At 56.1% G+C, this 461,373-nt stretch carries 398 protein-coding genes, 5 tRNA genes, 8 pseudogenes and 3 riboswitches (2 of these 414 cut by a window edge); of the genes and pseudogenes, 226 read left to right on the forward strand and 185 right to left on the reverse strand.

Annotation, left to right across the window (positions count from 1 at the left end):
- From ACI0FJ_RS06970 to ACI0FJ_RS06985, 4 genes are all read right to left on the reverse strand, one after another.
- Window positions 1–395, reverse strand: partial view of an amino acid ABC transporter permease gene (locus tag ACI0FJ_RS06970; RefSeq protein WP_424300921.1) — the 5' portion only. It extends 292 nt beyond the left edge of the window; the window shows 395 of its 687 coding nt (coding positions 1–395); the start codon lies at window positions 393–395; its stop codon lies beyond the left edge, outside the window.
- Window positions 396–1,163, reverse strand: a complete 768-nt coding sequence (locus ACI0FJ_RS06975) for an amino acid ABC transporter ATP-binding protein (protein WP_424300924.1) — start codon at window positions 1,161–1,163, stop codon at window positions 396–398.
- A gap of 15 nt (window positions 1,164–1,178) precedes the next feature.
- Window positions 1,179–1,847, reverse strand: coding sequence for an amino acid ABC transporter permease (locus ACI0FJ_RS06980; protein WP_424300927.1), 669 nt, complete (start codon window positions 1,845–1,847; stop codon window positions 1,179–1,181).
- A 113-nt stretch (window positions 1,848–1,960) separates the two neighbouring features.
- Window positions 1,961–2,707 carry an ABC transporter substrate-binding protein gene (locus ACI0FJ_RS06985; RefSeq protein WP_424300930.1) on the reverse strand — a complete coding sequence of 249 codons (747 nt, stop codon included), beginning with the start codon at window positions 2,705–2,707 and terminating at the stop codon, window positions 1,961–1,963.
- A gap of 175 nt (window positions 2,708–2,882) precedes the next feature.
- On the opposite strand from ACI0FJ_RS06985, the gene ACI0FJ_RS06990 reads away from it, so the two are divergent.
- Together ACI0FJ_RS06990 and ACI0FJ_RS06995 are read left to right on the forward strand one after the other, a co-directional pair.
- A complete protein-coding gene (locus tag ACI0FJ_RS06990; RefSeq protein WP_424300933.1) occupies window positions 2,883–3,656 on the forward strand; it encodes a YkgJ family cysteine cluster protein in 774 nt (257 codons plus the stop codon).
- Between the two features lie 23 nt (window positions 3,657–3,679).
- Complete coding sequence (locus tag ACI0FJ_RS06995) at window positions 3,680–4,705, forward strand: hypothetical protein (RefSeq protein WP_424300936.1); 1,026 nt, start codon at window positions 3,680–3,682, stop codon at window positions 4,703–4,705.
- A 168-nt stretch (window positions 4,706–4,873) separates the two neighbouring features.
- Here ACI0FJ_RS06995 and ACI0FJ_RS07000 read toward each other — a convergent pair whose 3' ends face one another.
- The 3 genes from ACI0FJ_RS07000 to ACI0FJ_RS07010 form a co-directional block, all read right to left on the reverse strand.
- Entirely contained in the window at window positions 4,874–5,647 is a 774-nt protein-coding gene (locus ACI0FJ_RS07000) for an alpha/beta fold hydrolase (RefSeq protein WP_424300939.1), read from the reverse strand.
- 11 nt (window positions 5,648–5,658) lie between these two features.
- Complete coding sequence (locus tag ACI0FJ_RS07005; protein WP_424300942.1) at window positions 5,659–6,087, reverse strand: metal-dependent hydrolase; 429 nt, start codon at window positions 6,085–6,087, stop codon at window positions 5,659–5,661.
- 136 nt (window positions 6,088–6,223) lie between these two features.
- Window positions 6,224–7,015, reverse strand: a complete 792-nt coding sequence (locus tag ACI0FJ_RS07010; RefSeq protein ID WP_424300945.1) for a sulfide-dependent adenosine diphosphate thiazole synthase — start codon at window positions 7,013–7,015, stop codon at window positions 6,224–6,226.
- Between the two features lie 187 nt (window positions 7,016–7,202).
- Window positions 7,203–7,301: riboswitch (TPP riboswitch) on the reverse strand.
- 177 nt (window positions 7,302–7,478) lie between these two features.
- Between ACI0FJ_RS07010 and ACI0FJ_RS07015 the strand changes: the two genes are divergently transcribed.
- Together ACI0FJ_RS07015 and ACI0FJ_RS07020 are read left to right on the forward strand one after the other, a co-directional pair.
- On the forward strand, window positions 7,479–7,718 hold the full coding sequence (locus ACI0FJ_RS07015; RefSeq protein ID WP_424300948.1) for a hypothetical protein: 240 nt from the start codon (window positions 7,479–7,481) through the stop codon (window positions 7,716–7,718).
- Window positions 7,719–7,997: 279 nt separating this feature from the next.
- The gene (locus ACI0FJ_RS07020) at window positions 7,998–8,279 is read left to right on the forward strand and encodes a c-type cytochrome (RefSeq protein WP_424300951.1); all 282 of its coding nucleotides are present in this window, start codon (window positions 7,998–8,000) and stop codon (window positions 8,277–8,279) included.
- Window positions 8,280–8,448: 169 nt separating this feature from the next.
- On the opposite strand, the gene ACI0FJ_RS07025 is transcribed toward ACI0FJ_RS07020, so the two are convergent.
- Both ACI0FJ_RS07025 and ACI0FJ_RS07030 read right to left on the reverse strand, forming a co-directional pair.
- A complete protein-coding gene (locus ACI0FJ_RS07025) occupies window positions 8,449–8,700 on the reverse strand; it encodes a hypothetical protein (RefSeq protein ID WP_424300953.1) in 252 nt (83 codons plus the stop codon).
- A gap of 286 nt (window positions 8,701–8,986) precedes the next feature.
- A complete protein-coding gene (locus tag ACI0FJ_RS07030) occupies window positions 8,987–9,148 on the reverse strand; it encodes a transport-associated protein (protein WP_424300956.1) in 162 nt (53 codons plus the stop codon).
- A gap of 253 nt (window positions 9,149–9,401) precedes the next feature.
- Window positions 9,402–9,553, forward strand: a riboswitch (FMN riboswitch).
- 120 nt (window positions 9,554–9,673) lie between these two features.
- Here ACI0FJ_RS07030 and ribB point away from each other — a divergent pair.
- A complete protein-coding gene (gene ribB / locus ACI0FJ_RS07035; protein WP_424300958.1) occupies window positions 9,674–10,333 on the forward strand; it encodes a 3,4-dihydroxy-2-butanone-4-phosphate synthase in 660 nt (219 codons plus the stop codon).
- 126 nt (window positions 10,334–10,459) lie between these two features.
- Here ribB and ACI0FJ_RS07040 read toward each other — a convergent pair whose 3' ends face one another.
- Window positions 10,460–12,436: a methyl-accepting chemotaxis protein gene (locus tag ACI0FJ_RS07040; RefSeq protein WP_424300961.1), complete on the reverse strand. Its 1,977-nt coding sequence runs from the start codon at window positions 12,434–12,436 to the stop codon at window positions 10,460–10,462.
- A 237-nt stretch (window positions 12,437–12,673) separates the two neighbouring features.
- Between ACI0FJ_RS07040 and glmS the strand changes: the two genes are divergently transcribed.
- Window positions 12,674–14,500 carry a glutamine--fructose-6-phosphate transaminase (isomerizing) gene (gene glmS, locus ACI0FJ_RS07045; RefSeq protein ID WP_424300964.1) on the forward strand — a complete coding sequence of 609 codons (1,827 nt, stop codon included), beginning with the start codon at window positions 12,674–12,676 and terminating at the stop codon, window positions 14,498–14,500.
- A gap of 220 nt (window positions 14,501–14,720) precedes the next feature.
- Here the strand turns inward: glmS and ACI0FJ_RS07050 are convergent, their stop codons facing one another.
- On the reverse strand, window positions 14,721–16,673 hold the full coding sequence (locus ACI0FJ_RS07050; RefSeq protein ID WP_424300967.1) for a sigma 54-interacting transcriptional regulator: 1,953 nt from the start codon (window positions 16,671–16,673) through the stop codon (window positions 14,721–14,723).
- Window positions 16,674–16,945: 272 nt separating this feature from the next.
- Between ACI0FJ_RS07050 and ACI0FJ_RS07055 the strand changes: the two genes are divergently transcribed.
- From ACI0FJ_RS07055 to ACI0FJ_RS07090, 8 genes are all read left to right on the forward strand, one after another.
- Complete coding sequence (locus ACI0FJ_RS07055; protein ID WP_424300969.1) at window positions 16,946–17,392, forward strand: tripartite tricarboxylate transporter TctB family protein; 447 nt, start codon at window positions 16,946–16,948, stop codon at window positions 17,390–17,392.
- An 84-nt stretch (window positions 17,393–17,476) separates the two neighbouring features.
- Window positions 17,477–18,454: a Bug family tripartite tricarboxylate transporter substrate binding protein gene (locus ACI0FJ_RS07060; RefSeq protein ID WP_424300972.1), complete on the forward strand. Its 978-nt coding sequence runs from the start codon at window positions 17,477–17,479 to the stop codon at window positions 18,452–18,454.
- Window positions 18,455–18,543: 89 nt separating this feature from the next.
- Window positions 18,544–20,046: a tripartite tricarboxylate transporter permease gene (locus ACI0FJ_RS07065; RefSeq protein WP_424300974.1), complete on the forward strand. Its 1,503-nt coding sequence runs from the start codon at window positions 18,544–18,546 to the stop codon at window positions 20,044–20,046.
- A gap of 13 nt (window positions 20,047–20,059) precedes the next feature.
- Window positions 20,060–21,343: a four-carbon acid sugar kinase family protein gene (locus ACI0FJ_RS07070; protein ID WP_424300977.1), complete on the forward strand. Its 1,284-nt coding sequence runs from the start codon at window positions 20,060–20,062 to the stop codon at window positions 21,341–21,343.
- 4 nt (window positions 21,344–21,347) lie between these two features.
- The gene (pdxA, locus tag ACI0FJ_RS07075; protein WP_424300980.1) at window positions 21,348–22,412 is read left to right on the forward strand and encodes a 4-hydroxythreonine-4-phosphate dehydrogenase PdxA; all 1,065 of its coding nucleotides are present in this window, start codon (window positions 21,348–21,350) and stop codon (window positions 22,410–22,412) included.
- 42 nt (window positions 22,413–22,454) lie between these two features.
- The gene (locus tag ACI0FJ_RS07080) at window positions 22,455–23,600 is read left to right on the forward strand and encodes an iron-containing alcohol dehydrogenase (protein ID WP_424300983.1); all 1,146 of its coding nucleotides are present in this window, start codon (window positions 22,455–22,457) and stop codon (window positions 23,598–23,600) included.
- A gap of 17 nt (window positions 23,601–23,617) precedes the next feature.
- Entirely contained in the window at window positions 23,618–24,505 is an 888-nt protein-coding gene (gene dapA, locus ACI0FJ_RS07085) for a 4-hydroxy-tetrahydrodipicolinate synthase (protein WP_424300986.1), read from the forward strand.
- A 152-nt stretch (window positions 24,506–24,657) separates the two neighbouring features.
- Window positions 24,658–25,620 carry a phosphoglycerate dehydrogenase gene (locus tag ACI0FJ_RS07090; protein ID WP_424300989.1) on the forward strand — a complete coding sequence of 321 codons (963 nt, stop codon included), beginning with the start codon at window positions 24,658–24,660 and terminating at the stop codon, window positions 25,618–25,620.
- A 247-nt stretch (window positions 25,621–25,867) separates the two neighbouring features.
- Here ACI0FJ_RS07090 and ACI0FJ_RS07095 read toward each other — a convergent pair whose 3' ends face one another.
- Window positions 25,868–26,572, reverse strand: a complete 705-nt coding sequence (locus tag ACI0FJ_RS07095; RefSeq protein WP_424300992.1) for an SDR family NAD(P)-dependent oxidoreductase — start codon at window positions 26,570–26,572, stop codon at window positions 25,868–25,870.
- Between the two features lie 152 nt (window positions 26,573–26,724).
- Between ACI0FJ_RS07095 and ACI0FJ_RS07100 the strand changes: the two genes are divergently transcribed.
- From ACI0FJ_RS07100 to ACI0FJ_RS07115, 4 genes are all read left to right on the forward strand, one after another.
- The gene (locus tag ACI0FJ_RS07100) at window positions 26,725–27,648 is read left to right on the forward strand and encodes a LysR family transcriptional regulator (RefSeq protein ID WP_424300995.1); all 924 of its coding nucleotides are present in this window, start codon (window positions 26,725–26,727) and stop codon (window positions 27,646–27,648) included.
- Window positions 27,649–28,511: 863 nt separating this feature from the next.
- A complete protein-coding gene (locus ACI0FJ_RS07105) occupies window positions 28,512–29,606 on the forward strand; it encodes a DctP family TRAP transporter solute-binding subunit (RefSeq protein WP_424300998.1) in 1,095 nt (364 codons plus the stop codon).
- Window positions 29,607–29,710: 104 nt separating this feature from the next.
- Window positions 29,711–30,199, forward strand: coding sequence for a TRAP transporter small permease (locus ACI0FJ_RS07110; RefSeq protein WP_424301001.1), 489 nt, complete (start codon window positions 29,711–29,713; stop codon window positions 30,197–30,199).
- A gap of 1 nt (window position 30,200) precedes the next feature.
- Window positions 30,201–31,490 carry a TRAP transporter large permease gene (locus tag ACI0FJ_RS07115; RefSeq protein WP_424301004.1) on the forward strand — a complete coding sequence of 430 codons (1,290 nt, stop codon included), beginning with the start codon at window positions 30,201–30,203 and terminating at the stop codon, window positions 31,488–31,490.
- Window positions 31,491–31,691: 201 nt separating this feature from the next.
- On the opposite strand, the gene ACI0FJ_RS07120 is transcribed toward ACI0FJ_RS07115, so the two are convergent.
- The 3 genes from ACI0FJ_RS07120 to ACI0FJ_RS07130 all read right to left on the reverse strand — a co-directional run bounded on the left by ACI0FJ_RS07120 (window position 31,692) and on the right by ACI0FJ_RS07130 (window position 36,261).
- The gene (locus ACI0FJ_RS07120; RefSeq protein WP_424301007.1) at window positions 31,692–33,629 is read right to left on the reverse strand and encodes an ExeA family protein; all 1,938 of its coding nucleotides are present in this window, start codon (window positions 33,627–33,629) and stop codon (window positions 31,692–31,694) included.
- A 322-nt stretch (window positions 33,630–33,951) separates the two neighbouring features.
- Window positions 33,952–35,682 (reverse strand): secretin N-terminal domain-containing protein, encoded by a 1,731-nt coding sequence (locus ACI0FJ_RS07125; protein ID WP_424301010.1) that lies wholly within the window; start codon window positions 35,680–35,682, stop codon window positions 33,952–33,954.
- 54 nt (window positions 35,683–35,736) lie between these two features.
- Window positions 35,737–36,261 (reverse strand): hypothetical protein, encoded by a 525-nt coding sequence (locus tag ACI0FJ_RS07130; protein WP_424301012.1) that lies wholly within the window; start codon window positions 36,259–36,261, stop codon window positions 35,737–35,739.
- A 724-nt stretch (window positions 36,262–36,985) separates the two neighbouring features.
- On the opposite strand from ACI0FJ_RS07130, the gene ACI0FJ_RS07135 reads away from it, so the two are divergent.
- From ACI0FJ_RS07135 to ACI0FJ_RS07180, 10 genes are all read left to right on the forward strand, one after another.
- A complete protein-coding gene (locus tag ACI0FJ_RS07135) occupies window positions 36,986–38,965 on the forward strand; it encodes a hypothetical protein (protein ID WP_424301015.1) in 1,980 nt (659 codons plus the stop codon).
- On the forward strand, window positions 38,965–39,543 hold the full coding sequence (locus tag ACI0FJ_RS07140) for a hypothetical protein (protein WP_424301018.1): 579 nt from the start codon (window positions 38,965–38,967) through the stop codon (window positions 39,541–39,543). The genes ACI0FJ_RS07135 and ACI0FJ_RS07140 overlap by 1 nt, the downstream gene beginning before the upstream one ends.
- A gap of 13 nt (window positions 39,544–39,556) precedes the next feature.
- Window positions 39,557–41,257: a GspE/PulE family protein gene (locus ACI0FJ_RS07145; protein ID WP_424301021.1), complete on the forward strand. Its 1,701-nt coding sequence runs from the start codon at window positions 39,557–39,559 to the stop codon at window positions 41,255–41,257.
- Between the two features lie 13 nt (window positions 41,258–41,270).
- Window positions 41,271–42,488 (forward strand): type II secretion system F family protein, encoded by a 1,218-nt coding sequence (locus ACI0FJ_RS07150; protein ID WP_424301024.1) that lies wholly within the window; start codon window positions 41,271–41,273, stop codon window positions 42,486–42,488.
- Window positions 42,489–42,603: 115 nt separating this feature from the next.
- Window positions 42,604–43,971, forward strand: coding sequence for a sigma-54 interaction domain-containing protein (locus ACI0FJ_RS07155; protein ID WP_424301027.1), 1,368 nt, complete (start codon window positions 42,604–42,606; stop codon window positions 43,969–43,971).
- 249 nt (window positions 43,972–44,220) lie between these two features.
- A complete protein-coding gene (locus ACI0FJ_RS07160) occupies window positions 44,221–44,643 on the forward strand; it encodes a type II secretion system protein (protein WP_424301030.1) in 423 nt (140 codons plus the stop codon).
- Window positions 44,644–44,871: 228 nt separating this feature from the next.
- The gene (locus ACI0FJ_RS07165) at window positions 44,872–45,360 is read left to right on the forward strand and encodes a pilus assembly FimT family protein (RefSeq protein WP_424301033.1); all 489 of its coding nucleotides are present in this window, start codon (window positions 44,872–44,874) and stop codon (window positions 45,358–45,360) included.
- A complete protein-coding gene (locus tag ACI0FJ_RS07170) occupies window positions 45,357–45,827 on the forward strand; it encodes a prepilin-type N-terminal cleavage/methylation domain-containing protein (protein ID WP_424301036.1) in 471 nt (156 codons plus the stop codon). Before ACI0FJ_RS07165 ends, ACI0FJ_RS07170 begins: the two co-directional genes overlap by 4 nt.
- Complete coding sequence (locus ACI0FJ_RS07175) at window positions 45,828–46,337, forward strand: PulJ/GspJ family protein (RefSeq protein ID WP_424301038.1); 510 nt, start codon at window positions 45,828–45,830, stop codon at window positions 46,335–46,337.
- 15 nt (window positions 46,338–46,352) lie between these two features.
- Entirely contained in the window at window positions 46,353–48,485 is a 2,133-nt protein-coding gene (locus tag ACI0FJ_RS07180) for a LamG-like jellyroll fold domain-containing protein (protein WP_424301041.1), read from the forward strand.
- A gap of 213 nt (window positions 48,486–48,698) precedes the next feature.
- Here the strand turns inward: ACI0FJ_RS07180 and ACI0FJ_RS07185 are convergent, their stop codons facing one another.
- Window positions 48,699–49,502 carry a prepilin peptidase gene (locus ACI0FJ_RS07185; RefSeq protein ID WP_424301044.1) on the reverse strand — a complete coding sequence of 268 codons (804 nt, stop codon included), beginning with the start codon at window positions 49,500–49,502 and terminating at the stop codon, window positions 48,699–48,701.
- A 303-nt stretch (window positions 49,503–49,805) separates the two neighbouring features.
- Here ACI0FJ_RS07185 and ACI0FJ_RS07190 point away from each other — a divergent pair, with 303 nt between their 5' ends.
- Entirely contained in the window at window positions 49,806–50,864 is a 1,059-nt protein-coding gene (locus ACI0FJ_RS07190) for a type IV pilus twitching motility protein PilT (protein WP_424301047.1), read from the forward strand.
- A gap of 203 nt (window positions 50,865–51,067) precedes the next feature.
- Here ACI0FJ_RS07190 and ACI0FJ_RS07195 read toward each other — a convergent pair whose 3' ends face one another.
- The 11 genes from ACI0FJ_RS07195 to ACI0FJ_RS07245 all read right to left on the reverse strand — a co-directional run bounded on the left by ACI0FJ_RS07195 (window position 51,068) and on the right by ACI0FJ_RS07245 (window position 63,698).
- A complete protein-coding gene (locus ACI0FJ_RS07195) occupies window positions 51,068–52,273 on the reverse strand; it encodes a nitrogenase component 1 (protein WP_424301050.1) in 1,206 nt (401 codons plus the stop codon).
- An 18-nt stretch (window positions 52,274–52,291) separates the two neighbouring features.
- Window positions 52,292–53,590 (reverse strand): nitrogenase component 1, encoded by a 1,299-nt coding sequence (locus tag ACI0FJ_RS07200; protein WP_424301053.1) that lies wholly within the window; start codon window positions 53,588–53,590, stop codon window positions 52,292–52,294.
- Window positions 53,583–54,386, reverse strand: a complete 804-nt coding sequence (locus ACI0FJ_RS07205) for an AAA family ATPase (RefSeq protein ID WP_424301056.1) — start codon at window positions 54,384–54,386, stop codon at window positions 53,583–53,585. Before ACI0FJ_RS07205 ends, ACI0FJ_RS07200 begins: the two co-directional genes overlap by 8 nt.
- The gene (hydE, locus tag ACI0FJ_RS07210; protein WP_424301059.1) at window positions 54,379–55,392 is read right to left on the reverse strand and encodes a [FeFe] hydrogenase H-cluster radical SAM maturase HydE; all 1,014 of its coding nucleotides are present in this window, start codon (window positions 55,390–55,392) and stop codon (window positions 54,379–54,381) included. The genes ACI0FJ_RS07205 and hydE overlap by 8 nt, the downstream gene beginning before the upstream one ends.
- A gap of 47 nt (window positions 55,393–55,439) precedes the next feature.
- Entirely contained in the window at window positions 55,440–57,095 is a 1,656-nt protein-coding gene (locus ACI0FJ_RS07215) for a nickel-dependent hydrogenase large subunit (protein WP_424301062.1), read from the reverse strand.
- A gap of 43 nt (window positions 57,096–57,138) precedes the next feature.
- Window positions 57,139–58,440, reverse strand: coding sequence for a [FeFe] hydrogenase H-cluster maturation GTPase HydF (hydF, locus tag ACI0FJ_RS07220; RefSeq protein ID WP_424301065.1), 1,302 nt, complete (start codon window positions 58,438–58,440; stop codon window positions 57,139–57,141).
- 56 nt (window positions 58,441–58,496) lie between these two features.
- Window positions 58,497–59,945 (reverse strand): aspartate ammonia-lyase, encoded by a 1,449-nt coding sequence (locus ACI0FJ_RS07225; RefSeq protein WP_424301068.1) that lies wholly within the window; start codon window positions 59,943–59,945, stop codon window positions 58,497–58,499.
- Between the two features lie 936 nt (window positions 59,946–60,881).
- On the reverse strand, window positions 60,882–61,670 hold the full coding sequence (locus ACI0FJ_RS07230; protein WP_424301071.1) for an MBL fold metallo-hydrolase: 789 nt from the start codon (window positions 61,668–61,670) through the stop codon (window positions 60,882–60,884).
- Window positions 61,671–61,698: 28 nt separating this feature from the next.
- Complete coding sequence (locus ACI0FJ_RS07235; RefSeq protein WP_424301074.1) at window positions 61,699–62,409, reverse strand: DUF554 domain-containing protein; 711 nt, start codon at window positions 62,407–62,409, stop codon at window positions 61,699–61,701.
- Window positions 62,410–62,542: 133 nt separating this feature from the next.
- Complete coding sequence (locus ACI0FJ_RS07240; RefSeq protein ID WP_424301077.1) at window positions 62,543–62,863, reverse strand: DUF190 domain-containing protein; 321 nt, start codon at window positions 62,861–62,863, stop codon at window positions 62,543–62,545.
- A gap of 133 nt (window positions 62,864–62,996) precedes the next feature.
- On the reverse strand, window positions 62,997–63,698 hold the full coding sequence (locus tag ACI0FJ_RS07245) for a Crp/Fnr family transcriptional regulator (RefSeq protein ID WP_424301080.1): 702 nt from the start codon (window positions 63,696–63,698) through the stop codon (window positions 62,997–62,999).
- A gap of 442 nt (window positions 63,699–64,140) precedes the next feature.
- On the opposite strand from ACI0FJ_RS07245, the gene ACI0FJ_RS07250 reads away from it, so the two are divergent.
- Genes ACI0FJ_RS07250 through ACI0FJ_RS07265 form a run of 4 tightly spaced genes read left to right on the forward strand, consistent with a single transcriptional unit; the run spans window position 64,141 to window position 69,527 of the window.
- Window positions 64,141–65,781: a TolC family protein gene (locus tag ACI0FJ_RS07250; RefSeq protein WP_424301083.1), complete on the forward strand. Its 1,641-nt coding sequence runs from the start codon at window positions 64,141–64,143 to the stop codon at window positions 65,779–65,781.
- 19 nt (window positions 65,782–65,800) lie between these two features.
- Window positions 65,801–67,675, forward strand: coding sequence for a PAS domain-containing protein (locus ACI0FJ_RS07255; protein WP_424301086.1), 1,875 nt, complete (start codon window positions 65,801–65,803; stop codon window positions 67,673–67,675).
- Window positions 67,672–68,340, forward strand: a complete 669-nt coding sequence (locus ACI0FJ_RS07260; protein ID WP_424301089.1) for an ABC transporter ATP-binding protein — start codon at window positions 67,672–67,674, stop codon at window positions 68,338–68,340. The genes ACI0FJ_RS07255 and ACI0FJ_RS07260 overlap by 4 nt, the downstream gene beginning before the upstream one ends.
- The gene (locus tag ACI0FJ_RS07265; RefSeq protein ID WP_424301092.1) at window positions 68,337–69,527 is read left to right on the forward strand and encodes an ABC transporter permease; all 1,191 of its coding nucleotides are present in this window, start codon (window positions 68,337–68,339) and stop codon (window positions 69,525–69,527) included. Before ACI0FJ_RS07260 ends, ACI0FJ_RS07265 begins: the two co-directional genes overlap by 4 nt.
- A 114-nt stretch (window positions 69,528–69,641) precedes the next feature.
- Here ACI0FJ_RS07265 and ACI0FJ_RS07270 read toward each other — a convergent pair whose 3' ends face one another.
- The 3 genes from ACI0FJ_RS07270 to argJ form a co-directional block, all read right to left on the reverse strand.
- Entirely contained in the window at window positions 69,642–72,074 is a 2,433-nt protein-coding gene (locus tag ACI0FJ_RS07270) for an acetate--CoA ligase family protein (RefSeq protein WP_424301095.1), read from the reverse strand.
- A 197-nt stretch (window positions 72,075–72,271) separates the two neighbouring features.
- On the reverse strand, window positions 72,272–72,901 hold the full coding sequence (locus ACI0FJ_RS07275) for an HD domain-containing protein (protein WP_424301098.1): 630 nt from the start codon (window positions 72,899–72,901) through the stop codon (window positions 72,272–72,274).
- A gap of 2 nt (window positions 72,902–72,903) precedes the next feature.
- Entirely contained in the window at window positions 72,904–74,091 is a 1,188-nt protein-coding gene (argJ, locus tag ACI0FJ_RS07280; RefSeq protein ID WP_424301101.1) for a bifunctional glutamate N-acetyltransferase/amino-acid acetyltransferase ArgJ, read from the reverse strand.
- Between the two features lie 271 nt (window positions 74,092–74,362).
- Here argJ and ACI0FJ_RS07285 point away from each other — a divergent pair, with 271 nt between their 5' ends.
- On the forward strand, window positions 74,363–76,135 hold the full coding sequence (locus tag ACI0FJ_RS07285) for a methyl-accepting chemotaxis protein (protein ID WP_424301104.1): 1,773 nt from the start codon (window positions 74,363–74,365) through the stop codon (window positions 76,133–76,135).
- 364 nt (window positions 76,136–76,499) lie between these two features.
- Window positions 76,500–77,207, forward strand: coding sequence for a DUF1614 domain-containing protein (locus tag ACI0FJ_RS07290; protein WP_424301106.1), 708 nt, complete (start codon window positions 76,500–76,502; stop codon window positions 77,205–77,207).
- A gap of 104 nt (window positions 77,208–77,311) precedes the next feature.
- Here ACI0FJ_RS07290 and ACI0FJ_RS07295 read toward each other — a convergent pair whose 3' ends face one another.
- The 3 genes from ACI0FJ_RS07295 to ACI0FJ_RS07305 form a co-directional block, all read right to left on the reverse strand.
- Window positions 77,312–77,695, reverse strand: coding sequence for an LUD domain-containing protein (locus ACI0FJ_RS07295; protein WP_424301109.1), 384 nt, complete (start codon window positions 77,693–77,695; stop codon window positions 77,312–77,314).
- A 1-nt stretch (window position 77,696) separates the two neighbouring features.
- Window positions 77,697–77,954: an LUD domain-containing protein gene (locus ACI0FJ_RS07300; RefSeq protein WP_424301112.1), complete on the reverse strand. Its 258-nt coding sequence runs from the start codon at window positions 77,952–77,954 to the stop codon at window positions 77,697–77,699.
- A gap of 102 nt (window positions 77,955–78,056) precedes the next feature.
- Window positions 78,057–79,073, reverse strand: coding sequence for an HD-GYP domain-containing protein (locus tag ACI0FJ_RS07305; RefSeq protein ID WP_424301115.1), 1,017 nt, complete (start codon window positions 79,071–79,073; stop codon window positions 78,057–78,059).
- A 664-nt stretch (window positions 79,074–79,737) separates the two neighbouring features.
- Between ACI0FJ_RS07305 and mraZ the strand changes: the two genes are divergently transcribed.
- From mraZ to ACI0FJ_RS07390, 17 genes are all read left to right on the forward strand, one after another.
- Entirely contained in the window at window positions 79,738–80,187 is a 450-nt protein-coding gene (mraZ, locus tag ACI0FJ_RS07310; RefSeq protein ID WP_424306512.1) for a division/cell wall cluster transcriptional repressor MraZ, read from the forward strand.
- Entirely contained in the window at window positions 80,187–81,152 is a 966-nt protein-coding gene (gene rsmH, locus ACI0FJ_RS07315) for a 16S rRNA (cytosine(1402)-N(4))-methyltransferase RsmH (protein WP_424301118.1), read from the forward strand. Before mraZ ends, rsmH begins: the two co-directional genes overlap by 1 nt.
- Window positions 81,149–81,448: a hypothetical protein gene (locus ACI0FJ_RS07320; protein ID WP_424301121.1), complete on the forward strand. Its 300-nt coding sequence runs from the start codon at window positions 81,149–81,151 to the stop codon at window positions 81,446–81,448. Before rsmH ends, ACI0FJ_RS07320 begins: the two co-directional genes overlap by 4 nt.
- Before the next feature lie 28 nt (window positions 81,449–81,476).
- Entirely contained in the window at window positions 81,477–83,450 is a 1,974-nt protein-coding gene (locus ACI0FJ_RS07325; protein ID WP_424301124.1) for a penicillin-binding transpeptidase domain-containing protein, read from the forward strand.
- On the forward strand, window positions 83,447–84,904 hold the full coding sequence (locus ACI0FJ_RS07330; protein WP_424301127.1) for a UDP-N-acetylmuramoyl-L-alanyl-D-glutamate--2,6-diaminopimelate ligase: 1,458 nt from the start codon (window positions 83,447–83,449) through the stop codon (window positions 84,902–84,904). Before ACI0FJ_RS07325 ends, ACI0FJ_RS07330 begins: the two co-directional genes overlap by 4 nt.
- Window positions 84,895–86,310 (forward strand): UDP-N-acetylmuramoyl-tripeptide--D-alanyl-D-alanine ligase, encoded by a 1,416-nt coding sequence (locus ACI0FJ_RS07335; RefSeq protein ID WP_424301130.1) that lies wholly within the window; start codon window positions 84,895–84,897, stop codon window positions 86,308–86,310. Before ACI0FJ_RS07330 ends, ACI0FJ_RS07335 begins: the two co-directional genes overlap by 10 nt.
- Entirely contained in the window at window positions 86,310–87,386 is a 1,077-nt protein-coding gene (gene mraY / locus ACI0FJ_RS07340) for a phospho-N-acetylmuramoyl-pentapeptide-transferase (protein ID WP_424301133.1), read from the forward strand. The genes ACI0FJ_RS07335 and mraY overlap by 1 nt, the downstream gene beginning before the upstream one ends.
- A gap of 10 nt (window positions 87,387–87,396) precedes the next feature.
- Complete coding sequence (gene murD / locus ACI0FJ_RS07345) at window positions 87,397–88,683, forward strand: UDP-N-acetylmuramoyl-L-alanine--D-glutamate ligase (RefSeq protein WP_424301136.1); 1,287 nt, start codon at window positions 87,397–87,399, stop codon at window positions 88,681–88,683.
- Window positions 88,683–89,822 (forward strand): putative lipid II flippase FtsW, encoded by a 1,140-nt coding sequence (gene ftsW, locus ACI0FJ_RS07350; RefSeq protein WP_424301139.1) that lies wholly within the window; start codon window positions 88,683–88,685, stop codon window positions 89,820–89,822. The genes murD and ftsW overlap by 1 nt, the downstream gene beginning before the upstream one ends.
- The gene (murG, locus tag ACI0FJ_RS07355; RefSeq protein WP_424301142.1) at window positions 89,819–90,922 is read left to right on the forward strand and encodes an undecaprenyldiphospho-muramoylpentapeptide beta-N-acetylglucosaminyltransferase; all 1,104 of its coding nucleotides are present in this window, start codon (window positions 89,819–89,821) and stop codon (window positions 90,920–90,922) included. Before ftsW ends, murG begins: the two co-directional genes overlap by 4 nt.
- A complete protein-coding gene (gene murC, locus ACI0FJ_RS07360; RefSeq protein WP_424301144.1) occupies window positions 90,919–92,283 on the forward strand; it encodes a UDP-N-acetylmuramate--L-alanine ligase in 1,365 nt (454 codons plus the stop codon). The genes murG and murC overlap by 4 nt, the downstream gene beginning before the upstream one ends.
- A 4-nt stretch (window positions 92,284–92,287) precedes the next feature.
- Entirely contained in the window at window positions 92,288–93,172 is an 885-nt protein-coding gene (murB, locus tag ACI0FJ_RS07365) for a UDP-N-acetylmuramate dehydrogenase (protein WP_424301147.1), read from the forward strand.
- A complete protein-coding gene (locus tag ACI0FJ_RS07370; protein WP_424301150.1) occupies window positions 93,169–94,011 on the forward strand; it encodes a cell division protein FtsQ/DivIB in 843 nt (280 codons plus the stop codon). Before murB ends, ACI0FJ_RS07370 begins: the two co-directional genes overlap by 4 nt.
- 87 nt (window positions 94,012–94,098) lie before the next feature.
- Entirely contained in the window at window positions 94,099–95,325 is a 1,227-nt protein-coding gene (gene ftsA / locus ACI0FJ_RS07375; RefSeq protein ID WP_424301153.1) for a cell division protein FtsA, read from the forward strand.
- 54 nt (window positions 95,326–95,379) lie between these two features.
- A complete protein-coding gene (gene ftsZ / locus ACI0FJ_RS07380; protein ID WP_424301156.1) occupies window positions 95,380–96,639 on the forward strand; it encodes a cell division protein FtsZ in 1,260 nt (419 codons plus the stop codon).
- A gap of 510 nt (window positions 96,640–97,149) precedes the next feature.
- Window positions 97,150–97,518 carry a VOC family protein gene (locus tag ACI0FJ_RS07385; RefSeq protein WP_424301159.1) on the forward strand — a complete coding sequence of 123 codons (369 nt, stop codon included), beginning with the start codon at window positions 97,150–97,152 and terminating at the stop codon, window positions 97,516–97,518.
- A 198-nt stretch (window positions 97,519–97,716) separates the two neighbouring features.
- Window positions 97,717–98,691: a sensor histidine kinase gene (locus ACI0FJ_RS07390; protein ID WP_424301162.1), complete on the forward strand. Its 975-nt coding sequence runs from the start codon at window positions 97,717–97,719 to the stop codon at window positions 98,689–98,691.
- A 172-nt stretch (window positions 98,692–98,863) separates the two neighbouring features.
- Here ACI0FJ_RS07390 and ybeY read toward each other — a convergent pair whose 3' ends face one another.
- Genes ybeY through ACI0FJ_RS07405 form a run of 3 tightly spaced genes read right to left on the reverse strand, consistent with a single transcriptional unit; the run spans window position 98,864 to window position 102,673 of the window.
- Window positions 98,864–99,331 (reverse strand): rRNA maturation RNase YbeY, encoded by a 468-nt coding sequence (gene ybeY, locus ACI0FJ_RS07395; RefSeq protein WP_424301165.1) that lies wholly within the window; start codon window positions 99,329–99,331, stop codon window positions 98,864–98,866.
- Entirely contained in the window at window positions 99,328–101,748 is a 2,421-nt protein-coding gene (locus ACI0FJ_RS07400) for an HD family phosphohydrolase (protein ID WP_424301168.1), read from the reverse strand. The genes ybeY and ACI0FJ_RS07400 overlap by 4 nt, the downstream gene beginning before the upstream one ends.
- Window positions 101,702–102,673 (reverse strand): PhoH family protein, encoded by a 972-nt coding sequence (locus ACI0FJ_RS07405; protein ID WP_424301170.1) that lies wholly within the window; start codon window positions 102,671–102,673, stop codon window positions 101,702–101,704. The genes ACI0FJ_RS07400 and ACI0FJ_RS07405 overlap by 47 nt, the downstream gene beginning before the upstream one ends.
- Before the next feature lie 260 nt (window positions 102,674–102,933).
- Here ACI0FJ_RS07405 and ACI0FJ_RS07410 point away from each other — a divergent pair, with 260 nt between their 5' ends.
- The 4 genes from ACI0FJ_RS07410 (at window position 102,934) to ACI0FJ_RS07425 (ending at window position 108,957) form a co-directional block, all read left to right on the forward strand.
- Window positions 102,934–103,716, forward strand: coding sequence for a DeoR/GlpR family DNA-binding transcription regulator (locus tag ACI0FJ_RS07410; RefSeq protein ID WP_424301173.1), 783 nt, complete (start codon window positions 102,934–102,936; stop codon window positions 103,714–103,716).
- A gap of 9 nt (window positions 103,717–103,725) precedes the next feature.
- Window positions 103,726–104,913 carry an MFS transporter gene (locus ACI0FJ_RS07415; RefSeq protein WP_424301176.1) on the forward strand — a complete coding sequence of 396 codons (1,188 nt, stop codon included), beginning with the start codon at window positions 103,726–103,728 and terminating at the stop codon, window positions 104,911–104,913.
- A gap of 391 nt (window positions 104,914–105,304) precedes the next feature.
- A complete protein-coding gene (locus ACI0FJ_RS07420; protein WP_424301179.1) occupies window positions 105,305–108,001 on the forward strand; it encodes an EAL domain-containing protein in 2,697 nt (898 codons plus the stop codon).
- 41 nt (window positions 108,002–108,042) lie between these two features.
- A complete protein-coding gene (locus ACI0FJ_RS07425) occupies window positions 108,043–108,957 on the forward strand; it encodes a phosphate/phosphite/phosphonate ABC transporter substrate-binding protein (RefSeq protein WP_424301182.1) in 915 nt (304 codons plus the stop codon).
- A 288-nt stretch (window positions 108,958–109,245) separates the two neighbouring features.
- Here ACI0FJ_RS07425 and ACI0FJ_RS07430 read toward each other — a convergent pair whose 3' ends face one another.
- Entirely contained in the window at window positions 109,246–109,368 is a 123-nt protein-coding gene (locus ACI0FJ_RS07430; RefSeq protein WP_424301185.1) for a hypothetical protein, read from the reverse strand.
- A gap of 645 nt (window positions 109,369–110,013) precedes the next feature.
- Between ACI0FJ_RS07430 and ACI0FJ_RS07435 the strand changes: the two genes are divergently transcribed.
- From ACI0FJ_RS07435 to ACI0FJ_RS07480, 10 genes are all read left to right on the forward strand, one after another.
- The gene (locus ACI0FJ_RS07435; RefSeq protein ID WP_424301188.1) at window positions 110,014–110,553 is read left to right on the forward strand and encodes a 2-oxoacid:acceptor oxidoreductase family protein; all 540 of its coding nucleotides are present in this window, start codon (window positions 110,014–110,016) and stop codon (window positions 110,551–110,553) included.
- Between the two features lie 40 nt (window positions 110,554–110,593).
- Window positions 110,594–110,833: a 4Fe-4S binding protein gene (locus tag ACI0FJ_RS07440; RefSeq protein WP_424301191.1), complete on the forward strand. Its 240-nt coding sequence runs from the start codon at window positions 110,594–110,596 to the stop codon at window positions 110,831–110,833.
- Window positions 110,830–112,026: a pyruvate ferredoxin oxidoreductase gene (gene porA / locus ACI0FJ_RS07445; protein WP_424301193.1), complete on the forward strand. Its 1,197-nt coding sequence runs from the start codon at window positions 110,830–110,832 to the stop codon at window positions 112,024–112,026. Before ACI0FJ_RS07440 ends, porA begins: the two co-directional genes overlap by 4 nt.
- On the forward strand, window positions 112,026–112,901 hold the full coding sequence (locus ACI0FJ_RS07450) for a thiamine pyrophosphate-dependent enzyme (protein WP_424301196.1): 876 nt from the start codon (window positions 112,026–112,028) through the stop codon (window positions 112,899–112,901). Before porA ends, ACI0FJ_RS07450 begins: the two co-directional genes overlap by 1 nt.
- A 1-nt stretch (window position 112,902) precedes the next feature.
- A complete protein-coding gene (locus ACI0FJ_RS07455) occupies window positions 112,903–115,005 on the forward strand; it encodes an acetate--CoA ligase family protein (protein WP_424301199.1) in 2,103 nt (700 codons plus the stop codon).
- Between the two features lie 132 nt (window positions 115,006–115,137).
- Entirely contained in the window at window positions 115,138–116,061 is a 924-nt protein-coding gene (locus tag ACI0FJ_RS07460) for a ketopantoate reductase family protein (protein ID WP_424301202.1), read from the forward strand.
- A 93-nt stretch (window positions 116,062–116,154) separates the two neighbouring features.
- On the forward strand, window positions 116,155–117,117 hold the full coding sequence (locus tag ACI0FJ_RS07465; RefSeq protein ID WP_424301205.1) for a TRAP transporter substrate-binding protein: 963 nt from the start codon (window positions 116,155–116,157) through the stop codon (window positions 117,115–117,117).
- A 152-nt stretch (window positions 117,118–117,269) separates the two neighbouring features.
- Window positions 117,270–117,674: a TRAP transporter small permease gene (locus ACI0FJ_RS07470; RefSeq protein WP_424306514.1), complete on the forward strand. Its 405-nt coding sequence runs from the start codon at window positions 117,270–117,272 to the stop codon at window positions 117,672–117,674.
- Window positions 117,667–118,938: a TRAP transporter large permease gene (locus ACI0FJ_RS07475; RefSeq protein ID WP_424301208.1), complete on the forward strand. Its 1,272-nt coding sequence runs from the start codon at window positions 117,667–117,669 to the stop codon at window positions 118,936–118,938. Before ACI0FJ_RS07470 ends, ACI0FJ_RS07475 begins: the two co-directional genes overlap by 8 nt.
- A gap of 271 nt (window positions 118,939–119,209) precedes the next feature.
- Complete coding sequence (locus ACI0FJ_RS07480; RefSeq protein ID WP_424301211.1) at window positions 119,210–119,902, forward strand: GntR family transcriptional regulator; 693 nt, start codon at window positions 119,210–119,212, stop codon at window positions 119,900–119,902.
- 430 nt (window positions 119,903–120,332) lie between these two features.
- Here ACI0FJ_RS07480 and ACI0FJ_RS07485 read toward each other — a convergent pair whose 3' ends face one another.
- The 3 genes from ACI0FJ_RS07485 to ACI0FJ_RS07495 form a co-directional block, all read right to left on the reverse strand.
- Complete coding sequence (locus ACI0FJ_RS07485) at window positions 120,333–121,034, reverse strand: hypothetical protein (protein WP_424301213.1); 702 nt, start codon at window positions 121,032–121,034, stop codon at window positions 120,333–120,335.
- Between the two features lie 183 nt (window positions 121,035–121,217).
- A complete protein-coding gene (locus ACI0FJ_RS07490) occupies window positions 121,218–122,240 on the reverse strand; it encodes a carbon-nitrogen hydrolase family protein (RefSeq protein WP_424301216.1) in 1,023 nt (340 codons plus the stop codon).
- A gap of 1,087 nt (window positions 122,241–123,327) precedes the next feature.
- Window positions 123,328–124,185 carry a hypothetical protein gene (locus ACI0FJ_RS07495; protein WP_424301219.1) on the reverse strand — a complete coding sequence of 286 codons (858 nt, stop codon included), beginning with the start codon at window positions 124,183–124,185 and terminating at the stop codon, window positions 123,328–123,330.
- A 220-nt stretch (window positions 124,186–124,405) separates the two neighbouring features.
- On the opposite strand from ACI0FJ_RS07495, the gene ACI0FJ_RS07500 reads away from it, so the two are divergent.
- Entirely contained in the window at window positions 124,406–125,362 is a 957-nt protein-coding gene (locus ACI0FJ_RS07500; RefSeq protein ID WP_424301222.1) for a LysR substrate-binding domain-containing protein, read from the forward strand.
- A gap of 198 nt (window positions 125,363–125,560) precedes the next feature.
- On the opposite strand, the gene ACI0FJ_RS07505 is transcribed toward ACI0FJ_RS07500, so the two are convergent.
- Both ACI0FJ_RS07505 and dksA read right to left on the reverse strand, forming a co-directional pair.
- Window positions 125,561–127,102 carry an NFACT RNA binding domain-containing protein gene (locus ACI0FJ_RS07505; RefSeq protein WP_424301225.1) on the reverse strand — a complete coding sequence of 514 codons (1,542 nt, stop codon included), beginning with the start codon at window positions 127,100–127,102 and terminating at the stop codon, window positions 125,561–125,563.
- 160 nt (window positions 127,103–127,262) lie between these two features.
- Window positions 127,263–127,625 carry an RNA polymerase-binding protein DksA gene (dksA, locus tag ACI0FJ_RS07510; protein ID WP_424301228.1) on the reverse strand — a complete coding sequence of 121 codons (363 nt, stop codon included), beginning with the start codon at window positions 127,623–127,625 and terminating at the stop codon, window positions 127,263–127,265.
- Between the two features lie 1,153 nt (window positions 127,626–128,778).
- On the opposite strand from dksA, the gene ACI0FJ_RS07515 reads away from it, so the two are divergent.
- The 16 genes from ACI0FJ_RS07515 (at window position 128,779) to ACI0FJ_RS07590 (ending at window position 145,774) form a co-directional block, all read left to right on the forward strand.
- A tRNA-Gly gene (locus tag ACI0FJ_RS07515) sits at window positions 128,779–128,853 on the forward strand.
- A 9-nt stretch (window positions 128,854–128,862) separates the two neighbouring features.
- A tRNA-Cys gene (locus ACI0FJ_RS07520) sits at window positions 128,863–128,937 on the forward strand.
- A gap of 7 nt (window positions 128,938–128,944) precedes the next feature.
- Window positions 128,945–129,019: transfer RNA gene (locus ACI0FJ_RS07525), tRNA-Gly, on the forward strand.
- 322 nt (window positions 129,020–129,341) lie between these two features.
- Entirely contained in the window at window positions 129,342–130,097 is a 756-nt protein-coding gene (locus ACI0FJ_RS07530; protein ID WP_424301231.1) for a methyltransferase, read from the forward strand.
- Entirely contained in the window at window positions 130,090–131,814 is a 1,725-nt protein-coding gene (locus ACI0FJ_RS07535; RefSeq protein ID WP_424301234.1) for a YcaO-like family protein, read from the forward strand. The genes ACI0FJ_RS07530 and ACI0FJ_RS07535 overlap by 8 nt, the downstream gene beginning before the upstream one ends.
- A gap of 307 nt (window positions 131,815–132,121) precedes the next feature.
- The gene (locus tag ACI0FJ_RS07540) at window positions 132,122–132,439 is read left to right on the forward strand and encodes a TusE/DsrC/DsvC family sulfur relay protein (protein ID WP_424301237.1); all 318 of its coding nucleotides are present in this window, start codon (window positions 132,122–132,124) and stop codon (window positions 132,437–132,439) included.
- A 388-nt stretch (window positions 132,440–132,827) separates the two neighbouring features.
- Window positions 132,828–134,114: a hypothetical protein gene (locus ACI0FJ_RS07545; protein WP_424301240.1), complete on the forward strand. Its 1,287-nt coding sequence runs from the start codon at window positions 132,828–132,830 to the stop codon at window positions 134,112–134,114.
- Window positions 134,115–134,387: 273 nt separating this feature from the next.
- The gene (locus ACI0FJ_RS07550) at window positions 134,388–136,289 is read left to right on the forward strand and encodes a diguanylate cyclase (RefSeq protein WP_424301243.1); all 1,902 of its coding nucleotides are present in this window, start codon (window positions 134,388–134,390) and stop codon (window positions 136,287–136,289) included.
- Window positions 136,290–136,543: 254 nt separating this feature from the next.
- A complete protein-coding gene (locus tag ACI0FJ_RS07555) occupies window positions 136,544–137,590 on the forward strand; it encodes an ABC transporter substrate-binding protein (RefSeq protein ID WP_424301246.1) in 1,047 nt (348 codons plus the stop codon).
- Window positions 137,587–138,651: a FecCD family ABC transporter permease gene (locus tag ACI0FJ_RS07560; RefSeq protein WP_424301248.1), complete on the forward strand. Its 1,065-nt coding sequence runs from the start codon at window positions 137,587–137,589 to the stop codon at window positions 138,649–138,651. Before ACI0FJ_RS07555 ends, ACI0FJ_RS07560 begins: the two co-directional genes overlap by 4 nt.
- Window positions 138,651–139,502, forward strand: a complete 852-nt coding sequence (locus ACI0FJ_RS07565; protein WP_424301251.1) for an ABC transporter ATP-binding protein — start codon at window positions 138,651–138,653, stop codon at window positions 139,500–139,502. The genes ACI0FJ_RS07560 and ACI0FJ_RS07565 overlap by 1 nt, the downstream gene beginning before the upstream one ends.
- Window positions 139,503–139,530: 28 nt before the next feature.
- Window positions 139,531–140,163: a methyltransferase domain-containing protein gene (locus tag ACI0FJ_RS07570; protein WP_424301254.1), complete on the forward strand. Its 633-nt coding sequence runs from the start codon at window positions 139,531–139,533 to the stop codon at window positions 140,161–140,163.
- Window positions 140,160–142,013 (forward strand): radical SAM protein, encoded by a 1,854-nt coding sequence (locus tag ACI0FJ_RS07575; RefSeq protein WP_424301257.1) that lies wholly within the window; start codon window positions 140,160–140,162, stop codon window positions 142,011–142,013. Before ACI0FJ_RS07570 ends, ACI0FJ_RS07575 begins: the two co-directional genes overlap by 4 nt.
- Window positions 142,014–143,197: 1,184 nt before the next feature.
- The gene (locus ACI0FJ_RS07580; protein ID WP_424301260.1) at window positions 143,198–144,295 is read left to right on the forward strand and encodes a hypothetical protein; all 1,098 of its coding nucleotides are present in this window, start codon (window positions 143,198–143,200) and stop codon (window positions 144,293–144,295) included.
- Complete coding sequence (locus ACI0FJ_RS07585) at window positions 144,282–144,548, forward strand: hypothetical protein (protein ID WP_424301263.1); 267 nt, start codon at window positions 144,282–144,284, stop codon at window positions 144,546–144,548. The genes ACI0FJ_RS07580 and ACI0FJ_RS07585 overlap by 14 nt, the downstream gene beginning before the upstream one ends.
- 329 nt (window positions 144,549–144,877) lie before the next feature.
- A complete protein-coding gene (locus tag ACI0FJ_RS07590) occupies window positions 144,878–145,774 on the forward strand; it encodes a MerR family transcriptional regulator (protein WP_424301266.1) in 897 nt (298 codons plus the stop codon).
- A gap of 50 nt (window positions 145,775–145,824) precedes the next feature.
- Here the strand turns inward: ACI0FJ_RS07590 and ACI0FJ_RS07595 are convergent, their stop codons facing one another.
- The 37 genes and pseudogenes from ACI0FJ_RS07595 to ACI0FJ_RS07775 all read right to left on the reverse strand — a co-directional run bounded on the left by ACI0FJ_RS07595 (window position 145,825) and on the right by ACI0FJ_RS07775 (window position 185,581).
- On the reverse strand, window positions 145,825–146,235 hold the full coding sequence (locus ACI0FJ_RS07595) for a EutP/PduV family microcompartment system protein (protein WP_424301269.1): 411 nt from the start codon (window positions 146,233–146,235) through the stop codon (window positions 145,825–145,827).
- Between the two features lie 36 nt (window positions 146,236–146,271).
- Window positions 146,272–146,622 carry a BMC domain-containing protein gene (locus ACI0FJ_RS07600; protein ID WP_424306516.1) on the reverse strand — a complete coding sequence of 117 codons (351 nt, stop codon included), beginning with the start codon at window positions 146,620–146,622 and terminating at the stop codon, window positions 146,272–146,274.
- A 521-nt stretch (window positions 146,623–147,143) separates the two neighbouring features.
- Window positions 147,144–147,695 carry a BMC domain-containing protein gene (locus ACI0FJ_RS07605; protein WP_424301272.1) on the reverse strand — a complete coding sequence of 184 codons (552 nt, stop codon included), beginning with the start codon at window positions 147,693–147,695 and terminating at the stop codon, window positions 147,144–147,146.
- 15 nt (window positions 147,696–147,710) lie between these two features.
- The gene (locus ACI0FJ_RS07610) at window positions 147,711–149,048 is read right to left on the reverse strand and encodes a 4Fe-4S dicluster domain-containing protein (protein ID WP_424301275.1); all 1,338 of its coding nucleotides are present in this window, start codon (window positions 149,046–149,048) and stop codon (window positions 147,711–147,713) included.
- A 114-nt stretch (window positions 149,049–149,162) separates the two neighbouring features.
- Window positions 149,163–150,272, reverse strand: a complete 1,110-nt coding sequence (locus ACI0FJ_RS07615; protein WP_424301278.1) for a 1-propanol dehydrogenase PduQ — start codon at window positions 150,270–150,272, stop codon at window positions 149,163–149,165.
- Between the two features lie 109 nt (window positions 150,273–150,381).
- Window positions 150,382–150,660 carry an ethanolamine utilization microcompartment protein EutM gene (gene eutM / locus ACI0FJ_RS07620; protein ID WP_424301281.1) on the reverse strand — a complete coding sequence of 93 codons (279 nt, stop codon included), beginning with the start codon at window positions 150,658–150,660 and terminating at the stop codon, window positions 150,382–150,384.
- 59 nt (window positions 150,661–150,719) lie between these two features.
- Window positions 150,720–151,037, reverse strand: coding sequence for a hypothetical protein (locus ACI0FJ_RS07625; protein ID WP_424301284.1), 318 nt, complete (start codon window positions 151,035–151,037; stop codon window positions 150,720–150,722).
- Between the two features lie 3 nt (window positions 151,038–151,040).
- Window positions 151,041–151,589, reverse strand: a complete 549-nt coding sequence (locus ACI0FJ_RS07630; RefSeq protein WP_424301287.1) for a BMC domain-containing protein — start codon at window positions 151,587–151,589, stop codon at window positions 151,041–151,043.
- Window positions 151,590–151,592: 3 nt separating this feature from the next.
- Window positions 151,593–151,868, reverse strand: a complete 276-nt coding sequence (locus ACI0FJ_RS07635; RefSeq protein WP_424301290.1) for a EutN/CcmL family microcompartment protein — start codon at window positions 151,866–151,868, stop codon at window positions 151,593–151,595.
- Between the two features lie 11 nt (window positions 151,869–151,879).
- Window positions 151,880–152,473, reverse strand: a complete 594-nt coding sequence (locus ACI0FJ_RS07640) for a hypothetical protein (RefSeq protein ID WP_424301293.1) — start codon at window positions 152,471–152,473, stop codon at window positions 151,880–151,882.
- 9 nt (window positions 152,474–152,482) lie between these two features.
- The gene (gene eutJ, locus ACI0FJ_RS07645) at window positions 152,483–153,304 is read right to left on the reverse strand and encodes an ethanolamine utilization protein EutJ (RefSeq protein ID WP_424301296.1); all 822 of its coding nucleotides are present in this window, start codon (window positions 153,302–153,304) and stop codon (window positions 152,483–152,485) included.
- A complete protein-coding gene (locus tag ACI0FJ_RS07650; RefSeq protein WP_424301298.1) occupies window positions 153,285–153,986 on the reverse strand; it encodes a phosphate propanoyltransferase in 702 nt (233 codons plus the stop codon). Before ACI0FJ_RS07650 ends, eutJ begins: the two co-directional genes overlap by 20 nt.
- A 204-nt stretch (window positions 153,987–154,190) precedes the next feature.
- On the reverse strand, window positions 154,191–154,475 hold the full coding sequence (locus ACI0FJ_RS07655) for a BMC domain-containing protein (RefSeq protein ID WP_424301300.1): 285 nt from the start codon (window positions 154,473–154,475) through the stop codon (window positions 154,191–154,193).
- 65 nt (window positions 154,476–154,540) lie between these two features.
- Complete coding sequence (locus ACI0FJ_RS07660; protein ID WP_424301303.1) at window positions 154,541–155,980, reverse strand: acetaldehyde dehydrogenase (acetylating); 1,440 nt, start codon at window positions 155,978–155,980, stop codon at window positions 154,541–154,543.
- A gap of 4 nt (window positions 155,981–155,984) precedes the next feature.
- A complete protein-coding gene (locus ACI0FJ_RS07665; protein WP_424301306.1) occupies window positions 155,985–156,755 on the reverse strand; it encodes a BMC domain-containing protein in 771 nt (256 codons plus the stop codon).
- A 240-nt stretch (window positions 156,756–156,995) separates the two neighbouring features.
- Complete coding sequence (cutD, locus tag ACI0FJ_RS07670) at window positions 156,996–157,928, reverse strand: choline TMA-lyase-activating enzyme (RefSeq protein WP_424301309.1); 933 nt, start codon at window positions 157,926–157,928, stop codon at window positions 156,996–156,998.
- 86 nt (window positions 157,929–158,014) lie between these two features.
- Entirely contained in the window at window positions 158,015–160,564 is a 2,550-nt protein-coding gene (gene cutC / locus ACI0FJ_RS07675) for a choline trimethylamine-lyase (protein WP_424301312.1), read from the reverse strand.
- A gap of 29 nt (window positions 160,565–160,593) precedes the next feature.
- Complete coding sequence (locus ACI0FJ_RS07680; RefSeq protein ID WP_424301315.1) at window positions 160,594–162,099, reverse strand: aldehyde dehydrogenase family protein; 1,506 nt, start codon at window positions 162,097–162,099, stop codon at window positions 160,594–160,596.
- 66 nt (window positions 162,100–162,165) lie between these two features.
- Window positions 162,166–162,507, reverse strand: coding sequence for a BMC domain-containing protein (locus ACI0FJ_RS07685; protein ID WP_424306518.1), 342 nt, complete (start codon window positions 162,505–162,507; stop codon window positions 162,166–162,168).
- Window positions 162,502–162,783, reverse strand: a pseudogene (locus tag ACI0FJ_RS07690) (BMC domain-containing protein); the annotation flags it as partial. The gene ACI0FJ_RS07685 and the pseudogene ACI0FJ_RS07690, both read right to left, overlap by 6 nt.
- Before the next feature lie 847 nt (window positions 162,784–163,630).
- Window positions 163,631–164,995: an NAD-dependent succinate-semialdehyde dehydrogenase gene (locus tag ACI0FJ_RS07695; RefSeq protein ID WP_424301318.1), complete on the reverse strand. Its 1,365-nt coding sequence runs from the start codon at window positions 164,993–164,995 to the stop codon at window positions 163,631–163,633.
- Between the two features lie 87 nt (window positions 164,996–165,082).
- Window positions 165,083–165,958, reverse strand: a complete 876-nt coding sequence (gene aguB / locus ACI0FJ_RS07700) for an N-carbamoylputrescine amidase (protein ID WP_424301321.1) — start codon at window positions 165,956–165,958, stop codon at window positions 165,083–165,085.
- Between the two features lie 15 nt (window positions 165,959–165,973).
- On the reverse strand, window positions 165,974–167,062 hold the full coding sequence (locus tag ACI0FJ_RS07705; RefSeq protein ID WP_424301324.1) for an agmatine deiminase family protein: 1,089 nt from the start codon (window positions 167,060–167,062) through the stop codon (window positions 165,974–165,976).
- A gap of 7 nt (window positions 167,063–167,069) precedes the next feature.
- Window positions 167,070–168,503 (reverse strand): aminobutyraldehyde dehydrogenase, encoded by a 1,434-nt coding sequence (locus ACI0FJ_RS07710; protein ID WP_424301326.1) that lies wholly within the window; start codon window positions 168,501–168,503, stop codon window positions 167,070–167,072.
- Window positions 168,504–168,646: 143 nt separating this feature from the next.
- On the reverse strand, window positions 168,647–169,993 hold the full coding sequence (locus ACI0FJ_RS07715) for a putrescine aminotransferase (RefSeq protein ID WP_424301329.1): 1,347 nt from the start codon (window positions 169,991–169,993) through the stop codon (window positions 168,647–168,649).
- A 48-nt stretch (window positions 169,994–170,041) separates the two neighbouring features.
- Window positions 170,042–171,598 (reverse strand): amidohydrolase, encoded by a 1,557-nt coding sequence (locus ACI0FJ_RS07720; RefSeq protein ID WP_424301332.1) that lies wholly within the window; start codon window positions 171,596–171,598, stop codon window positions 170,042–170,044.
- Between the two features lie 62 nt (window positions 171,599–171,660).
- Complete coding sequence (locus ACI0FJ_RS07725; RefSeq protein ID WP_424301335.1) at window positions 171,661–172,695, reverse strand: polyamine ABC transporter substrate-binding protein; 1,035 nt, start codon at window positions 172,693–172,695, stop codon at window positions 171,661–171,663.
- Between the two features lie 56 nt (window positions 172,696–172,751).
- A complete protein-coding gene (locus ACI0FJ_RS07730; RefSeq protein ID WP_424301338.1) occupies window positions 172,752–173,549 on the reverse strand; it encodes an ABC transporter permease in 798 nt (265 codons plus the stop codon).
- Window positions 173,546–174,454, reverse strand: a complete 909-nt coding sequence (locus tag ACI0FJ_RS07735; RefSeq protein ID WP_424301341.1) for an ABC transporter permease — start codon at window positions 174,452–174,454, stop codon at window positions 173,546–173,548. Before ACI0FJ_RS07735 ends, ACI0FJ_RS07730 begins: the two co-directional genes overlap by 4 nt.
- Window positions 174,447–175,469 carry an ABC transporter ATP-binding protein gene (locus ACI0FJ_RS07740; protein WP_424301344.1) on the reverse strand — a complete coding sequence of 341 codons (1,023 nt, stop codon included), beginning with the start codon at window positions 175,467–175,469 and terminating at the stop codon, window positions 174,447–174,449. The genes ACI0FJ_RS07735 and ACI0FJ_RS07740 overlap by 8 nt, the downstream gene beginning before the upstream one ends.
- A 17-nt stretch (window positions 175,470–175,486) precedes the next feature.
- Window positions 175,487–176,797 carry a 4-aminobutyrate--2-oxoglutarate transaminase gene (gabT, locus tag ACI0FJ_RS07745; protein WP_424301347.1) on the reverse strand — a complete coding sequence of 437 codons (1,311 nt, stop codon included), beginning with the start codon at window positions 176,795–176,797 and terminating at the stop codon, window positions 175,487–175,489.
- 332 nt (window positions 176,798–177,129) lie between these two features.
- On the reverse strand, window positions 177,130–178,821 hold the full coding sequence (locus tag ACI0FJ_RS07750) for a sigma 54-interacting transcriptional regulator (protein WP_424301350.1): 1,692 nt from the start codon (window positions 178,819–178,821) through the stop codon (window positions 177,130–177,132).
- Window positions 178,822–179,108: 287 nt separating this feature from the next.
- Window positions 179,109–180,377, reverse strand: coding sequence for a hypothetical protein (locus ACI0FJ_RS07755; protein ID WP_424301353.1), 1,269 nt, complete (start codon window positions 180,375–180,377; stop codon window positions 179,109–179,111).
- A gap of 64 nt (window positions 180,378–180,441) precedes the next feature.
- Window positions 180,442–181,779, reverse strand: a complete 1,338-nt coding sequence (locus tag ACI0FJ_RS07760; RefSeq protein ID WP_424301356.1) for a hypothetical protein — start codon at window positions 181,777–181,779, stop codon at window positions 180,442–180,444.
- Between the two features lie 180 nt (window positions 181,780–181,959).
- The gene (locus ACI0FJ_RS07765; RefSeq protein ID WP_424301359.1) at window positions 181,960–183,756 is read right to left on the reverse strand and encodes an amino acid ABC transporter permease; all 1,797 of its coding nucleotides are present in this window, start codon (window positions 183,754–183,756) and stop codon (window positions 181,960–181,962) included.
- A gap of 72 nt (window positions 183,757–183,828) precedes the next feature.
- Window positions 183,829–184,656 (reverse strand): ABC transporter substrate-binding protein, encoded by an 828-nt coding sequence (locus ACI0FJ_RS07770; RefSeq protein WP_424301362.1) that lies wholly within the window; start codon window positions 184,654–184,656, stop codon window positions 183,829–183,831.
- A gap of 196 nt (window positions 184,657–184,852) precedes the next feature.
- The gene (locus ACI0FJ_RS07775) at window positions 184,853–185,581 is read right to left on the reverse strand and encodes an amino acid ABC transporter ATP-binding protein (RefSeq protein ID WP_424301365.1); all 729 of its coding nucleotides are present in this window, start codon (window positions 185,579–185,581) and stop codon (window positions 184,853–184,855) included.
- Window positions 185,582–185,905: 324 nt separating this feature from the next.
- On the opposite strand from ACI0FJ_RS07775, the gene ACI0FJ_RS07780 reads away from it, so the two are divergent.
- The 7 genes from ACI0FJ_RS07780 (at window position 185,906) to yjgA (ending at window position 193,275) form a co-directional block, all read left to right on the forward strand.
- On the forward strand, window positions 185,906–186,127 hold the full coding sequence (locus ACI0FJ_RS07780; protein ID WP_424301368.1) for a hypothetical protein: 222 nt from the start codon (window positions 185,906–185,908) through the stop codon (window positions 186,125–186,127).
- A gap of 8 nt (window positions 186,128–186,135) precedes the next feature.
- Entirely contained in the window at window positions 186,136–186,618 is a 483-nt protein-coding gene (locus ACI0FJ_RS07785; protein ID WP_424301371.1) for a hypothetical protein, read from the forward strand.
- 139 nt (window positions 186,619–186,757) lie between these two features.
- On the forward strand, window positions 186,758–187,648 hold the full coding sequence (locus ACI0FJ_RS07790; protein WP_424301374.1) for a DMT family transporter: 891 nt from the start codon (window positions 186,758–186,760) through the stop codon (window positions 187,646–187,648).
- Window positions 187,649–187,743: 95 nt separating this feature from the next.
- Window positions 187,744–188,400 carry a LexA family transcriptional regulator gene (locus ACI0FJ_RS07795; protein ID WP_424301377.1) on the forward strand — a complete coding sequence of 219 codons (657 nt, stop codon included), beginning with the start codon at window positions 187,744–187,746 and terminating at the stop codon, window positions 188,398–188,400.
- Window positions 188,401–188,660: 260 nt separating this feature from the next.
- Window positions 188,661–188,816 (forward strand): hypothetical protein, encoded by a 156-nt coding sequence (locus tag ACI0FJ_RS07800; RefSeq protein WP_424301380.1) that lies wholly within the window; start codon window positions 188,661–188,663, stop codon window positions 188,814–188,816.
- A gap of 1,163 nt (window positions 188,817–189,979) precedes the next feature.
- Window positions 189,980–190,109, forward strand: a riboswitch (cobalamin riboswitch).
- 328 nt (window positions 190,110–190,437) lie between these two features.
- A complete protein-coding gene (gene metE / locus ACI0FJ_RS07805) occupies window positions 190,438–192,696 on the forward strand; it encodes a 5-methyltetrahydropteroyltriglutamate--homocysteine S-methyltransferase (RefSeq protein ID WP_424301383.1) in 2,259 nt (752 codons plus the stop codon).
- A 96-nt stretch (window positions 192,697–192,792) separates the two neighbouring features.
- Window positions 192,793–193,275 (forward strand): ribosome biogenesis factor YjgA, encoded by a 483-nt coding sequence (yjgA, locus tag ACI0FJ_RS07810; protein WP_424301386.1) that lies wholly within the window; start codon window positions 192,793–192,795, stop codon window positions 193,273–193,275.
- A gap of 369 nt (window positions 193,276–193,644) precedes the next feature.
- On the opposite strand, the gene ACI0FJ_RS07815 is transcribed toward yjgA, so the two are convergent.
- The 4 genes from ACI0FJ_RS07815 to ACI0FJ_RS07830 form a co-directional block, all read right to left on the reverse strand.
- Window positions 193,645–195,540 carry a SurA N-terminal domain-containing protein gene (locus ACI0FJ_RS07815; RefSeq protein WP_424301389.1) on the reverse strand — a complete coding sequence of 632 codons (1,896 nt, stop codon included), beginning with the start codon at window positions 195,538–195,540 and terminating at the stop codon, window positions 193,645–193,647.
- 21 nt (window positions 195,541–195,561) lie between these two features.
- Window positions 195,562–197,481, reverse strand: coding sequence for an aconitate hydratase (locus tag ACI0FJ_RS07820; RefSeq protein ID WP_424301392.1), 1,920 nt, complete (start codon window positions 197,479–197,481; stop codon window positions 195,562–195,564).
- Window positions 197,482–197,663: 182 nt separating this feature from the next.
- Entirely contained in the window at window positions 197,664–197,975 is a 312-nt protein-coding gene (locus tag ACI0FJ_RS07825; protein WP_424301395.1) for a hypothetical protein, read from the reverse strand.
- Complete coding sequence (locus tag ACI0FJ_RS07830; protein ID WP_424301398.1) at window positions 197,938–199,572, reverse strand: hypothetical protein; 1,635 nt, start codon at window positions 199,570–199,572, stop codon at window positions 197,938–197,940. Before ACI0FJ_RS07830 ends, ACI0FJ_RS07825 begins: the two co-directional genes overlap by 38 nt.
- Window positions 199,573–199,952: 380 nt before the next feature.
- Between ACI0FJ_RS07830 and sat the strand changes: the two genes are divergently transcribed.
- The 18 genes from sat to cfa all read left to right on the forward strand — a co-directional run bounded on the left by sat (window position 199,953) and on the right by cfa (window position 221,601).
- Entirely contained in the window at window positions 199,953–201,230 is a 1,278-nt protein-coding gene (sat, locus tag ACI0FJ_RS07835) for a sulfate adenylyltransferase (RefSeq protein ID WP_424301401.1), read from the forward strand.
- A 711-nt stretch (window positions 201,231–201,941) separates the two neighbouring features.
- Complete coding sequence (gene aprB, locus ACI0FJ_RS07840; RefSeq protein ID WP_424301404.1) at window positions 201,942–202,448, forward strand: adenylyl-sulfate reductase subunit beta; 507 nt, start codon at window positions 201,942–201,944, stop codon at window positions 202,446–202,448.
- A 24-nt stretch (window positions 202,449–202,472) separates the two neighbouring features.
- Window positions 202,473–204,473, forward strand: a complete 2,001-nt coding sequence (aprA, locus tag ACI0FJ_RS07845) for an adenylyl-sulfate reductase subunit alpha (RefSeq protein ID WP_424301407.1) — start codon at window positions 202,473–202,475, stop codon at window positions 204,471–204,473.
- A gap of 146 nt (window positions 204,474–204,619) precedes the next feature.
- Entirely contained in the window at window positions 204,620–205,858 is a 1,239-nt protein-coding gene (locus ACI0FJ_RS07850) for a CoB--CoM heterodisulfide reductase iron-sulfur subunit A family protein (protein WP_424301410.1), read from the forward strand.
- 6 nt (window positions 205,859–205,864) lie between these two features.
- A complete protein-coding gene (locus ACI0FJ_RS07855) occupies window positions 205,865–208,153 on the forward strand; it encodes a hydrogenase iron-sulfur subunit (protein ID WP_424301413.1) in 2,289 nt (762 codons plus the stop codon).
- A gap of 14 nt (window positions 208,154–208,167) precedes the next feature.
- Window positions 208,168–209,424 carry a quinone-interacting membrane-bound oxidoreductase complex subunit QmoC gene (gene qmoC, locus ACI0FJ_RS07860; protein WP_424301416.1) on the forward strand — a complete coding sequence of 419 codons (1,257 nt, stop codon included), beginning with the start codon at window positions 208,168–208,170 and terminating at the stop codon, window positions 209,422–209,424.
- Window positions 209,425–209,447: 23 nt separating this feature from the next.
- Window positions 209,448–210,137: a hypothetical protein gene (locus ACI0FJ_RS07865; protein WP_424301419.1), complete on the forward strand. Its 690-nt coding sequence runs from the start codon at window positions 209,448–209,450 to the stop codon at window positions 210,135–210,137.
- 657 nt (window positions 210,138–210,794) lie between these two features.
- Window positions 210,795–211,187 carry a hypothetical protein gene (locus tag ACI0FJ_RS07870; protein ID WP_424301422.1) on the forward strand — a complete coding sequence of 131 codons (393 nt, stop codon included), beginning with the start codon at window positions 210,795–210,797 and terminating at the stop codon, window positions 211,185–211,187.
- 606 nt (window positions 211,188–211,793) lie between these two features.
- Complete coding sequence (locus ACI0FJ_RS07875) at window positions 211,794–212,141, forward strand: hypothetical protein (RefSeq protein ID WP_424301425.1); 348 nt, start codon at window positions 211,794–211,796, stop codon at window positions 212,139–212,141.
- A 467-nt stretch (window positions 212,142–212,608) separates the two neighbouring features.
- Window positions 212,609–213,364: an ABC transporter ATP-binding protein gene (locus tag ACI0FJ_RS07880; RefSeq protein WP_424301428.1), complete on the forward strand. Its 756-nt coding sequence runs from the start codon at window positions 212,609–212,611 to the stop codon at window positions 213,362–213,364.
- Between the two features lie 29 nt (window positions 213,365–213,393).
- Window positions 213,394–214,524: a branched-chain amino acid ABC transporter substrate-binding protein gene (locus ACI0FJ_RS07885; RefSeq protein WP_424306520.1), complete on the forward strand. Its 1,131-nt coding sequence runs from the start codon at window positions 213,394–213,396 to the stop codon at window positions 214,522–214,524.
- Between the two features lie 289 nt (window positions 214,525–214,813).
- Window positions 214,814–215,731: a branched-chain amino acid ABC transporter permease gene (locus ACI0FJ_RS07890; protein WP_424301431.1), complete on the forward strand. Its 918-nt coding sequence runs from the start codon at window positions 214,814–214,816 to the stop codon at window positions 215,729–215,731.
- Window positions 215,715–216,938, forward strand: a complete 1,224-nt coding sequence (gene livM, locus ACI0FJ_RS07895; protein WP_424301434.1) for a high-affinity branched-chain amino acid ABC transporter permease LivM — start codon at window positions 215,715–215,717, stop codon at window positions 216,936–216,938. The genes ACI0FJ_RS07890 and livM overlap by 17 nt, the downstream gene beginning before the upstream one ends.
- Window positions 216,939–217,661 carry an ABC transporter ATP-binding protein gene (locus tag ACI0FJ_RS07900; protein ID WP_424301437.1) on the forward strand — a complete coding sequence of 241 codons (723 nt, stop codon included), beginning with the start codon at window positions 216,939–216,941 and terminating at the stop codon, window positions 217,659–217,661.
- Between the two features lie 83 nt (window positions 217,662–217,744).
- Window positions 217,745–218,068: a hypothetical protein gene (locus ACI0FJ_RS07905; RefSeq protein ID WP_424301440.1), complete on the forward strand. Its 324-nt coding sequence runs from the start codon at window positions 217,745–217,747 to the stop codon at window positions 218,066–218,068.
- Window positions 218,069–218,270: 202 nt separating this feature from the next.
- A complete protein-coding gene (locus tag ACI0FJ_RS07910; RefSeq protein ID WP_424301443.1) occupies window positions 218,271–218,960 on the forward strand; it encodes a TetR/AcrR family transcriptional regulator in 690 nt (229 codons plus the stop codon).
- Between the two features lie 15 nt (window positions 218,961–218,975).
- Window positions 218,976–220,184, forward strand: coding sequence for an acyltransferase family protein (locus ACI0FJ_RS07915; protein WP_424301446.1), 1,209 nt, complete (start codon window positions 218,976–218,978; stop codon window positions 220,182–220,184).
- 301 nt (window positions 220,185–220,485) lie between these two features.
- Window positions 220,486–221,601, forward strand: a complete 1,116-nt coding sequence (gene cfa / locus ACI0FJ_RS07920; RefSeq protein WP_424301449.1) for a cyclopropane fatty acyl phospholipid synthase — start codon at window positions 220,486–220,488, stop codon at window positions 221,599–221,601.
- Between the two features lie 27 nt (window positions 221,602–221,628).
- Here the strand turns inward: cfa and ACI0FJ_RS07925 are convergent, their stop codons facing one another.
- The 5 genes from ACI0FJ_RS07925 to ACI0FJ_RS07945 form a co-directional block, all read right to left on the reverse strand.
- Entirely contained in the window at window positions 221,629–222,930 is a 1,302-nt protein-coding gene (locus ACI0FJ_RS07925) for an ABC transporter permease (protein WP_424301452.1), read from the reverse strand.
- Complete coding sequence (locus ACI0FJ_RS07930) at window positions 222,908–223,585, reverse strand: ABC transporter ATP-binding protein (protein ID WP_424301455.1); 678 nt, start codon at window positions 223,583–223,585, stop codon at window positions 222,908–222,910. Before ACI0FJ_RS07930 ends, ACI0FJ_RS07925 begins: the two co-directional genes overlap by 23 nt.
- Before the next feature lie 3 nt (window positions 223,586–223,588).
- A complete protein-coding gene (locus tag ACI0FJ_RS07935; RefSeq protein ID WP_424301458.1) occupies window positions 223,589–224,833 on the reverse strand; it encodes an efflux RND transporter periplasmic adaptor subunit in 1,245 nt (414 codons plus the stop codon).
- 216 nt (window positions 224,834–225,049) lie between these two features.
- Window positions 225,050–226,699: a phosphoglucomutase (alpha-D-glucose-1,6-bisphosphate-dependent) gene (pgm, locus tag ACI0FJ_RS07940; RefSeq protein WP_424301461.1), complete on the reverse strand. Its 1,650-nt coding sequence runs from the start codon at window positions 226,697–226,699 to the stop codon at window positions 225,050–225,052.
- A gap of 132 nt (window positions 226,700–226,831) precedes the next feature.
- Window positions 226,832–228,211 (reverse strand): PLP-dependent aminotransferase family protein, encoded by a 1,380-nt coding sequence (locus tag ACI0FJ_RS07945; RefSeq protein WP_424301464.1) that lies wholly within the window; start codon window positions 228,209–228,211, stop codon window positions 226,832–226,834.
- A 97-nt stretch (window positions 228,212–228,308) separates the two neighbouring features.
- Here ACI0FJ_RS07945 and ACI0FJ_RS07950 point away from each other — a divergent pair, with 97 nt between their 5' ends.
- The 3 genes from ACI0FJ_RS07950 (at window position 228,309) to ACI0FJ_RS07960 (ending at window position 231,596) form a co-directional block, all read left to right on the forward strand.
- Window positions 228,309–228,899, forward strand: a complete 591-nt coding sequence (locus tag ACI0FJ_RS07950) for a LysE family translocator (protein ID WP_424301467.1) — start codon at window positions 228,309–228,311, stop codon at window positions 228,897–228,899.
- 708 nt (window positions 228,900–229,607) lie between these two features.
- A complete protein-coding gene (locus ACI0FJ_RS07955) occupies window positions 229,608–230,087 on the forward strand; it encodes a hypothetical protein (protein WP_424301470.1) in 480 nt (159 codons plus the stop codon).
- Between the two features lie 570 nt (window positions 230,088–230,657).
- Window positions 230,658–231,596 carry a DUF4238 domain-containing protein gene (locus ACI0FJ_RS07960; protein WP_424301473.1) on the forward strand — a complete coding sequence of 313 codons (939 nt, stop codon included), beginning with the start codon at window positions 230,658–230,660 and terminating at the stop codon, window positions 231,594–231,596.
- A gap of 196 nt (window positions 231,597–231,792) precedes the next feature.
- On the opposite strand, the gene lon is transcribed toward ACI0FJ_RS07960, so the two are convergent.
- The 7 genes from lon to ACI0FJ_RS07995 all read right to left on the reverse strand — a co-directional run bounded on the left by lon (window position 231,793) and on the right by ACI0FJ_RS07995 (window position 241,554).
- Window positions 231,793–234,237, reverse strand: a complete 2,445-nt coding sequence (gene lon, locus ACI0FJ_RS07965; RefSeq protein WP_424301476.1) for an endopeptidase La — start codon at window positions 234,235–234,237, stop codon at window positions 231,793–231,795.
- 231 nt (window positions 234,238–234,468) lie between these two features.
- On the reverse strand, window positions 234,469–235,716 hold the full coding sequence (gene clpX / locus ACI0FJ_RS07970) for an ATP-dependent Clp protease ATP-binding subunit ClpX (RefSeq protein WP_424301479.1): 1,248 nt from the start codon (window positions 235,714–235,716) through the stop codon (window positions 234,469–234,471).
- 143 nt (window positions 235,717–235,859) lie between these two features.
- Window positions 235,860–236,474 carry an ATP-dependent Clp endopeptidase proteolytic subunit ClpP gene (gene clpP, locus ACI0FJ_RS07975; RefSeq protein WP_424306522.1) on the reverse strand — a complete coding sequence of 205 codons (615 nt, stop codon included), beginning with the start codon at window positions 236,472–236,474 and terminating at the stop codon, window positions 235,860–235,862.
- A gap of 274 nt (window positions 236,475–236,748) precedes the next feature.
- The gene (tig, locus tag ACI0FJ_RS07980; RefSeq protein WP_424301482.1) at window positions 236,749–238,083 is read right to left on the reverse strand and encodes a trigger factor; all 1,335 of its coding nucleotides are present in this window, start codon (window positions 238,081–238,083) and stop codon (window positions 236,749–236,751) included.
- 716 nt (window positions 238,084–238,799) lie between these two features.
- A complete protein-coding gene (locus ACI0FJ_RS07985) occupies window positions 238,800–239,909 on the reverse strand; it encodes a lipase family protein (protein WP_424301485.1) in 1,110 nt (369 codons plus the stop codon).
- A gap of 14 nt (window positions 239,910–239,923) precedes the next feature.
- On the reverse strand, window positions 239,924–240,175 hold the full coding sequence (locus ACI0FJ_RS07990) for a hypothetical protein (RefSeq protein WP_424301488.1): 252 nt from the start codon (window positions 240,173–240,175) through the stop codon (window positions 239,924–239,926).
- Entirely contained in the window at window positions 240,172–241,554 is a 1,383-nt protein-coding gene (locus ACI0FJ_RS07995; RefSeq protein ID WP_424301491.1) for a hypothetical protein, read from the reverse strand. The genes ACI0FJ_RS07990 and ACI0FJ_RS07995 overlap by 4 nt, the downstream gene beginning before the upstream one ends.
- A 389-nt stretch (window positions 241,555–241,943) precedes the next feature.
- Between ACI0FJ_RS07995 and ACI0FJ_RS08000 the strand changes: the two genes are divergently transcribed.
- Both ACI0FJ_RS08000 and ACI0FJ_RS08005 read left to right on the forward strand, forming a co-directional pair.
- The gene (locus ACI0FJ_RS08000) at window positions 241,944–242,708 is read left to right on the forward strand and encodes an enoyl-ACP reductase FabI (RefSeq protein WP_424301493.1); all 765 of its coding nucleotides are present in this window, start codon (window positions 241,944–241,946) and stop codon (window positions 242,706–242,708) included.
- Between the two features lie 222 nt (window positions 242,709–242,930).
- On the forward strand, window positions 242,931–245,501 hold the full coding sequence (locus ACI0FJ_RS08005; RefSeq protein ID WP_424301496.1) for an ATP-binding protein: 2,571 nt from the start codon (window positions 242,931–242,933) through the stop codon (window positions 245,499–245,501).
- Between the two features lie 101 nt (window positions 245,502–245,602).
- On the opposite strand, the gene ACI0FJ_RS08010 is transcribed toward ACI0FJ_RS08005, so the two are convergent.
- Window positions 245,603–245,869, reverse strand: coding sequence for a helix-hairpin-helix domain-containing protein (locus ACI0FJ_RS08010; protein WP_424301499.1), 267 nt, complete (start codon window positions 245,867–245,869; stop codon window positions 245,603–245,605).
- A 20-nt stretch (window positions 245,870–245,889) separates the two neighbouring features.
- Window positions 245,890–246,681: a response regulator gene (locus tag ACI0FJ_RS08015; RefSeq protein ID WP_424301502.1), complete on the reverse strand. Its 792-nt coding sequence runs from the start codon at window positions 246,679–246,681 to the stop codon at window positions 245,890–245,892.
- A 364-nt stretch (window positions 246,682–247,045) separates the two neighbouring features.
- Between ACI0FJ_RS08015 and ACI0FJ_RS08020 the strand changes: the two genes are divergently transcribed.
- Genes ACI0FJ_RS08020 through ACI0FJ_RS08035 form a run of 4 tightly spaced genes read left to right on the forward strand, consistent with a single transcriptional unit; the run spans window position 247,046 to window position 251,263 of the window.
- Window positions 247,046–248,437: a cobyrinate a,c-diamide synthase gene (locus ACI0FJ_RS08020; RefSeq protein WP_424301505.1), complete on the forward strand. Its 1,392-nt coding sequence runs from the start codon at window positions 247,046–247,048 to the stop codon at window positions 248,435–248,437.
- A complete protein-coding gene (cbiD, locus tag ACI0FJ_RS08025; RefSeq protein ID WP_424301508.1) occupies window positions 248,434–249,630 on the forward strand; it encodes a cobalt-precorrin-5B (C(1))-methyltransferase CbiD in 1,197 nt (398 codons plus the stop codon). The genes ACI0FJ_RS08020 and cbiD overlap by 4 nt, the downstream gene beginning before the upstream one ends.
- A complete protein-coding gene (gene cbiE, locus ACI0FJ_RS08030; RefSeq protein ID WP_424301511.1) occupies window positions 249,627–250,841 on the forward strand; it encodes a precorrin-6y C5,15-methyltransferase (decarboxylating) subunit CbiE in 1,215 nt (404 codons plus the stop codon). Before cbiD ends, cbiE begins: the two co-directional genes overlap by 4 nt.
- Window positions 250,842–250,855: 14 nt before the next feature.
- Window positions 250,856–251,263 carry a bacteriohemerythrin gene (locus ACI0FJ_RS08035; protein WP_424301514.1) on the forward strand — a complete coding sequence of 136 codons (408 nt, stop codon included), beginning with the start codon at window positions 250,856–250,858 and terminating at the stop codon, window positions 251,261–251,263.
- A gap of 143 nt (window positions 251,264–251,406) precedes the next feature.
- On the opposite strand, the gene ACI0FJ_RS08040 is transcribed toward ACI0FJ_RS08035, so the two are convergent.
- A complete protein-coding gene (locus tag ACI0FJ_RS08040; RefSeq protein WP_424306524.1) occupies window positions 251,407–252,585 on the reverse strand; it encodes a DUF401 family protein in 1,179 nt (392 codons plus the stop codon).
- Between ACI0FJ_RS08040 and ACI0FJ_RS08045 the strand changes: the two genes are divergently transcribed.
- The 4 genes from ACI0FJ_RS08045 (at window position 252,479) to nagA (ending at window position 256,529) form a co-directional block, all read left to right on the forward strand.
- Window positions 252,479–252,790, forward strand: a complete 312-nt coding sequence (locus ACI0FJ_RS08045; protein WP_424306611.1) for a hypothetical protein — start codon at window positions 252,479–252,481, stop codon at window positions 252,788–252,790. The genes ACI0FJ_RS08040 and ACI0FJ_RS08045 overlap by 107 nt on opposite strands.
- A gap of 111 nt (window positions 252,791–252,901) precedes the next feature.
- Window positions 252,902–254,116, forward strand: a complete 1,215-nt coding sequence (locus ACI0FJ_RS08050) for an ROK family protein (protein WP_424301517.1) — start codon at window positions 252,902–252,904, stop codon at window positions 254,114–254,116.
- Between the two features lie 447 nt (window positions 254,117–254,563).
- A complete protein-coding gene (gene nagB / locus ACI0FJ_RS08055) occupies window positions 254,564–255,361 on the forward strand; it encodes a glucosamine-6-phosphate deaminase (RefSeq protein WP_424301520.1) in 798 nt (265 codons plus the stop codon).
- A gap of 22 nt (window positions 255,362–255,383) precedes the next feature.
- The gene (gene nagA / locus ACI0FJ_RS08060; protein ID WP_424301523.1) at window positions 255,384–256,529 is read left to right on the forward strand and encodes an N-acetylglucosamine-6-phosphate deacetylase; all 1,146 of its coding nucleotides are present in this window, start codon (window positions 255,384–255,386) and stop codon (window positions 256,527–256,529) included.
- Between the two features lie 105 nt (window positions 256,530–256,634).
- Here nagA and ACI0FJ_RS08065 read toward each other — a convergent pair whose 3' ends face one another.
- Genes ACI0FJ_RS08065 through ACI0FJ_RS08080 form a run of 4 tightly spaced genes read right to left on the reverse strand, consistent with a single transcriptional unit; the run spans window position 256,635 to window position 260,227 of the window.
- Window positions 256,635–257,252 (reverse strand): FmdE family protein, encoded by a 618-nt coding sequence (locus ACI0FJ_RS08065; RefSeq protein ID WP_424301526.1) that lies wholly within the window; start codon window positions 257,250–257,252, stop codon window positions 256,635–256,637.
- A 19-nt stretch (window positions 257,253–257,271) separates the two neighbouring features.
- Window positions 257,272–258,027 carry an ABC transporter ATP-binding protein gene (locus tag ACI0FJ_RS08070; protein WP_424301529.1) on the reverse strand — a complete coding sequence of 252 codons (756 nt, stop codon included), beginning with the start codon at window positions 258,025–258,027 and terminating at the stop codon, window positions 257,272–257,274.
- Window positions 258,024–259,094: a FecCD family ABC transporter permease gene (locus tag ACI0FJ_RS08075; protein ID WP_424301532.1), complete on the reverse strand. Its 1,071-nt coding sequence runs from the start codon at window positions 259,092–259,094 to the stop codon at window positions 258,024–258,026. Before ACI0FJ_RS08075 ends, ACI0FJ_RS08070 begins: the two co-directional genes overlap by 4 nt.
- Before the next feature lie 8 nt (window positions 259,095–259,102).
- Window positions 259,103–260,227, reverse strand: a complete 1,125-nt coding sequence (locus tag ACI0FJ_RS08080; RefSeq protein WP_424301534.1) for an iron ABC transporter substrate-binding protein — start codon at window positions 260,225–260,227, stop codon at window positions 259,103–259,105.
- Window positions 260,228–260,776: 549 nt separating this feature from the next.
- Between ACI0FJ_RS08080 and ACI0FJ_RS08085 the strand changes: the two are divergent.
- Window positions 260,777–261,991 (forward strand): annotated as a pseudogene (locus tag ACI0FJ_RS08085) (IS5 family transposase); the annotation flags it as partial.
- A gap of 111 nt (window positions 261,992–262,102) precedes the next feature.
- On the opposite strand, the gene ACI0FJ_RS08090 reads toward ACI0FJ_RS08085, so the two are convergent.
- Together ACI0FJ_RS08090 and ACI0FJ_RS08095 are read right to left on the reverse strand one after the other, a co-directional pair.
- Window positions 262,103–262,720 carry a LysE family translocator gene (locus ACI0FJ_RS08090; RefSeq protein ID WP_424301537.1) on the reverse strand — a complete coding sequence of 206 codons (618 nt, stop codon included), beginning with the start codon at window positions 262,718–262,720 and terminating at the stop codon, window positions 262,103–262,105.
- A gap of 60 nt (window positions 262,721–262,780) precedes the next feature.
- The gene (locus tag ACI0FJ_RS08095) at window positions 262,781–263,086 is read right to left on the reverse strand and encodes a DUF5658 family protein (protein ID WP_424301540.1); all 306 of its coding nucleotides are present in this window, start codon (window positions 263,084–263,086) and stop codon (window positions 262,781–262,783) included.
- Window positions 263,087–263,169: 83 nt separating this feature from the next.
- Here ACI0FJ_RS08095 and ACI0FJ_RS08100 point away from each other — a divergent pair, with 83 nt between their 5' ends.
- A complete protein-coding gene (locus ACI0FJ_RS08100; RefSeq protein ID WP_424301543.1) occupies window positions 263,170–264,003 on the forward strand; it encodes a hypothetical protein in 834 nt (277 codons plus the stop codon).
- A 94-nt stretch (window positions 264,004–264,097) separates the two neighbouring features.
- On the opposite strand, the gene ACI0FJ_RS08105 is transcribed toward ACI0FJ_RS08100, so the two are convergent.
- Window positions 264,098–264,628, reverse strand: a complete 531-nt coding sequence (locus ACI0FJ_RS08105) for a ferritin-like domain-containing protein (protein WP_424301546.1) — start codon at window positions 264,626–264,628, stop codon at window positions 264,098–264,100.
- 685 nt (window positions 264,629–265,313) lie between these two features.
- On the opposite strand from ACI0FJ_RS08105, the gene ACI0FJ_RS08110 reads away from it, so the two are divergent.
- The gene (locus ACI0FJ_RS08110) at window positions 265,314–267,251 is read left to right on the forward strand and encodes a methyltransferase domain-containing protein (RefSeq protein WP_424301549.1); all 1,938 of its coding nucleotides are present in this window, start codon (window positions 265,314–265,316) and stop codon (window positions 267,249–267,251) included.
- A 270-nt stretch (window positions 267,252–267,521) separates the two neighbouring features.
- Here ACI0FJ_RS08110 and ACI0FJ_RS08115 read toward each other — a convergent pair whose 3' ends face one another.
- From ACI0FJ_RS08115 to ACI0FJ_RS08130, 4 genes are all read right to left on the reverse strand, one after another.
- Window positions 267,522–269,324, reverse strand: a complete 1,803-nt coding sequence (locus ACI0FJ_RS08115) for a PocR ligand-binding domain-containing protein (RefSeq protein ID WP_424301552.1) — start codon at window positions 269,322–269,324, stop codon at window positions 267,522–267,524.
- Between the two features lie 236 nt (window positions 269,325–269,560).
- Complete coding sequence (locus ACI0FJ_RS08120) at window positions 269,561–270,235, reverse strand: IS1595 family transposase (protein WP_424301555.1); 675 nt, start codon at window positions 270,233–270,235, stop codon at window positions 269,561–269,563.
- Window positions 270,236–270,331: 96 nt separating this feature from the next.
- A complete protein-coding gene (locus ACI0FJ_RS08125) occupies window positions 270,332–271,792 on the reverse strand; it encodes a hypothetical protein (RefSeq protein WP_424301558.1) in 1,461 nt (486 codons plus the stop codon).
- Between the two features lie 286 nt (window positions 271,793–272,078).
- A complete protein-coding gene (locus ACI0FJ_RS08130; RefSeq protein ID WP_424301561.1) occupies window positions 272,079–272,969 on the reverse strand; it encodes a calcium-binding protein in 891 nt (296 codons plus the stop codon).
- Here ACI0FJ_RS08130 and ACI0FJ_RS08135 point away from each other — a divergent pair.
- Window positions 272,880–274,094 (forward strand): annotated as a pseudogene (locus ACI0FJ_RS08135) (IS5 family transposase); the annotation flags it as partial. The gene ACI0FJ_RS08130 and the pseudogene ACI0FJ_RS08135 overlap by 90 nt on opposite strands.
- A gap of 111 nt (window positions 274,095–274,205) precedes the next feature.
- On the opposite strand, the gene ACI0FJ_RS08140 reads toward ACI0FJ_RS08135, so the two are convergent.
- The 7 genes and pseudogenes from ACI0FJ_RS08140 to rpmH form a co-directional block, all read right to left on the reverse strand.
- Window positions 274,206–275,624, reverse strand: coding sequence for a calcium-binding protein (locus ACI0FJ_RS08140; RefSeq protein WP_424301564.1), 1,419 nt, complete (start codon window positions 275,622–275,624; stop codon window positions 274,206–274,208).
- 304 nt (window positions 275,625–275,928) lie between these two features.
- Complete coding sequence (locus ACI0FJ_RS08145; protein WP_424301567.1) at window positions 275,929–276,246, reverse strand: hypothetical protein; 318 nt, start codon at window positions 276,244–276,246, stop codon at window positions 275,929–275,931.
- Between the two features lie 195 nt (window positions 276,247–276,441).
- On the reverse strand, window positions 276,442–277,488 hold the full coding sequence (gene jag, locus ACI0FJ_RS08150) for an RNA-binding cell elongation regulator Jag/EloR (RefSeq protein WP_424301570.1): 1,047 nt from the start codon (window positions 277,486–277,488) through the stop codon (window positions 276,442–276,444).
- Between the two features lie 34 nt (window positions 277,489–277,522).
- Window positions 277,523–279,136 carry a membrane protein insertase YidC gene (gene yidC / locus ACI0FJ_RS08155; RefSeq protein WP_424301573.1) on the reverse strand — a complete coding sequence of 538 codons (1,614 nt, stop codon included), beginning with the start codon at window positions 279,134–279,136 and terminating at the stop codon, window positions 277,523–277,525.
- A 63-nt stretch (window positions 279,137–279,199) separates the two neighbouring features.
- A complete protein-coding gene (gene yidD, locus ACI0FJ_RS08160) occupies window positions 279,200–279,409 on the reverse strand; it encodes a membrane protein insertion efficiency factor YidD (RefSeq protein ID WP_424301576.1) in 210 nt (69 codons plus the stop codon).
- A gap of 5 nt (window positions 279,410–279,414) precedes the next feature.
- A pseudogene (gene rnpA / locus ACI0FJ_RS08165) lies at window positions 279,415–279,807 on the reverse strand (ribonuclease P protein component); the annotation flags it as partial.
- A gap of 14 nt (window positions 279,808–279,821) precedes the next feature.
- Entirely contained in the window at window positions 279,822–279,956 is a 135-nt protein-coding gene (gene rpmH / locus ACI0FJ_RS08170; RefSeq protein WP_424301579.1) for a 50S ribosomal protein L34, read from the reverse strand.
- Window positions 279,957–280,201: 245 nt separating this feature from the next.
- Here rpmH and ACI0FJ_RS08175 point away from each other — a divergent pair, with 245 nt between their 5' ends.
- From ACI0FJ_RS08175 to ACI0FJ_RS08185, 3 genes are read left to right on the forward strand one after another with little or no spacing between them, the layout of a single operon-like run.
- Entirely contained in the window at window positions 280,202–280,855 is a 654-nt protein-coding gene (locus tag ACI0FJ_RS08175; RefSeq protein ID WP_424301582.1) for a lactate utilization protein, read from the forward strand.
- Between the two features lies 1 nt (window position 280,856).
- On the forward strand, window positions 280,857–281,468 hold the full coding sequence (locus ACI0FJ_RS08180) for a phosphatase PAP2 family protein (protein WP_424301584.1): 612 nt from the start codon (window positions 280,857–280,859) through the stop codon (window positions 281,466–281,468).
- Window positions 281,461–281,778: a PilZ domain-containing protein gene (locus tag ACI0FJ_RS08185; protein WP_424301587.1), complete on the forward strand. Its 318-nt coding sequence runs from the start codon at window positions 281,461–281,463 to the stop codon at window positions 281,776–281,778. Before ACI0FJ_RS08180 ends, ACI0FJ_RS08185 begins: the two co-directional genes overlap by 8 nt.
- 342 nt (window positions 281,779–282,120) lie before the next feature.
- On the opposite strand, the gene ACI0FJ_RS08190 is transcribed toward ACI0FJ_RS08185, so the two are convergent.
- Together ACI0FJ_RS08190 and ACI0FJ_RS08195 are read right to left on the reverse strand one after the other, a co-directional pair.
- Window positions 282,121–282,996 (reverse strand): DMT family transporter, encoded by an 876-nt coding sequence (locus ACI0FJ_RS08190; protein ID WP_424301590.1) that lies wholly within the window; start codon window positions 282,994–282,996, stop codon window positions 282,121–282,123.
- Between the two features lie 125 nt (window positions 282,997–283,121).
- Window positions 283,122–283,778, reverse strand: coding sequence for a TIGR00730 family Rossman fold protein (locus tag ACI0FJ_RS08195; RefSeq protein WP_424301593.1), 657 nt, complete (start codon window positions 283,776–283,778; stop codon window positions 283,122–283,124).
- A 144-nt stretch (window positions 283,779–283,922) separates the two neighbouring features.
- Between ACI0FJ_RS08195 and ACI0FJ_RS08200 the strand changes: the two genes are divergently transcribed.
- The 4 genes from ACI0FJ_RS08200 to miaA all read left to right on the forward strand — a co-directional run bounded on the left by ACI0FJ_RS08200 (window position 283,923) and on the right by miaA (window position 287,757).
- On the forward strand, window positions 283,923–285,530 hold the full coding sequence (locus ACI0FJ_RS08200) for an MBL fold metallo-hydrolase RNA specificity domain-containing protein (protein ID WP_424301596.1): 1,608 nt from the start codon (window positions 283,923–283,925) through the stop codon (window positions 285,528–285,530).
- A 249-nt stretch (window positions 285,531–285,779) separates the two neighbouring features.
- A complete protein-coding gene (gene rsmD, locus ACI0FJ_RS08205; RefSeq protein ID WP_424301599.1) occupies window positions 285,780–286,352 on the forward strand; it encodes a 16S rRNA (guanine(966)-N(2))-methyltransferase RsmD in 573 nt (190 codons plus the stop codon).
- Window positions 286,328–286,840, forward strand: coding sequence for a pantetheine-phosphate adenylyltransferase (gene coaD, locus ACI0FJ_RS08210; RefSeq protein WP_424301602.1), 513 nt, complete (start codon window positions 286,328–286,330; stop codon window positions 286,838–286,840). Before rsmD ends, coaD begins: the two co-directional genes overlap by 25 nt.
- Window positions 286,840–287,757, forward strand: coding sequence for a tRNA (adenosine(37)-N6)-dimethylallyltransferase MiaA (miaA, locus tag ACI0FJ_RS08215; RefSeq protein ID WP_424301605.1), 918 nt, complete (start codon window positions 286,840–286,842; stop codon window positions 287,755–287,757). The genes coaD and miaA overlap by 1 nt, the downstream gene beginning before the upstream one ends.
- A gap of 114 nt (window positions 287,758–287,871) precedes the next feature.
- Here the strand turns inward: miaA and ACI0FJ_RS08220 are convergent, their stop codons facing one another.
- The 7 genes from ACI0FJ_RS08220 to ACI0FJ_RS08250 form a co-directional block, all read right to left on the reverse strand.
- Entirely contained in the window at window positions 287,872–288,753 is an 882-nt protein-coding gene (locus tag ACI0FJ_RS08220; RefSeq protein WP_424301607.1) for a 4Fe-4S ferredoxin, read from the reverse strand.
- A gap of 233 nt (window positions 288,754–288,986) precedes the next feature.
- A complete protein-coding gene (locus ACI0FJ_RS08225) occupies window positions 288,987–290,159 on the reverse strand; it encodes an HD-GYP domain-containing protein (protein WP_424301610.1) in 1,173 nt (390 codons plus the stop codon).
- Between the two features lie 127 nt (window positions 290,160–290,286).
- Window positions 290,287–290,775, reverse strand: a complete 489-nt coding sequence (locus ACI0FJ_RS08230) for a hypothetical protein (protein WP_424301613.1) — start codon at window positions 290,773–290,775, stop codon at window positions 290,287–290,289.
- Between the two features lie 252 nt (window positions 290,776–291,027).
- Window positions 291,028–291,339 carry a TIGR03905 family TSCPD domain-containing protein gene (locus ACI0FJ_RS08235; protein ID WP_424301616.1) on the reverse strand — a complete coding sequence of 104 codons (312 nt, stop codon included), beginning with the start codon at window positions 291,337–291,339 and terminating at the stop codon, window positions 291,028–291,030.
- A 180-nt stretch (window positions 291,340–291,519) separates the two neighbouring features.
- On the reverse strand, window positions 291,520–291,999 hold the full coding sequence (locus ACI0FJ_RS08240; protein WP_424301619.1) for a metallophosphoesterase family protein: 480 nt from the start codon (window positions 291,997–291,999) through the stop codon (window positions 291,520–291,522).
- A 12-nt stretch (window positions 292,000–292,011) separates the two neighbouring features.
- Complete coding sequence (locus ACI0FJ_RS08245; RefSeq protein WP_424301622.1) at window positions 292,012–294,240, reverse strand: CHASE2 domain-containing protein; 2,229 nt, start codon at window positions 294,238–294,240, stop codon at window positions 292,012–292,014.
- A gap of 177 nt (window positions 294,241–294,417) precedes the next feature.
- Window positions 294,418–295,698 (reverse strand): GNAT family N-acetyltransferase, encoded by a 1,281-nt coding sequence (locus ACI0FJ_RS08250; RefSeq protein WP_424301625.1) that lies wholly within the window; start codon window positions 295,696–295,698, stop codon window positions 294,418–294,420.
- A gap of 260 nt (window positions 295,699–295,958) precedes the next feature.
- On the opposite strand from ACI0FJ_RS08250, the gene rocF reads away from it, so the two are divergent.
- From rocF to ACI0FJ_RS08270, 4 genes are all read left to right on the forward strand, one after another.
- A complete protein-coding gene (rocF, locus tag ACI0FJ_RS08255) occupies window positions 295,959–296,930 on the forward strand; it encodes an arginase (RefSeq protein ID WP_424301628.1) in 972 nt (323 codons plus the stop codon).
- Between the two features lie 347 nt (window positions 296,931–297,277).
- On the forward strand, window positions 297,278–299,452 hold the full coding sequence (locus ACI0FJ_RS08260) for an EAL domain-containing protein (protein ID WP_424301631.1): 2,175 nt from the start codon (window positions 297,278–297,280) through the stop codon (window positions 299,450–299,452).
- A gap of 280 nt (window positions 299,453–299,732) precedes the next feature.
- Window positions 299,733–299,999: an RNA recognition motif domain-containing protein gene (locus ACI0FJ_RS08265; protein ID WP_424301634.1), complete on the forward strand. Its 267-nt coding sequence runs from the start codon at window positions 299,733–299,735 to the stop codon at window positions 299,997–299,999.
- 319 nt (window positions 300,000–300,318) lie between these two features.
- The gene (locus tag ACI0FJ_RS08270; RefSeq protein ID WP_424301637.1) at window positions 300,319–302,040 is read left to right on the forward strand and encodes a radical SAM protein; all 1,722 of its coding nucleotides are present in this window, start codon (window positions 300,319–300,321) and stop codon (window positions 302,038–302,040) included.
- Between the two features lie 26 nt (window positions 302,041–302,066).
- On the opposite strand, the gene ACI0FJ_RS08275 is transcribed toward ACI0FJ_RS08270, so the two are convergent.
- On the reverse strand, window positions 302,067–303,521 hold the full coding sequence (locus ACI0FJ_RS08275) for a hybrid sensor histidine kinase/response regulator (protein WP_424301640.1): 1,455 nt from the start codon (window positions 303,519–303,521) through the stop codon (window positions 302,067–302,069).
- A gap of 195 nt (window positions 303,522–303,716) precedes the next feature.
- Here ACI0FJ_RS08275 and ACI0FJ_RS08280 point away from each other — a divergent pair, with 195 nt between their 5' ends.
- Both ACI0FJ_RS08280 and ACI0FJ_RS08285 read left to right on the forward strand, forming a co-directional pair.
- Window positions 303,717–305,825 carry a thioredoxin domain-containing protein gene (locus tag ACI0FJ_RS08280; RefSeq protein ID WP_424301643.1) on the forward strand — a complete coding sequence of 703 codons (2,109 nt, stop codon included), beginning with the start codon at window positions 303,717–303,719 and terminating at the stop codon, window positions 305,823–305,825.
- A gap of 115 nt (window positions 305,826–305,940) precedes the next feature.
- Window positions 305,941–306,016, forward strand: a tRNA-His gene (locus ACI0FJ_RS08285).
- A gap of 108 nt (window positions 306,017–306,124) precedes the next feature.
- Here the strand turns inward: ACI0FJ_RS08285 and selB are convergent.
- The 3 genes from selB to cysC all read right to left on the reverse strand — a co-directional run bounded on the left by selB (window position 306,125) and on the right by cysC (window position 309,762).
- Window positions 306,125–308,029: a selenocysteine-specific translation elongation factor gene (gene selB / locus ACI0FJ_RS08290; RefSeq protein ID WP_424301646.1), complete on the reverse strand. Its 1,905-nt coding sequence runs from the start codon at window positions 308,027–308,029 to the stop codon at window positions 306,125–306,127.
- A gap of 276 nt (window positions 308,030–308,305) precedes the next feature.
- A complete protein-coding gene (locus ACI0FJ_RS08295; protein WP_424301649.1) occupies window positions 308,306–308,932 on the reverse strand; it encodes a hypothetical protein in 627 nt (208 codons plus the stop codon).
- 230 nt (window positions 308,933–309,162) lie between these two features.
- Window positions 309,163–309,762, reverse strand: a complete 600-nt coding sequence (cysC, locus tag ACI0FJ_RS08300; protein ID WP_424301652.1) for an adenylyl-sulfate kinase — start codon at window positions 309,760–309,762, stop codon at window positions 309,163–309,165.
- A 250-nt stretch (window positions 309,763–310,012) separates the two neighbouring features.
- Between cysC and ACI0FJ_RS08305 the strand changes: the two are divergent.
- Window positions 310,013–311,013 (forward strand): annotated as a pseudogene (locus tag ACI0FJ_RS08305) (IS481 family transposase).
- Window positions 311,014–311,102: 89 nt separating this feature from the next.
- Here the strand turns inward: ACI0FJ_RS08305 and ACI0FJ_RS08310 are convergent.
- A pseudogene (locus ACI0FJ_RS08310) lies at window positions 311,103–311,396 on the reverse strand (IS1595 family transposase); the annotation flags it as partial.
- A 206-nt stretch (window positions 311,397–311,602) separates the two neighbouring features.
- Here ACI0FJ_RS08310 and ACI0FJ_RS08315 point away from each other — a divergent pair.
- A pseudogene (locus ACI0FJ_RS08315) lies at window positions 311,603–312,786 on the forward strand (ISL3 family transposase).
- A gap of 95 nt (window positions 312,787–312,881) precedes the next feature.
- Here the strand turns inward: ACI0FJ_RS08315 and ACI0FJ_RS08320 are convergent.
- The 6 genes from ACI0FJ_RS08320 to ACI0FJ_RS08345 all read right to left on the reverse strand — a co-directional run bounded on the left by ACI0FJ_RS08320 (window position 312,882) and on the right by ACI0FJ_RS08345 (window position 323,332).
- A complete protein-coding gene (locus ACI0FJ_RS08320) occupies window positions 312,882–315,359 on the reverse strand; it encodes a beta strand repeat-containing protein (RefSeq protein WP_424301655.1) in 2,478 nt (825 codons plus the stop codon).
- 449 nt (window positions 315,360–315,808) lie between these two features.
- A complete protein-coding gene (locus tag ACI0FJ_RS08325) occupies window positions 315,809–317,092 on the reverse strand; it encodes a glycosyltransferase (RefSeq protein ID WP_424301658.1) in 1,284 nt (427 codons plus the stop codon).
- A gap of 1 nt (window position 317,093) precedes the next feature.
- Complete coding sequence (locus ACI0FJ_RS08330; RefSeq protein WP_424301661.1) at window positions 317,094–318,359, reverse strand: hypothetical protein; 1,266 nt, start codon at window positions 318,357–318,359, stop codon at window positions 317,094–317,096.
- Between the two features lie 74 nt (window positions 318,360–318,433).
- Entirely contained in the window at window positions 318,434–319,591 is a 1,158-nt protein-coding gene (locus ACI0FJ_RS08335; RefSeq protein ID WP_424301664.1) for a hypothetical protein, read from the reverse strand.
- Window positions 319,588–322,524, reverse strand: a complete 2,937-nt coding sequence (locus tag ACI0FJ_RS08340) for a sulfotransferase (protein WP_424301667.1) — start codon at window positions 322,522–322,524, stop codon at window positions 319,588–319,590. The genes ACI0FJ_RS08335 and ACI0FJ_RS08340 overlap by 4 nt, the downstream gene beginning before the upstream one ends.
- Window positions 322,514–323,332: an ABC transporter permease gene (locus tag ACI0FJ_RS08345; protein WP_424301670.1), complete on the reverse strand. Its 819-nt coding sequence runs from the start codon at window positions 323,330–323,332 to the stop codon at window positions 322,514–322,516. Before ACI0FJ_RS08345 ends, ACI0FJ_RS08340 begins: the two co-directional genes overlap by 11 nt.
- Before the next feature lie 316 nt (window positions 323,333–323,648).
- Between ACI0FJ_RS08345 and ACI0FJ_RS08350 the strand changes: the two genes are divergently transcribed.
- From ACI0FJ_RS08350 to ACI0FJ_RS08380, 7 genes are all read left to right on the forward strand, one after another.
- Window positions 323,649–323,912 (forward strand): toxin-antitoxin system HicB family antitoxin, encoded by a 264-nt coding sequence (locus ACI0FJ_RS08350; protein WP_424301673.1) that lies wholly within the window; start codon window positions 323,649–323,651, stop codon window positions 323,910–323,912.
- A gap of 12 nt (window positions 323,913–323,924) precedes the next feature.
- Window positions 323,925–324,320, forward strand: a complete 396-nt coding sequence (locus tag ACI0FJ_RS08355) for a DUF6941 family protein (protein ID WP_424301676.1) — start codon at window positions 323,925–323,927, stop codon at window positions 324,318–324,320.
- A gap of 24 nt (window positions 324,321–324,344) precedes the next feature.
- Complete coding sequence (locus ACI0FJ_RS08360; protein WP_424301679.1) at window positions 324,345–325,064, forward strand: SapC family protein; 720 nt, start codon at window positions 324,345–324,347, stop codon at window positions 325,062–325,064.
- Complete coding sequence (locus ACI0FJ_RS08365) at window positions 325,064–326,794, forward strand: type I secretion system permease/ATPase (RefSeq protein WP_424301682.1); 1,731 nt, start codon at window positions 325,064–325,066, stop codon at window positions 326,792–326,794. The genes ACI0FJ_RS08360 and ACI0FJ_RS08365 overlap by 1 nt, the downstream gene beginning before the upstream one ends.
- A gap of 1 nt (window position 326,795) precedes the next feature.
- On the forward strand, window positions 326,796–328,115 hold the full coding sequence (locus ACI0FJ_RS08370) for an HlyD family type I secretion periplasmic adaptor subunit (protein WP_424301685.1): 1,320 nt from the start codon (window positions 326,796–326,798) through the stop codon (window positions 328,113–328,115).
- A gap of 6 nt (window positions 328,116–328,121) precedes the next feature.
- A complete protein-coding gene (locus ACI0FJ_RS08375; RefSeq protein WP_424301688.1) occupies window positions 328,122–329,558 on the forward strand; it encodes a TolC family protein in 1,437 nt (478 codons plus the stop codon).
- A 446-nt stretch (window positions 329,559–330,004) separates the two neighbouring features.
- Window positions 330,005–330,547, forward strand: a complete 543-nt coding sequence (locus ACI0FJ_RS08380; protein ID WP_424301691.1) for a DUF2087 domain-containing protein — start codon at window positions 330,005–330,007, stop codon at window positions 330,545–330,547.
- 88 nt (window positions 330,548–330,635) lie between these two features.
- Here ACI0FJ_RS08380 and ACI0FJ_RS08385 read toward each other — a convergent pair whose 3' ends face one another.
- Window positions 330,636–331,280: a cyclase family protein gene (locus ACI0FJ_RS08385; protein WP_424301694.1), complete on the reverse strand. Its 645-nt coding sequence runs from the start codon at window positions 331,278–331,280 to the stop codon at window positions 330,636–330,638.
- Between the two features lie 139 nt (window positions 331,281–331,419).
- On the opposite strand from ACI0FJ_RS08385, the gene ACI0FJ_RS08390 reads away from it, so the two are divergent.
- Both ACI0FJ_RS08390 and ACI0FJ_RS08395 read left to right on the forward strand, forming a co-directional pair.
- Window positions 331,420–332,301, forward strand: coding sequence for an SPL family radical SAM protein (locus ACI0FJ_RS08390; RefSeq protein ID WP_424301697.1), 882 nt, complete (start codon window positions 331,420–331,422; stop codon window positions 332,299–332,301).
- Between the two features lie 91 nt (window positions 332,302–332,392).
- Window positions 332,393–333,601 carry an acyltransferase family protein gene (locus tag ACI0FJ_RS08395; RefSeq protein ID WP_424301700.1) on the forward strand — a complete coding sequence of 403 codons (1,209 nt, stop codon included), beginning with the start codon at window positions 332,393–332,395 and terminating at the stop codon, window positions 333,599–333,601.
- A 355-nt stretch (window positions 333,602–333,956) separates the two neighbouring features.
- Here the strand turns inward: ACI0FJ_RS08395 and fosX are convergent, their stop codons facing one another.
- The 3 genes from fosX to ACI0FJ_RS08410 form a co-directional block, all read right to left on the reverse strand.
- Window positions 333,957–334,370 (reverse strand): FosX/FosE/FosI family fosfomycin resistance hydrolase, encoded by a 414-nt coding sequence (fosX, locus tag ACI0FJ_RS08400; RefSeq protein WP_424301703.1) that lies wholly within the window; start codon window positions 334,368–334,370, stop codon window positions 333,957–333,959.
- Between the two features lie 105 nt (window positions 334,371–334,475).
- Window positions 334,476–335,072 carry a Maf family protein gene (locus tag ACI0FJ_RS08405; RefSeq protein ID WP_424301706.1) on the reverse strand — a complete coding sequence of 199 codons (597 nt, stop codon included), beginning with the start codon at window positions 335,070–335,072 and terminating at the stop codon, window positions 334,476–334,478.
- Window positions 335,073–335,402: 330 nt separating this feature from the next.
- Window positions 335,403–336,236: a nitroreductase family protein gene (locus tag ACI0FJ_RS08410; RefSeq protein WP_424301709.1), complete on the reverse strand. Its 834-nt coding sequence runs from the start codon at window positions 336,234–336,236 to the stop codon at window positions 335,403–335,405.
- 221 nt (window positions 336,237–336,457) lie between these two features.
- Here ACI0FJ_RS08410 and ACI0FJ_RS08415 point away from each other — a divergent pair, with 221 nt between their 5' ends.
- The 4 genes from ACI0FJ_RS08415 (at window position 336,458) to ACI0FJ_RS08430 (ending at window position 340,701) form a co-directional block, all read left to right on the forward strand.
- Entirely contained in the window at window positions 336,458–337,060 is a 603-nt protein-coding gene (locus tag ACI0FJ_RS08415) for a TetR/AcrR family transcriptional regulator (RefSeq protein WP_424301712.1), read from the forward strand.
- Window positions 337,057–338,064, forward strand: coding sequence for a TRAP transporter substrate-binding protein (locus ACI0FJ_RS08420; protein ID WP_424301715.1), 1,008 nt, complete (start codon window positions 337,057–337,059; stop codon window positions 338,062–338,064). Before ACI0FJ_RS08415 ends, ACI0FJ_RS08420 begins: the two co-directional genes overlap by 4 nt.
- Window positions 338,065–338,070: 6 nt before the next feature.
- Window positions 338,071–338,544, forward strand: coding sequence for a TRAP transporter small permease (locus ACI0FJ_RS08425; RefSeq protein ID WP_424301718.1), 474 nt, complete (start codon window positions 338,071–338,073; stop codon window positions 338,542–338,544).
- A gap of 843 nt (window positions 338,545–339,387) precedes the next feature.
- Window positions 339,388–340,701 (forward strand): TRAP transporter large permease, encoded by a 1,314-nt coding sequence (locus ACI0FJ_RS08430; RefSeq protein WP_424301721.1) that lies wholly within the window; start codon window positions 339,388–339,390, stop codon window positions 340,699–340,701.
- 338 nt (window positions 340,702–341,039) lie between these two features.
- Here ACI0FJ_RS08430 and rpmB read toward each other — a convergent pair whose 3' ends face one another.
- Complete coding sequence (gene rpmB / locus ACI0FJ_RS08435; protein ID WP_424301724.1) at window positions 341,040–341,252, reverse strand: 50S ribosomal protein L28; 213 nt, start codon at window positions 341,250–341,252, stop codon at window positions 341,040–341,042.
- 174 nt (window positions 341,253–341,426) lie between these two features.
- Between rpmB and ACI0FJ_RS08440 the strand changes: the two genes are divergently transcribed.
- The 20 genes from ACI0FJ_RS08440 (at window position 341,427) to ACI0FJ_RS08535 (ending at window position 359,462) form a co-directional block, all read left to right on the forward strand.
- The gene (locus ACI0FJ_RS08440) at window positions 341,427–341,951 is read left to right on the forward strand and encodes a YceD family protein (protein ID WP_424301727.1); all 525 of its coding nucleotides are present in this window, start codon (window positions 341,427–341,429) and stop codon (window positions 341,949–341,951) included.
- Window positions 341,952–342,002: 51 nt separating this feature from the next.
- Complete coding sequence (gene rpmF / locus ACI0FJ_RS08445; protein WP_424301730.1) at window positions 342,003–342,182, forward strand: 50S ribosomal protein L32; 180 nt, start codon at window positions 342,003–342,005, stop codon at window positions 342,180–342,182.
- Window positions 342,175–343,215 carry a phosphate acyltransferase PlsX gene (gene plsX / locus ACI0FJ_RS08450; RefSeq protein ID WP_424301733.1) on the forward strand — a complete coding sequence of 347 codons (1,041 nt, stop codon included), beginning with the start codon at window positions 342,175–342,177 and terminating at the stop codon, window positions 343,213–343,215. Before rpmF ends, plsX begins: the two co-directional genes overlap by 8 nt.
- 52 nt (window positions 343,216–343,267) lie before the next feature.
- Complete coding sequence (locus ACI0FJ_RS08455; protein WP_424301736.1) at window positions 343,268–344,278, forward strand: beta-ketoacyl-ACP synthase III; 1,011 nt, start codon at window positions 343,268–343,270, stop codon at window positions 344,276–344,278.
- A gap of 72 nt (window positions 344,279–344,350) precedes the next feature.
- Window positions 344,351–345,088, forward strand: coding sequence for a 3-oxoacyl-[acyl-carrier-protein] reductase (fabG, locus tag ACI0FJ_RS08460; protein WP_424301739.1), 738 nt, complete (start codon window positions 344,351–344,353; stop codon window positions 345,086–345,088).
- Between the two features lie 57 nt (window positions 345,089–345,145).
- On the forward strand, window positions 345,146–345,376 hold the full coding sequence (gene acpP, locus ACI0FJ_RS08465) for an acyl carrier protein (protein WP_424301742.1): 231 nt from the start codon (window positions 345,146–345,148) through the stop codon (window positions 345,374–345,376).
- A 233-nt stretch (window positions 345,377–345,609) separates the two neighbouring features.
- The gene (fabF, locus tag ACI0FJ_RS08470) at window positions 345,610–346,854 is read left to right on the forward strand and encodes a beta-ketoacyl-ACP synthase II (RefSeq protein WP_424301745.1); all 1,245 of its coding nucleotides are present in this window, start codon (window positions 345,610–345,612) and stop codon (window positions 346,852–346,854) included.
- 282 nt (window positions 346,855–347,136) lie between these two features.
- Window positions 347,137–348,375 carry a serine hydroxymethyltransferase gene (gene glyA, locus ACI0FJ_RS08475; protein ID WP_424301748.1) on the forward strand — a complete coding sequence of 413 codons (1,239 nt, stop codon included), beginning with the start codon at window positions 347,137–347,139 and terminating at the stop codon, window positions 348,373–348,375.
- 277 nt (window positions 348,376–348,652) lie between these two features.
- The gene (locus ACI0FJ_RS08480) at window positions 348,653–349,117 is read left to right on the forward strand and encodes a deoxycytidylate deaminase (RefSeq protein ID WP_424301751.1); all 465 of its coding nucleotides are present in this window, start codon (window positions 348,653–348,655) and stop codon (window positions 349,115–349,117) included.
- On the forward strand, window positions 349,117–350,262 hold the full coding sequence (ribD, locus tag ACI0FJ_RS08485) for a bifunctional diaminohydroxyphosphoribosylaminopyrimidine deaminase/5-amino-6-(5-phosphoribosylamino)uracil reductase RibD (protein WP_424301754.1): 1,146 nt from the start codon (window positions 349,117–349,119) through the stop codon (window positions 350,260–350,262). The genes ACI0FJ_RS08480 and ribD overlap by 1 nt, the downstream gene beginning before the upstream one ends.
- A 238-nt stretch (window positions 350,263–350,500) precedes the next feature.
- A complete protein-coding gene (locus ACI0FJ_RS08490; protein WP_424301757.1) occupies window positions 350,501–351,169 on the forward strand; it encodes a riboflavin synthase in 669 nt (222 codons plus the stop codon).
- Window positions 351,170–351,298: 129 nt separating this feature from the next.
- Window positions 351,299–352,540, forward strand: a complete 1,242-nt coding sequence (locus ACI0FJ_RS08495) for a bifunctional 3,4-dihydroxy-2-butanone-4-phosphate synthase/GTP cyclohydrolase II (protein ID WP_424301760.1) — start codon at window positions 351,299–351,301, stop codon at window positions 352,538–352,540.
- A gap of 3 nt (window positions 352,541–352,543) precedes the next feature.
- Window positions 352,544–353,014 carry a 6,7-dimethyl-8-ribityllumazine synthase gene (ribE, locus tag ACI0FJ_RS08500; protein ID WP_424301763.1) on the forward strand — a complete coding sequence of 157 codons (471 nt, stop codon included), beginning with the start codon at window positions 352,544–352,546 and terminating at the stop codon, window positions 353,012–353,014.
- A gap of 3 nt (window positions 353,015–353,017) precedes the next feature.
- Window positions 353,018–353,488 (forward strand): transcription antitermination factor NusB, encoded by a 471-nt coding sequence (gene nusB / locus ACI0FJ_RS08505; protein ID WP_424301766.1) that lies wholly within the window; start codon window positions 353,018–353,020, stop codon window positions 353,486–353,488.
- Between the two features lie 40 nt (window positions 353,489–353,528).
- The gene (gene leuS / locus ACI0FJ_RS08510; RefSeq protein WP_424301769.1) at window positions 353,529–356,021 is read left to right on the forward strand and encodes a leucine--tRNA ligase; all 2,493 of its coding nucleotides are present in this window, start codon (window positions 353,529–353,531) and stop codon (window positions 356,019–356,021) included.
- Between the two features lie 30 nt (window positions 356,022–356,051).
- The gene (gene lptE, locus ACI0FJ_RS08515) at window positions 356,052–356,573 is read left to right on the forward strand and encodes an LPS assembly lipoprotein LptE (RefSeq protein WP_424301772.1); all 522 of its coding nucleotides are present in this window, start codon (window positions 356,052–356,054) and stop codon (window positions 356,571–356,573) included.
- Window positions 356,574–356,591: 18 nt separating this feature from the next.
- A complete protein-coding gene (gene holA / locus ACI0FJ_RS08520; protein ID WP_424301775.1) occupies window positions 356,592–357,569 on the forward strand; it encodes a DNA polymerase III subunit delta in 978 nt (325 codons plus the stop codon).
- Window positions 357,566–358,240, forward strand: coding sequence for a RadC family protein (gene radC / locus ACI0FJ_RS08525; RefSeq protein WP_424301778.1), 675 nt, complete (start codon window positions 357,566–357,568; stop codon window positions 358,238–358,240). The genes holA and radC overlap by 4 nt, the downstream gene beginning before the upstream one ends.
- Window positions 358,241–358,506: 266 nt before the next feature.
- Entirely contained in the window at window positions 358,507–359,004 is a 498-nt protein-coding gene (locus ACI0FJ_RS08530) for a methyltransferase family protein (protein ID WP_424301781.1), read from the forward strand.
- Entirely contained in the window at window positions 358,995–359,462 is a 468-nt protein-coding gene (locus ACI0FJ_RS08535) for a MarR family winged helix-turn-helix transcriptional regulator (protein ID WP_424301784.1), read from the forward strand. Before ACI0FJ_RS08530 ends, ACI0FJ_RS08535 begins: the two co-directional genes overlap by 10 nt.
- 81 nt (window positions 359,463–359,543) lie before the next feature.
- Here ACI0FJ_RS08535 and ACI0FJ_RS08540 read toward each other — a convergent pair whose 3' ends face one another.
- The gene (locus ACI0FJ_RS08540) at window positions 359,544–360,119 is read right to left on the reverse strand and encodes a pentapeptide repeat-containing protein (protein WP_424301787.1); all 576 of its coding nucleotides are present in this window, start codon (window positions 360,117–360,119) and stop codon (window positions 359,544–359,546) included.
- 96 nt (window positions 360,120–360,215) lie between these two features.
- Window positions 360,216–360,602, reverse strand: coding sequence for a winged helix-turn-helix transcriptional regulator (locus ACI0FJ_RS08545; RefSeq protein WP_424301790.1), 387 nt, complete (start codon window positions 360,600–360,602; stop codon window positions 360,216–360,218).
- Window positions 360,603–360,719: 117 nt separating this feature from the next.
- Between ACI0FJ_RS08545 and ACI0FJ_RS08550 the strand changes: the two genes are divergently transcribed.
- Window positions 360,720–361,325: a flavodoxin family protein gene (locus tag ACI0FJ_RS08550; RefSeq protein ID WP_424301793.1), complete on the forward strand. Its 606-nt coding sequence runs from the start codon at window positions 360,720–360,722 to the stop codon at window positions 361,323–361,325.
- 162 nt (window positions 361,326–361,487) lie between these two features.
- Entirely contained in the window at window positions 361,488–362,303 is an 816-nt protein-coding gene (locus ACI0FJ_RS08555) for a nitroreductase family protein (RefSeq protein WP_424301796.1), read from the forward strand.
- Window positions 362,304–362,705: 402 nt separating this feature from the next.
- On the opposite strand, the gene ACI0FJ_RS08560 is transcribed toward ACI0FJ_RS08555, so the two are convergent.
- The 4 genes from ACI0FJ_RS08560 to ACI0FJ_RS08575 form a co-directional block, all read right to left on the reverse strand.
- Complete coding sequence (locus ACI0FJ_RS08560) at window positions 362,706–363,278, reverse strand: GDSL-type esterase/lipase family protein (RefSeq protein ID WP_424301799.1); 573 nt, start codon at window positions 363,276–363,278, stop codon at window positions 362,706–362,708.
- 112 nt (window positions 363,279–363,390) lie between these two features.
- The gene (locus ACI0FJ_RS08565) at window positions 363,391–364,041 is read right to left on the reverse strand and encodes a LysE family translocator (RefSeq protein ID WP_424301802.1); all 651 of its coding nucleotides are present in this window, start codon (window positions 364,039–364,041) and stop codon (window positions 363,391–363,393) included.
- 67 nt (window positions 364,042–364,108) lie between these two features.
- The gene (locus tag ACI0FJ_RS08570) at window positions 364,109–364,567 is read right to left on the reverse strand and encodes a pyridoxamine 5'-phosphate oxidase family protein (RefSeq protein WP_424301805.1); all 459 of its coding nucleotides are present in this window, start codon (window positions 364,565–364,567) and stop codon (window positions 364,109–364,111) included.
- A gap of 20 nt (window positions 364,568–364,587) precedes the next feature.
- Entirely contained in the window at window positions 364,588–365,280 is a 693-nt protein-coding gene (locus ACI0FJ_RS08575; RefSeq protein ID WP_424301808.1) for a type 1 glutamine amidotransferase, read from the reverse strand.
- Window positions 365,281–365,369: 89 nt separating this feature from the next.
- Between ACI0FJ_RS08575 and ACI0FJ_RS08580 the strand changes: the two genes are divergently transcribed.
- From ACI0FJ_RS08580 to ACI0FJ_RS08600, 5 genes are read left to right on the forward strand one after another with little or no spacing between them, the layout of a single operon-like run.
- The gene (locus ACI0FJ_RS08580) at window positions 365,370–366,053 is read left to right on the forward strand and encodes a TIGR04283 family arsenosugar biosynthesis glycosyltransferase (protein WP_424301811.1); all 684 of its coding nucleotides are present in this window, start codon (window positions 365,370–365,372) and stop codon (window positions 366,051–366,053) included.
- Window positions 366,050–366,724 (forward strand): TIGR04282 family arsenosugar biosynthesis glycosyltransferase, encoded by a 675-nt coding sequence (locus ACI0FJ_RS08585; RefSeq protein WP_424301814.1) that lies wholly within the window; start codon window positions 366,050–366,052, stop codon window positions 366,722–366,724. The genes ACI0FJ_RS08580 and ACI0FJ_RS08585 overlap by 4 nt, the downstream gene beginning before the upstream one ends.
- A 26-nt stretch (window positions 366,725–366,750) precedes the next feature.
- The gene (locus ACI0FJ_RS08590; RefSeq protein ID WP_424301817.1) at window positions 366,751–367,995 is read left to right on the forward strand and encodes a glycosyltransferase family 4 protein; all 1,245 of its coding nucleotides are present in this window, start codon (window positions 366,751–366,753) and stop codon (window positions 367,993–367,995) included.
- On the forward strand, window positions 367,992–368,966 hold the full coding sequence (locus ACI0FJ_RS08595; protein ID WP_424301820.1) for an NAD-dependent epimerase/dehydratase family protein: 975 nt from the start codon (window positions 367,992–367,994) through the stop codon (window positions 368,964–368,966). Before ACI0FJ_RS08590 ends, ACI0FJ_RS08595 begins: the two co-directional genes overlap by 4 nt.
- Window positions 368,966–369,997, forward strand: a complete 1,032-nt coding sequence (locus tag ACI0FJ_RS08600; protein ID WP_424301823.1) for an MraY family glycosyltransferase — start codon at window positions 368,966–368,968, stop codon at window positions 369,995–369,997. Before ACI0FJ_RS08595 ends, ACI0FJ_RS08600 begins: the two co-directional genes overlap by 1 nt.
- A gap of 286 nt (window positions 369,998–370,283) precedes the next feature.
- On the opposite strand, the gene ACI0FJ_RS08605 is transcribed toward ACI0FJ_RS08600, so the two are convergent.
- Window positions 370,284–371,363: a linear amide C-N hydrolase gene (locus tag ACI0FJ_RS08605; protein WP_424301826.1), complete on the reverse strand. Its 1,080-nt coding sequence runs from the start codon at window positions 371,361–371,363 to the stop codon at window positions 370,284–370,286.
- 173 nt (window positions 371,364–371,536) lie between these two features.
- Between ACI0FJ_RS08605 and lpxK the strand changes: the two genes are divergently transcribed.
- The gene (gene lpxK / locus ACI0FJ_RS08610; RefSeq protein WP_424301829.1) at window positions 371,537–372,628 is read left to right on the forward strand and encodes a tetraacyldisaccharide 4'-kinase; all 1,092 of its coding nucleotides are present in this window, start codon (window positions 371,537–371,539) and stop codon (window positions 372,626–372,628) included.
- Entirely contained in the window at window positions 372,625–374,835 is a 2,211-nt protein-coding gene (gene rnr / locus ACI0FJ_RS08615) for a ribonuclease R (protein WP_424301832.1), read from the forward strand. The genes lpxK and rnr overlap by 4 nt, the downstream gene beginning before the upstream one ends.
- A gap of 71 nt (window positions 374,836–374,906) precedes the next feature.
- Here the strand turns inward: rnr and ACI0FJ_RS08620 are convergent, their stop codons facing one another.
- Window positions 374,907–376,010 (reverse strand): phospholipase D-like domain-containing protein, encoded by a 1,104-nt coding sequence (locus ACI0FJ_RS08620; protein WP_424301835.1) that lies wholly within the window; start codon window positions 376,008–376,010, stop codon window positions 374,907–374,909.
- Window positions 376,011–376,101: 91 nt separating this feature from the next.
- On the opposite strand from ACI0FJ_RS08620, the pseudogene ACI0FJ_RS08625 reads away from it, so the two are divergent.
- Window positions 376,102–377,316, forward strand: a pseudogene (locus ACI0FJ_RS08625) (IS5 family transposase); the annotation flags it as partial.
- A gap of 476 nt (window positions 377,317–377,792) precedes the next feature.
- Here ACI0FJ_RS08625 and ACI0FJ_RS08630 read toward each other — a convergent pair.
- The 5 genes from ACI0FJ_RS08630 to ACI0FJ_RS08650 all read right to left on the reverse strand — a co-directional run bounded on the left by ACI0FJ_RS08630 (window position 377,793) and on the right by ACI0FJ_RS08650 (window position 381,945).
- Window positions 377,793–378,995: an MFS transporter gene (locus ACI0FJ_RS08630; RefSeq protein WP_424301837.1), complete on the reverse strand. Its 1,203-nt coding sequence runs from the start codon at window positions 378,993–378,995 to the stop codon at window positions 377,793–377,795.
- Window positions 378,996–379,075: 80 nt separating this feature from the next.
- Window positions 379,076–379,450 carry a MerR family transcriptional regulator gene (locus ACI0FJ_RS08635; RefSeq protein WP_424301840.1) on the reverse strand — a complete coding sequence of 125 codons (375 nt, stop codon included), beginning with the start codon at window positions 379,448–379,450 and terminating at the stop codon, window positions 379,076–379,078.
- Window positions 379,447–380,181 (reverse strand): 6-phosphogluconolactonase, encoded by a 735-nt coding sequence (pgl, locus tag ACI0FJ_RS08640; RefSeq protein ID WP_424301843.1) that lies wholly within the window; start codon window positions 380,179–380,181, stop codon window positions 379,447–379,449. The genes ACI0FJ_RS08635 and pgl overlap by 4 nt, the downstream gene beginning before the upstream one ends.
- A 218-nt stretch (window positions 380,182–380,399) precedes the next feature.
- Window positions 380,400–381,029: a LysE family translocator gene (locus ACI0FJ_RS08645; RefSeq protein WP_424301846.1), complete on the reverse strand. Its 630-nt coding sequence runs from the start codon at window positions 381,027–381,029 to the stop codon at window positions 380,400–380,402.
- Between the two features lie 361 nt (window positions 381,030–381,390).
- On the reverse strand, window positions 381,391–381,945 hold the full coding sequence (locus ACI0FJ_RS08650) for a cysteine hydrolase family protein (protein WP_424301849.1): 555 nt from the start codon (window positions 381,943–381,945) through the stop codon (window positions 381,391–381,393).
- 108 nt (window positions 381,946–382,053) lie between these two features.
- Between ACI0FJ_RS08650 and ACI0FJ_RS08655 the strand changes: the two genes are divergently transcribed.
- Window positions 382,054–383,028 carry a GlxA family transcriptional regulator gene (locus tag ACI0FJ_RS08655; RefSeq protein ID WP_424301852.1) on the forward strand — a complete coding sequence of 325 codons (975 nt, stop codon included), beginning with the start codon at window positions 382,054–382,056 and terminating at the stop codon, window positions 383,026–383,028.
- Window positions 383,029–383,141: 113 nt separating this feature from the next.
- Here ACI0FJ_RS08655 and ACI0FJ_RS08660 read toward each other — a convergent pair whose 3' ends face one another.
- The 3 genes from ACI0FJ_RS08660 to ACI0FJ_RS08670 all read right to left on the reverse strand — a co-directional run bounded on the left by ACI0FJ_RS08660 (window position 383,142) and on the right by ACI0FJ_RS08670 (window position 387,426).
- A complete protein-coding gene (locus ACI0FJ_RS08660; RefSeq protein WP_424301855.1) occupies window positions 383,142–383,831 on the reverse strand; it encodes a TVP38/TMEM64 family protein in 690 nt (229 codons plus the stop codon).
- A 279-nt stretch (window positions 383,832–384,110) separates the two neighbouring features.
- On the reverse strand, window positions 384,111–384,353 hold the full coding sequence (locus ACI0FJ_RS08665; RefSeq protein ID WP_424301858.1) for a hypothetical protein: 243 nt from the start codon (window positions 384,351–384,353) through the stop codon (window positions 384,111–384,113).
- Between the two features lie 187 nt (window positions 384,354–384,540).
- Window positions 384,541–387,426, reverse strand: a complete 2,886-nt coding sequence (locus ACI0FJ_RS08670; protein ID WP_424301860.1) for an insulinase family protein — start codon at window positions 387,424–387,426, stop codon at window positions 384,541–384,543.
- A gap of 71 nt (window positions 387,427–387,497) precedes the next feature.
- On the opposite strand from ACI0FJ_RS08670, the gene ACI0FJ_RS08675 reads away from it, so the two are divergent.
- Genes ACI0FJ_RS08675 through ACI0FJ_RS08685 form a run of 3 tightly spaced genes read left to right on the forward strand, consistent with a single transcriptional unit; the run spans window position 387,498 to window position 388,854 of the window.
- Window positions 387,498–388,193, forward strand: a complete 696-nt coding sequence (locus tag ACI0FJ_RS08675; protein ID WP_424301863.1) for an HAD family hydrolase — start codon at window positions 387,498–387,500, stop codon at window positions 388,191–388,193.
- Window positions 388,190–388,402: a YwbE family protein gene (locus tag ACI0FJ_RS08680; RefSeq protein WP_424301866.1), complete on the forward strand. Its 213-nt coding sequence runs from the start codon at window positions 388,190–388,192 to the stop codon at window positions 388,400–388,402. The genes ACI0FJ_RS08675 and ACI0FJ_RS08680 overlap by 4 nt, the downstream gene beginning before the upstream one ends.
- Window positions 388,399–388,854 (forward strand): YaiI/YqxD family protein, encoded by a 456-nt coding sequence (locus ACI0FJ_RS08685; protein WP_424301869.1) that lies wholly within the window; start codon window positions 388,399–388,401, stop codon window positions 388,852–388,854. The genes ACI0FJ_RS08680 and ACI0FJ_RS08685 overlap by 4 nt, the downstream gene beginning before the upstream one ends.
- A gap of 75 nt (window positions 388,855–388,929) precedes the next feature.
- Here ACI0FJ_RS08685 and ACI0FJ_RS08690 read toward each other — a convergent pair whose 3' ends face one another.
- Complete coding sequence (locus ACI0FJ_RS08690; RefSeq protein ID WP_424301872.1) at window positions 388,930–389,361, reverse strand: Fur family transcriptional regulator; 432 nt, start codon at window positions 389,359–389,361, stop codon at window positions 388,930–388,932.
- Between the two features lie 220 nt (window positions 389,362–389,581).
- On the opposite strand from ACI0FJ_RS08690, the gene ACI0FJ_RS08695 reads away from it, so the two are divergent.
- The 26 genes from ACI0FJ_RS08695 to ACI0FJ_RS08820 all read left to right on the forward strand — a co-directional run bounded on the left by ACI0FJ_RS08695 (window position 389,582) and on the right by ACI0FJ_RS08820 (window position 414,753).
- Window positions 389,582–389,827 carry a FeoA family protein gene (locus ACI0FJ_RS08695; protein ID WP_424301875.1) on the forward strand — a complete coding sequence of 82 codons (246 nt, stop codon included), beginning with the start codon at window positions 389,582–389,584 and terminating at the stop codon, window positions 389,825–389,827.
- Window positions 389,828–389,897: 70 nt separating this feature from the next.
- Entirely contained in the window at window positions 389,898–390,098 is a 201-nt protein-coding gene (locus ACI0FJ_RS08700) for a FeoB-associated Cys-rich membrane protein (RefSeq protein ID WP_424301878.1), read from the forward strand.
- Between the two features lie 267 nt (window positions 390,099–390,365).
- Window positions 390,366–390,602 carry a FeoA family protein gene (locus ACI0FJ_RS08705; RefSeq protein WP_424301881.1) on the forward strand — a complete coding sequence of 79 codons (237 nt, stop codon included), beginning with the start codon at window positions 390,366–390,368 and terminating at the stop codon, window positions 390,600–390,602.
- Window positions 390,603–390,753: 151 nt separating this feature from the next.
- The gene (feoB, locus tag ACI0FJ_RS08710) at window positions 390,754–392,934 is read left to right on the forward strand and encodes a ferrous iron transport protein B (RefSeq protein ID WP_424301884.1); all 2,181 of its coding nucleotides are present in this window, start codon (window positions 390,754–390,756) and stop codon (window positions 392,932–392,934) included.
- A gap of 368 nt (window positions 392,935–393,302) precedes the next feature.
- On the forward strand, window positions 393,303–394,307 hold the full coding sequence (locus ACI0FJ_RS08715) for a sugar kinase (RefSeq protein ID WP_424301887.1): 1,005 nt from the start codon (window positions 393,303–393,305) through the stop codon (window positions 394,305–394,307).
- Complete coding sequence (eda, locus tag ACI0FJ_RS08720; protein ID WP_424301890.1) at window positions 394,292–394,963, forward strand: bifunctional 4-hydroxy-2-oxoglutarate aldolase/2-dehydro-3-deoxy-phosphogluconate aldolase; 672 nt, start codon at window positions 394,292–394,294, stop codon at window positions 394,961–394,963. The genes ACI0FJ_RS08715 and eda overlap by 16 nt, the downstream gene beginning before the upstream one ends.
- Window positions 394,963–395,718 carry an SDR family oxidoreductase gene (locus tag ACI0FJ_RS08725; RefSeq protein WP_424301893.1) on the forward strand — a complete coding sequence of 252 codons (756 nt, stop codon included), beginning with the start codon at window positions 394,963–394,965 and terminating at the stop codon, window positions 395,716–395,718. Before eda ends, ACI0FJ_RS08725 begins: the two co-directional genes overlap by 1 nt.
- A gap of 187 nt (window positions 395,719–395,905) precedes the next feature.
- Window positions 395,906–396,973: a DctP family TRAP transporter solute-binding subunit gene (locus ACI0FJ_RS08730; RefSeq protein ID WP_424301896.1), complete on the forward strand. Its 1,068-nt coding sequence runs from the start codon at window positions 395,906–395,908 to the stop codon at window positions 396,971–396,973.
- 104 nt (window positions 396,974–397,077) lie between these two features.
- Window positions 397,078–397,578, forward strand: coding sequence for a TRAP transporter small permease (locus ACI0FJ_RS08735; protein ID WP_424301899.1), 501 nt, complete (start codon window positions 397,078–397,080; stop codon window positions 397,576–397,578).
- Between the two features lie 4 nt (window positions 397,579–397,582).
- Complete coding sequence (locus ACI0FJ_RS08740) at window positions 397,583–398,878, forward strand: TRAP transporter large permease (RefSeq protein ID WP_424301902.1); 1,296 nt, start codon at window positions 397,583–397,585, stop codon at window positions 398,876–398,878.
- A gap of 22 nt (window positions 398,879–398,900) precedes the next feature.
- Entirely contained in the window at window positions 398,901–399,851 is a 951-nt protein-coding gene (locus tag ACI0FJ_RS08745) for a C-terminal binding protein (RefSeq protein ID WP_424301905.1), read from the forward strand.
- A gap of 14 nt (window positions 399,852–399,865) precedes the next feature.
- Window positions 399,866–400,984, forward strand: coding sequence for a glycerol dehydrogenase (locus tag ACI0FJ_RS08750; RefSeq protein ID WP_424301908.1), 1,119 nt, complete (start codon window positions 399,866–399,868; stop codon window positions 400,982–400,984).
- 38 nt (window positions 400,985–401,022) lie between these two features.
- Window positions 401,023–401,829 carry a DNA-binding transcriptional regulator KdgR gene (gene kdgR / locus ACI0FJ_RS08755; protein ID WP_424301911.1) on the forward strand — a complete coding sequence of 269 codons (807 nt, stop codon included), beginning with the start codon at window positions 401,023–401,025 and terminating at the stop codon, window positions 401,827–401,829.
- A gap of 363 nt (window positions 401,830–402,192) precedes the next feature.
- Complete coding sequence (locus tag ACI0FJ_RS08760) at window positions 402,193–403,143, forward strand: L-lactate dehydrogenase (RefSeq protein ID WP_424301914.1); 951 nt, start codon at window positions 402,193–402,195, stop codon at window positions 403,141–403,143.
- A gap of 465 nt (window positions 403,144–403,608) precedes the next feature.
- Window positions 403,609–405,036, forward strand: a complete 1,428-nt coding sequence (nhaC, locus tag ACI0FJ_RS08765; RefSeq protein ID WP_424301917.1) for a Na+/H+ antiporter NhaC — start codon at window positions 403,609–403,611, stop codon at window positions 405,034–405,036.
- Window positions 405,037–405,067: 31 nt separating this feature from the next.
- Window positions 405,068–406,630, forward strand: a complete 1,563-nt coding sequence (locus ACI0FJ_RS08770) for a sulfatase (protein WP_424301920.1) — start codon at window positions 405,068–405,070, stop codon at window positions 406,628–406,630.
- 52 nt (window positions 406,631–406,682) lie between these two features.
- A complete protein-coding gene (locus ACI0FJ_RS08775) occupies window positions 406,683–407,438 on the forward strand; it encodes a Crp/Fnr family transcriptional regulator (RefSeq protein WP_424301923.1) in 756 nt (251 codons plus the stop codon).
- 54 nt (window positions 407,439–407,492) lie between these two features.
- A complete protein-coding gene (locus ACI0FJ_RS08780) occupies window positions 407,493–407,807 on the forward strand; it encodes a thioredoxin family protein (protein WP_424301926.1) in 315 nt (104 codons plus the stop codon).
- Window positions 407,808–407,816: 9 nt separating this feature from the next.
- Window positions 407,817–408,752 (forward strand): NAD(P)/FAD-dependent oxidoreductase, encoded by a 936-nt coding sequence (locus ACI0FJ_RS08785; RefSeq protein ID WP_424301929.1) that lies wholly within the window; start codon window positions 407,817–407,819, stop codon window positions 408,750–408,752.
- Between the two features lie 15 nt (window positions 408,753–408,767).
- Complete coding sequence (locus ACI0FJ_RS08790; RefSeq protein WP_424301932.1) at window positions 408,768–409,076, forward strand: hypothetical protein; 309 nt, start codon at window positions 408,768–408,770, stop codon at window positions 409,074–409,076.
- A 171-nt stretch (window positions 409,077–409,247) separates the two neighbouring features.
- On the forward strand, window positions 409,248–409,715 hold the full coding sequence (gene ybaK / locus ACI0FJ_RS08795) for a Cys-tRNA(Pro) deacylase (protein ID WP_424301935.1): 468 nt from the start codon (window positions 409,248–409,250) through the stop codon (window positions 409,713–409,715).
- A 138-nt stretch (window positions 409,716–409,853) separates the two neighbouring features.
- The gene (locus ACI0FJ_RS08800) at window positions 409,854–410,912 is read left to right on the forward strand and encodes an extracellular solute-binding protein (protein WP_424301938.1); all 1,059 of its coding nucleotides are present in this window, start codon (window positions 409,854–409,856) and stop codon (window positions 410,910–410,912) included.
- 175 nt (window positions 410,913–411,087) lie between these two features.
- Window positions 411,088–412,206 (forward strand): ABC transporter ATP-binding protein, encoded by a 1,119-nt coding sequence (locus ACI0FJ_RS08805; protein ID WP_424301941.1) that lies wholly within the window; start codon window positions 411,088–411,090, stop codon window positions 412,204–412,206.
- 1 nt (window position 412,207) lies between these two features.
- Complete coding sequence (locus ACI0FJ_RS08810) at window positions 412,208–413,062, forward strand: ABC transporter permease (protein ID WP_424301944.1); 855 nt, start codon at window positions 412,208–412,210, stop codon at window positions 413,060–413,062.
- Window positions 413,059–413,913 carry an ABC transporter permease gene (locus tag ACI0FJ_RS08815; protein WP_424301946.1) on the forward strand — a complete coding sequence of 285 codons (855 nt, stop codon included), beginning with the start codon at window positions 413,059–413,061 and terminating at the stop codon, window positions 413,911–413,913. The genes ACI0FJ_RS08810 and ACI0FJ_RS08815 overlap by 4 nt, the downstream gene beginning before the upstream one ends.
- On the forward strand, window positions 413,914–414,753 hold the full coding sequence (locus ACI0FJ_RS08820) for a glycerophosphodiester phosphodiesterase (RefSeq protein WP_424301949.1): 840 nt from the start codon (window positions 413,914–413,916) through the stop codon (window positions 414,751–414,753). It begins immediately after the preceding gene.
- Between the two features lie 82 nt (window positions 414,754–414,835).
- Here ACI0FJ_RS08820 and ACI0FJ_RS08825 read toward each other — a convergent pair whose 3' ends face one another.
- From ACI0FJ_RS08825 to ACI0FJ_RS08875, 11 genes are all read right to left on the reverse strand, one after another.
- Window positions 414,836–416,977 (reverse strand): mechanosensitive ion channel family protein, encoded by a 2,142-nt coding sequence (locus ACI0FJ_RS08825; RefSeq protein ID WP_424301952.1) that lies wholly within the window; start codon window positions 416,975–416,977, stop codon window positions 414,836–414,838.
- A gap of 248 nt (window positions 416,978–417,225) precedes the next feature.
- On the reverse strand, window positions 417,226–418,734 hold the full coding sequence (gene rmuC / locus ACI0FJ_RS08830) for a DNA recombination protein RmuC (RefSeq protein ID WP_424301955.1): 1,509 nt from the start codon (window positions 418,732–418,734) through the stop codon (window positions 417,226–417,228).
- A gap of 257 nt (window positions 418,735–418,991) precedes the next feature.
- On the reverse strand, window positions 418,992–420,125 hold the full coding sequence (locus ACI0FJ_RS08835) for a hypothetical protein (protein WP_424301958.1): 1,134 nt from the start codon (window positions 420,123–420,125) through the stop codon (window positions 418,992–418,994).
- Between the two features lie 140 nt (window positions 420,126–420,265).
- Window positions 420,266–421,531 (reverse strand): alpha/beta hydrolase, encoded by a 1,266-nt coding sequence (locus ACI0FJ_RS08840; RefSeq protein ID WP_424301961.1) that lies wholly within the window; start codon window positions 421,529–421,531, stop codon window positions 420,266–420,268.
- A gap of 20 nt (window positions 421,532–421,551) precedes the next feature.
- On the reverse strand, window positions 421,552–423,231 hold the full coding sequence (locus ACI0FJ_RS08845) for an alpha/beta hydrolase family protein (protein ID WP_424301964.1): 1,680 nt from the start codon (window positions 423,229–423,231) through the stop codon (window positions 421,552–421,554).
- A gap of 275 nt (window positions 423,232–423,506) precedes the next feature.
- Window positions 423,507–426,944, reverse strand: a complete 3,438-nt coding sequence (locus tag ACI0FJ_RS08850; protein ID WP_424301967.1) for an ATP-binding protein — start codon at window positions 426,942–426,944, stop codon at window positions 423,507–423,509.
- Window positions 426,945–427,147: 203 nt separating this feature from the next.
- Window positions 427,148–428,176 (reverse strand): TIGR00341 family protein, encoded by a 1,029-nt coding sequence (locus tag ACI0FJ_RS08855; RefSeq protein ID WP_424301970.1) that lies wholly within the window; start codon window positions 428,174–428,176, stop codon window positions 427,148–427,150.
- Between the two features lie 350 nt (window positions 428,177–428,526).
- A tRNA-Ala gene (locus ACI0FJ_RS08860) sits at window positions 428,527–428,602 on the reverse strand.
- A 192-nt stretch (window positions 428,603–428,794) separates the two neighbouring features.
- Window positions 428,795–429,337: an epoxyqueuosine reductase QueH gene (locus ACI0FJ_RS08865; protein WP_424301973.1), complete on the reverse strand. Its 543-nt coding sequence runs from the start codon at window positions 429,335–429,337 to the stop codon at window positions 428,795–428,797.
- 2 nt (window positions 429,338–429,339) lie between these two features.
- The gene (locus ACI0FJ_RS08870) at window positions 429,340–430,791 is read right to left on the reverse strand and encodes an Rne/Rng family ribonuclease (protein ID WP_424301976.1); all 1,452 of its coding nucleotides are present in this window, start codon (window positions 430,789–430,791) and stop codon (window positions 429,340–429,342) included.
- Between the two features lie 83 nt (window positions 430,792–430,874).
- Window positions 430,875–431,810: a radical SAM protein gene (locus ACI0FJ_RS08875; RefSeq protein WP_424301979.1), complete on the reverse strand. Its 936-nt coding sequence runs from the start codon at window positions 431,808–431,810 to the stop codon at window positions 430,875–430,877.
- Window positions 431,811–432,211: 401 nt separating this feature from the next.
- Here ACI0FJ_RS08875 and ACI0FJ_RS08880 point away from each other — a divergent pair, with 401 nt between their 5' ends.
- The 3 genes from ACI0FJ_RS08880 (at window position 432,212) to ACI0FJ_RS08890 (ending at window position 434,408) form a co-directional block, all read left to right on the forward strand.
- The gene (locus ACI0FJ_RS08880) at window positions 432,212–433,165 is read left to right on the forward strand and encodes a tRNA (adenine-N1)-methyltransferase (protein ID WP_424301981.1); all 954 of its coding nucleotides are present in this window, start codon (window positions 432,212–432,214) and stop codon (window positions 433,163–433,165) included.
- A 204-nt stretch (window positions 433,166–433,369) separates the two neighbouring features.
- The gene (locus ACI0FJ_RS08885; RefSeq protein ID WP_424301984.1) at window positions 433,370–433,873 is read left to right on the forward strand and encodes a hypothetical protein; all 504 of its coding nucleotides are present in this window, start codon (window positions 433,370–433,372) and stop codon (window positions 433,871–433,873) included.
- Between the two features lie 13 nt (window positions 433,874–433,886).
- Window positions 433,887–434,408: a MerR family transcriptional regulator gene (locus ACI0FJ_RS08890; protein ID WP_424301987.1), complete on the forward strand. Its 522-nt coding sequence runs from the start codon at window positions 433,887–433,889 to the stop codon at window positions 434,406–434,408.
- Window positions 434,409–434,418: 10 nt separating this feature from the next.
- Here the strand turns inward: ACI0FJ_RS08890 and ACI0FJ_RS08895 are convergent, their stop codons facing one another.
- A complete protein-coding gene (locus ACI0FJ_RS08895; protein ID WP_424301990.1) occupies window positions 434,419–435,561 on the reverse strand; it encodes a Bcr/CflA family efflux MFS transporter in 1,143 nt (380 codons plus the stop codon).
- Between the two features lie 934 nt (window positions 435,562–436,495).
- On the opposite strand from ACI0FJ_RS08895, the gene ACI0FJ_RS08900 reads away from it, so the two are divergent.
- The 6 genes from ACI0FJ_RS08900 to ACI0FJ_RS08925 all read left to right on the forward strand — a co-directional run bounded on the left by ACI0FJ_RS08900 (window position 436,496) and on the right by ACI0FJ_RS08925 (window position 442,179).
- Window positions 436,496–437,671: an ABC transporter substrate-binding protein gene (locus ACI0FJ_RS08900; protein ID WP_424301993.1), complete on the forward strand. Its 1,176-nt coding sequence runs from the start codon at window positions 436,496–436,498 to the stop codon at window positions 437,669–437,671.
- A 118-nt stretch (window positions 437,672–437,789) separates the two neighbouring features.
- On the forward strand, window positions 437,790–438,701 hold the full coding sequence (locus tag ACI0FJ_RS08905) for a branched-chain amino acid ABC transporter permease (RefSeq protein WP_424301995.1): 912 nt from the start codon (window positions 437,790–437,792) through the stop codon (window positions 438,699–438,701).
- 13 nt (window positions 438,702–438,714) lie between these two features.
- Window positions 438,715–439,785 carry a branched-chain amino acid ABC transporter permease gene (locus tag ACI0FJ_RS08910; RefSeq protein ID WP_424301998.1) on the forward strand — a complete coding sequence of 357 codons (1,071 nt, stop codon included), beginning with the start codon at window positions 438,715–438,717 and terminating at the stop codon, window positions 439,783–439,785.
- Window positions 439,786–439,795: 10 nt separating this feature from the next.
- Window positions 439,796–440,563, forward strand: coding sequence for an ABC transporter ATP-binding protein (locus ACI0FJ_RS08915; RefSeq protein ID WP_424302001.1), 768 nt, complete (start codon window positions 439,796–439,798; stop codon window positions 440,561–440,563).
- Window positions 440,560–441,294, forward strand: a complete 735-nt coding sequence (locus ACI0FJ_RS08920) for an ABC transporter ATP-binding protein (RefSeq protein WP_424302004.1) — start codon at window positions 440,560–440,562, stop codon at window positions 441,292–441,294. The genes ACI0FJ_RS08915 and ACI0FJ_RS08920 overlap by 4 nt, the downstream gene beginning before the upstream one ends.
- A 192-nt stretch (window positions 441,295–441,486) precedes the next feature.
- Window positions 441,487–442,179: an HAD family hydrolase gene (locus ACI0FJ_RS08925; protein ID WP_424302007.1), complete on the forward strand. Its 693-nt coding sequence runs from the start codon at window positions 441,487–441,489 to the stop codon at window positions 442,177–442,179.
- Between the two features lie 18 nt (window positions 442,180–442,197).
- Here ACI0FJ_RS08925 and ACI0FJ_RS08930 read toward each other — a convergent pair whose 3' ends face one another.
- The 4 genes from ACI0FJ_RS08930 to ACI0FJ_RS08945 all read right to left on the reverse strand — a co-directional run bounded on the left by ACI0FJ_RS08930 (window position 442,198) and on the right by ACI0FJ_RS08945 (window position 445,752).
- On the reverse strand, window positions 442,198–443,067 hold the full coding sequence (locus tag ACI0FJ_RS08930) for a rhodanese-like domain-containing protein (RefSeq protein WP_424302010.1): 870 nt from the start codon (window positions 443,065–443,067) through the stop codon (window positions 442,198–442,200).
- A 135-nt stretch (window positions 443,068–443,202) separates the two neighbouring features.
- Window positions 443,203–444,417 carry an MFS transporter gene (locus ACI0FJ_RS08935; protein ID WP_424302012.1) on the reverse strand — a complete coding sequence of 405 codons (1,215 nt, stop codon included), beginning with the start codon at window positions 444,415–444,417 and terminating at the stop codon, window positions 443,203–443,205.
- A gap of 7 nt (window positions 444,418–444,424) precedes the next feature.
- Window positions 444,425–444,844 (reverse strand): MerR family transcriptional regulator, encoded by a 420-nt coding sequence (locus ACI0FJ_RS08940; RefSeq protein ID WP_424302015.1) that lies wholly within the window; start codon window positions 444,842–444,844, stop codon window positions 444,425–444,427.
- A gap of 383 nt (window positions 444,845–445,227) precedes the next feature.
- Window positions 445,228–445,752 carry an HD-GYP domain-containing protein gene (locus ACI0FJ_RS08945; protein WP_424302018.1) on the reverse strand — a complete coding sequence of 175 codons (525 nt, stop codon included), beginning with the start codon at window positions 445,750–445,752 and terminating at the stop codon, window positions 445,228–445,230.
- A gap of 174 nt (window positions 445,753–445,926) precedes the next feature.
- On the opposite strand from ACI0FJ_RS08945, the gene ACI0FJ_RS08950 reads away from it, so the two are divergent.
- From ACI0FJ_RS08950 to ACI0FJ_RS08960, 3 genes are all read left to right on the forward strand, one after another.
- Window positions 445,927–446,934 (forward strand): DUF481 domain-containing protein, encoded by a 1,008-nt coding sequence (locus tag ACI0FJ_RS08950; RefSeq protein ID WP_424302021.1) that lies wholly within the window; start codon window positions 445,927–445,929, stop codon window positions 446,932–446,934.
- A 420-nt stretch (window positions 446,935–447,354) separates the two neighbouring features.
- Window positions 447,355–448,464, forward strand: coding sequence for a hypothetical protein (locus ACI0FJ_RS08955; RefSeq protein ID WP_424302024.1), 1,110 nt, complete (start codon window positions 447,355–447,357; stop codon window positions 448,462–448,464).
- 402 nt (window positions 448,465–448,866) lie between these two features.
- Window positions 448,867–450,855 (forward strand): FapA family protein, encoded by a 1,989-nt coding sequence (locus ACI0FJ_RS08960; protein ID WP_424302027.1) that lies wholly within the window; start codon window positions 448,867–448,869, stop codon window positions 450,853–450,855.
- 21 nt (window positions 450,856–450,876) lie between these two features.
- Here the strand turns inward: ACI0FJ_RS08960 and ACI0FJ_RS08965 are convergent, their stop codons facing one another.
- From ACI0FJ_RS08965 to ACI0FJ_RS08980, 4 genes are all read right to left on the reverse strand, one after another.
- Window positions 450,877–451,695 carry a metal ABC transporter permease gene (locus ACI0FJ_RS08965; protein WP_424302030.1) on the reverse strand — a complete coding sequence of 273 codons (819 nt, stop codon included), beginning with the start codon at window positions 451,693–451,695 and terminating at the stop codon, window positions 450,877–450,879.
- Window positions 451,692–452,516, reverse strand: coding sequence for a metal ABC transporter ATP-binding protein (locus tag ACI0FJ_RS08970; protein ID WP_424302033.1), 825 nt, complete (start codon window positions 452,514–452,516; stop codon window positions 451,692–451,694). Before ACI0FJ_RS08970 ends, ACI0FJ_RS08965 begins: the two co-directional genes overlap by 4 nt.
- Window positions 452,516–453,436 (reverse strand): metal ABC transporter solute-binding protein, Zn/Mn family, encoded by a 921-nt coding sequence (locus ACI0FJ_RS08975; protein WP_424302036.1) that lies wholly within the window; start codon window positions 453,434–453,436, stop codon window positions 452,516–452,518. Before ACI0FJ_RS08975 ends, ACI0FJ_RS08970 begins: the two co-directional genes overlap by 1 nt.
- A gap of 109 nt (window positions 453,437–453,545) precedes the next feature.
- Window positions 453,546–454,253 carry a potassium channel family protein gene (locus ACI0FJ_RS08980; protein WP_424302039.1) on the reverse strand — a complete coding sequence of 236 codons (708 nt, stop codon included), beginning with the start codon at window positions 454,251–454,253 and terminating at the stop codon, window positions 453,546–453,548.
- A gap of 225 nt (window positions 454,254–454,478) precedes the next feature.
- Here ACI0FJ_RS08980 and ACI0FJ_RS08985 point away from each other — a divergent pair, with 225 nt between their 5' ends.
- Entirely contained in the window at window positions 454,479–455,081 is a 603-nt protein-coding gene (locus tag ACI0FJ_RS08985; protein WP_424302042.1) for a hypothetical protein, read from the forward strand.
- 266 nt (window positions 455,082–455,347) lie between these two features.
- On the opposite strand, the gene rimM is transcribed toward ACI0FJ_RS08985, so the two are convergent.
- The 7 genes from rimM to ACI0FJ_RS09020 all read right to left on the reverse strand — a co-directional run.
- Window positions 455,348–455,995, reverse strand: a complete 648-nt coding sequence (gene rimM, locus ACI0FJ_RS08990) for a ribosome maturation factor RimM (RefSeq protein ID WP_424302045.1) — start codon at window positions 455,993–455,995, stop codon at window positions 455,348–455,350.
- A 12-nt stretch (window positions 455,996–456,007) separates the two neighbouring features.
- Window positions 456,008–456,241, reverse strand: a complete 234-nt coding sequence (locus tag ACI0FJ_RS08995; RefSeq protein WP_424302048.1) for a KH domain-containing protein — start codon at window positions 456,239–456,241, stop codon at window positions 456,008–456,010.
- 68 nt (window positions 456,242–456,309) lie between these two features.
- A complete protein-coding gene (rpsP, locus tag ACI0FJ_RS09000; RefSeq protein WP_424302051.1) occupies window positions 456,310–456,549 on the reverse strand; it encodes a 30S ribosomal protein S16 in 240 nt (79 codons plus the stop codon).
- 78 nt (window positions 456,550–456,627) lie between these two features.
- Window positions 456,628–458,127, reverse strand: coding sequence for a signal recognition particle protein (gene ffh, locus ACI0FJ_RS09005; protein ID WP_424302054.1), 1,500 nt, complete (start codon window positions 458,125–458,127; stop codon window positions 456,628–456,630).
- A gap of 379 nt (window positions 458,128–458,506) precedes the next feature.
- Window positions 458,507–459,448 (reverse strand): hypothetical protein, encoded by a 942-nt coding sequence (locus ACI0FJ_RS09010; protein WP_424302057.1) that lies wholly within the window; start codon window positions 459,446–459,448, stop codon window positions 458,507–458,509.
- A 208-nt stretch (window positions 459,449–459,656) separates the two neighbouring features.
- Complete coding sequence (locus tag ACI0FJ_RS09015) at window positions 459,657–459,902, reverse strand: hypothetical protein (RefSeq protein ID WP_424302060.1); 246 nt, start codon at window positions 459,900–459,902, stop codon at window positions 459,657–459,659.
- Window positions 459,903–460,067: 165 nt separating this feature from the next.
- Window positions 460,068–461,373, reverse strand: the 3' portion of a protein-coding gene (locus ACI0FJ_RS09020) for an ABC1 kinase family protein (RefSeq protein ID WP_424302063.1). It continues 245 nt past the right edge of the window; only the last 1,306 of its 1,551 coding nucleotides appear in the window; the start codon falls outside the window, past its right edge; its stop codon occupies window positions 460,068–460,070.

A 461,373-nucleotide genomic window follows, 5' to 3' on the forward strand; every position in this document is an offset into this window, starting at 1 on the left:
GGGGTGAATCCCAAAGCCTGGGCCGCTTTGAGCTGCCCCTGACGGATGGAAAGCAAACCGCCCCGGATGTACTCGGAATGATAGGCTCCGCTGCACATGGCAAAACCGAAAATGGACGCGCCGACGGGCGAGAAGAAGATGCCCAGATGCGGGAGGCCGTAGTACCAGACAAAAAGCTGCACAACCAGCGGAGTGCCCCGGAACACGGCCACGTAGAAATTCATGACCTTGGTAATATACTTGTTGCCGTACACGCGCAGTACGCCGCAGACCACGCCGATGGCAAGGCCGATAAGCGCCGAGGGCACAATGAGTTCTATGCTGACCCACAGCCCCTGGTTGAGCTGCGGCATAAGCTGGGCCAGATATTGCCAGACGGAAGCTATCCAGTCCATTTACGCGCCCTCGCCGGAAAGCTCGGTAATCTTGGCACAGAACTCGGCAGTCCGCGAACCGGAACCCGGAGTGAGCAGGTCCTTGGGAGTCCCCTGCTCCACGATGCTCCCCTGCTCCATGAAAACAAACTCGTCGGCCAGGGAGGAGGAAAAGGAAATCTGGTGCGTGGCCATGAGCATGGTCATGCCCGCTGCCGCCAGGTCGCGAATAACGGCCAGAACTTCACCGATGAGCTCAGGGTCGAGCGCACTGGTGGGTTCGTCCAGAAGCATGACCTTGGGGTCCATAGCCAGGGCCCTGGCAATGGAAACACGCTGCTTCTGACCGCCGGACAGCTGGGCCGGATACAGGCTCGCCTTGTCTCCCAGGCCCACCCGTTCCAATTCCGCCATGGCCCGCTCGGTCGCATCCGCACGGCTCATGCGCCGCACCTTGATAAGGGCGATGCGCACGTTTTCCATGGCCGTAAGATGGTCGAACAGGTTGAAGTCCTGAAAGATCATCCCCACCTGCTGGCGGTATTCGTACAGTTCCCGTTTGCCGCTGAAAAGAATCTCGCGGCCGTCGAGCCAGATGCGGCCCTGGTCGGGTTCGTGCAGGTAGTTGATGCATTGCAGAAAGGTACTTTTGCCGCTGCCTGAAGGTCCGATGAGCACCTTGAGGCTGCCGCGGGGGAGGTCGAGGGAAACGCCTTTGAGCACCTCGTTGCCGCCGAGGATCTTATGAATATTCTCCACGCGGAGAATCGGTTGTTCTGCCGTTGGCATGCTATGCGTCCTTGTCTATTGCGTAAATCCGGCGACACGCAATTTGCGTTCGAGAAGACGCAGAGCCTTCACGCCGAAAAGAGTGAGTACAAAATAAATGGCCCCGGCCAGAATATACAGTCCCAGATGCTCGAAGGTGCGCGTGGCCACAAAGTGGGTCCGCGCCATTATCTCCGTAACTCCGATAACAAAAGCCAAAGCCGAGTCCTTGAGCAGGATGGAATATTCGTTGGACCATCCGGGAATGGCCAGCCGCAGGGCTTGTGGAAGAATAATGGTGGTGATGGCGGTAAAATCGCTCATCCCCAACGCACGCGCCGCCTTGAGCTGGCCCGCGGAAAGGGACTGGATAGCCCCCCGGAAAATTTGTGACTGATACGCCGTACTGGTGAGTCCCAACACGATGATTGCGGCCATGAATGCGCTGAGGTTGATACCGGTAAGCGAAAACAACCCGTAGTAAAAAAGAAATAGCTGCACCAGGATGGGCACACCCCGGAAGAACCATACGTACAGCCGCACCAGCCGTCGCACGGGCCGCGATCCGTACACCTGCCCAACGGCCATGGGGACGCCGAGCATGAGGCCGAGCCCCATGGCTCCGACCACAAGAAGAGCGGTGTTCAGCGTACCGCCCAGAATATAGGGCAGGGCCCCCCAGATTATTGAGAATACATTTTCCATAGGTCATTAAGCCTGGGTAACAACATGAAGGGCCGTACGACCCGTTTTACGGAAAGAAAGGTCCCGGGGCATTCCCCAGGACCTTTCCGAAAAAAGGCTGAGCAGAGTCCGTCCTACTGGAGGTCGTACTTTTTCTTGAGTTCTTTCCAGTGGGGGTCTTTCATAAGCATTTCAAGCCCCTTGTTGATCATTCCCAGCAGTTCCTTGTCTTCCTTGCGCACGGCATAGCCGTAGTTTTCGCTGGGCTGACCGAACTCGCCGATAACCTTGACCGGCTTGGCCTTGGCTACTTCTTCGGCAATGGTGTCGTCCATGGGGCAGGCATCTACACGGCCCATGACCATATCCTGAACGGCCAGGGGGGAGGAGTCATAGATGACCAGGGTGTAGTTGTACTTGTCCTTGTTTTCTTCGAGCCAACCCATGGCCGTAGTGCCACGCTGGACGCCGAGGCGCTTGTTGGTGGTCAGAAAATCGACGGCGGGAGTATCCACGCCGTTCTTTACAACCATGACCTGCTTCACGACCTTGTAGGGAATGGAAAAGTTGACGACTTTTTTACGTTCGTCGGTGATGCTCATGCCGGAGGCGATGAGGTCAATTTTTCCCGAAACAAGAGCGGGAACAATGCCCGACCAATCCATGGGCTGATGCTTGACGTCGAAGCCGAATTTTTCGGCAATCCAGTTCATGGATTCCACATCGAAACCGGCGGGCTGGCCGGTTTTGTCCACGTAGCCGTAAGGCGGAAAGTTGAGATCGATACCGTTTACATAGGTTTTCTTTGCCATGGCCGTTCCAGCCATTGCAAAAGTCGCCATCAGCATGGCACTGCAGATGATAGTGGCGATGCGTTTCACAGTTTTCCTCCAGGAAATGATGATAGAAAGTCCAATCAGGACGTCCTCGACTCCAGGCCGTATGTCCAAGCCTAGCGCATTATCAGACTTGTGCCCCGCCCGCAAGAACCAGACGCCCTTGCCTTTGCGCATCAGGGGACGTATGAAGCGGCATTCACGCCTATCTGGAGAAGTAATGATGCACCAAGATGCAACAGAACAATTTCTGAACAGTCTTCCGGAAATCAAGGAAGGCGAGTCGTTCCGCTTTGCCTGCCACCCGGCGGTCCAGTGTTTCAACGCCTGCTGTGGCGACCTGACCTTGCAGCTCACCCCCTACGACGTGCTCCGTCTGCGCCGGGGGCTGAACCTTTCCAGCAAGGACTTCATAGAGGGGCTGGCCGAAGTGCTGGTGGCGCCGGACACGGGATTTCCCGCGCTGAAACTGCGCATGAGCGAAAAAATGCACCACCCCTGCCACTTTGTGCGCGAATCGGGCTGTTCGGTTTACGAAAACCGGCCCGGTGCCTGCCGTACCTACCCTGTGGGCAGAGCCGCCAAGATGGGCGAGAACGGCCAGATAGTGGAACAGTTTTTTTTGGTACGCGAATCGCACTGTAAAGGCTTCAAGGAAAACAAGGAATGGACCATCGACGAATGGTTTTCCGACCAGGGTCTGGAGCCCTACAATGAATCCAACGACCGCTGGATTCAGATAATGGCCCGGCAGAAGCAGGCCGGGGGCAGCATCGACGCGAAAAAGGCCACCATGGTCCTCATGGCCGTGTATCAGGTGGACAATTTTCAGCGCTTTGTGCACGACATGCAGCTTTTCAAACGGCTGGACGTGGACGAAGCCCGGCAGAAAACGATTTTGGAAGATGAGGAAGCCGCCCTCAAGTTCGCCATGGATTGGGTGGAACTGGTGATCTTCGGTCAGTGCGACAACCTCGCCAGAACCGAAGGATAACACAAAATATCCAAGGGGATGCAATGGGCAGGGACTTCAAACTCCCCGAATGGGACATTGCCCTGGCCGCGCGGCGGCTGCTGTACCGTCCCGCCCTCACGTCTTCCCCGCTGCCTGGGGAGTACGGCCCGTCCCGCTCCCTGGCGGATTGGATAGACCGGCTGTCCGATCCTGCCCAAACGTCTGGCAGTACCCTGGCTGGCCCTGTTCTCTGCCGCTTTGCCGCAGACTTCCTGGCCGCCTACCTCCATCCGGAATTCATCCGCCGCGCTCCCGAAGACGCCGAAACCCGGCTGATTTTCGAACAATTCGTCCATCGCCGCCACGGAACAGCCAGCCTGGAAAACCAGAATGCATTGCGCAACCGTCTGCTGCGGCTCGGCTTTGCCCTGTGCATGGTGGCGGACCTGCCACGCACAGCCCACATTTTGGGCGACATCATCACCCGCCGCCTCGATCCCTCGCATTTTTCCGGCCGGTTCACTGCCCTGGACATTGGCGCGGGGACGGGCGTGCTGTCCGTTGCCATGGTCATCTGCGCCCGCAGAAACGGCTTCCAGAGCGTACACATCACCGCCCTGGAGCGGGATACCGAAGTAGCCGAATCCACGGATGCCCTGCTGCAAACCTTGGGTATCGGAAAGGTCGTCATGGCCGATGCCAAAGACCCGGCCGTGTATGAACGCATTCTGGACAAACGTTTTCCTATAGCTTTTGTCAGCAACGAAACCCTGCCCAGCCAGGGCCATCGGCTGTGGAAGGAAGACTTTGTGCCCATCAGCCAAACGCTGCTGAATGTGGGTGGGGAAACAGTGCGCAAGGCGGACTTTTTCCCGCTGAGCCTTGCCGCCACGGTCCGGGACAGGGCCGAACCTGTGGAGCTGTGCGCGGAAAACCGATTTGAAATTTCAGACAAGTACCCCATGCGTCTGATGAAGGCCTGGGGAATCCGCTTGCAGGACGGGCTGTGGTCTTTGGAACGCATTGGCGAACCGTTCCGACAATATGTATCGCCGGACTGGCTCCCGTTGTTGGGACGACGCTGGTAACAGGGGCTCAGACGGCTGATAAGGGCACGGTAGCGTCGTTGCTTCGGAAAACTCAAATCCTCGCGTACGTAAGAGTACGCGTCGGCCTTGAGTTTCCCTCGCGCCTAGCCCTCATCTCCTTCCTAGCCGCCTGTCATACGACGCTTTAAAGGCAAGAGTTGGCCTTTTTCAGCCGTCTGAATCGCCTCTCGTCCATAGTTCAACAAGCTTTCCGTTCACCAGCTCCGGTGCTTGCTGGTGCGCACCATGGCCGCATCCTTCCACCACCAGAAAACGTCCATCCTGGACCGTACCGGCAAGATGCTCCAGATGTTCCCGATGAACCAGCTCATCGTCACTGCCTGCCATGAACAGACAGGGCGCTGCAATGGCGGCCAAGTCGCGGTCCTCAAACTGCGGCTCGTTGCGCCAGCTGCGCGTTGTTTGCCGCACCAGGGCCTTCCAGTCCCCGCCGTGCGCCTGCATGTGGTTGACGCGCACGGCCTCTATAAATTCGGTGCGCCCCTCACGCTCCAGGCAGTCGGGATCAAAACTCGCGGCATTCTCCACAACAGCCGGGCTCACGCAACCTGATGTTCCTATCGTCGCCAGGCTGGCGAACCGTTCGGGCGCACGGCAGGCCATGTACAGGGCAACCGCCCCGCCCATGCTGTAGCCCACCATATGCACGCGCTCCAGATGCAGGGCGTCGCACAACAGCAGCATGTCGTCGGCAATGGAGGAAAGGGTCCAGTTTGGATAGCCCTTGCCTGCTGCCAGCCGGGTACGTCCGTGACCGCGCAGATCGGGAAACAGCCCCCGGCATTTTCTGTGAAAGGCGGTCAGCTGCGGACCGAAACCGATGATGCCGCGGGAAAAGGCCCCATGCAGAAAAAGCACGGTCCGGCCTGCACCCGTCTCCTCGTAAAACAAATCCAAATCGGCAAGACGAATGCGCGGCATGGCAACTCCGTTCAGAATTCACGATCCAAAAGCAGGTGGGAAAAATACCCGGCCACGGCAGCCAGATAAAAAGGAAACATGTGGTCCGCGGGAATTTTCAGTAAAAAAAGCGGCAAAAGAATAATGGGCAGAGGGACGAGCAGCATTGCCCACCAGGTATGGGTCCAGCCCCGATGGTGCCCAATGGCCGGCATCATACCGGCCAACCCCAGTACGGCAGCCCATTTATATTGCCCACGGGCCATGAGCACCAGATCCACCAAGACCAGCAGGCCGTAGTACAGACTCTGTCCCTTGGAATCGGTGTCCACGTCCGGGAAAAGCGCGGCAAGCACGCTGATGCAGATAAGAATGGCCCCCAAGGCGGGATTGGGTGCGTACCACCCGCCCCAGATCAGCAGGCCGAGAATAATGGCGGCGAACACTGCCCCGCCCGTCATATGTGCTTTGTATCCTGGCATGGGGGCGGACTATATCCACGTCGTCATTGGAAGGCAACGGAGCCCCGCTCGGGAGAATCCCCATACGGAGCGGGAGGCCGGACATTCCACCCGAAGGCCCGGCCTCCTGTCCGCGCTACTTCTTCAGCTGTTCAGCGATTTTTTCGGCAACCTTGCAACCGGACAGCAGCATGCCTCCGAAAATGGGCCCCATGCGGTGTGCCCCAAAGGTGGCGTTGGCCGCCATGCCCGAGACGTACACGCCAGGGAAGACCTCGCGGGTGTTGTCCACGGTGGTGGATTCGGCCTTGTCCGCCCACATGGAACGTTCGCCCTCGATGCCACCGGAGGGCGTGTTCAGGCGAATGCCGTTCTTGCGGACCAGTGTCTTGAGCACTTCGGTGTCGTGGCCGGTGGCCTCGATGAGGTACTTGCAGTTGAGCACCAGCGGATCAACGTGCAGCCCTGCTATTTCCACGGGAGAAGAGTTGATGACGATACCGGTCACGCGCTGATCATCGCCCGTTCCGCGAATGGCCACGTCTTCCACGCTCATGCAGTTGAAGAAACGGGTTCCGGCCAAAGCCGCCTTGGAAGCCAGGGTCGTGGTGGCGGTTACGGCGTCGGCAGTAAAGTAGCCCGGCGCGTATTCGTTGAGGGGCACGCCGATTTCCTCCAGCACGCCTTTGCCCTCTTCCTGCACCACGATGAAGTTGTAGGTCATTCCGCCGCCCCACATGCCGCCGCCGATACTCAGCTTGCGTTCGAAAAGCGCAACCTTGTATCCGGCGCTGGACAGTTTGTAGGCTGCGGTCAGTCCGGAAGGTCCGGCACCCACGATGGCTACGTCCAGATCCAGGCTGTCGCAGAATTTTTTGTGGAACTCAGTGATGATGGCTTCGGTGATGAGACGTTCGTCGAGTTGCATGGGAACTCCTTGCTGTGTTGCAGACAGCGGCCACGATCCGGACGGACCGCAGACGCGCACGCGAGACCACACCACAAGAACCCCGTCCGCAACCAGGCGCGGGCAGATGCAATTTACCGGAGAATATAGTGCCAGAGAATATTTGGGAGAAAGCTATGGGAGGCAGGCTGTTTTGAGTCAGACCCTTCATTCAGGCTCTCCGAATTCCCTACGGCAGTCCGAACTGCTTCAGGTTCTATGGGTATGATCTCAGCCCCACGAAGGCGGGGCACCCCAATCGGTCAGGCAAGGCATTACACCCATGTTCCCGGACAGGCAAGCTTTTCCCGTAAACGAAACGCCCTGGAAAGCCCGCCCTGTTTGCCACACGTCAACCAAAGCCGATTTGTTCGGGCAAATATAATTGCTCTCACCCCAGATTTTCTTATGTTGATACCAAACAGGTCAAGCAAAGGATCAAATTATGACTCAAAACTACACTGCTGATGAACTCGGGAAGCTGATGTCCGATTTCTACGGCTATCTGAAGGACAACGACAGCGTTAACCTTCAATACAAAAAAAAGTTCCTTGAGATTCTCAAGGGATACAGTGCCTTTGAGCGGCGATACCTGCTGACCCTGTACTATACCATTTATCTGGAAGGACAGCTGCAGGACGACCGGATTAACGCCCCCCGTTCCGAAGCGGATGTCGTCAACTGAGCACCTCCATCCATTACCATATGTTCCCCTAACCCCAGGACCGTGTCTGCCCGGCACGGTCCTTTACTTTTTGGGGCGCACCCAATGAACATCTTGACTTTGGGACCATGCTGAGCCACGCTTTTAAAATAGGATATCTCCCTGTGCCGAAACCGATGAAACAAACGGATATCCGGCGCAGGAGGTTGCCTGCATGATTTTTTTTGCCTGAAACGCCTGCAAGGCGGAAAGGCTCCAACGCACGCAGGCTCTCCCCAACATGCAACCATGGAGCAAGCCATGCTGAAAAAAACGTTCATCCTTGTTTGCGGCATTTGTATTCTTCTGCTGGCAAGCGCCCTGCATGCCCAGTCCAAAGGCGACGCCGACAGAGGACGCATTCTGGCCAAGGGCTGTGTCTGTCACAAAAACGGATTCGGCAGCATGAAGCAATCGGAATTTCTTAAGGCTATTGCGGATTTCAAGGCCCAGAAACGGGGCCCTCAAAAGATGGTGAACGTGGCAAAGGGCTTGCCGGATGCTGACGTGGCCGACCTGGCTGCTTTTTTTACATCAAAATAAGCAATCCTTATCCAACCATCCCCCGAAAACAAGCCAAGCCCCCGAAACGCCAGGTATGTGGCACTCCGGGGGCTTTTTCATGGTGATTCACAAGTCCCGCTCCTGGTAATGTCCTTACAATTTTTTACGCGACACCCTCAAATACACAGGGACCGTGTACGTAAGGCAGCTACACGCTGCCCAAATTCGTGCTGACCGCCTGCAGCAGCTCACCCCGAGTATTATAGACAGGTGAACTCTCCACCGCCACCAACTTGGCAGCCAGGCTTGGATCGCCAAGCACCTTCCGCGACAAGCGGCGCTTACGGAGTGCCTTCATTTCATCGGCCATCGATTCATTGCCGTCCTTGCGTACCGGAACCGACGCCTCGACCTTATTGCCTACCCTGGTAAACATGTCATTCAAAGCAAGAGCTTCCATGGTATCCTCCTGGGGTTTCCCCCGGGCCCTTCCTTGGGCTGTTTGTGACCTCCTACAATAATCTTATCGGACCATGTGGCTGAGGCTTTAGGTTTAAAAAATAAAAATGGATGTTTTGTTCCTCTTTCCTACTGCGGCTATGGGGGAATTGCCGTACAACAATACTGCCAGAAAGCTTTTACAAGAGAAAAAGCTTCCGCATGCCACATACATGCAAAAGACGCTCACCTCTTCGACAAAGAGGCAAGCGTCCATGCAACATTCCACAGAATACTTTTCTGCAGAGCTATTCAAAAACCTTTTTGGCATCGTCCTTGATTTTATCCACGGCCTGATCGACTTTCTTCCCCACCTTCTCGGCCGGTCCCTCGTCCGAACATCCAACCAGGCTCAAAGAAAACATTCCCAATAAAACAGCAACGATCAAAAAACGAAACGTGCGCACCATATTGTTCCTCCGTAACTTGTCAGAAAGAGCGGACAAATACATGCAAAGGGCAACCATGGCGAACAACAGACACGCCATGCCGCCTCCATCATCCGCCGGATGTGTGGGCAAGACTGAAAAAATGGTCATCAGCCTTTTACTCCCTTGCAAGGTTACATGTATTCGAGCGGGATAGCGCTATTATATTTTTCCAGGCGGCCAATATACGGGTTTCCGTTCTTGACAGGCCACGGTTTTCCATGCGAGAGGCAGTTCGTTACCTCAGGGCGGGGTGAAATTCCCCACCGGCGGTATTCCGGACAAATGTCCGGCAAGCCCGCGAGCGCCTTTGCCGCATGCAAAGGGTCAGCAGATCCGGTGAGATTCCGGAGCCGACGGTTACAGTCCGGATGGAAGAGGAAAACAGTCTGCTTACCTGCCGAAAGCGCAACCCCGCGCTGCTGGCTGTCCTTGTTTGGCAACGGCCAAGGACGGCGCTGTTCCCCACGCCCTGATTCTGGACACTCTCAACACATGGAGTTTGCCATGAATCAGAATCTTTTGGACGATTTCGGTACCCCTATGGAGCGCGTACAAAACGCCTTTGAAGCTGTCCGCCGTGGAGGCGGAGTGCTGGTTACCGATGATGCCGACCGGGAAAACGAGGGCGACCTGATTTTTCCTGCTCAGTCCCTCACCACCCAACAAATGGCCATGCTCATACGCGAGTGCAGCGGCATCGTCTGTCTGTGCCTGCCGGATGAAAAAATCCGGGAACTGGGTCTGTGCATGATGGTGGACGAAAATTGCAGCCGCTATCAGACGGCTTTCACGGTTTCCATAGAAGCCGCAGAAGGCGTTACCACGGGCGTTTCCGCAGCCGACCGGCTGACCACCGTACAGGCGGCCATTGCCGACAACGCCGGCCCTGAAAGCCTGAACAGCCCGGGACACATGTTCCCGCTGCGGGCCCGTCCGGGCGGCGTACTGGAACGCCGGGGCCACACCGAGGCAACGGTGGACCTGATGCGTCTGGCAGGGCTGAAGCCCTACGGCGTGTTGTGCGAAGTCACCAATGCGGACGGCACCATGGCGCGCCTGCCGGAAATCATCGAATTCGGCCACAGGGAATGTCTGCCGGTCCTTACCGTGGACGACCTCGCCCAATACCGTATGCAGATGGAAATGAAAAAAAAGGCGGTATAGCGGTCCCAAGCCGCCGCCCGAAGCACCGGCTGCTTTGACCTCCCTACCGCTTCGCCACAGCGGATCGCCCCCGGAAAGCGAACTTTCCGGGGGCGATCTTTTTTTTATGCGGCGGGCATAAAAAATCTAATAGCGTTCAAAACGGCCCTCTTCCCCCAGAACAACTTCAGCCCTTGTAGGGACGGGCAGGCTTGCACGATGCACTTCGTGCTTGTCCGCATCACCGGTGTTAAAGAACTCCATGGTCATTTGCAGTTGCTGTGCCTGGGAGGAAAGCTCTTCCGAAGTGGAGGCCATTTCCTCGGATGCCGAGGCATTGGACTGGATGACCTGGTCGAGCTGGCTTATCGCCTGATTGACCTGCCTCGCCCCGGTATTCTGCTCGTCACTGGCCGCGGCGATTTCCTGGATGAGTTCAGCGGTTTTGCGAATATCCGGCACCAGATCGGCCAACCGTTCCCCTGCCTCGTTCGCCACCTTGAGTGATGACGAGGAGACTTCGCTTATCTCTCCGGCTGCCTGTCCGCTCCTCTCCGCAAGTTTGCGGACCTCGGCGGCCACAACCGCAAACCCCTTGCCGTGCTCCCCGGCACGGGCCGCTTCGATGGCTGCGTTAAGCGCCAACAGATTTGTCTGCCGGGCTATTTCCTCGATAATCACAATCTTTTCCGCAATATCGCGCATGGCCTCCACGGTCTGCCCAACGGCCTTCCCGCTTTTGTCCGCATCTTCTGCGGCCTTGATGGCGATATGTTCGGTTTGGCGGGCGTTTTCCGTATTTTGCTGGATATTGGCGGCCATCTCTTCCATGGACGAAGAAATCTCCTCTATGGAAGCGGCCTGCTCTGTCGCCCCCTGAGACAAGGTCTCCGAGGAGGAGGCAAGCTCCTCACTGCCTGCCGCCACGTTGGACGCAGCCGAATCCACATCGCCCACAACCTCGCGCAGCTTGCCAACCATGGCAACCATTGCAGCGGAGAGTTGGCCGATTTCATCTTTCTGGTGAATCGCCGCGGTAACACTCAAGTCGCCACTGCCAACCCTTTTGGCAAAGGCCACGCCTTTTGCAAGCAACCCTGCAATCTGCGTCGCTATAATCCAGGCCAGGACAATGCCTATAACCAGGGCTACGCTGGCCATGATAAACACGCCCTTGCGTGTTACCTGCGCCTTGTTCAGCATTTCTTCATCCGTCAGTATGTTCTCGGCCACGACCTGCCGGGTCTTATCGAGAATCTCCTGTACTTTTTCCAGAGCGGGCTGGGTTTTTGTAGAATAGACCTTCATGGCAGCGGCCAGATTTGCCATCCGGGTGTCGTGCCATTTGATGAGCTGGTCGATGTACTGCAAGGTTTCTTCAGCCAGAGGCTCTGTGACCTTACGGTAGTAGGTTACAGCCTCTCCGCGTCTTCCCTCGGCCAGCAATTCGTTTATGGTCACAACCGAATCGTGGAGGGCCTTGTGAGGGGCGTATACTTTACGGACCAATTCGGCGAATTCGGGTTCAGCTTCCATCCGTTTTTGAATACGTTCGGAATAAAGCCACTTTCCCAGTCCGCACTTGTGCGGATCGGCCTGCACATCGCATCGCGTCATCTGAGGATTGAGCAGAACGCTTTTGACCTCACCGGTCCACTTGAGATGGTCCAACTCCTTTTCCCGGAGAAAGCTTCCCAGAGACGGATCAACATCTTTATAGAGTGCTCTGATTTCCTTGGCAGACTCGTGCAGTGCGGTATGAGGCCCTTCGATTTCCTGCATAAGGGGCTTGATGGCTGGCACCAGACGTTCCGCTTCTTTGCGCCCTTCGCCGTAATACCAAGCTCCAAAACCGCATTTATGCGGATCGGACTGCACATCCAGGGTATGCACGTTCACATCCGTAAGCAGGGCATTTACCTTTCCGGCCCAGCGAAGATGGTCCACTATCTTCTGAACGAACTCACCTCGTAATTTGTTTCCGGCAATAACCTCTCCGGCATTGCCGACAACATGTCCCAGCCCAGAAATAGCCCACCCCCCCAGCAGGCACAACAGCACAAGAACAACCCCAAAACCGAGGCCGAGTTTGAATTTAAGGCGCAAGTCATTCCACCATTGCATACACGACTCCCATATCTGGCCCTATTCCAGGCCAAGCTTCGAAATAAATTAGTCACACTTTTTCACGTTATTGAAATTATTAATATTATAATTTGCTCAATCCGGACGAGAGATATCAGACTTTTCAGCATCAGCCTTTTGCGTTATCACCGGTGCAGTCTGAAGAAACCATCCCGTCCTAAAGAATCATGGTCGGAGACGCAATACATTCGAGAAATCAAGCCGGAGGCAAAACATATGTGCGGAATCATCGGCTATGCGGGCCACAGACCTGCCGTGCCTGTTTGCATAGAAGGACTGCGCAGGCTGGAATACAGAGGATATGACTCGGCAGGTGTCGCTTTTGTCGAAGCGGGAGGCCTGCGGATCATCAAGCAAAAAGGAAAAATCGCCGAGCTGGAAAAAGATATCGCCGCCTCCGGCAACGTGATGCAGGCCATGACAGGCATAGCCCACACCCGTTGGGCAACCCACGGCGAACCGAATCAGGTCAACGCGCATCCGCACGTGGATGATTCCGGCAAACTGGCCATGGTCCACAACGGCATCATCGAAAACTTCGGCAGCCTGCGTCAGATGCTCCAGTCCGAAGGGCACAACTTTGTTTCCGAAACCGACACTGAAGTCCTGCTCAAGCTTATCAGCCGCGAGAAGAACGGCGAAAAATCCGTATCCAAAGCCATTTCCAAGGCCCTGCAGCAGGCCGAAGGCGCATACGCCATTGTTCTGGTAGACGCGGACCGCCCTGGAGAAATCTGGGCCGCGCGCAAGCACAGCCCCCTGGTGATGGGTCTGGGAACGGGAGAAAATTTTCTGGCCTCGGACATTCCGGCCTTTTTGCCCTACACGCGGGAAGTCGTCTTTATTGAAGACGGCGAGCTGGTGCACATCAGCGCCAACTCCTGGAAGGTAATGGACGCCGTGACTCTTGAGCCCGTTGCAAAGGAAGTGCACACCATTACCTGGGACGTGCAGGCGGCACAGAAAGGCGGCTACAAGCACTTCATGCTCAAGGAAATCTTCGAGCAGCCCCGGGTTATCCGCGATTGCCTGACCGGACGGCTGGACACCAAGGAAAAATGCGTCCGCCTGCCCGAGCTGGATACCTTGGAAGTTCCCAAACGACTGGTCATCGTAGCCTGCGGCACGTCGTATCATGCCGGTCTGTGGGGGAAATATCTTTTCGAAACCTGGGCGCGCATCCCCTGCGAAGTGGATATCGCCTCGGAATTCCGCTACCGCGACCCAATTTTATGCGAAGGCGATTTGGTGCTGTCCATCAGCCAGTCCGGGGAAACCGCAGATACACTTGCAGGCATGCGCCTTGCCAGAGAACAGGGCATTCCCGTTCTGGGCCTGTGCAACGTGGTCGGCTCCACGGTATCGCGTGAATCCGATGCCGTGCTCTACACCCAGGCCGGACCTGAAATCAGCGTGGCCTCCACCAAGGCCATGTGCAGCCAGCTGACCATGCTCATGACCATGGCCCTGTACTGGGGGCAGAAAAGCGGTTCCATCAATGCGCAGATCATGCAGCAGGCCGTGGACGGGTTGCACAACCTGCCCGAAGCCCTGGACGACGCCCTGCCCGCCATGCGCGAAACGGCCCGCACCATCAGCCGCAAATACGCGGACAGCCGCAGCTTCCTCTACCTGGGCCGCGGCCCCAACTATCCGCTGTCCATGGAAGGCGCGCTCAAGCTCAAGGAAATCTCGTACATCCACGCCGAAGGCTATGCGGCCGGGGAAATGAAACACGGCCCCATCGCCCTGATCGACCCGCACTTTCCATCCTTTGCCATTGCCCTGGACGACGACCTTTTCCCCAAGGTCAAATCCAACCTCATCGAGGTGCAGGCCCGCGGCGGAAAGATAGTGGCCCTGACCAACTCCGGCCTAGACCTGGACGTGGACGACGCCTGGATTCTCCCCCGCGCCTGGGGTCCGCTGTCCGCCTTCATGATTCTGCCCGCACTGCAGCTGTTTGCCTACGAAACAGCCGACTATCTGGGCAAGGACGTGGACCAGCCGCGCAACCTGGCGAAGTCGGTTACCGTGGAATAAATACATCTCCCGCAGCACTTGCTGTGAGAGATGAATGAAGTTCTTGATACGTCGCTTCCGATCGCCCCATGCATAGGGTGATCGGAAGCGATTTTTCATGTCCGGGGAAATACGAAACGTCAGAGACGAAGATATCCAGATGGCCCCAAAAAGAACATGAAAACAACAACACGGGTTACGCCATGATCTTCGCGGACTTTCCGAGACCTTTCCGCATCCGTTAATCGGCCTTTGCCAGCCAGCGTTTAACCGTATTTCTATCCACTTCCAGCCGGGCGGCGGTACGGGCGATGTTGCCATTTTCCATATCCAGCACCTTGGACACATAGTCGGCGACGAACTCCTTGAGCGGCTGGGGGCGTCCATGCTCGCCCGAAATGCGAAAAAAGTCGTCTGTGATCGCCCCCTCATTCCCGTTCTCCGGCATCTCCTGCAAAGGCAGCAGATGGCGCATGAGGGCCTGGTCCGGCATCCCCTGCAAGGCAATATATTTTTCCGCCATATTTTGCAGTTCCCGGACGTTTCCCGGCCAGCCATAGCCATCGAGCCTTTCCACGAGCCTGCGGTGCAGCTTGGTCGAAGAGCGATTTTCCTTGTTTCCCGATTCCAAATCAAATTCCGGCGGCAGAACCGAACGGTTCGGCCGTGCGGCATCCAGAAAATGCCTGAACAGAAAGGAAGCATCCCCTTCCCTGTCCCGTAACGGCGGAATGGTCAGATTCAGCACGTCCAGCCGGAAAAACAGATCGTCCCGCAGCTTCCCCTTGCGCACCTCCTCGCGGGGGGAGCGGTTGGTGGCGGAAATGACCCGCACATTGACGGGAATAACTCTGTGGTCGCCGATGCGCATGATTTCCCGGGCCTGCAGGGCGCGCAACAGCTTGGACTGCAAAAAGACGTCCATTTCCGTGATTTCGTCGAGAAAAAGCGTGCCTCCGTTGGCCAGCTCGAAAAGCCCGGTCTTGCCGGTGCGCAGTGCCCCGGTAAAGGCTCCCGGCGCATAACCGAACAGTTCGCTTTCCAGAAGCGAACCGGAGAGCGCAGCGCAGTTCACAGGCACGAACGGCCCGTCGGCCAGTGGACTTTCGTTGTGGATGCTCTGGGCGAACAACTCCTTGCCGGTGCCGGTCTCCCCCTGAATCATGATGTTGCAGTCTGTCCGGCTGTACTGCCGGGCAACTTCCACCACGTCACGCATGACCTCGCTGCGATAGATAATGTCCTCGAAAACGTACTTGGCATAAAAACCCTTTTCCAAAAGCTTCTGCCGAATGGCGTTTCCAGCCTCTTCAATGTGCTCCACTTTTTGAAAAAGAATAACCGAAGAGGAGACCCCGTCCTTGGGCTTTATGGTCACGTGTTCCACGGCAAAACGGGTGTTGCGCCGGTTGACCAGGATGTTCCCCACGCTTTTTCTGGCAGAGCGGGCCTCGTCCAACTCTTCGGCTTGAAAAATCTCGCGATAGGACCTGCCGATAATGGATTTGCGCGAATCACGCAGCAGGCGGCAGCCGTGCTGGTTGATCTCCTCGATCCGGCCCCGGCTGTTGATGAGCATGGCTCCTTCCTTGGTGCAGTTGAGCACGGCGGAAAGCTTCTCTGCGTTGACGATATGCTTGTGCAGATTGTTGAGCACCAGCATGGCCTGTTCAAACGCGTCCACAATGGTTTCCATGCTGGATTCAATGAGGTGAAAATTGAGCTCGTGACGCTTTGCCATGCGCACGGACACGGCATCGCCAATGACCACGTCCGGCTCCCAGGCCACCACTTCGGCCGTTACTGTATCCAGACCCTGGCTGCCGCTGACGATGAAGGTCCGGTGGACGCGTCCCAGAATGTCACAGACCGGCTGCACCAGACTGATGAACTGACGAAACCCCACAATGGCGATTTTCGTCTCCGCAGTGGTATTGGCGTGAACATACTCCAGCACCTTGTAGATGGACCCGCCCACTTCGATGACCTCAATGCCGAGCGATTCCCTGATAAGCCGGGCGGTTCCTCCCCGGCTGATAATGATCTTGGCGCCCTCGCTTATGGCTTTGCGCGCCGCGGCAACCCCGGATTGCAGGTCGCCCACGTAAGTCCGGGCCGGATAGCCGTTGGTTTCTATGATGCTCTGGGCCTTGGTGCGTATATTCTGGTACGGGGCGATAAAGGCGATATCCATACAGTCCTCACGAAATTGAAACCTCATTGTCGTGGCACAGGCGGCTTTGTGACCAGCCTGCCCACAATACGATGCAAAATGCACAGGTGACATATGCATTTTGCATAGCAATCCGTCAATCTCTGGCCTCCAAAAAATCCTGCAATCCTGATTGTATGCGTCCTTTCTCTCCTGGCATGGCCTTTGCTAAATGCGGGCACCATGGCTGGCCGACATGACTTTTCAATGCGGCCTCCCGCAGAAAGAAACAGCGCAAAGGAAGTGAAGAAATAATGCGAATTTCCACAGAATTATGGCTGACACTGTTTGTCTTCGCCCTGAGTTCCCTGGCCGCCTTTCTCACATACAGCCTCCCCACCACCGGATTGAGTACCGAACTGGGCCCGGCCTTTTTCCCATGGATAACGGTCATCGGCATGTTCCTCTTTTCCGTGCTACTGCTTGTGCGCTCCATCTGGAACAAACAGATAGTCAACGGTGAAACACCCAGCATCAACTGGAAACTGCTCGCCAAGCTGGCCCTGTTTCTCGTCTACATGGGGCTGTATGCCACCTTTTATGTTCAGGTCGGCTACCTGATCAGCACCGGAATTTTCTTCGTTTTGGCAATGCTCACACTGGGGGAACGACGTCCGCTTCACTTCCTGGTCATCCCCTTGATCGTAACCGGAGGCGTTTATCTGGTGTTCACACAAATTCTCAACGTCTACATTCCATAAAAAATTTCCATAATTCGTTTTGGCAAGGACCGGCGGCTCATTCCCCGGTCCGGGGTACTTCCTTAACACTCGAAGGAGAACAGAATGAAACGATTCATCTTATCGGTCCTTTGCTTCTGCCTGGTACTTTCGTTCGGCGCTACAGCCAACGCGGGCGACTTCCCCGATCATCCCATCCAGATCGTAGTACCGTACTCCGCAGGCGGCGGAACCGACCTCTCCGCCCGGGTCATGGCCAAAGTCATTCGCAAGTATATCGGCGTCCCCATGATTGTGGTGGACCAGCCGGGCGGAAGCGGCGCCATCGGCACCAGCGGCGTAAGCCACTCCACGCCTGATGGCTACACCCTGGGCATGGGCGCGCAAGGCCCGCTGACCATGCTGCCCTGCTACGGTGGAATCGACTACAACAAGGACTCCTTCGACTACCTCGCACTGATGGGCCGCAACCTCATTCTGATAGCCGTCAACAAGGACGCCCCCTTCCAGGACGGCAAGGCTTTGATCGAATGGGCCAAGGCCCACCCCGGTAAGTTGACCGTAGGCGTATCCGGCGCAGGCGGCGCTCCCCGCATCGCCATGGAGGGCTTTGCCGCAGCCGCCGGAATCAAAGTGAAGTGCATGCCCTTCAACGGCAGCGCTCCCGCCATCACCGCCTGTGTTGGCGGACATATCAACGCAGTGGCCGCCCACCCCGCCGAGCTGGTCAACCAGGCAAAGGCCGGTAACATCAAACTGCTCATGATCATGGAACCTGAACGTATCGCGCTCTTTCCCGACGTTCCCACCACCAAGGAACTGGGCGTGGACTTCACCTGGGCTGCCTGGAAAGGCGTGATCGCCCCCAAGGGGCTGCCTGCCGAAGTCAAGGCCAAGCTGGAAGACGCGCTGAACAAGACCTTTCACGATCCAGAATTCCTCAAAAAGATGGAAAACCTTGGTGAATTTATCGATTACCGGAACGGCGAAGGCTTCAAGCAGTTGGTGGAAAGAGACTCGAAAGTGGCCGAGAAGGTCATTCGCTCTCTCGATATGTACGGCATGAACGAACAGAAAAAATAAACTGATTCCCCCCGATAGTCCCCTTCCGGAGTCTCACCCCTCCGGGGGGGACAACTTAAAACGACGCACGCGGCAACTAAGGAACACACATGGACTACATGCAAGCAATCCTCCAGGTCCTCCAGCCCGAAGCTTTATGGGCCACAGGTGTGGGTACGCTGGGGGGCATTCTCATCGGCGCCATGCCCGGGCTTACCGCTACAATGGGCGTAGCCCTTCTCATCCCACTCACTTTTGGAATGCCTCCGGTGGAAGGCCTGAACATGCTCATCGGCATCTTCATCGGTGGCATCTACGGCGGCTGCGTCTCTTCCATCCTGGTCAAGACGCCCGGCACTCCTGCCGCAGCAGCCACGGTTCTGGACGGCTACCCCCTGGCCCAAAAGGGCGAAGCGGGCAAGGCGCTGGGCATGGCCACCATCGCTTCCTTCATCGGTGGCATCATAAGTACCGTCATCCTGGCCTGCCTGGCTCCACAACTGGCCGGAGTGGCCCTCAAGTTCGGCCCGTCGGAATACTTTTCCATGGCCTTGTTCGGCCTGACCATCATCTCCAGCCTGTCCGGCGACATCATAAAGGGCATCCTTTCCGGCCTGCTGGGCATATTTCTGGCCTGCTTCGGAGCCGACCCCATCAGCGGCTCCCTGCGCTTCACCTTCGGGCTCACCGGCTTTTCCTCGGGCTTTGCCTTTGTTCCCGCGCTGATAGGCCTGTTCGCCGTATCCGAGGTCTTTGTTCAGCTGGAAAACATTCTGGACGACAAGGTCAAGAAGATTAAAATTTCCGGCGTCTGGCCCAGCAAAAAAGAATTCAAAAGCTGCATCCCCACGCTCATTCGCGGGTCGCTCATCGGCACCTTCGTGGGCATCATTCCCGGCACCGGTTCCGGCACTGCCTCGTGGATCAGCTACAATGAAGCCCGGCGCGCATCCAAAACACCGGAAAAATTCGGCACCGGCCTCGTGGAAGGCGTCGCAGCCACGGAAAGCGCCAACAACGCAGTCTGCGGCGGCGCACTGGTTCCCCTGCTGGCGTTGGGCATCCCCGGCGACGTGGTCACCGCCGTACTCATGGGCGGACTGATGATTCAGGGTCTGGCCCCCGGCCCCATGCTCTTCCAGGAACATCCGGAAGTCATCGTGGGCATCTTCACGGGCTCGTTTGTAGCCAACATTTTCATGTTCATCATCGGCATGATCGGGATCAAGTACTTCTCCATGATCCTGAACATCCCCAAGAAACTGCTCACAGTAGCCATTGTGGTGTTCTGTTTCATCGGCTCCTACTCCATCAACATGAACACCTTCGACCTCTACACCATGCTGGGCTTCGGTGTGCTGGGCTATTTCATGCAGAAGTTCAACTTCTCCCAGGCTGCCTTGTGCATTGCTCTTATCCTGGGCCCTCTGGCCGAGTCCAACCTGCGCCTGGGCCTGCTGGGCACGGACAACGACGTCCTGGCTTTTTGCGCAAGCCCCATCACAATCGGTTTCCTGCTTTTGTCCGTCTTTTCCCTGGTTTGGCCGCTGATCCGGGCCATGCGTGAAAAGGCAAAGGCCGGGGCGCAACCCACAGGCACTTCCGCCAACTAAAAGCAGCAACACCATGAACAACACCATAGCCATAATTGCCGACGACCACACCGGAGCTGCGGATTCGGCCATCCCTTTCGCCAAGACGGGAGGCCGGACCTCGCTGCTGCTGGACCATACGGAACTCGACACCAGGCTCGCCGACCTGGACGCGGTGGCCCTGTCCACTGAATCCAGGTTTCTGCAGCCGGACAAAGCCGCCACGCAGGTTGCGGACATTATTGCCCGGTGCAGGAAGTCCGGCGTGAACCGTTTTTTCAAAAAAGTCGACTCCACCATGCGCGGCAATCCAGGAAGCGAAGTTATGGCGGCGTTGCAGGCCACGGGCTGCCAGGCAGCCCTGGTCTGTACGGCCATGCCCGAGGCTGGGCGGACCTGCCGGGACGGAGTCATCCTGCTGGATGGAGCCCCCCTGCACACCACGCATTTCGGACATGATCCGTTTCATCCCCTGTCCACTTCAACCATCTCCCAATTGCTGGGCAGGCAATGCGACCTGTCCGCCGGTTCCCTTTCCCTGGACGATCTGCGCGGTCCGGCCGAAGGGCTGGCCGCGCGCGTCCACCGGTTACTGGACCAGGGATGCGCCCTGCTCATCGCCGACGCCGAAGACTCCGCCGACCTGCAGCGCCTGGGCGAGATTCTGCACAGTATGCCGCAGTTATTGCCCGTGGGCGCTGCCGGACTTGCCAGAGCCTTGGCCAAGTCATTTGCCAGCTCTGCCCAAAACACGCAGCCCGAGGCCATGCAGAACAGACAGGCCCCGCATGGCCGCATGCTGGCTATTGTGGGCAGCCTCACCGGTGTTTCGCGCAATCAGGCCGACGTGGCCTGTGCCGAGGGACGGTTCGTTCCCCTGGAACTTGAACCGGACGCCGCCTGCGCAGACCCGCAAAAAGAGTACGCACGGCTGCTGCGCGAGGCCTGCGCCGCGAACAACGCCAACCTACTGCTGCAAACCAAGGCGCTTACGGAACCGCTGCAAAAATCGGGAGCCGACGGCCAGCGGGTGGCGGGACTTCTGGGACAGGCTGCCAGGACAATCTTTCGCAACTGTCCGTGCGAGATCATTTTTTCCACAGGCGGCAACACCTCCATGGCCATTGCCAAGGCCATGGGCATTACGTCCGTGACACTGTGGGAAGAACTGCTGCCCGGCGTGGTGCTCGGCTCGTGCCAAGTGCCCGACCACGGACAGTGTTGGTTCATAACCAAGGCAGGAGGCTTCGGCAGCAGCTCCCTGCTGTTGGATCTGGCCGCCCGTTTTGCTTACTCCCACGCAACAATAGAAGGGTAGAAGAATGCATACACGCCCCGTTCTCGGCATCACCATGGGCGATCCCGCGGGCATCGGTCCGGAGATCATCGTCAAAGCCCTGTCCGAGCCGCATATCTACGAAATCTGCCGGCCTGTCGTTCTGGCCGACGTCGGGGTCATGCGCCGTGCCATCAACGACATCGTCAAAGCCGACATGGACGTCCAGATCGTCCGCAAAACAACCGACGGCCTCCTTGGAGTAAAGGGCGAACTCGGCACCATGGACGTGCTTCCCCTGGAAGGGCTGGAAGGAGATCTCGCCCTGGACGACATTGCCCTGGGCAAGTTGGACTCCCGTTGCGGCAACGCCGCCTTCCGTTCCGTGGAGACGGCCATCAAGCTGGCCATGGACGGCGTCATCGACGGCACGGTTACGGCTCCCCTGAACAAGGAAGCCATGAACATGGCCGGTCATCACTACGACGGGCACACGGAAATTTACGCAACCCAGACCGGTTCCAAACGCTACTGCATGATGCTGGCCGACGGCGACCTGCGCGTGGCCCACGTGACCACGCACATGCCTCTGGCAAAAGTCGGTCCTTCTCTGACCGTGGAACGCATCCTCGACGTCATCCGCCTCGGCCACGAGGCGCTCGTAAGCCTGGGCATCAAATCTCCACGCATCGGCGTGGCCGGATACAACCCCCACGCCGGGGAAAACGGCCTGTTCGGTACCGAGGAGCAGGAAGTCATTGCCCCGGCCGTTGAAAAGGCCCGGAGCGAAGGCATCGACGCCAGCGGCCCGTTCCCTCCGGACACGATTTTCTGCAAAGCCCTGGGACGCGGCTACGACCTGGTTGTGGCCATGTATCACGACCAGGGGCACATCCCCATGAAGCTCCTGAGCTTCAAGTACGACGACGCCACTGGCAAATGGTCCGGGCTGACCGGCGTCAACGTGACGTTGGGGCTGCCCATCATCCGAGCTTCCGTGGACCACGGCACCGCCTTTGAAAACGCGGGCAAAAACGTGGCCGGGCACACGAGCATGAAAAACGCAATCGAATACGCGGCAATGCTGGCCTCGGGCCGCAGCGCCGAATAAAACCGCGCCTTCCCCGAGGGGGAGGCACAAGGATACATAATTATGACACACTTCAAATGCCTGCTGCCCACCGGAATCGAATTCGGCCCCGGAAAGATAAGCAGCCTGTCCGACATTCTCCCCGGCGGCGACACGCTGCTGCTCACTGATAAAGGCGTGGCCGCAAGCGGCATTGTCGACAAGGTCGCGGCCCAATGCCAGGCCGTGTCCGGCAAGGTTCATCAATTCATGGACATTCCGCCGGAACCGTCCGAAGACCAGGTCACCGAGGTGGTGGCCAAGCTCTCCGAGCTCAACGTCTCGGCCATCGTGGCCTTGGGCGGCGGCAGTGTCATGGACATGGCCAAGCTGGTGGGTGTGATGCTCAACGGCGGACCGACCATGCAGGACCTGTTCGACGGCAAGCTGCCCCGCAAACGCGACCTGCCGCTGGTCATGATTCCGACCACGGCCGGAACCGGCTCGGAAGCCACTCCCAACGCCATCATCTACCGTCCTTCCCAACAGCTCAAAGTGGGCATCGTCTGCGACGCCTTCATGCCCGACCGGGTCATTCTCGACCCCGAGCTGACCACCGGACTGCCCGCAGCCATTACCGCCTCCACAGGCATGGACGCCCTGTGTCACGCCCTGGAATGCTACATTTCCAACAAGGCCAACCTGCTCAGCGACGTACTGGCTGTGGAAGCCACCCGCCTGATCTTCAAAAGCCTGAAGAAAAGCTACACCAACGGCGGAGACCTGGAAGCCAGGGCTGACATGCTGCTGGCCTCCTTTTACGCAGGCATCTGCATCGCATCTTCCGGGACAAACGGCGTGCACGCCCTGTCCTACCCCCTGGGCGGACGCTACCGCATTCCCCACGGTGTTTCCAATGCCGTGCTTCTGGCACCGGTCTTTGCCGCCAACAAGGACGCCTGCATCTCCAAACTGGCTTCCATCGCCCCCCTTTGCGGCAAGAGCATGGACGGCACAAACGACGCACAAAAGGCCGATATCTTTGTCCAGGCCCTGGAAGAACTCAGCCGCGATCTGGGCATCCCGGCCCACCTGAGCGAACTCGGCGTGCCCGCCGAAGACCTTGACGACATTGTTGAGGCCGCCCTGCAGGTCAAACGCCTGCTGGACAACAACCCCAAGACACTGACCCGCGAAGATATCCGCGCCATCTACACCAGCATCCTCTAACAAGAACGGATCATACAATGAAAGAACTGCTTCCCTTTGTAGCGCTCGTTACCTGCTTCGACGAAAACGAAGCAATTGATTACGCGGCTGTCCGCAAACAGGTTCGCCGTCAGGTGGCCGCCGGAAACAACATTCTGGCCTGCGGAACCAACGGCGACTTCACCAGCCTGACTTTTGCGGAAAAGGTCCGCATCTGCGCCGAGGTAGTGGAAGAGGTTGCGGGCAAGGTCAAGGTTTTCGTCAACGCGGGCACACCCTCGTCCTACGAAACCGTCATGCTGTGCAAGGAAGTCGCCACCCTTGGCGTGGACGGCATAGCGGTCATCACCCCGTACTTCATCGGCTGCACCCAGGAAGGCCTCTACGCCCACTACAGCCGTGTTGCGGACAGCGTGGACAAGCCCATCTATCTGTATGACATCCCGGCCCGCACCCAGAACCACATCGAACCGGAAACATGCGCCCGCCTGGCCGATCATCCCAACATCCTGGGCATCAAGGACAGCGGCGGAGGCAAGGAATCCCTGGACGCCTACCTGGAAATCGCCCGCGGCCGCGACGACTTTGACGTTTTTTCCGGTCCGGACTCCCTGATCCACTACGCCCTAAGCCAGGGCGCCGGCGGCTGCATCTCGGGCCTGGGTAACGTCATGCCCGACACCTTGAACGCTATCTGCAAAAGCTATGAAAAAGGCGATGTGGAAGGCTCTCTCCGCCACCAGGAACTGTTCACCCAGCTGCGTGTGGACCTGTACGGACTGGGCTTTGCCCCGGCCATGGTCAAACGCGCCCTCTATCTGCTGGACAGCAGTGTAGGCGCCAGCCGCCAGCCGGCCCTGATCCCCACACCGGAACTGGACGAGAAGATCAAGGCTGTTCTGAACAAATTCGAAATCGAAGTGTAGTTTTTGCCTGATCGACTGGCCCGGAGTCAGCCAGCTCCCCTGACCTCTTTACGCACCCCATCCACACGACCCACCGGGGTCAGGGGAGCTTCTTCCGCCCAGGCAGGCACGAACCACGTAAACCGGCGTATCACACGCCACGAGGACCGCTTATGACGACCATCGTCACTACCTCGCCCGCATTCGGAACCATCGGCCGCGTTCCCGAAGCCATTGCAGAACGCGATTGGACCCTGATCCGCTGCACCGACACCGACAAGCCGCAGGGCGGCGTCGGCGAGCACCTCGACACCATGGAAATCATGGTTGTCGGCCTCATCGGTGCGGACAAAAACCTCATAAACAACGCTCCGCGTCTGAAGGCCATTCTCAAGCACGGTGTGGGCGTGGACAATATCGACATCCCGGCAGCCACAGCCAAGGGCATTCCGGTCATCAACGCACCCGGAACCAACGCCAACGCCGTGGCCGAACTGGTGCTTGGCAGCATGCTCTCCCTGGCCCGGCGCATCCCCATGGTGCACAAGGTCGTGGTGGAAGGCGGCTGGCAGCGCCATGTGGGCTCGGAAATCGAAGGCAAAACCCTGGGCATCGTGGGCCTGGGCTGCATCGGCCGTAGCTTGGCTGCCAAGGCCGTGGCCCTGGGCATGCGGGTTGTGGCCTCGGACCTGAAGCCGGATATGGAATTCGTGGAAAAACACGGCATAGAACTGCGCTCGCTCGACGAACTGCTGTCGGAAGCGGACTACGTGTCCCTGCACGTCTTTGGCGGCAAGGACAACAGCAAGCTTATCGGCGCGGAGCAGATCGCCCTGATGAAGCCCACGGCCTACCTGCTCAATTTCGCACGCGGAGAAATCGTGGACTTGGACGCCCTGGCGGCGGCCCTGGACAAGGAAGAACTGCTGGGCGCGGCCATCGACGCCTACGAACAAGAACCTCCGGACATTTCGCATCCCATTTTCAAACATCCCCGCGTGGTCTTCACCCCGCACTCCGGGGCAGACACCAAGGAATCCGTGGAACGCATGGGCCTGATGAACGTGCAGGACATAGACGCGGTCTTGGCGGGCGAGCCCTCTCCCAGAGTGCTCAATCCCGAGATCTACAAATAAACGACCCTACTCCTGCTGATGGAGACCTCTCCTGATGCAGTCTCCGGGCCGGGCGTATCGGCAATGCGTCCGGCCTGGAAATTCTCTCTCCCCTTGCCATCCGTTACTCGCCTCCGCCCAGCCGCATGCCACATGCCACATGCCACATGCCACTTGGTAAGATCGATGAATCTCCAAGAGATACACATAAAAGTCGCGTCACAGTGGATTATTTATGACATTAAACGAGAAAATAGCCCGAAAAATATCACCATGGAATTATTTTACCAAAACGATCAAGATACTCAAGACCAGGCCGGGCCGATTTATCAAGCAGCACCTGCACTATCATTGGCACTGTTTCTTCCATAGTATATGGGGCATCATTTCCACCTAATGAGGTCTTAATCCAACCCGGTGCAATTAAAGCTAATGCCCGTGATTTACCTGCTTGTTCCTGCCGGGCGGCAAAACATTTCATATACATGTTCAATGCGGCTTTACTGCCGCGGTATACTTCACGCATTCCTTTCGTGTTATCGGTGATACTGCCTTGTCCGGAAGACATAATGCCAATCAGCCCCTGTTTTTTTACATTGTCCTCCAAGCTTTCAACAACGCGCATGGGGCTCAGTGCATTGGTTACCATGACATTGACGAAATCGTCAGTATCCACTTCTCCGATGGTTTGATCCGGATCCCGATTAGTAGTTCCAGCGTTGACAAACAACATATCCAGTTGTGTCCCAGCCAGACGGTCATGGAGTGAAATAATCTGGGATTGTTCGCAAATGTCCAGCTGTTCAATCTGAACGCGCCCGGCGTACTGCTCAGATAGGTCATGTAACTGGGTATGTTCCTGGCCGCGGACAGTGCCAATTACATTCCAGCCGCGGGTTAAAAATTCAACGGCCATGGCATGTCCCAGGCCGCGAGAGGCACCAACGATGAGAATTATTTTTGCATTATTCATGTAAACTCCTTAAATTTTATATATTGGGGTTGTTTGGGATCTATTTATCCTGTTGGATAAACTATAAACTCATGGGGAAAACTGCGGAAGACGCACCATTTGCACTAATAAGTTGCATGGTACGCCATCTCATAAAAGGTGAAAGGTCAAATATGAGTCCTTATTCTGATTTTAATCTTCTGATTGTTTTGGATGCTTTGCTATCCGAGCAAAGTGTTGCGGGGGCGGCGCGGAAATTGGGGCTAAGCAGTTCTGCCATGAGTCGCGCTTTAGGAAGGTTACGGAATACGACAAAGGACCCGCTGCTGGTTCGAGCGGGAAGAAAAATGGTGCTGACCCCCTATGCAAAGTCCATTTGCGAACGTGCCCACTCCGCAGTGCTAGAGGTTAATACGTTATTACAGCCAGTGCAGCAGGACTTTGATGCAAAAAAGCTCACAAAGACCTTTTTAATTCGGAGCAATGCCGGGTTCATCGAACTCTTTGCCGCAGAGCTGATTGCTAAGGTTGCTCACAGTGCGCCAGGCGTACGGTTAATATTTTTGCCCAAGCCCGAAAAAAATACACGACCACTGCGCGAGGGAGAAGTTGACTTAGAAATCGGGGTGGCTGGAGAGATGGGACCGGAAATCCGCCTGCAAACATTGTTTAGCGATCACTTTATCGGAGTGGTTCATTGTAATCATTCCCTGGCCCAGAAGCAAACGGTTACCCCTAAACAGTATTGCGCCTACGGCCATGTAGTGACCTCCCGTCACGGCAAAGCACGAGGTCCTGTTGATGAGGCGCTGTCAAAAATAGGGCTGCAGCGAGAAATCACCGCCGTTGTGCCATCCTTTGCTGCCGCATTAAAGGTTGCGTTACATTCCAAGATGATCGCCTTAATCCCATATTCATTTTTTACCGGAATCGTGCGACACCAAGAGATAGCCAATAGGTATCATGCTTTTGATCTCCCCGTGCAAACCAGTGGCATAACCATCTCCCAGATGTGGCATCCGCGGTTGCAAGCTGACCCTGCGCATCGCTGGTTTCGCAAAATAATGTTGAACGTATGCAAAACACAAATTGGCTGACGGGTGAATTTAATACAATTTTGACTTGTACCGATGAATTATGACAATCAAATTCACTTTATTACCACGATATTTCTATTTCATGCAGTAGAAGTATAGTGAGTCTTTTGTCTATTATCGGTCGCTTTTTCTAAAACTCTCCGCCCACAATATACAGGGGTGACCCCTTCCTTTTGTTTCAAGTCATTTCCCTGAGATTACTGCAAGCTCCCCGACGAAACATCAAAACACCGGCCCCCCACAACGTTCCCACAAGATCCCGTATAAAACCGGTTGATCCCGGCATAGACCAATCCCCTCACATTCAGTGCCTCGTCACGTGGACTCGTCTCCCCGGTACAAACGAAAACTGCCTTATGGGGTAAACAATTGTTACACACAATCATAACCTACAAAAAAGTAGGAAATTCGCCTCCATACCCTCGCCTTCCGGCTCCCGGGGAAACCAATAAGGCACGGTATTCAGGTAATTACGAATGTCGAAAGGACTAGACATTCGGTTTGACCTATGCTGATATCCCGCAAAATTCGGGAAGAAGTGCGGAACTCCGTTCCAGAAGCACCATCCGGGATAGCGAAAAGCAGATGACGAAAGCCTTTTCGACGTGTCCCAGGATTCCTCCCAAAGCCATCCAAGAGCAGGACTTTGGTCGGGAAAACGGCGTTTATCTGACACCAACTCCTCGTCGGTACGTTTTCCCTCGCACCTTGCCGGGTAAAGCCGCAGGTCCGATTTCCTGAGGTTTATCACCGGGAAAGCTCTTAGTTACATATAGCCTCGCTGCAGTATCGGCCGGAGTGCCTTATCGTGCCTTGGTCCCGTTCGTATGCAGCGGTAATTTCTGGAGGTTGGAGAATGGTTCATGCTGAATACTAAAAAACGGCCCGCGTTCAACACACGCTGGACCCAGATAGTGTTTGTACTTTTGGTTTCCGTATTCATGCTGTCGGCGGTTTCCGCTCAGGCTGCCAAGTTCAAGAAAGAATACAAAATGCAGGTAACGGTCGGCCCCAAACTGTATTGGGGCATGGGCGCTACCAAATTTGCAGAGCTGGTAAAGGAAAAGACCAACGGGCAGATCATCGTCAAGCCCTACTTCGGCTCCGCCCTGCTCAAGGGGGCCCAGCTGAAAAGCTCACAAATGGTGGCCAAGGGTGTCATCGACTGTGCTTTGGATTCCACCATCAACATCAGTCCGGTCATCCCCGAAGCCAACATTTTCCACCTTCCCTTTTTCCTCAACACCTTTGAAGCGCTGGACAAGGTAAAATTCGGCAAGGCCGGAGAAGCCGTGTTCAAAGCCATGGAAGCCAAGCGCCTGGAGCCTCTGGCCTGGGCGGAAAACGGTTTCCGCCAGCTGACCAATTCCAAGGTTCTGGTCAAAACGCCTGAAGACATGAAGGGATTGCGCGTCCGCGTGGTGGGCAACCCCCTGTTCATCGATACCTTCCGCCAGTTGGGCGCCGACCCCGTCAACATGAACTGGGGCGATGCTGTGGCAGGCTTTCAGCAGGGTGTTGTGGATGGTCAGGAAAACCCCATGGGCGTTCTGGTTCCCATTCAGATTTACCAGTACCACAAGTACGCAACCCTGTGGAACTACGTGGTCGATCCGCTCATCATCTATTGGAACCAGCGGGAATGGAAAGCCTTCCCCAAGGATATTCAGGATGCCATCATGGCCGCCGCCAAGGAAGCCGGACGCTTTGAAACGGCTCTGAGCCGGGCCGGGCTGGACGGCGAGACGTCCCTTAATATTCTGAAAAACGAGTTCAACTACTCCATCGAAGTACCCGACCCCATCGCCTTTCTCGAATCCAAGGGCATGGAAGTACACGAGCTAACTCCCGAAGAACTGGCTGCCTTCAGTGAAGCCACGCGTCCTGTGTACGACAAGTGGATCAAGGAAATTGGCCCTGAAGTATACGAAAAAGCCAAGGCTGACCTAGGTCGCTGATATACTCCTTTGGTCTTGTGTTATCTCTGCCCCGGGAAAACACTTTCCCGGGGTTTTTTGTTATGCAGGATTTCCCCCCGGAAATCCGAAGTCGGAGTAAACTCATGAAAAAGATGTTGTGGGGCTTCCGCCTCGACCATTGGCTCGTAGCCATATTCATGGCGACAATGGTCATCATTGCATTTCTGAATGTGCTGAGCCGGTACATTTTTCACTTTTCCCTGGCCGCCACAGAGGAAATCACCATCAACCTGTTTGTCTGGGTCACCACCATCGGCATCGGCATTGCGTTTGAGCGCAGCGGACATCTGGGAATGGTGACCTTTTTCAACAAATTTCCCCGTTCTCTGCAGAAAGCCTCTGTAATCATCTACTCCCTGCTGGCCGTGGGGCTGTTCCTGATACTCGACTGGTACATGATACAGGCCATTTACGACGAAATTACCCTGTTCCAGGCACGGTCCGCGTCCCTGAACATTCCGGTATGGATATACTACACGGGTCTGCCCATTTTTTCCGTGTTCATCTTCCGCGGCATTTACCTGGACGCCCTTGCCAAACTGACCGACAAGGAAAAGGAAGAGGAGAAATAACATGGAATTCCTGCTTATTCTCGTCCTCTTTCTGGTGCTCATGTTCATCGGATCGCCCATCGGCATTTCTCTGGGCGTGTCCGCCGTGGCCTCCATCATGTACTTCGACCTCGGCGCGGAAATGCTGGGCGTCAACTTCGCCTCGGGCATTGCCTCCTTTCCCCTGCTGGCCATTCCGTTTTTCGTGCTGGCCGGGGTCATATTGGAGCGCGCGGGCATAGCCGCCCACATTGCCAGCTTCTTCGAGCTGCTGGTCGGCCGCGCCACCGGCGGATTGTCCATTGTGGCGGTGCTCACCTGCATGTTCTGGGGCGCCATGTCCGGCTCCGGCCCGGCCACAACCGCCGCCGTGGGCATGATTCTGCTGACTCCCATGCTCAAGAACGGATACGACAAGGCCTTTGCCGGGGCCACCATTGCCAACGCCTCGGACCTGTCCATCATCATTCCGCCGTCCATAGCCTTCATCATTTACGGCAACATCACCTCGGTTTCGGTTTCCGCCCTGTTCGTGGCCGGAATTATTCCCGGTCTGCTCACCGGACTTGCCACCATGGTCGTCGCCTGGTTCATTTCCCACCGCCGCGGCTACCGCGGAATAAACTGCCGCGGCTGCATGTCCGAGCTGCTTACGGCCCTGCGGCAGTCCTTCTGGGCGCTCATGGCTCCGGTGGTAATTTTGGGCGGCATCTACACCGGAATATTCACTCCCACGGAAGCCGCTGTCGTGGCGGTGTTCTACAGCCTGTTCGTGGCCGTGGTCATCTACCGCTCCATCAGCTGGCGCGACCTTGTGGAAATTCTGGTGGATTCCGCCGTAACCAGCTCCGTCATCATGTTCATTGTGGCATTTGCCGGCATCTTCACCTGGGCTGCCTCGGTAACCGGCGTCATCGACACCCTGGCCAATTTCATCATCAAGGTGTCGCCCAACGCCGTGGTTATGATCATCCTGGTGAACGTCCTGCTGTTCGCCCTGGGCATGATTCTCGATGCCATTTCCATCTCCTATCTGCTCATGCCCATTCTCATTCCCGTGCTGTCCGCATTCCATGTCGATCCCCTCTTCTACGGGGTCATCTTCATTTCGGCCCTGGCTATCGGACAGGCCACTCCCCCCGTGGGCGTCAACCTCTTTACGGCGGCCAACCTTGTAGGCTGCGAAGTGGATGCCATAGCCAAGGAAGCCATACCCTACGTGGCCGTGGACTTCCTGGTGCTGATCATCCTCTCGGTTCTTCCCGTCCTTTCCCTCTATCTCCCCGTATGGGCGGGACTCTACACTCCGTAAAAAACAATTTCCCCGGCCCCTTCGTTGTGAAGGGACCGGGGAAAATGGGGAACATTTCGTCCACAAACATCACGCACACGGGCAGACTCCCGGACTTTTGCAGCCGGGGCAGGATGTCGTGGTCTTACTTTTCAAGAAATATAAAGAAAAATTGGGACGCGCTTCCACGTCTGGCCCATCAACACGGCTCGGGCAGAAAGCCTACTTTCGGGCCAACGACCTGTTGCGCCAGTCCAGGGGCTTTGGGACGTGAAAATTGTGGTAGAACTTTGTGCCTTGGGGAAACCCGTGGACAATGCTCATGGGGATGCCTGCGGCGGCCTCGTACTTGTGCAAAGCCTTTTCGGCAGAGCGCATGTCCTTGTACACTCCGGGGCCGATGATCACGAAACGCATTCCATTCTGCGGATTCCAGTACGGTACCAGCCGCAAATACGCGCCTATTGCCGAATGCGCCCGCAGGAACGCATAGGCCCGCCCCAGCGCATCGAACTCACCAATCCGCAACACATATCCATCCAGATACTCGGGAGCTGAAGGAAAGGGAATGGCGGGCAAATGGACCCGGTCTCCGATTTCCAAATGCTTGAAATCCCGAATCGAAGGATTGGCGCGCTTCACCTCGTCGCGGTAGGCATCCCGGTAGACGCCGTACACCCGGTCGATCATACGCGAGACAAGCGATCCTCGCTGAACAACCAGATACCCCAACGTGGTCGGTCTGCCGTCTACAGAGGCTGCCGGTTGCTCCGGGAAGAAGGCCGCTGACTCCCTCGTTCTTACTGTTCCGGCCGTTTTCAGAACCGCGACCTGTTCAGCTCCGCCCTTTGCTGAAAGCTTTTTTCCCACCTTCCCTTTTGCTGAAACAGTACGGGGCGTCTGCTTGGGGACTTCCGTGGCATCCGCAGCCATGGAGTTGTTCTCAGTCCGTGGCGGTTCAGAAGCTTTGCCCAAGGGACCAGCTGCAAGATCGGTCGCCTGGGCTACCGAGTAGACATCTGCCGAAGGGACGCTGCGGACGTGTACCCTGACTTCACCGGCAACGGGAAAAGCTGGCCCCACATTGCGTCCAGCAACAGCAGCGGCCATGGAGTTCCCCGAAGAGGAAGCAGAAGGGCTATTTTTCGGCACCGCCTCCAGCGGAAGGGCGACATCTTCGCCGCTCACCAGTCGGTTGATTGCGGGGATGCCAGAGGTCCACTTTGCGGCCAGCCGCCCAATATCCATCCCGAGAATCTGCCAGCCCAAAAGGCCCAAACAGAGAACCCCGGCAGCTGTTGCGGCTGTTTTGGCCCAAGGCTGGAGCCAACGCCGGGGCTGGGGGGCCGTACGTGCGGCACAGGCCTTTACCAAGGCAGGACTGACCTTGCGGTCGTTGCGGATGATGAGGGCAAGAAGAGACTGATGGGCAAGGTGCATGATCCGCCGGGGGTGCCCCTGCGTGACGCGGTGGATGGCACGGCAGGCCTGCCAGGGAAAAATCTTGCAGGCATTTTTTCCACCGGCCACGCGCAGGCGGTAGTGGATCATCTCCCTGGTCTGTTTGGCGGTAAGCGGTTCGAGCTGCAAATACTCGTTGATGCGGTCCCGCAGGTTGGGGAGGTTATCAATAACCGAGGCCAGCTCGTTTTGTCCGAAAATGATCACCTGCAGCAATTTTTCGCTGTTGGTCTCGTAGTTGAGCAGTTCGCGGATCACTTCCAGACAATCGACACTGACCTTCTGCCCCTCGTCAATGACCAGGACCAGCGTATCGCCGCACTCCAGGGCCTGACGGTAAATTTCTTTTTTCAGCCGTTCCGTTACTTCGCGCCGGGGCAGCCCCACAGGCTCTTCTTCGCCGGAAAACATGACGTACAGATGGGCCAGAAAATCATCCGGGGTGGCAAAATAAGGGTCCAGAACAAGGTAGGTGCGGATGGATTTGTCATTGGTCAGGGAACGAAGAAGCATGCGGCTGAGCGTGGTCTTACCCGTGCCCACTTCGCCCAGCACGACATTCACCCCGCGCTTGAGGCGAACGGCGATTTCCAACCTGTTGAGGCTCTCCCCGTGGCTGGAAGAACGGTAAAAAAAGGAGGGATCCGGGGAATTGGAAAAGGGTTCTCGCGTAAATCCGAGCAGAGAGTAATATTCCATAGATGTCGTCCCCGCCACTCAATCTCAATTCAAGTGCATCCACACCGGATACACACCCCCGACAGTCGGCCACGACCGGATGTCGGCTCCACAACGGAACGGCCAATCCGATGCACGCCGAACAATCTAATCTTTACGCAACGTACTTCGCAAGGAAAGACTTGGAGGGCAGCCCGACCTTCCCGCAGGTATGGCGTCCGATTCATGGCATGCAAAGAGCAGCGGTATAAGCGGCACGTCATATGGTGGGCATAGGCCGCCATGCACCGCTACAGGAAGCAGTTCCTTTGAAAATACGTCTCCGTATTTTGCGGACACCCCACTAATGAATAATGGTCGGACGGATGAAGACCATCAGCTGGTCCTGGCTCTTTTCCTTTTTCTGGTTCTTGCCGAGCCAGCCGATCCCCGCTACGTCCTTGAGCCCGGGAATGCCACTTTCGCTCCAATCATCCGTGGATTCCGTAAGGCCGGAAATAACCAGCGTCTGGTTGTTGCGGACGGTCATAACGGTTTCTGTCTCGCGGGTGCGGATGGAAGCGACCTCGTCGAGTTTGTCCAGCTGCGCGCTTCTGTCCACGGAGTTGTCCGTAACGGCAATCTTCATCTTGATGGTTTCGCTGTCGATAACGCGGGGGACGATTTCAAGCTTGAGCACGGCTTCCTTGAACTCGTAGCTCACTTCGGTCTGCCCTGTGGACGCTATGCTCTTCTGGTACGGAATTTCCAGACCATTGGCGATATAGCCGCCCTGGTTGTCCAGGGTCACGATGGTTGGGCTTGAAATGATGTTGACCTTGCCGTCTTCATCCAGGGCCGAAAGCTGCATTTCCAGGTAGTTTCCGTCCAGGAATCCCAGGAGAAAATTCCCCGCAGCTCCGGAAGTGGGAAACTTTCCGTCAAGGCTTTTCGCAGCGGACGGTGAAGGAAAATTGATGCCGTACTTGTCGCTGCCGGAAATACCGTTCTGCCCGTTGCGAAACTGAATGGGCGTGCCGCTCTTCCAGCCTTTCAGGCTCCATCCCCATTGGATGCCCAGTTCGCGGGCCACACTGCGGGACGTTTTGACGATGAACGCGGTAATAAGAATTTTCTTGCGCGGACGGTCGAGACAGCGGATGAGACTCTTCACCTTGACCAGCTCTTTTTGCCGGGCACGGACAATCAGCGTATTGGTAAGCTGATCCACGACGACCCGCGAGTACATCATGCTGTCCTTGATTTCATCGTCATTGGTATCGTCTTTGTTTTGTTTGTTCTGATCGCTGCGGATAATGGAAAGCACGCCCGAATCGTCCCCCCCGTACTCTCCGCTGACCTTTTCGGTTATTTTTTCCCCGCCGTAGGGAGAACCGTAAATTTTTGCTCCGACAAAATCGGCCACGGTCTGCTTCACGTCGTTGACGTCCGCATATTTCAACCGGAAAAAGCCGGTGCCATAGTTGGCGCTGGAGAGCCGCCGCGCCTCTTCCAGCTTGTTCATATGCTGGAGGTCCTGCAGGGACATCACCCGGATGATGCTTCCTTCACACCGGTAGGCAAGCCCCTGTGCATTGAGCACGCTGCGGAAAACATCGTCCCAGGGTGCGTCGGTCACGCTCAGGTTGATCTTGCGATTCAGGTCCGGAAGAACCGGAGCTCCGGCTACATTGGCTGCATTAGCTGCAAGGTTCTGAGGCCCCATGCCGGTGTTTTCCTGGACCACTTGTATGGGGTTGAAAACGATGTTGCGTTTACCGGCCTGGGCAAGAAGCTTGAGAACGGTGCCTACCGGAACGGGTTTGCGCAGATCCAGCGTAATGGGAATTTTGGGAAGATCGGGCGTACATTGCCCGGGAGTCTGGTCGTCCTCGGTGTCGAAAACAACGGAATTGATGCAGGCCTCGGCACTGTAGTCGCGGGCGGGTTCGTCAACGGGTGTGGTAGAATTTTTGGTCTGCTCTACGATATTCTCCCACTTATTGAGAAAATCATCTTTGGGCAGTTCGCGTTCCCCACAGCCGACAACCAAACAAACCAGAGCCGCAAGCAATAGGAGTTGTAGATATTTCAAAAAGAAGCTCTTTTTCATCAAAATTGCCGTGTTCCCTTCCCTGACATGCCGCATTTAAAAAGTAAAATCCGCAATTTGCAGCACTTTACGTTCACCTTCCCTTCCTTCTGTAGCCTTCCTTTCTAAAACAACTTCGCTTTTTCTTATTTTGAGCACAACAAACTCGGTGTTCTCGACCTGCTCGCCGGGACGGTAATCACGCCCGTTGATAACGGCCCAAAGTTCTCGTCCGGTTTCGACATATCCGTCGTACACCAGCTTCTTTTCCTTTGCGATGGCTGGAAGGAAACGATCCAGCGGCCCCAAAGAAACAGGAGTCGGTTCTTCGATTTTCCTTTGAAAAAAAGGCGAGTTTGCCCATGGTTCGGATGCACTCTGCAACCTGTACTTGTCGAGGGGGGTAACTTGCTGTTTATTCAAAATCGCCTGGGCGTTAAGCAGTATTTTTTGTGCATCTGCGGTATATTGCGTATTCCCGCTCTGCTCCTGCGCCCGCCCGAAATGATCGACCCCCAACACATACACGGCATATCCGATAGCGAGGCTCATCATAAAGACAAGGATCTTTTGTCTGTTCATGGACTCCTTATACCCGCCAAATACGTTCTGTTTTTTTCAGTACAAGGAAAAGAAAAGACACTCTTTGCATAACAGAACAGCTCCAAATTCCACAAGCAGAACAATCCACAGTGTCTCAAAAGGTCTTTTAAAGAACAACACCAGACCGATTCAATCCACTATGAAGAAAACAAAAAAGTTGCATACTGCCCATTTTGCATAAAACAAACATCATTCTGCAATTAAGTACATTATTTTTGCAAGAGCTCTCTAGAAATTCGTATTCAATATGTATTCTAATGCGTGCATCAGTTTACAACCAAAGTTTTCTACTTTAATGAGCAATTATTACATATTTTTCAACAAATTAAAATAGGAACGAAAACACAGCAGCAAACGGGGACATCCAAAACAACATACTGATTTTATTAAAAATAAGTCAAAAGCAGAACAAAAGAAAAAAAGTTCCAGATTCTTTAATGAGTTACAACTTTTAAATTCTTGCTATTTACGCTACTCTAATTATGAAAAAAAAGGCATCTGAAAAAGAGCACGACCTTTGATCCACGGCTCAATACCTTTGGGAGGTGCGTATCAGGCGTAACATGAAAGAATACAATACGTTTGCTTATCAAGGTATCTTCCCGGGCTGTATTCGCATTCGTTCAGCACAACAAAAGACCATGAACAGGACGGACACATACCAGCCCAATGCCGAACTATTCCAAAGCGTGCCGACACCCGTATGAACACACACAACAAAGCGCCGTCGTCTACAGATGAACTTCTGGAGCTGATCCGCGAACCCGACTCGGGTTCCCAGCCCGTGCCCCAAAAGAAACGCACTCGCCCCGTATTGCAGGAAAAAAGAGATTCCCCTTCCGCACGAAAGGTGATCTTCCCTGCAAAAACATCTTTTTCCCTGGTCAGGCGAGGACTCCAGTCGCAGTCTGTTGTCATTGGCGTTGCCTGCTGCATCGAGGGGCTGAACCTCATCCGGGTGGACAGATCATACAATCCGCCGCGCATTGCCGACTTCCAGCATATTCCCTTTCCCGAAGGCATTGACGCCGACGCACCGGGGTTTGCCGCGTTTCTCAAGCAGAACATGACCTCCTTTTGCGGCAAGGTGCGCCGCCCCGAGGTATGGGCCGTGCTGCCCGAAGGCAAAGTCGAGATTTCCCATATCCGCATCCCAAAGCTTCCCCGGGCCAAGCGCACTGCAGCCATTACCTGGAAGGTCCGGCGGGAAAAGAACTTTGACGAAAACACCCAGGTGATGGACTGCGGTATCGTGGGTGAGGCAGTGGAAGACGGCGTGGTGCAGACCCTTGCCTACGTGGCGATTGCCGAACGCAAGGACGTCAGCTCGCTGCGGTCGCTTTTCAACGACATAGGCTACCCTCTTACGGGTGCAACAGTGCCGTCTCTGGCCACTCAGAACCTTTTTGCCACACACTATCTGGGCGACGGGGACAGCGTGTGCGGCAGTATCTTCATAGGACGCGAATGGTCGCGCATAGATATTTATCAAAACGGCAAGCTGGCCCTTATCCGCAATGTCAAAAGCGGGGTGGAGTCCATGGCCAACGCCCTGGAGAGCTCCTACAACCAGACGCGTCCCCAGAGCGAAATACGCATGCCCGAGCTTTCGCCGGATGGAAGCGGAGCCGTGGACCAGCCTGCTTCCAACGCCCGAATGGACGCCGCCAGGGCCTGGGAAGTGCTTTTTGCCAAACTTCTCGGCACTCCCCTTTCCCCAGGGCCGGGGGCTGAACTCAGCGAAGATGAAGTCCTGACCAGGATAACTCCTGCAATGGATCGCTTCATGCGCCAGATAGAGCGGACTTTTGATCATTTCCGGGCCAGAGCCGGAGGGGAACCCGTAGCCCGCATCTACCTCAATGGCCATCTTTGCCTTTCCCACAAACTGCACGGACGCATCAGCGAGCTGACCAACATCCCCTGCACTTTGCTGGACCCTTTTTCCTCCCCCATAATGGCGGACCAACCTTTCCTGCCGCATGAGACGGAACGGCAGGGACTGACAAAGGCTGCCGCCCTGGCCCTTTCCAACAAAATGCATTCGGCCAACATGCTGGTTCCCTTTTTACAACGCGAGGCCCAGGCTGTTCGTCAGGGGCAGACCCAGATACTCATTGCCTGCACGTTGCTGTTGGCAGTCGTCCTGACCGGAGTAGGCATTTGGCAGCGGCAGGACATTACGGACCTACGCACCCAACTTGCAGCAATCAATACCCAGGTGCAGAAACACGGCTCAATGGTAACCAGCAGAGACATCTACGGGGAGTGCAAGGCCGAGGTGGATTTAGCCAAGGAGCTTAAAAAGACCGGACAAGTCTACCAGGGGCTTGCCGTTCTGGGCGAAATTTCCCGGCTCACACCGGATGATATCCGGCTGATCCGTCTGGAGCTTATGCCCCGCGACGAGCTCCCCGGACGCCCCAAAATACCGCAGGCGGCTTCCGTCAAGAACAAGGCTCCCCGCTACACTTTGGTGATGGAAGGCTTTGTTCAGGGGGATGTACGCACGTTGGAGGCAACTTTATCCTCCTATCTGCTCAAGCTCGAACTTTCTCCGCTGTTCGCCATGCCGGAGGTGCCCCGCAGCATCACCGAAGCAATGGGAGAGGAAAAGGGGAATAAGGTTCTCTCCTTCACTTTGAACATTGATCTCCTCAACGACGAGGAGGCGACCTCCTGATGACACGCCCGCCTTCCGGTTCATTCCGCATTATTCTGCCCACCCTCTTGTGTCTGGCTGCCCTGGGGCTGCTCGGCTATTTCGAGGTGTACCAGAACCATGTCCAGAAAGAACAGCTGGAGCAGATCATCTCCGAGCGCAAAAACCTTCTGGCCCAGCAAGAACTGTTGCGGCCGTTTTTCAACACCTTGAAGGAGCGGCAAAACGTCCCCTCCTACAGCGTTCTGCCCGGTGTGCTGAACACCCCGCTGCCCCCCAGACAGCTCTACCCCCTGATCAACGACATCATGGACAGGGCGGCCCGAAGCGGATTTGAAATTCTGGAAGTTGCGCCGCAGTCCGCAGCATTTTCCACAGACGCCCAGGCCGTAATCATCAGCTGCAGGCTCAAGGGAGAGTTCACGAAGCTTCGCGATTTTCTCCTCAAAATGGCGATTCTGCCGTATGCCAATACCATGCGGTCGCTCTCCATACGCGAGGACGGGCCCACAGTGCTCATCAACGCCACGTTCCGTTTCCAGCTTGCGCAACGAAGCGCGGCACCCCCCAACACACAGCAAACAAACCGCAAATCATAGCCTGGGGCTTTTTATGCTGAAGGTTCGAAAAAAACTGGGCCAAATGCTTCTGGAAGAGAAGCTTATAACGCCGCAAAAGCTCGATAAAGCCCTTGAGGAAAACCGTTCTTCCGACGTCAAGTTGGGAGAATTTCTGGTACAGAAAGGACTTATACGGGAAAGCGACATTCTGGACATGCTCAGCAGGCAGCTGGGCATTCCTCGCTACAGTCCAGCCAAAAACCCCATAGCCTCCGATGCGTCCACGCTGCTGCCCATAGCCATGGCGCAGAAGTACCATATGGTTCCCCTTTCCCAGTCGGGCTATCTGCTTCAGGTGGCCATTACCGACCCCATGGACATCAATGCCCTGGACGCGGTGGAAATTGAAACCAACACCGAAGTCGACCCCCTGCTCTGTACCAACCAGGAGCTGAACCGCCTCATGTCGGCGGTTTACGGCATGGCCGCGGGCATGGGGCAAATGCTTTCGGAAATAGAACCGGCCGATGCAATTGCATATTCCGGCGCAGGCCCGGATGAACAGGACCTGAGCAATATTCAGGACATGATCCACGATGCCCCGGTTGTAAAGATCGTCAACACCATCCTTAACCAGGCCGTGCAGGAAAACGCCAGCGACATTCATCTGAGCCCGGAAAGGGACCAGGTGCAGCTGCGCTTTCGGATAGACGGCAGGCTCCGGGACATTCCTGCTCCTCCCAAGAGCATGTTCTTGCCAGTCATCTCGCGGTTCAAGATCATGGCAAACATGGATATCGCGGTTTCGCGCATTCCCCAGGACGGGCGCTTCAGCTTCAAGATGGAGTCCAAGGAAATCCATGTGCGCGCTTCGATCATGCCCACCATTTACGGGGAAAACCTGGTACTGCGTCTGTTGAACACCGACGCGGAAATTTACTCTCTGGAAGCCTTGGGAATGAACCAGGCGGATAGAAAAAAAATCGCCAGGGCCCTGCGCAGGCCGTACGGGCTGATTCTGGCGACAGGCCCCACCGGCAGCGGCAAATCCACCTGCCTCTATTCCCTGCTCTCCATGCTCAACCGCCCGGATGCCAATATCCTTACGCTGGAAGATCCGGTGGAATACCGCATGCCCGGCGTGCGTCAGGCCCAGCTGAACCGCAAGGCGGGAATGACCTTTGCCAGCGGGTTGCGCTCCATACTGCGCCAGGACCCGAACATCGTCATGGTGGGCGAAATCCGCGACCCGGAAACCGCGGCCATCGCCATTCAGGCGGGCATGACCGGCCATCTGGTGCTCTCCACCCTGCACACCAACACAGCGGCCGGGGCCGTAACTCGCCTTATCGACATGGGCATAGAGCCCTTTCTGGTCTCCTCCGTGCTGCTGGCCTGCATAGGCCAACGGCTTGTGCGCAAGGTCTGCGAAAGCTGCAAGGAGCCGTACACACCGCCCGCGCAAGCCCTGCGCGCCTTTGGCCTGGAAAATGCGGATGTAAGCAAGTTCATGCGTGGCAGCCATTGCCTGCAATGCGGTGAAACCGGCTACAAGGGCCGTACAGGAATTTTCGAGGTGCTGTTCATTGACGAGGCGGTCCAGGAGCTCATTCTCAACCGCGCCACATCGCGCGAGATTGCCCGCACGGCCGCCAGAACATCCAAGTTCACAACCATGCGCAGGGATGCCCTGGCCAAGGTACAACAAGGCATAACCACGCTTGAGGAAGCCGCCTCGGCAATTCTGGTCTGATCAAGGAAAAACCATGCCCTCATTTCACTATAAAGCCATCAAGAACACAGGCGATACGGTCGAAGGAAACGTCGACGCGGATAACATCGCCCAAGCCGAAGACATCATCGCGTCGCGGGGGCTTATTCCTTCCGCGCTCACCCCCAGGCGAGTCGGCACCTTGGGGGGAAAGAAAAAAATCGTCCTCTTCGGCAAGGTCAAGACGACTGACCTGATCCTGTTTACCAAACAGTTCCGTACCATGCTCCATGCGGGCATTCCCGTGGTCAAAAGCATACAGGTGCTGGAGCAGCAGACCGAAAGTCTGCAACTGCAGAAGGTGCTGGCCATCATTGCCGTGGACCTGCGCCAGGGGATGTCCCTTTTCGCTTCGTTTTCCAAGCACAAACATGTTTTTTCCGATCTGTACTGCAACATGCTGCGCACGGGCGAATACAGCGGCAACCTGCCCGCCATTCTGGACAGACTCAGCTACATCATCCAGCACGAATACAAGGTGCGCAAGGATATCTCCTCGGCCATGACCTATCCGATGATCGTTTCGGTCATGCTGTTCGGCTCCTTTCTCTTTTTACTGACCACCGTTGTGCCCAAGTTTGTGATGATATTCCGGCAGGCAAAGCTAACCCTGCCCTGGCCCACCAAGCTATGCCTGACGCTTTACGAACTGCTGGCCAATGATTGGCCCTTCGTGCTTATCGGCGCAGGCGCGGTCTTCGGCGGATTGTTCGTCTACCTCAAGACGCCCCAGGGAAAGTACGTGCGGGACTCTATTCTTTTGCGCCTGCCGCTCCTCGGCCCCGTCTTTCAAAAAGGCGCCATGTCCCGCTTTGCAAGCATATTTTCCATTCTGCAGTCGAGCGGCGTTCCAATTCTTGAAACCATCGACATCATTTCGGGCACCATAGGCAACGCCGCCATTGCCCGCGAGTTCGACAATCTGCGCGACAAGATAAAGGAAGGACACGGACTGGCCGAGCCGCTCAAATCGTCCAGATATTTTCCCCCCATGGTCATCAATATGATCGTTATCGGCGAAGAATCCGGTAACCTCGACATCATGCTCAAGGAAGTCTCCGACCACTACGACTACGAAGTCTCCCACTCCATTTCCCGCATGTCCGAACTTATAGGCCCCGTGCTCATGCTGTGCATGGCAGCCGTGGTGGGATTTTTTGCTCTGGCCATATTCCTGCCCATGTGGGATCTCACAAACATGGTGAATATGTGATGCACAGCCCGAAGCGTATTGCCTATGCCCGGACCGTACCACACACCGCAACCAGCACCAAATGCCGCCCCGAAAATTTGCCGTACCCGACGTCAACTTCGTGGAGCAACTGCCAGTGAACACACGCACACGCTTTGACCTGAGCCTGACCATACTGCTGCCCCTGATCATCGCCGGAGGAGCAGTCTTTGCCCTTGTTGTTACCCATCTTGTGATGGCCCCACAGGCCGTTTCCTCCACGGCGGAAGGAAACCAGCTCTTCTGGATGGCCACCAACGTAGGCGTATGCACTTTCATTGCATCTGCAATTGCAGTGCGCTGGCTTCTCGGCCCCATGCAGGATTTCCTGAAGAAAAGCACAAAGCTGGAAGTATTGGTCCCAATACAACCGTCAGACGAGACCAAAGGCACCAGCCAGCCGGAACTGACACACTTTGGCAACATAATGGCGCAGGTTACCCAGGTACTGGACAAGCTGGAAGCACAAGCCCTGTTTCCCAATATAGTGGGGCAGAGCAAAGCCATGCGCGGCGTTCTCTCGCAAACGCTCAAGGTGGCGCCGACCGATGCGACCGTGCTGCTCCTGGGAGAATCGGGGACCGGCAAGGAACTTTTTGCCCGCGCCATACACGACCATAGCAAACGAGCTTCCGGTCCTTTTATCGCCATCAACTGCGCGGCCATTCCCGACGGACTTCTGGAAAGCGAACTCTTCGGCCATGAAAAAGGCGCCTTTACCGGAGCGGACGCCCGGCGCATGGGGAAATTCGAACAGGCCGACGGAGGCACGCTGTTTCTGGACGAAATCGGCGACATGCCTCTGGATACCCAGGCAAAAATTCTGCGCGCCATGGAAACGGGCCAATGCGAGCGCGTTGGTGGCAACTCGCCGGTACGTTTCAACGTCCGTTTCATAGCGGCTACAAACCGCGATCTTTCCCAGATGATGGAAGAAAAGAAATTCCGCGAAGACCTTTACCACAGGCTCAATGTCTTCCCCCTGCAGCTGCCGCCCCTGCGGGCAAGGCAGGAAGACATACCGCTGCTGGCGACACGTTTTCTCGACGAGGCGGGCGAAGGCTGCGAAATATCTTCCGAAGCACTGCAAACCCTCATGGCCGCCCCCTGGGGAGGCAACGTGCGCGAACTGAAAAACTCCCTTGCGCGGGCCGCCGTACTCTGCGGCAACACGTGCATAACTCCTGCCCACCTCTCCGTACGCATCGAGTCGCAGAATCAGGACATTGCCTTCCAGCAGGTCGAAAGCCGGGGGCTGGATAACTGGCTCGGCGATATGGAAAAGGCTGCCATCATATCCGCTCTGACACGCTCTGGAGGCGTTCAGGTCCGTGCGGCCGAGATACTCGGCATCAAGGAACGCAGCCTCTGGCACCGGGTAAAAAAATATGAGGTGGATCCCACTGCTCTGCGGGGAGATGCAGCCTCTTTCCTCGCTAAAAAGGCTTCAAAAATTGAAGAATAGCCTCCATTTTTTGGAGGATGTCGCGCATGACCACTTTTTGCAAAATAAAAATTATCAATAAACAAAGTAAATTAGAGCATTTTCACCTACAAAATTGCCATCTTGGCACATTTAGTGCTTAAAAGAAGCCAGCAACGGCACATGACGTTGAATAATTGACGAGCATTTCAGTTTCAGGCGTCATAAATTGGCTTTATTTATTGAATGCTCCACACAACGTGCACATAAAACCATTTATTGGAGGACGAAATGCAAAAGACAAGGAAAAGTAACCAGCAAGGCTTCACCCTCATCGAACTCATTGCCGTGATGGTCATTCTCGGCATTCTCGCTGTGGTGGCCGTTCCCAAATATATCGATCTGAGTGAAAAAGCCGCTGACGCCCAGGTTCAGGGCGTTGTCGGTGCCATGAACTCGGCCATTGCTCTGGACTTTGCCAAACAGGTCGCCGATGGCCAAACATACGCCGCACCCAATGATTTAGTGGCGGTTAAGGACCTCCTGGCAAACACCCCCGGCGGTGCCACCGGTCCCTGGCACGGAATGACCAGTAGCGGTGCAGTCACCATCAGCGGACATGCATACACTCTGTCGCTGACCACGGCAACCGGACAACTGATCCCTGCTGTCAGCTTCACTAAAGCTGAGCCGCAGCCACAAAGCAACAGCTGATTTGAAACAGCCTTAGCCTACTACAACAATTCGGTTCCCGGCTCTCTGTCCAAAGGAGACGCCGGGAACCATTCCACGTTACGGAATGCACCTGCAGCGGAATCGCCACAACGAAACGTTCCATCATGCCGTTCCCCGGCACGACGAACAATGCTCCAGATGAGGAGACGATTCTTCCCGAAAAAGGGAAACAACCGGTAGAAGAGAGACGCTACGCAACAATTTGCAATGAGCAGCACCCGTCACATTTCCCACCTCCACCGCCTACGGTTTTTCCGCAGAGAAACCGGCTTCACTTTCATAGAACTCATTGCCGTCATGCTCATTCTCGGCATCATGGCGTTTGTTGCGATCCCCCGGATGTTCAGCACCTCCCAGATCAATGCGGCTGCAGAGTCCGAAGCTCTCAAGCTCGTGCTCCGGTATGCCCAAACACGAGCCATGAGTGATATCGTCCCGTGGGGTGTTGTTATCGAAGCGAACAAGTATACCCTCTACCGCCTCACGAGTCCTTCCACCAAGGAATCCATCCCTGGAACCAACTCCTCGGAACACACTTTTCCTTCCGGCGTCAGCGCCACCCCCAGGACCATCCAGTTCGATCCGCGGGGGCGTCCGGTAAACGGACAACAAGTGCTGACCGCAAACCAGACGGTCACGGTCAACGGTTCGGGCAAAACCATCACCATCACGCAGCAAACGGGGTTCATCCCATGAAAACCCGCCGCCTGCACGCAACCGTACACTCTGGCCATTCCGCGGGCTTCACCCTCATCGAGCTGGTCCTGACCATTGTGGTCATTGCCATACTTGCCGCCGCCGCAGTACCCTACATAACCGAGGGTACCGCGCCTGTTGTGCAAAGCGTCGCGCGCCTGAAGGATTCACTCCTGCTCAACGCGGTCATGGAAAACATCATCGTCGACTTCGAGGCGCAGCCGGACGCGGTTCAGGCGGTTGAAGACTTCCACCAAAGTCACATCAGCAATACGGATTATGGAGAGGGGCTCGATGACGGCGCGGATTACCCGTATCAGGTTATTGAAAACAATCTGATACGCTTTGCCAACGGCGGAGAAACAAGCTCCGGCGTTACCATGGAAAATTGCGACGGTGTGCGGCTAACCATAGCCAGTTCGACAAACCAGGGCCTGCGCCTGACCTATTTTTTCCCGGTGGATTGAATGAACGGTAACAGGAAAGAACACGGCTTCACGCTCATAGAGCTCATCTGCGCCATAGTCATTCTGGGCATTATCGGCGTCGGGGCGGGCTTGGGGCTTACCGCATTCATGAAAAGCTGGGTTATAACAAACGAAAACGCGGGGCTCAGCCAGAAGACGCAATCCGCCATGGCGCGTATGCGGGTGGAGCTGTCGCACACCCGGGTCACCGACTTCGAGATCGGCAGTGCGACACAAATCAAATACACCCCCATATTTTCGGATGAAGAGACACCCAAGGAGCACACCATCAGCCTTGCGTCGCAGCAGCGTGCCGTCACTCTCGACAACCACACTCTGGCAGATCAGGTCAGCGGACTTGAGTTCAAATATTTCGAAACCTTTGACGGCAGCGCAAAAAGCACGGTCACCCCGAAGACCAAACTGGTGCAGATCAAATTGACCATGACCGGGACAAACAATACGCCCCATATCTTCATCACCCGGGTAAAACTGGCAAGCGGCTCGTAAAACGCCGGAGCGGTCATGCAGCACATCCTCCATTTTATCCAAAATCTCTTTCCGGCAACCGCCGCCAGGACATCCCAGCGGGGATCGGTCCTCTTGGGGGCTATCGCCGCCATGGTCATCATAGGGGCCATCGGCGCGGGCATTCTCAGCGTATCCAAGACATCCGCCCTCAACGAAATTGAAGCGACCCGACGCAGCAATGCCGCCTACGTGGCCCGCTCGGGATTCAACTACGCACGCGAACAGATCAGGCGCGGCGAAAATCCAGACAGCCTGAACGGCAAAACCATTTCTCTGGGGTCGCAGCAGAGCTTCACCCTTTCGGTCGAAAAGGTCGACGGGACAAGCCAATATTCCGTAACCTCTGTCGCCACCCTTTCCCCCGGGGCAAAAAGCTACACCACCCGTGCCACGTACTCGGGCAGAGTGGGCGAGCCTTCCGACATCGTGGACAGCGACGACGGCGACTTCCACGACATGCGCTTTGTAGGCGACAATATCCGCCTGGAAGACGGCAACCTGACCATGGGGAAGCTGGGCAAAGGGAACAATGCGCAGAGCGGACAGTACCAGTCCGGAGCCGCCTGGTACACGGGCTACGACGCCGGAGCACGGCACGGCAAAACGTCGTTCAAGTACGGACTCAGAACCTATTTTGAATTCAAGTTCGCCCCGCAATCCACGGGCGACGGCTTCGTCTTTGTGGCACGCAGTGCAACAGGCGACGCCACATCGTTGGATCTCGGCGGCGACCCGAAAATGGGTTCGCTTCTGGGATACGGCGGCCCCGGTCCCGACGACAGAGGCATCCCCGCCCCTAAATTGGGAATGGAATTCGATATTTACGACAACAGCGGAACCGGAGATATCTGCCGCCCCGGCAGCCGCAACGACCAACTTGTCGGCAACAGCAGCCACAAGACCTTCTACGATCATATGGCTTATGTTTTTTGGGGGGAGCATCCCACCAGCTGCGGCAGCAACAAGCCTCTTATCTGGACCTACGACGACAACAAGCACGGCGCAGGAACGGAAGGAAGCCACATTTATCCGCAAAACCCCATCTCGGAATCCGGCTATTACTACAATACATCCGCCAGCAATTGGCTGAAGCGGGGCACCACATATTACTGCCGGGAAGAAATCCACCGCAGCCTCAAGCCCAATGCGGACGGCACCTATACCTACCTGCTCAAGACCTGGATTACCGACACGCCGCCGACGGAAGATTATAAAAATGTACGCGAGGACTATAAGGCCGACTCTCCCACGCCCGTGCTGACGCACACCATAACCCTGGACGAAACCAGACATAACGCCCTGGACAAGATTTTCTTCGGCTTCACCTATGGAACGGGAGTGGAAACCGAACTCGTCACCGTAAACGACTTCAAACTCGCCATCCGCCAGGAAGAACCGGGCCCGCAGCTCGATGACTATGTGGGCTACTGGCCTTTCGACAATTACGCATACAACCCGTACAGTTGGAGATACGAGAGTACGCCGGATGTAAGCGGCAACGGCAACGACATCTCGCTATCGGGTGGCGCGGTGCCGGGCAGTGCCCACATTGGTGCCACACTGTGCACCTTTTACCCAGGGTATTGGCTCGGGTATGCGCTCTGCGAATATCCCAGCAACGTCCTCAGCCTGACGGATGCCGGTACGGTGATGGTTTGGGTATCCCTTGCGGACAACACGGGCGGCACGCTGGTCCGGAAACTGGACACCCTCAAAAAGCATCTCTACTCATCCCGGTTCATCTATTCCCTGGATACGGACCATGCCCATTGGGGCAACAACAGCTCTGTATATTTTAGCGTGGGCAACAGGGGAAGAATCGCCACGGTCGCAGTGCACAACGTACCGCTGGTGCCCGCTCCATACACGCTGATTGCGGGAACATGGGACAAAAACGCGGGGAGAATGGACCTGTATATTCTAAGCCAGCGGGCCGTGGGCATATACATGCACAACTCGGCCAGCCTGAACTTTTCGGCAGGGGCCGGCAACGGAGAACTGTTCGTCGGTGAAAACCCGCAACATGGCCAATTTCATGGAAATCTGGACGAGCTGTACATATACAACCGCGCCCTGACGGAAGAAGAAATAAAGACCTACTATCACAAGTACTATCCGACGCCGTAATCTGCGCGCCCGTAGACTGTGTGTATTTTGCAGGACGCCCTGAAAGCAATCGCTTTCAGGGCGTCCTATCTTTTGCGCAACGCAGTGCACAGCACGGTATCACGCGACAGCATCAGTTTTTGTGATGCAACAATACAAGGGGGGGCGACACGAGGGCAACCGAATGCCAGTGCACGCGAGAAAAGACCTTAGAATATGTCTGGGAAACGGCTCTTACAGCACCATCTTCAGGTACCAGTGCCAGATTTCATGGCCGTACAGGATGAAGACCATTGCACCGAAGCTCAAAAAAGGTCCAAAGGGTACTGCAATCCGACCCACACCACCTTCCTCGCCCTCTCGGCTCCCGGGACGCAGAGCAAGAAAAGCAATGCTGCCGACCAACGCGCTGCCCGCTGCCAACAGAATAACCAGCGGCAACGCCTGCCATCCCAGCAGCCCGCCAATAAGCGCTATGAGCTTTACATCGCCCAGCCCCATGCCCTCGACTCCGCGCAACCGCTTGTAGAGAACCATCAGCAGCCACAACGCCCCCGCGCCTGCGGCAGCTCCGATAAGCGCGGCCTTCCAGGGCAATCCCAAGATAAAAATCGAGGCGACAAGCGCCAAAACCGTTCCCGGAAGCGTGATGATGTCCGGCAGGATGAACAATTCGAAATCTATGGCCGATGCAACGATGAACATGCCGCCAAAGACCATGAACACCAGCCAGGGCGCTGTGAACCCGAATTTGATAGCCAAAAGCAGCGCCCACAGGCCGGAAATCAGTTCAACAATGGGATAGCGAGGGGAAATCGGCTTTTTGCAGCCGGAACAACGGCCGCGCAGCATCAGCCAGCTGAGAACCGGCACCAGCTCCCAGGCCTTCAGCTTTTTAAGGCAATGGGGGCAATGCGAGGCCGGAAATACAATGGACTGCCCCGTGATGTACCTGTGGATGCAGACATTGTAGAAACTTCCCAGCACAAGCCCCACCACAGCCGCTGCCAGCCACCATGCAGTCAGAAATTCAGTCATCAAGCCCCCCTTCCATTCGGCCTACAGTATATTCCGCCGGATATGTTCGATTTGAATTTCAATTTCTTGGCAAAACGAATTGAAAGTGTCGTACCTTAGTTAAGCTTTGCATCCCCCGCAACATCAAGACGTCATTTCGGACAAAATATAACAGCCCTCTCCTGACTACCCAGCCGAACCTTCACCACTTCCGGCAGCCCGAAGACATTCCTTGCTTCCCATTTTTCTTGCCCGGATTTCTTGCCGGTAGACGGGGCATCCTCTATATTCATGCAACCAACGCCCTGCGAGGAGATATATTTCATGGCCCAGATAACAGCTTTTTTTCAGTTGCTGCACAAAAACAAAGGTTCCGACCTCCACCTTTCCAGCGGCCAGCAGCCGTTCATCAGGCTGCACGGAGAGTTGGTACGGGTGACGCACAAGGAACTTTCGGACCAGGAACTGAGGGAAATCCTTGCTGAAATTGTTCCCGAAGAAAAGATGAGGGAATTCGATTCCACGGGCGATGTGGACTTTGGCCTGGAAATACCGGATCTGGCCCGCTACCGCGGCAACCTGTTTCGCCAGTCCAGAGGAATTTCCGCCGTATTCCGCGAAGTGCCGCAAATAATCGAATCCATCGACGCTCTGGGGCTTCCCCCACTGCTCAAAGAACTTGCCATGCAGCCGAAAGGACTGGTGCTGGTAACGGGCCCCACGGGCAGCGGCAAATCCACAACCCTGGCCGCCATGCTGGACCACGCCAACGAAGAACGGCGCGACCATATCATCACCATTGAGGACCCCATCGAGTTCGTTCACCAGCCCAAGGGCTGTCTGATCAACCAGCGCGAGGTCGGACGCGACACCAGGGATTTCAAAACCGCACTGCGCGGAGCATTGCGCGAAGACCCCGACATCATCCTGGTGGGAGAAATGCGCGACCTGGAGACCATCCAGCTGGCCCTGGAAGCTGCGGAGACCGGGCATCTGGTCCTTTCCACGGTCCACACCATTTCCGCAGCCAAAACCGTGGACCGCATCATCGAGGTATTCCCCGCCAACATGCAGGCACAAATCCGCACCAGTCTTGCGGATTCCCTGCGCGCCATCATCTCGCAGGTGCTTTTCAAACGAAAAGATCGGCCCGGTCGCGTCGCCGCCCTGGAAATTCTGACCGCCACTTCTCCCGTCCGGAATCTCATCCGCGAAAATAAGACATTCCAGCTCACAAGCGTTATCCAGACAGGCAAGGCAAACGGCATGCGCCTGCTTGACGACGACATCCAGACGAGCCTGGAAAAAGGATATATCTCGGCGGAAGACGCCCATGCCCAGGCCTTTGACAAGGATCGTTTCAAGCCGTTCCTCTCCTCCTGAAGCTTGCCTGCCCGGTCAAACGCCTACTTCGGGAGTTGCCGCAGACAATACTGACAGCCCTCAGTTGTACTGCTCGCCTCGCCGGTTGCAAAAATTTCGGGGCATGCTTTTATTACAAAGCATGCCCCTCTTTTCAGTACAAAGGCTAAAAAATCCCGCAAAAAACCTCACCGCTTTTGGGCAAAAGGCCATTGCACGGGCTATCATTCCCCGGCAAACAACTGCCCGGCAAAATACGTATACCCTTTATCCACCGCGTAATCGTACGGCTGGTCCCAATGGAACCTGGCGCTCATGGCCATGTGCGGCAGGCTGATGAACTTTTTGGGCTGTTCCAATAGCGGCTCGTAGCAAGGATCGGCCACGATGCAGTCCACGGAAGGATCGTTCATGAGGTCGGCAATTTCCTGTTCGCCGTCCGTGCAGCTGTCCTGCCCGCCCCGCTCAGCAAACACGGCAACACGACCTTCCGCCGGTTTGAACAACGGTTCGTCCGGAGTAACTGAGACCACGTCAACCCGCCCGATGCCGAAATCGGCGCGCAGACAACGCTGAATTCCATAGCTCATGACCGGTTCGCCAATGACAAGGGCGTGGCGAACCGATGCTGTCCGTTCCGGCGATGCTGCGACGGGAACGGCCTCTGACCGGAGCAGCGCCGACAGTTCCTTCCAGCCCTGCCGCCCCACCGGCATGCCCACCACGTACGGAATGCCATACTGCGCGTACATGTAATCCGCCAAAGCCACGCCGCTGGACGATATGACAAGGTTCACTCCCGCATTAGGGGCCTTGCGCACGGCGTCCAGAGGGTCATCTTCCTGCCGAAACGGAGAAAGCACGCTGTTCAGGGAAAAGCCTGCCTGCTCTATGGCATCAAACAAGGGAGTCAGTCGCTCTTCCCTGCCAGTGGAAAGATGCACGGCCCCAACCACGTTGATACTGTTTTTCGTCTTTTCCTGCGGCTGGCCCATGAATTTCTGGGCCAGAGCCACCAGGGCCTTGCCTGCGCCCTCGGGGTATGGCTCGGAACCGGCTGTGGGCACCATGAACACGGGCAGCCCGGTCCTGGTTTCCAACATTCGGCTGAAGCCCTTGAGGTCCGTACCAATGATTTCCGAGATGGGCGTACCGGCCAGGACGATAAACTGCCGCTCCAATTGCGTGGCGACCTCGGCAATATTGTCGATAAACTTGTTCTCGTTTCCCAAAATGACGTCCATCTCCAGCAGTCCGGCCCCCACAACCGTGGCCGGGCCACGGTACCAACGCGGCTCATCCTCGATATTGATGTGCCAGGCCCCGCCTGCCGGTCCGTAAACAACCACCAGGCCGCCGTACGAATACAACGCGGAGCTGACGCCGAAGTAGCCCGTGGCAAGGGGAAGAAGCTTGTGATATATTTTCATGTTCGCCTGTTCCTTGCATCAGATGAGAAAGTCATGGTGGTAGATCCACTCGTAATTCGCCACCGGGTTGGTCAACGCCGCCCGTGTCTGCTCCAGCATCCAAAGGGTGTTCTCGTAGCCGTGCATCTGCTCCTGGTAGCGCGAAAGGGGCACATTGGCCGCCTTGGTGCAGAAGATTCCCGCGTCCACGCCATAGGCCAGGTCCACATGGTCGAAGGGAGCAGTTTTCCCGCACAGACTGGGATGTGAAGCATTGAAGGCCCGGATGTCCGGGGCAATTTCGCGCAACCGCTCAATGTATCCCCACTCGTAGGGCTTAAAGGTCCCCCGCGCGAAAATCACGTCCACTTGCAGCCCGAATTCCACCAGGGCCGTGGCCAGTTCCCAAGGGCTTCCGTTGATGCTGCATCCCACGGCAATGGTCTTGCCCTTTAAATCCTCCAGCAAAGGAGCTGCGGCTTTTCGGGCCTCGGCCTCGATACTTTCGGTGTCCAAAGAACGCCCGATGGTTGCGGCAATGCGATCGTAGCATGTGGCAATGGAAGAAAAACCGTACGAGGTGGGAACAAAGGCGGAGGCTATGCCCATCCCCTTTTCCATGCTGCTGTTCAAACCGTTGGCCAGCGGATGCAACACCAGGGACGAGCCCGCGTGCGCCATTTGCGCAAACTGCTCCAAGTCGTCACACAGCGGAATCTGATGGACTTTGGAAATGCCCGCACCATGCAGCACCCGGTACAACTCGCCCGAATCCGACAGGGGCATGAAGGTTCCCAAAAGGTTGACGGCATCGGGGTCCGGCTTGCGCTCCACGTGTTTTAAAAAATCATAAAACGACGAATACGCCGAGGTGAAAGGCGAGTCTTTAAGCCCGATGGTTATGGGAGCCATGGCCCCCAGGATGATGTGTTTTCCCGTCTGCTTTTCGAGCCGCTCGATGACGCCGGTAAAATCCGTGCCCAGAATATAGTCCGGACAGCAGACGATGAGAAAAACCACCTTTTCCTCGCGCTGGGCGGCAATTTCGGCAATGCCTTTCTCCACGATGTCCAGATGCCGCCCCAGGGTCATGTCCAGTTCCGGGGTGCAGAGCATGAAGAACCGCTCTGTAAACCCACGGGCGTGGGCCATGAAGGCGGAATGGCGCAGGCAGGCTGACGGGCCAGCCATGATGCACACGGCTTCGGGCAACAGCAGGCAGGTTTCCACCACGCCCCAACCGGCCAGGTTCGGCCCCACGCCTTCCAGCCGGGCAAAGGGAAAATCCTCCCTGCTTTTCAAATCTCCCACTCTGATGCAGGTCTTTTCATTAGGCATGGGTTTCCCCCGCAGCATATTCCTGTACAGGAACCGGCCCGTCACCATGGGCAAAGGACTGTATGGTCCGGGCAAGATCGAAAAAACAGGCCGAGGTGGGCAGGCTGGGGTCGCCCTCCACAATCGTCTTGCCCTGCTCTTCATAGGTGTGGATGTTCCGGTCACGCGGGATGATGCCGATGATGGACGTATCCATGGTCCGGGCAAATTCCTGCACGCGCTCCACTTCGTCGGGCATGTCCCGCCGGTTCAAAATAAGACCGCCCAACTTGGCATAATGACGGTCCGCGAAGTTGCGCAGAGCCAAGATGATGTTCTTTGCGGCCAGAAGCGCCATCTTCTCGCCCGAAGTGACGATGAACACCATGTCGGCAAGGCCCTCCCGCATGGGCACGGCAATGCCACCGCACACGATGTCCGCCATAATGTCGTAAAAGACCACGTCGGGTGAGTAGGTCCCGTAGGCGTCCATCTCGTCCAGCAGTTCAAAGGCCGTGAGCATGCCCCGGCCAAAGCAGCCGACGCCGGGCGACGGTCCGCCCACTTCGAGGCAACTTACGCCGCCAAAGCCCTGGCGAACGATGCTGTCCAGAGTGTCGGGCTTGCCGTTCTCCTGCATGTATTGGAGAATTGGAGGCGCGGTCTCTCCGCCCAAAAGGTTGATGGTGGAATCACTCTTGGGATCGCAGCCTATCTGCATCACCCTGTTGCCGTCCGCAGCCAGTGCGGCGGAAATGCCGGAGGTCACCGTGGATTTGCCGATGCCCCCTTTTCCGTAGATAGCGATTTTAATCAAAACTGCCTCCCTGCATCTTGAGTGAATCACCCTTGCCATCGGCAAGAGTGCGCCCTGCGCGGCGCAATACGTTTCTGGCTTCGTCGATTGTGACGTAGCGCTTCTGGGTCGTAATCTGAAATTCGTATTCGATCTTGTCTGCCTTGCTTTTGCGGAATGGATTGCAATTGGGCATGACCACGTTTGCCCCGCCCTGGACGAAGGCCCGGTATTGGCCGTCCTCCGGCAGCAGCGTCGCCACGGTGTTGGCTGCTGCAAGGTGCGTATTCCGGGTTACAATCCGGGCCAGGGCAAAGACCCGCAGCATAAGTTCCGGATCGCCGGCCGGATTGTCGCGCAACGGTGTGTCCGCATGGGGAATAAACGGGCCGATGTTGATCATGTCCGGCTGGAACTCTTCAAAGAACTCAATGTCCATTGCAAGGTCCTCAATGGTCTGCCCCGGCAAGCCCACAATGTTACCCACCCCGACCTGATACCCCAGCTCGCGAAGGGCACGGATGGTTTCGAGCCGATCCTTGAGCCGCAGCCCGGGACGCATGACCGAATACAGCTTCGGGTTCATGGTCTCGTGCTTCATAAGGTAGCGGCTGGCCCCGGCCTCGCGGAAGGCACGCATGTCTTCCAAGGGGCGCTCGCCAAGGCTCAGGGTAATGGCCACGTCGGCCTGCTCCAGAATGCGCCGGATGATGGAACACAGCGATTCACGCGTGTAGTGGTAGTCCTCGCCGGATTGCAGCACCACGGTCCTCAGGCCGCTTTCGGCAATTCCCAAGGCTGTTTCCACTATCTGGTCCTCGCTCATGCGGAAACGCTTGGTCTTGGTGTTGCTTTTAAGCAGCCCGCAGTACAAATCCTCGCGGCAGCAATAGTTGGAAAAATGGACCACCCCACGCAATTGCGCCGTGTCGCCGCACTCTTCCCGGCGCACCGTGTCGGCCCGGTCAAACAACGCCTGCTGGTTCTGCTCGTCGCGCAGCAGGGCTACAATCTCCTTCCTCTCCATATCCACGCCATCCTTGCGGTTCGTTAAAAACGACGGACCGTTGCCCGTCAGGCAACCTTCACGGAAATAATACGGCCCGAATCGCCGTCTTCTATTCTGACATCACAGGCATTGCAGGGGTCGAAAGCACGCACGGCGCGCATGACCTCCAAGGGTTTTTCCCTGTCGGCAACAGGCGTCGAAGCCAGGGCCTGTTCCAGCGGGCTCGGCGTTCCGTCCGAACTGCGCGGAGAAAAATTCCAAAGCGAGGGGATAAGGTAGTCGTGTCCGACAATACGCCGCTTTTCCAGGCGTACCCGATGGACCAGCGCCCCTCGGCCCACTTCCGTAAATCCCAGCCCTTCGCCCGATTCCGGTGTGCTCCAACCGGCCTGACGCTTGGGGTTACCGCTTTGCAGGCAGGCGTCCAATTCATCCAGCCACTTCAAGGCCGCATCTGCCACAACCACGGATTCCAGGCCGCGCGAGAGCATCCTGCCCACAGTGGAATTCAGGGCAGGCAGTTCCAGCCCGGCCCACTGCAGGGAATCGTTTACGAGCGTTCGTACCCCGTTCTCCACGGCGGCATACGCCCCCATAATTCGGGAAAGAGGACCGACCTCGCAGGCCAAGCCGTCGTAGCGTGGCACGGATATCCATTGGAACTTGTCGTTGGCCCAGTGGTATGCTGGTTCTTCGGTTCCAAAACGCAGTCTGTAGCGGTTGGAGTCGGACGGATCCCAAGCAGGTTTTTCCGTTACACAGACCTGTTCCCAGGCCACTGGCTGCGTGGAAATATCCCGGCCCGGAAAAAACACCCCTTGTGGAAAGAGGCACGTTCCCGGTCTCTTTTCGGGAAACTCTCCCAGAGAAAGAAAAGATCCGCCCTGCCCATTACCAGTCTGGCCGGTCGCGGCTTCATGCCGATACGTCCGCCCCACCAGCAGCGCGTCCGACAAAAAAGTCTGGCGGATAAACTCCCTGCAGCGCTGCACAATGTCGGCACAAGCCGTGCGAGCCTGGGACGAAAGGTCGGGCCCGTCGCCATTTTCGGACAGCCCACCTATGCGATACGAAGGATGCGCCGGGCCGGTACAGCGCAGAAGTTTCAATGCCTGTTCCAGTTCGGAACGAATTTTCAAGGCTTCAAGGCAATGGCTGAAAACCAGCAGGTGCACCTCGGGCTCGCCCGCAAAAGCTGGGTGGTCCCAGTCCCCCACGGCAAAAAACTCTCCCCCCTCGCCCTCTGCCTGGGCTCCCAGCCTCTCCAGCGCCTCGCGGTAAAAATCCCCTCGCCCCCCAGCGGGACGGGGGCCGGTACAGTCCGCCAGCCGCACCGCCTTGGCCGGATCGGCCCGCAAGGCACGTCCCAAATTCAGCCAATGCGACAGGGAAAAATGATAAAAGTGCATCAGGTGGCCGGAAATAAGCCGCAGGCCCTGGGCCAGGTTGCGCACCAGCCGGGCAACTTCGGGCGGACGGACACCCACAAGGTTCTCAATGGCACGTACCGCGGCCAGGGAGTGGCCGTCGTTGCAAATTCCTGTGGCCTTGTTCGCCAACTGCGGCGCGCTGCCCTCAAGTTTTGTGCCCAACAAAAAATTCATGCTCCGGACCATCTTTCCGGTACTCCAAGCCTCGGCAATCTGCCCGTGGGAAAGACGCGCACTAATGACGAAAGTATTTTCCACGCACACCATTCTCGTCCGCTGTTCCCTTTGCATTGGCCTGCTCCCTCCCGTCCGTGCGGACAGGCTGTTTTCCGTTTCAGCTTCCGGCGCTTGCAACCGCTCCGGTGTCCGCGGATTCCTGTCCCCCCGAGACCGCCCCGGCAGGGGCCTCGGCCAATGCCTGGATATAGGCTTCCCGTGCCGCCGGAAACGGCTCCAGCGCACGCGGCAGCACTCCCTGCACGTACGAAATAGCCAGCCCATAGTTGGTCATGGGCACTCCCTGGCTCTGCGCCCGGTAAAGCCTGGTGAGCATCTGCTTGCGGTTGAACACGCAGGCCGCACAATGGATAACAAGCTTGTACGGGGTCAGATCCTCGGGGAAATCCCGGCCCGCCAGATTGGTAATTTCAAGGTCTCCGCCTGCGTACTGCCGGAGCCAGCGCGGAATTTTCACCCGCCCGATGTCGTCGGCCAGGGGGTGGTGCGTGCAGGCTTCGGCAATAAGAACCCTGTCGCCGGGACGCAGGGCTTCTATGGCCGCAACGCCCTTTGCCAAGCTGGACAAATCGCCCTTGAAACGGGCCATAAGGATGGAAAACGTGGTGAGCTGCACATCGGGTGGCGTATCCGCGGCAGTCTTGAGCACGACCTGGGAATCGCAGATCACGATCTTGGGCTTGCGGTTCAGGCGGGCCATTGCGTCACGCAACTCCCGCTCCTTCACGACCATACAGTAGGCGTCACTATCCAAAATATCGCGGATGCTCTGCACCTGAGGTAAAATGAGCCTCCCTTTGGGCGCGCCAAGGTCGATGGGAACCACCAGCATGGCAAGTTCCCCTGCGGGCACGAGGTCGCCCAGCAGTCGGGGCTTGGCAAACCAGTCGTCCGGCGCCAGCCCGGTCAGGGTTTCCCGTATCTTGTCAATGCCCCGGCCAAGAAGCGCAGAAGTACAAACAACCGCCGTCTTCGACGCGCCCAAAGCGTCCAGCGTATCCTGCGAGGGCTTTTCCAGGTCGTCCTTGTTGCACACCACAGCATAAGGAATCTTGCGCTCGGCAAAAAGCGAAGCCACGCCTTCCTCGTACTCGCCCCAACCACCGGATTCGGTCACCAGCAGAGCCACGTCCGTCCGGTCCAGGGCCTTGAGCGTCCTCTCCTTGCGCTGCTCGCCCAAGGCTCCCTCATCGTCTATTCCGGCGGTGTCGATAAACACAACCGGCCCCAACGGCGCAAGTTCCAAGACCTTTTCCACCGGGTCGGTGGTGGTTCCGGGCGTTTGGGAAACAATGGACACCTGCTGGCCGACCAGCGCGTTGAGCAGCGACGACTTCCCGACATTGCGGCGTCCGTAGATGCCGATATGCAGCCTGAGTCCCTTGGGCGTTTCATTCATTGCGGCACGTTCCTCTTTTCATGGACATAGAAAATTCCTTTGCCTTCTCTCCTGCCTCAGCGGTGTCCCAGGCTGGACATGTTCTCCACGGAAAGCAGCCTGTCCAATTCACCCTGGTCGAGCAGCCCCGTATCCAGCACGACATCACGCACGGACCGGCCGGACGCGAAGGCCTCGGCAGCTATCTCCTCGCACCGGGCATAGCCCAGGCGCGGCACCAAAGCCGTAACCACGGCCAGGGATTTTCCCAGATGTTTTTCGCAGACTGCGGGGTTCGCCTCCATGCCGCACACGCAGCGGCGGGCAAACATCTGATTGGCCCGGACAAGCAGAGCCAGCCCGGAAAGCAGATTCTCGGCCAGAAGCGGCAGAAAGGCGTTGAGTTCTAGCTGGCCGGATTGGGCAGCCAGCCCTATGGCCATATCGTTGGACATCACCTGAAGCGCGGTCTGGGCCACGGCCTCGCAGATAACCGGGTTGACCTTGCCGGGCATGAGGCTGGACCCGGCCTGCATGGGGGGCAGGCGCAATTCGCCAAGGCCAGCACCCGGCCCGGAAGCCAGCAGCCGGAGATCCGAGGAGACTTTGTACAGATTGACGGCATGGGCCTTGAGAATGCCGGCAACCTCCACAAAGGCGTCCGCATTCTGGGTGGCGTCCACCAGATTCTCCGCCCTGGACAGCCCCAGACCAGTGACCTCGCGCAGTTTTTCCACCACAAGAAAGATGTATTTGCGGGGAGCGGTAAGCCCGGTGCCCACGGCAGTGCCCCCAAGGTTGACCACGCGCAGCCGTTCCTCGCACTTGAAGACACGCCAGCGGTCCCGCGAAAAACACTCGGCCCAGGCGGAACACTCTGCTCCCAGGCTCATGGGAACCGCGTCCTGCAATTGGGTGCGGCCTACCTTGAGCACGTCGCTGAACACCTTCTCCCGCTCCTGAAACGCCGTTTGCAATTCGGCAATGGCCTGTTCCAGTTCGTGCAGAAGAGCCATGGCCGCCACCTTGATGGCAGTGGGATAGACGTCGTTGGTGGACTGATGAAGATTGACGTGTTGCAGCGGGTCTATTCGGGCGTATTCCCCTTTCCGGCCTCCAAGAATCTCCTCGGCGCGGTTGGCGACCACCTCGTTCATATTCATGTTGGTGGAGGTTCCGGCCCCGCCTTGCAGGGCATCGACCACGAACTCCCTGCGTAGGCTTCCGGCTGCGATTTCCTCGCAGGCCTGGATGATGGCCTGGGCTTCCGGGGCGGGAAGGTATCCCAGGTCGCTATTTGTCCGGGCGCAGGCCAGCTTTACCTGGGCCAACGCGGTAATCAGCTCCGGCCTGGAGGGCCGACCGCTCAAGGAAAAATTTTCCAGGGCACGCGCCGTATGAATGCCCCAATATGCGGATTCAGGAACGTCCTTTTCGCCAAGGCCATCCCGCTCCCTGCGGCTGTCTTCGGCCGTATCCGGCCGTTCCTCCAACTGGCGGGACATTTTTTCATTACAGCCAGTCACGGAAGCTCCCTGCAGATGGATTTTTAGAAAAAGCGGACCAGTGCCTCCGCTGGACCCGGCATTCCGAATACCGCTTCACGCTTCTTTCCCATTATTTTCGTAATATTTAAAAATAAGTATGTTTGCTTTAAGTTGCACCTTACAGAAAATCGTATGCATGTAAAGAATCTGTATGTAAAATATGTACTACTAAAATATCGAAAACATCTTTCAAGAGCCTTCAAACAAACGGTTTTAGCCCCCCGCAAAAAACGAAAATTAAATTTAAGCATGGCATTGCTGAAGCTGTGCTTTTTTTGAGACAGAAAATAAAAATTGTAAAAAAGGAATCTTCCTGAAGGAATCTCCCTGAGAGTAATCTCCCTGAGAGTAATCTCTCTGACAAGTGGCAGAGCTCAAGAGATGGACAAGACCTGAAAGACCATAGAAATGGCAGAAAAGCTGGTTACAAAGGCTGGTTCAGAAAAAAGCGATAATATTTGTGTTGGCAATTCATAACATTTTGTCAGTCTAACATATTTGATTCGTGCCACTATTAGACAAATAAAAACTCAATAAAAAGATACTTTAATCTCAGATAATACAACGAATTAGACCAAAATATATTTTCCGCCCTTTCCTCTCGTCTTCTGTCCCCAATACCGGAGGGAAAATATGCATACGATTAAAAGGCCTTACCCTCCTTTGCCACAGCAACCTCCCAACGAGAGGGGCAAAAAAAAACAAGGCTGGGACGTATGGCCAAAAACGGAATGCACAGAAAAGTTTGTGGGGCACAGCATGGCCATGGGGCAGCTGCGTCATTTCCCGCCCGCCTTTTCTCTGCTCACAGCCAGGAACACAAAAAGCCACTCTCAACATCCTTGCGGAACAGCGAAAGCGGCTTTGAAAAAACCTTATGCGTGGCGATTCTCCACGTCCCGGCAGAAACGCCCGTCAGTTGCGGGAAAAACGGAGGCGCTGCCTCTCCTCTTTCAGCACAAGCGTTTCATAGCCTGCCTGCCTATGCTTTTCCATATCCCTCTCCACCATGCGGGCAAATCTCATGGTGTCGTCCTGGGCGAACGGTATATGGTAAACAACCACATGACGGGGCTTGAAAATATCCGCGATAACGCGTTGACCGGCGGGATTGTGATAAAAAATCGGATTCACGAACACGGCGTCCAACGGCACATCGCCCAGCGCTTCCGCAAAATACTCAGGTACGTAATCGGCGTCTCCCGTAAACAGAAGACGCACACCATCCAGGTCCAGAAGATAGCAGTCATTACGAATATGCTGATATTGCGGCCCCATGTGCCGTGTACCGATGGCGGTGATTGCCAAGTTCCCCGCAAGTGCAAAGGAACTGCTCTCTCCCGGTTCCAGACTCAAGCCATGGCAGGAAACGCCAACCTCCCCGGCAGATTCGAACAGACGCGTCAGATCCGGCGATCCCCCTTTTTCCGATGGAAGAAATATCTCCTTTGCCGGTCGTTGCCGAAGCTGTTCCAAAACGAGTTGCGGCGTAAAGTGGTCGGGGTGCTCGTGGGTAAACAGCAGGTAGTCGAGATTCTCGAACCCGTCCGTTCCTTTCTTCAGATGCTGCAAATCCAATTCGGAAACCTTGCTGAACGGAGGACCGTCCTCGTGATGGATTCCGTCCACAAGCACACCCACACCGTCGCATTCAACCAACACTCCCGCATTGGCAATAAGGGTTACATCCACAAAATGGTTCACTTTCACTCCAGCTGCCATACGAATTGCACTACATATAAAGAGCCCACAGGTGGGACAAAGGCATGACCAGCACAAATGCGGGAATCATATTGCCCACGGGAAATGGCTTGATGCCACAGATTCGAAACCCTGTAGCCAACATGATGAGCCCACCGCAAGCGGAAAAGTCGGCCAGCATGTCCGGTGTGGTCAACGGTAAGATCAGTTGTGCCGCCAAAAACAGCAGCCCCTGCACGGCAAACTGGGGAATAACCAGAATGGCAACCGTAAATCCCATGGTGGATGCGAAAATAGGCGCGGTAAATAAATCCAGTATGGACTTGACGATAAGCAGGGTGGAATCTCCCGTCATGCCTTCCGTCAGGGCACCGTAAATACCCGTTCCGCTCAGGCTGAAAAGCACCAGCAGCGCAACGAACTTGTCGAGAAACTCTTCCTGACTGATACCACCGGTGGGCCGGGATATCTTTTCGATCAACTTCCGGCTCAGCCCTGCAAAACGCTGAATCCCGCTTTCCAGCTGCACCACCTCTCCGAACACGGAACCCAGCACCAACGCCAAAACCACGGGCGCAAGAAACTTCACCTTGATTATCATGGCAATGCCCAGCCCCATGGATGCGCATCCAAACACCATGGGCATTCTCTCGCGCATGGCTGGTTTGAGCTTTGGCCCCAAAAAACCACCAACGACACTGCCCAAAACAAGTGCCGCACCATTTATATACGGACCGATCATAGTATCTGCCTTTCTTGGCGGGCGAACCTCGGCGCTCCCCGCCAATATATTGAATAGATGATAGAAAACACGAGCACAGGCCCTGGCATGCACCAGGCCTGGATAATTGCTGGAACCGTGCTGTGGGTCGGAATCAGGACTCGGAAGTGTAGCCGAACTCGATCTTCGACTTGGTAAAAAAGATGCGCAGGCCGCTTTCTTTAATACGAAGCATCAGTTTGTCGTACTCGTCAAAGGTCAGTGCCATATCCACCTGCACCGGCGGATCTTCGAAACCGAAAATAGTATCGCCGTGATAGCGGCCGTCATGTCCGAAACCTTCTTTACCGGAAAAGAGCGTTGCGCCCCGGATTCCGATTTTCTTGGCTTCATCGACAAGCCACCCGGCAATGGAAGCACCGTTGTATTCCCTGTTCTGCTGGGTAAAAAACTTTACAAGATATCCTTCTTTCATCAATTTGCCACCTCTACAAAAGTCACCGCCAAGGAGAAACACATATCGAGAGTTTTTCCTCAACTAAAAAAATTATTTACAATCAACACCACAAACAAACAATGATCCAGGTCACTGAAAGCAAGAATTCTCCCTAAAGAAGAAAAAAAGGGCTGGTAGACAATTCTTTCAATTGGTCGATATCGAGAATACGGATGGTGCCGCGCGCCTTGGAGAGCAGCCCGGCTTCCTGCAGGCGGGAAATAATGCGGGCAGCCGTTTCCCGGGTAACCCCGGTCATTTCGGCCACGTCGTTATTGGTAAGCGGCAACTCCAGCCCTATTCTGGCCGAAAGCATTGCCAGGGAATTCAAAACGCGCTTTTCCGCACTCTCGTCTATGATGTCCAGAATGCGGCTGTAAGCCCCGTCCAGCAGGCGGGCCAACACCCCGTAAATGGCAGCCGCCACATCAGGATTTTCAAGTACCCACTCCCGAAAAACCTTGCTGGGGATGGCAAGCAGCGTGGTCTTTTCCGCAACTCGGGCGGAAAAAACACGTGGGCCGGACCGAAAGCTGGTCACCCCGTTGAGCGTCATTCCCCGCACCGCAATCATATAGGTGAAAACCTTTCCCGAGGGAGCTGTTTTGGAGAGCGTTACCCTGCCCTCTTCAACCATATAGAAATTATCCGAGTCATCCCCGGCTTCAAAGACATAATCGCCCTTTTGATAGGCAATCCGCCGAACGCTGCGGGCCAATTCGGAAAGCGCTTCGGACGACGCCAGCCGCAGGCTGATTTCCGTGCGCAAAGTTTCTATTGTCCGCTTCTCGTCGTCCATGTGTTTTTCTGCCATGTATTTTCCGCCATGTGTTTTCCGCTCCAAAAGGTGGGATAACCAGAGGGGGCAGCTTCAAAAAAAATCCGATTCCGTAATTTTCAAGAACAGCACGATGAACGGCAAAAGGCAAATTCATTCCTCCAAAGGCCGGGCTTCGACCAGAAACGAGTACGGCGGTCCGGCCACGCTACAGGCAAACGGGAAAACACCATCCGGCTTTCCGTTCTAAGAATTTCACAGCAACCGAAAGCAAGTCCAGTGCTCGACGAAACTGTGCTTTGTGGGTATACACAGAACACTTTTAAGTAAAAATTGCATAATGGCATCCATCTCTCGGGGGGGACCGATACATGCCTGCTCACACCCTGTGCAACCGAAGCTTCATTTTTTCCCCAGTTCGCCATTGGGCTCATCTCAACCATTTGCAGTGGGTTCCATACCTTTGCCCTTTTACAAAATGATGCAGCCGTTCCTTAAAAAACACCTTCGCACCCCGTTCTTCGGCTACATGGTTGAAGTGTTTTTTCTGCTGCTTCTGGCCGTTCCGCTCCAGGCTGCGTATGCGGATAATGCCACCATGCAGCCTTCCACCGGCGGGCCGGACTCACTCATTCCCCAGCTTGAGATACAAAACGGCACCCTGGGCATCAGCCTGGCGGACACGGTCTACCTGACCATCCGCAACAACGTGAATGCCCGCACCGGCTATCTCGACCGCGTGCTTGCCAAATTCGACCTCAAAAAGGCGGAATCCAAGTTCGAGCCCAACGTCAACCTGGACGGCAGCGCCAATATCCAGACGTCGCAGACCTACCAGAAAAAGCAGAATGCCGATGGGGATGGAGACGACACCAGCCAGTGGAACGCCGGGGGCAAACTCTCGGCCACCCAAAAAATTCCCACCGGTGCGGAACTCAAATTCATCTGGGACAACCAGCACGATGAATCCCTCTCCCGGCACGCGACGGGTGGAACCAAATCCACCATGAGCCTGACCCTGGAACAGCCACTGCTGAAGGGTGCGGGGACCGAGGTCAACAGGGCTTCCATTGAACTGGCCCGGCTCTCGGACCAAATCAATATCCTCTCGCTGCGCGATTCGCTCAGTTCGCTCATCAACGAGGGCGTGGACCTCTTCTACAACTATGTGCAGGCTTCGGAAAACCTGGAAATCCAGATTCAGGGGCTGAAGCGCTCCAAACGGCTGCTGGAGATCAACCGCGTCAAAGTGAGCATGGGGCGCATGGCAGCCAGCGACATGATCCAGGCCGAGGCCGATGTTGCAGCCCGCGAACTGCAGATAGAAGAAGCCCGCAACACTCTGGACGGCGCAAGGCGCAGTTTTCTGAACCACCTGGAGCTGGACCCCAACCTGGGCATAACCCCCCTGGACGGGCGCAAGTACCCGGAAACCAGTCCCAACTACAAAGATTGCATGGAGCTGGCGCTAAAAAACAACCTATCCTACCTGAATAAAAAATATGCCCTGCGTACGGCCCAGATAAACTACATGTTGGCAAAAGACGACCGCAAATGGGACTTGAGGGCCGGAGTGGGCGTAACCGAAACCGTGTCCGGAGTAACCAACGGTGACGATTACAACCAAAACGAATGGGTAGCCCGGCTGCGCCTGGAAGCTCCCATCAACTTTTACGGCGACGACCTGCTGGCCCGGAAACGGCGCCTGCTGTTCGCCGAAATCAGCGAACGCAAAGCCGAGCTGCAACTGAACAAGGCCAAGCTGGACCTGCAGACAAAGGTAGCCAACGCGGTGCGCAACGTGAACATCCGCCGCAAACTCATAAAACTGGCCACAAACGACCGGGAACTCAAAAAACTCCAGCTCCAAAACGAACAGGCCAAACTCATGGCAGGACGTTCCGCCAACTTCCAGGTTGTCACCTACCAGGACCAACTTCTGGAAGCCGAACGCAACGAAGTGAGCCAGATCATTTCCTATGTTCGCGCAATCACGACCCTGGATCAGATTCTGGGCACGACAATGGCAACCTGGAACATAGAATTCAGACAAAACGACAAGCGCCTGGAAGAAAAATTGAACGACCAAATCCGCCCCTTGGTCTGGACCTGGTGGTAACAACAAAAGGCGATAGATAATGGAACAGGAACATTTTGTAGCCGGAGCAATCCTCGACGCCATGCGGGACGGCGTGCTGACCCTGGATATGACGGGCCGGATAGCCTTCTGCAACCCGGCAGCCGGAGAGTTTTTCGGCATGTCTCCGGAATCCCTGGTAGGCAAGCCATTCCACGAAATCGCCCTGGCCGCACCTCCTGACCTGTCTGAAAATTCCGGAGAAGCGGACGAATTCTCCATGCCACAGGACGATCTGATGCAGGTGGTTCTGGATACCATCTACGAGCAGAAAACCATACGCAACCGGGTACTGGACCTGCGTGTGAACGGCGGAGAAACGCGCAGCCTGTCCGTGAGCGCAACTCATTTGCGCGACAACGAAGGCCAGCTTACCGGAGCGGTGCTGGTCCTGGCCGACATTACGGAAATGCAGCGGCTGCACGAGGCCGAACGCCGCCTCAACCAGGAACTCAAAGATGCTGTCCGACAAATCGACAGCAACAACCAGGAACTCAAAGAAAGCGTCAAGCGCGGCCGCCGTACCCGGATAATGATCGCCTGCGCGGCATTGCTGCTTTTTATCGGAGTAGGCGGCTACCTGTGGCAGGGCGACCTGCTGGACATGATGAGCGACTCTTCCGACAGAAGAGACACTCCCCCCGGGACATTCGATGGCGGGGAAGAAAATGCGGCCAGCCTGCCTTCAATCGTTGTCGAACCCCGTCCCCTTTCCCGCTCCATATCGCTTTCCGGCACGGTGGCGCCGCGTGAGGAAGTCACCTTGTCCGCGCCCTTTCCCGCCGCCATCAAGCAAAAGAATTTCTTTTACGGCCAACGGGTCAAGCGCGGCGACATACTGCTGACGCTCGACACCACGGAAATCCAAAGCCAGATGCGCGATGCGCGGTCTGCCTTCATCAAGGCGGGCAAAAGGCTCAAGGAACTCCAATCCTGGACGAGCGGACCGGAAATGTCCAAGGCACGGCGAGATCTTTCTCAATGCCAAAGCAAGCTGCAGCGTGCCAAACAAACCATGGAAGACAACAAAATCCTGCTCGACAAGGGAATTATTCCAGCCACGGAATACGAAAACTCGCAGCACAGCTATGAAGATACCAAAATGCAGCTGCTCTCGGCTCAGGAATCCCTGGAGTCGATCATGCGCCAGGGCGACGACGAAACCCGGGAAATAGCCCGCATGGAGCTGGCAAACGCCAAGGCAAAATACGAACAGCTCCAGCACAAGCTTTCTCTGGCCGTGGTCCGCGCTCCCGTATCCGGCATAGCCATCCGGCCCACGACGCAAAACAACGAAAAGGTCAAGGACCTGGAAACAGGCGCCAGCGTTCAGGAAGGACAGGCCCTGCTCTCCGTTGGCAGTCTGGAAGGCTTGTCCATAATGGCCAAGGTCGACGAACTGGACATCAACAATTTGCAGGTGGGACAAAAGGTCGCGGTTACCGGTGACGCCTTCCCCGGCATCTCGCTGGAAGGAAAAATCGTCCACCTTTCCTCGCAGGCATTGGTCGAAGGACAGGTTCCCGTGTTCGAGGCAGTCATCCGCCTGGATGAACTGCCCGACGAGCTGAAAGACATCGTGCGCCTGGGCATGACGGCCCACATGCGGGTCATCATCTATTCCAACCCCAAGGCGCTCACCGTGCCCCTCGGCGCGGTCCAGATGGTACAGGGCGAAAGCATGGTGCGGGTACTCACCCCCAACGGTTCCATCCGTCCCGTCAAGGTGGTTACAGGCTATACCACGCTGAACTCCGTGGAAATCGTATCCGGTCTCGAAGCAGGCGCCCGTGTCCTCTTCACACCACAGGCTGGCGCATTTGTTTCCTCCGGTCCGGACTCTGGATCGCAATCCCGAGGGGTGGGTCGGCGATGATAGAGCTGCGCGACATACACAAATCCTACATGCTCGGCCCGGTGGAGGTGGAAATCCTCAAGGGGGTCGACCTCACCGTCCAGGCCGGCGAACTGCTCGCCATACTGGGAACGTCCGGCTGCGGCAAAAGCACGCTCATGAACATCATGGGCTTTTTGGACACACCCACCTCGGGCACATACTCCTTTAACGGCACCATGTCCCACGGTTACACCGACGATGAACTTTCCCGCATCCGCAACCAAAACATCGGATTCGTATTCCAGCAGTTCAACCTGCTGGGCAAGCTGACCGCTTTGGACAACGTCTGCCTGCCCCTCATCTACAGGGGAACCCCCAAACGAGAACGCATGGACAGGGCCATGGAAATGCTCGGCCGGGTGGGCATGGAGGAACGCGCCCTTCACCGGCCATCTGAACTTTCCGGCGGGCAACAGCAACGGGTGGCCATTGCCCGTGCCCTGTGCGGCCAGCCCTCCATCATCCTGGCGGACGAACCTACAGGCGCGCTGGACACCAACACCAGCAACGAAATCATGGAGCTGTTCATGGCTCTCAACTCGCGCGAAGCCATTACCGTGATTCTCATTACCCACGATCCTTCCCTTGCCAAGCGCTGCAAACGTTCAGTGCACATGAAGGACGGACGGGTGACCGAACAATGAGCCTGAACGAGAATTTCAACGAATCCGTCCGCTCCCTTTGGGCCTCCAAGCAGCGTACCGCGCTTGCGCTCATCGGCATCGTCATCGGCATCGGATCGGTCATCGCCATGGTCACCATAGGCCGCATTGTGGAGCAGGAGGCGTTGCGAAATTTCAAAGAGCTGGGCACGGATATCTGCAACGTCAGCCTGAACCGCCAGGGGGGAGGATCAGATTCCGGTAAAATGAGTTTTCAGCTGCAGGATGTTCTCACCCTACCGCAGCACTGCCCGGAAATCGTTCAGGTTGGGCCGTACGCCAGCATATACGGCACAATCACCAAAGATGGGAAACGGCTTGAATGTCCGGCTCTGGGGGTGGACCAAAATTTTGCCCGTATTTTCAAAATTCCCATTATCGAAGGACGGTTTATCTCCAATCTGGATCAAAGTTCTCCTTTCTGCGTACTCAGCGAAGGGGTGCAAAAAAAACTTCAGGAAATGGGAGCTCCCACCAAAATAGGCGATGAGATCGTCTTCGACGGCAAGATCTACATGGTCGTCGGCATAACCAAGTCGGTTCCCATGGGCGGTTTCCGTCCATACGCCATCAATGAAGGCATCATGCTGCCCATCATGACGGTGTTACGCAGTCCCAAACGTCCGGGTATCACTGTATTCAGTGCCCGCATGGCTACGGAACATACCAGGGTTCAGGCAGTAGACCAAATTCAGCGATATTTCCGCAGTGTCGAGCGTCCCTTGCCGGTAAAAATAGTTACTGCCGAGCAGATAGTGGAACAAATGCAAAAACAGATGCGCATGTTCACCCTGCTGCTGGCCGCCATCGGCTCCATTTCGCTTATTGTCGGCGGCGTGGGTGTAATGAACGTGATGCTGGTTTCCGTGTCGGAACGGCGCCGGGAAATAGGCATTCGCCGCGCATTGGGGGCCAGACAGCGGGACATCCAGACGCAGTTTCTGGTGGAGTCGGTCCTGCTCTCCTTTGTGGGCGGACTTCTGGGGATGATTCTGGGCGTGGGTGCGTCCTACGTTGTCTGCCAGTTCACGGACTGGCAATTCCTTGTTTCGCAGAACGCCATCATACTGGGCGTGGGCGTCTCCGCTGCCGTGGGCATGTTTTTCGGTTATTATCCGGCCCGGCAGGCCTCGCGGCTGAGCCCCATCGACGCCTTGCGTGCCGACTAAGACCATTCTCCGCACAAAAGAAACCGGTGCCTGACCATTGATCAGACACCGGGATTATTTTTTCAGCTCTGCAATGAAAGCCGGGCCTCGGCCCGCCATCCGCGCTCTTCGCTCTCAGCTTTCCCGGCAGAAACTCATATCCACAAGGTCATGGGTTCCCTGTATGGCGCGCCGGGCAATTCTGGATTCCAGATACAAGGCCAGCGCAGCCACGGCCCTGTCCCCGGAGGTGAAGACGGGCACGCCCTTTTCCCGCAGCTCATTGCGGAGCGGATCATACAATCCGCCGCCGTCCGCCACGGCCAGAATGGGCTTGTCGCAACGGGCCACCAACGCTGGCAGCAGGGTGGTGTATCCGTTTTCATTGTCCATGTGATATGCGGACGTGGTGTCCGCCAGGGTATGCACGGCGGGAGAAATCGGGTCCAGCCCCAGAATCAGGGCATCCACGCCGCAATCGCTGACCACGATATCGGCTATCTTCACATGGGCATCGTCATCTGAGCCAGGATTGATGTCCAGCGGGTTGGTCAGGGTGACCAGAGAGTCCAGCCGTTTGCTTTGCAGCACTTCCAGGATGGCAGCCTTGCTCTGCTCGCTCAGGCTGGCCATGTTCAGGCGGTAGTCATCGGAGTGGATGGAGTCGGCCATGCCCACGGCCTCGTAGCCCGAACCGCTGACCACACCAAGGCGATTGCCCCGGATGGACTTTCCATGCAGGCATTCGGCCAGCAGAAAGAGATCCTGAAACTCCACGAAACTGCGGGCAATGCTGGCTCCGGCCTGGCGCACGCAGGTTTCGCAAACCATGTAGTCGCCAGCCAGGGAAGCCGTATGGCCGCTGGTGGCGGACTTGCCCTCGGGCGTACGTCCCGCCTTGTAGAACACCACATCCTTGCCAGCCAGAACGGCCCGCCGCACTCCACGGCAAAAGGCCAGTCCATCCAGATTATTGAACCCTTCGGCGTACACGGCAATGACGTCCACATCGTCGGCATCGGCGAAATAATTGACCATGTCGCCCAAGGTCAGGTCGGTCTGGTTGCCCATGGAAATAAGATAGCCGGGCTGCAGCTGCGGGCACTGGGTGGTGCGGTTGACCATGAAGGCACCGCTCTGGCTTATCAGGGCCGCGCGCTTGTGATTGCCGGAACGGTCCTTGGGCAATTTTTCCTCGGGCACGAACCAGGTGTCGTAGCGTCCCGGATACGAAACCACGCCCATGCTGTTGGCCCCCAAAAAGATAGGCCCACCCTCTTCCGTGGCATGCGCCTCCTTGACCCGGGCGATCACCCGGGCGGCGCGTTCGCGGCTTTCCGCGGTTTCTCCCATGCCGCCGGGAATAAGCAGCACGCTCTGCGCTGCGTCACGGCTGATCACTTCGTCAACAAGATCGGGTACCTGGGCCGCCCCAATGGACACCACAAAAAGGTCCAGTTTCTCGTCCAGTGATGCCAGGTCGGGAACGCAGCGCACGCCGTCAATTTCGTCCACACCTTCGCGGATGACCACCACCTTTTCCCGAGGAAAGCCCTGGGCCAGGATATTCTGCAGCATGGTGCGCCCGTAGTTCTGGCGCGAAGCGGAAACACCAACAATGCCTATACGCTCCGGCTGAACCATGTTTTTGATCTTGCGTACCGGCCTGCCCGCCTCCTGCGGTTTGGGCAGGGAAAAGCGCAACATGCCGTCCAAGGGAACCATGAGGTAATCGGTAAAGGCGAAGGGGTTGATTTCCAGCTCGTCGATGATGAACGGCGCATCCGGGTTGGTGGGCGCAAAGTGCCGCCCCGTGCTGATAAAGGCACTGAAGCACTCGATGATCTGCTCGTCCGTGACAATGCGGCGCTGTCCGCGGGTAAGCCCGGCCAGTTTGCGGTAGGAAATGGTCTTTTTGAACAGTTCGAAAAACTTCTGCCCGTCCGTCATTTCCACGGAAGCAGCTACAATGGCCTGCCCTTTGCGGAAACGCTCGGCGTACAGTTCCGCGTCCGTACCGCCCAGCCCGGCGCTGATGACCGTGCCGAATTCGCGGGTCCGGCGCAGCCCCACAATAAGTTCGTTGCCAAAGGCCTCGGAATCCGGCGGCATGAACTGTACCTGGAGCACGCCCTTGATGTCGTTGCTGATGGCCGCAACCAGGGACTCTCCTTCCAGACCGCGATAGGCCTTGGGGGCGGCCTCCATGTTGCGTTCTATCCAGAGCGCATAATTTTCCGGCACTTCGTACTGCATCCGGCGCGCCGCAGACCGGACCTTGTTGGGGTCCTTGTCCACCACGCGCACGCCTCCGACCTCGGTCTTATGGATGATGGTCGGCGAGACGATCTTGAGCACGGCCTTTTCACCGGGCAAAGAGAGTATTTCCTCGTCGCTGCACTGCACACCACGCGGAAGCAGGTTGCACTTGGGAGGAGTTTCAGCCCCCAGATGGGTAAGGAAATTATAGACTTCGTATTCGTAGAGAAAATCGCGTCCCTCTTTATGGGCAAGCGTCAGCTGCTCCGTATGGGCATCGAAATTGACCGTAGGCGTTTTGTGTTCCATAAGAATGCTCCAATGCTCGAATTCCTGGCCGTATCCTACCGATTTTTTTACCCAATGCCAAAGGGGCAAGTCAAAAAAAACGACAAACGGCAGAGTTCGGCCAACAAAAAACCGTCCGAGGATGCGGGGGATTCCGCCTCCCTCGAACGGTTTTCGGCTGTTCGGCCACAGGGCCGAGAATATTTTTGTTGAACGACCTAATCTTTCCTGCCGTTCTTGTTCTGCCACCAGGTCCGGTCCGGCCCTTTGTACCACCAATCCGTGTGGTCGGTGGTGCTGGCCTGCTCGGCAAGCTGCTTTCCGTATTCGGTACGCAACCGCTTGAGCGCGTCCGCCATCCAGGTTCCGGCGTACTTGTTGCCCAGGTCCAGCTCTTCCTTCAGGTTCAGGATCAAATCTATCTGGTCCGCGTCCTGGGCAAGCTGCGCTTCCAGACTCTGCACCTCTTCCAGCTCGTCCCACAGGGCAAGGATGGCATCGCCCAATCCGGTGCCCATTGTGGCATCACGCAGGGCCTGGGTGCGGTCGCTGGTATTGTACTTGCGGTGCACGTAATTGAAGTCGCCCGTACGGGCCTCGTGGATGTCGTGGAACAGGCAGAGCATCACGGTCTTGGCCTTGTCCGCCCCTGCCATATCCGCCAGGACATAGCCAATGACCGTAGTACGGTAGGAATGCTCGGCCACGCTTTCCTTGCCGGTGCCCAGAAAATCATACCCGGTACGCGGCGTATGGCGCAGCATGCCAATTTCAAACAAAAAGTCGGTCAATCGTTTGATGCGGTCGCGATCTTTCAGATTGGCCGTAAAATCGCAGGGAGTCGTCATTATCAGGTCCTGTAATCAGCATTGATGCTGATGTATTCATGTGTGAGGTCCGAGGCCAAAAGCTCGTAGGCTCCGTCGCCTGCGGCCAGTTCTATATCGATGGGAATTTCGGCACGCTTCATGGTCAGGGCCAGCAGGCCGTCCATATCGCCCTGCACGGGTGCGCCGTCGGTAAAAATCACCACACCGCCGATGCGCATGGTCACATGGTCGGGCTCGAATTCCGCGCCACTCCGGCCCAGGGCTGCCACAATACGGCCCCAGTTGGGATCGCACCCAAACAGGGCGGTTTTGACCAGGGGCGAGTTGCCTATGGTACGGGCGACCATTTCGGCCTGCGCCTGGTCCACGGCCCCGCTTACCCGGATGCGGGCAACCTTGGTGCCGCCTTCGGCATCTTCAACAATCATATAAGCCAGATCCTGGCAGACCTCGGTAAGGGCCTTTTCCAGGGCGTCCAGCTCCGCGCCCTGCGGGCGTGCTCCGCTCTGCCCGTTGGCCAGGGCCAGAATCGTGTCGTTCGTGGAGGTGTCGCCGTCCACTGTAACGCGGTTGAAGCTTACATCCACGGCGCGGCGCAGAGCCTGCTGCCACCAGGCGGGATCAACCTCGGCATCGCACGTCACAAAGCCCAGCAGGGTCGCCATGTTCGGGCTAATCATGCCCGCGCCCTTGGCCATGCCGAGTATGCGCACTTCGCCGCCGTCCACGTCTATTACACGCCAGGACAGCTTGGGCACGTTGTCCGTGGTCATGATGGCCCGGGCAAACTCTACGGGACCAGCCGTGGTGAGGGATTCTCCCAGTTCGGGCATGGCCGCACGCCACTTGTGCATGTCGAACTGCTGTCCGATAACGCCGGTGGAGGTCGGTAAAATTTCCGAGGCCTTCAACCCCAGCGCATCTCCCACAAGAATCAGCGACTCACGGCATCGGGCCAGTCCTTCCCCACCGGTACAGGCGTTTGCCTGGCCGGAGTTGGCCATGAGTGCGCGGAATTGACCGCCTCGCTGCAGAGAATCAATGCACACGAGAACCGGCGCGGCTTGAAATTTATTTGTTGTGAACACTCCGGCCGCGCTTGCGGGGACTTCGCTCACAATCACGCCGAGATCGAGCCGACCGGGCTTTTTGAACCCCGCGCCTGCTGCTGCGAAACAAAAACCTCTGGGGACTGGAATAGGTGTCATGTGTTCTCCGAAATAAGTCTGTGTAAAAGCATACGTCCAAACGGATTCGGCAGGATAGCCCAAGGCCCCCCAGGGTTCAAAAGATTTTTACTGCGGAAGAAAAATTCATCTGCCCTGCGAACTGAAAATTGAAAGAAGAAGTCAATATCATCGAAAAGAGAAATGGCTCATTAATCATAAAAAATCATACCACTTGCAGTATCCACTGCTTATCGTGATCTCAACCTAACTATTATGGATATTAAAAATTTCATCCGCAAGGGAGTCGCAAATGTTTCTTAATAACATTAGGGTCGGTTATAAACTGCTCATTCTCCTTATCATCAACGCCCTTTTGTACGTACTGATCGGAGGCATTGCGCTTGTCAGCGCCGACCGCATCAATGGTCAATTGGAAAAGGTCTTCAGCAGAGACCTGCAAGGCAAATCCTTTCTTTTGGAAGCCGACCGGGATCTTCACCAGGCGCTCATAGCAGAGCGTACCCTGCTCTTCGTCGAGCCCGGCAGCGAGATGTTCGCCAAACAACTCGAGTCATACACATCCAATAAAAAACAGGCCGACACCCGAATAGGCAAGTTCAAGGCCCTGGAAACAACCAAGGAGCAGGACGCCCTGGTAGATGCCTACTTTGCAGACCGTAAAAAATGGGACGAGGTCTCCCTCCGTCTGGTCAAGGACCGCCAGGAAGGCAAATCCACCGAAGAACTCGCGTCCAGCGCTTTGCAGATAAACGCGGAACGCTTCGACGCCATGCGCGACCATATCGACCATCTGACGGAAATGCTCAACCAGCAGGCAGCGCAAGCGCGGTCCGATGCCGTCAAGCTCTTCCACGACCTTATTATTCTGCTTATTACGCTGACCTTAGCCAGCGTCCTCCTGGGTGCGGTGGTTACCTGGCTTATCGCTCGCAACATCACCCGTCCCCTGTCCCGCATTCTTGAATTCACCAAGCGGCTGGCCAAAAACGACTTTCCACCGGCCCTGGCTCTCGGACGCAAGGACGAAATCGGCATTCTGGCAACATCTTTCGACAACATGAACGTCCTGCTCCAAGACAACCTCGAGCAGATAGAAAAGAAAAGTGAAGAAGCCGAAGGCAAGGCGGAAGAGGCAACCAAGGCGACGCACAAGGCCGAAGAAGCCACTCGTCAGGCCCAGCAGGCCCGCAGCGAGGGAATGTATCATGCTGCCCAGCGGCTGGAATCAATCGTCGAACGCGTCAACAGCGCTTCGGAAAAAATATCCAACCAGTCTGAAGTCATATTGCAGGGATCGGAAGTTCAAAGTGCGCGGGTAAGTGAAACCGCCACAGCCATGGAAGAAATGAACGCCACGGTTCTGGAAGTGGCCCGCAACTCCAGCGAGGCGACGAGCATGAGCCAGGAAGCCAAGGACGAAGCCGAAAAAGGCGCCAAAGTGGTGGGCAACTCCATAGAAGCCATACGGACCACGCAGCAGCAGGCGGAAGAACTGCGCGAAAACATGACCCTGCTCGGACAAAAGGCCGACGCCATCGGATCGGTAATGAACGTCATCAACGACATTGCGGATCAGACCAACCTGCTGGCCCTCAACGCGGCCATTGAAGCAGCCCGGGCAGGCGATGCGGGCAGAGGCTTTGCGGTTGTCGCCGACGAAGTCCGCAAGCTTGCGGAAAAAACCATGAGCGCAACCAAGGAGGTCGGCGACTCCATCCAGGCCATTCAGGACGCAGCCAAAAGCAATATGGAATCCACGCAAATCGCCGTGGAAGACCTGGGCAAAGCTGTGGATCAGGCCATGGAGTCCGGCAACGTCCTGCGCCAGATAGTGGAAAAAGTGGATGTTTCAGCACAGCAGATCCAGTCCATTGCCACGGCCACGGAAGAACAATCGGCCACAAGCGAGCAGATAAACCACGCCATTGAGGAAATAGACCGTATTACAGCGGAAACCTCGGCAGGAGTGAACGAATCCGTCGCGGCTTTGCGCGATCTGGCGGAGCAGACCCACAGCCTCAAGATGCTCATCGACGAGCTGAAAGAGGAAGGGAAAGGCTGAGGCTGAGGTGAAACGTAAAGAAACTCTTTGGTAGACACAAACAGTCTGAGAAAGGCACGAAAGCACCATTGCTTTCGTGCCTTTTTTATGCCGGGAGCACGGCCCAGAAATGAACGCAGCGCCCGACCAGGCAGGCTGCCCGGAAAGGTGCGGAATCCAGAAAAGATCACCGTCGATAAAAAATCAAAGGCGACACATATTCTTCATACGCGAGGGGCAGAATTTTTCGCTGCAATGAAGGGAGCATGTGTTTCCGAGCAGACTGAAAAGGCGGTTTTCCTGCCCCCACCTTCCATGCTATATGCTATGTGCCCGGCGCAAGCCGCATCATCTTCGAACCTTCTACCAAAGGACGACACAGCCCATGCCTCGTGGACCATTTTTTCACTTTCCCCTGGCCGGACTCGCCTTTTTCGTGCTTTTCATCGGCCTGGGGCTGCTCTTTGTTTTCGTCCAGGTCGGGATAATCACCGTGGCCTTTGCCAAACTCGGCCTTACTCCGTGGCAGGGATTTCTGCTTCTCATGGCGACGTTGTTCGGCAGTTCCATCAACCTGCCCCTCTTCAAGACAGGACGCCAGGTACATATGTGCACGCCGGATCTCGGCTCGTTTTTCCGCCATGTACGCGGCCCCCGTTATTCCTGCCCCGAAGGGCAGCTCATGGACCAGCAGGTCTGCATCAACATGGGGGGCTGCATCATCCCCTGTTTTCTGAGCTTTCACCTGCTCACCCTGGGCAGCCCGGCCCTGCCGTTCATCCTGTGCACCGCCATTGTGGCGGCCGCCTGCTACAAGATGGCACGCCCCCTCCAGGGAGTGGGCATCGGCATTCCCTTTCTTATTCCGCCGCTCATCACCGCCCTGGCGGCCATGCTGCTGGCCCCTCCGGAAACAGCTCCGCACGTGGCCTATGTTGCCGGTTCGCTGGGGACGTTGATAGGCGCGGATGTGCTCCATCTGCTGACCCCGCGCACCATGTCGCAGCTGGAGGCCCCCATGCTTTCCATCGGCGGTGCAGGTACCTTTGATGGTATTTTCATCACCGGCATCCTGGCCGTACTGCTGGCCTGATTTTCCACATAGCCCAAAAACAGACAGGCCGCCCAAGGCAGTGCGTAAGGTACACTTGGGCGGCCTGTTCTTTTTAAAAATACAGATGAAAATACGTTGTCAAGCTACAGGCCGTATTCCCCCTGGATCAACACCACGGAGATGCGTCCGGCAGGCCAGCTTTTTTCCGTAATCGTCCAGACATTGCAAATGCAGTCCGGACTGTTGCAGTCCATACACTTGCCGGTTTTGACGCAAGGGGTCTTTGAACCATGTCTTTTGGCATTGAGCGGGGCTGCCTTTTTCCGAATGCGAGCCACGGCCTGGTCCGGCCCTTCCACTCTTTTATTCGTGCCTATGGTCAAAACAACGTGGCGTGGGCCACTCACAATGGCGCCACCCCTGTTGCCTGTCTTGTCCAGATTGACAAGCTGCCCGGCCGTGGTCAGAGCATTGGTGCCGGTAAAAAAACAGCTCGGGCAGCAGGGCCCGGCGACGCCTTTCCCCAATTTACGCCCGCTCCACGCCCTTTTCAATGGCATTGAGGAATGACCAGCCGTCTGTTCCGGCTCTGCTGCGCATGTCGTCCTGAATTCCCGTGGCGAACAGGGTCATGGAATCTCCAAAGGAGACCAACCCCGGCGAAATGTCGGGCAAAATATCATCGAGAATTATCTGGCGTGCCTGGGCGGGGTCTTCGGCTGTAAAGACGTTGAAATTATTTTTTTCAAGAGATGCGACGGTCTGTTCCACCAAAGACTGATCCATGAAAAAAGACTCCTCGCAACACATGATAAAAAAAACGGTCCTACGCCAATTGATACATGCGTAGGACCGTTTTTAAGACATCAAATATGATGTACGCCCGGTTTACTTGCGTCCCGTCAACACCATGGACTGCAGCATGCCGGACATTTTCTTCTCGTAGCGAGGGTCACTGGCCAGGGAATTGACCGCGTCCACGGGGTCCATGGCTGCAGCATAAGGGCGTTTGGTGATCATGGCGCAATACGAATCCACCAAAGCGCACATTTTGCCCAACGGAGACATGTCCTGCCCTTTCAACTTCTGGGGATAGCCGGACCCGTCCAAACGCTCGTGGTGTTCCAGCACGCAACGCTCCACTTCCGGGAATTTGAGGTCGAGCTTAGCAAGCATTTCGTACGCCAGGGAGGGGTGGGTCAAAACCTTGTTCTGTTCCTCAATGGTCAGCGATTTGTCCTTGTTGCGTACGAACACGGGAATCTTGGTCATGCCCAGATCGTGCAGCAGCAGGCCCACGGCCAGATTATCAAATGTTTTGCGCTTGATTTTTCCGTTTTTGAAATCATCGGCATACAGCCGGTTGAACAGTGCCAGCCCCACAGCGCTACAGTTCACGCTGTGGGTGGCAAGTGTATGTTCCTTCTGCAACCGGCGCAGCAGCGCCTTGATGCGGAAAAGGTCGCCCCACAGGTATTCCGTAAGCACCAGAATGTCTTCGTGCAGACGGTCGAATACAATTTTGACCGGCTGCTCCAAAAAATTTTCCATGCGCATGGTCAACGCCTGCATGAAAATATCGGCGATTTCGCTTTCCTTGAGGTTTTTATCCACCAGCACCAGGTCAAGCTGGTAACTTATGTGTTTCACGTAAATAGGGTGATCTTTACGGGAAACGAAAATAAACCCCTCGCGTACCATGCTGTTGAGTTCTTCTATCTGTTCATTGGAAAGACGCCCCCCAACCTTGTAATACGGTTCAATACGGGAGATCTCCTCTTTAAAATGGAAAATATCCAAAGGAGGCCGGTACTTGGAAAAACTCCCGAGAATATCAGGATTGATCTGGTAGTATTCCTCATTGAGGCTGTGCGGGACGTCGACCAACTTTTTGCTTGGATTCACATCGTCTCCCCAAACATTGCGCAAGGTGCTTTTTGTTTCCGTATCTAAACTGCGAAGAAGCAGTTTCCCCTGCCCGCCGCTTTTCTCTGGCAAATAAAGAAATACGTTGGGGGCTATGAGACGGCAAGTTTCGCATAGAGTTTATACGTTTGCCCGATTTGCTGCAAGTACGAGGCTGGCATCATCGAAAACATCCAAGCAAAATATAGAGATAAACACATTCACCCCCCGTTAAAATATCAATTCCCCATCGTTTCCTGCACATCATCCCATAGTTTATTTCCATTGCACCATTTATCAGAACAATTCCTCCCTCCCAGGAATACGCTGTAAAAAGGTACTTTTTCAAAAAATTCTACCTTCCACATCCCACCCTTGCCACCTTTTACCCCATTCTCCCCCACCTTTTACCACTCCTTTTCTACCACGTTTTACCACACACTATAACAGCTTGTATTTACAAAGTTTATACAAAAATACTACCGCTGATCAAAAGAAAAACTTCGGGAAACTAGAAAATTATCCGCAAACCCTTGACTTTTTCAGCCCCTTGGTTGAAATGGTAGTGGTAATAAGTGGTAAAAAGTGGATTTAAGCTGCGATTCAACAGGTCGCTTTTCAGGAAAAAACACCTTTCTACCACTCAAAAACAAGCAGGAAGCGGATCGTGTTTAGGGGCCATTCACACCGCAACATCGACGCCAAAGGGCGACTCATGCTGCCTCCCGAATTCCGGGAGACGGTCGTGCAGTCGTCTGCCGAAGGGTGTTTGGTGCTCACCAAGTCCGATGGCGCGGTGTTCGGTTATCCCATGTCCGAGTGGGAACGAATCGAGGCCAAATTCGGACAAATCCGCAACCCGAACAGAAAAGTTCGCGATTTCATGCGTTTTTTCATAGGCGGCGCTCAGGAAGTGATCATAGACAAGCAAGGACGGATTCTGGTTCCGCCCAGTCTGCGCACATACGCCGGGCTGGACAGGGAAGTGATCCTGGTGGGCGTGGGCTTCAAATTCGAAATTTGGGATCGGGAACAATTCGAAGGCATTGAGGCACAAGACTTCGATGATGTGTCCGACGACATCGCGGCCACGGGTCTGGAGGTGTCGTTCTGATGCCCGGCGGACAGGATACCCGCCCAAAACATATTTCCGTGATGCCCGCCGAAGTTCTGCACTGGCTGAACCCCAAACCAGGGGGACGCTATCTGGACGGAACACTGGGGTTGGCGGGCCACGCAGGCAAAGTGTTGGAAATTGCCGGAGACGATGCGCGGTTAGTGGGGCTGGACCGCGACATCCAGGCGCTGGAGGAGGCAAAACGCAGGCTGGAACTGTTTGGAGACAGAGCCGTGTGTATGCATACGCCGTACAGCAGATTTGAACATGCCCTGGAACAGGTGGGCTGGGACCTCATAGACGGGGCCTTGCTCGACCTTGGTGTTTCCAGTTTGCAATTGGATTCGGCAGAACGTGGATTCAGCTTTCTGCACGATGGCCCTCTGGACATGCGCATGGACCCGAACAGCGGCGCACAGTCTGCCCGTACCCTGGTCAACACCGCAACTTTCGAACGGCTGGCCCGCATCATCGGGCGCCTGGGCGAAGACCCCCAGGCCGGACGCATTGCACACGCCATTATCAAGGCTCGGGAAGACGAGCCCATCGAAACAACCCTGCAGCTCGCCAAGATAGTGGAGATGGCCTACCCCGCCAAATGGCGGGCCACCGCCCGCAACCACCCTGCCACCCGCACCTTCCAGGGATTGCGCATGGCCGTGAACTCCGAGCTTGAAGAGCTTGAAATTTTTCTGGAACGCATTCCCGACTACCTCGCCCCCGGCGGACGTGTGGTCATCATCTCCTTCCACTCGCTCGAAGACAGGCTGGTCAAACACGCCTTCCGCGATGCTGCCCAAAGCTGCATCTGCCCTCCGCGCCAGCCCATCTGCACCTGCAATCACAAGGCTCTGCTCAAGGTGCTGACCAAAAAGCCCGTGTACCCGTCCGAAGAAGAAACACAGATCAATTCCCGGTCGCGCAGCGCCAAACTGCGCGCAGCGGAAAGGACGACGGCATGAGCACGCAGACCTCGGAAAAACGCCCCGCCGTAAGGGGAACCACCATCCTCAGCATTGTGCTGATGGGGCTTTTTTTGGTGTTGGGCCTCTCCCAGGTTTGGCTGAACATCGAACGCGTCGACCTCGCCTACAAGGTAAGCGTCCTGGAAAGCCAGCTTACGGCCCAGCGGGAGCTGGACGACAAGCTGGAAGTGGAACGCAACAACCTGGCCTCTCCACAACGCCTCCGGGCATTGGCAAAAGACTTCGGACTCGGCCCCGCACATTCCGGGCAGGTCCGCAGAATCGCCCAATAGGGCCGTCACAGGACGATCGGTGAACACGATGAACCCACGTTTGCAGCAAAATACCGGCGAAGGGCTTTGGAAAATCAAAGCCGTTGCTGCCGTATTGCTCCTTGCCCTGGCCGGGCTGTGGGGTCGTGCCGCCTATGTCCAGCTGTTCGAAGGCAAAAAGCTCGCCGCCATGGTGCGCCGCCAGCACTTGGCTGCCGAATTCGAACGCGGCAAGCGTGGTGAGATTTTCGATCGCAACGGCCGCCTTCTGGCCAAATCGGTCCAGTTTTCCTCCATCTACGCCCGCCCCGTGGAAATCGAAAACCGCATGCATGCCGCGCGGACCCTTTCCAAGGCGACCGGCATTTCCGTCAGGACCATTTCCAAGCGCCTGAAAAACCACAGCAACTTCGTTTGGGTGGCCCGCCAGATAGACGACCAGGCCGCCGCCAAGGTACGCAAGGCAGCCCTGAAAGGCATCCATCTCACCAACGAGTACAGCCGCCTGTACCCCAACAACCACCTTGCCGGACAGCTTCTTGGATTCGCCGGTCTGGACGGTCGTGGGCTGGAAGGCGTGGAACTCGCCATGCAGGACCAGCTGGTCGGACGCAAGGCCGAGTTCGTCATGCAGCGCGACGCTTCGGGTCGCAAGATATATCTCGATGCCGAAGGCCGCGAAATCAACATCGACGGCCACGACGTCTACCTGAGCATAGATTCCTACGTGCAGGACATGGCCGAAACCGCCATTGCCCATGCCGTGAATGCCTACAAGGGCAAATGGGGCGGCATGCTGGTGGTGGACGTGCCCACCGGCGAAATTCTGGCCATGGCCAACTACCCGTTCTTCAATCCCAACATGTACCGTTCGGCACGGCCCGGCGCCTCCCGCAACCGGATCATTCTGGATGTGTTCGAGCCCGGCTCCACGCTCAAGCCTTTCCTGGTCGGCTCCGCCCTGCAGGAAAAGCTCATCAAGCCCGACAGCATGTACTTTTGTGAAAACGGCAAATGGCGGGTCCGCAACCACACCATCCGCGACACGCACGAATACGAATGGCTCTCGGCCTCCAAGATCATCCGCTACTCGTCCAACATCGGTGTGGCCAAAATCGGCTTGGAAATGGGTGCTCCCAAGTATTTCGAATATCTCCAGAAACTCGGATTCACGGAAAAGCCGGAATTGGGCTTGCCCGGCGAAAGCAAAGGGCTTATCCGTCCGCCCGGAGCATGGAACGATGTTGATATGGCTGCCGCTTCCTTTGGCCAAGGCGTTGGTGTGACCCTGCTGCAAATGGCACAGGCGTACATGGCGATAGCCGGAGACGGACGAACCAAGCAGCTCACAATTTTGCGCGACAAGCCCGGCACGTCCATGTCGGGCGAACGTGTTTTCGACCCCGCAGTGGCTGCGGAAGTCCGCAACATGATGATCAGCGTTGTAGAGGAAGACGGAACAGGAACCCGTTGCCGCGTTCCCGGCGTGATCGTCGGCGGCAAGACCGGCACGGCCCAGAAAGCCTCCGGCGGCAAATACGGCAAAAAGCACATGGCTTCCTTTGCAGCCCTGGTACCCGGCGATACCCCCCGCTACATCGTCATTGCGGTGGTGGACGAGCCCGAACCCAACCATTACGGCGGCGTGGTCGTGGCCCCTGCCGTGCGCAAGGTTATTCAGGGGACGCTGGCCTACAACTACTCCCTGCCCAATCTGGCAGACGGAGAGTCCCCGGTTCCGCCCCATTCCCAGATGGTTGCCGAAGCCGAAGGCACAAGCTCTCTGGAACGCCCCGCCCATATTCCCGGGGCCGACAATTTTCCCAAGGATCGTCTTCCCGACGTACGAGGCCTGAGCCTCCGTCGCGCCGTAGAAATGATGGTCACCCGGGGCGTAGTGCCCCGCATCAAAGGCCAGGGCAATCTTGTTGCCCGGCAGTCCCCCAAGGCCGGTTCCTCATGGAAAGGCCGTGAAAACACCGTCACTCTGTGGCTTGACAGGCGCGAGGAATCGTCATCATGACCGCATTAAATTCTACCGACTTCAACGCCCTGCTTGAAAAAGTACGCGGCGGAACAACCGTCTGGACACACTCGGGCAAGGTTAAGCCCGGGGGCGTCTTTATTGCCATTCCCGGAACCCGCCACAACGGCGCGGATTACATTCCCCAGGCCCTGGAACAAGGCGCTGGATATGTCGTTGCCAAAGACGCGACGGGCTGGCCCGAGGATGCAAAAGCCGAACTGGTGCTCCATCCCGATCCCGCAGTGGCTCTGGGTGAACTGGCCTCGGCTTACTTCAAGACGGACGAGCGCAACTTCAAACTGGTGGGCGTAACCGGCACAAATGGCAAGACAACTGTAAGCTACATCATCGAATATCTGCAGGCCGCCAATGAAAAACGCGTGGGCGTTCTGGGGACCATCAACTACCGCTGGCCCAGCGTGGTTATGGAATCGCAGCTGACCACGCCCGACTGCCTGAAGATCCACGAGCTGTTCTCCAACATGGCCCGGGCCGACATCCAGGCCGCGGTCATGGAGGTCTCCTCCCACGCCCTGGACCAGAACCGCATTGCCGGGTTGAAGTTCGACGTGGCCGTGATGACCAACCTGACCCAGGACCATCTGGACTACCACCACGACATGGAGAGCTACTTCAAGGCCAAGTCCAAGCTTTTCGGCGAATACCTGGCCGAAGGCGGCAAGGCCGTGCTCAACTATGACGATCCCTGGTGTGCCAGACTGCTTCAAACGCATCCCGACGCCATTGGTTATGGCGTGGGCACTCCGCCTCCCGGCAACTACAAGCTGCTGCGCGGCGACGTGCTGAGCTGCAGTTCGCGCGGTGTGACCCTGGACATCAACTTTGACGGCGAAACCACCCGCATTTCTTCGCCTCTCATCGGTCTGCACAACGCCCGCAACATTCTGGCCGCCTACGGCGCAGGCCTGTGCCTGGGCATGACGCCCAAGGAAATGAAGGTCCTCAACGACTTTTACGGGGTTCCCGGCCGGTTGGAACGCATCCCCAACAAGCAGCACCTCGATATTTTCGTGGACTATGCCCACACCCCCGACGCCCTGGAAAACGTACTCTCCGCCATCCGCGAACTGGTTACGGGCCGCCTGCTCGTCGTTTTCGGCTGCGGCGGCAACAGGGACAGGGAAAAGCGCCCGCTCATGGGCCGGGCTGTCTGCGCTTACGCCGACGTTGCCTACCTTACTTCGGACAACCCGCGTTTTGAGGAACCACTGCAGATTATGGCCGATGTACGGCCCGGATTGGAAGGCTGCAACAATGTGGTGGAAGACCCGGACCGCCGGGAAGCCATCCGCATGGCCATAACCTCCATGCAGCCCGGCGACATTCTGGTTGTGGCAGGCAAGGGGCACGAGCAGTACCAGCAAATCGACGACCTTAAATTCCCCTTCAGCGATGCCAAGGTCATCAAGGAGATACTGGAATGCGACTGACCCTGGCACAGATTGCGGAAAGTCTCACCGCATACGGCGATATCGATCAAGGCGGTTCGGTCGAAGTGACGGGCGTGCATACGGACAGCCGCACCATCCGTCCCGGCGACCTGTTCATCTGCCTGACCGGTGAAAAATTTGACGGGCACGGTTTTGCCGCCGAGGCAGCCAAGGCCGGTGCCGTGGCTGTGGTGGCCCATACGCCCATAGAAGATCCCGGCATTCCCGTGCTCATGGTGCGCGATACCCTGCAGGCCCTTGGCCAGCTGGCTTCCTATGTGCGCATGCATTGCGGCGCCACGGTTGCCGCCGTTACCGGCTCGGCAGGCAAAACCACGGTAAAGGAACTGCTCTGGTCCATTCTTTCCCAGCGCTTCCGTACCGCCAAAAACCAGCGCAATTTCAACAACCAGGTCGGACTGCCCCTCACCATCCTGCAATGCCAGGGCGAAGAGGACATCTGGGTGCTGGAGCTGGGCATCAGCCATCCCGGCGACATGGACGATCTGGGCGTGATTGCCCGGCCCGATCTGGCCATCATCCACAACATCGGTTCGGCCCATACCGAAGGGTTGGGCGGCTTGAAGGGAGTGGCCCAGGCCAAGGCTTCGCTGCTCCGTTTTCTGCGTCCCGGCGGACGGGCCGTAATCAACGCCGATTATCCCGAACTGGTGGCCGAGGCATCGCAGTACACCAATAACATCGTTTACTTTTCCTGCCTGCGCGCGGACATGCCCTTTGCCTGCTCCTACCTGGGACGCGACAACAACGGAATGGGCAGCTTTGTCCTGCGCCTGGACGGCGAGGCCATGGAACTTGCCCTGCCCCTGTTCGGCCAGCACATGGCGGAAGACATCTGCGCAGCAGCCACTGCCGCCCACCTGCTGGGAGCCGACAGCGAAGCCATCCGCCTGGGGCTTTCCAACCCGCCCGTGGTGCCGGGCCGTTTCGACCGCCACGACCTTGGCGGGCTGGAACTCATAGACGACGCCTACAACGCCAATCCGCTGTCCATGCGCTCGTCCATTGCCGCAGCTGCCGAGCTTGCCGGAGACCGCCCCATGGGGCTGGTTCTGGGCGACATGCTCGAACTCGGCGACGGTGAACATCAGGAGCACGAGGAAATTGGCCGCTTCATTGCCCAAACCCGTGCCGATGCGAAGGTATTTTACAAGGGCAGGTTCATCGACGACATCCGCCGGGGCCTGGAAGAAGAAGGCTTTGCCGGCAGTCTGTCCCGTATCCGCGACCCGCAGGATTTCATCAACCAATGGGAAGCGGCCAAAGGCGGACCAATGAGCGAAGGCGTGGTGCTCTTCAAGGGCTCTCGCTCCATGCACATGGACGCCATGCATCTGGCCCTGGTCAAAGCCCTGCGGAACCTTGAAGCCGGAGGGACCGACTGATGCTGTACAATCTGCTTTATCCTCTCTCCGACATTTTCGGAGCACTGAACGTCTTCCGGTACATCAGCTTCCGGGCCATCTACGCCCTGCTGACCGCTCTGGTCATCAGCATCGTCATAGGCCCGGCCCTGATCCGCTGGCTAAAGAGGATAAAGTGCGGGCAGTACATTCAGGAAGACGTTGCCGCGCACCAGTGCAAGGCCGGAACCCCCACCATGGGCGGCCTGCTCATCGCGCTCTCCGTCATTCCCAGCGTCCTGCTCTGGGCCGACCTCGCCAACCCGCTCATCTGGCTTACCCTGCTGGTGTTCAGCGGTTTCGGTGCGGTCGGGTTTGTGGACGACTACATCAAGGTGGTTCGCAAGAACAACAAGGGACTTTCCGCCAAGGCCAAATTTCTGGGGCAGACCGCGGTTGCCGTCATCGCCCTGGCCATACTCATCACCTTGCCCGGATACTCCACCCAGTTGGCAGTTCCCTTTTTCAAGAACGTGGCGCCCAACCTTCACTGGTTCTACATCCCCTTCGCCCTGATCGTCATGGTCGGGTCCAGCAACGGGGTCAACCTGACGGACGGGCTGGACGGGCTGGCCATCGTGCCGACCATCATTGCCTTTCTGGTCTTCGGCATCTTCGTCTACGTGGCAGGCCACGCAGGCATCGCCGAATACCTGCAGGTCTTCCAGGTGCCGGGCGCGGGCGAAGTCAGCATCTTCTGCGGGGCCATGCTCGGCGCAGGCTTGGGCTTTCTGTGGTTCAACGCCTACCCGGCACAGGTCTTCATGGGTGACGTGGGCTCCCTCAGTCTGGGCGGCGCACTCGGCTTTGTGGCCGTTGTCGCCAAGCAGGAACTGCTGCTCATGGTGGTAGGCGGACTGTTCGTCATCGAGACCCTCTCGGTGGTCGTACAGGTCGGATATTTCAAGATGACCGGCGGCAAGCGCATCTTCCGCATGGCGCCGCTGCATCATCACTTTGAACTCAAAGGCATTCCGGAATCCAAGATCATCATCCGGTTCTGGATTGTCTCCGTGCTCTTCGCCCTGGTGGCCCTGAGCACACTGAAACTGCGGTAGGAAAGTCAAGATGCAGGAACTTATACACCAAGGACAACTCACCGGGTACAAAGGCGCCGTGGTCGGCACCGGAAGCTCCGGCTTGGCCGCGACAAGGCTCTTGTGCGCCTTGGGCGCCAGCGTCCGTCTGCTCGACGTGAAGGAGCCCTCCGACGAAGTGCGCAGCCTGTGCACGGAACTGGGCGTGGATCTGCAGGTAGGTCCGCATTCAGCCAAACAATTCAAGGACCGGGACATCGTGGTCCTCTCTCCTGGCGTACAGCTCTCCAAACTGCGCAAGTACATGAAGACCGTTCCGGACCGCAAAATCGTCTCGGAACTGGAGCTGGCCTCGTGGTTCACGGTGGCTCCCATCATTGCGGTAACGGGCACCAACGGAAAAACGACCACCACCCGGCTCATCTCACGCATGCTCGAATTTTCCGGGCGCAAGGTCTTTACCGGCGGCAACATAGGCACTCCGCTCTCCGAGTATCTGCTGTCCGGACAAAAGGCGGACGCCCTGGTGCTGGAAGTCTCCAGTTTCCAACTTTCCACCTGTCGTTCCTTCAAGCCGCAGGTGGGGCTGCTGCTCAATATTTCCGAGAACCACCTGGACTACCACGCGGACATGGAAGAATACTTCGAAGCCAAACTCTCCATGTTCCGTCGCCAGACAGACCGCGACCTGGCCATATTTCCCTTGGAACTGCGCGAAGCCATTGAAAAACGCGTGGACCTGAAAGCCAAGCGCGTCTACTTCGTGCCCTCGCAGCGTTTCGACGCGCCCCATCTGCCCGGTGCGCACAACAAGGCCAACCTGGAAGCCGCCTGGCTTGCTGCCCGTGCCTTTGGCGTCACCGAACACGTGGCCCAGCGCGCGGTGAAAGATTTCAAGCCCGATCCCAACCGGCTGGAAGTTGTCGCGGAAAAAAACGGACTGCTGTTCGTCAACGATTCCAAGGCCACCACCATAGCCGCCGTGGCTGCGGCGTTACAGGCCTTCGACCGCCCCATCCGCCTGCTTGTGGGCGGCAAGTTCAAGGGTGGTGATCTCGGCGCGCTGGTCCCCCTGTTTGAAAACAGGGTGCTCTCTGTCTGCGGCTTCGGAGCCAGCCGTGAAATTTTCGAACAGGCCTGGGAAGGCAAAATTCCCATGCATTGGGAAAAGACCATGGAACCGGCCGTAGCCCGGCTTGTTTCCGAAGCTTCAAAAGGCGACGTGATCCTGCTTTCTCCGGGAACGTCCAGCTTTGACCTGTACAAGAACTACGAAGCACGCGGCGAAGATTTCCGCCGTCTCGTGGAGGCCATGTAATGAACGCCCCCGCCGCCAAAAAACTGAACCTCGATTACGTGCTCCTGATCTCCGGCCTGCTCCTGGCCGGGATCGGCGTTATCATGGTTCTTTCGGCGAGCGGAATAATGGCCGAGAAGTTCTGGGACAGCAAATACCACTTTTTCTACCGCCAGGCCCTGTTCACCCTGATTGGCACAGGCCTTATGACCCTGTGCATCCGCCTGCCCAGAGCGTTCTTCTACCGCCTCACATACCTCTGGCTGATCCTGGCCTTTGCGCTCCTGTCCATGACCCTGGGCGGACCGCTTACTGTGGCGGTCAACGGGGCAAGCCGCTGGCTGCGCGTCGGGCCGTTTACCCTGCAGCCCTTGGAAACCGCCAAGATCGCCCTGGTCATCTATCTGGCCTACTTTTTCTCCGGCAAACAGGACATGATCAAACGCTTTTCCATAGGCTTCCTCCCGCCCTTCCTGATGACCGGTGCGCTCTGCCTGCTGCTTCTGCTGCAACCGGACTTCGGCGGCGCGGTCTTCCTCTGCCTGCTGCTGTTCCTGATGTGCCTGGCAGGGGGAACCCGCTTCGTGCATCTGTTTTTCGCGAGCATGGCCGGAATTTGCGCAGCCGCGCTGCTCATCATGCATTCGCCCTACCGCTTCCGCAGACTCTTCGCATTTCTCGATCCCTTCAAGGATGCGCAGGATGTGGGCTACCAGCTTGTGCAGTCGCTGTACGCCTTCGGCGCGGGCGGACTGAGCGGCGTGGGTCTTGGCGCGGGCAAGCAGAAACTCTTTTTCCTGCCCGAAGCGCACAACGACTTTCTCATGGCCGTGGTGGGCGAAGAGACCGGATTCATCGGTGTTTCCCTGATCATCATCCTTATCGCCGTGCTGCTGTGGCGGGCTTTTGCCATAGCCATCCGCCAGGAAGACCTGCGCGACCGCTACACCGCCTACGGTCTGACCCTCATCCTGGCCCTGGGCTTTGTGCTCAACCTGGCCGTGGTGCTGGGCGCCATGCCCCCCAAGGGCGTGCCCATGCCGTTCGTAAGCTACGGCGGTTCGCAGGTGATCGTCTCCTTCATCTGCCTGGGGCTGCTGCTCAATCTTTCCCGTACAAGCGGCGGCATGTCCGGGGCAACGGCAGGAGGCGCACGATGAATTGCGTCGTCCTGACAACCGGCGGAACCGGTGGACACATTTTTCCCGCCCTGGCCGTGGCCGAAGAGATCAAGCGCCGCAATCAGGAAACCCGCGTGGTCTTCATCGGCGGCCTGTACGGACCGGAAAGCCGCCTTGCCCAGGAAGCCGGGCTGGAATTCATCGGTCTGTCCGTCCGCGGCGTGCTGGGTCGGGGGCTGCGCTCCATCGGCGCCATGCTCGGGCTGGTCCGGGCCATGCTTTCGACGCGCGGCAAGCTGGCAGCCATTCGCCCCGACGTGGTGTGCGGCTTCGGCGGATATGCCGGATTCCCCGCGGTCATGGCCGCCGCACTCTCGGGCATTCCCTGCGCCCTGCACGAACAGAACTCCTGGCCGGGCGGAGCCAACCGCCTGCTGGGCAAAGTCGTGCGCAAGGTGATGGTCAGCTTCCCGGACGAGAACAACATTTTTCCGGCCGCCAAAACAATCTGCACCGGCAACCCCGTACGGCGGGACATTGCCGTGAAGGAACATGCCAAGCCGACGGGCGGCCCGCTCCGTCTGCTGATTTTCGGCGGAAGCCTTGGGGCGACCGCACTGAACAAGGCCGTGGTGGCTTCGCTGCCCGCCTTTCGCCAGGAAGGCATCGAACTACGCCACCAGACCGGCGCTAACGACCTGGACATGGTCCGCGCCGCCTACAAGGAACACGGCCTGAACCCGGACGCAGTGCAGCCGTTCATCAACGACATGGCCGAGGCCTACAACTGGGCCGATCTGGTGATGTGCCGCTCCGGGGCCACCACCATTGCCGAACTGGCCGTGGCTGCAAAGCCGTCCATACTGGTGCCGTTCCCTTTTGCCACGCACGACCACCAGACCGCCAACGCCCGCTTTCTGCAGGAAAAAGGAGCCGCCCTGCTGGTTCCCCAGTCCAGGCTGCAGGCGGAATCGAACGGCGGGATACAGGAAGTGCTTGATCTGGCGCGCGACCGTGCCCGCCTTGACGACATGGCCCGCAAAGCCTCTGCCCTGGGCAGGCCCGATGCGGCAGCCTGCGTGGTGGATGAACTGCAGGCCATTGCCAAAAATATTTCCAAATCCGGGAGAGCCGCATGAAACATAAAATCCGCAATATCCACATGATCGGCATCGGCGGCGCTGGCATGAGCGGCATTGCCGAGGTTCTGCTCAACCTTGGTTACAACGTGAGCGGCTCGGACCTGTCCATGGGACCGGTCTGCAAACGCCTCATGAAGCTGGGTGCCAACGTCTTCATCGGACACGGCGAAGCCAATGTGGCCGAAAACATCCAGGTGGTGGTCAAATCCACTGCCGTGGCCGAAGACAACCCCGAGGTGAAGGAAGCGCGCCGCCGCAACATTCCGGTCATTCCCCGCGCCGAAATGCTGGCCGAACTCATGCGCCTGCGCATGGGTATTGCCGTAGCCGGTACACACGGAAAAACGACCACCACCTCCCTGCTGGCCGCCATCTTCGCCCATGCCGGGCAGGATCCCACGGTCATCATCGGCGGACGCCTCAACGCCATCGGCTCCAACGCCTATCTGGGCGAAGGCGACTACCTCATTGCCGAGGCCGACGAATCCGACGGGTCGTTCCTGTGTCTCTCTCCCATCATGACCGTCGTCACCAACGTGGATGCAGACCATCTGGACCACTACTCGGGCCTGGAAGCCATAGACGACGCTTTTGTGGATTTCATGAACTCGGTGCCTTTTTACGGCATCAACGTCATCTGCGGCGACGACCCCGGCGTGCAGCGCCTCATCCCGCGCATCAAACGGCCCACCCTCACCTACGGTCTGCAGGAGGGCAACACCCTGCGCGGCGAAATCCTGTCCATGGGCAGCCGCAGCGTTTTCAAGGTTTTTCTGGACGAACTGCTGCTGGGCGAAGTCAGTATTCCCCAGCCCGGCCGTCACAATGTGCTCAACGCCCTGGCCGCCTTCGGCGTTTCCCTGGAAGCCGGACTCAAGCCCAAGGACATCATCGAGGGCCTGGGCAGCTTCACCGGTGTGGGGCGCCGCTTCGACATCAGAGGCGAAAAGGACGGAGTGCTGGTGGTGGACGACTACGGACACCATCCTGCGGAAATCCGCGCCACCCTGGAAACCGCCAGGACATGCTACCCGGACCGCCGTCTGGTGGTGGTCTTCCAGCCCCACCGGTTCAGCCGCACCAAGGCATTGTTCGGCGACTTCTGCAAGGTTTTCGACAATGCGGACATTCTGCTGCTGACGGAAATCTACCCGGCCTCGGAAGCACCCATTCCCGGTGTGAGCGGCGCAAGCCTGGCCCAGGGCATCCGGCAGGTGGGCACGTCCAAAGTAGAGTTCATGGAAGATTTCAAAACCGTTGAAATGAATCTGCCCAACATCCTGCGCCCCGGCGACGTTCTGCTGACTCTCGGTGCGGGCAGCGTGTGGCAGATCGGACAAAACTATCTGGAGAGCTGAAAACATGCGTCCCGAAGTCCTGCATAACGTGCCTCTTTCCAGGCGCTCCACCATCGGACTGGGCGGTACCGCCCTGGCCCAGGTGTTGTTGCGCGCGGAAGAGGAACTCCACGCAGTCGGCGAAATACTCGCCGAACTGGGGGGCAGGCCTTTTGTGCTGGGCGCCGGCAGCAACATTCTTTTCGACGACGGGGAACTGGGCATTGTTCTGCTCACCCCGCAGTTTGCAGGCACTCCGGAAATGATCGGGCAGGACGAAACGCATGCAGTGGTCCGCGTGGGCGCGGGCGTCAAACTGCAGCGCCTGCTCAACTGGCTGGCCTCTGAAGGACTCGCCGGTCTGGAAGGACTGCGCGGCATTCCCGGCAGTGTGGGCGGAGCCGTGGCCATGAACGCCGGATCATGGGGCGCAAGTTTCTGCGAACGGCTGGAAGCGATTTCCCTCTGGATTCCCGAACAGGGAACCGTCCGGTTGGAACGCGGCCAGTGGGAACACGGCTACCGGCACTTTCTGCCCGAGGGCGGACCGGAGCTGTTCATAGTGACCCATGCCGAACTGCGTATGGACAGGGGCGAAAGCAAATCCATCCGCTCCGCCATGAGTGACTTCTTTAAACGCAAGAAGAACGTCCAGCCCGTCAGCAGTGCAACGGCAGGCTGCGTATTCAAAAATCCCGATGGCGACAGCGCGGGAAGGTTGCTGGACGAAGTCGGCTTTCGCGGAATCGGCCTGGGTGGCATGGCCTTTTCCGAAAAGCATGCAAATTTTCTGGTCAATCTGGGAGGGGGACGTCTCAGCGAGGCCTTGGAGCTTATTCGCCTGGGAAAACAGGCTGTGAAACAGCGCTTTGACCATGAGCTCCAACTGGAAGTGAAGGTAGTGGCATGAGCACTTTGGCAGTAGGCCGCAGAAACCGTTTCCCCAACAAGCTTCCGAAACCCGGCAAGAGCTCCAAGGGGAACAAATACCAGGGCAGGTGCATGAATAGCGCCCCCATGGGATCTTCCATCCTGCGAACCTTCGGACGCCTTCTGGGCGCGATGTTCGTACTGATGCTGCTGGCCGGGATATCCCTGGGGCTGCTGACCGCCTACCGCTGGATGACCGCCCACCCGTACTTTGCCCTGCAGAGCATAGAGGTAACGGGCAACTCGCGGCTGGGGCAGGGAGAAATCCTGTCTTTGGGCGAAGTGAATATTGGGCAGAACAGCCTTGATTTGAACATGACCGATGTGGAGCAACGGCTTTCCGCCAACCCCTGGGTGAAATCCGTAACGCTTACACGCACCCTGCCCGGCACCCTGACCATTGCGGTCACGGAACGGGAAGCCCGCTATTGGATCCGCAGGGGCAACCAGCTTTGGTATGCGGACGCCAACGGGCAGCCCATCGAAGAGGTGGGACAGGCCAAATTCGTTTCCCTGCCCTTTCTGGACACGGATGCGCAGGCCAATAAGGATTTTGTGCGGAATTTTACCTCCGCCCTCAGCTCCGGGCAATGGAACTTCGGTCCCGAAGCAGTGGACAGCGTGCACATCAACGAAAGCGACGGTTTGAGCGTGGCGCTGAACAACCCGCACATGATCCTGGAATCGAACCTGGCCGACTGGCGGCAGGCGCTTGAACGCATGGCCTCCGTTATGAAGGATTTGTCCGCACGCAATGAACTGCGCCGGGCAACGCGTATCAGCTGCCGGGGCAACCGGGTCTGGGCGCAATTGGATTAACAAATTTCGAGGACGGCGGGCACAGGATGCACCGCCCGAGTTGAACGATTACCGGACACGGTATCCGGAAGAAGGAAGGAGAAGGACATGGCCAATGCGGAACTCGTTGTCGGATTAGACATCGGGACGACCAAAACCTGCGCCGTGGTGGGCGAACTGCACAACGATGGCGTAGACATCGTGGGCATTGGTACCAGCCCGTCCACCGGCCTGCGTAAAGGCGTGGTCGTCAACATAGAGCAGACCGTCCAATCCATTAAAAAGGCCATCGAAGAGGCCGAACTTATGGCCGGGTGCGAAATTCATTCAGTCTTTGCCGGAATCGCCGGAAGCCACATCAAGGGCTTCAACTCGCACGGCGTTATTGCGGTAAAGGGCGGAGAAATCGGCCCCCGCGATGTGGAACGGGTCATTGAAGGCGCCAAGGCCGTGGCCATTCCCATGGACAGAGAGGTCATCCACACCCTGGCTCAGGAATACGTGGTGGACGACCAGCACGGCATTACCGAGCCCATGGGCATGTCTGCCACCCGCCTGGAAGTGAAGGTCCACATCGTAACCGGAGCCATCACCAGCGCCGAGAACATCGTACGCTCGTGCAACCGCTCCGGACTGGACGTGGCCGACATTGTGCTGGAATCCCTGGCCTCGTCCGAAGCCGTCCTCACCGAAGAGGAACGGGAAATCGGCGTGGCCATTGTGGACATCGGAGGCGGCACCACGGATCTGGCGATTTTCGCCAAGGATTCCATCCGCCACACCGACGTCATTGCCCTGGGTGGCACCAACCTGACCAACGATATCGCCTTCGGACTGCGTACCCCCATGTCCGCGGCGGAAAAGATCAAAATACGCTACGGCTGCGCCCTGGCAGACATGATCCAGACCGACGAGCGTATCGAAGTGCCCAGCGTAGGCGGCCGTGAACCGCGCAGCCTGACGCGGCACGTACTAGCGGAAATCTGCGAACCCCGGGTGGAGGAAATCCTCACCCTGGCGGACCAGGCCCTTATCCGCTCCGGTTTTAAAGACACCATTGGCGCGGGCGTTGTACTTACCGGCGGCAGCGCACTGGTGGAAGGCATTCAGGAACTTGGAGAACAAATATTCAACCTGCCCACCCGCATCGGCTACCCCATGGGCGTGGGCGGACTGAAAGACGTAGTCAACAGTCCCATGTACGCAACGGCCGTCGGGCTTCTCATGTATGGCGCTAAGAAGCTCGGCTCAGAACAGAGTTTTCGCATCCGGGATAACAACATGTTCAATCGTATCCTGGGGAAAATGCGCAACTGGTTCACCGACGTGAAATAACGGGACTTTGCCAAAGATAGGAATCCGTAACCTAGGGACGCAAGGAGGATCAAAATGGACGTTGAATTGATCGCTGAAAGCAATGCAAAAATCAAAGTATTCGGCGTAGGCGGTGGCGGCGGTAATGCCGTTAATAACATGATCGAATCGCAGCTGAAGGGTGTGACCTTTATTACGGCCAACACCGACCTGCAGGCCATGAACCGCTCCAAGGCACAGCATAAGATCCAGCTGGGCGACAAGCTGACCAAGGGCCTCGGCGCTGGCGCCAACCCGGAAATCGGCAAAAACGCCGCTCTGGAAAGCATAGAGCAGATCCGCGACTGCATCGGCGAAGCCGACATGGTCTTCGTTACCGCTGGTATGGGCGGCGGAACCGGCACAGGTGCCGCTCCCGTTATTGCCCAGGCTGCACGCGAAGCTGGCGCGCTGACCGTGGGCGTCATCACCAAACCCTTTTTCTTTGAGGGCCGCAAACGGCTGCAGAGCGCCGAATCCGGCATCGCAGCCCTGAGCGAACATGTCGATTCGCTCATTACCATTCCCAACGACCGTCTGCTCTCGCTGGCGGCCAAAAAAGCCACCTTCCTGGAAATGCTCAAGAAGGCCGACGAAGTACTGTTCTACGCGGTCAAGGGCATCTCCGACCTGATCATGGTCCACGGCCTGATCAACCTGGACTTTGCCGACGTGAAGGCCGTTATGGGCCAGAGCGGTTTGGCCCTGATGGGTACGGGCATTGCCCGCGGCGAAGGACGCGCCCGCGAAGCCGCCAACAAGGCCATCACCAGCCCGCTGCTGGAAGATGTGACCATCGACGGCGCACGCGGCGTGCTCATCAACATCACCTGCGGTGCGGACATGACCATCGACGAAGTGAGCGAAGCCGCCAACATCATCAGCGACGCCGCCCACGACGATGCACAGATATTCTTCGGCACGGTCCTCGACGACGATGCCAACGAAGAAATGCGCATCACGGTTATCGCCACCGGTATTGAAAACGAGGAAAGTGCAAGCGAAGGCGCACGTGGCAACGTGGCCCGCCTGCCCCAGAACAAGAAGTCCGCTCCTGCCGCCACCACTGCTGCTCCCGAATCTGTGCAGCGGCCCCGGCGCATGACCACGGGCTTTTCCGACCAGGACCTGACCATCCCGGCCTACCTGCGCAAAGCAAAGGCCACGGAGGAATCCGACCCCCAGTACCGTCGCATGCCCAAAGCGGCAAACGCGGCCGCTCCGGGTGAGGAAGAGTTTCTGTTCGACGAGGAGGAATTCGAAATTCCGAGCTTTATCCGCAAGCAAGCGGATTAAGGGAAAGTCCGACGGGAGGTTTGCGACGGCTTGAGAGTGCGGCACAATCCGTAAACGGATTGCAAAGCCCCGTCGCAACCCCGCCCCGACAGCAGCCCACGCACGGCACAACGCGGCCTGTGACTGACCACTTTTACGCGGTCATAAGGCTGCATACGGACGCTCCCATATGAATTTCCGCAATTCCCGGTCGAGAGTTGCGGTACGGCACGGTGCCCTGGCACCGGAATTCGTTACGGCGAACCGGACAGACGCATGCGGTCCGTATTCCTTCGACCAGCGATCCTCCGGAGGGCGGGTGCGCCCCCGCCCTCCGTCCCTTAAAGGGCCGGGATCGGCTGGACCATTTCCCGGCATCGATTGAGAGAATTTACAAGGTGCTTGCGGCGAGGCGCATCGTCCGCACCAAAACTTCATGCACAACGGCGGAGTTGCACCCAGACAGTAACAGGACCGACACAACGCAAATGTACCTCACGGTTGAAAACATACATTCAAATGAGGTGAACCATGAGCAAAACGGTTCTGCTGGACGTCCATGCCGACGATCCGGAACGCATCTGCAGCTTCTACTCCAAGACATTCGGCCTGAGCTTCCACAAAAGCGAAGCTGCCGCGGAGTACATGTTCGTAACAACCGACAACCACGCCGAATACGGTGTGTTCGGAAGTGTGAAAAAGCGCTCTTCCCAACGAGTTTCCGGAGTCACCAACATCCGGGTACCGTCCATAGAGATGGCGCTGGAAAATGTCATTCGCAACGGTGGCAAGCTTGTCGTATCCACCCGCTCCATTCCCCGCATAGGCTTTATGGCCTACTGCGAGGACCCCGAAGGCAATCTCATCAGCCTTTTCGCCCCAGACATGACAGCCAACTAGACCAGTCTCTCCAATTCCACACAATACGCGCCGGCTCCACCGGCGCGCAGCGGGATGTGTTCCTTTGCCATGCCCTTATGGCCCCCCTCCTGACCATGCAGGAAAAAAACTCCCCTCAAACGCAAAGCGCCTCCCTTATCCAGCGCGAACCTCAAAAATTATAATGGGTTTTTTTGCGGATCACAGGTATTTTCTGGTATGAGCGTCTGGAAAAAATGGCTGATTCCAGCCATATATTTTCTTTTTTTTCTCGCGGTCTACGTCACCCTGAGTGTTAACGATGCATTTGAAAAATTCTATGCATTCAGTAGGCTGCATGAGGACATGGAGCTGGACGAGATGGTGCTTGCCGTGCCGGCCGCCATGTTCTGTCTTTGCCTCTATGTGCTCCACATCCATTACAGGATGCGGATGACCCACAAAAGGCTCAAGCACACCCACCGGGAACTGGAACGCACCCAGCACGAGTTGCGCCAGCTGGCTCTTGCCAAAGACGAATTTCTTTCCATGGCCTGCCACGAACTGAAGACTCCCCTGAACGGCATCATGGGAGCGCTCATGTTGGTGGAAAACAACGAGCTGGACAAAGACACGTCCGAAGGAATCATGCTGGCCAAGGGCGCTGCAGGCGACATGAAGTTCCTGATCAACGACATCCTCGAACTTTCCGACATCAAGCACCATCACAGAAAACCCACGCTCAAGCCTTTTCCCATTCGAGAAACCCTGGACAGCATTGTCAGCATAATGCGCGCACAGGTGAAACTGAAAGGGCTGGAGCTTGAGCTTCAGGTGGACAGCAGTGTGCCGGAAATCATTATTTCGCACGAAGGCTGGATACGACTGACGGTTCTGAACATTCTGGGAAACGCCGCCAAATTCACACGTCAGGGAGGCATAACCCTCCGTTGCCGCTATGTGCCCTCACTGCCCGGCGGCAAACTCTTCATTGAAGTCTCGGATACCGGAGAAGGCATAGCCCCGGCCGACAGCGAACGAATTTTTCAGCCGTATTCCCAAAAGCAGCAAAGCAGTTCCGTATATGCGGGAATGGGACTGGGACTTTATGTGGTAAAGGAAATTATGGACCGCATGAATGCGGAAATCCAGGTGACCAGCCGTGTGCAACAGGGAACCACATTTACCATGATCTTTCCCATAACTCAGGAATAGAATCGCTGAACTGGCTGAAGAAAATATCTCCACAACACCCCCCGAAGAAATTCCCTTTATTCCCCAATAAAACCAGCCCCCAATAAAACCTGCCAAAAAATAAAGACCTGTAGAGAACTCCACAGGCCTTCCAAATTTTTTCAGACAAAAGCCGAAACCAGCTGTCCCTCTCCTAATCCAACAGCACCGCATCCATGGCCGCTTCGGTCATGGCCTCCATTTCCGGTCCATGATCCATGCCCATCAGGTGGAGCAGGCCATGCGTGATAAGTCGCACGGTATGTTCCAGCGGGTCCTGGCCGTACAAAAAGGCCTCGCGTTCCAAGGTCTCCACGGAAAGGACCAGATCACCCAAAAAAGCGTTGGCTTCGTCAGGAAGCAATGCGTCCAGTGAGTCTTCTGGAACATGGGAAGAGGAATCGGAAGAGTCCGCCGGAAAACTGAGAATGTTCGTCGGGCCCTTGCAGCCCATATGCTCCCGGTTCAATGCGGCAAGGCGGGTGTCGTCGGCAAGTTCCAGATCAAACGCGTCGGAGGTTGTGGAGCAGGCCTGGGCTATGCGCTCCAGCAGCGGTGCAAGTTCGCGTGGCGTCAACGGAAGACGAGGGTCGTAACGAAGCCTGCGGGCTCGGGTTATCATTTCACGACCTTGAGGTTGGAAGGAATGATCTCCCCTTCTTCGGAGCCGCTTTTTCCATTTGCCTGCTTGCTCTCCTCGTGCCTGCCTTTCTTTTTGCAAGCCACGTCCTTCTTTGTACAGGCGTCCTTTTTGTCCGTGCCTTCCTTTTTATCGGAATTTTCCTTTTTGTCGGATTTCCCCTTCGCATCGGGATATTCTATCCGGGTATGGAAAATACCGGTGAGGATGCGGTGAAAGGCATCGGAAGCCTGATGCAGGTCCTTGAGGGTCAGTTCGGATTCGTCGAGCTGCCCGTCGGAAAAGATATTGCGGACCATCGTGTTGATGTGGCCCTTCAACCGGCTGGGTGTGGGGTCGCATAGCGTGCGGCTGGACGCCTCGATGACGTCTGCCAGAAGAATAAGACCTGCTTCCTTGGTCTGCGGTTTGGGACCGGGATACCTGTAATCTTCCTCGCGCAGCCCTTCGCCGCCCTTGTGCTCTTCCAGCTCCTGGGCCTTTTTGTAAAAAAAGGAAATGAGCGAAGTGCCGTGGTGCTGCCCGATGATTTCCGTGATCTCAGGCCCCAGCTTGTTCTGCTTGGCCAGCTCCACGCCCTTTTTCACATGGCTTATGAGAATCAGCGCCGACATGCTGGGCGCGAGTTTGTCGTGCTTGTTGCCGCGGCCAAACTGGTTCTCGATAAAGTAGAGCGGGTTCTTGAGCTTGCCGATGTCGTGATACAGGGCGGACACCTTGGAAAGCAGGGGGTTGGCTCCGATGGCTCTGGCTCCGGCCTCCACCATGTTGGAGACGATAAGCGAGTGATGGTAGGTGCCCGGCGCATTGACCATCAGCTCCTGCAGCAACGGCTGTTCAAGATTCATCAGTTCCATCAGCCGCAGGCGTGAAGTGAAGCTGAAGGCCAGCTCCATTATGAAGCTGAGACAGATAAGCGTAAGCAGGGAAAACAGACCGCTTACCTGGCTGACCACGGCGCCCGCGCCCAACCAGCCGAAGCCGTGGAACCCGAGCATGCCGACGCCGCCCCAGGTCAACAGCTGCGTACCAAGCAGGGGAAAAACGCTGGTAAGCAGTTCACGACGCGACGCCGCCCGTTTGATAAAAAAGGTGTAGAACACGCCGCCGATGAAATAAAAAGCGAAAAGAGGCAGCCCGCCACCGGCCAGTTCGCTGCACAGAAAAGACAGCAGCAGGGTGGAGAAAAAGCACATGCTGTACGGGAAAAACATGGCCACCACACCGGCACCGCCCGCCACGGGCAGAAGAAATGCGTAGAGTTCCGGGGGCAAAGGCAAAAAATACAGGCTCTGCGACAGGGGGTCCTTGAGAACGCTCAGCAGTTTTGCCATGATTCCAAAAACCATCAGCATGGAGCCCAGGAACACCGCATCCCGGTCGAGCAGCACCTTGCCCTTGCGTGCCCAGTGGGCCAGATACATTCCCAAAACAAGGAGCAGGCCCACCAGAAAAAGGCCCACGGCATGGGCACGGCTGAAGTATTCGGGCTGGTCGGAATACAGGGCCAGCAGTTTGGTCTGCTGGTCGGGGGTAACCCGTTCGCCCTGCCGGACGATAATCTCGCCCTTGCGGATGTGGTTGTATACCGGCTCCACGGCCCCGCGCACTTCGTTCCGGCGCTGCAGGGTGCTTTCCCGGTTCAGGATAAGGCTGGGTTCGATAAGCGGATCGAGCAGGGAATTCATGGCCTTGCGGACGCGCAGCGGCTTGGACAGGTCGCGTTTGAGCAGCACATTGAAGTCCTGTTCAAAATCCTTGAGGTCCCGAAGTTCCCCAAGATCGCGCAGCAAACGCTCGTCTCCGGTGCTCAGATCGCGGATGATGATGCCGGAGGGATACTGTCCCACCTTGCGCAGGTCGGAGACGACGCCATCCTGCAGATAGGCTTTGATCCAGGGAAAGACAGGTCCGAGCAGCAGATTCTGAAAATCGGAGGACCGCCACATGCGGAATTCGGTTTTGCTGATTTCCCTGTTCAGCAGTTCGGAAATCTGCCAGCGGGCCTGTTCGCTTTCCCCCTGGGGAGTTTCATTTATCTGCTGAAAAATATTGTTTATTTCCTTTTCCAGCTCATCGGACGAAGAAATGCTCAGGTCGTAGACCGGCGGCTGGGCATCTGCCAACTCCTGTTGCTTGCGCCGGGTGGAATCGACATCCTCCACCAGGAAATCCCGGTTGGCCGTAACGTCGCGGCCCGCAATTTCTCCAGCCAGGTATACCTCGCCAGGACGCTCGAAACGAAGACCGGACAGCCCCGCAACCACCAAAACGGACAACATAAGGAACATGAGTCCCAGGCTGGGCCCGTTGGCAATAGGTTGCTTGCTGCGGTCTTTTTTGCCGCTACCGTTACCGTTTTTCTTTGTCTTTTTCTGCCGCGTGGCACTCATAGGCATCTACGATGCGTCCTACCAACGGGTGGCGGATGACATCGTCTTTTTTGAACCGGATAACACGGATTCCCCGGACCTTTTCCAGGATATTCACCGCGTTTACCAGACCGGAGGCCGAATTTCTCGGCAGGTCGATCTGGGTTACATCTCCGGTAATGACGGCCTTGGAGTTGAAGCCAAGGCGCGTAAGAAACATCTTCATCTGTTCGGGCGTCGTGTTCTGCGCCTCGTCCAGAATTATAAACGCATCATTGAGCGTACGCCCGCGCATGAAGGCCAGGGGCGCTATCTCAATGCGTCCGGTCTCCATCATTTCCTGCACCTTGCCGAAATCGAGCATGTCGTGCAAGGCGTCGTACAAAGGACGCAGGTAGGGGTTGATCTTCTCGACCAGATCCCCCGGCAAAAACCCGAGGTGCTCCCCGGCTTCGACGGCCGGACGCGTCAGCACCAGCCGCTTTACCTTGCGCTGCGTCAAAGCGGCAACAGCCATGGCAACGGCCAGATAGGTCTTGCCTGTACCGGCGGGCCCTATGCCGAAAACCATGTCGTTATCGTCTATGGCCTCAAAATATTCTTTTTGCGTCAGGGACTTGGGAGAAATTTTTGATTTTTTGGAAACCCGGATGGTCGTACCGTCGAAAACCCCGGCAATGTCGGCTTTCGGATTGGTTTCCAACATCTTGAGGCCCTGGTCTATGTCATTGGGCCCCACAGAGCGTCCGGCCCGGAGCCGACCGTACAATTGTACCATAAGGCTGCTTACGGACTCCAGGGTTTGCTCGTCGTCCCCATCCAGCACCACGAAATTGCCCCGGCTGTCCAAAGCCACTCCGCTCCCTTCGCTGATCAGCTTCAGGTTGCGGTTGTGCGGGCCGAAAAGTTCCGCAGCGAGTTTGTTATCATCAAATTCAAGGCGACGTATCACGTAAAAAAAGCCCCTCCGAGCAGTGTCCGTTTCTCGAAGTTTACTCCGAGTAGGGCCTGCTTACCTCTTTTTCCCTACCCCGTCCATAGCACCAAAAGATGCCATCAACCACCCGGAATAAGGCTGTAATTTGTTAATTAAGACTTTTGCAACAGCAGGCAAGAGTTGTTTTTCAAACTTCCTTTCCTGTTGACACATGCATAAAACAGCAATAAAAAGCATAAAACTGAATAAAAATGCAAAACATGGAACTCTGCACTATGTCCTCAAATTTTTCGGAAAAACTCCCCGAGGAACGACGCCAGTCGATACTGGAAATTCTGCAGCGCGAGGGGAAAATTGCCACCCCGGACCTGAGCCGCCGCCTTGGCGTTTCCATAGACACCATCCGGCGGGACATGAAGTATCTGGAAGCGGCAGGCCGGTTGGACCGCGTCCACGGAGGCGCCCTGCCCAGAACGCCTTGCGCACTTCCTTTCCAGGCCAGGCAACAGCAGGACATGACAGCACGCCGGGTCATTGCCCGTGAAGCCGCCGGTTTTATACGGCCGGATCAGGTGGTTTTCATCGACAGCGGCACGACCGCAGAGGAAACAGCCCGCCACCTGCCGACCGATCTCCGGGCCACGATCATAACGCCCAGCCCTCCGGTCGCCATGGCGCTGGCCGGCCATTCCGGAATCAAAGTCATCATGCCCGGCGGGGTGTTGGATGTATCCACCATGGCACTCAGCGGCCCGGCAACCTGTCAGGCAATCCGCGAGATTCGGGCAGACGTCTGCATTCTGGGGGTCTGCAGCATCCACCCCGAGGCGGGAGTCACCACTGTCAGCTACGACGAAGTCGCCACCAAGCGGGCCATGATAGCCAATTCACACTCTGTGATAGCCCCGGTTGTGGGGGAAAAAATCGGCACCGCCGCTCCGTACGAAGTGGCACCATTGGCAGGTCTTACCCACATCATCACGGAGATTGCCTTGGAAAATGAACTCGTTGTTCCGTACACCAATGCGGGAATTACCATCATAACAGCTCAGGAATAGGGCAAGACAATGCAAAGAATATCCAATGCCCGACATGCCGTGCTTGCCATTTTTTTCATCAACGGATTCATCCTGGCAAGCTGGGTCCCCCATATTCCCCTGGTAAAGGAACGGCTGGGCCTTGGCGAAGCCGCACTGGGACTGGCGCTGTTGGCCATGGCTGCGGGCGCGGTGGCAACCATGCCTCTTTCCGGACTTTGGAGCAACCGGCAGGGGAGCGGCAGAGTCACTGCCTGGGCGGCTTTCTGTTTCAGCTTGGCCCTGCCCCTGCCCACGCTGGCTCCGGGATTGGCCTCCCTTATGGCTGCTCTGGCTGTTTTCGGTGCCTGCAACGGCGCCATGGACGTGGCCATGAACGCGCAGGCCGTGGCCGTGGAAAAGCACCACGGCTCGCCGCTCATGTCGTCGTTTCATGGATTTTTCAGCCTGGGTGGATTGGCAGGATCGGGCACGGGTGCTCTGGCTTTGGGGCTGGGCATGCCCCCTGCGGTGCATGTGGGTGCGGTCTGCGCAATCGCCCTGCCCGTTTGTCTCATAGCCTGCAAACATCTTCTGCCCAGCCAGGCGGACATCCGCAGCACTGGCCCCAAATTCGTCCTGCCCAAAGGCTCTCTTTTGGGATTGGGTGCACTCGCCTTTTTGGTGTTGGCCGCCGAGGGAGCCATGATGGACTGGAGCGCAGTCTACATGCGCTCGGTTCTTTTCAGTGAACAAGGTGTGGCAGCTACCGGCTATGCCGCTTTTTCCCTGGCCATGGCCGCAGGACGGCTTTTCGGCGACCGTTTTGTGGCCCAGGCAGGTCCGGTCCGGCTGACCAGAATCACCGCCCTTCTCGCTGCCTGCGGCCTGTGGCTGGCCCTTGCCGTTACCCACTCCGCAATAGCCCTGGTCGGGTTCGCCTGCGTCGGGCTGGGCATGTCCAACCTCATTCCCGTGCTGTTCAGCGCAGCCGGGTCGCATTCCGAATCCGGGGCAGGGCCGGGCATTGCCGCTGTGGCAACTGCCGGATATTTCGGACTGCTCGCCGGGCCGCCCACCATCGGTTTCCTGGCCGAATATCTGGGACTGCCCGTGGCCCTCGGCTGCATTGGAGGGGGAATTGCCGTGGTGGCGTTGCTTGCCGGGCTGACGAAATCCCCCGATATGGCTTCCAACGGGGGAGAGCAAGCCACTCCCGAAGTTGTTGCCGAAGACTGAATCGTCGCCACTTGCCGCGGTGGTCTTCCTTGTGTTGTGGCCCGCCGTAAAATTCTGCCAGCCTGCCTTGTTTCCGCCACCAAGGCAGCGCGTCTTGAGCGTCTTCCCTGTCTGGCCACATATCTGGGGACAGAATCGACAAATTCCCGGCTCCTTCCCCATGTCTTTCACGGCCAGAATATCTCGTTTTTTCCCGCATATCCCCGAACCGCAAGGGAAACGTAATCACAATGTCACAGTCCGCTGCAATACCGATCTGGATATCCCTTTATGTATTATGGATAGCAGAAAAATTTTGTAGCCAGTTTCGTTTACAACATCCTTCAAAGGCACCCCTACCCCCTCCGTGCCCGATGGAATGGCAGACAGCTGAAAAAACCGGATGCAGATCGTGAACAAAATACTCCAGAACCTTCATTACACGGCACGAGCCGCAGCGACGATCCTTTCGCTGATCGCCATGTTATGCATTTGTCCACAGACATCCTGTGGCAAGGATGACACCCCCCGTCCCCTTACCGTAGTGGGCTGTGCGCATGCGGGCCATTTTTGCAAGCTGAACGAAAACGGCACGCCCGAAGGCCTGCTGGTGGATTTCTGGAAGTTGTGGAGCCAGAAGACCGGCATCCCGGTGCATGTGCAACTGACCGATTGGGAACAGGCCCGCCGCATGGTCTACTCCGGAGAGGCCGATGTGCTCTTTCCCGCCTTTAAAAATCCCCGGCTTCTGGACAGTTTCGACTTTTCCTCCCCACTCTACTCGTTTCCCGCATATATTTTCGCAGCCAAAGACCTCTCCGGCGTTCACGACATGGGAGACCTGAAAGGACTGCGCGTGGGTGTGGTCAAAGATTCCATTTTCGGCCCCCTGGTAACGCGCGAAGCCCCGTTTGGCACAACCGTCATCAATTACCCGGATAGCGAAGCCCTGATCAAGGCCGCAATACTGGGAGAAATACACGCCTTTATCGACCTCATGCCCATAGCCAAACGCTATCTTGTCACGCTGGGGGCGCAGGACGACTTCGTCTATTCCCCGTCGCCCGTGGGCAGCTTTACGGTGCATGCGGCAGTAAAAAAAGGAAACCGGGAAATTTTGCAGCAAATCAATTCCGGTCTGTCCCAAATCGGTTCCCGGGAACGGGAAGAGCTGCTCTCCCAATGGGAAGGCAGCCGCATTTTAGGAATTCCGGTTAGCTGGAAGACCCTGGCCCTGGGGCTGGGTGCCCTGGGCATTCTCCTTGCCGCCGCCTTTGTCTGCTCGTGGCACATGCGCCGCAAGGTTGGCAAGGCCACCCAACGGCTGATTGCTGCCAACGAAATATTGCACAAGGAAATTCTGGAACGGGAAAAGGCCGAGGAAGAACTGCTGAAACGCGAAAAGCATCAGGAGCAATTTTTCATGAGTTCCCCCATGGGCATTGCCATGCAAAATGCCAAGGGCGAACTGATCGCGGTCAACCCGGCATTCGAACGCATCTTCGGCTTCAGCACGGAAGACATCCGCACGGGCAATGCCCTGAAAGTCATCATCCCGGAAATTTCCTCAGACGAATCCGAACGGCAGCAGGCAGACTTGCTGCAAGGGAAACGTATCGACCAAGAAGGTCTGCGCCGCCGCAGTGACGGCTTTCTCATCAATGTGCATATCTGCGGTTTTCCCATCGTCATCAACAACGAAGTCCAGGGCTATTACCGCATCTACCAGGACATAACCAGCCGCAAGAATGCGGAAAGACAACTCATGCACCAGGCCTTTCACGACAGTCTCACAGGCCTGCCCAACCGCACGTTGTTCATGGACCGGCTGGAACACGCCATGACCCGGCATCAACGCAACTGCCAAAAGCCGTTTGCCGTACTCTTTCTGGACCTGGACCGCTTCAAGGTCATCAACGACAGTCTGGGCCATGAAGCAGGAGACAAACTCATTCTGCAAATTTCCGAGCGGCTGGCAATATGCACAAGAAAATCCGACACCTTGGCCCGCATAGGAGGCGACGAGTTCGCCGTTCTTCTGGAAGACCTGCAGGATATTTCCATGGCAGAGCAGGTGGCGCAGCGCATACTGGCCCAGGTCTCGGCGCCCATGGTCATTGACGAACACGAACTGCATACCTCGGCCAGCATCGGCATCGTGGTCGGCACCGACGACAGGCTCCAGCCGGAAAACGTCCTGCGCGACGCCGACATAGCCATGTACAATGCCAAGGATGCCGGACGCGGGGTCTATCGCTTTTTCGACAAATCCATGCGCCTGCAGGCCACGGAGACAATGCAGCTGGAAAACGACCTGCGGCGGGCCATCGAACGCAATGAATTCGAGCTGCACTATCAGCCCATCATAAATATAAATACCGGCCAGGTTTCTTCGCTGGAGGCTCTCATCCGCTGGAACCACCCGGAACGGGGCATGGTCTACCCGGACGGTTTTCTCCAGCTGGCCGAGGAAACCGGGCTCATCATTCCCATGTCCATGATCACGGTACGGACAGCCATGCGCCAGCTCAGCCAATGGCAGAGCAAGGGCCTCACTCCTGCGGACATGTCGGTCAGCATCAATCTCTCGGCCTCCCAGTTCCTGCAGCCGCAACTCCCCGACGCCATAGAACACGCGGCCAGGGAGTTCAACATCCAGCCCTCCAGCATCCATGTGGAGATTACCGAAAGCGCCATGCTGCAATGCACGGAAATGGCCAAACGCATCATCAACGATCTCCGCCGCATGGGTACTTCCATCGTCATGGACGACTTTGGAACAGGCTACTCCTCCCTGAGCTACCTGCACCAGTTTCCCGTGGACAAACTGAAAATAGACCGCTCCTTCATCATGGGCATGGAAGACGACGACCCGGAATCCTGTGAAATAGCCAAAACCATTGTCCTGCTTGGCCACAACCTGGGCATGGAAGTGGTGGCCGAAGGCGTGGAAATGGAACACCACATGAACACCCTGCGGCAGATGAACTGCGACTACGCCCAAGGCTACCTTATTGCCAAGCCCTTGCCCGCTTCCAAGGTGGATAGCTTTCTGGCCTCCTGCCCAGTGCAACAACCTGCCACACAGACCACTGCCTGGGCCTCCTGATTCGGTCGATCCCCATGCTCTCCATACCCCGCATGTCCCCAATGACCCAACTGTTCAACCGTTTTCCCGGAATATTGTTCTTCTGCCTGTCCTTTCTGCTGGCAGCAGCAACATCGGCGTCTGCGGCGTCTTTGGCATCTGGCACTCAACCGCTCCGTTTTGCCGTAAGCGACATCCTGGGGCTGGAGCAGGTCCGAAACGAATGGGGGGCTTTTGCCGACAAACTGACCGTAATATCGGGAATAGAGATGCAATTCGTCCCCATGCGCGGACGCGATGACGCCTTTCTCGCCCTATCGCAAAAACGGGTGGATCTGGTTCTGGCCGGTCCCGCAGAATACGTGGCCATCCGCAACAAGACCCAGGCCATTCCCGTGGCCGGTTTTTCGCGCCCGGACTATTATTCGATCATCGTAGGGCTGAAAAAAGGCCCGGCGCAAACCCTGGCCGATCTGGCGGGGAAAACCGTTGCCCTGGGATCGGTCGGTTCCACCTCGGCTCATCTCGCCCCCATGCAGGTGCTGGCCGATAACGGGCTGGACCCGTTGCGCGATGTGCGCATCATCCATGTGGACAAACTGGAAGCCTCGCTCGCTTCATTGTCCCTCGGCAAAATCACCGCCACAGCCATGAGCTGGAAGGATTTTCAACGCCTGAGCAAAACATTGCCCTCTCCGGACCAGTACCGAATTCTGGGGAAAAGCCCCATTCTGCCGGGGGATGTCCTCATGGCCGGTCCCCATGTGTCCGGGCAAAACCTGCTGCAACTGCACAAGGCCTTTCGCGACCACGAAGCAGAGCTTGTACAGGCCATCATTTCCGTCGAGGCCAACGCAAAGTACAAGGGAATGCACTTCCTCGTTGCCCCGGACGACACGCAATACGACTCTATCCGCCGCATGTATTCCACGGCGGGATTTCCAGGATTCGACTCTCGCCCCAAGCCGGCCAAATAAAAATGGGCGGTCCCCAAACGTTCTGAAGAAAGCAAGACCTACGGCTACCAGTTCTCCACGACATGCAACGCCCCGGTTGCGGAGCTCAGTATGAACAGCCTGACCTTGCCGTCTGCCCGAACCGCCACGGGATGGGTACTGGAACCGGTCACGCGGCGCACTCACCATTGTCGGAAATGGCCGTTAGCCCGCCATTCCATAGGCCGGAACAAGCAGCTTGCGTCCATACACCCCAAGGCCGGATCGTTCCGCCATTCCGCTGAGTATGGCAACCGCCTTTCGCCTTTTTCAAAAAAACATCAGGTCATGTCCCCAAGAACTTTTGCGGCACAGCACGGCCAGACCGCACTTCATGCGTTTCTCCAGGGGGGACAGAATCTGGTCGTGGGCGGAGCCAAGCATGTCCAGCATGAGGTGCATCTCCTTCCACCCTGCCTGCAACCCCACATGATCCGGCCGACCGAAATGTCATAAAACTCCGTATAAGGACGGCCCACCGTGAGTTCCCGCACTGGGAGCACAGGCTGACGTCCTGCCCGCTCTCCCGCCCCACACCGCGCGGACGCACTCCGCGTCATAAGATTCTTCCCTATTGATGACGTTCTTTGCTTTATCCAAACTTGCCTTGTGTTTTCCAGTTAAACCGGCTGCTGACATGCCTCCTTTATGTTCTGCTCCTGTGTGGGCCTTCGCTTTCGGCTCGATGGCGGATAAGCCGCCCCCCACTCTCGCCCTTGTCCCGGGTTTTGAAAAGAAAGCCCTGACAAAATTCGTCTTCCCCCCTTGACACCAAAAATCGTTCAGTTTAGAACTAAATCCAAACTGGGGTACAGTATACTGTGCTTCAAAAACAAACGGCATAAGGTCCTGATTTAGCAATGTCTAAAGCCAGATGTGGCGAAGCGCATCAGGAAGGGGCGATCTCGGCGGATTTATAAGCAATTCTCTGGGGTACAGTATCCCATAAATGATACCACCCGGAGAATACCTTAAAAATCCCAGGATGATCGGCGTTTTCCAGAGGATATGTGCAAACCCCAATTATGGAGGCAGCTCTTGAAACAGATAAAGCTCTACGGAATAGGTGGCCAAGGTGTGGTCACGGCCGCAAAGATCATTGCGGAAGCCGTGGCGATCGAGGAGGGGCAGTATGCTCAGGCTGTTCCCGCCTACGGACATGAACGCCGCGGCGCCCCCGTTTATTCGGACGTGATGCTCAGCGACAAGCCCATCAAGCTCAAATCTTTTGTCTATACCCCGGACTATGTTGTCATCTTCGACATGTCTGTTCTGGAAAAGGGCGTCGACGTAATGAAGGGAGTCACTCCCGAAACCATCTTCATCATCAATGAAGAGTGTGTCGATCCCTCCCATCCCTTCCACGATCACAAGACCTATTACGTCGGTGCCCGCCGCATCGCAGTAGACGTCATCAAGCGGGACATTCCCAACTCCTCCATGTGCGGAGCAATGGCTGGTGCAGGACTGGTCGGCATCGAAGCGACAAAGACCGTCATTAAGAGAAAATTCAAAAAAGCAGGTGAAATCAATGCCGCAGCAGCTCAGCAAGCGTGCGATGAACTTCGCAGCAACTAGCGGGAAAAGGGCCCTGAAGGGGCCGGTCGCAACGGTGTTCATGGCAGCGAATACGGGCAGTTGGAGGCTGGAACGTCCGGTCATCAACAGCGAGGAATGCATCTATTGCGGAACATGCCAGAAGTTCTGCCCGACAGACGTCATCACGGTGACCAAGGCGGAAGACGATTCCAGCGTCGTTATTGATTTCGATTACTGCAAGGGTTGCGGAATCTGCGCGAATCGGTGTCCCAAAAAGTGCATCACCATGGTGCCGGAAGAAGGAGTCTGCAAATCATGAAAAGAGTGATGCTCGACGGCAACGGGGCTGCCACCGAGGGAATGCGCCTGGCACGGATTCGAGTGGTCTCGGCCTATCCGATCACCCCTCAAAGCCCGATTTCCGAAAAATTGGCTGATTATGTCACCGACGGCACCTTGGACGCAAAGTACATCCGCGTGGAATCCGAACACTCGGCCATGTCCTGCGCCATTGGTGCGCAACTTACCGGCGTCCGCGCCGGGACAGCCACGGCCTCTGTCGGCCTTGCCCTGATGCACGAAGTGCTGGGCGTTGCCGCCGGCTGCCGCGTGCCCATCGTCATGCCCGTGGTCAACCGCTCTCTGGTCAGTCCCTGGAGCCTGTGGTGCGACCATCAGGACGCCATGGCCGAACGCGACGGCGGCTGGATGCAGTTCTATGCCGAGTCCGCCCAGGAAGTTCTCGACCTCATTCTGATCTCCTACAAGCTGGCGGAAAAGAGCGACGTTCTTCTGCCCGCAATGGTTTGTCTGGACGGGTTCTTCCTCTCCCATATGCCGGACGCCGTTCACGTCCCCGCCCAGGAAGACGTGGACAAATTTCTGCCTGCCTACAAGAACACCAACCTGAAGCTGGATCCCGACGACCCCATGTTCATCAATGATCTGACCGGGTCCAACGAGTTCATGGAAATGCGTTTCCAACAGGCGGTGGCCTTTGATTACGCCCAGGAACTCATGCCTGGCGTCATGGCCGAGTTCGAAGAGGCCTTCGGCCGCAAGTACAGCATGGTCGAGGCGTATGAATGCGAAGACGCCGAGGCGATTCTGATCTCTCTCGGCTCCATGTCCGGCACAATCAAGCACACCGTGGACATGATGCGCGAGCAGGGCCGCAAGGTCGGCATGCTCAAAATAACTTCGTTCCGTCCCTTCCCGGCTGATGCCATCCGCAAACTTGTCGGCCACGTACCGCACATCGGCGTCATCGACAGAAGCGCCAGCCTTGGCTCCGAAAACGGGCCGGTATGCAACGAAGTCCGCAGTGCATTGCAGACCTTGGACAACGGCCCTGAAATCCAGGGATTTGTCGCAGGCCTGGGTGGACGCGACGTGCCGCCCACAACCATCGTGGAAGCTTTCGACACGTTGCTCAACGACAAGACCGTCACAGCCGCCAAGTGGCTGGATGTTCAGGATAATGCCTTAGGGTTAAGGGAGGTCGACGCGTAATGCTTGAGATGAAATCAACAAGCCGTGGTTTGATCGCGCATGGCGTGAGCGCCTGTGCCGGCTGTGGCCTTGAGCTCGGGGCCCGCTATATTTTGGAGGCTCTCGGAGAAAATTCCACGCTGGTCATCCCCCCCGGATGCGCCGCACTGTTCTCCGGCTACGGCAAGGAAACCGTGACCAAGATTCCGGGGTTCCAGGGCAACCTGGAAAACACCGCGGCCTATGCCGCGGGGATCAAGGCCGGTTACGAGATGCAGGGCCGCCATGACATCACCGTCATGGGCATGGCTGGAGACGGCGCCACCGTCGATATCGGCCTCCAGTCCCTGTCCGGCGCTCTGGAACGCGGAGATAAGATCCTGTATGTCTGTTACGACAACGAGGCGTACATGAACACCGGCGTCCAGGGAAGCGCTTCCACGCCCTCCTACGCCTGGACCACGACGACCCCGGGCGGCAAACAGGGTTACCGGAAAAACCTCGCCAAGATCGTTGACGCCCACCGTATCCCCTATCTGGCCACCGCTTCCATCGGCTTCATCGAAGACTTCCGCAAGAAGCTCGCCAAAGCCAAAGAGGCCACCAAGACCGGACCGGCCTTCATTCATCTGTTCGCTCCCTGTCCCACCGGCTGGAGAAGCCGTCCCGACACTTCGGTGGAAATAGCCCAACTGGCCGTGAGCACCCGCTGTTGGCCTTTGTTTGAAATCGTCGATGGCGTGCTCACGGTCACCAAGGAAGTGAAAAAGCCCAAACCGCTCCGTGACTACTTCAAGCTGCAAGGCCGGTTCAAGGATATCACCGACGAACAGGTGGAAGCCGTGCGCCAGGAAGTCGACGCCGCCTACGACCGGCTGATGGAAGGAAGAGTCTAGCATGACCGCAACGTTGAACGAAATATACAACGCACGGTCGATCGCCCTCATCGGAGCATCCCAGGATCCCAACAAGGCGGGATACCAGGTTCTCAAGCTCCTGATCGACGAAGGCTACGAGGGGAAGGTCTTCCCCGTGCACCCCAAGGAGTCTGAGATTCTTGGGCTCAAGTGCTACCCCTCGATCCTCGACATTCCCGATGCCGTGGACATCATGGTTGTCGCGGTCTCCGCCAAGGTGGTCCTTAATGTCATGAAACAGGCCGAACAACGCGGCGACGTCAAGGGCGCGGTCGTCCTGTCCGCCGGTTTCGCCGAAACCGCCGTTCCCGAGCTGGTCGAGGCCGAGGCCGAGCTGGTCAAGATCGCCAAGCGTGCGGGCATCCGCGTGTTCGGGCCCAACTGCATCGGCATGGCCTACCCGGCCATGAAGCTGAACACCGGGTTCGCTCCGGGCATCAAGCTCGTCGAAGGCCCCGCCGCCTACGTGAGCCAGAGCGGAGCATTCGGCGGTGCACTGCTTATGTTCGCCGGAGATCAGCCTTGTCCTCAGGGGTTCGCCAAGTTCGGCCATATCGGCAACATGTGCGACGTATCCAACCTGGAACTCATCGAGGCCTTCAACAACGACCCCTCCGTAAACGTCACAGGCGTGTACATGGAAGCGGTCAAGGACGGCCGGGAGCTCATGAACATTGCCGCTGCTTCGGAGAAGCCGAACCTGATTCTGAAGGTTGGGCGTTCCTCTCTCGGTGCCGCCGCAGCCATGTCGCATACCGGCTCGCTGGCCGGTTCGGACAAGGTCTACGATGGTGCTTTCAAGCAGTGCGGCATCGTACGCATGGAAACTGTCGAGGACATGACCGACGGCATGAAGGCCGTGTCCAGCCTCCCCAAACCAAAGGGCAACCGGGTCTGTGTACTGACCGAGGCCGGAGGCATGGGCATCGTCAGCATGGACGCCATCGACAAGACGGAACTGGTGCTGGCGTCGATCGGCGGAGACACTCTGGCCAAACTGGAAGAAACGCTGCCGTCCATGGCCATGATCTGCAAGCCCGACGGCTACATCGACATGACCGCCGCGGTCAGCCCCGAGCAGCAGGCCGCCTCTCTTCACCTGGTGCTGGCCGATTCCGGCGTGGACGCCGTCCTGCTCCTGGGACTGCCGCCCATTTTCCGGGATCCCAAGGATGCCGCAAAACAGATATCACCGGTTGCCAAGGAATTCGACAAGCCGGTGGCCGTATGCTTCATGCGCGGCGAAAGCATGGCCGAAGGCCGCCGTCATTTCGAAGAAAATGGCATAATGACCTTCGACACGCCCGAAAGAGCGGTCAAGGCCCTGGAAACTCTGTATCGGGCGGCGTTCCGGAACGGCCACGCCCTGGAAGACCTGCCCGCAGCGCCGAGGCACCCCCTGGTGGAAAAAGCCGTGGCCGAAGGGCGCAATCTGCTCGAACCCGAGGCGGTGGCGCTCCTTGCCGACAACGGCATCCCCACCGTAGACCATGCCTTTGCCACTTCCCGCGAAGAGGCCCAGGACGCCGTCGAGAAATTCGGGAAGCCCGTGGTTCTGAAAGTGGTGTCCCCCGATGTCATCCACAAGAGCGATGCGGGCGGCGTCAAGGTAAACATCCGTGGCCGGTCCGAAATGGCCGACGCATACGACGACATGATGTCCAAGGTCGTCTCCCACGTACCCGGCGCAGATATTCGCGGGGCCATGGTTGTCCCCCTGGCCGAGCCCGGAACCGAAATCATCATCGGCATGGTGCGCGACCCGCAGTTTGGGCCGACAATCATGTTCGGCCTGGGCGGCATCTTCGTTGAGGTGTTCAAGGATGTCAGTTTCCGCGTGGCCCCGTTCAACAAGGAAGTGGCTCTTGATATGATCAAGGAAACCAAGGCCTTCGAGCTGTTGAGCGGCGTTCGCGGGGAAGCAGCCAAAGACATCGACTCGCTGGTCGACCTTTTGGTCAAGGTTTCCAGAATGGCGGCAACGCACCCGGAGATCAACGAAATCGACCTCAACCCCGTGCGTATCTACGAGCAGGGTTTGGCCGTGCTCGACGCAAGGGTCATTCTTTCCAGCGGAAATTAGGCAAGATGCAACTTGAGTGACTGCAAGGAAAACATTTAGCCTCACTTCTGAAGTGGTCGGGTCCCGGCACCGGGACCCGACCAGGAAATGAAACAGGAAGTGAACCGTCTAACGGATAGCCGAGGAAAAAGCATGAAAATAGCGGTAATAGGTTCCGGAGCCATGGGTTGCCTCTTTGGCGGCAAGCTCCAGTTGCAACCGGAAAATGATGTCACGCTGTTGGACGCATGGCCTGCGCATGTGGAGCAGCTGAGCCAGCACGGCCTGACCATGGGAACGGATGAAGGAGAAGTCGTCATCCCGATCAAGGCGATCTTTCCCGCCGACGTCCAAGAAGCCGCCGACCTGGTCATCGTCTTCACCAAGTCCATGCACACGGCGAGCGCCCTGGAAGCCGCCAAGGCAGCCATCGGACCCGACTCCATTGTGCTGACATTGCAAAACGGACTGGGCAACATCGAGAAAATCGCACAGCACGTGCCCATGGCAAACATCGTGGCCGGTGTGACGACCATGCCGAGCGACCTGGTCGGCCCGGGCAGGATCAATTCGCACGGAGTCGGCAAGACCACCATCGGTTCGCCCTTGTCTGAAGGAGCCGAGCGGGCGAAAAAAGTCGCCGATCTGCTCAATAAGGCGGGACTGAATACGGTCCTGTGCGAAGACATCATGGGCCGGATATGGGGGAAGGTCGCCTTCAACTCGGCCCTGAACACCCTGTGCGCCGTTACGAATCTTCCGGTGGGGGGAATCGGCCAATGTGAAACCGGGCGCAAGCTTGCCCGCAAGGTCGTGGAGGAAGTGGTCGCGGTCGCACAAAAAAAAGGCCTGTCCGTCGATTTGGAGGAAAACTGGGCCATGGTCGCCAAGGCCCTGGATGAGCATGGAAGCCACAAGCCGTCCATGCTTCAGGACATCCTGTCCAAACGTGAAACTGAAATTGATACCATTGCGGGGGGAGTTGTCGCCGAGGCCGAAGCGATTGGGATGGCCGTGCCCACCACGGCGGTGCTCGTGGATCTGGTGCGCACCATTCAATACGATTTTTTGAAGTAGTGGGGTAGTTTAGTTCGATGTGATCTCTTGCGAGCGGTCACCAATCTCCCGGGTAACTCAAAAAGTAAAAGGGGAAAGCGAATGAGACGGTTAATGATTATTGCGTTGGCTCTGAGTTTTTTTTCCGCTACCATTCAGCCCGCGGCAGCAGCAAAGGTGCTCAAGCTTGGGCATATGATGCCGTTGGTTTCCATAGAACAGACGAGCGCCCTGAAGTTCAAGGAGTTGGTGGAAACCCGCTCCAACGGAAGACTGAAAATCGAGATCTACCCCGCCGGACAGCTGGGCCGCGACAAGGACATCTTGGAGGCTCTCCAGTTCGGCACCCTTGATCTGGGTGTGATCACTACCTCCCCCCAGACAAACTTCGCCAAGGAAATCGGCACACTGGACGTTCCTTACCTGTTCAAGGACTGGGACCATGTCGCCAAGATGATGCATGCCGATTTCTACGACAGCCTGTTGCAGTCCACGGAAAAGGCCATGTTCTACAACTTCGGCCTGTTGCCGCGCGGTTTCCGCAACGTCACCAACAACACCCGCCCCATTGTCACGCCTTCAGATTTGAAAGGCCTCAAAATCCGTGTGATTGAAAGCCCGGTCTTCATCGCCACCTTCGACGCCCTTGGCGCGTCCCCGCAGGCCATGTCCTGGGGTGAAGTGTTCACCGCGTTGCAGCAGGGGGCTATCGACGGCCAGGAAAACCCCATGATCACCATCAATGACGAGCACGTGTATGAAGTACAGAAGTACCTTTCCAAGACTCGTCATATCTTTGCATTCGCCTCTCTCTGCGGCTCCAAGATGCTCTTCGACGGCTACTCCAAGGAAGACCAGGACCTGATCCGTCAGGCCGCCCGGGACACCACCGAATACATGCTGGGCCAGGTTCGTGCCGACACAAAAAATATCCAGGACAAGCTTGTCGCCAAGGGCATGAAGGTCAATGAGGTGGACGCCGAGGCCTTCCGCTCGCTGATCAAGCCCGTGCAGGAAAAGATCGCTGCGGAGTATTCCTTTGACTTCTTCAAGAAGATCAAGGCGCTTGCCGAATAACCAATTTGCCTCCACCCCAGACCTTGCACCCCAGAGGGAGGATATCCTCCCCCTGGGTGCTTCAAAGGAGACCCGAGATGGCATTTGTTCAACAGCTAGCTGATTTCGTAGACAAAATATGTCGACATGTCTCAGCTGCGCTTCTCATGTCGATGACCGCCGTGTTTTTTGCACAAATTTGCATGCGCTATATTTTTGGCAACGGATTGTGCTGGGCAGAGGAATTGTCCCGTTACATGATGGTCTGGCTTATATACATCTGCGCCGTTGTCGTCTTCCGCGAGGGAACGCAGATCAGCGTCACCGCAGTGGAGGATTTGCTCCCGAAAGCATGGCGGTCGCTGCTGCACACAATGCAGCAATTGGTTTGCATCGTATTCTTCATCGCAATCGGATATCTTGGTGTCAAAATCATGCCCTTCGCCAAGGTGCAAAGCTCGCCCAACATGCAAATTCCCATGACCTACATGTACATGCTTTTCCCTATCTCTTCCGGGCTCATTGTTTTGCAGCTGGTTGCCAACCTCATCCGGGACTTTGGACGTAACAATGACTGAAATCCTCCTCCTCACCACACTCGCGATGTTGGTCCTTGGGATGCCCGTGGCAATCTGTCTTGGAGCGTCATCCCTCCTCGTCATCATACTTCAGGGAATGCCCGCCCAGATCGCGGTACAGCGATTCTTTGCCGGTGTTGACGTGCTGCCTCTGATGGCCATCCCGTTCTTCATACTCGCCGGAAACCTCATGGACAGCGGTGGGTTGGCCAAAAGGCTCGTTTCACTGGCCAACGTGTTCGTGGGCCGCGTCTCCGGCGGTCTGGGCATCGTCACCATCATGGGCTGTGTTTTCTTTGCCGCCATCTCCGGCAGCGGCGTGGCAACCGCAGCGGCCATGGGAGCGATCATGATTCCATCCATGGTCAAACGCGGTTACGACCGGGGATTCGCTTCGGCGGTGGTCGCCTCCGCCAGCCCCATCGGAGTCGTCATCCCGCCCAGTATTTCCTTTATCATTTATGCCGTCCTCACAAGCAGCTCCGTCACGGATCTGTACCAGGCTGGCATCCCCGCCGGGCTTATCATGGGCCTGTGCCTTGTTGTCGTGGTGCTGCTCATTTCCAAGAAGCAGGGGTACAAAGGCGACGATCACCCCTTCTCCTGGCAGGAGGCCCTCAGTGCCTTCAAGGATGCGAGCTGGGCGTTGGGAACTCCGGTGATTCTCATCGGCGGCGTGTTCGGTGGCATCTTCACCCCCACGGAGTCGGCGGTCGTGGCCGTGGTCTATGCCCTGGTCATCGGGCTGTTCGCCTACCGGGAACTGAAATGGTCCGACTTGCACAGGGTGTTCCTGGATTCCGCCAAGATGACATCCAAGATCATGCTGATCATCTCCATGGCCTTGTGCTTCGCCTATCTGCTTACCTACAATCAGGTTCCGCAGACCGTGATGGAGATGTTCCTGAGCTTCTCCGATAACAAGTACGTCGTCCTGCTGATCATCAACTTGTTGCTCCTGGTGGCCGGAACGTTCATGGAAACCAGCGCCATCCTGCTGATAACGGTGCCGATCCTGTTGCCTGTTCTGCACAAGTTCAACATCGACCTGGTGCACTTCGGCATCATCATCAGCGCCAACACGGCCATCGGTCTGATGACGCCCCCCTTCGGAGTGTGTCTGTTCACGACGTCGAGTATCGGCAAAACAAGTGTCCAGGAACTCTCAAGGCGGATTGTTCCCTTTATCGCGGCCCTGATCCTGGCCATTGGGATTATCACCTATATCCCGCAGAGCGTCATGTTCATGGTTGACTTGTGGTAACAAGGGCGGATATCCTTTATCCGTTGGAAATTTCCCCTATTGGCAATTCCAAAGGGGGTTGCCTGTCGGAAACTCCATGATCCCAAACAAAACGGAAGATGTTGTATATTAATTATTGACTAGCAAAGATGGCGTGGGATGCCAGTTCCACGCCATCTTCTATTCGAGGAGCCGGGCTGGCGCTGTCTATCTCCTTTACTAATTCGAAGGATCACCTTTTAATGAAGACATGCGACTATCTGTTAATCGAATTTACGCGAAGGAGCTTACAGTGAACGAAGATAAAGGATTTGTTTTGGAGCAACCTCTTCCCTTACGAAAGCAGGTATTCAATTACCTCCGGGACAATATATTATCCAAAAGCTTTACCCCGGACACCCGGATCGTGGAGGCGCAGATAGCCACGCAGCTCGGCGTTTCCCGCACACCGGTCAGGGAGGCCCTGCATCTTCTGGAGCAGGAGGGCTTCATCGAATCCATCCCGAGAGTTGGATACAAGGTTGTGCAGCTTGATGAAAATGAACTGGACGAAGTCATAGAGATACGCCGGGTCAACGAGAGTTTGGCGTGCACCCTAGCCGTGAAGAATTACTCGGATAAAACCCTCGCCGCTTTTCGCAAGAATATCATCGCCACCCAAAAAACCATGAACCAGGAAGATTCCGACCAGTTTCTCCGCTGCGACGAGCAGTTTCATGAGATTCTCGCCCTGGCGTCTGGCAGCCGCCACCTCTTGAGCATCTGCCAGTTGCTCCGTCGTCTGATGCTCCGGTATCGCAGCCGAAGTGTCGGCTTCCTTGAGTCCTACCAGGGGATACTGGACGGGCATATCGCCATTGTCGCAGCTTACGAGAACAGGGACGAACAAGGTATGATCGAGGGCTTGAACTCGCACCTCGACTATGTTTGCAAGGAAGTGTGCACCCGAAGCCTTGCAAAAACTGGAGACGAAAGCCAAAACTAGTCCCCCGATCTCCGGCGTGCCATGGCCGAAATCCAGATACGACCTGATACGCAATATCCCACGCCCTCAGAAGCGTTCGCTTCGTTATGCGCAGGCGGCGCTACCGACGAGACAAGCCGCAACGCTCCCGGAATAGGAGTGCATCAGCTCTGATATTTCCGCTCGTCCTTCCCGAAAAGGAAAAGATCCGCTGTCGGCTCCGCCCTGGAATGACCGGACGAGACCGTTTCCCGACAACCGGGCGAGGCACCAGGCGTGAATGGAATCAAGGTTTCGCCTGCCATTCGCCTTCCCTGTTCCCGTATTTTGGAACTTCATGGGGACAAAAAGAGAACCGGGGATGACCACAGTCATCCCCGGTTCTCTTTTTGTTTTTTGGGGTAAAGCGGCCCGCCCCTTCCCCTTCACCTGGTGGGAGGGAGCGTTCCGGCTATGCCGTCACCGCGTTTCCCCGTTTCGCCTTGTGCAGCGCTGCGGCAAGTATCAGCCCGAGGCCGATGCCGATGATGCCGGCGCTGAGGATGCGCAGGTGCGGGGGAAGCATGAACGTTATCGTATTGGCTGGGATCAGGAAGAAGGGGATGGCCTTCTTGAAGGTGAAGCCCCACATGATGTCCCAGTTGATCTCGGCAAAGTATCGAGCCGGATCCGGGGTGGTTGCGAAGAACCGGTCCAACCTGCCCCCGGTGTGGACGATGTGCGTGTCCGTCAACTTGTGGAACAGCATGAAGACGGGCGAAAAGATGAGGTTGAACGTTACGCTGACGGAAAAGGCCCAGAGACACCTTTCGAGCAGCGATGTGGGCGTGGAAGAGCTGGCAATGCCGATCAACTGCATGAAGTTGCCCGTTCCGTTGGTGAAAATGGCAAATGCCATGGCAATGAGAACCCCGTTGACGCCCCACATCAGCATCTTCGGGGCGAGGCCGAAGCCGGGAACGCAGTACTTTCCCGTATACAGGCGCAAGGCGAGGCATTCGCCAAACGTACCCAACAGGGCAAACTTGACGAAGGAGGACAGCAGCGGATTGACCAGCGTCCACGTTTTGAATGCCTGTGCGGTTACAGGAACCGTGGCGAGCGCACAGAGGGCGCAAAACAAAGCGACAAATACAATATCCAGGTATTTCAACTTATTCTCCTAAATTGCTACATTAAGACACACTGGTTGAGGGCCATACCTCTCACGAGGTGATGGGTTCCAATCATTGTCGTCAAAACCGCTTTGCCGAGGAGCAGGCATGCTTCCTTCGACTTCAAGTCCAGACGAGTACAACCGGGCGGGTTGTAAAGTCATCCCGCCCGGTATCTGTCTTTATTTCGCTTGGTTGTTCAGAAAATCCGTCTTGAGGACATTTTCGAGCCAAACCTTGTACCGGTCGGGTCTCCAGTCGGGGTTGGCCCAGAGGCCATTGAGGAACGACTTCCTGACAATGGAGAGGTCGACAGTGGCGGTTGCGACGGTGCCCTCGTCCGCCCCTTCCGCTCCAAATGGCTTTCCCGCATAATAGAAGACGTGCGGCGGCTTGCTGGAGGGCCCGATGATGCTGGATCCACCCATGAAGAAGGTCGTCACATCCTTGCCGTACATGTTGGCGCTCGCCACAAACATATCATTGGTCTGGACATGATAGGCCAGTGAAACATTACCGGTGTACGCGCCTGCGCCGCCGGATTCTGCCGTACCGAGAGCGGTGCAGTTGATGAATAAACGCGCGCCCATGGCCCTGGCGTATCTGGTGATTTCGGGGAAGGCGTAAAAATCGTAGCAGATGCCGACGCCGATCGGTCCCCAGGGAGTATCGAACAAGGTCGGATTTTCGCCGCGCACGGCCCAGTTCTTCTCGGAGAAAGGCAGGTGTATCTTCCTGCAACTCCCGATCACGCCTTTGGGGCCGCAGATTGCCGCGGCGTTATAGACCTTTGTCCGATCCTGTGAATCCCTTTCCGCAAGACCGAACACAACGTACACACCGTATTTCTTGGTCAGCTCAGCCACCGCATTGGTAGACGGTCCGGGAATAGTCTCGGCAAGCCGGCGGTGCATCTTTTCTTCCAGGGGTTTACCCGCATCGTCGTCATACCCGGTCAGAGCGGTTTCAGGAAACACGATCAGCTGTGCCCCCTGCCTTGCCGCCGCTTCAACGTGCTCAAGTATCCGCTCAAGGTTGTTGGCGCTGTCGCCCCACACCGGATCAAAGTTGACCACGGAGATCGTTATGATATTTTTTAGTTTGGAAGACTTATCCTTGGCGGCCGACGCTTGGGTCAGGACTCCGATAACCATGGCCATGACGACGGTGAGTACGATGACAGCTAAACGTAATTGCCTAGTCATAACAAGCTTTGCTCCCTGCGTGATAAAGATTGGCGATTAACTGTGCCTTGGTGATTGGGCCCGGCACTGTGTTGTGATGAAGTAATCCCGAAAGGCCCTCCTTTCTCCAACGCAAAACGGTACATGGAGAGAACTTGTTCTCCGGCCCACGTCCTGCGCCCGTTCACCTAATTGCTCCTCTTTGCTCTCGGCGAGTCTCTTTCGCCAGCGCAGGCCGAAGGAGATTTCGTGCCGTTCTCGCAAAATGGCTGGATATTTATGCCGAGCCTCGAAAAACGGAACGCAAATCAGACTACAGACCATGTCCTGCCCGTCACGACCGCCGGTCCCCAGACAATGGAGAGCAGGGAATCCCGCACATCCTGCTTTATGAAGTACTGTATGCTGTACCCCAGTTGAGCAAAGCTAGGCTGAACGGATAACGTTGTCAAGAGGAGAGCCCGAGACCAAGGGCCTGTTTCAGGGACTGTGGAAAGAGGCCTCGGCAAACGAAAACACTCGATACGGCGGACATGGACCACAGCAAGGGAGTAATTCACGTCCAAGACGGAAGATGAAGAAGGCCGCCGCCGGGAGAGTTGGCCTCCCTATGCCCGGCAAGGGAGCGGTCAGGAATGTGACCTGGCCTTCGTCTTGCCATAAGGGACAAAAGCATTGAGAAGCTGGTGAACGAGATCGCCGACATCCTGCTTGCGGTTTTGCAGCCCACTCTCGGGACAGAATCCGTATGGCGTGGAGTACGGTTCAACGCACAAAAGGGTCCATAATGACGGGCGGTTGCCCTCTCAGCCCATCCCCATGTGTCCGGGCAAAACCTGTTGCAACTGCACAAAGGCCTTTCGCGACCACAAAGCAGAGCTTGTACAGGCCATCATTTTCGTCGAGACCAACGCAAGGTACAAAAGAACGCACTTTCTTGTTGCCCCCCGACGACACGCCATACGGCTATGCCCGCCGCATGTACTCCACGGCGGGATTTCTAGAATTCGGACCTCGCCGCAAGACCGTCAGGTAAAAATGGGCGGTATCCCAAAACGGTCTGAGGCGACGGTCGGGAAAGCAGCCTGAAAAAAGCGTAACGGGCGGCTTACCAATTTTCCACAACATGCAACGTCCCGGTTGCGGAACTCAGTACGAACAGCCTGCCCTTGCCGTCTGCGCGAACCGCCACGGGATGCGCAATGGAACCGGCCACGCGGCGCACCTCACCATTGTCGGAAATGGCCGTCACCCCGCCCTTTCCATAGTCCGGAACAAGCAGCCAGCGTCCGTACACCCCAAGGCCGGGGCCGGGCCGTTCCGGCATTCCACTGAGTACGTCCGCCGTTTTCCGGCCGTTGTCGAAAAACAGCAGATCATGTTCCCAAGTGCTTTTGCGGCAAAGCACGGCCAGGCCGCCATTCCAAGGGACAACAGCGAGTGGGGAATGAAGCCCGTTCAACAGCACCCGGCTGCCACCGCCGGGAGTCAGCCGCACCACGGCCCCTTCTCTGCCACGGACAAGCAAAATTCCGCCGTCGGAATCCAGATGGAGCACGCTGGGAGCCCCGCCATGCCGCAACAGACGGACATGGGAAGCCCCGTGGACAACATCGCCTCCAGGGCCTCCGGTATCTCCTGAATCTGGGGAATTCTGGGCAGAGACGGACAACGCCCAAATGGAATTTTCCCCTGCAGATGCGCAGTACACGGCACCATCATCCGCACGGACGATCCCGGTGGGGAACTTGATTCCACGGGCCACGACGGCAACCTTGCCGTTTGCTGCCACACGCACGACCTCGCCCCGGCGGCAGAGTGATACAAAACACCCTCCCTGTTCGTCGCAGGCCAGGCCCACGCCGTCCAGCAATCCGTGGGCAAGAGGGGTTATCCGCTCCGGGGCGGCAAAAACGGAAACAGGAAGGCTCAAAAACAACAGCAAAAGCACATTGCATAAACGCATCGGCTTTTCCTCCGGTCTTACGGCCAGAAAAAGGCCGCGGATTGACGACAGGACCGGACGGACGGCACCCCCACCGAGAGTACACAAGAACCAATCCATGGAGGGATGTCGGTCCGGCAAGAAGAAAAAGCCGGAAAGCTTTCCGGTAAAAAACACGCGTACAAACTGTTTAAAAATCAGATGCACGCTCTGTCCAATATGGCTTTATTTGCAGATTGATATGATTTACTTATGGATCATGTCATTACGTCAGATGCAATATTTCGCGGTCCTGGCCGAGGAGCTACACTTTGGAAAGGCATCGGCACGTCTGCACATAGCCCAGCCCGCCCTTAGCCAGCAGATCCGTAATCTGGAAGAACAGCTCGACGTCAAGCTGCTGGACCGCACCAGCCGCAAGGTCGTGCTTACTCCTGCCGGAGAACTCTACAATGAACGTGTGCGAGCTATTCTTAAGGATATAGGGCAGGCGGAAAACGACGTGCGCCAGCTTTTCCGGGGCATATGCGGCGTGGTCCGGGCAGGCTATCTGACCTCGGCCATGAACACCTTTCTGCCCGATGCGGTCAAAGTATTTCGCGACGTCCATCCCCGCATCACTCTGCGCCTCAGCAACATGTGCTCGTACGACCAGTTCGAGGCCCTTGCGGCCAACGAGCTGGACGTGGCTTTTGCCAATCCGCAGGGACTGCGCAACAAAGATTTTCTTATTTCCGGATTTGTGAATGAAGAACACATGCTTGCAGTGCCCCAAGGCCATCCGCTGGCCCTGCTTGACGAGGTCCCCCTGGAAAAATTGGATGGCGTGCCCATGGTGACCTACCACCAACGAAGCAGCTGCAAAACCGTGGGGAATTTCAATTTGTTTTTCGAAAAAGCGGGCGTGCGGCCCTGTGTGGTTCAGGAAGCGCCCCAGGAACAGACCATCCTCTCGTTGGTGGCGGGCGGAGTCGGCGTTGCCATGGTGCCCTCGTCCTGCGCCGCGCAAAACAAGGCAGGCATTGTCTACGTTCCGTTTGCCGAAAACGCCCCAAAATTCCAAATAGCCATGGTCCGGCGCAACGAACCGCCTGCCCCCTCTTTGGATAAATTCATCGCAACCATGGAATCCCTGAATCCCTCGCGCTGCAAACAGCCCGCAGGACAGAGTGGAACTGCCACAGCTGCGGCGGAATAATCAAAAGTTGAAAACAGTGCCCGGCAGGTGGGCAGATTTTTATTCGCCGAAGCAAACTGGTGGCGGGCTTTTTTTGCCCCTCAAGACTGGCAGCTCAAAAAGGCAGGGAAACAAGGCGTGAGGTGAACGCAAGCGACGCGTACTCTTATGTGCGCGAGGATTTGGGTTCTTTGAAACAACGCAGATAGCTTGTTTTTTTCAGCTGCCTGAGTAGGCGAGATTGTCTTCCAAACTGGAATCTACATCAACGTACAGCACCCGATCCACCGTATCCACCCGGACCATGCCCAAGTGGGCGCCTTTTATCTTGCGCACGTCCTTGACCTTGGCGCAGATGACCTCGGCGCGCGGACTGGCGGACGCCTTGCTGGACAAGGCAGCCAGAATCGCTGCTTCCCGCATGCTTTCTTCCGGGACTTCCTGGCGGGGATGGTCGCGGCGCAGCACCACGTGCGCCCCGGGAACATCCTTGGCGTGAAACCAATAGTCGAACGGGCTGGCTGCAAAGCTGAGGAGTTGATGGTTGGCCTTGGCATTGCGGCCACGCACCATAAGAAAACCGTCTGACGAACGAAACAGACGCACGGCCAGCTTTTCATATTTTTTGGGAATAACCGGAATGTCGGGATTGCTATTCTGTTCAGCCCCGCTCACCCCGTTCTCTCCATCTGGCTGCGCCACGTTTCCGCCGCCGAGCAACCTTCCCAGCTCATTTCGCAAAAGTTGTTCCCGTTGGGCCACGATTTTGAGTCCGCGCTCGCCCTTGGCTGCCTTGCGAAACAACATCTCCAGGTTCCCGGAAAGGGACAGACGCGGGTCCAGACACACTTCCAGCTCCTCCCCATCCGGATGCGTCAGACGCACGGTGCGGGGAAGCGGAGCATTGGCAAACAGGTACATCTGGGATTGCAGGGCCTCGGCCTGGCGCTGCAGGTTGCAGAGTCCGCGCAGCCGGTCTTGGTCTTTGGCAATGAGTGCCAGGGAACGGCGCAGCTTTTTCCGCTGGGCCTTTTGCGCGTCCGTGCGTTCGCGGGCCTCCAAACGGGCCAAAAGCGGATACAGGCGCGGCTCTCCGGCGGCGGCTGCCGCTTTGAGCGCGCTCTCGAAATATTCCATACGGCCGGAGAAGCCAGGCACGGGCCACGCACTGGGCAAAAGCGGCTCCTCTGGGTCATTACGGTAGCCGAGATAAAACCCGGTGGACGGATTTTGCAGCGAGGCGAAAAGCGCCAGCCCTGCCGCACGCGGCAACCCGCGCAGGATTTTGCGCAGCGGCGGAGAAATTTGAGGATACTTCCGCCATATTTCCGGATTGTCCAAAGCCTCTTCAGGAGCGGGCCACTCGGGCTCCACGCCGAATTCCGGCTCCAGTTCGTCGGCCAGGCGCAGCCCTTCGCGCAGGGAAAAAATCAGATACCTGCCCGGCCCCGGAGAAAGTTCCAATGCCAGGCGCAGACCGGGCCAGTCCACGGCATAGCCGCACACAAACCTGCCGGAAAGCCTTTTGCGGTACCACATGGCATGCGCCGAAGCCATGGCGGGATTTTCCGGTTTGCGCTCGGAGACAAACAAAAGCCCGTCGTTCTTGGCCGGGCGAAACAAAAGAAAAGGACGCCGCCCAGGCTTGTTCAGGGCAAACGTCCATATACCTTCTTCGGGTGAATAGACCTTGCCGATGCGGGCCTGGGCAAGGTCGTGTGCGATTTCCGGGGCAAGAGCCCGGAAAAAATTGGCTTCCATGGCGAGTGAGGTTCGTCGGGGCGCGTCCGGTCAGCAGCCGGAACGTCGCCCTCCTGTTGTCCGCAAAAAGTGCGGGAGGAGGTTACGGCGCGCGGCGCACTGTGTCGCCGCGGCCATTTCGTTTACGTGTTTTTCGTAAGTGTCTGGAACGGGCATGACATTAGTCTCCCCGCTGGTGCTCCTCATCCTCGCGCTTACTTTTGCATTTGATGCACAACGTGGTAACGGGGCGGGCTTTAAGACGCGGCACACTGATATCCTCGCCGCAATCTTCGCACACGCCATAGGAACCATCCTCAATACGCTGCTGTGCTTCCTGGATTTTCTTAATCAACCTGCGCTCACGATCCCGCAAACGTAACGTAAAGGCGCGGTCGGACTCGGCAGTGGCACGGTCCGCCGGGTCCGCGTAAACTTCGCCGCTGTCCGTCATGTCTTCGAGGGTCTCCTCGCCCTGGCGCAGGATGTCATCGAGCATGCCTTTCAAAAGCTGATCGAAGTATTCAATGTCCTTGGGTTCCATAGATCCTCCAGAAACGGTCGGATGTTTAGGTATATAGCCCAACAAATGACGACCATTTTTTTATGTGCGTGGCTGAATAAAACAAAACACCTGCAAAAGTAAAGCCCGGCGTCATGTTGTACAGTTCGCCAGCCAGAAAGCCCTGTAGGCACAAGGTTTCCGGCACAAATTTAAACCAAAATCTATTTTCCAAACCGCAAGCGGACAACCTCGACCTTTTGCTTGTTTCCTTTCAGTGCAAGAGCTCGACAACAACAATGGCACTGTCTGTAAACAATGCTGTTCGCGTGAGATTTCAAACCGGCAAGGGGCAAAACCTTTGATTGAAGATAGTAACCCCAAACTGTCTGGAGGCAAGGGGGACAGGCTCCATGGAAAATGAAATAAAAAGTCGCGCAGCTTACAAAGTGAAGAAATTTTTCCCGGTTGGTAAGTATAAAAGTCAGGTCCTGTAACGCTTCCCAGCCATCGATGCATTTTGCCTTGCGAAACTCCCCCCTTTCCGGAAACAGGCGGACAAAGAAAAAAAATAATACACCGTCATCTTCCGAAGCGCTGCCCCGCGCGGTTTCAGCGCTTCTCACATCCTGCAAGGGAAGTTTCTAACGATGAAGCTTGAAGGCCGGTGCGGCACGGGAGGAAGTTCTCTGGCCCTATACTATATAATATAGAGGGAACTGAGCCTGTAGTTTGCCGTACAGGCAGTCGGTGCGTTGCTGCCGCCCTGCAGCCCCGCCTCGCTGGCCCCCGCTGCCGCTCCACAGCCGCCCCATAGGCACCCCACTGGCACCCCGCGGGCAATCAGGAGCCGACGCTCCCAATGCGCTCCTTCCCATGAAGGGCTGGCAGTTATCCCCCTCTTTTCTTTCTATCCGCATTTCCCTTTGATTTGCCCCAAGCCATTTTCCCCAAAATAAGGCCGTCCAACAGGGGAAAGCTACGCGCCGAAAAGCAAAATTCGAGAGATTGAAAACAAGTTAATTTTGGGTGTAGACTATCCCGATGTTTTTCTTTATAAGGGCGCCCGTACTTGGCTGTCAGCCTTTTACCTCGCTCGCAACGGCCTTAAAGGCACGCGACAGGAAAAAGAAAAAAATTTAGATTTTTTGTTGACAGCCGCCAGGTTCACGGATAGTTAGAACGTCCTCTTTGAGCGGGAATAACTCAGCGGTAGAGTGCAACCTTGCCAAGGTTGAAGTCGCGGGTTCAAATCCCGTTTCCCGCTCCAAAAGAGAATGGCGGCATAGCCAAGTGGTAAGGCAGAGGTCTGCAAAACCTCCATTCTCCGGTTCAAATCCGGATGCCGCCTCCAAAATTTCGCGGGAATAACTCAGTGGTAGAGTGCAACCTTGCCAAGGTTGAAGTCGCGGGTTCAAATCCCGTTTCCCGCTCCAAATTTCCAGACCGGACCGAAAGGTCCGGTCTTTTTTTTATCCCGCATTTCCAGGCCCAAACCAAGCTTCCCGACCCCTCAGGTCCAGTATTGACCAACACCATATAATCAGGGTACTTCGATCCCCTCCCAACAGGCTGTTGGACAACATGCCGCAGCTGACCGTTCGGGCGAAACATTGCCCCAAGCCCTACGGCGAACGAGTCACACCCCAATCTGCATGTTTCATGGACATGCACGAGAACGGATCCAAGCGGCTTATGCCATATTTTGTTCGCCCGCCCGTGATCCAGCGGGATGGAGCGGCAAGGAGCTTTCCCTCAATGAATACTTCTAAACATGACGCCCAGACCGAACTGGACATCTCTCTGGATGCTCCGCTCGATGAACTGCTGGACGCGGCCAAACAAAAATACGACCTGCGCTTTGACCCAACCAAGATAGGCGACACGCACCTGGAAATTCTCCAGATAAACGACATGCCCAGCTATCTGGACAGTTTGCTGCACGATCTGCCCCCAGGGGCGGAATTCGAACTGCCGCTGTGGGCAAAAATGTGGCCACCGGCCTTTATGCTCTCCTTTTTTCTGCAGCGTATTCCCTCCCAGAACCAAGCCGGGGAACCCTATACAATGCTGGAACTCGGCGGGGGCGTGGGGATATGCGGCCTGTTTGCCGCGGCAGCCGGATTCAAGGTCACCATCACCGACATCGTACCCGATGCCCTGCTTTTTACCCGCATCAACATCCTGCACAACGGTCTGGAAGACAGAGCCACCGTGTGCAAGGCAGACTTTCTGGCCGACCGGCTGGGTAAAAAATTCGATTACATCGTCGCCTCGGACATTATTTACGGACAGCCGAACCTGCGTCCGTTGGTGAAATTCCTGCTTGCCCACCTGGCGTCCAGGCCGGAGGCGGAAGTCATCCTGGCCAAGGGATTCCGCCGCAACGCCTCCCGTTTTCTGGGAGCAGCGGAAAAGGAATTCCTCATCAGTGAAAAGACCATCGGGATAAAGTCCGAGGACGAACGCCATCTCACCCAGATATATCGTATGAGGAAACGGAAGAATGGTTGAGCTTGCACACTCGCTAAAAGGATACACGACCGATCAGGACAAGGCTGTTGCTCCAAAGGAGACAGTGGCCCGCGTTCGCGAACTGCTGGAAACCAAACACGGCGGCATTCTGGAAAGCCTGGAACGCACAGATACTGGCCGACTGGGCATCCCGGTCTTCATCAGCCGGTTCGGCCCCAAGGCGCTGGATCTGGTGCCCACGCGCAAGCAGATGGGCAAGGGTGCCTCGCCCGAACAGGCCGAGGCCAGTGCCCTCATGGAACTGGTGGAACGCTACAGCTTTTTCACCTTTTTCAACACGCCGGAAAATTTCGAGGAAATGATCTGGACCGAAGCGGAAAAACACTTCGGCGACAGGCTCATCTCGCTTATGGAGATGCGCAAGTCGGTCAATGAAATACTGCGTGATGCGGACACCCGCCAGACATTGGACCAGATGCCCTGGCGCTTCTGCAAGGCCGTCCGTCCCGCCGACGGCTCGGAGCATATTGTTCCGGCCAACTATTTCAAACTTCTCAACGAATTCAACGGCTCCAGCGCAGGCAACTCCCTGGCGGAAACCGTAATGCAGGGCTCCTGCGAAGTGGTCGAGCGCCATGTCTGCGCCGTAATCGACAAAACGCATCCCACCCTGTGCACCATAGGCACCGCCAGCATTAAAGATCCCGTTTTGCTGGATCTGCTGGACAAGTTCGAGCGCAACGGCATCAAGGTGTGGCTCAAAGACTTCAGCCTGGGGATGCCCGTTCCCACGGTGGGTGCCCTGGCCTACGACCCGAGCACGTTTCCCGAAAAATCGGAAATCGTCCTTACGGCCGGTACGGCAAGCAGCCCCACCAAGGCGGCCATACGCGCCCTTACCGAAGTGGCCCAGCTGGCCGGAGACTTTGAAACCAACGCCTGCTACGAACCTTCGGGCATGTCCAAACCCGCGGATCTGGAATCCATCCAGTGGCTTATCGATGGGCCGACCATGCCCCTTTCCAGCCTCCCGGACGTAAGCAATTCCGATATACTGGAAGAGATCACGAGCCTGGCCATAGGCCTGCAGAAAATGGGCTACGACCTCTATGCCATAGACACGACCAACCCCGAACTCGGGGTTCCGGCCTGCTATTGCTTTGTGCCGGGATTCCAGTTTCTGGAGCGGGCCAAGAGCCCCAGCCTGGGGCTGTACGTCGGCAGACGCCTAGCCGAAGAGTATGAGCTGGAACGCGCCGTGCCCGGGCTCAAGATTCTGTCCGAAATTTACGAGGACGCGCCGTTCCTCTCTTTCTTCCAGGGGCTGGTAAACCTCAAGGCGGAAGATCCCCTGCTGGCCCAGTTGAAATTCGACAAGGCCGCCGACCTGCAGGAAGTACCGGAAGACAGGGCCCTGGCCTATTTCTATTCCGCCTATGCCCTTACCCAGTCCGAAGCGTTCAACGAAGCCCTGCCCCGCCTGGACAAGGCCATCGAACTGGAAAGCGGGGTCAAGGAATACTACAACCTGCGCGGGGTCTGCCGTTTTCGCCGCAACGAGTACGAACTGGCGGCCAAAGATTTCGAGGCAGCCATCAAGCTGGACAAGGGATCGGTCATGGACCTGGCGAACCTGGGATTGTGCCACAAGCGCCTTGGCAATACGGCCGAAGCCGTGCGTTATCTGGAAGCCGCCATTGCCATTGACGGAGACCTGGATTTCGCCATTGCCGAACTGGCGGAGATCATCGGCTGAAAAGACTGCGCAAACCGTTATCGCCCTTTTCGGCGGGTGACCGACATGTGTTATTTTTTGAACGAGTTACGTTTTTCGAGCCTGAATAAAGGCTTGTAAAATGTGCGAAAAGGCTTGATAAACAAGGGATTGGCCAAGGAACATTGAGATTGACAAAGAACCCTGGTACAATTAGAAAGATAACGCTCCAAGTGGAAAAATCGACCTATGGGGTCGTTTGGTAATGATGGACAGGGAAGGCCTTTTTGACAGGCTTTTCCGCTGGTGATAAAAGCCAGCACACTACATCTATTCAAGGAGGCAACTCATGGCTACAGTTGAATTTGAGGGCAAATCCTTCGATGTTGACGAAGACGGTTTCCTGCAACGCTTTGACGACTGGTGCCCCGAATGGGTCGACTATGTTAAGGATCAGGAAGGCATCAAAGACATCACCGAAGAACACCAGAAAGTGATCGACTTCCTGCAGGACTACTACAAGAAGAATGGTATCGCCCCCATGGTGCGCATCCTTTCCAAGGTTACTGGCTTCAAGCTGAAGCATATCTACGAACTGTTCCCCTCCGGCCCCGGTAAGGGAGCATGTAAGATGGCTGGCCTGCCCAAGCCCACCGGCTGCGTCTAGGTCAAAACGCCACTTATATTGTTTGCGAAAACCCCGGCCTTTTGGACGGGGTTTTTTTGTATGTCATTCCATGCCTTTTCCCTGCCCCCGCCCACTCTGCTTTTCTCAAATCGACCAGACAATCCGTTGGGAACACGCCCCAATCCTGCTGTCTGCCAATGCTGCCACCCTCCAGCCATTGCTGCCTAGGTTATTTCGCTCCAGGCCCTTCCCTGGCCCTTGGCCGCGTCCCGCGCTGCCTTGTTTTTATCATTCGCCAAAATGAATTTTATATTGCCCCTTTTGCTCCCGCTCCTATAAAGTGCAGTAAGATCTTGAAACCTTTGGCCCCAAGGCCAAGGAAATGGTGTTGTCTTACTCCATCACCGCAACCGCCCAGGGAGAGAGTATGCGCCTCGGAGCCCGCCGCCACATCCACAAAGGAAGACTTTTACGCGTCACCTTGCTGCTGCTTCTGGGCTGTTTTTTTGCCCTGGTCCCCCCCGGTTCCGCCCGGGCCGAATCCGTGGACTTCTGGTGCAAATGGCCCACCTCCTGGCAAAACAAGACCGACAACCTGGGCAACGATCTCGTACGCCAATATGTTTCGCCAGATAACGATGCTTTCATCGAAGTATACGCAGCCCGCGGCCCCAAATCGGACTTGAAGGAGCTGGCAAACAAACTTGAACAAGCCATTCTGGCAAACGGCGGAGACTATTTTCAGGACCGGATGGGCAGCTTGAACATGCGGGCTGGCGGAAACGTACCGGCCATTCTGCGGGAATACTCAGGCATGTACCAGGGGACGCTTTTGCATGCCTTTGCCATGTATGCCTACGGCAACGGCGGCTTGGTCACGGTTATCGGCGTGTTTCCCGAAAGCCTGGCCGATAAATACTGGGATACGGTGTATCCCTGCGTCGCCAGTCTGCGCTTTACGCCACCTCCCGGTATGGCGGCGGGCATGAATAAGGGCGTGAACGGGGGCATGGGCAAAGAAATGCCCGGAACAATGCCAGCCGCCATGGGAGCCACGCCGCCTCAACAGCCCTCCCCCCTGCCCACCGCCGCATCCAATGGCTGCAACGAGATTGTCGGGAGCTGGAAGTGGTTCACCGGAAGCACTGTAAAAATCCTTCCCAACGGCAAGATGCCGGGACAGGGACATTCTTGGGAATGCCTCGATCCGGCGCAAAGAAAATACCGGGTCGTCTGGAGCAACGGAAAGTGGATCGACGACCTGACACTTTCCCCCGACATCCGCAGGCTTGAAGGAAAAAACCAGATTGGCAACCGGGTTTGGGGCGAACGCATCGATGCTCCCCCTGCCCCGGCATCAGGCAAGGACACCGCCCAGACAGGACCGCCCCCAACAAAAAACAATGCCCGGCGCATCAAGGGCAACATGGGAGCCCAGTGGAAGATGGCCCACGGCAGCCTGGATACTGCCAAGCCGGATTGGAACGCGGAGTGGGAACTCTCCACGGTTTCCGGAATCACCCTGCACTGCCGCGATCCATACAAGCAGGGCAAGCAGCGCTATCTTGTGCGGGTCTACGACCGCAACGGAAACAATCTGCTGGAAGAGACCGAGGTGGGAATGCTTGCCAAAATCCGCCTGCAGGCCGGAGTGTACCGCATCAAGGTGCTTCCCGTGCATGGCTATGCGGGCTGGAACTGTACCTGGGAATAGAAAATCCCTTGAAATAAAATATCTCTCTTCATAGGGACTCGTTGCACACGGCCTCAATCACCGTGCCGTCTCCAAAGCGGCACAGTTTTTCAATAGTATTAAGTGGTTGCAGCCCGTTTTGCTTGTACCGGTGGAGTAAAGAAGCTTTCTGGAAATACATGGCCTGAAAAAATAATGGTCCGACTCTGGGGTTTCACCTACTTTACGCCTCCTTATTCTCCACGACCCGGGCATTATCCGCTGAACGTCCGGCCCACCAGCAAGGCAGGCAGCATGACCGTTGACTTCACTCCCGAACCGACCCACGAAATTCTTTCGCACAACATAGGGGACCTCCTCGACCTCGAATGGCTGCAAAGCGTCCTGAAAAACTTTTCCACCATGACCGGCCTGAACGTCGCATTTTTTTCCCCGCCGGATAACGCGCTTATTGCGCAAAGCGGCAAATGGCAGATGTGCTGCTGTTTTCACGAAATCCGGAACGACTTTTCGCAGACCTGCCCCAATTGCATGGCCGATGCCTCGTCCCAACACAAGGGAGTCACTACCATTCTTCAGCCGTGCCCCCACGGACTCATGAGCGGCGTGACCCCGGTGGTGATACGCGGAAACCACATGGCCGACATTCACATAGGGCCGTTTCTTTATACCCCGCCGGATGAAAAATTCTTCGCCACGCTCGATCCGAACAACACACTTTCGCAGGAAAAACAGGATAAAATTTCTCAGATTATTCCGGTGGTTAAAAAGGAAATCGTCGAGTCGGGCCTCGCTCTGCTGTCGAATATCGCCTCCATGATCGCCGAAAAAGTCATCGATAATCTGTCCATAACCAAGTGTTCCCTGGAATATGAAAAAAAGGCCTCCCAGCACCAAGAGGCCCAAAAGGAACTTGCAGCCACGGTCGCAGAGCTCAAGGCCATCTTCAACACCAGCAGAGTCGGCGTTGCCCTGGTGGGCAAAGGACGAATTGTCCTGCGTTGCAACCAACGCATGGCGGACATTACGGGATACGATTCCCCCGAGGAAATGACGGAGCTGCCCATGCGCAACATCCACCTTTCCCAACAGAATTATGAAGAATTCACCCGCAACCATTTTGACCCCCTCGTGGAAGGCGCCCAGATACAGGTGGAGTACGAGATAAAACGGAAAGACGGCACTCCCGTATGGTGTACCTTTTCCGGGAAAGCCGTGGACACCGAAGTTCCCCCAAACCTGGACAAGGGCGTCATCTGGGTGGCGGACGACATTACGGAAAAACGCCACACCCATCAGAAGCTGAAAGACTCCCTGGCCCAATTCGAGGCCGTCTTCGAGAACAGCCAGGTGGGCATCATCCTGCTCAAGGGAGGGCGGTTCATAGAACGATGCAACCAGCGCCTTGCAGATATAGCGGGCTACTCCAGCCCGGAAGAAATGTCGGGCATGTCCGTGCTCGACCTGCATATAAGCGAAAGAGCTTTCGAATATTTCGGACGAAAGTATTACGATACCCTGGTGGAGCGGACCAACATCCATGTGGAATGCCAGGTGCGGCGCAAAGACGGCTCCCACGCGTGGTGCCTCCTCTCGGGCAAGGCTTTGGATACAGCCACTCCGCCCGATCTGGACAAGGGGGTTTTATGGATGGTGGACGATATTACGAGCCGCAAACAGATGGAACAGCGGCTGCGTGAACTGGCATCCCAGGATTCCCTCACCGGTGTTCTCAACCGCAGGGCCTTCTACAGCCAGGCGGAACGCGAATGGAGCCTGTTCCGGCGCCACGGACACCCCCTGGTCATTGCCATTCTGGATCTGGACCATTTCAAGGCCGTCAACGACACCTACGGCCATGCCGCAGGAGATACGGTGCTTCAGGAATGTGTCGCCAGGGTAACCAATGTCCTGCGGCAGTCGGACATCATAGGGCGCATCGGAGGCGAAGAGTTCGCCATTGCCATGCCCAACAGCTCCTTTCCCGGTGGAGTCCAGGCCGCGGAACGCATTGTCAAAGCCTTTTCCGAAACCCCCATCCCCATAACGCCGACCTGTTCCGTTCGGGTAACGGCAAGCATAGGCATCACTCCCTGCACGCCGGAAACATCATTGGAAATGCTCATGGAACAGGCTGATACGGCACTTTACCAGGCCAAGGCTGCCGGCCGAAACCGCGTTGTCGGACGCGAGTAATTTTCCCCTTCCCGCTCCCCCATTCCCGCCTTCATCCGTTCTCTGGTCACGCAAGCCACCAAAGACGTGACCTGCTTGCCGATTTCACACAATTTATGAATTAGTATCGCAAATGCTGTGGCAAGCCAGCATGACGCACTGTCCGACCTATGCTCTTCCAGGCCGGACAGTGCTCTCATGCGGGGCCTTCCTGAATTTGACCTCACCCGGCAATTGATACACCCGCCGACACCTGCGGTACATCAGAGGAACGCATGCTGAAATCCCTCCACCAACGGACCTCCCTCTTTTTTCTCCTGCTGCTCACCATCGTACTGTCCGCCCAGCCTGCACAGGCCAGAAAAATAACCGACATGATGGGCAGGCGCATCGAAGTTCCAGAGACCATCCGCACCGTGTACTCACTCTCCCCGCCGGAAACCATGCTGGTATATGCCCTGGACCCCACCCTTCTGGCCGGACTGAATTTTCCCTTCAGAAAACAATGCAAGGGGTTCGTCTCCCCTCAGGTTATGAGCCTGCCCGTCATAGGCGGCTATTTCGGCGAGGGAAGAACGCCGAACATGGAAATGCTGGTCAAGGTGCACCCGGACCTTGTCATCGGCAGAAAGGCCAACGCGCTCCATGAAAAGATGGAATCCTTTCTGGATAAATTTCAAATTCCCATCGCCTACCTCGTCGTCGACCATCTGAAACAATACCCCGAAGCCTTTGAGGTGACCGGGAAATTCCTCAACCGGGTGGAACGCGGCGAAATGCTGGCCGATTACACGCGCAAGACCCTTGCCACCCTCGACGAGCGCCTGAAAACCATTCCGGAAAAAGACCGCATCCGGGTCTACTACGCCGAGGGAAACGACGGCCTGTACACGGAAAACAGCAAGTCCGTGCATGCCGAGGCTATCAACGTGGCTGGCGGATATAATGTCCATCAGGCGGGCACCATCACCAGATACGGACGGGAAAAAATCACCATGGAACGGGTGCTCCAGTACCAGCCGGAGGTCATCCTGGTGGAACAGCCCATGTTCTACAGAAATATATATACATCCCCGGCCTGGAAAAACATTCCCGCCGTGCAGAACAAACGGGTCTACATGATCCCGAAAATTCCGTTCAACTGGCTGGACCGTCCGCCGTCCTTCATGCGCATTCTGGGCACAAAATGGCTGGCGAATATCCTCTATCCCGATCTTTTCCACTGGGACATGACCAAAGAAACCAAAGAATTCTTCAAGGTATTTTTGCAAACGGACATCGACGATGCAGACGTCCAAAGACTGCTTGAGGCGAAGCAATGAGTGTATCGGAACATGCGGCCGTATTGCCCAGTGAAAAATCCAGCCTGCGGACACCTTCCCTGCTGCTGTTTTTCCTGGGCCTGCTTCTCGTGGTCTGCATGTGCGTCTCGCTGACGCTGGGGAACTACCCCGTCTCCCTTTCCGATATCGCGCTTTTTCTGAAAAGCTGGTTCGTTTCCGGCTCGTCCATCCACTCGGACAAACAACGCATACTTGCCAACATCCTTCTGGACATCCGCGCTCCCCGGCTCTGTGCTGCCGCACTTATAGGCGCCGCCCTGTCCACCTCCGGGGCAGCCTTCCAGTCCATGTTCGTCAACCCCCTGGTTTCTCCGGGGATTCTCGGTGTACTTTCCGGAGCATCGTTCGGCGCGGCCCTCGGGCTGCTTGTTTCGGACACATGGCTGGGCGTACAGATTCTGACTTTCTGCGGCGGTGTCCTGGCCGTGGGGCTGGCTCTGTTCCTGTCCCGGCTCTACCGAGGCGACAACATCATGATGCTCATCCTCGGCGGAATCATCAGCGGTTCCCTGTTCACCTCCCTGCTTTCCATGGTCAAGTACACCGCCGATCCGACAGACCAGCTCCCGGCCATTGTCTACTGGCTCATGGGCGGACTCTCCCTTACCGATACGCAAACCGTAACGCGCACCGCCCTGCCCATTCTCATCGGTATCGCCTGCATCCTGTCCATGTCCCGTTACCTGAACATCCTGAGCATGGGCGACGAGGAGGCTAAGACCCTGGGCATCAATGTCGGCCTGGTGCGCATGTGCCTGATCTTCTTCGCCACGGTCATCAGCGCCCTTACCGTGGCAATGGGAGGGCTCATCGGCTGGGTGGGGTTGGTCATTCCCCATATAGCCCGCATGATCGTCGGGCCCAACAACACCATCCTTCTGCCTGCCAGCGCCATCATCGGCGCCACGTACCTGGTTATAGTGGACGATTTCGCCCGCCTTCTCCTGAATGTGGAAATCCCGCTGGGCATCATCACCTCCCTGGTGGGCATTCCCTTCTTCTGCCTGGTCCTGCGCAACGCCAAAAAAGGATGGAGATAATGTCGTCTCTGCTGCATGCCCGAAACATCGACTTTGCCTTTGGCCCCACCTCCATTCTGAACGATGTCACCTTCAACATCCAACAGGGCGAACTGGTTTCGGTCCTCGGTCCCAACGGCTGCGGCAAAACCACCCTGCTCAAACTCCTTCTGGGGCTTTACACGCCGCAAAAGGGCAACATTCTGCTGGACGGAGTCGATATTTCCACCATCGACAAAAAGCAGCTGGCCAGAAAACTGGCCTATGTGCCCCAGCTGCACAACGCATCCTTTGCCTACAAGGTGCTGGATGTGGTTCTGATGGGACGCATGCCGCACAAGTCCTTTTTCAGCCCATTCTCCCGCAACGACGAACGCATTGCCATGACGGCCCTGAAAAAAGTCGGCATCGCCCATCTGGCGGAGAAGCCCTACACCCGCATAAGCGGCGGCGAACGCCAGCTCACCCTCATTGCCAGAGCCCTGACTCAGGGGTCGAGCGTCTTTGTCCTGGACGAACCGCTCAACGGCCTGGATTACGGCAACCAGATCAAACTTTTGGAGCAGTTGCACGAGCTGTGCAGGGAAGGCTTCACCTTTATAAAGTCCACGCACTTTCCAGACCATGCCCTTTGGGTGGCCGATCATGTGATTATGCTCAAAAACGGGCACGTACATGCCGACGGCGCACCGGAAGAAGTGATAACACATGACAATTTGTTCGAAATATACGGAGCGCAGGTTCTGGTGACCCCTTTTGAACAGAACTTTCGCATCTGCATTCCCGAAAAAATCCGATCCCGCCTTTGCCGATCTCCGCTGCTGGCGGCCCACTGCCCGATTTCCGGCAAGCCCTCTACCCCGCCATGCTGAAGCCGTCCTAAAAAAAGGAGAAGACACCATGGCCATAGACGCCAAAGACAAAGCTTTTTACGAATACACGCCCTCGCATCGCTTCGCCCCCATGTACCCTCTGCTGGCCCGAGAAATCGTAGACAAATTCGGCATCCGCAACGGAACCTGCCTCGACGTCGGCACGGGCAGTGCCGCCCTGTCCATCGAGATGAGCAAGCTGACGGACATGGACTTCATCGGCCTGGACAACGAGCCCGAAGCGATCGACATGGCAACAGCCAACTGCCATCGGCACGATGTTCCCCAAGGACGTATCCGGTTCATCTCCTCTCCGGTGGAAGACATGCCGCTGCCCGACGACAGCGTGGAATTCATCGTCAGCCGGGGGTCCATTCCCTTTTGGAACGACCATGTGGCCGCATTCAAGGAGGTCCTGCGCGTCCTAGCTCCGGGCGGAGCCGCTTTCGTGGGCTGTGGTTTCAGCCATTTTCAGAAGCTTGAGGATGTTCGGGAAATGCGCCCCAAATGGAGCCCGGAAGAATCGGCCAAACGGAAAAACTGGTCCAAGGGCGACTTTATCAAGGACACACTGCAGGCCGCCAAAGTGGCGGAGTATGAGGTCCAGAACGACGAGTACGGCACCTGGGTGATTATCCGAAAGCCAGGGACGGAAAAATGACAGACAGGACATCCAGACCGGGCACGCTCCAGTGCCCGATCTGCGAAAACAGCTGCCTCATTGCTCCGGGCAGGCAGGGACGGTGCGGCCGCTACGAAAACAGACAGGGCCGCGTGGTGGAGGCCCATCCCCACCGGTATCTCATGGCTTGTCCCATCCGGATTGAAACCATGCCCATTCTGCACTTTCATCCGGGAGCGCGCTTTCTTCAGGTCAGCACTGTCGGGTGCAACTTCAACTGTCCCGGCTGCATCTCCGCGGTCATCGTCCGGGAGATGGACCCGCAAAGCCAGGCCCTGCGCCACCACACACCAGAAGAGATCGTGACCATGGCCGAACGCGAGGGCTGCCGGGGTATCGCCTTTCTTATGAACGACCCTCTGGCCGCCTTCGACACCTTTATGGAAGTGGCCACCCTGGCAAAGTCCAAAGGACTCCTGGTCGGCTGTTCGTCCAACGGCTATTTTTCCGAGCAGTCCATACGCCGTCTCATTCCGGTCCTCGATTTCATCAATGTGGGCGTCAAAGGACTTTCCGACGACGTCTACCATGGCTGCGGCGGATTCAGGGGCGCTTCTCCGGTACTGCGCAATCTGAAACTTCTGCACCGCGCGGGCGTACATGTGGAAGTTGCCTGCATCCATACCCGGCAAAACGCCGGGGAGCTGCTTACTCTCTGCACGCTGCTGCATGGCATGTCGCCACAAATCCCCTTGCAGGTAATGCGTTTCATCCCCCTGGAAGGGAGCGACCCGAGGCTGGAACCGCTGATACGCGAAACTGAGGAGCTTGCCGAGAAAATGCGCTCGATCCTCGACCACGTGTACGTCTTCAATGCTCCGGGTACCCTCGACCTGAACACACGTTGCCCGCAGTGCGGAAAGACCCTTTTGCAACGCGATTTTTACGGTCCCATGGGCGCACGGCTGACAGCCATAGCCGCGAACACAAACGGTGAAGGGATGTGCCCGGAGTGCGGACGCCCGACGGGGATTGACGGCGGGGCAACGCTTTCCGACTTTCGGGAAAAGGACTTTCAGGGGGGCTATCCGTTCACCCGGGCATTGGAAATCGTCGAATCCATACTCATTGCCATGGGAGCCGACAGCAAGGCGGAAATCGTCCGGGTATGGGACCATCTGCTCTGCAACGGCGGAATGGGGAACCTGCACCACGACATCCAGCGCATCGACTCGTATCTGGAACTTATCCGCTCGTTCGGCAGACTGATCGGACGGCAGGCAGCAGCCGACGAACTGGCCGACTACCTGGCCGACAAAACAAATTCGGTACGGGAAGCCTGCCAAGGCTCAAAACATCGTCCACGGGTCTATTACGCCATGGGCAAGCCGCGATTCTGCCTCAAGGGGCAGCGCTTCGAAAATCATCTGGTGGAGACCTGCTTCGGCCACAGCGTGAACCGGGAGCTGGATGTTCATGGCCGTCCCGGCATGAGCATTTCCCCGGACGAACTGACGCGTCTCAACCCGGAGGTCATCCTTATTTCCTCCTTTCTGTCCAACTCCCCCACGGATTTCATGGAGCAATGCCGCAGGGACGGCATTGTGGTGGACGCCGTGCGCAACGGGCGGGTCCATACACCGGCCATACCGAGCAGCGACTTCGGCAGTCCACGCTGGATACTCGGTCTGATGTTCGTGGCCAACGTGATGTACCCCGAAAGGGTTGCCTTTGACATAACTGCGGAGGCTGAGGAATTTCATTCCCGGTTCCACGGCGGCAGGTTCGACCCCGATGCCGTGAACAGGTCGTTCGGCAAACCTTCCTCCGCCTGGAAGTGGAACGAGACGGGTGGTTCAGCCACTCAAGGTACACTATCCGCCCCTTAAGGTCCGCTTTTTCATTTCCGTGATGCACAAGTCAGGCCCCCACACCCCCTTCGTGGGAGTCCGCCCCCCGGAGGGGAAACTCGCGACCCCATTTCCCCTCCGGACAAGGCTGGCGTCCGTGGTGTTTTTTCCGGCCCTCCCTGCAATGGAGCCCGAAAAAGACGCCCAAAAGTACGAACGGAACCAAGGCATGATCCACTTGTATGGAGCTCTGCCAGCCTTATCGGAGAAACCCGTCTGAGAAACCCGTTTGGGAGCCCCGTCTGGGAGACCCGTCGGCCTCGTCTGAAATATCATCCATCTAATATCCCATCTGAAAAACCAATCAGGCTATGCCCGCAGCGCATCCTGATGCCATGGCTGATGCCTGATGCCTGGGGCTTGGCCTGATGCTTGGTGCCTGATGCCTGATGCCTGGGGCTTGGCCTGATGCTTGGTGCCTGATGCCTGATGCCTGGGGCTTGGCCTGATGCCTGGCCTGGTGCTTGTGATGGCTGATGCCGAATGAGTGCCGCAACTGTTTTCCTCACCGTCTCTGCCGATTGTCCCCCCACAATGTGATTTCATCAATCTGCTCAAAATACTTCCAATGCACTTTATTTTTCCTATGACGGAGCAGAACTGCCCGCAAAACTGCCATCCATCTGTGTTTCTAGCAGGCAATCCAGGCCATTTTCTCCGATCTTCCCTCCCAAAAAAGCAAGAATACTCGGTAAGATTTATTCATATTTAACCCCCTCGATGTTCCCGCTAAGGGACCCCTCTTTCCGGATTCTGTTTTGTCTGAATCAAACCAGGAAAGGTTCCATCTATCAAAGGTATACCGGGTTTTTCCTGGCCATCACCTTGTATTTTCCTCCATAATCCGCAAAACCGTTCTTTCCCTCCGGGACATGGTTTATCCACCTTTTTTTGCACGTATTTCTGTAATTTCACCAGGTTTCTCCTCAAAAAAGAATACTCCGAAAGTCGAGATATAATGCCGTTATCTGCCAATGACCGGCACTGACACCCACGTCCTTACAAGCTGAAAAAACTACAGAACAGTCCACATTCCTTATTTCATATTGACCTTCCCCTTAAGAGGAATGCTACCTTAGCAATGGGAGTCTCAACCCAAAAAATAACCATCCAGATTTCATTATAGGGCTGTCTTATTAATTAAAAAGGGAAAGGAGACGATCATGGGGCAAACATCAGGTGTTCTTAACCCAGCAGCAGTTGTTGCCAAAAACAGACTGGCTGCAGAATTCCGTAGGAAAGGCATCGTTGTAGCGTTGCTTTCCGGCCTTTTGTACGGTTTTTACACCGCTTTCATGACCTTGGGCATGTCCAAAGGCGTTTGGGAAGTCTGGTACGGCGCAAAATCCGGCCTGTCCGCTTTTGCCGTCATGTATCTGTTGTCCGCCTTGGGCGCGGCAACCACCGATACCTGTAGCGCAGTATGGGCTTTAGGCATTGCTGGTTTCCGTGGCCGTCTGGGTGATTTTTTCCGCTGCATCAAAACCAAACCCGGCATGGTCATGGTAGCCGCTGCCATCATCGGCGGCCCCTTGGCAAGCACCGCATATGTGGTGGGCCTGCAGAAAGCCGGTTCCCTGGTTGTGCCCATCAGCGCCTTGTGCCCGGCCGTCGGCGCAATTCTGGGTCGTTTCATGTTCAAGCAGCACCTGAACGCGCGCATGCTGTTCGGTATTGCCATCTGCTTTTTCGCAAGTTTTCTCATCGGCAGCACAGGCCTGGGCGACAACGCACCGCCAAACCTGCTTCTCGGAATTTTCTTCGGCTTCATAGCTGCCGTGTGCTGGGGTACTGAAGGCTGCGTATGCGGTTACGGTACGTCCCTTATCGACCCCGAGGTCGGCATCACCATCCGTCAGGTTACTTCCGGTCTTTCCAACCTCATCATTCTTGTTCCGGTCTTCAGCATGATCTCCAAGATTGATCCCGTGGGACTGGTTGCGCAATCCTTTACGGATTCCAGCGCCATGCCCTGGTTCATCCTGGCCGGTCTGAGCGCCTACCTCACCTTCATGCTCTGGTACAAGGGCAACGCCATGTGCGGTGCCGCCCTGGGTATGTCCTGCAACGGAACATTCTCCTTCTGGGGCCCCTTCTGCTGCTGGCTTGTGCTTGGTATCGGCGCCGGTTATGACGGTTGGGACATGCCTCCCATCGCCTGGGTCGCCGCTGTCATCATGGTCATCGGTATCTTTGTCATTGCAATGAACCCCCTGGACCTGCTGAAAAAGAAGAGCGAGGGCGCATATGAAGCCGCTTAACTACGCAATACTTAAATCCTTTACCGAGGTGGACGAAGCCTGCGCCAACGATGTCATGGACAAACTGCGGGCTCAATACGGTCACTTCAAGGCCTTCAACAAAAAATCCATCATCGATGCCCTGATGACGGCGGAGGCAAACGGCCTTCTGGAGGAATCCCGGTTCGACCTGGACTCCAACAATGAACTCCGCGTGTACTACCGTGCACACGAAGAAGGCGCAGCCACCATCAACAGCTACATCCGGGGCTGATCAGCAAGCACCGTCGTTCTTTACATATAAGGGGCAGCCTCCTCACGGGGCGCCCCTTTTTTGATCACCACATGTCATGGGAAAGAGAGATATCCTAATGACTTGCAACCAAATCTTGTGTATGGCGACAAAAACCGAACAAGAAAAATCGGAGTCATCCGACAATCCGATTTCAAATTGTTCTCATGGCAGCTTCGGGGGAGGCTGTCGGTTGATTGCCAAAAAAGTCTGGATGTAATTTTCCGTTAGTTACCGTCCCGCAAGATCACCCGTAGGAAAAATCATCCTGGGCTTTTATGGGCTTTCAACTCATATCTGGAGGGAAATCCATGAAGTTCAAGGCGAAATATTCCATAGGCGAGGTTAGCCAGTTATGTAATATATCCAAAAAAGCGCTGCGCTATTACGACAAGATAGGGCTTATCACGTCGCAGCGTGAGGATTACAACAATTACAGGTATTACACCTCGGAATCGTTGCTGGCTGTTCCCGTCATCAAATACTACAAGCAGATGGGTTTTAAGCTCAACGAGATGCAAAGGTTCATCGAGGGCGATATCGACCACGTATATCGTGCCATTCAAAAATCATTTCTCGCCAAAATACAAGAACTCGAGACGGAACGCGAGGCTATTTCCAGAAAATACACCTCGGTAAGGGATTGGTACGATCTGATTCTTGAAGCCGAGATGGTCATAGACAATGAAATCCATGAGGTTTCCATCAAATACGTGGAAGCTTCCAATTACATCTTTCAGGAACAGATATTTGAAGGCGACATCAAGGCTTCCGTCATCAACATAGACTTCACCAATTATCTGGAAGAAGTGGGGAACGAGATCACCGGCCCCGTCATTCTGCAATTTTCCTCGTACAAGGACCGGCTGGAAAACAAACAGCAGAAGATACGGATTCTGCAAAAGAAGCTGCTGCCCTGCCCCGACGATGCGAAAATGGAGTTCGGTGGCCACATGATGATCTGCTGCTATCATATAGGCCCGCACGAAACCATTGGCGTGACCTACGAGAAGATACGCAGATGGGCCGCAGACCACGGCTACACCCTGGGAAAACACTGTTACGAACGCTACGTTACGGACTACTGGACCACGCGTAACAGCTCCAAATTCGTTACCGAGGTAATGATGAAGGGAACCAGAAAGGGAACAGGAAAGGTAATGGACCTGGACGAAGAGGCCGAGGAATTGCCTGACGAACTGTTATAAGACAAAGCCTTTATAAAAAACCGCAATACTGCGTGGGGTTTTTCCTGGTTTCAGCGAAGAACCTCACGCAGATCTTCAATACCTTCCCCAGATTGTACATCCACATGCAGGATGTTGCGCACCCCGGCATTGGCAAGAAAACGTTCGGCCAGGTTCGACTTGCCATTGGCGTTACCAGCCCGGCTTACCACCCCCACCACCTTTCTGTTGAACATGGTGGCAAACAAAGGCGGAAACATGGATGTGCGGCGCGTGGCGTCCTGAACCAGCACCAGAATGTCGCACTCCGCCGACGTCGTGATAAGGGCGGAGTAAAAACGCCTGTTTTCCAGAAACTCACCGGGTGTGTTGACGAAACGGCCGCAGAACTCCACAGACAATGCCTTGTGCGCGCGCGGAGTGCGTCCTGAAAGAATTCGGATCAGCTCGCTTTTGCCCGATCCCGATTCCCCCATGAACATGACCCGCTGCGCCGATGTTGTCGGGCACTCCACCAATTACGACCGGGTGATCTCAACGCCCGCATAATGCAGCACATCGTCGAAATAGGCCAGAACAGCCCTGAGTGCGGCTTCCACGCTGGCCACATCGCCTATCAAAAGAAGAGAACCGCCAAAGCGGTCGAGAAAGCCGATCTCCACGGAGGCAGCCTTGGTGGCTATATCCGCGGCAATGATGACGCCTTCGCCCGGCGTGATGGTGAGAATGCCCAGGGCCTCGCTGACTTCGTCGTCCAGCCCGAGCTTGAGGTAAATGCTTTTTTGCGGGGCGGAAATAAGATGGGCGAGCGTAACCTGCTTGCCAGGCACATACTCCTGAATAACCCGCTGCTTTGTTTCTTCCTGAATATTCGCCACGTTTGTCTCCGATCTCTCCCTGCGCAGATGGCGGAAGGCTGATATGCAAACCGGGCAGTCCCGGGATAGAAATCTCGATTTGCGGTGCTGAATATTCCGTGGTCGCACCCGCTTTACAAGCCGTTCTCAACGCACGACGTTGTAATCGGAACACGTTAACGCCGAAAAGAACGCCGCGTCAACGAGGAGCCCGCCGGGACAAGCCCAAAATTTCCAAAGCAACCACCCAAAGTGGTCACCAGTTCAGCCCGACAGCCTGCTTATAAAAGCACACGCCCAAAGATATGCAGGGGCGAAAAATTTTATTTTCGACAAAGAGGTACTCAAGAAACAAAGGATCGAACGTTTCAACAAAAATAGCTTTCTGGCCTTTTCCGGCAGTCTGTTTTCCCTATCCGGAGAGGCGGTTACAATGTGCAGGAACGGCCTGCCTGGAGTGTCCCAAGGAAGAACACACTCCAGGCAGGCCCTTTACCGGAATCACCGTTAAAAACGGGGAGTCTCATTTCCGGCTAAAGTATCTTTGCCTTCAATCCGTCGCTGGGCGAGGGAATCACCACATGGCTGTGGACCGGGCCGGAATCACCCACGCCCGCCACACCGGCGTTCACCGAAGAAGTTACAGAGCCCACGTCGCCGGTCATCACCACGAAAGCGCGGCCAGCCAGCCCGGCGGCGAAACGGATTTCCAAAAGATCCACCTGACCGGACTTGGCGGCGGCATCCGCTGCAATAATACAGGATGCGGTGGTGCAGGTTTCGATAACGCCCAGGGCGTCGATGCGCACGCCGGGCGTGGCACCGTTCAGAGCGGGAATGACGCCCACATGCACGCTGGGAATGACGAACCAGTCCACGACCATGTCGCCACCGATGGCACATCCCGTTTCCACGGAGCTTTTCACCGCACCGGTGTCTCCGGCCACAATGACCAGATACCGGCCGGGACAGGTGGGCCGGGCCACCACAAGTTCCACTTCCGCCGCCTTTACCATTTCGTCGGCCGTGTGCATGCCCAGGGCGACGCTGTTCAGCTCGACGCATCCGATTGTACGCAAATTCATATCACTCACCTGCTGTTAACAAGACCTGATGACGACCATGCCGTCCGCAACCGATTCCACTGTTCCGTTGATGCTTGCATGCACCCGGGCGCCCATGGCCTTTTCCGGGATTTCCCCGATCAGGTCGCCTGCGCTCACCGTCTCGCCCACGGCAACCCGGCACTGGGCCGGAGCACCGATGTGCTGTGCCAGGGGAATCGTCACCCGGTCGGGAACGAACTCTCCGGCATAGGCGGGATGCGTGTCGTACTTTGTCAGGTTCAGACGCTGAATCAGGCGGCTGGTGGGCACAAAACGGTCGCTGCGAAAAGGATTGGTTACGGGCTCACTGCCGTCGGATTCCCAACGCACGCCCTGCTGGCGCATGATCTTCTTGATCTGCGCGTTGACCTCGCGGGGGGAAACCATCATGGGGCAGGCGAACTTTTCGCACACGCCGCATTCGGAACACAGCAAGGCTTCCTTGGCCGTCTCCACAATGAGTTCATCGGACATCAGGCCGTCGAAAATGCGCATCAGCTTGTGGGGATGGAGGGAATGGCCCAGCAGATTGCGCGGACACAGGTCCGTACAGTGGGTACACTGGCAGCAGATGCTGGTGGTAATGCGCCGCACCCGGTCCGGGTCCATGATCTTGCGGGCCACGACCGTATGGTCGGGAGGCAGGACGATGAGTCCGCTGGTGGTCTTGGTCACCGGGCGCGCCGTATCGGGCAGCACACGGCCCATCATGGGACCGCCGTCCACCACCTTGTAGTCAGAAATTGTCGCTCCGCCAGCATGGGCAAGGACGTCGGCAACCATGGTTCCCACGGGCACCTTCACCACCATGTGTTGTCCCACTTCGCCGGTAACGGTCAGATAACGGTGGGTGACGGGCTTGTCGTCCATGGCCGCGGCAATGTTGCAGAACGTTTCCACGTTGCTGACCACGGCCCCGATTGCCAGCGGAATGCCACCTTCGGGGACGGTCTTGCCGAGAACTTCGTGTACCAGTACGTGCTCGTCCCCGGCAGGATAGAAATCTTTCAGTTCAAACGCTTCCAGCCGTCCCGTGGTATCGCGGGACACGGCCTCGCGCACCGACGCCATGGCCGCGGCATGTTTGCCCTTCAGGCAGATTATACCCTTGGATGCTCCGGTACAGTCCATAACGGCGTGCAGTCCACGGATCATCGTATCGATTTCGGTTTCCATGAGATGCGGATCGCTGGACAGCAGCGGCTCGCAGGAAGCTCCGTTGACCAGAACTGTATCCACCGTGGCGTTCGCCTTGACGTGGGTGGGAAGCCCGGCGCCACCGGCCCCGACCACACCCGCGTTGCGTATTTTCTCTACAATCTGTTCTTTCATTGCTCACCTTTTTTTCAAGGTCGCCGTCGGCCTGTTTTCACGACGGACCGCCCAACGCCCGGACGGTCCGCCGCGGATCACAAAATTCCAGATGACCGAACAACTCCGGCCTTGCTACCAGGCCTGCTCCAAAAGCTGCACAATGTCCTCGCAGGAAGGACTTCTCGGATTGCCGTGCGTGCAAATGTCTTCCAGAACATTCTTGGCCATTGTTTTCATATGTTCGCGGAAAGCGCCTTCATCGATCTTCAATTCCCGGATACGGTTGGGAATGCCCATGGATTCGTTGAGGTCGCGCACGGCCTGGATAAGGCTCTTGGTGCCCTCTTCCACGGTATTTGCGGGCAAGGAAACGCACTGGGCAATTTCGCGGTAATGCACGCCCACATCAAAGCTGTTGAAGCGGATCACATAGGGCAGGACCACGGCGTTCGCCAGCCCGTGGGGGATGTGGAACAAGCCGCCAAGGCTGTGGGCAATGCTGTGGGTGATGCCCAGCCCGCTGTTGTTGAAGGCCATGCCCGCCATGCACGATGCCAGCAGCATGTGCTTGCGCGCCTCCATGTCGTCCCCGCACGTGTAGGCCCTGGGCAGGAACTCGAATACATATTGGATGGCGTACTTGGCGTAGATGGAAGTAAAGGCATTGGCCTGCCGCGAGGTGTACGCCTCGATGGCGTGGGTCAGGACGTCCATGCCGGTTGCCGCGGTAACGTGCGGCGGCAGGGTGCGGGTGAAGCGGGCGTCCAGAATCGCCATATCGGGAATGAGAAGCTCGTCGTTGAGGGGAATCTTCACCTCATTGACCTTGTCGGTGATGACGGAGATGGCCGTCACCTCGGAGCCCGTCCCACTAGTGGTGGGGATGGCGACGAGCAGGGGTTTCACCTCGCTCTCACTCGCCTTGTGGGCAAAAAACGTAATGGCTTTGGCCGCGTCTATGGCAGAACCGCCGCCCAGTGCAATGACAAGATCCGCTTTGTCCTGAAGGAAGAGACGGGTTCCCGTGGTCACGGTTTCCAAAGACGGGTCGGATTCGACTCCGTCGAAAATACGGTGGCGGATGCCGCTGCGGTCCAGCTGGCTCTGAATCCGATCCACAAAACCGGCTTTGACCATAAAGGGATCGGTGACGATGAAGGCTTGTTTTGCCGTCAAATCCTCAAAGGTCTCAAGGGCATCGTCGCCGTAGCAGATTTTTGTTTTTCCGTAGAACTGTGTCACCCTCGAACCTCCAAACCTACACAAGAAAGATGTTTATGGTTCTGCCCCGGCTGTTGAAAAAAAGGCACAGATCGATGAGGCGCTCGACCTGTGCCTCGCAAATACCTTATTACTCTGCGCGCTTGGGCAGAATCATCTCCACTTCGCCATGGGGGCGGGGGATGACGTGTACGCTGACCAAGTGGCCCACGCGTTCGGCGGCTGCAGCGCCTGCGTCCGTGGCGGCCTTTACCGCGCCCACATCGCCACGCACCATCACGGTGACCAGCCCGCCACCTACCTGCACACGGCCGATAAGTTCGACATTGGCAGCCTTGACCATGGCATCGGCAGCTTCAACGGCACCGACCAGCCCTTGTGTTTCGATCATTCCCAGTGCGTTCATCATACTGTTCTCCTTTTATGAAATAAATTTCGTCCACTCTCGGGCCGCAAACGGGCCGGGCGTCAGATACTTCCGTCAATCGCGTCCACGATCCGGCAGCTCAGATCCTTCAAAGTTTCCATGTCGTTGACGCCGTAATCTTCCTTGAGCACGGCCGCCACAGCGTAAAACAATTTTTCCTTGCCTTCGTCATCACACGCGGAAGCTGTGTCGGCGCAGACTGCGGCATTGGGGTTGGGACCGTAAACAACGAGAATCCCCCTCTTGCACAGCTCGTCCTTGGCTCCGGGCGTCAGGATGATCGTGCCGTCGGCATAGACCTTGTGGGTCACCGGGCAGATGTGGTCCTGAAGGTTTTTGACCTCTACGAGTTTCTTCATTTGCTACCTCACACCGCTTGTTAAAGCCTTAACGACCGAGACGTCCGGTCTGAGGATGACGACCGCCTCGACAAGATTTTTTCCCAGTGCGTCCTTGGACGCCTGTGCAGCCTCTTCAACCGCAGCCGAATCACCGCCGAAAACAAAATAGGATTTACCGTTGATGCCCTGTCCGCAAACCAGACGCAGGAGCCGGATATCGGCCCGCTTGACCGCCGCGTCCGCCGCGGCAATGCCGGAAGAGACACTGCGTGCTTCCACCACGCCCAGGGCGTCGCCCGCGTCCGCTTTTTCCGCCTTGCGCAGAACGGCGGTAACTTGGGGAGAAATATTGGAAATAACGAAACTGCCATGGAGGGCGCGTCCCGAGTTGCGCGCGTGGTCCACCGCCGTGCTCACGGCCTGCCGGTCGCCAGCCACGTGGATGAGGTAGCGGCCGCCGCAGATGGTCGCGGCCCGGACGAGTTCCACATCCGCCACCTTGACCATTCCGTCCGCCAGTTCCGCCCCGGCGGCAATACTTCTGCTTTCCACTACGCCCAACGTATCCACGACCTAGGCCCCCGGTTGCGCTGTAACTTGGTCGATGATGCCGACGATGGCGGCATCGACCGGCGTGTCGAAATTGGGCAGGGCCTTGCGTGCGGAACTGCCGGTAACCACCAGCACCTGCTCGCCTATGCCTGCGCCCACACAGTCCACGGCAATGAAGCTTTCATGCGCGTCCCCACAGGTAGGGTCGATGCGTTGCACAATCATGAGCTTCAACCCGTTGAGCGTGTCCTCTTTGCGGGTAGCCCAGACATTTCCGGTGACCATGGCGATAATCATACGCGTTCCGCCTATAATCCTTTCAAAATGTTGATGTGCAGCCGGTCGGCAGCCTCAAGAGCCAGGGGCGTGATCACGGCGGAAGCCGGGACCATGAGTGTGGATGCTCCGTCCTCGTGCGCCCTTTCCACATTCTTTTCGGTAACAAGGCCTTCCCGGAAACGGATGGTGTCCGGACGCCTGCGCCGGAACTCGACCAGACCGTAGGTGGCCAGAGTCTTTCCGTACGCTGCGTACAGTTCGTACAAAGGACCGGGCGCGGTTTCGCCGTAGGCCTGGTAGCCGAACTCCAGGACCTCCACTTCCCGTCCGGAAAGCAGCAGGCTCAGAACCTCGGAGACGGCCCCGCCCGAGGCCCGCCCAATGGCCAGATCGGCCATGTCCGAACAGGACAGATACGGCAGGATGTAACGGTACGGGACGGTGTCCCCTGCTGCTTCACCCGAAAAAAGGATGCGGTCCCCTTCTCCGAGATGCGGCCGGATTTTTTCGGCCAGGGCGTCGTCCCTGTCTGCCAGAACAGAGACGCAGGGAGCTTGCGCCTCCCCCCGGAGCTGGTTCAGAACTTCCCTGGCAATACTGCCGATCAGCTCGTTGACATCCATGAAAATCTCCTATGCTCCGCAGTTCAGGGCGATGCCCAAAGGAGTGACCAGAAAGGGATTGGCCGGTTTGAAGACCGGAACGCCCGTATCTTTCTCAATGACCTTTTCCATGTCCTTGAGGCAGCAGGTGCCCCCCACCAGATAGATGGCGGAAATGTCGCGGCCCTTGATATGTCTGGCAATGATGGAGGCCATTTTCTGGATGACCGGACGGACCACGGGAAGAATTTCGTCCTGGCGGTCCTGCTGTTTTTTGAGGTCTTCGGCCTCTTCGAAGCTGATCCGGTAATTGCCGGAAAGAACCAGGGTCAGATGCGTGCCGCCCGTGGCTTCATCGGCCACATAGGTGACCTTTCCGTTTTCCAGAATGGAAAGGCCGGTGGTGCCGCCGCCGATGTCCACGATGACACCGTTGTCGATACCCAGCACGGCATTGGCCGCCGTGGGTTCGTCCAGCACCGAGGTCACTTCCAGGCCCGCGCCCTCCACCACGTAGCGGTGGGTGCCGCAGTCCTTTTCTCCAGTACCCGGAGGAACGGCTATGGCAGCCTTTTCAAGCTTGCGCCCCAACCGTTCCTCCAGTTGGCCCACGAGCTTGCGGACGATGCGGGTGGCGCCTGTATAGTCGACCACCAGCCCGTCCTTGACTACCTGGGCGAACTCCATGGCACAGGCCACAGGGCTCTTCTCCTCGTTCAGCACAACAACGACAATGTAGGCGGTACCAAGGTCCACCCCCACATGGAGTTGCTCATCCACACGCACCGGGATAGTGCTTTCGATGCAGCTCTCCAGTTCGCCTATCTTCTGATCAATGACAGCGAAGTCCATTGTCTGCCCCGCTTTTACGGTTCACGATTTTGCCCACAACCTTCTTGCTCCAGCCGGAGCTGTTGCCCTCGTCCGGATCAATGTGCATGGCCAGATTGAACTTGTCGCTGACCCGGATGAGCACGTCTTCCAGAATCAGCGGACGGTCGCCGTCCAAACGGACGCTGACCATGTCCTTGTCGCAAACATGAAACCGTTTTGCGTCTTCCGGGGACATATGAATATGCCGGGCCGCCACGATCACACCCTTTTCCAGGCCGACAATGCCGGTCTGCGAAGCCAGGATGATACCGGGCGTGCCTTCAATGTCGCCGGACTGGCGCACGGGAGCATCGACACCCAGACCTCGCGCATCGGTCTTGGATAGCTCCACCTGGGAGCTGCCGCGGGAGGGGCCGAGTACCGCCACATTGTCGAGAACACCTTTGGGACCGATGAGACGCACACGCTCCTTGCTCAAAAACTGCCCCGGCTGGGACAGCTCGCGAACAGGAGTCAGGGGAGCGCCGAACAGGGAAATGGCATCCTCTTCGCTCAAATGAACATGTCGTGCAGAAAGCTCTACCGGAATATCGTCATCAGTATTCACGCATTCCTGCGTGGCATCGGGACCGCCGGTCATTTGTCCCAGAACGTTCTTGATGACTCCTTCCAAAATTTCTGTAATGGCCTTCTCGTTCATGCTTTCTCCGCTCACGGAAATTCACCGACTTTTTTTACGCATCATAATTACGTGGTACTGTTCTTGCCTCGATTCAGGAGCCCGACAAAACATTCGCTCGCCGTTCCCCTGTCCTGCGCCGCCCCGGCTTTGTTGTGCATAACCGGGGTCCGGCGATGGGGGATGCTTCTCCCCCATAGCCGGACAGGTTGCCTTCAAAGGAAGTTACCCTTCGATTTTGGGCAGAATCATTTCCACTTCGCCGTGGGGGCGGGGAATGACGTGAACGCTGATGAGCTCGCCAACGTTCTTGGCTGCGGCTGCACCGGCGTCGGTAGCGGCCTTGACCGCGCCCACATCGCCGCGAACCATAACGGTCACCAGACCACCGCCGACCTGGGTGCGGCCGATCAGAGTTACATTGGCGGCCTTGACCATGGCATCGGCTGCTTCCACAGCGCCGACGAGTCCTTTTGTTTCAATCATGCCCAAAGCATTCGAAGTTACCATGCTGCTCTCCTTCGTAAGAATGGTTTTCTGCTACGTTGCCTGTCGGTTAATTCCACAGGGGGAAATCAAGCCATTTTTTTGAGTTGCTCAACAATCAGCGACGTGATGGCGTTGATGTCGAGCTGGTGCGATTCCTCATGCGCGGGAGCCGCGGCACATGCCGAATTGCCCAGGTCGTAGGCGACCCGGCGAATGTTCAGCAGGTTGAGCGGAGTGACGTTGTCCGAGGTGGCGCTTCCACCAACCGCACCGCACCCGAGGGTGAACGAGGGAAACAGGGAAGTGGTCAGGCCCACGGCGCCCTGGGTGGACGGCGTGTTGACCAGGATGCGCGAAACAGGCTTTTTGAGGCCGAATTCGCGGATGACCTCTTCATTATGGGAATGGATGGCCAAAGAATGGCCTATACCGCAGTTCTGCAGAAGCGCATGGCAAAGTTCGCAGGCTTCCTTCCAGTCTTCCACAACGTAGAAGCCGAGCAGTGCGGTGAGTTTTTCCTTGGAAAAAGGATATTGCTGGCCAACGCCCTTTTCATCGGAAATGAGCAGACGGGTTCCGTGCGGCACCTCGATGCCGGCCACCGAGGCGATGTACTCTGCATCACGACCCACGATGGCCGGATTCATCGAGCCATTGCCGCGCTCCATGACAGCCTTGACCTTCGCCAGTTTTTCGCCTTCCAGAAAATAGCCGCCCTGGGCCACCAGAGCCGCCCGAACCTTGTCGGCGATGCACGCTTCGGTAACAATGGACTGTTCCGACGCGCAGATGGTTCCGTTATCGAAGGTCTTGCTGGACATGACCATGGCCACGGCCTGGTCCACGTCCGCGCTGCGTTCGATGAAGGCCGGTACGTTGCCCGCGCCCACGCCAAGGGCGGGAGTGCCGGAGCTGTAGGCAGCCTTCACCATGCCGGGACCGCCAGTTGCGAGAATCAGGTCGGCAACCTTCATCAGCTCGTTGCTGCCCTGGATGCTGGGCACGCTCATGCAGCTGACGAGGTCTGTGCTGACGCCGCATTTCTGCAGCACTTCCTGAATAATCGCCACAGTCTTGCCGATGCACTTGCGTGCACTGGGATGGGGGGTAAAGACGATGCCGTTGCCCGCCTTCACCGCAATGAGGGCCTTGTAGATGGTCGTCGAGGTGGGGTTGGTGGAGGGAATAATCCCGGCAATGACCCCCATGGGAGCGGCAATTTCGACGATCTTGTGTTCTTTGTCGTCGTTGAGGACCCCGATGGTCTTCATGTCCTTGATGGCTTTATAGAGCGTTTCGCTCGCCAAAATATTCTTTATCTTCTTATCTGCGGCTTTACCGAAACCGGTTTCTTCCACCGCCATCTGCGCCAGTTCCTCGGCGTGCGTGGCCACGGTATCGGCAATGGCCTTGACTACGGAATCGACATGCTCCTGATCCAACAGGGCGAAATCCGCCTGGGCCTTGCGAGCCGCACGCACCAGGGAACGGGCTTCCTGCACGGACAATAAATCTTTGTCTACCATGGAACTACTCCTCTATCTGCCTGTATACATTTACGATCGAATCAATCAGGTCTTTTTTCCTGGCAGTTGAAATCTTGTCCTGGGGCATTGCAATGCCTTCCAGGGATCGAGCCAGCTGCCGCAACCTGGTCACACTCATCTTTTTCAGCTGGGAAACGGTATGGCGTTTCGGCTCTTCGCGCTCGGCCGCATCCTTTGCAGGAGCTTCCGTCCGTTCTTCTTCCTGAGCCGTCGCCTGGGGTTGTGAAATGTCTTCCGCAGGAGTTTCGCCATCCGGCGCCTCATCCACAGTTTCCTGGGCAGGCTCCCCGGCGGGTTCCTCGACGGACGTCTTGGGCTCTTCCGAAATGTCCCGAACTTCGGGAGTTTCGGACGCCACGCCGGATGGCGATTCGGGCGTTTCAGTTTCTGCGGGTTCTGTAATCGCCGCCCGTACTGCTGCTCCTCCGGTACCGAAAGGAGGAGTGAAATCATCTGGAGAATCGTCGTGCAGGTCGGGCGGCGTTGTTTTAATGATGCGGGAAATTTCTTCGTCCGGACGCGGAATCACATGGCGGGAGATCAGAACTGCTCCGTCTATGCGCTCGACCATGGCGACTCCGGCATCGACGGCAGCTTGTACGGCGGCCACTTCTCCCGTCACGGAGACGGTCACCAGCCCGCCGCTGGCCAAAATCTTTTCCAACAGGCGCACGTCGGCGGCCTTGAGCATGGCATCGGCGGCTTCCACTGCTGCCAGAAAACCGTTTGTCTCTATGAATCCAAGTGCCATCATAACGAAATTCTCCTCGGTCCCGGTGAATATGCCCGCGTCCAATCGTGTCGATTCGCCGTATTTTCAGCCCAGGGCCGCGTCTGCTAAATTCTTTTCACTAAAAGAGTTGCAGCCTGACGCGAACATGGTGGGCATGGCCCGCCATGCGCCGCTGGAAGCGGCGTGAACGCCTCTGAAAACCACGTTTTTCAGGGGCGTGGTCCTCCGCAAAATACGTCTATGTATTTTGCGGACATCACCCTAGTGCCGAATTACGGACACCGGAAAATCATACTTCCGGATGTATTCCTCAACACGCCCAAGGTCCTCGTCCGTCAGCTTGGGGTCGCCCTCGATGGGGTATTCCCATCCCAGCTGGGCATACTTGTTCACTCCCAACTTGTGGTAAGGGAGCAAGTCTATCCCCTTGAAATTTTTGTAATCCTGATATGGACGCAAAAAGCGGATCATCTGGTCTATCTCGTCCGGCCTGTCGTTGACGTCCTTGAGCAGCGGCACGCGGATTTTCACGTTGTGCTTGTTTTCCAGCAGCCATTGCAGGTTGCGCAAAATCCGCTCGTTGCGCACGCCGGTCAGCTCGTAATGCCGGTCCGAATCCATATGCTTGAGGTCGAAAAGAAAGAGATCCACAAACTCGGCCACTTTCTGCACGGCTTCCAGGCTTGCATAACCGCAGGTCTCGATGGCCGTGTTGATGCCGCGCTGCTTGCTGACCATGAGAACGTTGGCCAGGGCTTCCGGCTGCATCATGGCTTCGCCCCCGCCCACGGTAATTCCGCCTCCCGAGGTGTCGTAAAAGGGGCGGTCTTCCTCGATGATGTCCACAAGCTCGGAAATGGTCTTCTGCTCGCCCACTATGGCCAGGGCGTTGGACACGCAGGCCTGCTCACACTTGCGGCAGCCGATGCATTCCAGTTCCCGATTCACCTTGTGGACCCTGTTCACCTGCTCCAAGGTGTGGATGCCCACAGGGCACACCGCGACGCAGGCCCCGCAATTGACGCACATGTCGGCCTTGAACAGAATCTGATAGGAGCGAAGCTGGCCCTCGGGATTCGAGCACCATTTGCAACGCAGGGGGCATCCCTTGAAAAACACCAGGGTGCGCACACCCGGGCCATCATACATGTTGTACTTCTGGATATTGAAGATCAGTGCTTTTCTTTCTATCACGATGCTTCTCTGCGGCTAATGGTTCCCGAATCCCGATAGGTTCCAGTTTCAAGTCGCGTCACGCCCGCCTTGCGGCGGGCGTGCGGCTAGATTTCACGCAGCACGGTACGGCTGATGATTTCGTCCTGAACGTCCTTGCACAGTTCCACGAAGAAGGCGCTGTACCCGGCCACGCGGACAACCAGATCGCGGTAGTTCTCGGGATGCTTCTGGGCATCCAGCAGAACGTCGTTGTCCAGGTAGTTGAACTGCATTTCGCCGTTGCCCAGCATGCAGGCGGTGCGCAGCAGCGTGATGACGCCGTTGCGTCCTTCCGGGGTTTCCAGAAGACCGGACATGAGCTTGAAGTTGTGCACCATGCCGATGTTCATGCAGTCGTTGGCCATTTTGGAAACGGACTTGATGATGGCCGTGGGGCCTTTGTAGTCCGCGCCCTGCGTGGGGCTGATGCCGTCGGACAGCGGCATCCAGGCGTCGCGTCCGTTGGCGGATGCGCCCAGCAGCTGGCCGAAAGGCGTGTTGTTGGAAATGGACAGGGTGCCGTGGCTCAACACCGAGTACAGGGTCTTGTACCGACGGTGATCCGTTTCCGTGAAGTGGATCAGGTCGGCGGCGATCAGGTCGGCATAGTCGTCGTCGTTGCCGTACTTGGGCGCGGCGAGACAATCGGCCTTGATCTGCTCGTAGCCTTCAAAGTTGGCCTTGAGGGCTTCGTTGAGCTGAGCCAGGGTATATTTCTTGTCGTCGTAAACCAGCTTCTTGATGGCGGCCATGGAGTCGGCATAGGTAGCCAGTCCGCTCCAGACCACGCCGGGGCCGAAGTTGTACATGGCACCACCGGCGGCAACGTCCTTGCCGGATTCCATGCAGCCTTCGTACATGATGGACATGAGCGGTTTCGGTGCCATGTCGCGGTGTACGCGCTGGGAAATGACGGTCGCCACGCTGGTCCATTTGGTGACGTACTTGATCATCTCCTTCACGGCGGCGTCGAACTTCTCGTACGTGTCGTACTGGCTGATGTCGCCGTAGTCCGGGCAGACTTCCTTGCCGTACCAGAGCGGCACACCGTGGTTGAGTACCAGTTCGATGCAGATGGGCCACTGGGTGTAGGCAGTGGATGTCCACTGATACAGGCGGCCAGACTTCTGCGGTTCCACGCAACCCATCAGGCAGTAGTCGCGGGCGTCTTCAATGGACACGCCCTTGGCCAGCATCATCTTGATGTGGGTGTCGTCGAAGTGCACGGCGGGAAAGCCCATGCCGGAACGGATAACGTCGACGATCTTTTCCAGATACTTCTGGGGCGACTTGTTGTGAACGCGGGTGGCGAGAGAGGGCTGGTAGATGCGAACGTGGCGCACCGCGTCCATGAGCAGATAGGTCAGGTCGTTGGTGGCGTCGCGTCCGTCACGGGTAACACCGCCCACGCACATGTTCACAAAGGGCTGATACCCGGCAAAAAACTTGGAACCGCCTTCGCTGGTGATCCACATCATTTCGGACATCTTCACCAGCATGCAGCCTGCCAGGTCAAAGGCTTCGTATTCGGTCAGACGGCCGGATTCGAGGTCTGCCTTGAAAAAGGGATACATGTACTGGTCAACACGGCCGATGGACATGCCGGTCTGGTTTTCTTCCACCACCAGCAGGGACTCGATGGTCCACACGGCCTGGATGGCTTCCCAGAAGGTTTCGGGCTTGTGGGCCGGAACCCGTGCGTTGACTTCGGAAATCTTGAGCAGCTCGGCCTTGCGCTTGGGATCGGTCTCCTTGGCGGCAAGTTCGGCAGCGTATTCGGACATGCGCTTGGCGTAGATCATTACGCCTTCCGTGGTATCGATGACCGACTTGTAGAAGTAGATCTTGTCGATATCCTCGGGGTTCTTGTAGTCCAGATGTTCCAGGTGCTCCTTGGCTTCGCGCTGGATGTCCAGCATGCCCTTCTTCATCAGAATGACGTCGTAGCCGGGGTTGGAGTCGCCACCGCCGTTCACCGCGTGGTAGGAGCAGTCCGAAACAAAGGACTCACCGGAAAGTTCCCACAGCCCGGCTTCGCGGTACTGGCCTTCGCAATATTCATCTACGGATTTGCTCGCCCAGAACGGAAAGAGCTCCTCACGCATGATCTTTTTGTCTTCATCGGAAATATAAAAAGGGTCCTGCGGACGCGTGCCGATGGTGTCGATTTCGTCCTGCATCCAACGCCATGCAAGGTCCGGGGAGAAAGCGCCGGCGCGGGGAGCACCATTGGGAGCACCCACGATGAGTTCGTGGTCCTGGATCACCAGCGGAGCGGTTTCGCAGCAGTAGCGGAAGCATTTACCACGCAGCAGAATCTTGGGCATGCCGGGGTTTTCCTTGGCAATCTTGGTGATGGCCCGGGCCCGGTGGGTGGTGATGCTGGGAACCTGCTTGAGAAAGTTCTCCTTGAGTTTTACATGGCGCTCGGTAGGACCTTCCGGAATCCCGGTGCAGTCCGAGGAGGCGGCGACGCAAGTGGGGTGCGCGTCCGATTTCTTTTTCAGTATTTCGGCGGACACGCCCTCGAAAATTTTCTTCAGAGATGCGCGTTCTTCCTGACTCAGGTTCTTTGTCGCTTCTGCGAGCTTATTGGAAAAATCGTGAAGATCCACTTTGCTTCCTCCAGTTAACGGATACTCTTCTATTTTGCAGACTCACCCAAAACCCCGATCGCCTCCATCAGGATCCGGTGCAGGGCCTGTACCTTAGATGCTTCGCAAGTGACCTCACGCCTTTCGCCTTCCTCATGGGAAGACCCGGCGCCGGTGTTTGATCCGAGGGCCGCAGCCCCATCAACCCGGCGCACGCCGTAGCCCACCTTGCGCGTATAAATGAGATTTCGGGGTGACACGTTGTCTGCGGTAATGCCGCTTCCGGCCGAGCCGCTCCCCAAAGTCATTGCAGGAAAGAGATTCGTGGTGATCCCCATGCCTCCGAACGAGGCCGGGGTGTTGACCAGCAGCCTGCCCACGGGTTTCTTGAGGGCGAACTGCCGGATGACTTCTTCGTTGCCGGAATGGATGACCAGCGTATGCGCGTTGCGTTCGTGCAAAAGCAGCTCGATGCACTTTTCACAGGCGTGCATCCAGTCGTCCTCCACGTAATACGCCAGCACCGGTGCCAGCAGCTCGCGGGAATACGGATCGTTGTCGGTCACGTATTTGCGGTCCGCCACCAGCATGGTTGTTCCGTCGGGAACAAAAAAACCGGCACGCTTGGCCAGGATCTCGGCGGATCTGCCGATGCTTCCAGGCTTGCGGCATCCATTGGAGTCGAACATCAGGGAAGCCAGTTTGCGGGATTCCTCGTTCGACATGAAATGCGCACCGTTTTCCGCCAGGGCCTGACGGACCTGATCGGAAACGCAGGCGTCCACCACCACGGACTGTTCGGCAGACGGTGCAATACCGTTGTCGAAGGTCTTGCTCATCACGATGTCGCGAGCTGCCTGTGCTATGTCCGCAGTGCGCTCCACAAATGCGGGGCCGTTGCCTGTTCCCCCATAGATGACGGGCTTTCCGGAGCCGCGGGCGGATTCCAGCATTCCCGGAACGCCCGTCATCAGAACCAAAGAGGTGGCGGGATGGTTCATCAACTCCTGGGTGCCGCTCTTGGTGACGGTTTCCAGATAGGTGAGACACCCCTCGGGAAGACCGTGCGCCTGGGCGGCGTTGATGATGATGTCCAGCGCCCACCGTATGCTCTTGCGAGCAGCGGGATGGGGAGAAAAAATAACGGCATTGCCCGATTTGATGGCGAGCAGCGCGGTATAGATGGTGGTGGAAACGGGGCTGGTGAAAGGACTCAGCGCGACGACCACGCCCACCGGGACACCGATGTCCATGAGCCGGTTGGATTCGTCTTCGCCAATGATGCCGACGCAGCGCATGCCCCGCAATTGCTCACGTACGCGGGTACAGACGAAACGGTTCTTGAACCATTTGTCCTCTACCCTACCGCAATCGGTCTCCTCGCAGGACATGACGGCGAGTTCGTGGGCATGTTCTGCCACGGCGTCTGCCACACATTCGACAACTGCATCCAATTGCTCCTGCGTGAACGTCGCCAGCTTTTTCTGAGCCATACAGGCGTTTTCGGAAAGAATCCTGGCCTGTTGGATGGAGAGCAGGTCGTTGTCAACTATCATCGCGGTCCCCTTTTCCTTCCCGGCTAAATCGGTCGTAGGTCGTCAGCCACCACGCGGCGCACAGCGCTAGGGCAACAAGTTCTCGATGGTATAAATGCTTGTGATCTTATCCAGATCGGGGTGGGGGGTGGGAATGACCACGGAGCTGTAAACCTCGGTTCCCATGGCTTCCACGGCTTTTACACCGGCTGCCACGGCAGACTCGCAGGCTGCCACATCGCCGCGAACCAGCACCGAGATGTACCCGGAGGCAACGTTTTCGTAGCCGATCAGTTCCACGTCCGCGGTTTTGATCATGGCATCAGCTGCTTCCAGAACGTAAACAATTCCGAATGTTTCAATGAGTCCCAGCGCGCGAAAGCGTTGGGAAGCACGGTCATCTTCCGGGACATCGGGGACGGCGTGCACAGATACAATGTCGCCGACGCCGCGGATGGGGCGAGGCATGACGTTGTGTGCTGTCAGCTTGCCGATTTCGGCGGCTGCGGCAGCGCCGGAATCCACGGATGCACGAACGGCAGCCACATCGCCCTTGACCATGACGGCAACCAGGGTGGATCCAACGTTTTCATAGGAAATGAGCTGGACGTCAGCCGTCTTCAGCATCCTGTCCGCGCCATAAATTGCCGGAACCATTCCAAGCGTTTCGATAAGGCCCAGGGCCTCCTCGCCATAATACCTCATACAGTCTCCCATACTGCTGATGTTACAGCCCATGGCTGGGGTATAAAACGGCCACCTGAACTCAATTCGCGTAAACAAAATCTTTTTGAATCTTTGAAAAGCTTAGCCCTTCCCCCATAGGGGAAAGTCAACATACTTTCTCAAAACCCTTTCAAATTTCTTTTAACAGCAAGAAATAAAAGGACTTTTTTAAAAATATCTTTGTGTGCAGGCAATCCAGAACCACAAATCGACAAAGAGATAATTTATGTAAGAAAGACGTTAGCCTGCCGCGAACATCGGCATGAAGCTTTGATTTCATGGTTATTTTCAGGCGTGGAAAAGAAAACCGTGACGCCCTCCCATTAGGGGGAATGATGGAGGGAAAAAATCGGGTTTGGCCGATAAAAGCCGCAGCCAAAAATGGCCCAAAGCAGCCTCGCTGTTACGACTGTTTTTTTTGAGGAGGAGAGCAAAAGACGGGGGCAGTAACGCAGCTCGACCACGCAAAAGCCAGCCGCGAGTGTACCTTGAAAGACCAGGGAAGTACCCGGCCTGTCAGAGTCAATACGAAGAAAAGCCGTCCCAGAGGAAACCGGGGACAGCACTCACACAGGAGTAAGAGCCAGCGGAAAGGGAGAGAGCTGCGGGGAGGGAGAAAACCTCAAAGGTCGCATTCCACTGGTGACACGGTGGAGAGGTCTTTTGGCCTCCTGCCTGTGACACCTGCGACACCCGTAACACAGGGGGGAACCTGACTCGGCGGGCTGAACCCGCCAAGTCAGGCCGATGTCGCTTTCACATGCCAAACCAATGTACAGCAAAAGATCTGAAGCAAATGAAAAACTTCAGTTTTGCAGATGCTCAATTAGTCCACACAATATGATTTCTCGTTCACAAAGGCCCGTATTCCAAAGGGCCCGAGTTCACGGCCGTATCCTGAATTCTTGATGCCGCCAAAGGCCAGTGCGGGATCGCTCCGGACCAGGCCGTTCACAAACACGGTGCCGGACTCGACCTGCCGGGCTATCTCCAGCCCTTTTTCCGCATCACCGGTCCAGACGGAACCGCCCAGGCCGAATGGAGTGTCGTTCGCCAGGGCAACGGCTTCCTCCACGCTTTGCACGCTGAAGACCAGGGCCACCGGGCCGAAAAGTTCTTCCTTGCACACGTCCGCGTCGGTGGGGACGTCCCGGATGATGGTCAGAGGGTAGTACGCCCCCTTGCCCTCGGGCACCACCCCGCCGCGAATCAGCTTGCCCCCGGCGGACAGGCACCTGTCCACCTGGCTCTGCAACTCGTCGCGCAGGGCCATGGAAGCCATGGGACCGACCTTGATTTCCGGGTCCATGGGATCGCCAATGGGCAGGCCGTCCATTTCCTTGGAAAGCGCCTGCACAAAAGCGTCGCAGACCTCTTCCAGCACAATGAACCGCTTGGCCGCAATGCATGTCTGCCCCGTGTTGCTGCACCGGGAAAGAGCCGCCACAGAAGCCGCCTTGTCCAGATCCGCATCGGGCAGAACAATAAAGGGATCACTCCCGCCCAGCTCCATGACGCTCTTCTTGAGCCGGGCTCCGGCTGCCGCAGCCACCTTGCGTCCTGCGCCCTCACTGCCGGTCAGGCTCACGCCCACCACGGAGTCATGGTCGAGCACGGTTTCCACCTGCCGCGCGCCAATAAGCAGGGTTCGGAAAACATCGTCGGGAAAATCACTCAGCGCAAAGGCCTGTTCAATGGCCATGGCGCATTGGGGAACATTGGAGGCATGCTTCAGCACCATGGTATTGCCCGCCATCAGCGTGGGCGCGGCAATGCGCACCACCTGCCAGTACGGGAAGTTCCAGGGCATGACGGACAACACCGTGCCCATGGGGGCATACTCCACAAAGGCCTTTGTACCCACTCCGGGGACGGGCTCGGGAGCCAGCAATTGTTCGCCGTGCTGTGCATAATATTCACACACCGTGGCGCACTTGAGCACTTCGCCCTTTCCCACGCCCACGGGCTTGCCCATTTCACTGGCCATTATAGCGGCATACTCCGCAGCCCGGTCACGCAAAACCGCAGCCAGACTGTTGAGGCAGTCGGCACGTTTTTGCAGCGGCGTGTTTTTCCAGCTGGCATATGCGGCCTGCACACGTTCCAGAGTGGAAATGACAGCCGCCGGTTCAAGTTCGGCAAAGGTTTTTTCCAACTCGCCGGTGGCCGGGTTGATACTTTGAATCGCCATTGTCGTTTTCTTTTCCTTGTTAAGCGTCCGTAAGGGCCAGGTGCCGGGAATCTCCCCCAAACCTATACGCCTGTTCGGCAACAAACACTACGATGCCACCGAAGCCGAGCCGCAGCCAAGCAGGCCGCCGTACAGTGACGGTCTGCGGTCCCGAAAGACGCCCCAGCCCGCCCGAAGCTCGCGGATTTCATCAAAATCGAACTCGGCCAGCAGAACATCCTCCGTTTCCTTGTCGGCCTGGTGGATTATCTCCCCGGTGGGCCCGGCAATAAAGGACGATCCGTAGAACGTAATTTCACTGCTTTCCCCAACTTCCTTGCCGATGCGGTTGGAGGCCACCAGGGGCATCACGTTGGCCCCGGCATGCCCCTGCATGACACGGGTCCAATGGCCCGAAGAGTCCCAGTCCGGCTTGGGCGGTTCCGAGCCTATGGCCGTGGGGTACATCAGGATATCCGCCCCCCTCAAAGCCATGGAACGGGCGCATTCCGGGAACCATTGGTCCCAGCAGATGCCCACGCCAATGTTGCCGTAGCGCGTGTTCCAGACCTTGAATCCCGTATCGCCGGGATTGAAATAGTATTTTTCCTGATACCCGACGCCGTCGGGGATGTGCGTTTTGCGGTACACACCCAAAATGCTCCCGTCCGCGTCGATCATGGCCAGGGAGTTGTAGTACGCCTGCCCGTCCTTTTCAAAAAAGCTCACGGGCAGAACAACCTCCAGCTCGCGGGCCAGCTCCCGCATACGCATAACGGCAGGGTCCTGGGCCAGGGGATGAGCCAGAGCAAAATACTCCGGCTTCTGGTCCTGGCAGAAATAGGGAGTGGAAAACAATTCCTGCAGCAGGACGATATCCGCCCCGCCGCGCTTTGCCTGTCTGATGAGACTTTCGGCATGGTCGATGTTTTTCCGCGCATCGTCTACGCAGGCCATCTGGGTGGCTGCCACTGTAATCTTCATACCTTATCTCCAAAACTAAAACGGAATTTTTCCCACACCTGCGGGCTGCTGCTGGGTGATGCAGTGAATGCCTCCCCCGCCCTTGAAAATGGGCAGGGAATCCACAACCACCAGTTTGCGATCCGGGTACAGACGCCGGAAAAGCTCGTATGCAACCGCGTCGTTGGCATCGCCAAAGGAGGACATGACCACGCCGCCGTTGGCCATGTAGAAGTTGATGTACGACAGGTCGAGCCGCTTGCCCTCGTGCTCCACATACTCGGGCTGGGGCACGGTGATTATTTCCACGGGCCGTCCGGCTGCGTCGCAGGAAAGCTCCAGCCGATGCATATTGTCCTGAAAGACCTTGTAATTTGGGTCTTTGGGATCATCGCACGATTGGATGAGAACCACACCGGGCCGCACAAAGCAGGATACAATGTCCACATGGCCGTTGGTGTCGTCACCGTCCAGGCCCTCGCCCAGCCAGATGACCTGGCGTATGCCCAGATAGGCGGCAAACAGCTCCTCGAAATCACGCTTGGTAAGGCCGATGTTCCGGGCCGGGTCCAGCAGGCACTGCTCCGTGGTGATGAGCGTGCCCTCCCCGTCCACATGGATGGAACCGCCTTCCAGAATAAAGGGTGCCACGTAGCGGCGGATGTCTTCCCGGGCCAGAATATCCAGGGCCATGGATTCGTCGTTGGTCTTGGGGGCGTAAAAATGGCCCCAACCGTTGAACATCCAGTCTATTCCTGCCACCTCGCCCCGGTCATTAACCACAAAGGTCGGGCCGGAGTCACGGGTCCAGGCATCTTCCACGCGGGAAGGAACCACCTTTACCGAATTCCCGCACATTTCCGCAGCCTGGGCCAGATCGTCGGGATGGGCCAGCATGACCACCTCCTCGAACCCGGCCACGGCTTGGGCGACCGCAGAGTAGGCCGTACGGGTCTCCTGCATTCCGGCCCCCCAAAGTTCGACCAAACGCGGCCAAGCCATCCAGCACCGCGAGTGCGGGGCCCATTCCGCAGGCATGAAGAAATTGTCCGAAGCCGGGGTACGCACGGGGATGTAGTTGAATCCCCGTGGCGGTGCCGGTGTCCGTATTGCTGCGTCAGCCATGATTCTCCTAGCTCGCTGTATTGATCATAACGTGTTTGGTGACCAGGTAGTCGCCTACAGCTTCGGCGGAAAGGTCCTTGCCGAAACCGGACTGCTTGAACCCGCCGTGTGGCGTTTCCGAAGCCATGGGAAGATGGTCGTTGACCCATACCGTGCCGAACTCCAGGGCGCGGCTCACCCGCATGGTCCGGGCCACGTCGCGCGTGAACACGGAGGATGCCAGACCGAAGACCACGTCGTTGCCCATGGCAATGGCCTGCTTCTCGTCTTCAAAAGACTGGATGGTGACGACCGGGCCGAAAACCTCTTTCTGGACGATTTCCGAATCCTGCTTCACATCGGCAATAACCGTGGGCTGGAAAAAGTAGCCAGCGCGGTCGATGACCTTGCCGCCGCACAGAATGGAGCCACCGTCTTTTTCAGCCCGTTGTACGAACCCGGCCACCGCGTCACGGTGCTTTTCGGAAATCATGGAGCCCATCTGGGTGGACGAGTCGAACGGATCGCCAACCTTGACGTTCTTCATGGCCTCTACCACGGCTTCGCGGACCTCGGCCTCAATGGACTTGTGGCAGATGATGCGCGTGGCCGCGGTGCAGTCCTGGCCCGAGTTGCAATACGCCGCCAGGGACAGCTTTTCCGCCACCAGGGCGACGTCGGCGTCTTCGAACACCAGAGACGGGGCCTTGCCGCCCAGCTCCAGATGCACGCGTTTGACCGTGTCGGCCGCGCTTTTCATAACCGCCTTGCCGGTTTCCGTGGCACCGGTAAGGCTGACCATACGGATATCGGGATGGGCGGTGAGCATGGGGCCGACATTGCCGACCACCACGTTGACGACCCCGTCGGGAATTCCTGCCTCGGCAGTCAGTTCGGCCAGCATGAGCGATGTACGCGGGGTGATTGTGGCCGGCTTGAGCACGGCAGTGCACCCGGCGGCCAGGGCCGGGCCGAGTTTCCACACGCCCATCAGCAGGGGATAGTTCCACGGAGAAATCTGCCCTACCACGCCTACCGGGTCGCGGCGATAAATGGATGTATAGCCTTCGGCAAATTCCCCGGCGTGGTGTCCGCCGGTGTCGCGGGCGGCAGCGGCAAAAAAGCGCAGGTTGTCCACACAAAAGGGCAGATCGCCCCCAAGACTTAAAAATTCGTAGGGTTTGCCCGTATCCTCGGATTCCACGCGGGCGAAATCTTCCATACGGCCTTCCAGCAGATCGGCCAGCTTCCACAGGGCCCGGGCCCGGTCTGCCGGTGTCAGGCCGGACCAGCGTCCGTCCTCGAACGCGGTCTTGGCCGCAGCCACGGCTTTCAGAACGTCTTTTTCACCCGCTTTGGCCACACTGGCGACGATTTCTCCGGTTGCCGGATTTTCAACCTCCACAGTTGCGCCGTCTGCGGAATCGGTCCATTCGCCGTTTATCCAAAGTTTCATGTCCATCTTTTTCTCCCGTGGTTTGGCCTTCGCTAAAGGCACGTACATCTCTTGCGGAGAACCGCTTTGCTGAAAATCGCAATCATCAGCATCCAGACGCCGCATGGCAACCATGGCCGCCATGCGGCGCCTTTGGACGTAATAGCGGACTATAACGACTTGATAACGTCTTCCATCCGGTTCAGGGCTTCGTCGAGAAGCTCCATGGGAATATTCAATGCAGGTTCAAAACGGATGCACTTGGCATTGGTAAGTGTTCCGGCGGTCAGCACCCCGTGTGCAAACAGGCCGGAAGCCACGGCATATCCGATCTCGTCACTCACAAACTCCATGCCGATAAGCAGGCCGAGGCCGGTGATCTTGGAAAAGATGCCGGGGTGGCGTTCGGAAATCTCGCCCAGCTTTTTCCTTACATACTCGCCCTTCATCTTGGCCTGGGCCGGAAGGTCTTCTTCGTGCATCACGGAAATGGCGGAAAGCGCCGCGGCGCAGGCAATGGGGTTGCCGCCGGTTGTGGTGGTGTGCATGAAGGGGTTGGGTTCCATGACCTTCCAGATTTTTGGCGTGGAGAAAAAACCGCTCATGGGCACCACGCCGCCGCCAAGGGCCTTGCCAAAGCACATGATGTCCGGGGCCACGTCCCAGTTGTCCACGCCGAACACCTCGCCGGTGCGGCCGAAACCGGTCTGGACTTCGTCGGCAATAAGCAGCACGCCGTACTTGTCGCAGATCTCACGCAGGCGGGGCCAGAAGTCGGCGGGCGGAACAATGGCACCGGCTTCGCCCTGTACGGGTTCGGCCACCACGCCCGCGATGTCGTCGCCCACAGCCTGGGCACGGGCCAGCTCCTGCTCCACGGCATCGGCATCACCAAACGGTACATGGCGCATGCCTTCCAGCAGGGGCAGCAAAGGTTTACGGTAATCGTCCTTGCCCATCAGGGACAGCGAGCCCAAAGTCTTGCCATGAAAGCCCTTGAGCATGGAGATGAAGCCTTTTTTGCCGGTGTAGAACTTGGCAAGCTTCATGGCGCCTTCCACAGCCTCGGTGCCCGAGTTGGCGAAAAATCCATACTGGATGTCACCGGGGGTGAGCATGGCAATAACCTTGGCCAGCTTGGCGCGCAGGGGATCGAGCATTTCCTGGCTGTACTGGGGAGAGCGGTCCAGCTGGGCCTTGACCGCCTCGACAATTTTGGGATGGCGGATGCCATAGCTGTACAGCCCGAAACCGCCCAGAATATCAATATATTCACGGCCCAGAACGTCGCAGAGGATAGAGCCCTGTCCGGTCCATTCGGTAACGGCAAACTCACCGCTTTCGGTCACGGACTTCCGGTATTCCAGAAAGCCCTTGTTGATGTGATCCCGAAAGTTGTCCACGGTTTCCATGGCAATCTTCTTTCTGATGTCCTCGGAAACGGAACCAGCGGGTTGCTTGATGATATCTACAAATTCGGTGGCCTCTTCAAATGCCTTGGCGACATTGCGTTCCATTACGTAACTCCGGTAGTTTTGCGTTTGTATTCAGTCGCTTCAATTTCTTCAGGAACGGGAGTCCGGGCCATCCCTGGGCTGTTCCACCGGCTTGCCGTCCACATAGGCCCGCACCACGCGGATGCCGCTGATGGCGTCCGGGGAAACGGCCAGAGGGTCGGCATCCAGAACGACGAGGTCCGCGACCTTGCCGGGTTCTATGCTGCCGCGCAGATTTTCTTCAAAAGAGCTGAAGGCCGCATCACATGTGAACATTCGCAGGGCCTCTACCACGCTTATCCGCTCACTTTCCACAGGGTGCAAAACCGCCCCCTGCACGCCCATAAGCGGGTCGTGGGGCGTAACCGGACAATCCGAACCGCCGCAGACCTTCACCCCGGCGTCCAGGATGGTACGGTAGGGATGCAGCCTGCGCAGCCTGTCGTCGCCGATCCGCTGCCGGTAGTCTTCCATGTCCACAAGGCAGGGAAGAAAAGCCGGCTGCATGGAGGCGATAATCCCGGCTTTTGCCATGCGGTCTATCTGGTCGTAGGTCGGCACCTCCACGTGCTCTATGCGGTGGCGGTGGTCCTTGCGCGGGCTCTTTTGCAGCGCCTTTTCCATGGCGCTCAGAACCTGTTCGATAGAACGGTCGGTTTCGCAATGAATGGCGATCTGCAAACCGGCCTCGTGCGCCCGCAGGATGAATGTGTCCATTTCCTCCTGCGTGAAATTGAGTACGCCCCTGTTTTCCGGCTGGTTGGTATAGGGCTCGAAAAAGGCCGCCGTGTAGCAGTCTATGGCTCCGTCCGCACAGATGCACCCGCCGATGCGCGGAAGGCCCAGCCCCACGGTTTCCTCTATGTCCATCACCTGGTTCCAAAGCACCATGTGCACGGGCATGGAATCCATATTATTGGCAAACAGCACCCCGTCGCCAGGACCGTATTCCCCACCTTCCAGGGCATGCATCGTGGTCACGCCCCGGCGCAGCGCGCTGAAGGCCGCCCGGCGGCAACTTGCCAGCTTGCTTTCCGGGCTTCTCTGGCGGCTCAGGGCGGGAAAGACATGGGTCAGGGCGCCAGGGTCCCTGACAATTCCCGTAGGCTGGCCGTTCTCCACATCCAGCCCCTCCAGCCCTGACGGAAGGTTGAATATATCAAGCGCCATGGTGTTGAGTGAGCACATATGCCACGAGCACTGCACCACCAGCACAGGATGCGTTGTGCAGACACGGTCCAGCTCCTCGCGGGTGGGCAGGCGCAGTTCGCGCAGATTCAAGTCATTGGCGGAATAACCCATGATCCACTCCCCGGATGGGATGGTACGGGCGGCTTCGGCAATGCTCTGAAATATATCGTCAAGACAGGTGGCCGGGGAAAAATCCAGCCCGTCCATGACCTGTCCGGCAAGGACCGTATGCTGGTGCGTATCGATGAATCCGGGCATCAGGGTCTGGTTCTGCAGGTCGTGCACCGGCCATCCCATATCCATGAAGGGAGCCATGTCTTCTTTGGAGCCCACGGCCCGGATAATGCCGTTTTCCACGGCCAGGGCCGTAAACCTGGTGGCTGCCTCGTCCATGGAGATGCCGTTGGCATGAAGCATGATGAATGTGTTCTGCATGGCCTTTTCTCTGGTCTTTTCTCTGGCAGGCCGGGGTTTCCCCCGGCCTGGTTGTGATTTTCCTAGCGGGTTTTGATCATGGTCCAGAGTTCGTCGTAGATGCGGTTGTTCTTACCGAGGTCGTTGATGAAGTGCAGCTTGGACATGTACTCCTTGGGCGGGTACACGGAAGGGTTGTTCAACGATACCGGATTGATGAACTCGTGCGCAGCTTCGTTGGGCGAGGCATACTCGGTCCAGTTGGAGAGCTTGGCACCGGTCTTGGCGTCCAGAACGTAGTTGATGAACTTGTAGGCGGCGTCCGGATTGGGTGCGTCCTTGCAGATGGCCATGTTGTCCACCCAGGCGACCGTGCCTTCGGCCGGGTTGGCGAATTTGATGCCGGGGTTTTCCTTTACGGCGCGCAGTCCGTCGCCGTTGTAGACGATGGCGGCCACGGCGGTCTTGGCAACAACCTTGCTGCGTCCGCCCGTGCCTACGTCAAAGCCCTGGAAGTATTTGCTCTTCTTGGTGTCCAGCATCAGCTTGGCAAGCTGCTTCAGCTTGGACTTTTCCGTGGTGTTCACGTCCATGCCCATGTAGCTCTGGGCGCAGCCGAGCATTTCGCGCACCGAGTCGATGAGCACAAAGGGACCGACCTGCTGCTCGGGGTTGAACATTACCCCCCAGGAAGGCTGGTCGCTCTTGATGACGTCGCCGTTGTACAGCATGCCCAGAGTGCCCCACTGGTAGGCCACGGTGTACTTGTTGCCCGGATCGTAGGGAGGGCTTACGAACATTTCGCTGAGGTTCTTCATGTTGGGAATCCTGGAATGATCAAGTTCCTTGAGCAGCCCCAGGTTGACCAGACTGGAAATGATGTAATCGGACGGAACGATCACGTCGTACTGGGATACGCCCCCGGCCTGCAGTTTGGCCAGCATCTCTTCCATGGACTCGTAATAGTCCACACGCACGTCGATGCCTGTCTGCTTTTCAAATTCCGGGACAAAGTCATCCGGCATGTACTCGGACCAGATGAACAACCTCATTTCCTGCGCCATGGCGGAAGTCGCCAACAGGGCCACCATCATCAGGGCAAGGATAAATTTTTTCATTGCAGCACTCCTCGTTTTTTCAGTTGCAAATTTATTCCGCACAGGGCGCAATCGCCCTACTTCTTGCTTTTCCGCGACATACGGTCGGTAAGCACAACCATGATCACGGAGACCAGCAGAACCAAGGTGGACAGAGCGTGGATTTCCGGGGTCACGCCACGACGGACAGACGCGTAGATGTACAGAGGCAGCGTCACCGAAGTGGGACCGGCGGTGAAAAAGCTGATCACGAAGTCGTCCAGGGAAAGGGTAAAGGCGATCATTGCACCGGAAACAATGCCCGGCTTGAGCAGCGGCAGCGTCACCCGCTTCAGCAAATAGGCGTTGTCCGCGTACAGGTCGCGGGCGGCCTCTTCCATATCCGTGGAGATGACCTCCAGCCGGGCACGGACCACCAGGGCCACAAAGGCCACCTGAAAGGTAACGTGGCCGATGATCATGTTCAGCAGGCCGGGGCTGAAAACCGAGGACACGTAACGCAGCAGTGCGAAGGCGATGACCAGGGCGGCGGCAAAGACGATTTCCGGCACCACAACGGGCATGTTCAGCACAACGTCGAACATGGAGCTTGCCTTGCGGGGCCAGGGAAAACGGTTCAGGCCGATGGCCAGCGCAGTGCCGAGCACCGTGGCGATTACCGTGGAAACCACGGCCAGGATGAGCGTATTGCCAGCGGCTTCCAAAATGGCGTGGTTATGAAAGAGCTTGAAGTACCAGTCCAGGGTCAGCCCTTTCCAATCCAGGCCGAAGCGGGATTTGTTGATGGAAAAGGAGGCCACGGCAATGAGCGGAATATACAGGAAGGCCATGGACACCCAGGCAATGAATCCGACGTATCCGGGAAACTTTCTCATATCAGCTCTCCCTTCTGCTTCACGTACTTGTTCTGCAAATGGAGTCCGCCAAGGGTCAGGACGATGAGGCACAGGCTGATGGCGGCACCAAAGGGCCAGTCGCGGCTGGTGCCGAACTGCTGCTGAATCAGGTTGCCGACCATCATGTACTTGGCGCCGCCCAGGAAGTCGGGAACCACGAACATGCCCATGGCAGGAACAAAGGTGAAGGTGATGGCCACGGTAAGGCCGGGGATGGTCTGGGGCAGGATGGCATGAACAAACACCCGCCATTTGCCCGCGTACAGATCATTGGCCGCTTCGACCAGGGACCAGTCCATTTTTTCCACGCTGGAATACAGCGGCATGGTCACAAAAGGCAGGAAGGTGCCGATCATGCCGAGGTAGACGGCCAGGGAGCTGGGATACAGCGGGCTGCCCATGGGTACGATGCCGAGATTGGCCGCGAACTTGGCAAACGGCATCTGCGGAGCCAGCACCAGCAGCCATGCGTAGGCCCGGATGACAAGGTTGGTCCAGAACGGGATGATGAGCAGCGTAAGCCAGACGTAGCGTTTCCGTTCCGGTTGGTTGGCAATGTAGAAACACAGCGGATACGAAACAAGGATGCAGATGAGGGTGGTCCAGAAGGCGACCCAGATACTGCGCCACAGGATCATCAAATAATCCGCGGACCAGCCGAACAACCCGAACCCGGCCAGGCGGGTGAAGTTGTCGAACGTCCAGGTCCACTCTATCTCGCCGTAGGTTCCCCGCGTGGTGAAGCTGACAACGATGAGCAGCAGCGAGGGAACGACGAGAAAGAGCAGAATCCACAAAAAGCCGGGGGAAAGAAAGTACAGACCACGCTTAATGAGCCGGGTCCGTGACGTCAGTTCGCCGTTCCAGATGGTGATGTTAGTCATTGAGCACCACCAGGGCATTCGGAAGCAGTTCGACCCACACATCATCACCCTTGGCAAGGCCCCTGCGGGGAGCGGTGCGCATGCACAGGCCTCCGGCTTCCAGCCAGACCTCCAGGTGATCGCCCCGGTAAAAAACGTTTTTCACTTTTGTCCGCACACCGTTGATTTCCGGCTGTTCCGGACGCAGCACCACGTTTTCCGGACGAATGGCCAGGCTGCCCTTCTGCCATTCCACCGCCCTGTTCGGCTTCAGGATGCCCATTTCCGTTTGAACGCCTTCAGCCGTGGCGGTTCCGTCAATAATGTTCGCCTTGCCCAAAAAATCGGCCACAAAACGTGTCTTGGGATTTTCATACAAGGCTCTGGCCTCTTCGCACTGCACCACCTTGCCGTTGCGCATCACCGCAATTCTGTCCGACACGGTCAGGGCTTCGTCCTGGTCGTGCGTCACAAGAATGAAGGTGGTTCCCAAATCCTGCTGCAACTGACGCAGTTCGGTCTGCAGTTCGTGCCGCAGCTTGGCGTCGAGGGCAGACATGGGCTCGTCCAAAAGCAGAATTTCCGGTTCGTTGACCAGGGCGCGGGCCAGAGCCACACGCTGACGTTGTCCGCCGGAAAGCTGCTCTGGCAAACGCGAGGCAAAGTCGGACATGCGGACCATGTCGAGCGCCTTATCCACCTTGTTGGTGATTTTACGGGAATCCACCTTGCGGGAACGCAGCCCGAAGGCCACGTTCTCGAAGATGGTGAGGTGAGGAAACAGTGCGTAGCTTTGAAAGACCGTGTTCACGGGGCGTTCGTTGGCAGGTAGGCCGTTGACCCGGCGTTTGCTCACGATAACCGATCCAGAATCTTCAAGTTCCAGCCCGGCAATGATTCTCAGCAACGTGGTTTTGCCGCAGCCCGAAGGGCCCAACAGGGTGAAAAACTCCCCTTCCTTGGCAATAAGATCCACATTGCTCAGGGCTTCGACTTCCCCGTAATTCTTGTAAATAGCGTACGCTTCAAGACTCATGTCTCAGCTCCTCGGAATTATGATTGGCTCTTACCGGCCTCGGCAATGGCGGACTCCAGAATCTCGAGTCCTCGTTCCAGTGTGTCGTCGTCAATGGTCAGCGGCATAAGCATACGGATTACGTTTCCGTAGTTGCCGCAGGACAGGATGAGCAAGCCGGATTCGATGCATTTGCGAACCACCGCGGCGGTCATCTCCTTGTTCGGTTCACGCGTCTGCCGATCCTTGACCAGCTCCAGCGCAATCATGGGACCGCTGCCCCGGACTTCGCCGATGCAGGGTTCCTTTTCCGCCAGGGCATTGAAACGGGCGAACAATTTGTTGCCGAGTGCTTCGCCCCGCTCCAGCAATTTTTCCTTTTCAAAAACGTCTATGACAGCCAAGGCCGCGGCGCAGGAAACAGGGTTGCCGCCGTAGGTTCCGCCCAGTCCGCCGGGATGGACCGCATCCATTATTTCGGTCTTGCCGACCACGGCGGAAATGGGCATGCCGCCGCCCAGGCTCTTGGCTACCAGGGTGATGTCGGCTTCGATGCCGTGATGCTCCATGGCGAACATCTTGCCGGTACGGCCCATGCCGCTCTGAATTTCGTCGGAGATAAAGACGATGCCGTTCTTTTTGCAGATGGCCTGCAGCTTGTGGAAGAACTCCGAAGGCGGCGTGATGAAACCGCCCTCTCCAGCCACGGGCTCGATAATCAGGGCCGCCACGTTTTCCGCGGGCACGTTGTTGAGGAAGAAATCTTCAAGCCTGTCGCCACACTGCACGGAGCACGTTTCAGGAGACTTGCCATAGGGGCAGCGGTAGCAATAGGCATACGGGATGTGGTAAATTTCCGGGGCAAAAGGCCCGAACCCGAACTTGTAGGGTTTGACCTTGCTGGTCAGGGTCATAGCCAGCAGCGTTCTGCCGTGAAACGCCGTGTCAAAACCGATGACGCCTTGCCGCCCGGTAGCCAGGCGGGCAATCTTGATGGCATTTTCAACGGCTTCGGAGCCGCTGTTCAGAAAGACCGTTTTCTTGGGGAAGGAACCGGGCGTGAGCTTGGCGAGTTTTTCGGCCAGCTCCACGTACGGCTTGTACATGGCAATATGGAAACAGGAATGCAGGAGCTTCCCCGCCTGTTCCTGTACGGCGGCGACCACGTCCGGGTGGCAGTGGCCCACATTGTTGACGCCGATTCCACCGACGAAGTCAATGTACTCATGTCCTTCAACATCATATATAAGGGCATTTTCCGCTTTTTCGGCAAAGATACCACACAGGTTGGACACACCTGCAGCAACGGACGCGTTTCTTTGAGATTGCAATTCAGAGTTGGTAGCCATTCGCGCATTTCTCCTTTTGAATAGGAGACTGCAAAAGAAAATCCAGCGAATGACCAGAAATTGAGAAAATGAGTAAAAGCAGTATATTAGGAGAAAAAAGAATTTTAAGGCAAACTATCGCTGATTCAAAAATGAATCATATGATTACAACTAACATATTGAAATTAAACAATTTATATATTGATTCATTTTTGAATCTAAAATATTAAAATACATAATTGGTAAATTATGACATACAGACGCACTTTATTTCTCTCAAAATCCGCTTAAAAAGCCAGAAATCAAAAAATATCTTTATTTATCAGCATGTTATAAGTTAACTTTTTCGTTATTTACTTCAATGGCGCTTCCAATCCATACTTCCGCAGCTTCCGCACCACCCCGGCCTGGCTGATCCCCAAAAGCTTTCCCATCTCCCTGGTGGTACGGCAGACCTCACGGGCCTGGGCCAAGGCATCGCGTTCCACATCGTCGAGCCGCTCCTGCAGCGTAAGCAGGCACTTGTCGGGTTGCAGCGGCCTTTCTTCCGGAGAAGCCAGCACTGTATCCAGTGCCACCTCAAAGTCCCCGCCGTCGCTCAGGGCCGCGGCCTTCATAATCAACGCCTCAAGGTCGTGGGTATTGCCCGGGTACTCCTGCCGACCGAGCAGCGTCAGACAATAGGGCGTCATTTCCAGCCGCGTCTGCAGGATGGCATTGGCCCGTTCCAAAAACAATTCCGCCAAACTCGGGATATCCTCGGCCCGTTCACGCAGGGGCGGGACATGCAGCGTAAACATGGCCAGCCGACGGTACAGGTCTTCCCGAAACAACCCGCGCGAGACCTGATTTTCCAGTCCGGAATGGGAGGTTACCAAAAGAAAACAGTCCAGCTTCTTTTCCTTGCGTCCCCCCACCGTTGTAAAACTCCCATCGTCCATGCAGCGCAAAAGCTTGGCCTGGGTCTGCATGGTCAGCGCGCCCACGTCGTCCAGCATGAGGGTGCCCTTTTCTGCCAACGAAAGTATCCCGGCCCTGGCCTTGCCCGATGTTCCAGGCACGGCACCCGCCACACAGCCGAACAATTCCGCATCCTGCAAAGCCGGAGGCAGAGCCGCGCAATTGATGTTCATAAACGGTCCGCCCGAGTGAACACCACAACGGTGGATGTACTGCGCCAGGGAATGCCTGCCTACGCCGGTTTCCCCGCTGATGAGAATGCATTGCGCTTCCAGCCGGGCAAACTTCAGCCCCATGTCCGCCACCAGCCGCATTTTGGGGCTGGCTGCAATCAGCTCGCTTTCGTCCTCGTTTTTCAGGGATATCTCGGTAAGCAGTTCACGGGCCTTATCCCGGGCCATGCGGGTTTCCTCCATGGAGGATCGCATGTTTTTCAGGTCGGTCACGTCGCGTTCGTTAACCACCACAAATTCTATTTCTCCATTTTCGTCATAATGCGGTGTGCCGGTTACATGCAGATATTTTCCCACGGGAATGACATGCTGTACAAAGCTGACCTGCCGCTTGCGCTCCAGCACTTCCATGGTCACCGACCTGTCCAGCAGCCCTTCCGCCAACACGTCGTGGATGAATCGCCCGACAACCTGCCTGGCGCGTACTCCGTTGAGACGTTCACTGGCCTTGTTGAGGGCACATACTCTGGCGTCAGCATCGGCCACCCAGATGCCGTCCGTGGCATTGTCGAACGCCTGCTTGAAAAAACGGAACGTCTTTTCCTGCTCCAAATCCCTGCCCAACGGTTGCAGCATGACCACAAAGCCGACACTTTTCAGGGGGTAGACCTGGATAAGATGGCCGACGTCGTTGATACGCACCAAAGTACCGGACGGAACCTCGCCCTTGATCCGAAAAACCGTGAGCACATCGCCCACCTCCATGGAAAAGCGGGCCACATGCTTCCCTGTGAAGCCGCCAGCCAGGGAACGACCGGCCTTGTTGGCATCCACAATGCCGCCGTCCTTGTCCAGAATCAGAACCGGCTGCTTAAACATTTCCAAAGAGAGTTCAAGAATACGTTCGCTCATACTTCATCCGGCTAAAAAATACGTCCATGCAAGCCACTTCACCGAGAGAACCAGATGGGAGTTCCGACCAGACACCATCCATCCGACCTGCGTTCCCGTCAACAATGTCAGGGAGAATTTTATTGTGCAACTCTAGAAAAACAGAAAAATTCAAATACCAAGAGCGTAGCCCAAAGAAACAGCATACAACCCAAAAAACCGGCAAACGGCTCCCCGCTTACCGGCCTCAAAAACACACACCGCCCCTTTTTCCGCCCGGGACGAACGAAAAGGGACTCAGCCTTCAATCAAACAATCTGCTCCCAGGCGGCCCCATGCTGCCTGGCAACCTCCACCCCTTTGTCGGAGTAGAGCGGTGGATCATCGTAGACAGCAACCTCTTTGCCCAGGCTACGCCCATCTAGGGCCTGTTCCAGCTTGTCCATAAAAACATCTTTCAAATTTTTAAACAACAGATCCGAACTGCCGTTATTGCTATGTGCAGCTCTGGAAAATACCCGCCCAACAGCAGACAAGCCGACATCATCCTGGGCAACGGAGTTTTCCACTCCTGCCGCTTGCCCGTTTGCGGATGTAACAGAAGTTGAATCCAACGCGCTTATCGCCGAACGCCCGAACAACGCCCCAGCCAGGGCTTCTGCACTTTTCCCAAGTGTACTTTCCGCATCTTCCGTGTAGTTGTTTCGGTAGGCGTTGCGAAAATAGGTATCCAGCCTGTCCATAGCCGCCTCAACCACCTGCTGCATGCCCGGTGCACCTTCTTCCCGGCCGTACAGGGAATTGAGCCTGGAGTAATAAACCTGCTGCGTTGCTTTGATGGCATCTTCAACAATATCCCCGGCGCCCTCTACTTCTTTGTCTGGGTCTTCTTTGTCTGGCGCTTTTTCATTTGGCAGCTTTTGGCCCCCATTCACGGCTAATGCGTTTTTCTCTTTGGAAAAGGCGCTTTTGGTGGCTCCAAGTTGTGTTGCAAACCCTTGGTTCAAAGAGTCCTGTCCGCCCAAATTCTGTTCACGGAATTTGGAGAAGTTTTTAATCTCCATGCTCTGCCCTTCGAAATCCGCAAACACGAGATAGCTGAATTGATCAAACAATTCATTATGAAGCGTCCGGCCACTCTGCGCCCCTATATCTAAAAGGTGCTTACGGGCCACTTCCGAAACATCGGAAAGAAAATTCTGCACCACGGAACGGGCGGAATCGTAGTTTCCATTTTTAAGATGCTGCTCGAGCGACGAAACAAAGCCATCGTACTTTTCCGAGGAAATACCCTTTTCCACCCAGCTTCCGTCAGAGCCGAATTTACTAAGGAAAAGGTCTTTAAATTGAGACATTACCCCCGCCATCGCCTCATCTGCCCGAGATGGCAGGGACACCGAATCGACTTTCTCCACAACAAGTTTTGCAGGGATAACGACAGGTGCTAGCCTTTCTGCCAGTTCGTCCAACTCACTCGTATCAATCGCCGGAAAACTATTGGGGTCTGCTTTCTGCCGGGCAGGCGTGGAGGACATGGATGCTGAATAAGAGGATGAAACAACGTTGTTCGCAATCATACGTTCCCCCCAAAAATCACATGGCCGTTCTCTATCATCTCAAATGCCGCCGAGTCACAAAATCCTACACCGTCTTGTCCATGGTGTTGCCCTGCTGCTTCAGAAGTTCCAGCTCTTCGTTGGTGTAGTGACGCCCTTTTAAAGTGACGGTTATCACCTGAGCCAGCTTGCGCCCGTCCAGCCTTTCCAAAAGACGGTCCATGAAAATGTTGTCCAGCCCGGCAAAAACTTCATCGGTAACGCCCACACCACTTCCTGCAGCCCTACTGTAAAGGTTCCCCAAATTCGGCAGGTCTTTTGTAAGCTCGGCGTAGACTTCACTATAAAGCTTTTTTTCCTCGGACATGGATCCGTTGGACATCATCTTTGCCCTCAATCCAGCCTGGGCTGCGGCGTCAGCCTCACGGTCCACCAAATTCTGCATCCCTATTTGCCCGAACAAGGCTCCGGCAAACATCTCGGCGCCCTTTTGCATCACGCTTTCAGCGTCTTCCGAGTAGTTGTTTTGGTAGGCATTGCGAAAGAGCGAATCCATCTTCCCCATAACCGCTTCAATGGCATTTTGCAGTCCGGGCGCTCCGGATTCTTTCCCGTACATGGCATCAAGACGGTTCGTGTACAGATCATGAATTTCTTCGACCAACCCGCCGATAAGATCATCGGCCATGCCCGGCTCTTCACCATCGGGAATCCTGGTCGGGTCCCGGCGGTCCATGACGGTCATTCCGTCATCGTTCTTGTATCCGCTTATTTTCTGACCATCATCAGTCGTAATCGTTGTATACTCGCCAAGGGAGTCCCTCTGGTTGACACTTTTCTCCCCCGCACCAGGCACGCTATCCACGGTCTTGCCCAGCGCCTCGCCCTGCCCCCCACTCGGAGCACCATCGGCATAGGCAAGGTCCCCGAAACCTTCCGTAAAGCTTTTGCGCAAGGTGCTGCTGGAACGGCTGCCGATCTGCCGAATCTTTCTTCCAGCAATCTCTGCCAGCTCACCCAAAAAATCGCGCATCCTCTTGCGTGCGCCATCCCAATTGTTCGACTTGAGTTCCTCGTCCAACCGAACCGAGAACTCTTGAAATTTATCCTGGGGCATGCTTTGCGCCAGCCATTCCCCTTCCGGGTCAAACTCCTTGATGAACCGATCGACAAATTCCGTCTGAGCCGCATCCACGGCATCTTCCGCTCGTTCTCTCAACTCTTTGGTGCTGACACGTCGCAACAGAATGTCCTGCACCTCCACACCAGTCCCCAGCGCGTCAGTCCCCGGAGCAACAAACCCGGACTGTTCCGCAATGCTCTTCGTACCGTTTTGCACGGAAACGCTCCGCATCTTTTGGGCAAACGAAGTGGAAGAAGAGGAAGCAGCGGCAAACGAACTGTTTATATTTCCGATCGGCATGGGCACTCCCAAAAAGAAAGGATTAAATAATCACTATTTTCTATTTCGGTTCGTTGGAGCGCAACATTTAGGTCAAGAAGGCGTCTTTCAAAACAAAATACAAATTTCATATAAAAAAAGAGCGCCCCCCGTGGGAGGCGCTCTTTGAATAGCTAAATAATATGTAGTAACGCAGCCTGTCTACATTTCCAGGTTCACCCTTTCCGGACTCAGCTTGCGTTCCAGCCTGTTGGCCACAATGCTCATAAGGTAGCAGCAGACAAAATACAGCGTCGCCACCGTGGTGTAGACCTCGAAGGGATAGACCATGAGACGGTTGTTCAGCCCCTGAGCCACAAAGGTCAGTTCCAGAACGCCGATGACATAGGCCAGCGAGGTATCTTTGAAAATGGCAATGAACTGGCCGACAATGGCCGGAATCATCTGCTTGAGAGCCTGCGGCAAAATGACCTTGCGCATGGTCTGGAAATAGGAAAGCCCCGTTGAAAACGCGGCTTCGAACTGCCCGGCAGGGATGTTCTCTATGCCCGCACGCACAATTTCGGCCAGATACGCCCCAGTGAACACGGTAAGAGCTATAGTGGCGCTCCAGAACACGTCGAAGAACGTGTTGAACAGCACGGGGATGAAGAAATAAATCCAGAAAATGACCATGATCAGCGGCACGCCGCGAATACATTCAATGTAGATCGTAGCCGGAACGCGGAACAGGAGGTTGTTCGACGTCCTTCCCAGACCGGCGACAAGGCCGATGAAAAAGCTCACCGTAATGGCGATGACCGACATCAGGATGGAATAGGCCAATCCGCCCAGTCCCCAGAACAGCTCGTTGGGGCCTCCATTGGGAAAACGCCAGATGAGCAGCAGGGAGATGTTGTCGCCGATGATTTTCCAGTTGAAGTGGTACAGGCCGTACAGGGCCTTGCCCAGCAGTCCCAAAAGGGCCAGCAGGAAAAAAATCTTCAACGCCCAGGAGACCAGCCACCAGACTTTTTTGAAAAAGGCGAGCCATGCGGCCCGAGTCTGGGAGTAGCTCAGCGAGGCTCCCCTGGACTGGCGGCGCTGCAAACGGAAGAGAGCCAGCCGGGAAAGCATCGAGGTAACGGCCCCGCCTTCCGCTCTGGCCAAGGCGCGCTTGGCCATGGACTCTATTTTCATCCGGGTGTTTATCTTGTTCATTATGCCGGAAATAATCAGCGAAAGAGCAAGATACAGCAGCGTGGCCGCGGTGGTCGCCTCAAACCCCTTGAATGTGAGGGACTCTACCTGCTGGGCCTGCCAGCAGAGCTCGGCCACGCCAACCACCATAGCCAGGGAGGAGTTCTTCATGTTGTTCAGGAACTCGCTTCCCAGGGGCGGAATGATGTTGCGGAAGGCAATGGGCAGGATGATGCGGGTCAGCACCTGAACGTAGTTCAGCCCCGAGGAATACGCCGCTTCCAGCAAGCCCTTGTTGATGGACTGCAAACCGGCACGGATGACCTCGGCCATGAACGCCCCGGTGTACATTCCAAGGCCAAGGGTGGCACTCCAGAATTCGAACCCGAAGGTGACGCCGAACATCTCGAAACCCAGATTGAAAACCCAGTCCCTGGCCACCTCGGGAAGCCCCATGGGGAAGGCGAAGTACCAGAAGAAAAGTTGTACCAGCAATGGCGTGTTGCGGAAAAATTCAACATATGCCGTGGAGAGCCAGCTCATTGGCCGGAACTTGGACAGACGGCCAAGCCCGAAAAATATACCCAACCCAAGGGCCAGGATGGAACTGACCACGGAAATGAAGACCGTTATCTTGACGCCCTTGAGCAGTTCCAGCCCGAAAACCTGCCCATAGGTGGGGTTTTTGGCGTACAGAACGCTCCAATCGAAAGCGTAGCCGAAATTGAAAACCCATCCCCAATAGTAGATCATGCCCACCATGAACAGCAGCAGGCTGATGATCTGCACCCATCTTTTTTCAAACCAAAAACGTATCATGTAGTGACTTCAAAAAGGCACGGGCCCGGTTGTCCGAGCCCATGCCATTAAGTTGCGGTTGTTCCCTTCAGCCTACGGCCACATTTCGATCTTTTCGGTCATGGGGAACTCATAGGCAGTTCCGGGACCGTACCACTTGTTGTAGATCTTCATGTAGGTGCCGTCCGTCCATATGTCCTGGATGGCAAAGTTCACGGCGTCGCGGAACTTGGAATCATCCTCGGGAAGGCCGATGCCGTAAGGTTCGTCGCTGATGAAATCGCCGATCAGCTCATACTTGCCGGGTTCCTTGGCGGCATAGCCCAGCAGGATGGTGGAGTCGGTGGACCATCCGGCAACACGACCCATCTGCAGGGCCTGGAAACATTCGGATTCCTTCTGAAAGGAAATCACGTTCTTGTCGGCCTTGTCGTCGCCCAGGGACTTCAGCTTGTTGCGGGCGTTGATTTCGGAAGTGGTGCCCTGCATGGAAGCAATTTTCTTGCCCTTCAGGTCGTTCCAGTCCTTGTACTTGCCCTTTTTGACCAGCACTTTCTGGCCGTCGAAAAAGTAGGTGATGGTGAAATCGATGGATTTGTCGCGTTCACGCTTGTGCGTCATGTTGGCTACGGACATATCAATGCGGCCCTGCTGCACAAAGGCGATACGGGTCTTGTTGTTGACGGGTACGCGATCCAGCTTGCAGCCGAGACGATTGGCAATTTCCTCGGCAATGTCCACGTCGAAGCCGACCCACTGGTTCTGGTCGTTGTAGAAGGCTCCGGGAATGGAGTCGGTCATGATGCCGGCACGCAGGACTTTGTCCTTCATGACCTTGTCGTAGGTTGCACCGGCCAGGGCCAGGGAAGCCGCTGCCATTACGAGCAGAGCGGCCAGAATGGAAGCTTTGACCATTCTCATGAATACACCCCTTTAGTTTGGTTGTTGAAAACTCGAGCAATCATCCCTTTCGAAAAGAAGATACGGCACTGACGGAGCCGTTTCCTCCTCCCGTTTTTCCATACACAGGCCCGGACTTGCCGGGCGGTTCATCATCCCTTGCCCGAACGTACGCGCCGCAGGTTGCCCAGTGATTCTCCAATCAGGCCGAGTAGGCCTAGTGGGAGAGAATCTTGCTGAGAAACTCCTTGGAACGGTCGGATTTCGGATTGGTGAAAAATTCTTCGGGCGTGTTTTCCTCCACCAGGATGCCTTCATCCATAAACACAACCCTGTCCGCCACCTCGCGGGCAAACCCCATCTCGTGGGTCACGCAGGCCATGGTCATGCCGTCGCGGGCAAGGGCCTTCATAACGTCCAGAACCTCGTTGATCATTTCAGGGTCCAGAGCCGATGTGGGCTCGTCGAAAAGCATGATTTTGGGGCGCATGGCCAAACCGCGGGCAATGGCCACCCGCTGCTGCTGCCCCCCGGAAAGCTGGGAAGGATAGGCATGGGCCTTGTCCGGAATATTGACCTTTTCCAACAGCTCCATGCCCAGGGCGTTGGCTTCGGAACGCCCCATTTTGCGGACCATCACCGGAGCCAGAGTCACGTTTTCCAGAACGGTCATATGCGGATACAGGTTGAATTGCTGAAAGACGAAACCGACCTCCGCCCGAAGCATGGTCAGGTTCAAGGTCATGTCGCCAAGGTTGGTCCCATCGACGGTGATGGTGCCTTTTTGAATGGGCTCGAGGCGGTTGATGCAGCGGATGAGGGTACTCTTGCCAGACCCGCTCGGACCGCAGATGACCACGACCTCGCCCTTGGTTATGTGCAGGTTGACATCCTGCAAAACGTGGTGTTCGCCATACCACTTGTTCACTTTCTCAAATCGGATCACTCGAAACTCCCGAAAACTCGATTACTGAATTCGCCTTGTTAACAAAATCAGACCCTTCCAACAAGCCAAGGCAGGAAAAACTTTGGCATTTTATCAAAATAAGCAAAAAAATATCTCTGTTTTTAATAAATACGGAACTTTCGAACCAGCTGTTCGCGATAAACGCATTGCCTTGACAGCAGGGGGGAAGAAGGGATTACAATATACATCGGGTTGTGCCCTTCCCTTGTCTGTAAATCTTTGCAATATACACATCCAGTGGTAACGCAACTTACGAGATTACGAGCGCAAAGGATCTCTAGCCTTATGGATGCATTCGTCTTTATGTTCGTCATAATTGCAATTGTTCTGGAATTGCTCTTTTTCCTTTCTCATTACGACAAGCACCGGAACAAACTTGCCAAGCGCAAATACGAATTCAGATTTCTGGAAACCAAAGTATCTGCAAAAATAGATGCTTTGAATGCCGAAGTGGAATTGCTGGAGCATGAAGCTGAAACAGCCCGAGCACAACTCAGCAGTGCTGAACACAATTCCGGAGTATAAATTCTGCCATGGTAATCGCCCTCTCCCTTCTTCTTCTCGTTGCCTGCTCATTGGGCTTCCTCTTCTTCAGCAAACAAATTGTGATATGGTACAATAAATCCCTGGCCGAAATAACAGCCAAGGAAGAAGCTCTGAGCACTGAATACAAGGAACTGAAAAAACGCAAAAACAGCTTGAAGTCTGAAATCCAAAACATTGAACAGAAAATTTTTCTTCTGAAAAACGACTGGATTGAGGCACCGGAAGAAACGCCGACACTCAAAAAAAATACCAAGTCTTCAGGCGAGGATGTTTCCCATTGGCTGCTCTCGTCCGGCAGGATAACCATGGAGCAACATCAAAAGGCCCAAAAGCTGACAGGAAAAGTCGCGCAGGACTTTGTGGAAACCTGCATTGTACTCGACTTTCTGGATGAAAAAACCATCAAAGAAGCCCGCCGCATCATGCGTACCGGGCAGCTCCCGCCTCGAGAAATAAAAGCCCCAAAATAGCCTTCCCGCCCCTTCTTCCATCTAAAGCAAAACAATTGCCTGTTCTGTGTGTTTGCCATACAGTACGCGGCTTCCCGTCAGATTTCGTCTGGTTTGCCCAGCGAATTTCGAACATCCCGGAGCGACATACGGAGCAGCCATGCAAACCAGAGAACTCAAAGCCGACGCACTCTTGATGATTACCGCCCTTATCTGGGGGGGGGCTTTCGTCGCACAACGGCTGGGAATGGACCATGTCGGACCATTCACCTTCAATGCCGTTCGGTTCGCCTTGGGCGCTGCGGCACTTGCTCCCATTGCCATGCGCAGCCACGGCACAAGGGGCGATGCGCTCTCGGGCTGGAAAGCCGCAGTTGGCAGCCTTGGCGCCGGAGCTCTGCTCTTTGCCGGGTCCTCACTCCAACAGATGGGCATCATCTGGACAACGGCAGGCAATGCCGGTTTCATTACGGGCCTTTATGTCGTTATCGTCCCCTTTCTGGGCCTGTTCTTCAGGCAGCGCCCGGGACTAGGCAGTTGGGTAGGCGTAGTCCTTGCCGTAAGCGGAATGTATTTTCTCAGCGTCACCAATGGTGGCATTGCCATGAACAAGGGTGACATCCTGGTCTTTGTAGGTGCATTTTTCTGGGCCGGGCATGTTTTGCTGCTCGGCTGGCTGGCACCACGCATGAATCCTATCCGCCTGTCCTGTGTGCAATTCGCCTGCTGCTCCGTGCTTAGCTTTTTCGTAGCCCTGCCAACGGAAACATTTACCCTAACCGGGTTGTACGGCGCTGCCGGTCCCATCCTCTACGGCGGGCTCATGAGCACCGGCGTAGCCTATACCCTGCAGGCCGTTGCCCAGCAGGACGCCCCACCCACCCACGCAGCCATCATCCTGAGCCTGGAAGGCGCATTCGCAGCCCTCACAGGCTGGATAATCCTCGACGAAATGCTCACACCCCGAGCCCTGGCAGGCTGCGCCCTGATCTTTGCCGGAATAGTCACTGCGGAATTGGCTCCCAACCGAACTCCAAGCCAAGCAGAATAGGTTTTTTGAAGAATGTTCAAGACGTTCTAAAAAAAGCTTGCCGTCATGTTAACTTTTATATACAAGATAAACACGATATGAACATGGAGTGACGTGTGACAATATTTGATGAATTTTACAGCAGGATTCGCAAGGCCACCGGCCTGCAGACACAGCAGGAGCTGGCAGCCCTGTTGGGCGTGAATCGTTCGGCCATCACCCAGGCAAAAAAGCGGGGAGCAGTGCCGGAACGCTGGATTCTCAAAGTTTCACGCGACATGGGACTGAGCCCGGACTGGTTGGAAAACGGACGCGGCCCCGAACGCATGCCATCCGGAGCGGCTTACGGCACAAATGACGACGACTTTGAGCGTGTGCCCAAAGTACGGGCCAGGTTGTGTGCCGGTGGCGGCTCGTTCGAAACCGGAGGCGACATTGAGGGCTTCTACTCCTTTCGCCGGGAGTGGCTCCGCCGCAAGGGTAACAGCGGCCGGATGGTCCTTATGGATGTGTTCGGCAACTCCATGGAACCGGAAATCCGCGAGGGCGATACCGCCCTGCTGGACCAGGCCCAAAAAGACATCATCGCAGGCGGTATCTATGCCGTGGGCCTGGAAGACACGGTAATGCTCAAACGGGTAGAAAAAAGACCCGGCGTGCTTGTACTGCTGAGCGACAATGTCGACTACTCCCCCATTTATCTGCGCGGGGAGGAAATCGACCAGTGCCGTATCATCGGCAAGGTGGTCTGGGTCTGCCGGGAATACCGCTAAAAGCAGAGCAACAGATGTTGCCTGCGAAACAAGAGCAAGCCGGGACAACAACCGGCAGGGTGAGCGCCAACCGCCAAAAGAGAAGCCAAAGCAGCTGGCTGAACAGGCAAAAGGGGCAAAAGGACTGGAGGTCTGAAGCCATGGATCTTTTGAAGAGACAAGTCCTTTAAAAAAGAACGGTTAGAAGCGAGATATTTTTTTGCCCTTCAGGTTTATATAAATAAACAAAAAGATAGCAAACGCAACACGAGGAGAACATCATGCAACGCAGAACGTGCCAATGCGGACGGGACATCTGGGTACAGTACAAAAAAGGACGCTTTGCGGTCTTTTGGCTGATGAGCATTGAGTTCGGAAAAACCGTGCATCGTTGCCCCGATTGTGGACGCCGCCTGGACATCGACGAACTCGACTAGTGTTGATGACCGCGGCCTGAAATAACTTCTCAGGTTCGCTCATGCCGCTTCCGGAAGTTCTCCAATTTCTGGTCGCGCCTAAGGGACATGCTCAAGACAGGACATCCCAAAATGGGACATGCCCAAGACGGGATATGCCGGAGCGAAACATGCCGTGTGGAGTGCTGTATTTTTGTGAAACGGATGTGCAGTCGAGACACGAGTCTGTCCGGCACACTACAAAGCGTATTTGTGAAGGATCAGGTCTCAAAAACAGAGGCAAGACCTACAACGGGCCCGCTCCTGAGAGCCCAAATGCCCAAATGCCCAAGAGAAACACACGGTTTGTACGACGCAAGGGGAACGATGAGCTGTCCCGGTGGTGGTGAATTGCTGTTGTTTTTACAATAGACGACAGCAGGCAGCTCTGCATTACGCAGCTCCACGAGCAGAACATTTGCTGGCATCCGCTGCACCCAAAAGTTTCAGTGCGCGAACAGGCTGTGATGGTGCCACGTTCACAGATTGCTAGTAGCGGATTAGCGGCCCGAAAGAGCTATTCGGAATCATGCAAAGGGAATGATGAAGGCTCTCAGCAAATCATAATTTTCTTTTTTGTCCTATTCCTTCCTGCAGGGCACCTTTGGCTTCCGTGGAATGGCCCCTCCGCCCGCCAAAGGTGCCTCCCTTATTTGGCTCGATGAAGTTCCTGTACTCGGCCGCTTAGCTTTCTGTTTTCTGCCCGAGCAAAAGCCACCCACTCCCAAGGTCTACCAAAGCAAGCTTTGGCAATCTTCAGCTCCCTGGCTCTCCGTTTCCCCAAAAGCAAGGGAGTATCCCAGCTCTGTGGGACTCCATGTGGGAATCATAGTGCACATGTCCTTTGCTTTGAACGGGAAGTAACTCGCTGGACCCCCAAAATAGGTCGCCGGAACATTTCCATTCCCTTCATTCTGATGCTGCTTCATCCCATGCTGCGGTCCGTCCCCCGAACAAAATCATTTTTCCCATTCGCCTTGTCCCGATCGCCCCACTATCTGGGCTCCTTTTGCTCTCTTTTCCGTTTTGGCTTTCAAGTAATTTCTTTTGCAAAGTGGTGAGTAAAATGATTGACATAAAGTTCACACAACTATATCTAAATTAAATGATATTTGATTAATCTTTAACCAAAGCTCGCGAGAAACGGAAGACGGTGCAAATCCGTCGCAGACGCGCTGCCGTAACCGGAAAGTACGCCCGCCTCTTCACTGGTTTTGCCGGGAAGGAGAGACAAAATGGCATGTTGGTCAGCCAACGCACCGGAAGCCGGAAGACGCCTCGCCAGCACGAAACAAGGCCCCGCGATATGGGCTGGAAAACTATGCCGAAGCAGACAGGATTTGCTGTTGACGGAAACAGCGTGATAAAGAAAGCCTTTTCGTCGACACAAAGCACCACGTATGTAATCGTGGAACAAAATCTCCCATGCCCGGCATGCACCAGGAGCACAGCGAAGCATTTGGCCGGATTGGCCGGATAGTTCGTGGCATCCTCACACTCCAGCAGATCGCTCCGCATTTTCACGATTTTCGACCGCGCCGGAAAAGCCACACCGGCCCCGAAACCGAACACAGGAATGCTTATTCATTCCACGGAGGAGCACATGCGTACACATTCTCTGGGATTCCCCCGCATTGGACGTGACAGGGAACTCAAAAAAGCCATGGAAGCCTTTTGGCGAAAATCCATCAGCCAGGACGAACTCCTCAATGCAGGAAAGGAACGGCGCCTGGAAAACTGGAAGATTCAAGCCGAAGCAGGTCTTGACCTCGTACCCGTTGGAGACTTCTCCTTCTACGACCACATGCTGGACACGGCAGTCACGCTCGGCTGCATTCCACAACGCTTTGGCTCGCCGGACTGCGACGCCGACCTTGAGGCCTATTTCCAGCTTGCCCGTGGAGGCGACCACCTCCCTGCCATGGAAATGACCAAATGGTTTGATACCAACTACCACTATATTGTTCCTGAAATTGCTCCCTACCAAAAATTTTCACTTTCCTCGTCCCGCCTGTTCGCACAAGTCCAGGAGGCCTTGGATGCCGGACTGAAGCCCAAGGCAGTTCTCCCCGGCCCCTTCACGTTCCTCCACCTGGCGAAGTCCACCCGGCCGGACTACGATAAATGGAACGCACTCGACGACTGTCTTGCCGTGTATGGGCAAATCGTGGAACGTCTTTCCCAGAGCTGCGAGTGGATTCAGATCGACGAGCCTATTCTCTGCTTGGACACTCCCCCCGGCTTTTCGCAACGTTTTGTCGACGCCTACACAAGACTGCAACAGCACTGCGCCCCGGCCAAAATTCTTCTGGCAACCTATTTCGGAGCCATCGACGACAAACTCTCCTTGCTGACCGCTCTGCCCACAGCCGGGCTGCATATAGACCTTGTTCGCGCTCCGCAGCAGCTCAACGCCGTAGCCAAAACCCTTCCCAAGGACAAATTCCTCTCCCTCGGCCTTGTGGATGGCCGCAACATCTGGAAAACCGGACTTCCTGCTGCCGATAAAAAAAAACGTCAGGCTGCCGAAATCCTGGGCAATGACCGCCTCCTTATTGGCTCCTCCTGCTCCCTCCTTCACTGCCCCGTGGATTTAAACTCCGAAACAACCCTCGCCCCTGAAATCAAAAACTGGATGGCCTTTGCTGTCCAGAAATGCAGCGAAATAGCAACACTTGGCAAAGCAGCCTCGGGTATAGATGTAACAGCCGCATTCGCCCAAAGCGACGCAGCCGCTGTAAGCAGAGCCACAAGTCCCAAGGTCGTCAACCTTGGCGTACGCCAACGGGTGGACGACATCACCCCGGACATGGCCAGCAGAAAATCTCCATTTGCCGAGCGCATCCGGCTGCAGAAAGACAGACTCCAACTGCCACAACTGCCCACAACAACCATTGGATCGTTCCCGCAAACTTCGGAAATACGTGCGACCCGCCGTCAAAGAAAAATCGGAGAACTCGACGAGTCCGCATACATAACAGCCATGCAGAGTGCCATAACCGAGTGCATCCATGAGCAGGAGACCCTCGGCCTGGACGTGCTTGTCCATGGCGAGCCCGAACGCAACGACATGGTCGAATACTTTGGCGAGCAGCTGGATGGCTTTTGCTTCACAACCAACGGCTGGGTGCAGAGCTACGGCAGCCGCTGTGTAAAGCCGCCCGTTATTTACGGCGACGTGCACAGGCCCCGCCCCATGACCGTAAGCTGGACGACGTATGCCCAAAAGCAAACCGCCAAGCCTGTCAAAGGCATGCTGACCGGGCCGGTCACCATCCTCTGCTGGAGCTTTGTGCGCGACGACCAGCCACGGAGCCAGACCTGCCGCCAGATCGCCCTCGCCATTCGCGATGAAGTGACCGATCTGGAAAAAGCCGGAACTGCCATCATCCAGATAGACGAACCCGCCCTGCGCGAGGGCCTTCCACTGCGCAAGCAGGATTGGCAGGAATATCTGGACTGGGCCGTGCAAAGCTTCAAGCTGGCAACATGCAGTGTGGACGACACAACGCAAATCCACACCCATATGTGCTACAGCGAATTCAACGAAATCATCGAATCCATTGCCGCGCTGGATGCCGACGTCATCAGCATAGAGGCCAGCCGCAGCAACATGGAGCTTCTCGATGCCTTTGCCCGCTTCCACTACCCCAATGAAATCGGGCCCGGAATTTGGGACATTCACAGCCCCCGCGTTCCACCTCTGAAAGAAATGGTCAGCCTGCTGCATAAGGCGCTCGACGTTATCCCCGCCGAACGTTTGTGGATGAACCCGGATTGCGGTCTCAAAACCAGGGATTGGCCCGAAACCAGGGCGTCACTGGCCAATATGGTCGCAGCCGCCCGCGCCCTGCGCAAATAACAAAAGGCCGGGGAGGGATCGTCCTTTCCCGGCCTCTTTTTTCCTCCCATGCGGAACGTACTTGCCGTCCGCCCTCCACACCGTTAAAATAGCCCCATGGAAGACAATTACAAATCCCGCACCCAGCTGAAAAAGGAAATGACCGCACTGCAGGAGATGGGCAAGACCTTGATAAAAATGCCCGATTCCCGCCTTAAGGCCATGAACCTCCCCCCGGAGCTTGCCCAAGCCGTACGCGACGCCAAGACCATAACAAAGCACGAAGCCGTGCGGCGCCAAATGCAGTACATCGGCAAGCTCATGCGCGACATAGATCTGGAGGAAATCCAGGAACACCTCGACGCCTGGGACCAGGGCCGGGCCGTGGTAACGCAGGCCTTTCAACAGGCCGAGTCCTGGCGTGACCGACTCGTCAGCGGCGACATGGGTGCGCTTGAAGAAATTCTGGAGCAGTATCCCCTCGCCGACCGGCAACAGCTCCGCACACTGGCGCTCAATGCCAAACGCGAACGCGAAAAGAATAAACCGCCACACGCGTTTCGGGCCCTCTTTCGGACAATCAAGGAGCTGAAAGAGTAATCAACACCAGAGGCGCTGCCTCTGGACTCCGCCAGGGGCATCATGCCCCTGGACCCGCAAGCTTGCCAACGAAAACTCCCCATAAGCGTAACGCTTATGGGGAGTTTTCGTTGGCAAAACGGCCTAATCAATTCAGATTAATACGAAATATAAACGGCTACTTAAAAAGGTACGAGAGCAAGGCATAAAAAGAACTCAAGGCCGACGCGTATTTCCTGATACGCGAGGATTTGGGTTCTTTGAAATAACGACGCTATCGTACTTTTTTCAGCAGCCGAAATATTGAAAAATTCTGGAAGGGGGAGCGCGAGGGGGAGAACCTCTTTCAAGAGGTTTCCCCCTCGCACATTCCTTATAAAACTGCTCTACCTATTCGAAAAAGTCTTGGTCAGCGATTTCGATCTTGGCAGTGGAGCGCAGGTTGGCAAGATAGGATTGGAACATCTGCTGCTGCTTCCGGGAGGACAGGGTTTCCATCCACGCGGCTTGCTGCTTTTCCCATTCGCTAAGCGGAGCCGGAACCACGATTTCCGTCTTGGCTATAAAAGCGCCTTCCGGGGTCTCGTAGGCATCGGGCAGCCACTGGTTTTCCGGAGTCGTGAAAGCGGCTTCGACAAAAGCCTGATTCTGACCAATGCCGTCCACGTAACCGGAACGGGTAAACTCGTTGGTCACCTTCAGCTTATTGTCCAGCTTCTTCATGGCCTTTTCAGCCGTGGCCTTGTCCTTGAGTTCAGCCAGGGTGGAACGAGCGGCTTCCAGGGCCTGCTTTATACCGCCCTGCCGCTTGAGTTCATTGATGACGTCGTCTTTGACTTCATCCAAAGGCTTGGTGGAAGCGGGCTTGTCTTTGGTCTTGGCGGCCAAAAGATAACCTACGCCAATAGCCACGGGAGTTTCAGTGGCTCCACCCTCGTTCAGTGCAAAGATAGCGTTCACCGCTTCTTCGTCCAGTCCATCAAGAGCACGGGCCTGGGCGCGGTCCACCAGTCCGGTGGAATGCAGGGGAAGCTTGAGTTCCTTGGCAATTTTGGAAAGGGGTTCGTCAAGGGTCAGACGCGCGGTAGCTTCGTCCATCAGGTCGGCCATGGACTCGGCAGCCTTGTCCTGGGCCAACTTCAGACGAATATCCTCTTTCACATCTTCCAGCGGGGCAATGCCCTTCTCCTTCTTGTCCTCGACAAGAATCAGGTGCCAACCGAAAGGAGTGCGGACAGGCTCGGAAACAATGCCGGGCTTGAGGCTGAAAGCCACCTCTTCGAACTCCGGAACCATCATACCGCGATTGAACCAGCCGAGTTCACCACCGCGGACCGAACTCGGTCCTTCGGAGTCGCTTTCCGCGACTTTGGCGAAGTCTTCGGGCTTCTTGATTTTATTGCGAATGGCTTCAATGCGCTTGTGCGCCTTTTCCACGTCGGCTTCGGATGCGGCCTTGTCGACCTTCACCAGGATGTGGCGGGCCTTGACCTGCTCGTCCTGATCATAAGCGGCCTTGTTCAGGTCGTAGTAGCTGATGATGTCGGCGTCACTGATGCTGGCGGGATCGGCCAGGGACTCGGGCGAGAAGATGATGTAGTCGGCTTCCACGGCCTGGGGAATGGCGTAGCGGGCCGAATTTTCATCGTAGAACTTCTGGATGTCCTTGTCCGTGGGCTTCACTTCACTTTCATAGTCTTTGCCGGAAAACATGGCGTAGCGCGCCGTGCATTTTTCCGTGGCAAAGTTGAAATATTCCCGAGCTTCGTCTTCCGTAACCTCGGCAGCCGAGGATATGTAAGTACGCAACGTGGTAAGAAGCTGCTGCTGGCGCATGTCGGCTTCGAACTGGGAGGGCGTAAGGCTGTTGGCCCGCAGAACCCGGACGTACTGTTCCTGGTCGAATTTTCCGTCCTTCTGAAAGGCGGGAATGGCCAGGATAGCTTCCTGAATCGATTCGTTCGCCGGATGGATCCCCAACTTTTCGGCTTCCTGCCGCATCAGAATGAGGTCGGCCACCTGGCTGAGCACCTGCCGTTTCAGTCCCATCTGCTTGATGAGATTCTCATCCAGCTTGGGCATCTGGGAACGAAGGCGGTCCACAGTCTGCTTGTACCTGTCAATGAATTCATGCCGGGATACGGGAGTTTCATTGACGTAGGCGATGGCTCCGCCCCTTTGGTGGTTGAACGAGTAGCCGAACGTAATGATGAACGCCAGGATGATCACGGCAAAAAGCACCTTGATCAGCCAGCTTTGGGAATTGCGCCGCAGAATATCAAGCATGGGTCGGGAACTCCGCTTGGGTTATTGTGTTTTTTTCACGGCGTTGAGCAGTCCACCTGCCCGGATCACGCCGAGTTCGTATTCGGAAAGGTCGTTGACAACCGGGATGGTTTCGCCGTTTTCCAGAACAAGGTCAACCTGGCCGCCCGGAGTAATTTCTCCAGCCGGGATGGTCAGCTTGCTGCCCAGTTCCACGCGGTCGTAGTCGGCCTTGTCGGCAAACAGCAACGGCAGAATGCCGAAGTTCACCAGGTTGGCGCGGTGAATGCGGGCCAAGGACTTGACCAGCACGGCACGTACGCCGAGGTGGCGGGGAGCCAGGGCCGCATGTTCGCGGCTGGAGCCCTGCCCGTAGTTTTCGCCGCCCACAATGATGCCGCCGCCCATGGATTCGATGCGGGAGACGAATTCTTCGTCCACACGGCTGAACACGTGGCGGCTGATAGCCGGAATGTTGGAACGCAGGGCCGTAATTTCGGCTCCGGCAGGCATGATATGGTCGGTGGTGATGTCGTCGCCGACCTTGAGGGCGCAGGCCGCTTCAATGGATTCGGGCAGAACATCAAATTTTTCCAGGGGCACGATATTGGGGCCGCGCTTCACTTCCACGTCCTGCCCATTTTCCGGCGGGAAAACAAACATGTGGCGGATGGAAGGCGGATTGTCCGGCAGCACGGGCTTGGCAGGAGCCTCGCCCCACTTGGCCGGATCGACGAATGCGCCCCGGATGGCGGTCTGGGCAGCGGTCTGGGGGCTGACCAGATAGACCTTGGCGTCCTTGGTGGCGCTGCGGCCTTCAAAGTTTCGGTTGTAGGTACGGGCAGAGACGCCGCCGCTTACAGGCGAGCCGCCCATGCCGATACAGGGGCCGCAGGAACATTCCAGCAGACGCGCACCAGAATCGATGATGTCTTCCAGAATGCCTTCGCGGGCCAACAGTTTCACCACCTGCTTGGACCCCGGAGAGACGAGCAGATCGGTCTCGGGGTTGACGCGCTGTCCCTTGAGCAGAGTGGCCGTGTTCTTCATGTCGATGTAGGACGAGTTGGTGCAGGAACCGATGCAGACCTGATCCACCTTCATGCCGTCCAGTTCGCGAATGGAGATGCGACGGTCGGGCATGTGCGGTGCGGCAGCCAGAGGTTCCAGGCTGGACAGGTCGATTACCACTTCCTCGTCGTAAACGGCGCCTTCGTCGGCGGCCAACGGGGTGTAGTCGTCTTCACGCCCCATGGCTGCGAGGAATACGCGGGTCTGTTCGTCCGAGGGGAAGATGGAGGTGGTGGCTCCGAGTTCCGCGCCCATGTTGGTGATGACGGCACGCTCGGGCACGGTCAGAGTAGCCACGCCGGGACCGCCGTATTCAAAGATCTTGCCCACGCCGCCCTTCACGGACAGCTCGCCCAGCAGATAAAGGATGACGTCCTTGGCAGACGCCCAGCCCTGGAGCTGGCCTTCCAGACGCACCCGCACCACTTTGGGACAGGGCATGGTGTAGGGCTGTCCGGCCATGGACAGGGCCACGGACAGACCGCCGGCACCAATGGCCAAACAACCTACGCCGCCCGCAGTGGGGGTGTGGCTGTCGGAGCCAATGAGGGTAGCGCCGGGCTTGGCGAAATTTTCCAGGTGCAGTTGATGGCAAATGCCCAGGCCAGCAGGCGAAAAGACAATGCCGTAGCGTTCGGCCACACTGCGCAGAAAGCGGTGGTCGTCCGGGTTGCGAAAGCCCATCTGCAAGGTGTTGTGGTCTACGTAGCTGACGGAAAGGTCGGTCTGCACGCGGTCCACACCCATGGCCTCGAACTGAAGATAGGCCATGGTGCCTGTCGCGTCCTGGGTCAGGGTCTGGTCGATACGCAGGCCGATGTCCTTGCCCGGTTCCACCGAACCGTTCACCAAGTGGGCGTCGAATATTTTGCGAACAAGGGTCTTGGTCATAAGAATCCTCCGGAAATCATCGTATGTACACTTGCAGCGGATACCATTCCATTTTTTGGAGAAAGCCACATCCGCGGCACAACGGCACAGACTTTCCCACAGCATGTCCGGCAACGGAAGCCACCGGAAATTCCGCTGTTAACAACAGAGCCGAAAGCATCTTTCGGCCCTGCCGTTTCAAACTATTGAATCAGGGGATTGGCAGGGTCGGCAAGCAGGCTGACCGCGTCTTCGCCGTAGCCCAGCGAAAGCCGTTTGATCTTCTGCTGCACGGCAAGGATCTCAACCTTCAAACGCATCCTGTCCTGACGCATTTCGTGAATTTCCTTGGCAAACGTCTTGCCGGCAGGAATATCCTCTTCCTGCATCAGGCGTTTCACCTCGCCGTCCAATTCCTTGAGCCGCGCCTCGAATACAGCACTTTCCTGCTGCAACTCGGCTATGCGTTCACCGGCGCTATCGGACACGAATCCGCCGCCGTTTTTTTGCATCATCTTTGGGTGCTTCCCTTTGCTTCACCAGCTTGCCCGTCACATGGGGAAGCCGATTGTAGAAGTTCCAGAAACCGGGCCACACCTCACCCATCACACCGGGATTTTCCAGGGCGGCTCCAGGGCGAACCATGGAGGCCAGGCCAAGGGAAAAACCGGCCAGGGCGTCAGGAGCCATCCACGCACCGGGGGCTTCGTGGGAGAACCCAGGTTCCACTTTCAGGCGGCCGGAGTCGTAGGAAGAAATTTTGCCCAGGCAATGGAGCATGGATTCCAGGATGGTTTCCGGATATTCCACTCCTTCCAGCTCGATGATCGCCCCCTGCGGCATGGCGCAGGCCAGGGCCGCTGCCAGGGGAGCCAGATCGGCAAACCTCGGAGCAAGTGTCACCCGTCCCGAAGGTTTGTTGTGGGTAACGCCCAGGGCATTCTTTTCCTCGGAAAGGTTCAAGTTGCAGGCACGCAGCATATCCAACCCGGCCTGCAGAACCGGCTGGTCCGCGTCGAACTTGCCGCTCAGCCGCACCCGGCCCTGGCGAAATGCGCCCATGGCCAGAATGTGGGAGGTCAGCAGCGGGTCCATGGCAAGGAACGGCTTGGACGCGACTTTCGGGGTTCCGGGAGCAACACGCACCCGGCCGGGCTCGACCACCACGTCCATGCAGGCGTCCTTCAAAACCGAAACCGCATCCATAACGGCTCTGCCTACGGCGCTGTCGGCTTCGAAATTGACGCACAGCCCTTTCTCATAGGTCCAGGCAACCAGAGTCAATGCTCCGGCCAGAACAGGTTCGACCGTCTCATCCAAAAAGATTTCCTCGGCCATTGGCGCGCCGCATTCCAACCGGGCAGGCAGGCCAATGTTGCTTGTGCCTAAAGGCGCAAGCCTCGCTCCGAGCATGTTCAGCAGCTTGTTCTGACCACGCAAATCGAGCAGCTTGAGAGGCCCTGCTCCGCTCAGGCGGCAGGTGCCGGGATAAGCCAGCGCCAGTGCTATACTATAATATATGGCCTCGGGACTTTCCCCGGCGTAAATCAGCTTGCCCTCAAAGGCCAGCTCACGGGGTTCTCCCAGCACAAGGCTGTCGCCTTCCCAGGAGACCGCCCCGCCCAGGGTGTTCAGCACTTTGGCCAGATCGATCAGATTGTCGGAAAGAAGGCAGTTGTCCAGACGCATTTCCACCCCGGCTGCCGTGGCCAGAACGGCCTGCATGGCGGCCAGCGTAGGTGCCACCGGACCAGCGGCATCAACATCCAGAGAACCGGGCCTGGGAGTGAGAAAAAATGCATTTTCCGCCCGCACCGGAGCGTCTGCAGCTTCATAGCCGAGCGAGTTGAGCATGACGAAAAACTGCCGTGCGGTGCGAGGCTTGAATCCTCCGGCGCGGCAATGCTTTTCCCATACGCTCCAAAAACGTTTTTCCTGGGCGGCCTCGGCCACCGGGAGTTTCTTCGAACGCCGTGTGCTGGCGGCACGGGAAAGCAATCGGGTGCGTCGCTGCATAAGTTCCAGCAACTGCTCATCGAGCCCCATGATTTCCTCAGTCAGGCTGGGACCACGTGATGGCCCGGCGGGTGTCTTGTATGGATAGTTTGGCATGTACCTTCGCTCTACATATAAAATAGGGAAACAGAGTGCATAGCCTGAAACGCCACCGGGAGCAAGCTTTGCAGGAAGCAACGGCCCGCAAGGAACGCCGAAGACCGGCTTGGGCGAGAGGGTAGCATTCCCTTCCTGAGAAGCAAATATAAAACTGAATTTTACCAAGCCGTTCCGGCGGACTTGACATTTTGTTGTATTTTTCACAAGTAAAGGTTCCTTCACAAAACATAGTGGCGGTATCCGGGGAGCATGGCGCATCGGTGTACCCAAAAAAGGGTACGCATCCCCGACCCAACTGCTGGCCGACGAAACGTTATTCGTCGCCGCAGCGATATTTGGACAAAGGACACCTACTTTAATTTAAAGGAGACTCACGCATGTCTACACTGGTTCCTCCTCATGGTGGTAAAGGCCTCGTTTGCTGCCTGCTCGAAGGCGCTGAACTTTCCGCAGAACAGAAGAAAGCCGAAGGCCTGAAGCAGCTTGAAATTTCCGCTCGTGCCAAGGGCGACCTGATCATGATGGGTATCGGCGGCTTCTCTCCGCTGAACGGCTTCATGGGCAAGGAAGACTGGAAAGGCGTTTGCGAAAAATTCCTGATGGCCGACGGCACGTTCTGGCCGGTCCCCGTGACCCTCGACACCAATGACGAAGACGTCAAAGTTGGTGACGAAGTCGCCCTGGTTCGCGAAGGCACCGTCTACGCGACCATGAAGATTGAAGAAAAGTACGAAATGACCGAAGCCGACAAGAAGTGGGAAAGCGAAATGGTCTACAAAGGCCATGGCGAAGACTCCGAACGCTTCTGGGACGTAGCGCTGGAAGACCACCCCGGCGTGAAAATGGTCATGGCTCAGGGCAAGTTCAACCTGGCCGGCCCCGTGAAAGTGCTCTCCGAAGGCGACTACGCCGAGCGTTTCCCCGGCGTATACCTGACTCCGAAACAGCTCCGCGCCCAGATGGAAGAAAAGGGCTGGTCCAAGGTTGCCGCTCTGCAGCTGCGTAACCCCATGCACCGCTCCCACGAATATCTGGCCAAGATCGCTGCCGAAACCTGCGACGGCGTGGTTATCCACTCCCTGATCGGCAACCTGAAGCCCGGCGACATCCCCGCTGAAGTCCGCATCAAGTGCATCCAGACTCTGATCGACGGCTACTTCGTGGGCGACAATGTCATCAACGCCGGTTACCCCCTCGACATGCGTTATGCTGGTCCCCGTGAAGGTCTGCTGCATGCCACCTTCCGTCAGAACTACGGCATCAACAACATGCTGATTGGCCGTGACCACGCTGGCGTGGGCGACTTCTACGGTCTGTTCGAAGCTCAGGAAATCTTCGACAAGATCCCCTACCAGACCGAAGAATGCCCCGAACCCGGCAAGGCTCTGCTTTGCGAACCCATGAAGATTGACTGGACTTTCTACTGCTACAAGTGCGACGGCATGGCTTCCCTGCGTACATGCCCCCACGGCAAGGAAGACCGCGTCATCCTGTCCGGCACCAAGCTGCGTAAGGCTCTGTCCGAAGGCGCTGATGTACCGGATCACTTCGGTCGTGAAGAAGTCCTCACCATCCTGCGCGCCTACTATGAAGGCCTGACCGAAAAGGTCGAGATCAAGATGCAGGGTGCCGCTTCCGGCGACGTAATGAAGTAGGCTCAGGCCACTTCTCTCTTGCATATACAACGGAGGTCCCCAGGGGCCTCCGTTTTTTTTATGCAGAAAACTTTACTGCGGCTCATTTCGACTTCTTCCAGCCCTCCCCCCTTGTTCCAATGCGTCCGACGGCCATTTTTTTGCTTCCGCCAGGCAGCACCTGCATGTGCTTTACGCTTTTTTTCACAAAAATACCTTGCATTCCCCAGCCCGAAATTATAGTAATTAGCCGCTACTCCCGAATAAGGTGACGCGACTTTCCTCTTAAAAGTTCGTGTATTTGCAACTTAAAAAGATGCAATATACGATTTTATGGAGGTCTGGGCGGCGTTGGATTGGGTTTTCCGAATGCGGCATCTACGGATGCTGGTGTCTCCTATTGCAGGTTAGTAGTATGCGGCAAGGCGCTTGTAACATATTTCACTTTCTCCTTGACAGCACACTTGCCGCTCGTTACTTTACGCACAAGCCAAGACACATGTGCTTAGCACAAACAGTTTCACAAATGGGTTACCGTAGAATGATTAATCACTTTGCGTACACATACTGTACTTTCGCCGTCCGTCGGCAAGTGTTGTGTACCAGTGAGGTCTTCTAAAGATACGGCAAGAAAAGCAGGTATGCGCCCATAAGCGCTTCCTGTTTTTTTTCTATATGTTGCTGTGGCGAGTTAGGACAAAACTTAAATTCCTTTTTTAGGAGGTACAAATCATGCCTACATTTGTAGATCCGAGCAAATGTGACGGCTGCAAGGGTGGCGAGAAGACCGCTTGCATGTACATCTGCCCGAACGATCTCATGATCCTGGACCCCGAGGAAATGAGGGCCTTCAACCAGGAACCCGACGCTTGTTGGGAATGTTATTCCTGTGTGAAGATCTGCCCCCAGGGCGCCATTTCCGCACGTCCTTATGGTGACTTCGCTCCTATGGGTGGTACTTCCATTCCGATGCGCTCCGCTGAAGATATCATGTGGACCGTCAAGTTCCGGAATGGCAACGTCAAACGTTTTAAGTTCCCCATCCGCACCACGCCGGAAGGCTCCATCAAGCCTTACGACGGAAAGCCTGAAGCTGGCGATCTGGAAAGCGAACTGCTTTTCACCGAAACCAAGCTGGCCGAGCCCAAAGAAGTTCTCGGCAAGAAGTTCCCCATCACTGACGACAGCAAGTCCCAGTGCTGGATGGACCTGCCTTGTGAAGAAGGCGCCAACAGGTAACCACGGATAAGGAGGAACATTAAAATGCCTACCATTCCTGTTAAAATAGCTTCTCAGGGTGTTCCCGTTGCGGAACCCGAAATTGTCGAACTCGACACCGACATCCTTATGGTCGGTGGCGGCATGGGTTGCTGCGGCGCTGCTTTTGAAGCATGCCGTTGGGGCGACCCGCTCGGACTGAAGATCCTGCTGTGTGACAAAGCCGCTCTGGAACGTTCCGGTGCTGTTGCTCAGGGTCTGTCCGCCATCAACACCTACCTCGGCGACAACGATGCTGACGACTACGTCCGCATGGTCCGTACCGACCTGATGGGCCTGGTTCGCGAAGACTTGATCTTCGACCTCGGCCGTCACGTTGACGACTCCGTCCATCTCTTTGAAGAGTGGGGCCTGCCCTGCTGGATCAAAGGCGACGACGGCCACAACCTCGACGGTGCTGCCGCCAAGAAAGCTGGCAAAAGCCTGCGCAATGGCGACCCCTGCGTCCGTTCCGGCCGCTGGCAGATGATGATCAACGGTGAGTCCTACAAGTGCATCGTTGCTGAAGCTGCCAAGAACGCCCTGGGCGAAGAACGCTACATGGAACGTGTTTTCATCGTGAAGATGCTGCTCGACGCCAACGATTCCAATCGTATTGCTGGCGCTGTGGGCTTCTCCACTCGTGAAAACAAAGTATACGTGATCAAGTGCAACGCAGCTATCGTGGCTTGCGGCGGCGCTGTTAACGTGTACCGTCCCCGCTCCACCGGTGAAGGCATGGGTCGTGCATGGTACCCCGTGTGGAACGCTGGTTCCACCTACACCATGTGTGCTCAGGTTGGCGCCGAAATGACCATGATGGAAAACCGTTTCGTACCCGCTCGTTTTAAAGACGGTTACGGTCCGGTCGGTGCTTGGTTCCTGCTCTTCAAGGCCAAAGCCACCAACTACAAGGGCGAAGACTACTGCGAAACCAACCGCGCCATGTTGAAGCCCTACGAAGATCGCGGATACGCCAAGGGTCACATCATTCCGACCTGCCTGCGTAACCACATGATGCTTCGTGAAATGCGCGAAGGTCGCGGTCCCATCTACATGGACACCAAGACTGCCCTGCAGACCACTTTCGAAAAACTCTCCCCCGAGCAGCAGAAGCACCTCGAATCTGAAGCATGGGAAGACTTCCTCGACATGTGCGTTGGTCAGGCCAACCTGTGGGCTTGCCAGAACATCGAACCCGAAAAGAGCGGTTCCGAAATCATGCCTACTGAGCCTTATCTGCTCGGTTCGCACTCCGGCTGCTGCGGCATCTGGGTTTCCGGTCCCGATGAAAAATGGGTTCCCGAAGAATACAAGATCAAAGCCGACAACGGTAAGATCTACAACCGTATGACCTCGGTCAACGGTCTGTTCACCTGCGCTGACGGCGTTGGCGCTTCCGGCCACAAGTTCTCCTCCGGCTCCCACGCTGAAGGCCGCATCACCGGCAAGCAGGCTGTGCGCTGGTGTGTCGACCACAAGGATTTCAAGCCCGCTCTGAAGCAGTCCGCTGCTGATCTGTGCAAAGAAATCTACGCTCCGGTCGAAAACTTCAAGGCTGGCTCCGCTGCCTCCACCGACCCGATCATCAACGATCAGTACATCACCCCGCGCAACTTCATGATGCGTTTGGTGAAAGCCACCGACGAATACGGCGGTGGTGTCGGCACATACTACACCACTTCCGCCAGCCTGCTCGAGACCGGTTTCAACCTGCTCGATATGCTGGAAGAAGACTCCAAGAAGCTGGCCGCTCGCGACCTGCACGAACTGATGCGCTGCTGGGAGCAGTTCCACCGTCTGTGGACTGTACGCCTGCACATGCAGCACATTCACTTCCGTGAAGAATCCCGCTACCCCGGCTTCTACTATCGCGGAGACTTCCTGGGTCTCGACGACTCCAAGTGGAAGTGCTTCGTGAACTCCAAGTACGATCCGGAAAAGGGCGAAACCAAGATCTTCAAGGTCCCCTACTTCCAGATCATCCCCGATCCCATGCATCCCTAGTGATGTAATTTGCGGCTGCGGGCGCAAGCCCGCAGCCGCTTTTTCAGTTCTACGGGAAAATGGTCTGAATCCGAGCCGGAAGTTCTCTTCCGAACTGGGTTTGGACCATTTTGCCGAGTCCGAAATCTGATGAGGGAGGACGTCTCATGTCGAGTAACAGCATCCTGGTGGTCGGTGGCGGCTTCAGCGGCATCACTGCCGCCCTCGAGGCCGCTGAGGTAGGCCACGAAGTCTTCATTGTCGAAAAGAATCCCTTTCTCGGCGGTCGCGTGGCGCAGCTCAACAAATATTTTCCCAAGCTGTGTCCTCCGTCCTGCGGTCTGGAGATTCAGTTCCAACGCATCAAAAACAATCCCAACGTCAAATTTTTCACCCTGGCCGAAGTTACCGAAATTTCCGGCTCCGCCGGTGATTATGAGGTTCAGGTCAAGATCAGCCCCCGCTATGTCGGTCCAGGTAGTGCCGAACTGAGCGGGCTGGCAGAACAGCTGGACAAGGAAGTAGACAGCGAGTTCGAGCTGGGCATGGGCTCACGCAAAGCCCTGTACACGGACACGCCTTTCGCCTTCCCCTCCCGCTACGTGCTCGATCGTGAGAACTGCTCCACGGCCGATGTGCAGAAGCTGGCTGGCAGCGAAGCCATAGATCTGGAAGAAAAAGAAAAGGTCATCACCCTGAACGTAGGCAGCATTGTTTACGCTACCGGGTGGAAACCTTACGACGTGACCAACCTGACCAATCTGGGCGCAGGTTCGGTTCCCAACTGCATTTCTAACATGCAGATGGAACGCCTTGCTTCCCCCAACGGCCCGACAAACGGCAAGATCGTACGTCCCACGGACGGCGAGATGCCCAAGAACGTGGCCTTTGTTCAGTGCGCCGGTTCGCGTGATGAAAATCATCTGAACTACTGTTCCTACATCTGCTGCATGGCTTCGCTCAAGCAGGCCGCTTACATTCGCGAACAGTACCCCGACACGCGAGTCACCATCTACTACATAGACCTGCGTACTCCCGGCCGCTACGACAACTTTGCCAAACGCATCATGGACGACCCCAAGCTCAAGACCGTCAAGGGCAAGGTTGCCGATGCCAAAGCCACGCCTTCCGGCAACGTCATGCTGACTGTTGAAGATGCCGTGTCCGGAATCAAGAGTGAAAACGAACATGACCTGGTGGTCCTGGCCACGGGCATGCAGCCCTCCATTGCCGGAACCAAGCTTCCCGCCAACATCCCTGTGGACGAGGAAGGTTTCATCGTCGGCGGCGAGGACCAGGGCATTTACGCGGCCGGTTGCGCCAAGCTTCCGCTTGACGTGATGAAGTCGGCCCAGTCCGCTACGGCCGCCGCACTCAAGGCGATACAAACGGTGAGAGGGAGGTAGACCAAAATGCCCGAAAAAATCGGTGTTTATATCGATGAATCGAGCGTCGGTCAGGTTCTCAACGCTGAACAACTGGCCGAGTTCACCAGGAACAATTTCGGCACCGTTACCCCGGTGGTCAAAACGCATCCGTGTTTGGCCAGCGAGGAAGGCCGGAACCTGATCCAGGCAGACATTGATGCCGGAGAGGTCGACGCAGTCTGTGTCGTCTCGTCCTCCCCGCGCATGGATTGGGACATTTTCAACTTCGAGAACGTTCTGCTCGAACGCGTGAACATGCGCGAGCAGATTGCAATGGCCTACAAGAACCCTGACGGCACAATCCCTGCCGCCGGTTCCGACGTCCCGGAAGAACTGCTCCTTATGGCGCAGGACTACATCAAGATGGGCGTCACTAAACTCACCAAAATGAACGCACCCAACCCCGAAATCCCTGATGGCACCAAGACCATCCTGGTGATGGGCGGCGGTTGGACCGGCCTGAACGCAGCACTCAACGCCGCCGCGGTCGGACACGAGGTCGTTCTGGTGGAAAAGGCCGATCAACTTGGCGGCAAGGCCGCTACCATGGCCAAGAGCTTCCCCCTGGGCGCTCCGTACAACCAGACTGTGGATACCGGGATTGAACAGCTCATCCAGAGTGTGCAGAACAACAAGTCCATCACGGTCAAGACCGGTGTGACGGTTGAAAAGCTCATCGGTGCTCCCGGTCAGTACACTGCCACGGTGGGCGGCGAGGAAATCGCCATCGGTGCCGTTGTTCTGGCCACAGGCTGGGACCCGCTCGATACCGAATACCTCAAGCCGTTGGGATATGGCGCGTTCAAGAACGTGCTCTGCACCCGCGAGCTGGAAGCCATGGCCAAGGCCGGCGAGATCAAACGCCCCTCCGACGGCAAAAAGGCCGAAACCGTTGCCTTTATTGTCGATGTGAGTGTTTGCGTTTCCAAGGGGCTGGAAGCCGAAGCCGCCAAGGCCGAAGCTGATGCCGCGGCTCCGGAAGAAAAGAAAAAGGCCGACGAAGGGGAAGAAGACGTATTCGTCTTCAAAAATCTCGAGTCATGCAAGCATCTGGCCTACTCTTCCGAACTGAACAGCCTGGTCGCGTTGAAGCAGGCTGGCTATGTTGCCGACTCCGGCAGCAACGCCATGAGCTATGTCTTCTACGACCACATGATGGTTCCGGGCATGAACGAGCAGTACTACAAGGCTGCCCAGGACAAACCTGGCGTCATGCTCACCAAGGGCCAGATTGAAGGCATCAAGGAAGACAGCGACGGCGGTCTTCTGGTCATTGCCCGCAACACCCTGCTGGGCGATCTGATCGAGCTGAAGGTCGACATGGTCGTACTGCCCACGGGCATGGTGCCGACCACGGCGCACGATCCCGTCATCAACCTCGAATACCGCCAGGGACCGGCTTTCCCCGACCTGGACATGTTCGATGGTTTCGCCGATTCCAACTACATCTGTTTCCCCTACGAAACGCGCCGTACCGGCATCTATGCCGCCGGTTGCGTCCGCCAGCCCATGACCATGGCAACTGCCCGCGACGATGCGGCCGGTGCCGTGCTTAAGGCTGTACAGTGCATCACCTCGCTGAACCACGGCGTTTCGGTGCACCCGCGTTCGGGTGACAAATCCTTCCCCGTATTCAACTTCGTGCGCTGCACACAGTGCAAACGCTGCACGGAAGAATGCCCGTTCGGAGCACTGGACGACGATCCCAAGGGCACACCGATGCCCAATCCCACGCGTTGCCGCCGTTGCGGTACCTGCATGGGTGCCTGTCCGGAACGCGTCATCAGCTTCGACAACTACAACGTCGACATGATCGGTTCCATGATCAAGCAGGTGGAAATTCCGCCCAAAATCGAGGAAGGCGGACCGCGTGCCATTATTCTGGCCTGCGAAAACGACGCCTACCCCGCGCTCGACATGGCCGCCATGCGGGGCAAACGCTGGAGCCCGTATGTACGGGTCATCCCTGTGCGCTGCCTTGGTTCGGTCAACACCATCTGGATCGCCGACGCCATGTCCAAGGGCACGGACGGCGTTCTGCTCCTGGGCTGCAAGTACGGCAACGATTACCAATGCCACTTCGTCAAGGGGTCCGAGCTGTGCAGCCGGCGTATGGAAAACGTGGCCGAATCCCTGAACCGTCTGGGCGTTGAACCCGAACGTGTGCAACAGGAACAGGTGGCCATTGACGAATACGACAAGATCCCTGAAATTATCGATAATTTCATGGAAGAGATCTTGAAGATCGGGCCCAACCCGTTCAAGGGCTATTAAGGAGGATTGGCATCATGACGAATCCCGTTCGCATCCAGCCCGACCTGCAATTCATCAAAGACTTGCAGGAAGTGGGCGGCGACACTCTCAAAAAGTGCTATCAGTGCGCTACCTGCAGTGTTGCCTGCCCCCTCTCGCCCGCTGACAACCCGTATCCCCGCAAGGAGATGATCTGGGCTCAGTGGGGGTTGAAGGACAAGCTGGTCAACGACATCGACATCTGGCTGTGCCACAACTGCGGCACATGTTCCGACCTGTGCCCTCGCGGCGCCAAGCCCGGCGATCTGTTGTCCGCACTGCGCAACATGGCCTACCGCAACCTGGTGGAACCGGCCATTATCGGCAAGTGGATGAGCTCCAGCAAGTACCTGCACATGCTCATTGCCCTGCCTGCCATTCTCTGGGCCGTGATCTGGCTTATCCGCGGAAGCATTCTGGGCTCTTTCTTCCCCTATTTTGTGGAAGACGGACATGGCTGGAAGGTTGCCCAAGAAGGCGGTAACGTCATTTATGGCGGCCTGTTCCCCGGCGACTTCACCATAGACCCTCTCTTCGGCCTGACCGCCCTGTTCGTGATGTGGTCGTTCTATAAGGGCGTGAAGAAACAGATCACCTCCTTTGACGTACCCAGAACGCTGGTCATTGGCGGAGAAAAGAAAGAAAAACCGTCCATCATCAAATGCATCATCGATGTTGTGCTGGACGAAATTGTCACGCATCGCAAGTGGAAGCAATGTGGCTACGAAACCGAAGGCGACGAACAGAAGTTCAAGGGACACTGGACTCTTTTCTTCGGCTTTGTGGCTCTCGCCATCGTCACGTCCGTAGTGGCAGTGACGCACTGGGGCGGAAAGATCATCCCCTTTCTGGCTCCTATCGGCCATACTCCCATGGTGTTGTTCAATCCGGTCAAAATCCTGGCCAACGTGGGCGCCATTCTGCTGCTCTACGGCCTGACGATGCTGACCAAACGCCGCTTGGCCCAAAACGAAACCAAGCATGGCTCCAGCTTTTACGACTGGTATCTGCTGGGTGTCATCTGGGTTGTCGCGCTGACCGGCCTGTTCTGCGAATTGCTGCGCTGGGCCAACGTGGCCGGGCTGGCATACCCCATGTACTACATCCACTTGGTATCCGTGATGATGCTCATCGGTTACCTGCCCTGGTCCAAGCTCGGGCATCTGGTGTATAGGACGGCAGCTCTGGTCTACGCCCGTTATGTCGGTCGTGTTCCCATGGCAGCCAAAGAAGAAAAAATATTTATCCTGTAAAATCCTTTAGGGAGGAAAACATCATGGCTGAAGCGAGAAAAACGTTCCCCATGAGCACCTTTGTCTCCTACATCAAAGGTGAGGGTGCAGATGCCCAGAAAGCCAACATCGTTGACCTGCTGTCCTTCATGACCAAAACGGACATCAACGACGAATTCGAACCTTTCGCAGCTGCCCTGGCAAAATCCTGGATCTACGAACAGCACCCCGAGCTGGCCAAGATGAAGAGCGGCGAGCTGGCTGCTGCCGGCGATTCCGTCTCCGTGCTCGAACTGCCCTCCGCGGTTCAGACCGAAGTGGACGCCATCTTTGCCAAGCTGGCTGATTACCATAAGACCATCGGCGAACAGGCTGCCAAGATCACCGATCTGGAAGCCAAACTGGCTGAAACTTCCGGAAAGCTGGCCGAGACTGAAAAGTCCATGGCCGACTACAAGGGCAAGTACGAAGCCCTGGAAGCTTCCGGCAAGGGCGAAGGCGAAAAAGTCATCATCGCCTCCGAAGAAAAAGTGACCGAGCTGAACGGCAAGGTTAGCGAACTCTCGGACGAGATCGAAAAGGTCAAGTCCAGCATCATCGCCATCCTGCAGGCTGCCCCCACGGGCGAAGGCGGAGCCGCTGCTCCTGCTGCTGCCGGTGCTCCCGAAGCGGGCGGCGAACCCGAAGCCGATTTCGGTTTTGGTTCCGACCCCTTCAGCGACGGCGCCTGGTAGAGATATTACTACCGACAATCAAAGCCCCGGAAGGTTCGCCTTTCGGGGCTTTTTTAGTCCATCTCTGAATTCCGGGGGCCAGAACAAGCTGGGAAAAACATCCCCCCTCCGTAATCTCGATAGTTCTTACCCTTTCGAAAAACACAAAGAGGGACCAGGTCCAAGATTCCCCTGTTATATTAGATATTGAACCGGCGTAGCCCAGCGTTATGAGCGTTAACACGCTTGTATTGCAACGGATGCGGCAATTCGTTCAGCAACACATCCATTGAAGATATCACCAGTCCTATCAGCCTCGTCCCAAGGCTATCTGCTTTGACCTATCAACGGTTCTGTCATTGAGTGCCGCTATCCACCGAGCCTGGGCAACTATGACATCGTAAATCGGCAATACTAATAAACTATAGCTTTGACATTTCTTCTTGATTCATTTTTTATACTAAACTATAAAATTATGAAGTTTATTTCATGCCGATAGTGACAGAATGAAAGAGTGTGCCTTAGCCTTGCCTCCCCCCATTAATAGCAAGGCAGAAATTGCTCTATTTGATGAGACGACATCCTCATCACCTTTACCAGCTATAAGACGTAGTATGAACGGCTTCGACGCTTCAGCGGACAAACCTCAAAAGCACCAGAGAAATGGGGGGCGATGTAATGTGTAACAAGAGAATTTCCCTGACAAAGGCCAGCGGCATTATCTTCTGGCTGGTGACAGTTTTTGTGTTTGCTTCATCTTCCTGGGCTGCAAAAATGGAAGTTGATAATCAGTCGACCTACGATGTTACTGTTTTCTATGGTATGAAGCAGGCTCAAGGCTTAGCAAGAGATGCCTTTAATGGTTTCACAGTCTATGCTGGGGACAAGCACTATGAAGATATCATATTGTTTTGGACTTACAAAATAACGGATATACAAGTAAAGTTCCTAAACGACGGTAAGCAGGTTTGCGAAACAACAGCGCCTGAAGACGGGACGTATTATCATGCAAAAGTCGTAGTGACTGACAACAATAATAACTCCAGAAAATGCACTTTTAAACTTTACTAGGACCGTTTGTACCGAAATTGCTGAGCTTTGGAGTTCGGCCCGCCCGACAAGAAGGAGGCGCGCTATCGTGAACACTTGCTTAAGTCGCTCATCGTTGTAGCCCGCGGCCAAGCCACAGCATAAAAATGATGTGCGCCTTTCAATCCTCTGGTAGAGATATTTTTCAACCAGAGCAAAGCTTGCGCAATTCCGCATCGCTTGGCCGATACTTGCTTTAGTTTGTTTGCCTGTTTGATGGTCTCCCTCTCCCTTCTACTTTGAGGCAAGATACCCCCCACGGTAATCTACGATCCTGCTCTCTTTCCAAGATAAAGCAGAAAGTCTCCTTCCAGCAGTGATTGCATTGTTCATCCTGTGACTGGCAGTCCACTTCTGTTTAGCTGCCCATTAAACCGGAGATCGGTGGAGACCATTTTTTCAGATTCAATTCCAACACCTTTCCAAGACCTTTTTTGCTGATATTTTCTTCATTTTTAACTTGATTTTGAAATTCATTATCATTATGGTCGTTTCTGACAGCAAGAAACGCAAAGAGCTGGCATTACTTTTTTCTGCCTGCCTTGCAGGATATACAACAAAACTCACAAACGTTCCGAGGAGGACCCCATGTGCCGAGCCAAAACACTGCAAATACTCAACCGCCTGGGCATGCGCCTGGCAGGTCAAAAAGAACATCGGGCAGCACTTACCCTTTTGGCACTGGCCCTTCGCGAATCTCTTCAGGCAGGCTCCCAGATGTACGAGGCAAAAGTAAGAAACAACATGGCACTCGTTTTCGGCAACGCAGGAAAAAGCGCCTTGGCGGAAAGACAGCTGGCAAGAGCCATGCGTCTGACCGAAGCCAAGGTTGGCACCGACAACAAATTCTACAAAGTCCTCAGCACCAATCTTGCCGGACTCACCCCACTTTCCTCAGCGGCCCCCGCCTACAAAGCCGCGACGTGCCGCCCCTAAAGGTCGGATGCACGCAAAAGCACGATGGATTGAAAAATCCTGACCAGCTTATTTTCCGCCTCCCCGTCTCCGGCTCTACGGGGAGGCGGTTGTTTTTGAAATGAACCTTTTGGGTTCAATTACTTAGCTTTGCACAATAAAATCCAAAGCCTGCATCATATTTTGCATTCCAAGACGAAATATTGATTCTGCAGATATGATCAACAAAAGAACATTCCCAGCCAAAATCTGCCATTGTAAGTTCTCGTGCCCCATTACTCTCCCACTGGAGCAGTGCCCGAATATCGAACAACGTGTTTCATTGTTCCTCTTTTACATTTTTAGAAACGCCTTCCCCGCACTACTTTTCCAAGATTGTGCTTGAATAGCCGGTAAAGGCTGACAAAAAAATATACCATTACGAAAATTGTGAATTATAGAAAAACCGAGTTGCTTTCACATGATTTTTTGGTATATAACTACTCCCCATGGCACACCTGAAACTATCCGATGTCTGCGTCAACTTTGGGGGCTTGCAGGCACTTTCCAATGTCTCATTCCAGTTGCAGTCAGGCGAAATCCTGGCGCTGATCGGTCCCAATGGGGCCGGTAAAACCACCATTTTCAACGTCATCACCGGGGTCTACAAGGTCGCTTCCGGCAAGGTCGAATACGACGGCGCCACACTGACCGGCCTGCGCCCGCACCAGATTTTGGCTTCGGGTATAGCCCGAACATTCCAAAATATCAGACTTTTTACTGCCATGACGGCCCTTGAAAACGTCATGGTGGCGCAACACTGCCGCAACAAGGCAGGAGTTGTCGGGGCTGTTCTGCGGCTGCCTTCGCAAAAAAAGGAAGAAGAGCGCATCCGGCATCAAGCCCTGCAGGCGCTCTCCTTTGTCGGCATGGAAGACATGGCCGATGCCGTAGCCAAAAACCTGCCATACGGTCTCCAGCGTCGTCTCGAAATTGCCAGAGCCTTGGGCAGCCATCCTCAGACCATTCTGCTGGATGAACCCGCAGCCGGTCTCAACCCGGCTGAAAGCAACGACCTCATGGAGATCATCCGGCGTATCAGTGCCAGGGGGATCAACGTTCTCATGGTGGAACACGATATGAAGGTAGTGATGGGCCTCAGCCACAGGGTTGTTGTCCTGGATCATGGGGAAATGATCTGCACAGGGAGGCCCGAAGAGGTTCAACGGGACCCCAAGGTCATTCAGGCCTATTTGGGCCAATAGTCACAGAACAGAATGGAGGATGTGGCATGATGAAACGAATTACGAGTGTGCTGTCTGTAGTGCTTGTGCTGTGTCTTGCCCTGGCAGTTACCGCACCTGCGAAAACCCTCAAGATCGGCAGCATGAGTCCGCTGACCGGTCCCTACGCGGCCGACGGCAACGATATTGCCAACGGCGTTCGCGCAGCCATTGAAATGGTCAAGAAAGAAGGCGGAATTCCTGGGTACGACAACATCGAACTTTTTCCCCAGGATACGGCCTGCGATCCCCGCCAAGCTGTTGCCGCCGCAAACAAGCTGATCAACCTCGACGTGGTCGGCGTGATCGGAGCCTATTGCTCCAGCGCCACCATTCCCGCTTCCGAAGTGCTTGACGAGGAGTCCATCCCCATGCTGACTCCCGCCTCCACCAACGAAAAGGTTACGGAACGCGGCCTGCCCTACATGTACCGTGTTTGCGGCCGTGACGACGACCAGTCCAAGGCTGCCCTCAAGTTCATGACCGACCAGCTCAAGGCCAAGTCCGTCTTCATCGTGGACGACAAGACGACCTACTCCCAGGGTCTTGCCGACGGCGTTGAAAAACTCAGCGAAGCCGCTGGCATCAAAGTGCTGGCCCATGACCACATCAACCAGGGCGATAAGGACTTCTCCGCTGTTCTGACCAAGATCAAGCAGGATAACCCCGACGTCTTCTATATGAGCCTGCAGAACTCCTCCACAGGTGCTCTGATGCTCATCCAGGCCCGCCGCATGGGGCTGAAGTGCGCCATCCTGGCCCAGGACGCCGTGTACCATCCCCAGCTGATGAGCATTGCCAAGGACGCTGCCGAAGGCGCCTATCTGACCTTTGGCTACAAGGACAAGAGCACAGACGCTTACAAGAAGTTCATGAGCGTTTACGCCCAGTATGGCGATCCCGGTGCCTACTCCGAGTACTCCTACGACGGTGCCTACGCTCTGCTTCAGGCCATCAAGAAGGCCGGTTCCACCGAGCCGGAACAGATCAAGAAACAGCTTGAAAGCATCGAATTCGCGGGCGCTTCCAAGCTCATCAAGTTCGCTCCCAATGGCGACTCCGGTTCCAACTACATCATCCAGGTCGTCAAAGGCGGCCAGTTCGTCAACTACTGGAACCCCGCAACGGGCAAGTTCTATTAAAAACCATGCATGATCCGGGGGTGCTGCGGCACCCCCTTCGTGCTGCAACGTACAGCAATCAGAAAGACTGTCGGAAAGAATTGGAAAGCAAGGCACACCAACGGGGCAGATACTCCGCGTCAACAGACGACGGAATTTGAATTTTCCCTGTAGTCGTTCGCCTGTTACAGTTTGTTAATCAAGCCAGCCGAGCAGTTACGCTGGCTGCGCCAATAAAGGCGCATTCGGTTTTTGTCCGGCAGCCTGGGGGGCCATTCGGTTTCCCTTCCTTCAACTTCCGAGGATTGGGATGGATTTCTTTTTCCAGCAGTTTGTCAACGGAATAACGCTCGGCGGAGTTTACGCTCTGATCGCCCTGGGCTACACCATGGTCTACGGCATCATCCAGCTTATCAACTTTGCGCATGGCGAATTTTTCGCCGCCGGCGGGTACGTCGGTGTCATCATACTCTCTTTTCTTGCCGCCCACGGCTTCATGGACACACATCCCTGGATGGGGCTGACAATAGCTTTGGCCCTTACCATGGGATACTGCGCCATGCTGGCCATGGCCGTGGAAAAAATCGCCTACAAACCCTTGCGCAATTCGTCGCGCCTCTCCGTGCTGCTGTCCGCGCTCGGCATGTCCATCTTCTTGCAGAACGGACTCATGCTGACCCAGGGCGTGTATGACAAGGCCTACCCCACGGGATTCACCCAGGGAGGCATCGATATCGGTTCGGTTCGCATTTCCATCATGCAGATTCTCATCCTGGCCCTTACGGCCGGTCTGCTGTTCGGGCTCAACACCCTGGTTTTCAAAACCAAGATAGGCAAGGCAATGCGGGCCACGGCGCAGGATAAGACGATGTCCGCGCTGGTGGGCATCAACTCGAACCGTATCATCAGCCTTACCTTCGCCATCGGCGCGGGCCTTGCCGCGGCCGCGGGCATCATGGTGGGGCTGTATTACGGCAGCGTGCGTTACGACATGGGATTCGTTCCCGGAATCAAGGCATTTGCCGCAGCGGTTCTGGGCGGCATAGGCAACATCACCGGCGCCATGCTGGGCGGATTCATCATCGGCATGGTGGAAATCATGGCCGCTGCCTACGTTCCGCACGGCGGTGAATACAAGGACGTGTTCGCCTTCATCATTCTTATTGCCGTGCTCTACTTCATGCCCACAGGAATCATGGGAGAGAATGTCGATGACACGCGCGTCTAAGAAAGTCTTTGTCTTCTACGGAGTGGCCATGGCCTGGCTGTTCCTGCTGCTTTGGCCGCTGATGGGCATAAAGGCTGACGGCACGCTTGAATTCGAAACGACCTTTCAGGTGTGGGGACGCATTGCCGTCGTCTGTCTGGGCATCGCCATCCTGTATGTGCTGAACAAGTCCGGCGCACTGGACCCGATTACGCGTCCGGCAGGCGCGCTCAGGGACAGTGCCAGCGCCGCTTTTTCAAAAGTCCCCGTCTGGATCTGGTTTCTCATCGGGCTGGCTGCCGCCCTGGCCTATCCGCAATTCACCCACCGCTATGCACAGGACGTTGCCGTCAACGTGCTGGTGTACGTCTGCCTTGGTCTGGGGCTGAACATCGTGGTCGGTCTGGCCGGTCTGCTCGACCTCGGCTACATCGCCTTCTACGGTGTGGGGGCATACACATATGCCCTGCTCAGCGTCCAATACGGCATCTCCTTCTGGCTCTGCCTTCCCATTGCAGCGGCATTCGCCAGCATAGCGGGGTGCATTATCGGCTACCCAACGCTGCGCATGCGCGGCGACTATCTGGCCATCGTCACCCTGGGGTTCGGCGAAATCGTCCGCCTGCTGCTCAACAACTGGATGAGCCTGACCAACGGCCCCAACGGCGTTTTGGGCATCAAGGCCCCTGGATTCTGGATGCCCGATTTTACCTCCGGCCTGACGTTTGAGCATATCTACCTGAAAAAACTCGGGTACCTGTACTACGTGGTGCTGGGGCTTGCCATTTTCACCATCATTGCCGTACACCGGCTCAACTTCTCGCGCATCGGACGGGCCTGGGAGGCTATTCGCGAAGACGAAACCGCAGCCGAACTCATGGGCGTGAACACCTTCAAGCTCAAGCTTCTGGCCTATGCCATGGGCGCACTGTTCGGCGGACTTGCCGGAGCCTTTTTCGCCGCCCGTATGCGGTTTGTCTCCCCGGAAAGCTTCACCTTTCTGGAATCGGCCCTGGTGCTCGCCATGGTCGTTTTGGGCGGTCTGGGTTCCATCCCGGGCATCATCCTCGGCGCACTGGCCCTTGTCGCCCTGCCGGAAATATTCAGGGAATTCGAATTGTATCGCATGCTGGCTTTCGGCGGAGCCATGACGTTCATGATGCTGGTCCGTCCCGCCGGCCTCATTCCGGCCAAACGCATGGGGCAACGCTCGGAGGAAGTGGATTAAATGTCCGATCAACCCATACTCGAACTCAAGGACGTCACCGCCCACTATGGGCGCATCCAGGCGCTGAAGGGCATTTCCCTGAAGGTTTACCCTGGTGAAATAGTCACTATAATCGGCGCAAACGGGGCAGGCAAAAGCACCACGCTCATGACCACCTGCGGTATTCTTCCGCCCACCAAGGGCGAGGTGTTCTACCGTGGAGAATCCATCCGTGGTGTCAGTGCGGACCTGTTGCCTCCCAAGGGGCTTTGCCAGGTTCCGGAAGGACGGCGCATTTTCCCGCGCCTGAGCGTTTCCGAAAACCTGGACATGGGCGCGTTCTTCCGGAACGACAAGGACGGCATCGCGCGCGACATGGACACGGTGTACGACTACTTTCCCATTCTCAAGGAAAGACGCCACCAGGCCGGGGGCACCCTGTCCGGCGGGGAACAGCAGATGCTTGCCATTGGCCGCGCCCTGATGGGACGCCCCAAGGCCCTGCTTCTGGACGAGCCCTCCCTTGGACTGGCCCCGCTCATCGTCAAGCAGATCTTCAAGATCGTCGCCCAGATCAACAAGGAAAACGGCACCGCCATTTTGCTGGTGGAACAGAACGCCAACCTCGCCCTGCAGCTGGCAACCCGCGGCTACGTTATGGAAACCGGCAAAATAGTCATGCAGGATGACGCCAAGAAGCTCCTCAACAACGAGGACATTCGCAAGGCCTACCTGGGCGAATAGATTCAAGACTCTTCGAGTCTGCTCCCTATAAAACCTCCCCGGCGGCATGCGTGCCGTCGGGATTTTTTTGGATATCCATCACCATGAACGAAACACATCGTACCTTTCTGGGCCACAGCGGCACGCCCTACAATCTCACCCGCCATTCCCTCCAGGGACCGTTCCCCACTACCGGAGGCATCTGCATTTATGCCTACCGCCACCCCAGAGGGCACCTGGCGGGATTTCGAGTCCACATTCTGGCAATCCGCCAGGCCGACGACCTGCACGCCTCCATAACGGCAACCGACAAAACCTGCGTTATGCACGAATGCTGCAACAGTATTTACACCCTGGAATGGGAAGACGCCAAAACTCGGGAAGCAATTGTAAAAGACCTGGAATCATCACACCCCACCCCCTGCTGACCCTTCCCGACTTCCGCTAGCCCCGGCAAGGCGGCCTTTCCGGCTGCCTGCCTCACCCACGGCAAAAAAAAAGAATGGGGGGCTTTCCTTTCTTGGAAGGAAATCCTCCAAAGCTCTTGACCCGTACCTTTTATTAATGCATTTGCATTATACATCCGCATTACAGGAGCCCTTTCAAGAAACTCAGGAGGCTGTCACGTCCATGTCCATGCCCCAGAACCCCACAACAAAAGAAAAAATACTCATTGCGGGAATCCGCATCTTTGCCCGCGAGGGCTACAAAGGGGCTACGGTCCGCGATATCTGCAAGGAGGCTGGAACAGCCAACGCCACGGCTGTGAATTATTACTACGGCGGCAAGAAAAAACTCTACAAGACCATTCTGGACCTGATTTTTGCCGAAAACACACGCCGACGAAAGGAACGCGAGGCGGCCTGGCAGGAAGAACAATCCGGGGAAATCTCTCCGCAAGAACGCATGCGCCACTATCTGGCAGTTATGCTCGATGTAAGCTTTTCCGATGATCCGATGCACAAGGACGTCATGTCCATCCTGCTGCGGGAAATGATGTCGCCCTCCCCGTATCTGGACGAGCTGGTGGAAAACCACACCCGTCCGGACAACAAGGAAGCCACGGAAATAACCCAGGCACTTCTTGGCCCCAACGCACCCGACTACGTTGTACGCGACTGCCTGACCAGCGTGGGAGGGCAGATTTTCTACTACATGGCCTTCTGGCCCATATTCAGCCGTGTCTATCCCGACCATCCGGGCATGACGCAATACAAGGAAACGCTGTTGGAACACATCATGCGCTTTTCCCTGGCTGGGCTGGAAACCACTCGCAAGGCACTGGAAAACGGGGAAATCCCCCCCATGCAACCATCCTGATTCAAGGAGGACAACATGCAGACGTCCCAACGCCTCTATGCCATGGACAACATCCGTACGCTCATGGTGCTTTGTATCGTCCTGCTGCACGCCTGCTGCGCTTATGCGCCCAGTCTGTTCTGGTGGCATGCCAGGGATGAAGGCAATCTGCTGTACGACCTCACCATCCTGGGGCTCGACACCTTTTGCCTGCCCGTGTTGTTCTTTATTGCCGGACTGTTCGCCCAGCCCTCATACGACCGCCACGGCTGCTCCACCTTTCTCAAATCCAAATTTCTGCGCCTGGGCGGCCCCGTGGTCCTGCTCGCCATCTTCTACATGCCCACCATGGTCTATCAGGGGTACTTGCGGCGCACGCCGGCTCCCGAATCATTCTTCAATTATTGGACACATTGGATGTCGTTTCTGGCGGACTGGAAATACGTCGTCATCAACACCCTGGCCCAGGTGCAGCGCTACCAGGACTCCCTTTCGCCGCACCCGCTCTGGTTCATGTCCATGCTGCTCATTTTCTTCCTGCTCTACGCCGCAGTCCGGCAGATGGGCCTTGGCCTGAAATCCGCCAGCCGTCCTGCATGGTTGCTGTTTGCCGCCGCCTGCCTGTGCATGGCGCTCGGCTTCGGCATCATCAACAGCCTCTACCAGGTGCAGACCTGGGCAAAACTCGGTCCCTTCATCCTGTTCCAGCCCACGCGCGTGCCAATCTACGCCATGTCCTTTGTCCTCGGCGTTCTGCTGCGTCCGAATTTTTTTTCCGCACAAAACAAAAGTGCCGCTCTGCCCGGCCCCACCTGGGGCTGGCTTGTGGTCTTTGTCGGCGCATTGCTGGCGCTGTTTGCCACGGCCACCGCGTTTCTGCAGGTTCATGGCCCGGCACCTTTTCTCACGGGGACGACACACGGATTGCTGCGCAGCTTCACGGCCCTGGCAGCCATCGTGCTCTTCAGCCGCCTTGGAATCCGCCTGCTGAACGGTCATTCCCGCTGGCGCCAATCTTTGGCGGCAAGCTCCTACTCCATCTACATCCTGCACATGCCCCTGGTGGTCTTTGTGCAGATTGCCCTTACCGGTCTGCCGCTGCCGCCTCTTCTCAAAATGTCCCTGGCCTTTGCACTGCCCACCGCATTGTGCTGGCTATGGAGCCGAACCACCGCACGCAGGCCGTTTTGGATTTCCCTGGCCGCGCTGGGGGTGTACTTCATCGGCTACAGCCTGCTGTTTTAGCCAGGTCTGTTCAATTCATTACAGACGCGCATCAATATACACACGCAGGATGGAGATACAAAAAAAGTCAAATTAAATTCAGCATTTTATTATTCGTCTCCTCTTGAACAGAAGAAAATCAAGGTATAATCTGGAAATACTTTTCAGGAGGCGTCTGTTTTTCCCGTATTGTATGCATGCGAGAAAACACACAGTTTTTGAAAGGCCGCCGTATGCTACACCGTCCCCAGAGACTTTCGCTCCCGAGATATCCGTCGCCTCCTTGTGTCGCACCACTGCGGCCTAACTACTGGGAGGTACTATGTTTACAGCCAAGGCCATCGTTGAAAGGGTTCTGAACCAGGCCGACGTTGCCCTCAACGGTTCTCATCCCTGGGACATCCAGGTGAGGGACGAACGGCTTTACCACAAAGTTCTGACCCAGAGGAACCTCGCACTGGGCGAAGCCTACATGCGGGGCTGGTGGGAATGCACGCGGATAGACGAATTCATTGCCCGTCTGCTGCGTTCCGGAGCCGCAGGAAGGGTCAAGGGCGGATGGAAGATCCTTCTGGATAAAATCCCCAGCCTGTTCTTCAATCTGCAAAACCGACGACGGGCCCGCACCGTGGCCGAACGCCACTACGACCTGGGCAACGACCTGTTCCAGGCCATGCTCGACCCCAACCTCCAATACAGCTGCGCCTACTTCAAAGACGGCGACACCCTCGACACAGCCCAGGAACGCAAACTCAGGCTCATATGTGAAAAATTGGAACTGCGGCCCGGCCTGCGGCTTCTGGACGTAGGTTGCGGATGGGGAGGACTGGCCGCCTTTGCAGCCCGCGAATACGGCTGCTCCGTGGTAGGGGTGAACATCTCCAAGGAACAGGTGGAGTTTGCCCGTGATTTCTGCTCCGGCCTGGTGGATATCAGACGCTGCGACTACCGCGACCTGAACGAATCCTTCGACCGCATCGTTTCCGTGGGCATGTTCGAACATGTGGGGCCCCGCAACTATGACGGCTACATAAGAATGGCCGCCCGTTGCCTTGCACCCGACGGCATCTTCCTGCTGCACACAATCGGCGCCAACGAAACAACGCCCTATTGCGACCCGTGGATAACCCACTACATCTTCCCGAACGGCTGCCTGCCCAGCGTGGCCCACATAGGAAAGGCGGTGGAAAATATCTTCGTCATCGAGGACCTGCACAACCTCGGCCCGCACTACGATGCCACCCTCATGGCCTGGCTGGAAAACTTCCGCCGGGCATGGCCCCAGCTGAAGAAACGCTACGGCGAAACCTTCCGCCGCATGTGGGAATACTATCTGCAAAGCTGCGCCGGAGCCTTCCGTGCCCGCGACATCCAATTATGGCAGGTGGTTCTTACACACGTTGGCTCACGCCAGCCCCGGCATTGCCGCCTGGGCTGATCGGACGGATTGCTGCACGACGGCCGTTCAGCTGCGAAGAGCCTCTATGGGGTCCAGCTGGGCGGCCTGTCGCGCCGGACGCAGACCAAAGACGATACCTATGGCCACGCTTGCGGCCATGGCGATAAAGAAGATGCGCCAGGACAATTCTATTTTCAGGATGTCCAAACGTTCCAGAAACTGCGCCATGCCCATGCCCAACGCAAGGCCGATAAACGCCCCCACAATGGTCAGCAGCACGGCCTCTCCCAGAAACTGCAGCAAAATGGCCGAAGAACGCGCTCCAAAGGCACGGCGCAGACCAATCTCCGACCGCCGCTCGCTTACACTCAGATAGAACAAATTGGCCAGCACAAAGCCGCCCACCAGAATGGCGACTCCGGCGGTTACGCCCAAAAAGGCGACCAGACCGCCTTTGAGCATGGACAGAAACTTGAGAATCTCGTCCGCAGTCAGAATGGTGAAATCGTCTTTTTCACCGGGCTGCAGATGGTGCAGATAGCGCAGAAACGAACGCAGATTCTCCACCCTGCCCGGCATGTTTTCGGCATCCATATACTTGATACGCAGGGCGCGGAAAAATTTCCTGTCCAGATTGAAGCGCTTGGTAAGGGTCGTCAGAGGCACGATTACCCGGTCGTCCACACTGCCATGGCCGCCACCGCTGGTCAGTCCGCGCTCTATGAGCTTGCCGATAACCACAAACGGAACCTGCCCGATACGCACATGCCGCCCCACCGGGGATTCATCGCCGAACAGTTTTTTGGAAACCATGTCGCCAAGCAGGGCAACGCGAGCCGAGGTATCCACATCCTCGGTGCTGATGTCGCGCCCTTCCTCCAACGGCCAGTTCCAGGACTCGGCATAGTTGGCAGTGGTTCCCACCACCACGCCCACTTCGGCATTCTTATTGCCCGCCTTGGCCACCTGGCCGCCTTTACCCCGCATGGGCACGACGAACCGCGCCCCGGGAAGAGAACGCCGCAACTGGCGGGCGTCGTCCCAGGTAAGGGTATTGGTGCGCATGCCCACAGAGCGGTTGAAGACGTCGCCCCCCAAAAGAAAAATCGCTTCCGGTCCGAAAAAATCGGTGATCTCCCTGGCCTTTTTCTGCGCTCCGTCCACGGACGCCACAATAATGGTCAGGGAAGCAATGCCAAGGGCCGTGGCACTGATGACGAACACACTGCGCAGCTTGAAGGCCCACAACGAACGCAGGCTCATGCCCACCACACGGAAAAAGACCAGGAGCGTTCTGTACACGCTTCCGTCCGCAAGGCCGGAGGGCAGAACTCCGCTGGCCCGTCTATTGGTTTTCGATGCGGCCATCGGCAATGTGTACCCGCCTGTGGGCCACCGCGGCAGTCTCCTCGTCGTGGGTGACGATGAGCACGGTGGTGCCCGTTTTGTTGATGGCGTCGAGAAGCTCCAGAATTTCCCGGCTGGTTGTGGAATCGAGCTGGCCTGTGGGTTCGTCCGCAAGGACCATGACCGGGTCGTTGATCAGCGCCCTGGCAAGGGCCACACGCTGTTGCTGCCCGCCGGAAAGCTGGCTCGGTTTGAATTGCTTTCTGTCCCCAAGGCCCACCCGTTCCAGCAGTTCGGCCGCCCGTTGCCTGAGCTTCTGCTCGGGAGTGGTGCTGTACAGTCCGGGCAGCAAAACGTTCTCCAGGGCCGAGGCGTACGGAACCAGGTAGAAACTCTGGAACACGAACCCGGTAAAACGGTTGCGCATGTCGCTCTGCCGGTCGTCGTCCAGCTGGGAAACATCCTCGCCGCGCAGCAGATAACGCCCTTCCGTGGGACGGTCCAGCAGCCCCAGGATGTGCAGCAGCGTGGATTTTCCCGACCCGCTGGTGCCCTGCAGGGCCACGAATTCCCCCTGGGCTATTTCCAGATCAATGCCCTTGAGCACCCGGATAATCTCGTCGCCCTGCACATAATCCCGACGGATTCCTTCAAGCTGAATCAGCGGCTGGGTCATGGGCTACTTCCCCGGCCTTTTCTTGTCCGCCCCGTTCAGGCCGGGCAGTATGATCTTGGTGGCGACCTTGTCCCCCTGGGAAAGGCCGGACAGGACCTGCGAAAATTCAATGCCCTCAAGCCCCAGTTCCGGGTCCACCTCGGTAACGGTGTTCCCGTCTCCCACGCGAAAAACGACCTTGCGTCCGCCCACCCACTTGAGTGCCGCATTGGGCATGGCCAGGGCATCGGCAATCTCCCTGACCACGACCTTACACTGTGTGGTCATTTCTGGCCGAAGCTGCTTGGCCTGCTCCTGGTCCAGATTGACGATGGTCTGGTAGTAGACGATGTTGTCGCGGATTTCCGGCTCCGGGTAGATGCGGTTCACCTGCCCTCGAAAAACCTTGTCTCTGTAGGCATCCACAGTAAATTCCACGGGCATGCCCAGCTGCACCTGCCCCACGTCGGTCTCGTCCACGTAAATCCACATTTCCAGCCGCAACGGGTCGAGAATGGTGATGAGGTTGGAAACCTGCAGGCCCGACACCAGAGTTTCGCCCTCCTGGGCCGTGACCTGGCTGACAATGCCCTCGATGGGCGAATGGATGCGGGTGTAGGAAAGTTCTATCTGGGCAAGTTCCAAAGTCGCCTTGGCCTCGGCCACACCCTTGCGCGCCCGGATCAACTCTTTTTTGTATTCTTCCTGAATCCGCACCAGCGTGGCATGTTTGGCCTCCACGTCGTTGCCGGCCACCATGGCGTCCTGATAGGCCTGGTCCTGCTCGTTGACCGCAGCCAGTTTGCTCGCCACCAGTTGCTTCTGGCGCTTGAACATCTTGTCCGCATACACCTGCTTGGCCTTGGCCAAATTGAGCAGAGCCCCCGCCTCTTCCACCTGCAACGGGTACACCACCTTCACCTTTTGCAGTTCGGCCTCGGAACTGTGAAGCCTGGCTTCCGCCTGATCCACCCGTGCGTCTGCATCACGCGAGTCGATTACCGCAATAAGCTGCCCCTTCTTTACCCGGTCGCCTATCTTGACCAGCATCTGCTCTATAACGCCCGAGGCCCGCGCCCCGACCTTTACCTGTGCCCCAACCTGGGCCTTGATGATGCCCGTGGCCTCCAACACCTGACGCACGGAACGCTTCTGTACCACAGCAGTCTGCAGCACCTGGGGCTTGCCGTCCTTTTTGGACCCTCGCAGATAATACCAGCCCCCGCCCGCCAGGACGACGACAACCAGAAGAACAAGAAGCTTTCTCATGTACCCACTCCGGCATCCAGCCCAAAACATGGCCGCCGCGCCCACGGTGAGGACGGCCCCGAAACGGCAATGCCCGCATTCAAAGACTTTGTTGTTTTTTAAACCATAGATATTCTTATTGCATCCGGGCTCTTTCCACAAGCCGAGACCGCCGCAACACGCAAAAAACGGGGCCCCGGCCAGCGGAACCCCGTTCAATGACCTGGATTACCATCTTTATTTTGCTGCCTCGAAAACCCCGGCCACAATGTCGCGGGCCTCGTCCTGAATGGCGCGCAGATGGTCCTCGCCCTTGAAGCTTTCCGTATAGATTTTATAGATGTTTTCCGTGCCCGACGGACGCGCGGCAAACCAGCCGTTTTCCGTTGTCACCTTGAGCCCGCCAATAGGGGCGTTGTTGCCCGGCGCGCTGGTAAGCTTGGCCGTAATGGGCTCGCCTGCCAGGGTGTCGGCCCGTACCGCGTCCGGCGACATTTTCTTGAGAATGGCCTTCTGTTCCAGGTCGGCAGGCGCTTCCAGCCGTTCGTACAGGGGATTCCCATACTTTTTGGTCAGCGCAGTGTAGGCTTCGCCGGGGTCGAGGTCTGTCACCGCCATCATCTCGACGGCCAGCAGGCACAAAATGATGCCGTCCTTGTCCGTGCTCCAGGGCTTGCCGTTCAGCCGCAGGAACGACGCGCCCGCGCTTTCCTCGCAGCCCATGGCGTATTCGCCACTCAGCAATCCGTCCACAAACCACTTGAAGCCAACGGGAACCTCGGCCACCTCGCGGCCCAGCCCAGCGGCCACCCGGTCCACCATGGAGCTGGTCACCAGGGTCTTGCCCACCTTGGCCGACCGGGGCCAGCCCGGACGGTGCATAAAAAGATATTCCACCGCTGCGGACAAATAATGGTTCGGATTCATCAGGCCGCTGGAACGCGTCACAATGCCGTGCCTGTCCGTATCCGGGTCGTTTCCGCAGGCAATGTCGAAGCGGTCCTTGTGCTCGATCATCCCGGCCATGGCGTAGGGAGAGGAGCAGTCCATGCGGATTTTTCCATCCTTGTCCACACGCATGAAGGAAAACGTCGGATCAACGCGTTTGTTCACCAGCTCGATGTTCAAACCATACATTTCGCCGATGGCCTGCCAGTGCACAATGGCGGAACCGCCCAGCGGGTCCACGCCGATGTGCAGCCCGGCGGCGCGCACCGCGTCCATGTCCACCACGTTTTTCAGGTCGGTCACGTAAGGCCGCACAAAATCATATTCGCGCACATTGTCCGCAGCCTTGGCCCTGGCCCACGGGATGCGCTTTACTCCGGCGAGTTTGCCGCGCAACAGCTCGTTGGCCCGGTCCTGAATCCAGGCAGTGGCCTCGGCGGGTGCGGGACCGCCCTTGGGAGGGTTGTACTTGAACCCGCCGTCACAGGGGGGATTGTGCGAGGGGGTGATGACCACGCCGTCGGCAAGGCCGGAGGGGCGACCGTCGTTGTAGGTGAGGATGGCGTGGGAAATGACAGGGGTGGGCGTGTATCCGCCCCGCTCCTGATAAAAGACCTGGGCTCCGTTGGCCGCAAACACTTCCAGAGCCGTAATCTGGGCGGGTTCGGACAGGGCATGGCTGTCCATGCCCACGTAGAGCGGGCCGTCCACACCGTTGCAGGCACGGAACTCGCACACGGCCTGGGAAATGGCCAGGATGTGATCCTCGTTGAAAGCCGAGGCCTTGGACGTGCCCCGATGGCCCGAAGTGCCGAACGAGACGGTCTGTTCGGGCACTTCCGGGTCGGGATGATTCACATAATAATCCGCCACCAGGCGGGGAATATTCTCAAGGATATCGTCGGGAGCAGGTTTGCCTGCCAAAGGATGCAATGCCATGTTCGCTCCGTTGTTCTCGCGTTAACGTCGTAAGTTGCCCTCTGCACATGCACTCTACGGTCAACCTATACCCTATTTTCAGCGTTGAACAAACAACCGAAACACACAGGAAGTTTCGGACATTGCGCCGGGCTACATATCCAAGCCTTCCTCCGGGTGTTCCAGCACGTTGCGCAGGATGCCGAGCCCCTGGCGCAAATCCTCTTGTGTTTCAGGGCCGCTGAGGGCGATACGCGCCATGGCGGGCGGATTGCTCTCGCCCACGGCAAACTTCTCCGCCCCGAACACATTTACGCCAGCTGCCCTTGCCTTTGCCTCAAAAGCGCTTCCACGCCACGGTTCAGGCAATGCCAGCCAAATGAAAAATCCAGTGTCGTGGCCCCTGTATTCGTACCCACCGAGGATCTCGCGGGTTATGGCGTTGCGTACCCGAGCCTCTTCCCGCTTTCGTTCCAGGGTCCACAGGGCCGTGCCATCCATTATCCACTGGCAGGCCAGTTCCGCGTTGATGGGCGGCGTCATCCAAACCGAGTTCAGCACAGCCTGGCTAAGCGGCCGACGCAACTCTTTGGGCGCCGCCATAAAGGCCACGCGCAATCCGGCAGCCAGAGCCTTGGACAATCCGGCGATATACACGCTCTGCTCCGGCACCATGGCCGAGATGGGCGGTGTGTCGTTGTGCACGGTCAGGTCGTAGGCGTCGTCTTCAATGAGGACGAGGGAATGCTTTTGCACAACCTGGGCTATCTCCTCGCGGCGTTGCTGCGACATGGTAGAGGTGGTGGGATTCTGCAGCCCCGGCATAAGGTACACGCCCTTGAGCGCGCCCCGGCGGCAGGCCACGTCCAGCCCCTCGGGCGTTACGCCCTGCTCGTCCATGGGCAGGGCCACCAGGCGGATGCCGAGCATGTTGGCAAGCGTTTTCATGGCCGGATAGGTCAGCGAATCCACGCCTATCCGGTCGCCCGCGCAAAACAAAGCAGACAAGCAGCAGGTTATGCCGTGCTGAGCACCGGAGCAGACAACCACGTCCTGGGGCTCGACCTTCAGCCCGTACAACCCCACCCAATCCGCGCCAACGGCCCGGTGTTCGGGCAGGCCGCGCGGGTCGGAATAGCGCATGAAGCTGTCCACATTGCGACGGCGCATCAGCTTGCGCAGTCCGTCCTGAATGGGCGGCTCAAACGCATACAGCGGCTCAATCAGCCCCATCTCTATAAGGCCCGGCACATGCGGCTCGAACGAAACCATGAACGTGGCGGCCTGTGCATCCGCAGCCACAAAGGTGCCACGCCCCACAGTACCGGAAATGAGCCCACGCCGCTCGGCTTCGACATAGCCACGGGTAATGGTGCTGACGTTTACGCCAATGGCGTCGGCCAGCTCCCGGTGTGTGGGGAGTCGCTCGCCGGGTTTGAGCCTTCCGGAAAAAACATCGCGTTGGATCGCGTCGGCCAGGGACTGATATTTGGGGCCGCTTCCGCCCTCGATATATGGTTTCCAGTTTGTCATGCAGACAATACTTTCATTGACTGCACACAATGTCAATAATAAGCCGATAATAGCAAGAAAGTCCTTTTAATGTGCATGTACCGACAAGGAGGGATGTATGTTGGAGAATTACTGGCCGTTTCTGCTTTTTGTTATTGCCATGACCAGTACGCCCGGTGCGGGCAATCTGTCCATGCTCGCTTTGGGGCAGACTGTCGGCTACCGCAAAAGCCTGCCTTTTCTGGGCGGAATTGTCACGGGTGGTTTGTGCATTGATCTTTTGGTCGCCTTTGGGCTGGCAGAACTGTACATGGCCTCCCCCCGTGCCGCGCTCGTCTTCAAGGTATTGAGCACCGCGTACATTTTGTATCTTGCCTGGAAAATTCTGCGCATGCATGTCAGCACGCCCGGAGAGACGCGACCGTTTTCCTATCTGGAAGGGGTTATTCTGCACCCGCTCAACCCGAAAACATGGGCCATGGCGGTTTCATCGTTCAGCCAGTTTGCCGATCCGCTTGCGCCGCAAACACCGCAGATACTGGTATTTGTATTGACGTATTTTACGGCCATGATTGTTTTTCACAGTATGTGGGGAGTGGCCGGAGCGTCGTTTATGCGGGTGCTACGGACGCGGCGGGCGGAGTTGATGGTGAATGGTTTTATGGTGATGTTGATGGTGGGGGCGACGGTGTATGCGTTGTTTACGTAGGAAAATTCCGTGCTGGCGGCGTTGCTGGAAAGCCATCCTGGAACAGAAAGTTAAAGAAGAAGAAAAAGAAAGATAAGAGGCTGTGAAGGCAGGATAAGTCACGGTATCCCTCTAGTCGTTCTTCAATCCCAGGTCGATATATTTTGCCAGAAACAGTGGGGGTAGCCCGGTAACGCGCCCGGTTCCCCCGTCAGTGGGGTGAAAATTCCGTGCTGGCTGCGTTGTTGCGGCAAAGGACACATCCTCGCGTATCATAAAAATACGCGTCGGCCGTGTCTTTGCCTTGCGCCTTGCCAGCACGGCTTTTGCCCCCACTGAACAAAAGCACCTTCCCCTCCCCCTCCGGCACGAAGGGGCCGCAGGTATCTAAAATTTGTCATGGCCGCCTCTTTGAACCAAGGCAGGTGAGTTAACGCCCTTGCGCCAGAGGTTGGCAGGCTGCATTTGCAACCCAAAAGCCGCAGTCGTGTCACGAAGCGTGGCGAATAGTAGGCCATAGTTAATTAAACCCAACAAAACTTTAATACCCACCTCTGCCCTGTTATCAAATCTTGTTTCCCCAATTGGGATATGCGTTCTAAGTTGATAGGACTAATTGCAAACAGACTTGAAATTTAAACTACAAAATCGCACTCTGAGTTTAATGGTCAGCTATTGAAAAAACACATCCCATTCGATGAAGACAATTATCTAAAAAGAAGGTCAATTATGGATGAGTCTCAAAGAAAAAAAGAAGCGTTAAGGAAAAAATCATTAGGTGAGCTTGGGGAGCTTTTTGGTCTGAAAGCTTTGGTCGATGAGAAGTACGACAGAGTACGGAATCTCAATGATAAAAAAATGAACTTCCCGTTTGCAGACGTATTTGGAATTAAAGATGATGAAAAACAGGTTATAAGCATCAAAGCTCGCAACAAGTATCAAGTGAATGGAAAGTTGAACAGTTCTTACAACTTGGGTGACCATTGCTACGACAAAGCCAAAAGAGCAGAGGAAGAATACGGGGCCAAGGCTTATTGGATGGCAATCCAGTTTGATGAACAGACGTATTCTGTTTATCTTGGTTCATTGGAAGAACTGAATGGAAGGAAGGCTATTCCATTGAACGAATGCGAAAGAGGCGAAGTTGGAAAATGCCTGGTAAAGGACAAAAGGCATTTTTTTGACTTCAGCTTTTTTGCCAACAAGTAGGCATACATCCGAAGAGAGGAAGAGCAATGCGCCTTCCGCGCATTGAAGAGGAAAGAGGCAGTGAGGGGAAAACAAGGCATGGTGTCCCATCGTGAGTTTGCCAAGCATAGTAACGACAAATTCTCCGGAAACAGTGGGGGTAGCCCGGTAACGCGCCCGGTTCCCCCTTCAGTGGGGTGAAAAAGCCGTGCTGTCAGCGTTGCCGCAGCAAAGGACACATCCTTGCGTATCATAAAAATACGCGTCGGCCGTGCCTTTGCCTTGCGCCTTGCCAGCACGGCTTTTTCACCCCACTGAACAAAAGTACCTTCCCCTCCCTTTCCGGCACGAAGGGGCCGCAGGTATTTATTAAGAAGTCATGGCCGCCTCTTTAAGCCAAGGCAGGTGAAATAAAGTCATTGCGCCATAAGTTAACAGGCTGCATTTACAAGTAAAAGGCTGTAGCTACGCCACGAAGCGTGGCGAATAGTAGGATGGCGGCAAAGGAAAAAGAATACACTCATCATTTTATTTGCTAGAAAGGATAAACCATAGAAAATATTATTTACACCTAAAACATTGGACGGTGAAATGCCTGGGAAAAAACAGCATTTTATACAACAAGCACTGCTAAAAGGTTTTTCAAAAAGCAAAAAGCAAATTTATCTATACAAAAAAAATAAACCTAACGCATTACTAGTGGCGATAAAAAATGTAGCTGCTGAAAGGTTCTTTTATGGCAAAGAGGATGGAGTTACAGATAGTAGTCTCACGGACTACGAAAATAAAAACGCAGATATAATCAAGTCTCTCCAAAATGGAATAATTCCGAAAAAGAAAGAAAATTTAATACGCTTTATACAAATATGTGCATTCAGAACTAAAAGTCTTCGTCAAAAATCAGATTATTCAACAAAAAGCTTATTAAATAAATTCGTTGAAGAAGACAACTTGCGCCAAGTATTAACTAATTTGGTTGAAGATGAACTTAAAAAAAATTCTCCATATTTTGCTTCTATCCCTGACGAAGTGCTCATCCAAATGGATGCAAATAAAAAAGAAATTTTGGAAAATATGTTTTGTAATTTAAAGTACATGAGTGCATCAGTTAAAGAACGAATAATGAATACAGAATTTGGGAAATATGCTCAAAAAAAGAATATTCCAAAATTCACATCAGAATCTTTCGACCTGAATCGATTGAAAAAAAATCCATTATTTTCTTATACATGGGAAATTCTTTCATTCAATGAGTCCATAATATTGGGAGACAATCCTGTTATTGGAATAGATGCAGAAGAAAAGCATTCTAGTCTCTTTAAAGGCTATAAGGATATTCAATTTGTATATATGCCTATTTCTTCTTCAAAAGTCTTGGTTGGAAAAAAGAATGCTAACTTTAATTATTCTGCTGCAGAGATAAACACTATGTCAGCATCGTTGTCCCATGATTCTTTTTTTGCTGCCGATGAAAAACAAAATCACCTCATAAATTTAATATCAACACATGAAAAATCCTTCTTTGACTAACGAAGCTACAAACTACGCTCAGCTTAAAAATACTATGCTGCAATAGCCCCCATAATGGATCAAAATAAGAATCCCCCTGGAAACTTTGTTTCCAGGGGGATTCTACTTGAATATTATCGCAGGTCCAGGAGGCCGTTGCCTCCTGGTGGGGGTGTGGGGGCAACGCCCCCACTTCTCCCTTCCTAATTATCTTGTCTTAGTGCATCTGGTCGCGGAATTCGTCCTTCATAAGCTGGTGAGCCAGGGGGAGCGATTCCGGACGATTGCAGAACGGAACGTCGCCGTTGCAGACCAGGGCTTCGCGCAGCACTTCATCGATGGTATCGACCTGGATGATCTTGAGATCGTTCAGGATGTCCTCGGGGACTTCCTTGAGGTCCTTGGCGTTCTCCTTGGGGATGAGCACGCGTTCGATGAGGCCGCGGTGGGCGGCAAGGAGCTTCTGGCGCAATCCGCCAATGGGCAGGACGCGGCCGCGCAGGGTAATTTCCCCGGTCATTGCCAGGTCGTTGCGCACGGGCACGTTGATCAGTGCGGAGACGATGGCGGTGGTCAGGGTAACGCCAGCGCTGGGTCCATCCTTGGGCACTGCGCCTTCGGGCACATGCACGTGGATGTCGACTTCCTTGTAAAAGTCGGGCTTGAGGCCGAAGCTGTCCGACCGGGACCGCACGTAGGAGAGCGCGGCCTTGGCGGATTCCTGCATAACGTCGCCGAGCTTGCCGGTAATTTCCACCTTGCCGTTGCCGGGCATGAGCACGACTTCCACGGTAAGGAGTTCACCGCCCACTTCGGTAAAGGCGAGACCATTGGTAACGCCGACCAGCGGGTTTTCTTCCTTTTCGCCGTAGCGGTGCTTGGCCACGCCCAGAAAGTCTTCCAGGTTGTCCTTGGTGATATCAACGGTCAGGGTCTTGTCGTCGTTTTCCACAATCTTCATGGCGGATTTGCGGCACAGGGAGGCGATTTCACGCTCCAGGTTACGCACGCCGGATTCGCGGGTATAACGACGGATGACCTCCAGCAGAACGTCATCGGGCACGGCCATGTTGTCGGTTTCCAACCCATGCTGTTCTATCTGCTTGGGCACCAGGAAGTCGCGGGCGATACGGCTCTTTTCGCTTTCCAGGTAGCCGGGAATCTGGATGATTTCCATACGGTCCTGAAGCGGCAGCGGAATGGAGTGCAGCGTGTTCGCCGTGGTGATGAAGAATACCTTGGACAAGTCGTAGTCCATGTCCAGGTAATGGTCGTTGAACGCGTAGTTCTGTTCCGGGTCGAGCACTTCCAGCAATGCGCTGGAAGGATCGCCACGGAAGTCGGTGGACATCTTGTCCACTTCGTCCAGACAGAACACGGGGTTGTTGTACTCGCTGCGCTTGAGCGACTGAAGGATCTTGCCGGGCAGTGCACCGACGTAGGTACGGCGGTGGCCGCGAATTTCGGCCTCGTCGCGCACGCCGCCCAGGGACAGCCGCACAAAGGGGCGGTCCGTGGCACGGGCAATGGACTTTGCCAGCGAGGTTTTGCCCACGCCAGGAGGGCCCACAAAACAGAGGATGGGGCCTTTCATGGTCTCCACAAGGCTCTGCACGGCCAGGAATTCAAGAATACGCTTCTTGGGTTTTTCCAGGCCATAGTGGTCCTTATCGAGAATGGCGGCAGCCTCTTCGAGGTCGAGCTTGAAGTCCTTGGTCTTGCTCCAGGGCAGGTCGAGAATCCAGTCCACATAGTTGCGGACCACGGTGTACTCGGCCGAGCTGGGCGGAATCTGGCGGAGTTTCTTGAGCTCGCGCAGGCCCTTTTCGCGGGCCTCCTCGGGCATATCCTTATCCTTCATCTGCTGTTCCAGCTCGTCGGCCTCAACGCCGGGATCTTCCTCGCGTCCCATCTCTTTGTTGATGGCCTTAAGCTGTTCGTTCAGATAGTAGTCCCGCTGGTTGAGTTCCATCTGGTTCTTGACGCGGGACTTGATCTTCTTTTCCAGAGAGGAAATTTCGATTTCGCCTTGCAGCAGGCTGTAGGTGTCCTCCAGGCGATCAATGGGATGCAGGTTTTCCAGAACTTCCTGCTTTTTATCGAAGGGAACCTTGAGGTGCGGCATGATGGAATCGGCCAGCCGTCCGGGCTCGGTAAGCGAGGTCACGGCCACCACGGTTTCCTGTGCCAGCTTTTTATTGACCTTGGCGTACTGCTCCACGGACTCGTGCACCGTGCGAACCAAGGCTTTGGCTTCCAGGGAATCCACCTCGATTTCGTTGAGCTGCTGCACTTCGGCCATGGGAAATTCTTCCCAGGAAAGTTCGGCACCCTTGGCATCCCAGCCCGCGCGGTAAAGCCCCTCGAACAAAACCTTGATGGTTCCGTCGGGCAGGCGCAAAAGCTGCAGGATTTTGCTGACCGTACCTACTTCGTACAGGTCTTTGCCTTCCGGGCGTTCTTTTTCCGGGCTCCGCTGGGTAACCAGAAATATTTTTTTATCATATTGGGACAGAGCGGTCTCGATGGCTCGGATGGATGCGTCCCGTCCAACAAAAAGCGGCACGATGGACTTGGGAAACATGACCACCTCGCGCAGCGACATCATGGGCAGGCGAACCATTTCTGGTTTGTCCGCATCATTTGCATAAAAGCTGGGCATTTTTTCTCCCGGTCGTCTTGTATTCGACAGGCGGGGTATCCTACCTGCTCACACTAAAGCTTAAGGCAAACCCCGTAAGTGTCAACGATCTTGCAGCTAAATATAACACCATTTGCCCGTGTCCAGCCCCCACCTAAGAAAAAACCGCGCGGCTGTGTTTGCCGTCCTGCCTGGATACACACCAAACAGGAGAGCAAGACACGACCGGCGCGGTCTTTTTACGGGCACGTATTACGCGCTCTTGGCTTCGCTATGGAAAAACATGAGCGGTTCGGCACCGCGCTCCACAACAGCCTTATTGATGACGCACTCCTTGACATTGGACATGGAGGGCAGGTCATACATGATTTCCAGCATCACGCTTTCCATGACATTACGCAGGCCGCGCGCGCCGGTTTTGCGTTCAATGGCTTTTTTGGCAATGCTGCGCAATGCGTTGGCGGAAAAGCGCAGGTTGACCTTGTCCAGCTCGAAGAGCTTCATATACTGCTTGATGAGGGCGTTCTTCGGTTCCGTAAGGATGCGGACCAGATCGTCTTCTTCCAGTTCCTCGAGCGAGGTGACCACGGGAACGCGGCCGATGAACTCGGGGATGAGGCCGAACTTGATAAGATCGTCGGGATGCGTTTCGCGGTACAGGTCGAAAGTCTTTCTTTCGGACTTTTTCTCGACCTTGGCGCCGAAGCCCATGGAGGAACCGGACATACGGTTCTCGATGATCTTGTCCAGCCCGATGAAGGCACCGCCCAGGATGAACAGGATGTTGCTGGTATCCAGACGGATGAATTCCTGCTGGGGATGCTTGCGGCCTCCCTTGGGCGGAATGTTGGCTTCCGTGCCTTCTATAATTTTCAGCAGGGCCTGCTGCACGCCCTCGCCCGAAACGTCTCGGGTAATGGACGGCGAATCGGCCTTGCGTGCAACCTTGTCGATTTCGTCTATGTAGACAATGCCCTTGGAAGCGGCTTCGATGTCGTAGTCGGCATTCTGAAGCAGCTGCACAAGAATGTTCTCCACGTCCTCGCCCACGTAACCGGCCTCGGTAAGGGCGGTGGCGTCGGCAATGGCAAAGGGAACCTTGAGTATCCGTGCCAGAGTCTGAGCCAACAGGGTCTTGCCGCAGCCTGTGGGGCCGAGCAGCAGGATGTTGGACTTGTCCAGCTCTACTTCATTGGACAGACGATCGGCATAAAAGACACGCTTGTAATGATTGTGTACCGCCACGGAGAGGATCTTTTTGGCAAAGTCCTGTCCAATGACGTACTCGTCCAGAAGTTTTTTGATCTGCGAGGGTGGAAGAAGTTCTGCATCCTCCTTCACTTCGGTCATGTTTTCCTGGGCAATGATCTCATTGCACAGGGCAACGCATTCGTCGCAGATGTAGACATCCGGTCCTGCGATCAGACGCTGTACCTCATCCTGCGATTTGTTGCAGAAGGTGCAGCGAAGTTCTGTCCGCGTGGTGTTTTTCGTGGCCATGGCGTTTCCTCGAATGGCTTTCGCGTGCCTGGCGCAGTATGCGCATTCACGGTCGTCGTTCGGCCCACGCTGGGTGGCGTGGCCATGATTCTTCTTTTTTGGCTTGTTAGCCAACAATAAACCGGTTACCCGGTCGCATCAAATTATTTTTTATCTTCCTCGCCCTCGCTCTCGCGCGAGACCATGATTTTGTCGATCAAACCGTACTTCTGGGCTTCTTCGGCAGACATGAAATTGTCACGCTCCGTATCCACCTGGATTCTTTCGATATCCATACCTGTGTGCTTGGCCATGATTTTATTCAGGGCCTTGCGCTGGCGGTGGATTTCACGGGCGTGCAGTTCGATATCCGTAGCCTGCCCCTGAAAACCGCCGGAAGGCTGGTGAATCATGATACGCGAGTGCGGCAGCGCGTAACGCATGCCTTCGGCTCCCGCGCACAGCAGCAGTGCGCCCATGCTGGCGGCCTGCCCCAGGCAGAGCGTGGACACGGGCGAAGAGATGTACTGCATGGTATCGTAGATTGCCATGCCCGCCGTAACAACGCCGCCCGGCGAGTTGATATACATGTGGATTTCCTTTTCCGGATTTTCGGATTCCAGAAAAAGAAGCTGGGCGCAGATAAGGCTTGCCACGTGGTCGTCAATGGCGGTTCCGAGCAGGATAATCCGGTCTCTGAGCAACCGGGAGTATATATCGTAGGCGCGTTCGGATTTGCCCGTCGTTTCTATGACGATGGGAACCTGTGCGTGAGACATCATCTAATGACTCCTTGAGGCTGATATATTGGGGACGCAGGGCCGGATGACCCGCGCTTTAGGGGAAGTTCCCGCAAACGTTATCAGCATAGTTAATCATTCTTTTGGCAAGCTCAAGGGGAAATTTTCTCATCCCCTCTTTCATAAGCAAAAACCGGACCTACCGATTGCTCATCGGTTTTCGCCCGGTTGATCCCCCATTACCTGCGGAGATGGGGAAAAAAATGCCGCGCCCGGCACAACCGGACGCGGCGTAATATTCTCGCGATCTAGGCTATGCCTCTTCCTTGCCCTCTTCCTTGGCGCCCTCTTCCTTGGGCTTGGCAGGAACCTCTTTGATTTCGGCATTGGAGTAGATGTACTCCATGGCCTTGTCGCAAAGGATGCGGTCCTTGATGAGGAGGGATACACCGGCCTGATCGTAGTACTGCTTCAGGGAGTTGAAATCCTGGCCGGACTGAACAGCCATCTTGCGGATTTCCTCGTCCACCTGTTCGGGATCAACCGTCATTTCTTCGGCAGTGGCAACGGCCATCAGGAAAAGCTGGCTGCGGGATGCGCGTTCGGCATCTTCGCGAGACTCTTCAATAATCTCTTCCTCGGTCTTGCCAATGGCCTTGAAGCTCTTGCCGACCTGCTCCAGGCGATGCTTCTTGTCGGCTACGATGTTTTCCAGGTTGCGCTGCAGCACGGAAGGCGGCATGGGAATTTCGATCTGATCGATCAGGCTGTCCAGCATGTTCTTCTCGGCTTCGGCCTTTACCAGCTGACGACGGCTGGCGAGGTAGGATTCCTCGATGGCTTCGCGCATTTTTTCCACGCTTTCAAAACCGCCAGCCTTGGTGGCCAGTTCATCGTTCAGCTCGGGCAGCTTCTTTTCCTTGATGGAGTGGAGCACCACACGGACCTCGACGGTCTTGCCTGCCAGGTCTTCGTTCAGGAAGTCTTCGGGGAAGGTCAGGTCGCCCTTGCCGGAATCGCCGGTTTCCAGTCCCTTGACGATTTCTTCGAAACCTTCAAGAGCCTGTCCGGAACCGAGTTCCAGCTGAAAATTGTTGGCCCGCAGTCCCTGGAAGGCCTGGTCGTCGCCCAGAGCTGCAAAGTCCACGACAGCGATTTCGCCGTCAACGGGCTTGCGCTTTTCATCCACGTCGACCAGTTCGGCCATACGTTCGCGCACACGGTCGATAACGGCCTGCACTTCCTTTTCGTCGGAAACGACTTCTTCCTGCTCTACGGAAATGCCCTTGTAGTTGGGCAGTTCCAGCTCGGGAGCCACTTCAAAGGAGAAGCTGTAAAGGAAGTCCTGATCCTTGACGATCTCTTCGGAATCGACCTGCAAGCCGGACATGGGGCTCAGCTTCATCTCGCCCATGATCTGGTTGAGATGAAGGTTGATCAGGTCCTGGGTTGCCTCGCCGTAGATCTGCTTCCTATAACGGGATTCGACCACGTTGGCGGGAACCTTGCCCTTGCGGAAGCCCTTGATCTCGGCGCTTCTGCGGTACAGAGCGGTGGTGGCGAGGATGGCCGCGTTGGCTTCCTCGGCAGGCACGGTAACGGAAACTTTGCGCTCGACCGGCGACAGCTCTTCGACCTGATAATCCATTGTATGATTCTCCTTAAAAAAAATATTCCCTGTGCGGGATTACGTTCTGCGAAGCCTGCCTAGATACTGTGAGTAGGCCCAACTGTCAATCTTATGCTCCATTTTTGTAACAAAACAAGGTTTTCCAGGGGCAGCCAATGATTCTGACAGGTTGGCAACAGCGTTGGCGGTACGGTTTCGACAAATCCGGTAGAAACACCTTTTTTCGGGGGATAACCAGTTGGCATATTCCCTGCTGAACCAAGGGCAATTTGTTCCTCTCCAAAGAGCGGGTTTCAAGCCCTGCTCTTCGTCCCAATCTGCAGGCGGAAAGCGCTACCCGCCTGCTGTGGGTGCGGCCGGGGTAGGTGCGACCGGGGTGGGTGCGGCCGCACCCGGGATCCTATCATTTAAAAAAATTCTTCATCAAATCAGCAAGTTCTACAAAAAGCTCTGGTTCTTCTCTTTACAAAGAGGCTCGCTTGCATTATCTCTATAATCAATGCTGGAGAAGGTCTTTAGCAGATGTGGTTTAACCGCAACGGAGGGTGCTGCCCGTTAATGCGCATCACCATAACATGGCACTCAGATGCCCCTGCGGATTCGCCCGTCCGCGCGTAGCTTCCATCAGGCGTTAAACACGAACACGGTGGAATTGCCGGTTGACCCGGCACAGAGCGCGGCCACGGCGAATCTTTTTTTGTCCTTCCTCCAATTATACTCCCCTTTCTCCCACATCATTGTCTTCGTTGGGCATTCGCCCTGAGCTTAAGACTATACTCCTGAATAGAATGGTCCGTTACAGCGGCCCTGCCCCGCGTTATAATCAACCGCGGGATGACCACACTCATGCGCCAAAAGATATCCGGGCTTTTCTTGACCTTCAGCTTGGCAAAACCGATTCCCGCCGCATCGGGTATATTCTCCGCCGCCGACAAAAAGACCAGATGGCCGGGATGAGTATAGCCGCAAAAATTTTTCCGTAAAAACTCGGCAAGACGAAACGTCCCGTTGATGGGAATGAGCCGCAGACCATAGATAAGCCACGCACAAACATAGCCGAACGGCAAACGCGCCACACCATCGGCCGCATTCATCACCTGATACATGGGCGTTTTCACCTTGCTGTAAAACGTATCGTCCGCCGCACGCGGTGCGCCAAAGGTGTAGGTCGCTCCCATTTGGGAGTGGGGTAAACAGGCCTGGCCTTTTGCTCTCGCCGCTTTCTTTTGCTTCTCCCGGTCACATTCCAGAAAACGCGTGGCCAGCAATGCCAGGGCTCCCCCCAGGGAATGGCCGGTAATGTACAACGGCAACGCGCCTTGAGCGTCCGCCCTCTCAACAGCATCCGTTATCTGCTTTCGTACATCCCGGTAGGCGGTTACAAATCCCCTGTGCGCCCTGCCCCCTTCGCCCACAGCCATGAGGTCGGCCTTGATGTCGGTGAGGATGTCGCGCACGTTGGGCTGGGTTCCCCGAAAGGCCAGCACCAGAAAACGCTCATTCTCCACAGACATTTTGGCAAGAAGCGCCTCGGTGCCTTTTTCGGAAAAGGTATCCAGCAGCTCAAAACTGACCCGTTTGAGTTCGCCTTCGATGATAGAGCCGCTTTGCGCCTTGTTTCCGGCCACCTTCTTGACCAGTTCACGCAGCTCCTCCTGGTAGTCTCCACGTTCCACGGCCCGTTCCAGAAGCGCCACATAGCCTTCCAGGGCCGCCTCGTTGGGCAGCTTCTCGTACACCAGCCGGGACATTTCCGCGAGAATCCAGGCCATCCGGTCCGAGTAGGCCGCCCTGCTGATGGGCAGGCTGGTCATAAGTTCCGGGCAATCAAAATACTCTGCCATGGTGTGCCTCCTTGTTAGGACGCCGAATCTGTTGAATCAGAAGAACCAACGCTCTTTACATCAGTTTGTCCGCTCAAGGCCTCCGCAATTTTTTGCGCCTTTTCCCCCTCCGGAGAAAAGGGAATAAGCCGACACTTTCCCTGACTGTCTTTAAAAACAACAGCCGCCTTGCCATCTGCAATGCAGGTGTTCATCTGGCGGGCAAACATTTCCGCGTTTTGCGTGGGGCAGGCAATAAGCGCACTCTGGCACTCTTCAAGTTTCATCGTTGCTGACCTCCATCATCATACCCTTGGTAAGCCCCCAAGCGAACAACATGCGGGGAAAGCCTCTTTATATCGCCTACTGCCCAGAAGCAGTCCTCAAGGCTGCCCGTTTCGATGCAGATGTTGCTGTTCCCGCCAGCCACAAACATGTTGGCAAGATCGCATCTGACTTCGCCAACCGTACTGTTCATCGGGTTGCTCTGCATGCAGACAACAACTTTTCTCAGGTCGTCATCCCGCACCGCTTCGGCGATAAAGTCATATGCCGCGAGTTTTTGCCCTGGCCAGGGCAAGGCCTTGATGGCAGCCTTGTACAAGTTCAGGTTTACCAGCTCCGTTTCCAGCGGCATCTTTTCAAAAACGCCACCTTCCACTTGGGCAATGGTGCCCACGGGGGGACCAAGCCTCCCGTGGGAAAGAATCGGAACATCGAAGCCCAGGTAGCCAAGCACCAGCGGCCTGGGAAACGTCTCGCGGATGCCCACGGTTCTGTTGGAAACCAGGGTGAAGGCAGCCGAGCCGCCGGGCGCGGCACCGCCATTCAAGAGTTTCCCCAGAACAGACAGTTTGTTTTGGTAGTCCGTCACCGTTGCATTCAATGCGGTCATGCCGCCTGCCGCATCCCCAGGGAAAAAACCCGCTCCGACGCCCACACCGCTCCGTTCACCATCAGCCAGATTGATGTCCACGGCGCGTACCCTGTAGACCCGGTTCACCACACGAATATACGGGCGTGAAAGGCCGTCGCTCTTGCTTTTCTCGGGAAACGACTCGGAAATTTCAGCCAGCATGGTCCGGTTGATTGGCTCAGCCGCCCATTGTTTCAACTTCCCGTACCAGGAAAACAGGGGCAATCCGTAGGTTGTCGCATTGCTCACGGTAAATCGCGCCACTGCATTGTCGGAATTGACCAGCTGCAGGGCTATGGGGATGGAATAGACGGGAAATCCTGCGGAAATGCCGGTGTCGCTGTTCACTTTGACCGTAAAACTGGGAAACGAGACATTCAGCGTGGCGTTGTCTTCACATTGGGACAACGGCGTTCCGGAAAAAGGCGCCTCAAGGTAGGCGGCATTATAGTGATCCGCATACTCTTGCTCCGTCGCGTTCAGCCTGCCGAGATAGATATCCAGCGGAAGGTATCCGCCCTCGACATATTCTTCCTGCTGTTTTTGGATGGGCGTCTGCACCAGAAAAAAATCTCCGGGCTCCATATCCTGGGAAAGCGGATAGGCGCAGATGGCCTGCGAGCCACGGACCGTCTTGCACCACTGCGAGGCAACGCCTTCCACGGCCGCATCCTTCCGGCAGCTGGAAAAGCCGCAGGTGGCAACGAGCAAAAGGATTATGCCCAGGATTTTGCAAACATTCGCGATCATGGATAACCTCCAATGACCTGCGCATATCATGCATTCCTTTTTATGGAAATATATAACCTAATATCTGAAAAACTTGGGGTTCTTTTTTTCCCAATCATTGACAAGCCTCTGCTTCTTCCTATTCTAGGGAAAGAAATTGTCCTTTCAGGCTGCCGACAAAGGACCACTGCCCCGTTGCTACGCCCATTGCGACGAAAACCCGAAACTCTGCCTGCGAGAAACAACGCGCAAGCCTTGACTTTCCCCCGCTCTGTTTCCACGCCTTTGTAACCAGGCAGCCAAATTGGACTTTGCATTCGATATACTTTGTACGTAACACAATACAATCCCACCATGGACCCGGATGACCGGCTCCCTGTCCCCAAACGAAAAACAAGAGAGACCCCACAATGCTACTGGAAGGAAAAAAAGCACTGGTGTTCGGTGTGGTCAACGACCGCAGCATTGCCTACGGCGTTGCCGAACAGCTCAGGAAACACGGCGCAAAGCTCGGTCTGAGCTATGCAGCCGACCCCATCAAAAAACGCATTGAGCCCATTGCGGAACAACTCGGTGCCGACTTCATCGTTCCCTGCAACGTCAGCGAAGATGAGCAGATCGACGCCTGCGCCGATTTCGTAAAAGAGCAATGGGGCGACGTGGACATCATTATCCATTCCATCGCCTATGCGAACCGCGAAGACCTCAAGGGACGTTTCATCGACACCAGCCGCGAAGGCTTCAAAGTGGCTCTGGACGTTTCCTCCTACTCCCTGGTGGCACTGGCGCGCGCCTTTGAACCGCTGATCAACACCAACGGTTCGGTCATCACCATGAGCTACTACGGTTCGGGCAAGGTAATTGCCAACTACAACGCCATGGGCGTTGCCAAGGCCGCATTGGAATCCTGTGTGCGCTATCTCGCCGTGGACCTGGGGCACAAGGGCGTGCGCGTGAACGCCATCAGCGCCGGACCGGTCAAAACCATGGCTGCCTCCGCCATTTCCGGCTTCAAGAGCATTCTCTCCACAATCGAGGAAAAGGCTCCCCTGCACCGCAACACCACCATTCAGGATGTGGGCAAAGCCGCCCTCTATCTTGCTTCCGACCTCGCATCCGGCACCACTGGCGAGACCCTTTTCGTGGACTCCGGTTACAACATCATGGGTGTATAAAAACACCTTTTGAACAGCCACGATTTCAATCGTGGAACAAAGAAAATACCAAGGGAAGGCTGTCCAAGGCCTTCCCTTTTTTATACTCTTTATGGCTCCGCCAGCCACACCCCAAAAATCCCGCTTAAATCAAATCAAGTAAGACAATACCTGCCATCCTATGATACCATTGCGCTAAACAGATACCAAAATTCAACTTTCAAGCTGCAAACAGGATTGTCTATGGATGCCATCGTCTTTTCCAACCTTTTGAAAATGCATGAAGAATGGCTGGTAAACCGCGTTCTGCACTACGCCAAAAAGCACGGATACTCGGCATATACCTCCACGCTTATGAACGCCTGGAAGATTTCCATCCACAAACTCTCGCAAACCATATCCGAAACCTATGAACTGTATGGCGGAAAACTGCCCGAACTTTCATCAGAAGACGCATATCAGGACGATCCCTGCTGCGCTTTCGGCGTGAAAGAAGCCCGGCGCCATAGGGAGCGTGGAATCAGCATTGCCATGTTTCTGGGGCTGCTCAAGTATTGCCGCCAAACCTATTGCGACCTTGTCACGGAAAAACTGTCCGTGGATTCCAAGGCCGCGGCACTCACGGATTTCACAATACGCTTTTACGATCGCCTGGAACTGGCCATGTGCACCGAATGGATAGGTTTGGGGCAGGAAAAAAGCGTTCTGGAACTGCAAGCCAAGAACCGGGACATGACCAACGAAAAAAACAAGTATCTTACCCTGTTCGAAAGCCTGGCCATGCCGGTCATACTCATTGACGAAGACCTGTGCCTGGACAATCTGAACATGGCCGCCTGCCGCATGCTGGGCATGCAATCGTCCTGTGCAGCGGGCGATTCCACCGAGCAGGAAAATTGCCAGCAAGCCCCCCGGCCCGACAATACGTCCCTGAAGTCCAGCTTGTACTGGCTTTGGGCAGACGTCCAAAGCTTTTCCGCAAGCGGTGAAGACGCCACCACCCTGCAACGCAGTTTTCTCCAGGACTCGGTCACGCTCCACTACGAGGCGACCCTGGCGCGGATGCAGGACGTTTCCGGCAAATTCAACGGAATAATCCTGATGCTCAAGGACATCACGGACCGCGAACATCTGTATCAGAAAATCAGCAAGGCATACGACCATCTGGAAATGCGAGTCGAGGAACAGGCCTCCGAACTTATGCAGACCAGCGCCCACCTGGTGCAGGAAATGGCCGAACGAAAGCAGGCGGAAAAAGCACTGCGCGAAGCCCGCCTCCGGTACAAAATGCTTGTGGACAACCTGCACGAGGGCATCTGGCTGCTCGATACCGAAGACAGGACCGTCTTTGTCAACCCTCGCATGGCCAACATGCTGGGGTACAAGGTCAATGACATGGTCGGCCGAAAAGTTTTCGATTTCATCCATCCCGACGACCTCGAGACAGTGAAAACAAACCTCATTCTGCGCAGAAACGGCCTGGTCCAGGGATACGAAGTCACCCTGGTACACAAAGACGGAATGAGCCTGCCCGTTTTCTCCTCCGCCACTCCACTGAAGGACACCGACGGAAACTACACCGGCTCCTTGGCGGGCGTTATGGACATGACTCCCCACAAGCAGATGGAAGAGGCACTCCGTGCCGCCATGGCCCGGGCACAAGAAGCCAACCGGGCCAAAAGCGAATTTCTGGCCAACATGAGCCACGAAATCCGCACGCCCCTCAACGGCGTTCTGGGCATGCTCCAACTGCTCAACATGACACACCTGGACATGGAACAGTCGGAATACGTCAACGTCGCCTTTTCTTCGGGGCGCAACCTGCTGACGCTCATCAACGACATATTGGACCTGTCGAGGGTGGAGTCCGGACGTATGGAAATACGTCAGGAGGTCTGCAAAATTTCGGATGTCATCCTTCAGACCGCCGATACCTTCCGTGAAAGCGCCAAGCTCAAAGGCATACAAATTACGAGCGAGGTTGTTGGGCTGGAAAAGGTACGCACGGACCCGCGGCGGCTGCGCCAGATTCTGTTCAACCTGCTGGGCAACGCGGTAAAATTCACGAAACAGGGGAAGATCGAAATCCAGGCCTCCCCCATCCAACGTTCGGGTCAAGATGTAACCGTTCTCTTCAGTGTTCAGGATACGGGCATCGGCATCGGTGAAGAAATGCTCGAGCGCATCTTCCATCCTTTTACCCAGGGGGATGGGTCCACAACACGCAAATACCAGGGAACCGGCCTGGGCCTGCACATCGTAAAACGACTGGTTCACCTGATGGGTGGTACCCTCTCCGTGGAGAGCGAGCCGGACCAGGGGACAACCATCTACTTCACCATCAAGATGCAGGATGCACAGGAAGCTCCGAAGCCATCCTGTATCCCCCAATCCCCAACACCGCCCCAAAAGGTCAATCAGCAATGGCGTATTCTGGTGGTCGAGGACAACCCCATCAACAGCACCACAGCCATTCGCATGTTGCAGATTCTTGGGTTTGAGGCCGACGCGGTGGAAGACGGTTCCCATGTGCTCAGTGCCCTGCAACAGGGCAGCTATGACTGCGTACTCATGGACGTCCAGATGCCGGTTATGAACGGGCTGGATGCAACACGAGCCGTGCGCACCGAGGCACCGCCGGACATTCGGGACATTCCCATAGTCGCCATGACCGCGCATGCAATGAAGGGCGACAGAGAAATATGCATTGCCGCAGGAATGGACGAATATCTTTCGAAGCCTTTGGATATGAGGCTCATGGAAAAGATGCTGCGTGAGGTGCTGCAGCTGCCCCAGCAAAAACAGACTCCCTGAATCGAGAAGGCAGAGCGCCAACCCGGAAAGCGCCCTTGCAGAGGCCACCACGGCATTTCCAAAGCTTTGTGGCTTTCAGCCCATTTCCGGGGAGGGGAAAATCAGTCCTTCCAGCCCCACCATTTGAGCTTCTCCGGATCTCTTCGGTCCGGCGGGGTCTGTGCGTAATATACAGCGCAACGAAAGACATACAGGACACAACGGTCCACATGCTCGCCCCGAAGCTCCATCAGGCGCTGGTACATTGCTTCGGGGTTCTCCCCCACAAGATCGCGAACCTGGGTGTATCCCAATTCCTGCAACTTTTTTTCCAGAGAAGGCCCCACTCCGGGAATTTCACACAATTCCGAGCAATTCAGGTTAGCCATATCGAGTTTCCAGCTCGGAATCAGGACGCGTTGCAATACCCGAGCAATTTGTTGCTGAGTTCTTTGAGGTCGAAAGGTTTGATAAGATACCCTTGCACGCGCAGGCCGAGACAGCTGTCGATGACACCCTTGTCCTTGCTCACCGTGGCAACGACGATGGGCGTGGAGACGTCGTGCAGCTCCTCCCGGATGACGCGGAGCACCTGCAGGCCGTCCATCTCCGGCATTTTCAGATCCAGCAGAATAAGGTCGGGCTTCCAGACCTTGTAGATTTCCAGCGCCTTCACCCCGGTACTGACAATGCGCAGGACGAATACGTCGCGGCTGATGTATTTTTCGTACAGCGCCACCACGGGTTGCATGTCTTCCGCAATCAGAAGCTTCAACTTGCGCTTGCCCAGGACGGCGGAGCCGGAAGCCCCCAACCTGCCCGGCAGTTCCTTGTCCACCAGCTTGAGGAAAAACGCGCGGAGCTTGTCTTTGTTGAGGGGTTTGGCAATGGCCCCCTGAATATCCAGGTATTCGAGATCATTTTTCAGGGAAGTGGTCTTTTCATCATAAAAAACCACGACCTTGGTCTTTTCGTCGCGGTTCTTGTTGCGCAGGGTCTTGAGCAATGTGGTCACATTAAAGAACTGCAGGTCTTCACTAAGGGCCATGATGTCCGGCTGCCAGGTGCTGTAGTAGTTCTGGATCTGCATGCCGTTATCCACAAAGACCATGTCGAAAATATCGGCAGGAATTCCTTTTTTCAACGCATTCTTGGCCACAACGTCGGATTCACCGACGAGCAGCTTGATTTTTTCGCCCATACGCCCCCCCCAGACATGTTCTCCCACGCGACCTGCAAGGCAAACATGGGACGAACCGGAAACCGAACAAAAAAGCACTACTACGTATTCTATTTTACCATGCCACATACCAATAATTTGTCAATGCAACGTCACTGTGGACGGTGGATTTTTGCCCCCAGTTGGAATACCTAGTGTGATGTCCGCAGAATATGTCTTCACAGCTGTTTTTTGCGGAGAACCGCGACCGGGAAAATGCGGTTTTCGGGTTCGCTCACGCCGCCTTTGGTGGTGGTATGGCGGACTATGTCCACCATGCGACATGCCGCGCATACTGCTGCATTGATTAGGACACGATTTTAACGGACGCGACACTGGGAAAGGCATGAAAGGAATTGTGATAGGCGGGGTAAAAAGCGGGTGCGGAAAAACCTCCGTCAGCCTGGGAATAATGGCGGCCTTGCGCCGCAGGGGGATGTGCGTCCGCCCATTCAAGGCCGGTCCAGATTTCATCGACCCCGGTCTGCATAAGCTGGCGGCAGGAGCGCCTTCGCACAACCTGGACGGATGGATGTGCAGCCGGACCCAGGTGGAAGAAATTTTCCAGCGCTATTGCACAGGTGGCGATATAGCCGTCATTGAAGGTGTCATGGGGCTGTTCGATGGTTTTTCCGGCTCCCGCGACGACGGCAGCACTGCCCAGCTGGCCAAATGGCTCGACCTTCCCGTGCTGCTCGTGGCCGATGCCTCCAGCATGGCCCGTTCCGCCGCTGCCCTGGTCAAGGGATACGCGGAATACGATCCGGAATTGCACCTGCCCGCCGTGGTTCTGAACAGGGTTTCCAGCCCCAGCCATGCCGATATCCTCCGCGAAGCACTGACCACATTGCCGAAAATCCACTGTGTCGGGTATCTGCCCCCATGCCCCGATATTGCAATGCCATCGCGCCACTTGGGGCTGGTTACGCCGGAGGATGCCGAAGCCCCGGAACAACGCATCGACCATCTGGCCGACTGGGTGGAAGACAACCTGGACCTGGACACCCTGCTGGACAGCCTGCCCGATATTTCCGCCAATCTGTCCGGCGGTCTTGAAACACCGATTAGGCCTGAGGCAGCGTCTCCCCAAATACCCAGCGGCAAAGTACGCATCGGCGTTGCCCGCGATGCCGCATTCTGCTTTTATTACGGGGAAAATCTCCGCCTGCTTGAGGAAGCCGGAGCCGAACTGGTTCCCTTCTCCCCCCTTGCGGACAAACACCTTCCGCCCGACCTGAACGGACTGTATCTGGGCGGCGGCTATCCCGAAGTGCACGCCCCCGAACTTTCCAACAATACCTCGCTGCGCAAGGAAATACGTGCTTTTGCGGAATCCGAACGCCCCATTTATGCAGAATGCGGCGGATTCATGAGTCTTATGGACAAGATAAAGGCCATGCACGGACAGACCTGCCAGATGGCAGGGGTTTTCCCTTTCCGGGCCGAGATGCAGGAGCGGTTCCGCTCGTTGGGATACCGCGAAGTCGTAACCACCAGGGACAGTATTTTGGGCCCCTCGGGAACCATTGCCCGCGGGCATGAATTCCACTATTCCAAGATTGCCGATGAGGACTATGAACAGGCCGGATTGTATACCGTGTCCGGGCGCAAAGGGCCCTTGTCCACCCCGGAGGGATTTACCGTGCACAATGTGGTGGCCTCATACGTTCATCTGCATTTCGCCAGCAACCCGGCAATCTGCCGCTCATTCGTACAGGCCTGCGCAACCGCCGTATGAAAAAGACACTCCGCGAAGGTTTCACCACGGGCACTGCCGCCGCAGCAGGTGCCAAAGCCGCAGCGTCGCTTCTGCTGGGCTGTCCCGATGCTGACGCCCAATCCCCAAACGCCAGCTCCCCAAACGCCAGCTCCCCAGACGCCAGATTTGCAGACGGTTCCACTCTCATCGACGTTCCCCTGCCCAAGGGCCACTCGGCGGACAATATTCCCGACAGCCGCCTGCGCGTCCCCCTGCACAAAGTCGAACTGCGGGACGGAACCGCCACGGCTGTGGTCATCAAGGACGGAGGAGACGACCCCGACGCCACGCATGGAGCGGAAATTCATGTGCATGTGCGGCGCGCCCCCGAAGAAGCTCCAGGAAGTGTGCTATTGCGCGGAGGCAGGGGCGTGGGCCGCATCACCTTGGCAGGACTGCCTGTCCCGCCGGGACAGCCGGCCATCAATCCGGCCCCGCGCGGCCAGATCATTCATGCGGTACGCGAAGCCATGGAGCTTGCCGGTTGCTTCGACGCCCTGGAAGTGACCATAGAGGTGCCCGAAGGCGAACGCATCGCTCAAAAGACCTTGAACCCACGCCTTGGCATTGTAGGTGGAATCTCCATTCTCGGCACACGGGGCACGGTCAAACCCTTCAGCCACGACGCCTGGAAAGCCACCATCAGGCAGGGGCTTTCCGTGGCCCGGCAGGCCGGACTCACGGAAATAGCCTTTACCACCGGCGGCCGCAGCGAGCGATTTTTTCGCGAACACAGGCCCCAATGGCCCGCGCTGGGAGTTATCCAGGCAGCCGACTTTTTCCGCTTTTCCATGGAGCTGGCCGTGGAGTTCGGATTCACAACCGTGCATTGGAGCGTTTTTTTCGGCAAACTGGTCAAACATGCCCAAAAATTCGGCTCCACCCACGCGGTGGATTCGCGTATAGATTTTACACAACTGGCCCGGTGGTTTGCCGAGGGCGGTGTTCGGAAAGAAGCCTGCGAACGCACGTCCCAGGCGGTTACCGCCATAGGAGCGCTGGAAGCCGTTGGTGATGATCCGGCACGGGACAAAGCCGTGCGCGAGATTGTAGCCCGCGCGGCGCGCACTGCGCACAACTTTGCCCAAGGCAGGGCTTGTGTGGCATACTCACTCTTTGATTTTAACGGAAACCTTTTGGATTTTCTGGAACTACAAAGGAGCAATTCGTGATCGTCGATGTCATAGGCCTGGGCCTGAACCCCAGCCAACTTTCCCAAATCTTGAGGGACCGCATTGCCGCTGCGGACGTGCTGGTGGGCGGCAAACGCCAACTGGAATCGTTCCCCGACTTCAGTGGAGAACAGGTGCTCATCGCCTCCCCTCTGGAGTCGATTCTGAGCACAATCCGTGACCATGCCTCCGCAGGGCGCAAGGTCATGGTCATGGCCGACGGCGATCCCCTGTTTTACGGCATCGGCAAACGCATTGTCGAAGAATTGGGACGCAATAACGTCCGCATCATACCGGGCGTAACCACCCTGCAGACCGCTGCGGCGCGCCTGGGCATTCCCTGGCACGACATCACCCTGGTGTCCCTGCACGGACGCGGCGACTTCGCCCCCGTGTTTGCCGCCCTTACCCATACCAACATGGTTGCCGTCTTCACGGACGAAATCAATTCCCCGGCGGCCATAGCCCAGGCCATGCTCGACCGGGGCGCGGACCGTTTCGGCATGTGGGTCTTCGAAGACCTGGAAAGCGAACTGGAAAAGGTGGGCAAGTACAACCTGAGCCATGCAGTGACGCAAAGATTTTCGCCGCTCAACTTCGTGGTTCTGGAACGCACCTCGGCCCCGGAAATTCCACTGCGCCTGGGTATCCCGGATGATGACTTCGTACGCGAGGAAAACCTTATCACCAAAGGCCCGGTGCGGGCTGCCGGATTGGCCACGTTGTCCATGAAGAACGACGCCGTGGTCTGGGATATCGGCGCGGGCTGCGGTGCGGTGTCCATCGAGACGGCCGTCCTTGCCCACCACGGGGCGGTCTACGCCATTGAACGCGAGCAACGCCGCTACGATTTCATCCGGGAGAACATCCGGCGCACGGGTGCCTATCTGGTCAACCCCATCCTGGGAGAGGCACCGGAGTGCTTTGCCGAACTGCCCGACCCCGACCGTATTTTCATAGGCGGTGGCATTGCCGGACACAACGGTGTGCTGGAAAGCGCGTGCAACCGGCTCAAACCCGGCGGACGCCTGACCACCCATTGCATTCTGCTCGATTCGCTGAACGAAACCAGAAGCCATTTGAACAGCATGGGCTGGCCCATTTCCATCACCCAAATTCAGGGCTCGCTGTCAAAGCCCCTGGCCGGGGACATGCAGATGAAGGGACTGAACCCGGTGTTCATCGTGGCGACCCGCAAACCCAACGCCTGAGAGGAGTCCTCGCAATGCCCGTGATACTCTGGTGCGACTCGATGCTGACCGGTATTCAGGAAGTGGATGAGCAGCACGAAAATCTCACCGCAATGATCAACGAGCTCTATTACGCCTATGTGGATGGCAAGGACCAAACGGTTCTTTCCAAGATCATCTCCGGAGTAAGCGACTACACCAAAGACCACTTTTCAACCGAAGAACGGTTGATGAAGGAACATGAGTATCCCGATACCACTGCCCACATGCAGCAGCACAGGAAATTTGAGGACAAATCCATCGACTTCCTCATTGCCTATACCGAAGGGAAGCACGAACTCACCAGCGAAGTCCTCGATTATCTCACGGATTGGTGGCTCAACCATATCCAGGGAGATGATCGACGGCTGACGGATTTTCTGCTGGAGCTGGACTGCCAATAAACGTATCGGGCGCATATCGGGCGCACGCACACTGAACTTGACCGAAAAAAAGCCCGGCGCAACACGCCGGGCTTTTCTCATCCCCCCCCCACTTCAAATGAAATGGGGAGAGATATTGAACGATTTCTCTTCGCCAAGATTCTTTAAGCTTTCAGCAATAAAAGAAAATAGCCAATGCCGAACAGCAGATAAATTATGCTGGGCGGGATAAGCCTTTTCCAGGCGTCCGTTACCTCAACATGAAAATATTCGCATGTAAGCGCAAAACAAATATGCAGTGGAGAAGCCAAGATTCCGCAGTACCCTGAAAACAGGGCAAGAATTACATAAGCCACTGTCTGGTCCTGCATCCCGGTTCTGGCCAACAGCCCCAGCAGCAGCGGGAAAGTTGCGCCCACGACTCCCAGGGTAATGCCTGAAACAAAGCCGACAAGCAGGGGCAGAACAACAGCGCAGGTCCACAAGGCCCCCTCGCCTCCCAAAGAACGTGCAAGGGCTGTCACCACATCGGCGGCCTGCATGGATTCCTTGAAGACGAACACGGCCAGAATGACCAACAGCATCTTTCCCACATGTTTGGTAAAGGCCAGTTGAATAGCCGTAACCATACCGGTACGTTCCTGTACAACCAAAACCACAACAGCCAGGCCCAAGGCGATGACTACCCCCAGTTCCATGGGCACAGGCAGACTTGCGGCGGAGACAAGGACTTCCAGACCGATGGAGCCGACAATGGCTGTAAGCAATGGCATAAGCAGGTAGATTATACGCTTTGCATTAACTGGCTCGGAACCCTCTCCTACAATGTTTTCCATGGCCCGGGGGTTAAGCGGCAGCACGGAAGGACGTAGGAAAAACCACCATCCCAGAGCGATAAGCATGACCACTCCCGGAAAACCAAAAAGGCACAAAGTGCCAATGGGTAATCCTGCCAAACCCGCAGCCAGAATTATCCCCGGGTACAGCGGCCACGACGGTTCCCACAGATGGCGGAACCAATAGTTCAGCAGAGTTTTATCCATGGGGCCGCCCCCCACCTGCTCCGCTGTCTTTTCAATCAGCGGTGCGGAAAAGATAGCACCTCCCGGCATGGGTAACAGCCCAATGAGCGCCGGAAAAAAGACCAGCCGAAGGCGGGGATTGGTAATCAGGCCGCTCAAGGCGTCCATGAGTTTACCGGTACGTCCTGTTTTTTCCATCAGGCTGGAAAGAACCATGATGAAAGCAACAATAAACAGAAGAAATATCGTTTTTGGATCAACAAAAGCCGCCCCGGCTGCCTTCAGCCAAACAACAGGCCCTTTACCAAAAAGGAAAACCAAAATGATACTGCCGCCGAACACCGAACCGCCAATTCCAATTCGGCCACGCATCCCCAACAATATGGCACTAAAAACTATGGCTATTTTCAATAAAGGAAGAATTGTCATCCACATAGCAACTCCTAATTATAAAGAAGTATTCATGCCTTCATCGTCATTGTTTGTAAATGACGTATTGCAATCTGTTCTCTTCGGCTTTCGTTGAAGTTGGTACGACGTTTATGCATCTGAATACATGTGCATCCCCTCCATCAGCGTTGCCATGCTTATGAGATCTGCATATGCTTGCCGTTCGGGAACCTATACGGAGAAATTCATGCGCGCAGCCAATCGTGATCTCATGCGGGCCATCAACCGCTGCAATATTTTACGGACCATTCGACTTGCAGGAAGCATTTCCCGCCGCGATATTTCCCAGCAAACTGGTCTGAGCCAGGCCACTATCACCGGAATTACGGCCGAATTTATTGAGGAAGGGCTGATTTACGAAAAGGAAACCCAGGAAACAACGACGGGGAGGCCGCCGGTTCTGCTGGCCCTGAACCCGGACGGCGCCTTTGTGGCTGGGGCGTATGTTTCCTCGGAAAGCATCAGTGTGGTGGTGGTCAACCTGGAAGCCAGGGTTATGGGATCACACGTCGTCGACATCGACTCGGGAATAACATCCCCCAAGGATATTGCCGACCTTTTGGCTTCCGCCGTCCACACCTGCTGCACAAGGCAAGGGTTTATCCCGGAAGATATTTCAGGATTGGGCATAGGCATTCCCGGACTGGTCAACAACCGTACGGGAATGGTCCGCTTCCACCCTGGGTTCAATTATGGAACAGGCTGGGAAGACGTCCCATTCGGAAAGCTTGTTGAACAACAAACAGGCTTTCAGACCTTTATTGAAAACAGTTCCAACACACTGGCCATTTACGACCACTGGTTTGGGGCTGCCCGGGGTGTAGACAACTTTCTTGTGGTGACGCTGGAACACGGGGTAGGTTTGGGCATCTTTGTAGATGGGCATCTGCTCCGGGGCTACAAGGGAATAGCTGGAGAATTCGGCCATATACAGGGAGGGCCAGAAGGCCCCGCATGCCGCTGCGGTCTGCATGGCTGTCTGGAATCCGTTGCTTCCAACATATCCATTTTGCGTGAAGCCCGGGAGCTGGCAGCCAAAGGGCTTTGGACGCCCCCGAACCCGGACCGTATTCTTTTGGAGGATGTCATTCTGGCCGCCCAAAACGGTCAGACCGATCTCCAGAATATATACACAAGAACCGGGGGAATTCTGGGAAGCCGCATTTCAGATCTGATCCGTCTTTTTGATCCGCAAACTGTGATTATCTCTGGAAAGGGATCCCTTGCCAGCGATATGCTTTTCAAGCCCCTGTTTAAAGCCATAGAATCCAAGAGATGCAATATTTTCGGAGAACTGCCGACACTTTTGGTTCAGCCCTGGCAAGTGGAAAACTACGCACGCGGCGCAGGAGCATTGGTTTTACAGATGCTTCACCAAAGTTGTGCCATTCCGGACAGCTGAACCTGATAATTTCAGGTTAATCCCCCTCCTCCCATACTCCCGGAAAATGTTCTGCCGGTAGGCATATCCGATGTGATCCGCAACCTGAAAAACGCGGTTTTCAGGTTCGCTCCCGCCGCTTCCTGAATTTTTCGGAATGTAAGGTCGCGAATGTAATGTAAGTTCGCGAATGTAAGGTCGCGCATGACGACTATGCCCATCATGTGAAATGCCGCGCCACTGCACTTCTATGGTACGCATCTAACGGACGCGACACCAGGGGCATAAGGTCGGTGAAAGTTCTCCCCTTGGTTCTGCAGAAGGGGCTGGCCGGACATTGCAGGCCAGCGCTCCCTCCAAGTCCGTTGGTCAATTAATTTTATCATCAAAAGAAAGAACCAATATTGCCAGCGGATGGTCAGTAAGCATATTGAGCGTTATTGTATCCCGTAAAGTTAAGGAGGGCCGATGCGCCTGATACCTGTACACAAAGACGTTGGCTGGTGGGCCGCCCGATATATTGCGCGAAAAATTGCCTCGTTCGCTCCAACAGAAGAAAAGCCCTTTGTACTCGGACTGCCGACCGGAAGCACTCCGCTCGGTATGTACAAAGAACTCATAAAGCTCCACGAAAGCTCAGGGTTGAGCTTTGAACATGTAGTGACCTTCAACATGGACGAATACGTCGGCATTCCTCAGGCTCATCCACAGAGCTATCACTGCTATATGCATGAAAACTTTTTCAGCCGAATCAACATAAAGCCCGACAACATAAATATTCTCGATGGAAACGCCCCATCTCTCGACGCCGAATGCGAGGCCTACGAACAAAAAATTGCAGCCTACGGCAAAATTCATCTTTTCGTGGGCGGAGTCGGGACCGACGGTCACATCGCTTTTAACGAACCGACCTCTTCCCTCGCATCCAGAACCCGAATCAAAACCCTGACAGCAAAAACCAGAGCGGATAATTCACGTTTTTTCAATAACGACGTGGAGCAGGTCCCCGAGTTTGCCCTTACAGTCGGTGTAGGCACCCTTTTGGACGCTGCGGAAGTGATGATCCTTGCCTCGGGTATGGATAAAGCCCAGGCCGTACGACATGCCGTGGAGTGCGGGGTGAACCACATGTGGACCGTTTCCGCACTGCAGCTTCACCGCAAAGGCATCATGGTTTGCGACGAGGCAGCCTGCATGGAGCTCAAAGTGAAGACGCTGAGGTATTTCCAACATCTTGAGGCGGACAACCTGGGCGATCCCAAATAGCAAGCCCCAAGCAAAAATCGCCATGAAAGCACTGACCAACTGCACCATATATACCGGCAGGGATATTCTGAAAGGCAAGGCGGTCCTGCTCAAGAACGGCAAAATAACCGACATTGTCGGGCACGATGCTATCCCATCCGATCTCCAGACTTTCGATTTGCAGGGGGCCATCCTCGCTCCCGGATTTATCGACCTGCAAATCAATGGCTGCGGCGGGAGAATGTTCAATGACGACATCAGCGAAGAGACGCTGCATGTCATGTGCCGGACAACTCTGCAGACAGGCTGTACAGGCTTTTTACCCACGCTCATCAGCGCTTCCAACGCCGACATGCACAAAGCCATGGAAGTGGTCAGTCGGTATCGCTCAAAGCACCCGGAAAACGTGCTCGGCCTGCACATGGAAGGTCCCTATCTGAACAGTGCGCGAAGCGGCATCCATTCCCCCGCGATGATCCGTTCCGCAGATGAAAACATGCTCTCCTGCATTGCCAGGTACGGCAAGGATGTCGTCCGCCTCTGTACCGTGGCGCCAGAGTGTGTCTCCCCGCAACAAATCGAAGAGCTTGCCCGGGCCGGTATCAGGATAGCCGCGGGCCACAGTGCAGTTTCCTGCTCCGTGGCCAGAGAGTGTTTTCGAACCGGGATTGCAATGAGCACCCATCTCTTCAACGCCATGGAGCCCCTGGCAGGCCGCAGCCCAGGGCTTGTGGGAGCCATTTTTCTAGAAAGGCCCTGGACGGGCATCATAGCGGATGGGGTTCACGTGGCCTGGGAAAATGTGCAACTGGCCAAAAGAATCTTGGGGGAGAAACTGTTCTGCGTTACCGACGCAACCGCAGCCATGGGCAGCGCCATCTCGGAATTCAATTTCGGGGGGCATAAAGTGGTCTTGAAAGAAGGCAGATGCACCTCTTCCGACGGCACTATCGGCGGCTCGGTGCTTACCATGGACACGGCCGTACGCAATTGTACTTCCCAGGCAGGTTTTGCCCTGGAAGAAGCGTTGCGCATGGCCTCGTTGTATCCTGCCCAAGCCATTGGACTTGACGCAGAGTATGGTCGAATCGCTCCGGGCTATTGGGCCGACATGGTGGTTTTATCCAAAGACATACAGGTCAGAAGCGTATTCAAACGAGGACAACACATTTTAATTGTTGAGGATTGACACCGACGGCTTTTCCCCGATTGTCCGTCAGTGTTTTTTCCCAGCCCGACGTTGTTATACACGTCGGGCTTTTTATTGAACAAGAAAGCGCCCCTCTGAAGGCCCCTAAATTTTCTGCTCCACCTTGTTGAAGCAGGTCATGCACAATGTTTTCCCGGCAAAACGGCGTGTACGGGACTCCATTGTGGATTCCCCGCAGGAATCGCACACCAAACTCTCCAGAATCCAGGCTTTGCGAGGAGCAAGCTCATCGGCGGGTCCCACACTGAACATTTTTTCCAGTGGCGTATTCATGATGTTGGCGATGTTCTGGCTCCGCAATTGGTCAAGCAATTTTTCGTCTTCAGGGCTTAGGCTTCCCTCTTCCTGACGCTTGAGGTGAAGCCTGGTCATGGGGCTTTCTTCATCACCGCTGTAGGCCTTGCGGTTCAACAGCAGGCGGAAGGATTTATTGTCCCGCCTTCTATAAAACGAAAAAGCATTTTTCCCATAATCCCTATGAATGAAATTGCCCTTGCCCAATGTGCACCCGGTCAGAAACTGGATGGCATCCACACCGCACATGTCGGTTTCGGAAACAGCCACAATTTCTTCATCGCTACTATGGCCGAGCTCATTGAGTGCATATTCCGCCACCCGGATGCCGATTGCCAATCCGGGGCAGCTGTGCCCATGATAGTCGATAACCCGATCGATAACGTCCTTGGAAAAAGAACAGGACATGCTGCATCTCCTTGCTGATTCAATTGAGTGGAATGATGAAAGGCGCGCCTTCGTGGCGCTGCAAGCTCACTTGCACACCATAGACCTCGTTGATGATTTCCGGGGTCACGTCATCCTGGGTGCAGGCTGCGAAAATCCTTCCTCCCTTGAGGAACAAAAATTTATCGCAATACCGAAGGGCTGTATTGATGTCGTGGATGGTCATAACGGCACTGACGTCATGTTCAACCACCACCCGACGAATAATATTCATAATTTCTATCTGGTTACTCAAATCCAGGCTGCTGGTCGGCTCGTCCAGCAAAAGGATATCAGGCTCTTGTACCAGCGCACGGGCAATGCAGACCTTTTGCAACTCTCCCCCGCTCATGCTGTCAATATAACGCAGAGACAGTTTTTCCAGGTTCAACCGCTTGATGGCCGCATCCACAATTTTGAGATCGTTTTCAGAAACACGCCACCGAATATGCGGCCTGCGCCCCATAAGAACGGCGTCAAAAACAGTAATTCGCCCGGCCTCGCTCTTTTGTGCCACATAACCAAAACGACGCGCTATTTCGAACGAGTCCAAGGAACGTACGTTGGCCTCACCAACCATGACAGCCCCACACGAAGGTGCAAGAATCCCGTTCATGCATTTGAGCAGCGTCGTCTTTCCCACTCCGTTGGGTCCCATGATTGCGAGCAGTTCCCGAGGAGCAAGATGAAAATTCACCCCTTCCAGAACCGGAGCGCTGTTGTAGCGAAAGGCCAGCTCGTTCACGCACATTTTCATCGGGAGTACCTCGTAAGAATCAGATAAATAAAGACAGGCGCTCCTAAAAATGCAGTAAGGATGGAAACAGGAAGGATATTCGGAGCCAGGATCGTGCGGGCCACGGTATCCGAGGCAAGAAGCAGCGCGCCCCCGACAATGGCGGTGGCTGGCATGAGGAACCGATGGTCATCGCCAACCACACGGCGGACCATGTGCGGGCAGATAAGTCCCACAAAGCTGATGATTCCCAAAAAAGAAACCAATACCGAAGTAACGAGTGCGGCGACAACCATGCCCCACAGGCGGACGCTTTCCACCTTTACCCCCAATCCCTTGGCGGTCTCGTTGCCTGCGTCCATGGCGTTGTAATTCCAACGATTGCACAAAAAATAGATTACAGCCGCAACCGTAACTCCCGACATGATGCCAAGCTCCGCCCAATCCGCTCGAGCTGCATCACCAAAGGTCCAAAAGACCATGGCTGCCAGCTGCACGTCGTCAGCAAAATACTGAAGAAACAATGTTCCCGCGGTAAACAACGCATTCAGAGCGACCCCGGTGAGGATCATAACTTCCGGCGAGGTCCCGCGCATTCGCGCCACCCCGACGATGATAAGTGTTGTAAGCATACTGAAAGCGAATGCCACACCTATGGTCATCGAGGGGTTGTTGATAGTGACAGCCCCCACGTTGCTGCTTGCCATAACTCCCGAGCCGAGAACCATTACGGAAAATGCCGCCCCAAAAGCGGCTGCATGCGTAAGTCCCAAAGTGATTGGGGAACCGAGCGGATTGCGCAATACCGACTGCATTACAAGTCCGCTTGCCGAAAGGCCCACGCCTGCAACTATTGCCGCCAGAGCCTGGGGAAGCCGGATATTCCAAATGATGATTTCAAATCGCTTTGATACCTCGGCTCCCCGAAAGGCATCGAGTACATCCAGGGGCGGAATGTGAACCGCCCCCGTTCCCACGGAATAGATCAGAAGAGCTGCCAGGATAACGGCCGACAACACAATGAAAAATGTCTTCCGGCCAACATAACGCATGTACTCGCTTGGGATCTGCCCGTCGTTAAAGTGCATTCGTCATCCTACTTTAACGGAGCGGCCTGAAAGGCAGGCAGACCAAAGAGTTCATTCATGGCTGCAAACACGGGCTTGCCCACCAGAAAGGTGTATATTTCATCTGCCTTGGTCACCGGATCCACGTCCTTGAACTGTTCAGGGTACAGGAGTGTTCCTACAAAATAGGCATCGGCCAGAATGGAGCCGAAGTTCTGCGTGTACCAGTTGTACGGCAATACAGTGTACACCCTGCCAGCCTGTACGGCGCTCAAGCCCTGATACACCGGATCTGTCCGAAGCTCGGTAAATGCACATCCATCGCTTTCTATCTGCGTCGTTGAAAGGTCCACAAACAGGACTTCAGGATCCCATTCCAGCAATTTTTCCTTGGCCACATCGGCATGGCGCAGCTGTTTTTTCCGGCTGGAGTCGCTGGCAACGTTTTTCGCATTCGTAAACTCGAAAGGAGGATACCCAGGTTCTGTGGACTGAAATCCATGGGGACCACGCATGGCGATTCCGCCCACATAACAGGTCTTTTTCGCCGACTCAGGCACATTTTTGGTACGCTTCTGAAGATCGTCTATGGCCGACTGCATAAAATCAACAACCGCTTCAGCCCTTTTTTCCGTCCCCAGAATCTGTCCCATCAAGCGGAGAGAACCGAACAGGTCGTCCCTCCCCCATGTAAGGTTGCCGTACTGCAACACAACGACGGGAATACCGGTTTTCTCCTGCAACTCCACCGGGTCAAAACCTCCTGATCCGTAGGTTTTGAAAATGACCTGGGGTTGTGGATTCAGTCCGGCAATAAGCTCCGGGTTATCGGCGCCTCTGAATTGTCCGAACAAAGGATATTTTTTGAACTGCGGATTTGCCAGGGCATAGGGTCTGGAATCGAAACGGGTGACCCGCTTTTCAATACTGTCCACCCCAACGATGCGATCCTGGGCCTGCAGATAGGTCAACAGGCGAAGGCAGCCCGACCCGGAACAAATAACCCGTTGCGGATGTTTCGGCACCTGCACGCTGCGGCCGAGTCCGTCGGTCACTGTCATCATTTCTGCGCCAGCATGGCAGGGCTGGATGTCGCAAAGGAAGGAGGCGACCAGTACCGTCAGAACGAGCAGAAGCGCGGAGAAGAATCTCATGGACACCCTCGCTTGGGAAATAAGATGTTTGATTTAGATTTCATTAGAGGTATAAAATTTGCATTTTCGTGTCAACAAAGGCACCAAAATCATACTATCATCATATGAAAAGATACCATCTGTGGAATTATTAAAACCAACTTGGGATTTTCCATTTGAAGAGAGATTGGCAAACGAGCGTTGCCCAATCGAAAAACAAAGCTATGGAGCTTCCTAAAAAGGAAGCTGAGGAGGCGGAGCCATCAGGCAACAGCTGGCAGGCTGTCGCACACGCATGGGGAAAGCTGGGTAGGAAAAATCAGAGCCATAGGGCCCACCGCATTGCTCTCGGACATCGTCCGTAGCTGCCGGGTGCCCTCCAAGGAAGAAGTCCTCTTCCATTCAGAAAAGAAGTAGATAACCAAGCCATTAATTAGTCGGGCCTGAAATATCTCTAGTGGATTGATTTTTATTAACAATTCTCCTTGTACAATGTAGTATTTTCGACCAGAGAACGTTGTGAATTCGTATAAAACCGGTCGAAATGATGCAGCGAATGGCGGGAGAATCATGAGGGCAAAACCCAAAAAACAGCCGCAGGGTACGTTCCTTTACCCAGACCTTCTGGACCAGCTCAATCCGAAGGCTCCGCTCCTTCAATTGGCGAGGAGAATTCCCTGGGGGCGATTCGAGGAGGAGTTCGCCGGACTCTACAGCGACCAAGGTCGGCCAGCCAAGCCGCCCCGGCTAATGGTCGGGCTGATGCTGCTCAAGCAGTTGGAGAATCTGAGCGACGAACGGGTCGTGGAGGCATGGACGCAAAATCCCTACTACCAGGCGTTTTGCGGTATGACCGAGTTCCAGTGGAAGCTGCCTTGCGATCCCACGGATTTGATCTATTTCCGCAAGCGCATTGGCGAGGACGGGGCACGACTGATTTTCGAGGTCTCCGTGGAACTGCACGGTGATGACGCCAAAGAACGAGAGATCACGGTGGATACCACGGTCCAGGAAAAGAACGTAACCTTTCCTACCGACCTGAAGCTTTTGACCAAAGTCATCGAGGGCTGCCGTAAGATCGCGGACAGCGAAGGCGTCGGTCTACGCCGCAGCTTCAAGCGCACGCTCCCCAAGCTTCGGCTGAAACGGATGAAGATGGCCAAAAAGGCGAGGAAGATGCGGACAATGGCTGGTGCCTTGATCCGTGAACTCCGGCGCAAATTGCCGGGCGAAGCCCTGGGCCGCCACCAGGAGCGACTTGACCTGTACGAGCGGGTCAAGGACCAGAAACGAAGCGACAAGAATAAGGTCTACAGCCTACACGAACCCGATATTCTCTGCATCTCCAAGGGTAAAGCGCACAAGCAGTACGAGTTCGGGCGCAAGGCGTCCATCGCGGTCACAAAAACTACGGGTATCATCGTCGGCGCGATGTCGTTCAACGAGAACGTCTACGACGGCCATACGTTGCCGGATGTCCTCGAACAGTGTTGGGAGGTCACCGGGGTCTGTCCGTCCATGGCGATCTGCGACCGAGGCTACAGGGGCCTGAATCAGGTCGGTGACACGCAAATCCTCATCCCAAAGCCTCCGAAGAAGAAGGACACACCGTACCAGCGCCTTATGGCGCGGCTCCGCTTCCGCCGTCGGGCGGCTATCGAGCCGGTGATCGGCCATCTCAAACACGATCACCGCATGGCCCGGAGCTATCTCAAGGGCGCGGTCGGCGACGCCATTAACTTGTTTATGGCCGCAGCGGCGTTCAACTTCAGGAAGTGGATGCGGAAAATCGGAGAGTTTTTTGCGCTCTTGGCGTTTCTGCTCCTCGGCAAAGACTCAAGCCGACGGCTGGCGGAAAATGTGGCGTAGAAGCTGAAACGGGTTTTTCAGGCCTGACTAATTATCAGAAACAGCCAAAAACGCGCCAAGTCCTATAAAAGCGGTTCCGCTTATACGCCCGCGCCAACGGCTGGCATCCGCACTTTGCATCCAGGCACCGGCCCGATCCACCCCAAGGGCCACCAAAACCAGAGTCACCGTTCCGGTAAAACAGAAAATAGACCCCATAATGCCCATTTGAAGCGCAAAATTCCCGGCATGATCCGTAAATTGGGGAAGAAAAGCCAAGAAGAAAAGAGCAACCTTTGGGTTCAGCACATTGATGACCACCCCTTGACGGAAAACTTTTTTCAAAGGAGCCTTGGCCATTTTCTCCAAAGCAGGAGCATTGCTTTCCCGCAGCGCTTTGATTCCCAGGAAAACCAGATACCCGGCCCCTGCCAGTTTCAGCGCGGTAAAGGCTGTTGCGGAATACATGAGCACGGCGGAAAGTCCCAGGACTGCTGCTGTAATGTGCACCAGACACCCGGCTCCAATCGCCAAGGCGGAAACCACGCCGGCAGCCCGTCCCTGCGCTGCACTCCGAGTTGCCACATAAATCATATCCGGCCCGGGAGTGATGTTGACCACCAAAGCCGCTGCCAGAAAAACCCAAAAATCATGAATTCCGTACATGTATACCTCACGTCCAAACGCGGGATTATCCACGCAAAGCGTCTCTCTATCCCACCTGTCTCAGGGGAGCAATCCCCGCCTCTTCAGGCGGCGAACCTGTCGATAATTGGAGAAAACCACGGCAAGGTAAATCGCGACAACCGCGATCATGGCCCAGCGGTTGTCCTCATCTCCCGCCGTTATAAAGATCCAGGCACACACAACAGCCACCACAAACTTGGGAACCCACCACAACGCACCCAACTTCATAAGGAGGCGAACAAGCGGATTAAGTTCCCGTCCACCAGCCTTGATGATCTGATTGGTGGTAACGATGTCGGGAATCTGGAGAGCGACCAGAGCCACGGCAAGGAGAATATTTACCATAAAATAGAGATAGCTTGAAATTGATTGAAAAAAAAGAGGGGACCGCTCTAAATACCTCATGGGAATGGCCGATATAATATATTGTGAATATTCAAGGGTATTCTTCGTCCTTTTTCGCGCTTCAGAATTCCCCCTTTTCTACGGCAGCCAAGGGGGCTTCAGGTGCGTCCCCCCTTTCCGCCAAGATGCAGGTCGCTACGCAGACCGCAGCGGACAAGACCGCAACAGCCCAGACCTTTGCAAACGAGATGGTCCGCAGGCTGGAACAGAATTCCGTACAGGGCAATTTCAAGGATACAAAAGGAGAAGACGTACAGTTCGACTCGGACGCTGTTGAACGTTCTACAAACCTCGCCAAATCCCTTACAGACACTACCGACTTTGTCCGCTCGCGGTACGGAGACAAGGCTGCCACGGCTTTTATGGGAATTATAACGCAAAGCGTGGGAGACGGTGCTGTCTCCGAGCAGGCTTTGGGAAGAGGCATGCTGAACGCCGTACGTTTTGTTGATCGCAATTTTGGATTTTCTGAAGGTGACGCCCTCATCAACAACTTGAACGGCAACCTGAATGATGCGGTCAATGAATATTTCGACAATGGGCAGCTCGAAAAAATCTATGCCTCAAAGCCGGGAGAAAGCTTTTCCCAAAGTGCTCTTGCCGGATTTGCCGTAAAGGTTCAACAACACTACGGCTCCGATGCGTCGGATACCGTAACTAGCCTCATTGAAGAGGCGCTTAAGGATTCTGAAAATTCTCTTGGTGGGCTCCGTAGCGGCATGAAAAATGCGAAGAGCTGGCTTGAAGAAAAATTCGGCATGGACGCTCAGCAGGATGCCGCACTCATGAATGCAGCCACAAGCTCCGAACCCCAGGCTCCGCCGGTTAAGGGCATGTTGTTGAACGCTTCGGTATAGTTTTTAAATACTCCGACTTTCCCCCGTATACCCTGTATTTTCCTCGAAAGCCGAAAGGCCGAACACCTTGTTCGACCTCCGGCTGTATACCTTATTATTGCTGCCCGGTAATGACAAAACCTTGCGGTGCCAGGCCGGTAGACGAAGACGTTCCGGCAATGCGGGAAAGATAGGATTCCCCCAGCTGTTCGATGTGATCCTTGATCGAATCGAAATAGTTGAAGTGTTCCTGTTCGTCGTTGATGATTTCTTCCAAAAGCTTCACGCTGATTGAATCGCCATTGTCACGACAGACAAGCAGGAACTGGTTGTAGGCATCCAGGGCATGGTCCTCTTCGTCAGCGTCGTAGGAAAATATCCTGAGGATTTCCTGCCCTTTTTCTATGGGACCAGCCAATTCCGTGGTGGGCATTCCGCCCAGCTCTGTGACGCGCTCGGCAAAGGCCTCGGCATGGCGCATTTCGTCGATGGCAATAAGCTTCATTTTTGCAGCCAGCTCACCATAATCCATATCATCCAGACGATAGTGCTGGCTCATATACTGATGAATGGATTGCAACTCCATGGCCCGCGCCTTGTTCAGTACTTCAATAACCTTTTCTTTTCTTTCTTCCTTGGTAGCCATCTCGTTTTCTCCTTGTAAGCGTTGTGATGCCCGAAAGCACAATCAAAACAGGGACTCGTTCCTAACAATCAGGACTTTCTCGATAAAGCTCCGCGGATAAGTTCATCCTTATGCTCTTTGCATATAGACTACTATAACTTCCAACAGATGGGCAATGCTGTTTCCGCTTACGGCTCTGTGTCCATGCAGAAACCACACAAAAACACGGCCCCTCTGTGCCCTCGCCCACCTTCTGGTTGTCGGCCGGACGTACCCCTTCCTTTTGCCTCTCCCGCCTAAACTTCGCTCCCCGAAAAATTACTTTTTCAGGCCACTCCCCACTCTATCTGCCACACCGTTCTCCAAGAAAAACGCAAGCTCAAGAACAACATAACAAACTGTATTTTATAAATATTTACAAAGAATCCAAACGGACGAATTTGACGATCTCCCTTTCCCTCAAAACCTTCAAAAGGCTATCTTAAAAAGAAGGAGAGAGCCAAAGAAGTTTCCCATATAAACCGGGGCTATAACCACCCTGCGAAACAACTTCCAAAAACGATCTAACAAGCTTAAATAATGAATTTTTATTTTTTAAATCCAATTCGTTATTTCGCTTTACAAGCACCCCCCCGATCCCTATACGCTTTCATCCAATTTTCCATGCAAAAATAATTGGCGCATGGACTCATACAGGAGCGAAAAAATGAAAAAAAAGGCGTGCGCATCCGCCAAGGTCCACAACTCGAATCCCGCCGTCGGCCCACGTACTTTGGGACCGGTTTCGGACCTGGAGCGCCACCTGCCCTCCGAGTGGTGGCAGGATCTGTTCAATTCGTTTTACCTGAAGACAGACGGTGATGTGGTTGAAAATGACTGCAACACCATCCAGGATATCGATGTCGTACTCGATATCCTCAAGCCCACCCCGGAAAGCCGCATATTCGATCTGTGCTGCGGTCAGGGCAGGCATACTCTGGAACTCTCACGCCGGGGATTCAAAAATGTCACGGGGCTTGACCGGTCCCGCTATCTTGTCAGGCTGGCACGCAACAGGGCAAAGGCCCAGGACCTTCCTGCTGTCTTTCGAGAAGGCGACGCCCGGAAGATCAGAATTCCGAAAGAACCTTTCGACTATGTGCTCATACTGGGAAACTCGTTTGGGTACTTCGAACAACAGGAAGACGATCTGGCCGTACTTCAGAGTGTGTTTTCGAGCCTTGCTCCCGGCGGCAAACTGTTCATGGATATTGCCAACGGAGCGTGGATGAAAGAAAATTTTGAAAAACGTTCATGGGAATGGATCGACCAGCAACATTTTGTTTGTCGAGAACGTTGTCTGGCCAGTGACCAGAAACGCCTCATCTCACGCGAAGTTATAAGCCATGCCGAAAAAGGCATTTTGGCCGACCAGTTTTATGCGGAACGGCTGTATACCGCAGATGAGATCCAGGAGCTGCTACACAGGGCCGGATTTACGGCCATTGAAGTGCACGAATCCCCGGATACGCAGTCAACCCGCGGATGCGATCTTGGCATGATGGCTAACCGCCTTGTTGTTACATGCCAGGTTCCTTTGAGTACGCCTGCGGCCAACAGGCTTCCTTTCCCCAAAATCAGTGTTCTGCTTGGCGATCCCCGCTTGGAAGATCTGGTCAAGCTCAACGGACAGTTCAACCCCGAAGACTTTGCGACCATCAACCGTCTGCACGAGGCCCTCTCGGAACTCAAGGACTTCTCCTTCGAGTATTTGGACAATCATGCGGAACTGTTGAAAATTTTACAGTCGAATAAAAAGCCGGAGTTCATTTTCAACCTTTGCGACGAAGGCTTCCGCAACAACGCATTCCATGAGCTGCATGTCCCTGCAACTCTGGAAATGTTTGATGTTCCCTACACGGGAGCTGGCCCTGCATGCCTCGGATTGTGCTACAACAAGGGATTGATCCGTGCTGTTGCACACTCGCTCGATATCCCCACACCCAACGAAACCTATACGGGACCGTACGATAAGCTGACGACCTTGCCCTCCTCGTTTCCTGTGCTGGTAAAGCCAAACTATGGCGACAGCAGTGTGGGTATTACCAAGGATGCGGTCATCAAAGACAAAGAAAGCCTGATCGGCTACATCGACTGGCTGCGTACGGAATTCGGCCGTATCGGCATCCTCATTCAGGAATACCTCTGCGGCCAGGAATACAGCGTGGGCATTGTCGGCAATACCGGGCTTACCTATAAGATACTTCCTCCGTTGGAGGTCGACTACACGAGCCTCCCTAACGGCCTGCCCCACATTCTGGGGTATGAGTCGAAATGGGACCCGAAGTCTCCCTACTGGAATAACATCAGCTACAAACCGGCAGACTTGGATGCCGAATCCCAGCGCCAGCTCTTCGACTATTCGAACAAACTGTTTGAACGCCTGGCGTGCCGTGACTACGCCCGCTTCGACTTCCGCCGTGACGCCAATGGGCAAATCAAACTGCTGGAAGTCAACCCCAACCCCGGCTGGTGTTGGGATGGAAAGCTGAACCTCATGGCCGGTTTTGACGGCATATCGTACAGTGAACTGCTGAATATGATCATCAGCGCAGGTATTGAACGCCAAATCTCGGGCCAACAATCCGACGACGACGGCGTCTAAAAACACAACTTCGAACGCTGGGGGCATTGGCATGTTGATGTACCCCAGCGTTCTTTGACTTTCCGGTTCAATCTCCGACGCAAGTATTAGTTTCCCCCCTGACTCTCCCGGCTTTCCCTATCTTGTATCTAATCGACACCGTTTTTCTGCCTTTCCCACAAAAAACGCAGAGCGCATAAGAAAGCCCGGTCCGCAGAACGAACCGGGCTTTTCTTTTTCAAGGCAACGTAAATTCCGTTCCCGTGTCAGCAGGCCGAATTCTTTGCGCCCCTACTTCCCTTTTCTTTTTTTGCATGCAACCCGTTTGATGGCTTTGTTCAAATCGGAGTTTTCCACGGGTTTGGAAATATAGTCGTCCATCCCCGCGGCCAGGAATTTTTCCCTATCGCCTGTCATGGCGTACGCGGTCATGGCAATAATAGGTATTTCCGACTTGCTCCCAAGGCGTGCGGATTCCCTTATCGCTTTCACCGCCTCTATGCCGTTCATCACAGGCATCTGAATATCCATGAGGACCAGGTCGAAATCCTGCTCATGCAACATCTGCACGGCTTCTTTCCCATTGCTCACAGCCACAACCTCATGCCCTTGTTTTTCGAGCATTTTTTGGGCGGCGAGCATGTTGATGGCTTCATCCTCGGCAAACAGAATTTTTAATGCTTTTCCGGGGGTATTTTCAGTGCACTGGCGTTCAGCAGCCAACTGCGCCTTTACCTGATGCGCCTCCGGGATTTTGAATTGCAGGCAGACGTATACGGAAGTTCCTTCGCCAGGCACGCTGTCTATAAAAAGATCACCTTCCATGAGCAGAACGAGCTTTTTTACAATGGACAGTCCCAACCCGGCTCCCTGAAAATTTCTGGAATAGGTTCCTTCCGCTTGAACAAACGGCTCGATAATATATTTCAGCTGCGCTTCGGCAATGCCGATTCCATCGTCGGAAACAGAGAACAACAGCTTTGCAACAGACGGATCATCTTCCGCAAGCCGTTCTACTACGACACGGACACCACCTTGCGTAGTAAATTTGATGGCATTGCCGACAAGGTTGAACAGCACCTGACGCAGGCGCGCTTCATCTCCGATCAGAAATTCAGGAATATTCTCGCCGGATACGCAGAGCAGTTGGATATTTTTTTCTTTTGCAGCCAACTTGAAAATATCCATGATGGAATCTTCAAGACTTTGTATTCCAAAAACGCTCTCCTCAATGCGCATCTTACCGGCCTCTACCCGTGACAGATCAAGAACGTCGGATAAAAGGCTGGTCAAACGCCGCGAAGATAAAATGGCGGCTTTGATATGCTCTTTCTGCTGCTCCGTGGCAGGCTCTTCATCCAAAAGTTGGAGCATACCCAGCACCCCGTTCAACGGAGTACGTATTTCATGGCTCATATTTGCGAGAAATTCGGATTTGGCACGATTGGCAAGCTCTATCTTCTTCTTGCTTTTCTCAAGCTCATTTACCAGATCGTCCTTTTCCTTCATGGCTTGGGCAAGTTGGATGTTGGTATAGCTCAGCCGGGCTATCATATCGGCAAGATGCGTATAATACCGCATCACTGTGTCCAGCGTGTCCCTGCTCCATCGGGGAACTCTGTCCAATGCGGCAAGGTAATCTTCCACATTGAATCCATACTTTATGGCCCGCTCTCTGAACAACTCGACATCAGGCTCTTCATCCTTAAAAAGGAATTGCCCCATAAAGAGGTTGCCCATGTGCTTTCCGCCTATGATAAGCGGCGTGGCCACATCCCACATGTCATTCTTGCATTTGTATAGCTTGTATTTCCCAGGAGAAACGCCTTGGGTAAGGTAAATATCGCTTTCCTTACAATGTTTTTCAGTTTCAGGATTCACTCTATGAAAACAGGTACAGATGTCCTGCCACCCGGATGCAACAAGAATATTGCCTTTAAGATCGAGAATAGCGAAAACCATCCCCGTCAACTCTTGAAAATCGTTCATCAGGAACTGAAGAGCGTCGATATCGATAATATCCGTAAGTTCAAGGTTCGAAAAATCTTCGGAAGTAAACTCGTTTTCAAACAAACGCTTTAAATGCTCCTGCATACCTGCTCTTTCCCCCCTATTACCCCGACCTCGATACACCTACTAAGCCAACGTGCTTTTATTTTTAAAGAAAATACTTCCAAATTACCAATAAAAAGTCACAAAATTATCAGATGGAGAGCAAAAGCCATATTGGCTGCTCCATGGCAAGCAGATTGGGAAAAGAGGAACCTCCATACAACGAAGAAGCCCGGCGCATAAACGCCGGGCCTTGGGTAATACGAAAAGGCTCTGGACTAGCTGAGAGGATTCTCTCGGATGGTTTTGAGGATGATAGCATAGAGCTCGTCACCCCGATAGTTGAACCTAAACTCGCACTCCTTGAGGTGTAGGTAGAAGGTCTTCCCAGGAACACCATGGAATTTCATCAGCCGTCTTTTCGCAAAGGACCAGAAGGACTCTATGCCGTTGATGTGGCAGCGGCCACGGGCGAATTCGTTCTGCCCGTGCTGGACCCGGTAGTGCTTCTTGTAGCCGAGATCGACGAGACCGTTGTAGCCCCGCCAACCATCGGCGTGGATGATGCTGTCCAGATCGACTTTGCCCCGGATAATGGCCTGCAACGTGGCTTTCGCGCAATCCGGCACGACCTCGGTGTAGACCTTCCCCTTTCGTTGGAAGATTCCAAACACGGGCGTTTTGCCGTAAGCCCCGCGTCCTCGTTTGCCCTTGATTCGTTTACCGCCGAAGTAGGATTCATCGACTTCGATCTCGCCGGAGAAAGGCGACTCCCGCTCACAAAGCTCGGCAATTCGCTGTCGGATGAGAAAGTAATAGCGGTTGACCGTATTGCGGTTGAGGCCGGTGAGAGAAGCAGCCTGGCGGGCATCCAAGTCCAGGGCGAAACACCGTACGAGGTGCCTGAATTTGGCTTCTGAAATTCTTGAACGGAGCACATACTTGTTTTTCATTGGTTGGCCTTGCTTCCGAGCACATCATAGGGTCATCAGCTAGTCCAGAGCCTACGAAAATACTGTACCGTCAGATCAAATCTCAATTGCTCTCACCTACTCTTCACCTTCAATGGGCTTGAGCAATTCCTTCAACATGTTTGGATCATTATTATAACTCAGCGCGGAAAGAAGCAGGTTGTTCTTTCCTGCCACGGTTAGCTTGTTGCGTCCCGCTCCGCCGAAAACAGCGTTGCGGTTTCCGGTTATCGTCATCACGTCGTCACCGTATCCGCCGTCGAAAATACTTTGCCGTGCATCAAATACGGAGATTCTGTCGTTTCCGCCCCCGCCATACACTTGGGACATGAGTGTCTTGCCTGTAATATTATTCCATTCGCCATCCACAAAAGCATTCATGGTATGCGTCGTTTGGATTCCATTCCCAAAACCAAGATTGATGTTGTCGTTCCCTTCTCCTCCATCAACCGTGGAGTAATAGTTGGTCACCACATTAATCGTATCGTTTCCATCCCCACCGGCAATGGAATTATACGACTGGGATTCTACATTAATGACATCATCCCCGTCTCCGCCAGAGACAGTACCACTAGCGCTACTTTGAATTTCTATATGGTCATCACCATCACCGCCTGAGACAGTGCTTCTATAACTATTTTGAATTTTTATATGATCCTCACCGGAACCGCCAGAGACAGTGCTCTCTCCGTTATGTCGAATTTCGATATTGTCTTCACCAGCCCCACCTGAGACTTCTCCTTCATCCAACACATCAATAGAAATCGTATCATTTCCTTCCCCGCCATCAATGTGTGACTGACGAAGGGTACCGGCTATTATCCTGTCGTCTCCTGCCCCACCGCGAATTTCTCTCTCATGACTAATCTTGTACCCCATATCGACGATCGTATCATTTCCCTCCCCCCCATCCACAACGGACGAATCGAAGTTGATCAGGATGTCGTCCTGTGCCGTGCCTTGCAGCGTCCCCGGGGCGTCTTCCGCTTCACTGCTCGCAGACGCGTTCTCCTCCCAGCGCACGGTTCCCGATTCGTCCATAACCCGCTGGCGCCCGGCAGAGGTTCCATCATCAATGCGTATCTGCCCGTCCTGCTCTGTTATGCGAGTGTCGGCCGTAAGCTGAAACGTATAGCTTTTGCCATCCTGGCGCGTTATGGACGCCATAAAATATTCGGAAGGGCGTTCCTGATTCTCTTCGGAATCCGGGGAATCCGGCGTATATTTATAAATGCTGACCTTGGTGCCGGATTTTGTCGTCAGATGCACTGGATCAGAAAAATCATACCAGAAAGCTTCGGGACCTTCCGGGTCTATAGCCACCTCGTCGGGCTTCTTCTGAGCAGCAGCTTCAGACAATTCCGCAGACTTTTGCAGAGCTTCCTCCGAAATAGTCACAGTATCCCCCGCCGGAGGCGTTGCCGCACCGGCTTTTGCACTTTCCGACGTGCTCGCCGTGTTCGCGGAAGCTTGCGAAGCCTTGATCGGCGCATTATTTTCCTGCTGAATCGTCGATGTCAGTCCGGTCATCGCGTCCATAGCAAACCTCACGTGTTTCAAAAAAGATACATCAACAAAAAACTGAGGCCCGACAAAAAGCAAACCATATATATCTTATCGGCAACAAGATGGCATTCTTTATCGAAATATCTATGACCAATTATAGAAGAGAAAGAAGAAAGTGGTGATACCAAGGGCTGCAATGGCAGAACACGCAGGAACAAGAGCAGGAGAGCGATGATGAAACTTTTTACCAAAAGCATAAGGCCCGACGCATGTACGCCGGGCCTTTGGTTTTAGATAAAATCAGGAAGAAGCGTCGAGGTTATGCTGCGGCTTCAGGCGTGATGTCCACAGCCACACCAGCCAGTTGCGCCGCGCCAAAGAGTTGGTCTGTTTCGGCAAAGTAAAAGTACTCTACGGTGTACGAGCCATCCGCGCCGTACCAATCCTGAAGCTGCATTATGTCCTCGCCACCATTGGCTGCAATGAGCAAGCTGGTGCCGCTCTTGTAGATGCCTATATCGCCCACGCCGATATTGGTGAAGTACGCGATATCAGTTCCTTCGCCAGCCAACTCAATGACGGTATCAACCTCTGAACCGTCGCCGAACATATAATAGTCGTCCCCGGATCCGCCAACCAATGCATCCGATCCAGCCTCACCAGCTATTATATCGGCACCAGCGCCGCCGTAGATGATGTCGTTGCCTGCGTCGCCATAGAGATTGTCATCGCCGCCTTCCCCAGACAGGGTGTTGGCGTTGGCGTCACCGGCAATGGTGTCTCCGTATTCCGAGCCTGTGACCTGCTCGAAACCACTAATGGTATCGCCTTCGGCATCGCCGCCATTAGCCCCGCCATTGGCAAGGTTGATGATAACAGCAGCCGAGGAACCACCATAATTCAAGCTGTCTATTCCGGCACCTCCGGCCAAGGTATCTGCTCCGGCACCGCCGCTGATCATGTCGTTGCCCAAGCCACCGTAAATAGTCGGGCCTGAAATATCTCTAGTGGATTGATTTTTATTAACAATTCTCCTTGTACAATGTAGTATTTTCGACCAGAGAACGTTGTGAATTCGTATAAAACCGGTCGAAATGATGCAGCGAATGGCGGGAGAATCATGAGGGCAAAACCCAAAAAACAGCCGCAGGGTACGTTCCTTTACCCAGACCTTCTGGACCAGCTCAATCCGAAGGCTCCGCTCCTTCAATTGGCGAGGAGAATTCCCTGGGGGCGATTCGAGGAGGAGTTCGCCGGACTCTACAGCGACCAAGGTCGGCCAGCCAAGCCGCCCCGGCTAATGGTCGGGCTGATGCTGCTCAAGCAGTTGGAGAATCTGAGCGACGAACGGGTCGTGGAGGCATGGACGCAAAATCCCTACTACCAGGCGTTTTGCGGTATGACCGAGTTCCAGTGGAAGCTGCCTTGCGATCCCACGGATTTGATCTATTTCCGCAAGCGCATTGGCGAGGACGGGGCACGACTGATTTTCGAGGTCTCCGTGGAACTGCACGGTGATGACGCCAAAGAACGAGAGATCACGGTGGATACCACGGTCCAGGAAAAGAACGTAACCTTTCCTACCGACCTGAAGCTTTTGACCAAAGTCATCGAGGGCTGCCGTAAGATCGCGGACAGCGAAGGCGTCGGTCTACGCCGCAGCTTCAAGCGCACGCTCCCCAAGCTTCGGCTGAAACGGATGAAGATGGCCAAAAAGGCGAGGAAGATGCGGACAATGGCTGGTGCCTTGATCCGTGAACTCCGGCGCAAATTGCCGGGCGAAGCCCTGGGCCGCCACCAGGAGCGACTTGACCTGTACGAGCGGGTCAAGGACCAGAAACGAAGCGACAAGAATAAGGTCTACAGCCTACACGAACCCGATATTCTCTGCATCTCCAAGGGTAAAGCGCACAAGCAGTACGAGTTCGGGCGCAAGGCGTCCATCGCGGTCACAAAAACTACGGGTATCATCGTCGGCGCGATGTCGTTCAACGAGAACGTCTACGACGGCCATACGTTGCCGGATGTCCTCGAACAGTGTTGGGAGGTCACCGGGGTCTGTCCGTCCATGGCGATCTGCGACCGAGGCTACAGGGGCCTGAATCAGGTCGGTGACACGCAAATCCTCATCCCAAAGCCTCCGAAGAAGAAGGACACACCGTACCAGCGCCTTATGGCGCGGCTCCGCTTCCGCCGTCGGGCGGCTATCGAGCCGGTGATCGGCCATCTCAAACACGATCACCGCATGGCCCGGAGCTATCTCAAGGGCGCGGTCGGCGACGCCATTAACTTGTTTATGGCCGCAGCGGCGTTCAACTTCAGGAAGTGGATGCGGAAAATCGGAGAGTTTTTTGCGCTCTTGGCGTTTCTGCTCCTCGGCAAAGACTCAAGCCGACGGCTGGCGGAAAATGTGGCGTAGAAGCTGAAACGGGTTTTTCAGGCCTGACTAAATAGCATCGTCTCCACCACCGCAAAAGAAGGTGTTATCTTCCGCATTGCCCTGCAAGGTGTCATTGGAATTCGTTGCAATGATTCCTTCGATGCTGATGATGGTGTCGCCCTCGGCATCGCCACCGGAAACCACATTGTTGGCCAGATCTATGGAGATACCTGTAGAGGACAGATTGTAGTTGGCAAAGTCGGCACCCGCTCCACCATTAAGGATGTCGGCACCGGCGTTTCCTGTCAGCACATCAATGCCAGCCCCCCCCAAAAGAGTGTTGTCCCCGGCATCGCCGGTAAGGGTGTCATTATAGTTGGAGCCGATGACCGCTTCAAAGCTGGTCAGCGTGTCGCCCTGCGCGTCACCACCGGAAGCGGCCTGTGCAGCCAGGCTTACCACCACGGCGGCTGAGGAGGAGCTGTAATCAACGGTATCGAAACCTTCACCGCCGTCCAGGGCATCGGCACCCGCGCCGCCGGCAATGGTGTTATCGGCGGCATCTCCGGTGAGCGTATCGGCATTTGCCGTGCCGATGATGCCTTCGACGGAGACATAGGTATCACCTGCGGCATCGCCCGTGTTATTTGCCCAATTTTCCAAGTCAACCGTCACCGGTCCGGCAGCCGTGGTATAATCGGCAAAGTCGACGCCGTCACCGCCATTCAGTTCATCCACCCCGGCACCGCCGATAAGAATATCGGAACCTGTGCCGCCATTAAGACTGTCATCTCCCAATCCACCGTACAGTGTATCGTTATTCGCTTCTCCCTGCAGAACGTCGTTCCCCGCCTGCCCAAACAACACATCGTCCCCATTCCCGCCTGTTATGGAGTCGTTGCCTGCCCCGCCATCCAGATAATCGTCCTGGTTACCACCCCACAGTCTGTCGTTTCCATCCTCGCCAAACAGGAAGTCAATCCCGTCGTCACCATACAATTTATCATTATCGGCTCCACCCAAAAGGATGTCGTCCCCGCCTCCGCCATGCAGTTGGTCGTTGCCGGTGTACCCATACACAATGTCGTTGCCGCCCCGGGCTTGAACGACATCTACCTTGGAACGAAAGCATCCTTTATACGTGTAGTTTGCTGTGGGAACGAGTGGCCCGGTGTTGCCGACAGTAGGATCAGGATCATAGTCCAGGCCGGTATTTACAAAAGTATGTCCGCCCACATCCCCGTAAATAACGGATGCACCACTGTAATCGATGACTTCATGGCTGAGTGCGTCATATCCAGAAGGGTTCAAGTGCTCAATGACGCGAAATTGATAAAATTGCTCGCCAAAAGGAATATTTGTCGCAGGATTGTTGGGGTCGGTATTGGAGTTGGTTACAAGGATGGAATAGTCAGTAATGTCAGGAATCCATGTTCTGGATTCGGCTTGCAGCTGGTCAAGCTTTTCTTGAAAATTCGTAGACATGATTGCCTCCTTCTTTCTACGCCAGGCAGTTACTAATAAGGATTACAAATATTCATGCATGAATATCAAGAAGCTAAAAAAGCAACAAAAGATAGATCAAGTAATTTAAAATGATAAAATAGTTTACCTGTTTATTTATTACATTTTATTAAACAAAGATTACACTTTTATCATCGAATTCTTTTTCCTCATATCTCTTTGACAAAAACAATTTTTTGCATTTCCCCCCCCAAAAAAAAGACGGCCTTAAAAACCGCCTTCACCTCAAAGCTGTGACGATAAACGCCATTTTTTTGGGAGTAGATTACCCCCAGTTTGTACGCCTTCCACCTACAGCCATCGAGTCGTTCCCGGTCCCCGACATGATAGTGCTCTCTCCGCCTCCACCTGCGATGTTGATTGTGTCATTCCCGCTGCCGGTATCCAGCATGCTGTTGAGCAAATCGCCAGCAAGATAAAAATAGTCGTTGCCGTTACCGGTATAAATCACGCTGTTCTGAATGGCTCCGGCTGTGAAGTGTAACCTGTCGTCTCCGTCTCCGGAATCGATGTGCATATAGTCAAGAAGCTCACCGCCCGTTATGGTGTCGTCCCCCGCACTGGCATTCACTTGCCCGGACACAGAATAAGCCTCTACCACGTCATTCCCGGCCCCAGTATTCACATCCCCAAGACTCCTGGCTCGGACATAAAAACAGTATTCTTTATAGAAAGTATGATTGACTATTTACACAGCAAACCCTAGTCAGCAGTCCCAAAATAAAAAAGGCCGGAAGATCGAAGATCTTCCGGCCTTGAAGGCGTTATTTAAAATGAATTAACGCTGTGCGCGGTTGTTTTCGCGCTTGGGCAGAATGAGCACACGCTTGAGCGGGCCCTCTCCCTTGCTGCGGGTGGCAATTTCCTCGTCGTTCTGCAAGGCCAGGTGCACAACCCGACGATGGTAGGACGACAAGGGCTTGGTGCTCTGCGGACGTCCGTTGGCCTTGACCTTGTCGGCCAGAAAAAAGGCAAGCTGACGAAGCTTGTCGTCCTGGCGTTCGCGGTACTGCCCAGCATCGATCTGCACCTTGAGGGGTTCCTCCCACTGCTTGGCCACGATACGGTTCACCAAATACTGCATGGCATTGAGCGTCTGCCCTTCACGGCCGATAAGAAGTCCGGCCTGGTCGTCATCGTCGATGAGGACCTTGATCCGATCGGGCGTCTGATAGATGTGAACCGGAGGCGTTCCGACAATCGGTTCAATCATCAATGTCACCGCAGTATGGATAAGCTTATGCAACGCCGGATTTTCCAGCGGCTTTTCCTGAAGCGTGGTGGTCAGTGTGGGGCCTGCGTTGCCAGTCGTATCCGCGCTGGGCCTTCCCATGGAGGGAATTTCAAAGTCCTTGGCCCTCGGGTCGACAAGGGGCTGCCTGTCCGCAGGACTCTCCTCCCCGACAGATTGGACGGGGTTGGTCACCGCAAGCGTGGAGTCCGGCTTTACAGCCGGAGTCTGGGCTTCCTTTCTGGGCGCGGGACTCGTGTTTTTCCGAGGTACGGGTTTATTGTTGCTCTTTTTGGGCGCGGGGTTGCTGTTACGCTGCGAATTACTTCTGTTACGGCCCCCCGCCTCGTTCTTCTGCCCATTCCGTCCGTTTTGCGACTCTGCCGCTCCCTGTGCCCCATTTTCCGTGGACACTGCGGCGCGAGGCCTGGCTTTTACTATGGCCTTCTTTTTGCCGACAAGACCGAAGATTCCCGAGGAACCTCCGCTGACGATTTCAATTTCAAGTTTATTACGTTGCAATTCAAAATGGGCACATGCCTGCTGGATGGCCTCATCGAGGTTTTTTCCAGTGAATTCCTTGTAGCCGCTCATTAAACACTCCTTGAAGGGCCGCTGATCCTGACTTTTAGGCTTTGCGGAGCATCAACCATTGCTGCCCAATGGAGAGAACGTTGTTGACCAGCCAATAAACCACGAGACCCGAAGGGAAGTTCAAGAACATGAAGGTGAAGATGACAGGCATAAAAAGCATAATCTTCGCCTGAGTCGGGTCACCGGGTGTGGGGGTCAGTTTTTGCTGAAGAAACATGGTTGCGCCCATGATCAGCGGAGTGATGTAAAACGGGTCTTTGGCGGAAAGGTCCGCCAGCCAGATATAATCGGTAAAGGGAAGGTATTTGATAAATACGGCATGGCGCAGCTGAATGGAACCGAGCAATGCCTGATACAAACCGAAAAAGACGGGAATCTGAATCAACATGGGAACACAACCGCCAGCCGGATTGACCTTGTAGGTCTTATACAGCTGCATCATTTCCTCATTCATCTTCTGGCGGTCGTCTTTGTACTTTTCCCTCACCTTGGTCATCATCGGCTGAATTTTCTTCATCTTGTTCATGGACTTGTAGCTCTTGTGCGAGAGCGGCCAGAACAGAATCTTGATGCAGACAGTCAGCAGAATGATGGCCACGCCCCAGTTGCCAACATAGCTGTAGAACCAGTTGAGGCCCATCAGCAAAGGCTTGGCAAGAAAATCGAAAAATCCGAAGTCCACAGCGCTGGACAGTTTGTTCGGCGCACCTTCCAGATATTTCTCTTCTTTGGGACCAATATAGTAATCGTTGAGCACCGTGCTTTCCATGCCGGGTTCGACGAGAAGACCAGTCTTCTCCACTCCCAGACGGTAGACGTTGTCAACAAGTTTCGCCTTGAACACGGCGTCCGTGGTTTCCGGAGCCAGTGCCATAAGGAAATAGTTGCTCTGCAGGCCGCCCCATTGCAGCTCGTTGTCGCCCATCAGGCCTTCTTTGGCGTCGTCCTCATCCTTTTCTTCGGTGAGGCCGTCCTTGTTCAGCCAGGCGATACGCGTATGGTTGTAGCGGTCTTCGTGCTGCGTCATCCCGGTGGAGGCCAAAGTGAAGGTAACACGGGCCTGGGCCTGGGAATCGGACATATTCTGCAGACGCAGATTTTCTTCAATAAGATACGAGTCGGCATGAAAGGTCAGTTCACGAACAAGGTGCATGCCCGCAACACGGCAGACAAAGCGAAGCACGCTTGCATCGTTGCCGGAAAGCGAAGTCGTTTCCTGTCCGTCGTAAGACCATTGCCCCTTGTTCCACGTGGGCAGGCCATTATAGATGACGCCCATGGGAGCCATGGAAGAAGCCTGGGTGCTGACCAGATCGATCAGGGGAGAATCCTTTGCGATGGTCTGCTTGTATTTCTTCAGCGTGAAATGTTCCAGCACACCGCCCTGGGTATTGATACGGGCGTTGTACAACGGAGTATCCACCGCAATGGTCTTGCCGTCCGTGGGAACGAACGTGGCGGGAGATACCTTTTCAGCTGATTTTGTATCGGGGAAATCAGAAGTGACTTTATCCGGGACGGTCTGGGATGTCTGCTGGGTTGCGTTCTTGGGAGGTGCAGGTTGCTGTGCGGGAGTAAAAAAATAGCTCCAGACGACAATAACGAGAAAAGACAAGGCCGTAGCCAGAATGACACGTTTTGTATCCATGGTAGACGGATCGCTCTCTTTTGGACGCGTCGACGCTCTAGGGAGTCCGCACGACGCCACGGGTTAAGGCACGGGATCGTAGCCGCCTCGACAGAATGGATGGCAACGAACAAGACGCTTGAACGTTAGCCACAAGCCGCGGACGCACCCGTGCCGTGTGAGCGCCTCCACCGCGTATTCGGAGCAGGTTGGCCGGAACCTGCACGAAGGCGGGAACATGGGAGAGATGGCAAGCTGATAGAAACGTACCAGACCTATCAAAAGTAAACGCATTCGTTTTACCCTGGCTGTGGCCCCGACGTTATATGTGATTCGCCCCCGGGCTGACGCACAGAAGTACTATAGCCCTTCCTGATCCGCCGGATTAGCGGCAGCAAGTCTTCGATCACGAGGGCCAGCCCAATTGATCGTCCCTGCAAAGCTTTCTTTGGGATTACCACAAAGTCGCAGGAAAAATCGAGCACATCCTGATGCAGCCTGAAAAACTCCCGAACAACCCGCTTGATACGGTTGCGGCGAGGGGAACAGCCATTCTTTTTGGATACGGCAAACCCCAGCCGCCATGTCCCACCCTGCGTTTGCGGCAAGGCGAATACCACAAAATACTTTGAAAAATTTCTCCGGCCCGATGCAAAACAGGCTGCAAACTCCGATGAAGTTTTCAGCCTGTTGCTTGCGGAAAAAACTAGCCGGCCAGCCGTTTGCGACCCTTTGCACGGCGCCGACGAATGATGGCTCGGCCGCTGCGGGTTTTCATGCGGACACGAAATCCCATGGTGCGGGCCCGACGGATTTTGCTCGGTTGATATGTGCGCTTCATGAATTATCTCCTGCTCAAAAGTTGAACACGTTTTGTTATCCTCGATATATGCAATAGTCAAGTTCTCAAACCGCTTGGTTTTCCATTTTCTTGTGCCACGGGCAGACAGGGCTTGTAAAGCGCAGGCACCTGCGGTTATCCTTCAACTCGCCGTGCGCGCCCGCAACAGCCTGTGTCCTTCTGTGAACAATCTGGCTTTTCCCGGGCCGCCTGATAAAAAAATCAAACAAACTCCGGAGTCACCAATGTCCAAACCTATAGATCAGTTTTGGTCCATCCGCCTGCAACAGGTTGCAGAAGCCCTTGAAAAAAACAACTTTGCAGTTCACCTGGCTGAAACTGCCGACGAGGCGAAAAACCTCGTACTCGATACCATCATTCCACAGGTCCAGGCGAAAAGCGTTTCTTTCGGCGGCTCCAGCACAGTTGTGGACAGCGGCCTCTTCGACGCCCTCAAAGAGCGCGACGACCTGGATGTTCTGGATACCTATACCCGCGGTGGTTCCACCGAGGAATTTCTGGAACGCCGTCGCCAGGCACTTCTGACCGACCTTTTCATCACAGGGACGAACGCCCTAACCGAATCCGGCCAACTGGTCAACCTCGATGGCACAGGAAACCGAGTGGCTGCTCTGGCTTATGGCCCCCGCCACTGTGTCATTCTTGTGGGCCGCAACAAAATTGTGGCCGGTCTGGAAGAAGCCATAGATCGAGTAAAAATGTTCGCCGCACCAGTCAATGCCATGCGCCTGAACCGCAAGACACCTTGCGTCAAAACCGGCTACTGCATGGATTGCAGCAGCCCGGATCGCATCTGTAGCATGTGGTCAATTCACGAAAAATCTTCTCCAAAACAGAGAATCCACGTCGTTCTCATCAATCAGGATTTGGGATTCTAGGATGCACATTCCCTTTGCTACACCGGCCTGGGATCTTGCGACACAGATCTGGATAAACCAGGGAATGCGCAACCCTCTGCTCGACTTCCTCATGCCCGTGGCTTCCAACCACTGGATTCTATGGGGAGCCGGTGTTCTCGGCTTTGCCTGGCTGTTCTTGAAATTCGGCTGGAAAAAAGCCTTCACCATGTTTATCGTAATCGCGACTGTGGGGCTGGCAGACATATCCTGCAACGTGGTAAAAAAACACTTCGGTCGTGTTCGGCCGCTCAACGCCATTGCCGGCACCTACTTTCGCGAAGATGGAAAGTGGCAGCGACGCCCGCAGGACTACCAACAGACGGAAACTCGTGGTAAGTCCTACGTGTCCGCGCACTCGGCCAACTCAATGGCAGCAGCCGTCATGGCTATGCTGCTGTGGCCCCGGCTGCGCCCCTGGTTGTTCCTGCTGCCGCTCATAACCGGATTCTCGCGCGTCTACCTGGGCAAACACTACCCTACAGACGTCATGGGAGGCTGGCTCGTCGGCTTTGCAGCAGCAACCGTGGTGGCAATGGCCTGGCTTTGTGTCCAGCGCAGATTCCAAACACACCAGGAGCAACGCCATGGATAAACGTCAGGCCGAACGCTACGGAGTGGATATCGGCACCTGCACAATGCACTGGGTGGATAACGAATACTACTGTTCCCTCGAAGACCTCAGCGACCTGGGAATGAAGATCGATGTCCTCATGGGTGAAGAAAACGGCCTGCCCCCTTTGGGAGCCACCGTCACCTTTTCGGAGTTCTCCTTCAATATCGAAGAACTCCTTTCCAGCGCCACCGGCACCATTGCCTGGATACGGGAACTCAGCCTCGGCATTCAATTCGACAGCCCCATCAAAGGGATGGCGGAGGATATTAGCAAAAAAGCCGAAGAATAGAAGCAGGCGGGCGGAAATCCCGCGAATAGCTGCGTTGCTGCGGAGCTGGCGAACCCTCGTGTATAAAAAAAATACACTTCGGAACCGCCAGCTTCCTCGCGCCTTGCTCTCGCGGTTTTCCGTCCGCCTGCTTTATCCTGCCTTTGTCAGCTGCCTGCCAGATTGAAAAGTGCCCTCTCTTCCCCCTCCTTTTCAAAACCACGTCCATCCAAAGTCGCGTAAGTTTCGCTTCCGGCAAGGCAAAGAGGGCTGTTGCGGGGCGAGGATAGGAGTAAAACCTCCATCCCATCCCGCAACAGCCCTCTTTAACGCCGCCCGAAGTGAAAATCGCGCGACTTAATCCTACCGCCTGATTTTCTGGACTACTAGCCCCAGCATAATCAACCCCAACCCGGCAAAAGTGGAGGGCAGTATGGTCTCGCCCACAAACAGGCTGATGAACACCAGGGAGAGAAACGGCGAAATAAAGATGAGATTCCCGACCTTGGAGGCATTATCACTGTTTTTCAGCGCGGTGAGCCAGGCCACAAAAGTGATGCCCATCTCAAAGACGCCCACATACACGGCCCCTGCCAGCCCAGCCATGGAAGGCAGAGAAAACGAGGAAAAGCAAAATATCCAGACGATGATCCACGGCAGCCCGAAAAGAAAATTGAGCAGCAGCCCGGCCACAGGATCGCGCGTGTCCTTGGTGTTGAAAATCCAGTAGAGCGCCCAGATGATGGTGCTGACCAAAGCAAGCGTCACTCCGAACGGGTTGGCGAAGTGCAGCCCGGTCAGGTCCCCACGTGTGGAAATGACCACGACCCCCGAGTAGCAGATAAACGTTGCGGCAAGGTCGGCAAAGCGCATCTTCTGCCCTAGCAGAGGAATGGACAGCAGCGCCAGGGCCACGGCCCAGGTGTAGTTGAGAGGTTGGGCTTCCTGCGCCGGGAGCAGGTCGTAGGCTTTGAAAAGGATGAGATAGTAGAGAAAGGGATTGAGAAACCCGAACCCGGCGGACAGCAGGTATTGCCGGGGAGTGAATGAAAAAATCAGTCGCAGCCGCCCCTGCACCGCCAGCACCAGCGAAAGCACCAGCGTGGACGTGATCGAGGCGTACAAAAGCAGCTGCACAGGGGCCAGATGGCCAAGCGCCAGTTTGAACGCGGTGGCTACGGTGCTCCACAAAAGCACGGACACCAGCCCGTAGGCGTAGGCCTTTTTCTGATTGGGCACGGCGGTTTCCTGGTCTCGCGTCCGGTTGGGGTTCTGCTGTACAGGGAGAGCAAGTGTTCTGCGGAAAACCGTGTGGCCGGAGGATGTTCCCCCCCGGCCGATTCCGAAAAGTTCTGTCGGATATATTAAAAAACCACGTGCTTGCGAATGTAGGCGGCGGCTTCTTCCGGATCGTCGCTGACGTGCATCAGTTCCAGGTTTTCCGGGCTGATGCAGCGATCCTTGATGAGCTGCGTCTTGAACCAGCCCAGCAGGCCGCCCCAGAACTCGCTGCCGTAAAGCACGATGGGAAAAGGCTTGATGCGCCGGGTCTGAATAAGCACCAGGGCTTCGGACAGTTCGTCCAAAGTGCCGAATCCGCCGGGCATGGCCACGTAGGCGGTAGCGTATTTGACAAACATGACCTTGCGGATAAAGAAGTACCGAAACTTGGCTTTTATATCCAAGTAATCATTGGACTTCTGTTCAAAAGGCAATTCAATGTGCAGGCCTATGGAGCGTCCTCCGGCCTCTTGCGCACCCTTGTTGGCGGCTTCCATGAGCCCCGGCCCGCCGCCGGTGATGATGTCGAATCCCGCCTTGACCAGATGTCCGGCCAATTCGCACGTGGTTTTGTATATCTCCTCATCCGGGGATGTCCGGGCAGAGCCGAATATGGACACGGCCGTCCCCACTTCGCTCATTTCCTCGAATCCATCCACTATTTCCGCCATAATGCGGAAGAGCCGCCACGACTCCTGCATGGACAGGGAATCGATAAGGTATTGTCGTCCATTCGACATATGCAGATCTCCATGTCAATTGGTTTCCAGTCTTCTACCGGGTCAAACTCCAAGGTTTACCCGTGCCCAGCCACAGTGTAAATACCATCAACTCGAGTTGGTCGACAACTATGCGTCTGTACAGACTTTTAGAAAGGAACGTACATGAAAATTAAATTTCTTGGAGCCGCCCGTACCGTTACCGGTTCCTGCTACATTGTGGAAACAGACCATTGCCGCTTTGCCGTGGATTGCGGCATGCATCAGGGCAACGCCGCCATAGAGAAGCGCAACCGGGAACGTGCATTGTACGGCCCGGAACAACTGGATTTCATTCTGGTTACCCACGCGCACATCGACCATTCCGGCCTGCTGCCCCTCATGGCCAAGGCAGGCTTTCGGGGAAACATACACCTTACCCCGCCCACCAAGGACCTGCTGGAAATCATGCTGCTGGACAGCGCCCATATTCAGGAAATGGAAACCGAATGGGAAAACCGCAAACGCCAGCGCCACGGCAAGCCGTCCGTGGAACCGTTGTACGATCAGGCAGACGTCCAGGATACGCTCCCCCTGTTCAAACCGGTACAATACGACAGCCCGTTCCAACCAGCCCAGGGCATCACCGTCACCTACAAGGATGCAGGCCATATTCTCGGTTCCGCATTCATTGTTCTGGAAATCGAGGAAGACGGCAAACACTACCGGCTCGTTTTTTCCGGCGACCTGGGACGCCCCAACCAGCTGCTAGTCAACAACCCGGAAATTGTGGAGAACGCGGACTACCTGCTGATGGAATCCACCTACGGCGACCGCGACCACAAACACGAGGGCACAAGCCGTGACGAGCTGGCCGAAGCCATCCAGTACAGCTACAGCCGCAAACAAAAGGTCATTATCCCGGCCTTTGCCGTGGAGCGCAGCCAGGAAATCATCTACTCCCTGTCCATGCTGGCGCGCGAGGGCAAACTGCCTGCGGACATGCCTGTCTATCTGGACAGCCCCCTGGCCATTCGGGCAACGAAGATTTTCCTCCAACATCCTGAATATCTGGACAAGAACACCCGCAAGGCCATCGAGGAAGGAAACAACCCGCTGGAACTGCCCAACCTTGTTTTTACCGAAAGCGTGCAGGAATCCCAGAACATCAACGAAACCAGCGGCCCGGCCGTGGTCATTTCGGCCAGCGGCATGTGCAACGCCGGACGCATCAAGCACCACCTGCGCCACAACCTCTGGAAGCACGGGGCCAGCGTGGTCTTTACCGGTTTCCAGGCCATGGGCACTCCGGGCCGGAAAATCGTGGACGGCGCCAAAAAGATCCGCATTCTGGGCGAGGAAATCGCGGTTCAGGCCAAGATTTTCACCATCGGCGGTTTTTCCGCCCATGCCGGACAGAGCCAGATTATGAGCTGGCTTTCCCATTTTACCAACAAAGACATGAAGGTCTTTCTGGTACATGGCGAATCACGCGCTCAAAAAGCCCTGGCGGAACTCATCCGCGAACGGTTCAAACTTTCCGTACACATTCCCGACTATCTGGAGGAATGCGTACTGGAACCCGGCGAGGAGCCGACGGTTGCCGTCTTCCCGGAACAGGCCCGGCCGCAGATCGACTGGGAATACCTGCTGGGGGATACCGAACGTCTGCTCACCGAGCTGAGAACCCGTATGCCGCAGCTGCAGCAGCGCGCCTGGGAAGACCAGGCCGACCTGCGCGAACGATTGCTGGACGCGCACAAGACCATGCTGGAACTGGTGTCCGAAGCGTAAACGGCTGACGACAAACGGGGGAGCTGGCGGGAAATTGAAGGAGAAACAATCCGAATCGGCTTCGGTGCTTTTCACCGGTCCGGAATGTGTCGGGCAGGAGTGTCGGGCAGGATGAGCCGGGCAGGATTTTCCGCCCACCCTCCTCTTTGGGGTAGGTTGCGCCCCATTGGACATTTCGCCAGGATAAGGGCAAAAGTCGGGCGGTTGCTTTGCCTTCGGCTGAAGATATATGATAAGGAGTTCAAGAGGATGCGCATAACCGCTGGATATTTAAAGGGTCAGAAAATCTTGACCACGGAAGGTCCAGGGTATAGGCCTGCAACGGCAAAAGTACGCGAGGCGCTTTTCAGTATGCTGACGGCGCGTGGCGGTATTTTTTCCGGCTGCCGCGTCCTGGATATTTTTGCCGGAAGTGGCAGCCTGGGCATCGAGTCCCTCTCGCGGGGTGCGGGCCATGCGGCATTCATAGAGAAGAGCCGCAAGGCGGCCGGACTGATACGCAAAAACTTGCAAACGCTGGATGTTCCGACCGCCGAATGGCACATATGGTGCGCGGACTGCAAGGATGTTTTGTCCAAGCCGTGCTCCATGCCGTACGATCTTATATTCATCGACCCGCCCTATGGTCACGGTCTTCTGCCTCCGGTTCTGGAACTGGCGGTAAACAACGGCTGGCTGGCCGAAGACGGGCTTGTCTGCGCGGAAGTGGAATCGGGTGTATCCGCCCGGGAGTGCGTCCGCGAATTAAACCTGACAGAAAGCACCGACCGAACGTATGGTCAAACCAGGATAGTGATATGGGAAAACCACAAGACTGCATAGCCATCTACCCCGGCACATTCGACCCCCTGACAAACGGACATGTGAGTCTGGCGCGGCGGGGAGTGCAGGTGTTCAAGAAGGTCGTCGTGGGCGTTGCCAACGACACCAGCAAAAAGACCCTCTTCAGCCTGGAAGAACGCGTGGCCATGGCCAACGAAGTCTTTGCCAACGACAGAAACATCACTGCCGAGGGCTTTTCCGGTCTGCTGGTGGATTATGCGCAACGACGCGGTGCAACCGTTATTCTGCGTGGTCTGCGGGCTGTTTCCGATTTTGAATACGAATTCCAGATGGCGCTTATGAACCGCAAGCTGAGCAAGGACATCCAGACCACCTTCCTGATGACGGACTTCAAGTGGATGTACCTTTCCTCCACCATCATCAAGGAAGTGGCCAAACACGGCGGCAACATCAAGGGTATGGTGCCCGAAGCCGTTGTGCCCAAGCTGTATGGCCGTTTCGCGGAACTGCAAAAAGAGAATATCTGATGGCGCTACAGGACGTGGTCTGCATTGTCGGGCCTACCGGCACAGGCAAAACCGCGGCTGCCCTCGGGCTGGCCGAGCGATTCGGCGGAGGAGTCGTCAACTACGACTCCCGCCAAGTCTATCGCGGCGTTCCCCTGGTTACGGCCCAACCCACGCCCGAAGAGCAATCCCACTGTCCGCACTGGCTGTACGGCTTCATGGAGCCCATCCAGGCCATAGATGCGGGCATGTTCTCGCACTTGGCAGACTCCGCCATTACCGAGGCGGCGGAACAGAACCTGCTGCCCCTGCTGGTGGGCGGCACCGGCCTGTACCTGGACGCCCTGCTCTACGGCCTTGCCGCCATCCCCGATGTTCCGGCCATGGTCCGCCAGTCCATCCAGATGCGCTACGACGCAAACGGCGGCGAAGCCATGCATGCCGAACTGCAGACCATCGACCCCGAATACGCGGGCCGCGTCCACCCCAACGACCGCCAGCGCATCACCCGCGCCCTGGAGGTCTTTGAAACCACCGGACGCGTGCTTTCTTCCTGGCATGCCGAACAAAAGACCCAGCCACGCTACAACCACCTGAAGATCGGCCTGCACATGGACCTCGACGAACTGACTCCACGGCTGGCAAAGCGCATCGACCTGATGCTGGAAGCCGGAGCCGTCGCCGAGATGAAGGCCGCCTACCCAAAAACGCCCATGCCCAACGCTCCGGGCTGGTCTGGCATAGGCTGCATGGAACTCATCGAATACATCCGCGACCGCATGACGCTGGAACAGGCCAAGGCCCTGTGGCTGAAGCGCACGCGGGCTTATGCCAAACGGCAGATCACCTGGTTCAAGCGCGATGCCGAAATCCACTGGTTCGCACCGGACAAGGTGCAGGCCATGGGCGATCTGACTGCGGAATTCTTCGGACGCTAGCCATTACTAAATGATTTGCGCTTGCTGATGGTGCGCGGATTGCCCTGTACGCTGCTGCGGGGATCTTTTTCCATTTGACGACTCCCCACCTCTCCCACCCACGGGCAACGCCCCTCACACTTTCGGACTCTCGGAACTCTTCTTCAAACTTTTGGTGGGATTTCGATATTCACAAGGCACCTTTGCTTGGCAAAGCCCGCAGCTGTTCACCGGAAATCCAAGCTGCTCCTGTTCCACATGAACGGAAGTAACCGTTCGGATGTATCGCTTGCATTTTTCCTTGTCGTGCCCTGCCTCCGATATGGCACCGGCGGGACAGCGCTCCATGCAGGCCCGGCACTTTCCCTTGGCATAATAAAGACACCATTCATTGTGCTGCGTATACGGACGCGGGGTGGGTTGAAAAGCGGCCCTAACGATCACCGAGCCTACACGCACGGCCTTCCCGACACTGGTAATCAGTCCGTCGGACAAGCCAAAGGTTCCCAACCCGCAGGCGTATGCGGCGTGCCGTTCCGACCAGGACGAGGCAAAACCATACTTTTCCGATGTATGCCGCGCCCAGCCTGAAAGTTGGGAGGGGGCACAGGCCTGGATGCCTTCCTGCTGCAGCTTGGCGACAACTGCCTTGTGCAAGGCAACATTTGCCATTTCACCGTACTTACGCACGCGGCTCCATTCGATGCTCGGCATGGTCTTGGCCCTTCTGTGGGCACGGCGAGTATGTTCCGTCTGGGGAAGAATCCAGGCAACCACACGCAGTTCCTCGGCATTCGCTCCATCCTCTGGAAACGCAAAAGAAAAAGCTTCTTCCGGCAGCCAGTAAAAATTGGGGCCGATATCTTTTTTGAAAAAGGGAAACAACGAATCCGCCCCGGAAGCACAACCGACCAACGGCGTATCAAAGGCGAAATGCTCCGAAGACGGTTCAATGGAGTTGTTCTCCAATGACGCCATCCATCCCGTAATAAAATTTGTGAGTTCGTTGAAATTCATACGGACATGCTACCACCGGGACGGAAGACAAGGCAAGAAAACCGTGGAAATCGATCTCCACCTGCGACGCCCCCAAAAAGAATATGAAACTGCTGGAAGTCAGGACAGCCCCCGTCACACAGTGAATGATAGGGCCATTCCTCCCGCCTCGGGAGGGCACCTTCTGCGCAGAAAAAAGGCGGTGCATGTTTCCATGCACCGCCTTGAAATATCATACAATATACAGTCTTCTGTCAGCTGAGCAGCCGCATAATGTCAATGCGGTATTCGCCCGGGTCCAACGCCTCGGTGATCTCCACCTTGTCATTCTGCGCCGTATTGAAATCGGAAAGATCAAGGACTTCGGACTGGCACTGACGCAACTTGCGGTCGTAGACCACCTTGACCTGGGGGCGCAATGGCTGCGCACTGTTGGAACCGCAAACCACACCGTAGCTGCCGGTGTTCAGCCGCACAAAACTTCCGGGAGGATAAATTCCCATGGCTTTGATGAACCGTTCCACATATTGTGGTTCAAAACTCTTTCCACGGGCCGAGTACATTACCCGGAAGGCCTCGCTGGGAGTTTTGGCCTTGGCATAGGGTCTGTCGCTGGTCAGCGCGTCAAACACATCAACCACACTCAGCAGACGGGCGAAGCGGTTGAGACCGGCACCATGGATGGCGCGGGGATATCCGCTGCCGTCGTAGCGTTCGTGATGCTCGGCAACGGCGGAAAGAAGGTCGGGATGTATGTCGGCCTGCTCCGCCATGATGCGGTAGCCTTCCAGCGCGTGTGTCTGGGCAATGCGATACTCGCTGGGTGTAAGACGGCCGGGCTTGGCGATTATTTCATTGGGCAGGCGCAGTTTGCCTATGTCGTGATAAATTCCGGCCAGTCCCAGGCGGATGACCTCGGCATGCTCCAATCCCAGGCTTACGCCAAAGACGACAGACAGCAGCCCCACGTTGACGGAGTGGGTGTAGGTATAGTCGTCGCGCCCTCTGAGCTGGGTCAGACAGATGCCCGCCGCATCGTTGCGGTGGACGCTCTCAACCAGCCCCTCCACTACGTCTTCGCTGTCGTGATGGTTGAAATCCCCGCCGTCCTTGATGCGCGCGAAAACCTCGTGCACATGGTTCAGGGTGTGGCGGTACAACTTGGCGGCCACGGAAACCTCGTCGCTGAACGCGACTTTCCGGGCGTATGTTCCCATGCTTTCATGGACATCGACGCCCTTGTCCGTGTCGATATAAATCCAGTCAACACCACTACGGCGCAGCATTCTGACTTCGTTATTGTCACGAACTATACGCTGAAACATAGCCAGCGGGCTGTCAAAAGAGCCGCTCCCGTATCGATCGACAAACATGCCTACACGCAGCGCATCAATATGAATTTTCTTGATCATACGTTCTATGGGCAATACAGTGGTCCTTTGCCCTTCCTCGTCATCAGGTGGAAAACAACCTGCAATGTTTACATATATAATGTCTGCCCAAGCGTTTTACGCTATCCAATAAAATACAACTTCGCAACCCCGGATTTAGCAGCTAGAATACTGGACTTTCAGCATAAACCCATTTTCCCGGCAGTGTTTTCCCTGCAAAGAAATCCTCCACACGCTCCCTTCCGGACTCGCAGATTTTAAGGTCTGAAAGGCCCATGCTCGGACCGCGGGTTGAATACATGGACAGGGCACGCTCCACAAAATCGGCCAGAACAAAACCGCACTGGGCTTCTATCTCACGATCGCGTCCACGCCATGTCAAACTCAGGGCAATTTTGTGTCCACGGTCCATGCCGCAGGTTACCATGTTGCCGGTACGCTTCAGCGTTTCAAGCACAACATCGGGATTTACCGCGCACCATCCAGCTATTGTGCGGGAAAAAAGCGGTTCAACAACAAGATAATAGTTCTGGTCGATCTTGCAGGCCAGGGATACGCCGGGGCGGTTCAAGACATCGCATTCCCGGTCGTACTGCATGGCCAAAGCCCGTCCTATCCGATCCAGAACATCCGCATAGTCAGTAAGAGGCATTGCTCCCTCCCCAGGATGGAATACTACGCAAAAAACACCATTATCTTAATCTGAATAGTACGCTTAGCCCCATACTGTGGCAAGGCGACGAAAATTCGGAAAAAAAGGGGCGGAAAAGAAATTTCAGAAAGTGGAGCAGGGAGAAAACGTCGCGTGAAGTTCGCCTTTCCGACGGCAGCCGGGCCGCATCCACGCAAGGTTGCGGTCCGGGCCTGCCGCTACAAGATGCGGTCTGAATGTATAAATTCCGGTTCAGGACAGGAACGACTCTACGAGTTTCATTCCTGCCTTGACCGAATCCGGGATTTCCGTGGATTCGCCCTGCTTGTATTCGACAAGCGCCTTGGTAAGCTGGTCCGGACAGGAAGTGGACTTTTTGCCACAGGTTATGCCGGAAAGCTTGGCGATAACTTCGTCCACAGCCATGCCTTCAATCAACCGGGAAAGTCCTTCCAGGTTGCCGGGGCAGCCGCCGATTACACGAAGGGATTTGATGGTGTCGTCCTCGGTAACGTCAAACATCATCTGCTTGGAGCAGACGCCTTTTGGTGTGTAGGTGAACATGTAGGGAACCTCTTCTGTCGTGATGATTTTTCAAAAAAAGGCCGGAGCCGAAAGAAATGCCGCTCACGCGACGCTCCATCCGTCGGCTCCGTCAGGCAGAGCAGTAAGTGTAATGCTCCATGTTTATTAGTCAAGAGCACGGGGACAACGTGCAGATGGCCCCGCAGGTTTTGCAAGGGGTTAGGGAATCACCCGCTGAACAACGGGCCTCTCTCCTTTTTCCAGCGTCAGCAGGGCCATGCTTGGTTCGTGCTCCTGAAGGCTGCCGGGATTGAGTGCCCAGGTAAAATCTATGGTTTCCCAGAAAAACCGGTGCGTGTGGCCAAAGCAGATGATGTCGTACCCCGGCCCGAAAGACTGGACCACCTTGTAGGGCACCTGGGAACGAGGCCCCCAGCCGTGCGCCACGCCGATGCGAAACCCTTCGTATTCCAGAGTGAGGGTGTCGTTCAGCTCGGCGGCAAGGTTGTACTCGCACATATTGCCGGCCACGGCGTGCACCCTGGGGTGGCTGCCGACCAGCCAATGATAAAAGTTGACACCGGTGATGTCGCCGCAGTGAATGATGGCGTCGGCTCCGGCCATATACTGTTGAAATATTTCCTCGTGCCACGGGGTCGGCTCAAAGGCGTGTGTATCGGAAAGTACGGCTATTTTCATGCTGTATCGACTTTACTTGGTGGTGAATGTCCAGACACCGTCCCATTGCTCGGGAGGATCGGCCTGGAGCGCCTGCAACCGCTCCAGGTAAAGAGCCACGGTCTTGTCTTCGGGGTGGGACTCGGCCAGCAGGCGGGCCTTTTCCAGCCCGGCCTCAAAACGAGCCGAGCGGTAGTCCTCGATCATTTCAAGGTACTCGGCCGTATAATCCAAAGGTTGCGCTTCGTGGATGGGAGCCTGCAGCTCGAATATCTCCACTGCGTCTTTCTTGCCTTTTACCCGCACCAGGTCAAGGGGACGGGTCCAAAAATGGACACTGACCTGCTCCTGGGTGAACTGGCTGATGATGATCCCCACGCCGTAGGTTTTGGTAAGCCCTTCCAAGCGCGAGGCCAGGTTCACGTTGTCGCCCATCACCGTATAATCGAACCGTTCCTGGCTGCCCATGTTGCCCGCGACCATCTCGCCGGTATTGATGCCGATGCCGATAGCCAGCCGGGGCAGGCTGCGTTTTTCCAAAGAGCGGTTGAGGACTTCCAGCTGGTACTGCATTTCCAGGGCCGTGTTGCAGGCCTCCACGGGATGCTCGGGATAGTGGTACGGCGCCCCGAACACCGCCATGACCGCATCACCAATGTATTTGTCCAGCAGCCCCTTGTTCCGCATGACGATCTTGGTCATGTCCGTGAGATATTCATTGAGCAGGGCCACAAGGTTATCCGGGCTGAGCCCCTCGGAAATGGACGTGAAGCTGCGGATATCCGAAAAAAGGACGCTCAGCTCCAGGCGTTCCCCGCCCAGGCAGAGACGGTCGGGGTCTGCCGTCACCTGTTCCACCACATTGGGGTCCAGATATTTGGAAAAGGCGCTGCGTATCTGTTTTTTCTGCAGGTCGGAAAACAGATACCTGTAGGTGTTCAGGGCCAGATAGGTCCCGGCAAAGCTGAGCAGCGGATAGACGATGTTCAGCCAGTACTGCTTGGCAGTGAGAAAATATTGGTTTGCGTAGATGAAACCGAAGGCCAGCACCGTGAAACTGAGCAGAGTCACCACGGTCCGCGCCCGCCACAAAAAGGCCACGGTAACGCCCGCAAAAATCCAGATGGCGGCAATGTCCATCAGCGGCGCCCATTCCGGGTGACGGATGAAATCCTGGGTAAGCATGTTGTCCAGCGCGGTGGCGTGGATTTCCAGCCCCGGATAGGCCACGCCGTAGGGAGTGACGCGCAGGTCGTAGACCGTGGGCGCGGTAACGCCCACCAGCAGATAATGATGTTTGAACAGAGCGGGGTCCACATCGCCGTCCAGCACCTTCCAGGCCGGAATATGGGGAATGGCCCCGGCGGGTCCGCGATAGTTGAGCAGCATGCGGCCTTTGGCGTCCGTGGGCACGAAATGGCGCTCCCACTGCGCACCCACCATGCCGTTCTGCGTCACCAGCAGCATGGGCGGCGCCTGGGGAACGGCACGGCTGAACATGGCCGCGGCCAACGGCTGGTAATAGGTGCCGTTGAAGCCGATGACCATGTTGTAACGGCGTATGGTTCCGTCCGCATCGGGAATGACGTTGAAAAAAGCCTGCGAACCAACGGCCTTGGCCAAAAGCTCGGTATTGGTGCGGGGTTTGAACGCCCTGGGCACGCCCAGAACATCCGGGCGCTTCCCGCCGTCCAGCTGCTTTTCGAAATATCGGGCCGCCCGGCCCAGCGTATTCTTGCCGGTATCGTCTGCGGATTTGGGATCGAGGTTGAAATAGTAGCCCAAAATCTGGTGCGACTTGGCACCGAGCAGGGCGCGGGCCAGTTGGGCATCCTGGTTGGTGGCCCCCAGCCGTTCCTTGAAATAACGGCGCAGTTCCAGCGTGGGTTTCAGGCCGATGCGCTTGGCGTTGCGGATGAGTTCCACCAGCTCTTCACCCGCGGGGTTGGCCTGCGGCTCGGAAAAAACAATATCATAGCCCACGGCCTTGGGGCCGTAGCTGTCGATTTTGCTGACGAGCTTTGCCGTAAGTTCTCTGTCCCACGGCCAGCGCCCGTATTTGATCAGGCTTTCCTCGTCCACGGCAATGATGCTCACCTGGTGGCTACTCTCCTGCGGACCGCGGGCCAACAAACGGAGATCAAAGGCGCTGAGTTCAAGCCGCTCCAGAAACCGGGGACGTTCCAGGTATGCCCAGCTGCACAGCGCGGCAATGACCACGGCAATACAGGCTGGAAAGAGCAATTCCTTGAAATTTTTCATGAAAAATCCTGGTACGTTTTCCAGAACAAGACGCTGTCCCGCAGCGGGGCAAGACGGTCAGCTTATTGAGACTCCGATATTTGCCGTAGTATCCGTGGTTGCGCAAAAAAAAGCAAACCATGTGATCAATTGGCCGGTACGCTGCCGTTTTTTGGAAGAAGCAGCAATGTTGCGCATCTACCTGTGCAGAGGAACCAAGGCGTTCAATTCGTCCATGTAGGCGCGTTCCAGCTCGTTGATATGGCCGATGTTTCGCTTGAACAGATCGTTCATGGCAGGCTCGGCAAATCGATGGGCCGACAGGCCAGGACGGGAAACAAAACCCCGGACGGCCTTGTGGTTGCCGCCCATGCCGGGGTCGTACTGCCGAATGCCCTGCGCAATGGCCCACTCCACAGGCGCGTACATGCACAGTTCAAAATGGAGAAACCGGATATCCAGCCGCGTTCCCCAATAGCGCCCCCAAAGCCGGTCGCCGCGCCGGACAAACAGGGCCATGGCCACCGGTTCCTTTTCGCCCGGCACCTCGGCCACGCCCAAAAGGACCTCGGCCCCTGCTGCTCCGGACAAATCCCTGAAAAATTCCGGTGTAAGGAATTTGCAGCTGTAGATTCCAAACTTGTCGTTGGTCCGCGAATACAGCAGCTGCATCAGGTCCAGCAGTTCGGAGGTAAACTCCTGGTGGGGAACAAAACGCACCCGCACGCCCTGGTCGTGCAATTCACGCCGCTCCTTGCGTATGGTGCGCCGCCGGTTGGAGTTGAACCGGCCAAGGTAGTCATCAAAATCGGCATACCCCTGGTTTTCCCACAAAAACGCCTGATGCTCCCACAGGTGGTAGCCCCGACGCGCCGCATCCTCCCCGAACTGCGGGTCCACAAAAAGAAACGACGCCCCGCCCAGATTGGCCCCCCGCACCAGGGCATCCACGCACCGATGCATGGATGACAGGATGGAACCGCCCTCTCCCGAGGGCTGGACCAAAGGCTGGACCTGTGGCTGGGCCACAACGTCCGGACCAACATCGTTTGGGGCACCACTGTGTGCGCCATGAGGGTCGGAGGGCTTCTCCCCGCCCCGGTCATCGGCTGCAGTAAGAAAACGATAGCCGGTAACAGGCGAAAAAGGACTCATGCCCACCAGCTTGGGATAATAGGAAATGCCTACTCTGGCCGCCGCCTCCGCCCAAACCTGGTCGAAAACGAACTCGCCCATGCTGTGGCCTTTGAGATACAACGGGGCTGCCCCGACCAGACGGTCGCCACGCCGGACGGTGAGGTGAAAAGGATGCCAGCCCGTACCGGGACCGACGGAACCGGACGCCTCCAACAGTTCCAGCCATTCCCAGGACATGAAAGGCGTTGCATCCACGGCCAGGGCGTTCCATTCATCCGCCCGCACCTGGTCGATGTTCTCGAGCCACTGTATGGTCAACGCATCTTGAGGAATTACTGTCATTCCCTGATACTATGCGCTCGTATTCCTTCTGGCAATGGCAGCAGGATGGCCCTGTGCCCGGACTGGAAAAACTATTGCGTAGAGAGTATACCCGCCGACGACGTTCGGCCCCCACGGGCAAAGCCTTTGGCGGAACAGCGCAACGTTGCGCGGGACAAATGTAACCCGCGCGTAACACGGCATTGCTTCTTTTTACAGAAAATCCATGTACGGAGTATGGCCTCGCGCCTCATGGATGATAGCTTCACAAGGACGACATTATGCTACAACACGACAAGAGCATTCATATACTCGGGGTTCCCCTGGACCTCGGACTCTCCAAACTGGGTGCGGACATGGGCCCCACCGCCCTGCGCTATGCAGGCCTGTACCAGGCCTTTGACTACGCCGGTTTCAAATACGAAGACCACGGCGACCTGGACGTGCTCAAGAACTTCACTCTGGACCGCCTTCCGGTGCAGGAGCGGAACAAAAAGCGCTTTGACGAAATCATTCGTGTCAGCGACCAGCTGGCCCACTTTGTCAACAAAATAGCTTCGTCCGGCGGTTTTCCCCTGACCCTGGGGGGCGACCACTCCACCTCCATCGGCTCCATTGCCGGACTTGCCAAGGCCTACGAACGGCTCGGAGTGATATGGATAGACGCCCACCCCGATGCCAATACTCCAGACACCAGCCCCAGCGGAAACGTACACGGCATGCCGCTTGCCACATCCCTTGGACATGGATACAAGGAATTGACACATTGTTTGGGGTTTGCCCCCAAGGTCCGTTACGAAGATGTCTGTATCGTCGGTGCCAAGGACATCGATCCGGAAGAACTCGAGTTTCTCCGCAACCATGATGTCTGCATGTACACAACCTTCGATATTCAGGATATGGGCATCGGCCCGGTGATCCGTCAGGCAGTGGAACGTGTGGGAAAACATACCGACGCGGTATATGTGAGCTTTGATGCCGACGCCATGGACATGAACCTGGCACCCGGCACGGGCATCATGACCAGGGGTGGCCTGGGCTACAGGGAAATTTCCTACATAATGGAATATATAGGCAGAAACGTGACCCTGGCCGGAGTCGACATGATTGAACTCAATCCCCTGATGGACAAGCGCAACGCCACCGCCGAATTGTGTGTGGAGCTGCTCATGTCGCTTTTGGGGGTAAGGTATTCCGACTACGAAAAATCATACCTGCCGGACAACCAGTGGGAAAACGGCAACGACGAGTAGAAGATAGAATACAGGACCGCCCTTTTTTGGGCGGTCTTAAAATATGACGGAGCACAATCAGAAAAACGCGGTTACCAGGTACGCTCACGCCGCATTTGGCGGCGCATGACGGGTTATGCCCACCATGTGACGTACCGCACCTAACGCTGCATTACTAATGATACAGAGTAAACGAACGCAACACGGGCGTTCAAACTGACCGTGAAATCGTGTTGTGAGCCAGGGGAAACTTTTTGAATTACCCGACAGTATTTGGAGCCTTTTTACCAGATATAGTTTCCTTTCAGCGCCTTGCCGTACCCGCTGGTCTTCTGAGCCCCCGGCGATCCGGCCTTTTCCGGGGAATAATGCAGCCCGGAAGCTACAAGGAACTGTTCGACAGCGCCCTTTTGGGCGTATTTCGATCCACCATGGACGGCTACATGCTGTGGGGCAACGACACACTGGCAAGAATTTTCGGGTATTCCACTATCGAGGAAATGCGCAGCTACTGCGACAGCGATACCACCAGAATCTACCTCAACCTTCAGGAAAGAACCGCCATAACCCAGGCCATTTTCAGCAAAGGACAGGTTACGGAAGCCGAAGTCCAGATGGTCTGCAAGGACGGCAGCACAGTATGGATCAGCCTCTCGGGCCATGCGGCACGGGACACCCAAGGTACGGTTCTTTATTTTGAAGGTTTCCTCTACAGTATTACTTCCCGCAAACGCATGGAGCAGGTTTCCAACGCGCTAATCCGCATTTCCAATGCCGTAAGCGTTACCAACGATCTGAACGACCTGTTCCGCTCCATCCACAATATCCTCAAAGACCTTCTGTACGCAGAAAATTTCTTCATCGGCCTGCACGATGAAAAAACCGACAATCTGGATCTGGTCTATCTGGAAGTCCCCACCATCGACAATCTGGCCCCCATTTCCAACATAAGCGATCCATGCACAGCATCCCTTTCCGGCCACGTACTCCGTACCGGCTCTCCTTTGCTTATCGATAAGAAAGGACAGGAGAAGATGGGATTCACAGGCATTGCCAGCGCAATCTGGCTGGGGGTTCCGCTCATCATCCGCGAAAAGACCATCGGTGTCATGGCCGTACAGCATTATGAAGATCCGAATTTCTACAACGAGTCGCACGTCAAGCTCATGGTCTCCATTTCGGAACAGGTGGCCATGGCCATCCAAAGAAAGCGGAGCGAGGAGCTACTCGCCTATCAGGCAACGCACGACTTTCTGACCGGCCTGCCCAACCGGCTGCTCTTCACCCAACGGCTGGAAGCGGTCATCAAACGCAAACGCAGATGCAAGAGCACCTGCTTTTCCGTACTGATGCTGGACCTCGACCGGTTCAAGCTGGTTAACGACAGCCTTGGCCACCATGCCGGAGACGAACTGCTGCGCCAGGTAAGCGCGCGTTTGGCGCCCTGCCTGCGGGAAGTGGACACCATTGCCCGATTTGGCGGAGACGAATTTGCCGTGCTCCTGGAAAACAACGGCGTATCGCGCGATACCATGACGGTGGTCGAACGTCTGGAAGCCTGTCTGAAGGCTCCCTTTGATCTGAACGGCCAGCTGGCACACAGCGCGGTCAGCATCGGTGTGGTCATAAACACCGAGAACTACGAGCACCCAGAAGAAATAATCCGCGATGCCGATCTGGCCATGTACAAGGCCAAGGAAAATCTCAAATCCAACTTCTGCATCTTCGATTCCAGCCTGCATGAACAGGCGGTAAAGGCCATCACCCTGGAAAACGCCATGCGCAAGGGACTGCGGAACAACGAATTCCATCTGGTGTTTCAGCCGATCTTCGATCTGGAAACAACAACGCTTTCCGGGTTCGAAGCCTTGTTGCGCTGGGAATCCGAAGAACTAGGGTCCGTGTACCCGGACCAGTTCATCCCGGTTGCCGAAGATTCCGGCATGATCATCGAACTCGGAGCCTGGACGCTGAAAAAAGCCTGCGCAACCATGGCCGAATGGTTCAAGGACCAGCCCAAGGCCGAAAACGTCTTCATGTCCGTCAATCTTTCGCCCCGCCAATTCGCCCAGGCAGACCTGCCCCGGATGGTGAAGGACACCCTGGAGCACACCAAGCTCAAGGGGAGCAGTCTGCGCCTGGAAATTACAGAATCGACCATCATGCGCGATGTTCTCTCAACCAACGCCACCCTTTCCGCCCTCACCGAACTCGGTGTCTGCATCGGCATAGACGACTTTGGTACCGGCTACTCCTCGCTTTCGTACCTGCAGCAGTATCCCGTGGATATTCTTAAAATAGACAGATCGTTCATATCCGAGCTGGACACCAAGGCAGGCAACAGGCGGCTCATCAAATCCATTATCGCCCTCTCCCACAGTCTGAACATCCATGTGGTGGCCGAAGGGGTTGAAACCCGCAACCAGGCCAGCATTCTCAAAAACCTACACTGTGAATTCGGCCAGGGGTACTTTTTTTCCCGGCCGGTCCCCGCTGAAACCGCGCTGCAGTTCATCTCCCTGGGTGCCCTGCCCATTTACTGATTCCCTCACCGCCCTTTTTCCTCTCCCCGGATTCCGCCTTCAAATAAAGAAACACCGAACTTCGTACAAAAAATAGAATTTCATGTAGACAAGGCCTCACATTTTATTTACTCCAGAAAACGATGGAAAAACGTCTGAAAACAGAAAATGGCAACGGCCAAGCGTAATTTCAGGCGTAGGGAGAATCGGGTTGCAAACGGTGGTATTGCCCCGGCCTGGCATTTTCCGTTGAACTCGATTTGTTTGTTTATGTTTTACGTTTTTTTGAGGAGTTTGGGCTATGGCTAAGAACATCTATGTCGGCAACCTGCCCTGGAGTTCAACGGAAGAAGAGCTTCGTGAAGCCTTCGGCCAATACGGAGATGTCGTCTCCGCAAAGGTGATCTACGATCGCGAAACCGGCCGGTCCAGAGGATTCGGCTTTGTGGAGATGGAAGGCCCCGGGGCGGATGATGCCATCAGTGCACTGGACGGAAGCAGCATGGGCGGACGCAACCTCAAGGTAAACGAGGCAAAACCCCGCCCGCAGCGGGCCCAGCGCTGGTAAACCCGATACATCATTCGAATGATACCAAGGAGAGGCTTCGGCCTCTCCTCTGGTTATACCGGTAAGCCACAGGAGCTCCCCACCATATCGCGTATATACGCATCGGCCTTGAAATGTGCCCACGCCCCGGCTCTTATTCCTTTGGCAGCAGCCAACGAAATTGCCTTGCTTCGAAAAATTCCCCTTTCCAGTATTCCACATCACGACCGGTTCTGAATTTTCCCCGCATACTGTGCCCGTCCTTTTGCTTCCCCCCCCCACACACACCCCGCAGAGGCCGATTGACGCCCCCGCGCAGGTGTGCCAGGAATTGGCGGATATGCGAATACTGCTGATCTATCCCTATTTTCTTTTCGACCGATCCTGCGACGAAAACATCCGCGCCCTTCCCATGGGCATGCACTACATCGGCGCTTCGCTGCTGGAAGCAGGCCACGAGGTGGAGCTTGCCGACTGGCACGACCTGTACAAGGACCCATCCATAGCCGACAAAACCCTCAAACGCTTCCGTCCGGACGTTGTGGGTGTATCCATCTTCCACGCCAACCGCTGGGGCGGAATCGACATTGCCGGATATATCCGGGAAAAATATCCCGACCTGCCCATCATCTTCGGCGGCATCGGCGCGACATTTCTGGACCGCCTGCTTCTGGAAAATTTCGACTGCATCGACGTCATTGTACGGGGCGAAGGAGAGCACACCTTCACCGCCCTGGTGGACGCCCTGGAGCAGCACCGCCCGCTGGAGGAAATCCCGGGCCTGTCCCTGCGCAAAGACAACGCCTATTTTGCAACGCCCGATGCGGAACCCATCTGCGACCTGGACAGCCTGCCCATGCCCGCCCGCCACTTTTCCTTTTCCCATCTGGCACTCACCAGGGGCTGCCCAGGCAAATGTTCGTTCTGCGGTTCTCCAAAATTCTGGGGTCCAAAGGTCCGCTTCCACTCGCCGGAATATTTCGTCACCCAGATGCACCTGCTGTATGAAAAAGGCGTGCGCCACTTCTTTGTATCCGACGACACCTTCACCCTGCGCAAGAACACGGTGCTGGAAATATGCCGCCGCATCCGCGAATACCGCATGGACATCACCTGGCAGGCCATTTCCCGCGTGGACCGGCTGGACGACGAAACCGCGGCAGCCATGCGCGCGGCAGGCTGTACGCAGATAAGCTTTGGCGTGGAAAGCGGCTCCCCTGCCATACGGCGCTCCATGCGAAAGGGCTTCAGCAACGATGACGTGCGCCAGGCGTTCGCAGCCTGCATGCGCAACGCCATCCTGCCACGGGCCTACTTCATCTATGGCAACCCGGACGAAAACGCCGAAACCATCGAGGAAAGCGCGGCCCTCATCAGGGAAATCCGTCCCCTCATCAGCCTTTTTCACGTGCTTTCCGTTTTTCCCGGCACATCCTTGTGGGAAGACTGCAAAAAGAAATTCAATCTGACCGATCAGGTCTGGCTGGAACGCAACGAAGACATGCTCTACTTTGAATGCGATCCGCAAATGCCCCCCGAGCAGGTCACGCAATGGGGACAGACCCTTAAAAAAACGTTTTACAACGGACTTCCCGAGGCGGTGCAGGAGCTTGCCCCGGAAACAACGGGACAGGACACGGAGCGCTTTGCCGACTTCGCCACCCGCCTGGCCGCCACCTTTGCCACGGGCGAATATGCTGCCGACGAACATGTGAAGGATGCCCCGGCACTGGCAGAACATCTTTTCCGCAAGGCCCTCCAGCACGGCAACCTGCCGCAGGCCGCCAACGGGCTGGGCCGTCTTTTGGGCAGCTCGGGCCGATTTCGCGAAGCCCTGGAAACGCTCTCCCAAGGGCTGGCCGACCATCCGGACAGCCTCGATATTGCCCTTTCTCTGGCTGCCGGGCTGCTGAGCTGCAACGCAACGGAACAGGCCCGCACGGTACTGGAGGCTTTCAGCCAACATGCCGAAGCCTGGCCCTGGCTGGCCCAATGTTGCGCCATGCAGGGAGACACGGCCGGACAGGCCGAATACACCCGGAAAATACAGGCTGCGGGGTAAAACTCCCGAACCGGGAAAAAGGGGAATCAGTCCGCCGAAGGACAGGGAAGGGAAAAGAAGAAAGAGGTTCCTTGGTCCTGCTTGCTTTCCACCCAGACGTCGCCGTCATGCGCCCTGACGATGTCGTGGACAATGGCAAGCCCCAGCCCGGTACTTTTCTCTCCACCCGTCGGCTTCGTGCTCAGCCGCTCAAACGGCTTGAACAACCTGTCCAATTCGTCGGAAGGAATTCCCGGGCCTTCATCTTTCACGCAAAACACGACGTCCTGCCCGTCCAACCCCAGCGAAACATGCACCGTACTTCCCAGTGGTGAATATTTGACCGCATTGCTCAAAAGGTTGGAGATGACCTGGGGCAGACGGTTGAGGTCGGCAATGCACGGAACAGGGCCAAGGGATGAAAAATCGATGCGGATGTTTTTTGGCTCGGCCATGACACGGTACAGCCGGACCTCTTCTTCCACCAGGGCGGAAACGTCACAATCGTCCAGCACCAGGTCGATCTTACCGGATTCCAGGGCGGATACGTCCAGCAGGTCGTTGACCAGGGCCAGCATGTGGCTGCTCGTATTATGAATGGCTTCAAGAAAATTTTTCTGTTCTTCGTTGACCTTGCCAACAATCCCTTTTCGCAACAGCTGGCTGTAGCCTTTGATGCTGCCGATAGGATTGCGCAGATCGTGCGCCACCATGCCAAGAATGCGATTCTTCAGTTCATTCAGATCACGAAGTTCCCGAATACGTTCAAGATGCTCCAGGTTCTGACGCGTTCTCCAGTACAGTTCCTCGTATTCGAACGTCTTGGGCAGAAAATCGTGGGCTCCGCCCTTGATAAACTTCACCGAGGTACCTTCCTCTCCCGAGGAGAGCCCTATAACCGCTTTTTCTCCCCAGCCGTACTTGTCCCGAATGCGATGGGACAAAACCGTGCCGTCCATTCCCTCCATTTCAAAATCCGTAAAGATCAGACAGATTTCCGGCTCGGCATCCAGCACCTCAAGCGCCTTCTCCCCGGATGATGCCTCCAGAACCGTGAGCATCTGGCGGGTCAGCAACTTACGCATGTATTTGCGGAACTGGAAGGAATCGTCCACCACCAGCACCTTGAGGAAGGTGTTGCGGTGCAGGCGCTCGATCATGCTGGCAAGAGCCATGACCGTATTGCCGCTTTTGATCACATAGTCGATGATCCCCTTGCCCAGCATGCGCTTGCGAAGGTCCGGCGTGAAATCCGAAGTATAGATGATAACCGGGATGCCACGGGACATGACCTTGTTGACAATCTCCTCGCCCGACGCATCCGGAAGATGCATATCCAAAACAGCCAGGAAAAAGTCACCATTCCTGTCGATGGTATCCAGCGCTTCCGCAAGCGAGTAGGCATTGAGGGCCTGGAATCCAGGAACCGCCTCAAGGCTTACCTTGAGCAGCCGCGCCACGGAATGGCTGTCTTCCACTATCAAAATTCTTCGATTGTCCATTGTCCCGCGTCCTGCCTTGCATTTTCCAAATGCAACAAACAACTTTTTTCTCTTTGGGGCAGGCAATACTGGGCCGCCACGTTGAGAAGCATACGTCCGGACCCCCATCTTGCTGTATTATTTTTTACCACCGCTTGCCAGATGCGTTCCCCTACCATAAACTACGTATCATCTGAAAATTCAAGGAGCCATGCCATGCCCCTCATACAGAATCGCCTGAATGCTGAAGGAAGCCCCTACTTGCGGCAACATGCTGATAATCCCGTACACTGGCTTCCCTGGGGGCAGGAGGCCTTCGAGCAGGCCAAACAACAGAACAAACCTATTTTTCTCTCCATAGGCTACTCCACCTGCCATTGGTGCCACGTTATGAACCGTGAGTCCTTCAGCAGCCCGGAAGTTGCCGAAGAGCTCAACAAGACGTTTATCTGCATCAAGGTGGACCGGGAGGAGCGGCCGGACGTGGACGCCCTGTACGTGGACGCCTGCCAGCTTATGACCGGCTCCGCCGGATGGCCTCTGAACATCATCCTCACCCCGGACCGCAAACCATTTTATGCGGGCACCTACTTTCCCCCGCACAGCCTGCCCGGACGTATCGGCCTGGTGGAACTGACGACCAGCGTTGCCAAACTCTGGAACGAAGACCGGGACGAAGCGGAAAAATCCGCCTCGCGCATCCATGAAAGCCTGCTGCGTCTGGAACGCAGACAAACAGGATTCCCCCTGGGCGACCAGGCTCTCTTCAAGGCCGTGGACGAACTCAAACAGGCTTTTGACCAGAAGAATGGTGGATTCTCCGAGGCCCCCAAGTTTCCCACGCCACACAACCTGCTTTTCCTGATGCGTTTTGCCAAACGCAACCTCGACACGGGCTGCATGGACATGGTCATCCGCACTTTGGACGCCATGCGCCGCGGCGGCATCCGGGACCATATCGGCGGCGGATTCCACCGCTATTCCACGGACGAAGCATGGCTGCTGCCCCATTTTGAAAAGATGCTCTACGACCAGGCACTGCTGATGCTGGCCTACACCGAAGCCCATCAACTGACCGGACGGCTGCGCTACCAACGTACCGTCAGGCAGATAGGCGAATACTGCATCCGCAACATGCGCCACCTGGACGGCGCGTTCTACAGCGCGGAAGATGCCGACTCCGAAGGCGAGGAAGGACAGTTCTACCTTTGGACCTTTGAAGAACTGCAAAAAGTGCTGGGCAAGGATCTGGACCTTTTCAAGAAGGTGTATCCGGTAAGCGAGGAGGGGAATTTCCTCGACGAATCCACCATGTCCCGCAACGGACGGAACCTCATATTCCGCACCGAGCCGCTGGAAGAAACAGCGCGTCGCCTGGGGCAGGACTACACCATTTTGCGCTCCAAACTGGAAGCCATGCGGCATATTCTGTACGCCGCCCGCACCTCGCGCATTCGCCCCTTCCGGGACAAAAAAATCCTTACCGACTGGAACGGATTAATGATTGCCGCGCTGGCCACGGCCGCCCGCACCATCCACCCCTGCTGGAAAGCAACGGCTGCACGCACCGCCGACTTCATTTTGGAGAAGATGGAAAACAACGGCCGCCTTTACCACCTTTGGCACGACGGCGAGGCAGGCGTGGACGGCATGCTGCACGATTACGCCTGCATGGCCTGGGGGCTGACCGAACTGTACGCCACGACCTTTGATACAAACTATCTGGACAAAGCCATACAGCTGGCCCAGACCATGATCGACCAGATGCACGACGATTTGAACGGCGGCTTCTTTGCCACCCCGGAAAGTTTGGAACTCATTCTCGTACGGCAGAAGGATTTCCGTGATGCCGCCCTGCCCTCGGGCAATGCCTTCGCCCTGCTGGCCCTCAAAAAGCTGGCCGTACTTACCGGAAGCAAGGAGTTCGAACGCTGCGCCCAAGGCATCGAACAGGCCTTCAGCACAGAAGTGGTGCAGCGGCCTTCAGCGTTTACCGGGCTGCTCATGGGCGTGGACTTTTCCCTGAACGGAGGAACCCAGGTGGTTGTGACGGGCGACCGGCACCGCCCGGACACTTCCATGCTTATTCAAGCAGCGCAGAGTGAATTCGCCCCCAATATGACGCTGGTCCATATTCCCCCGGACAATGTCCCTCCCGTCCTGGCACACTGGGCCGAAGGCAGGCCCCTGGTGGACGAAAAAGCCACGGCCTACGTGTGCCGGAACTTTGCATGTCAGGAACCTGTTACCGATCCGGGAGATCTTCTCGAACAATTGGAAACGCCTTCCCCGGCCAGTGGCCGCAACGATAAGCAGGAGACGTAGGAATTTTACGGACTTTTTTGCTCCGTATAACGATTTTTCTGATGGCGTATGGCGATTTTTCGAACATTTCACTTGACCGCCACTTTTGTCTCAGCTATATGCCCTACCTCGCGTGGCGAACGTAGCTCAGTAGGTAGAGCACACGGTTGTGGCCCGTGTGGCCGTGGGTTCAAATCCCATCGTTCGCCCCACCCGAAAATCAAAAGGCTTGATGATCCGCTCATCAAGCCTTTTTTCGTGTCTCACGCAAGACTCCGACTTCCCGGGCAGAAGACCTGCCTGCCGTATTTCCCGTCTTCCTATCTGTTGCGCAGGATTCGCCTGTCTCCCACCCGTACAGTTATCTTTTCCTTGTCCATGAACTCGAGCAGGGGAATGACGTATTTTCTCGACAGGCCGGTAATCTCGCGCAATTGGGACGGACCGAGATCGTCATGGTCCTTGAAATACACTTCCACCGCCGCAACGATCTCCTGCAGGGCGGGCGTAAAATAATACATGTCCTCTTTGATCTTGCGCAGCTCTCCCTGCTCCGTAAGCAGACGAAAGACACCGGCAGCATCCTTGAATGTCAGGTCCAGCGGTTCCAGCACGTCCTTGACGTTGGGCGGGGCCTGCCCCCCTTCCGTAAAGGCCTTCAAAATGGTCGTGCGCAACTTTTCCTGGTCCGATGCCAGGGAGACCTTGTGCTCGGGCAGGCGCAACAGCTCCCCTTCCTGCACCACCTCGCCCCGCTTCACCAGCCGGGCAACCAGAAACTGAAATAATTTTTCAGACAGATTCCTGCCCCAGCCCGAGGCCGCTTCCACCCGGACCTGCCCGGTCTGCATGGGGTTGGCCTTATGGTATCCGGCCAGATGCGCCACAAAGTCCTGTCCGAGGCGCTCCAGTACCTCACCGGAAACATAGCCGTGTTCTTCCTTGTCGAACAACAGGGCCTTCTGCTTTGCCCCCATTTCGCTCAACTGTTTTTCCAGCTTCTTGTCCTCAAGCCCGGACATGATGCGCAATCCGGCAAAATTCACGCCCCGTTCGCCAGCCATTTTCAGCTGCGATGCAATGCGCAGTGCCGGATCGTCGCCCGCAAGCTCACGAAGCCGGTCCACCTGATCGGAAAAACGCTTTATCTTGTGGCTGACCGGCCCGATGACCCGGCCCCCGCCAATGGTGCGAAGCGGCGAAAAGGAACGGATGACGAACCTGTCGCCAAAGACCGCGCAGACAGGCTCGTCAAAGCGAATCTGGCACACTGCCGTCTCGCCCGGCTCCAGCTGTTCCGTTTCCAGCAGGTGAACGCGGCCCAGCTGTTCCCGACTTCCCATATGAAAATGAAATTCCTTGCGGTGCTTCAGCCCCCTGTGCGCCGAAGACAAAAGGGTAAGCTCCACATCCAGCCCCTTGGAGGGAATAAGGCTGCCCGGAGCGGCCAGAATGTCACCGCGCTGCAGATCCTCCACTTCCAGGCCGTGCAGGTTCACCGCTGTGCGCTCCCCGGCATGGGCGGTCTCTTCCGAAGCACCATGCCGCTGGATGGACCGCACCTTGCCTTCCCTGTCTTCGGGATAGGCCATGATGCGGTCGTTCACTGCAAGAGTGCCGGAAATGAGCGTTCCCGTAACCACGGTGCCGTGCCCCTTCATGGAAAAGACGCGGTCCACGGGCAAACGCAACAAATCCATACGCCGGACGCTGCCGCAGGCTGCGGCCACCTCGGCCAGACGGGCCTTCAATTCGTCCAGCCCTGCTCCACTCTGGGCAGAAACCGGCACGATGGGCGCATCCTGCAAAAAAGTGCCGTCCAGAAACTCCGCCAGATCGTCGAGGACAAGCTCCAGCCAGTCTTCATCCACCATATCGGTCTTGGTCAGGGCCACCAGCCCGCGTTCGATGCCCAGCAAGGAGCAAATCTCCAAATGCTCCCGCGTCTGCGGCATCACGCCCTCGTCCGCGGCAATGACCAGCATGACGAAATCCAGCCCGGCCGCACCGGCCACCATGTTCTTCACAAACTTTTCGTGGCCGGGCACATCCACAATCCCCAGACGGCTGCCATCGGGCAGATCCATGTAGGCAAAACCCAGTTCGATGGTAATGCCCCGGCGCTTTTCCTCGCCCAGACGGTCGCAGTCGATGCCCGTAAGCGCACGCACCAACGTGGTCTTTCCATGATCTATATGGCCCGCCGTGCCCATTACCAGCGACATGCAGCCTCCTTTGCGGTGAAGGGGAGAGGGAGAAGAGACGAGGGGGAAAGCTTTCTGAAGAATGGTTTTCCCCTCGCGCTCCCCTTTCCAAAGACTTTCAACATGAATGCTCCTGATTCATCAGACCTGTCCGAAATTTTTGAATGAACAGGCGCTGACTTACGCCATGGCCTCTTTTTTACGGTATGTTGAAACACGAACCGATAGGGCACCAATCTATTTACTGGAATTTAATTCACCCCAAGCCTCTGGCCCTCACATACTGTACAACCATCGTTACTGACAGGCCAAATGTTCACAGCTTTCCAGGCCGGAAGTTTGCAGCCATTCAGGACGGACGTCTTCGCCCCAGTCGGCCTCCCGAATCTTGCCACACACGGCAGCCAACATTTTGTGAGCATGAGGCCGCTCCAGCAGTAATGCAAATATCGCTTCAGGTTCCCCTGTAACGTTACTTCCACCATCAGTGAATGGTTTACCGGAAAAGCCAAGGAAAAGGCTTTCCTCGCGTTGCTGGAACGTCACTTCCAAAGCAAAAAAGACTCTGTCTGTCTGTTCTGCACCAGAATCCTCTCCTTGGGATACCCCATCCTCGTCGTGTCCCTCCGCATGAGCAGGGATATCCGCCGGAGTCTCAAAGCCGGACTCGAGAGCCTGGATATGCTCCATGCGTAAAATTTCATTGGCATAACCCTCGGGCGCCATGGCGGCTTCTTCGCTGGTGCTGCGCAGCAAGCGGGAGAAATGCACAACAAGGCCGCGTGTGAGCCGGCGCGTTAGCCACATGCTGCGCAGTCCATGCTCGGCAGTATGGCCGACTAGCAGCAGCCGGTCTTCATTGGGGTCGAAGCTCAGGTCCAGGCTTTGGGCGACGGAAAAGGTTCGGGAAGCTGATTCGGACATGGAAGCACCATACAAAAAGCCCACCGGGTTATCCAGAGGGAGAATCCGGCGGGCTTGCGGTTCGGCTCATATGGCCCTGCTGCTCTGCATGGCTCTGGCCAATCTTCCGGCCAAAGTAAAATTCACCCAGCAGAAACAACAGATACGAAACTGATTACTGCATTGACATATTTTTAAAATAACATCCTAAAAATACCGCAGTACATAACAAGTAGAAAAAGATACATTACCTACAGAGTTATGATTCCGTCAATAAATTCCAAAACCCTTTGCACGGATTCAGCCACACTTTCCTTTTCTGTGTGCACTACAAGGTCGGGTTCAACTGGTACATCGTATGGCGCGGAAATCCCGGTGTAGTTCTTTATCTCACCAGCCCGGGCACGCTTGTAGTAGCCTTTTACATCGCGTGTTTCACACACTTCCAACGGACAGGAAACAAAAATCTCGTGGTAATCGTCGCCCAGAATGCTTCGTATCAATTCCCTGTCCGAATGCAGCGGCGCAATGAACGCACAAAAACAGACTGTGCCGTTTGCCACAAAAAGGCTGGCAACCTCGCTGATGCGCCGCAGGTTTTCCGCCCTGTCTTCCGGGGAAAATCCAAGATTCTTACAAAGCCCATGGCGGACGTTGTCGCCATCGAAAACATAGGAACGAATTCCCTTATCATAAAGGGCTTTTTCAGCCTCGTGCGCAATGGTGGACTTGCCCGAACCGGAAAGCCCTGTAAGCCAGAAAACAGAGGACTTGTGGCCGTTTCTTTGCTCCCGGTCTTCCCGGGAAACCTGGCCGATAAATTTTTGGATGTTGGGAGAGGAGTTGGTCATAAACAGCTTCCTTGTATTCAGTGTTATCCAAGCCCTGTATTGGGGGAAGCTGCATTGTTTGACGGATGTGTGTCAAGGAAGAAAAATGATGTGAGCTGGGTAGGGAAAGAAGCCTCCGAAAATATCTCGTAGGCTCACTGAAGTAGTTTCGATTTGATCTGTCAGTTCATCTTGAAAAACAAGAGGTTCTCCCTTTTGATGGAAATGTTGAACGCCATCAAACTGAGCCCTGTGCTCAAAGGAGAACCTCATGTCCAGTTTCAATCACAACGTCATAAAACACAAGGTCGGCCTGCTCAATTTGGCGGAAGAACTTGGTAATGTCTCAAGGGCTTGTAAGCTTATGGGTTTTTCCCGAGACACCTTTTACCGGTACCAGGCAGCCAAGGAGGATGGCGGAGTTGAGGCCTTGCTCGACAAGAATCGGCGCAAGCCGAATCTGAAGAACAGGGTCGATTCGGCCATCGAAGATGCAGTTGTCGCCTATGCCACCAACTTTCCCGCCTACGGACAAACCAGAGCCAGCAATGAACTCCGCAAGCTCGGGACGTTTGTCTCGCCTTCCGGAGTGCGGTCGATCTGGCTTCGGCACGAGTTGCACAACTTCAAGCTGCGTCTTCGAGCATTGGAAAAACTCTCCGCAGAATCGGGAATGATTCTGACCGAAGCCCAGGTGCATGCACTCGAAAAAAAGAAGGACGACGATCTTGCCCACGGCGAGATCGAAACAGCACATCCAGGATATCTTGGGAGCCAGGACACGTTCTATGTAGGTACGATCAAAGGCGTTGGCCGCATTTACCAGCAGACCTTCGTCGACACGTATTCAAAATGGGCAGCGGCCAAGCTGTACACGACCAAGACGCCGATCACTGCCGCAGACATGCTCAATGACAAGGTTCTGCCGTTTTTCGAAGAGAAGGCATGGGCATTCTGCGGATATTGACGGATAGAGGCACGGAATACTGCGATAGTGTGGAGAAGCACGACTACGAACGGTTTCTTGGCGTGTGCGGCATCGAGCACACAAAAACGAAGGCCAGACATCCGCAAACCAACGGCATCTGCGAACGCTTTCACAAGACCATCCTCAATGAGTTTTATCAGGTCGCATTTCGACGAGCCCTCTACACGTCATTGGATTCTTTGCAGGCTGATCTTGACGCATGGGTTGCCGAGTACAACACGGAACGGACGCATCAGGGGAAAATGTGTTGCGGGAAGACGCCCATGGCAACTATGATCGAATGACAGCACTTCTGGACTGAATACGTTTCAAAGCTCAACTAATCTGACAATTGCAGTCCGTCAAAAGAAACAGACTGTCAGATCAAGTTTGAACCACTACACTTTAGCAGGCCAAAGACAGGGACTTTCCCATCAGCACCTCGACCTCGTTTATCTTTCCTGACTCCCCCGAAGTAACTCTCATCAACTTCAACCTCACCAGCAAAAGGCGATGTTTTTTCCATCTCCTCGGCAATGACTTTCCTCAAACGAATAAAGAACGTTGCGGCCGTGTTTTTATTGACACCAACCAGTTGAGCGAGTGCACGTGCCGTCGTGCCCGCAATGAAGTGTTCAATGAGTCTTGTCCGCATCTGTGGGCTAAGCCTACTTTTCCTCTCGTACATACTGCCATCCTAAAACTAAGCGGAATGCTTAGCTAGGACAGCCCTCAAAATTAGGGTCATCTCCCAATTCCGGGGTTCATAAAAAGTTGAGGACAACGACACCCCTCCGTAATCTCGACAGTTCCTACACTTTCGAGAGACACAAGAAGGGCACCGTTGTCCAAGAGCAAGATTACTCAGTTGTTGGGTGCTGGAAAGGGTATCGTATCGGCGCAGTCCAGCGCCATGAAATCAGCGACGAACGCAAGCACCCCAAGGTCTGGATCGAGTTAATCCCTCTTCGGCGACGCCGAATGCGTTGCAGCGGATGTGGAAAGCTCGTCAGTACAGTCCATGACTATGTCGAGCGGTGGATTCTTGACTTGCCGATCTTTGGCGCCAGGACTCATCTTCTCGTCATCCGGCGCAGGGTTCACTGCCCGACATGCGGCCCAAAGCTTGAGCATCTATCTTGGTTCGACAAATATGCCCGGGTGACCGCTCGGCTGGCTGAGTCCGTGGTACGGCTCTGCCGCATTCTTCCGATCAAGCACGTCGCCGAGCTTTACGGACTGAACTGGAAAACCGGGAAGACTATAGACAAGCGTCACTTGGCCGAAAGCCTTGGTCCTGTCGATCTCAAGGGGGTAACAGTCATCGCCATGGACGAATTCGCCCTGCGCAAGGGGCATCGTTATGCCACGATCATTGTCGAGCCATCGATCAAACGGGTTCTTTGGGTCGGGAAAGGCAACAGCCGTAAAGGTATTCGTCCTTTCTTCGAACAGCTTGGACCGGGAGGCTGCGAACTCATCGAGGCTGTGGCCATGGATATGAACGGTGCATATGCTGCCGAGGTAAAGGCGCAATGTCCGAATGCCGAGATCGTTTACGACCTTTTCCATGTTGTAGCCAAGTATGGGCGAGAGGTCGTGGACCGTGTCCGAGCTGACGATGCCAACAGGCTCAAAAACGACAGGCAAGGTCGTAAAGTGGTCAAGGGCTCACGCTGGTTTCTTCTGCGCAACAAGGAGAACCTTGTGCGTCAGGAAGACCGAATTCGACTTTATGATTTGCTCCAGGCCAACAGAAGTTTGATGAAGGTCTATGTGCTCAAGGAAGATTTGAAACGGCTCTGGGACTATCGATACCCCAAGGCTGCCAGAAAATTCTGGAAAGGCTGGTACAGTCGCGCAATGCAGAGCCGAGTTGCACCGCTCATCAAGTTCGCCAAGCGTTTCAAGCCATACATCGACGGATCATTTCACACTGCCGGTATCCGCTCCATACCAGCCTGCTCGAAGAAATCAACTACAAGATCAAGGTGATCAAACACATGGGCTACGGCTTCATGGATGACGAATACTTTTTCCTTAAAATCAGAGCCGCCTTTCCCGGAATTGGGAGATGAACCAAAAGAAAGACCCCTGTACAGGGGTCTTTCTGAGTGAGTCCGCCAATTGGCTTACTCAAATAAGCATACTAGTGGAAGCTAACGTAGTAAGACTAAGCCAAGAAGTCAGCGAAGTTCTGTACTGCAAAATGGCTAGCGTCGGTTACGTCGCTGAATGTACCAACAAGGGTTACTGTTGCGGTAGCCCACGTATCAGCGCCTGCATCCTCGACATAAAACAGTCCAGCATCTACACCGTTTGAAGCGACCATAAAGAACTTATCGCCATCAGTTAAGGCTGTTGTATTCTCGATAACAGCGGTCAATCCTGCTTTATCAAGAGTAGCAACAGTTGCGGTCAGGACGTTCATGCCGCCCCACGCATTTGCATCGGCGAAGTCTGCTGCTTCCTTGTAATCAGTGATATTACCTGTGCCACCAACGACAATATCAGTTGCAGCATCCGAAAGGTCTAAGATATCCCCACCATTTCCGGTCGTGAAATCAGAGACCACAACATTCGTTTGAGTACCATCAGAAAGAATCTTGATAGAATCAACGCCTGTTCCGGTTGTTACATTTTTAGCTATAGCAGAACCATCACCGGAGAGATCAATGCTGTCGTTTCCAGCACCTGCATCAATGGAAATCGCCTTCACGATGTCCGTACCCGCCTTCAAAGAAATGGTATCGTCACCAGCTCCAGTACTTACTGTAGTAGCAACCTTACCGAGAATGGAAGCAACTGTGTCAGCACCGTCGCCAGTAAGGACACTAATCGAGCCAGTTCCACCGTTAGCAACAGTCGTTGCATCTTCGGCAACTGACATGTCCAAAAGGACGCCACCATCAGCATCAGCAGCACTAACAGTCTTGACGGTATCACTAAGAGCTGCGCCATCAAGATCAAGAAGCGTGGTTCCCGAAAGATTCAGCACCTGCAATTTATCAGCAGATGTGAAAGTAAGAAGAGCACCGCCATCCTGAGTCGTGGCATTGGTATCAGCACCAAGCTGGTCCGAATGAACAGTAATTGTTTCAATACCGTTCGCAGTTACGGAGGTTGAAAGCTGCACACCCTTCGCAGTAGGCACGACAGCATTACCATTCGCGTCAATATTCTGGATATTGATCGTCAAGGCATCGCTGGTACCAGTGGATGTTTTCAGACCAAAGTTCACAATATCTATGCTCGCATCAGCAGTTGCGCCATCACCATTAAGCACAAGCGTATTGGCAGTGGGGGCAAGATTCGTCAAAGTAAATGTACGCTGAGCAGCGGACACGCCCACTTCTACAGATTCGAGAGCTGCAGCGTCACTCAAATTCAACGTATAGTTGCCATCTGCATCCAAAACAAGGTGTTCAACATTTGTAATAGATGCGGGAGTTGTGACAGAAGCAGACATATCCAAGACCAAGGTGTCATTTCCTGCACCCAGGTCAATGGTATCATTCTTGTCAAAATTGCCAAAGATAACCTTGTCATCGCCAGAACCGGTTTGAACCGCCATATCCGAAGCGTCAACATTTGTCATCAGATCTACAGTAAGGTTACCAGTAGCAGCAGATGCATCAAAAGAAGTAATTGCATCAGTAGATGCTGTTGAATCCAGGAAAGACAGATTTAAATCTTGATCACCTGCAACAGTAATCGTCTTCACGGTTGTACCAATATCATCAAGAACAACCTTACTTGCAGACCCCGAAGTGACGATGGAGTACGTTTCGATCGAAGCGTCGTTGAAATCAAGGACGTGACCATCAGTTGCCCCATCAAGAGCGATATTCTGAACATCAGTCAAAGAAGAAACGGCATCTGCACTATACGTAAGTATGGTTTTGTTACCAGTCACGCTTTTAGCAGCAAGGTCTACGAGATTCGAGAGATTAGTAACCGTAAGATCAGCAATTGAAGCAGTATTTGTCAGAGTTTCCAACCCGGTAGTATTTGCAGCATTGAAGGTCTGGTCCGCGAAAACTGTATATTCTATGTTTTCAACGGAGTTCAATGTTATACCGAGAGTCCCCGCACCCTGAGTCTGAAGCTTAATTGTATCGTTTCCTTCTCCTCCAGAAACGATATCTACATTCTGAGCTGTGTCAGTCAACACACCGGTGGAGGGGTTGGTTCCAACCAAGCCATTAATGGTATCATCACCAGCAGTGCCCTGAACTAAGTCAGCACCAGTGGTGAGATCAAAGGTTTCACCGGGAGAAGAAGGAGCAACGTATCCAATGTCTGTCTTATAGGCATTGATTTGGTCGGCCGTCAGATCCACACCAGGGCCAAAGCCCCATCCAGCAGGTTTACCGAGGGATCCGTCGACTTTAGGCATCAGACCCAAGTCATTCAAAACCGCGTTAACCAAACCACGCGGCTTGATGGAGCCGGTGACAAGATTGTCCACATAGTATGCGGCGATCGAAGAATCCAGGCTAGAATACGTAGAACCGAAAGCATTCTGCAATACGGTTGCCACCTGGGCTTCAGCATCAGCCATAGCAGGAGCATCAGAGCCCCAGCCAGCAGCAGTACTCAAATCCTGCTGAAAATTCCCCGTCCAAACGCTGCCACTGTTATCCAGCAAATTTTGTTCACCAGTAGCCAGTTCAGCTGCTGTAGCCTGGCGACCAAAGGTCGCCAGGCTACAGCAGCTGAACTGGCTACTGTAGCCTGGCGACCAAAGGTCGCCTGATAGTACGAGTTAACCTTGTTCTGGTAATCAGTTGCCACGATTGCCATGGTAGACTACTCCTTTTGCATTTTGAAAAAGTTCTGCACAAACTGGGCGTCCCAAAAAATCATGGCGCCCGAAGCATCATGCCACATAAAACCTTTTTACAAGGTTCTTGTCAACCACCAAATCTATGTTATCTATCCATAAAAAACGGCGTTCCTCCTTCACATTTGACCAATGATCGGGAATCCTTCTTTGAACACCTCTTCAGCAAAAACATTAGCTTTTGCGAAATAAAGAACATAGGTGGAAGACTTCTATCACGCTCAATATGAATTTTCAAGCGTGTTTTTTCAATTTTATCCCTTAACCACAGGGGTCCCCAGCTGCCGCCAGCAGCGGGCCGAGCGGACCGTCAATACATCCCAAAATTTTTCCTCTTCATTCTCCTTGCGACCCTCTCCACCATCAAAGGCAGCTTGCAGACGCCTAAATATTTCATTGCCCCATGTTTCCGGAGAGTATTTTTTAAGCACATCCCTGAAAGCATTTTGGGCAACTTGGCACGTTTTGTCCGGTTCTGCCAGTACCTTTTGCACTACGTCTTTCCATTCATGGCTTGCAGCTATAAATCCGGTTTCTCCGGGGATAATGGCATTGGCGTATGTATGGCTGGGAGATGCAATACTCGGCGTTGCCACGGCAGCGGCCTCAAAATACTTCAACTCGGACTTACAGTTAGTAAACGTATTTACCTGCAATGGCATAAGGTTCACATCCACTGAAGCTATCAGCCGCTGCAAATTCACAAAGTCCTGAAAAGGAAATCGCGTTACCCTCGACTCGAAAGGAACAAGGGCTGGCGGCAAATCCAAGTATCCCACAATGGCAAGATGAATTCTTGCATCATCCTTCATTGCCTGTCCCAATCCGTAACTCAGCAATTCAAAATCACGGTTATGAGTAGGGGTTCCACTGAAATACCCCAGCCACACTTTGTCGGTGCCGTTCTCCGCAAGCTTTTCCTTGGCATCCACCAGCCGGGCGGACATTTCCAATTGCTCCATATTCATAAAATTGGGAACAATTGCTACCGGAACATTGTGTTCTTCGCGAATTCGAGCAGCCAAAAAATCGTTGGTGGCAACGGCTCCGCTGCACAAATCCAAAGAGGCCTTGAGCCTACCGACCCGGGCATACCATGAATCCAGAGTCTGCCCACAATCGTGCGCATGGCCCAAGGTCTGCATTACCACGGGAATGTGACGGGGAGAAAACACCAGGTCGTCCACATCGAAAAACATGGGTTTATTTTTCCGCGCCAGGGAATCGGCCAGCATGGCGACCTTGCAATCGTACCGGACCCGGCAGAGCACTACAATGTCAGCAGCATCAGCCAAGTGCGCCAGATCGTTCATGGAGAGTTCGGACAAAAAGAAATATGCCGCTCCCACATTTTCGGTGCCCATGCGAAGAGCCTGAACCATATTGTACGCACGGTAACGGAAGGTGCTGTTGTCCGGGCTTTCATAAACATAGGCAATACGGGGAGCACCGCTCCACAGTTGTGCCCAGCGCGTAGCCACAGGCCTGTTCCACGGGTCTGAATATGTGGCCGGAGCCACCGCCTCCAACAGACGCATCTTATTCTTTCCCCCCATACGCACCAACCACATCGTTAAAAGACTGCCTCCAATTGTTTTGCAGACCGTTTTTACGGTAGTTCGCCTCGCGCACTGGTGTATTTTCGGCCAACTTCAGCACTTTGTCCAACCCTTGCAACAAGGATTCGGTATCCAAATCCGCACAGATAATGTTTGGGCTGTACGCGGACAGGTCCTGCTTCTTCCCGTACCGGTTGGTCAGCACGACAGCGCCGCTGGCCGCCAGGTCCAGAGGGGGATAACTGGGATGCGGTGTCGCCATAAGGCAAAGACCGGCATCCATCTGTCCCGCCAGCTTGGCATATTCCTGCCAGGGAAGGTTCGTGTACTGCTGTGGTTCCACCCCGCCAATCCGCATGTTCGGTATATCACGACCCAACAGGATAATCTCCCATTTGTCCAGATCCAGAATTCCCCTGCGGACAGCCTCGTCCAGCACCCCGGCCCCCATGTAGAACATGTTGCGCAGGTTGTTCGGCCGGGCATAGAAAACCAAATTGCGTTTGGTTTCGCTCTCCGTAGGACGGGGGAAAAACAGGCTGGACGGAAACGACGGCTCAAACCACATTCCCTTTTCCCGGAGATGAGGCAGGCCTGTTTCCACAAGATGATCGTACAGCAACTTTGTATTTACCACCACATCAATATCGTCTCGCTCCAAAAGTGCTCTACAAAGCTGCCGTTCATCGCCCTCCGGGTAGAACATCCGCTCGTCTTCCTGCAGCAGATACAAAATATCTTGGGCCGGAACTCCGGCAAGAGTGGAGACTGTGGTCCACCAGGACGTGGTCACGAACAATTCGCCCTCCTGCCTATCCACGGGAGAACTCCCAAAATCCGGGGCGTAGGTAAATTGCGGTTCGTTCCGAAGCTCCAGTTTATACGCTTTGAGCACCTGCGAGACTCCGACGGGATGCGCTGGTCCCTGCCGGGTGATGATCCGCAACCTGGCCGATCTTTTCTCCGCCAGCAGGGCCGAAAGAATGATGGCCGTGCCCACACCACCGAACAGACTCCCCGGACTCACACTGTCCGTAACCATGGTAACGCGGGGACAAATGGATTCCGAACTCAGATACGTGACCAAAGGAGATGTATTCTGAAAACGCCGCGCCACCAAATCACCAGCAGACAGCGCGGTCTTTGGCGATGGCTCTATGGGGATGACCTGCCCGCAAAACAAGCTTGTTGTTCGAGGGAATACCCGCGCGGAAGTGCGAACAAGCCTTCTGCGGACCAAATGCATGGTATGGCTCCAGCCATACTGCCGAAGACAGGAAAAAAACAATTGAACGTTGGATGTCATATATAATGTAGTGGCTAAGGTTTTTTTACGAGTGATCCCAAATTACGCAGAGGGGCCGTGAGCCTCCAGGAGCGGCTGTTCAACACAGTCTCCAGATGGGCCCGAACCGCTAAGGCGTCGTTTCTTGCATTCTGAAGTTCGGCCTTCTGAACATCAAGCTCTTTTTTCAAGGATGCCAACTTGCTTAGGTGGATTTCCCGCTCTTTTTCGTTGCGCTCCCTTACTTGCGCCAATTGGGCGGCCAAATCTTCCAAATAAGCCTTCTCCGTGGTTGTCTTGCCCATTTCCCACTGGACGGCGCGCAACAGCTCATCCTGATGACTAATATAGGCAAGAAGCGGCCCGATATCGGCCAAATGCTCCAGGCTGGCGGCAAAAACCGCTTCACTTTCCGAGGCTTCGGGTGCAATGGCATCTTCCGCCAAATCCCGCAGCATCTTATACAGCATTATCATCCCGGAACTCACGTCGGGATGATCCATGAGGCTCTGTACCTGATACCGCGAGTGACGCAGACTCTGATCGACAAAAAAGTCCAGAAAAGCCTGTTCCGGCTCCACCTCGGGCAGATGCAACGCGGACTGGATTCGTTGCAGTTGGAGCACAGGGGCATCCATCATCAGGTCATAATCCACGACGACTCTGAGGCCTCCCATACTGTTGCGCACGGCACATGTAAGGTGCAGGTACCACAACCATAAAGCTTTGACTACCGCCACATCTCCCCGGGCCGTTCCCGGTTTGCATACCGATTTGGCCACGCTGAGCGGATGTCGCAACGCCAGTACATATGCGGGCTGCAACTCCACTTCCCTACACCTATCCAGCCACCAGGGCAGCAACAGACAAAGACGCGGGTCCTTAAGGGCAAACGGTTTTCCCACCCCTGCTTTTTCCCGAAGAAACGCCCTGCCAGCCTCCTCAAGTTCGGGAGAAGACTCAATATGTTCCGGCGGAAGATGAAGGCTGCTCCAGGTACGCCCCAACTGTTCCAGCAGTTCATTATCCAGGTCATGCAGACGCCGGTCTTCGAAATACCCTTTGTCGTTGTCTCCGGGAACCGGCGGAAGAAGGTTTTCGCCCAGTTCGATTCCTATGGCCTGGAGGCCACGTGTAAGCAGGCTGGTCCCGCTGCGGTGCATTCCCAAAACAAAGATTATATCGCAGCTCATGCGTGCACATTCTCCGTAACCAATTCGTAATTGAAATCCCTAAGCAGATCACCGGCAATGGATTCGAACGTAGCAATATCTGCGGCATCCAGAGCGTTTTTCCATTTACCGATCTGCCCCGGGTCTGGAGGACGGAGCGTATTCTTATGGATACGAAGCAAATCCTCACGGGCGGCAATCTGCTGGCCATTGCTTTCGTGGTCCTGCATTTCCTCCAGCCGCTCCTGGGCCTTCTGGTGATAATCAAGCATGGCCGCATCGAACGGCAGGTGCAGGAAGTCGCAAATACGGTGCAAGGTCTCTTCCGGAACCATTACCAAATCCTCAAAACGGACTTCCATGTACCTGTCTGCGGGCAGACTTTCCGCCAAGCGACGCGTCAGACAGATACGTTCTTCCCAAAAAGTCGCCATGGAACTCATGCTCTTATCTTCGGGGCCAAACCATTTGTCCTGATACGACAAGGCCACATCACGGCCATCCCGGACCATATGGATAAAACGCGCTTCGGGCAGAATATCGGCAATGCGGTCCACGTATTGTCCATAGGGAGGGGTTTTATCCCCCCATCTGGTTTTCCCCTGCTTTGCGGCGTAAAGCTGATAAAAAGTCCGGACAGCCATTCCCAGGGAAAACGATTCCAACTTGTCCAATGCCGTCCGCAGTTCGTCCTCGGAAATATGAAAATCTCCCCAGGTATGACACTGGGTCACAGCATTGGTAAATTCCTCGACCGAAGCTGGCGGCGAATCCAATAGCCCCGCCAAAAACATGGTTTCCGAAGGAATGGAAAGTTCGGGATGGGCATCCAGCATCAATCGCGCAAGGGTTGTCCCAGACCTGCCAACTCCCACCACAAAAGGCACCGGACGCAGAACTTTATGCTCTTTCCCCAAAAAAGGATGCCCTGTCCAAATTCTATCCGTGGGCCATCCGTCTTCCAAAGAAAGAAGTTTCTCCGGCTGCGGCCAGCTCACATTGGCGGCCTTAAACCCAACACGGTCGCCATGCCACCCCAACTTTTCGACTTCTTCCCGAGAATACACTCGCTCCGCTCCGTATTTGGCCTCCAGGTGCTCCTTGCTCAAACACGGGTAATGGCGAAGCACAAGACGCTCTGGCGCCAGACGCAGATTGGGAAAAGAAACCCGGTGCCCGCCGGAACCAGCCAGGTCCACGGGATGCCCGTTCTTTTTCCAGGCGTTAATGCGGTGCTGCCCAGTAGGGGCAAAATAGTATGCCAAAGGAAAATCGGCAACATAGTCCGTTCCAGGCAGGGCCTTGTCCAGCAACAGCCCACCACGGTCCTGGGGCAGAAAAACATATTCGTCAAAGTTGATGGCATTGTAGCCCCGTCCATCCAGACGGGTCAGTGCCTGAACCAGAGTCTCTCCCTCTCGGCGGCTTTGCCGAATTTCGTCGGCATCGTGGTGGATGAACCAGTCCGCTTCCACTGACTGAGCCAACCTAGCCTTGAACTCAAGCAGCCCTTTCCAGTCGTAGAAGCCTTCAAAGGGATAATTTTCAATGCCGATAACGCCCTTGCCCAACCATTCCCGGGCTATCTGGGCGGTGGCATCGGTGGAGTCATTATCGATAACCAGGACTTCCACTCCCTGCTCCACCAGATGACGAATGCACCGCTCCATATACAATTCTTCGTTACGGACTGCCAGCAACGCAACCACACGAAGAGGTTGCGAAGGAAGTTCCTCGAGACGCACTGCTGTACGGCACAGCCCGAGAAAATCCTGCTCTCCTTTGGGATCGATGACCTGAAAATGCAGAGCTGCAATCTGGCTTTGCAGTGGGAGATAGTCGATATGTGTAATTTGCTGGACCAGACGCAAGGTCACAAAATAATCGCCGGGCGCAAACACTCCGGGCAAAGTTATTTGCACGCGCCGGTGTGCATGCCCATTGGCTTCAAGAGCAAAACGCCTACCACTGACTTCAACAAGCCTATGGTTCTGAATGGCAACCGCCAGCGCCACATCTTCATCGGGAGGACAGCGTAATTCCACGTTAAGCCGAACTTCGGCTCCCAGCGGCATCTGAATCTGCCTGGCGTGTTCTTCCGAAAACAATGCATCTACAATTTCGCCCATCCCGTTACCAAAAGCTGCGGCTTCCGGCGGATTTCCCAAGGGCGTCTGCTGACGCAACGGATGCTTGAGCCCCAAGGCCCTGCGGTGCTGTTCACGAGTGTCAAAGAAATATTGTGCCGCTACCGCTTCGGGGTGGCCATCGGCCTTGACCTCGCCGTGTTGCAAATAAATGGCCCGAGAACAAAAACTCTGCACAAGGGACATGTCGTGGGACACGAACAAAATGGTTATCCCTTTTCTCCGCAGGTTCTCCATATGTTTCAGGCATTTAAATTGAAATGCAGCATCGCCGACCGACAAAGCTTCGTCAATGAGCAGAATGTCCGCCTCCACGTGTGTGGCAACGGCAAAAGCCAGGCGAACAGTCATACCGCTGGAGTATGTCTTGACCGGTTGATCGAGGAATTCACCGATATCGGCAAAAGCGGTAATCTCGGCAAGGCGTTCGTTCATTTCCTCCTCAGAGAAACCAAACAACGCCCCGTTGAGAAAAACATTCTCGCGCCCCGTGAAGTCCGGATTGAACCCAATACCCAATTCAAGCAGGGCGGCAATACGCCCTTTGGTCTCCAACTTTCCCCGCGTAGAAGCAAGCGTACCGCAGACCATTTGCAAAAGAGTGGACTTTCCACAACCATTCTGCCCAATAACGCCTACGATCTCTCCTTTGGTTACCTCAAAGGAAACATCCTTCAGTGCCCAAAACTCGTGATAAAATCTTTTTTTACCACGCGTGAGCATTTGAAACAAACGATCCTGGGGCTTATCGTATATAAAATAACATTTGTTCAGCTTTTCAGCCAAAATCACTACATCAGAGGACATCCGCAAACCCCTTGCGTGTTTTTTGAAACCAGGCAAACCCCAACCAGGCAATAACTCCGGTGGCCACATAGTACCCACCGAGCAAAACCCAGTCGGGCTGCTTTCCGAAAAACATCACATTGCGACCAAGCTCAATGGCAGGCATCAGAGGATTCAACAAAAGTAACGGCCTGTACGATTCCGGAAGGGCCGTTATGGGATAAAAAATCGGTGTAAGAAACATCAGAACCGTGGTCAACAGTCCCACAACCTGGGCCACGTCGCGCAAAAATACTCCAAGCGATGCCAGTATCCAGGTAACTCCCATGATGAAAGCTCCCAAAGGAATCAACACCAACGGAAGGTAGAAAATGGTCACGGGGGGGACTCCACACAGAATGAAATACGCAAAAACCCATACACCGAGGCTGATCAGGGCATGGAACAAGGCTGCCCCCAAATTCATCCAGAGCAAGAGATCCAACGGAAAAATCACCTTTTTGACGTAGTTCACGTTTGCCGGGATAATCCTCGGAGCAGAATTGAAACATTCTGCAAAAAGGTTGAAGATGATGAGTCCCGCAAAAAGTACCAGAGCGAACTCCGACTTTGATCCGCTTCCCCCACCCCAACGAGCATTAAAAATAACGCTAAAAACAAAAGTATATACAGCCAACATAAACAACGGGTTTAAGACGGCCCAACAAAGGCCAAAAAGTGACCCACGATAGCGTCCCTGAATTTCCCGCCTTGTCATCGTACGAAGCAAACCACGATTGCGCCATGGCCTTGCAAGCATTTCTATTGGGGATATGGAAAATTCCAGCATCACCACTCCTGTAAAATTCTTTGCCGACCTTACGAACTTCTTTTCGTACAGCCGACAACAACATTATTCAATACGCCATAACCCTTGCCAAACATCCAAAGCTTGCTGGGATTACCCATTCTCCTCTAAAAGGTCTAGCTGATATATGGAAATCTCCTTTTCCTTCGAGAAGCTGTCGTAATTGGCATGCAGCAGTTCTGCTGCATACCAATTACGATTTTTCTGCCCAACCCCTCTTGACCTCTCCCAAAAGGCATGGCAAATTATCCGTGGTTCCACATATGGAACCGCAACAAAAAACAGGGTTTCTCTCTCAATGAATAAAAGTTTCAGCGGCCAATTACGCCTCCGCATGCCTTCCTCGCTCCACAGGGAATTATCGGAAAAAGCGGAACAGGAAGGGGTTTCCCTGAACTCCTACCTCGTTTATCTGCTTTCCAAAAATTTTGGCGCGGAAATGGCCACTCCGGCTGACAATCCGCTCAGCACGGAAGGCATTTTGTTGGTTGGCGCAGAAGACACGCTGTACAAATCCCAATCGCCAGTGGTGGTCATTGACCCGACCACCATGCAGCAATAACGGAGTTGACGCATGTTGACCGTTTTTCACTCCGTTCTCTGCGGTGACACTCTTACAGACACGCGCACAGGCCAAGTATCATATATAAAGGTAATCGAGAGCATAAACACACCTCGGTTTCCTGCCGCGATTCAGGGAGCATTCATCGGAATGCTTTGTCAGGCCGATGCGGACGGTGTTCCTTCCACCGTCCGCATCGACTTGGTTGCTCCTGACAAAACAGCGCTCCCACTCAAACAATTCGAACTTTCTTTAACAGCTACTCCCCAGAAAGTGCTTATCCGGCTTGAGCAAATACTTTTTGCTCAACCGGGAATGCACGTGGCTTTGATAAGCACCAATATTGGAAAGGTATGGAAACCGTTGGCGTCTATGCCCATCATAGTACAACAGACCAAAGCAGCTTAGTTCTGCAGTTCATGGAGAAACAACATGTTCAATGATCCCCGGCCAATCGACAGCACCAACGACGCCAAGCTGCGCATCACCCCTTTTGAAAACTTTGAGTTCTGCGCCGACCAGACTTCCGCCCTTCTCGGGTTGGCTGAAGTCGTCCCCTGTTCCCGTGAACTGCCTGTTCTTTTTGCCAAGCTTGAATCCGCAGTGGCCCCCATCGCCCTGCTGGGACTTCCGGAAAAAGGGAATGCCGCAGTGAAAAATGGAACATGGCTGTACGAATATATCCCTGCGGTCTTTCGCAGTTACCCTTTCCTGCTGGCCCAAACCGACGAGAAAGGCGAAAATTTTGCAGTGTGCCTGGAGCGCACGGCCCAGAATATTTCCGAGACCGATGGTGAGCCGCTTTTCACTGAAGACGGCGCCCCTGCCCCATTGCTCGAACAAGCCAAAAATCTGCTGCAGAACCTACACACCGAGCAGGCCAGGGCCCAACTTCTGGGCAACCTGCTTGTAGAAAAAGAACTACTTGTCCCTTTTGCCATCACAGTCAGGCAGGGCGAAGAACAGCAGGCAATCCCACTTGAAGGTCTGTATTTCGTAAACGAAAAAAAACTTAACGATCTCTCGGACGAAGATTTCTGCGACCTGCGCGCCAAAGGCGTATTGCCAGCCCTGTACGCCCATCTGATGTCCCTGGGACAAATCAACAGAATCATGCCCCGCACAACAGAAAGTGAGCAGGAATCCAAATAATGAAGAAGTTTCTCAAGGCCTGGAAAAAATATCTGCTGTACGCAGGTTTTTTCAGTCTGTTCATCAACCTTTTTCAACTGACGTTCTCTATTTACATGCTCCTTATCTACGATAAGGTGCTTACCAGCTACAGCATGCCTACCCTGATGGTCATTACCGTTGTGGCCATTGGAGCCCTGATCACCATGGCTCTGCTGGAATTCGTCCGGTCTCGTATTCTGGTCCGTATGAGCGTGGCCATGGACAACCAGATGAGCGAGGATGTGCTTTCCGGCATGATCCGCAAATCCGCGTTCCAGGGGGAACAAAGCGCAGCCACACTGAAAGATGTTTCGATCATGCGCAACTATCTCAGCGGCAATGCGATCTTCGCTTTTTTTGACGTCCCCTGGACTCCTATTTTCATCGGCCTCATCTTCGTTCTGCACCCATTAATGGGGTGGGTCGCTTTGGGTGGTGGGGTTGTCATTTTCATCACCGGCATATTGCAAGACCGTTTGGCCAGCAAACCCCTGGCCCTAGCAAATATGTATTCCAATGCATCCCAGGATCTTGTTTCTCTGGGCATGCGCAACGCTGAAGCTGTGCGTAGCATGGGCATGTTGGGCGGACTGACACAACGCTGGAATTCCTTCAACGATAAAGTCATTGAACTCCAGACCAATGCCAGCAAATCCGCAGGTGTGCTCCATGCCTTCACCAGTGCTTTCCGTACCTTTATGCAGGTAGCCATCTATGGTGTAGGCGCTTGGCTGACCCTCAAGGGAGAATGCTCCGCAGGCGTCATGATTTCTTCCTCAATCATTATGGGCCGTGGATTAGCCCCTATCCAGCAAGGAATGGCCGCCTACAAACAGACGGCGGACGCTGTAGAATCCTATAAACGGCTTAATGCTCATTTCAAGGACTCACAAAAACATGTTCCCATGGACCTGCCCGCCCCTACCGGCAACCTTTCCTGTGAAGGAATCAGCCTTGTAGCACCGGGGGGACGCTATCTTATCCAAGGTGTCCAGTTCCAACTCCAGGCTGGAGAATCCATGGGCCTCATCGGACCGAGCGCGGCTGGAAAAACCACGCTCTGCCGTTTGCTCATAGGACTCTGGCCTCCCAGCATGGGTAAGGTTCGCCTGGACGGGGCCGATGTTTTTGCCTGGGACCAAGAGAAATTGGGGAAGTATATAGGCTACCTTCCACAGGATGTTGAACTTTTTTCCGGGACCGTCGCCGACAACATAGGACGTTTTCAGGACTATGAATCCGAAGACATCGTGGCAGCTGCCCAAAAAGCCGGAGCCCATGAAGTGATCCTGCGCCTTCCCAACGGATACGACACACGTATTGGCGTAGGCGGAGCTTCGCTTTCCGGCGGTCAACGCCAGCGCCTGGGATTGGCTCGAGCTCTGTATGGCAATCCCAAACTCGTGATCCTGGATGAGCCCAGTTCCAACCTGGACGAAGAAGGTGAAATGCATCTGCTGGCTGCTTTACAGCGCCTTAAGGAAGACAAAGCCACGGTCATCGTTGTTTCCCACAAGATGAGCACCATCTCCACTATGGACAAGCTGCTTGTACTGCACAGCGGACGCGTCGCACAGTTCGGCGAACGCAAACACGTACTCCAGGCCTTGCAGGGCGCGCAACAGCAGGCCCAGCAACAGACGCAAAAGCCCAAACCAGCTTTTTTTCCCCGTCCTGCCGGCGGTGTTGTGAAAATGAAAGGAAACTGAGATGCGTACCATTAACTCCAACTCTTCATCCAAAATCCACACCAATCCCAATCGCTACATCATCATGGGGTTGGTCATTGTCGGACTTTTTTTCGGTGGTTTCGGAACTTGGGCCGTTGTCGGAAAAATGGAAGGAGCGATTATCGCTCCTGGTGCCCTCAGAGTGGAAAAGAATCGCCAGGCAGTACAGCATCTGGAAGGCGGCATTGTCCAAAAAATCTGGGTGCGCGACGGTGACAGGGTGGTCAAGGGGCAAAAACTGCTGACCCTGAAAAGTGCAACTGTCAGATCTCATGTAGACATGCTTTATGGCCAGCGGCAAGCCGCTCTGGCAGTCAAAGCCAGACTGGATGCGGAAAAGGACTTTAACAAACAGATAATCTGGCCCAAGGAACTTTTGGATGAGAACCAGGATCCCAATGTGAAGGGGCTGATGCAGGCTGAGCAGGAAGTCTTCGATTCTCAACGTGAATCCCTGCAAGGGCAAATTCACTTGTTTAACACCCAGATTGAGCAAATCCAAAAACAAATAGCTGGCCTTGAGGAACAGGTTACCTCTGAAGATACCATCATCCGGGTACTGCAGGAAGAGCTCAAGGACAAACGCGAACTGCTCAAAGAACGTTATTTGGAAAAGCCCCCAGTTCTTGCCCTGGAACGCGAACTAGCCGCACATGAGGGGCGACGTAGCGCACTCAAGGGAGACACCGCACAAAATCAAGAGCGGATCACGGAAATCCGCGTCCGCATAGGAGATCTGAAAACTCGTTATTTGGAGCGAGCCACAGCACAACTATCTGAAATACAAAATAAACTCTACGATTTGGAAGACCGGCTAAAACCTCTGATGGACGCCCAAAATCGCCTGGATGTAGTAGCCCCTGTCTCCGGCGTTGTAGTGGATATACGCGTTTTCTCCGAAGGCGGAGTAATCAAGCCGGGGGAGGTGCTCATGCAAATCGTCCCGGAAAAAGAACAATTGATCGTTGAATCCAATGTCCGCCCCATTGACATTTCCAAGGTATACGTAAACCAGCCTGCACGCATTGAACTTAATGCTTTCAATCGTCGTGAAGTTGATCCTGTGGACGGCAAGGTAGTGTATGTAGCTGCGGACAGTGTTTTGGAACGCACTCCCTACGGTGAGCACAGCATGTTTAAAGTCCATGTGGAACTCAATGCCGATCAGGTTAAAGCCCAAGGACTAGAACTCACACCGGGTATGCCGGTCACTGTTTTTCTTAGCCGTGGAAAGCGCACCTTTCTTGATTACATAATGGAACCCCTCATTGAAAACTTCAGGCGAGCCCTGCGGGAGTAATGCTCAATGGCAATGCTGATACGAAGCACGAGCACGCTTGGCGTGTCTCTGCTGCTCATCCTCCAATTCTGCACTGGCGCGTGTGCGACGGAAAATGTAACTTGCCAAATCCCCGCCGGGCAGATGATCGAAGATGCTTCAAAGTCTGTCCCACAATTGTTCACCTTGGCTACGGCTCTGGAACAGGCTTTAAAACATAACAAAACTGTCCTTTCGGCTAAAGAAGAACTTCTCTCGGCCAAAGCAGGTAAAAAACGTGCTTTAGGCGCTATGCTCCCTCATGCATATGCCAGTATGCTAGCCAAAAATCAGGAGGGGCTCAAACATAGGGAGACAAACCCGGACTATATAACTCAAGCCAGTAATGACAGGCGTCTTGGCATCAACCAAACGGTCTTCGACATGCCAACTTTTAGCCGCTACACAGGGGCGGGGCTCCAAAAAGAACGGGCAGCTCTTTACCTCAAATATGTAGAACTGGACACGCTCTACAATACGGAAAAAGAATTCTTTACGCTGCTCAGCGCAGTTGAAAATGTGAAAAGCTACCGTAAATCTGTAGAACGCATGCAGGCCCAGCTCAAATCTGCGCTGGCATTTTATGCAAGACAGATGAAACCCAGGTTGCATGTCCTGCAGATGCAGACCCAGCTTGCCAAGGCCAAAAGTCAACTTTCGGCAGCGGAAAACAGGGTTGATACGCAACGCGCCAGGCTCATCTCCATTCTCTCCCTGCCTCAGGATGCAGCGGTTATCTTCAAGGGAAGTCTGGGAAATGTCCAAATCTGCACACTAGACCGTCTGTCCACTTATATTGACATGGCGTTTAAAACCCGCCCAGATGTGCTGGTTCGAAAAAAGGATGCGGAGATATCAAAACAGGGCGAAGAGGTTATTGAAGGAGAATACTATCCCAAAGTTTCCGCCTTTGCCGAGTACAACCAGAAAGAACTCGATTATGGTTCAGTATGGAATAGCAACTATGATGTGCATTATCCATACGCTGATGGAAACCACGAAACGTACGCCGTGGGGCTGAACGTTCGCTGGGACTTTTTCGAGGGAACAAGTACCCACTATGCCCTTAAAGAGCAGAAACGGAAAACCCAAAGCGCCGTGTTCAAATATCAAAAGCTCAAAGAAGACGTTGCCGCCGAGGTTAAGCGGAGTTACCTTGACGTCATTCAATATCGTAACCAGATCAACCTCTCCCGAGCATATGTCAACGAAGCTCAAGAGACTTATTCCCGGGCTGACAAACGTTACAAGCTTGGAATAGGTACAAGTACCGAGTTGGTTGATGCTTCTCGAGAGTTGATAGATGCAGAGGTTTCACTCAACACCGCTTTGGCTGACTATAACACCGCACTGGCAGCACTCTATTATTCTTCTGGAGGATTTGACCAACTCAAAACATTGGGAAATCAACCTCTGGTTAATTAGTAAAAATGAGTCTGTGCTGTGAATACAGCATGTTTCTATAGAGCATGTACCGGCCTGCACTTCCATGGTGTAGGCCGGTTCTTGCATCGAATATATCTTCCTCATTGTCCGCAATCTTTCCTTGCCCCAAGACGGCAAAAACCTTTTGTGCTTACACAGGATGCTTAGCTAGGACAGCCCCTTCAATTTTTCCATTCCGTAAGAGCACGTCATTCTCATCCTCAGCCTGGAGCTAATGCCGGCCAGGTCTCTGTAAACTTGTACATTTCCAGCCGACTGCATATACTCTTCCCCGGTCGGCAGTTCACCAAGGCGTCGCCGCCCCTTTCGGGGAGCTAAACCTGCCCATTTTCATCCGCCCGACACCTTATCCCCGTGCCGCGTCGGAAGTCGGCGACCACCGGCAATTCTTATTCAAAGGATAGGCGCGATAGCGAGGATAAGTCATGTCCAAAGCCGCTCTTCCCTTTTGCGTGGCCGACATCTCTACGTTTGCCAAGTCGTTGCGCCGTCAGATCGACGGTCTGGAAACCTCCCCCGGCCATGTGGAAATGCTCAACCTTCTGGCCAAGGCCGGAGGCTTCAGAAACTTCCAGCACTTCCGCGCCCAGCAGCAGGCATTTGCCGCCCTGCAGAAACAACAGCCCGCTTCTGTTCCTGCAGAGGTCAACCTCAAGCTGGTCAAAAAGCTCGTGCGCTACTTCGACGAGCAGGGCCGCCTTATCCGCTGGCCCGGCAAATTCAGCCAGCGCATGGTCTGCCTGTGGGTAATGTGGTCGCGCCTGCCTGCCCGCTCCCGGCTGACGGAAAAGGAAATCAACCACATCCTTATGCACAACCATCTGTTTGCAGACCACGCCCTGCTGCGCAGGGAGCTGGTGGACCGCAAGATGGTGCGCCGCACGGCCGACGGGCGCAGCTACCAGCGCAACGAGGTCCAGCCCTCGCCCGAAGCCCTGGCCCTGTTGGAGCATCTTCGTAATCGCTGACTTCTGATCGCGAACAAATAAAAAAAGTGCGGCGGAACTACAGAACAGTGGCTCCGCCGCACTTCGCTTGTTTCCTTTGCAACTTATCTCACGCCATGGCCACGGCCCGAACGGGCGAACCGTCCGCATCCACCATCTTGAGGGGAAAGCAGGAAAACATGAATTCCCCTGTGGGCAGTGCTCCCAAATTGGTCAGGTTTTCAATGATGACCGCATTGCTCCCCAATATGGCCTTGTGCACCGGGTAATCCTCGGTATCCATAGTGTCTACGGAAATGGCGTCCACGCCCAGCCCCCGCAGTCCGGTTTGGGCCAGCCACATGGCGGCCTCGGGCGTCAGCACGGGAAAGCCGGAAAAATATCTTTCATCCCTCCAAAACCGGTTCCAATCGGTGCGCAGTAAAACAAAATCGGCCTGGCGCAGCTCACCTTCATAACCGGCCAGCCTGTCCAGCCCGATCAACCCGCCGTCCGCTTTTCCCTCTGCCGTACAGTCCACCACACAGCCCTTGCCGTAAAAGAAATCCGCTTCAAACGTATCCAGCGTGTTGCCACCGTCCAGAATATGCGCGGGCGCGTCCATGTGCGTTCCCGTATGCGAGAACATGGTCAGTTTTCTTTCATAAAAGCCGTGCGTCGCATGGGTAAACGTTGCATGCAGGATGGGCTGTTCCGTGCCCGGATACATGGGCATGTCCGGCTGTATAACGTGGGTAAGATCAAATATCTTCACGTGCTTGCTCCATTGGGGTCCGATGACTGACAAAAGTACACTCGCCGTAATCGAACACTTGCCCCGGCGCGCCGGGTATGAAATTTTCCCTGTGAAACCGATAAAAAACTGCCACACTTAAGACAAACATCCAAGTCGTATGCGCTACATCCCGGCCAAAACCATTCTCGGTACTGTACGAAACTCGCCCGATTGTTTTTTCGGAGGAGACTACAACATCAACCTGTACCGGGGCTGCCCCCACGCCTGCATCTATTGCGACACACTCAGCGACTGCTACGGCATAGGCGATCTTTCCGACATCCGCGCCAAGGAAAACGCCCTGGAAATCCTTAACGCCGAAATGGGCCGCAAACGCCGAAAAGGCACCGTAACCACCGGGTCCATGAATGATCCCTACATGCCGCTGGAAAAAAAGCTGGAACTCACACGCGGCACATTATACCTTATGGCGGTCCATGGCTTTGGCGTGCATGTTCTGACCAAAAGCGATCTCGTGGTGCGGGATATCGACCTGCTGCGCAAAGTGGGCCGCGTCTACGCTGCCGTCTCCCTCACCATCACCACCGCGGATAACGAGCTGGCCCGCATTCTCGAACCGCACGCGCCTTCCCCGGAGCGACGCCTTGCAGCCATGCGGCAGCTGGTTTCGGCAGGCGTGTACACCGGCGTAACCATGATGCCGGTGCTCCCCTTCCTGACCGACTCGGCCAACAACCTGCGCGACGTTCTTTCCCGGGCGGCAGACAACGGAGCCAGCTACATAACCTTCTCCCCAGACATGACCCTGCGGGATTCCTGTAGGAAATACTATTACGAGCAGCTCGACACCCATTTTCCAGGCCTCGCACAACGCTACATGCAAACCTTTGGCAACAGCTACGTCTGTCCGTCGCCCAATGCCGCGCGCCTGTACGATATTTTTCAAACAGAATGCGCCCGACTCGGCCTGGCAACACGCATAAAAGCCTACTCACCGCCGAAAGATCCCAAGGCAAGGCAACTTACATTGTTCGGCTGAACCGAAAACGCCCTGAAAATATTGACGCGCCCAGCAGTAAGGTTATGCTCAGTTGCCTGTCTGTACCAGCAGCGACACGATTGATAACGCTATGACCATAAAACGGCTCTCAGATCACATCAAGCAAAGACACTTTGAAAACGATTGGCTCATCGTACTAGCAACCTTGGTCGTTTTCTTCTTTCATTGCGCCCGTTTTTTCAACGGGGAAGACTGGAGCATAAAAAACCCTATAATTTCGCCACTGGCGGGATACGCAGTGACCCTGATCTCGCAATGGATCATGCCGCTGTTCTTTTTCCTGTCCGGGATGAGTTCTGAATATTCTCTGCGCAAACGTCCCCCACTGAAATACTTGAAAGATCGGACCACAAGACTGATGATCCCATTCATCTTCAGCACCCTGGTGGCGAGCATTCCACTGCAGGTCTGGATAGAGCGAGTCAGTCACGGCCAGTTCTCCGGTTCTTTCTGGAAATTTTACCCGCTTTATTTCAACGGATTTTACGCATTCGGGGGGAATTTTGCATGGATGGGTCTCCACTTGTGGTATCTGGCGGCTCTTTTCCTGTTCTCGGCTCTAACTCTGCCCTTTTTCCGGCTGTTCGACACAACCAAACTCCACCGCCTCGTGTCCGCACTTTTGGAACGCCTCAGTTTCCCCGGCGGCGCACTGGCTCTCGCCCTCCCGCTGCTGGCAGTGGAATTTCTGGTCAATCTGTACCCGAACGGATTAGGAAGACGTGACTTCGGGGGATGGAGTCTGCTGTCCTACCTGACGGTCTTCTGTATGGGCTATATCCTGTCCACGTGCAGAGAATCCAAAAAATTTTTCCGCATCAACGCGTTTGCAGCACTGTTTCTCGCTCTGGGAACCACAACTGTGGTGCTCCTGGAGGCAATGCATATCATCACTTTTGCTCCCCCCCTCAACTACCCCATTCAACTCATTATCAGGTCGTGCAATTCCTGGCTCTGGCTTACGGCTTTGTATGGACTCGGCTGCCGCTACCTGACACTCAACGCCCCAATTCTTCCCTGGCTGCGAGAAACAGCACTGCCGTTTTACATCGTCCACCAAACCGTCATTGTGAGCGTTGGTTTCTGCCTGCTGAACCTGGATATTCCAATTTTCCCTAAATATATCCTGCTGGCGTCAATTTCATTCATCTCCGTTTTGGTTCTGCTGACCGCTATCCGCAGGCTGAACTGGCTGCGTCCGTTGTTCGGCATGCAACGACTCCAGACGGTTCGTCACAACCGCAAACTTCCCCCCTCCAGAAACGGCCACGTTCAGTAAGACTGAACGAAATTATTCCGGCACCTACAAAATGATTTCCACCCCGGACAAAATATCCCCCCCAAGGGGATACCTGCAACACGGGGCAGTCATTTTGAATGCCAGGTGATTGGAGTTGGTAAATTGGGTTGTCTTGAAAGAAAGATGTGTGGGAGCTTCATGTGGAAGATATCGCAGTGCGGGATTTTCTCCCCCTGCCTTGCAATGATCCCCCCAAGATGTGGTGCGAAGCCATCGAGAGCACGCACCAAGAAAGCACGATTCCGTCGCCCCGGCGAAAGCAGTAAACCTTCAACCTAATGTTCTTCGGTAAATTCACTTCAGCAAAACCGGCGGCGCAAGGGACTGCACAGAGCTACTCAGGGCAACGCCCGGCATATGTTTTCAGCCGTTGTTCCAATGTCCCGGTGTGGAGTTCGAACAGGTGATTGTCGTGGTCATAAAAATACAGAGAGCGTCCTTCGCCCGCCACTCTCGGACGGCTCATCCGTATTTCCACACCGGCAGCCAGCAGCCGTTTTTGGTAGGTGGCAAAGTCCTCTTCGGATATTTTCAAGGCAACGTGGTTGTAGGATTTTTCAGCGGGAGGCTCTCCTTCCATTATGGCAATCCAAATCCCCGCCACCAGATAAAACCGCTCCCTGGATATCGAAAAGGTCTTGTCGCCGCTGACATAGACTTCTTCGGCATTGAAGACGGTTTTCAAAAAATCGCCAGCGCGTTCAAGATCGCGAACCACAAAGGTGATATGGCTCAAGCCCTCAACCATGGTTCCTTCCTTTCCGTTCAACACGCAGCAGGGAGCAGTTCTTCACTGTAAATATCTCTGTCTCGGCAACGCCTTCAAATCCGAATGTTCCCCATGTCCGCTCCTTTAGACTTTCTCAGGAACTATGACTCCCCATCCGGACAGAATTTCCACCACCCGGGCCAAAGGCAGACCCACAACATTGCTGTACGATCCGCACACATTGCGCACCAAAAACGCCCCCAGCCCCTGAATGGCATAGGCCCCGGCCTTGTCGTCCGTCTCGCCGGTGGCAACATAGGCGCGCAGCATTTCCGGTGTTGCGTCGATGAACTCCACCTGGGTGGAAATGTAAAATTCGCTTTTCTTCCAGCCCGGTCCCACCAGGGAACACCCTGTAATCACGGAATGCTTGCGTCCGGCAAGCTTGGTCAGCATCTCCACGGCATGCTCTTTGTTCCCAGGCTTGCCGAGAATCTCGCCGTTGATGGTCACAACCGTATCCGCACCGATGACCACAGCCTCGGGAAAAAGCCGTGCAACATCTTCCGCCTTGGTTCTGGCTGCGCGCACCGCATACACTGAAGGCTCTTCCCCCGATTCCGGGCACGGTTCCTCTCCTTTGGCGGGGTGCACGTCGAACTCCACACCAAGGGAACCAATCAAATCCACCCGCCTGGGCGACCCCGAGGCAAGTATCAGACGCATGGTTGCTTCAAACACGTCAACTCCTTTGTTCCAGCGCTCCGCCCTGATTTCCAGGTCCGAAAATACACTTCCATTCGACTTTCCCACATGTCCACGCAGATTCTCTTCATATATGGGACGCAGTACCTGTCATGGCAGAACCAACGGCGTAAAAAAACCTACAACAGATTTTCCGGTACACACTCTCCGGGCAAAAGCAGCTGCACCTTTGTCCCAGCCCACACGAGTGTCGCGTCCGTTCCATTCGTTTCATCAAAAAAAGCAGCAGTACACCCGGCCCGTACCATGGCGGGCATAGCCCTCCATACGCGCCAGAAAAACTGGGAGGCACAGCCCACCAGCACATCAGTCCCAGCGAATTTCGGCAATACGGGCGTCCTGATGATCCACAACACGATGATAATGTACCGCCGGATACCCGAAAGACATGCAATAGACAATGTTATTTCCCTTGGGCAGGGCCAACTTCCTGGTCAGGTCGGGTACAATCTGCGTAAAAATCCAGTGGACAAAACCATTCCACAGCGTCCCGATGCCCATGCTCTGGGCCAGCAATTCAACATAACTCAGGGCGATAAAACCGTCCGCCTCCGGCGTGGGACAGATCTCGGGCGCGGAGACCACCAGCAGGTGCGGGGCATCACGAAATAAAACATCCTTGCCCCTGGTTTCCCAGGCCCGGCTTATGGCGGCAAAAAACTCCTTGCCCGCGGGAATATCCCCGTTTTTTATAGCCTCGGCCAATGCCAGGTAGACTTCTTCCCGCAAGGCGTCCATCACGTCCCGGTCCCGCACCACGGAAAAAAGCACCTGCCGGTTGTTCACCCCGGTGGGCGCGTTGAATGCAACGCTCAGCAGCCGGTCTATGCTGGCATTGTCCACCGGCTTGCTCTTGTACAAACGCACGGAACGCCGCCCCATTATCAGGGTTTCCACCTCTTCCGCCGTGGGCAGATTGCCTTTGAGCGGTCTGCATTGCTTCGGATCAATCCCCAAAATGGACAGTGCCCCCGGCTTGCACACCGCCAGACAGTGCTGGCAACGGATACACAGGTCTTCCCGGTCGGCCCGGACCCTTGGATAGTTTCCCGGCGCAAACTCGATTACGCTGTACGGACAGTCTTTGGCGCATTCGCCGCACTGTATGCATTTTTCCTGATCCACGGTCAGATCTATCACATTCCCGTCTCCTGAATCTCTTTTTTATCAGGCGCTCCGGTCCATCTGGCACCTTGCGCCGTACGAACATGCCACAGCCTTTCACGCAACGCAAAAAAAAGCCGCTGAATGCGCGCCCTCGTTGACAGGCGAGGTATTCGGGTCTATGTGGATTCTTCAATTTGTGACCAACGGTCATTTTTTGACCATCGGTAGCCAAAACGACGTTCAAGGAGCACTCAATGGCCCGCAGGCAGCAGGAAAAGTCACGACAAACAGGCGACGAACTTTTGGCCGCAGCAACCGAGCTGTTCGGTACAAAGGGATTTGCCGCCACGTCGGTGAACGACATCACCGAACGCGCGGGCTATGCCAAGGGCAGCTTCTATCGCCATTTCAAGAGCAAAGACGAACTTTTTCTACGCATCGTGGCCGACAAGCTTGCCGATTACCGCATGCGGCGCGACCGGCAAATAACCGCGGCCCGCAGCCTGGACGACGTCTACGCCATCATCTGGGATTTCCTGGAGTCCATAGTTCAGGACAAGGGCTGGTCCGCATCGTTTCTGGAGTTCACCATCCACGCCTCGCGAAATCCCGACCTGTGCGCAGAACTCAACAACGGCGTATACCGCCTGTCCAACGACATTTTCGCGGGCATGGTTCGCCCGTTTCTGCCCGAAGGCTATCCCCCGGAAAAACTCGGTGCGTTCAACACCGCCCTTTTCGAGGGATTTCTCATCCACAATCTGCTGGGAACCGGCACACTGGACACCGCCGATATCCGCCAGGCGGCATTGAACCTGGCCAAGTCGTTCATTGCCGCGCCCAAGGAGCACTCATGAAAAAATCACTTTGTCTGTTCAGCATGCTGGCCTTGTGCCTGTCTTTTCTGGCCCAGCCCGCACAGGCCCAAACCCGGTTGTCCTACAGCTGTTTCTTCCCGCCCACCCATGTGCAGGCCAAGCTGGCCGAAGAGTGGTGCAAGGAAGTGGAAAAACGCACCAACGGCCAAGTCGTTGTGGACTTCTACCCCGGCGGCACCCTTACCAAGGCGCCCCAGACATATGACGGCGTGGTCCAGGGCATGTCCGACATCGGCATGTCCGCCCTGGCCTACTCGCGCGGCCGCTTCCCGGTAATGGCCACTGTAGACCTTCCCCTGGGCTACACCAGCGGCAAGGACGCCACCCGCGTGGCCAATGCCGTGGCTGAAAAATTTCATCCTGCCGAACTCGATGACGTGGAAGTGATGTACTTCCATGCCCACGGTCCCGGCCTGCTGCACACCAAAAAAGTTCCCGTACACACCTTGGCCGACCTCAAGGGCCTCAAGATCCGCTCCACGGGCAACAGCGCCAAGGTCGTGGAAGCCTGCGGCGGAACGCCCGTAGCCATGTCCATGCCCGACAGCTACCAGAGCATCCGCAAGGGCATAGTGGATGGCAGCTTCTACCCGGTTGAAACCAACAAGGGCTGGCGCATGGCCGAGGTTGTGGACTACATGACCGAAACCTTTCCCGTGGGCTACACCACCACCTTTTTCGTTGTCATAAACAAGGACAAGTGGAACAGCCTGCCCAAGGACGTGCAACAGACCATCCGCGCCATCAACACGGAGTGGACCGCCAAACACGGTGCCGCCTGGGACGAAAGCGACAAGGTGGGCCGCGAGTTCTTCCTTAAAAAGAAAGGCAAAATCATTCCTCTCACCGACGAGGAAGCCAAGGCCTGGCACGACGCAGCCACCCCCATCATTGCCCAGTACGCCGAAGAACTCGAGTCCAAGGGGCTGAACGGCAAGGAAATAGTGGACTTCACCATCGCCACGCTCAATGAGGGGAAATAAGGTTCCATGCAGACCTCGCTTCTCGACCGCACGGAAAGATTCCTGCGCAACATCGCCGCAGCGTGCCTGGCAGCCATGGCCCTGCTGACCTGCTGCGACGTGGTGGGACGCGGCATGGGCCATCCCATCTTCGGCTCGGAAGAAATCGTGGCCTTTATGGCCGCCCTGTGCATGGCCTTTGCCCTGCCCTTTGCCCATAGCCAGCGCAGCCACATCGGCGTGGAAATCCTGTACAGACGGCTGGGCGAGAAGACCCGGAAAATCACCGACATCGTCACTTCGCTGCTGGCTCTCGGGCTCTTCTGCCTGGTGACCTGGCAAATGGCAGGCTACGCCATGGATAAATACCACTCCGGCGTGCTCTCCATGAACCTGGAACTGCCCGAGTACACCATTGTCGCGGCAACCGCCGCAGGCTTTGCCGTGTTCTGCCTGCGCCTGGCCGTGGATGTGAAGAAACTATTGGTGGGGGAGAGGTAAGAGAAGATGCGAGGGGGAAACCTTTCTGAAGAAAGGTTCTCCCCCTCGCGCTCCCCTTTCCAAAGACTTTTACTATTAAGGATAATGTAGGGTTTCAGCGGATGAAAGAACCTTTCTTCAGATCAGCCGCCGCAAGGCGGACCAGTGCGGAGCACCGTGAGGGTGAAGCGAAACCACGCTTTCGCATAGCCCGATCCCGCAAAGACAACGTCCTTTGCGCTTCCTGAAGGTCAGAAAGGTTATCCCCTCGCGCTCCCCTTCCAAAGACTTTTACTATTAAGGATAATGTGGGGATTCAGCGGACGAATGAACCTTTCTTCAGATCAACCGCCGCAAGGCGGATCGGTGCGAAGCACCGTGAGGGAGAAGCGAAACCACGCTTTCGCATAGCCCGATCCCGCAAAGGCAACGTCCTTTGCGCTTCCTGAAGGTCAGAAAGGTTATCCCCTCGCGCTCCCCTTCCAAAGACTTTTAACCTTAAAAAATGGGGATTCAACAGGGGGATACCCCATTCGCAAGCGCGGACAGTATATTCAATACGTCCCGCGAAGCGAAATAAGGCAGCAACGACACCGAAATCAAAAATCGGCGGCTTGCAAGAAAGGTTCTCCCCCACCGCGCTCCCCCTTTCCAAAGACTTTTATTATTGAAGAGTGCCCTTTCCCTTTGAGCCTCTTCCCCAATTTTTAACCCGGCTTGTTTTTTTGGCTTGAGCCCCATGGCCGCATGCGGCCATGGGGCTCAAGCCAAAAAAACAAATCGCAGGTCCAGGAGGCCGTTGCCTCCTGGCGGGGGTTCGGGGGCAGCGCCCCCGCCCACCCCATCCTTATAAAGGAGCATCATTTGGATCCGACGATAGCTGGCATTGTGGGCGTAGTTGTGATGATCGCCCTGTTTATGACGCGCATGCCTGTTGCATACGTGATGACGCTGGTGGGTTTTGTAGGCTTTTCCTCCCTGATTTCCCTGCAGGGCGGACTGAGCCTGCTTTCGCGCAGCATGTATCAGGTCTTTTCCTCGTACGAGCTGAGCACCATCCCCCTGTTCATCCTGATGGGACAGATCGCCTTCAACTGCGGCATCAGTAAACGTCTGTACCATACGGCTTACTGCTTCCTTGGCAACGTGAAGGGCGGGCTGTCCATGGCCACGGTAACGGCCTGTACGGCGTTCGGCGCAGTGTGCGGGTCGAGCCCGGCAACGGCTGCAACCATGGCCACCGTGGGCATCCCGGAGATGAGGCGCTACGGATATTCGGACGATCTGGCCGCGGGCAGCGTGGCTTCTGGCGGTGGCTTGGGCATGATCATGCCGCCGAGTGTGGTACTGATAGTGTATGGCGTGCTTACGGAACAGTCCATCGGCGAGTTGTTCGTGGCGGGCATAGTGCCTGCAATGCTGCTGACCGTGCTTTTTATTGGAGCGGTCTGGCTGACCTGCCGCAGGCACCCGGAAAAAGGCCCCAAGGGCGAACCGGTGAGCATGGCGGAAAAGTTGCGCTCGTTGGGCGGGCTGGCAGATACCATTGTGGTGTTCGTGCTGGTGATAGGCGGACTGTTCAAGGGATGGTTCACACCAACCGAAGCGGCTTCCGTAGGTGTGTTGGGCGTGGCCGGTGTTTCGCTGGTACGGGGCTCGCTGACCTGGAAGGGGCTGCTCAAGTCATTGGACGAAACCCTGCGGACCTCGTGCATGGTGCTATTTCTCATTGCCGGGGCAACGGTTTTCGGCAAATTCCTGGCAGTCACGCGCATTCCGTTCAACATCGCCTCGTGGGTGGCATCGTTCGATCTTGCTCCGGCTGTGGTGATGTGCCTGATCGTCCTGATATTTTTTCTGGGCGGCTGTTTCATGGATTCGCTGGCCCTGATCATGCTGACCATTCCGGTATTTTTCCCGGTGGTCATGGACCTGGGGTGCGATCCCATATGGTTCGGTGTGGTTATCGTGCTGGTCACGGAGATGGGAGTGATCACACCGCCGGTGGGGGTCAACGTCTACGTGGTCTACGGCGTAACCCAGCACATGGGGCAGCATATTGCGCTGGAATCCATATTCAAGGGCATACTGCCCTTTCTGCTGGCCATTGTGGTCGGGCTGGCGCTGTTCTTCGTGTTCCCGGACATTGTGACGTTTCTGCCTTATTTAATGTATTAGAAGGCCTGGGTATTTCTTCCGAAACGATCGGCAAGACGCCGCATGCACCTGCGTCAAGACGCACGCCGTGCGAGTAATGGCGAAGCGGACTGCTCCATACGGAACAATTCGGGGAAGGAGAAAGGTCCGACAGGAAGAGCGGCGAGAAAAGGCCTGCCGGTAAAGTTGAATCTGACAGCAACGCCAAAAGGCAGGAAGATCAGAAAATTATCAAGGCAACGACACAAACATGTCTTTTGCTGCAATAAAAAAAAGCATCACGCCCTGATACCAAAATGGTTCCAGGGCGAGATGCTTTTGTACGAAAGAATGGCTGCGATCAGAAAGACCGCATAAAATTATTCTTCGATCTGACGGGCTGCAGGCTTGGCCACTTTGCCGGAGCGGATGCAGGTAGTGCACACGTTCATGCATTTGACTTCGCCGGAGTCGAGCTGCACCCGAACCTTCTGCAGGTTGGGCTTGAAGACGCGCTTTGTTTTAATGTTGGAATGGCTGACGTTATTGCCGACCTGACGCATTTTGCCGCAGATTTCGCATTGTTTAGGCATGGTCCGTATCCTCCACGTATGGTATCGGACCTGAGTCCGACGAAATGTACGATTAAAAAACCCCTGCCTCAGCAAGGAACCAAGCTCTTTATCCACAATCTGAAAAAATGGCAACCCCTTTTTTCTTGACAACGGTCACCGTTCCCAATAGGTAGACCTTCCTTGTGAGGATGTATGCCAGAATTATGGATTAAACTCGACGAACTGCCCGCTGAGGGGAAGACGGTTTCCGTGGCCGATAATGGCCTGTGGGAAGCCTTCTTCAATGATTTCACAATCCCCGCCGTTATTTCCGCCCCCATAGAGGCGACCCTGACGGTAAAGGAAGCGGGCGAAGGCGTTCTTATAGAAGGTTCGCTGCAAGGTGCCATCACCTTGCCGTGCGACCGTTGCATCGAGCCAACCCAAATCGATATCGGCACGGAGTTCGAATCCTTCGAGGAAGAGAACACGCCGGAAGAAGATGCGGAAGGGCCGTCTTTTCTGCGTATGGAAGATGGCGAGTTGGAGCTTGATGCCGCGGGCATTCTCTGGCAACAGATTGCTTTGCAGCTGCCGACCAAAGTGTTGTGCAAGCCGTCCTGCAAAGGTTTGTGCCCCAAGTGTGGCGCAGACCTTAATGAAGGCGACTGCGGCTGCGACAGCAAGGACTATGATCCCCGTATGGCCGTTTTGCGCGGTCTGAAGGTCAACAAGTAATTCCCTGCGCCCCGGCCTGTTGCCGCGGTGCATGAATAAGGAGAGGCGAAAATGGCATTACCCAAGAAGAAAACGTCCAAGTCCAAGAAGGGAATGCGTCGTTCCCATCACAGCGTACCGGTCCCCACGGTAGTTTACTGCGAATGCGGCGAACCCACCCTGCCCCACAAGATTTGCGCCAGCTGCGGAACCTATAAAGGCCGCCAGATGCTGCGCATTGAAGATGAATAACAGACCACGCATTGCCGTGGACGCCATGGGCGGGGACATCGGTCCTTCCGTGGTCGTGCCCGGCGCCGTCAGTGCCGCCAAGAAAAACGGCATTGATCTTATTTTGGTAGGCAAGCCCGGTGAAATTGAAGATGAGCTGGGCAAACTGGACACGGACGGTCTCGCAATAGAGGTGGTGGAAGCCACTGAAATTGCGACCATGAAAGACAAACCCACGGATGTGGTGCGTCGCAAAAAAGATTCGTCCATCTATGTTGCCTGCCGGTTGGTTCGCGATGGAAATGCCGACGGCTTTGTCAGTGCCGGAAACACCGGTGCTACCTTGGCCTGCGGCATTTTCGTGCTGGGCCGATTAAAGGGCGTCGAGCGGCCCGCTCTGGCCAGCATTCTGCCCACGGAAAAGAAGCCCTTGGTCCTTGTGGACGTTGGGGCGAATGTGGATGCCAAAGCATCGCAGCTCATCCAGTTCGGCATTATGGCGGACTGTCTGGCGACTACGGTGCTGGATTACCACAATCCCAGGATTGCCCTGCTTTCCATCGGTGAAGAGGAAGGCAAAGGCAACAGTCAGATCAAACAGGCCTTTGATATGCTCCGGAGTTCCTCGCTGAACTTCACAGGCAATGTCGAAGGTCGGGACTTGTTCACGGGCGACGTGGACATAGTGGTCTGCGACGGGTTTGTGGGCAATGTCGCGCTCAAGCTTTCCGAGGGGCTTTCCACGTCGTTGGCAAGGCTGCTCAAGCGCGAGCTGCTGGGTAACCTTTTTTCCAAATTGGGCACCCTGCTATCGTCTGGCGCTTTAAAGCGTTTTAAACGCCTTGTAGACTATGCGGAATACGGCGGAGCACCTTTGCTGGGCCTTAACGGCATCGGCATTGTCTGCCATGGCGCATCCAACGAAAAAGCCATGATGAACGCCGTAAAAATGGCGGCCAGATACATGGAAAACGGCGCCAACGACCGCATCAGCCAACGGATAACCGAAAGCAGCGATCTGACCCGCTTCAGCCGCGGCAGACAATCAGCCTGAACGCCGCACCCTGCGGCCGCCCCGGTTTCTCCGGGCGGGAGAACTCACCGACATGCCAGTCATTGAACAGAGCGTCATCCGGGGATTGGGATTTCATGTCCCCGAACGCATACTGACCAACAAGGATCTGGAAGAACTAGTAGAGACCTCGGACGAGTGGATCACCACTCGTACGGGTATCAAGGAACGCCATATCGCCGCCGAAGGCGAGGCGCTTTCCGATATAGCTCTGCAGGCAGCCAAAAAGGCGCTTGCCGATGCGCACATGGAAGCCGACGATCTGACCCATATAATCGTCGCAACCTGTACGCCGGATTCCTACTGCCCCAATACGGCCTGCATCCTTGAACACAAATTGGGCGTTTCCGGAAAAATCGCCTTTGATATCAACGCAGCCTGCACCGGATTCACGTACAATCTGGAAATGGCCCGTTCCATCATCGCGCTTCGCCCGGATTCCGTTGTCCTCATTATAGGCGGCGACATTCTGTCCTCGCGCACCAACTGGGCAGACCGCACCACCTGCGTTCTTTTCGGTGACGGAGCCGGGGCAGCAGTGCTTACAGGCGCCTCCAACGACAATGGGAAGGGACTCAAGGGCCGCATTCTGGACACGATCCTCAGCAGCGATGGTTCCATCGGCGACATGCTCAAATTCAACGGCGGCGGTTCCAGTGCCCCCTATTCTCTGGGCCATGTCGTTACGGAAAATCATTTCATCAGCATGCAGGGACGCGAAGTGTTCAAACACGCCATTCGCAACATGGTTGCCGTGTCGCAGGAAATCCTGGACCGCAACAAAGTGTCCACGGACGACGTCAGCCTTGTCATTACCCATCAGGCCAACCTGCGCATCATCGAATCCCTCGGCAAAAAGCTGGGCATTACCGACGAGCGCGTTTTCGTCAACTTGCACAAGTACGGCAACACGTCCGCCGCCACCATCCCCATTGCCCTGGCAGAGGCCAGGGAACAGAACCGACTGACCAAGGACAGCCTGCTTCTGGTGGCTGCTTTCGGCGGAGGATTCACCTGGGGATCGGCACTCGTACGCTTCGAATAATTTGCGCTCGTTTGCAGATTAGGCTACAAGATGGCGAAATTTTAGAACGCTAACCCCCGCGAAATCATACCCATGAACGATACGCAAAAAATCGCCGTTGTCACCGGAGGCTCCCGGGGAATAGGCAAAGCATGTGCCCTTGCCCTGGCCCAGAAAGGTTACCGCATCGTCCTGACCTACGTCAGCAAGCCCGAGCTTGCCGACGAGGTTGTCGCCGCCATACGCAAACAGGGCGGAGAGGCCGAGGCCGTGCAGCTCAATGTTGCCGACCGCGAAGCCGTGGCTGCCTTTTTCAAGGACCGCAAGGAAGAAGGCGTGGACGTGCTGGTGAACAATGCCGGCATCACCAAGGACGGTCTGCTCATCCGCATGAAGGATGAAGACTGGGACAAGGTGCTGCACATCAACCTCACCGGTGCTTTCACCTGTCTGCGCGAAACGGCCAAGATCATGGCCCGTCAGCGCAGTGGCCGGATCATCAATATTTCATCCATTGCCGGGGAAATGGGCAACGCCGGACAGGCCAACTATTCGGCAGCCAAAGCCGGACTCATCGGTCTGACCAAAACCACCGCCCGCGAACTGGCAGGCCGGGGAGTAACCGTGAACGCAGTAACACCCGGCGCGATCGAAACGGACATGACCAAGGTCCTGCCCGAAAAGGTCCGCGAAGGCATGCTGGCGGCCATCCCTCTGGGCCGTTTCGGTACCCCGGAAGACATTGCCGGGGCCGTCTGCTTTTTGGCGTCCGACGCCGCCGCCTACATTACCGGACATGTTCTGTCCGTGAATGGCGGCATGTACATGTAACCACGCGCAACCAGCGCACAGTACCGAAAAGAACATTCCGCATGGAGGAACGTAATTATGTCCGTAGAAGCAAAAGTAAAAGAAATCGTCGTTGAGCAGCTTGGTGTTTCCGCAGACGAAGTGAAGACAGACGCCTCTTTCGTGGACGACCTGGGCGCCGACTCCCTGGACCTGACCGAACTGATCATGGCCATGGAAGAAGAATTCGGCCTGGAAATCGACGACGAAGACGCCCAGAAGATCCTGAAGGTGTCTGACGCTGTCAGCTACATCGAGTCCAAGCAATAAGAACTCCGGTGATTCTGGCAACAGAAATACAGGGCGTCTTGCAGCTTATACGGCCGCAAGGCGCTCATATTTTCTCGTGGCCCGTACGTGCAATGCAAGACATTCACCCGCGGCAGGACCGGAACTTTCCACACCTGCCGCACTTTTCGTTATGCCGATCGGCACGGTGGAATACACACCTCCCGAAAGACAATCGAACGGCATCCCCGTCGCAGGGGAGGAGAATATAGACCATGAAACTTCACCGCGTAGTTGTAACAGGCCTTGGGACCGTTACCCCCGTGGGCAACGACCTGGAGACCAGCTGGACCAATCTGCTCGCAGGTAAGAGCGGCGTGGCGCCTATCCGCCGTTTCGACGCGACCGGCTACGCCAGCGCCATAGCCGGAGAAGTCAAAGACTTCGACGACTCCGACTACCTGGACAAGAAGCAGGCGCGGCGGCTTGAACCCTTCACCCGCTACGCCATGGCCTGCACCCGCATGGCCATGCAGATGGCCGGATGGAACCCCTCCGACGTGGAAAAAGAACGCTTCGGAACCATCATCGGCGTGGGCTTGGGCGGCCTGAGGACCTTGGAAGAGAATTACGACGCCCTTATCCACAAAGGCCCCCGCCGTGTCAGCCCGTTCATGATTCCCGTACTCATTGCCAACATGGCGGCCGGACAGTCTTCCATAATGACCGGTGCCATGGGCCCCAACTATTGCACCACTTCGGCCTGCGCCTCCGGGCTGCATGCCATTGGTGCCGCATACACAGACATCAAACTCGGCCGTGTGGACGCCATGATCTGCGGCGGAGCCGAATCCACCATCACGCAGCTGGCCGTCAGCGGATTCACTTCGCTCAAGGCCCTGTCCACCCGCAACGAAGAGCCTGAAAAGGCCTCGCGTCCGTTCGACAAAAACCGCGACGGCTTCGTCATTGGCGAAGGGGGCGGCCTGTTCCTGCTGGAAAGCCTGGAACACGCCCAGGAACGCGGCGCCAAGATTCTGGCCGAGGTTGTGGGCTACGGAGCATCTTCCGATGCCTTCCACATGACCGCCCCGCCGGAAGACGGCAGCGGTATGGCCCTGTGCATGCAGTCGGCGCTCAAGGAAGCCGGTGTTGCTCCCGAAGAGATCAACTTCATCAATGCCCACGGCACGTCCACACCCCTCAACGACAAGTGTGAGACAACCGCGGTCAAAAAGGTGTTCGGCAAGCATGCCTACGACATCTCCATGACCTCGAACAAATCCATGATCGGTCACCTGCTGGGTGCAGCCGGAGGCGTGGAAAGCGTCTTCTCGGTAAAAACCCTGATGGAAGGCATTATTCCGCCCACCATCAACCTGGAAAATCCCGATCCTGAATGCGATTTGGACTACACGCCCAACGTGGCCAAAAAACGCGACGTAGAATACGCCATGTGCAACTCGTTCGGCTTTGGCGGAACCAACTGCAGCATGCTTTACAAGAAATATCAGGGTTAGAAGTCTGTTGAAATAAACGTCCGGTCCGGGTCCATGTGCCTATCGACAACCCGCCGGAATTCCGCCTGTGTTGTGCCCAGGGACAGTCGGCAAGGGGGTGGTCGCACCAGTTGCAACCAGCCTGCAAACGGTTAGAATGCCGACTGTCCGGCACGAGCATGTGCCCAGCAGAACGCGCCGCGCAGACACCGCGCCGACGCAGCCCTGTCGAAGCAGAGGCGGACGGGGGCAGCAGCTCCCGCCTCTTTCCTACCAACAACGTTCATTGAAAAGGTGGCAGCCATGGAAGAATTGATCATGCGCGACCCGGAGATAGCCAAGGCCATCACACTCGAATGCGACCGCCAGATGGGCAAGCTCGAGATGATTGCCAGCGAAAACTTTACCTCGATCCCCGTGCGGCAGGCACAGGGTTCGGTCATGACGCACAAGTACGCAGAAGGGTATCCCCACAAGCGCTACTACGGCGGCTGCGAGTATGTGGACATAGCCGAAGATCTGGCCCGCGACAGGGTCAAGCAGCTCTTCGGTTGCGAATACGCCAACGTCCAGCCCCATTCCGGCTCACAGGCCAACATGGGGGTCTATTTCTCCGTGCTCAAGCCCGGAGATACCATCCTGGGCATGGACCTCTCGCACGGCGGTCACCTGACACACGGTTCCCCGGTCAACTTTTCCGGCAAGCTCTACAACACCACGTTTTACGGTGTGGACCCGGAAACAAAGACCATCGACTATGACCAGGTTCTGGCCAAAGCCAAGGAACACAAGCCCAAACTCATCATTGCAGGGGCTTCCGCCTACCCGCGCATCATCGACTTCAAGCGTTTCCGTGAAATCGCAGACGAAGTCGGCGCATACCTGATGGTGGACATGGCGCACATCGCCGGTCTCATCGCCGCAGGCATCCACCCCTCCTGCATCGAGCACGCACACTTCACCACTTCGACCACGCACAAGACCCTGCGCGGTCCCCGCGGCGGCCTCATCCTCTCTTCCGAGGAAAACATGAAGTCGCTGAACTCGAACATCTTCCCCGGCATCCAGGGCGGCCCGCTGATGCACGTCATCGCGGCCAAGGCCGTGGCTTTCGGCGAAGCTCTGCGCCCCTCGTTCAAAGTCTACCAGCAGCAGGTCGTGAACAACGCCCAGGTGCTGGCAAAGACCATTACGGACGCAGGCTACGATCTGGTGAGCGGCGGCACGGACAACCACCTGCTGCTCATGGACCTGACCTCCAAGGACATCACCGGCAAAGACGCCGAACATGCCCTGGACAAGGCCGGCATCACCGTAAACAAGAACACCGTCCCCTTCGAGACCCGTTCGCCCTTCGTGACCTCGGGCATTCGCCTGGGCACACCCGCGCTGACCACCCGTGGCATGCGCGAGGACGAAATGGTCAAGGTTGGCGGCTGGATCGTGGACGTGCTGAAGAACATCGAAAACGAGACGCGGCTTGAAGAAATCCGCATCGACATTGAGAAGTTTGCGAAGCAGTATCCCCTCTTCGCCGAATAAATCTAGAGCGGCTGGTTCTTTTCGCCAGTGACGGCGTTGTGGGGAGGATTTTGCGAACGGGATGGAGAATAAAACTCCTATCCACATTCGCAAAATCCTCCCCACGCCTAGTCACAGACGAAAACTCCTCAGCCGCCCGACGGCAAGTCTGGAAAAAACATAAGAACAGGCCATAGCCCGCCTGTGTAATAAAAGTTTTTGGAAGGGGAGCGCGAGGGGAGAACCTTTTTTCAAAAAGGTTTCCCCTCGCCCCTCTCTTCATAAAGAGGAACACCTCATGTCTGACACAAGAATGCCCTGGCCCGAGTATTTCATGCGTATCGCGCATGTTGTTTCCGAGCGCAGCACCTGTTTACGGCGCAAGGTTGGTGCCATAGCGGTCCGGGACAAGCGAATCCTTGCCACGGGGTACAATGGTGCTCCTGCGGGATTGAAGCACTGCCTGGACATTGGGTGCCTCCGCGAGAAGCTTCAGGTTCCGTCGGGCCAGCGCCACGAGCTGTGCCGGGCCCTACATGCGGAACAGAACGTCATCATTCAGGCTGCGGCCAGCGGCGTAAGCCTGGAAGGCGCCACCCTTTACTGCACCACGCAGCCGTGCCTGATCTGTACCAAGATGCTGATCAACGTAGGCATCCGCACCATGTATTTTTCAGAATCCTACCCGGATGAACTGGCCCAGGACATGCTGGAGGAAGCCGAAGTGCACTACGAAGTGCTGCTGCCCGGAGAAGCCGAGTAATGACGGCTTCGGGCGACATGCACTTTCTGCAGCGGGCCATTGAACTGGCCCGGCGCGGACGCGGAACCACGGCACCGAACCCCTGTGTGGGCGCGGTGCTGGTTCGTGACGGTGCTGTTGTTGCCGAAGGCTGGCACACCCGGTACGGCGCTTTGCACGCCGAGCGCGAGGCCTTGGCCGATGCTCGACGCAAAGGCGTGGACCCGACGCAGTGCACCATGTACGTGACCTTGGAGCCGTGCAACCACCATGGCAAAACCCCGCCCTGTACGGAAGCGATTCTGGAAGCCGGAGTCCCTGCGGTCGTTGTGGGCATGCGCGACCCCAATCCGGTGGCGGCTGGCGGCCTGGAACATCTGCAGGAACAGGGCGTTGCCGTGCGCGTGGTTGCGGAAGACAGCGAAGAAGGCTTGGCCTGTCGCGCACTTTTGGCAGACTTTGTACATTTTCAGCAGACAGACCGGGCATTTCTGATTCTCAAACTGGCCGCGACTCTTGATGGCAAAATCGCGGGCGTGTCTGGAAAGCCGGAAAAAGTGACCGGCCCCAAGGCGCACGACCATGTGCAGGCATTGCGCCGGATGGCCGGTGCCGTCATAGTGGGCGGCCAGACCCTGCGCGCGGACAACCCCAGACTGACCCGCCGGGGCAACGATGAAGAGGCAGACACCCAGCCCTATGCCGTGGTGGTGACGTCGAAGCTGCCGTCTGCGGACAAGGACATTTTTCTTTTGCGGGAACGCGCCGCACAGACGATTTTCTGGACCGGAACCGAACAGGCGCAAAGCGAAACCGCTGCCCAGCTTGAAAAACTCGGCTGCCGCGTCTGGGGATTGGATTCCGGAGAACACGGCCTGGACCTGAGCCAAGGGCTTGCCCGGCTACGCGCCGAACTTGACGTGTTTTACGCCCTGTGCGAGGGCGGAGGTACATTGGCAATGGGGTGCGTCAGCCAGGGTATGGCTGATGAACTGCATTATTTTGTTGCTCCGAGGGTGCTGGGCAATACCAATGGTGTGGCATCGTTTTCCGGGGCCACTGCACAGAACATTGCCGACACGAAAAATTTCCGCATCGTGGCAACGGAATATTTCGACCCGGACCTGCTTTTGGTAATGCACCCGAAAAGGGAAGTCGCTCCCTAGACAGCCAAGCCAGGGCTGGAGCTTGCGAGAAAAAACGGCACTTCACGACGGCAACGGGGCAGCAATGGGGCAGCACGAATTTTTCAGCACAACCGATGGAAAGGTCGCTCAAAAATCGGGCTGGCAAGACACAAGGAAATTTACGGGGCCGACGTGTGCTTCTTCTGCACACGAGGAGTCGAAAATTCCGCAGGAACGCGGGCAGCACGAATTTTTCAGCGACCTTTAAGGAAGTGGTATGTTTACCGGAATAATACTAGGCCAAGGACGGATAGAAGCCGTAGAGAGCAGGGGCAATGAATCGCGTTTTCGCATTTCTCCCCTTTTCAAGCTGACCGATTATGTGATCGGCGAGTCCATAGCAGTCAACGGTGCCTGCCTGACGGTGGAAACCGTGATGGGGAAGTCGTATGCAGCCTATGCTTCCGGGGAAACACTCTCGCGTACCAACCTGGGCACTTTGCGGCCCGGTTCGCTGGTCAATCTGGAGCGTGCCCTGGCATTCGGCGACCGCCTTGGCGGCCATCTGGTAAGCGGACACATCGACTGCCAGGCCGAAGTGGAAAGCGTGACGCCGAACGGGCAGGCCCGAGCCTACCGGATTCGTTTTCCCAGGGAACAGGCGCCCTATGTCATTCCCAAGGGATCGGTCACATTGGACGGCATCAGTCTGACCGTGAACGATTGCGGCAAAGACTTTCTGCGGGTGGACATCATCCCGGAAACCCAGAGGGTGACGACCATTGCCCAGTGGAAACCAGGATATAAAATGAATATGGAGACCGACCTGATAGGCAAGTATGTGCAGAACATGCTGAGCCCCTGGGCCGGGGAAAAGGATACGGGAAAGACGCAAGCCGCCGCTGGCGGCCTGACTATCGACTTCCTGCGGGAAAATGGGTTTTAACACTGTTCCGCGCGCTGCGTTTCCAAGCCTTCCGGTGGGTTTCCGGGTACGGCAAGGGACTTTGCAAGCGGACGCTTTGCGCGTAGACTTACGCACTTTTTTCGAGCCGACGCGCTCTGGAGATTATGAATGAACAAATACACAGACCACATTTGCTCCGTTGAGGAAGCCATAGAGGACATCCGCAACGGCAAGATGATTATTCTTGTGGACGACGAAGACCGCGAGAACGAAGGCGACCTGACCTGCGCTGCGGAAAAGATCACGCCCGAGATCATCAACTTCATGGCTACGCACGGCCGCGGACTGATCTGCCTGCCCATGTCCAATGAAATGGCGGACCATCTGGAACTGCCGCTCATGAGCAAGCACAACGAGTCCTCGTTTGGTACCAACTTCACGGTGTCCATCGAAGCGCGCAAAGGCGTGACCACGGGCATCTCGGCCTATGATCGGGCCACCACCATCCTTACCGCGGTCAGTGACACGGCCACGGCGGAGGACATCGTCACGCCGGGCCACGTCTTCCCCTTGCGCGCCAAGGACGGCGGCGTCCTGGTACGCTGCGGACAGACCGAAGGCAGCGTGGACCTTTCCGTCCTGGCCGGGCTCAAACCCGCCAGCGTCATCTGCGAAATCATGCGTGAAGACGGCAACATGTCCCGCATGCCCGATCTGATCGAATTCGCAGAAAAACACGATATCAAAATCGCCACCATCGCCGACCTCATCCAGTACCGCATGAAGTTCGGCCACCTGAGCGTGCAAAAGGTCAGCGACGCCAAGCTGCCCAGCTGCTACGGTGGTGAATTCACCATTTCCGCGTTCCATTCCGATGTGGACGGACGCGACCATGTGGCCCTGGTTATGGGCGACGTCCATCCAGACGAACCCTGCCTGGTACGCGTGCACAGCGAATGCCTGACCGGCGACGTGTTTGGCAGCCTGCGCTGCGACTGCGGCGGCCAGCTGCAGAACGCCCTACGCATGATTTCCGAAGAAGGCAAAGGTGTGCTTTTGTATATGCGCCAGGAAGGCCGCGGTATCGGCCTTGCCAACAAGATCAAGGCGTACCATCTTCAGGACGAAGGCTACGACACGGTTGAAGCCAACCAGAAGCTGGGATTCAAGGCCGACCTGCGCGACTACGGCGTAGGGGCACAAATTCTGGTGGCCCTCGGGGTCAAAAAAATGCGCCTTATGACCAACAACCCCAAAAAAATCGTGGGGCTGGAAGGCTACGGGCTGGAGGTTACGGACCGGGTGCCCATTGAAATGGCCCCCTGCCCGCAGAACCAGTGCTATCTGGAAACCAAAAAGAACAAGATGGGCCACCTGCTCCATCTCAACGAAAAGACCGGAGAACAATAAGTCATGCTTAACCTGAAGACTACCGAAGGCCAGCTTGATGCCAAAGGCCTGAAATTCACTCTCGTCGCGGCCCGTTTCAACGATTTCATCGTGGACAGACTCGTGGGCGGTGCAGCGGATTACCTCATCCGCCACGGCGCACAGGCCGAGAACATCAATCTGGTGCGCATCCCCGGTGCGTTCGAGATGCCCGTGGCCGTTCGCAAAATCGCCCAAAAGGGCGAGTGCGATGCCATCGTCTGCCTGGGTGCCGTCATCCGCGGCTCCACTCCGCATTTCGACTTCGTGGCCAACGAGTGCGCCAAGGGTCTGGCCCATGTGGGACTGGAAACCGGAATGCCCATCGGCTTCGGCGTGCTGACCACGGACTCAATTGAACAGGCCATTGAACGGGCCGGAAGCAAAGCTGGAAACAAGGGAGCCGAGGCGGCAGCCGCAGCTCTCGAACTGGTTCGCGTCCTGGAGCAAATTTAATCCATGCAGCAAAAACAGGTCAGCGTCCGCCGGACTGCGCGCCAGCGGGCCTTTCAGACATTGTACGGTCTGCACTTCGAGGCCGCGGAAAACCAGGAAAAGCTCTTTTTTCTTTTCAGCAAGGGGCCTTCCCTGCGCGGTGAAGGAAAAGTTGCGCAAAAAGCCGGAGAATTCGCCTGGGAACTTGTCCTGGGCGTCTGGGAGCATTCCGAAGAACTCGACGAGACCATCTCCAAATTCTCCCAGCATTGGAAGATCAAGCGTATTGCCAAAATCGAACTGACCATTTTGCGCCTGGCGCTGTTCGAGATGCTCTACAGGCCTGACATTCCGCTCAAGGTTGCCATCAACGAAGCCGTGGAAATGGCCAAGAGCTATGGCGACGAGAACTCGGCCAACTTCATCAACGGCATACTCGACGCTGCGGCCAAGGCCGTGCAGAACGGCGAGTTTGAGATGCGTAAAGGCATTTAACCCCAATTTACGCCAAAGATAATTTAAGGACATCACAGAAATGGGTATCGGCAGCTACGATCCGCATTCCATTGAGCCCGCCTGGCAGGATCAGTGGAATGAACACAAACTGTTCCTGGCAGAAAACGGCAGTGACAAGCCCAAATACTACTGCCTGCAAATGTTCCCCTACCCCTCGGGAAAAATCCACATGGGGCATGTGCGCGTGTACACCATCGGCGACGTGGTCGCCCGTTACAAGCGTATGCAGGGCTTCAACGTGCTAAACCCCATGGGCTGGGATGCATTTGGCCTGCCGGCGGAAAATGCGGCCATAAAGCACGACACCCACCCCGCGGATTGGACATATTCCAATATCGACGACATGCGCGGCCAGCTCAAGCGGCTGGGCTACTCCTTTGACTGGACCCGCGAACTGGCCACCTGCCACCCGGACTACTACCGCTGGGAGCAGCTCTTTTTCATCAAGTTCATGGAAAAGGGGCTGATCTACCGCAAGCAGTCTCCGGTCAACTGGTGCCCGAGCTGCCACACCGTGCTGGCCAACGAACAGGTGGAAGACGGCCTGTGCTGGCGCTGCGATTCCGTGGTCCAGACCCGCGACCTGGAACAGTGGTACCTGCGCATTACCGACTACGCCGACGAGCTGCTGGAATGGCTGGACAAACTGCCCGGCTGGCCCGAGCGCGTCCTGACCATGCAGCGCAACTGGATAGGCAAGAGCTACGGCTCGCAGCTTACCTTCCAGATTGAAGGCGGCGAAAGCGTGGACGTTTTCACCACACGGCCCGATACCCTGTACGGTGCCACCTTCATGAGCCTTGCCGCCGAGCATCCGCTGGTGGAAAAACTCATTGAGGGCAAGGAACAGGCCGACGACGTGCGCGCCTTTGTGGACAAGGTCCGCAACATGGAACGCATGGAACGTGAAGCCGACACCCTGGAAAAGGAAGGCGTGTTCACGGGCGCGTACTGCATCAACCCCCTGAGCGGCGAACGCATGCCCATCTACGTGGCCAACTTCGTACTCATGGGATACGGCACCGGCGCGGTTATGGCCGTGCCTGCCCACGACCAACGCGACTTCGACTTTGCCAGCAAATACGGCCTGCCCCTCAAGGTGGTCATCCAGCCCAAAAAGGGCGACAAGATCGTGGTGGAGGAGCTGACCGAAGCCTACAGCGCCCCCGGCGTGCTGGACAATTCCGGCCAGTTCACCGGCATGGACAACGAGGAAGCCAAAAAGGCCATCACCGATTACCTGGGTGAAAAGAAACTCGGCAAGCCTACGGTCAACTACCGCCTGCGCGACTGGAACGTCAGCCGCCAGCGTTTCTGGGGCGCTCCCATCCCGGTCATCTACTGCGACGAGTGCGGCGCGGTACCGGTGCCGGAAAAGGACCTGCCCGTGGTTCTGCCCACGGACCTGAAGACCCGTCCCGACGGCCGTTCGCCCCTGCCAGAGACTGAATCGTTCGTGAACGTGGCCTGCCCCAAGTGCGGCAAGCCGGCCCGTCGCGAAACAGACACCCTGGATACTTTTTTCGAATCCAGCTGGTACTTTGCCCGCTACACCGATGCGCGCAACGAAACTGCCCCATTCGATCTGGACGCCCTCAAATACTGGTGCCCCGTGGACCAGTACATCGGCGGCATCGAACACGCCATTTTGCATCTGCTCTACGCCCGCTTTTTCGTCAAGGCGCTGCGCGACCTGGGCTACATGAACTACGACGAGCCCTTTGAAAGCCTGCTCACCCAGGGCATGGTCATCAAGGACGGCTCCAAGATGAGCAAGTCCAAGGGCAACGTGGTGGAACCCAGCGAAATGGTGCAGCGCTACGGTGCAGACACCACCCGCCTGTTCTCCCTGTTTGCCGCGCCGCCCGAAAAGGACCTGGACTGGAACGAAAAGGGCGTGGAAGGCTGCCACCGCTTCATCGGCCGCCTGTGGCGTCTGGTGGAGGACCTGGTCGACGTCATCGAGCCGAGCGCCGCCTGCGCCCCCGTCAGCGGAGAGCTTTCCGCCAAGGCCAAGGAAGTGCGCTGCAAGGAACACGAGACCGTGCGCAAGGTCAAAAACGACCTGGAACGCAACTACCAGTTCAACACCGCCATTGCCGCGGTCATGGAACTGGTCAACGATCTCTACCTTGCCAAGGACGAGCTGAAGGACGACGCAACGGGCCGCAAGGTGCTGTCCTCGGCCGTTGCTTCCATTCTGACCGTGCTCTCCCCCATGGTCCCGCACGTGTGCGAGGAACTCTGGAAGGCCGCCGGATACCAGGGCATGGCCTGCACGCAGCCCTGGCCCGAATACGACGAAAAAGCCATGGTCCGCGACGAGGTCACCGTGGTGGTGCAGGTCAACGGCAAGCTGCGTTCGCGCCTTACCGTTGCCGCCGACGCCTCCAAGGATGAAGTGGAAAAAATGGCACTCTCCGACGAAAACATCACCCGCCACACCGAAGGCAAGACCATCCGCAAGGTTGTTGTCGTGCCCGGCAAGCTGGTGAACATCGTCGCCAACTAAACGAAGAGACTCTCCGTCTTGAGGAATCGCATGCGACATACCTTTCCCTTCCGCACGACCCCGGCCGTCCTTATGCTGCTCGTTCTGCTGGCCGTTTCGGCCCTCGGCGGCTGCGGCTATCAATTCGTGTCTCAGGGCAAGGTGGCGCTGCCCGAGGACATCAAGACTCTGGCCATCAAAAGGGTCGACAACCCCAGCATGGAAACATGGCTGCCCGCCGAGCTGATCGCCCGTTTTCGTGACGAAATCACGAGCCGGGCGCAGCTCCGCTGGGTGGACAAGTCCGATGCCGACGCCCTGGTCTACATCGACATAGAATTCTTCGACGTGACCACGGCGGTAAGCGACGACAAGGGCCAGACCGAACAATACGTCGCCACCATCAAGGTCCGCGCCCGTATTCGCCGCCGTCTGACCAATGCAGAGGTGTGGGACTCCGGCTACAAGTACATTTCCGAACGTTTTCTGGCGTCCGACCAGCAGTCGGCCCGTCGCAAGGCCGTGGAACTGGCCGTGCGGCAAATCGTAGACTCCATGCAGAACGCCTACTGATCCGTTGGCAGGAGCACCATGTCCCGTCCCGGTTTCAATATTCTTGTCTGCCCTGATGCCGCCCTGCTCAAGCAGCGCATCGACGTTCTGCTCAAACAGGCGGGGGGCGGATATGACCAGCGCACCTACTGGGGAGACGACGACCTGCCCGATTCCTTCTGGCAGGACATCTCCTCGGTGAGCCTGCTGGGCGGAGCCAAGGCCGTTATCCTGCGCCATGTGGAAGCCATGGCCGAGGCACAGCTCAAGCAGCTTGTGCCGGTTCTTGGCGGCCCTGCGGGATGGCCCTTCCTGTGCGTGGAATCCGCCTGGGACCGCGGCAAGCCCAAGCTGCTCAAACGCCTCATCAAGCAGAAATTCTGGCTGGTGGCTGAAAAGCACGGCTGGATATGGACCTCCCCCGGACTGGACACCAAAAGCCTGCCCAACCATGTGACGGCCTGGGCCAAACAACAGGCCATCAACATTCCCCAGCCCGTTTTCCGCAAGCTCTGCTCCCTGCTGCCAGTGGATGCGGCGGCCCTGGGCTCTGAACTGGACAAGCTGGATCTGGTGCTGGGCGAACGCCGCGAACTGGAAATGACCGATCTGGAACTGCTGGCCCCTGTGCTGGAGCTGGACTTCTGGAACATGCTCGACGCCCTTACCCAGGGCCGGGCCACCATCGACGTATGGCGCGAGGTGCTGCGCGAACGGTCATCATCCTCGGACAACCTGCTTTTCCCCCTGCTTTCCAGCCTCACGCGCGAATGCCGCCTGCTGTGGCAGCTGATGCACGGCGAAGACGTTCGCCTGCCCCCCTGGCTCAAGGACAAAAAAATCGCCACTGCACAGCGCATGGGCCCCCACAAGGTGCGCGCCATGTTTACCCTGGCCCTGGAGGCCGACATGGGCGTGAAAACCGGCGAAAAGAGTGACACCCAGGCCCTGGAAAGTTTGGTGGCCGGACTCTGCGCCCTGTTTGCCGCGCCCGCTCCGGGTGCCCGCAGGCCATGAGTACGCCCCACTACCACGGACACCGCCAGCGTTTGCGCGAAAAACTGCAGCGCGATGCCAAGGCCCTGGAAGACTACGAAATTTTGGAACTTCTTCTTGGCCATGTGCTGCGCCGCGCAGACACCAAGCCCCTGGCCAAGGAACTGCTCGACCGCTTCGGCACCCTGCATGGCGTGTTCAACGCCGGGAAAGGCGAACTGGCGCAGGTCAAGGGCTTCGGCCCCTCGCTCGACCTTTTCTGGACCCTGTGGCGGGAAACATGGGCCCGTCTGCACGAGGCGCCCCTGCGCAAACGCGAAGTGATCAACCAGCCGCGTGATATCGCGGACATGGCCATGGCCCGACTGGGACCGTGCCGCTCCGAAGAATTCTGGGTGGCCCTTGTGGACAACAAGAACCGGCTGGTAGCCTGGGAATGCGTCAGTACGGGAACCGTGGACGAAGCCCCGGTCTATCCGCGCGAAGTGCTGAGCAAGGCCCTGCACTTTCAGGCCAGCGGCATCATTCTGGTGCACAACCATCCTGGCGGCGATCCCAAGCCCTCCAGCCAGGACATCGACCTCACGCGCCGCCTCATCCGCTCCGGACACGACCTGGGCGTGCGCATCCTCGACCATCTCATCGTTACCGACCGCACCTACTACAGCTTCCAAACCGAAGGCATGCTGTAAGCCGAAAGCGCTTCTCTTTTTCCCGCGCCTACTGTGGCTGGCGGCACGTCTGGCGTGTCACTGCGTTCGACCTTCCCTCTTTCCATAGAGCCTCTCAGCATGCCCAATTTCCAGAGGTCTTTTTCCGTGCAGTCAGGTGCGCTTGGCTTGTATCAGCCAGGCATCCAACGCCTATACTGTAATATCTATATGACAACCAAGCTGTCATATTGACAACATAGCTGTCATCTGCCATATTCCTGAAAACTGATATTGCAGGAGTACCTATGAACGCCCATACTTCCCCAAAGATCAAGGCAACGGCCCAGGATTCCCCGGGAATCCAGTTTATGCCTCCGAGGGCATTCACGCTCAGCCTGCTGGCTGGCATTATACTGGAGCTGGCTTTTCCCTGGCACCTTCCCCTGCCTTTTCTGCCGCTTTTAATCGGCGGGCTGGCAGTGTTTTGGGGAGGATTCTGGTTCATGATGTGGGGGCACACCCGCTTCCAAAACCTGGGAGTGAATGTGAAGACCAACCGCCCGGCCCAGTCCCTTGTGGTGCAGGGAGCGCATCGATACAGCCGCAACCCCATGTATGTGGGGTTTCTTATGATCCTTATCGGTATTGGCCTGGCCGCCCGCAGCGGCTGGTTGCTGCTGGATTTCCTGCCCCTGGCGGCGTATCTTCGCCTGTACGTGATTCCACGCGAGGAAGCCTACCTGCAGCGCAGGTTCGCTGAAACCTATACCCAATATTGCCAAAAGGTGCGTAGATGGCTGTAGACGACGACAAGAGAGGGCACCCCACCGGAGCCGCCCTGCATGATCTGTTCAGGGAAGTTTTTCATCTTCAGGCGATTCTTGCGGAAGCCATGGACGCGGTCCATGAGCAAAGCGGAATGCGCACCTCGCATAAGCGTGTTGCCGAGGTGGTGGACCGGCAGAAGACGGCTACGGTGCCGGATGTAGCTGCCGAATTGAACGTATCCAGACAGTTCGTGCAGACGGTGTGCAACGAATTGAACGCCCAGGGGCTGCTCGAGTTCAAGACAAACCCGAGGCACAAACGGTCGAAGCTGGCAGAGCTTACCGATACGGGGCGTACGGCCCTGTACACCTCCCGCGAACAGGAAAACAAAATTATCGAAGAACTCCTGCCGGGCCTGGATGCAGCGGCCATCGGCCAGGCTGCCGCATTGCTGCGCAGGCTGCGAGAACGCATGGAGGGCCATCCCTCCTAGCCGCCTACGCCTGTAATACCAAGTCGAGTCACCGGGACATGGCGCAGGGGCACAACTGGCAGGGCAGAGGGTACAGCTCTATCACTCCAAAACAATATCCAAATTCGCCAGCAGGGAAACGGCCTCGGGCAAGGAAAAAACCGTCTTCTTCAAGGTGTTGGTTTCCGCATTCATGTAATAATTCCGCGACGTGGCAAAATTCGCATAACTCAAATCCGCCTGATGGAACTGGCATTGCCCCAGCTCGCACTCATCGAACACCGCACTCTTCAACCTGACATTGGAGAATTGGGCCTCCCGCAGATCGCACGACAAAAATTTATATTGGGAGAGGTTCATGTCTGCGAACACATTATTCCTCATAATGCAGCCACTATAGGACGCGGATAAAAATCCCCCTGTTCCGCTCCAGTCCACGCCCACCATTTTGCAGTCTGTAAATTTCACCCAGGTGAAGAGAGACCCGACGATTTCCATGAGCGACAAATTGCACTGCACGAATCTGCATTCATCAAACGCGCAGTCCACCAGCCGGGCAGACTGAAAATCCACATTTTGAAAGGTGCACTTGTAAAACGAGACGCCTTCGACCTCTTCATTGCACGCGGTATGGTCAAAGGTCTCATTATCAAAGCTGTCGCTTCCGGAAAAATCCATTGCGTTTTCCACGCCACCTTCTTTGGTTGTTCACAGCAAAAGGCAAGTCGTCCAGGCGGGCACACTCCGGCGCATCCTCTTCCAGACTCCAAGCCGCTATTTTTTCTCGGAATCAGCCCCGCGCAGCGCTTCGCCGCCGTTCAGAAATTCCTCGTACGATGCGCCCCAGTCGCGCATCTGCTCCAGAATCGGAATAAGGCTCCGGCCCATTTCCGTTAGCGAATATTCCACCTTGGGCGGAACCACGCGGAACACCTCGCGGTGCACCAGACCGTCCGTTTCCAATTCGCGCAGCTGCTTGGTCAGCATCCGTTCGGTCACCTCGGGGATGGTCCGACGCAATTCCCCAAAGCGAAGCGCCTTTTCCTGCGACAGATGCCATAAAATAACCGGCTTCCACTTGCCGCCTATGACCAGGAAGGCCAGTTCAAAAAAACATTGGTATTTTCTGCCATTCAGAATTTTTATTGGACAAACGCTCAACTGTCTTCCCCATTGCTATACTTTTTGTAAGTACCATACAAAAAAGTTGGTACTTGCTCTGAAACGAGATAAGGGTATGGTATGCCATCTAACAACGTCAAGTCTGGAGGAAGCCTCATGTACGCAATCGCAATAAACGGTAGCCCCCGCAAAGGCGGCAACACGGAATGCATGCTCAACCATGCCCTTATACCCCTGGCCGAAGCAGGCTGGGAAACACGTCTTATCCAGGTTGGCGGACAGCCTGTGCGCGGCTGTATGGCTTGCAACAAGTGTGCAAAAAACCAGGACAAACACTGTGCCATCACCACGGACATGTTCAACGAGGTCATGGACGAAATCGTCCGCGCCGATGCCGTCATCATCGGTTCCCCCACTTACTTTGCGGACCTGACTGCGGAAGCCAAGGCCGTGCTCGACCGCGCGGGCTATGTGGGCCTGTCCAACGGCGGCCTGCTTGCGGGCAAGATAGGCGCGGCCGTGGCTGTTGCCCGGCGCGGCGGTGCCGTACCGGTCTTCGACAGCATCAACCATATGTTTCTTATGAGCGGAATGATAGTTCCCGGCTCCACCTACTGGAACATGGGCATCGCCCTGCGCCGCAAGGACGTTCTGGAAGATGCCGAGGCACTCGCCAACATGACCAACCTGGGCCAGACCATCGCCTGGCTGGGCGAGGCCATCAAACCCAAACTGGGCTCCTTTCCCAAGGCCACCTTCTAGTGTGCTGTCCCCCAATTTTTAGGAGAAGCACTACCTGAAAAGCGCTGTTTTCAGGCTGCTCACGCCGCCAAAAGCTGCGCATGGCGGACTATGCCCCACCATAACGTGCCGCGCATACTGCGGCAGATATAAAGAGACTCATTTAAAGGACACAAGCCAGCCATGAATCTTATACAAGTAGACGCTGAAAAATGCGTCCAATGCGGAAAATGTATCCGGGCCTGCCCAGCCTACGTACTGGCCATGGAGGGCGACCTCCCCGTGGCCGTTGCGCCCGAGAGCTGCATACGGTGCGGCCACTGCTCCGCCATCTGCGACCAGGACGCCTTGGTCAACACCCTCTGCCCCCCGGAAGGCCAGCCCCTGCTGGAAGACTTCCCGGTGCTGGATGCCGAAAAAGCGGAACTGTTCCTGCGTTCCCGGCGCTCCATCCGCTGCTACAAAAAAAAGCCGATTTCCCGCGAAGAACTGACGCGGCTTGTAAACATCGCCCGGTTTGCGCCCACTGCCAGCAACACCCAAAACATTGCCTACCATGTGGTGGACAACAAGGAACTGCTGGCTCAGATTGTGGAATCGGTCATCGTCTGGATGGAAAAGGAAATCGAATCGGGCCAGCCCTTTCACCCCTCCCTGCCGGGCCATGTGCGGGTGTACAGGTCACAGAGGCAGGAGCCCATTTTCCGCGGCGCCCCCCAGCTGGTTGTGGCCACGGCCCCCAAGACCCTCCGCACCAGACGCGACAACACGGTCTTCTGCATGGCCTACATGGAACTGTTCGCGCCTTCGCTCGGCCTGGGCAGCTGCTGGGCCGGACTGTTCGAGCTGTATGTGAGGTCCAACCGGGAATACATCGAGTCGCTTCTGTCCGTCCCTGAGGAAAGGGAAATCACCGGAGCGGTCATGGTCGGGTATCCTGTAAACAAGTATCCTCGCCTGGTGGACAGGGACCCGCTGGACATCCATTGGGTCGACTAGTGTGATGTCCGCAAAATACGCAGACGTATTTTGCGGAGGACCGCGACCTGAAAAATGCGATTTTCCGGTACGCTCACACCGCCTTTGGCGGTGCATGGTGGGCTTTGCCCCCATGTGTCGTGCCGCTCGTTCTGCCGCATGCATAATGATGCGGATTTGACGGACGCGACACTAGCCCCAAAACATCCCGCCCCCCAACCACCCAAAAAAAATAAAAAACTCCCGGACATGCCTCACAGCGTATCCGGGAGTTTTTACATGGCCAATCATGTCCGCATTTTCATTGGAGCCCCAGCAGCGCGTCATTTCCATTCATTGCATTCAAAAGACAGGAATACACGCGGCACCTCACCAGGGCAGCCATGCGCCGCCCAAGACATAACTCGGGCGGACAACAGAACATTAACTGATAAGCGCCCGCCACGCGCCCCACTGACAAATGCGCAGGGCAATGGCCTCGTATCCGTCTTCGCAGGGATGTGCGCCGTCACCGGCCTTGAGGGCATCCGCATACTCGGGAGTATCGGAGAGCGAGATATGCATGGGCAGGTAGGGCACGTCCAAGTCCTTGCATACTCCGCCGAACGCGCTGGACAACGCGGCAACCTGTGAATCCTTTTCCGGGTCCAGCACGGGAAACGGGCCTATGACCACGGTGGGGCACGTTGCGGAAGCGGTCTTTACAAACTGCCGCGCGGCCAGAATGGTCTTGTCCGCGTCGATATTGTTCATAACGTCGGCCACACCGAAGTTGAGGATAAAGCCGGACGGTTCGTCCCCCGCAATGCGGGCCGCAGCTTCCGTGGGCCAGCGGTCCTTGATCCGTTCCAGGATGTCGGCACGTACCCCCATGTTGTACACGGTAAGGTCGTAACCGGCCCCTTTGGCCCAAAGAGCCAACCGTCCGGGCCAGCCCAGACATTTTTCATCGCCGGTCCCCAGGGTGAGGGAATCGCCGAAACAACAAATACGCATATTCAATCCTCCAAAGCATGTTGTCTGCCAAAGCATGTTATCTGTAAATCTGGTAGGGGTTGCAATAAAGACCGTCTTTCCCTCGGCACAGGAAAAGCGGCGGGAACTTAGGCTACACGCCGCTCTTCGGCAGCCAGATGGTGGCAAGGGCCAGCAGGCCGAAGGCAATAATAACCAGAGCGGAAATTTTATGCACCGTGCCCAGCCGATGGGCCAGCTTGTCCCGCAGGTAGGGGCCGCCAAAGGCAATGGCCAGCCACCACAGCCCGGAACCGCAGAACACGCCCAAAACCAGGGATATGCCGTGGATCAGCCCGCCGCCGGGCTGCCCCAGGCCAAGACCTGCGAAAATCACGGCAAAGGCCAGGATGGTCATGGGGTTGGCCAGGGTGAGAAAAAACGTGGACATGAACGATCCGGCCATGTGGCGGGAGGACTGCTCCGGGATGAAATGCGGGACTTCCTTTTCCACATACATGCGGCTGCCGATACCAACCAGGAACCCGCCGCCCACAAGCTTGAGCCAAAAGGCGTGGCCGGTCAGAAACGAGGACACCACGGTCAGCCCCATGGCCGCCACCAGCCCGTACAGGCTGTCGCCCAGAGCCGCCCCAAAACCCGATGCCAGTCCCATGCGCACGCCACCGGTTACGGCGCGTTGCAGGCACAGCAGCCCAACCGGGCCAACAGGCATGGCAATGGTGACGCCCACGACCATTCCCTTGAGGAACAGCACAAGGGGATGAACCCACAAATCCCACATTCCGGCGCTCCCAGGGACACAAATTAGAACGAAAATTCAACCAGGAAAAAACAACACCCCAGAATACTCAGTCCGCTCTGCGCTTGCCGGTCATTTCCTGGATGCGCAGCTTGAGCACGAGCATACGGCCCAGGTATTTTTCCTTGTAGTTGCAGTCACAGGGCGGATAAGCCGCCATAAGCACGTCCAGCCCTTCGCGTATGGCGTCCACATCGCGCAGGATGACCACCTGCCCCCGTCCCATCACGCTTTCATAACGCATGGTGTAGTCGCAGGCATTGTCTCCCGTAACCAGCTCCTCGTGCAGGACCACGGAAAAGGCCACATTCCTGTCACGTTCCAGGCATTCGACTTTTTTGCCTTCGGATGCGCAGTGCATGTACAGGCAGCCGTCCGCATAGGCATAGTTGAGAGGTACGACATACGGATACCCGTTGTCGTTCACGGCCAGGTGACAAATTCTGCCCCGCCGCAGCATATCCTCCACCTCATGGAGGTCGAACACTCCGCGCTGTTTCAGCCGCATGGAAATCTCCCTTTCTTCTTTCAATCCTGCACAAGCCTGTCCAGCAGGCCGAACAGAAGTTCCCGCCCCTGCAAAGCAGAGACGTTGCGACGCAGGGTTTCCACATCCTGTACATACGTGCCGGGACGCAGATCATCCGCACAATTTTCCAACAGCCGCTCAATGGATTCGGGCGTGCATTCCAGATGAAACTGCAGCCCTACGCACGTTTCCCCCAGGCTGAAGCCCTGTACCGGGCAGCCGGGCGTGGAAGCCACAACAATTGCCCCCCGGGGCGGCAAGGCAACCATGTCACCGTGCCAGTGCATGGCGTCGAACGTTTCGGGAAAACCGCTCATTGCCGAGGCACGCCGGGCATCGGGTGCAAGCTGCACCGGAAAAACGCCTATTTCGCGTTCCGACGAGCGGTCCACTTCGCCGCCCAGAGCGTCGGCAATAAGCTGTGCCCCAAGGCAGATGCCTAAAACCTTCTTTCCCCGGGCAACGGCCATTTTGATAAGCTGCTTTTCCCATAGCAGAAAAGGGTAGCGGTCTGCATCCGTCACGCTCATGGGACCGCCCATGATGACCAGCAGATCGAAATCCTCCGGCCGGAGTTCCCGGCCGCCTTCCCAACACAGGGTGCGGCTCAGATCGTGGCCCCGCTCTTTGGCCCATTCGCCTATCAGGGCCTCGTTTTCAAAGGGTACGTGTTGCAACACATTCACGCGCATGCTCTCTCTCCTTGCACCGGTCCGCTGGCTGGCCTAATGTAGCCCATGCCCCGACCGCTATTGAATATAAATACATGCCGCAAACCGACATGAACCGCAAATTTTCCGTCATCATTCCCGTTTTCGGCGAGGCGGACGGCATAAACGCCCTGCTCGCCCATGTGCAGGCCATTGCCCCGCACGGAACGCAGATTGTGGTGGCGGACGGCCATCCCGAACATACCACGCTGGCGGCTATAAGCAACTTTCCCGAGGTCGTCCGCTGCGCCGCGCCCAAAGGACGGGCCGTGCAGATGAACGCGGGCGCGCATACGGCCGAGGGCGAAATTCTCCTTTTTCTGCATGCGGATACCCGCCTGCCCTGCGACGCCTTTGCCGTAATGAACGCCGCAATCGACGCGGGCCACCCGGCCGGAGCCTTCGACCTGTGCATCGACGCGCCCGGTCCGCTCTTCGCCCTCATGTCCCGTCTCTCCAGCCTGCGCAGCCGCCTGACGCGCATTCCCTACGGCGACCAGGCCCAATTTTTCCGCCGCGATATTTTCGACCGATTGGGCGGCTACCCGGAACTTCCGCTCATGGAAGACGTGGAAATCATGCTTCGCCTCAAACGGTTGGGCCTGCGCCCGGCCATTTCCCGGCGGGCCGTGCTCACCTCGGCCCGGCGCTGGCAAAAAGAGGGCGTGTGGTCCTGCACACTGCGCAACTGGACCATAGCAACCCTGTATTACCTGGGCGTGTCCGCGTCCAGACTGGCGAGGTTCTATACATGACGCGCCGACAGATTCTTTTTTTCGTCAAATTTCCGGAGCCGGGCAAGGTCAAGACCCGCCTGGCCCGCAGCCTGGGGGACAAAACAGCGGCCCGGCTGTACGCCGCCTTTGTGGACGACATGATAAACATGCTCCAAAAGACCCGCACGCCCGTGGCCGTGCACTTTGCCCCGCCCGAAATGCAGCAGGCCATGCGCCGCTGGATGGGGCCGGCCATGCCTTTGGTGTCGCAAAGCGGCGCAGACCTGGGCGAACGCATGCACACCGCCTTTGCCCATGCCTTTACGCTGGGGGTGGACCAGGCCGTACTGCTGGGCAGCGACCTGCCCGACCTGCCCCACCAAAACATCGAGGCCGCCTTCAAAGCCCTGGATAGCCACGACTGCGCCCTGGCACCGGCCGGAGACGGAGGCTACCACCTTATAGGCTGCAACCGGGACAGTTATTCCCCCACTGTTTTTCAGAACATCACCTGGAGCACTCCGCAGGTGTTTGCCCAGACCATGCAGCGCATGGACGAGGCGGGTCTGTCCTGCGCCCGGCTGCGCGAGTGGCCGGATATTGACACGATGGACGACTTGAACCACTTTCGGGAGCGGTTGCGACAACACCTGGACCACGGACGCAGCATCGTCCCGGCCACATTTTCCATTCTGAACGAAATATTTTAACACGCACCGCCCCGGAGCACTGCCGCATGGCCCCGACTTCCGCAGCAATTGCAGGCCGCAAACCGCGCCTTCTGTATATGACGCCCAACGAATGGGTATTTTGGATGCATCGCCGCGAACTGGCCATGCAAGCCATGGAACGTGGCTTCGAGGTCCACATCATCACCCCGCCGGGCAAGCATCGGGCCGAGTTTGAAAAAGCGGGCTTTCACTACCATCCCATCCGGCTGCACCGCAAAAGCGTGAACCCGCTGCTGGAGCTGGTGGCGGCCTGGGATACCTGGCGCATCATGCGCCGCGTCCGGCCCGACATCGTGGACCTGCGCGCGCTCAAGTCGCACCTATACGGCGGTCTTTCCGCCCTGGCCTGCGGAACACAGCGGATATTCTGCGCCGTCACCGGCCTGGGCACCCTGTTTTTGTCCAACGCGCTACGCCACAGCCTGCCCCGCCGCATCATTGCCGTGCCCTTTGGCCTGTTTTTGCGCGGCAATCCCCGCGTGACCTTTCTGCTGGAAAATCCGGACGACCGCGACGAGTTCACGGCGCGCGGCATGGCCGCCAAGGAGCAATGCGTGGTCATGCATGGCACGGGCGTGGACATCACCCGCTTTTCCCCGGCACCAGAACCGGAAGCAGGCCCGGATGTTCCCGTCATCGTCGAGACCCACTGCCGCCTTATCCGCGACAAGGGGGTACGCGACCTGATGGTGGCCGCCCGCATTCTGAAGGAACGCGGCGTTCCCTGCCACTTTCGGCTGGCAGGCCAGCCCGATACGGGCAATCCATTTCCCATCTTCGAGGACGAACTGCGCGACTGGCAGGAGCAGGGCCTTGTGGAGTGGCTGGGATATGTGGAGGACACGCCGAACTTCATCCGCCAGGCGCATATTTCCTGCCTGCCCTCCTACCGGGAGGGAACCCCGGTGGGGCTGATGGAGGCCGCGGCCTGCGCCCGCCCCATCATCACCACGGACGCCCCTGGCTGCCGCGAAACCGTGGTTGCCCACGGCCCCCACGCCAACGGCCTGCTTGTGCCCCTGCGCAATCCAGAAGCCCTGGCCGATGCCTTGGAAACCCTGGCCCGCGATCCGCAAAAACGGCAGGCCATGGGACGTGCCAGCCGCAAACTGGCCGAAGAGAAATTCGATGCGGCCCGACTCTGCACCGCTATTCTGAACCTGTACGAACACAGCCTGCCCGAAATATTTCCGCCCGATTCACCAAATTCTGGCCGAAAATCGCCGGGCAGTCCGGAGAACGACTTATGAGTGCCACAGATTCCCGCTCCCCCCGCGTCCTGGTTACGGGCGCCAACGGCTTTATTGGCCGCCCCCTGTGCAAAATCTTAGACCAGCGCGGCTTCAAGGTACGTGCGGCCATGCGGTCGCCCCAGGCCGTGGAGGGTGCGTCCCAGGTGGTCATCGGCGACATCAGCGGTTTTACAGGCTGGAACGAAGCGCTCTCGGGCGTGGACACGGTCATCCATCTGGCGGGCCGGGCGCACATAATGGACGACACGGCCGCCGATCCCATGGCCGAATACCGGCGCATCAACCGCGACGCCCTGGTACGCCTGGCCGAAAGCGCCTCGCGCCAGCAGGTACGGCGCATCGTCTTTGTCAGCACTATCAAGGTGCTGGGCGAGGCCACCAATTCCACCCCGTTTCGCCACGACTCGCCAGCCGAGCCGGTCGATCCCTACAGCCGCAGCAAGGCCGAAGCCGAAGACGCCCTGAAGGAAATTTGCGCCACAACGGACCTGGAATACACCATTGTCCGCCCACCCCTGGTCTACGGACCGCACGTACGGGCAAATTTTCTGCGCCTGCTCAAACTGGCCCGTAACCTGGGGGCCAACCCCTTTGTGCTGGTGCGCAACCGCCGCAGTCTGGTTTCCGTAACCAACTTGGTCGATGCCCTGTGCACCTGCGCGGTCCATCCCAATGCAGCGGATCAGACATTTCTGGTCAGCGACGGCAGCCCTGTTTCCACGGGCGAACTGCTCTCTGTGCTGGCGCGGGCCATGAACCGCAAAACCCTGCCCCTGCCCGTGCCCTCGGCCATGTTCAAGCTGGCTGGCTCCATGGTGGGCAAAACAAAGGAAATCGACCGCCTGCTCGGTTCGCTGGTTGTGGACGACTCCCACCTGCGCAACCAACTGGACTGGACGCCGCCCCAGACGTTCCAGCAAGGTGCCGAGGAAACCACGGCCTGGTTTCTGAAAGAAAAGGACGCGTAATGGCCGGATTTACCGTCTACCTTCCCATCATTCTCGGTTCGCTGCTGGCCCTGTTCATTGCGCTGATGGCGACCGGCCATGTGCTGCGCTATGCGCGCAAGGAATTGCTCGATACGCCCAACCAGCGGAGTTCGCACACCACCCCCACCCCCACGGGCGGCGGACTTGGCTTTCTGGTGGGATTTTTTATTGCAGGGCTGGCCGTAGCCATGTTCAGCCCGTCCATGGCCGTTACCGACCCGTTTTCCCTGCTGTTTCTCTGCCTGCCCCTGGCTATTACCGGATTTATCGACGACAAGCGGGGCCTGCCCCGCAGCCTGCGCTACGGCGTGCAGCTTGCCACGGCAGCCATTGCTGTCTGCTGGTGCGGCGCACCCGTACTTCCCGCCCAGCCGGAACTGACCTCCCTGCCCGGCTACGGCACGGCCTGGGTCATCCTCTCGTGGGTGCTGGTGGGTATCGCCATTACCGCGGTCGTCAATTTCACGAATTTCATGGACGGCATGGACGGCTTTGTGGGCGGCATGTGCGCGCTCATCTTCGGGTTCTGCGCCCTGTGGTCCGGCCATACCATCTGGTGGCTGCTGGCCGCGGCCCTGGTGGGGTTCCTTTTCTGGAACTGGCACCCGGCAAAAATATTCATGGGCGACGTGGGCAGCACCCCGCTGGGGCTGTTCGTGTGCATCGCCCTGCTGACCCAACAGCGGGGACAGGTTCCCCCGGCCTGGCAGCTGGCCGTGCTGCTGCCCATGCTGGGCGACGCCATGTACACGCTGATCCGCCGGGCCATTCGCGGGGACAATATTTTCCAGGCCCACCACAGCCACATCTACCAACGGCTGATGCGTTCGGGCCTATCGCACTCCAAGGTCGCGGGCGGATACATCATCCTGACCCTTATCTGCGGCCTGCTGGTGACCTTCAACCAGCAGCTGGGAGGCATCGCAGCCCTGGGGCTGTGCATGGTCGCCATGCGGGGCGCGGAAATGCGCATCGCCCGAAAAAAGGTCCCGTTCGCACCGGGTGAATAGACGTAAAAAAAAGGAAGCGAGGGGAAACCTTTTAAAAAAGGTTCTCCCCTCGCGCTCCCCTTCCAAAATTTTTCAACATTGTTCGTAAAATATTTCTTTTCCACCTGCCCACTTCCACGGGCCGAACAAATTTTGTTCCCGGCAAGGCGCAGTTTGCTTCTGACAGGGGGCTCAAAAAGGTGCGAGAGCAAGGCGCAAGGCAAACTCAAGACCGACGCGTATTTCCTGATACGCGAGGATTTGAGTTTGCCTAAGCAACGAAGCTATCGAGCCTTTTTCGGCAGCCTCAGTGGTGCTTTGCTCCTGCAAAGGTGAAAGGCTCCGTCGCAACAAACTGATCGCTCACCTCGCCCACAAACGAATACTTGTGATCCACAGTCAGCTTTTTCACCCCGCTTCCCTTGGAAAAATCCAGCTTCTTCAGGTCGATGCTGATGGTGTTCCAGCCATAGGCGGAGTCGAAGTAGTACACGCGGTGGCCATTATCGGCCACGGTGCGCCACACCGTATAGAACACGGGAGATTTGGCGTCTCCACTGACGCCAAAGGGCACGGACAGATTGCGCATGACCGAAAACATGTCGGTCACGGCCTGCCGGACGGATTCCGGTTTGGGCAGCCGCGCCTCGTAAAATCCGCCCCGAACAAACCGGTCCGTGGAGCCGGAGGAACCGGGCAGAAAGGAGTGTCCGCCCTCTTTTTTCCAATAATCCGCCAAGGCAAGCTGCTTGTCGTAAGGCGGCGAGTTGGTCACCACCTTGTAGTCTTTGCTGTGATAAATCTGGAGCGTGCCGTGGATAAACTCGAAAATAGCGGAATCGCCGCTGGCATCGGACAGGACAAAATGCAAGGCCGGGAGACGGGAACCGGAGCCGGGAATGGGCGGGCCAGCAATCTGAATCTTCGGGTGGCTGGCGTCGCGCATGGCCTGTACGGCCTCGTCCACACTGGCGAAGTTGTCCAAGAGGTACTGCACAAAAATGGAATACGACATTCCCGGCCGGGTCACGTCGCGCTTGCCGTAGTCGGATTCGGAAAGATTGAGCAGCCCTGCGGACAGCCCTTTTTCGTTCAGTCCGTCCGTGGTCACGACATCGAACCCCGTGGTTATCACGCTGCCGTATTTGGAGGTCCAGCGGACGGGATTCTCCGCCACGGCTCCGCTACGCTGCATGCCGCGCGGAAAGGCCCAGATATTGGAATGTATTTCCTCGTACCAGTCCATGGTGCGTCCGGTAAGAACACCGCCTTGGTTCTGCCCGTTTCCCTCGTACACGTGGACCACACGGGAGCAGGCCAAGGCATCCCCGCCAAAGGCCCCGCTGCATAAAAGGGCCGCAAGCAACCCCATGAAAATCCTGTACATATAGTGTCTCCTTGCGCATTCAGTCTCGTTTTGCCCCTATAGTCCCGGGCAGACAGAGGAGTCAACGCCCCAATGCCGGTCGCTCTCCCCCCAGGCCCTCCCGCCGCAAAACAAAAACAATTCCGTCACTTATTCGCTTTACTTTGCACGGTCTTTTTCCCTACCATCTCCGCATGCTTGTTCGTGCCGCACACCATCTGCTTTCCCCGCTGGGCACAGCCTACGGCTGCATCATGCGAATGCGGGAACGTCTGTACGCCAAAGGCGTGTCCAAATCCTGGACGCCCTGGCGCCCGCCCGCTCCCTGCGTGTCCGTGGGCAACATCGCCATGGGCGGTACGGGAAAAACCCCGCTGACCGCCTGGATTCTGCAACATGCCGCCCAATGCGCGGTGACTCCGGCCTGCCTTACACGCGGCTACCGGGCAAAGCCGCCCGAACTGCCGTATAGGGTCCGCACGGACAGCAACCCGGCCCATTCCGGGGACGAACCCCTGCTGCTGGCCCATGCCTGCCCGCAGGCGCACATCCTGGTGGACCCCAAACGAACCCGCTCCGGCCGCTATGCGGCCAGCCACCTGCACCCCGGACTGTACGTTCTGGATGACGGATTCCAGCACATGGCCGTGGCCCGCGACCTCAACCTGGTGCTGTTGCGGCCCGAAGACCTTACCCGCGACTGGAACCGCGTATTCCCGGCCGGATACTGGCGGGAGTCCGCTTCTGCCCTGCGCCGGGCCGACGCCTTCTGCATTAAGGCCGAACCGGAGATGTTCCACGCCTTGGGCGGGCTCATCACCGACCACCTGCAACCATTCGGCAAGCCTGTTTTCGGCTTTCATCTGGAAGGGCGCGACCTTATAAACCTTTGTACAAACAAAACCATTGCCAACTTGGACAATGCGCCTTATCTCTTCGCCGCAGGCATAGCGCACCCGGATCAGGCCGCGGACACAGCAACAAAATTTCTGGGCAAAGCCCCGGAAGCGATTCAATCCTTCCGCGACCACACGAATTTCAATTCCGACGACCTGAACCGCCTGACGCAACACGCCGAAAAATCCAGCGCCGCGCATGTAGTGGTAACAGAAAAAGACGCCGTCAAAATCGCACATCATCTTCCGCAAAAGACAGCATCCGCCACTTTCCCCAACATCTGGGCCTTGCGCACGCAGGTCGTTTTTTCGGGCCTTATGTTCGGCCCGGACGGATTTTCACAATTTTTCACAGGCTGGCTGCAAGCCGCCAAGGAACATTTCGCATGAGCAAAAAGAAAAAACGCTCGGACTCTGCACCGCAAGACCAAAAGAGCTCCCCCCAAAAAAGCTCCAAGAAAAAAGGAGCCCACGGCAAAGAACAGGAGCCGGTTGTGGACGAACGGTCCGTGCTCCGCGTTTTCAAATCCCGCCAGAAGCCTCTGACCATGTCCGAGATTATGCGCGGACTGAAAGTACATAAAAAAGAAAAGCAGCACATATTGCACATCCTCAACAGCCTCTCCGACCAGGGCAAGGTGCTGCGCACCCGCAGTGCCTGGGGGCTTACCGAGTCCATGAGCCTGTGCAAGGGCACCTTGCAGGTGCAGCGCTCCGGGGTCGGCTTCGTTATTCCCGAAGACAAGCGTCGGCGCGACATCTTTGTAAGCCCGCGCGACTTCAACGATGCCTGGCACGGCGACAAGGTCGTGGTGGCCCTGACCCGAGAGGCCGGAAAACGTCACGCCGAAGGCCGCATCGTGCGTATCATTTCGCGCTCCATGAAGCGCATGCCCTGCCGCGTCATCAAGCAGCTGGGGCAACAGTACTACCTGTGCCAGCCCTCGGACGTACGCCAGACCGCCAGCTTCATGGTGGAGCAGCCAGAGGACCAGCCCGAACTCAAGCCCGGCCAGATCGTGGTGGTGGAACCCGTCGAAAAGCTGGACCGCGAGCTGTGGAACGGCGAAGTGATTGAAAACTGGGGCGACGAATTCGACGTGACCGTGCAGGAGCATATGGTCAAGCTGAACCACAACGTGCCCTCGGAATTTCCCCAGGCCGCCTTGCAGGAAGCCGCCGCGTATCCGCCCGACCCCACCGAGGAAGACTTCGCCCACCGCAAGGACTTGCGCGAAATTCCTTTCGTCACCATCGACGGCGCCCGGGCCCGCGACTTTGACGACGCCGTGTACGTGGAGCGCCTTGGGCAGAACGGCTACCGCCTGTGGGTGGCAATTGCCGACGTAAGCCACTATGTGCGCCCCGGCAGCGCCCTGGACAAGGAAGCCTACGAGCGCGGCAACTCCTACTATTTTCCGCGCTCCGTGGAGCCCATGTTTCCCGAGGCCCTTTCCAACGGATTGTGCAGCCTCAATCCCAACGTGGACCGGCTGGCCGTGGTCGCCACCATAGACTTCGACGCCAACGGCATACCCGGCGAAACCGACTTCTGCACCGCCGTCATCCGCAGCCACGCCCGCCTTACCTATGCCCAGGTCAACCGGGCCGTAATCCTCAAGGAACAGGAAGAGCGCGAAACCCTCGCCCCGGTGCTGGAACATCTGGAGCTGGCCGAAGAGCTGGCCCGCAAGATCCACGCCCAGCGTTCGGAGCGCGGCAGCCTGGACTTTGACCTGCCCGAACCGGAAATACTTTTCAATATCTACGGCGAAACCAGGGACATCCGCCCCAAGGCGCGCCATTTCGGCCACCAGATCATCGAGGAATTCATGATTGCGGCCAACGAGGCCGTGGCCGAACGGCTGGAAGGCATTGGCCAGCCCCAGCTTTTCCGCATCCACCCGGAACCGGACCAGGAAAAGCTGCGTTCGCTGTTCAAAATCATGTCTAAGACCGAACTGGGCATGGGCCTGCCCCAGGAACCGGAACCGCGCGACATCCAGGTGCTGCTGCAAAAGGCCGAGGGCACGGATGCCGAATACATGGTAAGCCGACTGGCCCTGCGCACCATGATGCAGGCCAAATATTCACCGGTAAACGAGGGCCATTACGGACTGGCAAGCACCTGCTATTGCCACTTCACCTCGCCCATCCGGCGCTATGCGGACCTGACCATCCACCGGGCTTTGAAATATTCCATGGGCGACCTTCCCGAACGTCCGGACAGCTTCAAGAAGCTGCTGGTTGTGGGCAACCACATCAGCGCCACGGAACGCACCGCCATGGAAGCCGAGCGGGAAATCCTCAAGCGGCTGACCGTGCTCTTTTTGCAGGACCATGTTGGCGAGGAATTCACCGGCGTGGTCAACTCCGTGGCCGAGTTCGGATTTTGGGTGGAACTCAAGGAAGTGATGGCCGAAGGGCTGGTGCGCGTCTCCACGCTGAACGACGACTACTACTCGCTGTTCCAAGAGCATCAGGCCCTGGTGGGACAACGCACGGGCCGTTCCTTCAAGCTGGGGCAAAAGGTCAAGGTACGTCTGGAAGACGCCAACATGGCGCTTCTGGAAGTGGACCTGCGGCTGGTGGATTAAGGCCTGCCTAAGATAAGAAAAAAGCAAAACGCCGTGGTGCTTTGGTACTACGGCGTTTTGCTTAGAAAAACTTATTTCTTTTTTGGATTGTAATAAAAAACATCAAGCAAAGCCGCTCTACCTTCCCAGATCTTCCTTTCTTCTTTATTTTTAGGACGTTCCGAATTCCACCATGCACAATCCATTACTCGCTCAACGACTTCATCCCAGTAGTTATTGAGATTGATTCGGTTTGGAGGAATCCCGAAGTCTGCACAAAACCCGTCTTTATTGGCCCCACTTAAGCACAAAAAATAATCTGGCCGTTTCATTGCCAACAAACGAGTCCCAGTGCCAAGGGATTCTGAAGAAAACAACTCTTTAAATTTACTTGCAAAGATAGAATATTGTTTTTTAGAAACTTTCCCAGAAGATGGAATCGCATCAAGCGCTTCTGAGATTGCAATATTATTTTTTCCTATTTCTTTTTGAAAATTTGTAGCCCTCATCATACGTCCAAAGTAATCCCATTTTTCCTTTCCTTCATTCCCCACGCGTGACACTCCTGCAATATTTTGCCGAGTTTCAGAATCAAGTTTAACAAATTTATTTTTTTTAAAAATACTCCTTGCATCATTCAGAACATTCATACGTATTTTAAAATCTAAATTGGGATCATTCTTTACCTCAAGAAGATATTCTTCCCAGGAAAGTTCACAAATCGGATTTTCTCGAGTTCTCTTTTTATCCCCATATCCACCTTGGAGATCCCGCCTACGTAAATAAGCTTTTCTCCAAGCACTTCGATATTTATTAATTCCTTGTTTGGTCAATTTCATGCCCTTTGAAAACACCTCATCAAAATAATCATTTTTCATCTCTCCGAATTCAAATTCATCATTTTCATCATCCAAAAGTGCAGCACACTCATCATTTCGAGAAAATGCCGCTGAAGTAAAATTCGCACTTCCAATTATACATTTCCAACCATCACGCATTGTAAAAAAATAAAGCTTAGGATGAAATACACCACCAGAAGACGAAGCAACTCGAACGCTTTCATTACCGATGAATTCCTCAAGAAAATCTGGATGGGTTTGATAGAAATGAGTTCCAACAATCATTTTTTCAATTTTATTCTTATTCTTAATTAGTCGGGCCTGAAATATCTCTAGTGGATTGATTTTTATTAACAATTCTCCTTGTACAATGTAGTATTTTCGACCAGAGAACGTTGTGAATTCGTATAAAACCGGTCGAAATGATGCAGCGAATGGCGGGAGAATCATGAGGGCAAAACCCAAAAAACAGCCGCAGGGTACGTTCCTTTACCCAGACCTTCTGGACCAGCTCAATCCGAAGGCTCCGCTCCTTCAATTGGCGAGGAGAATTCCCTGGGGGCGATTCGAGGAGGAGTTCGCCGGACTCTACAGCGACCAAGGTCGGCCAGCCAAGCCGCCCCGGCTAATGGTCGGGCTGATGCTGCTCAAGCAGTTGGAGAATCTGAGCGACGAACGGGTCGTGGAGGCATGGACGCAAAATCCCTACTACCAGGCGTTTTGCGGTATGACCGAGTTCCAGTGGAAGCTGCCTTGCGATCCCACGGATTTGATCTATTTCCGCAAGCGCATTGGCGAGGACGGGGCACGACTGATTTTCGAGGTCTCCGTGGAACTGCACGGTGATGACGCCAAAGAACGAGAGATCACGGTGGATACCACGGTCCAGGAAAAGAACGTAACCTTTCCTACCGACCTGAAGCTTTTGACCAAAGTCATCGAGGGCTGCCGTAAGATCGCGGACAGCGAAGGCGTCGGTCTACGCCGCAGCTTCAAGCGCACGCTCCCCAAGCTTCGGCTGAAACGGATGAAGATGGCCAAAAAGGCGAGGAAGATGCGGACAATGGCTGGTGCCTTGATCCGTGAACTCCGGCGCAAATTGCCGGGCGAAGCCCTGGGCCGCCACCAGGAGCGACTTGACCTGTACGAGCGGGTCAAGGACCAGAAACGAAGCGACAAGAATAAGGTCTACAGCCTACACGAACCCGATATTCTCTGCATCTCCAAGGGTAAAGCGCACAAGCAGTACGAGTTCGGGCGCAAGGCGTCCATCGCGGTCACAAAAACTACGGGTATCATCGTCGGCGCGATGTCGTTCAACGAGAACGTCTACGACGGCCATACGTTGCCGGATGTCCTCGAACAGTGTTGGGAGGTCACCGGGGTCTGTCCGTCCATGGCGATCTGCGACCGAGGCTACAGGGGCCTGAATCAGGTCGGTGACACGCAAATCCTCATCCCAAAGCCTCCGAAGAAGAAGGACACACCGTACCAGCGCCTTATGGCGCGGCTCCGCTTCCGCCGTCGGGCGGCTATCGAGCCGGTGATCGGCCATCTCAAACACGATCACCGCATGGCCCGGAGCTATCTCAAGGGCGCGGTCGGCGACGCCATTAACTTGTTTATGGCCGCAGCGGCGTTCAACTTCAGGAAGTGGATGCGGAAAATCGGAGAGTTTTTTGCGCTCTTGGCGTTTCTGCTCCTCGGCAAAGACTCAAGCCGACGGCTGGCGGAAAATGTGGCGTAGAAGCTGAAACGGGTTTTTCAGGCCTGACTAATTAAAGCTTTAAAACATGGATGATGTGCAGATGCCCAGGCAACAGCAACGTACATAGATTTGCATTCCTCTATTAGCTCGACCAGCTCCTCGCCAATTGCCTTCCCAGAAGAAAGAAATTTCATGGTACCCTCAAATTTTAGATAATAAATAATTATATGTTAAAAAATAACATTATCACTTCACTCTGCAATGTTCCAGCTTACTTACTCTCAATTAGCCACCACAGACACACCCTCACTACTCATAACTCACTCTGCCGTGCGTTGGACGATTTCCATCTCTTGATCCTCCATGGGGGACCAGAATTTTAAAGCCGCGACATCCAAATATGCCGCGGCTTTTCTTTTCCCCAAAAGACTCTATTTCCCCTTCTCCCTTGCCCACATCACACCGGCGATAACCAAAGCCAATGTGACCGACGCGGTGCATGCCCTAACGATTCCCGGCCAGCCGTAGCCATCCCACACCCCGCCCAGCGCAATGGAAGCCACGCTTCCACCACCGATGCAGAACAAAATGTAGAGCGAAGACGCGCTGCCCATGGATTCCCGGGGGATCAACCGGCTGATAAGAAAAAGCAGCAAGGGCTGGCAGGAATAGGTGCCCAGAAAAACCAGGAAAATACCCAGCGCCACAAACGGAACGGACAGGCTCCAGCCCATGCACTGCAACCCCGCCAGGCAAATCAGCAGACCGGGCAGAACAACCCGGTACACGCCGACCCGTTGCGCCAGGCCGCCTGCAAACGGTGCGACAATGGCAATAAAACCGGCAAAACTGATATACCCCACCTGCCCGGAAGTGAATCCAAAGGCCGGGCCGGTCAGACGATAGGTCAAAAAGGTCACGGCGCCGAGAAAGCCGAAAAACAGGCAAAAGCCGGTAAAAAAGACCAAGGCCGTGGCCGGACGCACCAGCAGCCGCAACATATTGCCGTACTGTTTCGCAAGTCCGGTCTCCATTCCCCGGCCTGATCCGCCTTCCAGCAGGCGAAACGTCCAGACGGCAAGGCAGGCGAACACAACGGCAAACACCCCATAGGTCGTGCGCCATCCCACGACATCGGTCAGCACGCCCAGCGAAACCCGGCCCACGATGATTCCAAGGGTGGCCGAGGCCACCACCGCGCCGATGTATGCACCCAGCTTTTTGACCGGTGCCAAAAACGTAACGTAGGGGATCATGGCTGCCGGAACAATGGCGGCAGCGACTCCGGTCATCCCCATGCTCACAAGGAACAGGGAATAATCGTGGACAAGCGAGGCCCAGCCCAGCAGCAGGGAAAGCAGGACCAGCCCCATGGTTGCGACGGTGCGGGGATTGAAGGAGTCCACAAAGGGACCGACAAAAAAATACGCCAGCGCGTAGCACAGGGAAATGACGCTGAAAGAAAAGCGAGCGTCCTGAACGGCAAGGGAAAAAGAAACGGCCAGATCACTAAAAACAGCCTGGTTCATGAACACGGTTGCCACGGCAAGCATGGTGACAAGGCAGGCCGTGCCCATGCGCAAAAGAAGCTTATCTACCTTTTTCGGCTGTTGTTCCCCATACGGAATACTCATCGAAATCCTCCAAACGGTTTGATTGCATCGGGGAAAATTTCCCCGAACATCAAAGCGTAGCGCTTGGAGTCCGCTCTAAGTCAAGAGTCTTGAAAGGTTTTTTTCATCTTATTCCAAACTTTGAATATGGATATTTTTTCATCCATCATTTCAATCTGTTGCAGAATATCCTTATGCATCTCCTCAAGCCGTGCCCTATGTTCTTCCAAAACTTTCAGCCGTTCGCATTCCGGCCCGCAACAATGGTGGCGCAAACTGGCGAACTTTTTGATCTCCTTGAGAGGCATGTCGGCGTCCGCCAGCCGCTTGATGTAACGCGCCCACTTGATATTGCGGCGGGAATAGTCCCGGTGCCCGCTGGCATCGCGCTCCACCTCCAGCAGGCCGAGCTTCTCGTAATACCGCAAGGTATGCGCACTCAGCCCCGTGAGTTCGGAAAATTCACGAATTTTCATTGTTCACCCAATGGGTCCATTTCCTTTACAATCCACACCAAAGTGCCGTTCTTTGGACGAACATGGCGTGCAGGAACATCAGCCCTTTGCAAAAGTATCTCCCGGACAATATCTTCCTTGGCTGGCCCGGTTGCCAGAAAAACACAGGTTTCCGCATTGTTGATCACGGGCAGGCTGAGTGAAACACGGGCATGCTGCGTTCCGGCAGTGTGCACAAGAGTATTTTTTCCGGTCGACGCGAGGTACTCCGTTCCCGGAAACAAAGAGGCCGTATGGCCGTCTTCCCCAACACCAAGCAGCACGAGATCAATAACCGGGAGCCCATGCTCCTGTGGAATCGCCGAGTTCAACACCTCGTGGTATCTCTCCGCAGCCTGTTTTGCCGGGTACTCTCCTTCTATGCGGAGCACTTTGCCACGTTGCAGATTCGGCATGAAACGCAGCGCCATGCCATAATTGCTGTCGGGGTGCTCGGGCGGCACACATCGCTCATCCGTCCAAAGAAAAACCGTCTGCTCCCAGGGAAAGCTAGGGACATTCTGTAGTCTGGCGTAGACAGGGGCAGGAGTCGTCCCTCCGGAAAGAGCCCAAATAAAAACGCCATGTTCCTCTACAGACGTTTCAGCCCGCGCCACAATATATTCCAAAGCCTTAGTAACAAAATCTTTCTCATCGGCCGCCACATGAACCTGTGCCGGATCGCTTACGGAAAAGGCCATTCCTGACTCCATCTCACCCCTCCATAACAGCAACGCCTACGATCCTGATACGCGAGGACTGAGGTCTTTTGAAGTAAGCAGCTACATGCCTGTTTCCACAATCTTATTAGGCCGCTCAAACAGGTGCGAGAACAAGGCGCAAGAAAAACTCAAGACCGACGCGTAGTTCCTGATACGCGAGGGTTTGAGTTTTATCGAAGCAACGAAGTTATCGTGCCTGTTTCAGCGGCCTAATCGGCTACTACGGCAACCCCAGCCCCAATCATAACGCACCCCGCCGTGCCGTTGGCCCATTTCCATAGCCGGGTGGACTGGGCCGCTTCGCGCCCACGCGCGGCTAGCCAGGCGTATATGGTCACCACGCTCAGCACCACGGGCACTATGGTGCAAACCACTTCCGCCATGTCCAATGGCGTCAGCTTCGCCATGTCCACAAAGCCGGGAAGAAAGCCGCAGTAAAAAGCGATTACCTTGGGGTTCCCCAGGGTCACGCAGGTTCCGGCCAGCAATGTGCTGCCCCGAAAGCGCGTCTTTTTGTCCGTATTCGTTGCTGCAGGCTGGGGCATCTTGTTGGAAAACGCGGCCCGCAGGCTTTTTGCGCCCAACCAGGCAAGATAGGCCGCGCCAATCCACTTGAGTAGCGCAAAATATCCGCCCAGCTGCGAGGCCACCCAGCCCATGCCGAAAAGAGCCGTCAGCAGATAGACCATATCGCCCATTACCAGCCCCACGCCGAACCGCAGGCCGTGGGAAAAGCCCCGGCTGAGCGACTGCGCCACAAGGGCTGTGACTCCCGGCCCGGGAATAAGGGCAAAAACAAAGGCGGCCGCACCCAACCCCAATATTGCTTCAACAGTCATGGCTGTTCCTCCAAGGCAATAGCCTATTCGCAAACCGGTTTGGGTGTCCATGGCAAAAGATTGATTGCAAAACCTATCGCGTGGTTTCTGATACGCGTTGGTTTATTTTTTTGATTCTGCGCCGTCATCGTGCCTTTTTCAACGGCCCAGCAGGTTGCTCAAACAGGCGCGAGAAAAAGGCGCAAGAAAAATTCAAGGACGACGCGTAGTTCCTGATACGCGAGGGTTTGAGTTTTATCGAAGCAACGAAGTTATCGAGCCTGTTTCAGCGGTCTGGCAGGTTGCTCAAACAGGCGCGAGAAAAAGGCGCGAGAAAAACTCAAGGACGACGCGTATTTCCTGATACGCGAGGGTTTGAGTTTTATCGAAGCAACGAAGTTATCGTGCCTGTTTCAGCAACCTGAGCATATCCATAGCTCAATGCCGCCATATACGCCGCCTGCACCTGCGCGGCAGGTACGTCCACGCCGCCAAAAGACAAGTTCGCCGCAGCGCACGCATCGTGAACAAGCACGCACTCGTACCCCAAATCCGCTGCAGCGCGCACTCCGGCGTCCACGCACATGTTGGTCATCATCCCGCAAATCACCAGCCGCTTCACCCCACGCGCACGCAGGACGTCATCCAGTCCGGTTCCCAAAAACGAATTGGGCCTGTGCTTGACCAGCACTGTCTCCCCTTCCTGCGGTGCGGCGCACTCATGTATCTCCGCCCCACTGGTTCCGGGAATAAAAAACGTGGCACCTTCCTGCAACGATTCGTGGCGGACGTGCACTATCGGCAGCCCCTCGGCCCTGGAATACGCCAGCAGCTGTTCGGCCTGCGCTCCTGCCTGTTCTGCTCCGGGCAGGGGGTACCTTCCGCCGGGGAAATAATCGTTCTGGATGTCGATAATCAACAATGCAGTGGTTTCCATGTCGTCTCCTTGTGTGTTTCTGTTCTCCTCGTTGTAGGCAAGGAGCCCTCTTGACAGAATAGGCGAAAACGACAAAAAATTTGCTGAAAACGACATTCGGACATGCCCATGAACCATCCCCTGCACATTGCCATCCTCGCCTATGACGGTTGCGTCGCTTCGGGCGTCAGCGGTTTTTCAGATGTCCTTGCCATGGCAAATCTGCTGGGCAAAAATCCCTTGTTCGCCCCCCGCGTTTTGGCAAAACGCGGAGTTCCGGTGCGTACCTTTTCCGGCCCGAACCTCCACCCTGATGCCCCATTGGGCGCCCCTGCCCCTGAAAATTTCCAATGGGATATCCTTTTCGTGCCGCCCGCCGTGGGCGTGAAAACTCCGCCGGTCGAGCTTGTCCAATGGACGCGCAAGGCCCACGCCGCCGGAACGATTGCCTGCGCCGCCTGTTTCGGCGTTTTTGTCCTGGCCTCTGCCGGATTGCTGCGCGACCGCCCCGCCACCACCCATTGGGGATTGGCCGAGTCATTCCGCTGCCGCTACCCGAACATCCCCCTGCACACGGAACATATTCTTCTGGACCACGGCGACATTATCTGTGCCGGTGGCCTTACCGCCTACTTCGACCTCGCCCTGCACCTGATAACCCGGTTCGCCTCGCACGATCTGGCCGCATCCTGTGCCCGGAGCCTGCTCCTGGACCCCGGACGCGCCCGGCAGACCCCCTACGAAAACCTCATTGCCACCAGCTCGCATGGTGATGCAGCCATAACCGAGGCCCAGCAATGGCTGGCCCAAAACCATGCCCAGCCTTTGCTCATCAACGAACTTGCCCAGACCGTGCACCTGAGCGAGCGCACCCTGCTGCGGCGCTTCAAAAAAGCCACGGGACGCACGCCGGGCGGTTATCTTCAGGCCCTGCGCATCGAACACGCCAAACGCCTTTTGGAATCGACCAGCGAGCCGGTGGACACCATCATCACCCGGATAGGCTATACAGACGCGCCCTCTTTTTTCAGGCGATTCAAAAAGCTGACCGGACTGACTCCCGGAGAATACCGTACCCGCTTCGGGCCGCCCCGGAGCGCATAAACTGAAAAAACTGACTACGCACGAAAACGAACCGCCATAAAAAAACGGCGTGGTTCTGAACGCACGCCGCTTTTGAAGTCGTAAAATTCCTGATTCCAAACAGTGTGGACGGCTTACTCTTCCCCGTCCACGGCTTCCACGCCGGACTTTCTATACTTTCTGTATATCCGGTAGCCCCACAGGGTCGCTCCCACAAACAGCACGGCAGCCAGGCCATACCGAACCGTGGAGTTCACCCGGATGCCGCTTCCCAAAAGTGCGAAAATAAGGGTCTGCGGAGTATACCCCACAATGGACCCCGCAACAAACGGCAGCAGTGGAATGGACGTGACCCCGCCGATAAGGCAGGTCAGCAGGTTGTTGCCCACGGGCATGAGCCGCAAAAGCAGCGACATGGAAAACGGACTGGTGCTCAAAAACGCATCCACCTTGGCAATGCGCTTCCCGAACTTGGCCTGTACAAATTCCCGCCCCAGGAACCGGGCATAGGAAAACGACAAGACACAGCCAAGCCCACAGCCCAGAACCGCCACAACGGTTCCCGCCACCGCGCCGAACGCATACCCGGCCAAAAAGGCGGGAATCTGACGCGGCAGGCCTATACCCGTAAGCAGGCCCGTGCCCGCGATGAACAGCAGCCAGCCCAAGGCCCCGCGTCCGCGGATTTCGCGGTCCACCCAGGCAGTGTCGAACATATGTTCCAGTCCGCTGGCGCGGATGAACCAGCCAATGCAAACCAGCGTGCCGATAAGCACCAGGCCCTTGAGGAGTGCCTTAACAGGCGTTTTTTTATTCTGTGTCATGTTGGTTTATTAATGAGGATGCGAGGGGGAAACCTCTTGAAAGAGGTTCTCCCCCTCGCGCTCCCCTTTCCAGAACTTTTTAATAGGCGAATAAATTTCCCACAATTTTCGTTAAGTCTCGTGACAGATGCCAAGGTCGGGTAAGTTTTGTTTCCGGCAAGGCGGCAGGTATAAATTGAGGTGGGGACAGTAGTTAAACCTACGGCCCCGCACTCAATTTGTGACTGCCAACGCAGCCGGAAGCGAAAATCGCCTGACCTTCATCAACAACAAAAAAAGCTATTGGACCTTAGGCTCCACCTCTTCCCCTTCCGCCTCCATGACCTGATCCACAAAAGCCCTCAACGCATTACGGTGCTTAACGAATGCAATGGAAAGCCCCACAACCAGATACATCTCTTCGGAAGCTTCGTCGTCGCCCTCGTACAGATTTTCCAGGTAAATGTCGTGCGAACCGTTTCCGCGCAAAACAAAGGCAGAGTCTGCCGGATCAAGCTCGATGATGGTCTTTTCTTTTTCCATGCAATCTCTCCCACAATTTGCGCCAAGACTGATATCGCAAAACCAAGGTCGGGTAAGTTTTGTTTCCGGCAAGGCGGCAGGTATAAATTGAGGTGGGGGCCCAGTAGTTAAACCTACGGCCCCGCACTCAATTTGTGACTGCCAACGCAGTCGGAAGCGAAAATCGCCCGACCTTCATCAAAAACCTTTACATGACTTCCAAAACCTTCATCCCATCCGTAAACCCGTCCTTGGAGCCGAGCACGCACACCTCGCCCTTTTCGGCAAGGCAGCGGCAGGCTTCGGCAAAGTCACGGAAGTCGCTGGCCGTCGTAGCCATGATCTGCTCGCGCATGGTCTGCAGCGAAGCCTCGGTACGATTGGTCAGCTTGCGTGCCAGGGAGGTGTAACCCTTGGCGTCGGGAAGCTGGTATTTGTCCATGTCGCCCGTGGAGCCGACAATGGCCTTGGCCAGTTCGTCGGCATGCAGGTCCAGCGAGGCAAGGTAGTCTGCCGCGCCGTTGTAGGCGTCCAGGGTACGCTGCAGATTAGGGTCGCGGTAGGAAATCATGCGGAACACGCCGCTGATGTCGTCGTACATGGTGAACGCACCATATGCGCCGCCACGAACGCGGACCCGTTCCCACAGATAGGCGGTCCGCAAATAGCGGCTGACCACCATGGCCGAGCCGTTCAGGGAAATGCCGTTGGCCTTGAGATTGACGGCCTTGCCCACGTAATTGACCTGGGCGGGAATAGCCAGCCCTTCGCAGGTGGAATAGACAAACGGCGTCCAAGTCTGAATGGGGCTGTCCGATGCGGGAAGGCCCGCAGCCAGATCGCCCAATACAGGCAGAGCCGAGTTGATGTCGGCATCTTCCGCCGTAACGTTCAGCAGCATGCGGTTGCGGTTGACGAGCAGGTCGCGGATGGATTCCAGCTTGGCCTGCACAGCGTCCCAGTCCGTGTCGATCTGTTTGGCGAGATCGCGCAAGAAGAAGAGGTTGTCCACGCCGTTGATGCGTTCGCTGGCAAATCCGGCAGGCGTAAAACGCGCGCCCAGACGCGAAGCCACGAACATGTGGCCCGAAGGGATGACCTGCTGCTCGGCACGGGCTTTTTCTTCCAGCACCATCTGGCGGAAACGGTCGCGGTTGCCCAGGTTGGCGTGCAGCAGCACGTCCTGGAGAATGGCGGCCATGTCCTCGACCTTGTCGCGTGTGGACTTGGCGCGGACAAAGAACCATGCAGCCACATCATCGCTCTCGCAGATGGACGACTGAAAGGCCTGGGTGTCTATGCCGCCGGTCTTGGCCGCTATGCGCCGGTCCAGGGTGACGAAATCCAGGGTGTCTGTGCCGGTTTCCAGCAGGGCCCGTCCAAAAAGGTTGACCCACGGCAGCAGCTCGGCAGGCAGAACGCGCATGTCGAAGCCAAGGTCCGCATACACAATGCCTGCGGCGGGCAGGTCGTGCACCAGGGCCTCTACCGGACCGGCAGCCTGGTCCCGCGCGGGAATGGTCTGGTTTTCCCTGGGCAGGTCTTCCACGCCCAGGCGGGGAATGCGGGCCAGATCGCCCGGATCGTCGGGACGGCTCTGCATTTCATCCAGCATGGCGGCTTCTTCGGCCACCTCGCGGCGCTCTGCGTCGGACATGTTGTCAAACACCTTGCGCAGCCGCTCCTTTTCCGCGTCTTCGCGGCGCTTCAGCAGCTCCTTGTCCGGCTCCAGAATCAGTGTGACCCGATGCGGGTTGTTCAGAAAATGTTCGCGGATGAGATCCTCAAAGACCGGAACTCCGGCTTCCAGATCGCTTTTAAGCGCGGCCAGGGGCTTTTCGTAGCGCAGCAGAGCCAGCGGATCGGCGTCGTACAGCCAGGTGGTGAGGCTCTTGACCATCAGTTCCAGGCCACGCGGAAAACGGCCCGTGTTCATTTCGCGCAGGTCGAATTCAATGGAATTGAGCGCGGCTTCGATCATGTCCTTGTCCACGCCCTTTTCCGCAATAGCGGCCAGCTCGTCCAGAATCAAAGGCTGCACCTCGTCCACGTTGGCCGCGTCCAGCCCCTTGAGCCCTGCCGAGTAGAAAAGCTGGCGCAGATCGCATTCCAGGCCGCCGGTGATGTCCTCGCCCAGACCGGAATCGATAAGCGCCTTGCGCAACGGCGAAGACGGCATGCCCAGAAGAATCTCGTCCAGAACCTGCAGGCGCAGGTTGGCGTCGGCCTCCACGGTTTCGGGCAACAGCCAGTTGATCGTGACCATGCTCTTGGCATTGTCCTCGGCCACGAACGAATCGTGCACAGTGCGCGGTTCATTCAGGCGGGGCTGCAAATGGACCGTGGAATCGACTTCCAGCGCGGAAAACTCGCTCAGGTAACCATCCACAAGCTCCAGTCGCTTTTCCGGATCATCGTCGCCCCAGAAATATATCCAGGAGTTTGCCGGATGGTAGAAGCGGGTGTGAAAGGCCTTGAACTGCTCGAAGGTCAGGTCCGGGATGTTGGCCGGGTTGCCGCCCGAATCCAGCCCATAGGTGTTGTCCGGGAACACCACCTGCTGCGAACGCTCGCCCAGAACCGAATCGGGCGAGGAGTACACGCCCTTCATTTCGTTGAAGACAACGCCCTTGTAGGAAAGCGGACCGTCTTCGTTTTCGGTTTCGTAGTGCCAGCCTTCCTGCTTCAGCACATGCTCGTTGATGCGCGGATGAAAAACCGCGTCGAAATAGACATCGATAAGGTTGTAAAAATCCTGCACGTTGGCGCTTGCCACGGGGTAGCAGGTCTTGTCCGGAAAAGTGAAGGCGTTAAGGAACGTCTGCAAAGAGCCTTTCAGCAGCTCCACGAACGGTTCCTTTACCGGATACTTGCGCGAACCGCACAGCACGGAATGTTCGAGAATATGGGCCACACCCGTGGAATCCTTGGGCGGGGTACGGAAAGATATGCCAAAGACCTTGTTTTCATCGTCGCAAACCATGGACAAAAGACGCGCTCCCGTCTTTACGTGACGGTAAAGGCGAGCTTCTGCGCGCAATTCCTGGACATTTTCACTGCTGACGAGTTCAAAGCCATGTGTTGTGAAAGTCATGTTCGCTCCTTTTGTTTCGCAGCTTTGCGGTATACATGAGGAAGGCGTGGAAGAAAACCGAGGAGTACGGCATGATCGAATTTTGCGGAAAGACCATACGGGCCGTCATCTTCGACGCCGAGGGCGTGGTTGTTGATACCGAAACCGTATGGGACCAGGTGCAGCATGCATTTCTGGCCCGGCGCGGCCTTACCTACAACAGGGCCAAAATGAAGCCCCTCATGGCCGGACGGCCGGGGCTGGAAGCAATGGCCGTGCTCAAGCAGCACATGGGGCTGCAAGACGACACCACTGCCATGCTGGCCGAGCGTGATGAAATTTTCAGCGACCTGCTGGGCCGCACCGTTTGTTTTATCGACGGTTTTTCCTTGTTCTTTCAAAACCTTGAACAGACCGGACTGCCTACGGCCATGGCCACGTCCATGAGCCGCGCCATGCTGGACCGGGCGGACGATGCCCTGGGAATCCGCAGCTTGTTCAACGACCGCATCGTCACCGGCGACGACATTGCCCGGGGCAAGCCTGCACCGGATATCTATCTGAAGGCTGCGGAACTGGCCGCAACCCCGCCGGAAAACTGCCTGGCCGTGGAAGACACGCCCATCGGCCTGCAAGCCGCCCTGTCTGCCGGCATGGCAACGCTGGGGCTGGGAACAACCTTTGACGTGGCCCACCTTTCCGAACTTGCGCATGCGGTGGCGGACGGGTATGCCGAGGCCGCCGACCTGTTATTTACCGACCATACCACAACCAGGAAGAAAAGATGAGTGTTCCGCAACGAAAAGAACTGGCCCCGGGAGTGCGCGTACGCATAATCCTTAAAAAGGATCAGCGCACCGGCAAACTGACCGAGGGAATAATCCGCGACCTGCTGACCAAGAAACCCGTGCACACGCGCGGCATCAAGGTACGCCTTGACGACGGGCAGGTGGGCAGGGTGCAGGAAATCGTCAACGGAGCCGGAGGAAACGAATGAAGATTTGGGTGGATGCGGACGCCTGCCCCAAGGTCATCAAGGAAATCATTTTCAAGACCGCCATGAAGCGGAGCATTCACACCACATTGGTGGCCAATTCGTCCATGTACATGCCCGACTCGCCTTTTCTCGCCTTCCGGCGTGTGGGAGCGGGGTTTGACCGGGCCGACAACGAAATAGTGGAGCTTATGGAAGCGGGAGATCTGGTGGTGACAGCGGACATTCCCCTGGCCGCGGCCGTTGTGGACAAGGGAGGCGTGGGAATAAATCCGCGAGGCGAGCTGTACACGACCGAGAACGTCAAAGCCTGCCTGAGTATGCGCAATTTCATGGCCGAACTGCGCGATACCGGGGTGGAAACCGGAGGGCCAGCACCTTTCAAGCCCAACGACCGGCACACCTTTGCAAATCAGCTGGATCGGTATCTGACGCAACGTGAAAGGGAAGACTAGACAATAGGAAACCCGGCCGCCACTGCACAGGCAATGTCGGCCAGGAAGCAGAAAGGGAAAAAAGAAGCAGAAAGACTACGCTTTGCGGCAGTCCTCGCAAATACCGAACAGGTACATCTTGTGCCCTGTCAGCTTGAACCCGTGTTTGGTGGCCAGCTCTTCCTGCAACTTTTCAATCTGCTCGTCGCAGATTTCAATGGTCTTGCGGCAGTTTTCGCAGATGAGATGGTCGTGGTGATCCTGTCCGTATTCGGGTTCATAGCGCGTAACGCCTTCGCTGAAATCCACTTCCTTGGCAAGTCCCGCCTCGGCAAGCAGTTTCATGGTGCGGTATACGGTGGCCTGGCCTATCCCAGGTTCCTCACCTTTCACCCTGTCGTAAATTTCTTCAGCGGTCAGATGCCCTTCGGCTTCAAGAAAAATGTCCAGGATGGTCCGCCGTTGCGGAGTCATCTTCAGCCCCTGGGCCTGAAGATAATCAAGCAAAACATCTTGTGGATCTTTCATTGTCGTTCTCTTTTGATTCTCATTTTCGCCCGGTGTAAAGCTATACCTATTAATTGAGCTGTAGGCAAACCCTGGAATTTCAATTTCAGGCTTGCAAAGTAGGAATTTAATGATTATGAATATCAAAACCAAGGAAAAAGAGGGGAACACGAAGAAGGAACTTGACAATCATTCTCACATTGAGCAATTTGGGCTCGGGACTTTGAGGAGACCTACTACCATGACCCAGAATATCGTTGCTGAAGCGAGACCGTTGACGGCATTTCCCAAGGGAAGCAAGGTGACAATCCATTCATTTTGCGCCGGAGGAAAGGCACGCTGTCGTTTGTGCGCCATGGGGCTTACACCCGGAACAAGCGTGGAGCTCGGCTCCAATGGTTCCGGCCCCTGCCGTGTAAAGGTTCGTGGAGCAGACGTTGTTTTGGGGCGTGGCCTGGCCGATAAAATCCTGGCCAAGCTCATGTGAACCTTCTTGTTCGACCCGCCGATGCGCATAAAGGGCCAACACCCTGCATCGGCAATTCAAGGAGACGCACATGGATCAATTAATTGTCGCCCTTATTGTGGGCGTGGCTGCGCTTTATCTGCTGCGAAGATACACATCCAAGAAAAAGAATCCCGGCTGCGGATGCTCCGGGTGTGACGCTTGTGGTTCGGCGTCCTCCCAGCAGTCTCAGGGTGCGCCAATGGGCGACCTGCGCAAAAAGGATTCATGCTCCGGTTGTGGACATCATTAAAAAAGATTCCCGCCATTCAGGGCCTCCCTGTTGAGCGGACTCCATACCCGTGTGGCGCGCGACACATGGGGATGATCGCAGCAACGACGTATGAAAAAAGCGTGTGCCGACAAGGCATCGGGGTTTCCGAGTGTGCATTTCGTTTTGACGAAAAAACCTTCGAAAATATTTTTGCCCAATGCTGAAGCCGGACACGCCGCAACACAATATCCACAGTAGTAACGGCGAGGAGCTACGGCATCCATTCGCCACAAGGAGAGCGTTCCAATGTCCAAAATGATTGGACTCCGCCAGTTGGGCAAAGGCCAAAAGGCCGTCATCGTAAGTGTCAATGCGGCAGGCGAACTGGGTCGCCGAATCCGCGACATGGGGCTTATTCCCGGCAGTGATATCGAAGTAGTGGGCAGGGCTCCGCTCAAGGACCCCGTGGCACTGCGTCTGAAGAACTTTACCCTGACCCTTCGCAACAACGAAGCCGACTTCATCAACGTGGAAGTTCAATAACCAGCCGCAGCCGCATACGGCTAAAAATGTTAGAAATTCCGGCAGCAGAGGTTTCTCCCGAGATGCCCGCAAGGACGTTCCCGGAGGGAGAGGTCATTTTTTTTAGCCTCGTTTTTGATAATGAAAATCATACGCGAAACGGACTGACATCGTGAGCAAGACAATAAAAGCCGCCCTCGCAGGCAACCCCAACTCTGGCAAAACCACCCTGTTCAACGCCCTTACCGGCGCACGGCAGCATGTGGGCAACTATCCCGGCATCACCGTTGATAAAAAAGAAGGCCGCGTCACCAGGGGCGACACCACCCTGAACATCATCGACCTTCCCGGCACTTATTCCCTTACCGCTTTTTCCCAGGAAGAACTCGTGGCCCGCCACGTTCTGCTGGACGAACGCCCCGACGTGTGCGTGGACGTGCTCAACGCCGCCGTTCTGGAACGCAACCTCTACCTGGCCGTTCAGCTCATGGAAATGGGCATCCCCGTGGTGCTTGCCCTGAACATGATGGACGAACTCAAACGCCAGGGCACCGAGCTGGACACCAAGCGTCTTTCCGAGCTGCTCAAGCTGCCCGTGGTGGAGACGGTGGCAAAATCCGGCAAAGGCGTGGACCGCCTTGTGGAAGAGGCCGTCGCCCTGGTCGAAAAAACCCAGGGCAAGTGGACGCCCCTGAACATATCCTACGGTCCGGACCTCGACCCGGTCATTGCCGAAATGACCGAACATATCGGCAAGGCCAAGGGCTTTCCCGAAAGCATGCCGCCCCGCTGGGTGGCTGTGAAATATCTGGAAGGCGACGACGACATCCTGAGCTACGGCGAACGCAACCCCGAACTGCATGCCAAGTTGTCCGAACTGGTGGAAAAGGTCGCCGAACATTGCCAGGCAACCCTGCAGACCTATCCCGAAGCCATTATTGCCGACTACCGCTACGGCTTCATCTCCAGCGTGCTCAAACAGGGCGTCATCAAGGTAAGCCACGAACAGCGGGTCGCCACTTCCGACAACATGGACAAGGTCCTGACGCACAAGCTGCTGGGCCCTGTGATCATGCTCCTCATCCTGTATTTCATCTATCAGATCACCTTTGTCGTGGGCGAAATTCCCATGGGCTGGATGGAATCCTTCTTTGGCTGGATGGGCGACACCGCCACCAGTCTTATTCCCGAAGGGCTGTTCCAATCCCTGATCGTTTCCGGCATCATCGATGGCGTGGGCGGCGTGCTGGGCTTTGTTCCGCTCATCATGATCATCTTTTTTATCATCTCGTTTCTTGAAGACAGCGGCTATATGGCCCGTATTGCCTACATGCTGGACCGGGTCTTCCGCATCTTCGGGCTGCATGGCTGCTCGGTCATGCCCTTCATCGTCTCCGGCGGCATCGCGGGCGGTTGCGCCGTTCCCGGCGTCATGGCGGCACGTACCCTGCGTTCCCCCAAGGAAAAACTGGCCACCCTGCTGACCGCCCCCTTCATGACCTGCGGCGCAAAACTGCCCGTGTTCATCCTGCTGGTAGGCGTCTTCTTCAAGGAACACCAGGGGCTGGCCCTGTTCGCAGTAACCCTTACGGCCTGGGCCTTCGCCCTCATTGTCGCAAAACTTTTGCGCATGACGCTCATCAAGGGCGAGTCCACTCCCTTTGTCATGGAGCTTCCGCCCTACCGCCTCCCCACACTGCGCGGCCTGCTCATCCACACCTGGGAACGTTCCTGGCAGTACATTAAAAAGGCCGGTACCGTTATTCTGGCCATATCCATCCTGCTGTGGGCAGCCATGACCTTCCCGGGCCTGCCCGAATCCGAACAGGCCAAGTACGAACAGCAGACCGCGGCAATCACCGCACAGCTGGAATCCCCCGAGGTCCAGACTTCCGAGGACACCAAGGCTCAGCTTGAGGACCAGCTTGTGGAAGTCGCCGACCAGGAAGCCCAGGCCTCGCTGCGCAATTCCGTTGCCGGCAAGTTGGGCACGTCCATCGACGGCATAACCAAGTACGCCGGGTTCGATTGGCGCACCAACATCGCCCTCATCGGCGGCATTGCAGCCAAGGAAGTCATCGTCTCCACCCTGGGTACCGCGTATTCGCTGGGCGAAGTCGACCCCGACGACAGCCAGTCGCTGGCGGAAAAGCTGGCCACAGACAAGACCTGGACCATGGCGACAGCCGTCAGCCTGATGCTTTTCATCATGCTGTACGCCCCCTGCTTCGTCACGGTGGTAGCCATTAAGCAGGAAGCAGGATCGTGGAAATGGGCCGCCTTCAGTGTGGTCTTCAACACCGTCTTCGCCTTTGCCATCTCCACCATTGCCTACCAAATACTGACGATTTAAATACACCTCGGCTTACACGCCTCTCCATGCGCAGGGATTCCATCCGGAGTCCCTGCGCTTTTTCTTTTTCGACGTTCCCCTAATCCAAACGCCTCCCTTCTCGCTTCTCCCCTGTCCTGAACAGGGCTGCCAAATACCTTTTCATACTCCCGAGACGCAGCCAGGCAGTCCCCCCCCCTTCTCTGCTCTACCCGCTTTATCCGTCCGAACCTGACACTGGAAGTGACTTTTATACCTTTTCAACAGATTGAAATTTTTATCTTTATCACTGGATAGCCCGCATCGTTCCATTTTTAAGCATATCGTTCTATTGACTTTAGAACGGCGTTCCAATAAAAAAGGCACACCGTTCACAAAGAAGGATGCCTATGACAAACAATGCACCCGATCATTCCCGAATCGCCTGTTTAGGCGAATGCATGGTGGAGCTGCACGGAACAGGCCCGCAGACCTACCGCCAGACCTTTGGAGGAGACACCTTCAACACGGCCGCCTATATCGCCCGTCTGGGCCAATGGTTCGGCATCCGCGCGGACTATCTCACCGGACTCGGCACAGATCCTTTCAGCACGGCCATGCTCGGCTTTTTCCGCGAACTGGGTGTGGGCACCAACCACATCCGCCGCCTGGAAGAACGCATGCCCGGCCTGTACCTCATAGAGGTGGACCGGCACGGCGAACGCACCTTCCATTACTGGCGTGGTGAAGCAGCCGCCCGTTTCTGTCTGGACCTGAACACGCCCGAGGCCCTGGCCTCGGAACTTTCCGCCTTCGGACACATTTATCTCAGCGGTATCAGCCTTGCCATCCTTACCTCCAACGGCCGCGACGTCCTGTTCGCCGCCCTGGAACAATGCAAGAAAGACGGAGCGCGCATCTGCTTCGATTCCAACTACCGCCCGAACCTCTGGCCCAACAAAGAGGCCGCACAAAAAGAATTCATAAAGATTTTGCAGCTGAGCGACACGGCCATCCTTACGGCCGATGACATGCTCGACCTGTTCGATCTGGAAGACAACCAAGCAACCCTGGCCCTGTGCCGCGAACACGGCGTGGAAGAAGTGGTGCTCAAACGCGGGGCCGATCCGTGCATCATCCACGTGGACGGGCAGTTCTTTGAAGTGCCGTCCAAATCCGGTGTCAACGTGGTGGACACCACGGCAGCCGGAGATTCGTTCAACGCCGCGTACCTTACCGCCCGCATCCTGGGGAACAATCCCGATTTCAGCGCGCGCTGCGGCCACGAACTGGCAGCAGCCGTCATCCAGCATCACGGGGCGATCATAGCCGCCGACCATATGCCCAAGAACCTTTTACATGCCGACCCCGTTCCGGCCGGTTGCCAGGAGGGCACGTCATGCGCAAGGAAATAGCCGTCCGCTTTTTCGAGACGGGAATCATCCCGGTCATCAAAATAAACAACCCGGAACACGCCGTGCCGCTGGGCAAGGCACTTTTGGACGGGGGAATCTCGGTTGCCGAAATCACCTACCGCACCCCGGCGGCCGGAGAGGCCATACGGCGCATGCACGACGCCTTCCCGGATATGCTCATTGCCGCCGGAACCGTGCTTACCGTGGAACAGGCCGAAGAAGCGCTGAAAAACGGCGCAGACTGCCTGGTTTCGCCCAGCCTGCCCGAAAAGCTCGCCAAATACTGCACAGCCAATGATATTTCCTTCATGCCCGGCATCTGCACGCCCACGGAAATCAATACCGCCATGGAACTGGGACAGAACTGCCTGAAGTTCTACCCGGCCTCCAATTACGGTGGATTGAAGACCATCAAGGCATTCCTCAGCGTGTTCGGCAACATCACCATCATGCCCACCGGCGGCATCAGCCTGGAAAATGCGGCCGAATATCTGGAAGCAAAAGGAATCCTTTGCTGTGGCGGCAGCTTTATAGCGCCCACGTCCCTCATCGACGCGCAGGATTTTTCGACCATTCAGTCAAACGCCCGCCAAGTCTGCGAACTGGTGGGGAAACTGCAGCGCGAGATACCCAACCTCGCTACGGACACAAAGTAATGAACACGTTCAGTCTTGAAGGCAAAACCGCTGTCGTAACCGGCAGCCGCAGAGGCATCGGCCAGGGCCTGGCTCTGGGCCTCGCCCGTGCAGGGGCGAACATCGTAAGCATCGACCGCAACGATCCAGACCGGACCCGCGCGGAAGTCCAGGCATTGGGCCGCACCCACACCTGGAAAAAACTGGACCTGCTGGGCGCCACCAAGGACGAGCTGCAGGGCTGCATCGATGAAATCGCCGCCGAAACCGGGCTGGACATTCTGGTCAACAACGCCGGAATCTGCCCGCGCCACCCCATTACCGAACATCCGTCCGAATACTGGGAAGACACCATCAAGCTGAACCTGAGCGTGGTCTGGTACCTTTCGCAGGCAGCAGTCCGCCACATGGTGGCCCAGGGACACGGCAAAATCGTCATCACCGGTTCCGCCCTCACCTTTCAGGGCGGCCTCACCGTGCCCGGCTACGCAGCCTCCAAGCACGGCGTTGCCGGACTGGCCAAGGCATTTTCCAACGAGCTGGCTTCCAAGGGCGTCAACGTCAACGTCATCGCCCCCGGCTACATTGCCACAGACCTCACCGAAGCCATTCAGGACGACACGGAACGCAACCGCTCCATACTGGAACGCATCCCGGCAGGCCGCTGGGGCACCCCGGCAGATCTGGCCGGTGCGTGCGTCTTTCTGGCCTCTTCCGCTGCGGACTATGTGAACGGGGCGGTGCTGAACGTGGACGGCGGCTGGCTGGGCAGATAGCCCACCAGGCTGCCAAACGCGGTACAAGCGACCTGAAAACCCTGTTTTCCGGTTCGCGGTCCTCCGCAAGATGCGTACGCATGTTGCGGACATCACACGAGACGGCCACGCCACACACCCGCTTTCGCCGGTTCAAGAAGTGGCGACCCACCCATAATACTACAGGCGTTACACCTGGAGGTGTGCAATGAAAAAGTTGACCGCATTACTGGCAATGGTCCTGCTGGCCAGCCTTATGGCGATGACAGCACAGGCCGGTCCGCTGGGCCTGGACAAACCCATTGAACTGCGTTTTGCCTACGGCGAGGCTGATTCCTGGCCGGGCAAGGGCAACTATGCTCCCTTCCCCGAAGAAGCCATGGCCAAATACTTCAAGGCCTATGTGGAGTCCCGCTCCAACGGCATGATCAAGGTCAAGCTGCTGGGCAACAGCATCATGGGCAGCAACAAGCAGGTCACGGAAATGGTCCGCTCCGGCTCCCTGGACCTGTGCACCAGCACCGGCTCCCTTGGCAGCATGTTTCCGGCCTTCGACATGATCTACCTGCCCTACGTCTTCCAGTCCGAAGAAATCGCCTGGTGGGTCTTTGACAACAGCAAGTTCTGGAAAGACCTCATGGCCGAAATGGAACAGAAGACCAACATGGTCTATCTGGGCATGGGCCAGAACGGCGTGCGCAACTTCACCAACAACGTCCGTCCCATCAAAACGCCCGCAGACCTGAAGGGCCTGAAGATCCGCGTCATGGAATCGCCCATCTACGTCAAGATGATGGACGCCCTGGGCGCCCAGGCCACTCCCATCGGATGGAACGAACTGTACACATCTTTGCAGACCAAGGTTGTGGACGGCGAAGAAAACCCCGTCTCCATCATCTGCGCAGGCAAGCTCTACGAAGTCCAGAAGTACCTCACTCTGGACGGCCACACCTGGAGTGAAGACCTGCTGACCATGAATGCTCCCAAATTCCACAAGCTGCCTGCCGAAGCCCAGCAGCTCATCATGGCCGCCGGACGCCGCGCAGCCATTGCCGGCCGCGAAGCCGAGGAATACAATACCCTGCTCCTCAAGATGCCCATCATCCAGAAGAACATGGAAGTCTACACCCCCACGTCCGCAGAACTGGCCCAGTTCAAGACCGTTGCGCGTCCTCCCGTTGAAAAATGGCTGCGCGAACGCGTGGGCGACGAAAAGGTGGATAACTTCCTGAAGGCCGTGGAAGAAGCCGAAACAGCTCTGGGCTACAAGAAGTAACATAGGCAGTTCACACAAATTCCCACGTGGATAACCAACGTGGCCGGCTGCGGTTCTTTTCGTCCCCCGATGTTTGGGGCCGCAGCCGGGCACACGGAGCAGATATGGTCCGAATAGTCACCCTACTGAGCAATTTTGCCGAACGCCTAGGCATATTCATAGTCTCCATCTACGCTTTAGCCTCGTTCGTGGTTGTATCCTTGGAAGTCTTTTCCAGAATGGCGGGCTGCGCCTTTTCCTGGACAGAGGAACTGGCCCGCTGGCTCCTTGTGGCAACCTGCTTCATCGGCGCTTCCGTTGCGCTCAAGCACAAAAAACACGTAGGCGTGACCGGACTGCTCAAGAAACTGCCGGAGAAGGTCCAACGCGTGGTTCTGTTTGGCGTGTACGCCGTCGTAATCGTCTTTCTTTTCTACCTTATGATGCAGGGATTGGAGATGGCTCTCAGCCAGGGCTGGCAAACCGGTTCCGTGCTGCTCGTCTCCATGGTCTACGTCCGTATCAACATCCCGCTGGGTGCGCTGCTCATGCTCATCCACATGGCCTATTTCACGGTTCTTCTGTTCACAGAAAAAGACCTACGCCAGGCCTCGTTAGTGGAGTAGTCTCATGCATGAACACATTCAGCTCATTTTCATCCTTTTTCCCCTGTTCATCCTGGCGGGCATGCCCATAGCCTTCGTGCTCGGCTCCATCCCGCTCATCTATATTTTCGTTACGGATGCCATTCCCCTGGTCATGATTCCCCAGGCCATGTTCAACGGCGTGGACAGCTTTGTGCTGCTTTCCATCATGTTCTTCATCCTGGCCGGGTCGCTCATGAACAAAATAGGGCTGACCCACGACCTCATAGCCTTTGCCGACCTCATCGTGGGGCGCATCCGGGGAAGTCTGGCTCAGATCAACGTGCTGGTCAGCATCCTCTTTGCCGGGCTAACAGGCGCTGCCGTGGCCGATGCCGCGGCCATCGGCTCCATGCTCATCCCGGCCATGGAAAAGGAAGGCTACTCCAAACAGTACGCCGCCGCGGTCACCGCCACCTCGTCCGTCATCGGGCCCATCATTCCGCCCAGCATCATCATGGTCATCTATGCGGCGGTCACCGGCCTCTCCGTAGGCGATTTGTTCATCGCAGGCATTGTGCCCGGCCTGCTCATCGGCGTGGCCCTCATGGTTTTGTGCTACTACTACGCCCGCAAGGAAAACCACCCCTGCCGCACCACGGCCATCCCCCGTGCCCAAGCTTTCCGCATCGTACGCAAGTCCGTAGCCGCCCTGCTGGTGCCTGTCATCATCATCGGCGGTATCCTCTCGGGCATGTTCACCCCCACGGAGGCCGCGGCCATTGCCTGTGTCTACTCCCTGGTCCTCGGCGTCATCGTCTTCCGCACCGTAAGCCTCAAGGCCGTGTACGAATCCTTCAAGGAAGCGGCCGTGGTCGCGTCCATGATCCTGCTTATCATCTCCGCGGCCAAGCTGTTCTGTATCATGATGGCCATGGAGGGCATCCCCCAGACCATCAGCAGCTACATTCTGAACGTCACGGACAACAAGTTCATCTTTCTGCTCTTTGTGAACCTTCTGCTCATCTTCATGGGCATGATTCTGGAAACGGGAGCCAACGTTCTGCTTCTGGTGCCCATCCTCATGCCCATCGCCATGCAGTACGGCATCGACCCCCTGCACTTCGCCATCGTGGTTCTGGTCAACCTGAACATCGGTCTGGCCACTCCGCCCCTGGGCGTGGTGCTCTTTACCATCGTCCCCATCGCCAAAACATCCTTTGAAAGCATCATCCCCAAGCTGGTGCCTTTCCTGCTTGCGATGTTGGTGGTTCTTTTTGCCATGACCTACATTCCGGACCTGGTTCTGTTCGTCCCCAAACTGCTGGGCTACGGCAGCTAACCGACATTTGGAGCATAACGACATGAAAAAAGTATGTGTAACGGATTATCACTACGAAAGCCTGAAGGTGGAGCAAGACGCCATTGAAAGTGCTGGCGCGGTTTTCGCCCCCATGCACCTGGAAGATGAAGAACAGCTTGTTCCCATTGCCGACCAGTACGACGTGTTCATCAACACCTATGTGCAGCTTACCGAACGTTCCATGTCCAAGATGAAGCCCGGTGCGGCCATCATCCGCTACGGCGTGGGCGTGGACAACGTGAACCTGGATCATGCCCGCAAATGCGGGGTCCACGTCTGCAACATCCCGGACTACGGTCTGGTGTCCGTGGCCGAATACACGCTTTCGGCCATCACCGGGCTGTTCCGCAAGCTACAGTTTTTCGACGCCAAGGTCCGCCGGAGCGATTGGAGCTACGACGACTGCGGCCCCCTGCGCAATTTCGACCAGTGCACCGTCGGCCTCATGGGCTTTGGCGGCATAGCCCGCACCCTGGCCCGCTACCTGCGCGCCGTGGGCTTCACCGTCATTGTACACGACCCCTTTGTTCCCGCCGATGCGGTAAAGGAGCAGGGCTGCACCCCAGCATCTTTTGAGGAAGTGCTTGCCCAGGCAGACCTGATAAGCCTGCACATGCCGCTTACCGATACCACGCGCCACCTTATGAACAGCGAAACCATGGCTGCCATGAAGGACGGTGCGTATCTGGTGAACACCGCGCGCGGCCCCCTGGTGAACGGAGAGGACCTGGCCGTGGCCCTGAGCAGCGGCAAGCTTGGCGCCGCCGTGCTGGACGTGACCGAACAGGAACCCCTGCCCCTGGACTCGCCCCTTTTCAGCGCGCCCAATCTGACCCTCACACCGCATGTGGCCTGGTACAACGAACAGTCCCTTGAACGTATTCACATTTTGGCGGCGGAAGAAGCCGTACGCGCCATCCGCGGCGAAAAACTCCGCTGCGCCCTGACGTAAAAAGGGAAAGAAAAATGCCCAAAGCAACAGATGCACCCAGAGTATTTGCCGCCCCCGCACGCTATGTGCAGCGAAGCGGCGCACTGCGCCTGCTTGGCGAGGAAACGGCCCGGCTGGGCGAAAAGCCCCTGATTCTGGTGGACACTTTTGTCTGGTGCCACTTCGGGGATATCATTCAGTCCTCGTTTGCCGACTGTGCGGTCGAGCCGGAATTCCGTAAGTTCGAAGGCCAGGCCACGTTCAAGGCCGCCGAGGAAACAGCGGCGGCCTGCACCCAAAACGGCTGTGACGTCATTGCCGCCGTGGGTGGTGGCAGGGTCATAGACGTGGCCAAGGCCGCAGCCATCCAATGTGGCGCGGCAATGGTGAGCGTGCCGACCATTGCCTCCAACGACGCGCCCACCAGCCGCGCCGCAGTCATGTATACCGAGGAAGGCGTACTGCAGGAGGTGGTCTTTCTGCCGCACAACCCGGCCCTTGTTCTGGTGGATACGGCCGTTATTGCCCAGGCCCCGGCCAACTTTCTGGTGTCCGGCATGGGCGACGCCCTGACCACCCACTACGAGGCAGAGCAATGTCTGGCCTCGTGCAGCCTTTCGCGGCTGGACGCCCGCCAGACGCTGACCGGCATGGCAATAGCCCGTTTGTGCCGCGACGTGGTCCTGCGCGACGGAGTCGCGGCCCTGCACGCCGCACAACACCATGCGGTGACTCCCGCCTTGGAAAACGTGGTGGAAGCCGCTATTTTGTGCAGCGGCGTGGGCTTTGAAAACGGGGGGCTGGCCACTGCCCACGCCCTCACGCGCGGACTTTCGGCCATGCCGGAACTGCATGGGGCACTGCACGGATACGAAGTGGCCTACGGCCTGCTGGTCCAGTTTACTCTGGAAAACAGAGAGCTGGACTTCTTCCGCGGCATGGTGGATTTTTATAGGCAGGTGGGGCTGCCCACCACCCTGGCCGACCTGGGCATGACCCCGGCACACGGCCCGGCATACAACAAAAAGGTCCACGAAATCGCCGAAAGGACTTGCCTTTCGCCGGACAGCCATGTTTACAAAATGGCTGTTCCCGTGGACGCGGAAATCCTTGCCGACGCAATCCGTACAACGGACGCGCTCTGCACGGAATAATTCCGCATTCAACACAACCTCGACGCCAGGAGAAACGAATGGCTGGAGAACCGGTAGCAGCCGTCCTCAAGGCCTTCAATATAATAGACATGCTGGCTTCCGAAGGCGCCTTGGGCGTTTCGGAAATAGCCAAACGTTTGGGCACGCCCAAAAGTGGAATCCACAGGCTGCTGCAAACCCTGGCCGAAGTGGACGTGGTCGCCAGCGACCAGGAAAGCCAGAAGTACTTTCTGACCTTCAAACTTCTGGATGTCGGCTCCAAAGCCGTGGAAAACATGGGCGTGGTACGCGTGGCCGATGAACACATGCAGCGCATCAACGACACCACGGGCGAAACCGTGCACCTGGGCGTATTGGAACGAAACTCCATCGTCTACGTGCACAAGATAGACTCCAAGTACACCCTACGCATGGCCTCGCGCATCGGGAAAAGCGCACCCGTTTATTGCACGGCACTCGGCAAGGTGCTTACCGCATGGTTGCCCGAAGCCGAGCGCGAGGCCATCATTCAAAGCATGGACTACAAAGCGCTCACACCGCACACCATCACCTCGGCCGAGGCGTTCCGCGAACGGCTGAACACGGTACGCACCAACGGCTACGCCGAAGACGCCGAAGAGCACGAAGAAGGCATCTGCTGCTTTGCCGTGCCCATCTTCGCCTACGGTGGCGAGGTGGTGGCCGGAATGAGCGTTTCCCTGCCCATCTTCCGTTACGAGCCGGAAAAGAAGGCTGCCCTGCTGGACGTCATCCTCACCCACGGCCGCGCCATCTCCGCCGCCCTGGGACATCAGGACTACCCCGGACAGGCCTCGATAAGCCAAAACCGCGCCGGAAACGAATAGGCAATCCGGGAGCAAAAACTCCGGCAACGCAGGATGGCGTCCCTCAAAGACATCGCCAGACACAACGCGTTCCCAACCTCTGAAAAAAGAAATCTCCACCGAGTCCGGTGGGGATTTCTTTTTTCACCATTCCAGAGCCCCCGCGGGCTACCACCTCTTTTTGAGCCCCGTTCGCAATCAAAAAAAACCTTTCCCAGGGTATTAAAAAATAGAGTGCGGATTGCTTCCAACACGCAATATGGTAGGCTGGTGGGAAGGAAAATATTTTCCTGCTGCCATTTGCCAACCGACGGGGTAATGATACCCTGCTGTTTATCGGCAATGAATGACCGGAAACCACCAACCCCTCCCCGGAGAAACACCATGGAAACACGACGAACCAAACTCGCTCTTATCGGAATAGGAGCTGTTGGGGCGGCCTTTGCTTACGCCCTGAGCCTGAAACGGCTGGTGAACGAACTGGTGCTGGTGGACCTGGACAAAAACCGCGCCGAAGGTGAGGCCATGGACCTACGCCACGGGCTGCCGCTCATAGGCCCCATGGAAATAACCGCGGGCGAGTACGAGGACTGCGTGGGCGCGGATATCGTGGTCATCACGGCCGGTGCCAACCAAAAGCCCGGCCAGTCGCGGCTCGACCTGCTCCGCACCAACACCCGCGTGGTAACGGACATAGCCAAGAACATTCTCAAACTTGGCGGCGAGCCCATCATCATTGTGGCCTCCAACCCCGTGGACGTGCTGACCTTTGATCTGCTCAAACAGACCGGACTGCCGAAAAACAAAATCATCGGTTCGGGCACCGTGCTGGACAGCTCGCGCCTGCGCCAGACGCTTGCCGAAACCCTGCAGGTGGACGTGCGCAGCGTCCATGCCCACGTCATCGGCGAGCATGGCGACTCGGAACTGGCGGTCTGGAGCCAGGCCAACATCTCCTGCGTGCCCCTCAAGTATTTCTTTGCCCAGCGCGGCGTGCCCTATACCGAGGAAACACGCGCGGAGATTCTACAGAAAGTCCGGGGCGCGGCCTATGAAATCATAAAGCGCAAGGGGTCCACGTCCAACGCCATCGGGGTGGCCCTGTGCCGCATCGTGGAAGCCATCATCAAGGACGAAAAAAGCGTGCTCACGGTTTCCACCTCGATGAAAGGCATCCACGGCCTGCCCGACGTCTGCCTGTCCATGCCCTGCGTCATCGGGGAAAACGGCATAGAAGCCGTGCTGGAATCCCTGCTGAACGACGAGGAATGCGAGGCGCTGCACGAATCGGCCAAGGTGCTGCGCAAACATGCCGAAGACATGGGGCTGGTGTAGCGCCACGCCGAAAAAAAAAAGCGGAGCACCGGGGCCCCCGGAATCAGCCCCCAAAGGCCCGCCCCCTGTCCGGAGCCAGCCCCTGGCCCATGTAAAACCCGTCCAAGTAGAAACAACCTCCTCCATCTTCCGCATGTCCTGGCGTATTACAGGCCGAAAGGCCGGAGGGCATGCGGAAGAACACAAGTCCTCCAAAGCCGCCCCAAAAGCCTCCTTCCCGTGCCCTTCCGGGGGGACACTCCACCTTTGTGCGCCGGAAAGACGAAAACATCTTTTTTTGTTGTTTTTGCAACGGAAACAACCCGCAAATTGAGGCATGCATCTGTATTTATGTTGAATGAGTTCAGGATGTAGCCGAGTTGTTGGATCAACGGCTGGATGGAACGGGAATTGGGAGTTCCGTTCCGGACACATCCGGCCGGGTTGATATGAATGGTTCCACACTCCCGCCCGGTAGGAGTCTTTATGAGCCCGGACGAAAGAAAGCCTTCGCTTTTATGGGCCTTGCTTACCTTTTTGCTTCCCGTTGCCATTATTCTTTACGGCACCGTCTTTGTCGGTGTCCGCCCCCCCATTCTTCCCCTGCTTGTGGCCGTGGCTGTTGCCGGTATCATGTGCCTGAAGATCGGCTACTCGTGGAACGAGCTGCAGGAAGGAATGCTTGCCGCCGTGGGCCGCATCCAATTGGCGGTGGCCATTCTGATGCTGGTGGGCATGATCATTGCCGCCTGGATGGCCTCAGGAACCATACCGGCCATCATCTATTGGGGGCTGCGCCTCATTGCCCCGGAACATTTTCTGGTTTCCGCCTTCCTCCTCTGTGCCGTGGCCTCGCTGGCAACGGGTACGTCCTTCGGAACCATGGGAACCATCGGCGTCGCCCTGATAGGCGTGGGCGGAGCCATGAACTTCACCCCGGCCTGGACCGTGGGAGCCATTGTTTCCGGCGCCTACTTCGGGGACAAGATGTCTCCGGTTTCCGATTCCACGAACATTGCGGCCACGGTCTGCGAAGTGCCGCTGTTCACACACATTTCCTCCATGCTCTGGACCACCATTCCAGCAGCCGTCGTGGCCATCGTCGGCTATGAAATCCTCGGCTCCATGCATACCGGCAATCTGAGCGGCATCGGCAGCATCAATACCATCCTCACCACTCTGGAAGCCTCGTACAGTCTTTCGCCCATCGCCTTCATTCCTCCCGTGCTGATGATCATCCTGGCCTACAAACGGCTGCCGGTTCTGCCGGTCATGGTCGTCTGCCTGGTGAGCGCCCTGGCCATAGCCATGTTCGAAGGCGCAACACTTTCCGCCCTGGCAAAGCAGCTGACCACCGGCTACAAGGCCACGACCGCATCGGGCGAGCTGAACAAGCTCCTCTCCCGCGGCGGCCTGATGAGCATCATGGTGACCATTCTCCTGCTGACCAGCGGCATGGCCTTTGGCGGCATATTGGAAAAGGCCCGCGTGCTGGAAGTACTGCTGGACGCCATGTTGCGCGGTGCCAAGTCCACCATTTCCCTGGTGGGCGCAACCCTGGTGGCCGCCTACATCATCCTGCTGGGAACCGGCAGCCAGATTCTTGCTGTCGTCGTGCCCGGACGCGCCTTTGCCGACGCCTTCAAGGACGCGAAAATCGATGCCCGTATCCTGTCCAGAACCTGCGAGGACGCAGGCACGCTCGGCTGCCCCCTGGTTCCCTGGAGCGTGCATGCCTTTTACATTTTGGGCGTCCTCGGCGTCAGTGCCGTGGATTTTCTGCCCTATGCCTTTCTGAACATTGCCGTCCCAGTCTTTTCCGTACTCTGCGCCATTACGGGATTCGGCATTGTGACCCGCGACGGCAAGCCGGTCCGCTCCCTGCGTTCCGGCAAGGCATCCAACGCCGCCTAAACCTGCTGCTCACTGAACAAAGGAGCACACCATGACTCGAAAAAGACCAGAAAACGTACTCTTCATCATGCTTGATACCCTGCAGTTCAATTATCTGGGCTGCTATGGGAACAAGGAAGTCAAAACCCCGAATCTGGATAAATTCGCTGAAAAGGGATTTCTGTTCGAGAATGTCTACAGCGAGGGCCTGCCCACCATTCCGGCGCGCCGCGCCCTGATGACGGGCCGCTTTACCCTGCCCTACAGCGGCTGGCGGCCGCTGACCACGGAAGACACCAGCCTGACGGACATGCTCTGGTGCCGCGAGGTGCAGACCGCGCTGGTGTACGACACCCCGCCCATGCGCCTGCCCAAATACGGCTATTGCCGCGGCTTCGACTATGTCCGCTTCTGCAACGGCCACGAGCTGGACCACGAGACCTTCAGCCATGTGCCGCTCAAGGAAGGGATCAAGGGCGAGGACTACCTTTCCCCCCAATGGCTGTACAAAAACGAAGACGGCGAATACGACGATTCCAGCAAATCGCTGATCCGCGAGACCGAATGCTACCTGCGCCAGCGCCAGAACTGGACCTCGGACGCGGACAACTACGCCTCCGTGGTCATCAGCGAGGCGGACAACTGGCTCAAGGAAAAACGCGACCCCAACCGGCCGTTCTTCCTGTGGCTGGACTCCTTTGACCCCCATGAACCCTGGGATCCGCCATCTGTATGGGAAAACAAGCCCTGTCCGTACAACCCGGACTACGAGGGCAACCCCCTGCTGCTGGCCCCCTGGACCGAGATAAAAGGGGTGATGACCGAAGAGGAATGCGCCCACATACGCGCCCTGTACGCCGAAAAAGTGACCCTGGTGGACAAGTGGCTTGGCAAGCTGTTCGATTCCCTCAAGGCTCAGAATCTCTGGGACGACACCATGGTCATCATCACTTCCGACCACGGACAGCCCATGGGCTCTGGCGAACACGGACACGGCCTGATGCGCAAATGCCGCCCCTGGCCCTACGAGGAACTGGCACACGTGCCCCTGCTCATCCACATGCCCGGGCTTGAAGGCGGCAAACGCATCGAGAGCTTTGTGCAGAACGTGGACGTTACCGCAACCATGCTGGACGCCCTGGGGCTGATGTCCGCCCATGCCCTGGAAGAAAAGGGACACGAAGGCATCAACACCTTTGACGCGGACGACATCCAGGGCATAAGCCTTTTGCCCGTGATGCGCGGCGAAACCGACACGGTGCGCGACTTTGCCATAGCCGGGTACTACGGGATGTCCTGGTCCATCATCAATCACGACTACAGCTACATCCACTGGCTGCAGAAGGAGATTGACACGGACTCCATGAACAGGGTCTTTTATGATGGTTCCGGTTTGGGCGGCAACGCGGGTGCGCAATCCGCCAAGCTGGAAATGAAGGAAGAGATGTGGACCTGCGTGCCGGGCGCCGAGGTTTCCGTGCCGCAGTCCGACGAGCTGTACGACAGAAAAACAGACCAGTTCCAGTTGAACAATATCATTGATGAACAACCGGAAAAGGCCAAGGAACTCCTTCAGGAACTCAAGCTGTACATCGGGGAGCTGCGCACCACATAGCCGGAAAAATTGCAAAGCCCAATCCGGCAGCCTGCCCACCTGCGCAGGAAGCGTGGGCAACACCACTCCCATGTCCTGGGGAGCAGGCTGCCGGAGAATCGGTGACCGGACAACTGACGAGACCAATGCCATGCCGCAACAAAAAGTTGAAGAATTCTGGAGAGTCAGAATAGACAGCAATGTCTGGGAACAGGTGCTGCACCTGGGGCTCAGGCAGAAGTTCAGCCATGGCGAGGAAATCATCAGCGCGGGAGAACGGGTTGAAAGGCTCTGCTACCTGCATTCCGGCGAAGTGTGCATGAAGCGGACGTCCATGGAAGGCTCCGAAAAGATCATCATGCACATTGCCCAGCACTCGCTTTTCTGCGAAGTGCCGTTCTTTACCGACTGTCCCATCACCAGTTCCTTTGTCTGCCACCAGGATGCGACCGTCTATTTCTTTCCCAGGGAAACAGTGGACGCCATGGTTGCCGAGCACCCGGAAATCGCCAAGGACATCATCCGGACGCTTTCCGAAAAAGTGAGTGTGCTCTGCAACCAATCCGCCTCGCTGGGGCTGGACAGCCTGGAACAACGCATAGTGAAATTCATCCTCCTGCAATACAACTCCCTGCCCCTGCATTCCAACGAGATCATCTCGCTGGGGTCCTTGAAGATGAAGGACATTGCCGGGATTTTGAGCGTCCACCGGGTGACGCTCTACAAAGCCTTCAAGGAGTTGGAAAGCCGGGGATTCATAAAAATGCTCAGCAGAAACAGGCTGCAGATCATCGACATCGAGTCGCTGAGTGCCATTGCCTACGAATAACTGCCCCGAGCATTCCCGATTCAACACCCGGAATTTCCCCAAACCGGAGAATACATGAGCGCCATACATCCCCTGACAGATCAGGCCAGCCTGGAATTTTTCGCAGGCCTGGACGATGCCATCGTCTTTTTTCACAAGGACCTCTGCCCGCACTGCAAGAACATGGAAAAAGTGCTGGAAAAGTTCAGTGCCAAGGCCCCGGACGTACAGCTTTTCAGCGTGGACAGCGAAAAGCATGCCGACCTCATGGAAACACTCTCGTTCGAGCGCGTCCCCACCCTGGTCTTTGTCCGCAGCGGCCAAGTAGCCACGGTCAAATCCGGGCTGATGAATCCCCGCGAACTCAAAGCCCTGTACGCCTCCCTTTAGGGTGAAGCCATGAACACAGCATACGACATCATCATCCTGGGCGGCGGCGTGGCAGGCATGACCGCAGCCATCTACGCCGCCCGCGCCAACCTGCGCGTCCTGATTCTGGACGAGAACGCCTGTGGCGGGCTGGTCAACTGGACCAAGGTTGTCGAGAACATGCCCTCCTACAAGTCCGTGGGCGGCATGGAACTGGTGCAGCGCATCCAGGACCAGGTGGAAGCCCTGGGCGTGGACGTGGAAGAAGCGGCCTGCATAGACTCCATGGAGCTGACAGGCACGGAAAAAGTTATCGAGGCGGACGACACCACCTACACGGCAAAGGCGGTCATCGTGGCTACCGGACGCAAGCCCGTGCCCCTGAAAGTTGGCAATGTGGCCGACGTGGCCGAAAACTGCGAACAGGTCCACTTTTGCGCCATTTGCGACGGAGCCGCCTATGTGGGCAAACGGGTGCTGGTGGTGGGCGGCGGCAACAGCGGGTTTGACGAAGCCATCGCCCTGCTGGACCAGGGCATAAAGGAGCTGGTGCTGGTGGAAAAGATGGACCGTTTTTTTGCCGCCCAAACCGCTCAGGACCAGCTTGCCTGCCGCAGCAACGCCACGGCCCGCCATTCCACGGAAGTGGCCGCCCTGCACTGCGACGGCGCACTCCGGTCCGTTACCCTGCGCAATGTGGACACGGGCCAAGAGGAAGAATGCGCCTGCGACGGCATTTTCGTCTTCATGGGCCAGCAGCCCGGCACGGAAATATTCCAGGGCCAGCTTGCCATGGACGAATCCGGCTACATCCAAACCGACGAGCTGATGGCCACCAACGTGGCCGGAGTGTTCGCGGCCGGAGACGTGCGCCCCAAAAAGTACCGCCAGATCACCACAGCCATGGCCGACGGCACTGTGGCGGCCTTGGAGGCGGAGCGCTTTCTGCGCACCATGGCCTGCTAGCCCGGAGCCCATCCAATGGAACCGCTGCACATAACCATTCTGGACCCCGATACGGGATTGGCGGAAAAGGCGGCCAGACGGCTTCGCGCCCATATGAAGAAACACGGGGTCCAGGCCTGCGTGCAGGAAGTCACCTGCTACCTTGAGATTTCCAGGCAGGGACTTCAGGGGAAAACCCCGGTCATTGCCGTGGACGGGTCGTTTTTTCAATGCAAAAATCTGGAAGATGACCTGCTGGCCCAATTTGCCGACTGGCTGACTACCGATGTGCTGGCCCAAAAACAAGGCCAGCCGTCGGGCCAACAACAGGGCCAAAGCGAATAAAGGCTGAGGGGAGCGGCACCCCCAATTGGGCATCTCCCAATTTGGCATCTCAAAGTTGCGCACCAGCCGCGAATTCGGCACACTCCCTACCGGCCCGTGCATCCGTACAAACCGAAGCGGAGCGCACAAGGCACATCTTCGCAATGCACTTTGCAGAAAGGATCAGCCCCAATGACACCGGCCATAAAAAAAGCAAAACAAGCCAAGATCACCTACGTTGTCCACGAATACGAACACGACCCGGCTGCCGAATCCTTTGGCAAGGAAGCGGCGCAAAAGCTGGGCGTGGACCCGGCCCGCGTGTTCAAGACCCTGGTGGTGTCCGGGGCGGGCAAGGACCCGTGCGTGGCCGTGGTGCCCGTCATGCTGCGGCTGGACCTGAAGCTCGTGGCCAAGGCGCTGGGCGCGAAAAAGGTCGCCATGGCCGAAGTGCCCCTGGTGGAACGCGTCACCGGCTATGTGGTCGGCGGCGTCAGCCCGCTGGGGCAGAAAAAACAACTGCGCACGGTCATCGACGCCTCGGCCCAAAACCACGACACCATCTTCGTGAGCGCAGGGCGCAGGGGGCTGGACATCGAACTTTCCCCGCACGATCTCCTGGCCCTGACACGGGCGGACTTCGCCCCCATAGCCAAATAAGACGCAATGTCTCTGCTCTGCAATCAAGTCGTTAACCAAACGTAACACTCTGGCGGACCTCGATGACGTATAAAGAGGAAAGTATCTGCTTTAGGCAACAACATACTTCCCCCTGTTACAAAAACGGAGTCCACCCCCATGAAAAAAATTCTTGTGCTCGCCCTGTTGGCGGTTGTGGCCATGGCCGGAGCCGCACAGGCCGAAACCCTCAAGCTGCTGACCTGGAAAGGTTATGCCCCGCAAAAGCTGGTAGAGGCCTTTGAAAAAGAAACCGGCATCAATGTAGAAATCACCTACTCCAACAACGAAGAAATGATCGCCAAGCTGCGCGCCACGCGCGGCGCCGGTTTCGACCTGGCCCAGCCTTCCCAGGACCGTATTTCCTCTGTCCAGGCCAAGTACGACCTGTACCAGCCCATGGACTACTCCCGCATCGATTCCAAGCTCTTCATCCCCTCCATGCTGCAGGCCGTTAAAAAGAACACCCTGGTGGACGGCAAATCCTATGCCGTGCCCTTTTGCTGGGGCACTTCCGGCCTGGTCGTGAACAGCGACAAGGCCTCGGGTGTCGATTCCTACAAGGCGCTGATCGATCCCAAATACAAGGGCCGCGTCAGCTACCGCCTCAAGCGCCCCACTCTCATCGCCATGGGCTACGCCCTGGGATACGATCCCTTTGCCCTGTACAGCGACGTGGCCGGCTACAAGGCCATGCTGGACAAAGTGGCGGAAGCGCTCATTGCGGCCAAACCCATTGTGAAGAACTACTGGGCCAACGGCGATTCCCTCATCCAATCCATGCGTTCCGGCGAAGTATATGTGGCCATGGCCTGGGATGCAGGCGGATGGAAGCTGCACGCCGCCAACAAGGCCATAGACTTCAAGGCCCCCAAGGAAGGCGCCCTGGGCTGGATAGACACCTTTGCCATTCCGGCCAAGGCCGAAAACGTCTCCGCCGCCTACAAGTGGATCAACTTCATGCTAAAGCCTGAAAACTCCGGCTACTTCACCTCGCAGGAAAAATGCGCCACCGCCTCCAAGGACGCCATGAAGTACACGGACAAGGCCGTCAGCGCCAACTTCACCCGCAGTTTCCCGCAGGCCGCCATAGACAACATCAAGTGGTATCCGCCCGTCCCTGCCAAGCTGGAAAGCATGGAAGGCAAGGTTCTGGATAAGATAAAGGCTGCCAACTAAGCCACCGAGTGCCGTGTGCCTGCACAGGCAGGCGCAAGGAACAAAGCGTCATCAGGGCCAACGCGGCTCAAGCGTCATTCAGGCCGGTACGGTGCATCACGCCGTACCGGCCCAGCCCTGCACGTCCGTCCGTTTGCGGCGGGTACCGTTTTCACCACCCACCCGAGAAGTCACCATGTCCAATGATCTTTCCGTAAGCGCCCTCACCAAACACTTTGGCGATTTTACCGCTGTTGATGAAATCTCCTTTGACGTGCCCGAAGGTTCCTTCTTTTCCATCCTCGGCCCGTCCGGCTGCGGAAAAACAACCCTGCTGCGCATGATCGCCGGCTTTGACAAACCCACCTCCGGGCGCATTGAAATCCGCGGCAGGGACATGGCCGACGTGCCGCCCAACCGCCGCCCGATCAACCTGGTGTTTCAACATCTGGCCCTGTTCCCCATGATGGACGTGCAGGAAAACATCGCCTTCGGCCTGAAGCGCCGGGGCGTAAGCGCGGGGGATATTCAAAAAAAGGTCGCTTCCATTCTGGAACGGGTCGGCCTGCCCGGATACGCAGCCAAGCAGATACACCAGCTTTCCGGCGGACAGCGCCAACGCGTGGCCATTGCCCGCTGTCTGGTGCTGGAACCGTCCGTGCTGCTGCTGGACGAACCGCTGGGCGCGCTGGATTTGAAACTGCGTGAGCAGATGAAGGTGGAACTGAAAAAATTGCAGGGCGAGGTGGGCACCACATTCGTCTACATAACCCATGACCAGTCCGAAGCCCTGGTCATGTCCGATCAGGTGGCGGTAATGAATCACGGAAAGTTCGAGCAGGTGGGCACGCCCCAGGAGCTGTACCGCAATCCGGCCACCCCCTTTGTGGCGGAATTCGTCGGCGACACCAACGCCTGGCAGGGATGCGCCGTACAAACGGCCACGGACAGCATGCGCATTACCACGGACGAGGGATTTGTATTCAACGTGCGCGGCACCGACCTGCCTTCGCTGGATTCGGGGAAGGGGAAGGAGCGCGCCGTCACCCTGTTTCTGCGGCCCGAGGCCATCACCATTGCCCCTTCTTCCTCCCCTATCCCAAATGCCAAAGACGGCCTGAACATGTTTGGCGTAACCGTAAAGAACATCCTCTTTGACGGAGCCAACAGCCGCCTGCTGACCGCCACGCCGCAGGGACGTGAGCTGCTGGTGGCCCTGCCCCAGAACCGCGAGTTCGACCATATCCGTCCGGGCGATGTCATCGACCTGGGCTGGCACCCGGAATCCGCCACTGTATTTTGCGTGGAGGGCTGAAATGAACAAATCGCGCCTGACCCTCTGGATATTTCTGGCCCCGGTCCTGCTGTGGCTGGTGCTGCTCATCGTGCTGCCGCAGATCGATCTCCTCACCATGAGCCTGCGCGGCGAAAACGACTACGGCGACATGGTCTGGACCCTGAACAACTACCTGAATTTCTTCACCGAACCCATTTACTGGGCCACCTTTGTACGGACCGCGCTGTACGCCATCATCACCACGTTTCTCACCTTTCTGCTGGCCATGCCCGTCTCCTTCTACCTTGCCAAGCTGGCCCGCAAACGGGTACAGGGCGCGCTGATGATTCTGCTGCTTCTGCCCTTCTGGGTCAGCGAGCTGGTACGCGTGTACGGCTGGATGATCCTGCTGCGCGAATCCGGCGTGCTCAACTTCATCATGCTTTCGCTAGGCATCATCCACACCCCGGTGGAGATGCTCTACAATGACGCCACCATGATCATGGGGCTGGTCTACACCTCCATGCTGTTCATGGTGGTGCCGCTGGTTTCGGTAATGGAAAGCCTGGACGATAGTCTTATAGAAGCAGCACACGACCTGGGCGCGGGCAAATGGACCATCTGGCGCACCATCATCATTCCCCATTGCAAGCCGGGCATCACTTCAGGCTCCATCGTCGTCTTCATGCTGGCCCTGGGCAACTATCTCACCCCCAACCTCATGGGCGGCAAGAACTCCCTGTGGTTTACGGAACAGATCTACAACCAATTCATCGCCAGCTTCAACTGGAACCAGGGCGCGGCCTTCGGCTTCCTGCTCCTGGCCCTCAGCTCGCTCATCATCTGGGCCGGGCTGAAACTTTCACGCCAGAAACTCGACGAGGTGGCGTCATGATCCGCTCTTTGCCGCGCAGCCGGACCTACAACTTGTCGTTCAACCTCTTCATCCTGGCCTATTTTGTTTTCCTGTTCGCCCCACTGGTGGTGACCTGCGTACTGGCCTTCAACAATTCCAATTTCCCGGCCCTGCCCTGGCAGGGATTCACGCTGGACTGGTTCTTTTCCAACGGCCCAAAACGCGTGGGGCTGTTTCACGACGCCCAGACCCTGCGGGCAATTTTCACCAGCTTTAAAACCGCTGTTCTGATGGCGTTTTTCAGCGTAGTGGTGGGCACATGCGCCAGCTTCTTGTTTGAAAAGGAAAACTTCCGGTTCAAGGGAGTTCTCTATTTTCTCATGCTGGCGCCGCTGGTCATTCCCGGCGTTATTCTGGGCATTTCCCTGCTGCTGGCCGCCAACACCGCGGGGGCGTTCTTCGACCGGACCTTTGGTTTCGATCTCGACGTCTTCCGCCCAAGTTTCTGGCTGGTTGTTGTGGGGCAGTTCTCATTCATCTCCACCTTTGTTACACTGGTGGTATCGGCCCGGCTGCGCAAGTTCGACACCAGCCTGGAGGAAGCGGCCCTCAACCTGGGCGCAACGCCGTTGCAGGTCATCTGGTTCGTCACCCTCAAGTACCTGCGCCCGGCCATCTTCGGCGCGGGAGCCGTGGCCTTTCTTATGAGTTTCGAGAACTTCAACACCACGTTGTTTCTCATCGGGTCCGAACCGACCCTGCCCATCAACCTCTACATGCAGGTCCGCGACGGGAGCACGCCCATCATCAACGCGGTGTCCCTGATGCTTATTGTAGGAACCTCGCTGCTGGCCCTGGTGAACCTGTATTTTACCCGACGGGGAGAATAGATGTTTTTCGATTTGCTGCCGAAAGGCGGATATGTATGCGCCCACCGTGGAGCCCGCTCCGAGGCCCCGGAAAATACCATGCTGGCGGCCCGCGCCGCCCTGGACGCCAAGGCAGACTTTTGGGAGCTGGACGTTGCCCTCACCTCGGACAACGCGCTGGTGGTAATCCACGACGACTCTCTGGAACGGACCACGGATGTGCGGGCCCACAAGGAATTTCAGAACCGCGCGCCCTGGCCGGTACACGCCTTCCGCTACGCGGAGTTGCGGCGGCTGGACGCGGGAACGTGGTTTCATGCCACCGATCCGTTCGGGACCATTGCCGCCGGAAAGGTCTCCCGCCAGACACTGGAAAAGTGCCCCGGGCAACGCATCCCCACCCTGCGGGACGCGCTGGAATTTTCCCGCGACAACAACCTGCCCGTAAACATAGAAATAAAAGATCAGCTGCACGTGCCCGGAGACCCGGACATTGTAAAAGCCGTGCACAAGGAACTGCTGCGCACCGGAACCAGGGAGATGGCCCTCATCTCCTCGTTCAACCACGGCTACCTGGCCGCCCTGCGTCGCCTGGACCCGGAAATTCCCATGGCTGCCCTGGTGGAGGGACGCCACCCGGACGACATCGTTCGGTATCTCAAAAGCCTGGGAGCCTGCGGCTACCACCCGGACTGCGAAATAACCGATACCGCCCTGGTCCGCGAACTGGCTGACGCTGGCATAAAGGTGACGCCCTATACGGTGAACGACATGGACCAGGCCGAAGCCTTTTTGCAGGCCGGATGCTTTGCCGTAACCACGGACTTTCCACGCAGCCTGCGCCAACGGCTGGCCCCATAGAACCTGCCCCGGCTGCAACGAAAAAAGCCCCGGCAATCCGTTCAGGGAATTGCCGGGGCTTTTTCGTTGCCGTCGGATATGTTCACATTTCCATTTTTTCGTCCGAATCCGGGGGCAGCCCCATCACCTCTCTGGCGATTTTCCTGCCTTCCTTCCCGGCCGTGTCGGAATCCTGAAAATCCCTATACTCCGGCTTGTTGTCCGCAATATTGTAGATGGTACGCGAGGGGAACGCGAAGCTCACGCCCAGCCGTTCCGCCAGCAGGATGGCGTCCATGATGAATTTCTCGCGCGATTCCAGCTCTTTGGAACGATTGTTGGTGCCGAAATACATGTCGATCCAGATGTCAATGGACGAATCCCCCAACTCGTAGATGTAGACGTTGAAGCGATTTTTCCGGGTAAGAGGATGCTCGTAGATAAGTTCGCGCAGCCCTTCCACAAACGCCTGAATCAGCCGGGGCGGCGTGTCGTACTGCACGCCAAAGGTAGTCTGGTAGCGGCGAAAACTGCGCTTGCCCCTGTTGTCCAAGGGCTGGCTGATGAACCGGGCGTTGGGAATCGTCACCAGGGAGTCGTCCAGGGTACGAATTTCCGTACTGCGGATGCCCACGCTTTCGATGGTTCCGGAATAGCCCTCCACCACCACATAGTCGCCCACGGTGAATGGTCTGGTGGCGACGATCATCACGGTGCCGAAGATGTTCTCCACCGTATCCTTGCCAGCCAGGGCCAAAGCCAGGCCGCCGATGCCCAGAGCCGCCAGAATGTTCCGGCTGTTGTGGCCGAAGAGCGTGGCCACGGCCACCAGCCCCACCACAAGGACGAGGATTTTGACCACCTGGGCCACGACCTGAAGCATGGTGTCCTGGGTACGGTTCCGTGTACGGTCCACGAAAAAACCGAAACCGATCTCGACCACAAGGCAGCCCATCCAGGTAAGGGTGATGATGGTCAACAGGTCCAGAACAAAGACCCCCGACTGCAGCAGAAACGAGGACGTGGTAACCACCAGCAGGGTGTTGAGCACCAGGGCGCTTACGATTGCGATACGGGCAGGAAGAATGAGGGACAGGACCGGAGAGCCACCATCATCGCGTTTGAGATTGGGCATCATGCGCGCAAGGCGGCGCAAGATGAGCCCGACCACAAAGCACAGCAAGGGGATAAGCAGCAGAGCCACCGCCATGCAGACGTACTTCCAGCCATTGATGCCCCAGACCTTCTGCTCCAGGGAGGGGAAATTCATCTGGACCAGATCGTCCACCATAACGTGCAGGGGAACGTCTCCGGCCCAGTAGTCGTAGTTGGAATACTGGATTTCCTTGGCCATGCCGTTGGTCATGAAATCGTCGTACACCGCGCTGACCACTTCCATGCTCTTGAAAGTGAATTTCCAGGACTTCGTGCCATCGGCGTCCGTGTAGACATTCATGGTGATGATGCCCACGCCGGGACGTACGAGAAAAACAGGAAAACTATCAGTAGCCGGGTCCGCGGAAAGCTGCTCGAAATTCAAAGGAGAACGGTAGGCCAGTATCCTGTAGAGCTGTACGGCCCAGATTTCCCCCAGAGTGTCCCGCACCGCAGGGCTCAGCGGCTCAAGATCGAGGGTCTGGACCGCATCTTCCAAAGTGTACCCGCCAAAGCCCCGGACTCCGGAACGCAAGGTCAGCGTGGTTCGGTAGGGAGAGGAAAGCTCGCTGACAAAGGTATCGCCTTCCATATCCGCACGCGTCATCTTGTCCAGATGGTTTCTGATCTTCCGGTACATCTCGTCCAGTATGACGTCCTCTTCCTTGCCCGTGGAAAAGCACCATTTTCCATTGGGCGCCTTTTCCATGCGAAAGATGAAATTATACCCATCTCTGCCCCCCAGCTGCACGACCAGATGGTCTTTATCGCCGGGTTCTGGAATGTCCCTGACCGGATCGAAATCAATGTTCTGGATGATCAGATTGAGCTTTTTGGCCGTGCGCAGCAGATAGGTGTCTTTCTGGCTGGCCGAAACGTTTTTGGGCGGCTCTATGCGGGCAAAGACCGTGTCTACCAGGCTGTTGTCGCCTTTTTCGTAGGCAAGCATGCCCCGGTGCAGGTCCACAAAGGCCTGGCCTACAGGATTCACATCCAGCGCAAACGCCGGGGCCTGCAAAAGAAAAACAAGGCACAAGGCAGCCAAAAGGTGAAACCGAAAAAACAGGCGAAACCGGGAAAAATGACGCATATCTTCAACTCTCCTTGTACGCAGGGAGGGGAATTATCATGTTGCACAGACTGCTACAGATACTTCATCCCGCCCGATTATACAAAAGTAAATGTGAAGGGCAACGGGCACATGGAGGGAAGAAAATATCAGGTAGCAAGACTTAGAGAAGCGTGGTTTGCTCTCCCATCTGATAGCCTGGAAGGCTAAAAAACAGACAATTACAGAATAAAAAATAACAACAAAAGACGTTAAAAAACTCGTAGCTTTTACCCTGTAACTTTATCCTTCCCGGCTGAGAACTCATGAGAAGACTCCAAAGACTTCTCTACAATGTTTGCTGGTAAAGATTTCTTAGGGCTTATTCCCATGTCTCTAAGCATTTCTGCCTGACGGATCAGGTTGCCCGTACCATCGTAGAACTTGGTACAGGCCTTATTATAAGATTCCTGGGTCATCCTGATACGTTTGCCAACATCTTCTAAGTCTTCAACAAAGTTAACGAATTTGTCGTACAGTAGCCCGCCACGCTTGGCGATATCCTGCGCGTTTTGATTCTGTTGCTCCTGCCGCCACAGATGAGCCACAGTGCGGATCACAAATAGCAACGTCGTGGGGCTGACAAGAAGCACGTTTTTATTCCAGGCCTCCTGCCAAAGGGCTGCGTCGCAAGAGATGGCAAGCATGAAAGCTGATTCCACGGGAATGAACATTATCACACAATCTAAAGATTTCACGCCATACAGAGCTTGATAATTTTTAGAAGACAGATCCTTAATATGACCTTTGATTGAGGCCATATGGCGCTTGGATGCAGCTGTTCGCTGTGCTTCATCCTCTGCCTCGGCGTATTCCAGATACGCATTAAGCGAGACTTTGGAGTCGACAACCAAGTACTTGTCCTCGGGAAGATTAATAATCACATCTGGTTGAGCCCGACTGCCATCTTCTCGTGTATGGCTTTTCTGAACCGTATACTCTTGGTCCTTACGTAAACCTGAACTCTCTAAAATCCGCTCAAGGATCAACTCACCCCAGTCACCACGGATTTTGGACTGCCCCTTCAAGGCGCTGGTCAAATTTTTAGCATCATCAGAGAGTTGGGTATTAAGCTCCATGAGTTGTTTGACTTGGCTAGCCAAGGCCGAACGGTCTTTATTTTCCTGATAGTAGGTCTTTTCCACTTGATCTTTGAACTCGCGCAATTGGTGTTGTAATGGATCCAGCAGATGCTTAATGTTTTTTTGATTCTGGTCGGTGAATCGCTTGGATTTATCTTCCAAGATCTGATTTGCAAGCTCTTTGAACTGTAAAGAAAGATGCTCCCTGGCCTGCTCCAGCAAAGCCAATTTTTCCGCCCCCTGCTGTTGCTCTGCCTTAAGTTGTGTACTCAACGAGGCTTCACTCGCCCTCAGTTCCTGCAGACGGGACTCCAAATCCTCCTTCACCTGAGTCAAAACGAAAATAGATTTAGCGTCAGACTCAATCTTTTCATCGCGGGCCACGATGGTTGAGCGGGCGGCGCCAAGCTGCTGACTCAGCTCGGACAGTTGGTCTGTCAATCTGTTGTTTTCCACCTTAGCCTTATCCAACTCTGTTTCCAGCTTTGGTACCCGAGTCAATTGCTCCTCAAATACTGCAATCTGGGGCTGTACCTGCGCACGAGCGTGCGCTGCCGCAACCTGAGCTCGCTGACGGCCAAAAAAAGAGGCGACAATCAAACCGATTATCAGCCCGAAAACCAAAGCCCCCAGCAGAATCATAACATCAGTAGGCATTCCTACTCTCCTCCCCTACCTGAACCACTATTTTATGTTGTAATGCCGGACGATTAGAAATCCCCATTAAATTTTTGGCAGACCCGCAAATAAAAAAATGGGGAAAGGCGTGAAGCGATACGAACACTTTTATTTATAGCTATTACTACGAAAAATCAAAGCTGCTTCCCCTACCACGTAGAGCCATGGCCTAAGTGGTTCAAAGCCTGATGCCGCACACTGTTCCTGCGCGGCATCAGGCAAAACTCTCGGGCCGATTATTGCGCCGGAATGGTCACCTGTACGGGCAATGACTGGGAACTGTCGTCTATGAGGGTAAAGGCCAGCATCAGAAAGGAAAAGACCTGCTTGGTGGCAATGTCGTGGTCGTCCACCCAAAACCAGTGCCCACGGCATTTGACGGCAACAAAAGCGGCCTCCGGCTGCGTCGCCCCGGACTGCACGGCAATGCCGCTCAAAAGCCCCTCGCCAGAAACATCCCCGGAGGTATCCGAAACACCGGGCAGGGCACAATGCGACACGACATCTTCTTCCGGGATATTCACCCGCACCGCAACGGTAGCCAGAATCTGCAACAGGGAATAGGTCTGCACGGCAATTTCCCGGCGGGTTCGGGGCTCCGGGGCGTTCACCAGCACATATTCACGCACGGTGGGGTCAAGATCCAACAACGTCTGGAGTTCTTCCACCAGAGCGTTTACTTCCGAGGTCGGCTTCGGACTTCCCAAAAGCATGCATGGCCGGAGCTGTTGCCCTGCCTGCCGCCCGGCCGGTCGGGCAATCACATGCATGGCGTTAAGGTATTGCAGGCGGGAGATGATATCCACAACCCGGCGGAAAGCAGGCTGGGACGGAATGTGCCCATACGAAGAAAAGGTCTCATTGCGCAGGCCGTTTATGGAGCGTACGCCCAGGCGAAACAAAAATTCAGCCGACGCCCCGGATTCTATGCTCAGCATGACGTTGACCAAAGGCATGGGCGACATGACGCCCCGCCGGAACGGTGCCCCTGTCATGGGGCGGTAGGTGATGGTTGGCCGGTCCGTATATTTTCCGGAAAGCCCAAGCTCCCCTTCGCTGAAAGTGCTTGCCGAGGCCATGTCGAACACCGAGCGGGAAAAAGTAAACGAACCTCCGGCCTCCAGGGTGTAACCGGCCACAATGTCGCCGATATCCACAAAGAAAAGCGGCTCCACATAGCGGATTTTGACAATGTTCAACAGAATCTGCCGCTTCCAGGACTCGGTCAGCGAGGTATTGTAGTTGGCACGGTCCACCATAACCTTGCCCGGCCCCACGCCCGCGCATCCGGCCAGCAGCGCCAGCAAAATCACCATCAATCCCAGCCTGCCAACGCTCCAACGGACCGACCTGATATCCTTTCCCGGCATAGCGGCTCCATTTTCGGCACATGCCAAACATTGCAGACCATCGAAAAAGCTGCCCGAAACGAAGGAGTTCCTCGTCCCGGGCAGCCCCCCCAATATAACCTGGAATCCCAGGCTGAAACCAGCCCGGCATTCAGAGTTATCTATTTGAAACTCTCGTCCAGCCAGTCGAAAAGTACCTGGCCGACAAGACTGCGGTTTTCCATGACACAATGGTTGGTTGCGCCTTCGTTGGTCGGCGTTATCACCATTTTCTTTTTAGGGTTGGGGAAATTATCCATGGCTATTTGCTGCTGCCGCTGCACTTCGTCGCTCTTGTACTCGCCCTCGCCCGCAATGATCAGGGCGGGCACGGCAATCTTGGCCGGGTCGAAAGTATTGCCCTTGTTGGCAGGAATCAGTCCGGCGGGTTCGTCCACGCCGTAACGCCAACAAATGGAGCGAACCACATCCCTATGGAACGAGGACCAGGAAGCCATTTCCTCTTTGCTCGCCAAGGCCGCGGGCATGGTGGCGAACAGGGCCTCGGCGTCCACAACTCCGGAATTCATGGCAATGGCCTTGATACGCGGGTCGTGCTGTGCGGCCTGGGGAACAAACAACCCACCGCCGCTGATGCCGTAGGCGGCCAAATACCTGGGGTCCACGTCGGCACGGCTGAGGGCGTAGTCCACAACAGGCTTCATGGCGACGTTGGTATCCGTACGGAATACCTTGCCAGCAAAGGGCATAAGCCCCTGCCCGGGCAGGTCCACGGTCATAAAGTTGTAGCCGCGCTCAAAGGCCTGGGGCGCAATGTAAAAATACAGGTCCTCTATGAAGGTCTCGCCACCGCCGATCATCAGCAGGGTCTTGTGCGGTCCCTTGCCTGCCGCGGCCCGAAAAAATCCCGGCAGCACCGTGCCCTCGAAGGGAATTTCAAAATATTCCAGGGGCGGGTCGAAAAGCGTGCCCACCTTTTTCATCAGGCTGCGGCACTTGAGCCCCCGTTTCAACATTTCCGGGTTGTCCGGCAGCATGCCGATAAGCGAAAGACGGTAGGCATAAGCAGCCCGAAGCAACTGCTCGCGGGCGCTGACCGTGTGTCCGGCTGCCAGGGATTTTTCCCCCCTTGCCTCGGCACGCTGGGCCAGCCCGTACCATTCTTTGTTCCAACTTGCCGCGTCGCCGTCCTCGATCTGCGAGGCCACGTAGAACGCCTCGCCGACTTCCACCCCATGGTTCACGGCAGAACCAAGGGCCAGATTGCCAAAATGAAAATCCATATCCCCGTCTTTGAAAACATACCCGTAGGATGTGGCATGGGCGTCGTAAGCCTTTGCATCACCGGCCCAGGGGCACAAAAGAACGCAGATCTGGAGCATGCACACGAACAACACAAGCCCGAATGGTTTCCACACTGTTTTCATAGCGTTTCTCTCTCCCTGGTTCACGGTTTTGCCCTTTCATCCAGCCAGTTCAGCAAACGTTCGCTGGAAAGCATGGGCGCGCCAAGCTGGCAATGAAACTGGCCGCCTTGGGACGCATCAAATTCAAGAAATGTTTTGGGAGCCTGCAAGGCATTGTAGAAAATCCTGCCCTGCTCCGCCGACCCGGCCACCTGGTCCTGGCTGGAGTTTGCCACCAGCATTTCGGCTGTAATTTTGCCGATGCTTTGCTCCAGGGTGAACTTCTGCAGCTTTTTGAACAGATCGTACGGCGTGGGAGCCTGGAAGGTCCAAAGCATCTGACTGATGAACTGGTCCAATTCCGGATGCGCTTCCATTTCCGTGGCAGCCAGGGCGTTCACGATGTCCTTGTCCTTGGACGCTTCCACGGCCTTGCGCACTTCGGCGGGGAATTTTGTCATGGTGCCGTCGAACACGCTGTACACACCGCTGTCCACAATGCCCCACCGGATGCGCTTTTCATACGCCAGGGCACGCGGCACAAGGTAACCGCCCATGGAATAACCCAAAAGCGCAACGCGCTTGGCGTCCACCTGAGGCTGCTTCAGGACGAAATCCACCACCGGGGTGACCACCTTTTCCCAATCGTAGCGAAAGGGAATCTTCTGCTCGTGGATGGTGGCGCCCTGGCCCGGACCTTCAAAAATCAGGCAGTTGTAACCACGCTTGGCCGCCTGAGTCCCTATGATGAAGTAGAGGTCCTCTGCCGTGCCGTCGAGGCCGGTTTGAATGAGCAGGGTGGGACGTTTCTTGCCGCTGTTGTCCGGCGTAACAAAATACCCCTGCAGGGTGGTTTTTTCGTAGGGAATGCGCACCGGCTTGATGCGCCCGTTGGAAAGCCCGGCCGCCTTCAGAAAGGCGTCACGCCCGTTCTTCCAGGCCGTGAACCCGCGCGGATCGGTATTGTACATGTAGATGCAGGAGGCGCGGAAATAGTTGGACGCCCGCAGGTAGGCCTCCTGCGCGCTGACGGCGTGGCCCGAGGTGGCAAATTCCAACGCCATGGAGCGGACCTTCACGGCCATGCCGTGCCAGGCCCGGTACCAGCTTTCCTTGTCGAAATCCTTTACCTGGCTGGTTATGGTCAGCAGTTCGCCCATATCCGCCCCGCCCGTGGCGGTCAGGCCGAAGCGCCACAAGCTCTGGAAAACAAAGGCTCCGTCATTGAACAAAAATTTATCCAGGGCGCGTTCGGCAATGTCGCGGGGATCGTTGTTCGGCTTGCCGCGGTAGACATCCCAGTCCGTAACCTCGCCGCTAATGAACACCTGGCCGGGCAAAGGAAAATGGGTGTGGATGAATATCCATTTCTTGTCCACGCCCGTGTGCTCTTCGAGCGCATCCGCCAGGGCGACCATGAGCCCCTGCACATCGTCGTCGCTAAAAAACCCCGGCACATAGAGATCCACAAACAGGGGCCTGTCTATGTTTTTGCCTTCGTAGACAATGGCGTCGAAGGTCTGCCAATAGTAGGTGATGAACGATTCCTTGAGCCCCGTGGCCTTACTGACGTCCTTGCTTACGGACGCAAGCACGGAAACAACGTCGAGATCCGTGGGCACGTACGAGACCCTGACCATGGGGTCTTCCGGAACAAGCCCGCCAGAGGCACTTGCCGCCCCCTGCCAAAGAAAAATGGAGACAAACAAGCATAAGGCCATGTTCCCTGCGCGGTGCAATGTACTCACCCGAATAGACATGCGTTCTTTCCCCCGTGTGATGTTTCCTCCACAGCAAGCATGGCCCTCCAATCGCCGACCATAAGGACCTATTCCAGGCACTCACCGCGTATGCAGTACAATCAGGAATCTCACACAGGGTGTCACATGCATTAATTTTGTCAAAAGATACGCACGTGAATTCCCGTGAAAAAAAATATAACAGGCTGTTTTCAAAGGAGATACATGAAAGGCACCAAAACGGTGCAAAGGCGGAATTACGAAAGACTTTTCAAGCGGGAAAAAGCATCCTGCAATTTCCTGCATACGGGCAGTTCGGCAGAACAATTCATCAAAACAAAATCAGCCGTGGCATGTATCTTCTGCCACCTGGGTTTCTGCGGCAGGGTATCCTGGCTTAAATATTTATCCAAAGTCTGGGTTCTGAAATACCCGTCCTTTTCCATGTACACGTTCCAAAGCCCGGATTGCTCGGCAAGGTCGGCCTTGCTGGTCCCGGTGCATCCCTCCCAGCAGGTGACGCACAGCATCATGACCTCCACGGCCAGCTGCCGCCTGCCGGGTGCCTGCATCCGGGCGGACAACCGGTTGCCCATGCGTTCCAGCAAGCCATCCAGGGTCTTGAGATCCTCCACCATGCCCAGCTGCCGAGCTTCATCTCCCGATTCAACGGCCAGCATGGCTTCTTCCAGATTCAAAATCCGCTGTCTGTTGGCATTCAATTGTTCCAGCATGGCAGCCGAAACCATCATATCCTGCCTGCTGTCCGCTGTATTCAAAGGCCTGACCACCAGCAGGGCGAGCGGCTCTTCCTCCACCTCCACGTCCGTGGCAAAAATGGTGACACCTATGCCTTTGCCGTCCTTTGCCCGCAGCTGTACGTCTTCAAACACGCGGGGCCGCCCGGAACTTTGCGGGTTGCTGCCCGGAAGCCCCAACAACTCCTGAACATCCGCATTGTGCGGAGCGAAAAACAGGGATGGCGCCGGACGCCCCAGCAAATCCCCGGCCCGATACCCGGTGAGTTCCTCGAAGGCACGGTTGCAGAAGCCGACCTCCCGGCTCAGGTTGACGGCCAGAAGCGCATCGTCCAGGGAGTCCAAAATCCTGGCAAGCCGCAGCTGTCTTTGCCGCAAGCCCTGCTCTGTCTGCCTGCGCAGGTCCAATTCCTTTTTCAGGTTCAGGTTTTCCTGCAAAATACCGTAAGCCTCGTGCAACTTCAGCTGGGTGTTGACCCTGGCTATCAGCTCATCCCGGGAAAAGGGCTTGGTAAGATAATCGTTGGCCCCGGCGGCAAAACCCGCAACAATATCCTCCACACTGCTTCTGACCGTCAGCAGGATGACAGGCAGGGCCGAAGCCGAATGGTTCTTCCGCAATTCCCGGCAAACCGCGTACCCGTCCGGAGCGGGCATCATAACGTCCAACAGAATCATATCTGGCAAAATCATGTCCGGCTGGTCGCCGTTTTCCAGCAGCCGCAGGGCGGACGTTCCGTCCGGGGCCGTGCGAAAGGTTATTCCGGCCAACCGCAGGCAGGAACCGACCACATGGCGGTTTACTGGTTCGTCGTCCACCACGAGGACCTGATATTTTCCCCCGCTGTCCGCATCTTCCACAACAGGCGGCACCGTCGGAATCGGGGCAAGCTTCGCCCCCCTGCCTACCAAAGGGACGTCCTTGGCCAAGGCAGCCTTTCCCGCAGCAGAGCCTTTGCAGAGAGGCAGGGTAAAGGTAAACGTGCTGCCCTGTTCGGAACCGGAGGCCACATGAATGCTGCCACCGTGCAATTCCACCAGCCGCCGGGCAATGTACAGCCCCAGGCCCGCCCCGCCGGTTCCCCCGGTCGCAAAAGTCCCCGGTGCGGCAGACTGTTCGTAGGCGTTGAAGATTCGTTCCTGATCTTCTACGGGAATGCCTGGCCCCAGATCGGTTACGGAAACCTCCGCCATCCCGTGCTTCAGTGCGGCGGAAACGATAATTTCTCCCTGTTGGGCAAACTTGAGGCTGTTGCCCAACAGATTGACGAGAATCTGCTCCAGCCGGTCCTGATCGGCCAGCACAAGGGGAAATTCCGGGGAAACATGGTTGCGCAGCTCCACCCTGTTTTCCTCATCCAGCCCACGCAGCACGGAAAATACCTGCTGCACCACCACATGCAGGCTTACCGCTTCTTTGCGCAGAGTGATGTCCTGATGGCGGAGCCTGGAAAAAACAAGAACATCGTTGATAAGCCGGGACAGACGCCTGCCGCTGTGCACGACGACCTCCAGGCTCTCGCGGGTCGCATCGGCGAGCTTTCCTCCGGCAAGCAGATTTTCCGCAATGCCCACCATGCCGGTAAGCGGGGTTTTCAGCTCGTGGGTGGTATTGGCCAGAAATTCATCCTTGAGCTTGTCGAGCTGCACCAGCCGCTCCGAAAGCCTTTCCGCCCGCACAAAGGACTGGGAAAACCGGACCGAAAGAAAGAGCGAGTACGAAAGAACGAAGATGAAGACCCCGTACGGCCCGAAATCCGCGGATTGGAAAATGTTGAGATCGAAAAGAATATCGTCGAGTTCCGCATACGCCAAGGCAAGGTAGCCAGGCAGAAGCATGAAAATGCCCTTTTCCCTGGTGTAAATGTCCCTGCCGACACAAAGCAGAAGGTATATAAACGCCGTTCTGGTAATGACGAAATAGCCGAAGACAACGGGATCGTAGCCATTCGCCGGGGTGAGGAGCAAATAGCCGATGAACAGCAGGCCGAGCGCCAGAAACCCCATCTGGACCACGTTGCCGTATTTTTTGGGAAAAAGGCTGTGGTAGAACATGAGCACAAGGGGCACGGTCAGCCCCATGGGCAGCAGGGAAATGGTCACATACCATGTCCACGGCAGGGAGGGCCAAAGTTCGCTTCCCAGAAAGCCGCAGGAAGGGCTGAAAAAAATGGAAACGCCCCAAAACAGGCAGAAAAGGCCGAAGTAAATATTTTCCCTGGCCCGACGCCGGGCAAAGAAAAGCACCAGATAGAACAGGCTCATGCACAGCAGCGCACCGCCCATGAACGCCCCGGTTATCCAGCGCAGGCTGAGCATTCTGTCTATCTGCCGGGCAGTTCCCAGCCGAACGATCCCGGTGATGCCCCCCTGCACATTATGGAAATTCGACACACGCAGGGAAATTTCGAGAATATTTCCAGAGGGATAAAAGTCTGCCACCACAAAATGGCGCGAAGGCTGCTCAGACGCCTTGTCCTTCCCCAAAACGCCGCTTGAGGCGTGCCCATTCTGATTGGTCCAGACGTCGCAGACCGAAACGATCCCGGCAACAAACAACGACATGGGGGCAGATAAATTTTCCGGCAGCACCACCCGCAGGCGATAGGTGCCATACCCGGTGGCAGAAAATGTTTTGCCATGGACCGTCTGCCCGTGCCACAGACCAGGAACCTGAAGAAAATCCGAAGTCGTGGGATTTGCCAGGCCTGAGGGATTGCCCGCATCCTGCCAACTGAACGCCCACTCCCCGGACAAGGCGGCAGGCCCGTCACGTTGAAAATCCCAGCCGGAAAGATCAAGCTCGCCCTGTACGGCACGCGGAGGAAGAAGTTTTTCGTGCTGCGGAACACACCCGGCAATCCCCACCACAAAAACACACAGCAAAACCACGAGACTGCTTCGCCAAAAAAACGCGCCGCATTCGTGCTGCATCATAGGCTGATCCCAATGGGGGGGATTACACGAAAGAAATTTTTGCCTTTACAAATATCTCCAAGGTGGCCTGCAAATAAAAAATAGTCCAGATTTTTAAACAAACAGCTCCGGGCAGCTTTTTCCGCAAGGGGCTGACCAACCTTCTAATGAAAACCGCCCCTAATGCCTTCCCGGATGTGGGCTGCATAAAGATGCCAGCCCCTCTACCGGGTCTTGAAAAACAATACTCCGAGAAGCGCGGCCAACAAAATGGTCCACATGGCGGCGGCACGCAGTGTGGCGTTTTTGGCCCTTTCCTTTTCCCACCAGGAAAGGGGACGGATGCCCTGCACAAGGAAAATGACCACACCAGCCAGATTGAGACAGATGACGTTTGCCCCGAACTGCAGGCCCGCACCCACCGCCTGAGTATACATTCCAGCACCGAGAAAAAGGCCGCTGGCCGTGAGAGGAGGAAGCAGGGACAAGGCCACCATGACCCCCACAAGCGAGGTGGGAACGCCCTGGGTGACTGTTATTATACCCGCCGCCCCGGAAACCATCGCGAGTATGATGTCGGAATAGTCGGTCACGGTACGTGCCATGAGTTCATCCGTGATTCGCGGCCCCATAAACAACAGCCCGGCGACCCCGGCCAAGGCGAAGCTGAGAAGCACCCCCACGGCGAGCGTTTTCACCGACTCCAGACTCAGCTTGGAATCTCCAAGCGTGGTCGCCAACGCCAACCCCACGTTGGGGCCAAGGAGTGGAGCAAGGACCATGGCACCAATGATGATTGCCACATTGTTGCGCATCAGACCAATGATCGCCACCAAAGATGAAAGCAGAACAAGCAAGACGTAATTTGTGGAAAGCGTGGTCATATCCAAAATATCGGCATACAATTCTTCTCTGCTTATTCTGTTTTTCGCTTTTCCATTCCCATTGGCTTCGGTATTTTTTTCATTTTCTTTGTCTTTTTCTTGTGGATTTTCCAATCTTGGCAGTGTTGCCTCTGCCGCATAGACAACAATCCTGTATTCTTCTTTCCACGAAAACATACTCTCCAACGTATCAAGTATGTCTTCAGTCTCGCTTACATCTAGGACGATTCGAAATGATACTGCATCATCATCTTCAAGAGGAAAGGACCAGAAAACGTACCCACCGTCCTCCCGGTGCATTTCAAGCGACGATAGCACTTCTTCCTTGTCCGCCCTGGGAGCGACAATCTCAATGACACGCAATCCCATAATCAGCTCGCGTTGTTTCTTTATGAATCAATGGAAATATTGAAACGCAATTCGACATCAAAAAACAGAAATCAAAAACACCATATGGTCATTACGGCGAGACAAATATTTTTGCATTATAAGAAGATAAGCCTTCCGGATGTCGCCAGCGGAGCCAGATGCTTCCAAAGCCGAAGCAAGGATTCCAGAAGAATATATAGCAAGAGAGGGGCACATGAATCCACTGCAAAAAACAATGGTGACAGTTCCCCAAATGCCGAGGGGCCGCCCTTTCGGAAATGGCGCATATACGAAAAAAACCCCTGAATATTCAGGGGCTTTTTTGATATCCGATAGGCTCGGATGAAAAGTGGTGGAGACGATGGGGGTCGAACCCACGGCCTCAGCATTGCGAACGCTGCGCTCTCCCAACTGAGCTACGTCCCCACTGGAAAGTTCCTCTATAGCTATTCGCCGTCATGGTCAAGGGGGAGAAAAGATCATTCATTACACTTTGGCTGGAGAATGAACTTTTTTAATAGCAAAAATTTTGGGAAGGGGAGCGCGAGGGGACAACCTTTTTGAAAAAAGGTTTCCCCTCGCATCTCTTCTCTTATCCCCATTTCCTACTCTTCCGCCCTACTCCGACAACAGCTTTTTGCGTCGTTCGAAGTCGCTGTACAGGCAGCCGCAATAGTCCTGGCGGTACATGCCCATGGCTTTGCTCTGTTCTATGCCTTCTTTCCAGCCTTCGCGGAAGTCGTGGTAGAAAAAGCCCACCTGCCCGCCTCCGGCCAGGTCGCGGCCCAGATCGGCGATGACGTCGTGCTTCTGAAACTTGGAATAGAGCAGCGAGGTCGTGTAGGCATCGAACCGTCCGCGCTTGGCAATGAACAGGGTCCGTTCCAGCCGAATGCGGTAACAGTGGAAACAGCGGTTGGCCTCGCGAAAGGCTATTTCCTTGAAATAAATCTGCGGATCGTACTCGTTGTCCTTGTACAGCACCTTGATGCCCATCTGCTCCTGAAACTGGCGCAGGGTATCCCGCCGCCGCAGGTATTCGCCCACGGGATGAATGTTCGGGTTGTAGTACAGCCCGGTCACTTCGTGGCCCATGTCCTGCAGCGTCCTGACCACGGTCAGGCTGCACGGAGCACAGCAGATATGCAACAGAATGCGCATGGCTACTCGAAATGGATGTGGACCGACCGTTTGAACCGGTCTTCCATCTCCATCAGGTTGGTCCGCTTGAAATTCTGGAGATAGGCGGCAAGCTCGTGGTTTGTGCTGTATTTCACCGCACCCTTTTCACCATCCTTGAGCATCCGGTAAATTTCCTTGAGCGCCAGAATGGCCTGCCATTCCATGTTGCGGCGCAGTCCCCTGCCTTCGCAGAAAGGACACGGCTCGGAGCTGGAGGAAATGGCGGAAAGGCCCATGCGCTGCCGCACAACCTGCATCAGGCCGAAACGGGAGATGCGGCTGACGTCGGTGCGGGCGCGGTCGTTCTTGAGCGCGTTGCGCATGGTTTTTTCAACCTCGCGCATGTGGTTTTTGTCCTTCATTTCAATGAAGTCGATGACCACCTGTCCGCCCAGGTCGCGCAAACGGAGCTGACGCGCAATTTCCTCGGCCGCTTCCAGGTTGTTCTTGAGCGCCATTTCCTTGAAATTTCTTTTGCCTGCAATGCGTCCGGAGTTGATGTCTATGGCAATGAGGGCTTCGGTCTGGTCTATAACCAGCTGACCGCCGCTGGGCAGGGTCACGTTGCGTCCGTAAATTTCGTCGAGCTGCTTCTTGAGGTTGAAGCGGTCCCAAAGGTCCAGCTTGGGATCGTCGTGGACCTTGATCATGGCCTTGCGCCGGGGAAAGGCCAGCTTGACCATTTCCTCGATCTGGTTGGCGGTTTCCTGATCGTCGATCCACAGCTCGCTGACATCCGGGGTGAGGAAGTCGCGCACTGCGCGGGAGGCGAGGTTCAGATCCTTGTAAATGATGCCCGGTGCTTTTTCCGTGGTGGCCTTTTTGCGAACTTCCTTCCACAAACGTTTCAGGTAGGTCATGTCCGCGCTCAGGTTGGTCTTGCTCTGCCCCTGGCTGACCGTGCGTACAATGACGCCCACGCCCTCGCCCGGTGCCAGATCGGTAACGATCTTCTTGAGCCGCTTGCGCTCGGCCTCGTCCTCAATCTTGCGGGAAATGCCCAGCTGTTCACGGCCCGGCGTCAGCACAAAGTAGCGCCCCGGAAGCGACAGATAGGTGGTGAGAAACGCGCCCTTGCTTCCGGTGGGTTCCTTGACCACCTGAACCAGCACTTCCTGCCCGGCCTTCATAATCTTCTGAATAAGGGGAAAGCGGTGGCCGCTCATGGCGTAGCTGCCCTGGTAATAGTCGGGGTGTACCTCGTCTATCTGAAGGAAGCCGTTCTTTTCCTTGCCGTAGTTGATGAAAGCGGCCTGCAGCGGGGTATCCACATTATGGATGAAGCCCTTGTAGATGTTGCCCTTGGTTTTCACCTGGTGAAGCATTTCGACATAGTACTCCTGCACTACGCCTTCTTCCGTGATGATCATTTCGACCTGCTCTCCGGGCAGGACGCTTATGAACATCTTCCGTTTGTTCTTTTTAGGAGCCATTTGCACCTCGAATAGAAAAGTTTATGCCTGCCGGGGACATTCCCCGGGTTCTGATCGTGTCGGCCGGGTGTGGGCCGCCAGCTTCAGCTTTCCCGCACATTTGCGGGGCTGAGGCATCCGTCGACCATGACGTGTCCGCCTTGGGCCACAAAACGCTCTACAATGCGCAAAACGCGCTCCGGCTCGGCCCCGAGGGCAACGGCCAGATCGGCCACGCTCTGGGGGCGGCGCAGCACGGAGCTTTGAATGTGGTCTGCAAGTTCCTCGTCGCTCAGGTGCCGACCGGCAGCGGCCTTGTGTTCCTTGGGAGCGGTAACGGCTCCAAGGGCTGCACGCCAGGCAGCCAGCACGTCGGCATCCACGGGCCGTGCCTGGCTGTATGCGCCGGGCCGGGTCATGGTGCAGACGTCCACGCGGTCGGGGGCGAGACGGGGAATATAGCGGGACAAAAGAGTTAAATTTTCCTGGGTGTCGTTAACGCCCTGAACCAGCAGGATCTCCAGGAAGATCTTGCCGGAAAATTCCTTGCGAAATGTCAGAAGGGAATCGGCAACAGCGTCCGCCGTCACCCCCTGCACAGGACGGTTGATGGTGGAAAATTCTTGGGGCACCAGGGAATCCAGCGACGGCAGAACAACGTCCACCGCCAGGAGTTCCCGGCGCACTTCCGGATCTGTCAGCGCCGTGGCATTGGTCAGCACGGCCACGGGAATTCCCGGGTAAATAGCCCGCGCTCCGCTGATGATCTCCGGCATGTCGATGTTCAGGGTGGGTTCGCCCATTCCTCCCAAAGTAAGGTATTCGGGGGTGGGGCTGCCGCCGTCGCGATAGGCGGCAAGCTCGGCCAGCAGGTCGGACGCGCCAACATAGGCCTTGCGCCGCGCGGTCAGGGCGCGTGTGCGTCCAACCTCGCAGTACAGGCAATCCATGGTGCAGATGGGAGCACCCAGAAGGTCCAACCCGAGGGAAAGGCCGAGCCTTCCTGACCGGACGGGACCAAAGACATAAGAAAAATTCATACATGTATCCGCCGTCCGCCCGGCATGAGGCAAGTCTGGACAAAACAGAGACAATGCCGCCGGAAACAAACGCGCCGATTAAAACATTAGCGATCTCAACGGCATTTTGGTGGCCTCTACGGCCTGACGCCAACCGCCGGGAGATCCGAAAAATTATATCACGGTTTTTTGCAAAGCCCGCTGTGGAAAACCGAAACACGCATCCCGCGACCTACCTTACTTCAAGGCCTGCAACGAAAGCGGGAAACAGCGTTCTTTCGTAAAGCAAAAAAACCGGGCGTAGAATTGAGCCAAAAACAGTATAACTCTTTTTTTAGGAACGGCAACATGCTTCTACGCACTTGACAGGGAGTCCGTGCGAACGTAGCTGAGTAACCCTCACCACACGGAGGAAAATTCCCATGATAGAAACCGGTTCCCTGGTACTTCTTGTCAGCCCCAGAGGCAAGCGCTATATGCGCCGCATCGAAGACGGTGCGGAACTGCACACCAACGAAGGCAAACTCGCCCTGGCTGATGTGGCAAAAGCAGGCTACGGCGCCCGGGTCAAGACCCATATGGGACGCGAATATAAGGTATACCGCCCCACGCTGTACGACCTGTGCAAAAACGTGAAGCGCCAAACCCAGATCATCTACCCCAAGGAAATCGGCTACATCATCATGCGTCTGGGCATCGGCCCGGGCATGCGCGTTGTCGAGTGCGGCTCCGGCTCGGGCAGCCTCACCGTGGCATTGTCCTGGTTTGTAGGCCCCACGGGTAAAATTTACACCTACGAACGGCGCGAAGAATTTTTCAAGCTGTGCAGCCGCAACCTGCGCTGGGCCGGTCTGGACGATGGCCGCGTGGAACAGGTGAACCACAACATCGAGGAAGGATTCATCCACACCGATGCGGACGCCCTCTTCCTGGACGTGCGCACCCCCTGGGAATATCTGGATTCCGTTGCCAAAGCCGTGCGCCCCGGCGCTCCCGTCGGCTTTCTGCTGCCCACGGTCAACCAGGTGAGCTACTTGGTGGAAGGTCTGCAGAAAGGCCCCTTTGAAGATGTGGAAGTGGTTGAAATTCTGCTGCGCCGCTACAAGACGGTGCCCGACCGCATGCGCCCCGAAGACCGCATGGTGGCACATACGGGCTTTCTGGTCTTTGCCCGCCACTCGGAAAAGAGCACCGAAGCCGAACCCGAAGCCGAGCTCAAGTCTGATGCGGCAGTTGACGCTTCTGCCGAAACAGCCGCTCCGGCAGAAGCCCCCGCGGAAAGTGCTGTGAATGCTGCTGCTCCCGAAGCAGCGGCCGAAACCGCCACTGCTCCCGATGCCGAAGACACGGCAAAGGAAGAAACCACCGAAGAATAACGTTGAAACACCAGGAACCTGCTGTTTTTCCAGACAGTCCCGTTTCATCAGCTTTCATAAAAAAATCCGGCCGGAGACATATGCTCCCGGCCGGATTTTTTATTGCAGACACAATTTCTCAAAAAAACTTTTGACCTGTCCATGGCTTCACCCTTTAGCCGTCTCTCCATACCTTCACCCAGCAAAAATTCGGGAGATTGCCCAATGAACAGGACAGAAACATTCAAGCGGACAAAGACGGTCAGATCCATGCACTTTGCCCATCCAGCCGAGGAAATTTTTCCTTTGCTCTGCCCGGTGCGCGAGTATGATTGGATTGAACATTGGCAGTGTGCCATGATCTTTTCACAAAGCGGCGTGGCGGAAGCGGGCTGTGTATTCACCACCGACTTTCCCGGAGACGGCCCTGCCACCTGGGTCTGCACCCGCTACGAACCGCCGTTGCGCATCGACTACACAACGTTTTCCGCTGCCGGATACGTCCGCACCCTGGAAATTGTGCTGCAGCCGGACGAAACCGAAAAAGAATTGGCCCAAAACGAGCTGATCGGATGCGGAATACAATGGATATTGCGCTTTACTCCATTGACCCCGTCGGGCAGCCGGGCCGTGGACGCGCTCACTCCGGAAAAGCTGCAGGCGGATCTGGCACGGCTGGAAAAGGAACTGGCCCATTACCTTGCACAGGGCGAAATGCTGCGACACTAAGAGGGAAGAAGCAATGGAATCGTACACGGTGGGCAGACTTGCCAGGAAATTCGGACTGAGCAGGAGCACCCTGCTCTATTACGATTCCGTCGGCCTGCTTTCCCCCTGCAGCCGGGCAGAGGGGGATTACCGGAAGTACGGTCCCTCAGAGGTGCGTCGGTTGGAGCGGATTCTGCTCTACCGGCGCACCGGCCTGTCGCTTGCGGAAATCCGGGCAGCACTCGAGGCCGAAGGCGATGTGGCCCAAGCCTTGGAAAAACGGCTTGTCGCCCTCAACGACGAGGTGGCCCGGCTTCGCGAGCAGCAGCTCCTGATCCTGCAGATACTCAAGAATCCCGAGTTGGAAAAAAATGTCCGCATGGGCCGTGCCCGTTGGACGGAGGTGCTTGTGGCCAGCGGATTTTCCGAACAGGACATGCGGCGCTGGCATATCGCCTTCGAACGCCAGGCACCGGACGATCACCAAGCCTTTCTGGAATTCCTGTGCATTCCCAAGGAGGAAATCGCAACCATCCGCGGCTGGGCAAAGGAATGACAGCAGGGCCTCAGGAACGGCGTCGCAGGGTCAGCACCAACGTGGGAATGATTGCGCCAAGCATGGACAGAATGCCTATCATCCGCGCCTTGGAGCCCCAGTCCATGGAAATGGCCTCCATGGAGAGGGCACCGAACAGGAAAAAAGCGAAGTTGAGCATCGAAGAAGCGGCTCCCACATCGGTTTTCACGAATTCCAGCACCATGTTCACACTCAGGGGGCGGCTGAGTCCCAGAAAAAAGGAGACCACGCCCATGCTCAGCATGAACTGGATGAGGGTGGCGCCGTTGGTGATGTACATGCCCGCCCCGCCCAAAAACATGCCGCTCAGCGCCCACATGAGAATGAAACGCGAGGAGTAGGCCACGCACAGCCGTGAGCACAGCAGCGAACCGACCATGAGGCAGAGGGCGTTGAACCCGAAAAACAGACCATATTGCTGTTCTGTAAGGCCGAAGCCGGAGATGTAGATGCTGGCCGATCCGGCCAGGAAGGCATAAAAGCCCGCAGCCATCAGGCTGAACGACAAGGCATAAATGAAATAGCTGCGATTGCGGAACAGCACCAGATACCTTTTGGCTATTGCCACCAACCCGCCCCGGGTTTTCTCGAATTCGGGTTCGGCCAAACGGAGCACCCCGTACAGGCTGATAAGAGCAACGCACCCCTGGCAGATGAATATGTACCGCCAGGAAAGATGGTTCAGCATAAATCCGCCGAGCATGGGGGCAAGCATGGGGCACAGCGGGATGATAACCCCCATGTAGGCAAACAGCTTCTGGCGTGCGGGGCCCTCGTACATGTCTTTGGCCAGGGCCATGGAAAGGGCCGAAGCTGCAGCGGCGCCCGTGGCCTGAACCATGCGGGCCAGAACCAGCATGGCAATGGAACCCGAAGCCGCGCACAGGAAACTGCCCGCCACGAAGAGAACGATTCCCCCATACAACACGGGCTTGCGTCCCCAACGGTCGGAAAGCGGACCGTGCACCAGCAGAAACACGCTGAACGTAACGAAATATACTACCAGCGACAGGTTGGCCTGCGCCAGGGAAATGCCCCACAATCCCTGCAAAGCGGGAATGGCGGGCAGATACATATCTGTGGACAGCGCAGGAAACGCCGCCAGCAGCACAAGGAGAAGAAAATTAGGCATATTTTATGGACCGGGAGGTTGCGGGTGTGTGGAAAGGAAACGAACGGCCGGGCCTTCCGACATGCCATGGCGGCGGCCGAAGAGTCGGTCGCATTCCAAACGGCTTGCCCAAAGTGAAAATATCTGCCGAACGGACTTGTCTTTGTAGTCACTTTAAAACCGATGTCCAGCAGTACATTTCGCCAGTTTTCTTTCAAAGAAAACAGTACAAAGTAAAATATTCCAAGATATTAAACCGTTTATCGGTTTTCTGCCGCAATTCGAAAAATATTAAGCAAACCATGCTCTTTGCGCCATACACACCGCGGATGGCCTGCATTTGAACATAAAAAAGCAGTCATCGTTTGCGATTTTATAAAAACACCCCCTATTTGTTCTCTTTTTTCACGACTCTTTTCCATAAGGCACACGGAAATCCGCATAAACACCCTTAAGATATTAACATTAATGTATCCATCATATTGAAAAGAGATACACGCAAGAATTCAATTTTTTCTCTCTTGGTATTTAAAATGAAAAATTATTCCAGCTAAAAATAGTCATATATCTCAATGAATTTTGACTTTTCTTTAAAAAGGACAAAAAAAAGAACCACTATTTTTCTTCCATTTTCAAACAATTTCCAAGCGATATACACAGAGAGGAAGATCCTTTTCTTCCCTCCAAAGGGGGAAAACACCTGCCCACACGCTGAATTCGCCCCAGTTCAGCATCAATTATTTTACTTTTTTGTAATTCATAAAAAAAATTTTAAAAAAATCTCATTTCGGCAACAACCTAATTCCACTCACTTTTGCTCCGTGAAACCCCGAAAAAACCCGCTTTGCAAAATTGTATTTTTTAAAAATCGCTTTCTTTCACAGTTATTTTAAGTGTATAGCTTGATCTAGATTTTTTAATCCCGTGCCATAACATTAATTTGAGGAGGACTTGCATGAAGTCTGTTCAGAAACTCAGCACCCTGACTCTCACTCTTCTTTTGAGTGTCATCCTTGCTGTACCCGCATTTGCTTCCGAAACCATCAAAATCGGTTTCAACCTCCCCCTGACAGGAGACATTCCCGAAGTCGGCGAAGGCTCCAAAAACGCTGCCGAGATGTATCTTAAAGATATCAACTCGCAGGGTGGTCTCGAAGTCGGCGGCAAAAAGTATCCCCTGGAATTCATCTACATGGACAACGAGTCCAAGGCCGAATCCGCCGTCAACGTCGCCCTGAAGCTCATCGAACAGGAAGACGTTGTCGCCATCATCGGCCCCAACTCCTCCAAGCAGGCTGTGCCCGCCGGCGGCACCTGCAACGACAACCGCACTCCCATGATCACGCCCTGGTCCACCAACCCGGACACCACCAAGGACCGTCCCTGGGTTTTCCGTGCGGCCTTCCTGGACCCCTTCCAGGGCCCTGTTGCCGCAGACTTTGCTGCTGAAAAGTTCGGCGCCAAGACCGCTGCCGTACTGTTCGACATCTCCAACGACTATTCCAAGGGACTTGCTGAAATTTTCAAGCAGGCCTGGGAAGCCAAAGGCCTGGGCCCCGTGGTTGCCTTCGAATCGCACGGCACCAAGGACCAGGACTTCTCTGCCCAGCTGACCAAGATCATCGGCGCCAAGCCCGACTTCATCTTCGTGCCCGACAACTACAACCAGGTCGCCCTCATCATCCAGCAGGCGCATGACCTCGGTTACAAGGGCCACTTCATGGGCTCCGACGCCTGGGGTACTCCCGACCTGATCAAGCTGTGCGGCGAAGACTGCTACGGCCAGTTCTTCTCCACCCACTACGCTGCCGCCGGTGCCACCGGTCCCACCAAGGTCTTCATCGACCGCTACAAGGAAGCATACGGCGACGTACCCGCCGACTACGCTGCCCTTACCTGGGACTCCATCGGCCTGCTGCTCAAGGGCATCCAGAATGCTGGCGAAGTGTACTCCAGCCCACGCAAGGAACGTAAAGCCATCCGCGATGGTCTGGCTGCCATTCCTTCCTTTGACGGCATCACCGGCAAGTCCAAGTTCAACGAAGAGGGCGACCCGATCAAGTGCGCCGTTGTGGTTAAGATTTCGGACAAGGGCGAGTTCCTGTTCGAACAGTCCGTCTGCCCAAAATAAACCGGCCTACTGCTGATGAGGCGGGGTCGGTGACCCCGCCTTTTTATTATCGTTTACAATTCGAATGCGTTCGGCCCCGCTGCCGGACGCGAAATGAAAGCCCCGAGGAAACACCGCTGTGGAATTCTTAATTCAAAATATACTGAACGCCCTGCAATGGGGAAGTTTCTACGCACTCATAGCGCTGGGCTACACTCTTGTGTACGGCGTTCTGCGGCTTATCAACTTCGCCCATGGCGACATATTCATGGTCGGCGCCTACATCGCCTTCGGACTGGCGACCATGTTTCTGGGACCCACGTTCAACATGTCCCCGATGCTGACCTTTATTTTGTGTGTACCGCTGACCATGATCCTGACGGCCTGTGTGGGCGTCTTCCTGGAACGCGTCGCCTACCGTCCGCTGCGCCGCAAGGGAGCGCACCGGCTGTATGTGGTCATCACCGCCCTGATGTGCGGTTTCATCCTTGAGTACAGCAACCTGGCCGTTTTGGGTGCCAGCCGGCTGAAATTTCCCGAACTGCTCGAAAAAAGCATTTGGAACATCAGCGGAGTTACCGTGACCAACCTCAAGGTGCTGGTCATCTTCGCCGCCATTGCGGTATTCATTTTCCTGAACTTCATCGTCACGAAAACGCGCATCGGCATGGCCATGCGCGGCATTTCCTACGACAAGTTCGCCATTCCGCTCATGGGCATTCCCATAGATTCAATCATTGTTTTCACATTTATTCTTGGTTCCGGTTTCGCGGGCCTGGCCGGACTGCTTTTTGCCATGTCCTACCCGGTTCTGGAACCGTTCATGGGCGCACTCATCGGCTGGAAGGCATTCATTGCGGCGGTCGTCGGCGGCATCGGCGACATTCGCGGCGCATTTGTGGGCGGCTTCCTGCTGGGCTTTATCGAAATCGGCGTGGTTTCCGTATTTCCCTCCACGTTCCGCGATCTGTTCGCCTTCTCCATTCTGCTGGCCATCCTGTGGGTAAAGCCCACCGGGCTCTTCGGCATGCCACAATCCACCAAGATCTAGGGAGTCTATTACAATGCGCAAATACACTCTCAATATCGTTCTGGTGCTCGGCTGCCTGGCCCTGCTTTTCACGTCCCAATACGAAATGCTCGACAACTATATTCAGGCCGTCATCATGTTCGTGGGCATCAACATCATCATGTCCACCAGCCTGAACCTGGTTAACGGCAACATGGGTGAATTCACCTGTGGGCACGCCGCCTTCATGTGCGTGGGGGCGTACGTTTCCTCGGTTCTGTCCGTGCTCTGCTACGGCAGCAAATTCGGTGAGGCGCTTTTGCCCGAAGGCAGCGCCATGTTCGTCTTCCCCATCATCGTCATCATAGGCGGTGCGGTGGCTTCGGTCTTCAGCGTGCTGGTTTCCATCCCTTCGTTCAAAACACGGGACGACTATCTGGCCATCATCACCATTGCCGTGAACTACATCGTCATCTCCGCCATCGAGAACATGCCGTTCATCGGCGGTTCGCGAGGCTTCCAGGGCATGAAGGACACGGTCTGGGCCATGATAGACACCTTTGAAATTCCCTGGATGATGTTCTGGGTGATCGCTTTCACCATGTTCACCATCTGGATCATCCGCCGCTTCATCACCTCCACCTACGGCAAGGGCGTCAACGCCATCTGCCAGGACGAAACCGCGGCGGAAATAATGAGTGTGAACACCAACAAGGTGAAAATGCTCAACTTCATGCTGTCTGCCGGGCTTGCAGGCGTGGCGGGCGGCTTGTTCGCCCACATCGTGGGCTACGTCAACCCGCAGTCCTTCAACATCCTCAAGTCCACGGAAGCCATGGTTATGGTCTACCTGGGCGGCATGGGGTCGCTCTCCGGCGCGGTCATTTCCGCCGTGCTGTTCACGGGCCTCATGGAAGTGCTGCGTTCGCAGGCCATCATCGGCTTTCTGCTGTCTCCGGCCACACTCATCTTCCCGGACTGGGAGCCATCGGCCGGCGTCATCAAGTGGATCATTATTCCGCTGCTGCTGGTGTTGATCATGCAATTTCGGCCCGAGGGCATCATGGGGAACAAGGAGCTTTCCGACGTGTTCCCCGGACTGAAAAAATACTACACCTTTAAATAAGGAGCTTGTCATGTCGCTACTCACTATCGACAGCATGTCACAGCGCTTCGGCGGGCTTCTGGCGGTTTCCGACTTCAACCTGGAAATGAAGGGCGGCGAACTGATGGGGCTCATCGGTCCCAACGGCGCCGGAAAGACAACCATCTTCAACCTCATTTCCGGCTTTTACCAGCCCACCGAGGGCGTCATCAAACTCGATGGCCACCCCACGGCAAAAATGCGTCCCCATCAGGTCACGTCGCTGGGCGTCGCCAGGACCTTTCAGAACATCCGTCTCTGGCACGACATGACCGTGCTGGACAACATCCGCGTCTCCCAGCACTACCGCCTGGGATACCATATGTGGGATTCCATCATCCGCGGCAAACGCTTCCGCGAATGTGAAAAGCGCATCCTGGACATTGCCAACGAGCTGCTCGAAGCAATGGACCTGAAGGATTACGCCCAGGAACTGCCCAAGAACCTGCCGTACGGACTGCAGCGCCGGGTGGAAATTGCTCGCGCCATGTCCATCCGTCCCAAGCTGCTGCTTTTGGACGAACCCGCCGCAGGGCTGAACTCGGCCGACGTGGAAGACCTCATCAAACTGGTGGGATGGATTCACGAAAACTACGACATCACAATCCTGATGATCGAGCACCAGATGAAGGTCGTCACCTCCCTGTGCCAGTGGATCAAGGTTATCGACTTCGGCTCGACCATTGCCGAAGGCACGGCCGAGGACATCCAGTCGAACCCCACAGTCATCAAGGCCTACCTGGGAGATGACAACATATGAGCAAGCTGCTTGAAATAGAAAACCTTTACGTCAAATACGGCAACATCGAGGCGTTGCACGGCATTTCCTTTACCGTGGACCGGGGGGAAATCGTCACCCTTATCGGCGCCAACGGCGCGGGCAAATCCACCACGCTGATGTCCATCGCCCAGTTGCCGCCACCGGAAGCTCCCAAAATCATTCAGGGGGATATCCGCTACAACGGAGACTCCATCGTAGGCACGTCGGCGGACAAGATCGTCTCGGACCTGCATCTGGCCCTGGTGCCCGAAGGCCGCCATATCTTCGGCAACCTGACGGTTGAGGAAAACCTCACCATTGCCACCTACGCACGCAAAAACAGCCAGGAAGAAATCAAGCGGGACTACGAACGTGTCTTCTCCCTTTTCCCCCGGCTGGCGGAGCGCCGCAAACAGCGTTCCGAATCCCTTTCCGGCGGTGAACAGCAGATGCTGGCCGTGGGACGCGCCCTGATGTCCGGTGCAGACTTCATCATGCTGGACGAACCGTCCATGGGGCTGGCTCCCCTGCTCATGTACGACATGTTCCGCACACTCAAGGCACTGAACGAGGAAGGCATGACCATCCTGCTGGTGGAACAGAACGCCAACCTCGCCCTCAAGTTCGCCCACCGCGGCTATGTCATCGATACCGGTGAAATCGTGGCCGAAGGACCGAGCAACACCCTTATGGACGATCCGGAAGTCAAAAAAGCCTACCTCGGCGGCTGATCACTCTCCGGCTTTTCCGTACAATGCAGACACCCGGGCCGTCTTCCCTGCGAAGGCGGCCTGTTTGCTTTGCCCATCCGGAAAAATGTCCCAGCCACCAGCCGGGCCGAAGCCCATTGAAGTCCCCCCCATTGAAGTCGGCCACAGTGAAGTCCCTTGACGAACCGGTCCGAATCCCGCATTTCTGCCTCTATGACCACACCGCAACGCATTCAATCCATCATTTTCGACTTTGACGGCACCCTTGCCGTGCTGACCCTGGACTTCAACGACATGAAACGTCGCCTGGGCGCCATGGCATCCAATTATATAGATAATTTTCCCCAGGTGGACGGCATGCCCGCCCTGGAGTGGGTGGAGGTGCTTACCCGCGCCGTTGCCGACGAGCTGGGTGAAGACACGGGCATGGAATTCAACACCCGCTGTCGTTTCCTGATAATGGATATGGAACTGGCCGGGGCCCGCCGGGGCGAATTGTTTTCCTTTACCCGCCCCATGCTGGTCGACCTTCGGGAGCGCGGCGTGAAGATTGGCGTGGTGACTCGCAACTGCACGCCTGCGGTCAAGGCCGTTTTCCCGGATATCGACACATATTGCGAATGCCTGCTGGCGCGCGAAGACGTGGCCGAGGTAAAACCGCATCCAGGCCATGTGCAGGCCGCGCTGGAGCGCCTTGGCGTATCGCCGCAAAGCGCCCTGATGGTGGGCGACCATCCCATGGACGTATTGGGCGGCAAGCGCGCCGGAACCATGGGGGCTGGAGTGTGCAGCGGGCGCAAGGAACATGCCGTCTTCCTGAAAGCAGGCGCGGACTTTATGGCTGCGGACTGCATGGAACTGATGCGCATTCTGGAACGCGAGAAACTGCTGCCCGCAAAAAATTGATTCCCTCTCCCGGTCTGCTCAGGCCTGTACGTCCATGAAGTCCTGAATTTCGGCAATGATCTCCCGCTGCTCGTGGGCCAGCATGGTGAATGCCTTTTCCACCTGCGGCCTGGGGCAGGCCGAGGCCATGTTCTTGTACAAATCATAGGCCCGGTATTCCAGTTCCAGAGCCACCTCCGCCGAGTTCAGGCAATCGAGGCGGGACACGCTGGCCCATTGGGACAGAAAATAGACCGGATCGCCGCTTTGCAGCATCTCCCCCCGGACATCCCGAAAATAGTCTTCAAAATCCGCAAGCTCACCATCGGCTTCGTTCCGCAGTTCATTGTACAAGGTAAGCGCCTGCTGGTGTTTGGCCCGGACAAGCCGGTCCAGCAGGCTGCAGACAGGTTTGCCAAGCTGCTCGTCCGTTTGCACTTCTTTTTGCGGCCCGCCTTTCAGCAGGCCGTTGTAAAAATTCCACGCCCCCTTTTCCAGCTCTATGCCCTTGCGCAGAGCCGCTTCCGGAGTGTCGTCCGGGTCGAAGAAATCCTTGAGCGGCGGCTTCCTGGGCAGGGTATCCCCGTTCCAACCCACAATACCCGCGCCAAAGTCGTAAATTTGCCCGGAAAACAGCCCGGACTGCAAAGCCATGTCTGCCGCCCTGCGGGAGCGCACTCCGCTGTGGCAATGAAAAATGGTGTCCAAATCCGGGTTCAACTCGCCCAAACGCGCGGGAAGCTGGGTGATGGGCAGATGCTTTGCTCCGGGGATATGACCTTTGTCGTATTCCCCATCCGTGCGCACATCCACGATGGTAAATGTACTTTCCGGACGGTTGGTAAAGAGGTCGCGCAGTTCTTCGGGACGTATCTTTTGGACGTCGTGCGGAGCGGAAGCGGTGCTCATGGAACCCTCCGTTGGAGCATGCATATCAGGGGACTGAATTGTTCATGTATATCCTACACACTAACATTCCTTATACCATAGAGTTGAAAAATTCCCAGTTTTGGGACCTGCAGGAAAGCAGGCCCCAAAGAACCATCAGGCACGCAGGCTTCGGTCCGTCTGGCGCATCCGGTTCAGCAGCGCTTGAACGGCCCAGCTTAAAACAAGAAGACCTGCGGTCACTCCTCCCACCTGGCATACCCCATGCCATCCTGCCCGTGCATACTCCTCGCTTGCCAGTGCAGATCCGAGCGACATGCCCACGAACCCAGAGGTGATGAACACGGAGGTAATTCTCGAGGTGGCCCGGGTACTGATGCGGTACAGCACGGACTGGTGGGTGACCTGAAGTCCCTGTGCCGCAACATCCACGACGAATATTCCCACGATCAGCGGAAAAAGCAGTGTATTTCCCCCCGTCAGACTCAGCCAGGACAGGACAAGCAGCAGGGCGAAAATGCCGGTCATGGTCCCGGCCAGGCCCCGGTCGCCCAGGCGTCCCGCCACATTGGCCGACAATGCGCCAGCTGCCCCGATCAGCCCGAACAACCCGATGGTTTCCGTGCCGAAGCTGTAGGGTGGCTGGGAAAGGAGAAAGGTCAGCCCGGTCCAGAGGACGCTGAAGCTGCAAAGCCCGAGCAAGGCGTACCAGGACCGCCACCTCAGCTCCGGTTCGTTCCGCAGCAGCTTGCCCAAAGACAGGAGCAACGCTCCGTAACGAATCCCTTCTGGCTTGACCTTGTCCGGCACCATGGCACGACGCAACCCCGCTGCAAGCACTATGATCACGGCTGCTGCAATCACGTACATCCAGCGCCAGTTCAAGAGATGGGCGACGTACCCGGAAACAGTCCGGGCCAAAAGTATGCCCAGCAAAAGGCCGGTCATGATCTGTCCGACCCTGCGTCCCCGGACGCTTTCATCGGAATGGGATGCCACGTAGGGAATGATCACCATGGTTGCGCTGGAGGTGATACCGGTGACGATGCTGACCACCGCCAATACGGCAAATGTGGGACTGGCCGCAGCAGCCAGCAGGGACAGAGCGCAGATCGACAGCATGGCTGTGACCATGGCCCGTTTGTTTTTATGGTCCCCCAAAGGGACAATGAAAAGGACGCCCAGGGCATAGCCGAGCTGAACGGCTGTCACGAGATATCCCGTCCGTTCGATGCTGGTATGCAGGCTGTGGGCAATATCCGCCAAGAGCGGCTGGGCATAGTAAAGGTCGGCAACCAGGGCACCGACGGATACGGCAAATAAAAGCATGCACCACGACGACAGTGGTGCTGTATCAACATCTTTCAACATTTATCTCCTAATCTCCTTCGGGCGGGGTCCGCAGCCATGTGGGGCAGGCCTCATCCAGGCGTGGCAAAGATCCGCCACTTTTTTCTCGCGTTTCGTAGAGGTCGATTTTTTTATTCAGGAAATCCAGGTGGCCCTGCAGCACCTCCATCTCCTCCAGAAGCTGCTGCTGATGGGCCAGCAGCATGTCCTTTCTCTGGGGAATGGAGGAATCCCCCATGTGCCACAGATCTGCATACTGCCGGATCTTTTCCAACGGCATGCGGGTACGTTTCAGGCGCTGGATGAATTCCAGCCATACCACATTGGCCTTTGAATACCTGCGCTTCCCGGAAACCCGGTCGACCTGCCGGATGAGTCCGATCTTCTCGTAATACCTGAGCGTGTGTACGCTGATTCCCAATATGTTTGCGACTTCGCCGATAGTCATTGTATGTGTTCCTTTTCTCTGGGCTGAATCGATTCGGACGAACTATACGACCTAGAGCGAACTCTAGGTCAAGATGTTTTTTCAACGTGTTGCAAATTTTTTCGCGGGTAGGTCTTGTACGGAGGGGGCAAAGAAGCGTTGATGTCGATAAGTACTTAGATTTCAAATGGATACGGAGAAATGCACATACCGTAGAGCGGCAGGTCTCTCCATTTCAAGAATCCACGAAATACAATCGGAGCATATTGGGGGAAATTTCAACATCTGAGATTGGCTGTCGAATTTCCTTAACTTGTGGGGCGGGCTGCAATGATGAAAAAGCAAAAGATGAAAACAATATGGCCGCAAAGGTAACCGCGAACAGATCTTTCAAACACCCATTGTTAATGCATGGTAGATTCGGCAGGCAAAGTGGAAAGCAAAGCCACGAACAGATCAAGCAGCAGAGGATCAAAGGATTTTTTGCGTTGGGAGCAGAGAATGCAGAGGCTTTCGCGACGGGAAAAAGCAGGCTTGTACGACCGCTTGCTGACAAGGGCGTCGTACACGTCTGCTATGGAGACAATGCGGGAAAACAGGGGAATGAAACCGGAGTGCAGGCCGAACGGGTATCCGCTGCCATCCCACTTTTCGTGGTGGGTCAGGGCGACAAGACTGGCTTGCGCGGATACCTGTCCGGCCTGGAGTATATGGGCCCCATGCCAAGTGTGGCGGCGCATGAGAACCCACTCCCCTTCCGTGAGCGGCCCGGGTTTGAGCAATATGCTCCCCGGAACCGTGACCTTGCCGACATCGTGAAACGTCGCGCAAAGGCGTAAGTCTTCAAGATCGCGCCCCCGGAGGCCGTAAGCCCGACCAAGCGAAAGGCTGAGTTCTGCGATATGTTCCAGGTTTCCTGCACCTTTCACTTCACTACTCCTGCGATCTTTTCTTTCCCTCTGATCGGCCGGAGGGAGAATATCTTTACCCTCTTTAATGGGATATTCGGCAACATACCGTCCAAACCCCCGCCACTCTTGCAATACGGCAGACGTTGCGTATGCTTTTGAAATAGTATTTCAGCAACGTTGGGGAGAGACAAATTGCGCAAGGTCTTATTTCTACTGATATTTTCCGTCGTTCTTGGCATTGCCGCCTCGGCCGACGCGGCAATGGTCCATATGAAAAACGGCGACCGCCTCAGCGGCGAGGTGGTCAAAATGGAAAAAGGCGTGCTGCAGCTTGCCACGCCCTACGCCGGAACCATCAAGATACAATGGGATCAGATAGACAGCCTGGAAAGCGAAAAGTCCCTGGATGTCTACCTCAAGGACAAGACCGAACTCAGCGGCCCCGCTGTTGCCGATACTCCGGGGCATGTGACGATCAAACCCAAAAACGATGCATGGCACAATCTGGACGCTTCCAAGATTGCGGCCATCAACACGCCCTGCCACGAATGGGAAGTCAAAGGCGGAATTTCGCTGGGCTTCAACAAACAATCGGGCAATACCAACAAGGCCAATGTCGGTTTTCAGGGTGGCGCGTCCGTGCAAAAGAACAAAAACCGCTACAATCTCTCCGGCGAATTCAACTGGGGCGAAGACAGCGGCTCGCGCAACGCCTACAACTGGCGCGTGGAACCGGGCTACGACCGCTACCTGACACAGCGGCTGTTCCTCAACGCCAATGCCCAGTTCAAACACGACGAATTTCAGGATTTGGACCTGCGTTCCTCTGTTGGTCTCGGCCTTGGTTATGATATTCTCAAGAACGACCGAATAAACCTGACCGTACAGGCGGGCCCGGCCTACGTGTCCGAGGATTATGACCAGAGGCAGGACCGCGACTATACAGCCGGACAGTGGAAAGTGGACTTCAGCTGGTGGATATACAAAAAATATGTGCAGATATTTCACTCCCAGAATGGCTTCCTGAGCCTGGAGCACTCCGACGAATACATCTGGCAGACAAAGACCGGCCTCAAGTTCCCGTTTACGGAAAAGCTCTATACCGCGCTGCAGTACAACTACGATTGGAACAACAAACCAGCTTCCGGAAAGGTGAAGTGGGATGAGAAGATTTTGATGGCGATAGGCTACAACTTCTAGTTCAGGGGGCGTGGGAGGCATGATAGCGGCGTTGGTTCGAACCAATCAATTCCTCGCGTATATAAGAATACGCGTCGTCCTTGATTGCTCCTCACGCCTTGCTCTCATACCGTTCTTACCAGCCTGTCGTATTGTGATTCAAAGAATTTGAATCCGTGTACCATTAAAGAAGCATCTTGATAGGCGCTTACGGATCCCATCTGCCTTTTATAATAGTTACACTCCCCAATTGTACGGGCAGCTCAAAAGGGTGCGGAAACGAGACGCGAGGGAAACGCAGGGCCGACGCGTATTCTTCCATACGCGAGGACGTGCGTTTTCCGAAGCAACGAAGGTAACGCCCCCTTTTCAGCTGCCCAAAAAACATAGGCACATCACTTGCATGCATACAGTCAGCCGCAATGCAAACGAGGTGTGCCAATGGTATTTAATCCAAGTATTTCAGGCATTAGCCAAGCCATTCAAACAATACAGAACCTGACGGAAAACCGACAGGCCAATGGTATGGGCTCGGGCATGCCCAACATGCTCAACACGGGCATGGGGGCGGGCCAGGACTTTGCCAAAACCCTGGCCAATCTGAGCGAAGGCCTGGAACTTTCCATGGTCAACAAGGCCCTGGAGCTGGGTTCCGGCGGGCTGAACAACGGCGGGAACGACGGCCTGTTCGGCGGCATGGGCATGTCCGGAATGTCCCTGGACAAACTGCAGATGAACATGCTGATGACCACCCTCACCCAGATGCAGCAGGCGGCCCAACCCGAACAGACAGCCCAGCCTGCGCAGGCCGCGCAAGCTCCGGGCGAAACCGACAGCCAAAAATCCGACACCCCAGGCGGCGGCACACAGCAGACAGCCGGTGCCGGAGCCAAGGGGCTGGGAGAAATACTGGGGCAGCTTGCCGAACAATTCGAATCCAGCTCCGATGCCGGAGCCATCGGCTACGACCGCATGGGCGGCACCTCCTACGGCCTGTTCCAGATGTCTTCCACCCAGGGCGTGGTCAAGGACTTCATCCATTTTCTCAGCGACAAAAACCCGGAATGGGCCGGGAAACTGGCCTCAGCAGGCCCAGCCAACACCGGCTCCACCACGGGTGGCATGCCCGACGCATGGCGGGAGATAGCCAAGTCCAACCCCGAAACCTTTTCCAAGCTTCAAAACGAATTCGTGCAGGGCAGCCACTACCAGCCCGCCCTTGAAAAAGTCCTTACCGCCATGGGCATGGACGAAGGATCCATTCCCCCCGCGGTCAAGGAAGTCCTCTTTTCCACAGCCATACAGCACGGCGCGGGTGGCGCCTCCTCCATTTTCGAAAAAGCCCTGACCATGCTCGGCGACGCACAAGGCCAGACCGACGCTGGCACGGGCGAAGGCATGTTCAAGCAGCTCATAGACAAGGTCTACGACCTGCGCGCCGGACAGTTTGGCAGCTCCACGAAGAGCGTTCAAAACGCTGTAACGTCCCGCTTTGGCCGCGAACGCCAGATGGCCATGGCCATGCTGGATAACGAATTCAATATGGGGTGATGTGCGAAAGCTGAAAATCTTGCATTGTCAGCTTGTTGTGACGCTTCCTAAGAATTCTGTCTCCCAGAGATTGCCATACACAGGCCGATTCCACAGTTCTCTTTGAGCAGACGGCTCAAAAAGGTTTGAGTTTTCCGAACCAACACCGCTATCGCGCCTTTTTCAGCGCCTTCTAGTTTGTTTTACATGCGCACCATCATAGAGTATTTTCTCATTTGAGGGGATTGTGACAATATGAAGCTACCGTACCTTTTTCTGCAATCTTCACGGGCTGCTCAAAAAGGTGCGAAAGCAAGGCAGGAGGGAAACGCAAGACCGACGCGTATTCTTATATACGCGAGGGGTTGAGTTTTCCAAACTAACGCCGCTATCGTACATTTTTCAGCAGCCCTTTAGGTCACCATGGCAGACAACGAAACAAACCTGCCCGCCAGCACTCCGGAAGCCCAGGCTCCGGCAGTGGTTGATGCCCATGTCCGTTTTTGCGGCTCCAAAGACGGCATCAAGGTAGGTATAAGCCGGTACACTCCGGAAACCGATGGCGGCGCCCCCCTCTGCCTGAAATCCCTGGAGCGCATGCTGCGCGAATCCGGTGTGCGGGCTCCCCTCATCAAAGATAATGCGCTTGAAGCCATCGAACGCCTTCAGGCGGGCAAGAGTGTCAAAACCCTGGTCATTGCCCAGGGGAAAAAGCCGGTCAACGCCCGCGACGCCCGCATCACCCCAAACGGCAACTGGGACTTTCCCGCCTTTCCCGGACAGGTCATAGGCACCCTTGTGGCCTCACGCGCGCCGGAAATTGGCATGGGCATAGACGGCGAGCCCATTTCCCCCAACCGGCCCGACCCGCCCCGCGAAATCGAAACCAGTGAAGACGTGGGCTGCTACGTCAATCCCGAAACAAACGAAGTGCACGCCTTGTTCTACGGATTGCCGGTGCTGAAGGCGAACAAACTCGCCGTGCAGATGTTGCTGGGCACCTCGCCGGGCAAGGTGGAGGTGATAGGCACCCTGTACCCGAAAGATTTTCTGGACGAACCCATCACGACCGAGCGCATCGAAGAGATGCTCAAGGGCATGAAGGTTGCGATCAAGCCGCTGCACGAAGAAATTCAAAAGGCGCTTAAAAAGGCTGCCAAATCGGGCCGCCCCGTGGAAAATGTGGTTCTGGTGCGCGGCATCCGGCCCGTGCACGGCCAGGATGGGAAGCTGGAAATGCTGATTGCCCAGCGCAGCCTAACGGGAACCAAGGTGAAGGGAGGCCGCATCGACTATCGCGACCGAGGCTTCTCCCCTTCTGCCACCGACGGAACCGACATTGCCCGCTTGCACCCGCCCACCAAAGGCAAACCAGGGCTGGACGTGCATGGCGCGCCCATCCCGGCCCGCAACGGCACCCCCCTGCGGGTTACTCCGGGACGCGGCGTGGAGGCCATCAAGGAAAAGCTGCCCCAAAGCGAAGAAGGCCAAGAGGAATTTCAGGAGCCCGTCATCCGTTTTCGGGCCAGGATGGACGGCCTTGTTTTGCGGGAAAATGACGTCATCAGCATTTCCGAACTGCTGGAAGTAAACGGCGACGTGGACTTCAACACCGGCAACATCCGCGTGCCCAGAGGATCGGTGCGCATTGCCGGTACGGTGCGGACCAGCTTCATGGTCAGCGCTCCGGAAAACGTCCTGGTGGAAGGCGTGGTGGAAAACGCGCTCATCAAGGCCGGCGGCAGTGTGGAAGTAGGCGGCGGGCTGCTGATGAAAAAAGGCGGCGGTGTGGCCGCACGCGGCAACGTCATGGCCCAATTCGCCAACAACGCCCGCATTGTGGCTGGCGGAGAAGTGATTATGGCAAGCAACATCACAGCCAGCCTGGTCCGGGCTGGTGGCAAGGTCGTGCTCAGCGAGGACCGCGGCAAGATACGCGGGGGAACCATTGTTTCAGGCGAAGGCATAGAAGCTTACGAGATAGGCACGCCCATGGGCGTGAACACGGTGCTGGCAATAAGCCGCGAAGACAAGCAGACACGCCCCCTGATAAAGGAAAAACGCGAATTGGCCGCGCGGCTGAAAAAGCTGGACATTGCCTTGGGCGAGGAAGAGGACTCGCGCAAAATTCTGCGCAAGACCCCGCCGGACAGACGGCAGGCCGTTGAAAAACTCATTGCCCTACGCGACCTGACGCGAACCCGCCACCGTCAGGTGGGACGTACCCTGGCCGAACTTGCGGAAAAGGCTCTTCTGGAGCTGCACCGCATCAAAATCCGCGTTCCAGGCACCATCCATCCCGGCACGCGCATCAAGGCCGCGGGACAGAGCCTTCCCGTGGTGTCTCCCATCTACAACAGCCAGATTTTCTGGGACCCGGAGCAAAAGAAGATCGTTGTTCTGGGGCTGTAACGTTCCGGGCGTTCCAGCGGCCTAGCCCTGTTTCGCAACTCCCACGACCTTTTCCGCCAGCAGTGCCAGGCAGAAAAAGACCACGGCAAAAGCGATGATCGTTGCCCCGGACGTGAGGTTGAACCAGTACGAGGCAGCCAGCCCGCCCAGGCAGAAGACAAGATTCAGGAGCGTGGCCCAAAGCATCATCATGCCCAGGGATTTGGACCACCGTTCGGCCAGATAGGCGGGCACCGTAAGCAGTGCGATAACCAGAATAAGGCCCACCACCCGGATGATCATAACGATGGACAGGCTGATGAGCAGCGGCAGCAGAAAATGCAGAAAAGTCACGGGAATGCCGCGCGCCCTGGCAAATTCGCGGTCGAAGGACATGGAAAGAAAGGCGTTGTAGTAGTTCAGAACCACCATCAGGGTAAAGACATCCAGCCCCGCCATAATCCACAGGTCGCCCGCAGGCACGGCCAGGATGGAGCCGAACAGAAAGCTCATCAGGTCCACATTGTAGCCGGGCGTAAGGTCCAGCAGGATGATGCCAAAGGCCATGCCCGCGGCCCACATAAGGCCTATGATGGTGTCGCTCCGATCGGAACGGCGCACGGTTGCCCAGCTCATGCAGGATGAGGCCACCGCTGTAAAACCAAGGGCGCAGGGCAGTACCGGAAGCCCGAAAAAGAAAGCCAGCCCCACTCCGCCGTACGCGGCATGGGCAACCCCACCGGCCAGGAAAACCATGCGGTTGACCACCACCAGGGTGCCAATCACCCCACAGGCGACGGCCGCCAGCAGGCTGGCCAGCAAGGCGTTCTGAATAAAGGCAAAAGAGAGAATATCCGTCATGTATTTTTTCCTGCTCCGGGTACCCGCCCCGGAGCTGCGAAATGGTCTTCCACGGTACGCAAAAAAGGCATGATCCCGCACGATTTGTCGTGCGTGCCGTAAATCAGTGCGGTCATTTCCGGGGTAAGTTCCGGGGTGGGGCTGAAAGCCAGCTGCCGGTTCACGCAGGCAACGCAGCTCACCCGCATGCTCAGCAGGCTTACGTCGTGGCTTACCGCCACCACGGTGCGCACCGAGGCAAGCTCGGCCAACAGTTCGTACAGGCAGAACTTGCCGTGCGGGTCCACATTGGCCGTGGGTTCGTCCATCAATAGTATCTTGGGCTGGCCTACCAGGGCGCGCGCAATCAACACACGCTGCTTCTGCCCGCCCGAAAGGTCGGACATCTGGTGCTTATCGGCCCCTGCCAGATCCACTTGGTCCAGGGCATTGCGCGCCAGTTCCCTTTCCTTGGCATCAAAACGCCACCCCCGCCGCAGGCCGCTCCGCCCGGGGCCGACCAGCCCCAGCAGTACCGTATCCAACACAGAGATGGGAAAACCCGGTGTAACATTTACATGTTGCGGCACGTACCCTATGTCCCGGGCGGCATGTCCGGGAGCAACGCCAAGCACGCGGACCGTGCCGGAGCGGGGGGACAGCAGACCGGCCATGAGTTTCAGCATGGTGGTCTTGCCCCCCCCGTTGGGACCGATGACCGCCAGGAAATCCCCCTGCCGCACCTCAAGGCTTACGTCCTCCAACGCAACGGGACCGTTGTACCCAAAGGTGACGTTTTCAAGAGAGATAACCGTGGGACGGTCTGTCCGCGACTGCTCCATTATTTGGAAGCTCCTTGGGAAAACGCCTTGGCAATGGTGCGCAGGTTGGCGGGCCAGTCCGCAGCCAGGGGGTCGGCCACCTGGACGGTTCCACCAATGGCATCGGCAATGGTCTTGGCGCTACGCTTGGAAAACTGGGGCGAAACAAAGATCACTTTGACGTTCTTTTCCTTGGCCAGAGTGATCAACCGGGCCAGATCGCGCGGACCAGGGGCCTTGCCACCGGCTTCCACCGCCTGCTGGTGCAGACCGTAGGCCTTGGCAAAGTAGCCGAAGGAAGGATGGAAAATAAAAAACGTTTTCCCGGCTGCTCCGGCCTGATCCATGATGGTCAGGATGTCACTGTCCACATGGTTGATTTCCCGGCACAGCGAGACATACCCGGCATGGTAGGCGGCTGCGTTTGACGGATCGGCAGCAATAAGGGCGTCGCGCGTGGTTTCGGCCATGATCCGCACCAGGGGCGGGGCCAGCCATACATGGGGATCGGGCATGGCATGTTCGTGTTCATGGTGCATGTCCCCGTGTTCGGCGTGGTCGTGGTCCTCGTCGCCATCGTGATGATGTTTCCCCATGGCCATGCGGCGGATATCTTCCTGCATGGCGACAAAATGCGTATGAGGCGCGGCCTTGCGAAAACGCTCAAGCCAAGCGGACTCGAACGGCACGCCAATGGAAAAGTAAAGGTCGCTTTCTGCCAGGGAAGTCATCTGCGCGGGCTTGGGCTCGTAGGTTGCCGGGCTGGCGCCGGGCGCGACCATGGCGCTGACGTCGACCAGATCACCGCCAATGGCTTTGACAAAATAGACCTGCGGAATGATGGATACACTGACTTTCAATTTCCCGGCCTGGGCAGGAACAGCCGCCAAAGTAAGGCAGGCCAAAAACAAAACAAACAAAAGAGAACGAACGCTACGCATAATCTTCTCCTTCAATCATAAGTTACCATTTATTGGAGCTTGGCTCGGAGGAATCCCGAGATTCGGCCAGGAGTGATGTACGCCTAGTCCTTATCCCTGTCACGTCCACCTAATCACGTCCCCTCGTCACTCCTCCGGTAACAATACCGATGAGCAGTGCGAATATGACGTACCCGATAAGACATTCAAAAGTTACAAATACTTTGCCCACGGCGGTCATGGCGTGGATATCGCCGAACCCCACCGTGGTAAGAAGCACCACGGTAAAATACAACGAGTCTATAAGCAGTCCCGGCCCATGGGTAAAGAGGAACGGACGAGGAAAGTTAAGATATTCGCAGCTCATGTCCAGACTGGCATTGATGAGCGTGAAGGCCGTGACCAGCAGCAGATAGATATACGAAAGTCGTCCGATGTCGTCCCATGTGGGCGTATTTTCCGGGCGCAGAAGTTCCACGGCGCTCATGCCGAAACGCCGGATGTGGAACCGCACCATCCAGACCGTGAACAGCGTCAAAACAAGTAGTCCCGCGCTCGATATGATCAGGACGATGGACAAAACGCCACAGCCGAATCCCACCAGCCATGCTGCCTTGACATCCTGGTGTTCTATGAGGACGCTGCTCAGAAGCAGCTTGTGCCCGCGCAATTGCTTACGCCGCAGATACTTTTTGACCAGTGCCGCCACAGTTGCGATAAGCAGCCCGTTGCCAAAGGCGATGAGCAGCATCGGCCAGACGACATCATCGTGTGTTATCCGGATGATAAGGGGTCTGAACTCGTTGAGCACGGACAGCGAAAAAAAGGACGCCAGCATACAGGGGATGCTCAAATTGAGGGCGCTGCGAACCAGAATAGAAGGATACGTGCTTTTCTCCATTCACCAATTGTACGTGCAGGGGACAATTCGGGCAAGGACAAGCCTGCTCTGTTCCGTATGACAACACTTTTGCTGATAAAAATATGGTAAAGAAAAACCACGCTCCAACCGATATATATAAACAGCTATGGTATAACAAATTTCATCCTCGGTAGGTACATCATGGAATTCGGACTTGCTCCCGCTTCCAATATATTTGGCTCCATAGAAAAAGACTATACCGCCAAGATAAGCAAGCTCCCGACTGAAGAAGGCGGCGAGTGGCCCGGCTACACCAGCGTTTCCGCAGAAGCGGGCGACACTGTCCGCATTTCCCAGCAGGCCAGGACCCTGTATGCCGAATCCAAAAAAGACGATTCGCAAAGCATGGGAACCACCGATGAACAGGCTAAAAACGGTGAGTCCAGCGGCTTGAGCAATGCGGCCGATGGTACAGCGGGCGCGTCCGAAGCAGACGGGGAAAAGAAGTCAGCCGCCGGTGCGAAGAAGGCAGAGGGGGCCGAGGACGAAAAGACTACAAAGGAAGAACTTATTGAAAGACTTCGCAAGCAGCTTGAAAAAGCCCAGGAGAAGTTGCAAAAAGTCCAAGAAAAGCTTGCTGAGGCAATGGCCAAGCTGAATGATGCCGATACGGATGAAACGCAAAAAATGGCTGCGCAGGCCGAAGTGGAGAGCGCACAGCATGAAGTTACAACCGCGCAGGCCGAAGTAACACAAATATCCCAGGCCATACAGGACATCATCGAAGAAAAGGAAAAAAGATAGGCCACCTCCCAGACGTCCCAGATGGCCCAGATGTCCCGAATGTTCCAGATGGCCCAGCGTCGGTGGAAAAAACGCATTTGCTCTGGTTTGAAAAGCCAACGCGACTCCTAAAACAGCTGCCCCCAATTGCAAAGCCGGGTTCTGTTCATCACGTCCCGCATGCAAGAGCCGAGCGCATACAATACGCTCCGCCAAAATCCATCAAGGCCCCTGGAAGAATCTTCTTCCAGGGGCCTTGATGGATTTACAAACCGAGATCAATACTCTCAGTTGTTGGCAACATTCTTTTCGGAAGCGGTCTCGACGGCAGTGTCCGTGTCGATAGAATCCACGTCGGCAGTACCCTCGCCGGCAACATTCTCATCGGGGACGGCATCGTCGCCTTCACCATCCAGATACAATTCCAAAAGGCCGGGCGGCGGATCAATGACAGCCCGGTTCGCTTCCAGATCGATATCTTCTACATTGTCGGGATGTGCGGCAAAAAGGATTTCCTCACCCTTGGGCGTGGTGATGATCCAAACTTCGTGGGGCATGGCCTCAATACGGGAAAGCTCGCCAAGGTGTTCCCCGTCGGGCAGGTAAACATCCATGCCGAACAGGTCGTGCCAGTAAATCTCGTCCGGATCGGTTTCCGGGAGATCTTTCCGGCGCACCATAAGCGTAGCCCCACGCCAAGCCTCGGCCTGGTCGCGTCCGTCGATGCCCTTCAGTTTGAGCAACACACGTCCTTTGTGGGGGCGCTGGCCCTCTACGGTAACAGCCCGAGGTCGGGCGTTACCGCTCGCCAGATAGATTTTGTCCACCTGTGAATAGAGGGTAGGGGAGTCGGCGTGATTGACCACGCAGACCTCCCCTCTCAAACCGTGCGGTTTGCCCAGTTCACCTACGGCGACAAGTCCGCTCTTCTTCATACAACGTGCTGATTACTCAAGAATCTCCAGCACAGAGCGCTTCTTGACCTTGGTCGAAGCGGCACCGAGGATGGTACGCATGGCACGCGCGGTGCGTCCCTGCTTTCCAATGACCTTGCCCAGGTCTTCCTTGGCAACCTTGAGCTCGATGACGGACGTCTGTTCGCCTTCGATCTCCGAGACTTCGACATCATCGGGGCTATCCACCAGAGACTTGGCTATGTACTCTACCAGATCCTTCAACATGAGACACCTCCTCTCTGGGTAATTGGCCGGAACCACTTCCGCTGTGTCGCAACAGGTGTGTTACGAGGCTAGATGCCAGCTTTTTTCAGGAGCGAACGCACCGTGTTGGACGGTTGCGCACCCCTTTCGAGCCACATTTTGACCTTTTCAGAGTCAATCTTGATTTCTTCGGGCTCTACCATGGGATTGTAATGTCCCAGGAATTCAAGGGGGCGGCCATCACGACGGGTCTCGCTGTTAATCGCGACAATCCTGTAAAAGGGGCGCTTTTTCGAGCCCATGCGGGTCAGACGCAGTTTCAGTGCCATTCTGGTGAATCTCCTTACCTGATAGTATAAAGGTTTTAAGAAAATGCAAGAAAAAAGAAGAAAGAAGCCGGTGGGCTGCTATTTCTTGCGTTTTTTTCTCTTCTTGCGCGTGGAGCCAGCCTTCTTTGTAGCGCTTTTCCGCTTCGGCTGTTCCATGTCCATTCCAGGCATGCCGTCCATTCCGGGCATGCCTCCAAGTCCGGGCATTCCGCCGCCAAGGCCCGGCATGCCACCCATTCCGGGCAATTTGGGCATTTTCAGGCCGCCCTTTTTCTTTCCCCCGCCCATCATTTTCTTCATCATCTTGCGCATCTGCTCAAAGTTTTTGACCATCTGGTTCACTTCGGAAACCTGAAGGCCGCATCCTTTGGCTATACGCTCTTTGCGGCTGGGGTTGAGGACATCGGGATTGCGGCGCTCCTGCTGAGTCATGGAGTTTATCATGGCCTCAACACGCGCCAATTCCTTGTCCGGCAGATTCACGTCGCCCAGCTGCTTGGTCAGCTTGCCCATGCCCGGAATAAGCTTGAGCAGGCCCTCCATGGAGCCGAGTTTCTTGAGGCGACGCATCTGCGTGCGGAAATCTTCAAAATCGAAAGAGGCCTTCTTGAACTTTTCTTCAAGATCCTTGGCCTCCTCTTCATTTATGGTGTCCTGCGCCTTTTCAATAAGGGTCAGAACATCGCCCATGCCCAGAATACGCGAGGCCACCCGGTCGGGATGGAAAACCTCGAGATCCTTGACCGTCTCGCCCATACCTACGAACTTGACGGATTTTCCGGTCACGGACTTGATGGAAAGGGCCGCGCCGCCTCGGGCGTCGCCGTCCATCTTGGTAAGCACGACGCCGCTCACGTCCATGCGTTCGTCAAAGCTGTGGGCCACCGTGACCGCATCCTGGCCGGTCATGGCATCGGCCACGAAAAGTATTTCATTGGGCTGGCACTTGGCCTTGATCTCGGAGAGTTCCTCCATCAAGGTTTCATCAACGTGCAAACGGCCCGCGGTATCAAAGAGGACAACGTCGCAGCCCTCTTCCTTGGCTTTTTCCAAGGCGTCCACGCAAATATCCACCGGGTTCATGTCCGTGGTGGATGGATAAACGGGCATGTCCAGCTGTGAAGCCAGTTTCTGCAACTGGTCGATGGCCGCGGGACGATAGACGTCGGCCGGGACCAGATAGGGCTTCATTTTGCGGGTGCGGCGCAGCCACAGGGCTATTTTGGCCGCCGATGTGGTTTTACCGGAGCCCTGCAGGCCCACCATCATCAGCGAGGCCGGCTGCTTGCCGCGCAGGTCCAGCTCCGTGGTCTCGCCGCCGAGCAGCTCTATAAGCTCCTCGTGCACGATCTTGACGACCTGCTGTCCGGGAGTAAGGCTTTTGAGCACGTCCTGACCAAGGGCGCGTTCGCGAATACGCTCTACAAAATCCTTGACGACCTTGAAGTTGACATCCGCTTCCAGCAGGGCAAGGCGAACCTCACGCAAGCCATCCTGGATGTTGTCTTCTGTAAGGCGTCCCTGGCCCTTGAATTTTTTAAATACGCCCTCAAGACGATCACCAAGACTCTCGAACAAATTGTCCTCCGGCTTTCCTTGCGGCTTTGGCGGCATTTTGGCCGCGCACAGCAGACCACTCGCCACCCTAACAAAGAGAGTGTTCGTTAATGGATGTGGTACGGACTGTCAACAGAAAATGACCACATTACAAGGCCTTCCCGCCCCCCGGAGCCTGCTGAATCCCGCAACCATATGGGCTGTCTTCCCCTGCGGCTTGTGGACGGCCCAGCAAATACCTGTACGTATTTTGCCACGGACCGCGAACCAGAAAGACATGGTTTTCCCGCTCACCTGAGCCGCTCCCGCTATTTCTACGCGCATGGCGGGCCATCCCCACCATGGGAAGCGCCGCATGCCCTGCTGCGCTTTCAATGACAGGAATTCAAAACATGCGACACTAAAACATATAGCGGACGCCGACAAATCCGCCCAAAGCGTCATCCTGCACATGGGAACTCTCCAACGACCCGCTGGAGTTGTACAATCTATACCTGCGGTCGAAGATGAACTCGGGCCCGATGGAAACCACCAGATTGTCCAGAGCCAGCCAGTCCAGATACGCGCCCACCTTGCTGCTTATCATGGACATGTACCCGTTGGAATACAGCGGGTTGTCGTCGGCCAGGCGGTAGGTCTTCGACGCGGTGGTAAAGGCGAAGCTGAAATTGATGCGCTCGCTCCCTTCCCTGTCCGAGGCCAGCCCGCAGTAGCGCAAGGCCTGGCGCAGCTGTTTCTGCGAAACATGCACGGCAAAGCCGAATGTAGCCTCCCCGAACAGGTCGGAATTGAGCGGATTGAGCGCCAAGGTTTTGGCCACTATGCCCAGCATCCAGCCCTCGTAAATGTCGAAGGCCAGCTCGCCGCTCAGACCGGCACCGACGGCACCGGGAAAATCCGCCTCAAAGGCCGAGGAAAGCTCGGCATGCAGCCAATAGTACCAGCGGTCCCAAAACTTTCCTTGCAGGATGCGGGCCTGGAAATTCAGGTCGTGCAGGTTTTCCCACGGCACCCGCCCCTGAATGCCGGGGGGCATCTGATCCTTGGCCTGCCAGATGAAATGGGAAAACGTGTAGTTGAGCGAGTAGCGGTCGTACTTGGCAGTAATGGAGGTCCGGTATATCTCGGAGCTGCCCAGCCCATTGCTGAAATTTGCCGGGGCTATGTACTGCCCGTCCAGCCGCACGGTCAGATTCTCCGTGGCATTCTGGCTGGGGCCGCTGAACATAAGGTCCGGGCTGACGTTGAATTCCGCGCCCTGCGCTCTCGCCCCAGCGGGGGTGATCAACAAAAAGGCGGCCAGCCAGAAAAAATATATATAGTGGATGGTCTTGCGTGGCATTGATGGGGGTCCGGGCTGTGCTGATGGACAAATTTCGTACAACTTCCTGCCGCGCCAGATACGGAAAAACCGCACCGTACGCAACCCCCAACATCTTTGACGAACCAAAGGCAGCAGTCAAATCATTGGGAGCGCGCGGCCACGGGGGCAGAAATTCAACGGACATTCCTCAATGGCAGTGACAGCCGAATCCCCACAAAAGACAGAGTCAGTCCAGCCCGAGTTCCCGGCGGGCCGCCTTCTTTTCTTCCAGCTCGCGTTCCAGATCCAGCTCAAAATCGACCTGCCGCTCGGCATGGGCATAGGCGTTCTCTTCGGTATCGCCTGCCGCGTGGATGGTCTTGATGACCTCGCCGGACGGATCAAATACCCTGGCGCTGAAGCGCGAACAATACTTTTCAAACGGCGTCAACTCAATACGGTGCCCCTTGTATTCCTTAGACAGTTCAGCCATGTGGGCCTCCCTTCGCATCTTTTCCGGCAAGCGCATTGTCTCTCTTGGACATTCAAAACAGCGGCCGGAGGTTTTATTCTTTCCTGCCCGGTCCATGCCGGAACATTTCCCTGCCCTGCTTCAAACCAATGCAAAAAAGAAACCACCCGTTGCCGCCAAACAGACCTACCGCAGCCCGAAAAACGCCCGAAAAACAGCCAGACCGAACAGAACCAGGCTGCCCTCTCTGGCATGTGGCAGCTCCAAATAGGGCACCAGAAACGCCCCGGCCACCAGCAGGCCGCTTTGCACGACCACCCACAGGATGCGGCAAAGCCGGTCCTGCATGGTGTCCAGGGTCTCCTCGGACAGCCGTACCCGGAGCGTTCCGTTGGAAAGTTCGCCCAGTACGCCTTTGACCTTGGACAAGGTCAGGGGCAGGGTTTTTATTTCCTGCCGCAACGCGCCCAGAATGCTTTCCTGCCCGGAAAGCGCACGGTGCAGGTTTTTGCGCAGTACGGGCAGAATGTCCTTTACCCCGTTGAAATTCTCCACATAGGTGGTCCCCAGCCCTTCCACCAATGCGCTGACGCGCATGACGTAGACAATATCCTGGGGAAGTTTGAAAGGCATGGTGCGCATGGAACCAAGCACATCCATGGCCAAAGCCTGCATGGACGCGGCGGAAAGATTCTCGTTGCCGAAGATATCGAACATTTTTTCGGCAAATTCCTGAAGCGCCTCCTCGGGTGCATTGGGCGTCACAATCCCCAACCGTTTGCAGGCCAGCACGTATTGTTCAAAGTCGCGGTCATTGGCCGCCTTGACCAGTTCTATCATGGCCACGCGCATGTGCGACGGCAGTCTTTTGACCATGCCGAAGTCGAGAAACGTCAATCCTCCGTCCGGGCGCACCAGAATATTGCCGGGGTGCGGGTCGGCATGAAAAACGCCCTTGATGAGCATCTGCTCGCAATAAAACGACACCAGGGAATCGAGAATTTTCTTGAAAGGAATATTGCACTGTTGCAAGGCCGCCTTGTCGTCGATGCGCATGCCCTGCTCAAAACTCATGACCAAGGCGTCCACGCCGGAATACTTTTCATAGTAATCCGGGAAACGGATGTCCTGATCCGCAAACAGCTGGTGGAAACGGCGCAGGTTGTCGCGCTCGATGTTCATGTCGGTTTCCCGGTCTATCATGGACGAGAACTCGGAGATGAGCGCTTCGAGCGAATTTTTGGTGTAGCGGCTGAAAAGCGGTTTGAACACGGCCAGAAAGCAGCGCAAAAGAAACAGGTCGGCCCGGACCTTGCGCCGGATGTTCAGGCGGCGCAGCTTGACCGCAACCACGGTGCCGTCGCGCAGTACGGCCTTGTGCACCTGGCCGATGGAAGCGCTGGCAATGGGCACGTCGTCGAACGAGGCGAACGGCGGCTTTTGCCCGAAGGCCCGCTGGAACATGATGCGGAAATCACCCTCGGGCATGGGC

Source organism: Desulfovibrio sp. 7SRBS1, assembly GCF_049723905.1.
In the GTDB taxonomy this organism is placed as follows: Bacteria; Desulfobacterota; Desulfovibrionia; order Desulfovibrionales; family Desulfovibrionaceae.

Coding starts and splice junctions, on each gene's coding strand:
- ACI0FJ_RS06975 (WP_424300924.1), bottom strand. CDS start 1,163: ATGCCAACGGCAGAACAACCGATTCTCCGCGTGGAGAATATTCATAAG.
- ACI0FJ_RS06980 (WP_424300927.1), bottom strand. CDS start 1,847: ATGGAAAATGTATTCTCAATAATCTGGGGGGCCCTGCCCTATATTCTG.
- ACI0FJ_RS06990 (WP_424300933.1), top strand. CDS start 2,883: ATGATGCACCAAGATGCAACAGAACAATTTCTGAACAGTCTTCCGGAA.
- ACI0FJ_RS06995 (WP_424300936.1), top strand. CDS start 3,680: ATGGGCAGGGACTTCAAACTCCCCGAATGGGACATTGCCCTGGCCGCG.
- ACI0FJ_RS07000 (WP_424300939.1), bottom strand. CDS start 5,647: ATGCCGCGCATTCGTCTTGCCGATTTGGATTTGTTTTACGAGGAGACG.
- ACI0FJ_RS07005 (WP_424300942.1), bottom strand. CDS start 6,087: ATGACGGGCGGGGCAGTGTTCGCCGCCATTATTCTCGGCCTGCTGATC.
- ACI0FJ_RS07010 (WP_424300945.1), bottom strand. CDS start 7,015: ATGCAACTCGACGAACGTCTCATCACCGAAGCCATCATCACTGAGTTC.
- ACI0FJ_RS07015 (WP_424300948.1), top strand. CDS start 7,479: ATGACTCAAAACTACACTGCTGATGAACTCGGGAAGCTGATGTCCGAT.
- ACI0FJ_RS07020 (WP_424300951.1), top strand. CDS start 7,998: ATGCTGAAAAAAACGTTCATCCTTGTTTGCGGCATTTGTATTCTTCTG.
- ACI0FJ_RS07025 (WP_424300953.1), bottom strand. CDS start 8,700: ATGGAAGCTCTTGCTTTGAATGACATGTTTACCAGGGTAGGCAATAAG.
- ACI0FJ_RS07030 (WP_424300956.1), bottom strand. CDS start 9,148: ATGGTGCGCACGTTTCGTTTTTTGATCGTTGCTGTTTTATTGGGAATG.
- ribB (WP_424300958.1), top strand. CDS start 9,674: ATGAATCAGAATCTTTTGGACGATTTCGGTACCCCTATGGAGCGCGTA.
- ACI0FJ_RS07040 (WP_424300961.1), bottom strand. CDS start 12,436: ATGCAATGGTGGAATGACTTGCGCCTTAAATTCAAACTCGGCCTCGGT.
- glmS (WP_424300964.1), top strand. CDS start 12,674: ATGTGCGGAATCATCGGCTATGCGGGCCACAGACCTGCCGTGCCTGTT.
- ACI0FJ_RS07050 (WP_424300967.1), bottom strand. CDS start 16,673: ATGGATATCGCCTTTATCGCCCCGTACCAGAATATACGCACCAAGGCC.
- ACI0FJ_RS07055 (WP_424300969.1), top strand. CDS start 16,946: ATGCGAATTTCCACAGAATTATGGCTGACACTGTTTGTCTTCGCCCTG.
- ACI0FJ_RS07060 (WP_424300972.1), top strand. CDS start 17,477: ATGAAACGATTCATCTTATCGGTCCTTTGCTTCTGCCTGGTACTTTCG.
- ACI0FJ_RS07065 (WP_424300974.1), top strand. CDS start 18,544: ATGGACTACATGCAAGCAATCCTCCAGGTCCTCCAGCCCGAAGCTTTA.
- ACI0FJ_RS07070 (WP_424300977.1), top strand. CDS start 20,060: ATGAACAACACCATAGCCATAATTGCCGACGACCACACCGGAGCTGCG.
- pdxA (WP_424300980.1), top strand. CDS start 21,348: ATGCATACACGCCCCGTTCTCGGCATCACCATGGGCGATCCCGCGGGC.
- ACI0FJ_RS07080 (WP_424300983.1), top strand. CDS start 22,455: ATGACACACTTCAAATGCCTGCTGCCCACCGGAATCGAATTCGGCCCC.
- dapA (WP_424300986.1), top strand. CDS start 23,618: ATGAAAGAACTGCTTCCCTTTGTAGCGCTCGTTACCTGCTTCGACGAA.
- ACI0FJ_RS07090 (WP_424300989.1), top strand. CDS start 24,658: ATGACGACCATCGTCACTACCTCGCCCGCATTCGGAACCATCGGCCGC.
- ACI0FJ_RS07095 (WP_424300992.1), bottom strand. CDS start 26,572: ATGAATAATGCAAAAATAATTCTCATCGTTGGTGCCTCTCGCGGCCTG.
- ACI0FJ_RS07100 (WP_424300995.1), top strand. CDS start 26,725: ATGAGTCCTTATTCTGATTTTAATCTTCTGATTGTTTTGGATGCTTTG.
- ACI0FJ_RS07105 (WP_424300998.1), top strand. CDS start 28,512: ATGCTGAATACTAAAAAACGGCCCGCGTTCAACACACGCTGGACCCAG.
- ACI0FJ_RS07110 (WP_424301001.1), top strand. CDS start 29,711: ATGAAAAAGATGTTGTGGGGCTTCCGCCTCGACCATTGGCTCGTAGCC.
- ACI0FJ_RS07115 (WP_424301004.1), top strand. CDS start 30,201: ATGGAATTCCTGCTTATTCTCGTCCTCTTTCTGGTGCTCATGTTCATC.
- ACI0FJ_RS07120 (WP_424301007.1), bottom strand. CDS start 33,629: ATGGAATATTACTCTCTGCTCGGATTTACGCGAGAACCCTTTTCCAAT.
- ACI0FJ_RS07130 (WP_424301012.1), bottom strand. CDS start 36,261: ATGAACAGACAAAAGATCCTTGTCTTTATGATGAGCCTCGCTATCGGA.
- ACI0FJ_RS07135 (WP_424301015.1), top strand. CDS start 36,986: ATGAACACACACAACAAAGCGCCGTCGTCTACAGATGAACTTCTGGAG.
- ACI0FJ_RS07140 (WP_424301018.1), top strand. CDS start 38,965: ATGACACGCCCGCCTTCCGGTTCATTCCGCATTATTCTGCCCACCCTC.
- ACI0FJ_RS07145 (WP_424301021.1), top strand. CDS start 39,557: ATGCTGAAGGTTCGAAAAAAACTGGGCCAAATGCTTCTGGAAGAGAAG.
- ACI0FJ_RS07150 (WP_424301024.1), top strand. CDS start 41,271: ATGCCCTCATTTCACTATAAAGCCATCAAGAACACAGGCGATACGGTC.
- ACI0FJ_RS07160 (WP_424301030.1), top strand. CDS start 44,221: ATGCAAAAGACAAGGAAAAGTAACCAGCAAGGCTTCACCCTCATCGAA.
- ACI0FJ_RS07165 (WP_424301033.1), top strand. CDS start 44,872: ATGAGCAGCACCCGTCACATTTCCCACCTCCACCGCCTACGGTTTTTC.
- ACI0FJ_RS07170 (WP_424301036.1), top strand. CDS start 45,357: ATGAAAACCCGCCGCCTGCACGCAACCGTACACTCTGGCCATTCCGCG.
- ACI0FJ_RS07175 (WP_424301038.1), top strand. CDS start 45,828: ATGAACGGTAACAGGAAAGAACACGGCTTCACGCTCATAGAGCTCATC.
- ACI0FJ_RS07180 (WP_424301041.1), top strand. CDS start 46,353: ATGCAGCACATCCTCCATTTTATCCAAAATCTCTTTCCGGCAACCGCC.
- ACI0FJ_RS07185 (WP_424301044.1), bottom strand. CDS start 49,502: ATGACTGAATTTCTGACTGCATGGTGGCTGGCAGCGGCTGTGGTGGGG.
- ACI0FJ_RS07190 (WP_424301047.1), top strand. CDS start 49,806: ATGGCCCAGATAACAGCTTTTTTTCAGTTGCTGCACAAAAACAAAGGT.
- ACI0FJ_RS07195 (WP_424301050.1), bottom strand. CDS start 52,273: ATGAAAATATATCACAAGCTTCTTCCCCTTGCCACGGGCTACTTCGGC.
- ACI0FJ_RS07200 (WP_424301053.1), bottom strand. CDS start 53,590: ATGCCTAATGAAAAGACCTGCATCAGAGTGGGAGATTTGAAAAGCAGG.
- hydE (WP_424301059.1), bottom strand. CDS start 55,392: ATGGAGAGGAAGGAGATTGTAGCCCTGCTGCGCGACGAGCAGAACCAG.
- ACI0FJ_RS07215 (WP_424301062.1), bottom strand. CDS start 57,095: ATGCAAAGGGAACAGCGGACGAGAATGGTGTGCGTGGAAAATACTTTC.
- hydF (WP_424301065.1), bottom strand. CDS start 58,440: ATGAATGAAACGCCCAAGGGACTCAGGCTGCATATCGGCATCTACGGA.
- ACI0FJ_RS07235 (WP_424301074.1), bottom strand. CDS start 62,409: ATGATCGGTCCGTATATAAATGGTGCGGCACTTGTTTTGGGCAGTGTC.
- ACI0FJ_RS07240 (WP_424301077.1), bottom strand. CDS start 62,863: ATGAAAGAAGGATATCTTGTAAAGTTTTTTACCCAGCAGAACAGGGAA.
- ACI0FJ_RS07245 (WP_424301080.1), bottom strand. CDS start 63,698: ATGGCAGAAAAACACATGGACGACGAGAAGCGGACAATAGAAACTTTG.
- ACI0FJ_RS07250 (WP_424301083.1), top strand. CDS start 64,141: ATGATGCAGCCGTTCCTTAAAAAACACCTTCGCACCCCGTTCTTCGGC.
- ACI0FJ_RS07255 (WP_424301086.1), top strand. CDS start 65,801: ATGGAACAGGAACATTTTGTAGCCGGAGCAATCCTCGACGCCATGCGG.
- ACI0FJ_RS07260 (WP_424301089.1), top strand. CDS start 67,672: ATGATAGAGCTGCGCGACATACACAAATCCTACATGCTCGGCCCGGTG.
- ACI0FJ_RS07265 (WP_424301092.1), top strand. CDS start 68,337: ATGAGCCTGAACGAGAATTTCAACGAATCCGTCCGCTCCCTTTGGGCC.
- ACI0FJ_RS07270 (WP_424301095.1), bottom strand. CDS start 72,074: ATGGAACACAAAACGCCTACGGTCAATTTCGATGCCCATACGGAGCAG.
- ACI0FJ_RS07275 (WP_424301098.1), bottom strand. CDS start 72,901: ATGACGACTCCCTGCGATTTTACGGCCAATCTGAAAGATCGCGACCGC.
- argJ (WP_424301101.1), bottom strand. CDS start 74,091: ATGACACCTATTCCAGTCCCCAGAGGTTTTTGTTTCGCAGCAGCAGGC.
- ACI0FJ_RS07285 (WP_424301104.1), top strand. CDS start 74,363: ATGTTTCTTAATAACATTAGGGTCGGTTATAAACTGCTCATTCTCCTT.
- ACI0FJ_RS07290 (WP_424301106.1), top strand. CDS start 76,500: ATGCCTCGTGGACCATTTTTTCACTTTCCCCTGGCCGGACTCGCCTTT.
- ACI0FJ_RS07300 (WP_424301112.1), bottom strand. CDS start 77,954: ATGGATCAGTCTTTGGTGGAACAGACCGTCGCATCTCTTGAAAAAAAT.
- rsmH (WP_424301118.1), top strand. CDS start 80,187: ATGCCCGGCGGACAGGATACCCGCCCAAAACATATTTCCGTGATGCCC.
- ACI0FJ_RS07320 (WP_424301121.1), top strand. CDS start 81,149: ATGAGCACGCAGACCTCGGAAAAACGCCCCGCCGTAAGGGGAACCACC.
- ACI0FJ_RS07325 (WP_424301124.1), top strand. CDS start 81,477: ATGAACCCACGTTTGCAGCAAAATACCGGCGAAGGGCTTTGGAAAATC.
- ACI0FJ_RS07330 (WP_424301127.1), top strand. CDS start 83,447: ATGACCGCATTAAATTCTACCGACTTCAACGCCCTGCTTGAAAAAGTA.
- ACI0FJ_RS07335 (WP_424301130.1), top strand. CDS start 84,895: ATGCGACTGACCCTGGCACAGATTGCGGAAAGTCTCACCGCATACGGC.
- mraY (WP_424301133.1), top strand. CDS start 86,310: ATGCTGTACAATCTGCTTTATCCTCTCTCCGACATTTTCGGAGCACTG.
- murD (WP_424301136.1), top strand. CDS start 87,397: ATGCAGGAACTTATACACCAAGGACAACTCACCGGGTACAAAGGCGCC.
- ftsW (WP_424301139.1), top strand. CDS start 88,683: ATGAACGCCCCCGCCGCCAAAAAACTGAACCTCGATTACGTGCTCCTG.
- murG (WP_424301142.1), top strand. CDS start 89,819: ATGAATTGCGTCGTCCTGACAACCGGCGGAACCGGTGGACACATTTTT.
- murC (WP_424301144.1), top strand. CDS start 90,919: ATGAAACATAAAATCCGCAATATCCACATGATCGGCATCGGCGGCGCT.
- murB (WP_424301147.1), top strand. CDS start 92,288: ATGCGTCCCGAAGTCCTGCATAACGTGCCTCTTTCCAGGCGCTCCACC.
- ACI0FJ_RS07370 (WP_424301150.1), top strand. CDS start 93,169: ATGAGCACTTTGGCAGTAGGCCGCAGAAACCGTTTCCCCAACAAGCTT.
- ftsA (WP_424301153.1), top strand. CDS start 94,099: ATGGCCAATGCGGAACTCGTTGTCGGATTAGACATCGGGACGACCAAA.
- ftsZ (WP_424301156.1), top strand. CDS start 95,380: ATGGACGTTGAATTGATCGCTGAAAGCAATGCAAAAATCAAAGTATTC.
- ACI0FJ_RS07385 (WP_424301159.1), top strand. CDS start 97,150: ATGAGCAAAACGGTTCTGCTGGACGTCCATGCCGACGATCCGGAACGC.
- ACI0FJ_RS07390 (WP_424301162.1), top strand. CDS start 97,717: ATGAGCGTCTGGAAAAAATGGCTGATTCCAGCCATATATTTTCTTTTT.
- ybeY (WP_424301165.1), bottom strand. CDS start 99,331: ATGATAACCCGAGCCCGCAGGCTTCGTTACGACCCTCGTCTTCCGTTG.
- ACI0FJ_RS07400 (WP_424301168.1), bottom strand. CDS start 101,748: ATGCCTATGAGTGCCACGCGGCAGAAAAAGACAAAGAAAAACGGTAAC.
- ACI0FJ_RS07410 (WP_424301173.1), top strand. CDS start 102,934: ATGTCCTCAAATTTTTCGGAAAAACTCCCCGAGGAACGACGCCAGTCG.
- ACI0FJ_RS07415 (WP_424301176.1), top strand. CDS start 103,726: ATGCAAAGAATATCCAATGCCCGACATGCCGTGCTTGCCATTTTTTTC.
- ACI0FJ_RS07425 (WP_424301182.1), top strand. CDS start 108,043: ATGACCCAACTGTTCAACCGTTTTCCCGGAATATTGTTCTTCTGCCTG.
- ACI0FJ_RS07430 (WP_424301185.1), bottom strand. CDS start 109,368: ATGCTGGACATGCTTGGCTCCGCCCACGACCAGATTCTGTCCCCCCTG.
- ACI0FJ_RS07440 (WP_424301191.1), top strand. CDS start 110,594: ATGGCAGCGAATACGGGCAGTTGGAGGCTGGAACGTCCGGTCATCAAC.
- porA (WP_424301193.1), top strand. CDS start 110,830: ATGAAAAGAGTGATGCTCGACGGCAACGGGGCTGCCACCGAGGGAATG.
- ACI0FJ_RS07450 (WP_424301196.1), top strand. CDS start 112,026: ATGCTTGAGATGAAATCAACAAGCCGTGGTTTGATCGCGCATGGCGTG.
- ACI0FJ_RS07455 (WP_424301199.1), top strand. CDS start 112,903: ATGACCGCAACGTTGAACGAAATATACAACGCACGGTCGATCGCCCTC.
- ACI0FJ_RS07460 (WP_424301202.1), top strand. CDS start 115,138: ATGAAAATAGCGGTAATAGGTTCCGGAGCCATGGGTTGCCTCTTTGGC.
- ACI0FJ_RS07465 (WP_424301205.1), top strand. CDS start 116,155: ATGATTATTGCGTTGGCTCTGAGTTTTTTTTCCGCTACCATTCAGCCC.
- ACI0FJ_RS07470 (WP_424306514.1), top strand. CDS start 117,270: ATGACCGCCGTGTTTTTTGCACAAATTTGCATGCGCTATATTTTTGGC.
- ACI0FJ_RS07475 (WP_424301208.1), top strand. CDS start 117,667: ATGACTGAAATCCTCCTCCTCACCACACTCGCGATGTTGGTCCTTGGG.
- ACI0FJ_RS07490 (WP_424301216.1), bottom strand. CDS start 122,240: ATGACTAGGCAATTACGTTTAGCTGTCATCGTACTCACCGTCGTCATG.
- ACI0FJ_RS07495 (WP_424301219.1), bottom strand. CDS start 124,185: ATGCGTTTATGCAATGTGCTTTTGCTGTTGTTTTTGAGCCTTCCTGTT.
- ACI0FJ_RS07500 (WP_424301222.1), top strand. CDS start 124,406: ATGATTTACTTATGGATCATGTCATTACGTCAGATGCAATATTTCGCG.
- ACI0FJ_RS07505 (WP_424301225.1), bottom strand. CDS start 127,102: ATGGAAGCCAATTTTTTCCGGGCTCTTGCCCCGGAAATCGCACACGAC.
- dksA (WP_424301228.1), bottom strand. CDS start 127,625: ATGGAACCCAAGGACATTGAATACTTCGATCAGCTTTTGAAAGGCATG.
- ACI0FJ_RS07530 (WP_424301231.1), top strand. CDS start 129,342: ATGAATACTTCTAAACATGACGCCCAGACCGAACTGGACATCTCTCTG.
- ACI0FJ_RS07535 (WP_424301234.1), top strand. CDS start 130,090: ATGGTTGAGCTTGCACACTCGCTAAAAGGATACACGACCGATCAGGAC.
- ACI0FJ_RS07540 (WP_424301237.1), top strand. CDS start 132,122: ATGGCTACAGTTGAATTTGAGGGCAAATCCTTCGATGTTGACGAAGAC.
- ACI0FJ_RS07545 (WP_424301240.1), top strand. CDS start 132,828: ATGCGCCTCGGAGCCCGCCGCCACATCCACAAAGGAAGACTTTTACGC.
- ACI0FJ_RS07550 (WP_424301243.1), top strand. CDS start 134,388: ATGACCGTTGACTTCACTCCCGAACCGACCCACGAAATTCTTTCGCAC.
- ACI0FJ_RS07555 (WP_424301246.1), top strand. CDS start 136,544: ATGCTGAAATCCCTCCACCAACGGACCTCCCTCTTTTTTCTCCTGCTG.
- ACI0FJ_RS07560 (WP_424301248.1), top strand. CDS start 137,587: ATGAGTGTATCGGAACATGCGGCCGTATTGCCCAGTGAAAAATCCAGC.
- ACI0FJ_RS07565 (WP_424301251.1), top strand. CDS start 138,651: ATGTCGTCTCTGCTGCATGCCCGAAACATCGACTTTGCCTTTGGCCCC.
- ACI0FJ_RS07570 (WP_424301254.1), top strand. CDS start 139,531: ATGGCCATAGACGCCAAAGACAAAGCTTTTTACGAATACACGCCCTCG.
- ACI0FJ_RS07575 (WP_424301257.1), top strand. CDS start 140,160: ATGACAGACAGGACATCCAGACCGGGCACGCTCCAGTGCCCGATCTGC.
- ACI0FJ_RS07580 (WP_424301260.1), top strand. CDS start 143,198: ATGGGGCAAACATCAGGTGTTCTTAACCCAGCAGCAGTTGTTGCCAAA.
- ACI0FJ_RS07585 (WP_424301263.1), top strand. CDS start 144,282: ATGAAGCCGCTTAACTACGCAATACTTAAATCCTTTACCGAGGTGGAC.
- ACI0FJ_RS07590 (WP_424301266.1), top strand. CDS start 144,878: ATGAAGTTCAAGGCGAAATATTCCATAGGCGAGGTTAGCCAGTTATGT.
- ACI0FJ_RS07595 (WP_424301269.1), bottom strand. CDS start 146,235: ATGTTCATGGGGGAATCGGGATCGGGCAAAAGCGAGCTGATCCGAATT.
- ACI0FJ_RS07605 (WP_424301272.1), bottom strand. CDS start 147,695: ATGAATTTGCGTACAATCGGATGCGTCGAGCTGAACAGCGTCGCCCTG.
- ACI0FJ_RS07610 (WP_424301275.1), bottom strand. CDS start 149,048: ATGAAAGAACAGATTGTAGAGAAAATACGCAACGCGGGTGTGGTCGGG.
- eutM (WP_424301281.1), bottom strand. CDS start 150,660: ATGATGAACGCACTGGGAATGATCGAAACACAAGGGCTGGTCGGTGCC.
- ACI0FJ_RS07625 (WP_424301284.1), bottom strand. CDS start 151,037: ATGAAGAAACTCGTAGAGGTCAAAAACCTTCAGGACCACATCTGCCCG.
- ACI0FJ_RS07635 (WP_424301290.1), bottom strand. CDS start 151,868: ATGATTATCGCCATGGTCACCGGAAATGTCTGGGCTACCCGCAAAGAG.
- ACI0FJ_RS07640 (WP_424301293.1), bottom strand. CDS start 152,473: ATGGATGTCAACGAGCTGATCGGCAGTATTGCCAGGGAAGTTCTGAAC.
- eutJ (WP_424301296.1), bottom strand. CDS start 153,304: ATGGACTTCGCTGTCATTGATCAGAAGATAGGCGAACTGGAGAGCTGC.
- ACI0FJ_RS07650 (WP_424301298.1), bottom strand. CDS start 153,986: ATGAACGAGAAGGCCATTACAGAAATTTTGGAAGGAGTCATCAAGAAC.
- ACI0FJ_RS07655 (WP_424301300.1), bottom strand. CDS start 154,475: ATGGTAACTTCGAATGCTTTGGGCATGATTGAAACAAAAGGACTCGTC.
- ACI0FJ_RS07660 (WP_424301303.1), bottom strand. CDS start 155,980: ATGGTAGACAAAGATTTATTGTCCGTGCAGGAAGCCCGTTCCCTGGTG.
- ACI0FJ_RS07665 (WP_424301306.1), bottom strand. CDS start 156,755: ATGATGGCACTTGGATTCATAGAGACAAACGGTTTTCTGGCAGCAGTG.
- ACI0FJ_RS07680 (WP_424301315.1), bottom strand. CDS start 162,099: ATGATAGTTGACAACGACCTGCTCTCCATCCAACAGGCCAGGATTCTT.
- ACI0FJ_RS07695 (WP_424301318.1), bottom strand. CDS start 164,995: ATGGCGATTCAAAGTATCAACCCGGCCACCGGCGAGTTGGAAAAAACC.
- aguB (WP_424301321.1), bottom strand. CDS start 165,958: ATGAAGATTACAGTGGCAGCCACCCAGATGGCCTGCGTAGACGATGCG.
- ACI0FJ_RS07705 (WP_424301324.1), bottom strand. CDS start 167,062: ATGGCTGACGCAGCAATACGGACACCGGCACCGCCACGGGGATTCAAC.
- ACI0FJ_RS07710 (WP_424301326.1), bottom strand. CDS start 168,503: ATGGACATGAAACTTTGGATAAACGGCGAATGGACCGATTCCGCAGAC.
- ACI0FJ_RS07715 (WP_424301329.1), bottom strand. CDS start 169,993: ATGGAACGCAATGTCGCCAAGGCATTTGAAGAGGCCACCGAATTTGTA.
- ACI0FJ_RS07720 (WP_424301332.1), bottom strand. CDS start 171,598: ATGCAGAACACATTCATCATGCTTCATGCCAACGGCATCTCCATGGAC.
- ACI0FJ_RS07725 (WP_424301335.1), bottom strand. CDS start 172,695: ATGAAAAAATTTATCCTTGCCCTGATGATGGTGGCCCTGTTGGCGACT.
- ACI0FJ_RS07730 (WP_424301338.1), bottom strand. CDS start 173,549: ATGAGAAAGTTTCCCGGATACGTCGGATTCATTGCCTGGGTGTCCATG.
- ACI0FJ_RS07735 (WP_424301341.1), bottom strand. CDS start 174,454: ATGACTAACATCACCATCTGGAACGGCGAACTGACGTCACGGACCCGG.
- ACI0FJ_RS07740 (WP_424301344.1), bottom strand. CDS start 175,469: ATGAGTCTTGAAGCGTACGCTATTTACAAGAATTACGGGGAAGTCGAA.
- gabT (WP_424301347.1), bottom strand. CDS start 176,797: ATGGCTACCAACTCTGAATTGCAATCTCAAAGAAACGCGTCCGTTGCT.
- ACI0FJ_RS07750 (WP_424301350.1), bottom strand. CDS start 178,821: ATGAGCGAACGTATTCTTGAACTCTCTTTGGAAATGTTTAAGCAGCCG.
- ACI0FJ_RS07755 (WP_424301353.1), bottom strand. CDS start 180,377: ATGATTGCGAACAACGTTGTTTCATCCTCTTATTCAGCATCCATGTCC.
- ACI0FJ_RS07760 (WP_424301356.1), bottom strand. CDS start 181,779: ATGCCGATCGGAAATATAAACAGTTCGTTTGCCGCTGCTTCCTCTTCT.
- ACI0FJ_RS07765 (WP_424301359.1), bottom strand. CDS start 183,756: ATGATACGTTTTTGGTTTGAAAAAAGATGGGTGCAGATCATCAGCCTG.
- ACI0FJ_RS07770 (WP_424301362.1), bottom strand. CDS start 184,656: ATGAGAATGGTCAAAGCTTCCATTCTGGCCGCTCTGCTCGTAATGGCA.
- ACI0FJ_RS07780 (WP_424301368.1), top strand. CDS start 185,906: ATGTTCGTCATAATTGCAATTGTTCTGGAATTGCTCTTTTTCCTTTCT.
- ACI0FJ_RS07785 (WP_424301371.1), top strand. CDS start 186,136: ATGGTAATCGCCCTCTCCCTTCTTCTTCTCGTTGCCTGCTCATTGGGC.
- ACI0FJ_RS07790 (WP_424301374.1), top strand. CDS start 186,758: ATGCAAACCAGAGAACTCAAAGCCGACGCACTCTTGATGATTACCGCC.
- ACI0FJ_RS07800 (WP_424301380.1), top strand. CDS start 188,661: ATGCAACGCAGAACGTGCCAATGCGGACGGGACATCTGGGTACAGTAC.
- metE (WP_424301383.1), top strand. CDS start 190,438: ATGCGTACACATTCTCTGGGATTCCCCCGCATTGGACGTGACAGGGAA.
- yjgA (WP_424301386.1), top strand. CDS start 192,793: ATGGAAGACAATTACAAATCCCGCACCCAGCTGAAAAAGGAAATGACC.
- ACI0FJ_RS07815 (WP_424301389.1), bottom strand. CDS start 195,540: ATGCTTGATATTCTGCGGCGCAATTCCCAAAGCTGGCTGATCAAGGTG.
- ACI0FJ_RS07820 (WP_424301392.1), bottom strand. CDS start 197,481: ATGACCAAGACCCTTGTTCGCAAAATATTCGACGCCCACTTGGTGAAC.
- ACI0FJ_RS07825 (WP_424301395.1), bottom strand. CDS start 197,975: ATGATGCAAAAAAACGGCGGCGGATTCGTGTCCGATAGCGCCGGTGAA.
- ACI0FJ_RS07830 (WP_424301398.1), bottom strand. CDS start 199,572: ATGCCAAACTATCCATACAAGACACCCGCCGGGCCATCACGTGGTCCC.
- sat (WP_424301401.1), top strand. CDS start 199,953: ATGTCTACACTGGTTCCTCCTCATGGTGGTAAAGGCCTCGTTTGCTGC.
- aprB (WP_424301404.1), top strand. CDS start 201,942: ATGCCTACATTTGTAGATCCGAGCAAATGTGACGGCTGCAAGGGTGGC.
- aprA (WP_424301407.1), top strand. CDS start 202,473: ATGCCTACCATTCCTGTTAAAATAGCTTCTCAGGGTGTTCCCGTTGCG.
- ACI0FJ_RS07850 (WP_424301410.1), top strand. CDS start 204,620: ATGTCGAGTAACAGCATCCTGGTGGTCGGTGGCGGCTTCAGCGGCATC.
- ACI0FJ_RS07855 (WP_424301413.1), top strand. CDS start 205,865: ATGCCCGAAAAAATCGGTGTTTATATCGATGAATCGAGCGTCGGTCAG.
- qmoC (WP_424301416.1), top strand. CDS start 208,168: ATGACGAATCCCGTTCGCATCCAGCCCGACCTGCAATTCATCAAAGAC.
- ACI0FJ_RS07865 (WP_424301419.1), top strand. CDS start 209,448: ATGGCTGAAGCGAGAAAAACGTTCCCCATGAGCACCTTTGTCTCCTAC.
- ACI0FJ_RS07870 (WP_424301422.1), top strand. CDS start 210,795: ATGTGTAACAAGAGAATTTCCCTGACAAAGGCCAGCGGCATTATCTTC.
- ACI0FJ_RS07875 (WP_424301425.1), top strand. CDS start 211,794: ATGTGCCGAGCCAAAACACTGCAAATACTCAACCGCCTGGGCATGCGC.
- ACI0FJ_RS07880 (WP_424301428.1), top strand. CDS start 212,609: ATGGCACACCTGAAACTATCCGATGTCTGCGTCAACTTTGGGGGCTTG.
- ACI0FJ_RS07885 (WP_424306520.1), top strand. CDS start 213,394: ATGAAACGAATTACGAGTGTGCTGTCTGTAGTGCTTGTGCTGTGTCTT.
- ACI0FJ_RS07890 (WP_424301431.1), top strand. CDS start 214,814: ATGGATTTCTTTTTCCAGCAGTTTGTCAACGGAATAACGCTCGGCGGA.
- livM (WP_424301434.1), top strand. CDS start 215,715: ATGACACGCGCGTCTAAGAAAGTCTTTGTCTTCTACGGAGTGGCCATG.
- ACI0FJ_RS07900 (WP_424301437.1), top strand. CDS start 216,939: ATGTCCGATCAACCCATACTCGAACTCAAGGACGTCACCGCCCACTAT.
- ACI0FJ_RS07905 (WP_424301440.1), top strand. CDS start 217,745: ATGAACGAAACACATCGTACCTTTCTGGGCCACAGCGGCACGCCCTAC.
- ACI0FJ_RS07910 (WP_424301443.1), top strand. CDS start 218,271: ATGTCCATGCCCCAGAACCCCACAACAAAAGAAAAAATACTCATTGCG.
- ACI0FJ_RS07915 (WP_424301446.1), top strand. CDS start 218,976: ATGCAGACGTCCCAACGCCTCTATGCCATGGACAACATCCGTACGCTC.
- cfa (WP_424301449.1), top strand. CDS start 220,486: ATGTTTACAGCCAAGGCCATCGTTGAAAGGGTTCTGAACCAGGCCGAC.
- ACI0FJ_RS07925 (WP_424301452.1), bottom strand. CDS start 222,930: ATGGCCGCATCGAAAACCAATAGACGGGCCAGCGGAGTTCTGCCCTCC.
- ACI0FJ_RS07930 (WP_424301455.1), bottom strand. CDS start 223,585: ATGACCCAGCCGCTGATTCAGCTTGAAGGAATCCGTCGGGATTATGTG.
- ACI0FJ_RS07935 (WP_424301458.1), bottom strand. CDS start 224,833: ATGAGAAAGCTTCTTGTTCTTCTGGTTGTCGTCGTCCTGGCGGGCGGG.
- pgm (WP_424301461.1), bottom strand. CDS start 226,699: ATGGCATTGCATCCTTTGGCAGGCAAACCTGCTCCCGACGATATCCTT.
- ACI0FJ_RS07945 (WP_424301464.1), bottom strand. CDS start 228,211: ATGACAAACTGGAAACCATATATCGAGGGCGGAAGCGGCCCCAAATAT.
- ACI0FJ_RS07950 (WP_424301467.1), top strand. CDS start 228,309: ATGTTGGAGAATTACTGGCCGTTTCTGCTTTTTGTTATTGCCATGACC.
- ACI0FJ_RS07955 (WP_424301470.1), top strand. CDS start 229,608: ATGGATGAGTCTCAAAGAAAAAAAGAAGCGTTAAGGAAAAAATCATTA.
- ACI0FJ_RS07960 (WP_424301473.1), top strand. CDS start 230,658: ATGCCTGGGAAAAAACAGCATTTTATACAACAAGCACTGCTAAAAGGT.
- lon (WP_424301476.1), bottom strand. CDS start 234,237: ATGCCCAGCTTTTATGCAAATGATGCGGACAAACCAGAAATGGTTCGC.
- clpX (WP_424301479.1), bottom strand. CDS start 235,716: ATGGCCACGAAAAACACCACGCGGACAGAACTTCGCTGCACCTTCTGC.
- clpP (WP_424306522.1), bottom strand. CDS start 236,474: ATGTCTCACGCACAGGTTCCCATCGTCATAGAAACGACGGGCAAATCC.
- tig (WP_424301482.1), bottom strand. CDS start 238,083: ATGGATTATCAGGTCGAAGAGCTGTCGCCGGTCGAGCGCAAAGTTTCC.
- ACI0FJ_RS07985 (WP_424301485.1), bottom strand. CDS start 239,909: ATGGCAGAGTATTTTGATTGCCCGGAACTTATGACCAGCCTGCCCATC.
- ACI0FJ_RS07990 (WP_424301488.1), bottom strand. CDS start 240,175: ATGAAACTTGAAGAGTGCCAGAGTGCGCTTATTGCCTGCCCCACGCAA.
- ACI0FJ_RS07995 (WP_424301491.1), bottom strand. CDS start 241,554: ATGATCGCGAATGTTTGCAAAATCCTGGGCATAATCCTTTTGCTCGTT.
- ACI0FJ_RS08000 (WP_424301493.1), top strand. CDS start 241,944: ATGCTACTGGAAGGAAAAAAAGCACTGGTGTTCGGTGTGGTCAACGAC.
- ACI0FJ_RS08005 (WP_424301496.1), top strand. CDS start 242,931: ATGGATGCCATCGTCTTTTCCAACCTTTTGAAAATGCATGAAGAATGG.
- ACI0FJ_RS08010 (WP_424301499.1), bottom strand. CDS start 245,869: ATGGCTAACCTGAATTGCTCGGAATTGTGTGAAATTCCCGGAGTGGGG.
- ACI0FJ_RS08015 (WP_424301502.1), bottom strand. CDS start 246,681: ATGGGCGAAAAAATCAAGCTGCTCGTCGGTGAATCCGACGTTGTGGCC.
- ACI0FJ_RS08020 (WP_424301505.1), top strand. CDS start 247,046: ATGAAAGGAATTGTGATAGGCGGGGTAAAAAGCGGGTGCGGAAAAACC.
- cbiD (WP_424301508.1), top strand. CDS start 248,434: ATGAAAAAGACACTCCGCGAAGGTTTCACCACGGGCACTGCCGCCGCA.
- ACI0FJ_RS08035 (WP_424301514.1), top strand. CDS start 250,856: ATGCCCGTGATACTCTGGTGCGACTCGATGCTGACCGGTATTCAGGAA.
- ACI0FJ_RS08045 (WP_424306611.1), top strand. CDS start 252,479: ATGATGAAAGCAACAATAAACAGAAGAAATATCGTTTTTGGATCAACA.
- ACI0FJ_RS08050 (WP_424301517.1), top strand. CDS start 252,902: ATGCGCGCAGCCAATCGTGATCTCATGCGGGCCATCAACCGCTGCAAT.
- nagB (WP_424301520.1), top strand. CDS start 254,564: ATGCGCCTGATACCTGTACACAAAGACGTTGGCTGGTGGGCCGCCCGA.
- nagA (WP_424301523.1), top strand. CDS start 255,384: ATGAAAGCACTGACCAACTGCACCATATATACCGGCAGGGATATTCTG.
- ACI0FJ_RS08065 (WP_424301526.1), bottom strand. CDS start 257,252: ATGTCCTGTTCTTTTTCCAAGGACGTTATCGATCGGGTTATCGACTAT.
- ACI0FJ_RS08070 (WP_424301529.1), bottom strand. CDS start 258,027: ATGAAAATGTGCGTGAACGAGCTGGCCTTTCGCTACAACAGCGCTCCG.
- ACI0FJ_RS08075 (WP_424301532.1), bottom strand. CDS start 259,094: ATGCACTTTAACGACGGGCAGATCCCAAGCGAGTACATGCGTTATGTT.
- ACI0FJ_RS08080 (WP_424301534.1), bottom strand. CDS start 260,227: ATGAGATTCTTCTCCGCGCTTCTGCTCGTTCTGACGGTACTGGTCGCC.
- ACI0FJ_RS08090 (WP_424301537.1), bottom strand. CDS start 262,720: ATGTACGGAATTCATGATTTTTGGGTTTTTCTGGCAGCGGCTTTGGTG.
- ACI0FJ_RS08095 (WP_424301540.1), bottom strand. CDS start 263,086: ATGGTAAATATTCTCCTTGCCGTGGCTCTGGTCGCTCTCCAGATTCCC.
- ACI0FJ_RS08105 (WP_424301546.1), bottom strand. CDS start 264,628: ATGGCTACCAAGGAAGAAAGAAAAGAAAAGGTTATTGAAGTACTGAAC.
- ACI0FJ_RS08110 (WP_424301549.1), top strand. CDS start 265,314: ATGAAAAAAAAGGCGTGCGCATCCGCCAAGGTCCACAACTCGAATCCC.
- ACI0FJ_RS08115 (WP_424301552.1), bottom strand. CDS start 269,324: ATGCAGGAGCATTTAAAGCGTTTGTTTGAAAACGAGTTTACTTCCGAA.
- ACI0FJ_RS08120 (WP_424301555.1), bottom strand. CDS start 270,235: ATGAAAAACAAGTATGTGCTCCGTTCAAGAATTTCAGAAGCCAAATTC.
- ACI0FJ_RS08125 (WP_424301558.1), bottom strand. CDS start 271,792: ATGGACGCGATGACCGGACTGACATCGACGATTCAGCAGGAAAATAAT.
- ACI0FJ_RS08140 (WP_424301564.1), bottom strand. CDS start 275,624: ATGTCTACGAATTTTCAAGAAAAGCTTGACCAGCTGCAAGCCGAATCC.
- jag (WP_424301570.1), bottom strand. CDS start 277,488: ATGAGCGGCTACAAGGAATTCACTGGAAAAAACCTCGATGAGGCCATC.
- yidC (WP_424301573.1), bottom strand. CDS start 279,136: ATGGATACAAAACGTGTCATTCTGGCTACGGCCTTGTCTTTTCTCGTT.
- yidD (WP_424301576.1), bottom strand. CDS start 279,409: ATGCGTTTACTTTTGATAGGTCTGGTACGTTTCTATCAGCTTGCCATC.
- rpmH (WP_424301579.1), bottom strand. CDS start 279,956: ATGAAGCGCACATATCAACCGAGCAAAATCCGTCGGGCCCGCACCATG.
- ACI0FJ_RS08175 (WP_424301582.1), top strand. CDS start 280,202: ATGTCCAAACCTATAGATCAGTTTTGGTCCATCCGCCTGCAACAGGTT.
- ACI0FJ_RS08180 (WP_424301584.1), top strand. CDS start 280,857: ATGCACATTCCCTTTGCTACACCGGCCTGGGATCTTGCGACACAGATC.
- ACI0FJ_RS08185 (WP_424301587.1), top strand. CDS start 281,461: ATGGATAAACGTCAGGCCGAACGCTACGGAGTGGATATCGGCACCTGC.
- ACI0FJ_RS08195 (WP_424301593.1), bottom strand. CDS start 283,778: ATGTCGAATGGACGACAATACCTTATCGATTCCCTGTCCATGCAGGAG.
- ACI0FJ_RS08200 (WP_424301596.1), top strand. CDS start 283,923: ATGAAAATTAAATTTCTTGGAGCCGCCCGTACCGTTACCGGTTCCTGC.
- rsmD (WP_424301599.1), top strand. CDS start 285,780: ATGCGCATAACCGCTGGATATTTAAAGGGTCAGAAAATCTTGACCACG.
- coaD (WP_424301602.1), top strand. CDS start 286,328: ATGGGAAAACCACAAGACTGCATAGCCATCTACCCCGGCACATTCGAC.
- miaA (WP_424301605.1), top strand. CDS start 286,840: ATGGCGCTACAGGACGTGGTCTGCATTGTCGGGCCTACCGGCACAGGC.
- ACI0FJ_RS08220 (WP_424301607.1), bottom strand. CDS start 288,753: ATGAATTTCAACGAACTCACAAATTTTATTACGGGATGGATGGCGTCA.
- ACI0FJ_RS08230 (WP_424301613.1), bottom strand. CDS start 290,775: ATGCCTCTTACTGACTATGCGGATGTTCTGGATCGGATAGGACGGGCT.
- ACI0FJ_RS08235 (WP_424301616.1), bottom strand. CDS start 291,339: ATGTTCACCTACACACCAAAAGGCGTCTGCTCCAAGCAGATGATGTTT.
- ACI0FJ_RS08240 (WP_424301619.1), bottom strand. CDS start 291,999: ATGAAAATAGCCGTACTTTCCGATACACACGCCTTTGAGCCGACCCCG.
- ACI0FJ_RS08245 (WP_424301622.1), bottom strand. CDS start 294,240: ATGAAAAATTTCAAGGAATTGCTCTTTCCAGCCTGTATTGCCGTGGTC.
- ACI0FJ_RS08250 (WP_424301625.1), bottom strand. CDS start 295,698: ATGACAGTAATTCCTCAAGATGCGTTGACCATACAGTGGCTCGAGAAC.
- rocF (WP_424301628.1), top strand. CDS start 295,959: ATGCTACAACACGACAAGAGCATTCATATACTCGGGGTTCCCCTGGAC.
- ACI0FJ_RS08260 (WP_424301631.1), top strand. CDS start 297,278: ATGCAGCCCGGAAGCTACAAGGAACTGTTCGACAGCGCCCTTTTGGGC.
- ACI0FJ_RS08265 (WP_424301634.1), top strand. CDS start 299,733: ATGGCTAAGAACATCTATGTCGGCAACCTGCCCTGGAGTTCAACGGAA.
- ACI0FJ_RS08270 (WP_424301637.1), top strand. CDS start 300,319: ATGCGAATACTGCTGATCTATCCCTATTTTCTTTTCGACCGATCCTGC.
- ACI0FJ_RS08275 (WP_424301640.1), bottom strand. CDS start 303,521: ATGGACAATCGAAGAATTTTGATAGTGGAAGACAGCCATTCCGTGGCG.
- ACI0FJ_RS08280 (WP_424301643.1), top strand. CDS start 303,717: ATGCCCCTCATACAGAATCGCCTGAATGCTGAAGGAAGCCCCTACTTG.
- selB (WP_424301646.1), bottom strand. CDS start 308,029: ATGTCGCTGGTAATGGGCACGGCGGGCCATATAGATCATGGAAAGACC.
- ACI0FJ_RS08295 (WP_424301649.1), bottom strand. CDS start 308,932: ATGTCCGAATCAGCTTCCCGAACCTTTTCCGTCGCCCAAAGCCTGGAC.
- cysC (WP_424301652.1), bottom strand. CDS start 309,762: ATGACCAACTCCTCTCCCAACATCCAAAAATTTATCGGCCAGGTTTCC.
- ACI0FJ_RS08325 (WP_424301658.1), bottom strand. CDS start 317,092: ATGCGTCTGTTGGAGGCGGTGGCTCCGGCCACATATTCAGACCCGTGG.
- ACI0FJ_RS08330 (WP_424301661.1), bottom strand. CDS start 318,359: ATGCATTTGGTCCGCAGAAGGCTTGTTCGCACTTCCGCGCGGGTATTC.
- ACI0FJ_RS08335 (WP_424301664.1), bottom strand. CDS start 319,591: ATGAGCTGCGATATAATCTTTGTTTTGGGAATGCACCGCAGCGGGACC.
- ACI0FJ_RS08340 (WP_424301667.1), bottom strand. CDS start 322,524: ATGTCCTCTGATGTAGTGATTTTGGCTGAAAAGCTGAACAAATGTTAT.
- ACI0FJ_RS08345 (WP_424301670.1), bottom strand. CDS start 323,332: ATGCTGGAATTTTCCATATCCCCAATAGAAATGCTTGCAAGGCCATGG.
- ACI0FJ_RS08350 (WP_424301673.1), top strand. CDS start 323,649: ATGAATAAAAGTTTCAGCGGCCAATTACGCCTCCGCATGCCTTCCTCG.
- ACI0FJ_RS08355 (WP_424301676.1), top strand. CDS start 323,925: ATGTTGACCGTTTTTCACTCCGTTCTCTGCGGTGACACTCTTACAGAC.
- ACI0FJ_RS08360 (WP_424301679.1), top strand. CDS start 324,345: ATGTTCAATGATCCCCGGCCAATCGACAGCACCAACGACGCCAAGCTG.
- ACI0FJ_RS08365 (WP_424301682.1), top strand. CDS start 325,064: ATGAAGAAGTTTCTCAAGGCCTGGAAAAAATATCTGCTGTACGCAGGT.
- ACI0FJ_RS08370 (WP_424301685.1), top strand. CDS start 326,796: ATGCGTACCATTAACTCCAACTCTTCATCCAAAATCCACACCAATCCC.
- ACI0FJ_RS08375 (WP_424301688.1), top strand. CDS start 328,122: ATGGCAATGCTGATACGAAGCACGAGCACGCTTGGCGTGTCTCTGCTG.
- ACI0FJ_RS08380 (WP_424301691.1), top strand. CDS start 330,005: ATGTCCAAAGCCGCTCTTCCCTTTTGCGTGGCCGACATCTCTACGTTT.
- ACI0FJ_RS08390 (WP_424301697.1), top strand. CDS start 331,420: ATGCGCTACATCCCGGCCAAAACCATTCTCGGTACTGTACGAAACTCG.
- ACI0FJ_RS08395 (WP_424301700.1), top strand. CDS start 332,393: ATGACCATAAAACGGCTCTCAGATCACATCAAGCAAAGACACTTTGAA.
- fosX (WP_424301703.1), bottom strand. CDS start 334,370: ATGGTTGAGGGCTTGAGCCATATCACCTTTGTGGTTCGCGATCTTGAA.
- ACI0FJ_RS08415 (WP_424301712.1), top strand. CDS start 336,458: ATGGCCCGCAGGCAGCAGGAAAAGTCACGACAAACAGGCGACGAACTT.
- ACI0FJ_RS08420 (WP_424301715.1), top strand. CDS start 337,057: ATGAAAAAATCACTTTGTCTGTTCAGCATGCTGGCCTTGTGCCTGTCT.
- ACI0FJ_RS08425 (WP_424301718.1), top strand. CDS start 338,071: ATGCAGACCTCGCTTCTCGACCGCACGGAAAGATTCCTGCGCAACATC.
- rpmB (WP_424301724.1), bottom strand. CDS start 341,252: ATGCCTAAACAATGCGAAATCTGCGGCAAAATGCGTCAGGTCGGCAAT.
- ACI0FJ_RS08440 (WP_424301727.1), top strand. CDS start 341,427: ATGCCAGAATTATGGATTAAACTCGACGAACTGCCCGCTGAGGGGAAG.
- rpmF (WP_424301730.1), top strand. CDS start 342,003: ATGGCATTACCCAAGAAGAAAACGTCCAAGTCCAAGAAGGGAATGCGT.
- plsX (WP_424301733.1), top strand. CDS start 342,175: ATGAATAACAGACCACGCATTGCCGTGGACGCCATGGGCGGGGACATC.
- ACI0FJ_RS08455 (WP_424301736.1), top strand. CDS start 343,268: ATGCCAGTCATTGAACAGAGCGTCATCCGGGGATTGGGATTTCATGTC.
- fabG (WP_424301739.1), top strand. CDS start 344,351: ATGAACGATACGCAAAAAATCGCCGTTGTCACCGGAGGCTCCCGGGGA.
- acpP (WP_424301742.1), top strand. CDS start 345,146: ATGTCCGTAGAAGCAAAAGTAAAAGAAATCGTCGTTGAGCAGCTTGGT.
- fabF (WP_424301745.1), top strand. CDS start 345,610: ATGAAACTTCACCGCGTAGTTGTAACAGGCCTTGGGACCGTTACCCCC.
- glyA (WP_424301748.1), top strand. CDS start 347,137: ATGGAAGAATTGATCATGCGCGACCCGGAGATAGCCAAGGCCATCACA.
- ACI0FJ_RS08480 (WP_424301751.1), top strand. CDS start 348,653: ATGTCTGACACAAGAATGCCCTGGCCCGAGTATTTCATGCGTATCGCG.
- ribD (WP_424301754.1), top strand. CDS start 349,117: ATGACGGCTTCGGGCGACATGCACTTTCTGCAGCGGGCCATTGAACTG.
- ACI0FJ_RS08490 (WP_424301757.1), top strand. CDS start 350,501: ATGTTTACCGGAATAATACTAGGCCAAGGACGGATAGAAGCCGTAGAG.
- ACI0FJ_RS08495 (WP_424301760.1), top strand. CDS start 351,299: ATGAACAAATACACAGACCACATTTGCTCCGTTGAGGAAGCCATAGAG.
- ribE (WP_424301763.1), top strand. CDS start 352,544: ATGCTTAACCTGAAGACTACCGAAGGCCAGCTTGATGCCAAAGGCCTG.
- nusB (WP_424301766.1), top strand. CDS start 353,018: ATGCAGCAAAAACAGGTCAGCGTCCGCCGGACTGCGCGCCAGCGGGCC.
- leuS (WP_424301769.1), top strand. CDS start 353,529: ATGGGTATCGGCAGCTACGATCCGCATTCCATTGAGCCCGCCTGGCAG.
- lptE (WP_424301772.1), top strand. CDS start 356,052: ATGCGACATACCTTTCCCTTCCGCACGACCCCGGCCGTCCTTATGCTG.
- holA (WP_424301775.1), top strand. CDS start 356,592: ATGTCCCGTCCCGGTTTCAATATTCTTGTCTGCCCTGATGCCGCCCTG.
- radC (WP_424301778.1), top strand. CDS start 357,566: ATGAGTACGCCCCACTACCACGGACACCGCCAGCGTTTGCGCGAAAAA.
- ACI0FJ_RS08530 (WP_424301781.1), top strand. CDS start 358,507: ATGAACGCCCATACTTCCCCAAAGATCAAGGCAACGGCCCAGGATTCC.
- ACI0FJ_RS08535 (WP_424301784.1), top strand. CDS start 358,995: ATGGCTGTAGACGACGACAAGAGAGGGCACCCCACCGGAGCCGCCCTG.
- ACI0FJ_RS08540 (WP_424301787.1), bottom strand. CDS start 360,119: ATGGATTTTTCCGGAAGCGACAGCTTTGATAATGAGACCTTTGACCAT.
- ACI0FJ_RS08550 (WP_424301793.1), top strand. CDS start 360,720: ATGTACGCAATCGCAATAAACGGTAGCCCCCGCAAAGGCGGCAACACG.
- ACI0FJ_RS08555 (WP_424301796.1), top strand. CDS start 361,488: ATGAATCTTATACAAGTAGACGCTGAAAAATGCGTCCAATGCGGAAAA.
- ACI0FJ_RS08560 (WP_424301799.1), bottom strand. CDS start 363,278: ATGCGTATTTGTTGTTTCGGCGATTCCCTCACCCTGGGGACCGGCGAT.
- ACI0FJ_RS08565 (WP_424301802.1), bottom strand. CDS start 364,041: ATGTGGGATTTGTGGGTTCATCCCCTTGTGCTGTTCCTCAAGGGAATG.
- ACI0FJ_RS08570 (WP_424301805.1), bottom strand. CDS start 364,567: ATGCGGCTGAAACAGCGCGGAGTGTTCGACCTCCATGAGGTGGAGGAT.
- ACI0FJ_RS08575 (WP_424301808.1), bottom strand. CDS start 365,280: ATGCGCGTGAATGTGTTGCAACACGTACCCTTTGAAAACGAGGCCCTG.
- ACI0FJ_RS08580 (WP_424301811.1), top strand. CDS start 365,370: ATGAACCGCAAATTTTCCGTCATCATTCCCGTTTTCGGCGAGGCGGAC.
- ACI0FJ_RS08585 (WP_424301814.1), top strand. CDS start 366,050: ATGACGCGCCGACAGATTCTTTTTTTCGTCAAATTTCCGGAGCCGGGC.
- ACI0FJ_RS08590 (WP_424301817.1), top strand. CDS start 366,751: ATGGCCCCGACTTCCGCAGCAATTGCAGGCCGCAAACCGCGCCTTCTG.
- ACI0FJ_RS08595 (WP_424301820.1), top strand. CDS start 367,992: ATGAGTGCCACAGATTCCCGCTCCCCCCGCGTCCTGGTTACGGGCGCC.
- ACI0FJ_RS08600 (WP_424301823.1), top strand. CDS start 368,966: ATGGCCGGATTTACCGTCTACCTTCCCATCATTCTCGGTTCGCTGCTG.
- ACI0FJ_RS08605 (WP_424301826.1), bottom strand. CDS start 371,363: ATGTACAGGATTTTCATGGGGTTGCTTGCGGCCCTTTTATGCAGCGGG.
- lpxK (WP_424301829.1), top strand. CDS start 371,537: ATGCTTGTTCGTGCCGCACACCATCTGCTTTCCCCGCTGGGCACAGCC.
- rnr (WP_424301832.1), top strand. CDS start 372,625: ATGAGCAAAAAGAAAAAACGCTCGGACTCTGCACCGCAAGACCAAAAG.
- ACI0FJ_RS08630 (WP_424301837.1), bottom strand. CDS start 378,995: ATGAGTATTCCGTATGGGGAACAACAGCCGAAAAAGGTAGATAAGCTT.
- ACI0FJ_RS08635 (WP_424301840.1), bottom strand. CDS start 379,450: ATGAAAATTCGTGAATTTTCCGAACTCACGGGGCTGAGTGCGCATACC.
- pgl (WP_424301843.1), bottom strand. CDS start 380,181: ATGGAGTCAGGAATGGCCTTTTCCGTAAGCGATCCGGCACAGGTTCAT.
- ACI0FJ_RS08645 (WP_424301846.1), bottom strand. CDS start 381,029: ATGACTGTTGAAGCAATATTGGGGTTGGGTGCGGCCGCCTTTGTTTTT.
- ACI0FJ_RS08650 (WP_424301849.1), bottom strand. CDS start 381,945: ATGGAAACCACTGCATTGTTGATTATCGACATCCAGAACGATTATTTC.
- ACI0FJ_RS08655 (WP_424301852.1), top strand. CDS start 382,054: ATGAACCATCCCCTGCACATTGCCATCCTCGCCTATGACGGTTGCGTC.
- ACI0FJ_RS08660 (WP_424301855.1), bottom strand. CDS start 383,831: ATGACACAGAATAAAAAAACGCCTGTTAAGGCACTCCTCAAGGGCCTG.
- ACI0FJ_RS08665 (WP_424301858.1), bottom strand. CDS start 384,353: ATGGAAAAAGAAAAGACCATCATCGAGCTTGATCCGGCAGACTCTGCC.
- ACI0FJ_RS08670 (WP_424301860.1), bottom strand. CDS start 387,426: ATGACTTTCACAACACATGGCTTTGAACTCGTCAGCAGTGAAAATGTC.
- ACI0FJ_RS08675 (WP_424301863.1), top strand. CDS start 387,498: ATGATCGAATTTTGCGGAAAGACCATACGGGCCGTCATCTTCGACGCC.
- ACI0FJ_RS08680 (WP_424301866.1), top strand. CDS start 388,190: ATGAGTGTTCCGCAACGAAAAGAACTGGCCCCGGGAGTGCGCGTACGC.
- ACI0FJ_RS08685 (WP_424301869.1), top strand. CDS start 388,399: ATGAAGATTTGGGTGGATGCGGACGCCTGCCCCAAGGTCATCAAGGAA.
- ACI0FJ_RS08690 (WP_424301872.1), bottom strand. CDS start 389,361: ATGAAAGATCCACAAGATGTTTTGCTTGATTATCTTCAGGCCCAGGGG.
- ACI0FJ_RS08695 (WP_424301875.1), top strand. CDS start 389,582: ATGACCCAGAATATCGTTGCTGAAGCGAGACCGTTGACGGCATTTCCC.
- ACI0FJ_RS08700 (WP_424301878.1), top strand. CDS start 389,898: ATGGATCAATTAATTGTCGCCCTTATTGTGGGCGTGGCTGCGCTTTAT.
- ACI0FJ_RS08705 (WP_424301881.1), top strand. CDS start 390,366: ATGTCCAAAATGATTGGACTCCGCCAGTTGGGCAAAGGCCAAAAGGCC.
- ACI0FJ_RS08715 (WP_424301887.1), top strand. CDS start 393,303: ATGACAAACAATGCACCCGATCATTCCCGAATCGCCTGTTTAGGCGAA.
- eda (WP_424301890.1), top strand. CDS start 394,292: ATGCGCAAGGAAATAGCCGTCCGCTTTTTCGAGACGGGAATCATCCCG.
- ACI0FJ_RS08725 (WP_424301893.1), top strand. CDS start 394,963: ATGAACACGTTCAGTCTTGAAGGCAAAACCGCTGTCGTAACCGGCAGC.
- ACI0FJ_RS08730 (WP_424301896.1), top strand. CDS start 395,906: ATGAAAAAGTTGACCGCATTACTGGCAATGGTCCTGCTGGCCAGCCTT.
- ACI0FJ_RS08735 (WP_424301899.1), top strand. CDS start 397,078: ATGGTCCGAATAGTCACCCTACTGAGCAATTTTGCCGAACGCCTAGGC.
- ACI0FJ_RS08740 (WP_424301902.1), top strand. CDS start 397,583: ATGCATGAACACATTCAGCTCATTTTCATCCTTTTTCCCCTGTTCATC.
- ACI0FJ_RS08745 (WP_424301905.1), top strand. CDS start 398,901: ATGAAAAAAGTATGTGTAACGGATTATCACTACGAAAGCCTGAAGGTG.
- ACI0FJ_RS08750 (WP_424301908.1), top strand. CDS start 399,866: ATGCCCAAAGCAACAGATGCACCCAGAGTATTTGCCGCCCCCGCACGC.
- kdgR (WP_424301911.1), top strand. CDS start 401,023: ATGGCTGGAGAACCGGTAGCAGCCGTCCTCAAGGCCTTCAATATAATA.
- ACI0FJ_RS08760 (WP_424301914.1), top strand. CDS start 402,193: ATGGAAACACGACGAACCAAACTCGCTCTTATCGGAATAGGAGCTGTT.
- nhaC (WP_424301917.1), top strand. CDS start 403,609: ATGAGCCCGGACGAAAGAAAGCCTTCGCTTTTATGGGCCTTGCTTACC.
- ACI0FJ_RS08770 (WP_424301920.1), top strand. CDS start 405,068: ATGACTCGAAAAAGACCAGAAAACGTACTCTTCATCATGCTTGATACC.
- ACI0FJ_RS08780 (WP_424301926.1), top strand. CDS start 407,493: ATGAGCGCCATACATCCCCTGACAGATCAGGCCAGCCTGGAATTTTTC.
- ACI0FJ_RS08785 (WP_424301929.1), top strand. CDS start 407,817: ATGAACACAGCATACGACATCATCATCCTGGGCGGCGGCGTGGCAGGC.
- ACI0FJ_RS08790 (WP_424301932.1), top strand. CDS start 408,768: ATGGAACCGCTGCACATAACCATTCTGGACCCCGATACGGGATTGGCG.
- ybaK (WP_424301935.1), top strand. CDS start 409,248: ATGACACCGGCCATAAAAAAAGCAAAACAAGCCAAGATCACCTACGTT.
- ACI0FJ_RS08800 (WP_424301938.1), top strand. CDS start 409,854: ATGAAAAAAATTCTTGTGCTCGCCCTGTTGGCGGTTGTGGCCATGGCC.
- ACI0FJ_RS08805 (WP_424301941.1), top strand. CDS start 411,088: ATGTCCAATGATCTTTCCGTAAGCGCCCTCACCAAACACTTTGGCGAT.
- ACI0FJ_RS08810 (WP_424301944.1), top strand. CDS start 412,208: ATGAACAAATCGCGCCTGACCCTCTGGATATTTCTGGCCCCGGTCCTG.
- ACI0FJ_RS08815 (WP_424301946.1), top strand. CDS start 413,059: ATGATCCGCTCTTTGCCGCGCAGCCGGACCTACAACTTGTCGTTCAAC.
- ACI0FJ_RS08820 (WP_424301949.1), top strand. CDS start 413,914: ATGTTTTTCGATTTGCTGCCGAAAGGCGGATATGTATGCGCCCACCGT.
- ACI0FJ_RS08825 (WP_424301952.1), bottom strand. CDS start 416,977: ATGCGTCATTTTTCCCGGTTTCGCCTGTTTTTTCGGTTTCACCTTTTG.
- rmuC (WP_424301955.1), bottom strand. CDS start 418,734: ATGCCTACTGATGTTATGATTCTGCTGGGGGCTTTGGTTTTCGGGCTG.
- ACI0FJ_RS08835 (WP_424301958.1), bottom strand. CDS start 420,125: ATGCCGGGAAAGGATATCAGGTCGGTCCGTTGGAGCGTTGGCAGGCTG.
- ACI0FJ_RS08840 (WP_424301961.1), bottom strand. CDS start 421,531: ATGAAAACAGTGTGGAAACCATTCGGGCTTGTGTTGTTCGTGTGCATG.
- ACI0FJ_RS08845 (WP_424301964.1), bottom strand. CDS start 423,231: ATGGCCTTATGCTTGTTTGTCTCCATTTTTCTTTGGCAGGGGGCGGCA.
- ACI0FJ_RS08850 (WP_424301967.1), bottom strand. CDS start 426,944: ATGATGCAGCACGAATGCGGCGCGTTTTTTTGGCGAAGCAGTCTCGTG.
- ACI0FJ_RS08855 (WP_424301970.1), bottom strand. CDS start 428,176: ATGGGATTGCGTGTCATTGAGATTGTCGCTCCCAGGGCGGACAAGGAA.
- ACI0FJ_RS08865 (WP_424301973.1), bottom strand. CDS start 429,337: ATGCGCATTCTGTTGCATATCTGCTGTGCTCCGTGCAGCCTGACCGTG.
- ACI0FJ_RS08870 (WP_424301976.1), bottom strand. CDS start 430,791: ATGGCTCCTAAAAAGAACAAACGGAAGATGTTCATAAGCGTCCTGCCC.
- ACI0FJ_RS08875 (WP_424301979.1), bottom strand. CDS start 431,810: ATGAATTTTTCTTATGTCTTTGGTCCCGTCCGGTCAGGAAGGCTCGGC.
- ACI0FJ_RS08880 (WP_424301981.1), top strand. CDS start 432,212: ATGATAGAAACCGGTTCCCTGGTACTTCTTGTCAGCCCCAGAGGCAAG.
- ACI0FJ_RS08885 (WP_424301984.1), top strand. CDS start 433,370: ATGAACAGGACAGAAACATTCAAGCGGACAAAGACGGTCAGATCCATG.
- ACI0FJ_RS08890 (WP_424301987.1), top strand. CDS start 433,887: ATGGAATCGTACACGGTGGGCAGACTTGCCAGGAAATTCGGACTGAGC.
- ACI0FJ_RS08895 (WP_424301990.1), bottom strand. CDS start 435,561: ATGCCTAATTTTCTTCTCCTTGTGCTGCTGGCGGCGTTTCCTGCGCTG.
- ACI0FJ_RS08900 (WP_424301993.1), top strand. CDS start 436,496: ATGAAGTCTGTTCAGAAACTCAGCACCCTGACTCTCACTCTTCTTTTG.
- ACI0FJ_RS08910 (WP_424301998.1), top strand. CDS start 438,715: ATGCGCAAATACACTCTCAATATCGTTCTGGTGCTCGGCTGCCTGGCC.
- ACI0FJ_RS08915 (WP_424302001.1), top strand. CDS start 439,796: ATGTCGCTACTCACTATCGACAGCATGTCACAGCGCTTCGGCGGGCTT.
- ACI0FJ_RS08920 (WP_424302004.1), top strand. CDS start 440,560: ATGAGCAAGCTGCTTGAAATAGAAAACCTTTACGTCAAATACGGCAAC.
- ACI0FJ_RS08925 (WP_424302007.1), top strand. CDS start 441,487: ATGACCACACCGCAACGCATTCAATCCATCATTTTCGACTTTGACGGC.
- ACI0FJ_RS08930 (WP_424302010.1), bottom strand. CDS start 443,067: ATGAGCACCGCTTCCGCTCCGCACGACGTCCAAAAGATACGTCCCGAA.
- ACI0FJ_RS08935 (WP_424302012.1), bottom strand. CDS start 444,417: ATGTTGAAAGATGTTGATACAGCACCACTGTCGTCGTGGTGCATGCTT.
- ACI0FJ_RS08940 (WP_424302015.1), bottom strand. CDS start 444,844: ATGACTATCGGCGAAGTCGCAAACATATTGGGAATCAGCGTACACACG.
- ACI0FJ_RS08955 (WP_424302024.1), top strand. CDS start 447,355: ATGGTATTTAATCCAAGTATTTCAGGCATTAGCCAAGCCATTCAAACA.
- ACI0FJ_RS08960 (WP_424302027.1), top strand. CDS start 448,867: ATGGCAGACAACGAAACAAACCTGCCCGCCAGCACTCCGGAAGCCCAG.
- ACI0FJ_RS08965 (WP_424302030.1), bottom strand. CDS start 451,695: ATGACGGATATTCTCTCTTTTGCCTTTATTCAGAACGCCTTGCTGGCC.
- ACI0FJ_RS08970 (WP_424302033.1), bottom strand. CDS start 452,516: ATGGAGCAGTCGCGGACAGACCGTCCCACGGTTATCTCTCTTGAAAAC.
- ACI0FJ_RS08975 (WP_424302036.1), bottom strand. CDS start 453,436: ATGCGTAGCGTTCGTTCTCTTTTGTTTGTTTTGTTTTTGGCCTGCCTT.
- ACI0FJ_RS08980 (WP_424302039.1), bottom strand. CDS start 454,253: ATGCTGGCGTCCTTTTTTTCGCTGTCCGTGCTCAACGAGTTCAGACCC.
- ACI0FJ_RS08985 (WP_424302042.1), top strand. CDS start 454,479: ATGGAATTCGGACTTGCTCCCGCTTCCAATATATTTGGCTCCATAGAA.
- rimM (WP_424302045.1), bottom strand. CDS start 455,995: ATGAAGAAGAGCGGACTTGTCGCCGTAGGTGAACTGGGCAAACCGCAC.
- ACI0FJ_RS08995 (WP_424302048.1), bottom strand. CDS start 456,241: ATGTTGAAGGATCTGGTAGAGTACATAGCCAAGTCTCTGGTGGATAGC.
- rpsP (WP_424302051.1), bottom strand. CDS start 456,549: ATGGCACTGAAACTGCGTCTGACCCGCATGGGCTCGAAAAAGCGCCCC.
- ACI0FJ_RS09010 (WP_424302057.1), bottom strand. CDS start 459,448: ATGCCACGCAAGACCATCCACTATATATATTTTTTCTGGCTGGCCGCC.
- ACI0FJ_RS09015 (WP_424302060.1), bottom strand. CDS start 459,902: ATGGCTGAACTGTCTAAGGAATACAAGGGGCACCGTATTGAGTTGACG.